Origin of the sequence: Streptomyces sp. NPDC016845 (assembly GCF_044332585.1) — a bacterium.
Taxonomy (GTDB): Bacteria; Actinomycetota; Actinomycetes; order Streptomycetales; family Streptomycetaceae; genus Streptomyces.
Genome location: NZ_JBIRPI010000004.1, coordinates 56,652 through 508,037, shown reverse-complemented (window position 1 = coordinate 508,037; position 451,386 = coordinate 56,652). Strand labels below are relative to the sequence as shown.

400 protein-coding genes and 16 pseudogenes (2 of these 416 running past the window's edge) are annotated in these 451,386 nt (G+C 71.2%); 225 read left to right on the top strand and 191 right to left on the bottom strand.

Translation table 11 applies throughout. The features are described from left to right. A protein-coding gene (locus tag ACH4RC_RS15510) for an MFS transporter (RefSeq protein WP_398200285.1) crosses the window boundary here: on the bottom strand, positions 1 to 615 show its start. 663 nt of this gene lie to the left of the window's left edge; only the first 615 of its 1,278 coding nucleotides appear in the window; its start codon is at positions 613 to 615; its stop codon lies off the left edge, out of view. A gap of 156 nt (positions 616 to 771) precedes the next feature. Between ACH4RC_RS15510 and ACH4RC_RS15505 the strand changes: the two genes are divergently transcribed. The 6 genes and pseudogenes from ACH4RC_RS15505 to ACH4RC_RS15480 all read left to right on the top strand — a co-directional run bounded on the left by ACH4RC_RS15505 (position 772) and on the right by ACH4RC_RS15480 (position 4,434). Next, entirely contained in the window at positions 772 to 1,344 is a 573-nt protein-coding gene (locus ACH4RC_RS15505) for a TetR/AcrR family transcriptional regulator (protein WP_398200282.1), read from the top strand. A gap of 9 nt (positions 1,345 to 1,353) precedes the next feature. Beyond that, positions 1,354 to 1,749: an Imm7 family immunity protein gene (locus tag ACH4RC_RS15500; protein WP_398200280.1), complete on the top strand. Its 396-nt coding sequence runs from the start codon at positions 1,354 to 1,356 to the stop codon at positions 1,747 to 1,749. 203 nt (positions 1,750 to 1,952) lie between these two features. Continuing rightward, positions 1,953 to 2,901: pseudogene (locus ACH4RC_RS15495) on the top strand (endo-beta-N-acetylglucosaminidase H). Between the two features lie 149 nt (positions 2,902 to 3,050). Then, on the top strand, positions 3,051 to 4,130 hold the full coding sequence (locus tag ACH4RC_RS15490) for a PHP domain-containing protein (RefSeq protein ID WP_398200277.1): 1,080 nt from the start codon (positions 3,051 to 3,053) through the stop codon (positions 4,128 to 4,130). Further along, positions 4,097 to 4,303, top strand: a pseudogene (locus tag ACH4RC_RS15485) (VOC family protein); the annotation flags it as partial. The gene ACH4RC_RS15490 and the pseudogene ACH4RC_RS15485, both read left to right, overlap by 34 nt. Before the next feature lie 74 nt (positions 4,304 to 4,377). Further along, the gene (locus ACH4RC_RS15480; protein WP_398200532.1) at positions 4,378 to 4,434 is read left to right on the top strand and encodes a hypothetical protein; all 57 of its coding nucleotides are present in this window, start codon (positions 4,378 to 4,380) and stop codon (positions 4,432 to 4,434) included. Positions 4,435 to 4,951: 517 nt separating this feature from the next. On the opposite strand, the gene ACH4RC_RS15475 is transcribed toward ACH4RC_RS15480, so the two are convergent. Both ACH4RC_RS15475 and ACH4RC_RS15470 read right to left on the bottom strand, forming a co-directional pair. Next, complete coding sequence (locus tag ACH4RC_RS15475; protein ID WP_398200274.1) at positions 4,952 to 5,332, bottom strand: TetR family transcriptional regulator; 381 nt, start codon at positions 5,330 to 5,332, stop codon at positions 4,952 to 4,954. Between the two features lie 104 nt (positions 5,333 to 5,436). Next, positions 5,437 to 5,997, bottom strand: coding sequence for a GNAT family N-acetyltransferase (locus ACH4RC_RS15470; RefSeq protein ID WP_398200272.1), 561 nt, complete (start codon positions 5,995 to 5,997; stop codon positions 5,437 to 5,439). Positions 5,998 to 6,114: 117 nt separating this feature from the next. Between ACH4RC_RS15470 and ACH4RC_RS15465 the strand changes: the two genes are divergently transcribed. Both ACH4RC_RS15465 and ACH4RC_RS15460 read left to right on the top strand, forming a co-directional pair. Further along, positions 6,115 to 6,834: a restriction endonuclease gene (locus tag ACH4RC_RS15465; RefSeq protein WP_398200269.1), complete on the top strand. Its 720-nt coding sequence runs from the start codon at positions 6,115 to 6,117 to the stop codon at positions 6,832 to 6,834. A gap of 33 nt (positions 6,835 to 6,867) precedes the next feature. Next, complete coding sequence (locus ACH4RC_RS15460; RefSeq protein ID WP_398200267.1) at positions 6,868 to 7,629, top strand: nucleotidyltransferase domain-containing protein; 762 nt, start codon at positions 6,868 to 6,870, stop codon at positions 7,627 to 7,629. 18 nt (positions 7,630 to 7,647) lie between these two features. On the opposite strand, the gene ACH4RC_RS15455 is transcribed toward ACH4RC_RS15460, so the two are convergent. After that, positions 7,648 to 8,196 carry an EF-hand domain-containing protein gene (locus tag ACH4RC_RS15455; protein ID WP_398200264.1) on the bottom strand — a complete coding sequence of 183 codons (549 nt, stop codon included), beginning with the start codon at positions 8,194 to 8,196 and terminating at the stop codon, positions 7,648 to 7,650. 58 nt (positions 8,197 to 8,254) lie between these two features. Continuing rightward, the gene (locus tag ACH4RC_RS15450; protein WP_398200261.1) at positions 8,255 to 8,938 is read right to left on the bottom strand and encodes a type III effector protein; all 684 of its coding nucleotides are present in this window, start codon (positions 8,936 to 8,938) and stop codon (positions 8,255 to 8,257) included. Between the two features lie 150 nt (positions 8,939 to 9,088). Here ACH4RC_RS15450 and ACH4RC_RS15445 point away from each other — a divergent pair, with 150 nt between their 5' ends. The 3 genes from ACH4RC_RS15445 to ACH4RC_RS15435 all read left to right on the top strand — a co-directional run bounded on the left by ACH4RC_RS15445 (position 9,089) and on the right by ACH4RC_RS15435 (position 11,045). After that, positions 9,089 to 9,532: an Hsp20/alpha crystallin family protein gene (locus ACH4RC_RS15445; protein WP_398200259.1), complete on the top strand. Its 444-nt coding sequence runs from the start codon at positions 9,089 to 9,091 to the stop codon at positions 9,530 to 9,532. A gap of 140 nt (positions 9,533 to 9,672) precedes the next feature. After that, positions 9,673 to 10,173, top strand: a complete 501-nt coding sequence (locus tag ACH4RC_RS15440) for a DUF2267 domain-containing protein (protein WP_398200256.1) — start codon at positions 9,673 to 9,675, stop codon at positions 10,171 to 10,173. Positions 10,174 to 10,421: 248 nt separating this feature from the next. Continuing rightward, positions 10,422 to 11,045 (top strand): dihydrofolate reductase family protein, encoded by a 624-nt coding sequence (locus ACH4RC_RS15435; RefSeq protein WP_398200529.1) that lies wholly within the window; start codon positions 10,422 to 10,424, stop codon positions 11,043 to 11,045. A 428-nt stretch (positions 11,046 to 11,473) separates the two neighbouring features. Here the strand turns inward: ACH4RC_RS15435 and ACH4RC_RS15430 are convergent, their stop codons facing one another. Both ACH4RC_RS15430 and ACH4RC_RS15425 read right to left on the bottom strand, forming a co-directional pair. After that, positions 11,474 to 12,775, bottom strand: a complete 1,302-nt coding sequence (locus tag ACH4RC_RS15430; protein ID WP_398200253.1) for a PucR family transcriptional regulator — start codon at positions 12,773 to 12,775, stop codon at positions 11,474 to 11,476. Between the two features lie 225 nt (positions 12,776 to 13,000). After that, complete coding sequence (locus tag ACH4RC_RS15425) at positions 13,001 to 14,464, bottom strand: MFS transporter (RefSeq protein ID WP_398200250.1); 1,464 nt, start codon at positions 14,462 to 14,464, stop codon at positions 13,001 to 13,003. A 281-nt stretch (positions 14,465 to 14,745) separates the two neighbouring features. Here ACH4RC_RS15425 and ACH4RC_RS15420 point away from each other — a divergent pair, with 281 nt between their 5' ends. The 7 genes from ACH4RC_RS15420 (at position 14,746) to ACH4RC_RS15390 (ending at position 27,221) form a co-directional block, all read left to right on the top strand. Beyond that, positions 14,746 to 16,473 (top strand): fatty acyl-AMP ligase, encoded by a 1,728-nt coding sequence (locus ACH4RC_RS15420; RefSeq protein WP_398200248.1) that lies wholly within the window; start codon positions 14,746 to 14,748, stop codon positions 16,471 to 16,473. Then, positions 16,470 to 20,513, top strand: coding sequence for a beta-ketoacyl synthase N-terminal-like domain-containing protein (locus ACH4RC_RS15415; RefSeq protein ID WP_398200245.1), 4,044 nt, complete (start codon positions 16,470 to 16,472; stop codon positions 20,511 to 20,513). Before ACH4RC_RS15420 ends, ACH4RC_RS15415 begins: the two co-directional genes overlap by 4 nt. A 28-nt stretch (positions 20,514 to 20,541) precedes the next feature. Beyond that, positions 20,542 to 21,549, top strand: coding sequence for an alpha/beta hydrolase (locus ACH4RC_RS15410; RefSeq protein WP_398200243.1), 1,008 nt, complete (start codon positions 20,542 to 20,544; stop codon positions 21,547 to 21,549). 39 nt (positions 21,550 to 21,588) lie between these two features. Further along, positions 21,589 to 22,890, top strand: a complete 1,302-nt coding sequence (ccrA, locus tag ACH4RC_RS15405; protein WP_398200240.1) for a crotonyl-CoA carboxylase/reductase — start codon at positions 21,589 to 21,591, stop codon at positions 22,888 to 22,890. 174 nt (positions 22,891 to 23,064) lie between these two features. After that, positions 23,065 to 24,570 (top strand): flavin-containing monooxygenase, encoded by a 1,506-nt coding sequence (locus ACH4RC_RS15400; RefSeq protein WP_398200237.1) that lies wholly within the window; start codon positions 23,065 to 23,067, stop codon positions 24,568 to 24,570. Between the two features lie 34 nt (positions 24,571 to 24,604). Then, complete coding sequence (locus ACH4RC_RS15395) at positions 24,605 to 25,573, top strand: diiron oxygenase (protein ID WP_398200234.1); 969 nt, start codon at positions 24,605 to 24,607, stop codon at positions 25,571 to 25,573. A gap of 40 nt (positions 25,574 to 25,613) precedes the next feature. Further along, the gene (locus tag ACH4RC_RS15390) at positions 25,614 to 27,221 is read left to right on the top strand and encodes an FAD-dependent oxidoreductase (protein ID WP_398200231.1); all 1,608 of its coding nucleotides are present in this window, start codon (positions 25,614 to 25,616) and stop codon (positions 27,219 to 27,221) included. Positions 27,222 to 27,251: 30 nt separating this feature from the next. Here the strand turns inward: ACH4RC_RS15390 and ACH4RC_RS15385 are convergent, their stop codons facing one another. Then, the gene (locus tag ACH4RC_RS15385) at positions 27,252 to 27,941 is read right to left on the bottom strand and encodes a TetR/AcrR family transcriptional regulator (RefSeq protein ID WP_398200228.1); all 690 of its coding nucleotides are present in this window, start codon (positions 27,939 to 27,941) and stop codon (positions 27,252 to 27,254) included. A gap of 163 nt (positions 27,942 to 28,104) precedes the next feature. Between ACH4RC_RS15385 and ACH4RC_RS15380 the strand changes: the two genes are divergently transcribed. From ACH4RC_RS15380 to ACH4RC_RS15365, 4 genes are all read left to right on the top strand, one after another. Next, positions 28,105 to 28,965, top strand: coding sequence for a class I SAM-dependent methyltransferase (locus ACH4RC_RS15380; RefSeq protein WP_398200226.1), 861 nt, complete (start codon positions 28,105 to 28,107; stop codon positions 28,963 to 28,965). 96 nt (positions 28,966 to 29,061) lie between these two features. Continuing rightward, positions 29,062 to 29,592, top strand: coding sequence for a hypothetical protein (locus tag ACH4RC_RS15375; protein WP_398200223.1), 531 nt, complete (start codon positions 29,062 to 29,064; stop codon positions 29,590 to 29,592). A gap of 12 nt (positions 29,593 to 29,604) precedes the next feature. After that, on the top strand, positions 29,605 to 30,468 hold the full coding sequence (locus ACH4RC_RS15370) for an alpha/beta fold hydrolase (RefSeq protein WP_398200220.1): 864 nt from the start codon (positions 29,605 to 29,607) through the stop codon (positions 30,466 to 30,468). Between the two features lie 9 nt (positions 30,469 to 30,477). Beyond that, entirely contained in the window at positions 30,478 to 30,876 is a 399-nt protein-coding gene (locus ACH4RC_RS15365) for a GNAT family N-acetyltransferase (protein WP_398200217.1), read from the top strand. Between the two features lie 4 nt (positions 30,877 to 30,880). On the opposite strand, the gene ACH4RC_RS15360 is transcribed toward ACH4RC_RS15365, so the two are convergent. Beyond that, entirely contained in the window at positions 30,881 to 31,474 is a 594-nt protein-coding gene (locus tag ACH4RC_RS15360) for a TIGR00730 family Rossman fold protein (RefSeq protein WP_398200526.1), read from the bottom strand. 347 nt (positions 31,475 to 31,821) lie between these two features. On the opposite strand from ACH4RC_RS15360, the gene ACH4RC_RS15355 reads away from it, so the two are divergent. From ACH4RC_RS15355 to ACH4RC_RS15340, 4 genes are all read left to right on the top strand, one after another. Then, positions 31,822 to 33,180: an endo-1,4-beta-xylanase gene (locus tag ACH4RC_RS15355; protein ID WP_398200214.1), complete on the top strand. Its 1,359-nt coding sequence runs from the start codon at positions 31,822 to 31,824 to the stop codon at positions 33,178 to 33,180. Positions 33,181 to 33,488: 308 nt separating this feature from the next. Next, on the top strand, positions 33,489 to 35,747 hold the full coding sequence (locus tag ACH4RC_RS15350) for an Ig-like domain-containing protein (RefSeq protein ID WP_398200211.1): 2,259 nt from the start codon (positions 33,489 to 33,491) through the stop codon (positions 35,745 to 35,747). Between the two features lie 52 nt (positions 35,748 to 35,799). After that, the gene (locus ACH4RC_RS15345) at positions 35,800 to 36,399 is read left to right on the top strand and encodes a PASTA domain-containing protein (RefSeq protein WP_398200209.1); all 600 of its coding nucleotides are present in this window, start codon (positions 35,800 to 35,802) and stop codon (positions 36,397 to 36,399) included. Positions 36,400 to 36,450: 51 nt separating this feature from the next. Next, the gene (locus ACH4RC_RS15340) at positions 36,451 to 37,911 is read left to right on the top strand and encodes a glycoside hydrolase family 76 protein (protein ID WP_398200206.1); all 1,461 of its coding nucleotides are present in this window, start codon (positions 36,451 to 36,453) and stop codon (positions 37,909 to 37,911) included. Positions 37,912 to 37,914: 3 nt separating this feature from the next. Here ACH4RC_RS15340 and ACH4RC_RS15335 read toward each other — a convergent pair whose 3' ends face one another. Together ACH4RC_RS15335 and ACH4RC_RS15330 are read right to left on the bottom strand one after the other, a co-directional pair. Further along, positions 37,915 to 38,814 (bottom strand): hypothetical protein, encoded by a 900-nt coding sequence (locus ACH4RC_RS15335; protein ID WP_398200203.1) that lies wholly within the window; start codon positions 38,812 to 38,814, stop codon positions 37,915 to 37,917. Continuing rightward, the gene (locus ACH4RC_RS15330) at positions 38,811 to 39,821 is read right to left on the bottom strand and encodes an SPFH domain-containing protein (RefSeq protein WP_398200201.1); all 1,011 of its coding nucleotides are present in this window, start codon (positions 39,819 to 39,821) and stop codon (positions 38,811 to 38,813) included. Before ACH4RC_RS15330 ends, ACH4RC_RS15335 begins: the two co-directional genes overlap by 4 nt. Positions 39,822 to 40,044: 223 nt before the next feature. Between ACH4RC_RS15330 and ACH4RC_RS15325 the strand changes: the two genes are divergently transcribed. Continuing rightward, positions 40,045 to 40,746: a hypothetical protein gene (locus tag ACH4RC_RS15325; RefSeq protein ID WP_398200198.1), complete on the top strand. Its 702-nt coding sequence runs from the start codon at positions 40,045 to 40,047 to the stop codon at positions 40,744 to 40,746. Between the two features lie 31 nt (positions 40,747 to 40,777). Here the strand turns inward: ACH4RC_RS15325 and ACH4RC_RS15320 are convergent, their stop codons facing one another. From ACH4RC_RS15320 to ACH4RC_RS15310, 3 genes are all read right to left on the bottom strand, one after another. Continuing rightward, the gene (locus ACH4RC_RS15320) at positions 40,778 to 41,362 is read right to left on the bottom strand and encodes a TetR/AcrR family transcriptional regulator (RefSeq protein ID WP_398200195.1); all 585 of its coding nucleotides are present in this window, start codon (positions 41,360 to 41,362) and stop codon (positions 40,778 to 40,780) included. A 63-nt stretch (positions 41,363 to 41,425) separates the two neighbouring features. Next, positions 41,426 to 42,817 carry an amidase gene (locus ACH4RC_RS15315; protein ID WP_398200192.1) on the bottom strand — a complete coding sequence of 464 codons (1,392 nt, stop codon included), beginning with the start codon at positions 42,815 to 42,817 and terminating at the stop codon, positions 41,426 to 41,428. Beyond that, on the bottom strand, positions 42,804 to 43,016 hold the full coding sequence (locus tag ACH4RC_RS15310; RefSeq protein WP_398200190.1) for a hypothetical protein: 213 nt from the start codon (positions 43,014 to 43,016) through the stop codon (positions 42,804 to 42,806). Before ACH4RC_RS15310 ends, ACH4RC_RS15315 begins: the two co-directional genes overlap by 14 nt. Before the next feature lie 167 nt (positions 43,017 to 43,183). On the opposite strand from ACH4RC_RS15310, the gene ACH4RC_RS15305 reads away from it, so the two are divergent. From ACH4RC_RS15305 to ACH4RC_RS15290, 4 genes are all read left to right on the top strand, one after another. Beyond that, the gene (locus ACH4RC_RS15305) at positions 43,184 to 44,101 is read left to right on the top strand and encodes an MBL fold metallo-hydrolase (protein WP_398200188.1); all 918 of its coding nucleotides are present in this window, start codon (positions 43,184 to 43,186) and stop codon (positions 44,099 to 44,101) included. A 146-nt stretch (positions 44,102 to 44,247) separates the two neighbouring features. Continuing rightward, complete coding sequence (locus ACH4RC_RS15300; RefSeq protein WP_398200185.1) at positions 44,248 to 44,973, top strand: hypothetical protein; 726 nt, start codon at positions 44,248 to 44,250, stop codon at positions 44,971 to 44,973. A gap of 347 nt (positions 44,974 to 45,320) precedes the next feature. Further along, complete coding sequence (locus ACH4RC_RS15295) at positions 45,321 to 46,343, top strand: LacI family DNA-binding transcriptional regulator (protein WP_398200183.1); 1,023 nt, start codon at positions 45,321 to 45,323, stop codon at positions 46,341 to 46,343. A 330-nt stretch (positions 46,344 to 46,673) separates the two neighbouring features. Further along, positions 46,674 to 47,804, top strand: coding sequence for a cellulose binding domain-containing protein (locus ACH4RC_RS15290; protein ID WP_398200180.1), 1,131 nt, complete (start codon positions 46,674 to 46,676; stop codon positions 47,802 to 47,804). A 211-nt stretch (positions 47,805 to 48,015) separates the two neighbouring features. On the opposite strand, the gene ACH4RC_RS15285 is transcribed toward ACH4RC_RS15290, so the two are convergent. Further along, on the bottom strand, positions 48,016 to 48,444 hold the full coding sequence (locus ACH4RC_RS15285; RefSeq protein WP_398200177.1) for an ArsI/CadI family heavy metal resistance metalloenzyme: 429 nt from the start codon (positions 48,442 to 48,444) through the stop codon (positions 48,016 to 48,018). Between the two features lie 89 nt (positions 48,445 to 48,533). On the opposite strand from ACH4RC_RS15285, the gene ACH4RC_RS15280 reads away from it, so the two are divergent. Further along, positions 48,534 to 48,920, top strand: a complete 387-nt coding sequence (locus ACH4RC_RS15280) for an ArsR/SmtB family transcription factor (RefSeq protein WP_398200174.1) — start codon at positions 48,534 to 48,536, stop codon at positions 48,918 to 48,920. Here ACH4RC_RS15280 and ACH4RC_RS15275 read toward each other — a convergent pair. After that, positions 48,880 to 49,833: a LysR family transcriptional regulator gene (locus ACH4RC_RS15275; protein WP_398200172.1), complete on the bottom strand. Its 954-nt coding sequence runs from the start codon at positions 49,831 to 49,833 to the stop codon at positions 48,880 to 48,882. The two genes, ACH4RC_RS15280 and ACH4RC_RS15275, sit on opposite strands and share 41 nt — an antisense overlap. A gap of 89 nt (positions 49,834 to 49,922) precedes the next feature. Between ACH4RC_RS15275 and ACH4RC_RS15270 the strand changes: the two genes are divergently transcribed. Both ACH4RC_RS15270 and ACH4RC_RS15265 read left to right on the top strand, forming a co-directional pair. After that, a complete protein-coding gene (locus ACH4RC_RS15270; protein ID WP_398200169.1) occupies positions 49,923 to 50,846 on the top strand; it encodes a zinc-binding dehydrogenase in 924 nt (307 codons plus the stop codon). Further along, entirely contained in the window at positions 50,843 to 51,844 is a 1,002-nt protein-coding gene (locus ACH4RC_RS15265) for an alpha/beta hydrolase family protein (protein ID WP_398200167.1), read from the top strand. Before ACH4RC_RS15270 ends, ACH4RC_RS15265 begins: the two co-directional genes overlap by 4 nt. A 365-nt stretch (positions 51,845 to 52,209) precedes the next feature. Here the strand turns inward: ACH4RC_RS15265 and ACH4RC_RS15260 are convergent, their stop codons facing one another. Next, positions 52,210 to 52,638, bottom strand: coding sequence for a VOC family protein (locus ACH4RC_RS15260; RefSeq protein ID WP_398200164.1), 429 nt, complete (start codon positions 52,636 to 52,638; stop codon positions 52,210 to 52,212). 205 nt (positions 52,639 to 52,843) lie between these two features. Between ACH4RC_RS15260 and ACH4RC_RS15255 the strand changes: the two genes are divergently transcribed. The 3 genes from ACH4RC_RS15255 to ACH4RC_RS15245 all read left to right on the top strand — a co-directional run bounded on the left by ACH4RC_RS15255 (position 52,844) and on the right by ACH4RC_RS15245 (position 56,795). Beyond that, positions 52,844 to 53,527, top strand: coding sequence for an ANTAR domain-containing protein (locus ACH4RC_RS15255; RefSeq protein ID WP_398200161.1), 684 nt, complete (start codon positions 52,844 to 52,846; stop codon positions 53,525 to 53,527). A gap of 56 nt (positions 53,528 to 53,583) precedes the next feature. Beyond that, the gene (locus ACH4RC_RS15250; protein ID WP_398200158.1) at positions 53,584 to 54,336 is read left to right on the top strand and encodes an ANTAR domain-containing protein; all 753 of its coding nucleotides are present in this window, start codon (positions 53,584 to 53,586) and stop codon (positions 54,334 to 54,336) included. A gap of 179 nt (positions 54,337 to 54,515) precedes the next feature. After that, complete coding sequence (locus ACH4RC_RS15245) at positions 54,516 to 56,795, top strand: SpoIIE family protein phosphatase (protein ID WP_398200155.1); 2,280 nt, start codon at positions 54,516 to 54,518, stop codon at positions 56,793 to 56,795. On the opposite strand, the gene ACH4RC_RS15240 is transcribed toward ACH4RC_RS15245, so the two are convergent. Then, entirely contained in the window at positions 56,792 to 57,394 is a 603-nt protein-coding gene (locus ACH4RC_RS15240; RefSeq protein ID WP_398200152.1) for a hypothetical protein, read from the bottom strand. The genes ACH4RC_RS15245 and ACH4RC_RS15240 overlap by 4 nt on opposite strands. Before the next feature lie 30 nt (positions 57,395 to 57,424). Further along, positions 57,425 to 57,877 carry a MarR family winged helix-turn-helix transcriptional regulator gene (locus ACH4RC_RS15235; protein ID WP_398200149.1) on the bottom strand — a complete coding sequence of 151 codons (453 nt, stop codon included), beginning with the start codon at positions 57,875 to 57,877 and terminating at the stop codon, positions 57,425 to 57,427. A gap of 174 nt (positions 57,878 to 58,051) precedes the next feature. Between ACH4RC_RS15235 and ACH4RC_RS15230 the strand changes: the two genes are divergently transcribed. The 5 genes from ACH4RC_RS15230 (at position 58,052) to ACH4RC_RS15210 (ending at position 63,753) form a co-directional block, all read left to right on the top strand. After that, positions 58,052 to 59,509, top strand: a complete 1,458-nt coding sequence (locus ACH4RC_RS15230; protein ID WP_398200146.1) for an MFS transporter — start codon at positions 58,052 to 58,054, stop codon at positions 59,507 to 59,509. Between the two features lie 142 nt (positions 59,510 to 59,651). Then, positions 59,652 to 60,869 carry an MFS transporter gene (locus tag ACH4RC_RS15225; protein WP_398200143.1) on the top strand — a complete coding sequence of 406 codons (1,218 nt, stop codon included), beginning with the start codon at positions 59,652 to 59,654 and terminating at the stop codon, positions 60,867 to 60,869. A gap of 445 nt (positions 60,870 to 61,314) precedes the next feature. Beyond that, positions 61,315 to 63,141: a cellulase family glycosylhydrolase gene (locus tag ACH4RC_RS15220; RefSeq protein ID WP_398200140.1), complete on the top strand. Its 1,827-nt coding sequence runs from the start codon at positions 61,315 to 61,317 to the stop codon at positions 63,139 to 63,141. A 17-nt stretch (positions 63,142 to 63,158) separates the two neighbouring features. Further along, positions 63,159 to 63,290, top strand: a complete 132-nt coding sequence (locus ACH4RC_RS15215; protein WP_398200137.1) for a hypothetical protein — start codon at positions 63,159 to 63,161, stop codon at positions 63,288 to 63,290. Then, entirely contained in the window at positions 63,235 to 63,753 is a 519-nt protein-coding gene (locus tag ACH4RC_RS15210; protein ID WP_398200134.1) for a GNAT family N-acetyltransferase, read from the top strand. Before ACH4RC_RS15215 ends, ACH4RC_RS15210 begins: the two co-directional genes overlap by 56 nt. A 1-nt stretch (position 63,754) precedes the next feature. Here ACH4RC_RS15210 and ACH4RC_RS15205 read toward each other — a convergent pair whose 3' ends face one another. Both ACH4RC_RS15205 and ACH4RC_RS15200 read right to left on the bottom strand, forming a co-directional pair. After that, positions 63,755 to 65,353 carry an APC family permease gene (locus ACH4RC_RS15205; protein ID WP_398200131.1) on the bottom strand — a complete coding sequence of 533 codons (1,599 nt, stop codon included), beginning with the start codon at positions 65,351 to 65,353 and terminating at the stop codon, positions 63,755 to 63,757. A gap of 611 nt (positions 65,354 to 65,964) precedes the next feature. Beyond that, entirely contained in the window at positions 65,965 to 66,531 is a 567-nt protein-coding gene (locus tag ACH4RC_RS15200) for a TetR/AcrR family transcriptional regulator (protein WP_398200128.1), read from the bottom strand. 86 nt (positions 66,532 to 66,617) lie between these two features. Here ACH4RC_RS15200 and ACH4RC_RS15195 point away from each other — a divergent pair, with 86 nt between their 5' ends. Continuing rightward, positions 66,618 to 67,079: a nuclear transport factor 2 family protein gene (locus tag ACH4RC_RS15195; RefSeq protein WP_398200126.1), complete on the top strand. Its 462-nt coding sequence runs from the start codon at positions 66,618 to 66,620 to the stop codon at positions 67,077 to 67,079. Positions 67,080 to 67,163: 84 nt separating this feature from the next. Here ACH4RC_RS15195 and ACH4RC_RS15190 read toward each other — a convergent pair whose 3' ends face one another. After that, the gene (locus tag ACH4RC_RS15190; protein WP_398200123.1) at positions 67,164 to 67,481 is read right to left on the bottom strand and encodes a hypothetical protein; all 318 of its coding nucleotides are present in this window, start codon (positions 67,479 to 67,481) and stop codon (positions 67,164 to 67,166) included. A 187-nt stretch (positions 67,482 to 67,668) separates the two neighbouring features. Then, positions 67,669 to 68,583 carry an MBL fold metallo-hydrolase gene (locus ACH4RC_RS15185; protein WP_398200120.1) on the bottom strand — a complete coding sequence of 305 codons (915 nt, stop codon included), beginning with the start codon at positions 68,581 to 68,583 and terminating at the stop codon, positions 67,669 to 67,671. 596 nt (positions 68,584 to 69,179) lie between these two features. Here ACH4RC_RS15185 and ACH4RC_RS15180 point away from each other — a divergent pair. The 8 genes from ACH4RC_RS15180 (at position 69,180) to ACH4RC_RS15145 (ending at position 77,124) form a co-directional block, all read left to right on the top strand. Then, entirely contained in the window at positions 69,180 to 69,368 is a 189-nt protein-coding gene (locus tag ACH4RC_RS15180) for a ferredoxin (RefSeq protein ID WP_398200117.1), read from the top strand. Positions 69,369 to 69,371: 3 nt separating this feature from the next. After that, a complete protein-coding gene (locus tag ACH4RC_RS15175) occupies positions 69,372 to 70,580 on the top strand; it encodes an NAD(P)/FAD-dependent oxidoreductase (protein WP_398200114.1) in 1,209 nt (402 codons plus the stop codon). A 10-nt stretch (positions 70,581 to 70,590) separates the two neighbouring features. Continuing rightward, positions 70,591 to 71,505 (top strand): acetoacetate decarboxylase family protein, encoded by a 915-nt coding sequence (locus tag ACH4RC_RS15170; RefSeq protein ID WP_398200111.1) that lies wholly within the window; start codon positions 70,591 to 70,593, stop codon positions 71,503 to 71,505. Positions 71,506 to 71,546: 41 nt separating this feature from the next. Continuing rightward, the gene (locus tag ACH4RC_RS15165) at positions 71,547 to 73,034 is read left to right on the top strand and encodes an aldehyde dehydrogenase (RefSeq protein WP_398200108.1); all 1,488 of its coding nucleotides are present in this window, start codon (positions 71,547 to 71,549) and stop codon (positions 73,032 to 73,034) included. Continuing rightward, positions 73,027 to 73,953, top strand: coding sequence for a 3,4-dihydroxyphenylacetate 2,3-dioxygenase (locus tag ACH4RC_RS15160; protein ID WP_398200105.1), 927 nt, complete (start codon positions 73,027 to 73,029; stop codon positions 73,951 to 73,953). The genes ACH4RC_RS15165 and ACH4RC_RS15160 overlap by 8 nt, the downstream gene beginning before the upstream one ends. Positions 73,954 to 73,978: 25 nt before the next feature. Beyond that, on the top strand, positions 73,979 to 74,824 hold the full coding sequence (locus ACH4RC_RS15155) for a fumarylacetoacetate hydrolase family protein (protein WP_398200103.1): 846 nt from the start codon (positions 73,979 to 73,981) through the stop codon (positions 74,822 to 74,824). Between the two features lie 63 nt (positions 74,825 to 74,887). After that, positions 74,888 to 76,381, top strand: coding sequence for an aldehyde dehydrogenase (locus tag ACH4RC_RS15150; protein WP_398200101.1), 1,494 nt, complete (start codon positions 74,888 to 74,890; stop codon positions 76,379 to 76,381). Continuing rightward, a complete protein-coding gene (locus ACH4RC_RS15145) occupies positions 76,378 to 77,124 on the top strand; it encodes a gamma-glutamyl-gamma-aminobutyrate hydrolase family protein (RefSeq protein ID WP_398200099.1) in 747 nt (248 codons plus the stop codon). The genes ACH4RC_RS15150 and ACH4RC_RS15145 overlap by 4 nt, the downstream gene beginning before the upstream one ends. Before the next feature lie 58 nt (positions 77,125 to 77,182). Here ACH4RC_RS15145 and ACH4RC_RS15140 read toward each other — a convergent pair whose 3' ends face one another. The 4 genes from ACH4RC_RS15140 to ACH4RC_RS15125 all read right to left on the bottom strand — a co-directional run bounded on the left by ACH4RC_RS15140 (position 77,183) and on the right by ACH4RC_RS15125 (position 81,042). Next, complete coding sequence (locus tag ACH4RC_RS15140; RefSeq protein WP_398200097.1) at positions 77,183 to 78,427, bottom strand: hypothetical protein; 1,245 nt, start codon at positions 78,425 to 78,427, stop codon at positions 77,183 to 77,185. Between the two features lie 118 nt (positions 78,428 to 78,545). Then, positions 78,546 to 79,295, bottom strand: coding sequence for an amino acid ABC transporter ATP-binding protein (locus tag ACH4RC_RS15135; RefSeq protein WP_398200095.1), 750 nt, complete (start codon positions 79,293 to 79,295; stop codon positions 78,546 to 78,548). After that, positions 79,292 to 80,173, bottom strand: a complete 882-nt coding sequence (locus ACH4RC_RS15130; RefSeq protein ID WP_398200092.1) for an amino acid ABC transporter permease — start codon at positions 80,171 to 80,173, stop codon at positions 79,292 to 79,294. The genes ACH4RC_RS15135 and ACH4RC_RS15130 overlap by 4 nt, the downstream gene beginning before the upstream one ends. Further along, the gene (locus ACH4RC_RS15125; RefSeq protein WP_398200089.1) at positions 80,170 to 81,042 is read right to left on the bottom strand and encodes an ABC transporter substrate-binding protein; all 873 of its coding nucleotides are present in this window, start codon (positions 81,040 to 81,042) and stop codon (positions 80,170 to 80,172) included. Before ACH4RC_RS15125 ends, ACH4RC_RS15130 begins: the two co-directional genes overlap by 4 nt. Positions 81,043 to 81,382: 340 nt before the next feature. Between ACH4RC_RS15125 and ACH4RC_RS15120 the strand changes: the two genes are divergently transcribed. The 6 genes from ACH4RC_RS15120 to ACH4RC_RS15095 all read left to right on the top strand — a co-directional run bounded on the left by ACH4RC_RS15120 (position 81,383) and on the right by ACH4RC_RS15095 (position 89,055). Then, positions 81,383 to 82,603, top strand: a complete 1,221-nt coding sequence (locus ACH4RC_RS15120; RefSeq protein ID WP_398200087.1) for a S8 family serine peptidase — start codon at positions 81,383 to 81,385, stop codon at positions 82,601 to 82,603. Between the two features lie 447 nt (positions 82,604 to 83,050). After that, positions 83,051 to 84,349, top strand: a complete 1,299-nt coding sequence (locus ACH4RC_RS15115) for an MFS transporter (RefSeq protein ID WP_398200084.1) — start codon at positions 83,051 to 83,053, stop codon at positions 84,347 to 84,349. Next, the gene (locus ACH4RC_RS15110; protein WP_398200082.1) at positions 84,346 to 86,199 is read left to right on the top strand and encodes an alpha/beta hydrolase family protein; all 1,854 of its coding nucleotides are present in this window, start codon (positions 84,346 to 84,348) and stop codon (positions 86,197 to 86,199) included. Before ACH4RC_RS15115 ends, ACH4RC_RS15110 begins: the two co-directional genes overlap by 4 nt. A gap of 25 nt (positions 86,200 to 86,224) precedes the next feature. Beyond that, complete coding sequence (locus tag ACH4RC_RS15105) at positions 86,225 to 86,353, top strand: hypothetical protein (protein ID WP_256359348.1); 129 nt, start codon at positions 86,225 to 86,227, stop codon at positions 86,351 to 86,353. Between the two features lie 85 nt (positions 86,354 to 86,438). Continuing rightward, positions 86,439 to 88,361 (top strand): RiPP maturation radical SAM C-methyltransferase, encoded by a 1,923-nt coding sequence (locus ACH4RC_RS15100; RefSeq protein ID WP_398200079.1) that lies wholly within the window; start codon positions 86,439 to 86,441, stop codon positions 88,359 to 88,361. Between the two features lie 40 nt (positions 88,362 to 88,401). Next, positions 88,402 to 89,055, top strand: a complete 654-nt coding sequence (locus ACH4RC_RS15095) for a DUF5825 family protein (protein WP_398200076.1) — start codon at positions 88,402 to 88,404, stop codon at positions 89,053 to 89,055. 140 nt (positions 89,056 to 89,195) lie between these two features. On the opposite strand, the gene ACH4RC_RS15090 is transcribed toward ACH4RC_RS15095, so the two are convergent. Continuing rightward, positions 89,196 to 89,777, bottom strand: a complete 582-nt coding sequence (locus ACH4RC_RS15090; RefSeq protein ID WP_398200073.1) for a Dps family protein — start codon at positions 89,775 to 89,777, stop codon at positions 89,196 to 89,198. Positions 89,778 to 90,030: 253 nt separating this feature from the next. On the opposite strand from ACH4RC_RS15090, the gene ACH4RC_RS15085 reads away from it, so the two are divergent. Further along, positions 90,031 to 91,020, top strand: a complete 990-nt coding sequence (locus tag ACH4RC_RS15085; protein WP_398200070.1) for an alpha/beta hydrolase — start codon at positions 90,031 to 90,033, stop codon at positions 91,018 to 91,020. A gap of 59 nt (positions 91,021 to 91,079) precedes the next feature. Then, positions 91,080 to 91,802 carry an alpha/beta fold hydrolase gene (locus tag ACH4RC_RS15080; protein ID WP_398200068.1) on the top strand — a complete coding sequence of 241 codons (723 nt, stop codon included), beginning with the start codon at positions 91,080 to 91,082 and terminating at the stop codon, positions 91,800 to 91,802. A gap of 32 nt (positions 91,803 to 91,834) precedes the next feature. Here ACH4RC_RS15080 and ACH4RC_RS15075 read toward each other — a convergent pair whose 3' ends face one another. Then, complete coding sequence (locus tag ACH4RC_RS15075) at positions 91,835 to 92,800, bottom strand: helix-turn-helix domain-containing protein (RefSeq protein ID WP_398200065.1); 966 nt, start codon at positions 92,798 to 92,800, stop codon at positions 91,835 to 91,837. A 195-nt stretch (positions 92,801 to 92,995) separates the two neighbouring features. Beyond that, a complete protein-coding gene (locus ACH4RC_RS15070; RefSeq protein ID WP_398200063.1) occupies positions 92,996 to 95,311 on the bottom strand; it encodes an ATP-binding protein in 2,316 nt (771 codons plus the stop codon). Between the two features lie 147 nt (positions 95,312 to 95,458). Here ACH4RC_RS15070 and ACH4RC_RS15065 point away from each other — a divergent pair, with 147 nt between their 5' ends. Beyond that, complete coding sequence (locus ACH4RC_RS15065; protein ID WP_398200060.1) at positions 95,459 to 95,965, top strand: DinB family protein; 507 nt, start codon at positions 95,459 to 95,461, stop codon at positions 95,963 to 95,965. A 32-nt stretch (positions 95,966 to 95,997) separates the two neighbouring features. Here the strand turns inward: ACH4RC_RS15065 and ACH4RC_RS15060 are convergent, their stop codons facing one another. Continuing rightward, complete coding sequence (locus ACH4RC_RS15060) at positions 95,998 to 97,401, bottom strand: alkyl sulfatase dimerization domain-containing protein (protein ID WP_398200058.1); 1,404 nt, start codon at positions 97,399 to 97,401, stop codon at positions 95,998 to 96,000. Between the two features lie 4 nt (positions 97,402 to 97,405). Here ACH4RC_RS15060 and ACH4RC_RS15055 point away from each other — a divergent pair, with 4 nt between their 5' ends. Then, positions 97,406 to 98,551 carry a PucR family transcriptional regulator gene (locus tag ACH4RC_RS15055; protein ID WP_398200055.1) on the top strand — a complete coding sequence of 382 codons (1,146 nt, stop codon included), beginning with the start codon at positions 97,406 to 97,408 and terminating at the stop codon, positions 98,549 to 98,551. Between the two features lie 9 nt (positions 98,552 to 98,560). Here the strand turns inward: ACH4RC_RS15055 and ACH4RC_RS15050 are convergent, their stop codons facing one another. The 3 genes and pseudogenes from ACH4RC_RS15050 to ACH4RC_RS15040 all read right to left on the bottom strand — a co-directional run. Beyond that, complete coding sequence (locus ACH4RC_RS15050; protein ID WP_398200053.1) at positions 98,561 to 99,529, bottom strand: UbiA family prenyltransferase; 969 nt, start codon at positions 99,527 to 99,529, stop codon at positions 98,561 to 98,563. A gap of 82 nt (positions 99,530 to 99,611) precedes the next feature. Then, on the bottom strand, positions 99,612 to 100,826 hold the full coding sequence (locus tag ACH4RC_RS15045) for a cytochrome P450 (protein WP_398200051.1): 1,215 nt from the start codon (positions 100,824 to 100,826) through the stop codon (positions 99,612 to 99,614). A 130-nt stretch (positions 100,827 to 100,956) separates the two neighbouring features. After that, positions 100,957 to 101,304: pseudogene (locus tag ACH4RC_RS15040) on the bottom strand (nuclear transport factor 2 family protein); the annotation flags it as partial. Positions 101,305 to 101,661: 357 nt separating this feature from the next. Here ACH4RC_RS15040 and ACH4RC_RS15035 point away from each other — a divergent pair. Further along, positions 101,662 to 103,245 (top strand): cation acetate symporter, encoded by a 1,584-nt coding sequence (locus ACH4RC_RS15035; protein ID WP_398200048.1) that lies wholly within the window; start codon positions 101,662 to 101,664, stop codon positions 103,243 to 103,245. On the opposite strand, the pseudogene ACH4RC_RS15030 reads toward ACH4RC_RS15035, so the two are convergent. Further along, a pseudogene (locus tag ACH4RC_RS15030) lies at positions 103,218 to 103,577 on the bottom strand (FMNH2-dependent monooxygenase); the annotation flags it as partial. The gene ACH4RC_RS15035 and the pseudogene ACH4RC_RS15030 sit on opposite strands and share 28 nt — an antisense overlap. On the opposite strand from ACH4RC_RS15030, the pseudogene ACH4RC_RS15025 reads away from it, so the two are divergent. Then, a pseudogene (locus ACH4RC_RS15025) lies at positions 103,575 to 104,532 on the top strand (AfsR/SARP family transcriptional regulator); the annotation flags it as partial. The pseudogenes ACH4RC_RS15030 and ACH4RC_RS15025 overlap by 3 nt on opposite strands. 632 nt (positions 104,533 to 105,164) lie before the next feature. After that, positions 105,165 to 106,625: a beta-propeller fold lactonase family protein gene (locus tag ACH4RC_RS15020; protein WP_398200045.1), complete on the top strand. Its 1,461-nt coding sequence runs from the start codon at positions 105,165 to 105,167 to the stop codon at positions 106,623 to 106,625. A 16-nt stretch (positions 106,626 to 106,641) separates the two neighbouring features. Here the strand turns inward: ACH4RC_RS15020 and ACH4RC_RS15015 are convergent, their stop codons facing one another. Next, on the bottom strand, positions 106,642 to 107,037 hold the full coding sequence (locus ACH4RC_RS15015; protein ID WP_398200043.1) for a VOC family protein: 396 nt from the start codon (positions 107,035 to 107,037) through the stop codon (positions 106,642 to 106,644). 731 nt (positions 107,038 to 107,768) lie between these two features. Between ACH4RC_RS15015 and ACH4RC_RS15010 the strand changes: the two genes are divergently transcribed. The 3 genes from ACH4RC_RS15010 to ACH4RC_RS15000 are packed head-to-tail and all read left to right on the top strand — an operon-like array spanning position 107,769 to position 109,794. After that, positions 107,769 to 108,257 carry a MarR family winged helix-turn-helix transcriptional regulator gene (locus tag ACH4RC_RS15010; protein WP_398200041.1) on the top strand — a complete coding sequence of 163 codons (489 nt, stop codon included), beginning with the start codon at positions 107,769 to 107,771 and terminating at the stop codon, positions 108,255 to 108,257. Further along, entirely contained in the window at positions 108,254 to 109,537 is a 1,284-nt protein-coding gene (locus ACH4RC_RS15005; protein ID WP_398200039.1) for an MFS transporter, read from the top strand. The genes ACH4RC_RS15010 and ACH4RC_RS15005 overlap by 4 nt, the downstream gene beginning before the upstream one ends. A gap of 47 nt (positions 109,538 to 109,584) precedes the next feature. Then, positions 109,585 to 109,794, top strand: a complete 210-nt coding sequence (locus tag ACH4RC_RS15000) for a hypothetical protein (RefSeq protein WP_398200036.1) — start codon at positions 109,585 to 109,587, stop codon at positions 109,792 to 109,794. A gap of 71 nt (positions 109,795 to 109,865) precedes the next feature. Here ACH4RC_RS15000 and ACH4RC_RS14995 read toward each other — a convergent pair whose 3' ends face one another. Continuing rightward, complete coding sequence (locus ACH4RC_RS14995; RefSeq protein ID WP_398200034.1) at positions 109,866 to 110,588, bottom strand: sulfite exporter TauE/SafE family protein; 723 nt, start codon at positions 110,586 to 110,588, stop codon at positions 109,866 to 109,868. A gap of 126 nt (positions 110,589 to 110,714) precedes the next feature. Next, positions 110,715 to 111,668, bottom strand: coding sequence for a threonine/serine dehydratase (locus ACH4RC_RS14990; RefSeq protein ID WP_398200031.1), 954 nt, complete (start codon positions 111,666 to 111,668; stop codon positions 110,715 to 110,717). A 183-nt stretch (positions 111,669 to 111,851) separates the two neighbouring features. Between ACH4RC_RS14990 and ACH4RC_RS14985 the strand changes: the two are divergent. Next, positions 111,852 to 112,112: pseudogene (locus tag ACH4RC_RS14985) on the top strand (bifunctional methylenetetrahydrofolate dehydrogenase/methenyltetrahydrofolate cyclohydrolase); the annotation flags it as partial. 11 nt (positions 112,113 to 112,123) lie between these two features. Here ACH4RC_RS14985 and ACH4RC_RS14980 read toward each other — a convergent pair. Next, the gene (locus tag ACH4RC_RS14980; RefSeq protein WP_398200029.1) at positions 112,124 to 112,657 is read right to left on the bottom strand and encodes an EF-hand domain-containing protein; all 534 of its coding nucleotides are present in this window, start codon (positions 112,655 to 112,657) and stop codon (positions 112,124 to 112,126) included. Positions 112,658 to 112,983: 326 nt separating this feature from the next. On the opposite strand from ACH4RC_RS14980, the gene ACH4RC_RS14975 reads away from it, so the two are divergent. From ACH4RC_RS14975 to ACH4RC_RS14940, 8 genes are all read left to right on the top strand, one after another. After that, positions 112,984 to 113,772, top strand: coding sequence for a (5-formylfuran-3-yl)methyl phosphate synthase (locus ACH4RC_RS14975; RefSeq protein WP_398200027.1), 789 nt, complete (start codon positions 112,984 to 112,986; stop codon positions 113,770 to 113,772). A 7-nt stretch (positions 113,773 to 113,779) separates the two neighbouring features. After that, positions 113,780 to 114,889 carry an NAD(P)-dependent alcohol dehydrogenase gene (locus ACH4RC_RS14970; RefSeq protein WP_398200025.1) on the top strand — a complete coding sequence of 370 codons (1,110 nt, stop codon included), beginning with the start codon at positions 113,780 to 113,782 and terminating at the stop codon, positions 114,887 to 114,889. Continuing rightward, positions 114,886 to 115,812 carry a class I SAM-dependent methyltransferase gene (locus ACH4RC_RS14965; RefSeq protein WP_398200023.1) on the top strand — a complete coding sequence of 309 codons (927 nt, stop codon included), beginning with the start codon at positions 114,886 to 114,888 and terminating at the stop codon, positions 115,810 to 115,812. The genes ACH4RC_RS14970 and ACH4RC_RS14965 overlap by 4 nt, the downstream gene beginning before the upstream one ends. A 57-nt stretch (positions 115,813 to 115,869) precedes the next feature. After that, on the top strand, positions 115,870 to 116,409 hold the full coding sequence (locus tag ACH4RC_RS14960; protein WP_398200021.1) for a CbrC family protein: 540 nt from the start codon (positions 115,870 to 115,872) through the stop codon (positions 116,407 to 116,409). A 50-nt stretch (positions 116,410 to 116,459) separates the two neighbouring features. After that, on the top strand, positions 116,460 to 117,176 hold the full coding sequence (locus ACH4RC_RS14955) for a TetR family transcriptional regulator (RefSeq protein ID WP_398200018.1): 717 nt from the start codon (positions 116,460 to 116,462) through the stop codon (positions 117,174 to 117,176). Between the two features lie 163 nt (positions 117,177 to 117,339). Further along, positions 117,340 to 118,896, top strand: a complete 1,557-nt coding sequence (locus ACH4RC_RS14950; protein WP_398200015.1) for an MDR family MFS transporter — start codon at positions 117,340 to 117,342, stop codon at positions 118,894 to 118,896. A gap of 411 nt (positions 118,897 to 119,307) precedes the next feature. Next, entirely contained in the window at positions 119,308 to 119,886 is a 579-nt protein-coding gene (locus tag ACH4RC_RS14945) for a hypothetical protein (RefSeq protein WP_398200012.1), read from the top strand. A gap of 690 nt (positions 119,887 to 120,576) precedes the next feature. Further along, positions 120,577 to 121,608, top strand: coding sequence for an NlpC/P60 family protein (locus ACH4RC_RS14940; RefSeq protein ID WP_398200009.1), 1,032 nt, complete (start codon positions 120,577 to 120,579; stop codon positions 121,606 to 121,608). A 15-nt stretch (positions 121,609 to 121,623) separates the two neighbouring features. On the opposite strand, the gene ACH4RC_RS14935 is transcribed toward ACH4RC_RS14940, so the two are convergent. Next, positions 121,624 to 122,484 carry a DUF72 domain-containing protein gene (locus ACH4RC_RS14935; RefSeq protein ID WP_398200005.1) on the bottom strand — a complete coding sequence of 287 codons (861 nt, stop codon included), beginning with the start codon at positions 122,482 to 122,484 and terminating at the stop codon, positions 121,624 to 121,626. Between ACH4RC_RS14935 and ACH4RC_RS14930 the strand changes: the two genes are divergently transcribed. Together ACH4RC_RS14930 and ACH4RC_RS14925 are read left to right on the top strand one after the other, a co-directional pair. Further along, the gene (locus ACH4RC_RS14930) at positions 122,483 to 122,686 is read left to right on the top strand and encodes a hypothetical protein (RefSeq protein ID WP_398200003.1); all 204 of its coding nucleotides are present in this window, start codon (positions 122,483 to 122,485) and stop codon (positions 122,684 to 122,686) included. The two genes, ACH4RC_RS14935 and ACH4RC_RS14930, sit on opposite strands and share 2 nt — an antisense overlap. 496 nt (positions 122,687 to 123,182) lie before the next feature. Next, a complete protein-coding gene (locus tag ACH4RC_RS14925) occupies positions 123,183 to 124,097 on the top strand; it encodes a hypothetical protein (protein WP_398200000.1) in 915 nt (304 codons plus the stop codon). Between the two features lie 50 nt (positions 124,098 to 124,147). Here ACH4RC_RS14925 and ACH4RC_RS14920 read toward each other — a convergent pair whose 3' ends face one another. The 3 genes from ACH4RC_RS14920 to ACH4RC_RS14910 all read right to left on the bottom strand — a co-directional run bounded on the left by ACH4RC_RS14920 (position 124,148) and on the right by ACH4RC_RS14910 (position 126,379). Then, on the bottom strand, positions 124,148 to 124,567 hold the full coding sequence (locus ACH4RC_RS14920; protein WP_398199998.1) for a hypothetical protein: 420 nt from the start codon (positions 124,565 to 124,567) through the stop codon (positions 124,148 to 124,150). A 122-nt stretch (positions 124,568 to 124,689) separates the two neighbouring features. Beyond that, positions 124,690 to 124,848, bottom strand: coding sequence for a hypothetical protein (locus ACH4RC_RS14915; RefSeq protein ID WP_398199995.1), 159 nt, complete (start codon positions 124,846 to 124,848; stop codon positions 124,690 to 124,692). 307 nt (positions 124,849 to 125,155) lie between these two features. Then, positions 125,156 to 126,379: an aromatic acid exporter family protein gene (locus ACH4RC_RS14910; RefSeq protein WP_398199992.1), complete on the bottom strand. Its 1,224-nt coding sequence runs from the start codon at positions 126,377 to 126,379 to the stop codon at positions 125,156 to 125,158. A 95-nt stretch (positions 126,380 to 126,474) separates the two neighbouring features. On the opposite strand from ACH4RC_RS14910, the gene ACH4RC_RS14905 reads away from it, so the two are divergent. Further along, positions 126,475 to 126,984 carry a metallophosphoesterase family protein gene (locus tag ACH4RC_RS14905; protein WP_398199990.1) on the top strand — a complete coding sequence of 170 codons (510 nt, stop codon included), beginning with the start codon at positions 126,475 to 126,477 and terminating at the stop codon, positions 126,982 to 126,984. A 13-nt stretch (positions 126,985 to 126,997) separates the two neighbouring features. On the opposite strand, the gene ACH4RC_RS14900 is transcribed toward ACH4RC_RS14905, so the two are convergent. Continuing rightward, positions 126,998 to 127,378: a VOC family protein gene (locus ACH4RC_RS14900; RefSeq protein WP_398200523.1), complete on the bottom strand. Its 381-nt coding sequence runs from the start codon at positions 127,376 to 127,378 to the stop codon at positions 126,998 to 127,000. 34 nt (positions 127,379 to 127,412) lie between these two features. Between ACH4RC_RS14900 and ACH4RC_RS14895 the strand changes: the two genes are divergently transcribed. Next, on the top strand, positions 127,413 to 127,991 hold the full coding sequence (locus tag ACH4RC_RS14895; RefSeq protein ID WP_398199987.1) for a dihydrofolate reductase family protein: 579 nt from the start codon (positions 127,413 to 127,415) through the stop codon (positions 127,989 to 127,991). A 28-nt stretch (positions 127,992 to 128,019) separates the two neighbouring features. After that, positions 128,020 to 128,175, top strand: coding sequence for a hypothetical protein (locus tag ACH4RC_RS14890; RefSeq protein ID WP_398199984.1), 156 nt, complete (start codon positions 128,020 to 128,022; stop codon positions 128,173 to 128,175). A 4-nt stretch (positions 128,176 to 128,179) separates the two neighbouring features. On the opposite strand, the gene ACH4RC_RS14885 is transcribed toward ACH4RC_RS14890, so the two are convergent. After that, positions 128,180 to 129,403, bottom strand: coding sequence for an oxygenase MpaB family protein (locus ACH4RC_RS14885; protein WP_398199982.1), 1,224 nt, complete (start codon positions 129,401 to 129,403; stop codon positions 128,180 to 128,182). Between the two features lie 224 nt (positions 129,404 to 129,627). On the opposite strand from ACH4RC_RS14885, the gene ACH4RC_RS14880 reads away from it, so the two are divergent. Then, positions 129,628 to 130,287: a TetR/AcrR family transcriptional regulator gene (locus tag ACH4RC_RS14880; RefSeq protein ID WP_398199980.1), complete on the top strand. Its 660-nt coding sequence runs from the start codon at positions 129,628 to 129,630 to the stop codon at positions 130,285 to 130,287. Between the two features lie 58 nt (positions 130,288 to 130,345). On the opposite strand, the gene ACH4RC_RS14875 is transcribed toward ACH4RC_RS14880, so the two are convergent. From ACH4RC_RS14875 to ACH4RC_RS14845, 7 genes are all read right to left on the bottom strand, one after another. Continuing rightward, complete coding sequence (locus ACH4RC_RS14875; protein WP_398199978.1) at positions 130,346 to 130,948, bottom strand: dihydrofolate reductase family protein; 603 nt, start codon at positions 130,946 to 130,948, stop codon at positions 130,346 to 130,348. Then, on the bottom strand, positions 130,945 to 131,892 hold the full coding sequence (locus ACH4RC_RS14870) for a metalloregulator ArsR/SmtB family transcription factor (RefSeq protein WP_398199976.1): 948 nt from the start codon (positions 131,890 to 131,892) through the stop codon (positions 130,945 to 130,947). Before ACH4RC_RS14870 ends, ACH4RC_RS14875 begins: the two co-directional genes overlap by 4 nt. Positions 131,893 to 132,002: 110 nt before the next feature. Beyond that, positions 132,003 to 133,148, bottom strand: a complete 1,146-nt coding sequence (locus tag ACH4RC_RS14865; RefSeq protein ID WP_398199974.1) for a metallophosphoesterase — start codon at positions 133,146 to 133,148, stop codon at positions 132,003 to 132,005. Positions 133,149 to 133,400: 252 nt separating this feature from the next. Next, positions 133,401 to 133,784 carry an SRPBCC family protein gene (locus tag ACH4RC_RS14860; RefSeq protein WP_398199972.1) on the bottom strand — a complete coding sequence of 128 codons (384 nt, stop codon included), beginning with the start codon at positions 133,782 to 133,784 and terminating at the stop codon, positions 133,401 to 133,403. A gap of 49 nt (positions 133,785 to 133,833) precedes the next feature. Further along, positions 133,834 to 134,199 carry an STAS domain-containing protein gene (locus ACH4RC_RS14855; protein WP_398199971.1) on the bottom strand — a complete coding sequence of 122 codons (366 nt, stop codon included), beginning with the start codon at positions 134,197 to 134,199 and terminating at the stop codon, positions 133,834 to 133,836. A 297-nt stretch (positions 134,200 to 134,496) separates the two neighbouring features. Further along, complete coding sequence (locus ACH4RC_RS14850; RefSeq protein WP_398199969.1) at positions 134,497 to 135,039, bottom strand: hypothetical protein; 543 nt, start codon at positions 135,037 to 135,039, stop codon at positions 134,497 to 134,499. A gap of 90 nt (positions 135,040 to 135,129) precedes the next feature. After that, a complete protein-coding gene (locus ACH4RC_RS14845) occupies positions 135,130 to 135,912 on the bottom strand; it encodes an SDR family NAD(P)-dependent oxidoreductase (RefSeq protein WP_398200520.1) in 783 nt (260 codons plus the stop codon). Positions 135,913 to 136,080: 168 nt separating this feature from the next. On the opposite strand from ACH4RC_RS14845, the gene ACH4RC_RS14840 reads away from it, so the two are divergent. After that, a complete protein-coding gene (locus tag ACH4RC_RS14840) occupies positions 136,081 to 136,668 on the top strand; it encodes a TetR/AcrR family transcriptional regulator (RefSeq protein ID WP_398199967.1) in 588 nt (195 codons plus the stop codon). Between the two features lie 61 nt (positions 136,669 to 136,729). Here the strand turns inward: ACH4RC_RS14840 and ACH4RC_RS14835 are convergent, their stop codons facing one another. Beyond that, entirely contained in the window at positions 136,730 to 139,393 is a 2,664-nt protein-coding gene (locus ACH4RC_RS14835) for a discoidin domain-containing protein (protein ID WP_398199966.1), read from the bottom strand. Positions 139,394 to 139,544: 151 nt separating this feature from the next. Between ACH4RC_RS14835 and ACH4RC_RS14830 the strand changes: the two genes are divergently transcribed. Beyond that, positions 139,545 to 140,474 (top strand): aldo/keto reductase family oxidoreductase, encoded by a 930-nt coding sequence (locus tag ACH4RC_RS14830; protein ID WP_398199963.1) that lies wholly within the window; start codon positions 139,545 to 139,547, stop codon positions 140,472 to 140,474. A gap of 81 nt (positions 140,475 to 140,555) precedes the next feature. Here ACH4RC_RS14830 and secD read toward each other — a convergent pair whose 3' ends face one another. From secD to ACH4RC_RS14810, 4 genes are all read right to left on the bottom strand, one after another. Next, positions 140,556 to 142,841 carry a protein translocase subunit SecD gene (gene secD, locus ACH4RC_RS14825; RefSeq protein WP_398200517.1) on the bottom strand — a complete coding sequence of 762 codons (2,286 nt, stop codon included), beginning with the start codon at positions 142,839 to 142,841 and terminating at the stop codon, positions 140,556 to 140,558. 82 nt (positions 142,842 to 142,923) lie between these two features. Then, complete coding sequence (locus tag ACH4RC_RS14820; RefSeq protein ID WP_398199961.1) at positions 142,924 to 143,355, bottom strand: hypothetical protein; 432 nt, start codon at positions 143,353 to 143,355, stop codon at positions 142,924 to 142,926. 22 nt (positions 143,356 to 143,377) lie between these two features. Continuing rightward, on the bottom strand, positions 143,378 to 144,043 hold the full coding sequence (locus ACH4RC_RS14815) for a response regulator (RefSeq protein ID WP_398199958.1): 666 nt from the start codon (positions 144,041 to 144,043) through the stop codon (positions 143,378 to 143,380). Further along, a complete protein-coding gene (locus ACH4RC_RS14810) occupies positions 144,040 to 145,005 on the bottom strand; it encodes a HAMP domain-containing sensor histidine kinase (RefSeq protein WP_398199956.1) in 966 nt (321 codons plus the stop codon). Before ACH4RC_RS14810 ends, ACH4RC_RS14815 begins: the two co-directional genes overlap by 4 nt. Positions 145,006 to 145,290: 285 nt before the next feature. Here ACH4RC_RS14810 and ACH4RC_RS14805 point away from each other — a divergent pair, with 285 nt between their 5' ends. The 6 genes from ACH4RC_RS14805 to ACH4RC_RS14780 all read left to right on the top strand — a co-directional run bounded on the left by ACH4RC_RS14805 (position 145,291) and on the right by ACH4RC_RS14780 (position 148,541). After that, positions 145,291 to 145,620 carry a TraR/DksA family transcriptional regulator gene (locus tag ACH4RC_RS14805; RefSeq protein WP_398199953.1) on the top strand — a complete coding sequence of 110 codons (330 nt, stop codon included), beginning with the start codon at positions 145,291 to 145,293 and terminating at the stop codon, positions 145,618 to 145,620. 193 nt (positions 145,621 to 145,813) lie between these two features. Then, complete coding sequence (locus tag ACH4RC_RS14800; protein WP_398200514.1) at positions 145,814 to 146,203, top strand: TraR/DksA family transcriptional regulator; 390 nt, start codon at positions 145,814 to 145,816, stop codon at positions 146,201 to 146,203. Further along, a complete protein-coding gene (locus ACH4RC_RS14795; protein WP_398199950.1) occupies positions 146,200 to 146,979 on the top strand; it encodes a rod shape-determining protein in 780 nt (259 codons plus the stop codon). Before ACH4RC_RS14800 ends, ACH4RC_RS14795 begins: the two co-directional genes overlap by 4 nt. Positions 146,980 to 147,152: 173 nt before the next feature. Next, positions 147,153 to 147,773, top strand: a complete 621-nt coding sequence (locus tag ACH4RC_RS14790; protein ID WP_398199947.1) for a hypothetical protein — start codon at positions 147,153 to 147,155, stop codon at positions 147,771 to 147,773. A 209-nt stretch (positions 147,774 to 147,982) separates the two neighbouring features. Next, positions 147,983 to 148,234 carry a hypothetical protein gene (locus tag ACH4RC_RS14785; RefSeq protein ID WP_398199945.1) on the top strand — a complete coding sequence of 84 codons (252 nt, stop codon included), beginning with the start codon at positions 147,983 to 147,985 and terminating at the stop codon, positions 148,232 to 148,234. A gap of 103 nt (positions 148,235 to 148,337) precedes the next feature. After that, positions 148,338 to 148,541 carry a hypothetical protein gene (locus ACH4RC_RS14780; protein WP_398199942.1) on the top strand — a complete coding sequence of 68 codons (204 nt, stop codon included), beginning with the start codon at positions 148,338 to 148,340 and terminating at the stop codon, positions 148,539 to 148,541. A 21-nt stretch (positions 148,542 to 148,562) separates the two neighbouring features. Here the strand turns inward: ACH4RC_RS14780 and ACH4RC_RS14775 are convergent, their stop codons facing one another. From ACH4RC_RS14775 to ACH4RC_RS14750, 6 genes are all read right to left on the bottom strand, one after another. Continuing rightward, on the bottom strand, positions 148,563 to 149,150 hold the full coding sequence (locus ACH4RC_RS14775; protein ID WP_398199941.1) for an exonuclease domain-containing protein: 588 nt from the start codon (positions 149,148 to 149,150) through the stop codon (positions 148,563 to 148,565). Positions 149,151 to 149,271: 121 nt separating this feature from the next. After that, complete coding sequence (locus ACH4RC_RS14770) at positions 149,272 to 149,790, bottom strand: hypothetical protein (protein WP_398199939.1); 519 nt, start codon at positions 149,788 to 149,790, stop codon at positions 149,272 to 149,274. 105 nt (positions 149,791 to 149,895) lie between these two features. Beyond that, positions 149,896 to 150,837: an LAETG motif-containing sortase-dependent surface protein gene (locus tag ACH4RC_RS14765; RefSeq protein WP_398199937.1), complete on the bottom strand. Its 942-nt coding sequence runs from the start codon at positions 150,835 to 150,837 to the stop codon at positions 149,896 to 149,898. Positions 150,838 to 151,288: 451 nt separating this feature from the next. Then, positions 151,289 to 152,218 carry a hypothetical protein gene (locus ACH4RC_RS14760; protein ID WP_398199934.1) on the bottom strand — a complete coding sequence of 310 codons (930 nt, stop codon included), beginning with the start codon at positions 152,216 to 152,218 and terminating at the stop codon, positions 151,289 to 151,291. Then, positions 152,215 to 153,969 carry a CotH kinase family protein gene (locus tag ACH4RC_RS14755; RefSeq protein WP_398199932.1) on the bottom strand — a complete coding sequence of 585 codons (1,755 nt, stop codon included), beginning with the start codon at positions 153,967 to 153,969 and terminating at the stop codon, positions 152,215 to 152,217. Before ACH4RC_RS14755 ends, ACH4RC_RS14760 begins: the two co-directional genes overlap by 4 nt. An 83-nt stretch (positions 153,970 to 154,052) precedes the next feature. Then, positions 154,053 to 154,964 (bottom strand): SMP-30/gluconolactonase/LRE family protein, encoded by a 912-nt coding sequence (locus ACH4RC_RS14750; RefSeq protein WP_398199929.1) that lies wholly within the window; start codon positions 154,962 to 154,964, stop codon positions 154,053 to 154,055. Positions 154,965 to 155,063: 99 nt separating this feature from the next. Here ACH4RC_RS14750 and ACH4RC_RS14745 point away from each other — a divergent pair, with 99 nt between their 5' ends. Beyond that, a complete protein-coding gene (locus ACH4RC_RS14745) occupies positions 155,064 to 155,459 on the top strand; it encodes a Rid family hydrolase (RefSeq protein ID WP_398199926.1) in 396 nt (131 codons plus the stop codon). A 178-nt stretch (positions 155,460 to 155,637) separates the two neighbouring features. Next, positions 155,638 to 156,606: a hypothetical protein gene (locus ACH4RC_RS14740; protein ID WP_398199924.1), complete on the top strand. Its 969-nt coding sequence runs from the start codon at positions 155,638 to 155,640 to the stop codon at positions 156,604 to 156,606. A gap of 127 nt (positions 156,607 to 156,733) precedes the next feature. Here the strand turns inward: ACH4RC_RS14740 and ACH4RC_RS14735 are convergent, their stop codons facing one another. After that, a complete protein-coding gene (locus ACH4RC_RS14735) occupies positions 156,734 to 157,747 on the bottom strand; it encodes a zinc-binding dehydrogenase (RefSeq protein ID WP_398199921.1) in 1,014 nt (337 codons plus the stop codon). A 120-nt stretch (positions 157,748 to 157,867) separates the two neighbouring features. Here ACH4RC_RS14735 and ACH4RC_RS14730 point away from each other — a divergent pair, with 120 nt between their 5' ends. The 3 genes from ACH4RC_RS14730 to ACH4RC_RS14720 all read left to right on the top strand — a co-directional run bounded on the left by ACH4RC_RS14730 (position 157,868) and on the right by ACH4RC_RS14720 (position 159,717). Next, positions 157,868 to 158,491 (top strand): TetR/AcrR family transcriptional regulator, encoded by a 624-nt coding sequence (locus tag ACH4RC_RS14730; RefSeq protein ID WP_398199919.1) that lies wholly within the window; start codon positions 157,868 to 157,870, stop codon positions 158,489 to 158,491. Between the two features lie 83 nt (positions 158,492 to 158,574). After that, positions 158,575 to 159,156 (top strand): sugar O-acetyltransferase, encoded by a 582-nt coding sequence (locus ACH4RC_RS14725; RefSeq protein WP_398199917.1) that lies wholly within the window; start codon positions 158,575 to 158,577, stop codon positions 159,154 to 159,156. Positions 159,157 to 159,171: 15 nt separating this feature from the next. Next, positions 159,172 to 159,717, top strand: coding sequence for a TetR/AcrR family transcriptional regulator (locus tag ACH4RC_RS14720; protein WP_398199915.1), 546 nt, complete (start codon positions 159,172 to 159,174; stop codon positions 159,715 to 159,717). A 261-nt stretch (positions 159,718 to 159,978) separates the two neighbouring features. Here the strand turns inward: ACH4RC_RS14720 and ACH4RC_RS14715 are convergent, their stop codons facing one another. Continuing rightward, positions 159,979 to 160,962 (bottom strand): NAD(P)-dependent alcohol dehydrogenase, encoded by a 984-nt coding sequence (locus ACH4RC_RS14715; protein WP_398199912.1) that lies wholly within the window; start codon positions 160,960 to 160,962, stop codon positions 159,979 to 159,981. Between the two features lie 189 nt (positions 160,963 to 161,151). On the opposite strand from ACH4RC_RS14715, the gene ACH4RC_RS14710 reads away from it, so the two are divergent. Further along, positions 161,152 to 161,772: a TetR/AcrR family transcriptional regulator gene (locus ACH4RC_RS14710; protein ID WP_398200511.1), complete on the top strand. Its 621-nt coding sequence runs from the start codon at positions 161,152 to 161,154 to the stop codon at positions 161,770 to 161,772. 23 nt (positions 161,773 to 161,795) lie between these two features. On the opposite strand, the gene ACH4RC_RS14705 is transcribed toward ACH4RC_RS14710, so the two are convergent. The 8 genes from ACH4RC_RS14705 to ACH4RC_RS14670 all read right to left on the bottom strand — a co-directional run bounded on the left by ACH4RC_RS14705 (position 161,796) and on the right by ACH4RC_RS14670 (position 172,691). Then, positions 161,796 to 163,418, bottom strand: a complete 1,623-nt coding sequence (locus ACH4RC_RS14705; RefSeq protein ID WP_398199909.1) for a glycoside hydrolase family 13 protein — start codon at positions 163,416 to 163,418, stop codon at positions 161,796 to 161,798. A 106-nt stretch (positions 163,419 to 163,524) separates the two neighbouring features. Beyond that, positions 163,525 to 165,657 carry a right-handed parallel beta-helix repeat-containing protein gene (locus tag ACH4RC_RS14700; RefSeq protein ID WP_398199906.1) on the bottom strand — a complete coding sequence of 711 codons (2,133 nt, stop codon included), beginning with the start codon at positions 165,655 to 165,657 and terminating at the stop codon, positions 163,525 to 163,527. A gap of 53 nt (positions 165,658 to 165,710) precedes the next feature. After that, positions 165,711 to 166,589, bottom strand: coding sequence for a carbohydrate ABC transporter permease (locus tag ACH4RC_RS14695; RefSeq protein WP_398199905.1), 879 nt, complete (start codon positions 166,587 to 166,589; stop codon positions 165,711 to 165,713). Between the two features lie 34 nt (positions 166,590 to 166,623). After that, a complete protein-coding gene (locus tag ACH4RC_RS14690; protein ID WP_398199902.1) occupies positions 166,624 to 167,589 on the bottom strand; it encodes a carbohydrate ABC transporter permease in 966 nt (321 codons plus the stop codon). 1 nt (position 167,590) lies between these two features. Then, positions 167,591 to 168,949: an ABC transporter substrate-binding protein gene (locus ACH4RC_RS14685; RefSeq protein WP_398199899.1), complete on the bottom strand. Its 1,359-nt coding sequence runs from the start codon at positions 168,947 to 168,949 to the stop codon at positions 167,591 to 167,593. A gap of 124 nt (positions 168,950 to 169,073) precedes the next feature. Continuing rightward, complete coding sequence (locus tag ACH4RC_RS14680) at positions 169,074 to 170,087, bottom strand: LacI family DNA-binding transcriptional regulator (protein WP_398199897.1); 1,014 nt, start codon at positions 170,085 to 170,087, stop codon at positions 169,074 to 169,076. Positions 170,088 to 170,190: 103 nt separating this feature from the next. Next, positions 170,191 to 171,828 carry an NAD-dependent malic enzyme gene (locus tag ACH4RC_RS14675; protein ID WP_398199895.1) on the bottom strand — a complete coding sequence of 546 codons (1,638 nt, stop codon included), beginning with the start codon at positions 171,826 to 171,828 and terminating at the stop codon, positions 170,191 to 170,193. Between the two features lie 170 nt (positions 171,829 to 171,998). Beyond that, positions 171,999 to 172,691 carry a DUF998 domain-containing protein gene (locus ACH4RC_RS14670; RefSeq protein ID WP_398200508.1) on the bottom strand — a complete coding sequence of 231 codons (693 nt, stop codon included), beginning with the start codon at positions 172,689 to 172,691 and terminating at the stop codon, positions 171,999 to 172,001. A gap of 344 nt (positions 172,692 to 173,035) precedes the next feature. On the opposite strand from ACH4RC_RS14670, the gene ACH4RC_RS14665 reads away from it, so the two are divergent. After that, the gene (locus ACH4RC_RS14665) at positions 173,036 to 173,938 is read left to right on the top strand and encodes an NADP-dependent oxidoreductase (RefSeq protein ID WP_398199892.1); all 903 of its coding nucleotides are present in this window, start codon (positions 173,036 to 173,038) and stop codon (positions 173,936 to 173,938) included. A gap of 17 nt (positions 173,939 to 173,955) precedes the next feature. Here ACH4RC_RS14665 and ACH4RC_RS14660 read toward each other — a convergent pair whose 3' ends face one another. Further along, complete coding sequence (locus tag ACH4RC_RS14660; RefSeq protein ID WP_398199889.1) at positions 173,956 to 174,984, bottom strand: S66 peptidase family protein; 1,029 nt, start codon at positions 174,982 to 174,984, stop codon at positions 173,956 to 173,958. 176 nt (positions 174,985 to 175,160) lie between these two features. Here ACH4RC_RS14660 and ACH4RC_RS14655 point away from each other — a divergent pair, with 176 nt between their 5' ends. Next, positions 175,161 to 175,766: a hypothetical protein gene (locus ACH4RC_RS14655; RefSeq protein WP_398199886.1), complete on the top strand. Its 606-nt coding sequence runs from the start codon at positions 175,161 to 175,163 to the stop codon at positions 175,764 to 175,766. 73 nt (positions 175,767 to 175,839) lie between these two features. Here ACH4RC_RS14655 and ACH4RC_RS14650 read toward each other — a convergent pair whose 3' ends face one another. After that, positions 175,840 to 176,208, bottom strand: a complete 369-nt coding sequence (locus ACH4RC_RS14650; protein ID WP_398199884.1) for a VOC family protein — start codon at positions 176,206 to 176,208, stop codon at positions 175,840 to 175,842. 79 nt (positions 176,209 to 176,287) lie between these two features. Between ACH4RC_RS14650 and ACH4RC_RS14645 the strand changes: the two are divergent. From ACH4RC_RS14645 to ACH4RC_RS14635, 3 genes and pseudogenes are all read left to right on the top strand, one after another. Beyond that, a pseudogene (locus ACH4RC_RS14645) lies at positions 176,288 to 176,737 on the top strand (MarR family winged helix-turn-helix transcriptional regulator); the annotation flags it as partial. 433 nt (positions 176,738 to 177,170) lie between these two features. Continuing rightward, on the top strand, positions 177,171 to 178,379 hold the full coding sequence (locus ACH4RC_RS14640; RefSeq protein WP_398199881.1) for a S1 family peptidase: 1,209 nt from the start codon (positions 177,171 to 177,173) through the stop codon (positions 178,377 to 178,379). Between the two features lie 120 nt (positions 178,380 to 178,499). Further along, the gene (locus ACH4RC_RS14635; protein ID WP_398199879.1) at positions 178,500 to 179,435 is read left to right on the top strand and encodes a hypothetical protein; all 936 of its coding nucleotides are present in this window, start codon (positions 178,500 to 178,502) and stop codon (positions 179,433 to 179,435) included. 155 nt (positions 179,436 to 179,590) lie between these two features. Here the strand turns inward: ACH4RC_RS14635 and ACH4RC_RS14630 are convergent, their stop codons facing one another. Beyond that, entirely contained in the window at positions 179,591 to 180,067 is a 477-nt protein-coding gene (locus ACH4RC_RS14630; protein WP_398199876.1) for a hypothetical protein, read from the bottom strand. 74 nt (positions 180,068 to 180,141) lie between these two features. Here ACH4RC_RS14630 and ACH4RC_RS14625 point away from each other — a divergent pair, with 74 nt between their 5' ends. Then, complete coding sequence (locus tag ACH4RC_RS14625) at positions 180,142 to 180,267, top strand: hypothetical protein (protein ID WP_398199873.1); 126 nt, start codon at positions 180,142 to 180,144, stop codon at positions 180,265 to 180,267. Here the strand turns inward: ACH4RC_RS14625 and ACH4RC_RS14620 are convergent. After that, positions 180,257 to 181,276, bottom strand: coding sequence for a helix-turn-helix transcriptional regulator (locus ACH4RC_RS14620; protein WP_398199870.1), 1,020 nt, complete (start codon positions 181,274 to 181,276; stop codon positions 180,257 to 180,259). The genes ACH4RC_RS14625 and ACH4RC_RS14620 overlap by 11 nt on opposite strands. A 139-nt stretch (positions 181,277 to 181,415) precedes the next feature. On the opposite strand from ACH4RC_RS14620, the gene ACH4RC_RS14615 reads away from it, so the two are divergent. Next, positions 181,416 to 181,820 carry a VOC family protein gene (locus ACH4RC_RS14615; protein ID WP_398199867.1) on the top strand — a complete coding sequence of 135 codons (405 nt, stop codon included), beginning with the start codon at positions 181,416 to 181,418 and terminating at the stop codon, positions 181,818 to 181,820. A gap of 29 nt (positions 181,821 to 181,849) precedes the next feature. Here ACH4RC_RS14615 and ACH4RC_RS14610 read toward each other — a convergent pair whose 3' ends face one another. From ACH4RC_RS14610 to ACH4RC_RS14585, 6 genes are all read right to left on the bottom strand, one after another. Continuing rightward, positions 181,850 to 182,329 carry a MarR family winged helix-turn-helix transcriptional regulator gene (locus ACH4RC_RS14610; protein WP_398199865.1) on the bottom strand — a complete coding sequence of 160 codons (480 nt, stop codon included), beginning with the start codon at positions 182,327 to 182,329 and terminating at the stop codon, positions 181,850 to 181,852. Then, positions 182,326 to 183,423: an alkene reductase gene (locus tag ACH4RC_RS14605; RefSeq protein WP_398199862.1), complete on the bottom strand. Its 1,098-nt coding sequence runs from the start codon at positions 183,421 to 183,423 to the stop codon at positions 182,326 to 182,328. The genes ACH4RC_RS14610 and ACH4RC_RS14605 overlap by 4 nt, the downstream gene beginning before the upstream one ends. Positions 183,424 to 183,503: 80 nt before the next feature. Further along, positions 183,504 to 184,418: an NADP-dependent oxidoreductase gene (locus ACH4RC_RS14600; protein ID WP_398199860.1), complete on the bottom strand. Its 915-nt coding sequence runs from the start codon at positions 184,416 to 184,418 to the stop codon at positions 183,504 to 183,506. Between the two features lie 99 nt (positions 184,419 to 184,517). Continuing rightward, positions 184,518 to 185,678: an oxygenase MpaB family protein gene (locus ACH4RC_RS14595; protein WP_398199857.1), complete on the bottom strand. Its 1,161-nt coding sequence runs from the start codon at positions 185,676 to 185,678 to the stop codon at positions 184,518 to 184,520. Positions 185,679 to 185,856: 178 nt separating this feature from the next. Further along, on the bottom strand, positions 185,857 to 186,909 hold the full coding sequence (locus ACH4RC_RS14590; protein WP_398199854.1) for a polyprenyl synthetase family protein: 1,053 nt from the start codon (positions 186,907 to 186,909) through the stop codon (positions 185,857 to 185,859). Further along, complete coding sequence (locus tag ACH4RC_RS14585) at positions 186,902 to 187,258, bottom strand: polyprenyl synthetase (RefSeq protein WP_398199851.1); 357 nt, start codon at positions 187,256 to 187,258, stop codon at positions 186,902 to 186,904. The genes ACH4RC_RS14590 and ACH4RC_RS14585 overlap by 8 nt, the downstream gene beginning before the upstream one ends. Before the next feature lie 246 nt (positions 187,259 to 187,504). On the opposite strand from ACH4RC_RS14585, the gene ACH4RC_RS14580 reads away from it, so the two are divergent. The 4 genes and pseudogenes from ACH4RC_RS14580 to ACH4RC_RS14565 form a co-directional block, all read left to right on the top strand. Further along, positions 187,505 to 187,747, top strand: a complete 243-nt coding sequence (locus ACH4RC_RS14580; RefSeq protein WP_398199849.1) for a hypothetical protein — start codon at positions 187,505 to 187,507, stop codon at positions 187,745 to 187,747. A 157-nt stretch (positions 187,748 to 187,904) separates the two neighbouring features. Further along, entirely contained in the window at positions 187,905 to 189,182 is a 1,278-nt protein-coding gene (locus ACH4RC_RS14575; protein ID WP_398199847.1) for a prolyl oligopeptidase family serine peptidase, read from the top strand. Between the two features lie 69 nt (positions 189,183 to 189,251). Continuing rightward, a pseudogene (locus ACH4RC_RS14570) lies at positions 189,252 to 189,842 on the top strand (dienelactone hydrolase family protein); the annotation flags it as partial. Between the two features lie 201 nt (positions 189,843 to 190,043). Then, positions 190,044 to 190,169, top strand: a pseudogene (locus tag ACH4RC_RS14565) (transporter); the annotation flags it as partial. Between the two features lie 133 nt (positions 190,170 to 190,302). On the opposite strand, the gene ACH4RC_RS14560 reads toward ACH4RC_RS14565, so the two are convergent. Then, positions 190,303 to 190,500 (bottom strand): antitoxin, encoded by a 198-nt coding sequence (locus tag ACH4RC_RS14560; RefSeq protein WP_398199844.1) that lies wholly within the window; start codon positions 190,498 to 190,500, stop codon positions 190,303 to 190,305. A 262-nt stretch (positions 190,501 to 190,762) separates the two neighbouring features. Between ACH4RC_RS14560 and ACH4RC_RS14555 the strand changes: the two are divergent. Further along, positions 190,763 to 191,449 (top strand): annotated as a pseudogene (locus ACH4RC_RS14555) (ADP-ribosylglycohydrolase family protein); the annotation flags it as partial. 44 nt (positions 191,450 to 191,493) lie between these two features. On the opposite strand, the gene ACH4RC_RS14550 reads toward ACH4RC_RS14555, so the two are convergent. Continuing rightward, positions 191,494 to 192,396: a LysR family transcriptional regulator gene (locus ACH4RC_RS14550; RefSeq protein ID WP_398199841.1), complete on the bottom strand. Its 903-nt coding sequence runs from the start codon at positions 192,394 to 192,396 to the stop codon at positions 191,494 to 191,496. A gap of 138 nt (positions 192,397 to 192,534) precedes the next feature. Here ACH4RC_RS14550 and ACH4RC_RS14545 point away from each other — a divergent pair, with 138 nt between their 5' ends. Together ACH4RC_RS14545 and ACH4RC_RS14540 are read left to right on the top strand one after the other, a co-directional pair. After that, complete coding sequence (locus ACH4RC_RS14545; protein WP_398199839.1) at positions 192,535 to 193,371, top strand: inositol monophosphatase family protein; 837 nt, start codon at positions 192,535 to 192,537, stop codon at positions 193,369 to 193,371. A gap of 44 nt (positions 193,372 to 193,415) precedes the next feature. After that, positions 193,416 to 194,012, top strand: a complete 597-nt coding sequence (locus tag ACH4RC_RS14540) for an NADPH-dependent F420 reductase (protein ID WP_398199836.1) — start codon at positions 193,416 to 193,418, stop codon at positions 194,010 to 194,012. A 146-nt stretch (positions 194,013 to 194,158) separates the two neighbouring features. Here ACH4RC_RS14540 and ACH4RC_RS14535 read toward each other — a convergent pair whose 3' ends face one another. The 4 genes and pseudogenes from ACH4RC_RS14535 to ACH4RC_RS14520 form a co-directional block, all read right to left on the bottom strand. Further along, a complete protein-coding gene (locus ACH4RC_RS14535; protein WP_398199833.1) occupies positions 194,159 to 195,226 on the bottom strand; it encodes a hypothetical protein in 1,068 nt (355 codons plus the stop codon). Continuing rightward, positions 195,226 to 196,869 (bottom strand): M48 family metallopeptidase, encoded by a 1,644-nt coding sequence (locus ACH4RC_RS14530; RefSeq protein WP_398199831.1) that lies wholly within the window; start codon positions 196,867 to 196,869, stop codon positions 195,226 to 195,228. Before ACH4RC_RS14530 ends, ACH4RC_RS14535 begins: the two co-directional genes overlap by 1 nt. A gap of 195 nt (positions 196,870 to 197,064) precedes the next feature. Beyond that, a pseudogene (locus ACH4RC_RS14525) lies at positions 197,065 to 197,280 on the bottom strand (transcriptional regulator); the annotation flags it as partial. A 218-nt stretch (positions 197,281 to 197,498) separates the two neighbouring features. Continuing rightward, positions 197,499 to 197,786: a DUF6355 family natural product biosynthesis protein gene (locus ACH4RC_RS14520; protein WP_398199828.1), complete on the bottom strand. Its 288-nt coding sequence runs from the start codon at positions 197,784 to 197,786 to the stop codon at positions 197,499 to 197,501. Between the two features lie 299 nt (positions 197,787 to 198,085). Between ACH4RC_RS14520 and ACH4RC_RS14515 the strand changes: the two genes are divergently transcribed. Both ACH4RC_RS14515 and ACH4RC_RS14510 read left to right on the top strand, forming a co-directional pair. Continuing rightward, positions 198,086 to 198,820, top strand: coding sequence for a DUF4232 domain-containing protein (locus tag ACH4RC_RS14515; protein WP_398199825.1), 735 nt, complete (start codon positions 198,086 to 198,088; stop codon positions 198,818 to 198,820). Between the two features lie 263 nt (positions 198,821 to 199,083). Beyond that, positions 199,084 to 199,260, top strand: coding sequence for a hypothetical protein (locus tag ACH4RC_RS14510; RefSeq protein WP_398199822.1), 177 nt, complete (start codon positions 199,084 to 199,086; stop codon positions 199,258 to 199,260). A gap of 185 nt (positions 199,261 to 199,445) precedes the next feature. On the opposite strand, the gene ACH4RC_RS14505 is transcribed toward ACH4RC_RS14510, so the two are convergent. The 8 genes from ACH4RC_RS14505 to ACH4RC_RS14470 form a co-directional block, all read right to left on the bottom strand. Beyond that, positions 199,446 to 200,228, bottom strand: a complete 783-nt coding sequence (locus ACH4RC_RS14505) for a class I SAM-dependent methyltransferase (RefSeq protein ID WP_398199820.1) — start codon at positions 200,226 to 200,228, stop codon at positions 199,446 to 199,448. A gap of 139 nt (positions 200,229 to 200,367) precedes the next feature. Further along, positions 200,368 to 200,751 carry a hypothetical protein gene (locus ACH4RC_RS14500; protein ID WP_398199818.1) on the bottom strand — a complete coding sequence of 128 codons (384 nt, stop codon included), beginning with the start codon at positions 200,749 to 200,751 and terminating at the stop codon, positions 200,368 to 200,370. 63 nt (positions 200,752 to 200,814) lie between these two features. Continuing rightward, complete coding sequence (locus ACH4RC_RS14495) at positions 200,815 to 201,369, bottom strand: plasmid pRiA4b ORF-3 family protein (RefSeq protein WP_398199816.1); 555 nt, start codon at positions 201,367 to 201,369, stop codon at positions 200,815 to 200,817. Between the two features lie 140 nt (positions 201,370 to 201,509). Beyond that, positions 201,510 to 202,391, bottom strand: a complete 882-nt coding sequence (locus ACH4RC_RS14490) for an STM4011 family radical SAM protein (protein ID WP_398199813.1) — start codon at positions 202,389 to 202,391, stop codon at positions 201,510 to 201,512. A gap of 7 nt (positions 202,392 to 202,398) precedes the next feature. After that, a complete protein-coding gene (locus ACH4RC_RS14485) occupies positions 202,399 to 203,790 on the bottom strand; it encodes an STM4012 family radical SAM protein (RefSeq protein WP_398199811.1) in 1,392 nt (463 codons plus the stop codon). Continuing rightward, complete coding sequence (locus tag ACH4RC_RS14480) at positions 203,787 to 204,593, bottom strand: STM4013/SEN3800 family hydrolase (RefSeq protein WP_398200505.1); 807 nt, start codon at positions 204,591 to 204,593, stop codon at positions 203,787 to 203,789. Before ACH4RC_RS14480 ends, ACH4RC_RS14485 begins: the two co-directional genes overlap by 4 nt. A 97-nt stretch (positions 204,594 to 204,690) precedes the next feature. Next, positions 204,691 to 205,941, bottom strand: a complete 1,251-nt coding sequence (locus ACH4RC_RS14475; RefSeq protein WP_398199808.1) for an STM4014 family protein — start codon at positions 205,939 to 205,941, stop codon at positions 204,691 to 204,693. Continuing rightward, complete coding sequence (locus ACH4RC_RS14470) at positions 205,938 to 206,897, bottom strand: STM4015 family protein (protein WP_398199806.1); 960 nt, start codon at positions 206,895 to 206,897, stop codon at positions 205,938 to 205,940. The genes ACH4RC_RS14475 and ACH4RC_RS14470 overlap by 4 nt, the downstream gene beginning before the upstream one ends. A gap of 173 nt (positions 206,898 to 207,070) precedes the next feature. Here ACH4RC_RS14470 and ACH4RC_RS14465 point away from each other — a divergent pair, with 173 nt between their 5' ends. The 3 genes from ACH4RC_RS14465 (at position 207,071) to ACH4RC_RS14455 (ending at position 210,886) form a co-directional block, all read left to right on the top strand. After that, on the top strand, positions 207,071 to 207,397 hold the full coding sequence (locus tag ACH4RC_RS14465; protein ID WP_324770876.1) for a hypothetical protein: 327 nt from the start codon (positions 207,071 to 207,073) through the stop codon (positions 207,395 to 207,397). 103 nt (positions 207,398 to 207,500) lie between these two features. After that, positions 207,501 to 208,616, top strand: a complete 1,116-nt coding sequence (locus ACH4RC_RS14460; protein WP_398200502.1) for a DUF6745 domain-containing protein — start codon at positions 207,501 to 207,503, stop codon at positions 208,614 to 208,616. 407 nt (positions 208,617 to 209,023) lie between these two features. Further along, positions 209,024 to 210,886: an ABC transporter ATP-binding protein gene (locus ACH4RC_RS14455; protein WP_398200499.1), complete on the top strand. Its 1,863-nt coding sequence runs from the start codon at positions 209,024 to 209,026 to the stop codon at positions 210,884 to 210,886. 61 nt (positions 210,887 to 210,947) lie between these two features. On the opposite strand, the gene ACH4RC_RS14450 is transcribed toward ACH4RC_RS14455, so the two are convergent. From ACH4RC_RS14450 to ACH4RC_RS14435, 4 genes are all read right to left on the bottom strand, one after another. Beyond that, positions 210,948 to 211,766 carry a Teichoic acid biosynthesis protein C (Precursor) gene (locus ACH4RC_RS14450; RefSeq protein ID WP_398199803.1) on the bottom strand — a complete coding sequence of 273 codons (819 nt, stop codon included), beginning with the start codon at positions 211,764 to 211,766 and terminating at the stop codon, positions 210,948 to 210,950. A gap of 361 nt (positions 211,767 to 212,127) precedes the next feature. After that, positions 212,128 to 212,637 carry a hypothetical protein gene (locus ACH4RC_RS14445; RefSeq protein WP_398199800.1) on the bottom strand — a complete coding sequence of 170 codons (510 nt, stop codon included), beginning with the start codon at positions 212,635 to 212,637 and terminating at the stop codon, positions 212,128 to 212,130. A 20-nt stretch (positions 212,638 to 212,657) separates the two neighbouring features. Further along, on the bottom strand, positions 212,658 to 213,734 hold the full coding sequence (locus tag ACH4RC_RS14440) for a MerR family transcriptional regulator (RefSeq protein WP_398199797.1): 1,077 nt from the start codon (positions 213,732 to 213,734) through the stop codon (positions 212,658 to 212,660). A 33-nt stretch (positions 213,735 to 213,767) separates the two neighbouring features. Next, positions 213,768 to 216,611, bottom strand: a complete 2,844-nt coding sequence (locus ACH4RC_RS14435) for a helix-turn-helix transcriptional regulator (RefSeq protein ID WP_398199794.1) — start codon at positions 216,609 to 216,611, stop codon at positions 213,768 to 213,770. 96 nt (positions 216,612 to 216,707) lie between these two features. Here ACH4RC_RS14435 and ACH4RC_RS14430 point away from each other — a divergent pair, with 96 nt between their 5' ends. From ACH4RC_RS14430 to ACH4RC_RS14415, 4 genes are all read left to right on the top strand, one after another. Beyond that, on the top strand, positions 216,708 to 217,946 hold the full coding sequence (locus ACH4RC_RS14430) for a GNAT family N-acetyltransferase (RefSeq protein WP_398199791.1): 1,239 nt from the start codon (positions 216,708 to 216,710) through the stop codon (positions 217,944 to 217,946). A gap of 99 nt (positions 217,947 to 218,045) precedes the next feature. Continuing rightward, entirely contained in the window at positions 218,046 to 219,035 is a 990-nt protein-coding gene (locus ACH4RC_RS14425; RefSeq protein ID WP_398199788.1) for an aldo/keto reductase, read from the top strand. Between the two features lie 420 nt (positions 219,036 to 219,455). Continuing rightward, complete coding sequence (locus ACH4RC_RS14420; RefSeq protein ID WP_398199787.1) at positions 219,456 to 219,980, top strand: hypothetical protein; 525 nt, start codon at positions 219,456 to 219,458, stop codon at positions 219,978 to 219,980. A 344-nt stretch (positions 219,981 to 220,324) separates the two neighbouring features. Beyond that, a complete protein-coding gene (locus tag ACH4RC_RS14415) occupies positions 220,325 to 221,050 on the top strand; it encodes a DUF998 domain-containing protein (protein WP_398199784.1) in 726 nt (241 codons plus the stop codon). Here the strand turns inward: ACH4RC_RS14415 and ACH4RC_RS14410 are convergent. The 3 genes from ACH4RC_RS14410 to ACH4RC_RS14400 all read right to left on the bottom strand — a co-directional run bounded on the left by ACH4RC_RS14410 (position 221,007) and on the right by ACH4RC_RS14400 (position 223,613). Continuing rightward, complete coding sequence (locus ACH4RC_RS14410) at positions 221,007 to 221,573, bottom strand: NADPH-dependent FMN reductase (protein WP_398199781.1); 567 nt, start codon at positions 221,571 to 221,573, stop codon at positions 221,007 to 221,009. The genes ACH4RC_RS14415 and ACH4RC_RS14410 overlap by 44 nt on opposite strands. A 61-nt stretch (positions 221,574 to 221,634) precedes the next feature. Next, positions 221,635 to 222,834 (bottom strand): macrolide family glycosyltransferase, encoded by a 1,200-nt coding sequence (locus ACH4RC_RS14405; RefSeq protein ID WP_398199778.1) that lies wholly within the window; start codon positions 222,832 to 222,834, stop codon positions 221,635 to 221,637. 122 nt (positions 222,835 to 222,956) lie between these two features. Next, positions 222,957 to 223,613 carry a CatB-related O-acetyltransferase gene (locus ACH4RC_RS14400; RefSeq protein WP_398199776.1) on the bottom strand — a complete coding sequence of 219 codons (657 nt, stop codon included), beginning with the start codon at positions 223,611 to 223,613 and terminating at the stop codon, positions 222,957 to 222,959. A 111-nt stretch (positions 223,614 to 223,724) separates the two neighbouring features. Between ACH4RC_RS14400 and ACH4RC_RS14395 the strand changes: the two genes are divergently transcribed. Both ACH4RC_RS14395 and ACH4RC_RS14390 read left to right on the top strand, forming a co-directional pair. Next, the gene (locus ACH4RC_RS14395; RefSeq protein ID WP_398199773.1) at positions 223,725 to 224,366 is read left to right on the top strand and encodes a TetR/AcrR family transcriptional regulator; all 642 of its coding nucleotides are present in this window, start codon (positions 223,725 to 223,727) and stop codon (positions 224,364 to 224,366) included. A 446-nt stretch (positions 224,367 to 224,812) separates the two neighbouring features. After that, positions 224,813 to 226,117: a M20 family metallopeptidase gene (locus ACH4RC_RS14390; RefSeq protein WP_398199771.1), complete on the top strand. Its 1,305-nt coding sequence runs from the start codon at positions 224,813 to 224,815 to the stop codon at positions 226,115 to 226,117. An 18-nt stretch (positions 226,118 to 226,135) separates the two neighbouring features. On the opposite strand, the gene ACH4RC_RS14385 is transcribed toward ACH4RC_RS14390, so the two are convergent. From ACH4RC_RS14385 to ACH4RC_RS14370, 4 genes are all read right to left on the bottom strand, one after another. Continuing rightward, on the bottom strand, positions 226,136 to 226,885 hold the full coding sequence (locus tag ACH4RC_RS14385; protein WP_398199769.1) for a glucose 1-dehydrogenase: 750 nt from the start codon (positions 226,883 to 226,885) through the stop codon (positions 226,136 to 226,138). 199 nt (positions 226,886 to 227,084) lie between these two features. Then, entirely contained in the window at positions 227,085 to 228,107 is a 1,023-nt protein-coding gene (locus ACH4RC_RS14380; RefSeq protein WP_398199766.1) for an LLM class flavin-dependent oxidoreductase, read from the bottom strand. Positions 228,108 to 228,198: 91 nt separating this feature from the next. Continuing rightward, on the bottom strand, positions 228,199 to 228,663 hold the full coding sequence (locus ACH4RC_RS14375; protein ID WP_398199764.1) for a MarR family winged helix-turn-helix transcriptional regulator: 465 nt from the start codon (positions 228,661 to 228,663) through the stop codon (positions 228,199 to 228,201). A gap of 9 nt (positions 228,664 to 228,672) precedes the next feature. Beyond that, positions 228,673 to 229,236: a hypothetical protein gene (locus ACH4RC_RS14370; protein ID WP_398199762.1), complete on the bottom strand. Its 564-nt coding sequence runs from the start codon at positions 229,234 to 229,236 to the stop codon at positions 228,673 to 228,675. A gap of 278 nt (positions 229,237 to 229,514) precedes the next feature. Here ACH4RC_RS14370 and ACH4RC_RS14365 point away from each other — a divergent pair, with 278 nt between their 5' ends. After that, a complete protein-coding gene (locus ACH4RC_RS14365; RefSeq protein ID WP_398199760.1) occupies positions 229,515 to 230,489 on the top strand; it encodes an aldo/keto reductase in 975 nt (324 codons plus the stop codon). 91 nt (positions 230,490 to 230,580) lie between these two features. Here the strand turns inward: ACH4RC_RS14365 and ACH4RC_RS14360 are convergent, their stop codons facing one another. After that, positions 230,581 to 231,279 (bottom strand): L,D-transpeptidase family protein, encoded by a 699-nt coding sequence (locus ACH4RC_RS14360; protein ID WP_398199757.1) that lies wholly within the window; start codon positions 231,277 to 231,279, stop codon positions 230,581 to 230,583. A 198-nt stretch (positions 231,280 to 231,477) separates the two neighbouring features. Between ACH4RC_RS14360 and ACH4RC_RS14355 the strand changes: the two genes are divergently transcribed. Both ACH4RC_RS14355 and ACH4RC_RS14350 read left to right on the top strand, forming a co-directional pair. Beyond that, positions 231,478 to 233,142 (top strand): PucR family transcriptional regulator, encoded by a 1,665-nt coding sequence (locus tag ACH4RC_RS14355; RefSeq protein ID WP_398199754.1) that lies wholly within the window; start codon positions 231,478 to 231,480, stop codon positions 233,140 to 233,142. Between the two features lie 142 nt (positions 233,143 to 233,284). Then, entirely contained in the window at positions 233,285 to 234,691 is a 1,407-nt protein-coding gene (locus ACH4RC_RS14350) for a diaminopimelate decarboxylase (protein ID WP_398199752.1), read from the top strand. Between the two features lie 483 nt (positions 234,692 to 235,174). Here ACH4RC_RS14350 and ACH4RC_RS14345 read toward each other — a convergent pair whose 3' ends face one another. The 3 genes from ACH4RC_RS14345 to ACH4RC_RS14335 all read right to left on the bottom strand — a co-directional run bounded on the left by ACH4RC_RS14345 (position 235,175) and on the right by ACH4RC_RS14335 (position 237,118). Continuing rightward, the gene (locus ACH4RC_RS14345) at positions 235,175 to 236,317 is read right to left on the bottom strand and encodes an acetate/propionate family kinase (RefSeq protein WP_398199750.1); all 1,143 of its coding nucleotides are present in this window, start codon (positions 236,315 to 236,317) and stop codon (positions 235,175 to 235,177) included. A 98-nt stretch (positions 236,318 to 236,415) separates the two neighbouring features. Then, entirely contained in the window at positions 236,416 to 236,841 is a 426-nt protein-coding gene (locus ACH4RC_RS14340) for a DUF2267 domain-containing protein (RefSeq protein WP_398199748.1), read from the bottom strand. 64 nt (positions 236,842 to 236,905) lie between these two features. Then, on the bottom strand, positions 236,906 to 237,118 hold the full coding sequence (locus ACH4RC_RS14335; protein WP_398199745.1) for a hypothetical protein: 213 nt from the start codon (positions 237,116 to 237,118) through the stop codon (positions 236,906 to 236,908). 150 nt (positions 237,119 to 237,268) lie between these two features. Here ACH4RC_RS14335 and ACH4RC_RS14330 point away from each other — a divergent pair, with 150 nt between their 5' ends. The 4 genes from ACH4RC_RS14330 to ACH4RC_RS14315 all read left to right on the top strand — a co-directional run bounded on the left by ACH4RC_RS14330 (position 237,269) and on the right by ACH4RC_RS14315 (position 241,102). Continuing rightward, complete coding sequence (locus ACH4RC_RS14330; protein WP_398200496.1) at positions 237,269 to 238,447, top strand: damage-control phosphatase ARMT1 family protein; 1,179 nt, start codon at positions 237,269 to 237,271, stop codon at positions 238,445 to 238,447. Between the two features lie 102 nt (positions 238,448 to 238,549). Further along, positions 238,550 to 239,344 carry an alpha/beta fold hydrolase gene (locus ACH4RC_RS14325; RefSeq protein WP_398199743.1) on the top strand — a complete coding sequence of 265 codons (795 nt, stop codon included), beginning with the start codon at positions 238,550 to 238,552 and terminating at the stop codon, positions 239,342 to 239,344. A 98-nt stretch (positions 239,345 to 239,442) separates the two neighbouring features. After that, positions 239,443 to 240,063 (top strand): dihydrofolate reductase family protein, encoded by a 621-nt coding sequence (locus ACH4RC_RS14320; protein ID WP_398199740.1) that lies wholly within the window; start codon positions 239,443 to 239,445, stop codon positions 240,061 to 240,063. 70 nt (positions 240,064 to 240,133) lie between these two features. Further along, positions 240,134 to 241,102, top strand: a complete 969-nt coding sequence (locus tag ACH4RC_RS14315; protein WP_398199737.1) for an NAD(P)-dependent alcohol dehydrogenase — start codon at positions 240,134 to 240,136, stop codon at positions 241,100 to 241,102. Positions 241,103 to 241,163: 61 nt separating this feature from the next. Here ACH4RC_RS14315 and ACH4RC_RS14310 read toward each other — a convergent pair whose 3' ends face one another. The 3 genes from ACH4RC_RS14310 to ACH4RC_RS14300 form a co-directional block, all read right to left on the bottom strand. Continuing rightward, positions 241,164 to 241,484 carry an SHOCT domain-containing protein gene (locus tag ACH4RC_RS14310; RefSeq protein ID WP_398199736.1) on the bottom strand — a complete coding sequence of 107 codons (321 nt, stop codon included), beginning with the start codon at positions 241,482 to 241,484 and terminating at the stop codon, positions 241,164 to 241,166. 31 nt (positions 241,485 to 241,515) lie between these two features. Then, on the bottom strand, positions 241,516 to 241,968 hold the full coding sequence (locus ACH4RC_RS14305; RefSeq protein WP_398199733.1) for a DUF6325 family protein: 453 nt from the start codon (positions 241,966 to 241,968) through the stop codon (positions 241,516 to 241,518). 272 nt (positions 241,969 to 242,240) lie between these two features. Beyond that, a complete protein-coding gene (locus tag ACH4RC_RS14300; RefSeq protein ID WP_398199731.1) occupies positions 242,241 to 242,807 on the bottom strand; it encodes a dihydrofolate reductase family protein in 567 nt (188 codons plus the stop codon). Between the two features lie 80 nt (positions 242,808 to 242,887). Between ACH4RC_RS14300 and ACH4RC_RS14295 the strand changes: the two genes are divergently transcribed. The 9 genes from ACH4RC_RS14295 (at position 242,888) to ACH4RC_RS14255 (ending at position 251,513) form a co-directional block, all read left to right on the top strand. After that, the gene (locus tag ACH4RC_RS14295) at positions 242,888 to 243,061 is read left to right on the top strand and encodes an alpha/beta fold hydrolase (RefSeq protein WP_398199728.1); all 174 of its coding nucleotides are present in this window, start codon (positions 242,888 to 242,890) and stop codon (positions 243,059 to 243,061) included. A gap of 256 nt (positions 243,062 to 243,317) precedes the next feature. Beyond that, complete coding sequence (locus ACH4RC_RS14290) at positions 243,318 to 246,230, top strand: Na+/H+ antiporter subunit A (RefSeq protein ID WP_398199726.1); 2,913 nt, start codon at positions 243,318 to 243,320, stop codon at positions 246,228 to 246,230. Beyond that, positions 246,227 to 246,838 (top strand): Na(+)/H(+) antiporter subunit C, encoded by a 612-nt coding sequence (locus ACH4RC_RS14285; RefSeq protein WP_398199724.1) that lies wholly within the window; start codon positions 246,227 to 246,229, stop codon positions 246,836 to 246,838. The genes ACH4RC_RS14290 and ACH4RC_RS14285 overlap by 4 nt, the downstream gene beginning before the upstream one ends. After that, on the top strand, positions 246,835 to 248,517 hold the full coding sequence (locus ACH4RC_RS14280) for a Na+/H+ antiporter subunit D (protein WP_398199723.1): 1,683 nt from the start codon (positions 246,835 to 246,837) through the stop codon (positions 248,515 to 248,517). Before ACH4RC_RS14285 ends, ACH4RC_RS14280 begins: the two co-directional genes overlap by 4 nt. Before the next feature lie 59 nt (positions 248,518 to 248,576). After that, positions 248,577 to 249,176 carry a Na+/H+ antiporter subunit E gene (locus ACH4RC_RS14275; RefSeq protein WP_398199720.1) on the top strand — a complete coding sequence of 200 codons (600 nt, stop codon included), beginning with the start codon at positions 248,577 to 248,579 and terminating at the stop codon, positions 249,174 to 249,176. Positions 249,177 to 249,226: 50 nt separating this feature from the next. Next, the gene (locus ACH4RC_RS14270; RefSeq protein WP_398199717.1) at positions 249,227 to 249,535 is read left to right on the top strand and encodes a monovalent cation/H+ antiporter complex subunit F; all 309 of its coding nucleotides are present in this window, start codon (positions 249,227 to 249,229) and stop codon (positions 249,533 to 249,535) included. Continuing rightward, on the top strand, positions 249,532 to 249,903 hold the full coding sequence (mnhG, locus tag ACH4RC_RS14265) for a monovalent cation/H(+) antiporter subunit G (RefSeq protein WP_398199714.1): 372 nt from the start codon (positions 249,532 to 249,534) through the stop codon (positions 249,901 to 249,903). Before ACH4RC_RS14270 ends, mnhG begins: the two co-directional genes overlap by 4 nt. A gap of 254 nt (positions 249,904 to 250,157) precedes the next feature. Then, positions 250,158 to 250,655, top strand: a complete 498-nt coding sequence (locus tag ACH4RC_RS14260; RefSeq protein ID WP_398199712.1) for a hypothetical protein — start codon at positions 250,158 to 250,160, stop codon at positions 250,653 to 250,655. 597 nt (positions 250,656 to 251,252) lie between these two features. Further along, a complete protein-coding gene (locus ACH4RC_RS14255) occupies positions 251,253 to 251,513 on the top strand; it encodes a hypothetical protein (protein WP_398199710.1) in 261 nt (86 codons plus the stop codon). Positions 251,514 to 251,824: 311 nt separating this feature from the next. Here the strand turns inward: ACH4RC_RS14255 and ACH4RC_RS14250 are convergent, their stop codons facing one another. Then, entirely contained in the window at positions 251,825 to 252,817 is a 993-nt protein-coding gene (locus ACH4RC_RS14250) for an aldo/keto reductase (protein ID WP_398199708.1), read from the bottom strand. A 288-nt stretch (positions 252,818 to 253,105) separates the two neighbouring features. Next, positions 253,106 to 254,383, bottom strand: coding sequence for a hypothetical protein (locus ACH4RC_RS14245; RefSeq protein WP_398199706.1), 1,278 nt, complete (start codon positions 254,381 to 254,383; stop codon positions 253,106 to 253,108). Between the two features lie 423 nt (positions 254,384 to 254,806). Here ACH4RC_RS14245 and ACH4RC_RS14240 point away from each other — a divergent pair, with 423 nt between their 5' ends. The 3 genes from ACH4RC_RS14240 (at position 254,807) to ACH4RC_RS14230 (ending at position 257,478) form a co-directional block, all read left to right on the top strand. Next, on the top strand, positions 254,807 to 255,796 hold the full coding sequence (locus ACH4RC_RS14240) for a UDP-glucuronic acid decarboxylase family protein (RefSeq protein WP_398199705.1): 990 nt from the start codon (positions 254,807 to 254,809) through the stop codon (positions 255,794 to 255,796). Positions 255,797 to 255,871: 75 nt separating this feature from the next. After that, a complete protein-coding gene (locus ACH4RC_RS14235; protein ID WP_398199703.1) occupies positions 255,872 to 256,033 on the top strand; it encodes a hypothetical protein in 162 nt (53 codons plus the stop codon). Continuing rightward, the gene (locus ACH4RC_RS14230) at positions 256,030 to 257,478 is read left to right on the top strand and encodes a glycosyltransferase (protein ID WP_398199701.1); all 1,449 of its coding nucleotides are present in this window, start codon (positions 256,030 to 256,032) and stop codon (positions 257,476 to 257,478) included. The genes ACH4RC_RS14235 and ACH4RC_RS14230 overlap by 4 nt, the downstream gene beginning before the upstream one ends. 95 nt (positions 257,479 to 257,573) lie before the next feature. Here the strand turns inward: ACH4RC_RS14230 and ACH4RC_RS14225 are convergent, their stop codons facing one another. Next, complete coding sequence (locus tag ACH4RC_RS14225; RefSeq protein WP_398199699.1) at positions 257,574 to 257,945, bottom strand: hypothetical protein; 372 nt, start codon at positions 257,943 to 257,945, stop codon at positions 257,574 to 257,576. Positions 257,946 to 258,036: 91 nt separating this feature from the next. On the opposite strand from ACH4RC_RS14225, the gene ACH4RC_RS14220 reads away from it, so the two are divergent. Then, entirely contained in the window at positions 258,037 to 258,339 is a 303-nt protein-coding gene (locus tag ACH4RC_RS14220) for a hypothetical protein (protein ID WP_398199696.1), read from the top strand. A gap of 68 nt (positions 258,340 to 258,407) precedes the next feature. Here the strand turns inward: ACH4RC_RS14220 and ACH4RC_RS14215 are convergent, their stop codons facing one another. After that, complete coding sequence (locus ACH4RC_RS14215) at positions 258,408 to 258,812, bottom strand: FKBP-type peptidyl-prolyl cis-trans isomerase (protein ID WP_398200493.1); 405 nt, start codon at positions 258,810 to 258,812, stop codon at positions 258,408 to 258,410. Positions 258,813 to 259,042: 230 nt separating this feature from the next. On the opposite strand from ACH4RC_RS14215, the gene ACH4RC_RS14210 reads away from it, so the two are divergent. Both ACH4RC_RS14210 and ACH4RC_RS14205 read left to right on the top strand, forming a co-directional pair. Continuing rightward, on the top strand, positions 259,043 to 259,264 hold the full coding sequence (locus ACH4RC_RS14210) for a hypothetical protein (protein WP_398199693.1): 222 nt from the start codon (positions 259,043 to 259,045) through the stop codon (positions 259,262 to 259,264). Between the two features lie 159 nt (positions 259,265 to 259,423). Next, entirely contained in the window at positions 259,424 to 259,975 is a 552-nt protein-coding gene (locus ACH4RC_RS14205) for an EF-hand domain-containing protein (RefSeq protein WP_398199690.1), read from the top strand. A 352-nt stretch (positions 259,976 to 260,327) separates the two neighbouring features. Here ACH4RC_RS14205 and ACH4RC_RS14200 read toward each other — a convergent pair whose 3' ends face one another. Continuing rightward, positions 260,328 to 261,149: a hypothetical protein gene (locus tag ACH4RC_RS14200; RefSeq protein WP_398200490.1), complete on the bottom strand. Its 822-nt coding sequence runs from the start codon at positions 261,147 to 261,149 to the stop codon at positions 260,328 to 260,330. A 278-nt stretch (positions 261,150 to 261,427) separates the two neighbouring features. Between ACH4RC_RS14200 and ACH4RC_RS14195 the strand changes: the two are divergent. Next, positions 261,428 to 261,595, top strand: a pseudogene (locus ACH4RC_RS14195) (hypothetical protein); the annotation flags it as partial. A gap of 127 nt (positions 261,596 to 261,722) precedes the next feature. After that, entirely contained in the window at positions 261,723 to 262,382 is a 660-nt protein-coding gene (locus ACH4RC_RS14190) for a histidine phosphatase family protein (protein WP_398199687.1), read from the top strand. 12 nt (positions 262,383 to 262,394) lie between these two features. Here the strand turns inward: ACH4RC_RS14190 and ACH4RC_RS14185 are convergent, their stop codons facing one another. The 7 genes from ACH4RC_RS14185 to ACH4RC_RS14155 form a co-directional block, all read right to left on the bottom strand. Further along, positions 262,395 to 263,453 (bottom strand): chitinase, encoded by a 1,059-nt coding sequence (locus tag ACH4RC_RS14185; protein ID WP_398199684.1) that lies wholly within the window; start codon positions 263,451 to 263,453, stop codon positions 262,395 to 262,397. Positions 263,454 to 264,231: 778 nt separating this feature from the next. Continuing rightward, positions 264,232 to 265,578 (bottom strand): cytochrome P450, encoded by a 1,347-nt coding sequence (locus tag ACH4RC_RS14180; RefSeq protein WP_398199681.1) that lies wholly within the window; start codon positions 265,576 to 265,578, stop codon positions 264,232 to 264,234. A gap of 8 nt (positions 265,579 to 265,586) precedes the next feature. Beyond that, positions 265,587 to 267,623 (bottom strand): squalene--hopene cyclase, encoded by a 2,037-nt coding sequence (shc, locus tag ACH4RC_RS14175; protein WP_398199679.1) that lies wholly within the window; start codon positions 267,621 to 267,623, stop codon positions 265,587 to 265,589. A 108-nt stretch (positions 267,624 to 267,731) separates the two neighbouring features. Next, positions 267,732 to 268,904: an acyltransferase family protein gene (locus tag ACH4RC_RS14170; RefSeq protein WP_398199676.1), complete on the bottom strand. Its 1,173-nt coding sequence runs from the start codon at positions 268,902 to 268,904 to the stop codon at positions 267,732 to 267,734. Between the two features lie 605 nt (positions 268,905 to 269,509). Beyond that, complete coding sequence (locus ACH4RC_RS14165) at positions 269,510 to 270,850, bottom strand: FG-GAP repeat domain-containing protein (protein WP_398199673.1); 1,341 nt, start codon at positions 270,848 to 270,850, stop codon at positions 269,510 to 269,512. Positions 270,851 to 271,179: 329 nt separating this feature from the next. Next, positions 271,180 to 271,638 carry a nitroreductase family deazaflavin-dependent oxidoreductase gene (locus ACH4RC_RS14160; protein WP_398199671.1) on the bottom strand — a complete coding sequence of 153 codons (459 nt, stop codon included), beginning with the start codon at positions 271,636 to 271,638 and terminating at the stop codon, positions 271,180 to 271,182. A 783-nt stretch (positions 271,639 to 272,421) separates the two neighbouring features. Next, a complete protein-coding gene (locus ACH4RC_RS14155) occupies positions 272,422 to 273,858 on the bottom strand; it encodes an endonuclease/exonuclease/phosphatase family protein (RefSeq protein WP_398199668.1) in 1,437 nt (478 codons plus the stop codon). 573 nt (positions 273,859 to 274,431) lie between these two features. On the opposite strand from ACH4RC_RS14155, the gene ACH4RC_RS14150 reads away from it, so the two are divergent. From ACH4RC_RS14150 to ACH4RC_RS14125, 6 genes are all read left to right on the top strand, one after another. Then, a complete protein-coding gene (locus ACH4RC_RS14150; protein WP_398199667.1) occupies positions 274,432 to 274,968 on the top strand; it encodes a DUF6234 family protein in 537 nt (178 codons plus the stop codon). Continuing rightward, on the top strand, positions 274,923 to 275,141 hold the full coding sequence (locus ACH4RC_RS14145) for a hypothetical protein (protein ID WP_398200547.1): 219 nt from the start codon (positions 274,923 to 274,925) through the stop codon (positions 275,139 to 275,141). Before ACH4RC_RS14150 ends, ACH4RC_RS14145 begins: the two co-directional genes overlap by 46 nt. A gap of 114 nt (positions 275,142 to 275,255) precedes the next feature. After that, positions 275,256 to 276,128 carry a phosphotransferase gene (locus ACH4RC_RS14140; protein WP_398199663.1) on the top strand — a complete coding sequence of 291 codons (873 nt, stop codon included), beginning with the start codon at positions 275,256 to 275,258 and terminating at the stop codon, positions 276,126 to 276,128. A 263-nt stretch (positions 276,129 to 276,391) separates the two neighbouring features. Further along, entirely contained in the window at positions 276,392 to 277,579 is a 1,188-nt protein-coding gene (locus ACH4RC_RS14135) for a teichoic acid biosynthesis protein C (protein ID WP_398199660.1), read from the top strand. Positions 277,580 to 277,675: 96 nt separating this feature from the next. Beyond that, positions 277,676 to 278,269: an ArsR/SmtB family transcription factor gene (locus tag ACH4RC_RS14130; protein WP_398199659.1), complete on the top strand. Its 594-nt coding sequence runs from the start codon at positions 277,676 to 277,678 to the stop codon at positions 278,267 to 278,269. After that, on the top strand, positions 278,266 to 279,594 hold the full coding sequence (locus tag ACH4RC_RS14125; protein ID WP_398199656.1) for an MFS transporter: 1,329 nt from the start codon (positions 278,266 to 278,268) through the stop codon (positions 279,592 to 279,594). Before ACH4RC_RS14130 ends, ACH4RC_RS14125 begins: the two co-directional genes overlap by 4 nt. 483 nt (positions 279,595 to 280,077) lie before the next feature. Here the strand turns inward: ACH4RC_RS14125 and ACH4RC_RS14120 are convergent, their stop codons facing one another. The 3 genes from ACH4RC_RS14120 to ACH4RC_RS14110 form a co-directional block, all read right to left on the bottom strand. Continuing rightward, positions 280,078 to 280,890 (bottom strand): SAM-dependent methyltransferase, encoded by an 813-nt coding sequence (locus ACH4RC_RS14120; protein WP_398199653.1) that lies wholly within the window; start codon positions 280,888 to 280,890, stop codon positions 280,078 to 280,080. A gap of 99 nt (positions 280,891 to 280,989) precedes the next feature. After that, the gene (locus ACH4RC_RS14115) at positions 280,990 to 281,208 is read right to left on the bottom strand and encodes a DUF397 domain-containing protein (protein WP_398200487.1); all 219 of its coding nucleotides are present in this window, start codon (positions 281,206 to 281,208) and stop codon (positions 280,990 to 280,992) included. 29 nt (positions 281,209 to 281,237) lie between these two features. Next, the gene (locus ACH4RC_RS14110) at positions 281,238 to 282,104 is read right to left on the bottom strand and encodes a helix-turn-helix domain-containing protein (protein ID WP_398199652.1); all 867 of its coding nucleotides are present in this window, start codon (positions 282,102 to 282,104) and stop codon (positions 281,238 to 281,240) included. Positions 282,105 to 282,420: 316 nt separating this feature from the next. Here ACH4RC_RS14110 and ACH4RC_RS14105 point away from each other — a divergent pair, with 316 nt between their 5' ends. The 3 genes from ACH4RC_RS14105 (at position 282,421) to ACH4RC_RS14095 (ending at position 283,900) form a co-directional block, all read left to right on the top strand. Further along, positions 282,421 to 282,969 carry an ATP-binding protein gene (locus ACH4RC_RS14105; RefSeq protein ID WP_398199649.1) on the top strand — a complete coding sequence of 183 codons (549 nt, stop codon included), beginning with the start codon at positions 282,421 to 282,423 and terminating at the stop codon, positions 282,967 to 282,969. A gap of 232 nt (positions 282,970 to 283,201) precedes the next feature. Then, a complete protein-coding gene (locus ACH4RC_RS14100) occupies positions 283,202 to 283,363 on the top strand; it encodes a hypothetical protein (protein ID WP_398199647.1) in 162 nt (53 codons plus the stop codon). A gap of 27 nt (positions 283,364 to 283,390) precedes the next feature. Next, complete coding sequence (locus ACH4RC_RS14095; RefSeq protein WP_398199645.1) at positions 283,391 to 283,900, top strand: hypothetical protein; 510 nt, start codon at positions 283,391 to 283,393, stop codon at positions 283,898 to 283,900. Here ACH4RC_RS14095 and ACH4RC_RS14090 read toward each other — a convergent pair. After that, positions 283,879 to 284,502, bottom strand: coding sequence for a TetR/AcrR family transcriptional regulator (locus ACH4RC_RS14090; protein ID WP_398199643.1), 624 nt, complete (start codon positions 284,500 to 284,502; stop codon positions 283,879 to 283,881). The two genes, ACH4RC_RS14095 and ACH4RC_RS14090, sit on opposite strands and share 22 nt — an antisense overlap. 126 nt (positions 284,503 to 284,628) lie before the next feature. Between ACH4RC_RS14090 and ACH4RC_RS14085 the strand changes: the two genes are divergently transcribed. Genes ACH4RC_RS14085 through ACH4RC_RS14075 form a run of 3 tightly spaced genes read left to right on the top strand, consistent with a single transcriptional unit; the run spans position 284,629 to position 287,070 of the window. Beyond that, entirely contained in the window at positions 284,629 to 285,258 is a 630-nt protein-coding gene (locus ACH4RC_RS14085) for an MSMEG_1061 family FMN-dependent PPOX-type flavoprotein (protein WP_398199642.1), read from the top strand. 22 nt (positions 285,259 to 285,280) lie between these two features. Beyond that, positions 285,281 to 286,204 carry a PDR/VanB family oxidoreductase gene (locus tag ACH4RC_RS14080; RefSeq protein ID WP_398199640.1) on the top strand — a complete coding sequence of 308 codons (924 nt, stop codon included), beginning with the start codon at positions 285,281 to 285,283 and terminating at the stop codon, positions 286,202 to 286,204. Positions 286,205 to 286,260: 56 nt separating this feature from the next. Further along, on the top strand, positions 286,261 to 287,070 hold the full coding sequence (locus ACH4RC_RS14075; RefSeq protein WP_398199637.1) for a siderophore-interacting protein: 810 nt from the start codon (positions 286,261 to 286,263) through the stop codon (positions 287,068 to 287,070). A 216-nt stretch (positions 287,071 to 287,286) separates the two neighbouring features. Here ACH4RC_RS14075 and ACH4RC_RS14070 read toward each other — a convergent pair whose 3' ends face one another. Beyond that, positions 287,287 to 287,724 (bottom strand): hypothetical protein, encoded by a 438-nt coding sequence (locus ACH4RC_RS14070; protein ID WP_398199634.1) that lies wholly within the window; start codon positions 287,722 to 287,724, stop codon positions 287,287 to 287,289. A gap of 200 nt (positions 287,725 to 287,924) precedes the next feature. Here ACH4RC_RS14070 and ACH4RC_RS14065 point away from each other — a divergent pair, with 200 nt between their 5' ends. Then, positions 287,925 to 288,464: a hypothetical protein gene (locus tag ACH4RC_RS14065; protein WP_398199632.1), complete on the top strand. Its 540-nt coding sequence runs from the start codon at positions 287,925 to 287,927 to the stop codon at positions 288,462 to 288,464. 381 nt (positions 288,465 to 288,845) lie between these two features. Here ACH4RC_RS14065 and ACH4RC_RS14060 read toward each other — a convergent pair whose 3' ends face one another. After that, positions 288,846 to 289,259 (bottom strand): MarR family winged helix-turn-helix transcriptional regulator, encoded by a 414-nt coding sequence (locus tag ACH4RC_RS14060; protein ID WP_398199628.1) that lies wholly within the window; start codon positions 289,257 to 289,259, stop codon positions 288,846 to 288,848. 54 nt (positions 289,260 to 289,313) lie between these two features. On the opposite strand from ACH4RC_RS14060, the gene ACH4RC_RS14055 reads away from it, so the two are divergent. Further along, positions 289,314 to 290,099 carry an alpha/beta fold hydrolase gene (locus ACH4RC_RS14055; RefSeq protein ID WP_398199625.1) on the top strand — a complete coding sequence of 262 codons (786 nt, stop codon included), beginning with the start codon at positions 289,314 to 289,316 and terminating at the stop codon, positions 290,097 to 290,099. A gap of 44 nt (positions 290,100 to 290,143) precedes the next feature. Here the strand turns inward: ACH4RC_RS14055 and ACH4RC_RS14050 are convergent, their stop codons facing one another. The 4 genes from ACH4RC_RS14050 to ACH4RC_RS14035 all read right to left on the bottom strand — a co-directional run bounded on the left by ACH4RC_RS14050 (position 290,144) and on the right by ACH4RC_RS14035 (position 293,020). Beyond that, the gene (locus tag ACH4RC_RS14050) at positions 290,144 to 290,455 is read right to left on the bottom strand and encodes an SCO5918 family protein (RefSeq protein WP_398199622.1); all 312 of its coding nucleotides are present in this window, start codon (positions 290,453 to 290,455) and stop codon (positions 290,144 to 290,146) included. 51 nt (positions 290,456 to 290,506) lie between these two features. Then, positions 290,507 to 290,923 (bottom strand): hypothetical protein, encoded by a 417-nt coding sequence (locus ACH4RC_RS14045; protein ID WP_398199619.1) that lies wholly within the window; start codon positions 290,921 to 290,923, stop codon positions 290,507 to 290,509. Positions 290,924 to 290,969: 46 nt separating this feature from the next. Further along, positions 290,970 to 292,484: a DEAD/DEAH box helicase gene (locus ACH4RC_RS14040; RefSeq protein WP_398199617.1), complete on the bottom strand. Its 1,515-nt coding sequence runs from the start codon at positions 292,482 to 292,484 to the stop codon at positions 290,970 to 290,972. Between the two features lie 332 nt (positions 292,485 to 292,816). Continuing rightward, the gene (locus ACH4RC_RS14035; protein WP_398199614.1) at positions 292,817 to 293,020 is read right to left on the bottom strand and encodes a cold-shock protein; all 204 of its coding nucleotides are present in this window, start codon (positions 293,018 to 293,020) and stop codon (positions 292,817 to 292,819) included. Positions 293,021 to 293,852: 832 nt separating this feature from the next. On the opposite strand from ACH4RC_RS14035, the gene ACH4RC_RS14030 reads away from it, so the two are divergent. The 22 genes from ACH4RC_RS14030 (at position 293,853) to ACH4RC_RS13925 (ending at position 328,060) form a co-directional block, all read left to right on the top strand. Further along, on the top strand, positions 293,853 to 295,709 hold the full coding sequence (locus tag ACH4RC_RS14030) for a phage tail sheath family protein (protein WP_398199611.1): 1,857 nt from the start codon (positions 293,853 to 293,855) through the stop codon (positions 295,707 to 295,709). An 82-nt stretch (positions 295,710 to 295,791) separates the two neighbouring features. After that, entirely contained in the window at positions 295,792 to 296,316 is a 525-nt protein-coding gene (locus ACH4RC_RS14025; protein ID WP_394437031.1) for a phage tail protein, read from the top strand. Positions 296,317 to 296,335: 19 nt separating this feature from the next. Beyond that, positions 296,336 to 297,124 (top strand): hypothetical protein, encoded by a 789-nt coding sequence (locus ACH4RC_RS14020; RefSeq protein WP_398199609.1) that lies wholly within the window; start codon positions 296,336 to 296,338, stop codon positions 297,122 to 297,124. Continuing rightward, positions 297,117 to 297,902 carry a hypothetical protein gene (locus ACH4RC_RS14015; protein WP_398199606.1) on the top strand — a complete coding sequence of 262 codons (786 nt, stop codon included), beginning with the start codon at positions 297,117 to 297,119 and terminating at the stop codon, positions 297,900 to 297,902. Before ACH4RC_RS14020 ends, ACH4RC_RS14015 begins: the two co-directional genes overlap by 8 nt. Beyond that, a complete protein-coding gene (locus ACH4RC_RS14010; protein ID WP_398199604.1) occupies positions 297,899 to 299,176 on the top strand; it encodes a DUF4255 domain-containing protein in 1,278 nt (425 codons plus the stop codon). Before ACH4RC_RS14015 ends, ACH4RC_RS14010 begins: the two co-directional genes overlap by 4 nt. 23 nt (positions 299,177 to 299,199) lie before the next feature. Beyond that, a complete protein-coding gene (locus ACH4RC_RS14005; protein ID WP_398199601.1) occupies positions 299,200 to 301,203 on the top strand; it encodes an ATP-binding protein in 2,004 nt (667 codons plus the stop codon). 35 nt (positions 301,204 to 301,238) lie between these two features. After that, the gene (locus ACH4RC_RS14000; RefSeq protein ID WP_398199599.1) at positions 301,239 to 301,589 is read left to right on the top strand and encodes a hypothetical protein; all 351 of its coding nucleotides are present in this window, start codon (positions 301,239 to 301,241) and stop codon (positions 301,587 to 301,589) included. Next, entirely contained in the window at positions 301,586 to 307,834 is a 6,249-nt protein-coding gene (locus tag ACH4RC_RS13995; protein ID WP_398199596.1) for a DUF4157 domain-containing protein, read from the top strand. The genes ACH4RC_RS14000 and ACH4RC_RS13995 overlap by 4 nt, the downstream gene beginning before the upstream one ends. Next, positions 307,834 to 308,448, top strand: coding sequence for a hypothetical protein (locus tag ACH4RC_RS13990; RefSeq protein ID WP_398199593.1), 615 nt, complete (start codon positions 307,834 to 307,836; stop codon positions 308,446 to 308,448). The genes ACH4RC_RS13995 and ACH4RC_RS13990 overlap by 1 nt, the downstream gene beginning before the upstream one ends. Then, on the top strand, positions 308,445 to 309,095 hold the full coding sequence (locus ACH4RC_RS13985) for a hypothetical protein (RefSeq protein ID WP_398199590.1): 651 nt from the start codon (positions 308,445 to 308,447) through the stop codon (positions 309,093 to 309,095). Before ACH4RC_RS13990 ends, ACH4RC_RS13985 begins: the two co-directional genes overlap by 4 nt. Then, positions 309,095 to 309,496 (top strand): LysM domain-containing protein, encoded by a 402-nt coding sequence (locus tag ACH4RC_RS13980; RefSeq protein ID WP_398199587.1) that lies wholly within the window; start codon positions 309,095 to 309,097, stop codon positions 309,494 to 309,496. The genes ACH4RC_RS13985 and ACH4RC_RS13980 overlap by 1 nt, the downstream gene beginning before the upstream one ends. Beyond that, positions 309,489 to 310,625, top strand: coding sequence for a hypothetical protein (locus ACH4RC_RS13975; RefSeq protein ID WP_398199584.1), 1,137 nt, complete (start codon positions 309,489 to 309,491; stop codon positions 310,623 to 310,625). Before ACH4RC_RS13980 ends, ACH4RC_RS13975 begins: the two co-directional genes overlap by 8 nt. 63 nt (positions 310,626 to 310,688) lie before the next feature. Continuing rightward, positions 310,689 to 311,204 (top strand): phage baseplate assembly protein V, encoded by a 516-nt coding sequence (locus ACH4RC_RS13970; protein ID WP_398199582.1) that lies wholly within the window; start codon positions 310,689 to 310,691, stop codon positions 311,202 to 311,204. 13 nt (positions 311,205 to 311,217) lie between these two features. Next, on the top strand, positions 311,218 to 311,550 hold the full coding sequence (locus ACH4RC_RS13965; RefSeq protein WP_398199579.1) for a hypothetical protein: 333 nt from the start codon (positions 311,218 to 311,220) through the stop codon (positions 311,548 to 311,550). Further along, the gene (locus ACH4RC_RS13960) at positions 311,547 to 311,951 is read left to right on the top strand and encodes a GPW/gp25 family protein (RefSeq protein ID WP_398199577.1); all 405 of its coding nucleotides are present in this window, start codon (positions 311,547 to 311,549) and stop codon (positions 311,949 to 311,951) included. The genes ACH4RC_RS13965 and ACH4RC_RS13960 overlap by 4 nt, the downstream gene beginning before the upstream one ends. Next, positions 311,948 to 315,142, top strand: coding sequence for a putative baseplate assembly protein (locus ACH4RC_RS13955; protein WP_398199575.1), 3,195 nt, complete (start codon positions 311,948 to 311,950; stop codon positions 315,140 to 315,142). The genes ACH4RC_RS13960 and ACH4RC_RS13955 overlap by 4 nt, the downstream gene beginning before the upstream one ends. Then, on the top strand, positions 315,139 to 318,867 hold the full coding sequence (locus ACH4RC_RS13950; protein WP_398199572.1) for a putative baseplate assembly protein: 3,729 nt from the start codon (positions 315,139 to 315,141) through the stop codon (positions 318,865 to 318,867). The genes ACH4RC_RS13955 and ACH4RC_RS13950 overlap by 4 nt, the downstream gene beginning before the upstream one ends. Then, positions 318,864 to 321,044 (top strand): hypothetical protein, encoded by a 2,181-nt coding sequence (locus ACH4RC_RS13945; protein ID WP_398199569.1) that lies wholly within the window; start codon positions 318,864 to 318,866, stop codon positions 321,042 to 321,044. The genes ACH4RC_RS13950 and ACH4RC_RS13945 overlap by 4 nt, the downstream gene beginning before the upstream one ends. 82 nt (positions 321,045 to 321,126) lie before the next feature. Continuing rightward, positions 321,127 to 322,566: a DUF6519 domain-containing protein gene (locus tag ACH4RC_RS13940; RefSeq protein ID WP_398199566.1), complete on the top strand. Its 1,440-nt coding sequence runs from the start codon at positions 321,127 to 321,129 to the stop codon at positions 322,564 to 322,566. A 325-nt stretch (positions 322,567 to 322,891) separates the two neighbouring features. Continuing rightward, positions 322,892 to 325,735: a PQQ-dependent sugar dehydrogenase gene (locus ACH4RC_RS13935; protein ID WP_398200485.1), complete on the top strand. Its 2,844-nt coding sequence runs from the start codon at positions 322,892 to 322,894 to the stop codon at positions 325,733 to 325,735. Between the two features lie 35 nt (positions 325,736 to 325,770). Then, positions 325,771 to 327,516, top strand: a complete 1,746-nt coding sequence (locus tag ACH4RC_RS13930) for a ThuA domain-containing protein (RefSeq protein WP_398199564.1) — start codon at positions 325,771 to 325,773, stop codon at positions 327,514 to 327,516. Between the two features lie 172 nt (positions 327,517 to 327,688). Continuing rightward, the gene (locus tag ACH4RC_RS13925; protein WP_398199561.1) at positions 327,689 to 328,060 is read left to right on the top strand and encodes a hypothetical protein; all 372 of its coding nucleotides are present in this window, start codon (positions 327,689 to 327,691) and stop codon (positions 328,058 to 328,060) included. Positions 328,061 to 328,239: 179 nt separating this feature from the next. Here the strand turns inward: ACH4RC_RS13925 and ACH4RC_RS13920 are convergent, their stop codons facing one another. The 4 genes from ACH4RC_RS13920 to ACH4RC_RS13905 form a co-directional block, all read right to left on the bottom strand. Then, positions 328,240 to 329,418 (bottom strand): hypothetical protein, encoded by a 1,179-nt coding sequence (locus ACH4RC_RS13920; protein ID WP_398200482.1) that lies wholly within the window; start codon positions 329,416 to 329,418, stop codon positions 328,240 to 328,242. 291 nt (positions 329,419 to 329,709) lie between these two features. Further along, positions 329,710 to 331,044, bottom strand: coding sequence for an enolase C-terminal domain-like protein (locus ACH4RC_RS13915; RefSeq protein ID WP_398199559.1), 1,335 nt, complete (start codon positions 331,042 to 331,044; stop codon positions 329,710 to 329,712). A gap of 46 nt (positions 331,045 to 331,090) precedes the next feature. After that, positions 331,091 to 332,428 carry a gluconate:H+ symporter gene (locus tag ACH4RC_RS13910; RefSeq protein WP_398199556.1) on the bottom strand — a complete coding sequence of 446 codons (1,338 nt, stop codon included), beginning with the start codon at positions 332,426 to 332,428 and terminating at the stop codon, positions 331,091 to 331,093. A 227-nt stretch (positions 332,429 to 332,655) separates the two neighbouring features. Next, complete coding sequence (locus tag ACH4RC_RS13905; RefSeq protein ID WP_398199553.1) at positions 332,656 to 333,615, bottom strand: 5-dehydro-4-deoxyglucarate dehydratase; 960 nt, start codon at positions 333,613 to 333,615, stop codon at positions 332,656 to 332,658. A 106-nt stretch (positions 333,616 to 333,721) separates the two neighbouring features. Here ACH4RC_RS13905 and ACH4RC_RS13900 point away from each other — a divergent pair, with 106 nt between their 5' ends. Next, positions 333,722 to 334,513 carry an IclR family transcriptional regulator gene (locus ACH4RC_RS13900; protein WP_398199550.1) on the top strand — a complete coding sequence of 264 codons (792 nt, stop codon included), beginning with the start codon at positions 333,722 to 333,724 and terminating at the stop codon, positions 334,511 to 334,513. Positions 334,514 to 334,674: 161 nt separating this feature from the next. Here ACH4RC_RS13900 and ACH4RC_RS13895 read toward each other — a convergent pair whose 3' ends face one another. Then, positions 334,675 to 337,170: an ATP-dependent Clp protease ATP-binding subunit gene (locus ACH4RC_RS13895; protein ID WP_398199547.1), complete on the bottom strand. Its 2,496-nt coding sequence runs from the start codon at positions 337,168 to 337,170 to the stop codon at positions 334,675 to 334,677. Between the two features lie 142 nt (positions 337,171 to 337,312). On the opposite strand from ACH4RC_RS13895, the gene ACH4RC_RS13890 reads away from it, so the two are divergent. Together ACH4RC_RS13890 and ACH4RC_RS13885 are read left to right on the top strand one after the other, a co-directional pair. Continuing rightward, positions 337,313 to 337,546: a hypothetical protein gene (locus tag ACH4RC_RS13890; protein WP_398199544.1), complete on the top strand. Its 234-nt coding sequence runs from the start codon at positions 337,313 to 337,315 to the stop codon at positions 337,544 to 337,546. A gap of 205 nt (positions 337,547 to 337,751) precedes the next feature. Continuing rightward, positions 337,752 to 338,612 (top strand): SDR family oxidoreductase, encoded by an 861-nt coding sequence (locus ACH4RC_RS13885; RefSeq protein WP_398199541.1) that lies wholly within the window; start codon positions 337,752 to 337,754, stop codon positions 338,610 to 338,612. Between the two features lie 42 nt (positions 338,613 to 338,654). Here ACH4RC_RS13885 and ACH4RC_RS13880 read toward each other — a convergent pair whose 3' ends face one another. After that, complete coding sequence (locus tag ACH4RC_RS13880; RefSeq protein ID WP_398199538.1) at positions 338,655 to 340,130, bottom strand: carboxylesterase/lipase family protein; 1,476 nt, start codon at positions 340,128 to 340,130, stop codon at positions 338,655 to 338,657. Between the two features lie 29 nt (positions 340,131 to 340,159). Continuing rightward, positions 340,160 to 341,077, bottom strand: coding sequence for an MBL fold metallo-hydrolase (locus ACH4RC_RS13875; RefSeq protein ID WP_398199536.1), 918 nt, complete (start codon positions 341,075 to 341,077; stop codon positions 340,160 to 340,162). Between the two features lie 137 nt (positions 341,078 to 341,214). On the opposite strand from ACH4RC_RS13875, the gene ACH4RC_RS13870 reads away from it, so the two are divergent. Beyond that, complete coding sequence (locus ACH4RC_RS13870; RefSeq protein ID WP_398199533.1) at positions 341,215 to 342,120, top strand: helix-turn-helix domain-containing protein; 906 nt, start codon at positions 341,215 to 341,217, stop codon at positions 342,118 to 342,120. Between the two features lie 32 nt (positions 342,121 to 342,152). Here ACH4RC_RS13870 and ACH4RC_RS13865 read toward each other — a convergent pair whose 3' ends face one another. Then, on the bottom strand, positions 342,153 to 342,917 hold the full coding sequence (locus ACH4RC_RS13865) for an SDR family oxidoreductase (RefSeq protein ID WP_398199531.1): 765 nt from the start codon (positions 342,915 to 342,917) through the stop codon (positions 342,153 to 342,155). Positions 342,918 to 343,151: 234 nt separating this feature from the next. On the opposite strand from ACH4RC_RS13865, the gene ACH4RC_RS13860 reads away from it, so the two are divergent. Beyond that, positions 343,152 to 344,024: a helix-turn-helix transcriptional regulator gene (locus ACH4RC_RS13860; RefSeq protein WP_398199528.1), complete on the top strand. Its 873-nt coding sequence runs from the start codon at positions 343,152 to 343,154 to the stop codon at positions 344,022 to 344,024. Positions 344,025 to 344,201: 177 nt separating this feature from the next. Here ACH4RC_RS13860 and ACH4RC_RS13855 read toward each other — a convergent pair whose 3' ends face one another. After that, on the bottom strand, positions 344,202 to 344,942 hold the full coding sequence (locus ACH4RC_RS13855; RefSeq protein ID WP_398199525.1) for an IclR family transcriptional regulator: 741 nt from the start codon (positions 344,940 to 344,942) through the stop codon (positions 344,202 to 344,204). 131 nt (positions 344,943 to 345,073) lie between these two features. Here ACH4RC_RS13855 and ACH4RC_RS13850 point away from each other — a divergent pair, with 131 nt between their 5' ends. The 8 genes from ACH4RC_RS13850 (at position 345,074) to ACH4RC_RS13815 (ending at position 354,894) form a co-directional block, all read left to right on the top strand. Continuing rightward, a complete protein-coding gene (locus ACH4RC_RS13850; protein WP_398199524.1) occupies positions 345,074 to 346,984 on the top strand; it encodes an FAD-dependent monooxygenase in 1,911 nt (636 codons plus the stop codon). Between the two features lie 145 nt (positions 346,985 to 347,129). Continuing rightward, entirely contained in the window at positions 347,130 to 347,738 is a 609-nt protein-coding gene (locus ACH4RC_RS13845; protein ID WP_398199522.1) for a TetR/AcrR family transcriptional regulator, read from the top strand. A gap of 245 nt (positions 347,739 to 347,983) precedes the next feature. Continuing rightward, on the top strand, positions 347,984 to 348,958 hold the full coding sequence (locus ACH4RC_RS13840) for a phosphotriesterase (RefSeq protein ID WP_398199519.1): 975 nt from the start codon (positions 347,984 to 347,986) through the stop codon (positions 348,956 to 348,958). A gap of 110 nt (positions 348,959 to 349,068) precedes the next feature. Then, positions 349,069 to 350,049, top strand: a complete 981-nt coding sequence (locus ACH4RC_RS13835) for a phosphotriesterase (protein WP_398199517.1) — start codon at positions 349,069 to 349,071, stop codon at positions 350,047 to 350,049. 11 nt (positions 350,050 to 350,060) lie between these two features. Further along, positions 350,061 to 351,176, top strand: coding sequence for an FAD-dependent oxidoreductase (locus tag ACH4RC_RS13830; protein WP_398199515.1), 1,116 nt, complete (start codon positions 350,061 to 350,063; stop codon positions 351,174 to 351,176). Between the two features lie 5 nt (positions 351,177 to 351,181). Then, positions 351,182 to 352,105 carry an alpha/beta hydrolase gene (locus tag ACH4RC_RS13825; protein ID WP_398199513.1) on the top strand — a complete coding sequence of 308 codons (924 nt, stop codon included), beginning with the start codon at positions 351,182 to 351,184 and terminating at the stop codon, positions 352,103 to 352,105. A gap of 39 nt (positions 352,106 to 352,144) precedes the next feature. Then, positions 352,145 to 353,083 carry an MBL fold metallo-hydrolase gene (locus ACH4RC_RS13820; RefSeq protein WP_398199512.1) on the top strand — a complete coding sequence of 313 codons (939 nt, stop codon included), beginning with the start codon at positions 352,145 to 352,147 and terminating at the stop codon, positions 353,081 to 353,083. Between the two features lie 17 nt (positions 353,084 to 353,100). Next, positions 353,101 to 354,894 (top strand): CocE/NonD family hydrolase, encoded by a 1,794-nt coding sequence (locus tag ACH4RC_RS13815; protein WP_398199509.1) that lies wholly within the window; start codon positions 353,101 to 353,103, stop codon positions 354,892 to 354,894. 13 nt (positions 354,895 to 354,907) lie between these two features. Here ACH4RC_RS13815 and ACH4RC_RS13810 read toward each other — a convergent pair whose 3' ends face one another. After that, positions 354,908 to 355,861, bottom strand: a complete 954-nt coding sequence (locus ACH4RC_RS13810) for an RNA polymerase subunit sigma-70 (RefSeq protein ID WP_398199507.1) — start codon at positions 355,859 to 355,861, stop codon at positions 354,908 to 354,910. Continuing rightward, positions 355,858 to 357,291, bottom strand: coding sequence for an MFS transporter (locus tag ACH4RC_RS13805; RefSeq protein WP_398199504.1), 1,434 nt, complete (start codon positions 357,289 to 357,291; stop codon positions 355,858 to 355,860). Before ACH4RC_RS13805 ends, ACH4RC_RS13810 begins: the two co-directional genes overlap by 4 nt. A gap of 126 nt (positions 357,292 to 357,417) precedes the next feature. Here ACH4RC_RS13805 and ACH4RC_RS13800 point away from each other — a divergent pair, with 126 nt between their 5' ends. Beyond that, a complete protein-coding gene (locus ACH4RC_RS13800; protein WP_398199502.1) occupies positions 357,418 to 357,720 on the top strand; it encodes a hypothetical protein in 303 nt (100 codons plus the stop codon). Between the two features lie 98 nt (positions 357,721 to 357,818). On the opposite strand, the gene ACH4RC_RS13795 is transcribed toward ACH4RC_RS13800, so the two are convergent. Next, on the bottom strand, positions 357,819 to 358,556 hold the full coding sequence (locus tag ACH4RC_RS13795) for an SDR family NAD(P)-dependent oxidoreductase (protein ID WP_398199499.1): 738 nt from the start codon (positions 358,554 to 358,556) through the stop codon (positions 357,819 to 357,821). Positions 358,557 to 358,642: 86 nt separating this feature from the next. Between ACH4RC_RS13795 and ACH4RC_RS13790 the strand changes: the two genes are divergently transcribed. After that, positions 358,643 to 359,251 carry a TetR/AcrR family transcriptional regulator gene (locus ACH4RC_RS13790; RefSeq protein ID WP_398199496.1) on the top strand — a complete coding sequence of 203 codons (609 nt, stop codon included), beginning with the start codon at positions 358,643 to 358,645 and terminating at the stop codon, positions 359,249 to 359,251. A 65-nt stretch (positions 359,252 to 359,316) separates the two neighbouring features. Next, complete coding sequence (locus ACH4RC_RS13785) at positions 359,317 to 360,108, top strand: carbon-nitrogen hydrolase family protein (RefSeq protein WP_398199493.1); 792 nt, start codon at positions 359,317 to 359,319, stop codon at positions 360,106 to 360,108. A 55-nt stretch (positions 360,109 to 360,163) separates the two neighbouring features. Here ACH4RC_RS13785 and ACH4RC_RS13780 read toward each other — a convergent pair whose 3' ends face one another. Continuing rightward, entirely contained in the window at positions 360,164 to 368,491 is an 8,328-nt protein-coding gene (locus tag ACH4RC_RS13780) for a type I polyketide synthase (RefSeq protein ID WP_398199491.1), read from the bottom strand. 178 nt (positions 368,492 to 368,669) lie between these two features. Next, a complete protein-coding gene (locus ACH4RC_RS13775) occupies positions 368,670 to 369,677 on the bottom strand; it encodes an alpha/beta fold hydrolase (protein WP_398199489.1) in 1,008 nt (335 codons plus the stop codon). A 432-nt stretch (positions 369,678 to 370,109) separates the two neighbouring features. On the opposite strand from ACH4RC_RS13775, the gene ACH4RC_RS13770 reads away from it, so the two are divergent. The 3 genes from ACH4RC_RS13770 to ACH4RC_RS13760 all read left to right on the top strand — a co-directional run bounded on the left by ACH4RC_RS13770 (position 370,110) and on the right by ACH4RC_RS13760 (position 374,453). Beyond that, positions 370,110 to 370,472 (top strand): hypothetical protein, encoded by a 363-nt coding sequence (locus ACH4RC_RS13770; protein WP_398199487.1) that lies wholly within the window; start codon positions 370,110 to 370,112, stop codon positions 370,470 to 370,472. 4 nt (positions 370,473 to 370,476) lie between these two features. Then, positions 370,477 to 373,164, top strand: coding sequence for a SpoIIE family protein phosphatase (locus ACH4RC_RS13765; protein ID WP_398199484.1), 2,688 nt, complete (start codon positions 370,477 to 370,479; stop codon positions 373,162 to 373,164). A 563-nt stretch (positions 373,165 to 373,727) separates the two neighbouring features. Next, positions 373,728 to 374,453 (top strand): GAF domain-containing protein, encoded by a 726-nt coding sequence (locus ACH4RC_RS13760; protein WP_398199483.1) that lies wholly within the window; start codon positions 373,728 to 373,730, stop codon positions 374,451 to 374,453. Between the two features lie 875 nt (positions 374,454 to 375,328). Here ACH4RC_RS13760 and ACH4RC_RS13755 read toward each other — a convergent pair. Continuing rightward, positions 375,329 to 375,982: a TetR/AcrR family transcriptional regulator gene (locus ACH4RC_RS13755; protein WP_398199480.1), complete on the bottom strand. Its 654-nt coding sequence runs from the start codon at positions 375,980 to 375,982 to the stop codon at positions 375,329 to 375,331. Positions 375,983 to 376,131: 149 nt separating this feature from the next. Between ACH4RC_RS13755 and ACH4RC_RS13750 the strand changes: the two genes are divergently transcribed. After that, complete coding sequence (locus tag ACH4RC_RS13750; RefSeq protein ID WP_398199477.1) at positions 376,132 to 376,890, top strand: SDR family NAD(P)-dependent oxidoreductase; 759 nt, start codon at positions 376,132 to 376,134, stop codon at positions 376,888 to 376,890. 288 nt (positions 376,891 to 377,178) lie between these two features. After that, entirely contained in the window at positions 377,179 to 378,000 is an 822-nt protein-coding gene (locus ACH4RC_RS13745; RefSeq protein WP_398199475.1) for a GAF and ANTAR domain-containing protein, read from the top strand. Positions 378,001 to 378,482: 482 nt separating this feature from the next. On the opposite strand, the gene ACH4RC_RS13740 is transcribed toward ACH4RC_RS13745, so the two are convergent. The 6 genes from ACH4RC_RS13740 to ACH4RC_RS13715 all read right to left on the bottom strand — a co-directional run bounded on the left by ACH4RC_RS13740 (position 378,483) and on the right by ACH4RC_RS13715 (position 393,057). Then, a complete protein-coding gene (locus ACH4RC_RS13740; RefSeq protein WP_398199473.1) occupies positions 378,483 to 379,949 on the bottom strand; it encodes an NAD(P)/FAD-dependent oxidoreductase in 1,467 nt (488 codons plus the stop codon). 805 nt (positions 379,950 to 380,754) lie between these two features. Then, positions 380,755 to 383,823 (bottom strand): FxSxx-COOH system tetratricopeptide repeat protein, encoded by a 3,069-nt coding sequence (gene fxsT, locus ACH4RC_RS13735; protein ID WP_398199471.1) that lies wholly within the window; start codon positions 383,821 to 383,823, stop codon positions 380,755 to 380,757. Between the two features lie 130 nt (positions 383,824 to 383,953). Beyond that, on the bottom strand, positions 383,954 to 385,033 hold the full coding sequence (locus tag ACH4RC_RS13730; RefSeq protein ID WP_398199468.1) for an AAA family ATPase: 1,080 nt from the start codon (positions 385,031 to 385,033) through the stop codon (positions 383,954 to 383,956). Between the two features lie 56 nt (positions 385,034 to 385,089). After that, on the bottom strand, positions 385,090 to 386,343 hold the full coding sequence (locus ACH4RC_RS13725; RefSeq protein ID WP_398199465.1) for an SAV_2336 N-terminal domain-related protein: 1,254 nt from the start codon (positions 386,341 to 386,343) through the stop codon (positions 385,090 to 385,092). Positions 386,344 to 386,480: 137 nt separating this feature from the next. Beyond that, on the bottom strand, positions 386,481 to 387,965 hold the full coding sequence (locus ACH4RC_RS13720; RefSeq protein ID WP_398199462.1) for a hypothetical protein: 1,485 nt from the start codon (positions 387,963 to 387,965) through the stop codon (positions 386,481 to 386,483). Further along, complete coding sequence (locus ACH4RC_RS13715; RefSeq protein ID WP_398199459.1) at positions 387,955 to 393,057, bottom strand: hypothetical protein; 5,103 nt, start codon at positions 393,055 to 393,057, stop codon at positions 387,955 to 387,957. Before ACH4RC_RS13715 ends, ACH4RC_RS13720 begins: the two co-directional genes overlap by 11 nt. A 77-nt stretch (positions 393,058 to 393,134) precedes the next feature. On the opposite strand from ACH4RC_RS13715, the gene ACH4RC_RS13710 reads away from it, so the two are divergent. Then, positions 393,135 to 393,896 (top strand): hypothetical protein, encoded by a 762-nt coding sequence (locus ACH4RC_RS13710; RefSeq protein WP_398199457.1) that lies wholly within the window; start codon positions 393,135 to 393,137, stop codon positions 393,894 to 393,896. A 433-nt stretch (positions 393,897 to 394,329) separates the two neighbouring features. On the opposite strand, the gene ACH4RC_RS13705 is transcribed toward ACH4RC_RS13710, so the two are convergent. Next, complete coding sequence (locus tag ACH4RC_RS13705) at positions 394,330 to 395,610, bottom strand: phospholipase D-like domain-containing protein (protein WP_398199455.1); 1,281 nt, start codon at positions 395,608 to 395,610, stop codon at positions 394,330 to 394,332. Positions 395,611 to 395,733: 123 nt separating this feature from the next. Continuing rightward, positions 395,734 to 396,087 (bottom strand): annotated as a pseudogene (locus tag ACH4RC_RS13700) (esterase); the annotation flags it as partial. Between ACH4RC_RS13700 and ACH4RC_RS13695 the strand changes: the two are divergent. Together ACH4RC_RS13695 and ACH4RC_RS13690 are read left to right on the top strand one after the other, a co-directional pair. Next, positions 396,028 to 396,402, top strand: a complete 375-nt coding sequence (locus ACH4RC_RS13695; RefSeq protein ID WP_398200480.1) for a polymorphic toxin type 17 domain-containing protein — start codon at positions 396,028 to 396,030, stop codon at positions 396,400 to 396,402. The pseudogene ACH4RC_RS13700 and the gene ACH4RC_RS13695 sit on opposite strands and share 60 nt — an antisense overlap. After that, positions 396,402 to 396,857 (top strand): hypothetical protein, encoded by a 456-nt coding sequence (locus tag ACH4RC_RS13690; RefSeq protein ID WP_398199453.1) that lies wholly within the window; start codon positions 396,402 to 396,404, stop codon positions 396,855 to 396,857. Before ACH4RC_RS13695 ends, ACH4RC_RS13690 begins: the two co-directional genes overlap by 1 nt. A gap of 209 nt (positions 396,858 to 397,066) precedes the next feature. Here ACH4RC_RS13690 and ACH4RC_RS13685 read toward each other — a convergent pair. Then, positions 397,067 to 397,219 (bottom strand): annotated as a pseudogene (locus ACH4RC_RS13685) (IS5/IS1182 family transposase); the annotation flags it as partial. Positions 397,220 to 397,454: 235 nt separating this feature from the next. On the opposite strand from ACH4RC_RS13685, the gene ACH4RC_RS13680 reads away from it, so the two are divergent. Then, positions 397,455 to 399,497 carry a hypothetical protein gene (locus ACH4RC_RS13680; protein ID WP_398200544.1) on the top strand — a complete coding sequence of 681 codons (2,043 nt, stop codon included), beginning with the start codon at positions 397,455 to 397,457 and terminating at the stop codon, positions 399,495 to 399,497. Positions 399,498 to 399,501: 4 nt separating this feature from the next. On the opposite strand, the gene ACH4RC_RS13675 is transcribed toward ACH4RC_RS13680, so the two are convergent. After that, positions 399,502 to 399,630, bottom strand: coding sequence for a hypothetical protein (locus ACH4RC_RS13675; protein WP_398199451.1), 129 nt, complete (start codon positions 399,628 to 399,630; stop codon positions 399,502 to 399,504). Positions 399,631 to 399,840: 210 nt separating this feature from the next. Between ACH4RC_RS13675 and ACH4RC_RS13670 the strand changes: the two genes are divergently transcribed. The 3 genes from ACH4RC_RS13670 to ACH4RC_RS13660 all read left to right on the top strand — a co-directional run bounded on the left by ACH4RC_RS13670 (position 399,841) and on the right by ACH4RC_RS13660 (position 403,902). After that, positions 399,841 to 401,271, top strand: a complete 1,431-nt coding sequence (locus tag ACH4RC_RS13670; protein WP_398199448.1) for a carotenoid oxygenase family protein — start codon at positions 399,841 to 399,843, stop codon at positions 401,269 to 401,271. 650 nt (positions 401,272 to 401,921) lie between these two features. Further along, a complete protein-coding gene (locus tag ACH4RC_RS13665) occupies positions 401,922 to 402,539 on the top strand; it encodes a hypothetical protein (protein ID WP_398199446.1) in 618 nt (205 codons plus the stop codon). Positions 402,540 to 402,819: 280 nt separating this feature from the next. Continuing rightward, a complete protein-coding gene (locus ACH4RC_RS13660; RefSeq protein WP_398199444.1) occupies positions 402,820 to 403,902 on the top strand; it encodes a YihY/virulence factor BrkB family protein in 1,083 nt (360 codons plus the stop codon). A gap of 594 nt (positions 403,903 to 404,496) precedes the next feature. On the opposite strand, the gene ACH4RC_RS13655 is transcribed toward ACH4RC_RS13660, so the two are convergent. The 9 genes from ACH4RC_RS13655 to ACH4RC_RS13615 form a co-directional block, all read right to left on the bottom strand. After that, positions 404,497 to 405,225 (bottom strand): DUF5994 family protein, encoded by a 729-nt coding sequence (locus ACH4RC_RS13655; protein WP_398199442.1) that lies wholly within the window; start codon positions 405,223 to 405,225, stop codon positions 404,497 to 404,499. 361 nt (positions 405,226 to 405,586) lie between these two features. Then, positions 405,587 to 405,751: a hydrophobic protein gene (locus ACH4RC_RS13650; RefSeq protein ID WP_398199440.1), complete on the bottom strand. Its 165-nt coding sequence runs from the start codon at positions 405,749 to 405,751 to the stop codon at positions 405,587 to 405,589. Between the two features lie 266 nt (positions 405,752 to 406,017). Further along, a complete protein-coding gene (locus ACH4RC_RS13645; protein ID WP_398199438.1) occupies positions 406,018 to 407,031 on the bottom strand; it encodes an NADPH:quinone reductase in 1,014 nt (337 codons plus the stop codon). Positions 407,032 to 407,154: 123 nt separating this feature from the next. Continuing rightward, entirely contained in the window at positions 407,155 to 407,481 is a 327-nt protein-coding gene (locus tag ACH4RC_RS13640) for an ArsR/SmtB family transcription factor (protein WP_398199437.1), read from the bottom strand. 180 nt (positions 407,482 to 407,661) lie between these two features. Further along, positions 407,662 to 408,345, bottom strand: coding sequence for a lyase family protein (locus ACH4RC_RS13635; RefSeq protein WP_398200477.1), 684 nt, complete (start codon positions 408,343 to 408,345; stop codon positions 407,662 to 407,664). Between the two features lie 126 nt (positions 408,346 to 408,471). Next, a complete protein-coding gene (locus tag ACH4RC_RS13630) occupies positions 408,472 to 409,170 on the bottom strand; it encodes a type 1 glutamine amidotransferase domain-containing protein (protein ID WP_398199434.1) in 699 nt (232 codons plus the stop codon). A 978-nt stretch (positions 409,171 to 410,148) separates the two neighbouring features. After that, a complete protein-coding gene (locus tag ACH4RC_RS13625) occupies positions 410,149 to 410,826 on the bottom strand; it encodes a hypothetical protein (protein WP_398199431.1) in 678 nt (225 codons plus the stop codon). Between the two features lie 96 nt (positions 410,827 to 410,922). Then, entirely contained in the window at positions 410,923 to 411,801 is an 879-nt protein-coding gene (locus tag ACH4RC_RS13620; protein WP_398199429.1) for a helix-turn-helix transcriptional regulator, read from the bottom strand. Positions 411,802 to 412,219: 418 nt separating this feature from the next. Next, the gene (locus ACH4RC_RS13615; protein ID WP_398199426.1) at positions 412,220 to 413,188 is read right to left on the bottom strand and encodes an RICIN domain-containing protein; all 969 of its coding nucleotides are present in this window, start codon (positions 413,186 to 413,188) and stop codon (positions 412,220 to 412,222) included. Positions 413,189 to 413,519: 331 nt separating this feature from the next. Between ACH4RC_RS13615 and ACH4RC_RS13610 the strand changes: the two genes are divergently transcribed. After that, positions 413,520 to 413,861: a hypothetical protein gene (locus ACH4RC_RS13610; RefSeq protein ID WP_398199424.1), complete on the top strand. Its 342-nt coding sequence runs from the start codon at positions 413,520 to 413,522 to the stop codon at positions 413,859 to 413,861. 202 nt (positions 413,862 to 414,063) lie between these two features. Here the strand turns inward: ACH4RC_RS13610 and ACH4RC_RS13605 are convergent. Together ACH4RC_RS13605 and ACH4RC_RS13600 are read right to left on the bottom strand one after the other, a co-directional pair. After that, positions 414,064 to 414,294: pseudogene (locus ACH4RC_RS13605) on the bottom strand (helix-turn-helix domain-containing protein); the annotation flags it as partial. Between the two features lie 236 nt (positions 414,295 to 414,530). Then, a complete protein-coding gene (locus ACH4RC_RS13600) occupies positions 414,531 to 415,268 on the bottom strand; it encodes an NADPH-dependent F420 reductase (protein ID WP_398199422.1) in 738 nt (245 codons plus the stop codon). 144 nt (positions 415,269 to 415,412) lie between these two features. On the opposite strand from ACH4RC_RS13600, the gene ACH4RC_RS13595 reads away from it, so the two are divergent. Then, a complete protein-coding gene (locus ACH4RC_RS13595) occupies positions 415,413 to 416,261 on the top strand; it encodes a LysR family transcriptional regulator (RefSeq protein ID WP_398199420.1) in 849 nt (282 codons plus the stop codon). Between the two features lie 374 nt (positions 416,262 to 416,635). Here ACH4RC_RS13595 and ACH4RC_RS13590 read toward each other — a convergent pair whose 3' ends face one another. After that, positions 416,636 to 417,985: an APC family permease gene (locus tag ACH4RC_RS13590; protein ID WP_398199418.1), complete on the bottom strand. Its 1,350-nt coding sequence runs from the start codon at positions 417,983 to 417,985 to the stop codon at positions 416,636 to 416,638. Positions 417,986 to 418,093: 108 nt separating this feature from the next. On the opposite strand from ACH4RC_RS13590, the gene ACH4RC_RS13585 reads away from it, so the two are divergent. The 4 genes from ACH4RC_RS13585 (at position 418,094) to ACH4RC_RS13570 (ending at position 421,918) form a co-directional block, all read left to right on the top strand. Continuing rightward, entirely contained in the window at positions 418,094 to 418,561 is a 468-nt protein-coding gene (locus ACH4RC_RS13585; protein ID WP_398199415.1) for an Lrp/AsnC family transcriptional regulator, read from the top strand. A 63-nt stretch (positions 418,562 to 418,624) separates the two neighbouring features. After that, positions 418,625 to 418,990, top strand: a complete 366-nt coding sequence (locus ACH4RC_RS13580; RefSeq protein WP_398200474.1) for a winged helix-turn-helix domain-containing protein — start codon at positions 418,625 to 418,627, stop codon at positions 418,988 to 418,990. A gap of 298 nt (positions 418,991 to 419,288) precedes the next feature. After that, complete coding sequence (locus ACH4RC_RS13575; RefSeq protein WP_398199412.1) at positions 419,289 to 420,689, top strand: MFS transporter; 1,401 nt, start codon at positions 419,289 to 419,291, stop codon at positions 420,687 to 420,689. Next, positions 420,686 to 421,918 carry an FAD-dependent monooxygenase gene (locus ACH4RC_RS13570; protein WP_398199410.1) on the top strand — a complete coding sequence of 411 codons (1,233 nt, stop codon included), beginning with the start codon at positions 420,686 to 420,688 and terminating at the stop codon, positions 421,916 to 421,918. Before ACH4RC_RS13575 ends, ACH4RC_RS13570 begins: the two co-directional genes overlap by 4 nt. 479 nt (positions 421,919 to 422,397) lie before the next feature. Here ACH4RC_RS13570 and ACH4RC_RS13565 read toward each other — a convergent pair whose 3' ends face one another. From ACH4RC_RS13565 to ACH4RC_RS13555, 3 genes are read right to left on the bottom strand one after another with little or no spacing between them, the layout of a single operon-like run. Beyond that, the gene (locus ACH4RC_RS13565; protein ID WP_398199407.1) at positions 422,398 to 423,090 is read right to left on the bottom strand and encodes a response regulator; all 693 of its coding nucleotides are present in this window, start codon (positions 423,088 to 423,090) and stop codon (positions 422,398 to 422,400) included. Beyond that, positions 423,087 to 424,418 carry a sensor histidine kinase gene (locus ACH4RC_RS13560; RefSeq protein WP_398199405.1) on the bottom strand — a complete coding sequence of 444 codons (1,332 nt, stop codon included), beginning with the start codon at positions 424,416 to 424,418 and terminating at the stop codon, positions 423,087 to 423,089. The genes ACH4RC_RS13565 and ACH4RC_RS13560 overlap by 4 nt, the downstream gene beginning before the upstream one ends. A gap of 7 nt (positions 424,419 to 424,425) precedes the next feature. Continuing rightward, positions 424,426 to 426,687, bottom strand: a complete 2,262-nt coding sequence (locus tag ACH4RC_RS13555) for an MMPL family transporter (protein WP_398199402.1) — start codon at positions 426,685 to 426,687, stop codon at positions 424,426 to 424,428. 314 nt (positions 426,688 to 427,001) lie between these two features. Between ACH4RC_RS13555 and ACH4RC_RS13550 the strand changes: the two genes are divergently transcribed. Then, complete coding sequence (locus ACH4RC_RS13550) at positions 427,002 to 427,565, top strand: TetR family transcriptional regulator (protein WP_398199400.1); 564 nt, start codon at positions 427,002 to 427,004, stop codon at positions 427,563 to 427,565. Positions 427,566 to 427,840: 275 nt separating this feature from the next. Further along, positions 427,841 to 428,929, top strand: coding sequence for a saccharopine dehydrogenase NADP-binding domain-containing protein (locus ACH4RC_RS13545; RefSeq protein WP_398199397.1), 1,089 nt, complete (start codon positions 427,841 to 427,843; stop codon positions 428,927 to 428,929). 404 nt (positions 428,930 to 429,333) lie between these two features. On the opposite strand, the gene ACH4RC_RS13540 is transcribed toward ACH4RC_RS13545, so the two are convergent. The 3 genes from ACH4RC_RS13540 to ACH4RC_RS13530 form a co-directional block, all read right to left on the bottom strand. Continuing rightward, positions 429,334 to 430,059 (bottom strand): SDR family NAD(P)-dependent oxidoreductase, encoded by a 726-nt coding sequence (locus tag ACH4RC_RS13540; RefSeq protein ID WP_398199394.1) that lies wholly within the window; start codon positions 430,057 to 430,059, stop codon positions 429,334 to 429,336. A gap of 339 nt (positions 430,060 to 430,398) precedes the next feature. Further along, a complete protein-coding gene (locus tag ACH4RC_RS13535; protein WP_398199391.1) occupies positions 430,399 to 430,524 on the bottom strand; it encodes a hypothetical protein in 126 nt (41 codons plus the stop codon). A 75-nt stretch (positions 430,525 to 430,599) separates the two neighbouring features. Further along, the gene (locus ACH4RC_RS13530; protein ID WP_398199389.1) at positions 430,600 to 431,058 is read right to left on the bottom strand and encodes a MarR family winged helix-turn-helix transcriptional regulator; all 459 of its coding nucleotides are present in this window, start codon (positions 431,056 to 431,058) and stop codon (positions 430,600 to 430,602) included. 156 nt (positions 431,059 to 431,214) lie between these two features. Between ACH4RC_RS13530 and ACH4RC_RS13525 the strand changes: the two genes are divergently transcribed. Next, complete coding sequence (locus ACH4RC_RS13525) at positions 431,215 to 432,261, top strand: SDR family oxidoreductase (protein WP_398199387.1); 1,047 nt, start codon at positions 431,215 to 431,217, stop codon at positions 432,259 to 432,261. Between the two features lie 376 nt (positions 432,262 to 432,637). Continuing rightward, positions 432,638 to 433,093, top strand: coding sequence for a hypothetical protein (locus tag ACH4RC_RS13520; protein WP_398199385.1), 456 nt, complete (start codon positions 432,638 to 432,640; stop codon positions 433,091 to 433,093). Between the two features lie 131 nt (positions 433,094 to 433,224). On the opposite strand, the gene ACH4RC_RS13515 is transcribed toward ACH4RC_RS13520, so the two are convergent. Next, positions 433,225 to 433,863, bottom strand: coding sequence for a TetR family transcriptional regulator (locus ACH4RC_RS13515; RefSeq protein ID WP_398199382.1), 639 nt, complete (start codon positions 433,861 to 433,863; stop codon positions 433,225 to 433,227). Positions 433,864 to 433,930: 67 nt separating this feature from the next. Here ACH4RC_RS13515 and ACH4RC_RS13510 point away from each other — a divergent pair, with 67 nt between their 5' ends. Continuing rightward, positions 433,931 to 434,899 (top strand): zinc-binding dehydrogenase, encoded by a 969-nt coding sequence (locus ACH4RC_RS13510; RefSeq protein ID WP_398199379.1) that lies wholly within the window; start codon positions 433,931 to 433,933, stop codon positions 434,897 to 434,899. Positions 434,900 to 435,303: 404 nt separating this feature from the next. Here ACH4RC_RS13510 and ACH4RC_RS13505 read toward each other — a convergent pair whose 3' ends face one another. After that, positions 435,304 to 435,882, bottom strand: a complete 579-nt coding sequence (locus tag ACH4RC_RS13505) for a sigma-70 family RNA polymerase sigma factor (RefSeq protein ID WP_398199377.1) — start codon at positions 435,880 to 435,882, stop codon at positions 435,304 to 435,306. Between the two features lie 256 nt (positions 435,883 to 436,138). Next, a complete protein-coding gene (locus ACH4RC_RS13500; protein WP_398199375.1) occupies positions 436,139 to 439,339 on the bottom strand; it encodes an AfsR/SARP family transcriptional regulator in 3,201 nt (1,066 codons plus the stop codon). Between the two features lie 435 nt (positions 439,340 to 439,774). Between ACH4RC_RS13500 and ACH4RC_RS13495 the strand changes: the two genes are divergently transcribed. The 4 genes from ACH4RC_RS13495 to ACH4RC_RS13480 all read left to right on the top strand — a co-directional run bounded on the left by ACH4RC_RS13495 (position 439,775) and on the right by ACH4RC_RS13480 (position 443,538). Next, entirely contained in the window at positions 439,775 to 440,920 is a 1,146-nt protein-coding gene (locus ACH4RC_RS13495; RefSeq protein ID WP_398199372.1) for a serine hydrolase domain-containing protein, read from the top strand. Between the two features lie 450 nt (positions 440,921 to 441,370). Beyond that, positions 441,371 to 442,219 (top strand): alpha/beta fold hydrolase, encoded by an 849-nt coding sequence (locus ACH4RC_RS13490; RefSeq protein ID WP_398199369.1) that lies wholly within the window; start codon positions 441,371 to 441,373, stop codon positions 442,217 to 442,219. A 99-nt stretch (positions 442,220 to 442,318) separates the two neighbouring features. Then, positions 442,319 to 443,152: an alpha/beta fold hydrolase gene (locus ACH4RC_RS13485; protein ID WP_398199366.1), complete on the top strand. Its 834-nt coding sequence runs from the start codon at positions 442,319 to 442,321 to the stop codon at positions 443,150 to 443,152. A gap of 44 nt (positions 443,153 to 443,196) precedes the next feature. Then, on the top strand, positions 443,197 to 443,538 hold the full coding sequence (locus ACH4RC_RS13480; RefSeq protein ID WP_398199363.1) for a beta/gamma crystallin domain-containing protein: 342 nt from the start codon (positions 443,197 to 443,199) through the stop codon (positions 443,536 to 443,538). Between the two features lie 168 nt (positions 443,539 to 443,706). Here the strand turns inward: ACH4RC_RS13480 and ACH4RC_RS13475 are convergent, their stop codons facing one another. The 3 genes and pseudogenes from ACH4RC_RS13475 to ACH4RC_RS13465 all read right to left on the bottom strand — a co-directional run bounded on the left by ACH4RC_RS13475 (position 443,707) and on the right by ACH4RC_RS13465 (position 446,266). After that, complete coding sequence (locus tag ACH4RC_RS13475) at positions 443,707 to 444,513, bottom strand: MerR family transcriptional regulator (protein WP_398199361.1); 807 nt, start codon at positions 444,511 to 444,513, stop codon at positions 443,707 to 443,709. A gap of 12 nt (positions 444,514 to 444,525) precedes the next feature. Then, positions 444,526 to 445,313, bottom strand: a pseudogene (locus ACH4RC_RS13470) (ABC transporter permease). Beyond that, a complete protein-coding gene (locus ACH4RC_RS13465; protein WP_398199359.1) occupies positions 445,310 to 446,266 on the bottom strand; it encodes an ABC transporter ATP-binding protein in 957 nt (318 codons plus the stop codon). Before ACH4RC_RS13465 ends, ACH4RC_RS13470 begins: the two are co-directional and overlap by 4 nt. Positions 446,267 to 446,443: 177 nt before the next feature. On the opposite strand from ACH4RC_RS13465, the gene ACH4RC_RS13460 reads away from it, so the two are divergent. Beyond that, on the top strand, positions 446,444 to 446,941 hold the full coding sequence (locus ACH4RC_RS13460; protein ID WP_398199357.1) for a hypothetical protein: 498 nt from the start codon (positions 446,444 to 446,446) through the stop codon (positions 446,939 to 446,941). A gap of 745 nt (positions 446,942 to 447,686) precedes the next feature. Here the strand turns inward: ACH4RC_RS13460 and ACH4RC_RS13455 are convergent. The 5 genes from ACH4RC_RS13455 to ACH4RC_RS13435 all read right to left on the bottom strand — a co-directional run. Beyond that, positions 447,687 to 448,031, bottom strand: coding sequence for a hypothetical protein (locus ACH4RC_RS13455; protein WP_398199355.1), 345 nt, complete (start codon positions 448,029 to 448,031; stop codon positions 447,687 to 447,689). Between the two features lie 299 nt (positions 448,032 to 448,330). After that, positions 448,331 to 449,068: a dienelactone hydrolase family protein gene (locus ACH4RC_RS13450; RefSeq protein WP_398199354.1), complete on the bottom strand. Its 738-nt coding sequence runs from the start codon at positions 449,066 to 449,068 to the stop codon at positions 448,331 to 448,333. A 119-nt stretch (positions 449,069 to 449,187) separates the two neighbouring features. Then, positions 449,188 to 449,970 carry a DoxX family protein gene (locus ACH4RC_RS13445; protein WP_398199352.1) on the bottom strand — a complete coding sequence of 261 codons (783 nt, stop codon included), beginning with the start codon at positions 449,968 to 449,970 and terminating at the stop codon, positions 449,188 to 449,190. Between the two features lie 247 nt (positions 449,971 to 450,217). Continuing rightward, positions 450,218 to 450,718: a pyridoxamine 5'-phosphate oxidase family protein gene (locus tag ACH4RC_RS13440; RefSeq protein WP_398199350.1), complete on the bottom strand. Its 501-nt coding sequence runs from the start codon at positions 450,716 to 450,718 to the stop codon at positions 450,218 to 450,220. A 224-nt stretch (positions 450,719 to 450,942) separates the two neighbouring features. Then, positions 450,943 to 451,386: the 3' portion of a MaoC family dehydratase gene (locus ACH4RC_RS13435; RefSeq protein ID WP_398199348.1), read on the bottom strand. Its footprint extends 15 nt past the window's final position; only the last 444 of its 459 coding nucleotides appear in the window; the start codon falls outside the window, past its right edge; its stop codon occupies positions 450,943 to 450,945.

Below are 451,386 nucleotides of genomic sequence, written 5' to 3'. Positions count from 1 at the left end.
TGCCGTCGCGGCGGCAGTGGTCGTGCCCGGCGTGTCGCTGGTGCCCACGCCCGCGGGAACCGAGCGCAGGGCGTAGACCAGGATGCCCGCGGAGACGGCGGCGACCGCCGCGAGGTGCCGGCCGACGGGGAAGTCCGCCGCGGTGGCCGCCATGCCGGTCAGCCCGCCGAGGACGGTGCCGAGGCTGAAACAGCCGTGCAGAGTGGGCAGGACGGCGCTGTCGGTGAGGCGCTCGACGTCGGCGCCGTCCACGTTGACCGCCACCTCGCCCGACCCCATCCCCGCGCCGAACAGGCACAGCCCCGCCGCGACCGTCGGCGCGGACGACACCGCGCTGCCCGTGCCGACGACGGCCATGCTCACGATGATCAGGCTGGTGCCGAGCGCGATCACGGGCCGGGTGCCGAACCGCGACACGAGACGGCCTGAGCAGAGGATGCCCGCCATGGAGCCGACGGAGAGCCCGAACAGGACAAGCCCCATCTGGCCGGTGGAGACGCCCAACTGATCGCGGACGTCCGGGGTGCGGGTGACCCAGGACGACATCGAGATGCCGGGGAGGAAGAAGAAGAGGAACAGGGCCTGGCGGCGTCTGCGCAGGGCGCGGTCGATCACGGGGAGGCTCCACTGGGATCCGGAAGAATGCGGGGCGACAGGGTCGGCACCTGAGTATGTACAAACGTACACAGTCGGCGGCGGGGAGAGAAGATGCAGTCGGCGGCGGAGAGAGAAGACGCTGCCGGTGGTTGAGAGAGAAGGCGGAGCAACGAGATGACCGGCAGCAATCGCGGCCCCAACGACCCGCGCCGGCGCGACCGCATCCTCGACGCGGCCCTCGACGTCGTGGCCGAGCACGGCGCCATCAAGGTGACCTTCCGCAAGATCGCGGAGGCGGCGGGTGTCCCGCTCGGCTCGCTCACCTACTACTTCGACGACATGCAGCACCTGCTCACCGAGGCGTTCACCCGGCTCGCCGAATCCGTCTCCCTGCGCTACGGAGCGCTGCTGAAGGCCGCGCGCACGCCCGAGGAGGCCGAGGCCGCCGTCGTGGAGATCATCTGCGGCAAGGTCTGGGGGACCGACCGCAACCTGCTGCTCAGCTACGAGCTCTACGCCTTCGCCACCCGCCACCCCGAGCTGCGCGCGGTGACACGCTCCTGGATGCGGGCCAGCCGCGACTCCCTGGCCCGCCACTTCGACCCCTTGACGGCGCGGGCGCTCGACGCGCTCGTGGAAGGCTTCTCCATCCACAACTCCTTCGACACCGAACCCACGGACCGCGCGGGCGTGGCCGCCGTCGTCCACGCGGTCGCGGCCCGCGGCGCGCACGGGGCGGATACGTAGAATCCCGGTGTGTTCGAGTACCACGGCTGGATCACGGTCAGGGAGAGCGCGACAGCGGACGACGACGAAGCCGCTCCGCGGGGGATCGCCGACGACCTCCGACTCCACGTCGACCGGCTCGACAGCCCGTACCTCCTCGACCTGCGCTGGATGAACGGCGAGCTCTTCCTCCACGTGGGCGGTCACTCCAACCACCGCTCGTCGCCGGACATCGTCGGCCTGTTCGAGCACGTGGCGACGGTGGCCCCCGGCTCCTACGGACTCCTCCACATCCGCGACGACGAGGATCCCGGCCACGAGAACGAGATACGTGTGCTCAGGCTCGTCCGGGGTGCGGTCACCCAGCACACCGAGACGCTGCTGTCCCCGTGCGTTCCGACGCTCGAGGATCCCTTCACCGCTTGATCCGGCCATCAGCCCGCCCCCGTTCCGGCCATGTGCGTGGGAACGGTGAAGAGTTCGCGCGCGGTGCTGGGGATCCGGTCCTGGGGGCGGAAAGATCGAGGGCTCACTCGGCGCTGCCGAATTCGTCGGGCGCCGACCGGGCGATGGGAGACCGATCGAACATGTTCACCCGGATATGGAGCACTCGCATGCGGAGTGCTGGCATGCGGAGTGCTGGCATACGGAGCAGAGCGCGGAGCGCCGCGCTCGCCCTCTCGGCCGTCGTAACTCTCACCCTAAGCTTGAGCTTTACTTCTGGCGCGGCGGCGTCCCCCGGACCCCGCCCCAGTGACCCCCGCGGCCCGCGTCGCCAAACAGGGGCCGACCTCGGTGGCGTACGTCGAGGTGAACAACAACAGCATGCGCAACGTCGGGAAATACACCCTCGCGAACGGCGGTGACAACGTTTTCGACGTCGCCGTGATCTTCGCCGCGAACATCAACTACGACACTGGCACCAAGGCGGCCTACCTGCACTTCAACGAGAACGTGCAGCGCGTCCTCGACAACGCCGCCACGGAGATCCGGCCCCTGCAGCAGAAGGGGATCAAGGTCGTCCTGTCGGTGCTCGGCAACCACCAGGGCGCGGGCTTCGCCAACTTCCCCTCCCAGGCGACGGCCTCGGCATTCGCGAAGCAGCTGTCGGACACCGTGACCAAGTACGGCCTCGACGGCATCGACTTCGACGACGAGTACGCCGAGTACGGCAACAACGGCACCGGCCAGCCCAACGCGAGCTCATTCGTGTACCTGGTGTCGGCGCTGCGCGCGAACATGCCGGGCAAGATCATCAGCCTTTACAACATCGGCCCGGCGGCCTCCCGGCTCTCCTACGGCGGCGTGAACGTCTCGTCCACGTTCGACTACGCCTGGAACCCGTACTACGGCAGCTGGCAGGTCCCGAACATCGGCCTGCCCAAGTCGAAGCTGTCCCCCGCGGCCGTGGAGATCGGCCGGACCGCGCAGAGCACGGCGGCGTCCTTCGCCCGCCGCACCGTCAGCGAGGGGTACGGCGTGTATATGACGTACAACCTCGACGGCGCGAACCGCGGCGCGGACGTGTCCGCGTTCACGCGGGAGCTCTACGGGAGCGATGCGGTCTATACGCCGTAGCCCGCCGTAGCCCGCAGTAGCCCGTCGTAGAACGCCGTTGAACGCCGTACACCGGCGGTGCGCGTGCGGGTCGAGGGCTTTCAGCGTGCCGAACACCGTCCTGCCGCTCATCCTGAGGAGGGACGGACCAGTCGAACGGGAGCGGCTCGATGGCGGTGTCCAGGGCGAACGGTGAACCGGCGTCCGATCCGGCGCGCGACCCGGTGCGGGCGCTGGACCGGATCGCTTTCCTGCTGGAGCGCGGCCGCGCCCCGACCTACCGCGTCCGCGCCTTCCGCACGGCCGCCGAGGTGATCACCGGCCTCACGGAGTCCGAGTTCGCGGAGCGGATGCGCACCGGTTCGTTGGAGGCGCTGAAGGGGATCGGGCCGAAGACCGCCGCGGTGATCCGGGAGGCGTACGCCGGCGACGTACCCGCGTATCTGACCCGCCTCGAGGAGGAGGCGCGCACGACACCCCTGGTGGCGGACGAGGCGGGCAGCGCGCTGCGGGCGCTGCTCCGCGGCGACTGCCACCTGCACTCCGACTGGTCGGACGGCGGCAGCCCGATCGAGGAGATGGGGCGGGCCGCCCGGGAGCTCGGACACGAGTGGGCCGTCCTGACCGACCACTCCCCGCGCCTGACCGTGGCCCGCGGCCTGTCTCCCGAGCGGCTGCGCGAGCAGTTGGCGGTGGTGGCCGGCCTCAACGCCCGCTGGGCGCCGTTCCGGTTGCTCACCGGCGTCGAGTGCGACATCCTCGACGACGGTTCACTGGACCAGGAGCCCGAACTGCTCGACCAGCTCGACGTCGTGGTCGTCTCGGTCCACTCCAAACTGCGCATGGACGCCGACGCGATGACCCGGCGCATGATCGCGGCCGTCGGCAACCCGCGCGCCGACATCCTCGGACACTGCACCGGCCGCCTGGTCACAGGGCGGGGCAGGCCCGAGTCGCAGTTCGACGCCGATGCCGTCTTCGAGGCGTGCGCGGCCGCGGGTACCGCCGTCGAGATCAACAGCCGCCCGGAGCGCCTCGACCCGCCACGCCGCCTGCTCCGCCGCGCCGTAGCGGCCGGGACCCTCTTCTCGGTGGACACCGACGCCCACGCCCCCGGCCAGCTGGACTGGCAGGTGACCGGCTGCGCCCGGGCGGAGGAGTGCGAGGTGCCCGCCGAGCGGGTGGTCACGACGTGGCCGGCGGAGAAGGTCCTTGAGTGGACTCGGACGAAGCGCGGGAAGGGTGGCTGAGGTTCGCCGACTGGTGGTGCGCTGCGATCGGTTACCGGCGCAGTCCGTCGGACGACGGTGGGACGAGGCCGCTCGACCTGCCCGTCCCGATCGAGGACGCGAGCGGGAACGGGCCGCTCATCTGGATCAATCCGGTGCCGCAGAAGAAGACGCTCAAGAACCGTATGCACCTCGACGTGTGGGGTGACCCCGACCGGCTCGTGGAGATGGGGGCGACCCTGGTCCGGGCGCGGTTGACCACGAAGTCATGTGGCAGGTGCTGGCCGACCCGGAGGGGAACGAGTTCTGTGTCTTCGTCAGGTGACCTACTCGTGCCCGCCAGTGCCTCCTACTGGCCTGCTGGGCCGGTGACATCACCTCGTACAGGCCGCGCGCGCCGTCGACGGAGAACAGGCCACGCGGGCACAGCGGGTGGTCGACGCGGCCGTTGGCCGGATCGGCGGGGGAGCGGCCGTAGGGGGTGCCCGGCTCGCTGATGCGGGCGTGGATCGCGTCGAACGTCGCCGGGGCGAAGTCGAGAGCGAGGTGATGGCCCTCGGGCCGGCCGGCGGTGTCGACGGTCAAGAAGCGGGCCGCCTCCGTGTGGTCGAGCGCGAGGACGATGGTGTGGTTGCAGGTGACGCTCATGCTCATGCTTTGCTCCTCGGAGTGGTCAGGTCGCCGTGCAGCAGTACGTCGAACGAGCTCGGCCGGCGAGCTCGGCCGGCACCGGACTCAAATCGGCCTCCAGGGCGCGCAGTTGCGAGACGAGCATGCCGAGGAAGACCGTCGCCGGCTAATCCGGCGGCAGCCGCAGCTTGTCCCGGTCCGGCTCGATCAGTTCAGTGAGGGTCTCCCGCAGGGCCTGCGCGGAGGCCTGCCCGCTGTCCTGGGCGGGGCGCTCGCCCTCGGGCCTGCCGCGCCGGCGGCCCGGCGGCGTCGGTGAGCCGGTCGGCGAGCGGCTGCGCCACGTCGATGGAGGCGAGTTCGCGCTGTACGTGTCCGGGGCTGACGGCGTCGGCGACGCACGCGTCGAGCACCTCGTCCTTGTCCGCGAACGCCCGGAAGATCGTGGCCTCCCCGATGCCCGCGGCGCGGGTGACCTGACCGGTGGTGACAGCGCCGCCGTACGCGGCGACCAGCGGCGGAGCAGCCGCGACGATCATCGCCCGGCGCTCCTCGGGGCTCATGCCCGGGGCGCGGCGTCTGATGGGTGGGGACATGTCCCGATCCCGACCGTACGGAGTGAGCGCTCACTCCGTCAGGAGGCCGGGCTCGCTGTGGCCGGCCGTAGCGGGCGCTTGTGCTGCTGTCCGGACGGTGACCGCTATCGGCGTCGCCCCCAGTCCGCCCTGTCGAGGACGTATTCCACGTCGCCGTGCTCGGAGCCCGCGATCCGCTCCGGCCAGTCGCCGGTGAAGTGCCGGAGGAAGGACAGGCCCGCCTTCTCCATGACGCGCCGGGACCGTACGTTCACGGCCATGGTGTTCGCGGTGACCCGCTCCACGCCGAGTTCGGAGAACCCTTTGTCGATCAGGGCTCTCGCCCCTTCCGTGGCGTGCCCCGCGCCCCACGCGGCCTTGTTGAGCCGGTAGCCGAGTTCCACCACTGCGGGGCTGTGCTCGTCGAGGGGCCGGAACTCGAACCAGCCCAGGAAGGTGCTGGTGCTTTTCTCCTCGGCGGCCCAGTAGCCACGGGTGCCGAGGCACGGATATGTGTGGAGGAGCCGCGGCAAGGTCCGTGTGAGGACCGTCTGCCGGTTCGTCGCCTTTCCGCCGTTGATGAAGCGCATGACGTCGGGGTCGTTGTCCAGGGCGAGGAGATCGTCGGCGTCGGCCGTGGTGAAGGGGCGCAGCGCGAGCCGGCCGGTTTCCAGGAAGACATGCATGGCGCGATCTTCGCCGAGCGGGAGGGGAAAGGCAGGGGTTTTTCGTTGCCGACCGGTTGTCAGTGGCGCGTGCCAGCATGGGTGGGCGTCGGCAGTGATTGCGGAGGGGGAGCCGTGGTGTGGATCGACAGGTACTGGCAGCGGGCTCCCGCGCGGCGGCGCCGCCGACGTCGCCCGGCCAAGCGTCAGCAGCGGCAGCAAGCGCAGCTGCTCAGCGCTTCAGTGGGGGCGGCGGCTGCGCTGTGGCTGGTCGGCGCGGCGGTCAGTTGGCTGGCGGCCCACTGGTGGGTGCTGGTCGTGCTCGCGATTCTCGGGGTGCTCGCGGGCGTCGGTCTCGTACAGCGGCGGCAGCAGCGGGCCGCATGGGCGGACGCGCGGCGGCGCGGGCTGCGCTACGCCCTGGACCGATTGGACGAGTCGCACCACCGCGACTTCGAGTACGCGGTGCGTGACTTGATGCGGCGCGACGGATGCACCGACGCGCGGCAGGTCGGCGGTGCCGGGGACAACGGCGCAGACGTCCTTGCCACCGACCCGCTGGGCCGCCGCTGGGTAATGCAGTGCAAGCACCGAAGAGCCGGGGCGGACGGTATGGCCGTGGGCACGCCGGACCTGCAGCGGCTGAACGGGACGGCGCGGCCGTTGCACCGTGCGGATGTCGTGGTGCTCGTGACGAACGGCCGGTTCTCGTCGAAATGCCCGCCGCTCGCCGGGCAGTTGTCGATCGCGCTGGTGGACCGGCAGACCCTGGCCACTTGGGCGGCGGGAGCGCGGCCCCTGTGGGAGCTGTTGCCGACGGTGCCGCCGCCCCCAGGGCGCCCCACGTTACGTCCCTGAGTTGTGATCCGAGCTGAGAGAGGTTGCCGGGCGATGAATACGAACGAGACCGATCACCCGCTCAAGCGCTTCGTCTCCGAGATGCAGCAGGTGGTGCCGGCGGTGGCCGTGTGGGCGCACGGCTCGCTCGCGCTGGGCGACTTCCAGCCGGGCCGCAGCGACCTGGATCTCATCGCGGTGGTCGGGGAACCGCTGACCATGGAGGAGAAGAAGGCACTGGCGCACATCCATCGAAGACTGGCGGCCGAGGAGCCGGCCGCCGCCAAGCTGCACTGCTCGTACATGGTGAAGGCGGAGCTCGGCGAGGTCGGCGCCGACCATGTCACCTGGGCGCACCGCACGCTCTACGCCCGCACGGTGTCACCGGTGACCCGCCAGGAGCTCCTGACCGGTGGGCTCACGCTGCACGGCCCCGCCCCGTCGGACCTGCTGCCCCCGCTCGCGCACGGCGAGTTGCAGCGGTTCGTCCGGCACGACCTGGAGAGCTACTGGCTTCCGGCCACCGGCAGACCGTGGCGCTGGCTCAAAGACCCCTGGGTGGACCTCGGCCTCCTGGTCCTGGCCCGTGCCGACGCCACACTGCGCGACGGGCGGCTGATCACCAAGCGTGAGGCGCTGACGGATCTGGCGGCCCTCGGCGCCCCCGAGGACGTCGTCCGTGACATCCACGACCGCCGCTACGGGGACCCGGCCCCGATCACTCTTCGGCAGCGCGTACGCCGAGGAATGCGTGCCCGCGCCTTCGTGCGGCGCGGTATCGAGCGGACGCTCGCCGGGGCGGAGACCCCGGAGTAGGGCCGGGTCGGTACGGTCCTAGGCGAGGCGGCCGAAGAGGTGGTTCGCCGGTGCGTCGGGGTCGTCGCCGTAGAAGAACTCGGAGGCGGCCTTGTGGTACTCGGCGCGGGAGAGGGCTCCTGAGGTGTCGAGGTCGAGCGCGTTGAAGACCTCGGCGCACTCGCCGTCGTCGGCCCGTCCCGTGCTGCCGAAGATGTGGGTGAACTCGGTGCGGGTGATCGCGCCGTCGCCGTCGCTGTCGGCCAGGTCGAAGAAGTGGTCGGCGACCGGGGCGAGTTCCTCGGGGTAGCGGGCGCGGTCGCGGAAGCTGGCGGCGAACGCCTGCGTCATTTCGGCCGAGGTCACCCGGTCGTCCTTGTCGGTGTCGAATGGCGCGATGACGGACTCCCAGAACCGGTGCATGGTCTCGTACATCTGCCGTGCCTGCGGGGAGTCCGGGAGCATGCCGCGGGCCTGGACGTAGCGTTCGCTCATGAGGACGACGTCCTGCCGGGTGATCGCGCCGTCGCCGTCGACGTCCGCGGCGTGGAACCACCGCTCGTACTTGCGTGTGCGCAGCTCGGTCATAAGCGCAACGTAGAGCCGCGGACGCGGTTCGGCCAGGCCCATTCCCGGTCGCCGTGCGTCAATGCGCCTGTCCGCGTTGCGCGGTGGCGGCGGCGCGCTCGGCGTCCGCGTGTCCGAGGGCGCGGCCGACCTGCCGGGCGAGGGCGGGGTGGCCGGTGAGGTGGGCGCGCAGGTCGGCTAGGGGGCCGAGGAGCTGGGCCGCGTCACTGTGGTCGAGCGCCTCGCGGACGCGGTCGAGCGGGGGCTGGGCGGTGCTGGGGAGGTCGGCGAGGGCGGCGAGCTGTCCGGCGAGCCGGCGCAGTTCGCCGGCGTGCGCGCGAGCCCAGGAGGTGACGTGGCGTTCGGCGGCGCGTTCGTCGCGGACGGCCTGGGCGCGCTGGTCCCCGGTCGATCCGGGGGCGCCGGGGCGCAGGCGAAGGTAGCGGCGCTCGGCGGCCTGGCGGCTGTTGACACCCATGGGCCGGGCCAGGCTCGCCCAGCTGGCGCCCGCGTCCCGGGCCGTCTCGATCAGGGACGCCTCCCATCCCGCGATCTGTCCGCGCAGCTCACGCAAGAGGAGCAGGGCGTCAAGGGCGGTGTCGACACCGGGCGCGGGGGTGGTGGCCGCCCCGTCGTGCGCGGCGCGGGCGGAACGGGTCATGTCCTGCAGTGCCGCGTACGCGGCATGGAAGGAGTCAGGTGCCGGGGTGTCGCCGGCCGGGGTGTCGGGGGCCTGCGGCTCGGGGTTCGGGGGCTGGGGCACGGCCGCTCCTCCTGGGGGTGTCACCGGTTCACCGGTGTCGTCGTTTCGCTGACGGAGTCACTTGTCATCGTTCCGACGACATGCTACAACCGATGGCAGGTGCAGCGCATGAGGCATGAAATGCCCTGGAACCTTGGAGGTGTAGCGACAATGCTGATGCGTACTGACCCCTTCCGTGATTTCGACCGTCTCGCCCAGCAGCTGTTCGCCACAGGCGCCGGTACGTGGTCGAAGCCCTCGCAGATGCCGATGGACGCCTACCGCGACGGCGACGCCTATGTCATCGCCCTCGATCTGCCCGGGGTCGACCCCGACGCCGTCGACATCGACGTGGAACGCAACATGCTGACCGTGAAGGCGGAGCGCCGCCCGGCGGTGACCGGCGAGGGCGTTCAACTGGAGCTCTCCGAGCGGCCGATGGGGGTCTTCTCCCGGCAACTGGTCCTGGCCGACTCGCTCGACACCGAGCGCATCGGCGCCACGTACGACGCGGGCGTGCTGACGCTGCGCATCCCGATCGCGGAGCGTGCCAAGCCGCGCAAGATCAACGTCGGCCGCGCGAGCGACGGTGGGCCCAGGCAGCTGTCCTCCTGAGCCCCCGCCCCGTACCGCCCTCACCAGTCACACCGTCCCTGCCCACCCAGCCGACCGCGAGGGGGCCGGCCGTGCGTCCGTTTCAGGCGGCGCAGCCCCCTTGCGGTCGACCGTGCGACGCCTGAAAGGCCACCGCTCCCATGTCCACCCCGGCCCCGACGCCGTTGAAGTCCCCGTCCCCGTCCCCGTCCCCGTCCCCGTCCCCGACCCGCTCCGACGCCGCCCTGCTGGAGCGGATCCGTCACCAAGGTGCCTACGCCACCACGGAGCAGGCGGAGCGCGTCACCGCCACCGTCATCGACGCGCTCGGACAGCAGATCGTCGGCGACGAACGCGTGGACCTAGCCCGCCAGTTGCCGCCGCGGGCCGCTCGGCACTTCACGCAGGCCCTGCCCGCCCCGCGTCCGCTGACTGCGCACGCCTTCGTGAAGGCGCTCGCCGAGTCCACGGACGCGCCGTACGCCATCACGCGCTGGCACGTCGGCTCCGTCCTGGGCGCCCTCGCCCGCACCGTGGACAAGGAGCTGCTCCACCGCATCCTGGCGCAACTGCCCAGCGGATACGCCCTGTTGTTCGGGCAGGCGGACCTCATGGTGGGGGCGCGTCACCTTCCGGCCGACCAGGTCGTTCGGGCGGCCTGACGGTCGCGCCGTGCGGCACCCGGCCGGCTCGCCTGACGGTCGCGCCACGCAACGCACCCACCCGGCTCAGCTGCCGGGGTACGAGACCTTCGTCAGCACTGAATCGCCGGTGGTTGTCGATCCGGCCGCCTCCCGTTCGACGCCGTGATGTGCGGGGCGTTTCCGCACCCTGATCGCCGAACCGCGACAGGCGCCGAACGACAGGACGGACGGTAAAGCCCGTGGAGCAGAAGCAACTTCTGCGAGTCATGAACTTCATGGTGTCGAGCGACGGGATCGCCGCCGGCGTGCACCAGACCCTTGAGCGGCCGTTCGGCATCGACCGTGTCGAGCGGCTCTACTCCTGGGCCGGCGCCACGGCGAGCTGGCCCAACCGCACGGAGCCCGGCGGGAGCCGGGGCCTCGACGACTACTTCACCCGTGACTTCGCCCGCAACATCGGCGCCGAGATCATGGGCCGCAACAAGTTCGGGCCGCAGCGCGGGCCCTGGCAGGACCACGAGTGGCAGGGCTGGTGGGGCGACGAGCCGCCGTTCCGGACCCCGGTGTTCGTCATGACGCACCACCCACGTCCGTCGTTCAGCCTCTCCGACACCACGTTCCACTTCGTCGACGGCGACCCGGTGACGGTCCTGGAGCAGGCGCGGGAGGCGGCGCGGGGGATGGACGTCCGGCTCGGCGGCGGGGTCACCACCGTCCGCCAGTTCCTCGACGCCGACCTCGTCGACACCCTGCACGTGGCCGTCGCGCCCGTGAAGCTCGAATCGGGGCTCCGGCTCTGGGACTCCCCGGACGAGTTGCGCGACCGGTTCCACCTGGAGAGCGTGCCGAGCCCGAGCGGCGTGACGCACCACTTGTTCTGGAGGCGGTGACGGGATTCCCGGCCGCAACAGCGGTTAAGAACATTCGTTCCTACGGAGGCGTTCGCCTGGTACGTCGAGCAGCGCACCGCCGAGTACGAGGACCTGCTCGACGTCCTGGTGGAGGTGGTCCGGGGCGGGCCGTCCCGGCACCGCGGCGCGGTCCTCGGCTTCGAGCTGCACCTGGCCGCGCCGCGCGACGCCGGGCTGCGCACGCTCACCAGGAGTGGACGCGCCGCAGCCGGGCCACGCTCGCGCGCTTCACCGGACCGGAGACGGCCGCCCGCCTCGACGCCCGGCTGCGCGCCACCCGGTGGCCCGGACCCTGGCCGGTCGACGGCTGGGAGGCGGGCACCGACGCCGCCGAACTCCGCCGATGCGCGGCCACCTCGGGTTCGGGCGCTACGCCGCACACGGCAAAGACCTGGGCGCCGGCGACATCACGGCGTTCTTTCGCGACCCGCGCCCGTAGCGGCCCCGGGCCGGGCGGCCGGCGCTCCGGGCGCCTCGGGAGGGCGGCGCAGACTCAGGGCCCGTAACGCGAGCTGCATCTCGAACTGGGCCGTGTCGTCACGCAGCCGGTCGCCGAAGACCTCCTCCAGCTGGCGCAGCCGGTAGCGGACGGTCTGCGGGTGCACGGCGAGGCGCTGGGCGACCTCGCTCGCGTTGCGGGCGCAGCTCAGCCAGCACAGCAGGGTCTCGGCGAGCCGCTCGCGCTGCGGGGAGCGAACGGCGTCGAGCGGGCCGAGGTGCTGGCGGGCGAGCGCGTCGACCAGGTCCTCGTCGCGGAAGAGCAGCAGCGTGGCGAGGTGGTCGGTGCAGCGGACGAGCCCGGTGGCGGGCAGCGCGCCACGGCGTACGAGGTCGAGGGCGTCGCGGGCCCAGCGCAGGGAACGGGCGCCCTCGTCGAGCGCGACCGTCGGGCCGAGCGTGGCGCGCAGGCCCCGTAACGCGGCGGTGATCGCCCGCTGCCGTCCGGGGCCCTCCGGGTCGGGGACGACGATGACGCCGGACTGCCCCTCGAAGCGGGCCAGGAACCCGGGCGGCACGATGGGGCGGGCCGCCTCGCCCTTGCCCGCGCCCCGGACCGCGTCCGGCCCCTCGCTCACCACGAGGGCGATCTCCTTGGGCACCGGCCACTGCGCGGTGTGCGCGAGGTCGGCGATGGCCTCGGGGGAGACCGGCGGGTCGGCGGTGAGCAGGTCGATCAGCCGGCTGCGCCGCTGCTGGAGTTCGCCGGCCGTGTGCAGCCGGGCCTCCGTGTACCCGGCGGTGGTGGCGGCCGCCATCTCGTCGAGGTGCAGGAACATCGCCTCGCCGAACGCGACGAGGACGTGCGGCGGGAGCCGGTCGGCCTGGACCAGTTCGCTGACGCGTCGCCAGGTGACGCGGGCGCCGAGCCGCAGCGCCGCCTGGAACGAGTCGAGACTGCGGCCCTCGTCGGCCTCGCCGCGCCCGATGCGCTGGTACGTCGCCTTGACGTCCTCCCAGTCGGTCTCGGAGTCCGCGACCCGGGCGAGGAAACCTTCGAGGGCCTGCTCGACGCCGCGGTGCACGACATGCATGTACGTCTCGTCCATCGGCCGGGCGTACTCGGCGATCTCGGTCCTGATGGCCCGTACGACGTCGTCGGTGAGGTCGCCGAGGAACGGCCGCAGCTGGTCGTGGAGTTCGGCGGGGAAGGACCGGAACGCGGTGTTGATAGTGGGGCGTTCGGCCGTGGTGTGGGCTCCGTCGACCATGGGGCTCCCTCTGCGCGTGGGGTCATCAGGGGCTCGGCGACGATACTGCCCGGCCGCCGCGGGCGCCCCGTCGGGGACACACAGATTCGGCGCCGCTGTCTGTCACCCGGGTGACAACGCGACTGTGCGGTCCGCGCGTGCGGGCGAGGCGGCCATGATTCCGGTCACCGGAGTGACAAGACACATGTGTCTTTCGCGCGGGCGGACACAAGTGGGGTGAATGTGTCATGCGCCACCCCGCACCGAGCGCGACGGACGTGTTCGCGCACGGCCCGCACGACTTCCGCGACGGCGGTGACGACCCCTGCGGCGCAGCATGACCACGGTGACCAGGGCGCCCACCGACACGCACCCGGCCGCCAGCCGCAGCCCGGTGTCGTAACCGTCGAGGAACGCCGTGGGCGGGTCCGCGCCGTCGCGCAGTGCGGCGCGTTCCGTGCGGGTGAGGACGATGCCGATCAGGACCACGCCGAAGACGCCGCTGATCTCGCGCGCCGCGCTGACCAGGCCGGACGCCGTCCCCGTGCGGGAGGCGGGGACGGCTTCGAGGGAGCGTACGGTCAGCGGGGTGGTCAGGGACGAGCCGACGCCGATGAGGACGAGGCCGGGTTGCAGGCCGGCGTACGTGGCATCGGCGCCCACCCGCGCGACCAGCAGCAGGCCCGCCGCGACGAGCGCCAGACCGGCGGCGATGGAACGGTGGGCGCCGCCCATGAGCCGGGCGGCCCGTTCGGCGAACGGCGTGCACAGCAGCAGCGCACCGGCCAGCGGCAGGAACGCGAGACCCGCCTCGACCGGGGAGAAGCCCAGGACCCGCTGGAGGTAGAGGGCGGTGAAGAAGAACACGCCGTTGACGCCCACGCCCCACAGCACCTGCGCGGCGACCCCGCCGACGAGGAACCGGTCGCGCAGCATCCGCAGATCGAGGAGGGGCAGGGCGGTGCGCGCCTCGACCACCAGGAACGACACACCCGTCACGGCCGAAAGCCCCAGGCACAGTGGGACGGGCGGCGTGCTGAAGCTGTCCTCGCCGCCCTTCACCAGGGCGTAGGTGAGGAGGAACAGGGAGAGGGCGGAGAGGGTCACCCCGGGCAGGTCGAGGAGTGTGGGCAGGCGGCCCGCGCGGCCACGGCCGGCCGACGGGACCGCCGGCACGAGCAGCAGCGCCAGCGCCCCGAACGGCACATTGAGCAGGAACACCCAGCTCCAGCCCCAGTGTTCGGTGACGAAGCCGCCGATGACCGGGCCGAGCGCGAGCGCGACGGCGAGGGCCGCCGTCCACAGCCCCACAGCGGTCGAGCGGCGCCGCTCCGGCAGATCGGCGGCGACGACCGCGAGCGAGGCCGGGACGCAGAGCGCGGCTCCGGCGCCCTGCACGGCGCGGGCCGCGATGAGCGCGGCGCCGCTGCCGGCCAGGGCCGCCGCGGCCGAGGCGAGGGTGAACACGACGAGCCCGGCGGCGAGGACTGAGCGGCGCCCGACGAGGTCGGTGAGGCGCCCGCCCGCCAGCAGCAGCGCCCCGAAGGAGAGCACGTAACTGCTCGCCACCCACTCCAGATCGCCGACGGTCAGGCCCAGTTCGGACTGGAGCGTGGGCAGGGCGACGTTGATGACGGTGTTGTCCAGCGTGGTGAGGAACCCGGCCACGGACACCAGGGCCAGGAGCGCCGACAGTCTTCCCCGGTGCATGGTCGCCCCGCCCCTCGGTCGGTCGCACAGGTCGCGTCTTCGGCCCTGGCACGCGCTTCTGCGCGCCTCATGGATTGTGGGCGGGCGGACGCGGCGCGCTCTCCTGCGGCGGCTGCCGATTCGGGGCGTGCGCGTTGTCACCTCGCTGACAGTCAGTCTCACAACAACTGTCAGCGTCTCGTCTTTCTCACCCGTCCCACGGCGGCGGAACCTAATGCCTTGGCCGCACGGTCCGTCACCACTGCCCGTCCCCACCCTCCGCCACGCAGGGAGCAGCCGAGATGACCGAGACGACGACGCCCACGCCCGAGCCGCTGCTCACCGACCGGCTGCGGCAGTGGGCGCACGACCGCCCGCACCAGCGGGCCTTCACCTTCGTCGACTTCCCCGAACCACACTCTCCCGGGCTGCACCGCAGCCTCAGCTGGCGCGGTCTGGACACGCGGGCTCGCGCGCTCGCCGGACAGCTCGTGCGCACGGTGAGCCCCGGCGACCGGGTCGCGCTGCTGCTGCCGCAGGGCCTGGAGTACGCGGTGGCGTTCCTCGGCTGCCTGTACGCCGGGGTGATCGCGGTGCCGCTGTTCACACCCGACCTGCCGGGCCACGACGGGCGGTTGCGGGCGGTCCTCGACGACTGCGAGCCGTCCTGCGCGCTGGCGCTGCCGGACGACACGGCGCGCACGTCGGCGGAGGCGTTCACGGGCGGCCGCCTGCCCGTGCTCGCGGCGGACGGCCTTGCGGAGGCGCCGCCCGCGGCCGAGCTGCCCCGGGCCGCCCCGGACGACGTGGCGTACCTGCAGTACACGTCCGGCTCCACCCGCACCCCGTCCGGCGTGATGGTGACGCACGCCAACGTCGTCGCCAACGCCCGTCAGGCCGTCACCGCCCTCGGCATCGCCCCCGGACGCAACACGTCGGTGGGCTGGCTGCCGCTCTTCCACGACATGGGGCTCGTGCTGAGCATCGCCGCCCCGGTCTGCACGGGGTACGCGTCCGTCCTGCTCGATCCCGTGGCGTTCCTGGAGCGCCCGGTGCGCTGGCTGCGGCTGCTCGGCGGCTACCCGGGGACGATCAGCGCGGCACCCAACTTCGCGTACGACTACTGCGTCAGCCGCGTCGAGGCGCAGGAAACCGCCGGTCTGCGGCTCGAACGGGTGGCGACGCTGCTCAACGGCAGCGAACCCGTGCGGCCCGGCACGCTGGAGCGTTTCCTCGGTACCTTCGGCCCGGCCGGGCTCCCCGCGGAGGCGATGAGCCCGGCCTACGGGCTCGCGGAGGCGACCGTGTTCGTGACGGCCGACCCGCCAAACCGCCCGGCGGCGACCGTGGAGTGCGACGCCGCCGCCCTCACGGCGGGCCGGATCGAGGAGGCCACGGCCACCACGGCGGAGCCGGCCGTACGGATCGCCGACTGCGGGCGCCCGGTCGGGCAGGAGGTACGGATCGCCGCGCCCGAGACGGGGACCGTGCTCGACGAGGGCCGGGTCGGCGAGATCCAGGTCCGGGGCCCGAACGTCGGCGCGGGCTACTGGAAGCAGCCCGAGCGCACCGCCGAGACGTTCCGCGACGGATGGCTGCGCACCGGCGACCTCGGCGCGCTGCACGGCGGACGGCTCCTGGTGACCGGGCGGCTCAAGGACCTGATCGTCGTGGACGGCCGCAACCACTATCCGCAGGACATCGAGGAGACCGTGCAGTCGGCGGTGGGCCTGGTGCGCCGGGACCGCCTCGCCGCGTTCCTCGTGCCGCGCGACGACGGCGCGGAGGGCGAGGAACTGGTGGTCGTGGCGGAGACGCGGCGGGGCGCCGCCGCCCCGGACGAGGCCGCGGCGTGCGACGCCTCGGTCACCGCACGCGCGGCGATCGCCACCCGGCACGGCCTGCGCCTGGCCGAACTGGTCCTCGTACCGGCGGGAACGGTGCCCCGGACATCCAGCGGCAAGATCGCCCGCGCGGCGTCCCGGCAGCGGTTCCTCTCCGGTGAGCTGCGCGAGGGGACGCCGCGGTGAGCGCCACGCAGCGCGTGCGCGAGGTGCTCGTCGAGCGGCTCGGCGAGTGGTACGGGGTGGCGCCCGACGAGGTCGGCGACGACCGCCCGCTCGCCGAACTCGGACTCACCTCACGGGACGCCGTCGCCCTCACGGCACAGCTGGGGGAGGTCGTGGGGCGCCGGTTGCCCGCGACACTGCTGTGGGAGACGCCGACGCCGGGCGCGCTGGTGGCGGCGCTCACGACGGACGGGGCGCCCGAACCGCTCAACGCGCCCACCGCACCTGCCGGTTGTGCTGTCGCCGTCGTCGGGATCGGCTGCCGCTTCCCCGGCGGGGCCGACTCCCCGGCCGCGTACTGGCGGCTGCTCACCGAGCGCCGGGACGCCGTCGGGACGGTGCCCGGGGAGCGCTGGGAGCAGTTCGTGCCGCCCGGGTCCGTCCTGCCCGCCGACCTCAGCCGGCACGGCGCCTTCCTGGACGGCCTCGCCGACTTCGACGCCGAGTTCTTCGGCATCGCCGCCGACGAGGCGATCGCCCTCGACCCGCAGCAGCGCCTGCTCCTGGAGGTCACCCGGGAGGCCCTCGACCACGCGGCGCTGCCCGCCCCCTCCCTCGCCGGAACGCGGACCGGCGTCTTCGTCGGCATCAGCGGCACCGAGTACGCGCATCTCACCGCCGCCCGGCCGGAGTCGGTGACCCCGTGGACCGCCCCCGGGGGAGCGCTGAGCATCGCCGCGGGCCGTCTCTCGTACGCGCTCGACCTGCGCGGCCCGAGCCTCGCCGTGGACACGGCCTGCTCGTCCTCGCTCGTGGCGGTCGACCACGCGGTGCGCAGCCTCGCGGACGGCACGTCCGACACGGCGCTCGCGGCGGGCGTCAACGTCCTGCTCTCGCCCGCCGTGACCCTCGGCTTCCAGCGGGCGGGCGCGCTCGCCGCGGACGGGCGCTGCAAGGCGTTCGACGCGGCGGCCGACGGCATGGTGCGCGGCGAGGGCTGCGGCGTCGTCGTCCTCAAACGGCTCGCGGACGCCGAGCGCGACGGCGACCGCGTCCTCGCCGTCATCACCGGTACGGCGGTCAACTCCGACGGCCGCTCGAACGGACTCACCGCGCCGAACGCGTCCGCGCAACGTGCCCTGCTGAGCCAAGTGCACGGGACAGAGGGCCAGTTGGTGGACTACGTCGAGGCCCACGGCACCGGTACGCCGCTCGGCGACCCCGTCGAGGCGGGCGCGCTCGGCGCCGTCCTCGGCCGCGGCCGCGCGCCCGAACAACCCCTGCTGCTCGGCTCGGTGAAGACGAACCTCGGCCACCTGGAGGCGGCCGCCGGAACAGCCGGGCTCATCAAGACGATCCTCGCGCTGCACCACGACGAACTGCCGCCCCAGCTCCACTTCACCGAACCGAGCCCGCACGTCGACCTCGACGCGCTCGGCCTGCGGGTCGTCACCGACCCCGAGCCGTGGCCGCGCTACTCGGGCACGGCGACGGCGGGCGTCTCGGCGTTCGGCTTCGGCGGCACGAACGCGCACGTCGCGCTCGCCGAGTACCGAACCGCACCGCCCGCTCCGGCGGTCGGCGCGGAGCAGCCCGCGGTGCTTCTGCTCGACGCCCCCACCGACGCACGGCTCCGCGCACAGGCGGGCGCACTGGCCGACTGGCTCGACTCGGACGCGAGCCGAGGCGTACGCCTCCCGGACCTGGCCCGCACGCTGACGGGCCGTACGGGACGTGGCCGCCGCCGCGCCGCCGTGGTCGGCCGCGACCTCCCGTCCGCCACGACCGCGCTGCACCGCCTCGCCACGGGCGAGCCCGACACCCACCTCGTGACGGCCGGCCGGGCCCCGCTCACCACCGGCGCGCCCGGACCCGTCTGGGTCTTCTCCGGATACGGGTCGCAGTGGCCCGGCATGGGGCGCGGACTCCTCGCCACGGAACCGGTGTTCGCGGCCACCGTCGACCGGCTCGAACCCGTGCTGCGCGAACACGCCGGGATCTCGCTGCGCGCCGCGACCGAGCCCGGCGCCGACCTGTCCTCCCTCACCGTCGTCATGCCGGTCCTGTACGGGCTCCAGGTCGCGCTCGCCGAACTGTGGCGGTCCTACGGTGCCGAGCCCGCGGCCGTGATCGGGCACTCCCTGGGCGAGATCGCGGCGGCCGTCGCGGCGGGCGCCGTCGACCCGTCTACCGGGGCGCGGATCGTCGCGGTGCGCTCCCGCCTCCTGGCCACCTTGAGCGGCGGGCTGATGGCGGTCGTGGACCTCCCGGCCGAGGACGTGACACTCCTCGCCCGGGAGCTGCGGTCGCTGAACGTCGCGGTGCACGCCTCGCCCGCGCAGTGCGTGGTGACGGGCTCGGCCTCCGACGTGGAGGCGCTCGTCGCCAAGGTCACCGCGGAGGGCGGCTTCGCACGGGCGATGCCGGTGACGGCGGCGGGCCACTCGCCGGACGTCGAACCGCTGCTCCCCGAGTTCGCGTGGGAGCTCGGCGGGATCCGGCACGCGCCGCCCGGGTGCCGCCGGTACTCGACGGTCCTGGACGACCCGCGCGCCGCCGACCCGTACGACACGGCCTACTGGCTGGCCAACGCGCGCCGCCCCGTCCGCTTCGAGCAGGCGGTACGGGCCGCCGCCGAGGACGGGCACCGCGTCTTCGTCGAGCTCGCCCCGCACCCGACGCAACTGCATCCGCTGACCCGCACGCTGGCGGACGCGGGCGTGGAGGACCCGCTGGTGCTGCCCACGCTGCGGCGCTCCACCGACGACGCGCTGACGTTCCGCTCCTCGCTCGCCTCGCTCCTGGTGCACGGCGTGCGCCTCCCCGCGGCGCGCGAGACGCTGCACCGCTCCGGCCGGATCGTCGACGTGCCCTCGGCGCCGTGGCAGCACCGGCGGTTCTGGGTGGGCGAGCCCCCCGGAGAACCGCCGCTCCCGGCAACGGCCCCGGCCGCGGCGACGACCACACCGCTGGGCCGCCTGCGCACCGTGGTCGCGCACGTCATGGGCTTCGCTCCCGACCGCCTCGACCCGGACGTCCCGCTGACGGACCTGGGCCTCGACTCCCTCACCGCGGTCCGCATCCGCACCGCGGTGGAGCACGGGTTCGGGGTGACCCTGGAGGCGGGGGTGCTGCTGCGGCAGGGGACGTTGCGGGGGGTGTCGGCGCTGCTCGAAACCGCGGCGGACACCGGCCTCGCGCCCAGGCCCCCCGCCGCTCTCGCTCGCCCCGCCGAACCGTCCTTCGGCACCCCGGGGACCCTGCGCTCCTTCCCCGGCGACGGTCCTCACCCCGCGCTCTTTCTCGCCCATGCCGCCGGTGGCTCCTCCGACGTGTACGGGCGGCTCGCCGATCGGCTCGACGGCTCGCGGCCGGTGTTCGGGTTCGACCGGGCCGAGCGTCCGGACGACGTGCCGGGCCGGGCCGCCGAGTTCGCGCGCCGCATCCGCACGGTGCGGCCCGACGGACCCTGGACCCTGGGCGGATGGTCGTACGGCGGGCTCGTCGCGCAGGAGGCGGCGCGGCTGCTCGCGCCGCACGGGGAGGTTGACGCGCTCGTCCTCATCGACTCCGTGCTCCCGCTGCCGGCCCTGCCCGCGGACAGCCCCGCCGACGAGGCACGGCGCCGCTTCGAGGGGTTCGCCGCGTACATCCGGACCACCTACGGAGCCGAACTCGCGCTGCCGTACGAGGAGTTGGCCGAGCTGGGCGACCGCGGCCGGATCGACCTCGTCCTCAACCTCCTCGGGCAGGCCGTCGACCTTCCCGCCGCCGTCCTGGCCCACCAGCGCACCTCCTACCTGGACCTGCGCAGCGGCGAACACCACACCCCGGGCCGCCACGACGGCCGGACCCTGCTCTACCCGGCCACGCGCCCCGCGCCCCACACGGTCCGCGACCTCCGCTACGAGCGCACCGACGCCGCCCTCGGCTGGGACGCGTACTGCACCGACCTCACGGTGACCCCGCTGCCCGGCCACCATCTGGCCCTGCTCGACCCCCCGGTGGTGGACGTCCTCGCCGGGCACCTGGTCCGCGCCCTCGCGCCCCGCCCCCGCTGAATCTCCCCACCACACCCCTGGAGCCACCATGCCCCTCGGATCCCGCCGCACCCGGCTCGCCGCCTGCACCGCCACCGCCGCGCTCCTCGTCACCGGCGGCGCGCTCGGCGCGGCCCCCGCCCAGGGCACGCCCGCCGTCACCGCGCGGGCCGTGACCACCGCCGACGGCGCCCGGATCATCGCCCGGACATGGCTCGACGAGCGGACCGTCGACCTCACCGTACGGTCGCCGGCCGTGGGCGCCGACGTACCGGTCCGCGTCCTGCTGCCCACCTCGTACGCCGAGGCGCCCGACCGTGAACGACCTGTCCTCCACCTCCTCCAAGGCGCGCACGACGACTACACGTCCTGGACCCGCGAGACCGACATCGAGTCCTTCCTCGCCGGGCAGGACCTCATCACCGTCATGCCGTCGTCGGGCGCCACCGGCATCCCCACGGACTGGTGGAACCTCGGCCGCCGCAGCCCCGACTACGAGAAGTTCCAGGTCGACGAGGTGATGCAGCTGCTCCGCGCCGAGTTCCACGCGGGGGAGCGGCGGGCCGTCGCCGGGGTGTCGACGGGCGGTTACGGCGCGCTTGCGTTCGCCGCCCGCAGACCCGGTACGTTCGCGGCGGCGGCCTCCTACAGCGGCGTCCTCGACACGACGGCGCTCGGCATGATCACCGTCGTCAACGCGATCGTCGCCCGGGAGCTCCAGCTGCCAGGACTGCTGTGGGGCGACCCGCTCCTCCAGCGCCAGAACTGGACCGCGCACAACCCCTACGCCCTCGCCGAGCAACTGAGGGGCACCCGCCTGTACGTGTCCCAGGGCAGCGGCATCCCCAGCGACGATTTCGGCAACCTCCAGGGCGCCGTCCTGGAAGGCACCTTGTACGCGCAGGCCCGGAAGTTCACCAGCCGCCTCGCGGCCCTCGGCGTGCCCGCGCGGACACACCTGTACTCGGGCGGTTCGCATGCCTGGTCGTCCTGGCAGGGCGAGTTCAAGGCGTCCTGGCCGACGCTCGCCGCCGGACTCGGACTGCCCGCGAACTGAAACAGACCCCTCCGTCCCCGCAAGCCCGAAAGGAACGCCATGGAAGCCGATCCCCTCGCCGCGGCCGTGGTGGCCGACGCCCCCGCCGCCACGCTCGCCGGACTGCCCGTGCCCACCCAGTATTTGGCGGCCCATCTGCGCGCCGAGGACCAGGACATGTTCAGCGGCGTCGACGACAAGGACGTGCGCAAGTCGATCCACGTCGGACCGGTGCCGATGCCGGACCTCGCCCCGGACGAGGTGCTCGTCGCGGTCCTCGCGAGCGGCATCAACCACAACACCGTCTGGTCGGCGATGTTCGAGCCGGTGCCGACCTTCTCCTTCCTGCGCAAGTTCGGCCGCGACGGCGGCTGGGCGGCGCGCCACGACGCCCCGCACCACGTCATCGGCTCGGACGCGTCGGGCGTCGTCGTACGGGCAGGCGCCGGTGTACGGCGCTGGCGGGTCGGCGACCGCGTCGTGGTCTCACCCGTGTACGTCGACGACGAGGACCCGGCGGGGCACGCCGACGGCATGATGGGCCCCTCCCAGCTGGCCTGGGGGTTCGAGACGAACTTCGGCGGCCTCGCCCACTACTGCGTCGCCCGAGCCGGTCAACTCCTGCCCAAGCCCGCCCACCTGACGTGGGAGGAGGCGGCCAGCAACCCGCTGTGCGCGGGCACCGCCTACCGGATGCTCGTCAGTGAGCGCGGCGCCCGGATGAAGCAGGGCGACACCGTGCTGATCTGGGGCGCCTCGGGCGGCCTCGGCGCGTACGCGGCGCAGCTCGTGCGCAGCGGCGGCGGCATCGCTGTCGGCGTCGTCGGCAGCGAGGCCAAGGCGCGCGCGGCGAAGGAGTTCGGCTGCCATGTCGTCATCGACCGGCGCGAGATCGGCATCGACGGGACCGTGCCCGAGGACCCCGCCGTCCCCGGGCGCCGCCTCGGCAAGCTGATCAGGGACGCCGTCGGCGCCGACCCGCAGATCGTGTTCGAGCACGTGGGGCGGGCCACGTTCGGTGTCTCCGTGTACGTGGCCGGGCGCGGCGGCACCGTCGTGACGTGCGGCTCGACCACCGGCTACCAGCACGAGTTCGACAACCGGTTCCTGTGGATGCGGCTCAAGCGCGTCATCGGCAGCCACGGCGTCAACCTGGCCGAACTGAACGAGATGCAGCGCTTGTTGGAGCTCGGGCTGCTGCGCCCCGCGCTCTCGGCGACGTACCCCCTGGAGGAGACGCGCGAGGCCGCCCGCCTGGTCCAGCGCAGCCTGCACACGGGGAAGGTCGGCGTCCTCGGCCTCGCCCCGCGCACGGGTCTCGGCGTCTCCGACCCCGGGAAGCGGCGGGCGCTCATGGGCTGATGTGACCCAGAACACGTTACCGGAGGTATCTGAAACACCGTGTCGCAGGTAAGTTGCCTTTACACGCAGAAGTGGAACCACGTGTCTGAGCAACTGCCGTGCCCCGAGGGGCGGGGCGCACCTCCGCCCCTGCCTCTCCCGGGGGCCCGCGAGCGAGAGTGAGGACCCTCCGCGATGGAGCAGACCCACGCCACCCCCGTCGACGTTCTGGTCATCGGTGCCGGTATATCCGGCGTCAGCGCCGCCCGTCACATCCTGCGTGACAACCCGGCCGCCTCACTCGTCGTCCTCGAGCGCCGCGCCCGGGTCGGCGGCACCTGGGACCTCTTCCGGTACCCCGGCATCCGCTCCGACTCCGACATGCCCACCTTCGGCTTCGGCTTCAGCCCCTGGCGCGACAAGCGGATCCTCGCCGACGGGGCGAAGATCCGGCAGTACGTGGAGGACGCCGCGGCCGACGGCGGGATCCTGGACCGCGTCCGCTTCGGGCGCCGCGCGCTCAGCGCCGACTTCTCGCACGACAGCGGGCGCTGGACCGTCGAGGTCGAGGACGAGGCCACCGGCGCGCGCGAGTCGTACAGCGCGGGCTACCTCGTCGGTGCGACCGGCTACTACGACTACGACACCCCCTACCGCCCGGAGTTCCCCGGCGAGGCGGACTTCCGGGGCACACTCGTCCACCCGCAGCACTGGCCCGAGGACCTCGACCACACCGGCAAGCGCGTCGCCGTCATCGGCTCCGGCGCCACCGCCATCACCCTGCTGCCCGCGATGGCCGGCACCGCCGAGCACGTCACCATGGTGCAGCGCTCGCCCACCTACGTCCTCGCGCTGCCCGAGGTCGACCCGCTCACCTCCGTACTGCAGAAGCTGCGCGCCCCCGTCCGCCTGACGCACAAGGTGGTCCGCGCCCGCAACATCGCCCTGCAGCGCGGGAGTTACGCCTTCTGCCGCAAGTACCCGCGCCTCGCCCGCAAGGTGCTGCTCGGCCTCGTACGGGCCCAGGCGGGCAAGGGCGTCGACATGCGCCACTTCAGTCCGGAGTACAAGCCGTGGGACCAGCGCCTGTGCGTAGTCCCCGGCGGCGACCTGTTCAAGGTGCTCAAGCGCGGCGAGGCGTCGATCGCCACCGGCCGGATCGACACGTTCACCGCCGACGGCATCCGGCTGCAGTCCGGCAGGGAGATCAAGGCCGACATCATCGTCACCGCCACCGGCCTGACCGTGCGCCTCATGGGCGGCATGGCCCTGTCCGTCGACGGCGAGCCCGTGGACGTCAAGGACCGCGTCCTCTACAAGGCCGTCCTGCTCGAAGGCGTCCCGAACATGTCCCTCGTCATCGGCTACACCAACGCCTCCTGGACCCTGAAGGCGGACCTGGCCGCCGCCTACACCGCCCGGCTGCTCGCCCACATGCGGCGCCACGGCCACGACATCGCGACGCCGGTCGCCTCCGACCGCGACCGTTCGGAGTTCTCTGTCATGGGCGAGGCGCTGACCTCCGGCTACATCGCCCGCGCCAACGAGGTCATGCCGCGCCAGGGCACCCGCGACCCCTGGCGGCTGTGGAACAACTACTACCGCGACCGGGCCCTGCTCCAGGACACCCCCGTCGACGACAGCCCCCTGCGCTTCGAGAAGGCGGGCGTGGCGCGGAACGCCCCGTCCCGCGCCGCCTGACCGCTCCGCCGTACGACAGGAACCGAGGACGAAGATGACCGCGAACCTGACCAGGAAGCTGTACGACGAGCGTCTGCGGACCCTGTCCGAGGGCTCCGTGAACGTCAACTTCAACGCCTTCAAAGACATCGCGTGGGACGACCCCGAGTTCGCCGTGGACCTGAGCGACCCGCGCTGGGTCCTCACCAGCGCCGACGCCCTCGGCGCCCACCCCTGGTACCGCGAGCAGCCCCTGGAGACACAGATCCGGATCGGGATCTGGCGCTGGGCGGTGATCGCCAAGGTCGGCATGCAGTTCGAGAACATCCTGATGCGCGGCGCCCTCGACTACCTCTACGAACTGGGCAACCGCGACGAGGAGTTCCGCTACCTCACGCACGAGATCACCGAGGAGACCCACCACACCCAGATGTTCCAGGAGCTGGTCAACCGGACCGGCGTGGACACCGCGGGCGGCAAGCGCTGGTTCCGCAAGGTCAGCCGCTTCCTGCCGCTGGCGGGCTCGCTCTACCCCGAGGCGTTCTTCACCGGCATCCTCGCCGGCGAGGAGCCCATCGACCACCTCCAGAAGTCGGCCCTGCGCAGCGGTGAGCCGGTCCACCCCCTTCCGCAGCGGATCATGCAGATCCACATAGCCGAGGAGGCGCGGCACATCTCCTTCGCGCACGAGTTCCTGCGCCTTCGCGTGCCGCACATGCGCAAGGCCCGCCGCGGCGCCCTGTCCGTCCTCTTCCCGCTGATCATGCGGGTCCTGTGCGACGTCATCATGATCCCGGACCGCAAGTCCGCCGAGCAGGTCGGCATCCCGGCCTGGGTCGTCAAGGACGTCTTCTGGAAGTCCGAGGCGGGCCGCAAGATGCTCCACGACCTCTTCTCCGACGTACGGATGCTCGCCGAGGACATCGGCCTGATGAACAAGGTGTCGCGGCCGGTGTGGAGGGCCCTGCGCATCGACGGCCGCCCGGCCCGCTTCCGCGGCGAGCCCGCCCTGCACACCGACTGACAGCCCGACCGCTTCACCATCGAACGGAGACAGAGCCGCCGTGCCGTACGTCGTCACCCGATCCTGCTGCGCCGACGCCTCCTGCGTGCTGGCCTGCCCGGTCAACTGCATCCACCCCGCGCCGGGCGAGCCCGGCTTCGGCACGACCGAGATGCTCTACGTCGACCCGCGCACCTGCGTGGACTGCGGCGCCTGCACGACGGCCTGCCCGGTCGACGCGCTCAAACCGCACACGAAACTCGGCGAGGGCGAGCTGCCGTTCCTCCAGCTGAACGCCGACTACTACAAACGGAACCCGCACGCCGACCGCAGCCCCATGTACGTCGTTCCGCGCCAACGCGCGCTGCCCGAGGGCGAGTTGTCGGTGGCCGTCATCGGCGCGGGCCCGGCCGGGATGTTCGCCGCCGACGAACTCCTCCGCCACCCCGGCGTACGCGTCACCGTCCACGACCGGCTGCCGACGCCCTACGGCCTGGCGCGGGCCGGTGTCGCCCCGGACCACCAGGACACCAAGCAGGTCACCCGGCTCTTCCGGACGATCGAGTCGCAGCCCGGCTTCCGCTACCGCCTCGGCGTCGAGCTCGGCACCGACCTCACCCACACCGACCTGCTCCGCGAGCACCACGCGGTCGTCTACGCCGTCGGCGCCGCGACCGACCGGCGCCTCGGCATCGAGGGCGAGGAGCTGCGCGGCAGCGTCTCCGCCACCGACTTCGTCGGCTGGTACAACGGCCACCCCGACCGCGCCGCCGACGAACACCCCTTGGACACCGAGCGCGCCGTCGTCATCGGCAACGGCAACGTCGCCCTCGATGTCGCCCGCATCCTCACCGCCGACCCCGACACCCTCGCCCGTACCGACATCTCCGACCGCGCCCTCGCCGCACTGCGTACGAGCAAGGTCCGCGAGGTGGTCCTCCTCGGCCGCCGGGGGCCCGCCCAGGCGGCGTTCACCGTGCCCGAACTGCTCGCGCTCTGCGCGCTCAAGGACGTGGACGTGCTGGTCGAGGGCGGGCCCGAGGGCCTGGACCCGGAGGCCACGGAGAAGACCCGGCTCCTGTCTCAGCTGGCCGCCCGCACCCCCGTCGAAGGCCGCCGCCGCATCGTCCTGCGCTTCCTGACGAGCCCCCTCCGGCTCGTCGGCGAGACGTCCGTACGCGCCCTGGAGATCACCCCCACCGAGCTGTACACGGACGACGACGGCACGGTCCGCGCCCGCCCCACCGGCGCCGCCGAGACCCTGGAGACCGGCCTGGTCCTGCGCTCCGTCGGCTACCGCGCCCGGCCCGTGCCCGGCCTGCCCTTCGACGAGGCGAGCGCGACCGTGCCGCACGAGCGCGGCCGGGTCGAGCCCGGCGTCTACGTCGCGGGCTGGATCAAGCGCGGCCCGACCGGCTTCATCGGGACCAACAAGACCTGCGCCCAGGAGACGGTCGAGTCGCTCCTGGACGACTTCGCCGCGGGCCGCCTCACCGGGCCCGAGCGAGCCGTCCGTACGACGACGCAGGCGCTCGACCTGGACGCCTGGCGCGCGATCGACCGGGCGGAACGGGCGGCGGGCGAGGCGCAGGGCCGCCCCCGCGTCAAGTTCACGGACACGGAGTCCTTGCGCCGGGCGGCGGAGGCGGTCCCGGCGGTGCACACCTGACGGTGCCGGTCATCGGGGCCCGGAGCGGGCTCAGGCCCGTTCCAGGTCCGCCACCCGATGCTCCGGCGACAGCTTCACACCCAGGTCCCGCAGCGTCGCGTCGAGGACCGCCCACACGGAGCGGCACAGCATCGCGCGCAGCTCCTCCTCGGACTGCTCGCGCCGCTCGTCCCGCATCCACTGGTTGACCGAGGTGTCGACGAACCCGACGATCCCGATCGCGACCGAACGGATCGGCGCCTCGCTGATCCCGAGCGCCTTGAGCACGTCCCCGAACCGGTCGCTCAGCATCATCGCGATGGCCGTCTTGGTATCCGCGACCAGCGAACCGTCCCCCATCGAGTGCTCACCGACGCCCATGAACGCGTAGAGGCGCGGATGCTGGGACACCCAGTCGAGGTGCGCGCCGACCACCCGCCGCACCGCCTCCTCGATCGTCCCGTCGAAGGTGAGCGTCGGCTCCATGCGCCGCATGAACGACTCCACCACCCGGCGGCGGATCAAGCCGTCGAGATCGGCACGGTCCTTGAAGTGCCGGTACAGCACCGACCGGGGCAGACCCACTCGCTCCGCGAGACGCTGCACCCTGAAGCGCGCGCCCTCCTCCTCGATGAGGGCCACCGCCGCGTCCACCAGCTCGACCTGACGCTGCGCCTTGTGCTCGTCCCACCGGGTGGAGCGCCTGTCGATCTGCGGCTCGCCGCCGGTTCTGTCCGCCATCGCGCCAGGATATCGGGCACCCGAACGTCAACGGCGGGCATCGTCGTTCATACGGCCGAATTCCGGCGCCGCCACGGCTGTTGCCGCAGCCGCGACCTGGTGGTGACGGGGTCGTTCACCGGGCACGCACACGCCCGCCCGGAGCCGAACGAAGGTGGCAGCAATGACCGAGCCCATGGACAGCGGCGCCAACTACCGCCAACGCGTCCTGCCCTACTACCAGCGCTGGGAGTCCCGCTGGGGCTACGCCATACTCCTCGGCCGCACGCGGCACTTCGGCTGGTACGAGCCCGGCGGCTCACCCTGGGCCTTCGGCGCGGCCATGCGCCGCATGGAGGCCGTCGCGGCGCGCGAACTGGCGGTGCCCGCGGCGTCCGCCGTCCTCGACGCGGGCTGCGGGGTCGGGGACGTGGCCCGTACGGTCGCCCGGGAGACCGGCGCGCTCGTCACCGGGATCGACGGCATCGAGGCGGACATCGGCCTCGCCCGCAGACGTTCGGCCCGGCTGGGGCAAGCCCGGGGCGGGACACGGTTCCTGGTCGCCGACTACCACGCCCTGCCCTTCGCGACGGGCTCCTTCGACGGCCTCTACACCATGGAGTCCTTCGTCCACTCCGCCGAACCGGAGACGGCCCTCTCCGAGTTCCACCGGGTGCTGCGCCCCGGGAGCCGCCTGGTGATGTTCGAGTACTCGAGCACCCCGCCGCATCAGCTCACGCCGGAGGCGAACCGGGCGCTGCGCCGGGTCTGCGAGCTGTCGGCGATGCCCGCGATGCTGACGCTGCACCATGGCCGCCTCGAACGGCTGCTGACGGACGCGGGGTTCGTGGTCGAGGCGACCCTGGACGCCACGGCCCACGTCCTGCCGATGCTGCGGGCGTTCGCGGTTCTCGGCGCGCTCCCGTACGGCGTGGCCGAGAGGTTCGGGTACGGAGACTCCCTGGTCAACGCGATGAGCGGGGTGGAGATGTACCGCCACCAGGAGGCATGGCGCTACAGCATCCACACGGCGAGAAGGCCGTGAGCGGGGGCTGAGGCATGTGCGCGCGGGGGCCGGGTAATCGGAGGCGTGACCGAGGGGACGAGGGAAGAAACGACGAGGGAAGAGGGGACGGGGAAGATGGAACGCCTCAACACATTTCTGACCAAGCACCTCTGGGCGCAATACGCGCTGTCCGTACTTCTGGGCGCCGTTCTGATCCAACTCCTGTATCCGGGACGGTCGTTCCCGGAGATCGTCGCCCGCCTGGCGTTCGTCTCCCTCGGCGGCCTCGCGGTGATCTTCTCCGTACGCCGGAGGGATCAGAAGGCCGCCGGAGGCACGGACGGTCTGGTCTCCCTCGACCAGCGGCTGCGCCGCGGCGACCCGCCGGCCGACCCCGAGGAACGGCAGGCGATGCGCGAACTCGTCGACCAGCGTCTGTACCGCTCCAGGCACCGCGTGGCCGCGTTCATCGTGCTGGCGGTCATGTTCGTGACGATCACCGTCCTGACGGGCCTCACCGCGGCACCCCGCCAGACCATCGGCTTCGCGGTGCTCACCGTCGTGTTCCTCGGCGGGCTGACCTACACGGGCAACCGTCAGACGCGCCGCCTGCGCGCCATGGACGAGGCACTGCGCGCGCGGACCGCGACACCTCAGCGGCGATAGGGGCCGCGCACGGTGTTCGAGGGATTCGCTTCGACGCGGGTCGAGCTGGGTGAGGCGTCGGCCTTCGTCCGGTACGGCGGGGAAGGGCCGCCCGTGGTGCTGCTGCACGGCCACCCCCGTACCTCGGCGACCTGGCACCGGGTCGCCCCGCTGCTCGTCCGAGCGGGCCACACCGTGGTCTGCCCGGACCTGAGGGGCTACGGGCGTTCCAGGGGTCCGCGCTTCACCGCTGACCACGCGGGCTACTCGAAACGTGCCGTCGCCGGGGACGTGGTGGCCGTCATGCGGCACCTCGGACACCGCCGCTTCGCCCTCGTGGGGCACGACCGCGGCGGCAGCGTCGCGCTTCGCCTCGCTCTCGACCACCCGGGGGCCGTCTCCCGCGTGGCCTTCGCCGACGCCCTGCCCCTGACCGAGCATCTGACCCGCGTCGACGTCGACTTCGCCACGCGGTGGTGGCACTGGTTCTTCTTCGCCCAGCCGGACATCCCCGAACGCGTCATCACCGCCGACCCGGACAGCTGGTACCACGGAGACCCCGCGCTCATGGGCGCCGAGAACCATGCCGAGTGGCGGCAGGCCACCCGCGACCCCGATGTCGTCCGCGCCATGCTCGAGGACTACCGCGCCGGCCTCACCGTGGACCGCCGCCACGAGGAGGCCGACCGCGCCGCGGGCACCCGCCTCACCTGCCCCACCCTGGTCCTCTGGTCCCTCCGCGACGACCTGGAGGACCTGTACGGCGACCCGCGCGCGATCTGGCGCGAGTGGTCCGACGACGTCTGCGGCCACGGCATCGACTCCGGCCACCATGTGGCGGAGGAGGCCCCGGAGGCACTGGCCGAGACGCTCATCGAGTTCTTCCGGCCCACCTAGGATGCCGCCATGACGATCACCTATGACTGGCGCGGTGACTTCGGCGACGCGGAGGTCGAAGACCTGCACGCCGAAGCCTTCGAGCACGAACGGACCGCCACCGGCTGGCATGCGCAAGTACACCGGCACAGCCTCGGCTGGGTCTGCGCGCGCGGAGAGGACAGGCTGGTGGGGTTCGTCAACGTCGCCTGGGACGGCGGTGTGCACGCCTTCGTGCTGGACACGATGGTCGCCCAGGACGTGCGCGCGTCCGGCATCGGGGCCGAACTCGTGGCCACCGCTGTGCGCGGCGCGCGGGCGGCGGGCTGCGAGTGGCTGCACGTCGACTTCGACGCGCGTCTGCGGCCCTTCTACTTCACCGCGTGCGGCTTCGTGCCGACGGACGCGGGGCTCATCGCGCTGCGCTGACCGCTCACGTGCCGAGCCGGTGCCAGGTCTCCCCGTGCGCGGGCTCCGCGACACCGCGCAGCCGCGTCTCCAACGCGTCGAGGAGACCGGGCAGATCGGGCGCGACGGCCAGGTCGTCCAATGTGGCCGCGGGCAGGAAACCGGAGTCCGCGATGGAGCGCAGGGAGGCGAGCAGCGGGGTCCAGAAGCCTCCCGCGTCCAGGAACCCGACGGGCTTGGTGTGGAAGCCGAGCTGGCGCCACGACCACACCTCGAAGATCTCCTCCAGGGTGCCGAGGCCGCCGGGCAGGGCGGCGAAGGCGTCGGCGTGCTCGGCCATGATCGCCTTGCGCTCGTGCATGGAGTCGCAGAGGATCAGCTCCGTCACGCCCTCGTGCGCCCACTCCCGCTCGACCATGCTGCGCGGCATGACGCCGACGACCTCGCCGCCCGCATCGAGGACGCTGTCCGCGATGACCCCCATCAGGCCGCTGTGCCCGCCCCCGTAGACGAGGCCGATGGATCGCCGGGCCAGCTCCGTGCCGACGGCGGCGGCGAGTTCGGCGTGGGCCGGGTCGTGCCCGTTGGACGAGGCGAGGAAGACGGCGAGGCGGCGCATGGAGGATCCCCAGAACATCGGTGACAGATCCTCCGGTCTACCACGCAGGGGGTGTTCATGGTGAGGGCGGTGGTGGTCTGCCGGCTTCGAAAACTATCGCCGCCGCCTTCCGTACTCTCGCCACCTGGGCCTCATCCGCGCCATCGACGCATTCTCCGGCCAACTCGACCCAAGTGGTTGACCTGCTTCCCGTCTGTCCGTACGGTCGCCGCAGTGTTTCGGGACCAGTACTGAAACTTTCGGCGTCGCGACACGTCCCCGGTTCCGTTCCGCCCCGCCGCACGTCCTTCCGCTCCGTACGCACCACCCGCCCCCGGCGCGTCGCGACGCCTCCGGAAAGGGATGAGATGGCAACGAGCAACCGTTCACGTGCCCGCGTCGCCCTGAGAACCGGCGTGGCCTCGATCCTCGCCGCGGTGACCGTCGCGGCCCTGTCGCAGACCGCCGCGGCGGCCGACAGCCTCGGCTCGGCGGCGGCCGCCAAGGGCCGCTACTTCGGCGCCGCCGTGGCCGCGAACCACCTGGGCGAAACCGCCTACGCGTCCACACTGGACCGGGAGTTCAACCAGGTGACCCCGGAGAACGAGATGAAGTGGGACGCCACCGAGAGCACCCGCGGCTCCTTCACGTTCTCCAACGCCGACCAGATCGTCGGCCACGCCCTGGGCAAGGGCATGAAGGTCCGCGGCCACACCCTGGTGTGGCATTCGCAGCTGCCCTCCTGGGTGTCGGGTCTGTCCGCGACGGACCTGCGCTCGGCGATGAACAACCACATCACCCAGGTCATGGAGCACTACAAGGGAGACATCTACGCCTGGGACGTGGTCAACGAGGCCTTCCAGGACGGCGGCAGCGGCGCCCGGCGCAGCTCACCGTTCCAGGACAAGCTCGGCAACGGCTTCATCGAGGAGGCGTTCCGCACCGCCCGCTCCGTCGATCCGGCCGCCAAGCTCTGCTACAACGACTACAACACCGACGGCGTCAACGCGAAGAGCAACGCGGTGTACGCGATGGTCAAGGACTTCAAGGCGCGCGGGGTGCCGATCGACTGCGTGGGCTTCCAGTCCCACTTCAACAGCGCGTCGCCGGTCCCGTCCGACTACCAGGCCAACCTCCAGCGCTTCGCCGACCTCGGCGTCGACGTGCAGATCACCGAACTCGACATCGAGGGCTCCGGCACCGCCCAGGCGACCAACTACGGCAATGTCGTCAAGGCGTGTCTCGCCGTGTCCCGCTGCACCGGCATCACCGTCTGGGGGGTGACCGACAAGTACTCCTGGCGCAGCAGCGGCACCCCGCTGCTGTTCGACTCCAACTATGCCGCCAAACCGGCCTATTCGGCGGCGCTCACCGCGCTCGGCGGCTCCGGGACCCCCGGCGGCGGCGACGGTTCGGGGGCGACGTGCAGTGTCTCGTACACGACGTCGGAGGCGTGGAACGACGGGTACAACGGCAAGGTGACCGTCACCGCGGGCAGTTCACCGATCACCGCGTGGTCCACGGGCGTGACGGTGCCGGCCCCGCAGAAGGTCGTCACCACCTGGAACGGTTCGCCGAGCTGGGACAGCGGCGGCACGGTCATGACCGTGAAGAACGCCGCTTACAACGGCAGCCTCGCACCGGGCGCCTCGACCAGCTTCGGCTTCACCGTCCAGAAGAACGGCAACGGGGCCGCACCCGTACTGGGCGCCTGCACCGCGTCGTGACGACGGCTGAGGTCAGCTGATACCTCGTCAGTAGCAGGCACGAGTGCAGGTGTCGTGCCCGGAGTGCTCCAGGTGTGCGGGCGGAGGCGTGGGTTCACATGTCCCGCGCAGGTCACAGCCGCCCCGGCGCACCGGCATCGGCCCCGCCCGCGCACGGCCCCCGGCGCAGTCGCCGCTTGGGCCGTCGCGGGCGGGGCAGCCATGGGCTCGGCATGCCCCGGACGCCGAGGCGCCGGGGCGCGTTCCTTTCCCGACGGGAGAAACCTGTGCTGAGCCTGAGCATGTTGCAGCCGATTCTTCGAAGACACGTGTCCCGCACAGCGGGAGCCCTGCTCACTCTGGCGCTCCTGGGCGCCGCCGTCGCCGCTCCCACCCAGGCGCGCGCCGACACCACCTTCTCCGCGAAGGTCGACTTCGCCACCGCGACCACCACGCCCGTCAGCGGCTACGCACTCGACCACGGGCAGTCCTACGCCGCCCGGACCGGCCCGAACCAGGGCACCGGACTCACCTACGGCTGGGTGGGCCTGACGAACTCCACCCCGCTCACCCTGACGGGCAACGGCCGTGACCGGGGCACCGCCGAGCCCGACCGGCTGCTCGCCACCTTCGTCCACATGCAGCTCCCCGCCTCCTCGGCAGGTGTGAAGACGCCCGGCCGGTGGGAGATGGCCGTGCCCGACGGCACGTACACCGTGACGGTGGCCGTGGGCGACGCGACGAGCCTGGACAGCGCGCACGCGATCCAGGTCGAGAACCAGAACGCGGTCGACGGGTTCGTGCCGACCTCCACGACCAAGTACCAGACCAGGACCGTCCACCCCACCGTGACCGACGGCCGACTGACCATCAGCCCGCTCGGCGGCACCAACACGAAGATCGCGTACGTGACCGTCGCCCCGCTCGCCGATCCCGCCACCCACCCCGAGGTCAGGACGGTGACCCCGGCGAACACGGCGACCGGCGCGGCACCGACCGGCAGCGTCGTGGCCGACCTCAAACTGGTCGGACCGGGTGTCGACACCGCGACCCTCACCTCGACCACGGTCACTCTGAAGGAGTCGGCGACCGGGGCCGCCGTACCCGCCCACGTGATCACCAGCGGCGGCGGCGACGTCATCAACCTGTCGCCTACCACCGGGCTCAAGGCGAACACCCGCTACCGCTTCACCGTCACCAGCGGCGTCCGCGACCTGGCCGGGCACACCTTCACGCCCTGGAGCTCGGTGTTCACCACGGGCGCCGGGAGCGGCGGTGGCACCATCGCCTTCGACAAGGTGGCCACGGCGGCGACGGGCCGAAGCTTCGCCTCCGTCGTGAAGGGGCCCGACGGCAAGCTGTACGCGTCCACCCTCGACGGCTACATCCTGCGGTACGCCATCGCCGCCGACGGCACCCTCGGTGCGGCGGAGACGATCTCCACGGTCCGCACGGACGCCACGGCCCGCGGCCTGCCCGGAGCACCCAACCGCACGATCATCGGCATGGCCTTCGACCCCGCCTCGACGGCGGCGAACCCCATCCTCTGGATCACCTCCAACACCATGTACGCCGGAGGCACCCCGAACCAGCCCGACTGGTCCAGCAGCATCGCCAGGCTGACCGGCCCGAACCTCGCCACGTACACCGAAGTCGTCAGCCGCCTGCCCCGTTCGGTGAAGGACCACGAGACGAACTCGCTCGCCTTCGGCCCCGACGGTGCCCTCTACGTGACCCAGGGCGCCAACAACGCCATGGGCGCGCCCGATCCGGCCTGGGGCAACCGCCCCGAGCACCTGCTCAACGCGGCGGTCCTGCGTCTGGACCCGGCCAAGCTCCCCGCCTCCGGCGCCGTCGACGTACGCACGGAGAGCCCGGGAACGTACGACCCCTACGCCGCGAACGCGCCGCTCACTCTCTACGCGACCGGCATACGCAACGCCTACGACCTGGTGTGGCACACCAACGGCCACCTCTACACACCCACCAACGGCTCCGCGGCGGGCGGCAACACACCCGCGACCCCCTCCCCGCTTCCCGCCGCCTGCACGCGCCGGATCGACGCGGCGACGGCAGGTGCCTACACCGGCCCGGCCGTCCCGGGGATCACCTCCAACCCCGTCGCGGAGACCGACTACGTCTTCGATGTGAAGAAGAACCGCTACTACGGGCACCCCAACCCGGCCCGCTGCGAATGGGTCCTGGCCGGCGCCAACCCGACCTCGGGCACCACCCCCTTCGAGGTCACCGGCTACCCCGTCGGCACCCAGCCGGACCGCAACCTCGACGCCGCCGGGATGTACGACGCCGGGCTGCACGCCTCCGCCGACGGCGTCGTCGAGTACCGCGGCAACGCGTTCGACGGCGGCCTCAGGGGCAAACTCCTCGTGGTCCGCTACAGCAGCGGCCAGGACATCGAGGTGTTCGGCGTCGACGCCCAGGGCGGACTCGCGGCGCCCACGACGGGGATCACCGGCTTCACCGGCTTCCAGCAGCCCCTGGACATCACGGAGGACACCGCCAAGGGCAACCTGTACGTCACGGAACAGGGCGCATCGCGGATCACGCTGCTCCGGCCCCGCACATGAAACCCCGCGCATAAACTGTGCCCGCATCCTTCACCGACAGGAGACCGGGCCCTTGCACCTCAGAAAGTTCAGCAGCGGCATAGCGCTGGCGCTCACGGTGGCCGCCGTGGGCGCCGGCTGTACGAACGAGCCGGCCGACAGGACGACCTCGGCAGCGCACACCTCACCGACGGCGGTGCCGTCCCCGCCGTCGGACAGCCTGGCCGCGCAGCTGAAGAACGGAGTCAAGGGAAACCTCGGTTACTCGGCCGAGGACGCCACCGACCTCGGCCGGCCGGTCGACATGCAGCACATGGACCTCTGGCGGTCCTGCTTCTCGCACAAGAACGACGCGGCGGAGGCGGTCGACTTCTGGGCGGTTCCGTACGCCGAGAAATGCCCGGCCCGCCGCAACGCACACGTGCCCACACCCAAGACCCCCGACGTCACGGGCGAGGACTTCGAGCGCGCCTTCGACGTGCTGCTCAGGAAGGGGTACGCCGCCCGCTACATCAAGGTTTACTACGGGACGGACGGCGCCGTGAGCGAGGAGAACGTCCCGCGCGTCGACGGACAGGTGTGCGAACAGTCCCCGAAGGCCGGGCAGCCCTTCGACGCGCGGGAGGACGACATCGAGCTCCACGTCGCCGTCGGGAAGTGCCCGAGCCGGTAACGGCCGTCACGGTATTCCCCTCCGGCACACCCATGCCGGACAGTGAGCGGTATGAAGTGCTTACGTGTCCTCCTCGTGGCCGCGGCACTCACCGCGTGCCAGGCACTCGTCCCCGTGACCATGGCGCACGCCGCACCCCGGCCGGGTGCGGCGGCCGCCGTCTGCAACACCTATTGCGACGCCCGCGACCCCGCCCAGGCGGGCGGCGACCGCACCCCCGTCTCCGCGCACCTCGCGAACCGCACCCTCGCTCTGCACCTCGACGACGGCTCCGCCATGGGCTGGGCCACCCTCGACGGCGGCGCGGCCGGCGACGAGGTGTGGCTCGACCGTTCCTTCGACGGCGGCCGTACCTGGGCCTTCGGCAGCCGGCTCGGCAGCACGACCGTGCCCGCGGGCCGGACCGGCTGGCGCACCCTCATGTACAACAACGACGACTGGGCACAGCGTGGCGTCGGCGCCCTGCGCGCCTGCGGCAAGGCGGTCGACAGGGCCGACATCGCCTGCACCCCCTGGGCGCGCACCACCTGGAACGCGGGCAACCGCGCCAAGGCCGCCGCCACCGCCCAGATGATGTACTACGACACCAGCACGGGCCTGTTCGCCACCACCGGCTGGTGGAACTCCGCCAACGCCCTCACCGCCGTCATCGACAACATCCGCACCACCGGCATGGGCAGCTACCGCTACGCCATCTCCACCACCTACGAGAAGCAACTCGGCGCCGCGCAGGGCCAGTTCCGCAACGAGTACCTGGACGACACGGGCTGGTGGGGCCTCACCTGGATCGCCGCCTACGACCTGACGGGGGAGCGGCGCTACCTCGACACGGCGCGCGCCGACGCCGACCACATGGCCGCCTACTGGGACAGCACATGTGGCGGCGGGGTGTGGTGGAGCACCGCCAAGACGTACAAGAACGCCATCCCCAACTCCCTCTACATCGAGCTGAACGCGGCGCTGCACCAGCGCATACCCGGCGACAGTACGTATCTGGGACGGGCCCGCGCGGGCTGGGACTGGTTCCGGAACAGCGGCATGATCAACAGCGGGCATCTGGTCAACGACGGCCTCGACCTGTCCACCTGCCGCACCAACAACGGCACCGTCTGGTCCTACAACCAGGGTGTGCTCCTCGGCGCCCTCACCGAACTGCACCGGGCGACCGGTGACGCGGCGACGCTGACGGCCGCCCGCCGGACCGCCGACGCCGCGACCACGTCCTCCGCGCTCAACACCGCCGACGGCATCCTGCGCGACCCGTGCGAGAGCGGCGACTGCGGCGCGGACGGCCCGTCCTTCAAGGGCGCCCACGTCCGCGGCCTCGCCGTACTCGACGCGGCCCTGTCCGACCACCCGTACCGTACCTACCTGCGCAAACAGGCCGACCGTGCCTCTCAGGCGGACCGGAACCCGCTCGGCCAGTACGGGCTGCGCTGGTACGGCCCGGTCGACCGCACCGACGCGGCCCGGCAGCAGAGCGCCCTGGACCTCATGAACGCGGCCCCGTAGCTCTCATCCGATCAGCCGTAGTCTCGTGGGGCACAGGCCGATCCGAACCGTCTGGCCCCAGGTGAGTTCGAGCGCGTCGGTCTCCATGCCGTCCCCGAAGGCGACGAGGCGCTCGGACTCCACGGTCACCGCGAGCCGCGCGTCCGCCGCCAGTTCCCCCGCGTTCAGGCGCGTCCCCGTGGTGGGGGACGGCCACGCCTCCCGGACGAACCAGGCGAGCCGTGCCTCCGTCGGGTGCGGCAGCCGCAACTCGGTGGACCGGTCCTGCCACACGGACCGGAGCCAGCCGCTCGCCCCCGTCCCCGTGCCGATCAGCACCCCCGACGAAGCCTGGGCCTCGACGGCACCCCTGTCGCCGTCGAGGCCCAGACGGTACCGGGCGGTGCGGTGACCGGCCGCGCCGACGTAGATCTCGTTGAGCGCCACCAGGCGTTGGGTGTCGTCGGTGACGGCCTCGACCATGGTCAGCTCGTCGCCGCCCGCGGAGGCGGAGAAGGCGGCGGGCAGCAGCCGGGCCACGTCCGCCGGCCGGTGCCGCACGAGCACCCCCGGGTTGCGGCCGGGGTCCGCGTCGACGCCGACCACGGGCCGGTCGCCGACGTACTGGGCGACGTTGGCCACGAGCCCGTCCTGTCCGACCGCCACCACGACGTCCTCGGGAGCGAACAGGAAACGGTCCAGGTCCGCCCGCTCCACCTGCGCCCGCCGCCAGTTCAGCGGCACCGCGGCCGACACGAGCGCGAGCGCCCGCTCCACCCGGCGGTGCCGCTCGACGACCTCCTCGATGGACCGGCCCCGCGAGGACAGGAAGAAGGCCGCCTGCCCGTGGGTGCCGTGCCGGGCGACCAGCTCCTCGTACTCCGTGGCGCGATGCACGAGGACGGCCCGGGGCGCCAGGCTCACGCCTCCGGCCCCCGGCCCGCCCCGAACCGTGCGAGCAGCCCGGTCAGCACGTCCGGCGTGACCGTGACGCTGTCGATGCGCGGCAGGTTCTCGGCGAGACGGGTGCCGGTCAGGGCGCGCAGGACCGCCACGTCCACGTCGCCGTGCACCCGCAGCCAGGACGCCTGGGCCTGGGCGCGGGCCTCGCCGACCGCACGGGCGCCCTCGGCCTCCGCCCGCGCGAGGCGCACCGCCCGCTCGGCCTCGGCGCCGACCCGGACCGCATCGGCCGCCGCCTTCTCCTCCGCCTCCCGTCGGCTGTTGGCGCCGCGCTGCTCGACCAACTGCTCCTCGCGGCGCGCGAGTTCGATCTGGCTGGCCAGCTCGTTCTCGGCGATGGCGCGCTCACGCTCCACGGCGACCGCGCGCCGCTCGTACGTGGCCCGGTCCGCCTCCTGCTGGATCAGCTCCCGGGCGGGTGTACGCAGGGCGCGCTCCACCTCCGGCTCGGGCCGCACCGCCATCACGCGGACGGCCACGATCTCGATCCCCGTGGCCGGCAGCCGCGGCTCCTCGCCGAGTCCTTGGACCACCCGCTCGCGCACCGCGGGCACCCCTTCGGCGAGAGCCGCCGCCAGAGGTGTGCGGGCCAGTACTTCGAGAGCGTGCTGCTGAGCGCTCTCGGTCAGCAGTGTGGCCAACTGTTCCAGCGGGGCGCCGCGCCAGACCCCTGTGTCTGGATCGACGGAGAAGTCGAGCCGCTCGGCCGCGACAGCGGGATCGGCGATGCGGTAGGTGACCGTCGCCTGCACGGCCACGTCCTGGAAGTCGACGGTCCGGGCATGGAACGTCATCGCCAGCTCCCGGTCGTCGACCGGCACTTCGGAGAGCGCGGCGGCCAGCGGCCGGAACCAGAAGCTCAGCCCCGGACCGTCGTGTGTGAGCCGCCCCGAACGGTGGTGCCGTACGTGCGCCGTGGGCGCCGCCCGCAGATGACGCCAGCCGAGACGCTTGGTGATGTCGGCCATGAGAGCCCCCTTCTTTAAAGTCATGCTGACTCTAAAGAAGGGATCGCATAGCGTCAAGGGGACTAGAAGGGGGCCGGTGGGGCGAGAGCGGGCCCGATGGGGCGGAAAGGGGCCCGATATGACTGTTGCCCCAAGGGGGTGACTGAGCGTGCGTTCCGGCCGGTTCTTGATCGGAACGCCGATAGAAAGGGCGCGTTCTGTCGACCTCCTGATGGGGTGCACCATGTTGAAGGCCGCTCTGGGCGTTCTCGCCGCTTCCGCTCTCGCCACCGCCTCGCTGACCGTCGCCGCCCCGGCGGGAGCGACGGTCGACGACCGCGCCTCCACGGCGCGGACCTCCGCCCCCGACACCGGCCCCTGTGGACCGGTCAAGCGGTACGACCCGACGGACTGGTGGCGCACGACCACCTCCCGCGCCATCGCCCCGGCGATGTGGAGCAGGGCGAGCGAGGAGAACTGGCAGTGGCGCGACGACACCAACACGCTCTGGCGCGGCGACCGGCGCGAGAACGTGGAGCAGCTCTTCGAGGACGGCTTCACGCCGCGCGGCGAGACGCTCACCCCGCTGGCCGAGTACATCGTCAAGGGCGGCGGCCAGGACACCGCACACCTCAGTACGAGCTGTGAGAAATGGGTGGGCCAGAAGTTCGCCACGTACGGGCCCGCCAAGACGGGATGGCTCTACGAGATCGAGGCGCCGGGCGGCATCGACGTGAACGCCACCGCCCACCGCAACGACTACGAGTCGCCGTACCTCTGGAACAAGGAGATCGACTTCCCCGGCGGCATCGCGGGCGAGTACATCAAGGGCGCCTGCAAGTACCACCTGGTGCGCACCGACCCGAAGACCAAGGTCAACACCTACGACGAGCTGGGCTGCCGGACCAACCCGAACTTCCGTCGCGCCCTCGTACCGGCGCTCTGAGGCAGCTTCCGCTGTGCCGCGGGCCGGTCGCTCACGGGCCGGTCCGCGCGAGAACTCCGGCGACGAGCCGGCGCGCGTACGCCGCGTCCAGCCCCTCCGGGCGGAAGAGGATGCGGTACATGATGGGCGCGACGACGCGGTCGACGACCGTCTCCACGTCGAGCCTCCCGTCCCCGTCCCGTTCCCCGTCCCCGGCGTGTTCGGCCGCATGGGCGAGGACGAGGCCGATCTGCTCGGCGGCGTAGGCCGAGCACTGCCCCGCGTTGCTGCCGTCCGGGTCGCCGAGCAGGGCGTCCCGGATGTAGGCGCGGCCGGCGGGGGACGCCATCTCGTCGAGAAACTGCTCGGCCCACGCCGTCAGACTGGACGCCAGGTCCCCGAGGTCCCTGGGCGCGGTGTCGGGCCGCAGCCGCTCGACCGCCACGTCCGACAGCAGCGCTTGCAGGTCGCCCCAGCGACGGTAGATCGTCGAGGGCGTCACGCCCGCGCGCTGGGCGACCAGCGGCACCGTCAGCGCCTCCCGCCCGGTCTCCGCCGCGAGTTCGCGCACGGCGGCGTGGACCGACGCCTGGACCCGGGCGCTGCGTCCGCCGGGACGCGCCATCTGCCTGCTCATGGCCCCCAGCCTAAAGCGAAGAAGTTGCGTCAAGCGAACGGGCCGCCGCGACCGCGTCACTGTTCATGCCGCGCGTGCGAGCCGGCGGGCGGGCCGCGACTGCTCGTAGGCGTGGCCGACCCGCAGGAGCGTGTGCTCGCCGAGCGGGCGTCCGATGAGCTGCATGCCGATCGGAAGCCCCGCGCTGTCATGGCCGACGGGGACGGACAGCGACGGCGCCCCGGTGATGTTCGCGGGGGACGAGAGACGCACGTACGCGTCGGAGACACTTTCCACGGTGGAGTCGGCCCAGGTGAGCGTCGTCCGGCCCGTCTCGACGGCGGTGGCCGGGACGGCCGGGGCGGCGATCAGGTCGACCTCGCGCATCATGTGCGCCCACTCCTGCCGCATGCGGGTACGGGCCCGCTGCGCGCGCACGTAGTCGCCCGCGGGCATGAGTTCACCGGCTTCGAGGAGGAGGCGTACGTCGTCCTGGTAGAGCTCGGGCACCGTGCGCAGGGTGCTCTCGTGGTAGGCGGTGGCCTCGGGCACCATCAGGCCCCAGTGGATGGCCTGGACGTAGCGGGTCATGGGGATGTCGACCTCGACCGGGCGCGCGCCGAGGGACCGGAGCCGGTCGACGGCGTGCCGGACGGCGGCCTCCACCTCCGGGTCGACGTGGTCGAAGTAGTAGGTGCGCGGTACGCCCACACGTATCCCTTTCAGGTCCGTGCTCGCACGGGGGCGGTAGTCCGCGGGGGGAGTGGCCAGGGAGGCGGGGTCGCGCGGGTCGTGACCGGTCAGGGCGGTGAGGACCAGGCCCGCGTCCTCGACGGTGCGGGTGATCGGGCCCACGTGGTCCAGGGACCAGGACAGCGAGGTGACACCGTGGCGGGGGACGAGGCCGTAGGTCGGTTTGAGGCCGACGACGCCGTTGAGCGCGGCGGGCACCCGGATCGATCCGCCGGTGTCGGTGCCGAGCGCGAAGGTCGCGGCGCCCGCCGCCACGGCTACGGCGGAGCCGCCGCTCGAACCGCCCGCGACGCGGCCGGTGTCCCAGGCGTTGCTCGTCTGCGGGGTGGTCAGCCCGTAGGCGAACTCGTGTGTGTGCGTCTTGCCGACCAGCAGCGCGCCGGCCGCGGCCAGGCGGGCGGTGACGGTGCTGTCGGCCCGCGCCCGGTGGTCGGCCCGCACGCGCGAACTCGCCGTCGTCGCCGTGCCCGCGACGTCGATGAGGTCCTTGAGCCCCATCGGGATGCCGTGCAGCGGGCCCCGGTGGCGCCCGGCCGCGATGTCGCGCTCCGCGTCGCGCGCGGCTCGGCGGGCCCGCTCGGCGGTGACGGTGACGAAGGCCTGGAGCTCCGGCTCCACCTGCGCGACGCGGTCCAGGACGGACTCGGTCAGCTCCACCGGTGACAGTCGGCGCGTCAGGATCGCGTCGGCGGCGGCGGCCAGGGTCAGTTCATACGGCTGCATCGAGGGTCTCCTGTCCGGTGGCGCGGTAGGCGGTGGCGGGCGGTGTGTCGCCGAAGTCCAGCTCGCGCAGGACCGCGACGACGGAGTGGATGTGCTGGGCGGTGGCCGCGACCGCGGCGTGCCGGTCGGCGGGCAGCGGGAGCCCGGCGCGGGCGGCCCAGAGGGCGGCCTGGGCCGGGGTGAGTTCGGCGGAGGACATGACGGTTCTCCCTGGGGCTTCGGGTCTTATGCCGCTGGTTGGAGTGAGTAAAAGCTAACTGTTTGCGTTAGTCGACAGTAGGTCCTACGGTGACTTAACGCAAACGAATCGCTTTTACGAGCCAGTCCGTACTCCAGCCAGTCCGTACTCCAAGGAGACGACCGAACATGAGCACTTCACCCACGACGGACTCCATCGACTCGACCGGCGCGCCGTCCTGGACCGTCGGTGACGTGGCCGTCCACCGCGTCGACGAGGTTCTCCTGCCGCCCGCCACCGGTCCGTGGCTGCTGCCCGGCGCCACCCCTGACGTCGTCACGGGGCAGGGCTGGCTGCACCCGCAACACGCGGACGCGGAAGGGGTCCTGCGCCTGGACAGCCACAGCTTCGCGTTCGTCCTCGACGGCCTGCGCATCGTCGTGGACACGGGTATCGGCAACGGCAAGGAGCGGGCCAACCCCGCCTGGCACGACCTGGACACCGACTATCCGCGGCGCCTCGAAGCGGCCGGATTCCCGCCGGACTCCGTCGACCTCGTGCTCCTCACCCACCTGCACGCCGACCACGTCGGCTGGAACACCCGGCGCGCGAAGGGCACTTGGGTGCCCACCTTCCCCCGTGCCCGCTACGTCACCTCGCGCGTCGAGCGCGAGTTCTGGGCCGGGTACGCCATGGACGAGGCGCGGGCGCAGATGTTCCGGGACTCCGTGCTCCCGGTCGAGGAGGCAGGGCTGCTCGACCTCGTGGACGTTCCCGAGGGCGGGGCCCAGCTCGCCCCGGGACTGCGCCTGCTGCCCACGCCCGGGCACACCCCCGGGCATGTCGCGGTCGAGCTGACGAGCCGCGGGGAGACGGCTGTGATCACCGGGGACTGCATCCACCACCCGGTCCAGTTCGCCCACCCGGCCATCGGGGCGTGCGTCGACATCGATCCCGTACGGTCCGAGGCCACCCGCCGTGCGCTGCTCGGCTCACTCGCGGGCACGGACACGCTCGTCCTCGGCACCCACTTCGCGCCGCCCACCGCGGGACGGGTCGTGGCGCACGAGGGGGCCTACCGGCTGGCATCAGTCGCACCGCGTTGACCGGGGCTCTTCCGCCCGCCCTTGACATGTACTCTTTCGCTCCGACAAAGCGGCGACCGTCCGACCGCGGGCGCGTGCCGCACAGGGGAGGAACATTGCGCAGGGGAGGGTTGTGGGCCGTCGCAGCGGCGGCCGCAACGACAAGTGTGCTGGTGACACCGGCCGCGCACGCGGAGGGCACGGGTGACGTCCGTGTCACCAGGACGGTCGTCGACCACGGGACCAACGTCATCGTCGGCACCTCGAAGACCATCAACTACCCGGTCCAGATCACGATCAAGGACAACTCCGGCGTCAAGGGGCTCAGCCGGGTGAGCACCTTCAACCGGTACAACGGCTACGGCTTCGCGGACTGGACCGGCACCTCGTGCGTCAAGCGGAGCGCCACGACCTCGGTGTGCACGGCCACCATGACCATCAAGCCGGAGTGGATCGCGTCCAGCGACGACATCGACTCCAACAAGGTCGCCGGGGTGTGGCAGGTCAACGCCACCGTGAAGGCGAAGGACGGGAACTACTGGATCTCCGACAACATCGCCCAGTACAAGGTGAAGCGGGCGTCCGTCCTCGTGACGAACGCCGCGCCCGAGCCGGTCAAGCGCGGCGGCAAGCTCACCGTCACCGGCAGGCTCACCCGGGCCAACTGGGAGGACCGCAAGTATCACGGCTACTCGAGCCAGGCGGTCACCCTGCAGTTCAAGAAGGCCGGCACGTCGTCGTACAAGAGCGTCAAGAGCGTGAAGACGAACGGCAGCGGCAACCTGCGCACCACCGTCACCGCGAGCGCGGCCGGCACCTGGCGCTGGTCCTTCCCGGGCACCACCTCGACGGCCGCGGTCACCTCGACCGGGGACAACGTCAAGCTGGGCTAGCGGCCGGCATGGCGTCGAGTCGTTGAGCCGTCGACGCGCTGAGGCGGTCTCTCGCCGGTCGCCGCCGCCACCCGGCGCGGCGGCGGCCGGAGCCCGCGCGGACCTACGCGTCCGGGATCCAGCTCCCGTGGAAGCCCAGCGGCACCCGAGCGCGCCGGGCAGTGGGCCGGCTCCGACCCCGATCGCACCGCCCGCCGCCGCGACCGCGGCACTTCTGAGAACGTTCCGCCGTGTGTGCCCGGCCGTCATCATGCCTCCCCGTTCCGTGGCGGGTGGTGCTGACACCACCCCCGGACCCGGACGGGCCGTAGTATCGGGTGATCTCAGGCGGGCAACGGGGGTGGGGTATGGGCCGGCAGCGTCCTGACGTCCCGACGCTGGAGGAGGTGGCCGCCCGCGCGGGTGTGGGGCGCGGCACCGTCTCCCGCGTCATCAACAACGCTCCGGGCGTGCGGAGTTCGACCCGGGACGCGGTGCGCCGCGCCGTCTCCGAGCTGGGCTACGTGCCCAACTTCGCGGCCCGCTCCCTGGCCGTCCGGCGCGCCGACGCCGTGGCGCTCGTGATGATGGAGTCGGACTGGCGGCTGTTCGGCGAACCCTTCTTCAGCGAGATCGTCCGCGCCGTCGGCAACGCCCTGACGGACAGCGGGATGCAGCTCCTGCTCACCCTGATCCGCTCCGAGACCGAGCGGCAGCGCTTCCTGGAGTACGCGCGGGGCGGCCGGGTCGACGGTGTGCTGCTGATGTCCGTCCGCGCCCAGGACCCGTTGCCCGACATGCTCGCGGAGGCGGGCCTGCCCACCGTGCTCCTCGGCCGCCGTACCGGCGAGGAATGTGTGACCTACGTCGACGCGGACAACCTCGGCGGCGCGCGCACCGCCGTCTCCCACCTCCTTGACAGCGGGCGCCGCACCATCGCCGCGATCACCGGGCCGCTCGACATGTATGTCGCCCAGTGCCGGTTGCGCGGCTATCGCGAGGCGCTGACGCACGCGGGCGTCCAGGACGTGCCGTCCCTGGTCGTGGAGGGCGACTTCACCGAGGAGAGCGGACGCCTCGCCATGGCCGGGCTCATCGAGCGGCATCCCGGGATCGACGGGGTCTTCGCCGCGTCGGACACCACGGCGGCCGGCGCGCTCACCGCGCTGCGCGCGGCGGGCCGCCGGGTGCCGGACGACGTCAAGGTGATCGGCTTCGACGACTTCCCGCTGGCCGAGCGGACGGACCCGAAGCTGACCACCGTCCGCCAGCCCGTGGACGAGATCGGCCGGACGATGGTGCGGCTCCTCGAGGAGGAGATGCGGGAACCCGCCACGGCCTGGCGCCACGTCATCCTCCGTACGGAGCTGGTGCTGCGCGACTCGGCCTGATCCACGCGCGGCCTCCGGCACCTTCACCGGTACGGGGTTCTCAGCAAGCGCTTCTCGGCAGGCGGTTCTCGGGACGGCGGTTCTCGGGATGCGGTTCTCGGTACGGCGGTTGCTCGGTACGGCGGTTCTCGACATGCGGGTTCCGGCCCGCGCTTTCGGGAGCGCTCCCAGCCATCCTCGCCCAGTCTCTTGTCAGGGACATGCGCGACTTCTACAGTCCCTTTCGCATCGCGATTGGGAGCGCTCCCAAATGCCTTGGAGTCCCACTGTCCCGGGTAGAGCGCGCCAGAAGTCTCCGGCTGTCCTTCCCCCACTCAGAGAGGCCCCCGCATGCGATCGTCACCTCATCCACTTCGCGCCGCGCGCGGCTTGTTCGGCGCACTGCTCACCGCCGTCGCCCTCGTGGCGGCGCTCGTCACCACCACGTCCCCGGCCCACGCCGACACCACCCTGTGCGAGGAGTTCGGGACGACCACGGTCCAAGGGCGCTACGTGGTCCAGAACAACCGCTGGGGCACCAGTGCACCCCAGTGCATCACCGCCACGGACACGGGTTTCCGGGTCGACCAGGCCGACGGCTCCGTGCCCACCAACGGCGCCCCGAAGTCCTACCCGTCGATCTACAACGGCTGCCACTACACCAACTGTTCGCCGGGAACCAACCTCCCCGCACAGCTCAGCACCGTCTCCACCGCGCCCACCAGCATCTCCTACAGCTACGTCGGCAACGCCGTCTACGACGCCGCGTACGACATCTGGCTCGACCCCACCCCCAGGAAGGACGGGGTGAACCGGACCGAGATCATGGTGTGGTTCAACAAGGTCGGGGCGGTCCAGCCCGTGGGGTCGCAGGTCGGCACCGCGACCGTGGCCGGACGCACCTGGCAGGTCTGGTCCGGCAACAACGGCGGCAACGACGTGCTGTCCTTCGTCGCCCCCTCGGCGATCTCCAGCTGGAGTTTCGACGTCATGGACTTCGTGCGGCAGGCCGTCTCGCGCGGGCTCGCCCAGAACAACTGGTACCTGACGAGCGTCCAGGCCGGTTTCGAGCCCTGGCAGAACGGTGCCGGGCTCGCCGTCACCTCCTTCTCCTCCACCGTGAACACCGGCGGCGGCAGCGACCCGGGCGACCCCGGCTCCTCGACCGCCTGCAAGGTCACGTACGGGAACAGCGTCTGGCAGGGCGGCTTCACCGCCGACGTCACCGTCACCAACACCGGGTCCACGCCGGTCGACGGTTGGAAGCTCGCGTTCACCCTGCCTTCGGGGCAGCGAGTCACCAGCGCCTGGAACGCCTCGCTGTCCGCGCAGTCGGGCGCGGTGACCGCGAGCGGCCTGTCGCACAACGCGCGCATCGGCGCCGGTGGCAGCCAGAGCTTCGGCTTCCAGGGAACCTACGGCGGCACGTTCGCCGAGCCGGTGGCCTTCAGCCTGAACGGGACCGCGTGCGCCGTCGCGTAGCGCTGTCGGCCCGGGACGAGACCGAGGTGCTCCGCCGGGCGCCGGTCAGGCAGTGTGCGGGCCATGTCGAGTCCTGATTCAGACGAGGTGGGGGCTTTCGGTCACGCCGTCAGCCCCCTGCACCACTGACTACGCAGTTCAGCTCTCGGGGCTGGCACGAGGTTCCCCTACGAGGCGCCGGCAGCTGCACGTCCGTGAGCCGAGGCGGCGGCTACTGTCCGCAGGAGCAGCACTGACCGGCGGCGTCGTCGCTCTTGGCGAGGCTGTCGGTGTCACCCTTGACCACGTACACCTCCCACGGCTCCTTGCCGGGCCCGTGCACCCACACCTTGTCCTGGAGGGCGTAGCAGCACGAGGTGTCGTTCTCCACGAAGGTGGCCAGACCGGCCTCCTTCAGCCGACCGGTGGCGGCGGCGACCTCATCGGCCGACCCGACCTCGACGCCGAGATGGTCCAGACGGGTCTCCTGCCCCGGCTCGCCCTCGCCCTCGATGAGGACGAGCTTGAGCGGGGGTTCGGCGACGGCGAAGTTGGCGTAGCCCTCGCGCCGCTTGACGGGTTCGGTGCCGAACAGCTTGGTGTAGAAGGCGATCGACGCCTCCAGATCGCCAACGCGCAGGGCGAGTTGCACTCGAGACATGGCAGAGCTCCCATCGGACGTGAACGGCTTGTATCGATGTCTGTCGATGCAACATTGCGCCCCGCATAGAAGACTGTCAATATAAAGAGATGTCGAATCAAGAACTGGCGGTGCTGGGTCGGGCCGAAGAGACCGGCACCTGCTGCCCGGGCCTGCTCGCCGCGCCGCTGGACCCGGACGAGGCCGCGGAACTGGCCACCGTCTTCAAGGCGTTGGGCGACCCGGTACGGCTGCGCCTGCTGTCGATGATCGCCGCCCAGCCGGGCGGCGAGATCTGCGTGTGCGACCTCACCCCCGCGTTCGACCTGTCCCAGCCGACGATCTCCCACCACCTCAAACTGCTGCGCCAAGCGGGCCTCATCGACTGTGAACGACGCGGCACCTGGGTCTACTACTGGCTGCTCCCCGCCATGACCGACCACCTCGCGAACGCCCTCACGCGCCCGGCTCGCCCCGGTCCCACGAGCGACGCGTAGGCGGTTCCGGCAGCCAGTCGCGCCCCGGGTCGTACTCCAGCCACCGGTTCCGCGCCGCCTGGGCCGCGCAGGCGGCCGTGAGGCGGTCGAGGCCCGGGTGCCGGTCACCGGTGGGCCAGAGCAGTGACCAGGCGTACAGCGGTGTCGGGCCGACCAGCGGGACGGAGCGGACTCCGGGGACTTCAGGGAGAGGAACGTCCGCGGGGAGGAGCGAGAAGCGTTCCGGGGACGCGGCCAGCTCCGTGAGGAAGTGGGGGAGGCCGAGGTTGATGCTCGTGGCCGTGTCTCGCAGGCCGAAGCGGTCGGCGAACTGGTGGAGGAAGTCGAGCCGGTCCAGGGGCCCGGGCGCGCACAGGACGCTGTCGCGCAGTTGAGCGGGGCGCAGCGCCCGCGCGTTGGCGAGCCGATGGTCGGCGCTGAGTACGGCGTCGACGGGTTCGAGGCGGACGAGCCGGTGGGTGAGGCCGGGGTGCAGCGGAGGGTGGACCCGGCCGAACGCCGCGTCGATGTCACCGTTGAGCAGAGCCGTGGCCACCGAGGGCAGGTCGCGGCCGTGGCCGAGTGTCAACGTCCCTGTTCCGGTCGCTACTTGTGTCAAGGTTCGCATGGGTGCGTACAGGTGCCCCCAGACGTCCACGCGCAGCGGGCCCTCGTCTCCGGTCACCGCCGCCACCGCGGCGTCGGCGGCGGCCACCGTACGGCGGGCCGGTGGCAGGAAGCGCTGCCCTGCCTCGGTGAGACGGACTCCGTTGCCGCCGCGCTCCAACAGCCGCTTCCCGAGCCGGGTCTCCAGCCGAGCGATCCGTTTCGACAGGGCCTGCTGGGATATGCCGAGCGTGTCGGCGGCCCGCCCGAAGTGCAGTTCCTCGGCGGTACGGACGAAGGCGCGTACCTGGGCCACATCGAGATCCACGGCGCTCACCTTAGGCGACAACCGAAGGTTGTCGGCGAGGGGTGATGGTTGTTGGAGCGCAGGGCGGTGGCGAGGGTTGCATTCCCGGTATGCGAAGACTCATTGCCACAAAGGAAGCGGCGCGTCCGGTCGCTCTCGCCGACGTCGCCCAGCCCGTCCCGGAACCGGACGAGGCGCTCGTAAAGGTCGAGGCGTTCGCGCCGAACCGTGGTGAGACGTTCCTCGTCGAGCGTCCCGCGCCGGGGTGGCTGCCCGGAAAGGACATCGCGGGCCTCGTCGTGCAGGCCGCGGCGGACGGATCGGGCCCCGGTATCGGAACGCGCGTGGTCGGGCACCCGGCGCACAGCGGCTGGGCCGAGTACGCGGCCGTGCCCACGCACTCCCTCACCCCGCTTCCGGACGGCATCGACACCGCACAGGCGGCGGCTCTGCCGCTCGCCGGGATCACGGCCCTGCGCCTGCTGCGTACGGCCCCGTGCCCGGCAGGCCAGCGGGTGCTGCTGACGGGCGCCTCGGGCGGGGTCGGCCACTATGTCACCGAACTCGCCGTGGGAGCCGGCGCCGAGGTGACCGCGGTGACGGCGACGCCTGTACGCGGTGAACGGCTCACGCAGTTGGGCGCTCGGGTGGTCCACGACGTCGCGGACGCGGAAGGACCGTTCGACGTCGTCCTGGAGTCCACCGGCGGCCCCGTACTGCCGGCCGCACTGTCCAGGACGCGCCCCGGCGGCACACTCGTGTGGTTCGGCCAGGCGAGCCGTACCCCGGCCACGCTGGACTTCTTCGACCTGCTGAACGGGCCCGAACGCGTCACGATCCAGCACTTCCACTACGCGGGCGCCCCCTACGGCCCCGACCTCGCGGCACTGGTGCGCCTGGTCGCGCAGGGCCGGCTGCACCCCGAGATCGACCGGGTCGCCGACTGGTCGCAGGCCGCCCGCACCCTCGTGGACCTGCGCGAGCGTCGCGTCCGCGGCAAGGCCGTCCTGCTGACCGGAGGTACCGCACGATGAACGCCCACGAGTTCGCCGCCGCCCAATGGTCCCGTGCCACCGGCGCGGGCGTCGATCCGCACGAGTACCGGCGCGTCACCGACGCCCTCACGTCCGTCGCCGACTGGGGCCCGTCCTTCGTACACACCGCGCACGCGTACCTCACCCGCGCGGAAGCGGCGGCCTCCGCCGTCTCCTCCGGTGAACACCTGTTGACGGCGGCCCGGTGGTTCCACCTCGCCACGCTCGCGCCGTACGCGGAGTCGGCCCGTGCCGCGGCCGAGGCGGACCGGGCGCTGGGAAGCGCCCTGAAGCTTCTCGAGCCCGGCGCGCGACGCGTGAGCGGTGGCGGCTTCACCGGATGGCTGCGCGGTCCCGGCAGCGCGCTCGGGACCGTGCTCGTCGTCCCCGGTCTCGACTCCGCCAAGGAGGAGTTCCTCGATCTGGCGTCGGCGCTGCTGGCCAGAGGTCTCGCGGTGTTCACGATGGACGGCCCCGGGCAGGGCTCGCTCGCCGACGCGACGATCATGCGGCCGGAGTACGAGCAGGTCGTGAGCCGGGTCGTCGACGCCCTGGGCGTGCCACGCGTCGCCGTTGTCGGGCTGAGCCTCGGCGGCTACTTCGCCGCCCGCGCTGCCGCGCTGGAACCGCGGGTGACCGCGGTCGCCACCGTCAGCGGGCCCTTCCGCCTCGACTGGGAGCAACTGCCCGGCCCGGTACGGGACATCATGGCCGCCCGCACCGGGGGCACCGACGCCGCCCGCGACTTCGCCCGGCAGGTGGACCTCTCCGCTCTGGCGCCCCGCATCACGGCCCCGTTGCTGGTCGTGGACGGCGGCCAGGACGTCATCCCCGGCGTGACGAACGGCGAACCGCTGGCCGCTCTGGCACCGCACGGCACACACCTGTCCGTACCGCACGGCGACCACCTGCTCGGCAACGCCCGCGCCGACTGGCTGCCCCAGGTGGCCGATCACCTCTTGGCCGCGATGGGCGCGATGGGTGCGATGGGTGCGTGACGCGGCCCTCGCCCCTGTGACCTCGGCGGCCGGCCGAACACCTCTCGGATCTCGGATGTGATCCGTTGTCACCGAGGCGGTCGTCGCAGGCGTTCGCCGGGGGAGTGGCGCCCACGCTCGGAGGCGTACCGCGAGCCGCGCGGGCCGGGTGGGACCGGCGTGCAGGCGGCTCGGACGGTCTGCGGAGATCGAGCGCAGCCAGGTCCGTCAGCGGACATGTCACGGCTGTGCGCCGGCCGAACCGCTCTACGGCGACCCTCTCCAGCAGAGACTCACCGATCCGGCCCGTCCCGTCGTCCGGAAGAAGATCCCGGCCGACCTCGACGGGGCGCTGTAGGTCCCACCATGGACGTCCGGTCGTCGGCCTAGTCGATGCAGAACTCGTTGCCCTCGATGTCCAGCATCGGGATGCAGGCGTCATCGCCGTCGTACAGCGTCTGCACGTGGACCGCTCCGAGCGGCTCGAGCCGGGCGCGTTCGGCCTCCAGCGCGGCCAGGCGCTCCGCGCCGACGAGACCGGTGCCGACCCGCACGTCGAGGTGCACGCGGTTCTTGACGACCTTGCCCTCGGGGACGCGCTGGAAGTACAGCCGCGGCCCTTCGCCCGTGGGATCCACGCACGCGGACCAGGCGTCCCGCTGCTCAGCCGGCTGTGCGCGCTTGTACGCGTCCCACGTGTCGAACCCCGAGGGCGGCGGGGGCATGACGTACCCGAGGACCTCGCACCAGAACCGGGCGAGGCGCTCCGGTTCCGCGCAGTCGAAGGTGACCTGGAACTTCTTGATCGACGTCATCGGGCCACGATATGAGCGCCTGCCGGTCGGCGAAACCGGTTATGACGGCAAGATCCGGTGCGGACACGCTTCAGTGGCGCGGTACGACGACTCACCGGCCCGGCGACCGCGACGCGTTGGCGCGCTACGGTGGAGAGGGCGGGCGGCGCGCAAGGCTCGCCGTCCGCGAGAGCGATCCGCTCCCGACCCCGGAAGGGGGCTGCGGATGGGCAGCGGCGGCGTGACGATCCGGGAACTCCTCGACCGTATGGACACCGTCACGGGCGAGGAACAGCGCCGTTCGTGGGCGGTCGACTGCGCGCACGCCCTGGGCCTGAACGGCGTAGCCGTCTCGGTGCAGGGCGAGCTGGTCTGGTTCAGCGACGAGACGAGCGCCCGTCTCGAGGACGTGCAGGCCGTCCTCGGGCAGGGCCCCGGACTGCGGTTCCCCGTCGGCGAAGGCGTGCGGGAAGTGCCCGACGTGGACCGGCTGGTGATGCGGTTCTGGCCGCAGTTCGTGCCGGAGGCGCAGGACTTGGGCGTGGTCGCGGTGTTCGTGTGGCCGGTGCGCACAGGCGCCGTGACCAGCGGCACCCTGACCGGCTACCGGTGCACCGAGGGCGCGCTGAGCGAACAGCAGCGGGCCGGGGGCCGGCTCGTCGCGGACCATCTCGCCGCGCACATGCTGGCCCGCTGGCCCGACAGCACCGCCGCTCACAACGGGCCGGGGCACGCGGGCGCGGTGGATCTGCACCGGGCGCAGGTCCACCAGGCCACCGGCGTCCTCAGCGGAAAACTCGACATCCCGCTGCCCGAGGCGCTGGTCCGGCTGCGCGCCGAGGCCTACTCCTCCGGCCGGACCCTGATGGAGACGGCGCAAAGCGTCCTCGGGCGTGAACTGCGCGCATAGCCCGGCACATCTCTTCCGCCGACCCCCGTCCCGAGAACGCAGAAGCAGGTCGTCGCATGAGCAGGGAAGAACACATCGCCCGTACGTTCCTGGAGCTGGCGGACACGCTGGTGGAGGATTTCGACCTCACCGGGTTCCTGCAGCGGATGACGGTCCGCTGCCGGGAGCTCCTCGACATCACCGACGCCGTCGTCCTCCTCGCCCACCCCGCTCCGCGCCTGTACAGCCCCGCCCCGTGCGACCCCCGACGCGCCCTGCAGCGCGTCATCGCCGTGGCGTGCGTGGAGGGTCCGGGCGTGGAGGCCTACCGCCTGACCCACGCGGTCGTCCCCGACTATCCCGCCCCCGGCGAACAAGCCTCCGCCTGGCCGGAACTGCGCTCCGCGCTCGACAACGCTGGTTACGCCCTCCCGACCGCGGTGCCCATGCGCCTGCGCGGGGAGAGCCTGGGCGCCCTGCTCCTGCTGCACACCGGGGACCGCGCCCTGTCCCCGGACGACCTGCTGCTGGCCCAGGCGCTGGCGGACGCCGCCACGATCGGCCTGCTCCACGCCCGTACGGTGGGCCGCCAGGAGACGATCAACGGGCGGCTGCACACCGCCCTGCACAACCGCGTCATCATCGAGCAGGCCAAGGGCATCGTCGCGGTGCGCCGCCAGATCTCCCTCGGCAGCGCCTTCGCGGCCATGCGCACGCACGCCCGCGACCACAACGCCGAGGTCAGCTCGATCGCCATGGACGTCATCGACGTCGGCCTCCTGCCCGCCGTCCCGGCCACCGGACCACAGGACCCCAGCGGCGCCGACTAGGGCCTCGGCGGCAGCGCCCCCGCGGGCACACATCACGCAAAGCGCCACCCCCGCCCCAGGACACGCCGGTCGACATCTGGACAAGGCCGTCAGCCGCGCCCGAGCATGGTCCTGTCCTTGTGACCGGTCAATGCCGAAGGCGCATGAGTGCCGCGCCCCGCCCTGGAGAGCCGATGCCCGTGACGGACCACAGTCTGGCTGCCGCCATCCGGCGCGTCGCCCGCACCGAGGGGTTCGGCCCGGCGGCGCACGAGCTGTGCTCGTCGACGGTGCCGCTGCTCGCCGACGCCGTGCTCGTCCATCTGGAGGAGACGAACGCGGAGAGCGGGAGCCGGGAGCTGCGCCTCGTCGCCTCCGCGGGATGCGGCCCGCTGCCGCCCCGGCGCACCGGCGTCCTGCCCGGGGGGAAGCTGTCCCAGCTCCTCCTGGCGAAGGCACCGCTGAGCGGCGAGGACCCGGATGCCGAGGCGGCCCTGGCCGAGATGTGGGGTACGGGCGCGTGGTCGCCCGGCGGGGACCGCGTACTCGTCGCGCCCTTCCGGGGACCGGAGCGGGCTTCCGGTCTGGTCGTCATGGTGCGCCGGACCGACCGGCTCGCCTTCGCCGCCGACGACGTCACGGCCGCCGACCAGTTGGCCACCCACCTGACCCTCACCTCTCCCACCGCGAACGGAGAAGTGCCCCGAGAGGCGGCCGAGGAGGCGGTCGGGGGCGTGGTCCGGGAGGCCCGGTCCCTTCCGGCCGAGCCGTCCACCCCGACGATGAGCCGCGACGGCGACCGGCTGCGTTTCGTGGGAGCGGCGACCCGGCGCATCGCGCGCGGATTCGACCTCGACGAGATCGTGCTCGGCCTGTGCCGGGCGACCGTGCCGACGTTCTCCGACGCGATCCTGGTCTATCTGTGCGAACCGCTGCCGGTCGGCGACGAGCGCCCGGCGGGCCCCATGGTGCTGCGCCGCCGCCGCACCGACCGGGTCCCCGGCGGCTACGGCAGGGACCCGGACCTCGGACCGCAGCAGTCCGCGCCGCCCCGGGCCGAACTGCTGCCGAACAGCGTCGAGTTGTGCGAGGTGCGGCCCGGGGGCGCGCTCGCCGAGGTGCTGCGCGGGGTCAGGCCCGTCTTCGCGGACTCGCCCGTGGCGCTGTCCGCGCTGCCCGAACTCTTCGGCGGCGACCCGCAGGTGCCGCTCGGGCGCCGCGCGATCCTGGCACCGCTGCGCGGGCGGCGCCGGGTGATCGGCGCGGCGGTGTTCCTGCGCTCCTCCGACCGGCCGCCGTTCGACTCCGAGGACCTGCTGGTGGCGGGGACGCTGGTGACGCACGGCGCGCTCGGCATCGACAAGGCGGTCCTGTACGGGCGCGAGGCCTACATCGCGGACGAGTTGCAGCGCCGGATGCTCCCCGCGTCGCTCGTGCACCCCGCGGGCGCGCGGCTCGCCTCGCGCTATCTGCCCGCGGCGGAGACGGCACGGGTCGGCGGCGACTGGTACGACGCGATCCCGCTGCCCGGCAGCCGCGTCGCCCTCGTCGTCGGCGACGTCATGGGCCACTCCATGACCTCCGCCGCGATCATGGGCCAACTCCGCACCACCGCACGGGTCCTGGCCGGGCTCGACCTGCCGCCCCACGAGATCCTGGAGCATCTGGACGAGCACGCGGTCGAGGCGGACTGCATGGCGACGTGCGTGTACGCGGTCTACGACCCGGTCTCGCACCGCATCACGATCGCCAACGCCGGGCATCCGCCGCCGATCATGCTGCACCTGGGTGGCCGCGCCGAGGTCCTGCGGGTCCCGCCGGGGGCGCCCGTCGGGGTGGGCGGCGTCGACTTCGAGACGGTCGACCTCGACGCACCGTCCGGCGCCACGCTGCTGTTCTACACCGACGGCCTGGTCGAGTCGCGCCTGCGCGACGTGGGGAGCGGCATCGAGCAGCTGCGGGAACGGCTCGCCGCCACCGCGCAGTTGACCGGCCCCGACCACCCGCCGCCCCTCGAAGCGCTCTGCGACCACGTGCTCGACATGACGGGACACGGGGAGCGGGACGACGACATCGCGCTGCTCGCCGCCCGCTTCGACGGCATCGCGCCCAGCGACGTGGCGTACTGGTTCCTGGACCCGGAGGACTCCGCGCCCGGCCGCGCCCGCCGCCTCGCCCGGGGTGTGCTGGCGCGCTGGGGTCTGGAGGAGCTGTCGGACTCCGTCGAACTCCTGGTGAGCGAGGTCGTCACCAACGCGGTGCGGTACGCCTCCCGCCCGGTGACCTTGCGGCTGCTCCGCACCGACGTGCTGCGCTGCGAGGTCGGCGACGACGTGCCGCAACTGCCGCGCCAGCGCCAGGCCCGCGCCACCGACGAGAACGGCCGCGGCCTGTTCCTGGTGAACCGGCTGGCCAAGCGGTGGGGAGCGACACGCCTGTCGACGGGAAAGATCGTCTGGTTCGAGATGCCCGCGCCCTAAGCGTCTTCGGCGATGAGTGTGGTCACCCGCACCAGCGCCGGGCGCGGGGGAGTGGAGCCGAAACCGAAACGGACCGGCGGGGTGACGCTTGCGAGCGGACCCTGGTCGTGTCCGTCCAGGCGTACGGAAGCCGAGGTCAGCGCGTGTTCGTCCAGGGCGCAGTAGTACTCGCGGCGCCCGCCTCCCGCGGTGCCGACGGTGCGTACGCCGCGGCGTGCCAGGCGGGCCGCGGGGTCGATCAGACGGCACCAGGCGCGGGTCCGGGCGAGCGGCCGGGGCACGAGGGTGAGCAGGAACCCGACGCCCGTACGGCGTCCGGTGGTCAGCGTGAGGGCGACCGATGAGGCCCGGACGGCGATGCGGCCGCGGCCTTCGACGGTGAGCGCGACGGGCTCCATCCGGACTTCGTCGAAGGTGTACGTGGCCGCGATGTAGTCGGCGAGGTCAGGTGTGGGTGCGATGAGGGTGCGGTGTCCGTCCGGCCGCTCCATCATGAGGTCGGTCACCGGACCGAACGGTGACTCCCGCCACATGCCGACGACCAGCCGGAGGCCGGCCCGTGTGCCGAGCCCCGCGATCGCGCCGTCGAATCGGTCCACGTCGGCCAGCCTAGGCGCTGCTGCGCAGGGTCACGACCTGGGCCACGGCTGGCCGCTGAGCCGCTCGATGCTCGTGTTGAAGCGCTGCAGGTACTCCGCGAAGGCCCGCACGTCGTCCGCCGGCCAGTCCGCGAAGACCTCGTCGAGTTGCTCCACGTGCACCCGCTGCTCCGCGTCGAGGCGTCGTACGCCCTCCTCGGTCAGCCGGAACTTACGGGCCATGCCGCCGTCGGGGTCCGGGATGCGCTCGAGCAGGCCCGCCCGCATCGCCTGGGCCGTCTGCCGGTTGACGGTCGAGGCGTCGAGCACGAACGCCTCGCTGAGCTGGCCGATCGACATCGGGCCCTGCACCCGGATCCGGCTGAGCACGATGTACGCGCTGCGTTCGAGGCGGTCCGCCTGCCGACGGCGCTTGTCATTGCCGAGCTGATGCCGCCCGAGCACCATGTGCTCGAACTCGACCAACTGCGAGGGCTTCTCCATATACGTGCGTCCTCCCAGGTCCGACGGTATCGCAAGGTTTCTGCGCACTCGCGTGTGTGCCCTCTGCATGCAATATGCACGATACATCGCATGTGTATGATGCACACCGCCGCACGTGCCGTGCCGAAGTGATGCACGAAGTGACGCACGTGCCGAAGAGACTGAGGAGTCCGTATGGATGCCCCCGAGACGACCAGCCGCTCAGGCGCTGTCGTCGCCACGCTCGCGCTCGCCGGTACCGTCGCCGCGATCATGCAGACGCTGGTGACGCCGCTCATCGCCGAGCTGCCGCGGATCCTGGACACGTCGTCCTCGAACGCGGCATGGGTGATCACGGTGACGCTGCTGGTGTCGGGTGTGTGCGTGCCGGTCTCCGGCCGCCTCGGCGACCTCATGGGCAAGCGCCGCATGATGCTCGTCTGCGCCGTGCCGCTGATCCTGGGCTCCGTGGTGTGCGCGCTGTCCTCCTCGCTCGTACCGATGATCATCGGGCGTGGTCTGCAGGGCATGGGCATGGGCATGGTGCCGCTCGGCATCGCGCTCCTTCGCGACGTCGTGCCCGCCGAGAAGCTCAGCGGCTCCATCGCCCTGGTCAGCGCCTCCATGGGCATCGGCGGCGCCATCGGCCTGCCGATCGCCGCCGCCGTCGCCCAGTACGCCAACTGGCGCGTGCTGTTCTGGGGCGCGGCCGTGCTCGCCCTGATCGTCAGCGTGATGATCTTCGTCATCGTCCCGGACGTCCCGGCGGGCGCGAAGGGGCAGCGGTTCGACGCGCCCGGCGCCGTCGGCCTCGCCATCGGCCTGGTCTCGCTGCTGCTCGCCATCTCCAAGGGCGCCGACTGGGGCTGGACCTCCGGCACCACGCTCGGCCTGTTCGCGGTCGCCGTCGTCGCCCTCCTTGTCTGGGGCTTCTACGAGCTGCGCACCCGCGACCCGCTCGTCGACCTGCGCACCACGGTCCGCCCGCGCGTGCTGTTCACCAACGTCTCCTCGATCCTCATCGGCGTCGGCATGTACTCCTTCATGCTGATCGCGCCGCAGCTGCTCCAGTTCCCGGAGGCCACCGGTTACGGTCTCGGCCAGTCGATGCTCGCCGCCGGTCTGTGGATCGCCCCCGGCGGCGTCATGATGATGCTGATCTCGCCGCTCGGCGGAAAGCTGATCAACGCACGCGGCCCGAAGACCGCGCTCATCCTCGGCGCTCTCGTGATCGCCGCCGGCTACGGCGTCGCTCTGCCGCTCATGGGCACGGCCTGGGGCATCATGATCTCCGGCATCGTGATCAACAGCGGTGTCGCCCTCGCCTACGGCGCCATGCCCGCCCTCATCATGAGCTCGGTGCCGCTCTCCGAGACGGCCGCCGCCAACGGGTTCAACACCCTGATGCGCTCGCTGGGCACCACGATCGGCTCCGCCGTCATCGGCGTCGTCCTGGCCCAGATGACCATCAGCATGGGCGGCTTCACCTTCGCTTCCGAGAACGGGTTCCGCACCGGCCTGATGATCGGCTGCGGCGTGGCCCTCGTCTCCGCGGCCGTCGCGACCCTCATCCCGGGGCTGCGCGAGCCGGCCGGGGACGCGGCCGCCAAGGGGCAGCCGGCCGACGCCGACCAGGCGTCCGCGACGGCCTGACACTCCCACATGTGAGCTGCACCTTCACACGTGTGTGCCGGGCGGCGGTGTTCACACGTACAGCCGCTTTCCGCATGAGGAGCGCGGATGCGGGGAACTGCACGTGGGTCGGTCGACCGCAGCGACACGAGGAGCACGCACGTTGGCACCACGCACCATGCGTTCCCGTGGAGCGTTCCTCACCCTGCTCGGCGCGTTCGCGTGTGTGATGCTCGGAGCAACGCTTCCCACGCCCATGTACCCCCTGTGGCAGCAGGAGTTGGGGTTCTCACCCGTCGTCCAGACGGTGATCTTCGCCTCCTACGCCGTGGGGGTGCTCGCGGCGCTCCTCCTGTGCGGCGGCTGGTCGGACATCAGGGGCCGCCGGCCTCTGCTCCTCGCCGGGCTGCTGTTCTCGATGGTCAGCAGCCTCGTCTTCCTCGCCGCGGGCCAGGTCTGGATCCTGCTGGTGGGGCGCCTGCTCTCGGGCGTCTCGGCGGGCGTCTTCGCGGGCACGGCCACGGCCGCGGTGATCGAGAGCGCCCCCGAACCGTGGCGCGGCCGGGCGTCGAACGCGGCGACGGCCGCCAACATCGGCGGCCTGGGCCTGGGATCGGCTGTCGCCGGACTCTTCGTGCAGTACCTCCCGGCGCCTCTGAAGCTGTCGTTCGTTGTGCACGCCGCCGCGACCTGCGTCCTCGTCGTCCTGCTGAAGTTCGTGCCGGAGACGGTGGAGAGCGACCCCGGCACCCGGCTGCGCCCGCGCAAGATCAAGGTGCCGGAGGCGGCGCGGTCCATGTTCGTCAGCGCCGCCACGGTCGGCTTCGCGGGGTTCGCCGTCACCGGCCTGTTCACCGCGGTGTCCCCGCGCATCGTCTCCGAGATCGTCGGCGACCCGAACCATGCGCTGGCCGGGGCGATGCCGCTGCTGCTGCTCGGCGCGTCGGCGCTCACCCAAGTGCTGCTCCCACCAGCACGGACGCGCCTCTTCCTCCTTGCCGGGTGCCTGCTCCTCGCGGCGGGCATCCTGCTGGTCGCGCTCTCGGTGCAGCTGGCGTCGCTGCCGTTGCTGGCCGCCGGCGCCGTGATCGCGGGGTGCGGGCAGGGCATGTCCTTCGCCAAGGGCCTCGCCGCCGTCAACGACCTCGTGGACTCCGCCGACCGGGCCGCCGTCTCCTCCGCCTACTTCCTCGTCCTGTACGTGGCGATCTCGCTGCCGGTGGTGGGGCTCGGCGCGGCCTCCCAGGCGTGGGGGCTGCGCCCGGCCGGGATCTGGTTCTGCGTCGCGGCCGCGGTCCTGGCCGTGGCGGCGTGGGGAACGCTGGCGTGGCGGCGGCGGAGGGGCGATCGGGCGGGTGAGGAGCGGGTTCGGCAGTTCTGAGGCGGTCGTGAGGCGGCCTTGAGGCGGTCCTGAGGCAGTCCTGAGGCGGCCTTGAGGCGGTCCTGAGGCAGTCCTGAGGCGGCCTTGAGGCGGTCCTGAGGCAGTCCTGAGGCCGCCCTGAAGCGTCCTGAGATGGCCCGTCCGTCCGTGCCCGTACGGGCTCCCCGCACATGCCGAAGCGAGCCGATCAGTGCGCGGGGTATTGACGCGTACACGCGTAGTGGTTTCCATGGGCGCGGCCCCGGTTTTGACGGGCGGGCGGTGCGGAGCGGGACACTCCGGACAGCCCGCGGCAACGTCATGCCGGGTGCCTCCACCTCCTCATCGCCCTGCGCACTCCGTAACCCCTCCGCCGCAATGTGGGAGCGCTCCCAAGCTAGCTTCCCCGAGTTCTCCAGCAGCTTCCCCGCAGATCCACCACGACGCCCCTTCGAAGGGACCCCCCATGAGACACCCGCCCGCCCGCCGCTTCCGCAACCTCGTGACCGCCTTCCTCGCCGCGCTCGCGATCGCCCTCGTGCCCCTGCTCGCGGGGCCCGTCCAAGCGGCTCCCGCGCGCACCGCCTCTTCTTCGGACGCGGCGCTCGCGGCCGCGGGCTCCGGGTACTGGCACACCAGCGGCCGTCGCATCCTCGACGCGCAGGACCAGCCGGTACGGATGGCCGGGATCAACTGGTTCGGGTTCGAGACCGCCAACTACGTCCCGCACGGCCTCTGGTCCCGCGACTACAAGTCGATGCTGAACCAGATGAAGTCGCTCGGGTACAACACGGTCCGCATGCCGTACAGCGACGACATCTTCAAGGGCACGACGCCCACCGGGATCACGTACGCGAACGGCCTCAACAGCGACCTGGCGGGCCTGGACTCCTTGCAGGTGATGGACAAGCTCGTGGACTACGCGGGCTCCATCGGCCTCAAGATCGTCCTTGACCGGCACCGTCCCGACGCCTCGGCCCAGTCGGCGCTCTGGTACACCGCGTCGGTACCCGAGACGACCTGGATCACCAACCTCAAGGCGCTCGCCACCCGGTACAAGGGCGACACCGCCATGGTCGGCATCGACCTGCACAACGAGCCGCACGACCCCGCCTGCTGGGGGTGCGGCGACACGACCACCGACTGGCGGCTCGCCGCCGAGCGGGCGGGCAACGCCGTGCTGTCCGTCAACCCCGACCTCCTCGTCTTCGTCGAGGGCGTGCAGACCGTGAACGGCCAGTCGACCTGGTGGGGCGGCAACCTCGCGGGTGTGGCCACGGCCCCCGTACGTCTCGACGTGGCGAACCGGGTCGTCTACTCGGCCCACGACTACGCCACGAGCGTCGCGCAGCAGCCCTGGTTCAACGACCCGTCGTTCCCCGCGAACATGCCCGGCGTCTGGGACAAGAACTGGGGCTACATCTTCAAGCAGAACATCGCCCCGGTGTGGCTGGGGGAGTTCGGCACGACCCTGCAGTCGGGCATCGACCAGAAGTGGCTCGCCGCCCTGGTCGACTACCTCCGCCCCACCCAGACCTACGGCGCGGACAGCATGAGCTGGACCTTCTGGTCGTGGAACCCCAACTCCGGTGACACGGGCGGCATCCTGAAGGACGACTGGCAGACCGTCGACACCGTCAAGGACGCTTACCTGGCCTCCGTCAAGGCGCCGGACTTCGGCGGCGGCGGGGGAGGCGGGGACGACGACACCACTGCGCCCTCGGCCCCCGCCGGACTGAAGGTCACCGGCGCGGCCTCCACCAGCGTCTCGCTGTCCTGGACCGCCTCCACCGACGACACAGGTGTCACCGCCTACGACGTCTACCGGGGCACCGGCAAGGTCGGATCCGCGACCGGCACGACCTACACGGACACCGGTCTCACCGCGTCGACCCGCTACGAGTACACCGTCCGGGCGCGCGACGCGGCGGGCAACACGTCACCGGCGTCGCAGCCGGTCGCCGCGACGACCTCCGGTACGGGCGGCGGATCGTCCGGCTGCGAAGCCACGTACAAGGTGAGCAGTGACTGGGGCGGCGGCTTCAACGCCGACATCACCGTCACCAACACCGGTACATCGGCGACCAAGTCCTGGCAGGTCACCTGGGACTGGCCCGGCAACCAGACCATCACCAGCATGTGGAACGCCGCCCACACCCAGACCGGCAGGACGGTGACGGCCCGCAACGCCGCGCACAACGGCGCCCTCACCGCCAAGGCCTCGACCTCCTTCGGCTTCGGCGCGGCACCGGGCGGCGCGGGCACGCCGACGCTCGTCTGCCAGGCGAGCTAGCGCACACCTCGGCGTCCGTGCCCGGCCGATCCGGGCCGGCCACGGACGCCGAACCCCTGGACGCCCCGCGGCGCCTCCAGGACCATGACGCGCATGCCTACCTCGCCTACCTCGCCTACCTCGCCTACCTCCTGGAAGATCAACCCTGAGCCCGTCACCGACGCGGCCGTCGACGCCGTCATGCGGCAGTACTTCACGGAGATGGGGCAACGAGTCCTCGGTCGCACCGTGGCCGACGCCGAAATCCGAGCGGTGCTCGCGAAGGACCCGCACCGCGACCTGACCCCGCCGAACGGACAGTTCCTTGTCGCTCGCGGTGACGGCAACCAGTTCCTGGGCTGCGTGGGCCTGCGACTGCTCGACGGCGCTCCAGGCACCGCCGAACTCAAGCGGATGTACGTACACCCCGCCGGACGCGGCGCGGGCCTGGGCCGCGGCCTGCTGCTCGCCGCCGAGGAGGCCGCCAGGCGGCTGGGCGCCGAGCGGATGGTATGCGAGACCAACACGCAGCTCACCGAGGCGAGAAGCCTGTACACCCGGTACGGATACGAGGAGACGGAGCCGTACGAGGGGCACGGCCGGGCCGATCGCTGGTATGCCAAGGAGATGTGAGTCAGGGTGTCGTGGGGTTCGTGCGCAGGTGGGCGGTGCCCGAGTGGACCGCCCAGGTGAAGACCGCGAAGGCGAGGGCGGCGACCGTGAGGGAGTCGTACGGGGCGGGCAGGTGTCCGGAGCCGCCGAACGTGCCGAGCCAGGACAGCAGGGTCAGCGCCGCGAGATGGACGACGAGCCAGGCGCCATGGCGTAGTTCCTGGGCGGGGGAGCTGCCCGCCTTGCGGCGTTGGAGCAGGTACAGCGGGACGCCGACGAGGACGAGCGGCAGGGCGAGGCGCAGGTCGTCCCAGCCCGACCAGTAGACGAACTCCGTCGCCACGGCGAAGCTGACCGGCGCGATCCAGCGCACCCCCGGCATGTGCCCCTCCGCGAGAGGCAGCCCACGCGCGCGGTCGTGCGCCCGGAAGGAGGCCACGGCCACCGCCGAGGCGGCGTAGATGATGAGGTACATGTCGCCCATCACGCTGACGATGTCCTGCCAGCCGCCGAACGGCAGCATGAAGACGATGATGACCGCGAGGTTGAGGACCAGGGCGCGGCGCGCGATCCCGGAGCGCGGGTGGATGCGCATGAAGAAGCGGGGCAGCAGGCCGTTCTTGGAGAGGGCGTAGGTGTGGCGGGCGTCGATCGCCACACCTACGTAGGCCGAGCCGCCCGGCGAGACCACCGCGTCGGCGTAGAGCAGGGTGGCGAGCCAGTGCAGGTTGAGGACGAGGGCGAGCTGGCCGAAGGGCGACTCGAAGTCGACGCCCTGCCAGCCGTGGGCGAGCAGTGAGTCGGGCACCGTGTAGAGGAAGGCGAGTTGCAGCCCGAGGTAGACGAGGACCGCGAGGCCGATGCCGGTGAGGACGGCGGCGGGCACGGTACGGCGCGGATTGCGGGCTTCGCCGGAGAAGTCGAGGGGCGCCTGGAACCCGTTCACGGAGTAGACGATGCCGCCGCCCGCGAGTGCGGTGAGGCAGGCCGCGTACCCGTACGGGGCGAAACCGCCGTGGTCGGTGAGGCGCCCGGAGTGCGTACCGGAGAGGAACAGGGCGGCGACGGTGAGGATCGGCACGACGACCTTGAACACCGACACCAGGTTGTTCACGCGGGCGAACAGACGGACCGCGAACCAGTTCAGCGCGGTGAGCAGCACACTCAGCGCGGTGGCGACGCCCAGGCCGGACGCGGTGATGCTGCCGTCGCGGTAGAGCCCGGGTACGTAGTGGGCGGCGTACTGCATGATCGCGCTGATCTCGGCGGCGGTGCCGCCCACGGAGAGCAGAACGGACCAGCCGACGACCGTGCCGACGAGCCGCCCGTTCGCGTACAGCGGCCAGCGGACCGTGCCACCGCCCTCCGGCCTGGTCGCGCCGAGTTCCACCATCACGACGGCGACGAGAGCGCAGAGCAGGCCCGCCGCGACCCAGGAGAGGAGCGCGGCGGGCCCGGCGGTCTGGGCGGCGTACATGGCGGCGAACAGCCATCCCGAGCCGAGGATGTTGGAGAAGCCGATCGCGGTCAGGCCCCAGAACCCGAGGTCCTTGCGCAGCCGGCCTTCCTCGGTACGGACGTCGGGGGCCCCGGTGGCCTCCGTCGGCTGTTGCTGCGCCACGTGGCGGACCTCCTCGACGATCACTGACGACGTACGAGGTCAGCGTGCCACGCATGGCGTCGGGTATGCCGAACCGAGCCCCGCCGCGCCCTGTCGGGACCGGCGGGAGCGCTCGTGCGGCGGTCCCAGCAGGCGCCTTCGTCGGCGCCCAGGGGCCCCTCGGTGGCCCGGTTCTCAACGAGGACTACGCCATCGCGATCGCCCGGGACTGGAACGTGAAGCATGACGGGGCCGGCTTCGTGACCCGGTTCGACGTCGAGCCGGAGTTCGTGCCCGAGGTGGAGTTCACCGTGCACGCCCCGGGCGGACGGTTCGTCACGATCGGTGCCACCGAGGTCGCGGGCCGCGCCCGAGTGGCCGGCGGTGCGGCACACGGACACCGGGCGAGCGTCGACGGACGGCCCGGCGTCATGGCCTGGAACGCGGACGGCACCCCGCTGTCCGTCCGTCCTGGCCTTCACCGTCGCCGAGGGGCGTATCACGGAGATCACCGCCGTGGTCGATCCGGCAGAACTGGCACGGATGAATCTGCCGGGTCCGATGCGGCGACCTTGACCACGACTTTGACCCTGACCATGGCGCTGGCGCTGGCGCTGGCGCTGCGCCGACGGTCAGGCCGTCCCGAGCAAGGTCGCCACCGCCGCACGGGCCTGACGGGCCGGTGCCGGGTCGCCGGTGATGGCCGCCGTCACGATGGCCCCTTCGGCGAGGAGGGCGACCGGGGCCGCCGCCGACAACCCGGCGGCCTGGACCCACCCCGCTATCTGGTCGTGGAACGCCCGTTTGTGCGCGCGGACTTCGGCCAGTACCGCCTCGGACGCGGGGCCGAATTCACCGTACGCGTTGATCCAGGCGCAGCCGCGGAACCCGGGTTCGGCGAACCATTCGGCCAGCCAGTCGAAGAGTGTGAGTACGCGCTCGCGCGGGTCCGTGACCTGCTCCACGCGGGCGGCGAGGCTGCCCCTCCACCGCAGGTCGCGACGGTTGAGGACCGCCACCACGAGTTCCTCCTTCGTCGCGAAGAACCCGTAGATCCGCTTCAGGGGCAGGCCCGACGCCGCACGCACGGCGTCCATGCCGACTGCCTGGACCCCGCGCTCGTAGAACAGCGCCTCCGCGGCATCGAGCAGCGCAACGCGGTCCAGGCGACTCTGTTCGGCGGTGATCGGGGCTGGCATCCGGCTGGCTCCTTGACGTTGAGAACGGGCGTTCTCTACCTTAAGTCCATCGCAGCCCGCGAACGACCCGACGTAAGGGGCACCCGTTGCCGGAAGACCGACCTCCCTACCCGCCGTTCACGCGGGAGACCGCCCTGCGAAAGGTTCAGGCCGCTGAAGACGCGTGGAACACGCGCGACCCGCATCGAGTGGCGCTCGCCTACACCCCTGACTCGCAATGGCGAAACCGGTCCACATTTCTCAGCGGCCGGGAGGAGATCGTCGACTTCCTGACCCGGAAATGGGAGCGCGAACTCGACTACGCGCTCCGCAAGAGCCTCTGGTCGTTCCACGAGAATCGGATCGCCGTCCGTTTCCAGTACGAGTGGCATGACGCGGACGGCGACTGGTGGCGCAGTTACGGCAACGAGCTGTGGGAGTTCGACGAGAACGGCCTGATGCGACGCCGCGAGGCCGGCATCAACGACGTAGCCATCCCTGAATCCGACCGGCGCATTCGTGGCCCGCGGCCGACGGACGAGCACGGGCTCGACTTTCCGTTGCGGTAAGTGCGGTAAGGCTCATCTGTCGGCGGATCTGTCGGAGTCACCTGTCGGAGTCACCTGTAGGAGTCGCCTGTCGGAGTTCGCTGCTCACTGCACGGCCCCATCCGGGATGCACACGTATCCCTCGCCCCACGCGTTCCGCTCGACGTGGTCGTGCTCCGCGGAGCGCAGGCAGAAGAGCCAGGCTTCGCGGTAGGACGGGTGCGTCGCGATGAGGAGGGGTTCGTCCACGTCGGCGCGGAGGAGGCGGTCGTACGCTTCGTCGGACAGGACGACCGTGCCGGTTCCGTTGCCATTGCCGGTGTCAGGGCCGGGGTTCGGGGCGTCGGCCAGGGCGGGGGTCGACCAGAGGCCGGTCGCGGCCAGGGCGAGGGCGCCGGTGGCGACGGCAGTGCGGAAGCGCATGGGATCTCCCAAGGAGTGGTGAAGAGGGCAGGACAATCGCATGCTCAACCCCTCGACCCCGGACTTGGTCACGGTTGTGCGGGCGGCGCCGCACCCCACACATGTGCCCTGGGGGGCCCGATCGGTGCCCACTGTGAGAAACAGTGGGCACCGATCGGCCGGGGGCGGCCCCTCACACGTTGTTCGCTCAGTAGTCCCAGACGGTCGGGACGAGACGGAACGTGTTACCGACCGCCGCCACATGGCAGACGGAGGGGAACGGCAGGTGTGTCGCCACGAGCAGTTCGCCGCTCGCCGCCAGCTCCGTCAGGAGACGGTTACGCACGCGGGCTGACAGCTCGGGGTCGTGCTCGAAGCCGTTGTGCCAGTCGGGGTGGTCGAACCCGGGCTGGAACACGGCGTCACCCGCGAACGTCAGCCGCTCACCACCGGACTCCAGGCGGATGATGCTGTGGCCCGGCGTGTGACCCCCGGTGCGGCAGATCTTCACACCCGGCGCCACCTCGTACTCCGTCTCGAACGGCCGCAACTGGCCGCGGTACACGTCCAGGAAGCGCGCGGCGGTCGTACGCAGCACGGGCGGGACGGCTTCCGGCATCACGGTGCGGGAGAAATCGGGGGCGGCCCAGAACTCGGCCTCGGCGGACGCCAGATGGACCCGTAGATCAGGACGGAGCCGGCCCCGCAAGCCGTCGACGAGCAGCCCGCCGATGTGGTCCATGTGCAGGTGGGTGAGGACCACGTCGGTCACGGACGCGGGGTCGATCCCGGCGGAGTCGAGGCGCATGGCCAACTGCCCGGCACGCGGGAAACCCGGGAACTCCGACCCGAGCCCGGAGTCGACCAGGACGGTCCGGTCGCCGCTGCGTACGACGGCCACGTTCAGCGGCCAGTCGAGCATGTCCGGCGGCAGGAACATCTCCTTGAGCCAGGCCGCCATGTCGGCCTTGGCCACATTGGTGCCCATCGTCGCGGCGGGGATGGGCAGCACCCCGTCGCTGATGATCAGTACGTCGATGTCACCGATCTTCAGGGCGTAGCGCGACGGGACCAATTCGTCGCGTCCCAGTGCGTCGGGGCGTGCGATGTCGATCTGGCTCATGTGGCTCTCCTCGGGGGCGCGTTCATCGTTCGGCGTTCATTGTTCGGCGGTCAGCGGTCAGCGGTCAGCGGTCAGCGGTCGGCGTTCGGCGGTCGGCACTTGTCGTTCGGCGAACGACGTCTGGCGTCTGTCGTCTGTCGTCTGGCGGGGGCCTCGGCTGCGGCTGCGTTACGCGGCGCACGGTGTGCACCGCGCAGCCACCCTCTTGACCGGACAGCGGCCCGGTTCGTGACAGCCGCCGATCCGCTCCTTCGCGCCGCCCTGGCTCGCCGACCCACCGAACGTGCCCGGTTGGCCCACCCCCTACTGAGGTAGCAGCGGCAACTTGGCTCCCGGGTATGACGCGCGGCGCGTGGCCGGACCCGCACTGTGTACCCGTCCAAGAACGCCCACCGCGCCCGAGACCGGCGCATTCGGCGCTCACGCTGCCCAGTTCGGAGGTCGGTGAGCCATTGACCGGCACCCGATTGCTTCCTATGTTGTTTGGAACCAAACGAGTTGGGGTCGGCGTGCCCGCTTCCCTCCACGCGCCGGAGCCCGGCCCATCCGCGCAACCATGCGATCCGCGATCCGCGCAGTCCCAGGAGGACAGGCCCATGAAGGTCGTCGTCGACATGAACAAGTGCCAGGACCACGGCCAGTGCGTCTTCGCCGCCCCGGACATCTTCGGGTTCGACGACGCCGGCCACCTGGCGTACGTCGCGGACGCGGACGACGCGCTGCGCGACGAGGTCGAGGAAGCCGCCGACGTGTGCCCCCTCCAAGCCATCCGGATCGAGGAGTGACCCGTGAGCGCACCCGTGGTGGTGGTCGGCGCCTCCCTTGCCGGACTGCGCGCCGCCGAGCAGCTGCGCGCCGCGGCCTGGCGCGGGCCGGTCACACTCGTCGGCGACGAACCCCACATGCCCTACAACCGGCCGCCCCTCTCCAAGGAGGTCCTCGCGGGGACGGCGTCGTTCGACTCCCTCGCCTTCCGGCCCCGCGCCAGCGTGGCCGACGTCGAGTGGCGCCTGGGCACCCGGGCCGTACGGGCGGAGCTCGATCGACAGACCGTCGAACTCTCCGACGGCAGGACGCTCGCGTACAGCGGTCTCGTCGTGGCCACCGGGATGCGGCCGCGCAGGCTGCGCTGCCCCGGGCCCGCCGCCGGACGGCACACCGTGCGCACCGTGGACGACGCCCAGCGGCTGCGCACCGCCCTGACCCGGCCGGGGGCGCGCGTCGTCGTGGTCGGCGCCGGGTTCATCGGCTGTGAGGTCGCCGCCACCGCTGTGACGCTCGGGGCTGCCGAGGTCACCGTCGTCGACCCGCTTCCGCTGCCCATGGTCGGGCCGCTGGGCGAACCGCTCGCCCGTGCACTGCGGGCGCGCCATGAACGACGCGGCGTCCGTTTCGTCCTCGGCACCGGCGTGGCCGGGTTCGACGGGGACGGCCGTGTCACCGGCGTACTCCTGGCGGACGGGGCCGTCCTCGGGGCCGACGTGGTGGTCGAATCGGTGGGCTCCGTCGCCAACACCGAGTGGCTCGACGGCAACGGCCTCGATCTGACCGACGGCGTACGCACCGACGAGCACCTGCGTGTGGGCGGCCGCCCGGACGTGGTCGCCGTCGGCGATGTCGCCCGTTTTCCCAACGCCCGTTACGACGGGGTGCCCCGCCGCGTCGAGCACTGGTCGATCCCCACGGACACCGCCAAGCACGCCGCCAAGGTGCTCGCGGCTCACCTGTCCGGTGCGGGGGCGGACCTCGCGCCGTTCGCTCCGCTGCCCACGTTCTGGAGCGATCAGCACGACTTCAGGATCCAGTCCTTCGGCGCACCGGTCCTCGGCAAGGACGACATGCGCGTCCTGGGCGGCGACCTCGACGGGGACCCGGTGGTCGGCTACCACCGGGCGGGGCGGCTCGTCGGCGTCGTCGCTCTCGGAGGCCAGGGCGCGACGGCGGCGGCCGCCCGCTACCGCGCCGAACTCCTCGAGCCACCCGTCCCCACAGCCTGAGGAGGATCAGATGACCGACGTCCGTGGCGTCCCTGAAGACACCGGAGACACCGGAGGCCCCGGAGACACCGGAGGCCGTGGTGCCCGTATTGCGCCTGGCGCCCGTGGCGTCCGCGATGGCCAGGGCGTCCGAGGGTACTTTCATCCCAAGACGGCCACGGGGGCCTCGTCCCTTATCCCGTCGCCGCCCTGGCGCTACTCCGGCGATCTGCTGACCGTCGAGTACCGCACCGACCCGGCGCGCGTGCGCGAACTGCTGCCCGCACCACTGGAGTTGGTGGACGAGGACCCGGGCGCGGTCGCGCTTGTCTGGGCCGACTGGCAGTCCTGCTCCGCCGACGGCCGCGAACTGCTCGACCCGGTGCTCGCCCAGTACAAGGAGGCCTTCGCGGTCGTACGCTGCCGGTACCGGGGCCGGATCTTCACCCGCTGCGTGTACATCTGGGTCGACAAGGACTTCGCCATCGCCCGCGGGCTGCACCAGGGCTATCCGAAGAAGCTCGGCTCCATCCACCAGACCCGCCCGCACCCCTACGGGCCCGCGCCGCGCATCGAGGCGGGCGCCCGTTTCGGCGCCACGCTCGCCGCCGCCGACCGGCGACTGGCGCAGGTGGCCGTCACGCTGCGCGAGCCGTGCGGAACCAACGGATTCGTCAACGCCCACCCGATGGCCCACCACCGTTGGCTGCCCTCGATCGAGACCGGCAAGGGCCTGGCCCTCGACGAACTGATCGAGACCGGCGCCGCCTCCTTCGAAGGCGGTCGGCCTTGGACCGGCGAGGCCGAGTTGCGGCTCTTCGAGGCGCCCACCGAGGAGCTGGCCCGCCTGGAGATCCGCGAACCCATCGCCGCGTACTACCGCCAGGTCGGCGTCGTCTGGGACGGCGGTCGGCTGCTGGAGTCCGACACGTCCGGAGCCGAATGATGCCCGCGCGCCGACACCGCCACCGTCAGGAGGCCCGACGCATGCCCGAGTCCGAGCACACGATCACCGTCGCCGGGGTCGCCCAGGTCGCCGGGGTCGCCGTCGACACCCGTCACTGGATCGGTGGCGAGCGGGTCGCCTCCGCCGGGACCTTCACCGACGTGTCGCCCATCGACGGCACCACCCTGGGCGAGATCGCGCGCGGCACCCCCGCCGAGGCCGACGCGGCCGTCGCCGCCGCCACGGCCGCCTTTCCCGGCTGGGCCGCCACCCCGCGCGAAGAGCGCGCCCGTGTTCTGCGGGCCATCGCCGACGGGGTCGACAAGCGCGTCGAGGAGCTCGCCATCGTCGAGACGACCGACAACGGTGCACTGCTGCGTTCGCACCGCCGTGGTGTCATGCCGCGCGTGGCGCACAACTTCCGCTTCTTCGCCGACCGGCTGCTCACCCTCGGCCACGCGGACTTCGAGACCCGGGGCCACACCAATCACGTCACCTGGGACCCGGCGGGCCCCTGCGCGCTGATCACGCCGTGGAACGCGCCGCTGATGCTGGAGTCGTGGAAGGTCGCCCCGGCGCTCGCCGCCGGCAACACCGTCGTCCTCAAGCCCGCAGAGTGGACCCCGCTGACCGCTTCGCTGCTCGCCGACGTCGCGGCCCACGCCGGACTGCCCGCCGGCGTCCTCAACGTCGTACAGGGCTACGGCTCGGAGATCGGCGACGCGCTGACCGCCCACCCCGACGTGCGCCGCATCAGCTTCACCGGATCGGTGCCCACGGCCCGCCGCATCGCCGCCTCGGCCGCGCCGCAGCTGACGCCGACCAGTTTCGAGCTCGGCGGTAAATCACCCCTCCTCGTCTTCGCCGACGCCGATCTCGGCCTGGCCGTCGATCTCGCCGTGGAGCAGTACGACAACGCGGGCCAGGTCTGCCTCGCCGCGACCCGCGTCCTCGTGGAGGAACCGATCGCCGAAGAGTTCGTCCGCCGCTTCACCGACAAGGCGCGACGGCTCCGGCAGGGCGACCCGCGTGACGACTCCACCGACCTCGGGCCGACCATCCACCCCCGCCAGCTGGAGAAGATCGACGGCTTCGTGCGGCGGGCGGTCGCCGCCGGTGCCCGCGCGGTCGTCGGCGGCCATCGGGTGGCGGAGCGGTACTACGCCCCGACCCTCCTCACAGACGTGGACCAGGACGCCGAGATCGTGCAGGAGGAGGTCTTCGGCCCGGTCCTGACCCTGCAGACCTTCCGCGACGAGAACGAAGCCGTCCGGCTGGCCAACGGCACCCGGTTCGGCCTGGCCGCCACCCTCGCCACCGGCGACCCCGCGCGGGCCGACCGCGTCACCGCGCGGCTCGTCGCGGGCACCGTCTGGGTCAACTGCTTCTTCGTCCGCGACCTCCAGGCACCCTTCGGCGGCTCACGCCGGTCCGGCGTCGGACGCGAGGGCGGCACCTGGAGCTTCGACTTCTTCTGCGACCTCAAGAACACCGTCACCGCGCCGAAGGGATGGCAGGGCCATGGGTGAGATCGTCGGGGCGGGGCTGCTCGCCCACGTCCCCACCGTCGTACTGCCGAAGGAGACCCGCTTGGAGCTGAACGAGGGCAAGGAGATCACCCTCGTCACCGGGCTCCAGGAACTGCGCGCGGACGTCTTCGAGCGCGACGACTACGACACCGTGGTCGTCCTGGACTCCCACTGGGCGACCACCGTCGAGTTCGTCGTCACCGCGCAGAGCCGCCGCGCGGGCCTGTTCACCTCGGAGGAGCTGCCGCGCGGCATGTGCCGCATGCCCTACGACTTTCCCGGCGACCCCGAACTCGCCGAGAACATCGAGCGGTTCGCCGACCGGCACGGCACCTGGATCACCGCGATCGACGACACGTACCTGCCGATCTACTACGCCACCGTCAACCTGTGGAAGTACCTCGGCGAGGGCCTGCCGGACAGACGCTGGGTGACCATCGGCGTCTGCCAGACCGGTGACATGGAGGACCACCTGCGCCTGGGCCGCGCGCTCGCCGACGGCGTCGCCGCCACCCCCGGCCGCCGCGTCCTGCTGATCGCCTCCGGCGCGCTCTCCCACACCTTCTGGCCCCTGCGTGAACTGCGCGACCACGAGGCCAGCGACCCGGCGCACATCTTCACGGCCGAGGCGCGCGAGGCCGACCTCGAACGCATCGCCTGGTTCAAGGAGGGCCGCCACGACAAGGTGCTCGACACCATGGACGCCTTCTGGAGGTTCAGGCCCGAGGCGAAGTTCTTCCACTACCTGATGATGGCGGGGGCCCTCGGCGGTCACGCCTGTACCGCCACCGGCCGCCAGTACGGCCGGTACGAGAACTCGATAGGCACCGGCCAGGTCCATCTCTGGTTCGACCGCCCGGCGAACGGCTGGACCGGTACCGGAGCCCGCGCCTCCCACGAGCCCGCCACGTCTCCTTAACCGTCGCGCCTAGAAGGGCCCCGCCATGACCGAGTACCGCCGTGTCCTCCTCGACGGCGCCGCCGTGCAGGTGACGGTCGACGGGGACGAACTCGTCGCCGGTGACGGCCGCCGCGTGAAGGCCGGGGAGGCCCGGCATCTGCCGCCCGTCGTCCCCTCGAAGGTCGTCGCCGTCCACCTCAACCACCGCAGCCGCGTCGACGAGTTCGGGATCGCCCTGCCCGACACCCCCACCTACTTCCACAAGCCGACCTCCGCGCTCAACAGCCACCAGGGCGCCGTCGTCCGCCCCGAGGGCTGCAAGTGGCTCAACTACGAGGGCGAGGTCGCCATCGTCCTCGGCAGGAACGCGCGCAACATCGCACCGGCCGACGCGGGCGCGTACATCGCGGGGTACACCATCGCCAACGACTACGGCCTGCACGACTTCCGCGACACCGACGCCGGGTCCATGCTCCGCGTCAAGGGCTCGGACACCCTGTGCCCGCTGGGCCCGGGCCTCGTCACGGAGTGGGACTTCCGGGGCAAACGGCTGCGTACGTACGTGAACGGCGAGGTCGTCCAGGACGGCTCGACCGACGAGATGAAGTGGGACATGCACTACCTCGTCGCCGACATCGCCCGCACCATCACCCTGTACCCCGGTGACGTGCTGCTCTCCGGCACCCCGGCGAACTCCAGGCCGGTACGGCCCGGGGACGTCGTCGAGGTCGAGGTCGAGGGCCTGGGACGGCTCACCAACCACATCGTCACCGGCCCCACCGCGATCCGTGCCGACGTCGGCGCCCAGCCGACCGAGTCCGAGGAAGTGCTGTCCACCGCGCTCGGCGGCGACTGGGAGTTCCGCGGTGTCCGGCCGCCGAAGCGCTGACCGCAGCCCCACCGACGGGGCGGGCACCCCGCCCGCACCGCCTTCCGCTGCCCGGAGGTCCGCATGACCACCACCCCCACCCACAGTACGTGGCTCCAGCGGGCCAAGGAGTTCCGGCCGCCCGGCGCGCACCTGATCGACGGCGGTGAAGAGCCCGGCGACGGCGGGGAGTTCGCCGTGTTCTCGCCGCGTGACGGCCAGGTTCTCGCGCCCGTCGCCGACGGCGGCGAGGCCGAGGTGAACGCGGCGGTCGCCGCCGCGCGCCGCGCCTTCGACCTCGGCCCCTGGCCCCGCCTGGCCCCCGTCGAACGGGGCCGGCTCCTCCTCCGTATCGCCGAACTCCTCGACGTACACCGGGCGGAACTGGCGCTCGCAGTAAGCCTGGAGATGGGCAAACCCGTCACCGACGCGCACGACATCGAACTGCGCGCCGTCATCGACACCTTCCGCTGGTACGGCCAGCTCGCCGACAAGCTCACCGACACCTCCCCGCACACCTCGCCCGACACCCTCGCCCTCGTCACCCGCGAACCCACCGGCGTCGTCGGCGCCGTCGTGCCCTGGAACTTCCCGCTGACGCTGGCCGGCTGGAAGATCGCCCCCGCGCTCGCCGCGGGCTGCACCGTGGTCCTCAAACCGTCGGAGAACGCGCCCCTTTCGGCCCTGCTCCTCGGCCGCATCGCTCTGGAGTCCGGACTGCCGCCCGGCGTGCTGAACGTCGTGAACGGCACCGGACCGGTGGCCGGACGCGCCCTCGGCCTGCACCCCGACGTCGACGTCCTCGCCTTCACCGGCTCCACCGCGGTCGGCCGCCACTTCCTGCGCTATGCGGCGGACTCCAACCTCAAACGGGTCTGGCTCGAACTGGGCGGCAAATCACCGAACATCATCCTCCCCGACGCCCCCGACCTGGAGAAAGCCGCCGCCACCGCCGCCTGGGGCATCTTCTTCAATCAGGGCGAGATGTGCACGGCCCCCTCCCGCCTGCTCATCCACACCTCCGTCGCCGATCAGGTCACCGAGGCGGTCGTGGACCGTGCCCGCGCCCTGCTCGTCGGCGACCCCCTCGACCCGACCACCGAGATGGGCGCTCTCGTCGGCGAGCAGCACCTGGCCCGCGTGCTCGACCACGTCCGCGCGGGCGTCGACGACGGGGCCCGCCTGCGCACCGGCGGCGCCCGCACCCTCACCGGGACCGGCGGCGTCTACCTCGAACCCACCGTCCTCGACCAGGTCGCCCCGGACAGCCGCCTGGCACGCGAAGAGATCTTCGGCCCGGTGCTGTCCGTGCTCACCTTCGACGACCTCGACGAGGCCGTCGCCCTGGCCAACGGGACCGAGTACGGCCTCGCCGCCGGCCTGTGGACCTCCGACCTGTCGACGGCCCACCAGGTCTCGCGCGCGTTGAAGGCGGGCACGGTGTGGGTCAACTGCTACGAGGAAGGTGACCTGACCGTCCCCTTCGGAGGCGTGAAGCGGTCGGGCAACGGCCGCGACAAGTCCGCCCACGCCGTGGACAAGTACACGGAACTGAAGACGACCTGGATCCAGCTGTGACGACCGCCGACCCGCGACCGGTCGCGCACAGGACCGCACGCCCGCTCATCGCCGTCCCCGCCCGCTTCGCCGCCACCGCCTCCGCTCTGCGATGCGCGGCCGAGGCCAACGCCCGCGCCCTGATCGACGCCGTGTGGCGGGCGGGCGGCGAACCGGTCGGCGTCCACCCCGCCGACCCGGCCGAGCACGACGTCGCCGCCCGGCTCGCCCGCTTCGACGGCGTCCTGCTCCCCGGCGGCGGCGACCTCGCCCCGCACCGCTACGGCGCGCAGAGGGCCCACAAGGCGGTCTACGACGTCGACGACGTACAGGACGCGTTCGACCTCGAAGCCGCCCGGCACTCCCTGACGGGCGGGCTCCCGCTGCTCGCCATCTGCCGCGGGATGCAGGTGGTCAACACCGCCCTGGGCGGCACCCTGCACCAGGACATGGGCGGCCCCCGGCGCGAGCACCGGCACATCCGCCAGTCCGTCTCCCTGGCCCCCGGCTCGGTGGTGGCCCGGATCACCGGGACGGACAAGATCGAGGCGTCCTGCTACCACCACCAGCACGTGGACCGCTTGGGAGAGGGGCTCCGGGTGACCGCCCGCGCCGCCGACGACACGGTCGAGGGCGTCGAACTCGCCGACACCCGCGCACTGTTCGTGGCCGTGCAGTGGCACCCGGAGGACACCGCCCACGAGGACCCGGCCCAGCAGCGCCTCTTCGACGCACTGGTACGGGCCGCGGCGAACGAACGCTGACCGGATCGTGGCCCACGGCCGCGCCGGACGGTCCGGAGCGGTATCGAGGACCACGCGGTCAGTGCTTGCTCCTCCTCGCCGTCTTGCCGAGACGGAGGAGCCAGACGCCGGTCACGGCGAGGAGCAGCGCGGCGCCGCCCAGCAGACCCGCGCGGAGCGTGCCGGTGCCCGCGAGTTCCCCGTCGTCCGGTGTGCCGGGAGCGGACGAGGCCGACGGGAGCGCGCCATCGGTGGGGAGCGGAGTCGGTGAATCTGTCGGGTTCGGTGTCGGGGTGGGCGAACCGGTGGGCGTGGGTGTGGGTGTATCGGTGGGGGTGGTGGTGGGTGTGCCCGTGTCGGTGGGTGTCGGGGTCGGCGTAGGTGTGGGATCCGTGTCCACCGTCGTGGTGACACAGGAGTCGTTGTCCGCGGTCTGGGTCTCCCGGCTGCCGGTGTACACGTCGGCGCAGTTCACGATCTCGGTCCCGTCCGCCAGATCGGCATGCGCGTGCACCGTCACGGTGAAGACATGTGTCTCGCCCGGCTTCAAGGTGTGCAGGGGGCAGCTGATGGTGGCACCGCTGGGCGGACACTCGGGGGGAAGCCCGACGATGTCGAACTTCTGGGTGTCGGTGTTGTCCTGGACGGTGACGTCGACGGCGTCCGAGGGACCCTCGTTGGTGACGGTGAAGGTGTAGGTGAAGGTGCCGTCCGCGTTGACCTGCGCCGGGCCGGACTTCTCCAGCACGACGTTGGTGAGGGTCTGGGCGATCGTGATGGTGCGGGCCTGGGCGCTCTGCGCGTCGCTGCTGGTGGCGGTGGACTCGTTGACGATGTTCGTGCCGTCCGAGGTGTCCGACCGGACGCGTACCGGGATGCGGTACGTGTGGGAGGCGCCGGGCGCGAGGTCGGTGCCGCTGCCGCCACACGTGACGGCCGGGCCGTCGACGGTGCAGCCGTCCGGTGCCTTTCCGTCCAGGGCGAGGTGTGAGTCGAGGGTGTCGGCGACGGTCACGTCGTGTGCCGTTTGGTCCCCGGTGTTGGTCACCACGAGTGTGTAGACGGCCGTGTCGCCCACGGTGAGCGGGTCGGGGGTGACCGTCTTCTCCAGTTGCAACGGACCGGCCGCCCGCAGACGCGGTGCGCGACGTTCCGGGGAGTCCGCGGCCCCGGTCGCCCGGGGAGCGGGCGGCGCCGCGACGGAGACCGCCTGCGGCAGCGCCGCCGCGGCGAGCAGCGCCACCGCCGACAGTGCCCTGACCGTCCGCCGGGGGAGTCGCGGGCCACCCAGCGAAGGTCTGCGGGCTTCACCTCTGTATGCCATGGGACGAGTAAAAGTGACGGCTCATCCGGATGAACCGATTTGCATACCGGGGTCGTGAAACACACCCAGATGGCGGAGCGGCATGCGTTCTGGACTCCAGGCATGAGTCACGGGTGGTTCAGAGGCGGCCCGCCTCCACGATCCGCCGCAGGAACCGGCGGGTGCGTTCGTGCCGCGCGTCCTCGAACACGGCCTGTGGAGTGCCCCGTTCGAGCACGACCCCGTCCGCCAGGAAGCACACCTGGTCGGCGATCTCGCGGGCGAACGCCATCTCGTGGGTGGCGAGCACCATGGTCATGCCTTCTCCCTTCACGTCCCGTACGACGTCGAGGACCTCGCCCACCAGTTCCGGATCGAGCGCCGCCGTGATCTCGTCGAGGAGCAGAAGGCGGGGGCTTACGGCGAGCGCCCGCACGATCGCGGTGCGCTGCTGCTGGCCGCCGCTGAGCCGGTCGGGGTACTCCTGGGCCTTTGCGCCGAGGCCAAGCCGTTCGAGGAGCGCCATGCCGCGCTCCTCCGCCTCCTCGCGGGTCAGCCCGTGCACCCGGCGCGGCGCGAGGGTCACGTTCTGCAGGACGGTCAGGTGCGGGAAGAGGTTGTACGCCTGGAAGACGACGCCGATCCTGCGGCGCACGGCGTCGGCGTCGGCCCGCGGGTCGGTGATCTCCTCGCCGTCCAGCCAGATGGCGCCGTCGTCGATCTCCTCCAGGAGGTTGGCGCAGCGCAGCAGCGTCGACTTGCCCGAGCCGGAGGCGCCGATCAGCGCGGTCACGGTGTGCGGGGCGACCTCCAGATCCACGTCGCGCAGCACCACCGTGGTGCCGAACGACTTGCGCACGGACTCCATCCGCAGCACCGGCCCGGTCATACGAGTCCTCCTTGTGCCCGGCGCCGGTCCATCCGGGCCGTCACCCAGTCCGTGAACCGTGTCATCGGGATGGTCAGCGCGATGAAGGCGAGGCCGGCGACGACGTAGGGCGTGTAGTTGAAGTCCTTGCCGGCGATGATCTGCGCCGCGTACACGGCGTCCACGGCGCCGCCGATCGAGACGAGCCCGGTGTCCTTCTGCAGCGACACCAGGTCGTTGAGGAGGGGCGGCACGACGCGGCGCAGCGCCTGGGGGAGGACCACGTACCGCAGTGCCTGGCGGCTGGTGAGGCCGAGGGAGCGTGCCGCGGCCCGCTGGGAGGGATGGACCGCTTCGATCCCGGCGCGGAACACCTCTGCCACGTAGGCGGAGTACGTGAGGACGAGCGCGGCCCCGCCGAGCAGGACCGGGTCCGTCGTCACCCCCTGGAGGCGGAGCGCCGGAACCCCGAAGATGACCAGCAACAGGCAGATGATGAGCGGCAGTCCGCGGAAGAAGTCCGTGTACGCCGTCGCCAGCGCGCGCAGCGGGAAGAAGACGGGGCCGCGCAGGGTGCGGGCGAGGGCGAGCAGCAGGCCGAGGACGAGCACGCATGCTCCGCACACCGCGAGCAGACGCAGGTTCAGCCAGAGCCCTTCCAGGACGTCGGGGAGCGCCACGCGCGCGTAGTGGGCGCTGAAGAACGTCTCCTTCGTGCGGTCCCAGCCGGGGGAGTCGACCACGATCAGGGTCAGCGCCGCGACCGTCAGGACGGTGCTGGCCGCCGCCAGGCCGGCCGAGCGCCGGGCGCGGGTCTGCTTGTAGCGTTCCCGCGCGAGGCGGCGTGCGGACGGGACGTAGGTGTCCTCGACGGTGAGCGGCTGTTTCTCGACGTTCACTTGAGCACCGGGGCGTCGACGGCTTCGGAGAGCCACTTCTTCTCCAGGTCCGCGAGGGTGCCGTCCTTGCGGAGTGCGTCGACCGCGCGCGTGACGCACGACGTGAGGGTGGACTGCTGGTCGAGGACGAGACCGAACTGCTCGGGCGTGCCGGTGCCGTTCTCGAACTGGCCCACCACCTTCGCGTCGGTGACCTCGGCCCCGGTGATGTAGAAGGCGGTGGGCAGGTCGACGACGATGGCGTCCACCTGGCCGTTCTTCAGGGCGGATTTGGCGAAGTCGTTCTTCTGGTAGACGGCGGGCTTCTCGCTGGGCTTCACCACATCGTTGATGTAGTCGAGGCTGGTGGTGCCCACCTGGGCGCCCAGCTTCGCACCCTTCAGGTCGGCGACGGTCCTGGCGCCCGCGGCCTCGGAGGACTTGAGGGCGACGACGGCCTGCCGGACGTCGTAGTAGCCGGACGAGAACGCGACGGCTTTCTCGCGCTCGTTACTGATCGACACCTGGTTGATGTCGAAGTCGAACTTCTTGGCGCCAGGGGCGAAGGAGCTGTTGAACGGGACGGTCCGCCACACCACTTGCCCCTTCGGGTAGCCGAGGCGGTCCGCCACGGCGTAGGCGACCGCGGACTCGAAGCCCTTCCCGTTGGACGGGTCGTCGTCCTCGAACCAGGGGGCGTAGGCGGGCTTGTCCGTGCCGACGGTCAGCTTGCCCGAGGCCACCGTCGCGAGCTTGCCGGAAGCGCACGAGGCGGCGGTCGCGGGGGTGTCCCCGGTCTTGTTGTCGGGCTCGGGGGCGCAGGCCGCGACGGCGGTGAGGAGGAGGGCGGAGCAGACGGCGAGCCGCGCGGCGCGGTGGACGGAATGCATGCCGGGAGACTGTCAGCGCGACGCCCTTCCTGTCGAGGTCGGACGGCGTGAAGTCCGCTATGTGGGAACGGGTGTTGCGGGTGTGTGAAGCGGCCGTCGACGCGTCCCGCGCGGGTGTCTTCACGTCGCGCAGGTGTCGCGGAAGATGTCGCGGAAGATGTCACGGGAGTGACGTGCCGTGTCGGCCGTGCCACGGGTGCGACACCGCTGTGTGCGCGCATGACATACATGTGGCATGTCCATGGAATCCCTTCACGCACACCTTCCCGGAGGCGGATGGTCGCTCTGCGGCGCCGACCCGAGCGCCGCGCCCCGCACTTCACGGAAAAGGACACCTCTCATGGCAGCAGTGCGTACGACGAAGCGGCGGATCGCCGCGTCCCTCGCCTCGACGGCCGCGGTGGCGGCGGTGGCCGGAGCGCTTGCCGTGCCTCCCGCGCAGGCGGCCGCGCCGGCCGGGCAGGCGGGCACGGTCCTCGGAGCCAACTCCGCGCAGGCCGTTCCCGGCAGTTACATCGTCACCCTCAAGAGGAGCGCCGGGTTCAAGGCGAGCGCCGAGCGGGGCAAGGACCTCGTCTCGGAGTACGGCGGCACGGTCAAGCGGACGTTCACCTCCGCGCTCAACGGCTACGCCGCCACGCTCACCGCCGCCGAGGCCGCCAGACTCGCGGCCGACCCCGACGTCGCGTCGGTCGAGCAGGACCAGCGGGTCCGCACCACGGGGACCCAGACCAGCGCGCCCTGGGGCCTGGACCGCGTCGACCAGGCCAGTCTCCCCCTGAACGGCACCTACAACTACCCCGACGCCGCGGGCGGCGGCTCGACCGTGTACGTCCTCGACACCGGCGTCCGCATCACCCACAAGGACCTCGCGGGCCGGGCCTCGTACGGCTATGACTTCGTCGACAACGACGCCACCGCGCAGGACGGTTACGGTCACGGCACCTTCGTCGCCACCGTCGCCGCGGGCAGCACCTACGGCGTGGCCAAGAAGGCGAAGATCGTCGCGGTACGGGTCCTCGGCAACGACGGCTCCGGCACGACCGCCGGGGTCATCGCGGGCGTCGACTGGATCACCGCGCACCACGTCGCCGACTCCGTCGCCAACGTCTCCCTCGGTGGCGGGGCCAGCGCCGCCCTGGACACCGCGGTGAAGAACTCGATCGCCTCGGGCGTCACCTACTCCATAGCCGCCGGCAACTCCGGCGCGCCCGCCGCCAACTACTCACCCGCCCGGGTCCCGGCGGCGCTCACCGTCGGGGCGACGACGAGCACGGACGCCCGCGCGAGCTACTCCAACTACGGCTCGACGGTGGACCTCTTCGCCCCGGGCTCGAACATCACGGCCGGCTGGAACGGCTCCGACACGGCGACCTACACCGGCAACGGCACGTCGTTCGCCGCGCCGCACGTCTCAGGAGCGGCCGCGCTCTACCTGACGGCCCACCCCGGGGCGACCCCCGCGACCGTCTCCTCGGCCCTGGTCAACGGCGCCACCGGCAACGTCCTGACCGGAATCGGCACGGGATCCCCCAACAAGCTGCTGAGGCTCGTGCCGTAGTCGTACGAGACATCAGCGGTCAATGCCGCGTCCCGTCGGGCAGATCTCGGTGTCGTGCGCGTGACCGTGCGCGTGCCGGTGCGCTCGCAGCGCCGTCCGTACGGCGGGAACTGGCCACTTTCGGCCGAGAAAGCTCCGGCCCGGGCCGTGCCGCCGGTCCGGCCCGAGCTCCTCCTCGCCCACTCTCGCCAGCACATTCCTTGACCATCCGCATACCAACGACGTGCCTCACACGTCATACCCGTCGCTCACACCTCACCTTCCCCACAGCGCCACACCGGAACACGCCACTCCCTTCGGCGCGAACCCGGACCCTCTCCCCCTCGTCACCCCCTCGCGCTTTCCAGCCAACCGCTCCGCGACCTTGTAGCTGGCTCGAAGCGCTGGCTACGATCCCGCTCGTTTCGCTTTCGCTTTCTACACAACCTGCACGATTGCTTCATCAAAATGGGGGAGATCGTGGAGTCGTCCACGCAGGCGGGAGCGGTGAACCCCCGCGACGAATTACCGCGGCCCCGGCTGTTCCGGGGCCGCCGAGGCGCTTCCGGTTCCGGGCGCGACGCATCCGCCCGGGACTTCCGCCTCTTCTGGTGGGCCAACGCCGCCGACGCGCTCGGCACCCAGGCGTCCGGCGCCGTACTCCCGCTGCTGCTCCTCGGCCTCGGCCACTCGCCGCGGACCGCGGGGCTCGTCGCCGGGCTCTCGCTCGCCGCCGGCCTGCTGCTCGGGCCCCTCGCGGCGGTCCCCGCCGACCGCGGCGCGCGTAAGACGATCATGTTCTGGTCCGCCGCCGTCGCCGCGCTGGCCATGGGCTCCATCGCCGTGGCCCTGCTCGCCGGGCACCTGACGCTTCCTCACCTCGTGGCCGCCGTCCTCGTCGAACGGTTCGCCACCGCGTGCCACGACGCCGCGTCGCGCGGCACGATCGCGCTGGTCTGCCCGCCCGACGACCAGCCGCGCGCCGTGGCCCGGCTCGCCGCCGCCGACCAGGGCGCGCTCATCCTGGGCCCGGCCCTCGGCGGAGCCGCGTACCAGCTCTTCCGCGCCCTGCCCTTCGTGGCCGACGCCCTCTCGTACGCCGTCGTCGCCGGCTGTGTACGAGCCATGCGTACGGATCTGAAGGCCGCGGCGGCTCCCTCGGGCGAGGGGCTGTGGCGTGCTGCCGCCGCCGGGTTGCGGCTGGTGCGACGGCGGCCGTTGCTGCGCCTCGTACTGACGTGGATCGCGCTGGTCAACGGCGTGGCAGCGACGCTGTACTACTCCGCGGTGTTCATGCTGGAACGTTCCGGCAGCGGCGCGCTCCCGCTCGGCCTCGTCCTCGCCGTCACCGGCGCCGCGGGGCTGGCCGGATCCCTCGCCGCTCCCAAGGCCGCGGCCCGCCTCGGCGCCGCCCGCACCCTCACGGCCGTCACCTGGCTCCTCGCCCCGCTCACCGCGGCTCTCGCCCTCGCCGACGGGCCGTGGGCGTACGGAGCGCTGCTCGGCGCGATCGGTCTCCTCGTGCCGCTGCCCGCCGTCGTCCTCCAGGCGCGTGCCCTGCTGACCACCGAGCCCGAACTGCAGGCGCGCGTCGGCGCTGTCATCGCCACCGCCTCCGGCGCGACCGCCGCGCTCGCCCCCGTCCTGGCCGGTCTGTTCGCAGGGCAGGTGAACTCCGCGGCGCCCGCGCTGGGTTGTGCCGCCCTCCTCGTCCTGCTCGCCGTGTACACCACCCGGCGCGCCACCCTCGCGGAGGCCACGGCATGAGCCGCTTCCAGGTGTACCGCGCCGCGCTGCCCGAGGTGTGTGCCGCCGACCCGCGGCGCATGGTGTTCACCGCCGATGCCGAGGGCCGCTGCGAGGTCTTCACCTGGGACGCCGCCCTAGGGCGCGCCCGCCGTGTCACCGACCGTCCTGGCGGCACCCTGCACGGTGCGATCGACGCCGACGCGCACGTGTGGTGGTTCGCCGAGGACGCGCGGGGCGTCGGCCACTGGCGCTTCCAGCCGTTCGACGGCCCGTTCGACGGCTCACCCGTCAACCCGTTCGTCGGCGGCCCTGACCGGCCCGGTCTGACCGGTGTTCCCGAGGGCACGGCCCGCGGACTCGCCGTCACCGCCGACGCCACGGTGGCCCTCGGCATCGGACTCGAGGACCACACCACCATCCGGATCGGCACACGCGGCGGCCCCGGACGCGAGGTGATACGTGTGAACGGTCCCGCCTCGCTCGCCGGACTCGCCCCGCGCGGCGGCCTCCTCGCCCTCGCCCGCACCGCCGACGCGCCCCGCGCCGTCACCCTCCTCACCGCCGACGGCACCGAGGCCGCGTCCCTGTCCGGCGGCGGCCCGCACGGCAGACTGTGGGCCCTCGGCTTCGGCCCCACGCCGGACGACCAGCCCACCCTGCTGCTCGTCCGCGAGCGCGGGGACCGCTACACCCTCGCCACCTGGACCGCAGCCACCGGCACCGTCACCCACGACTGGTGCGCCCTGGACACCCAGTTCACCGCCCGCTGGTACCCGGACGGCGACGCCGCGCTGATCCGACAGGACCGGTACGGCCGCTCCCTGCTCCACCGCGCCGACTTCGCCCGCCGCGCCCTGGACCCCGTACCGACCCCGCCCGGCACCCTCCTGGACGCGGCCCCGCGCCCCGGCGGCGACCTGCACACCCTCTGGACCGACACCGCACACCCGCCCCGCATGACGTCCACGGCCGGCACACCGCTGCCCCCGCTCGGCACCGTCGAGGGACGCGTACCAGGCACCCTGCGCGACGTACGCACACCCGGACCGGACGGGCCTGTGCACACGTTGCTCAGCCTGCCGGAGTCCGCGCCAGGACCGCATCCTTGCGTGTTCCTCGTCCACGGCGGCCCCGCCGACCACGACCGCGACGCCTACGACGGCACCGTGCACTCCCTGGTGGCCTCAGGGTTCGCCGTGGCCCGCGTCAACTACCGCGGCTCCACCGGCTACGGCCCGAGTTGGCAGCGCGCCTTCGGGGACGGCGTCGGCCACACCCAGGTCGCCGACCTCGCCGCCGTCCGCGCCGACCTCGTGTCACGCCGACTGATCCGCCCGGACGCCACCGGACTCTGGGGCACCTCCTGGGGCGGTTACCTGGTCCTCCTCGCCCTCGGCACCCACCCCGGGCTCTGGCGAGCGGGCGTCGCCGTCAAACCCGTGGCCGACTACGCGGCGGCACACGCCGCCGCCACACCCGCCCTCCGCGCCCTCGACGAGCGGCTCTTCGGCGGCACACCCGCACAGGTGCCGCAGGCGTACGCGCACAGCTCGCCGATCCGCTACGCCGCCCGGGTACGCGACCCGCTCCTGGTCGTCGCCGCCACGCACGACACCAAGTGCCCACCCGCACAGGTCCGTTCCTACCTCGCCGCCCTCGACGCGGCCGGCGCCCCGCACGAGACCCTGTGGCTCGAATCCGGGCACGACGGCTATGACGGCGCCGACCACGTGACCGTCCTGCGCCGCGCGATGCGCTTCCTCGACCGCGCGCTCCGGCGCACCGCCCGTGCCCCCCGCACCACCCCACCCCCCAGACGCCCCGCTCCGCCCGGAGAGGGGTCAGTGCACCATCCCGTCACATTCTGAACACCGAGAGAAGAAGGAGAAACCCATGCAGAAGGACGTCATCCACAACGACCCGCTGGCCGAGGACGAGACGAACCGCAAGCCGAGCGTCGGCATCACGGTCACCGTCCCGTTCCGCAACGCCGAGGACGGCGACGACACCGTCGAGGACTGATCCTCACCGGTCGGCCCCGGGGCGGCCCGGGGGCCGACCGGCCCGCACCGCCGCCCGCCCGCACCACGTCAGGAGAGAAGCGCCCATGCGCGTACTGCTGGTCAACATGCCCTGGTCGCCCATCGACCTGCCGTCCCTCGCCCTCGGCATCCTCAAACGCAGCGTGGACGAGCGCGTGCCCGGAGCCACCGCCGAGGTCCTGCACGCCAACCTCATGTTCACCGACTGGATCACCGAGCGCACCGAGTTCACCGGCGACGACTACGAGTACTACGCACTCTCCTCCTACTTCATGGGCTGCGGCGACTGGGTCTTCTCCTCCGCCCTGTACGACGACCCGGCCTGGCGCGAGGACGAGTTCGTCGCGACGATGACCGGCAAGCTCAAGTCCGCGCGTATGAAGATGACCCGTGAACTGCACCGCATAGCACCGGAGTTCGTGGAGGACATCGCCCGGCAGATCGTGGCGGCGCAGCCGGACGTCGTCGGGTTCACCTCCACCTTCCAGCAGAACACCGCCGCGCTCGCCGCCGCGCGCCGCGTCAAGGAACTCGCCCCGCACATCGTGACCGTCATGGGCGGCGCCAACTGCGACGGCGAACAGGGCGCCACCGTGCACCGCAACTTCCCCTTCGTCGACCACGTCGTACGGGGCGAGGGCGAGGCCGCCTTCCCCGAACTCCTCACCGCGCTCGCCGCCCGCAACCCGCTGGACGGCATCCCCGGCCTGTGCCACCGCGACGCGAGCGGCGCGAGTGTCGCCAACCCGATGGCCACCCGTCCGCTGCCGCCCGCCGCGATCCTGCCGCCCGACTACAGCGGCTACTTCGAACGGCTCGCCGCGTCCGTCGCACGCAACTGGGTCGAGCCGAAACTCGTCGTCGAGGGGGCGCGCGGCTGCTGGTGGGGCGAGAAACACCACTGCACCTTCTGCGGGCTCAACGGCTCGTTCATGGAGTTCCGCTCCAAGAGCCCCGACACCTTCTACGAGGAGATAATGGAGCTGGCGCGCAGACACCGGGTCCTCGACATGTATGTCGTCGACAACATCCTCGACATGCGCTACCTCACCACCGTGCTGCCCCGGATCATCGAGAGCGGCTACGACCTGCGCCTGCACATCGAGATCAAGGCCAACATGAAGCGCGGCCAGCTGCGCACACTCGCCGACGCCGGACTCATCTACGTACAACCCGGCATCGAGAGCCTCAACAGCCGTGTCCTCGACCTGATGGACAAGGGCGTCAGCGGCTGCCAGAACGTACGGATGCTGCGCGACGGCGCCGAGACGGGGCTCTCCGTCGCCTGGAACTACCTGCACGGCTTCCCCGGCGAGAGCGCCGAGGACTACGACCCGGTCATCGCCCAGATACCCGCCCTGGAGCATCTGGACCCGCCGGTCGACCTGTCCGCGCGAATCGCCATCGAGCGGTTCAGCCCCTACTTCGAACGCCCCGAGCTGGGCTTCACCGGTCTGCGCCCCGAGGCCCACTACCGCTTCACCTACGACCTGCCCGAGGAAGAGCTCTACGGCATGGCGTACGTCTTCGAGGCGCCCGCGCGCGGCATCGGTGAACCCACTGTGAGCGCGCTGAACGACGCCCTCGCCGACTGGAAGAAGCACCACACCGACGCCCGTCTCACCCATGACGACCACGGTGACCGCATCGTCCTGGTCAGCCGTCGCCGCACCTTCGACTGGCGCGTCATGGAGCTGACCGACCCCTTCGAACTCGCCCTCTTCCGCCTCCTCGACCAGCCGCACAGCGTGCAGGCCCTCACCCGCAAGGCCGCGGCGCGCGTCCCCGACGCGGCTCGCGACGAGGACGGTGTCCAGCGGCTCCTCGACACCTGGCTCGCCCTCGGCATCGTCTTCGCCGACGCGGGACAGTACGTCCACATCGCCCCGGCCGCCGTCAACGAGGACCTGCTGCGCCTGGACTTCATGCGGCACATCCACACAGAGCATGAGACACCTGACGGTGCCGCCGTTCCCGAGCCGGCCTGACTCCGCCACGCCACGCCCCGCCCCGCTTCGAAGGAGCACGATGACCGCCACCCTCACCGCGCCGACGCTCCTGGCCTGGCGCGACTACGACTCCGCCGCGTGCGAGCTGCCCGGCATGTCCCTCGGCGAGGTCCCGCTGCCCGGTCCCGCGCGTGGCCAGGCCGAACGCCTGTGGGAGCTGGGCGCGCGCCGCGTGCGGCTGCCCTCGCCGGTCGATCTCGGCACCGGTACGGACCCGGCGGCCGCCGTGTACGGACTCTCCCTCGTCCGGGACCTGACCGCGCGGGCGGTCATGGTCGAGTGGGAGCTGCGCCTCGACGCGGGCGAAGGCGAGACCTGGCGCCGCCTCAGCCACCTCCAGCCGCCCGCCGCTCTGCACGGCCCCGCCGACGCCGAGAAGTCGCTGCGCTCGTGGCGGCGCGGTCACTACCTGTGCAAGTGCCTGTGGCGCAAAGGCCCCGGGTTCCTGCAGATCCGCGACCGTCGCTGGGGGGAGCTGCGCCGCTTCACCGCCGACGAACCCGAGTACGACATCGCCGTCGGCCTGCTCGACCACGGCGCCCTCGCCGACACCGTCGACCCGGCCGCCCTGGCCGACTTCCGCTCCGAGCAACTCGTCCTCGACGTGGGCCCGTACGCGTGGTGGCTGCCGTACCGTGTCAGCCGGTGGCTGCAGCAGTCGATCGCCATTTGAGGAAGCGGGGGCTCGATCATGGCCGAGGCGGAAGCCCTGGCCGGCGGGATGGAAGGAGGGCGGTGCGAGTCGTCCGCCATGGCTGTCCTCCCTCCTCCGTACGCCCCATCGAGCCCCATCGAGATGTCAGTGCACAGTAGTCACCGGGCGCGGACGAGCGGGGTGTCGACCAGGTGCTCCGCGAGGAACCATGCCTGGCGTTCGCCGGTTCTGATGATCTGGGAGACCAGGACGTCGTTGGTGCCGTCGTCGCCGAGTTCCGCGGTGCGTGCGGCGGCGTCATGGGCGTCGATCAGGATGGTCTCGTGGGCCTCGAGGAGGCGGGACAGCATCGCGGGGACTTCCTCCACGCCGTCCGGGGGCCGCGGGATCGAGGTGATCTCGGCGACGTGGCGGGCGTCGCCGATCGCGACGCCGCCCAGGGACTGCACGCGCTCGGCGAGGGTGTCGACGAGTTCGAGCTGTTCCCCGGCGTGCTTGTCCAGGACGATGTGCAGCTGGTAGAAGGTCGCGCCGCGCATCAGCCAGTGGTGCTTCTTGTAGAGGCCGTGCAGAATCTGCGTGTCCGCGAGGACTTTGTTGAGGCGCTGGCAGGCGTACATCCGGGCCTCGTAGGACAGGCCGACGGGGAACTGCTTGACGGTGCCGAACTCCTGGATCACCTCGCCCTTCTGGTGCAGCCACGGCTGACTGCCGTGCGTGGGCTCGGAGTTGCTGGTCATGGTCGGTCTCCTGTCGTGCTGTGCCGCGCTCTGTCGCGCGGTGCTACGACGGTGACGTTAGGCGGGGGCAGAAGGGGTGACTTGCCGGTGAGCGCATGCGTATGTGTCTGCCAGTGCACTCGGCGCGTGTGTGTGCGCTGTCAGGTCACACGTCGTGCGCTGACGGGCAAGTCGCCCCCGGCCTCCCCTTCTAGCTTTTCGGTATCGCCGCCGGAGTGTCCGGTGTGTGCGAGTGAAGTGCTGAGGAGTTCTCATGTCGGATGTTGTCGAGCCGGTCGCTCCGGTCACCCCCGTCGTTCCGGTCCTCGAGCCGGCGGCGGCCGCGTTCGCGGAGGCGACGGCCCGTCCTCCGTACCTGTTCGAGCTGGCGCCCGCCGAGGGGCGCAAGGCGGTCGACGAGGTGCAGTCGGGGCCGGTCGAGCTGTTGGAGGTGGACGAGGAGTGGGTGACCGTCCAGGGCGGCCCCACCGGCAGCGTCCGGGCGCGCGTCGTGCGGCCCGCCGGTGTCTCCGGCACGCTTCCGGTGATCCTCTACATCCACGGCGCGGGCTGGGTGTTCGGCAACGCGCACACCCACGACCGCCTGGTGCGCGAACTCGCCGTGGGCGTGGGCGCGGCCGTGGTCTTCCCCGAGTACGACCTCTCGCCCGAGGCCCGCTACCCCGTGGCGATCGAGCAGAACTACGCGGTGGCCCGCTGGGTCGTCACCGAAGGCGCCTCGCACCACCTCGACGGGCAGCGCCTCGCGGTCGCCGGTGACTCGGTCGGCGGCAACATGACCGCCGCCCTGACGCTGATGGCCAAGGAGCGCGGCGACGTCCCCCTGCTCGGCCAGGTGCTGTTCTACCCGGTCACCGACGCGAGCTTCGACACCGGCTCCTACCACCAGTTCGCGGAGGGCTACTTCCTGCGCCGCGACGGCATGCAGTGGTTCTGGGACCAGTACACGACCGACGAGAGCGAGCGCGCGCAGATCACCGCGTCGCCGCTGCGGGCCACCACCGAGCAGCTCGCCGGGCTGCCGCCGGCCCTGGTCATCACGGGCGAGGCCGACGTGCTGCGGGACGAGGGCGAGGCGTACGCGAACAAGCTGCGCCAGGCCGGGGTGCCGGTCACCGCGGTCCGCTTCCAGGGCGTCATCCACGACTTCGTGATGCTGAACGCGCTGCGGGACACGCACGCCGCCGAGGCCGCCATCACCATGGCCGTCCGCACCCTGCGCACCACCCTCGACGCGCGCTGACGCGCCGCCCTGCGCTCGCACCCTCGACCTCCCACGCTCTCCCAGGAGACATCCGCATCATGGCCACTGAAGCCACCCCCACCGTCGTCCTCGTGCACGGCGCCTTCGCCGACGCCGCCGGCTGGTCCGGCGTCATCACCGAACTGCAGAGCCAGGGCGTCGCCGTCGTCGCCCCGCCCAACCCGCTGCGCGGTCTGGCTTCGGACGCCGCGTACATCGCCTCCGTCGCCGCCCAGATCGACGGCCCCGTCGTCCTCGTGGGCCACTCCTACGGCGGCGCGCTGATCACGGTCGCCGGTACCGCGGAGAACGTCGTCGGCCTCGTCTACGTCGCCGCCTACGTCCTCGAAGAGGGCGAGAGCCTCGGCGAGCTGCAGGGGCGCTTCCCGCTCTCACCGCTGGTCAGCAACTTGAAGGAGGCGACGTACCCGGTCGACGGCGCCGCCCCCGCGACCGAGGTGACCATCACCGCCGACGCGTTCCCGGCGATCTTCGCGGCGGACGTTCCCGCCGACGTCACCAAGGTCCTCGCGGTGGCCCAGCGTCCGCTGGCCGCCGCCGCGTTCGAGGAGAAGGCCACCGCCGCCGCCTGGCACACCAAGCCCGCCTGGGCCCTGGTCGCCGGTGCTGACCAGGCCATCAACCCCGAGGTCGAGCGGTTCGGCGCCGAGCGCGCCGGGGCCACCGTCGTCGAGCTGGAGGGTGCCTCGCACGCCGTCGCCGTCTCCCGCCCCAAGGACGTCGCGGGCCTCATCCTCGACGCCGTCCGCGCCACCGGCTGACGTACGGGCCCGGCCGTGCGGCCGGGCCCCGCTCACCGTGCCGGGGCGGTGCGCAGGCTGCGCCACTCCCGCGGGGAGACGCCGTAGGCGCCGCGGAAGACCCGGCTGAAGTGGGCCGGGTTGACGAACCCCCAGCGCTGCGCCACGGACGCGACCGAGGGCAGGTCGCGTCCGCCGAGGGCCAGTTCGCGGGCGCACTCCTCGAGGCGGCGGCGCTGGACGAGCCGGCCGACGGTGACGTCCTCGCCCTCGAAGAGCCGGTGCAGGTAGCGCACGGAGATGTGGTGCGCCTTGGCGATGTCCTCGGGGGACAGCGCGGGATCGGCCAGATGCCGGTCGATGTGGTCACGGATGCGCGTCACCAGGTGGGCGCGTCCGGTGTCCGCCCCGGACCGGTCGTCCCTGATGACCTCGGCCACCAGGACCGCGAAGAGGTCCACGACGCTGGAGGCCAGCCGGGTCGCGACGGCGGGGGAGTAGGCGCCGGCGGAGTCGGTCAGCGTCGTCAGGAAGGGGCGCAGGACCGCACCGCAGCCGTCACCGGTGCCGAGCGCGGTGGCCGTGACGCGGCGCAGGTCCTCGTCGGGGAGGGCCAGCGCGCGGCGGGGCACGTGGACGAGCCGGGCCGCGAACGGTTCGGGGTGGTCCATGAAGAAGGGGCGGGCGGTGTCGTACACGAAGAGGCCGCCCCGGCCCACGTCGGCGCGTCGGCCGTCCTGGGTCAGGACGGTCCGGCCCGTCAGCTGGACGCCGATCACCACGAACCGGTCGGTGGAGCGGGCGATGTGCTGGGCTCTGTGACTGACCTGGTGCGGGTCCGCCTCCACGGTGCGTATCCGCAGGTAACCGACCTGGGCGGTGACGAAGCGTCCGGTGACCGGAGTGTCACCGCCGTCCCGTGTGATGGCCGTGGGTATGTCGACCGTGGCCGTCACGGTGCGCCAGTGGTCCGGCCGGCCGCTCTCGGACACCGCGTCAGTGGTCAGCACCGGAGTCATCCGGCTCTCCTCTCCATGCACACCCCTGGCGAAGAGCTCGGGTCCGCGGCGCACATGGATCGGGCCGGGAGTCGGTGCCTGGTCCTGCGCGGATGCCCGGACGGCAGCGTCGTCGCCCGGTTTCTCCGCCATGTCCAGACAATCAGGACGCGGAGGCGGGCTCCAGGCAGAAAGCAGGCAGAAAGTGCGCGGCGGCTACCGTGCCCGCTCCGTCCCGGCCAGGTGGTGCCGCGCGTCGGTGAGCGCCTGTGGCGCCGCGTCGGGGCCGAGCGCGAGACAGCGCGTGAACGCTTCGCGTGCCTCTTCCGGCCGGCCTGCGGAGAGCAGCAGCAGCCCGAGACGGACGAGTTCGCTGCTCTCCTGTGTGAAGTTGCCCGCGTCGTGCCAGAGGTCCGCCGCGATCCGGCGCTCCGCGACCGCCTCGTCCCACTTCTCCAGCTGGGCCAGGCCGTGCGCCATGCCGGAGTGCAGCCCGGCCCGCACGAAGTCCCCGATGTGGGAGGCGATGCGTGCGCCCGCCCGGTCCAGGAAGGCGAGCGTGGACCGGAAGGACTCAAGGGCGGCCTCGGCACGCTGGGCCTCCGCCAGGGTGAGGGCGTGCCCGTGCCGCGCGTTGAGGCTGCCGTGCAGGTCGTCGTCGGCCTCGAAGAGGAGGATGGACCGCTCCATGTGGTCGACGGACGACGCGTACTCCTCCATCTTGCGCAACGCCCAGGAGCTGTAGAAGTGCGCCCACGCCTCCTGGACGGTGTCGCCCGCGCTCTCGGCGGCGGCCAGCGCCTCGGTCGACCGGGCGAGGCTCTCGCGGAAGCGGCCCTCGCACAGCAGCAGGGCCCAGGCGTGGTAGTTGAGCTGCGTCGCTTCGAGGAGCGGGTCGTCCAGGGCGCGGGCGGCGCGTACGGCGGTGTCGAAGACCTCGGGCCAGTGCCCCCAGAAGATCCACTGGTCGGAGAACCAGTGCAGCGCCTCGGCCACCTCCACGACCCGGGCGTGCTCACCGTCCGCGGCGACCGCACGCAGCGCCGCCAGCCAGTTGTCCCCCTCGGTCTTCAGCCACTGCATCGCCTTGTCGGCGGAGGACAGGTCGACCGGCCCCCGCCAGTCGGCGGGCGGCGCGCCGTGGCCGGGTTCGAACCAGCGGCCCGCCACCACGGTCGTCTCCAGGAGCCAGTGGCGCAGGTCGGTGCGGGCCTGTTCGATGTCCGCCGGGTTCTCCTCGGCCGTCAGCCGCGTCCGGGCGAAGAGGCACACCAGGTCGTGCAGGCGGTAGCGGTCCTGGTCACCGCCGAGCAGCCCGGCCTCGACCAGTTCTTCCAGGGTGTCCTCGGCGTCGTACAGGCGCTGGCCGGTGAGGCGGGCGGCGGCGGGGGCGCCGGTGTCCGGCCCGGGGACGAGGGAGAGGCGCCGGAAGAGGCGGGCGGCCGTGGGGGTGAGCTGGCGGTAGGAGAGGTCGAAGGCGGCGGAGACGCGCAGGTCACCGGCGGCGAGCACGTCCAGGCGCCGCTCGTCGAGGGCGAGGCGGTCGGCGAGGCGGCGCAGGGACCAGCCGGTGCGGGTGGCCAGCCAGTTCCCCGCCACCCGCAGCGCCAGCGGCAGATGGCCGCAGCGGTACGCGACCTCGGCGAGCGCCACCGGATCGGCCTCGGCGCGCTCCGCCCCGACCAGGGTGGTCAGGAACGCGGCGGCCTCCTCGGGGCTCAGTACGCCCAGCGGGAGCCGGTGCACGCTCTCGAGACCCGTGAGCATGCGCCGGCTGGTCACGAGGGCCATTCCGGCACCGGCGCCCGGGAGGAGCGGGCGCACCTGGGCCTCGTCGCGGGCGTTGTCGAGGACCAGGAGCGTCCGGCGGTCGGCCAGCATCTGCCGGTACAGGGCGGGATGCCCTTGCGGTCCGGCCTTCGCCAGGTCCCGGTCGGGCACCTGGAACGCCTTGAGCACAGTGAGCATCAGCTCGGCGGGCGCGGGCGGCTCGTCGTCCAGGCCGCGCAGGTCGAGGACGAGCTGCCCGTCCGGGAAGCGGTCCGCGAGCGTGCGGGCGGCATGCAGCGCGAGCGTGGTCTTGCCGGTGCCGGGCGGCCCGGAGACGGCGACCGTCACGGGAGTGCCGACCGTCACGGGGCCGCCGACCGTCACGGGAGCACCGACCGTCGCGGGGCCGCCGACCGGTCCCGACGGCGTCGCGAGTGCGACGAGTTCCGCGATCTCGCGCTCACGGCCCACGAAGTCGTCGATGCCACGGGGGAAGCTCCGCACCCCGGAGGGGCTGTAGCCACCACCGCGTCCGCTGCGCGCGACGGCGAGGAGGCGTTCCCGCTCCGCATCGGCAAGGCCGAGCCCGTCCGCGAGAGCGGCCACCGTGCGCCGCTGCGGAGCGGCCCGCCGCCCCCGTTCCAGGTCCCCGATGCCGCGCACGCTGACGCCCGACGCCTCCGCGAGACCCTCGATGGTCAACGACGCCGCGAGCCGCAGCTCCCGCAGCGCGGCCCCGAACGCCCCGCGCTCCCCGCTCACCCACCCGCTCCTTCTCGTAGATTCTCGTAGATCTTATGAGAATGCCGAGGTCGGGGGCGCCCCGCACCGGTTCAGGGGCCGACACGACCGCCGGTCTCGCGACAAAGACATGGACAGCGGTCGCGGTGACCGTGGACGCTTCGCGCGATGACCAGAATCGATGACACCCCGCCCGCGTGGGACGAACGCACGCAGCTCACCACGTTCCTCGACTACGCGCGGGACACCGCTCGCGCCAAGTGCGAAGGCGTCTCCGCCGAGAACGCACGCAAAGCGCTCCTGCCCGGCTCGCCGCTGATGACCATGTGCGGAGTGATCAACCATCTCCGCTGGGTCGAGCACTACTGGTTCCAGGTGGTCTTCCTGGGTGAGGAGGACCGGGGCCCCTGGACCGACGAGGACCCCGACCGGGAGATGCGGATCGCCGTCGACTTCCCGCTCGCACAGTTGCTCGGCGAGTACGCGGAACACAGCGCGCGCCACCGGGAACTGGTGGCCGCGACCAGCCTGGACGAGCGGGCCGAGCGAGCCGTCCGCGACGGGCTCCACGTCGACCTGCGCTGGATCCTGCTGCACCTGACCGAGGAGACGGCCCGCCACAACGGCCACCTCGACATCCTGCGCGAACTGCTCGACGGCACGACCGGCGACTGAGACTCCCACGCGCAGGGGGCGCCAGGGCAGCCCTAGGCCCGGGGAGCGTCGCTCTCTCGTTCAGCGGACTCGACGACGCCGACCGCGATGCCCGTCGCGCGGCGGGCCGCTCCCATGGGTGTGTGCTCCAGTTCGGCCGCCGTGTCGGTGCCGTTGGCGACCGCCGCGGACTCGGCGGCGGCCCAGCTGAACACCCCGCGCGCCATGGTGGACGTCTCGCGTGCGGCGCGGTCGCGGTAGACATCGGCACGGACCCCGGCGATCCGCCGGTCCTCGGGGGCGGCGAGCGCGGCCGCCTCGGCCAGGTGCGAGGCCAGGCGCAGCTCGCCCTGCCCCGCCAGCTCGGCCGCGCGTTCGGCCAGTCGCCCCGCTCCTCCCGCGAGCCGGGCGAACTCGGCGGCGACCGCCGCGTCCGGCGCGGGCTTCAGGTGGGACGGGTTCTGGTCGTACCAGCCGCCCCACAGCCGCCACAGATTCCGGACGACGAACTCCGGCTCGTCGTAGGCGGGACGCAGATACGGCCGCGACAGCAGCTCCGCGGGCACCTCGACCCGCTGCAGGACGCTGTCCAGGTTGTGGCCGGCGTTCATCAGCTCCCTGGTCTGCTCGCACAGGGTCTCCAGGAGCCGCGCCGTCTCGTCCAGCGCGCGACGGATCCGGTCCCGCCCGACGATCGGCACCCCGTGACCGGGCAGCAGCAGCTCCGCGTCGAGCTCCCGCATCCGGCGCAGCGCCCGCGCCCACTCCTGCGGATAGCGCTGGACCTTCTGCGGGTTGCCCGCGTTCGGCGCGTTCCAGATGAACAGGTCACCGGTGCACAGCGTCTTCAGCTCGGGCACCCACACATAGGTGTGGTCGTCGGTCTCCCCGCGCGCGTGGCGCAGTTCGAAGGTCAGGTCGCCGTGGCGCAGGGTCAGCTCGTCGCGGTAGGTGCGGTCGGGGTAGCGGTAGGTGGTGGGCCAGGTCAGCTCGGGGACGCCGAACTGGCGCCGGTTGATCCAGGCGTTGTAGCCGGACGTGTGCCGGTAGCGGTCGAAGCGCGCGGCGATGGCCTCGTGCGCGACGACGTGGGGCCGGGGCCGCTCTGAGGCGTCGGCCGCCCGGTCGAAGGGGGTGACACCGAAGACGTGGTCCACGTGTCCGTGGGTGAAGACCACGGTGGACACCGGCGCGGACGAGTACGCGGTGACGGCCCGGTGCAGGGAGGCGGCGGTGCGCCGGTCACCGGAGTCGACCATGACGAGGCCGTCCCCGGTGTCGAACACCGCCACGTTGGCGAACGCCGGGAAGAAGCCGACGCGCTCGGTGAGGGGCAGCAGGCGGTCGCGCGTCCACCTGCCCGACAGGTGGGCGGCGAGGGTGTCCTGTTCCCGCCATACGCGGTCGATGTAGGAGAGGTAACCGGCTGCTTCGTCGTCGGCGTGGTGATCGGCCATCGGCGTGGACCTTTCGGGGTGCGAACGGGCGGAGGCTCACGGCGAGTCTCGGACGGACGCGCTGCCCGGGTACGCGGGGCTGCCCCGCGACATGAAGGACCTGGAGATGGCCGCGACGGTGCGGTTCGGGGCGCGCCGCTTCCTCCGCGACTCCGACGGCCCGCAAGGAACGAACCTGTTCCTGGAACGCGCGGCCCAGCGCGCGCGGGAAGGCATGCCCCTCGACCTGCTGATCGCCGCCCACGCCAAGGCGACCCACGTGCTGTGGGAGATGCTGCGCGAGGAGGCGCGGGCGGAGGAGAGCGAGGAGCTCGCGGAACTCGTCGACCGTTTGCTGCGCTCCCAGCACGCCGTCCTCGGCTCGGTCGTACGCACCTACCAGGCCGAGTCCGCGGCCCCCGCGATGGCCCGGCGCGAGCGGGAACGGGCCTTGGTCCGCGACCTGTTGCACGGCGGCGCACCGGGGCGTCAGGCGTGTGCCGAACTCGGTTTGAAGGCGGACGTGTCGGTCCTCGCCCTGAGTTGGGAGGGCGAGGACCGCGACGGGTCAGCCGACGAGGGGGCGCTCGTCCGCGACCTGCGCAGCGAGGCGCGGCTGCGGCGCGTCCTGGAGCGGCTGCTGTCCTTTGCCCCGTGCCCGGTGCTCGTCGACGGGTCCACCGCGCGGGCTCTGGTCGCGCACGGTCAAGAGCCCGCACCGGACCTCGCCGGGCGGTTGAGCCAGGAGTACGCCATGCCCGTACGCGTCGCCGTGGTGCGGGCCGAGGAGCCGGAGGCGGTGCCCGAGGCGGCACACACGGCGGGCGAGGTCCTGCGCCTCGCCCGCCTCAGCGGATGCCCGCCCGGTGTGCACCGACTCGCCGACGTCCTTCTGGAGTTCCAGCTGACGCGGCCGGGCCAGGGCGGCCGGGCGGTGGCCGCACTCCTCCAACCTCTGCGCGCACGACCGGAGTTGATCGAGACGCTCCGCGTCCATCTCGCCCAGGGCCGGGACCGCAGGGCGACGGCGGCGGCCCTGACCCTGCACCCCAACACCGTCGACAACAGGCTCGCCCGCGTCACCAGGCTGACCGGTATCGACCTCGGCACACCGCACGGGGCCGCGCTGGCCGTGGGGGCGCTGCTCCTGCACGACACAGGGAGGGGGTAGGCGGCTCTCTCACGCCCCGGCACCGTCTCGGCCCACCCGGGATCGCTCTCCCGCCGTACCGGGGCGCAGCATCGGCCGCGGTGCCGACACCACCACCGACAGGGCCGCCACGACCAGCGCTCCGCCTGCGAGGGGCTCGGCCGACGTCCACAGCGCCCCGGGCAGGAGCACACGCTCGCACAGGTGCCGGGCGACCGACTTCCCGGTGGCCGTCCGCGCCCCCGCCACCACCACCCCGGCCGTCACCGCCGCCCCCAGCAGCAGCACCCAGAACACCGGGGGAGCGGGCCGGCCAAGGACCAGGGGTGTCGACACGGCCGCCAGGTACGACGTCGCCGCCAGCGCGCCCAGCACCCGTACCGACGTCCGTACCCCGCGCCGCACCGGCAGGGTCCGGCTGCCCGCGCGGCGGTCCTGGTCCACGTCGTGGATCGCCAGCAGTACGTTGCTGAACGTGCCCTGCAGGCCCAGTGCCAGCGCGGGCAGCAGCAGCGCGAGCTGCGGCCAGGCGGAGCTGAAGCACGCTCCGGCCAGCAGGGGGCACGTCCAGCCCGCGAACCCCGAGGCGGCGTCGCCCCACAGCCCTCGGCCCTTGAGCCCGGCCCCGTACGCGGCGTAGGAGACACCGGCGAGCACCACGAACACCAACGAGTGCCACGCGACGACGGCGTCGAGCACCAGCGTGCCGGAGGTCAGCAGGGCCGCGGCCCACTTCGCGGCGCTCGCGGTCAGCCGCCCCGACGGGATCGGCCGGTACGGCTTGTCCACGACGTCGTCGGCCCGGGTCAGGTAGTCCGCCGCGTACAGCGCGCCCGCACAGCCCGACAACCCGGAGACCATCGCGAGCACCACATCGCGGACCTGCGGGACCGGCGCCGCCAGCGTGGCGCCGAGGCCGCCGACGAGGGCCACGACCACGAGGTCGTACAGCCGCAGCGTCTCCGCGTGCGCACGCACCCGCTCCCAGCGGCCCACCATCCGGCCCGCACCTGTCCCCGTACACCCGAATCCGTTCATCGGCCTGTCAACGATCACGCCCCTGCGGTGTCACCACCGGCGCCTACCAGCGCACCCGCAGCTCCCTCAGGCTGCGCATGAGGCTGGGCCGCCACTTGGGGGTGCCGTCCCCGTCGAAGGCCAGGCGGGGGAAGCGGTCCAGCAGGAGGCGCAGGGCCAGGGTCGCTTCCAGACGGGCCAGCGGGGCGCCGAGGCAGTGGTGCAGGCCGTGCCCGAAGGCGAGATGGGCGCGGGTCGTGGCCGGGTCGCGGCGGATGTCGAAGAGTTCGGGGGCCGGGAAACGCGCCGGGTCGCGGTTGGCGGCGGCGATGGACAGGACGACCCGCGCACCGGCCGGTATGCGCACGTCTGCGAGTTCTACCGGTTCGGCGGAGTAGCGGTAGGTGCCCGCCGGAGCCGGGGACTCGAAGCGCAGGGTCTCCTCGACGGCGCCTTCGATGAGATCCGGGTCGGCGCGCAGGGCGGCGAGCTGTTCGGGGTGGCCGAGCAGCAGTTGTACGGAGTTGGAGATGAGGTTGACGGTGGTCTCGTGCCCCGCGACCAGCAACAGGAAGGCCATGCCGAGCAGCTCCTCGGGCGCCAGCCGGTCCGCACTGCCGCTGTCGCCGTCGTGGGTGCGAACCAGCGCGTGCAGCAGATCGCTTTCCGCCGCGTCCCGCTGCCGACGCTTCTCCTCGGCGAGTCCGGCGAGGTAGACGGCCATCTCCTGTGACGCCTTGGCGGACCGCTCGGGGTCGTCGAGGGCGACGACCTGCGTGGACCACGTCCGGAAGGCGCCGCGGTCCGCGTCCGGCACGCCGAGCAGCTCGCAGATGATGGTGAGCGGCAGCGGATACGCGTACGCGGCCACGAGATCGGTCCGGCCGTCGGCGGCCACGGCGTCCAGGAGCGTACCGGCCGCCTCCTGGACGCGCGGGCCCAGCGCCCGCACGCGGCGGGCGGTGAACTCGCGGGCCACCAGGGTTCGCAGCCGGGTGTGGTCGGGCGGGTCGACCTGGAGCATGTTGCGGCCCACGGCGTACAGCCCGTCGTCCTCGAAGTCGGCGGAGTGCCGCACATCGTTGCGCAGCCGGGGGTCGGCGAACGCGGCGCGTACTTCCGCGTGCCCCACCACCAGCCACGACTCGTCCCCGGTGGGGTAGCGCACGTGGTGGACGGGGCCGCGTGCCCGCAGTGCCGTGAACGCGGAGTAGGGGTCGGTGGCGAAGTCGTCGGTCAGGTCGGTGAGTTGAACGGTGGGGGGCTGCTGCGTACGCATGGCGACTCCCGGGCGGCGGAGGAACAGAAGTGGGGAGAGGTCCCCGTTTGCCTGTCGGGAGTGACCGTAACATGAAGCGGGGAGTGTTCCCCGTTTGGCCTCTGTCCCGAGGCCCATGACGACACCGCCCTCACGCATGGCGGTGGTACACCTTGTTGGCGATGCGCCAACCGCCCTCCACGCGCACCAGCAGAAACACATCGGTGAACGTGTCCGCGCCGTGGGCGAGCGTCATGGTCGCGGACGCGACGGTGCCGTGGACGTCGACGGAGTCGACGCGGCGGGAACGGGCCGACTCGTCCGGGGCCGGACGGCCGGAGAAGAGAGCGGTGTAGTCGTCCAGCGCCCAGGAGACGAAGGCGCCGTCCCGGACGCCCTCGATGTGGGCCGTCGGCAGGAACGCGTCGCGGAAGTGGGCCGGATCGCCGGTGGCGTGGCCGCGGATGTAGGCGTGGAGCGGTGCGAGCACGGTGTCTTCGGCGGCGGAGGCCGTGGTGGCGGTCATGCGCGTCACACTGGCGCACACGTAGGTGTGCGACAAGCGCAGATGTCGCACACCTCACCTTTCCTGCCCGCGTATCTGTCGGCCCCGCCGTCTCGCCCCCGCGTGGACGCTCGCGCACGTTCCTGTGCCGCAGCGCAGTCCGGCCGTGCTGTGCCGCAGCACAGCCCCACCGCCTCTTCGCTGTGCGTACGCCTCCGGAACACCTCCGTCCCCTGTACGCACCGGCGGACGGGCTGGTGCCATGCCCCGCATGTCTTGCGCAACGCGATCAACTCCGCCCCCGTGTACCCAAGTTCACCGTGTCGGACCCCGCGCGCGGGAGCGCCGGTCGTGAGCGGGGGCGACGGGCAGTCGTTCGCCCTCGTGGTGTTTCTCGGTTTCGTCGCCGTGTCGTTGCTGCTGTGCGGACTCGCGGCGGCGGACGTGGACGACCCCGAGCACTTCTACGCGGGCGGCAGCGCGGCCTTCGGACCGGTCGGCGGCGGGCTCGCCATCGCCGGGGACTACATCTCCGCGGCCACCCTGCTGAGCACCACGGGCGCGGTCGCCCTCGACGGCGCCGACGGCATGCTCTTCGCCGCCGCCACCGTCCTCTCGCTCTTCCTGCTCATGCGGATCCTGGGCGAACCCCTGCGCAGGACCGGGGTCTTCACGCTGGGGGACTTCCTCACCGACCGGCTCGGTGACCCGTCCGCACGCCGAGCGCTCGGCATCGCGGGGCTCGTCGTCCTCGCCCCGCTGCTCCTGGTGCAGCTCACCACCGTCGGCCGCATCATGACCGCGATGTTCGGCCTGCCCGAAGGCGCACTCACCTGGTGTACGGTCACCGGCGGCGCCCTCATGATCTGCTACGCGGCGGTCGGCGGGATGCGCGGCGTCGGCTACGTGCAGATCCTCAAGGTGGGTGTGGCCCTGACCGCCCTGCCGCTGCTCGCCGGGATCGTCCTCGCCCGGTTCGGATGGTCACCGCTAAGCCTGTTCGACGCGGCCCGAGACCGATCGGGAGCGGGCGCCGACTACGCGCTGCCGGGCCTGCACTTCGGTCACTCCCTGGCCGGCCGCCTCGACCTCATCGGCTTCGAGGCCACCCTGCTCATCGGCGCCGCCTGCCTGCCGCACGTCACCATGCGCCTGCATCCGCTCCGGGACGCCCGCACCGCCCGCCGCGCGGTCGGCTGGGCGGTCGGACCGGTCGCGCTGGTGTGCGCCGGGGTGGTGGTGGCCGGGCTCGGCGCCTGCGCGCTGATCGGCCGGGACGCCATCCGGGCCGCGGACCCCGGCGGAGCGACCGCCCTGCTCATGGTGGTGGGCGCGCTCGATCCCGTCGAGGGCGGAGCGCGGCACAGCATGCTCTTCGCGATCGTCGCGTGCGCCGTCTTCGCGACCACCCTCGCGGCCGTCGCCGGAATCACGCTCGCCGCCGCCTCCAGCATCGCCCGCGACTTCCGGGAACGGCCCGCGCGGGGGACGGGTGACCGGTCGGCGGCGCGGGAGATCCGGCAGGCGCGCGTGGGCATCGTCATCGTGGGCGCCGTCGCCGTCCTGCTCGCGGCCCTTCTCGCGGACCGCGGCACGATGACCCTGATCGCGCTGTCGTTCACGGTGGCGGCGTCGGTCCTCGCACCGGTCCTGCTGTACGCGCTGTTCCTGCCGGGTTTCTCCGCCACAGGTGTGCGCTGGACCGTGTACGGGACCCTGCCGCTCGTCATGGTGCTGCTGACCGGCTCCCCGGCCATGACCGGCTCGCCCGTCGCGGTCTTTCCCGGTCACGACATCCACTGGTTCCCGTTGCAGACACCGGGGCTCATCACGATCCCGGCCGGTTTCCTGCTGGGACTCGTCGGCCGCACACGTGTGAGCGCGGCGCGGCAACGTGTCCGTACCCCCTATGACGAGGTGCGTACGGGCGGCTGACCCGAACGTGTGCCTGCGTACCGGCTCCTCGGCCGCGTCAGCACCAGATGTCCGCGCAGCGTGTCGCTCGTGTAGGCCGTACGGAACGCGCCCCGGCGCTGAAGTGCCGGGACCAGCCTCCGGGCGACCGCCCTCAGGTCGTGCGGCAGGACGGCCGGGCGCAGGCGGAAGCCGTCGAGCCCGGCGGAGCGCCGGTCCAGGAGGAGGTCGGCGAGTTCGTCGGGGGTGCCCGCGAATATCTCGGCGTCGGAGGTGAGCGGCGTGCCCGCGAGGTCACCGAGGCGGGCCAGGCGGCGCGCCGCCTCGCCGGGTGTGTCGTCGAGGAGGACCTGTTCGAGGCCCTCGGCGACACGTGGGGGACAGCTGCCGCGCTCGGCCTGCGGGCCCGGCTCGCGCTCGACCGGGGTGACCTCGCGGGCATCGGCCGCGACGGGCATCACAGCGCCCGGCTCTTCCGCGAACTGGGCGACCGATGGGGCGAGTTGCAGACCGTGCCGCCCCTCGCCACGCTCGCCGAGATCAAGGGTGCGTACGAGGAGACCGAACGGTTGCAGCAGGACGGGCTGCGCATCGCCCGCGACCTGGGCCTCCTGGCCGAGGTGTCCGCCCGCCTGTCCGGGCTCGGCCGGCTCGCCCTGCTGGATCGCGACTGGGACCGCGCCCGCACCCTGCACCAGCAGGCCCGCCGGATCGCCGCCGAGCAGGGGTACGCGTACGCCGAGATCCACGCCGAGATGGGCCTGGCCCTCGGTACGCGGCGTTCGGGCGACCTCGCCGCGGCGGAACACCACCTGGCGCGGCTGCGCGACGGGTTGGCCCAGGCGTCGTCGCCCGCGGGCGAGCACCTGCGCCTGGCCGAACTCGGCTTCCTCGCCGAGCTGCGGTCCCGCCCCGACGAGGCGCTCGCCCTCCACCTGCGGGGTCTCGCCGTCGCCCGCGCCCTCGCGGAGCCCCGCGCCCTCGCCCTGTCCCTTGAGGGTCTCGCGGGCGCTCTGTCGTCTCGTGCCCCCGTCGCCGCGGCAGCGCTCCTCGGCGCGGCGGAGGGTGAACGCCTCGGCGTCGAGGCCCCGTTGCCGCCCGCCGAGCGCGGGGGACGCGGACCGGATCGCCGCGGTGCTGCGAGCGGCCCTGGGGGCGGTGGAGTTCCGGCGCGCGTTCGAGCGCGGCGCCCGGGAGGTGGCGAGCGCACGCTTGACCGGCTGGACGAACAGCTCGCTCCGGCCTGAGGCAGCCCGCCGGATCATTGGTCACAGCCCGGGTTGTGACACGTGCGTGGCGGCGCCATGACCGGGTCGTTGCAGTCTCGTTCAATCCAATCGGCGTGCGGTGACCGGCAGTTGACGCCTGACTAACTTCGCCACATATCGATCACCACGGCCGTCGCCCCCTTCGAGATCGTCCGGACCGGACCGCGCTTCCTCTGGGACAACCGCGCCACCTGGTACTACGCCATCGACGACTACGGCGACGGGGCGCGCGTCCCTGAACGCTCCCGGGTGGGGGCCGCGCCGCCCGGCGCACCCTGCTCGTCTGCCTGGCTCGCGCAGCGAGCCGCAACGAGCCGCAGCGGGCCTTGCCAACGTTCGGGCCCGAACCGGGCTGGCGCCGCCGCCTGTTGCTCTGCACTCCGCCCTGCGGACGTCGACCCCTTACCTGCCGGGCACCGCGGTCGCGATGACCCGGTTCGGGGCGCGAGATCGAGTGTGGCCAGTTTTTGACCGAGTGCGAACAACTGTAAAGGTTCTGTTCCCGGACGGGGGAGAGTGCGTGATGATGCTGGTGACGCCGTAGGGACGGGCGTTGCCGTCGTCGCCGACCGCCGACGACGGGGTGCGCGAGCGCGCCGTCGGCGGTCCTCGGGTCCTTCCGGCCCGTCGTCGCGGCGCGCGCTCGATGAGGCTCGATGAAGGGGGAGGCACGTGGCTGCTGTGCCCGCGAGACCACTGACTTCTGGACCTGCCCGACCTGGACGGCTGTTCGCCGGACTGGGGCGACGCCTGACGTGGGGGCGACGACTCGCCCCCTTCGCCGCGGCCGGCGCCCTGACGCTTTCAGGGCTCGCGGCGCTGACGACGCCCGCCCACGCCGCCGAAGGCCCGTCGGCGTACGTGGCCAACTTCCACGGCGACGCCCTCACGGTGATCGACACCGGCACGAACGAGGCGGTCCGCAGCATCGGCGTCGGTAACAGCCCGGTCGGCGTGGCGGTCGACCCGGCCCGGACGCGCGCCTACGTCACCAACTTCGACGACAAGACCGTCTCGGTGATCGACACGAGGACCGACGCCGTCACCGCCACCGTCCCGGTCGGCGGCAACCCCCTCAGCGTCGCGTTCGCCCCGTCCGGAGCCCGCGCATACGTGGCCAACAGCGGCGACGAGACGGTGTCCGTCATCGACACCTCGATGAACGCGGTCACCGCGACCGTCCCCGTCGGAGGCTCCCCGAACGGTGTGGCGGTGACCCCGTCCGGAGCCACCGCATACGTGTCCAACAACGGCACGAACACGGTCTCGGTCATCGACACCTCGACCAACACGGTGACCGCCACGGTCGCTGTCGGCGACGCCCCCTCGGGGGTGGCGGTCAGCCCCTCCGGGGACGTCGCCTACGTCGCCAACAACAGTGACGACGACTCCGTCTCCGTCATCGACACGGCGACCAACACGGTGACGACGGACATCGCGGTCGGTTCCGGCCCGCACGGCGTCTCGTTCGACTCCTCCGGCGCGCGGGCCTACGTCACCGACCGGGGCAGTGACGACGTGAAGGTCATCGACACGTCGACGCACTCCGTGATCGCGACCGTCCCGGTCGGCGCTGGCCCCGCCAAGGTCGAGGTCAACCCCGCCGGTACGGCCGCGTACGCCACCAACGTGGACGACGACACCGTCTCGGTGATCGACACCTCCACCAACACGGTCAGTACCACCATCACCGGCCTGGACGGTCCCTACGGCATCGCGTTCGTCCCCGAGCCGTCCTCGGCGTCGGCGGCGGACATCGACGTCAAGCTCACCGCTCAGCCTCGGCTCGGGCTCCTGGTGCCCTACTTGAGCTACACCCTCAGCGCCCGTAACACGGGCCCCGAAGCCGTGACCTCCGCGACCCTCACCGTGAAGCTCCCGCGAGGCACCTCCGCCACCGGCCTCGCCCTCGGCTGCACGGCCGCGGGCACCACGGTGACCTGTGCCTACGGAGCCATCGCCGACAACGCGAGCGCGCAGAAGACGTTCCGCGTCCCGCTGCACCTGCTCTCCCTCGGCCAGGTCAAGGTCACGGCCCAGCGCACCGCGTCCGCGCCGACCGACCCCAATGCGGCCAACGACAGCGCGTCGGCCTCCTGCACCGCCGTGTCCGTGGTCCTCGTCACCTGCTGACCTGACGCGGCGCCGGTCACCCTTCCAGCACCTGAGCGATCTCCCACACATTGCCCGCCGGGTCGGCGAACGCCGCGGTTCGCCGGCCCCACGGGCGGTCCACGGGACCGTTCAGCAGGCGTACGCCGTGCTCCGCGAGCTGCGCGCAGACGGCGTCGGCATCGTTCACCTCGATCGTGAACAGGGTGCGCGGACCGGCGTCCGCGTCACCGACGGAGGAAGGGGCGACGACTTCGGGGGCGTTGGCCGCGGCCAGCACGTTGATCATGAGGTTGTCGAGCGTGACGACGGCGGAGGCATCGTCCTCGTGGACCACCTTCAGGCCGAACACGTCGGTGTAGAAGGCCTTGGTGGCGGCCAAGTCCTCGGCGAACACGGTGATGACGGCGAGTCTGCTCAGTCCTTCGATCATGGCTGGCTCCTTACGGGGCGATGGGACCTGCGGACGACTTGTGACGACCCTACGGATCGGCACTGACAACGCCGTTCGCCGACCGACCGAATCGCCCCTCCTCTACTGACTCGGCCATGCCAGCCAGGTTCGAGGTCCTGCCCGGCGTCGTTCGACCGCCCGCTCCGAGACCGCAGCCGCACTGGTCGTGGCCCTGTCCGCACCGGCAGGGCGCGCCGAACCGACCACTTCGGCAGCGCCCACCGCCCATGCCACCATCACCGCTCCGGCCGACGACCACGCCGTCCACGTCGTCCACGTCGTCCACGTCGTCCACGCCGTCCACGTCGTCCAGCCTCGACCCGACGGCACCACTGCACCGCCGTCTACGAGCCCGCGCCCAGCGCGACCGCCGACGAACTGCGGGGTTCCGGTGTCTCGGGTGTATATCCATCGCGCGATGTCGATGATCCCCTGCAGTGCTTCGGGATGGCCGAGTTCGGCCGCCGCGTCCAGCCGGATGTGCCAGTAGTGCGAGGGAGGGGCTGTCGAGACCGGCCAGGAGCGCGTCAAGGCCCAGCTCCACCAGCCGCGCCCGCGACGGGCGCCGCCAGGGCGTCAGGGGCCTGTCGGCTGCGGCCATGCGGAACAAGCTGAGCGCTGAATCCCTGTCCACGCGGCCTCCTTGCGGTGAGGCGGTCACCATCTCATCACCCCCACCCGCATTGTCGCAGCGCTGTTATATTAGTGCTGTGACATCCAATGACCCCACCGCGCGACCCGACCCCTGGCACACCCTGCACGAGCTTCTGGCGGCCATGGACGCCGAGATCGAGCAGGTCTACGTCGAGCGCGGCATCGAGGGCGTTCGGCCCCGGTTCGCGTTTCCGCTCATCCGGCTCGCCCACACCGGGCCGCTGACCATCCGCGACCTCGCGAAATCCCTGAACCGCTCGCACTCCGCGATCAGCCAGACCGTCGCCGCCATGCGCAAGGAGGGTCTTGTCACCTCCGAGCCGGGGCCCGACGCCCGTACCCGGCGCATCGACCTGACCGAGCGCGGCCGCTCGCTGGTGCCGTTCCTCGAAGCGGAGTGGCGCGCCACCCACGCGACCGTCGCCGAACTGGACGACGAGACTCCGCACGCGATGACGGAGGTCGTCGAGGAGGTGCGGCGGGCGCTGGAGCGCCGGTCGATGCGGCAGCGGATCCTGCACCACCTCGTCGAGCCGCCGCGATGAGCGGCCGTGCCCGCGTGCACCTGCTCGACATCCGGCCGCTGCGCGGCAGCCGGCCGTTCCGCGACCTGTGGATCGGCACCACCGCCGCACAGCTCGGCGGCCAGGTGGCCGGCGTGGCGGTCCTCGCCCAAGTCTGGGAGCTGACCGGCAGCCCGGTGGGAACCGGCGCCATCGGCCTCGCCACCGGAGTGCCGATGGTGGTCTTCGGGCTCCTCGGCGGAACCTTGGCCGACACCTTCGACCGGCGCACGGTGGTACGGGCCACCACCGCGGGCCAACTCCTGTCCGCCGTGGGGCTGTGCGCCCAGGCACTCGCGGACAACCGCAGCGTGCTGCTCCTGCTCGCCCTGGTCGCCCTCGGAACGAGCTGCGGCGCCCTCGGCGCCCCCGCCCGCCGCACCTTCCCGGTCCGCCTGCTCCCCGGCGACCAGGTCGCGGCCGGCCTCGCCCTGACCAACGTCTCCTTCCAGGCGGCCATGCTGGCCGGACCCGCACTGGCGGGCCTTGTCATCGCCCAGTGGGGCTTCCCTGCCGCGTACACCGTCCAAGGCGTCGCCACCGCCGTCTCAATGCTCGCGGTGATCCGCCTGCCCGCCATGCGGCCCGACGGGGCGACGGAGGCGGCGCGCGGGAGGCGCCGGCCGGAGCGGGGCGGCTGGCGGATCGTCCTGCGCCGCCCGACGCTGTGGGGCTCGATGGCCACCGACCTGTCCGCGACGCTGCTCGCCATGCCCATCGCGCTCTTCCCACTCGTCAACGAGGACCGCTTCGGGGGCAACCCGCAGACGTTGGGCCTGTTCCTCTCGGCCATCGCCGTCGGAGGTATCACGGCCGGTCTGCTGTCCGGCACGGTGACGCGCTGGCGCCGCAGCGGCCTGGTACAACTGTCCGCCGCCGTGGTGTGGGGCCTGGCGCTGGCCTGTTTCGGCCTGGCGGGTCCCTTGTGGCTCGCGCTCGGCTGCCTGGCCGTGGCGGGCGCCGCCGACACCGTGTCCGTCGTGACGCGCAGCGCCCTGGTGCAGTTGGAGACACCGGACGCCTACCGGGGGCGGGTCTCCTCGGTGGAGCACGTCATCGGCGTCGCGGGCCCCGAACTCGGCAACTTCCGCGGTGGTCTGCTGGCCTCCGCCACCTCCGCCTCCTTCTCTCTCGTCCTCGGCGGACTGTCCGCGGTCGTCGCGGTCGCCGCTGTGGCCGTGGCCGCCGCGCCGCTGCGCGCCTACCGCACACCGGCCGAGGAGGAGCGGGCCGCCGTGTTCTCCGAGGCCGTACCTTCATGATCCGTCAGCGAGACGTGCCTCCGGGGCATATGTCTCGTTGTCCGGATATGGACAACATCATCAGCCGAGCACTCGGCGCCGCAGTCTTCGCCGGAACCGCCGCGCTCATGGCTGCCGGGCCCGCCGTCGCGGACGCCGCACCGTCAGAAGTCGCCCTCAACACCGGCAAGTCCGCGCTGCAGTCCCTCACCGACGCCAAGCCCATCGAGATGATCAAGAACGCGAAGGTGATGGAGGACTCGCTCAAGTTGCACTGACGCGCGACAGGGACACTCGTCGGACAGCGGTCACCGATGCGTGCGGTCTCGCGGTCGCCGTCCGGCGGGTGTCACAACTCGAGGGCCCCCTTCAGCAGCGTCGTCACCCCGCCCCCCAGCGCGAGTACCAACACCAGCGCTCGGGCCCGGCGGTCAGGGGTACGGTCCGCGAGGGCCCGGCCGATCAGCATCCCCGCCGTCATCGCGACGCCGACGCACACCCACTGCACGCCGCCGAGCCGCGGCACGCCGTTCGCCGCGACCGAGAAGACGTTGACGAAGAACCCGTAGAACTGGGCGTTGGGCACGAACTCCCGGACCGTCCACCCCGCGTTGAGGGCGTACAGGGAGACAGGAGGGCCGCCCACGCCCGCCGCCGCGTTCATGAAGCCGCCCACCGCGCCCGTGCCGACGGCTCCCGCCCGGCCCCTCAGCGCGGGGGCGCGCAGCCCGCGGACGATCAAGAGCACGGCTACCGTCACCAGGCTGCCCATGACGAGCAGCAGCACCGGTTCCGGCAGATGTCGTGTCGTCCACGCACCGAGCGGAACCGTGCACGCGGAGGCCACGGCGAGCGGCACCATCGCGGCCCACCGCACCTCACGCCAGCCGTGCGCCAGACCGATCGCGCAGATCACACCGGACGCGCAGTTCGCGAGGACCACCCCTTGGGTGGGGCCCAGGAGCAGGATCAGGGCGGGGACCGCCACCAGCGCGAAACCCATGCCGGTCAGCCACTGCACACATGAGCCGAGCAACACGATCGCCGTCAGCCAGAGCGCGCCGGTCGTCATCGTTCTCCGCCTCCCGCCCGCAGGCCCGCTCTCGGTACCGGCATGTCGCTCGCACGCAGCCGCCACCAGCCGAAGGGTTGACCGAGCCGGCCCACTTGGCCAGGTGGCGCAAGGTGTGGCCGACGTCTACGAGGTCGGTCCCGCGTACGAAGTGACGTCGGCGACCGTGGCGTTGCCGCCGCAGACCACCAGGCCCAGGCGGGTCTGCGTACCGGTCTTGGCGAGGACGCGCCGGGCCGCGGGAAGGAGGCAGGCGGCGGCGGGCTCGGTCCACACCTTGGCGTGTTCCGCCATCTCACGGACGGCGGCGAAGGCCTCCTCCTCCGGCACGATCAGCACCTCGTCGACAAGGTCGCGCACCATCTCGTACGTCAACGGGGACACGGTGGGCGCGCCGAGCGTGGTGATGCGCGAGTCCACGTCCACCGGCACCGGGCCGCCGTGGGCCAGCGCCTGCGTCATCGCGTCGGCACCGGTCGTCTCCACGCCCCACACGCGCACGTCCGGCCGCAGCGCCCGCAGCGCCGCCGCCACACCGGCGATGAGGCCGCCCCCGCCGATGGAGACGAGGACGTCCGTCAACGGTCCGGCGTCCGCGGCGAGTTCCAGGCCCACGGTGCCCTGCCCGGCGATCACCACCGGGTCGGCGAACGGATGCAGCAGCGTGAGCCCGTCGGCCTCGAGACGCTCCATGAGCGCGAACGCCTCCGCCATGGTGGGGGCCAAGCGCACCTCCGCACCGGCGGCCCGCGCGATCGCCACCGAGCGAGCCGGTGCGGTACGCGGCATGACCACGGTGGCCCGCACCCCCAGAGCGGCCGACATCTCGGCCACCGCGACCCCGTGATTGCCGCCCGACACCGCGACCACACCGGCCGCGCGCTGCTCGTCGGTGAGCGTCAGTAGCTTCGCGGCCGCGCCTCGCGCCTTGAACGAGCCGCTGCGCTGCAGAAGTTCGAGCTTGAGGGTGACCGGCACACCGAGCAGCGCGGTCAGCCCCGGGCTGGGCAGTGTGGGTGTGCGCACCACATGCTCGGCGATCAGCGCCGCGGTGGTCTCCAGCTCCTCAACACCGATCATGGTGTGCCCCCCAGGTGTGTCGTCCGTCATGCCGTATGCAGTGCCGTTGCACTGCACGATACGTGGCGAGCGCAGGGACGTTGCCCGGGGCGGCGCCGGAGGGTCCGAGGCCGGAGGGCCAGACGTGGGAACTGCCGCCGTCCACGGCCGGTTCGGCGGGCGGTGGTGAAGGTGGCGGAGCGAGTGGCGGCCGTGGGGAGGTTCCGGCCGATCCGCGGCGAAGACATCGAGCCTGGCGCTGGCGTGAGCGACACCGGATACAACCCAGGCAATGTCGGCGACATAGATCTCGACACCGCCCGCGCCCGGCTGATCACCCCGGTGCCGGGCGGCGTCGGGCCGATGACGATCGCCGTTCTGCTCGAGCAGACCGTGCGGGCCGCTGCTCGGTGTGCGGCAGCGCTTGCCGGTGGAACGAGGGCCCGCCCCGTACGGGGGCCCTGAGCCTGGCCGGGTCAGGCTGTCGGGACGGCCGCCAGGAGATCCGCGGGGACGCCGCCCTTGTCGGGGGCGTAGTAGTTCTTGATCTCGGCCTCCCACACGTCCACCCGGATCCGGTCGTCGGCATCGGGCCCGAACGCGTTGAACAGGGCCTCGATGTTGGGGCGTTCGAAGCCGACGCCTCTCATCATGCCGATGAAGACGGGCCGGGTGACGGTGCCGCTGCCGTCCACGTCACCGAAGCGGGCGAAGCCTGCCGCGAAGGCGTCGACGGCCCCGCTGAAGCGTTCCGGCGACAGGACGCACGCCTGGAACTCGTCGTAGGTGATCCGGCCGTCGCGGTTGGTGTCGAGCTCCCGGGCCAGAGTCTCCCAGTAACGCTGGAAACTGGCGCGCATGGCGCGGGTGCGAGCCTCGTCGGCGTCGGGCACCGCCGCGGCTACCCGGTCGCTCATGAGCGCGAAGTCGTCGGCTTCCAGGACCCCGTTGCCGTCGGCGTCGAACAGGGTGAAGACCAGTTTCACACGTGTGACTGCTTCGGGACGCATGTGTGTGTCTGCCTCTCTCGGATCCAGGAGATGGCCGTGTGTGCCGGCCGAGCAGCAACTATGCGAGCCGCCGTCGCCCGGGGTCAGGAGAAGACCGGCTGGTCAACATAAAGAGTGAAGATGGTGTCGCGTCGGCATGAACGGGATGTGGAGCCGGTTGCACCGGCGTGCACGGCGCACTTGCGCCAGGGGTGGCGCCTCCCTCGATCTTCATGCGCCCTACCGGGGGTCGCGCACCGCCGCTGATGATGAACGGACCGCGACAGACGACAGCGCGTTCGCACACCCCTGCCTGCCTGCCTTCTCGTACCAGGTGATGCCAGGTGATGCCAGGTGAAGTGTGCGGAGAGGAGCACACGTTGTTACTTCTCATCTCCCCGGACAGCGTCGAGGAAGCCATCGAGTGTGCGAAGGCGGCGGAACATTTCGACATCGTGGACGTGAAGAGACCCGACGAGGGCTCGCTCGGCGCGAACTTCCCGTGGGTCATCAAGGAGATCCGGGAGGCGGTCCCGGCCGGCAAACCCGTCTCCGCGACCGTGGGAGACGTGCCGTACAAGCCCGGCACCGTGGCCCAGGCGGCGCTCGGCGCGGCCGTCTCCGGAGCCACCTACATCAAGGTCGGGCTCTACGGATGCACGACACCCGACCAGGCGATCGAGGTCATGCGAGGTGTCGTGCGGGCGGTGAAGGAGTACAGGCCGGACGCCTTCGTCGTCGCCTCCGGGTACGCCGACGCCCACCGGATCGGCTGCGTCAACCCGCTCGCGCTGCCCGACATCGCCCTGCGCTCGGGCGCCGACGCGGCCATGCTCGACACCGCGGTCAAGGACGGGACACGGCTGTTCGACCACGTGCCCCCGGAGATCTGCGCCGAGTTCGTGCGCCGGGCCCACCAGGCCGAACTCCTCGCCGCCCTCGCGGGCAGCGTGAAGGCAGGCGACCTCGGCGCGTTGACCCGCATCGGCACGGACATCGTGGGTGTGCGGGGCGCGGTCTGCGAGGGCGGTGACCGCAACGCCGGCCGGATCAGGCCCGAGTTGGTCGCCGCCTTTCGGGCGGAGATGGACCGGCACGCCCAGGAACACGCGGCGGCCGCCCTCAGCGCGGGCTGACCGCGGCATGCCGGGAAAGTTCGACGCGGCGGTCCTGCGTTCCGCCAAGAGCCGATTCACCGTCGAAAAGGTGCTGCTGCACTCAGGACCGTCCGACGACGAGGTTCTCGTGAAGATCGCCGGCTGCGGCATGTGCCGTACCGATCTCGCGGTCCGGTGGTCGGCAGGCCGCTCGCCGCTGCCCGCGGTACTCGGTCACGAGGGGGCCGGCATCGTGGCCGAGGTCGGCGGGCCGCACACCGGCCTCAGCAACGGTGACCATGTCGTCCTGAGCTTCGACTCGTGCGGCCACTGCCGGAGTTGCCTGAACGCGGCCCCCGCCTACTGCGACTCCTTCGCCTCGCTCAACCTGTTCGGCGGGCGCACGGAGAACGCAGCCAGGTTCACCGACGCGGCGGGGGACGTGCTGGCCCCGCGCTGGTTCGGCCAGTCCTCGTTCGCCGAGTACGCGGTGGTCCCGGCCCGCAACGCCGTACGGGTCGACCCGTCACTGCCCGTCGAGCTGCTCGGCCCGCTCGGCTGCGGGTTCCTCACCGGCGCCGGATCGGTCCTCAACTCCTTCGTCGCCGGGCCCGGCGAGACCGTGGTCGTCCTCGGCGCGGGGGCGGTGGGCCTCGCGGCGGTCATGGCCGCCACCGCCTGCGGGGCGGTGACCGTGGCCGTCGACCGGTACCCCGGGCGGCTCGTCCTCGCCGAACGGTTCGGTGCGGTACCGCTGCCCGCCGCCGCCTCCGACCTGCCCGCCCGTATCCGCCGGCTGACCGACGGCGGCGCCCACTACGCGCTGGACACCACGGCCGCCCCCGCCCTGATCAACGACGCGCTCAGGTCCCTGCGCCCGACCGGCCACCTCGGCCTGGTGGCACGCCTGCACACCCCCTTGCCGATCGAACCCGGAGCACTGGACCGGGGCAGGCGCATCTCCCACATCTGCGAAGGGGACGCGGTGCCGGGCCTGCTGGTCCCGCGCCTGATCGACATGTGGCGGGCGGGCCGTTTCCCGTTCGACGAGCTGATACGTACGTATCCGCTCGCCGACATCAACGAAGCCGAACGCGACTGCGAAGCAGGCCGCGTCGTCAAACCCGTCGTGCTGCCGCAGGAGCGCAGCCGATGAGCACACATGTCGACGGAGGAAACGTGGTCGGGGCAACACATCACGTCAACGACACCGGCGTCGCGAGCGGAGTAGGGACGACCGCGCTCCTGGTCGCCGCCGCACGAGCCATCGAGACCCACCGCCACGACAGCCTCGCACAGGATGTCTTCGCGGAACACTTCGTGCGCGCCGCACCGGCGTCCGCCGGGTGGCCGACCCGCTTGCGGCAGGTGCCGGACGGCGACGCGAACCCGCTCTGGGGCCGTTTCGCGCGCTACTTCGGGCTGCGGACACGCGTCCTCGACGACTACCTCCTCCAGTCGGTGCAGGCGACGGGCGCCCGCCAGATCGTCCTTCTCGGCGCGGGCCTCGACACCCGTGCCTTCCGGCTCGACTGGCAGCCCGGCAGCGTCGTCTACGAGATCGACAGGGCGGAGGTCCTGGCCTTCAAGCACGGGGTGCTCGACGGGCTGTCGGCCACCGCGCAGGCGGCACGCGTACCGGTCCCGGTCGACCTCCGCGCCGACTGGGTCACGGCTCTCACCGACTCCGGCTTCGACCCGGCCGCACCGACCGCCTGGCTGGCCGAAGGGCTGCTGTTCTACCTCCCCGCCGCCGCCGAGACCTCCCTCATCGCCACGGTCGACCGGCTGAGCGCGAGCGGCAGCGCGCTCGCCTACGAGGTCAAGCTCGAACCGGACCTGCTGACCTACCGCGACAGCCCCCTCTACCTCTCGACGACCGCCCAGATCGGCATCGACCTCCTCGCCCTGTTCGCGAAGGAGCCGAGGCCGGACTCCGCAGGCGCCCTGACGAACAAGGGCTGGTCCACATCGACCCACACTCCCTTCGACTTCACCCACCACCACGGCCGCGGCCCACTCCCCGAGGAGAACGACGCCCTGGCGGGCAACCGGTGGGTGTTCGCGAACAAGCATTGAGCCCACGGCGCGGGCCGGACCGCCGACTGTCGTGGTCGGAGGTTACGGTCATGCGCTATGACTGAGCCCCTGCCCGACTTCCCGTACCACCCCGACCCCGTCGCCACCGGCGTGATCGTGCCCTCACGTGCGGCCTGCGTCTGCTGCGGGCGGGAGCGCGGGTACGTCTACAGGGGGCCCGTGTACGCCGACGAGGAGCTGGGCGCGCGGCTGTGTCCGTGGTGCATCGCGGACGGCAGCGCCGCCGAACGGTACGACGTCCACTTCACCGGAGGAACGAGCCTGGGCGACGACGTGCCCCGGGAGGTCTTCACGGCCGTCGACCAGCGCACCCCGGGCTTCGTCGCGTGGCAGGAGCCGACGTGGTACTTCCACTGCGGCGACGGCGCCGCGTTCCTCGGCCCGGCCGGATCCGCCGAACTCGCCGCTCACCCCGAGGCGTTGCGGATGCTGCGGGCCGGGATGGCCGACGAGGGCCGGCCGTCCGAGCGGATCGAGGCGCTCCTCGGCTCGCTGGACAAGGACGGGGATGCGACCGCGTATCTCTTCCGGTGCCGGGTGTGCGCTACGCACCTCGCGTACGTCGACTTCTCCTAGGCCACAGGCCCAGGTCAGCCAAGATTGCAGATTCTGCATTTTTGCGTAACATGCAAGATGTGGATGCGAAGGGTGCCCCGGAGGGCGGTTGGCGGGAGCGGAAGAAGCAGGCGACGCGCGCCGCGCTCGTGGAGGCGGCGGTGCGGCTGGCCGCCGAGCACGGGGTGGAGCATGTGACCGTCGACGCGATCAGCGAGACGGCGGGTGTGTCCCCGCGCACCTTCTTCAACTACTTCGACTCCCGCGACGAGGTCTTCGTCATGGTGGGCGCGGAGTCGAGCGCCCGCGTGCGCCGCGCCGTGCTCGACGCGCCGCCCGAGCACACCGCGCTCGAGGCGCTGCGCGACGCCATGGCCCTCGAGCTGGCGGAGGTCGAGCAGCAGCAGGAGTTGTGGCAGCTCCACGCCGACGTGCTGCGCCGGTCCCCGGAGCTCCTCTCGCGCAGTCTCGGCGCCCACATGGCCGATGAGGTCGGCCTGGCCGAGGTCATCGCCGTACGGATCGGAGCGGGCTCCCCGCTGTTCACCGACGACCGGCGGACGAGCACGCCCGCCGAGGACGAGCGGCGGCGACGGGCCCTCGGCCTGTACCCCCGGCTGCTGGCCGCCGTCGGCGCGACGGCCTGCCGCGTCGCCGTCGAGCACTGGTGCGTACGGCAGGACGAGGCCACGTTCGGCGACGTGTTCCGTGAGGTGTTCGCGCACTTGGCCGCAGGGCTGCCCGAACCCCCTGCCACGTCCCACACCTCCGCCGCGCCCGTCGACTGACCGTCGACCGACCAGGACGTTCCACCTGTCGCCCTCGACGCGCGGTCGCCGCGCGCCGCCGGGCGAAACCCGCACGCGCGGACGTGTCCCACGTCCGCCGTCAGATTCTGAGAGAGACGAAGTGACTGCAACAGCGGTGCCTGAAGAGGCGCCACCGACCTCCATGACCAACCGGCAGATACTCCAGGCGATGTCCGGGCTGATGGCGGGCATGTTCGTGGCCATCCTGGCCGGAACCGTCGTAGCCAACGCGCTGCCCAGGATCATCGCCGACCTCGGTGCGAGCCAGTCCGCCTACACGTGGGTCGTGACGGCGGAACTGCTCGCCATGACGGCGACCGTGCCGTTGTGGGGCAAGCTCTCCGACCTCTTCAACAAGAAGCTGTTGCTCCAGCTGTCGCTCGGCATGTTCGTGGTCGGCTCGCTGCTCGCCGGTTTCTCGCACGACGTCGGTCTGCTCATCTTCAGCCGTGTCGCGCAGGGCATCGGCGCGGGCGGTCTCACGGCTCTGGCGCAGGTCGTCATGGCCGCCATCATCCCGCCGCGCCGCCTGGGCAAGTACGCGGGCATCTTCGGCGCCGTCTTCGCCGTCGGCACCGTCGCGGGCCCGCTCATCGGCGGCGTTCTCGTCGACACGGACTGGCTGGGCTGGCGCTGGTGCTTCTTCATCGGCGTACCGTTCGCGCTGCTCGCCATCGTGCTCCTCCAGCTGACTCTCAAGCTGCCCACGGTCCGTCGCCAGGTGAAGATCGACTTCCTGGGTGCCTTCCTCATCGTCGCGGGTGTCTGCGCGCTCCTGATCTGGGTGTCCCTGGCGGGCAACCAGTTCGACTGGGCCTCGTGGCAGACCGCCGCGCTGACCGGCGGGGGAGTGCTGCTCCTCGCCGTCGCCGTCTTCGTCGAGGCGCGCGTGGCCGAGCCGGTCATCCCGCTCGGCATCTTCCGCAACCGCACGGTGTCGCTGACGACGGTGGCCAGCCTCCTCGTCGGCCTGGCCATGTTCGGCGGCACGGTCTTCCTGTCGCAGTACTTCCAGGTGGCCCTGGGCAAGTCCCCGACGGTCGCGGGTCTGATGAGCCTGCCGATGATCCTGGGCCTCCTCGTCTCCTCCACGGTCGCCGGGCAGATCATCAGCGCCACCGGCCGCTGGAAGCGGTACCTCGTCGCCGGCGCCATCGCCATGACCGTGGGCCTCGCCCTACTGTCCACCATCGACGCCGACACCCACTTCGGCCTGCTCAGCCTCTACATGGCGATCCTGGGTATCGGCGTCGGCATGCTGATGCAGAACCTCGTCCTGGCCGCGCAGAACGACGTCCCCGCGACCGAACTCGGCGCCGCCACCTCGGTGTTGTCGTTCTTCCGCAGCATGGGCGGCACCATCGGCACCAGCGTCCTCGGCGCGATCCTCGCCAACCGCGTCGCCACCGAAATGACCAAGGGCCTCGCCGCCTCCGGTGTCCCGGCCGGCGCCGCGGAGGGCGGTGGCCACAGTGTCCCGGACATGACGAAGCTGCCGGCCCCGATGCGGGAGATCGTGGAGCACGCCTACGGGATCGCCACCGGTGACCTCTTCCTCGTGGCCGCACCGTTCGCGCTGCTCGCGCTGGTCGCCGTGGTCTTCATCAAGGAGAAGCCGCTGAAGGACACGAGCGGCATGGAGCGACTGGCCGAGGAGGCCGACGTCGCCACCGACGCGCCGGCGACTTCGGTGGCCTGATCACGCGCGGTCGCGCGGTCGCGCGGTCGCGCGGTCGTGCAGTCGTGCAGTCGCGACTTCGCGAAGCCTTAGAGCTTCAGAGCCCCGGGGGCGGACGGTTCGCCGTCCGCCCCCGGGGCTTTCCCATGGCGGTGTCGAGGACGTTCCGCCGCCTGTCGGGACGGTCCTCGCGCGGTTCGAAATTCATGGCATGCACTCGGTCATCTGGGTACGGTGGGGCTCGTTGGACGCAGAAGCGGGACCGAATACGGGGGCCGTACCGCCATGACGCGCGAGTCGGACGGGGCGCAGACACCTCCACCCATGCCGACGCGACCGCCACGGCCCACACCCCCGGAGCCACCGCGGCCACCGTCGCCCGACCATCAGCCGCCGAGATGGGCGTGGTGGGTCGTCGGCATCCTGATTCCCGTGGTCGGCCTGGGCGTCACGCTGATCACGCAGTCGGCGAACAGCTCGGCGCACAACACGCCCACGCCGCCGCCCAGGACGTCCGAGGGCGTCACGCCGACCGCAGACCCCAGCGAGAGGCCCTCGGACGATGTGGTGACCACCTCGTCCCCGACCCCGTCGGCCGCGTCCTCGCCCTCGCCTTCACCCTCGCTCTCGCTCTCGCTCTCGCAGACCACGGCCAAAATCCTCAGGACCGGCGACTTCACGCTCCTCAAGGGACACAGCGCCGACCTCGAACACGGCGCCTCCGGCGTGTCGGTCAAGAACCCCGACATGGCCTGGAACGGCGGTGACGAGTTCGCGGCCATGAACGGGCGTGTGGCCGATACCCCGAAGGGGGCGACTCCGAAGACCTGTGCTGAAGCACTCAGGAGTCCGTCGTCGACGGGGTGGATGGTCTACGGCCTGGAGGGAAGCTGGTTCTGCCTGCCGACCAGCGCCAACCACCTGGCGGCAGTCGAGTGGCTGGGCTTCGGGAACGGCGGGAACCGGTATCACTACATCGTCTGGGACACGGCCGCCCCCGCCGACGGGTAGACGGCCGTAGACCCGTCCCGCCCCGCCACCCGGATGCGGCGGCGGGGATGCGGGCGGGCGCACGGCTTCGACCGGCCCGATCTGTGTGTGGCTTCGCCGGAGGGCGGCTCGGGCGCGACCGTGCCACGGCGAACGTCAGCGGTCTCGCCCTCGGCATCGGCGGCGATACGCTCAGCCTCGTCCCGCCAGCGGCGCTGGTGCGCGCTCAAGTCCGGGACAACACGGGGTAATTGAACGGCAGTACCGCCCGGTACCACGTGGACCTCGTGGGAGAAGCGGGTGACAGCCGGGCCATGGCGCTGCCGGTTCCACTGCTCACACCACACCGTTTCGGCCACTCGCTCCAGCACCTGGCCGGGCGCCTGCGGCCGCGGGTCCGACGGGACGGCAGAGTGCTCTGTGCTGCTCTGTGCGGACAGCTCGGCACTGGCCGCGTTGGAGACCGGAGCGCTGTGAGCGTGAGACACCTTGTCCGCAACGCTGCGTCAAGTGAGCGTTGCCGTATGTGTTTTGTGTGGTTCGAGTGCAGAAATGGCCGATATTTTTCAGCTCAAACTTTGAAACAGTCACAGGAAGGTCACTAAGGTCGGCCTCGGGCCTCCTCAAGATCACGCACACGAGATGCGTGACGGTGGAGGGCACCGCCCGTGGGACGTTCCGCGGGCGGCAGGAAAGAAGGAGCTCGCCTCCGTGGCGTCCCACCGTCGTCCCAAGAAGCCGAGCCGCACACGTGTGACCGTGCTCACCGCGACCGCCACCGCCGCCGTGGCCCTGTCCGCGCAGGCCGCGAACGCTGCCCCCAAGCCCACCAAGGCCGAGGTCAAGGAGCAGGTCGACAAGTACTACGCGGAGGCGGAGCGGGCCACCAACCAGTACGACGGGGCCAAGGAGAAGCAGGAGAAGCTGGAGAAGGAGATCAGCCTGCTCCAGGACAAGGTCGCCCGCGAACAGGACGAGCTCAACGAACTGCGCACGGGCCTCGGCGCGATGGCCAGCGAGCAGTACCGCTCCGGTGGCATCGACCCCTCGGTCCAGCTCTTCCTCTCCGCCGACCCCGACGACTACCTCGACAAGGCGTCCACGCTCGACTCGCTCTCCGAGCAGCAGTTGGAGTCGCTGAAGAAGGTGCAGGCGAAACAGCGCGAGCTGGCCCAGGAGCGCGCGGAGGCCGCGGAGAAGCTCAAGGACCTCGCCGAGACCCGCACCGAGCTGGGCAAGAAGAAGACCGAGATCCAGGGCAAGCTCAGCAAGGCGCAGAAGCTCCTCAACACCCTCACCGCCGCCGAGCGCCGGCAGATGGCCGAGGACGACGAGCGCGCCAGCCGCTCCGCCACGACCCGGGTCGAACTCGGCAAGGAGGTGGCCGCCTCCGGGCTCGGCGCCGCCGCCCTGAACGCCGCCGCGACCCAGATAGGCAAGCCGTACTTCCGCGGCGGCACGGGCCCCAACTCCTACGACTGCTCGGGCCTCACACAGTGGGCGTACGCGCAGGCCGGGGCCCACATATCGCGGGTCACGTACACGCAGGTCAACGAGGGGCCCCACCTCGGCATGAGCCAGCTCGCCCCCGGCGACCTGGTGTTCTTCAACAACACCGAGCACGTCGGCCTCTACGCGGGCAACGGCCAGGTGCTGCACGCGCCGTACCCGGGGACCTCGGTGCGCTACGAGTCGATGAGCACGATCGGCAGCTTCCAGTTCGGCGTCCGCGTCAACGGCTGACCGGACCGCGCGACGTCACACGCGCAACCGGGCCTCCCGCAGAAGTTCACTCATCCGCTCGGCGGCCCGCACGGAGGCGTCGCCGCAGCAGTTGTTGAACAGCACATGCACCCGCTCGACCTGTCCGGCGAGCCCCCGCAACCGCGGCAGCCACCCGGACAGTTCGTCGACGTCATACGTGTGCCGGAAGCGATCCTCCTTGCTTCCGCGCCCCCAGGACGCGCTGCGCCCGTGGAACCGCACGACGGCGAGCCGCGGATCGCCGACAGGTGCGACCGGAGGTATGGAGGACGGCAGACCTTGCGCCATGTCGACGGCGACAGCGGCCATCCCGAGGTCCGCGAGGCGCGCACACGTCGCCCCGGCCTGCCCGGCACGCCACCAGTCGGGGTGCCGGAACTCCACGGTGACCGGCCAGCCCGCGGTACGTCGCGCGGTCCGCGCAAGGACCCGCTCGGCCCGTTCGCCGGGCCGCAGCCACGGCGGGAACTGGAACAGCACACTGCCGAGCCGGCCGGTCTCCCGCAGCGGTGCGACGGCCCCGGCGAACCGCGCCCACACCTCGTCGAGAACACCGTCGTCCCCGGCGTCGGGCGGCAGCCCGTCCGGCATCACCGCCGCACGTGTGGGATGCCCGGTCAGCAGCGAGAACGCCTTCACGTCGAAGGTGAATCCGTCCGGGGTGCGCTCGGCCCACAACCGGCTGACCCGTTCCTGCGGCAGGGCGTAGTACGACGCGTCGGCCTCGACGAGGGGGAACCGCCCGGCGTAGTACCGCAGCCGCCCCTCGGCGTCCCGGTGCCCGGCCGGATACCAGCCGCTGCGCACCAGCGCCGGGTCCGTCCACGAACATGTGCCCACGAGAATGTCGCCCATGGCGGTCCAGTACCCGGGAGTCGTGAGTCCGTGCATGGACTCTTGCGGCGGTGGCCGTCAACTCGGGGCGACCGGACCTCGCCTGGGGCGCGTCCGGTCCGGCCGACCCGTCGATGCCGATGCCGATGCCGACGCCGATACCGACGCCGACGCCGACGCCGTTGCCGAGGCCGATGTCGACGAGCGGATCATCGCGCAGTGAACCAGCCAGGAGGTTCATCGAGGTGGACGGCGTCAGCGTCCCTCGGCAGGACCTGATGCCCCACCGCACGACATGGATCGAGCACGGGATCCCCGCCGCGGAGAGCGACCGGGCCGTGGCCTTCCAGGACCGCTGGGGCGGCCTCGCTCTGCCACCGGCCCCGTTCTACGAGGGAGGCCCGCGCGTCCTGGCCGCCGACTGCCCCGAGGGGACTCCGGCGCAGGGCTGGTCGTTCTCGGCGTCCGCTAACCTCCCTGGCGTGACGAATGCGGCCGGCTCTGCCCCTGGGCCACCGGGTGACCGGGCGGAACACCTGGGTCGACGCCCTGAAACACCTGCGGAACGTGCGCAACCGGCGCCCGGCCTCCCACCGGGCCAAGAGCTGCCGTCCTTGCTTGCGGCGGTCGACTCCGGCTCGCCTGCGCTGGTCGAGGCGCTCCTGGACTCCAGCGTTCGGGCCCGCTGCTCCCCTGCAACGCTGTCGGAAGCGTGCGACTTGGCGCGCGCCTGGCATGAGACGGGGGCCGAGGCGGAGTTGCGCCGCCGTACGGGATCCGGCGGCGACGTCGTGCGCACCCAGGTCCCGGACGACGAACACAGCCACGTCGACGAGCTCACCCTCGGCGGGGTGTCCGTACGGGACGGACACGGAGCGATCTTGACGCGCCTGGAGCAACTGCTCGGTATCCGCGTCTCCTTCGAGGAGCTGATGACACGTGCGTCGAGCCATGACAGCGGCCACTCCTCATGGGTGACAGCAGTCATTCTGCTGGCGATGCGCCGTGACCAGGAGACCTGGGCCGCTGCCGCGGCACTGCGCACGCATGCTGAACCGTCCCACCGGCTGTTCGGCGCGGAGGTGCTCCGGCTGACCCGTCTCTTCGACGGCAGTGACGAGGACGTGTTCGCCGCCCCCGCCCTGGACCTCTTCACCGAGTGGTCGGCCGCGGAAGACGATGTCGCCGTACTGACCACCGTGCTGGTCGCGCTCGGGGAGCACACCGACGGCCGGGCCGAGGCGGCACTCCTGCCCTACGCGGGCCATGACGACGCCGGGATACGGTGCGCGGTGGCCGAGGGGCTCCGTGTCCGGCCCGAGCAGCCGGACCTCCCGGGCGGCGCGCGTGCGGCAGTGCTCGGCCTGCTGACGGACAACGACGCCGCGGTACGCCGGGCCGCCTGCCGCGCGGTCGCCGAGAGCAGGATCCGTGACGCGAGCCTCACCGAGGCGATGGCCGCTCTGGTGGACGACGAGGACCGTCAGGTTCAGGTGACCGCCGTGTACGGGCTCGCGCTGCACGACGACGAGCGGTGCGTGGAAGCGGCACGGCGGCTGCCTCCGGCGCCGCGCGGCGCACCGTACGTGTATGAACTCGACGAGGTGTGGCGATATGAGCTGCGGCACCGCTGATATACGTCCCCGAGTTCATCCACACCCCCCGAGCGTGGCGCGGCCTCGCATCAAACCGGTGCGCCGAGTTCGACGAGGTGCCGGGCCGTTCCGGCCGGGTCGACGATCTGGTGGAGGTGTGCGCCCGGCAGGTGTGCCACGCGCCAGCCGCGTTCGCGTGCCCGCTCTGCGGCGTCGACGAAGACGGAGCTGGTCACCGGCTGGTCGAGGGCCCAGCGGATCAACGGGAGGAACAGCCCCGCGTTGCTGTGTGCCACCAGCGTGAGGGGGGTGGAGACGGGAATCCGCCGCAGCTCCTCGCGGACGGCGGCCACGACAGGGGGCCAGATCGGCGGACCACCGGCGCCTATGTGCAGCAGGGACGGCACACACACCTGATGGCCCCCGGCCGTCAGATGTTCGGCGACCGGGTGCCATGTGGCGGGACCCACGGACGAGCTGTGCACGAGGACGAAGAGCGGCGGGCGCATGGGGCGATATTGGCGGCCACTCCATGCCGCGCGGGCTTGTCTCGGCTGTCAGCAGAACTGATGTTTCGAGGGACCCGAACGGCTTGGCGCGGCCGTGCTCGGGCGGGTTCGCGCCTGCGTGCCTACCGGGTCAGGGAAACGTAGACAGCCAACGCGATGACTACGAGTGCGGCCAGCGCGAGAAAAGGCCCCATGGAGGTCTTGCCTGAAATGCGGTCCCGGCGCTCCTGTGCGTGGGCCTTGATGTCCGCGTCATTCGGTGTCCAGTGGTTCGGATACACGGCGCCTCCTGCGATGGGGATCGGCACAACCCGGACCCTGCGCCGTGCGTTTGGCGTGGCGCGATCACGAGCAAGTGAGCGCACCGTCTCATCTCGCTCCGCGTCATTACAGCGACTTGAGGAAGAACTGAGGTGGTGGTGGTGGTGCGTGTCGCTGCCGCCGGTCATCCGCGTCGCGGATACTTCGCCCTCGGTGCGATACCAGCCGCCATGCACGGTGGCGTATCCGGCCGCCGTGGCTGCCGATCGGGCGCTGGACCTAGTCCTGATTGCCGGGGGCCGGTGTCGGCCGGGGCGGTGGTGGCCGTCAGCGGCGATGGCGCAGGCGGCGGGAAGTGCTTCGCAGGCGGCGCCTCAGCTCGGTCAGGCGCGGGTATTTGTCCTGCATCTCGCGGGACCGCAGGTCGAGCTCCTCCACCAGTCGTGCGGAGCGCTTCTCGACGTCCATCTCGTCCAGGATCCGGTCGGCCTCCGCAAGGAGAGCGCCGTGCAGCTGCCACTGTCCGGGGTGGGCCTGTACGAGTTCGAGGAGTATGTCGGCGACCTGGTCGCGGCTCTTGCGGCCGGCGGCGAGTTCCTCGGTGAGCCGGGACTCGGCATCCTCCGCGTTGGCGCTGACCTGCGAGGTGATGAGCACGGCGAACGCCTGGAACGCGCCTCCGACGTGGGTGTACATCTCCTGGAGCGCGGTGGCGACGTGCGGCGGGAAGAGCGGCTCGCCCGCGCGCTCCTTGGCCAGGTCGGTGAGGGTCCGCGTGGACACCCGCAGGACGACCGAGCAGATCTCGAGCGTGTCGAGGCCGGTGCGCAGGACGACGCGGGAGAGCAGGCCCTCCTTGACTCGGGGGTTGAGCCGCAGGCTGTCCTCGGCCTGCCGCAGCGCGGCGTCGACGTCGGCGATGTCGTTGTCGAGGCGGCGTGCCTCGTGCAGTTTCGTCGCCGCCTCCGCCACCGAGACGGGCCGGGCGAGCTGGTCCTGCATGTTGCTCGTCAGCCGGCACATCCTGCCGGAGAGGTCGAGCAAGGACTCGCCCGCCGTCGACACCCACACCGGAGGGACGAAGAGGGTGTTGAAGAGGAGGCCGACGACCGCGCCGATCAGCGTTTCGAGGACTCTGTCCCAGGCGGCGCCCGCCGCCTGGGTGACGCCGAGGACGAGCATCGCGCTGATCGCGACCTCGACGAGGAAATCACCCGCTTTGACGAACCGTCCGATGGTGAGCGCCGCCAGGATGATGAGGCCGAGGCTCCACCAGGTGAGCCCGACCAGCGCGCTGAAACCGATGGCGATGAGCACGCCGGCGACGACGGCGTTCACCCTGCTGATGCCGGTCCGGATGGTCGCGAAGAGGGTGACCTGGACGACGAGAAGGGCGGTCAGCGGGGCGGTGAGGGGGACGGGTTCGCTGCTGAGTCTGAGGGCGACGACATAGGAGATCACGGCCGCGGCGGTGGAGCGCACCGTCTGCACCACGGCGGGTTCCTTGCCACGCTTGACGAGGTTGAGAAGTGGATCAGTTGCTTCGCGCACGGGGTGCCCCTTCCCCCAGAAACGATCACAGACACCCGGGGCGCACGGTGCTGACGTGCGGAAGAGGTGCTGCGCGATGCGCGATGATGGGCCGCATGCGTCTGCTGCTGATGTCGGACACCCATCTGCCGAAACGTGCGAAGGAACTGCCCGCTGAGCTGCTCGAGCGGATGGCGCTCGCCGACGTGGTCGTCCACGCCGGTGACTGGGTGGACGCCGCGACGCTCGATCTCCTTGAGTCCCGTTCCCGACGCCTGCTCGGTGTCCACGGCAACAACGACGGCCCCGAGCTGCGGGCGCGGCTGCCGGAAGTGGCCCGGGCGGAGCTCGGCGGGGTGCGCTTCGGCGTTGTCCACGAGACGGGCGCGGCCCAGGGACGAGAACGCCGCTGCGCCGAACGCTTCCCGGACCTCGACGTCCTGGTGTTCGGGCACAGCCACATCCCCTGGGACACGACGGCCCCGGCCGGGTTGCGCCTGCTGAACCCGGGATCGCCGACGGACCGGCGCCGTCAGCCGTTCTGTACGTACATGACGGCCGTGGCGGATGCGGGAGAGCTGACCGAGGTCACTCTGCACAGGCTGCCGCCGCGCCGCGCGGTATGAGCCGCGCCGGCCCTCAGACGACGTCGAACTCGTTGCCCTCGGGGTCCTGCATGGCGGTGGCGTAGAACCCCGCGTCCGGGTCGTCGTTGACGCGCAGCACGGTGGCACCCGCCTCCCCCAGCCGTTCCACCGCGTCCTTGACCCGCTGCGTGCGGACGTTCAGGGGGACGTCACGCCCTCCGCCGACCTTGAGGTCGAAGTGCCAGCGGTTCTTGGCCGCCTTCGGCTCCGGGACCTGCTGGAACCACACCCTCGGGCCGTTCCCGGCGGGGTCGACGATCGACTCCGGGAGAACCGGGCGAGGCGGTGACGTTGCGCGGCCGCTGACCTGCGTGAGCGGAGACTGCCCGGCCCGGCTCCGATGAGTTTCCGGGCCGGCGCCGGTCACCACCATGACACGCGCCGCCCACGCACGGAGGGACAGTCCGATGGCAGACCTCATGGTGGACTTCATCATCTCGCTCGACGGTTACGCGTCCGCGGAGGGATGGCCGGGGTTCTGGGGCATGGAAGGGCCCGAGTACCTGGCCTGGCTCGACAGCGACGGGGAGAAACAGCACACCAGCCTGATGGGGGCCACGACCTACCGGCTGATGTCGGGCTTCGCCGCCCAGATGCCCGACGACCCCGGCTTCGCCCAGCTGGACACCATGCCCAAGGTGGTCTTCTCCTCGACCCTGCAAACACCTCTGACGTGGCGGAACACAGAACTTGTCAGGGGCGACGCCGTGGCGGCCGTACGCGACCTCAAGAAGAACTCGGACCGGCCCCTGCGCACCCTCGGCAGCCTCTCGCTGTGCCGGTCACTGCTCATGGCCGGTCTCGTGGACCGCTACCGCATCGTGGTCTTCCCCGTCATCACCGGCGCCACCGGGCGAAACCGGATCTTCGACGAGTACCCCGACGTCCGCCTCGACCTGATCGGGAGCCGCACCTTCGACGGCCGCCTCCAACTGCTCGAATACGCCCCGACGGTCCTCGCGGGACCACCGGGTGCGGATGTCTAGAGCCCCGTCCATCACGTCCACCGCCGCCATGACCATGAGCACAGGGCAGTGCGTCGTCCAGCTGACGGGATTCGACGAGTACGTCCGTACGCGCCAGGCATTCCTGCTGCGCAGCGCCCGGAGCATGGCCGCCTACCCGCTCGAGGCCCAGGATCAGGAGTCGGAGCATCTCGATCCGGCCTGAGGCCCTACGGTTCCCGGCGTTCACCTTCACCGGGACACCCCACCCTGGTCGGTGCCGCTCCGTCGAGCTGCGCGATGTCCGGTGTCCGGTCATGGAAGTGGCGCCGCAGATGCTGCTCGACGAAGCGGCCCCCGCGGCGTTCAAGGTGCGCGCGGCCCCTCTCGGTGCGGCCGAGCAGGTGGTGGCGCATGAGATTGGCGGCTATGACGGGCGGCACGGCCCAGGGGAGCGTGGGCGGCAGATGCAGGTCGCGCATGCCCTGGCGGCCGAGGAAGTAGCGCAGCATGCTCAGCAGCCGGGCCCGCGCGTAAGCCTGGCGCGCGCGGGCGAAGTGGCGGAAGTGCAGGTGGCGCTGGGCCTCGACGAGCGCGCCGGCCAGGGGCGGACCGGCCGGGCCGCCATAGCTCTGGGTGAGCAACAGGTGATAGTTGAGGCGGTGTTGCTCCGATTCCCGGTCGCAGAGCCAGTCCGCGTCCACGCCCATGAGATGGCCGACGTACTTCCACAGGTGCATGAAGGCACGGGACTCCGCGCGGCTGACGCGCACGCCGAGGAGGCGGACCCCGAACAACTGGACCGCGTTGAACAGGCCCAGGGTCGAGGCGAGGTCGGACTGGTTGATCGGCAGGCCCCAGCGCGCCGTGTCCCACCGGTCATCGTGCTCGTACGCGTGATTCACCAGGGCGTGCATGAGGCGGACCTGCACAGTCAGGCGGAAGCCTTCGCCCGAGCGGCGCAGGGCGTCCGGGGCCGTGACCGCTGTCGCCCACTTCTGCGTCTCGGCGATCCTGCGCAGGGCGGAGTCGCCGAGCAGCCCGCCCGTCCCGACCAGCAGCCGCGGGGGCCCGTCGAACCGGTACGAGCCGATCAGCGCGAGCTGCAGCAGCACATCTGCGGCGCTGCGACCGAACCTGCGCGCCACCCGCCCGCCCTCGTCGATCAGGTCGAAGTCCACCCAGTCCGGCACCGGATCGACCGAGGCGAAGAAGTCACGCAACGGTGTGGGCGCGTCCGGCACGGAGTCGATGCCGTCGGCGAGCGCGCGGCGGAACTGCCGCATCGTGACCCGGTCGGAGTGCGCGGTGTCGGTGGGGCGCATGGCGTGTGCCAGGGCCGCTGCCGTCTCGTCGCGTGCTGTCAGCCGCTCGCCGATCGTGGCGAGAAGCCGGTCGTCGACGCGCCCGCGGCTGATACGCAACAGCCGCAACAGCCGCAGCGGCCGTCCCACGCGACGGTTACGGCGTTCGGTCTCACGGAAGCGCCGAGGATAGGTGCAGGAGGGTGACGGGGCTGAGGTGGGCGACGGGGGCATCCGCATTCGCATCGGCGTCGGCGTCGGCGACGGATTGGGCGTCGGATTCGGATCGGACGAGGGCTCTTGCGACAGGTGCTCGTGTGCGACCATGAGTCGATGCTGACGGCCTCTCATATTCGCGTTCAACTCGCCTTCTGATGCCCAGGTCATCGCCCGGGCCGGGCCCCGACCGCGCGCCCCGTACTCGCGTCGGCCCGCGCAGGACCCCACGGCAGGAACGGTCGCGGGCGACGGTGCGGCGCATCCTGGAGGCAGGTGAGCGAGTCCTCGCCGAGCACGGTTACGAGGGCGCGTCGACCAGCCGCATCGCGACGGCGGCCGGACTCAGTCCCGGCTCGCTGTACCAGTACTTCCCGCACAAGGACGCGATCGTCTCCGCCGTTCTCCAGCGCTACAGCGACCAGTTGGTCACCGGAATCACGGCTCAGATGACGGGCCAGTTCGAGCAGCCCGCACCCGTGCTCGTCCGGGCCACTCTCGCCACACTGCTCGACGGCCTCGACGTGGAGCCACCGTTCCTCCGCGCCGCCGTCGAGCACGGTCCCCGCCTCGACGAAGGCCGGGCCCTGCGCGTCTTCGAGGACCGCATCGGCGAACTGGTCCTCGCCTATCTCACCACCCGCCGTGAGGAACTCCGCCCGGACGTCCCCTTGCACGAGGCCGCGTGGATGCTGGTCCGCACGGTCGAGCACCTGACGGTCCGGTACCTCCTGGACCGCCCGCCCATCCCCCGGGACCGCTTCCTGGCCGAGCTGACTGAGCTGACGCTGAACTACGTCCGTACGGCCCCGAAGTGATCGTGCACGTAGTGGCGGGCTGAAGGCGCCCAACGTGTCCGGGCGGCGGGCGCCCCGGTCAGCGGACCCGGTCATAGACGAGGGCCAGGGTGCCGTGCTCGCCGGCGCTCTGGCTGACGAGCGTCCACTGTCCCGCGGGCAGGCCGTCGTCGAAGAGCCGCGGGCCGCCGCCGAGGGTGACGGGGAAGACCGTGAGCGCCAGTCTGTCGACCTGGTCGGCGGCGAGCAGCGCTTTGATGACGCTCGCGCTGGACAGGACGAGGATGTCCGCGCCCTCGGTCGTCTTGAGCTCCGCGACCACTTGCGCGGTCGGTCCGTCGGCGAGCGTCGTCCGCTCCCACGGTGCCTCGCGGAGGGTGGAGGAGAGGACGACCTTGTCACTCTCGACGAGCCACTTGGCGAAGCCCTCGTCGCGCGGGTCGGCGCCCTCCATGCCGATGACCGTGGGCCAGAAACCGAGGAAGCCCTCGGCGTTGACCCGCCCGAGCAGGGCGGTCGTCGCGGACTCCCACAAGCTGGTCAGGTGGTCGCGGGCGACGTCGGTGACGGCGTACGGCATCACCCAGCTCATGTCCCGCGGGTCCTCGGGCTTGGCGTAGCGGCCGTCCAGGGAGAGGGCGATGTTCGTGACGACGCGACGGCCGCCGGACTGCTGAGTCATGACGTGCTCCTTGGGTCGGTGTTGTTGCCGGTGCCATTGCCATTGCCACTACCGGTGCCACTGCCACTGCCACTGTCACCGCCACTGTCACCGCCAGTGCTGTTGCCGTGCTCGTCGTTGTCGCTGTCTTCTGTGCGCGTGCAGGCCGCGGCGAGTTTGTCGAGGCTCTGGCCGAAGCCGATCTCGATGCCCGCGATGAAGTCGGCCGAGTCGATGGTGCTGTCCGTGACCCGGTAGTGGACGTCGAGCTCCGTGCCGCTGTCACTCGGCTTCAGGCCCAGGTCGACGTGGGCGGTGAACGCGGGGCTGCCGTCGGGCAGTTGCGGTGCGAGCCGGTACGTGAGGTGCTCGCCGGGGCGGACACCGTCGACGACGCCTTCCGCGCGTCCGGCGACCGGCTCCGAGCCGTCGGCGTCCTCGGCGTCGCGGTACTCCTGGACGATCCGCCCGCCCGGATGCGCCTCGAAGACCAGCTCGGAGACGCGGAGGTCGTCCGGCGTCCACCAGGCGGCCAGCAGACCGGGGTCGGTCAGATGGCGCCACAGCAACTCGGGACGAACGGCGAGCGGTCGCCGGAACCTGAACGAACGCCCGTCGGCCCACCCCGAACCCTGCGCGGCGAGCCGCTCCGCGTGCAGGGCGCGTCCGTACCGGTCGAAGGTCGCGCGCGGTCCGTCGGCGCGGTCCGCGTGGTCGGCGAGCAGAGTCAGCGCGGACGCCAAGTCCCGCAGCGGGTCTGGGCGAAGCGCGTAGACGCGGCGCTGGCCGGTCCGCTGTGAGGTGACCACACCGGCCCGCTCCAGGGTCTGCAGGTGCTTGGTCGTCTGCGGTTGACGTGCCTCCGCGAGCTCGGCGAGGACGCCGACCGGGCGGGGCCGCTCGGCCAGCAGGTTCATGAGTCGCCAGCGAGCCGGGTCGGCCAGTGCGGAGAGGAGTGCGTCCATGCCCGAAGTATTCACCGAGAAGAATATTCCTGTCAAGGAATAAGTCGAGGCGGGCTGAGCCGATGAGCGGCGAACAGGTGTCACACCGGGAGGGAGCCTCGCGCCGGGCGCTACGGCACGGGAGGTGCCTCCGGGGAGCGGAGTACGAGCAGAGTGATCTCGCTGGGGGCGAAGACGCGGAACGGCGGACCCCAGAAGCCGGTGCCGCGGCTGGTGTAGAGGAGGGTGCGGGCGCCGTGGCGGCTGAGGCCGGCGAGGGCGGGCTGGTCGAGGCGGACCAGGTGGTGGAAGGGCCAGATCTGCCCGCCGTGGGTGTGGCCCGAGAGCTGGAGATCGATGCCGTCGGCTGCCGCCCGGTCGACGAACTTGGGCTGGTGAGCCAGGAGAAGTACGGGCAGGCCGGGGTCGGCGCCGCGCAAGGCTTCGGCGAGGTCGGCGCCGTGGCCGCCCACGCCGGAGGACTCCGCGGTGACGTCGTCCACGCCGGCGACCACGAGGGTGTCGCCACCGCGTTCGAGTAGCAGGTGACGGTTGCGCAGCGGCTCCCAGCCCAGTCGGTCCATCAGGTCCACCCAGCCCTGGGCCTCGCTGTAGTACTCGTGGTTCCCGGTGACGTAGACCCGGGCCCGGGTGGCCCGTACGGTGCCGAGCGGGGCGGCCTGGGCGCGGCGGCGTTCGGCCGTGCCGTCCGCGATGTCTCCGGTGTGGCAGACGAGGTCGGCCTCCAGGGCGTTCACCGTCTCGCACACGCGTGCCGACCAGCGGGCGCGGTCGAGGGGGCCGTAGTGGGTGTCGGTGATGAGGACGACGCGAGTGCCGTCCAACCCGGCTCCCAACCGCGGAAGTCGTACGTCGAGGCTGCGCACCCGCGGCACCCGGCGCGCTTCGGCGTACCCCCAGATGAGCAGCGCGGCGGCCACGCCGAGAACCGCCCACGTGACGATACGGGCCCGGTCCTCGCCCTCGCCGACACCGGCCGCGACCAGAGCGAGCCGCAGCAGGACGCCGAGGATGAGGGACCAGGTGAACAGCACCCAACTCGCGCCGAGCAGCGTGTCCCCGATGATCGAAGCCCGGTCCTGTTGCCGCCGTCCGTGGCCGCGCACCATCGCGAGCGGCATGGTCACCAGTCCGAGGACGAACAGCGCGGTGCCGGCCAGTGTGACGGGCGCCGGCCAGTCCTGGCCCGCGTACAGCAGGACCCAGCAAGGCACGCTCCAGAGCAGGACCGGCGCGATGAGAGGTATGTAGCGCATCAGCCGGCGCAAAGCGCTCTGCCGAGTCTCGGGTGCCGCACTGTCGGCGGACTCTGCGGAAGCCGTGGAAGCCGTGGAAGCCGTGGAAGCCGCGGGAGGCGTGGAAGGCGTGGAAAGCGCGGCGTCGGCGGGATCGGTGGGGTCGGCGGGCTGGGTCTTACTGGTGTCGGTCACGCTTCCCCTCCTGGAGCAACCGCGGTCTCGCGCGCACTGTATCCGGTCGTCCACCAGCCGGATGAGGGCGCGGGGCGTTCAGGGACGTACGAGGCGGCGCAGCGCGATCAGGGCCAGGGGCGCGTAGGCCAGGACGACGGGAAGGGCTCCCTCGACCCGCAGTCGCGTGGCGGCGCCCGAGGCTCCGTACGGTCGTACCTCGTGCCACAGCCGCATGCGGACCGGTCCCGCCTGCACACGCCAGCTCCATGAACGGGCCGCGGGATCGACGGACGTGATGACGAACGCGACGGCCGGTCCCACCGCGGGTCGCAGGCGCCCCCGCATTCCGGCTCGCAGGGTCTCGCCGGTCTCCACGGACCGGATCTGCGGCGCCCAGGTCGGCCAGAGCGCGGGGTGCAGGTAGCGCCGCCACGCCGTGTCGGCGTTTGCCGCGCCACGCGCGCGTAGGGTCAGTCTCACTCAGCCAGCGTGGGCGTGTGGCACCACGGGCGCCACTTGTGCGCCGGAGTCACGCGGTACTTGCGGCCGCTTCCCATGGCAGGGCCGCGGCGATCTCGAAAGTCGCGCTCAGGTCAGTCATACGCAGCACGCGCAAGAGGCTCTCCTCATCCGTGACCAGGCGTAGCCGTCCGCCGCCGGCGGACGTCCGCGTCTGCGCACGGCACAGGGCGCCCAGACCCGCGCAGTCGACGAAGGTCACCTCGCGGAGGTCGACCACGACGTCGGGGAAAGGGGCCGTGGTCAGCACGTCGAGGTGGGCCGTGATGCGGGGCACCGCCGCCACATCGATCTCCCCGTGCAGGGCGACCACATGGGTGTCGCCGACGGAGTGCTCGGTGAGGACGGAGGCGGTGCCGCCGTGGGTGAGCGTCATGGCTCCCAGCCAACCCTGCGAAGGCACCGTCCTTGCAGGGACATCAGGCCCCGATTCCCCTGATCGGCAGGGCCGTTCGGCCCGAGTTCCTGTTCGGTGGCGTAGGTGTACGACTTCCTGTTCGGTGGCGTAGACGTGCGACTACCTGTTCGGTGCCGGAGGTGTACGACGCCGACGCGGGGGCACCCGGAGGGCGAGCGGGCCGGTGCATCCCCCGTCACCGGGCCCGCTCGTGCCCCGGGGCGGGCGGCTTCTCAGGTGGAGTCCGGAAGCCGCCCGCCGCCCCGACCCTCCGCGCTATGTGCTGCTACGGGGCTTGCGTGGGGCCTTTCCCCAGGATCCGACAGGCCGTTCCTGACGCGCTTCGGCGACGTACTCCGCCCGCGTCGGGACGGTGCGTGCCGGTGGGGGCAGGACCGTCTCCGCGTCCCACGGGTCCAGCTCCGTCCACCCGAACCCGCTGACGATCTCGTCGAAGACCGGTGCGAAGTCCGCCCCGACCAACTCGGGCATGCGGTGACCGAGTTGGCGAACACGGTCGGCGAAGGCCGCGGGCAGCGGCACGTGATACGTCTCCAGGTAGTGCGCGAAGTCCGCCCGCCATACCCACACGCCGTCGGTGACGAGTGACGAACAGCCCGACGTGTGCCGGTGGGCCGCGCCCGTGAGGGGGTCGAACCCCGCCTCCATGAAGTGGGTGAGTCGATGGCCCCGGTCCAGATACCGCACGATCCTCGCTTCATCCGGTTCGCCGGACTCGCGCACCTGGGCCCTCAGCGGCCCCGCCGCCAACTCGCCCGAGAAACCGAAGTCGTCGAAGAACCCGAGCAGCCTCAGCATGCGTCCCCCGCTCCGACGCGCCTACCAGACGACACGACACGACACCCCAAGATAGGCCTCAAGATACGCCCCAAGATACGTGTGCCAGTGCTACGCGGTCTTCACCGCTCCGCCGTCGATCAGGTGGTCGGAGCCTGTGATGGCGGCTGCGCGGGGCGAGGTGAGGTAGGTGATGAGGGCGGCGACCTCGTCGGGTTCGACGAGTCGGTCGATGAGCATGCCTGTCGCGCCGGGCAGGTTGGCGATGAGATCCGGGTGGGGGATGCCCATGGCACCGGCGAGTTCGGCGCCGTAACCGGTGGGGCTCTCCCACAAGTCGGTGCGGACCGGCCCGGGGGAAACGGTGTTCACCCGTACCCCGTGCGGGCCGAACTCCTCGGCCAGTGCTTTGCCGAACGCCGTGAGAGCGGCTTTGGCGGTGGTGTAGGGGATGGGCCCGCTGTGCGGGATCCGGGCCCCGTTCGAGGACACGTTGACGATCGCTCCCCGGGCGGTGCGCAGAGCGGGCAGCGCGGCGCGGGTGACGCGGACGGTGGCCAGGAAGTTCAGGTCCACCACCTGGGCCCACTGATCGTCGGTCAGTTCGAGGAAGCCGCCGCTGAGGCCGCCGTCGCCGCCACCTACGTTGTTGACGAGGATGTCGAGTCCGCCCAGCTCGGTGAGGGTCTCGGTGACGAGTCGCCCGGCCGCGGCGGGGTCGGAGAGGTCGGCTGCCACGGGTATGGCCCCGACCGCCGTCAGCTCCGGGCCGGGGTTGCGTGCGGCGCCGACGACGCGCACGCCTTCGGCGGCCAGAGCGCGCACGACAGCCAGCCCGATTCCGCGGCTGGCCCCGGTGACAAGGGCGGTTCTGCCGTTCAACTGCAGGTCCATGACGCTCCGTTCGTGCATGCTGCTCGGATCTTTTGCATGCTTCTCGCATCGACGGTGACGCCGTGAACATAGAACATGCGTCATGAGTGTTGCAAGTAGTTAGCGACTTGCCGCACTGGCGTATTCTTTGCCGTGTCGAAGCGTCGACCCTCCGGAAGGACCTGCCCGATGGCGTTGCCCGCCTCCGCGAAACCCCTGCGTGCCGACACCCGGCGGACGGTGCGGACGATCCTCGAAGCCGCCGAGCGGGTGCTCTCCGCCAACCCGGCGGCGACGGTGGAACAGATCGCCGAAGCCGCGGGTGTCGCGCGGACCACCGTGCACCGCCGGTTCGCCTCCCGGGAGGCGCTGATCTCGGCGCTCGCCGCCTGGGCCACGCAGAGGTTCCACGAAGCGGTCGAAGCCGCCCGGCCGCGGACCGCCCCGCCCGCCGTCGCGCTCTACCAGGTCACCGTGAACGTGCTCCGGGTCAAAACCGGATGGGGCTTCGCCATGGGCGCACTGCCCACCGACGCCCCCGAGGTCGCCGAGGTGCACGCCGACGTACTGCACCAATGCGCACAGCTGTTCACGCGTCTGCGCGACGCCGGTCTGCTGGCCCCCGACACCGACCTGGACTGGGCGCAGCGCGTCTACTACGCGCTCATCCACGAGGCCGCCGACAAGGCGCCGGAGACCGACGCCGCCCTCGACGCCCTCGCCACCCGTGTCGTCGACACGCTGCTGCACGGGCTCGGCGCTCCGGCCACCGCCTGAACGTGTTGCCGCCCCGCGCCGGGAGAAGGCCCCGGCGCGGGGCGGGCGTGAACGCGCGCGATCAGCCCACGCTCACCATTCGTGCCTTGCTCGGCACCCCGGCCGAGTCGAGGGCGAACAGGAGGTAGCTGCCGGGCAGTGCCACCCCGGGGTCGGCGGGGATGGTGAGGGTGTAGGACGTCGCGCTGTTCCGGGTGAAGGCGAGGGGTACGCGGCGCTGGTCGTTGTCGGTGGAGTGGGTCGCCGCGCCCGCGCGGACCAGGGCGAACGAGGTGACCGCCGAGTCCGTGGTCACGGGGACACTCGCCCCGTTGGCGACGTGGGCGGGCACGGTGCCGGTGAGGGCCGGGCGGGTGCGTTCGGTGCCGTCGGGGTTGAGCAGGTAGGGCGGGCTGAAGACGGCGCCGTCGGCGTGGTTGGTGGCGCAGTCGCCGCACAGGCCGCCGCCCCCGGAGAAGATGCGCCCGTCGGGCAGCAGGTTGGCCACGCTGTGGTAGTTGCGCGGGACCGCCATGCTCGCCATACGTGTGAACTGCCCCGTCGCCGGGTCCCATATCTCGGGTGTGAGTGAGGAGGTCGCGTCGCTGAACGGGACCGGGTAGGACTGGCCGCCGAACACCGCGACCTTGCCGTCCGGCATGACCACGCTGTTGCCGAAGGAGCGGGCGAAGTCCATGTCACCGGTGCGCGCGGCGCGCGGCTGACCGCCCCCGGTGAGGTCGACGGTGTAGGCGCGCCGGGTGGCCGTGGTGTTCTCGTAGGCGGTCGCGCCGCCCAGGGTGAGGAGTTTGCCGATGTCGTACGCGACGGCGTTGCCGTTCATGGCGTCGGCGCTGTCGGCGCGCGTCCCCGCGGCGGTGACGGAGCCGTCTCCCTGCGTGGAGATCCAGTTCATCTGCTTGCTCGGCCCGAGCTGGAGGACCCGGCCGTTCGACGTCGCGTGCAGCCATTGGTGGTTGTCGGCGCGGTAGGGGCCCGCCGGGTCGGCGGTCATGGTGTTGGTCACCGGTACGCCGGGCAGCTTGCGCCAGGTCCCGGTGTTCGGCGACCAGACCTCGCCGTTCTTGCCGCCCTGGCCGCCGCTCCAGGAGCCGCCGAGGACGAACGCGTCGCCGCCTGAGAGCAGCGTCATGGCCTGGTAGCCGCGGGCGATGTTCATGTCGGTGGTGGCCGACCAGGCGTCGGTCGCCGGATCGTAGATGCTGGCGCGTTCGGCGTTGCTGCCGCCGGTGACCAGGACCCTGCCGTCCTTCAGGACGGCGATGCCGGGGCAGAACATGTCGTGCTCGGTGTTGTCGACGCGCCGCTGCGTGACGGCTCCGGTGCCGAGATCCATGATCGCGGTCTGTGTGTAGCCGTTGCTGCCCCCGAAGCGGTCGACCCCGTACGCGGACCAGGCCAGCATCTTGTTGTTCGGCAGGAGCGCCGTGGCTACGGGGACCAGCGGGAAGCCGGTGATCCGGCCCCAGGAGCCGGCGGTCGCCGGGTTCGCCGGGCCGCTGAGGCGGATCTCCGCCGCCGAGGACCACGGCCCGCGTCCGCCCGCCTCCGTGGTGGCCGTCAGGCGTACGTACCGGGCGCTGACGGTGCGGGTGAAGGTGGCGCCCTTGACGGTGTCGTCGTCCTTCCAGGTGCCGCTCGCGACGGGTGTCCCGAAGGTGGTGCCGTCGGTGCTGGTCGTGACGGTGTAGGCGCCGACGCGGCCGTTGGCGCCTGACCTGCGCGGCTGGTAGGTCAGGGCCGAGACGTCGCGGGCGCTCTTCATGTCGATGGTGATGCTGTGCGGCAGGGGCTGTGCGGTGCCGGAGTAGCGGCTGTGCCAGATGGTGTTCGGGTCGCCGTCGAGGACGTTCGCGGCGGCATCCGTCGAGGCGCTCGTCTCCTGGTCGCTCGCCGACGCGGTCCAGCCCGTGCGCGCCAGGTCGACCACGGAGGCGGGGGAGCCGGGATCGCCGAGGAGGTTGATCTCGGCCGCCGATGTCCAGGGGCCGCGGTTGCCGGCCTCGCTCGTCGCGGTGAGCCGCACGTAGCGGGCGCCCTGCGCGGCGAAGCTCAGGGTCTTGGCGGTGGCGTCGTCGCCGAGGGTGCCGGAGGCGACGGCGGAGCCCCAACTCGTACCGTCGGCGCTCAGATGGATGGCGTAGGAACCCACCCTGCCGTTGGGGCTGTTGGTGCGCGGCTGGTAGACGAGGGCGGATACGACAGCCGTACGGTGCATGTCGACCGTGATGGTGTGAGGCAGGGGGGCGGCGGTGCCGCTCCACCTGCTGTGCCAGATGGTGGCGGTGCTGCCGTCGAGGACGTTGGCGGCGCGGCCGTTCTCGGACGCGGTCTCCTCGTCGCTCGCGGACACGGTCCAGCCGTCCCTCGGGAGTACGGGGGCGGTCGGTTCCATGGCGTCGGCGGGTACGACCGGCTCGTGCGGCGCCGCCATCGGATGGACCGGGTCGGGAGCGCCGCCGGGGCCGGGGGCGTTGGCGGCCGTGGCCGAGCCGCCTCCCGTCAGCGGAAGCAGGGCGGCGATGACGGCGGCGAGCGCGAGGGCTATGAGGCCGGTGGATCGGAGGCTGGTCGATCGGAGGCTGGTCGGTCTGAGGCCGATGGACCTGAGGCCGATGGATCGGAGGCTGGTCGCTCTGAGGCCGGTGGGTCTGAGGCCGATGGACCTGAGACCGACGGATCTGGGTCTGCCGTGCGGAAAGGGCTTGAGCAGACGGGTCAGCATGATGTCCCCCAGTGGTGCGCGAAAGGTGCGCAGATGAGGGCATGACCATGCCAACAGGGTGGAGTGGTGTAAAGGGATTTCCCGTACCTGTCGGTTGTTTCCGCGGCCGACGCCACTGGCGCCGCCCCGCCCCGTTCGTCAGGATGGCGGGGTGAAAACGATCTCCTTCCCCCAGACCGAACTGCGGGCCTCGAACGTCGTCCTGGGCCTGATGCGCATCGCCGAACTCGACGACGACGCCGTCCGCGGGCTGTATCACAGCGCCCGGGAGGCCGGGATCAACACCTTCGACCACGCCGACATCTACGGCCCGTCGCGCCACGCGTGCGAGGAGCGCTTCGGCCAGGCCGTGAAGCTGACCGGCGCGGAGCGCGAGTCGATCGTGATCCAGAGCAAGGTCGGCATCCGGCCCGGCTTCTTCGACTTCTCCAAGGAGCACATCGTCCGCACGGTGGAGGAGTCGCTCGCGGCCCTGCGCACCGACTACCTCGACGTCCTTCTGCTGCACCGCCCCGACACGCTCGTCGAGCCGGAGGAGGTGGCCGCCGCCTTCGACGAACTGCACGCGGCCGGCAAGGTGGTGAACTTCGGGGTCTCCAACCACACGCCGGGACAGATCGAACTGCTCAGGACTGCGGTCCGCAGGCCGCTGGTGGCCAACCAGGTGCAGCTGAGCATCGCCCACTGCCCGATGATCGCCTCGGGTATCGCCGCGAACATGGCCGGCCTCGACCAGTCGGTGGACCGCGACAACGGGCTGCTCGACCACGCGCGCCTGAACAAAATCACGCTGCAGGCATGGTCGCCGTTGCAGAAGGGCTTCTTCGGCGGGGTCTTCATCGGGGACCGCGAGAACTACGCGGAACTGAACGACGCCCTGGACGAGTTGGCCGAGAAGTACGAGGTGACGCCGACCGGCATCGCCGTCGCGTGGATCACCCGCCACCCGGCGAACATGCAGGTGGTGCTCGGCACCACGAACCCGGGCCGGGTCGCCGAGTCCGCCGCGGGCTCGGACCTCCCGCTCACCCGGGAGGAGTGGTACCGCCTCTTCCGGACGGCGGGACACGTGCTGCCTTGACGCGGGTCGGCCCGGCACCCCGGGAGGGCAGCCGTCCGGTGCCCCGCCACGACTCCGTGACGGGGCGCCGGACGACGCCGCTCATCCCCGGCGACGCAACTCGATGGCGAGCGGTGTGGCGGTGAACATCGACGAGTACGTGCCCACCGCCAGGCCGATGAGCAGGGCGAGGGCGAAGTCGGTCAGGGTGTCGCCCCCGAGGACGGCCAGCGCGGTGAGGATGAACGCGGCGCCCATGCCGGTGTTGACGGTCCGGGGCACGGTCTGCAGGAGCGCTTGGTTGGCGACGCGGTCGAAGGGCGTCTGCCGGTCGCGCCGGGCGAGCTCTCTGACCCGGTCGAAGACGACGACGGAGTCGTTGACGGAGTAGCCGATGACAGTCAGCAGCGCGGCCAGGAAGACGCCGTCGATCGGCTTGCCGAGCCAGGCGAAGACACCGATGACGATCACGGCGTCATGGGCGAGGGCGGCGACCGCGGAGGTTCCGAGCAGCCAGCGGAAGCGGACCGCGAGGTAGACGAGTTGCGCGCCGAGGGCGACCGCGAGGGCGATGAGGGCGCCGTTGCGCAGTTCCTTGCCGAGGCTGGGCCCGATGGCCTCGTCGCGCACCTTGCCGGCCCGGTCGGTCAGACCGGTGACGGTGTCGGTGATGGCCGCGGCCTGGGCGTCGGTCAACTGCTGGGTGCGGACGGTGAGGTGGTTCTCGCCGGAGGTCTGCACGACGGCCTGCGGGAATCCGGCGTCGGCGAGCGCCTCGCGCACCCGGTCGGGGCCGACGGCGGAGGCGGTGGAGTACTCGATGAGGCGGCCACCGGTGAACTCGACACCGTAGTCCAGCCCGCGCACGACGATGCCGGAGGCGGCCACGGCGAGGACGACGGCGGAGACGGCCAGCCAACGGCGCGGATGGCGCATCAGATCCGGGTTCCTGCGGCTGAGCCGGGCGCGGACGGAGCCCGTGTGGGCGATGCCCGTCAAACGGGGGCGGCGACGCAGACCGGGCCGGGCGACGGCGAGGTCGGCGAGGGCGCGGGTGATGACGAGCGCGCTGAGCATGGAGGCCAGGACGCCGATGCCCAGCGTGACGCCGAACCCTCGTACGGGCCCGGAGGCGAGGAAGAACAGCAGTCCGGCGGCGATGAGAGTGGTGATGTTCGAGTCGGCGACCGCGCTCAGCGCCTTCTTGAAACCGGTGGTCAGGGCCGACCGTGGCGTGGAGCGGTCACCGGAGACGTACTCCTCGCGGGCGCGCTCGAAGACGAGCACGTTGGCGTCGACCGCCATCCCGATGGCCAGCACGAAACCGGCGAGGCCGGGCAGGGTCAGGGTGGCGCCGAGGGCGGCGAGAGCGGCGTAGGAGACGAGGCCGTAGCAGGCCAGGCCCACCGTGGCGAGGAGGCCCATGATCCGGTAGACGGCGATGATGAACAGCGAGGTCAGTGCGGTGCCGATGGCGGCGGCCCAGGCACTGGCCTTGATCGCTTCGGCGCCCAGGGTGGGGCCGACCGTCCGCTGCTCGACGGTCTCGACCGGCACCGGCAGCGCACCGCCGTTGATGAGCAGGGCCAACTCCTTGGCCTCCCGGTCGTCGAAGGACCCGGTGATCCGGGTGGAGCCGCCGCTGATGCCGGAGCGGCAGGCGACGGACGGGTCGACCTGCGGCGAAGAGATGATCTTGTCGTCCAGGGCGATGGCGACCCGGCGGGCCGGATCTCCGGCCGCATGGCAGGCGGCCTCGCCGGTCAGACGGGCCCACCCCGCTTTCCCCGCTCCCTCGAAGTCGACGGTGACGTGCCAGCCGGCGCCGCCTTCCTGGTCGAATCGGGCGGCCGCCTTGTCGACATGGTTGCCGGTGAGCGAGGCCGTCCGCAGACGCAGGAGCTGACCGGATTCGTCGGCCATCACCTGCTCGCCGCGCCGCTCGGGCGGTGCGGCCCGGTCGACGTCAGCGGCGCCGAGCACCTGGTGGAAGGTGAGCTGGGCGGTGCGGCCGAGCACCTCCGCCGCCTCGCGGGGATCTTGCAGGCCGGGCAGTTCGACGACGATCCGGTCGCTGCCGGAACGGGCGATGGTGGGCTCGGCGACACCGAGCGCGTCGACACGGCCGCGCAACACCTCCACGGTGCGGTCCGTCGCCTCGCCGTCGTCGTCGGCATCGGCGGTGGGACGGGTCTCCAGCACGATCTGCGTGCCGCCCCGCAGGTCCAGTCCCAGGTGGACGGGCACGGTGAGCGCGACATACAGGGACAGGGCGACGGCGGCGAGGGCGATCAGCCCTCTGATGCGTCGAGATCGGGCTCGGAGTCGGGGTCGGCATCGGCGTTGGAGTCGGGGTCGGGGTCGGGGTCCGGGGCGGGACCGGGTCATGGGGGCCTCCGGCAGGCACACCGCGGCCATGACAATGACCACGGTCGAGAAGGGTGTGAAGGGTCTGAAGGGCAAGGTCGCTCTAAGTGCCGGAGAGCGTGGGTGGTGCCCTGACCCCGTGACGGTGTGCCGGTTGGACGGACGCGGGTCGGTCTCCCGCGGTGATCGAGGCCCACGCGGGACGCAGCGGACGGGCTTCCGCGTCAAGTGACGTGCCGGGGGCGGGAAGCGGCGGGGCGTGACGCTCGCCGGTCGCGTCCCGCTGGTTGCGTACGGCCGCGGCGGAGGCCGGGTCGGCGTGGTCCGCGACAAGCTCGCCGCCGCGCGCGGCCGGGTCCGCCGCGAGCACCGCGCCACCCCGTGTACGAGGGTGCTCGCCGCCCGAGGCGGGCGGGCCGAGCAGGGTGACGAGGACGGTGAGGAGGAGGGTGAGGAGGAGGGTGAGGAGGAGGGGCCACATGGCGGCGGGGCCCGTGCCGCGCGGGCGCCGGGCGGAGTGCGCGAAGCGAGCCATCCCCCTCACCCCCCTTCGACGTTCAGGCTTCGATCAGGCCGACGCGGATCGCGTACCGGGTGAGTTCGAGGCGGTCCCGCAGGCCGAGCTTGTGCAGCAGGTTCTCCCGGTGCCGGTGGACGGTCTTGATGCTGATGAAGAGCAACTCGGCGATCTCCTTCGAGGAGTGGCCCTCGGCGACGAGCTTGAGGACCTCCTCCTCTCGGGCGGTCAGCACCTGCTCGGGAGGTTCCTCGCCGTTGCGGACCCGGTCGAGGTAGTTGCGGACGAGGGCGGTGACCGCGCCGGGATACAGGAAGGGCTCGTCGCGCATGGCGGCCCGGCAGGCCGCCACCAGGTCGCGGTCGGCGACTGACTTCAGCACGTATCCGCTGGCGCCGGACTTCAGCGCCTGGAAGAAGTACTGCTCGTTGTCGTGCATCGTCAGCATCAGCACGCGCACGGACGGCTTCAGCGCGAGAAGCTCCCGGGCGGCCTGCAGACCGGTCATCCGGGGCATGGCGATGTCCATCACCGCCAGGTCGATGTCATGGGCGCGGGCCAGTTCGACGGCCTCCGCGCCGTCGCCGGCCTCGGCGACGACCTCGAGGTCCGGCTCCTGGTCGAGAATGAGCCGCACTCCGCGACGTACGAGCGCGTGGTCGTCGGCGAGGAGGATGCGGATCGCGGAGGTGTGGGGCGTGGTCATGGCTGCTTCCTGGGACGAGGTCTGACGAGGGGTACGGTCAGCCGGACCGTCGTACCGGCGTGCGGCTGTGAGGCGACGTCCAGAGCGGCCCCGATCAGCAGGGCCCGCTCCCGCATGCCTCGCATGCCCGCCCCCTCACGAGCGGCCCCGGTGCCGCGGCCGTCGTCGGTGACGGCCAGCTCCACCGCGTCCCCATCGTGCCGCAGACCCACCTCGACCTGACTCGCCTCGGCGTGGCGGGCCGCATTGGTCAGAGCTTCCTGCGCGACGCGGTACAGCACGAGCTCGGTCTGCTCGTCGAGAACAGGCAGGCCGGTCTCGAAGCGACGTACCACGCGCAACCCCACGTGAGTGGCGAACTCGCTGGTCAACGAGGTCAGGGCGCTGACGAGACCGAGGTCGTCAAGGACGCCGGGGCGTAGTCGGCGCACCAGACGCCGCACTTCGTCCAGGCTTCCCCGGGTGATCTCCTGCGCCTGGCGCAGCTCGCCGCGCAGTGGTTCGTCCGCGTCGTCGGCGGCCCGCTTGAGCGCGAGGAGGATCGCGGTCATGCTCTGGCCCACCTCGTCGTGCAGTTCCTGGGCGATACGGCGCCGCTCCGCCTCCTGCGCGAACAGGGCGCGGGCGCTGCTGGACGCCCGCTCGTGCTCGAGGCGTTCGAGCATGGCGTTGAAGGTGCGGATCAGTTCGGCGGTCTCGCCACGGCCCCCTTCCGGCAGCCGCTGCCCGGGGTGCAGCAGGTCGACGGTGGCCATCAGCCGGGTGAGCCGGTCCAGCGGGGACAGGCCTATCCGCAGCAACGCCGCGTTGGCGACCAGCATGACGGCGAGGCCGCCGACGAGGATGACCGCCTCGGTCAGCACCACCGGCACGGAGACGGTCACCGGAGCCCACAGCAGCAGCGCGGTGGCGCTGCCGAGCACGACCGCGTTGAGCGCGAAGATCCGCCAGAACAAGGACACCGGGATGACGCCTTTCGTAGTGAGACATGGCCTTGTCCCTACTCTCGGTCACCGCACACTCCGAGCGTGCACTGCGTCCATCGGTTCTGACCGGCCCGCTGTCCAGGCTGCCTGCTCCCCGCGCCTCGGTCGATGGGCATCAATGCCCATTTCCGGGGCCTCGTCCTGTGGATCGCGATGGGGCCCCGGCCCGCCACAGATGGGTATCACGACCGATGGGTTTCGCGCGCCATCGCCGTCATGGTGGGGGCAACACGACTGACCGTGACCGAAAGAAGACCGACCATGTCCCTCGACACACCCTCCCAGCCCGCAACCCGCCTCGCGCGACTGACGCCGCACGAGGCCCGCCAGCGCCTCGCGGACGAACGCACCTCGCGCCTCACCCAGCTCCAGGCGATCGACGAGGCCGGGGCGGACGTGGGGGAGGGGGTGATGTCCGCGCAGAAGGACACCGTCAAGCGGGTGCTCGCCGAGATCGAGGCGGCTCTCGGCCGCGTCCAGAACGGCAGTTACGGCAACTGCCGGACCTGCGCCGAGCCCATCCCCGTCGAGCGCCTGGAGATCCTGCCCTACACGCCGTACTGCGTCCCCTGCCAGCGCAAAGCCGTCTGACGACCGCCGGTCCGCATCCGCCTCCCTTCTTCCGCCCTGCCCAAGGGGTGACTTGGTGACCCACCTGACCGACGTGACGCATCTGACCGACGTGACCGACGTGACCGACGTGACCGTGGACGACGAGCGCACCGCGCCTATGTCGGTCGAGGATCGCACCGCGCCTCTGTCGGTCGAGGACCGCACGGCGCCTCTGTCGGTCGAGGACCGCACGGCGCCTCCGTCGGCCGAGGACCGCACCGCGGCTCTCTCGGCCGAGGACCTCGCCGCGCTGCGCGAGAGCCTGCACGAGCAACGCCTCTTCCGCCAGGAGCAGCTCCAGCAGCTCTCGACCGCCGCCGCCTCCCGCGCCGACGCGCTGCGGGCCCGTCAGGCGCCTTCCCAGCTGGAGGTGCGCGTCAAGCTCGCCGCCTCCGCCCGGATGGTCCTCGCCGACGTCGAGGCCGCCCTCGCGCGGATGGACAGGGGCCGCTACGGCATCTGCCTCCTGTGCCGCGGCCCCGTCGCGCGCGAGCGGCTGGCGATCGTGCCGCAGGCCCGCTACTGCGCCCGCTGTCAGCAGGTCAGGGAGGCCGGCCGGTGACCACCGCCCCCGACCCCGTACTCGTACGGCACCGCGCGTGGCCCTGGTGCCGACGGTGCTCCGGCATCGCCCTCGACCTGGGCAGCGCCCGCACTCGCGCCTGGACGTCCGGGCGGCGCATGATCCTCGACGTGCCCACGGTCACCTTCCCGGGCGACGGAGCCACCTACCCCGTCCAGCGGGGCACCATCGTCGACACCCCCGGGACCGCCCGGATGCTCGACCGGCTGCTCCGGCCCCGCCTGCCCCGGTTCGGTCGCCCGCTGCTCATTCTGACCACGCCCGTACTGGGCGGCATCGCCTACCGGACCGAGGCCCGCAGCGCGGTCGAGGTCCTGCGGCCGCACACCGTGCTGACCGTTCCGGCCGCACGCGCCGTGGCCGAGACCGCTGACGCCGATCTCGCGCAGCCGCTCCTCGTCGTGGACCTCGGCGCCCACGTCACCGAGGTCACGCTCCTCGCCGACGGCGCGGTGACCGATGCCCGCCGCACCGCACTCGGCACCAGCGACCTGGACAGCCTCGCCCCACCCGCCCGGATCACCGAGGCGGTGGCCGCCATGGTGACCGGCATGCTGGACGAGGACCGCACCTCCCAGACGTCCGACGCCCTGCGGCGAGGTGTGCTCGTCGCCGGCGGGGGCGCTCTGCGTCCCGACATCACCTGGCATCTCACCGGCCGGTTGCAGGCGCCCGTACACCTCGTTCCCGCCCCGCACACGGCAGCGGTCCGCGGCGCCGCGAAACTCCTGCAAGCGGCCCACGGCCACCCGTGACCACAGCTACCCGTGACCACGGCCACCCGTGACCACAGCTACCCGTGCCCACGGCCACCCGTGACCACAGCTACCCGTGACCACGGCCACCCGTGACCACGGCCACCCGTGACCACGGCCACCCGTGACCACGGCCACCCGTGACCACGGCCACCCGTGAAAGGAGAAACACAGTGGACCGCGACATACCCCCGGCCCACCCTCCCGAAGAGCTTGAGCGAGTGCTGCTGTGGCGATGGCGGCGCAACCCGTTGCGGCGCCGCGCGGACCTTGCCCAGGCATGGATCGCAGTCGGCCTGTTCCTGACGGTCCTGGCCGCCACACCGGCCGCGATGCTGCTGGTCGGTGACACCGTCCACCGCCGGCTGACAGAAGCCGCCCGGCATCAGACCGCCACCGGGCACGACACCTTCGCCGAACTGCTGCACGACGCTCCCCGACACCCCGAACCGGGCTCGGACGAGGCGAAGGAGGCCCGGTACCCGGTCACCGTCCGCTTCACCGATCCCCAAGGGGACATCCGCACGGCGAAGACGGACGTCGAGCCCGCACTCACCGCCGGCAGCACCGTCCGCGTATGGGTCGACGCCGCGGGAAAGATCACCGACGCGCCGCTGACCGCCGCACAGGTCCGTGACCGTGCCATGGGGCGTGTGGTCATCACCGCCATCGCCGTCCCGTTCTTCGCCCTGGCCGTGTACGCCTACGTGGACCGCAGGCTGGAGCGGTACAACCTCGCCCGCTGGGACGCGGCCTGGGCCCGCACCGCCCCTGGATGGACCACACCTCGCTGACCGGCTGACGCGGCATCAGGCCACCGCCGGGTCGGCGCGCAACGTCACCCGGGTGCGCCGCGCTGTCACCCGTGACTCGTGCTGGGCATGCGGGGAGCGCCGTGCGGGGTCACGCTCATGGCGTGTGGAGTTCCGGCCGCCTCCACCGGCCTCGCGGTGCTTCTCCGTCGGGTCAGTCCGGGCCGGTGAACCTGAAAGGACCTCATCTCATGCGCAGCATCGCCATGTACGCGGCCGTCGGTGCCCTGGTCACTCCGCTCGTCATCGGCGGCGCGGGTCTCGCGTCGGCCGACCAGGGCCCCAGGTACGAGGGGACCCACCACTCGGCGAACAAGCACGGCGGGACGTCGTCGAAGACGAAGAGCGGCTTCACCGAGGACGGCACGGCCTACTTCGTGAAGGTGACGAAGACGTCCGACAGCACGAGCCGCACGACCAGCGCCACGTCCTCGCACGCCTGACGCGGGAGGCGGACCGCCCGTCGCGCTGCGTCATGTGGCCCAGCCGCGACACGGACGGCTGACGGGCACCGCACCCCGTGCGTCCGGTGTCGTTGAAGGCGACATGAAGAAGATCATGACGGTGATGTCCCTGGTGGTCGGTGCCGGTGCGGTGACAGCCGGTTCGGCGGCAGCCGACCACGAGCCGCCCCAGGACAGCCACAACGGGCCTGTCACCGCGCTCATCAACACCGGGCACATCGACGATCCCATGGAAGACGTGCTGGAACACACGTTGAACTTCGGCGACGGGTACAGGTGGGGCTGACCGGGCCGAAGCCGTTCCCCGTCAGCCCGCTGTCGACGGCTCCGGCCATGCCCCGCGGTTCACCAGGTCGAGCACGAGCGCGGCGATGTTGTGCGCGTCGTCCTCGCCCCGGTGATGGCGCCCTTCGAGCGGCAGTCCGGCGATCTGCAGGGCGCGATCCATGCCGGGTCTTCTGCGCAGCCCGTAGCCTGCGGCGAACACGGCCTTGGCGTTCGTGTGGGTGCGCTCCGGCGGGCTGCCGAACGGGTAGATCACCTCATCGGCCCGGCACTGCCGCACGAATTGCCGGCGGTCGTAGTCGCCCCAACTGGCCCAGGGGCGCTGCGCGGCGTCGAACTCCTCGACGAGCGCCCGGCATGCCTCGGCGAAGGTGATGCCCCGTCCGACTTCGGTCTGCGTCAGCCCGGTCAGTTCGGTGCAGAACTGGCTCACCGCCGACCGGACGGGGCGCACCACGATGCGGTGCCGGGACACCCGGCGCCGCGCCGGTACGTCGACGACCGTGAGCCCGATCTCGATGATCTCGCTCACTGAACCGGGCGGCGGCTGCCCGTCCCAGCAGGTGGCTTCCACGTCGACGACGTTCAGCAGGGCGTTTTCGTGAGGCATGAGGTCGAGCGTAGGGACGCGGACCTGCTCACAGCACCTCGATTACTCCGGGTCCGCACCCCAACTCGGGTCCGTCTGTCCGGTCCTGTCGGTTCTGCCCGGTCCTGTCGGTTCTGTTCGGTCAGGATGCGTGCCGCACCAGGTAGGCGGTGCCCACCCTTGCCGCCTCGGAGGCGTCCGCCTGGACGGCGAGTCCCTGTGCGGCCGTGGTGAAGTCGAAACCGCTCGCCACGGGCCGGGTGCAATCGACGCGTACGGCCTTCTTCGCGGAGCCCGAGACGGCCGTGAAGGTGACCGTGCCCCGCCCCGCACATGCCACGTCCACCCGCAGTACGGTGCCGGGCCCGACGGCCTCGTCCAGGTTCTCCCCGGGTATCGCCAGGGTGCCCGACTCCACGAACGCCGCGTCGTCCGGGTCGAGTTGCTCGACGCTGCCGAGCCGGGCGTGGGCTTCCTCGTCCAGCCGTTCGCGACCGGACGGGGATGTCGGCTGCGTGGTGGGCGTGGCCGTGGGGCTCGCCGTCTCCCGCGCCTGCGAGGTCGCCCGCGCACCGGACGAGCCGGAGCACCCGGTGGCCATGCCCGCAAGCAGCGAGACGGCGGTCAGGGCTCCGAGGGCGTGACGGGTGAAGCGGTACATGAGGTGGCCCCTCCTGGAAGCGAGCGGGGCGGCAGACGTCTGCCGCCCCGCCGCACGTACGGGTCGGGCGCCGCGGTTTCCGGCGCCCGACCCGCTCAGCTACGACTAGCCGCGGCCGTTGGCGTTGCGGCGGCGAAGGACGACCAGCACACCGCCACCGATGGCCAGCAGGGCCGCGGCGCTGCCGGCGATCGCGGTGGTGTTGCCGCTGCTGCCGGTCTGGGCCAGGTCGCCGTCGGCGGCCGGTGCGGAGGTCGACGGCGACGCGGCCGGGGCGTCGGCGGCGGCCGTGGTGCTCGTCGCGGTGGCGGGCGTCGCGGACGCGCTCGGAGTGGCCGACTGGCTGTCGGGCGCCGCGGGGGTCGAGGTCGCCGGGGCGGGCTCGTCCTCGGCCGGGGTCGAGGTGGACGGGCTCGGGGAGGAGGTCTCCGTCTCCGTGGTGCAGTCGCGGGTGCCGCCGTTCCACCAGGCGACGTTCTTCTCCTTGATGACGGCCCGGTCCGGGCCCTGCGGCAGGTCGCCGTGGACCAGACCGTCGTTCGCGTCGGTGAGCCCGTCGTACTTGACGCTGCCGCGGTACAGGTCCACCTGCGCGTAGCAACCGGCGTCGGGAACGGCGATGTCCAGGGACCCGCTGTCGCCGGACTTGACGGTCACGGTGTCGAAGTCGTGGAAGACCTGAAGTCCGGAGGTGTTCCACGTCGCGCCGTGGGTGCGGTACGAGGCGAGGGAGACGGTGCAGCCGCCGCTGCTTTGGGCGGGCCGCACCTGAAGGTGCACCTTGCCGTCGGCGCCCGGCTTGAGGGACAGGTCGTCCACCTTCACGGCCGCCGCCCACACCTTGCCGTCCAGGGAGAACTCGCAGTCACCGCTGGTGTCCTTGGCCGGTATCGCGTCCTTCGCGGTGTACGCGCGGACGTCCTGCCGTCCCCAGCCCTCACCGCCCGGCGTGCCGTGCGCCCACGCACCGGAACCCCCGGCGACGACCAGGCACACGGCGGCCGCGCCGCCGACAACGGCGCGTCGCGCCACTACTGCTGCTGACATAGGTCTTCTTCACTTTCGAGCAGCCCCGGGCCGCACGCCGTTCACCACGCGCGTCGGCCAGGGGTGAGGAAGGAAACGGCCACAAGATCATGTGATGGCCGCATTGATCGTCAGGCAGCCAGACATGTCCGTCAACGCCGGATGCTTAACGAAAGCATCACAAGCACCTGTCTCCGCGCCCTCACTTCACAACTGCGAGTGCCACCGGGGCAGCGCGGAGGGGCCCGCCCGGCTCACGGTGGCCGCGCTCATGGGAGGCGCCGGCCGGGCCCACGGCCGACCAGCACCTGGTCCAAGTAATGACGGAGTTCGAGTACGACCTGCCCGGCGAACAACTGTCCTGGAGCGCGCGGGACGACGGGCAGCAGCTGCGCGCCGAGCCGACTCACCGGCCGGTCCGCCACGCTCCGCCCCGGCCGCGCGCCGTCAGCACCCCGACAGACGGGCGGGTTCAGACGTTGTTCCCCGGGATCAGGAACAGGTGCACCGACTGGTCCTTCGCGCGGAACCGCTCGTTCTGGTCGCCCTTCTTCGCCCGGTCGGACACGATCACGACGTAGTCGGCGGAGACCCAGGACACGCCCTCCGGATTGCCGTAGACCGTTCGTCCCTTGCTGTCGGTCGGGAGGCGGTACACGGTGCCTTCGTCGACCTGCCACTTCCGGGTGGAGATGCGGCCCACCCACAGCGCCGACGACGCCTGCGAGAGGACGGCGATCCGGCCGTCGCGCACGGACACACTGCTGTAGTCCTCGAAAGGCAGCGACTTGGGCAGCCGGATCGTGGCGACGTTGATCCAGCGTTTGCCGCCCTGCCGGAAGACCTGGATGCGGCCGCCGCCCGGTTTCCTGCCCTTCGCGCCGCCCGCGCACAGGTTGCCCTCGCACAGGCCGAGGAGGTACCCCTTGCCCGAGCGCTCCACCCACTCCAGGCCCTCCATGCCCTTGTTGGCGTCGGCCAGGGCGAAGTCGAGAGGCGCGGAGCCGACCGGCCGCAGCTTCGCGTCGTACTCCTGGACGCGCGCGCGGAACCCCTTGGGTTTGACCGGTTCGGCCTCGCTCAGCGTGAAGAGGTGGTCGTGGCGGGTGTCGTGGGCGATGTCCTCGTAGCCCGGGTTCGTCGCCGACGCGGCGGACTTCTTCGAGCCGGGCCGCCTCTTCCGCTTGGCGTTGACGAGGCCGTTCTCCGGGGCTTTCGGCGACAGTTCGCTGCTGACCCGGATGAGGAACGGCAGGTTGTCGCAGACGATGAGGAAGAGCCCGTCGCGGTAGAGCACACCGCTGGCCTCAAGCCGGTCACCGGCACCGTCACCGATCAGCTCCTGGATCTTGGCCTCCTTGACGAGGCGCAGCTCGTGTGACGTCTTCTTGTTCGCGGTCATGAGGGCAGTGCCTCCATCGCGGTCGGGAAGAGGGCGCCACTGGCACCGTCGGGGTAGCTCTTGCGCAACTCGGTGAGCTGTTCGCGCGCGCGGTCGTAGCGCATCCGGGTGTAGTGGTAGATCCCGTACGTGAACTGCGAGCCGCGGCTCAGCTCCCACTGCCGGTACCCGGCGCGGTACACCTCGTCGTTGGTGAACTGCCGCCCCGTGTACGGCTGTCCGTCCGGGCTGACCGACTCCCCGTACGCGGCGGACGCGACGAGCTGCCACAGTCCGTCGGTGCGCCCGGAGCCTTCCGCGCCGAGCAGCGCGGAGATCCTCTCGGGCCCGAACTCCGTGTCGAGGAGGTGTTCCAGGTGGTCGAGGTAGTACTGGCAGAAGTCGTGGTGCCGCAGCAGGTTGGTGAAGAGCGGCAGCTGTGACACCTCGTGCGGTGCGTGCGTGATCCGGCAGTAGTTGCGGGTCATCGCCGGCCAGTCGAGCAGGTCCGTGTACTGCCAGGGCGTGGAGAAGAAGTCGATGCCCGAGCTGTTGTCGTAGTCCCAGGGGATGAACGTGAAGTACGGGCGGGCCACGAACCCCGTCGGATCGCCGAGCCGGCCCGCGTTGTAGAGGTAGTAGTTCGACGGCGTCGCGAAGTAGTTGTCCCAGCTGCCCAGGAGGACGTTGGCGCCCGCCCAGCGCAGGAACGCCGGGACGTTCAGGACCTCCTCGACCGACTCGCGGAAGGCGTCGGTCGTGAACCGCTTCTCGTCGCCCGCGAGTCGCACCCCGTTGACCGCCCGGACGAGCGTGGCGAGGTCGTCGTAGGTACTGGCCGCCGGATCGTCCTCGTTCGTCTTCAGGCGGTACGTACGGTCGTCCGGCAGAGCGCCCGCGGTGAAGTACTGCCGGCCGCTGTCGGTGCCGTCCGTGCCGGAGCGGTGTTGCAGGGTCGCGCAGCCGACGTCGCCGCAGTACGCCTTGTAGAGGTTGCCCTCGGAGTTCTTGCCGAAGTGGTCCTTGAGGAACTTCTTGTCGACCTGCTCGATGACCGAGTACAGCCCCAAGTAGCGGTCATTGATCGAGAACGTGGCGTACGTGTGCTGCGCCGCCGGTATGCCCGCGCGCTCCAGGAGCCGCCAGGCGACGGCCTCGCGCATCTGGGAGGGGTCGTTGTACATCGACTTGAGGTTGATCCGCTCCATGCCGTAGAGCCGGTCCTCGCTGTCGCCCACCTCGAAGTCGATCTTCCAGGAGCGCTTGGGCGCGTGCGCCGTCATGTTGCCGCTGTTGACCATGGAGAACGACGGGGTCGCGAGCAGCGTGTCGTCCGCCGCGGCGCCGCTCCTGGCCAGCGTCAGCCGCGCGCCCGGCGGCGCCTCCATCACCTCGTCGGCGGTGAGCACGCCGGACGGCCATCCGGTGACCTTGACCTGATACATGTCCTGAGCGAAGAACTCCGTTTTGTTCTCCGCCGCGTCGAGGAGTGCATCGACGATCCGTCCGATCGCGGTGGGCCGCCCGTCCGGACCGAGACATACGAGGCTGTCGTCCGCCGGAGCGCCCGACTGGCCCCGCTGCTCGGCGAGCAGCACGTCGTACAAGGCGCTGAACTCGGCCTTGGTGCGCAGCGCGGCGTCGACCGGGCCGGCCGTCGCGTTGGCGCGCTGGGCGAGGTCCCGGCCCGTGCCGGGTGGCAGAGCCGGCACCGCGATGCTCTGGTTCTTGAACGCGTCCCGGAACGTGCCCTTGGTCATGGTCCTGTCCACGCGGCCTCCCTGGGGTACCCCTTTCTCTCTACGCCCGGGGCCACATGACCGCCAGACCGAGAATCGGCCGGGCGGCACCGGCGTCAGCTTCTGGTACGGGTTCCGGCCGCGGGTCCGGGCACGGTGACCGGCAGCGCCACGATCGATGCTTCCCGGGCGGGGCGCCGCGCCTCCTCGAAGAAGTCGGGCGCCGTGCAGGCGAACAGAGTCCTGCCGCGCGCGCCGCCCAGCGCGCACGCGTACACGTTGCTGCCGGGCCGGATCTCCCGCGTGATCGTGCCGCCCTCGGCCACCCGCAGCAGGCGCGCGCCGGTGGCGTCCGCGATCCACAGGCCGCCTTCGGCGTCCAGGCACGCCCCGTCGGGGCTGACCACGAGCTGAGGCAGCACCCGGGCGAAGTCGCGCTCGGTCGGCACTTCCGCGAACCGCGCCCAGACGCGCCGGTTGCCCAGGTTCCCCTTGCCGTCGATGTCGAAGGCGGTGACCCGGTTGCCGAACGTCTCGTTCACGAGGAGCACCCCGTCCGGGGTGATCACCATGCCGTTGGGGAACCACAGCTCCGTGGCCGCCTCGGTGACACCCCCGTCCGGGTCCACGCGGTAGAGGGCGGCGGGGGCCAGCGGTGCTCCTCCCATCAGGTCGAAGCCGAAACAGCCCACCCACGCGCGGCCGTCCGCGTCGACCACCATGTCGTTGGCGTACCCGAGCATCCGGCCACCGAGATCGGCGTGCACCGTCAGCTCGCCGTCGGGCTCGCGCCGCAGGATCGTGGCGTCACGCATGGACACCACCAGCATGCGGCCGTCGGGCAGCCAGCCCAGTCCCGACGGCTGCTGGGGGACGACAGCCTCCACGCGTACGTCCGAGCCGTCCTCGGCGGCCGAGAAGACCCGGTTCTGGTAGAAGTCCGAGAACCACAGACGGCCGGCACGCCAGCGCGGCGACTCGGTGAAGGCGAACCCCGAGAGCACGGGCACGGTGGTGGGCTGCGACATGCTGCTCCTCCTGGTTACGGGTATAGAGGTTCAGGTCGAGGTTCAGGCCGAGGTCCAGATAGAGGGTCTGGTCGAGGTCGAGGTCGAGAAGGGAATGACGTGACCGTTCAGGGGTTCGGCCCGCGTATGGCGGGCGACCGGTTGATGTACCACCGTGCCGTACGGGTCGACCGCGCACAAAGCCTGCTCTTCGTCTCCGGACACGAAGCCAGGGACGACCAGGGAGCCATCGCCCACAAGGGCGACATGGCCAGCCAGATCGAGCTCACGGTGCGGCGGCTCGAGGAGACCGTCACCGAGGCGGGCATGACGATGGCGGACGTCGTGCAGATCCGCATCTTCACCACGGACGTTTCCGCGTGCAAGGCCCACTACCCCGCTTTCCTGGACCGGCTCGCGGAGCTGCACTGCACACCGGCGAGCCTCATGGCGGAAGTCAGCGCCCTGTCCGACCCCGACATGCTCATCGAGATCGAGGCGGTCGCAGCGCGTTGAAGCCGCGCGCTCCCAGTACGCCGCCGGGCCGCGTAGGACGTCAGGGCCATACATGGGCGTGCAGGACAGTACGTACGGACGCACGCTGGGCAGGTACCACATACCACCCAAGCCCGACCCCGTACCTCGGAGACGCAGCGTGCAGCCAAGCCCAAAGCTTTCGGCGGAGGCGGAAACCATGGTGGCTCACACCTGTGGGCAGGTCCATGCGTATCTGGACGACCTCCTGAGCGGCTACCGCCCACGCCACGGGCCTCTGGGCTCAGCCCTGAGACAACTCGTCGCCCAGGGCAGGCCGTCACCTCACGAACTCTCACTGCCGCTCCTGGTGCACGCAGCGGTCACCGGAGCCGCCGAGCCGGCCGTACCGATCGCCGCCGTGCACGCGCTGTGGTGGCGCGCCGCCAACACCTTCGACGACGTGACGGACACGGATGCCGGTCCGCGGATGTACGGGCTGCCCAGCGGCGTCGCGCTGACGGCGGCGCTGGAGTGCGGCTGGGCGCTGCCGTTGCGCGCCCTGTCGGCGCTGGACGCGCCCGCGCGGCTGCGCGGCCGTCTCCGTCAGGACTACCTCGCGGCCTGGACGACGGCGAGCAACGGCCAACTGGGCGACCTCATCGGTGAGCCGCCCGACCTGACCCCGGACGCGGTCCTCGCCGTCTACCAGGACAAGAGCGGGGCCGTCTACGCCATGGCCTGCACCATGGCCGCCCGCCTCGCCGCCGGACAGGACGAGAGCCCTGCGGGCCGGGAGGCGATCGCGGGCTGGGGCCGGTTCGGGCACCTTCTCGGCATGCTGGCGCAGTTCCGCAACGACGAGGACGGCCTGCGTACCGAGGACTGCGAGGACCTGCGCAACCAGACGGCCACGTACCTGCTGGTCCATCTGCTGCACTCCGCCGCGGAGCCCCGTCGCAGCCAGGCGTGTTCCCTGCTGGCACGGGCCCGGACGTCGGCGGACAGCCGCCACCGACTGCGCGCGATGATGCTCGAACCGACCACCCTGAGCGCCTACCACGCCCGCATCGCCCGGTTGCGCCAGGAGGCCCACTCGCTCCTCGACGGGCTTGCCCCCGCCGGGCCCTTCGCCGCCGCGCTGCGCGACTGCGTCGCTGCGGAGACCTGCCACCTGCCAGGACGATGAACCGCGTTGCGTTCATAAAAAACAGGAGGGGGTCGGGCGTGCGCGTGTTGCGCCGTGTCCCGCTTCTCCGTACGTGTCTGACGTTGAAGCGCCGGCCCGCGCGTGGCTACGGGCCGGCGCGCGTCGGTCACGGACGCAGGATCAGGCGGATCGGGTCACCGGTCTTGTTCTCCAGCCGCTCCACCGCCTCGGCGGCCTCGGAGAGCGGCAGCTCACCACTGATCGACGCGGAGAAGTCCAGCCGGCCGCCCTGGATCAGGGACAGCAGCTGCGGCAGCGCCACCGGCATGTCCGAACCGTAATGGCCGAGGATCTGCTGCTGGAGGTAGCTGAACCGGGTGCCGTCGGGGACGGCCAGTGGCTTGTCGGTCAGGCCGACGAGGACCAGCCGTCCCTTGGGCGCGAGCACCGAGAGGGCCTGCTCCCGGACGGCCGGTACGCCGGCGAAGTCGAAGGCGGCGGCAAGACCGGCGCCACCGGTCGCCTCGCCGATCCGCTCGCGCAGCGTGGGGTCGGCGGAGTCGAGCACCAGGTCCGCGCCCTGGGCGAGGGCACGCTCGCGGGCGATGGGGTTGGGGTCCACCGCGATGACGGGGCACGCGCCGACGGCCCGCAGCAGCTGGACGGCGTGGACCCCGAGCCCGCCGACGCCCCAGACGCCGACAGGCTCGGCGGGCTTCACGGCGCCGGTGACGGTGATCGCGCCCCACGGCGTGGAGACCGCGTCGGGGATGATCGCACCCTGGTCGAAGGGGATGCCGTCCGGAAGTTCGGTGAGCGCGGTCTCGGAGGAGAGCGCGAACTCGGCCCAGCCGCCGTCGTAGTCCACGCCGCGGGTGTACGTCACGCCGTCGCGGACCTCACCGGCGTACAGGACGACCCGCTGTCCCGGCGTCCAGCGGGTGACCCCGGGTCCGGTCTGCGCGATGGTGCCGGAGACCTCGTGGCCCAGGGTGACCGTGTCGCCGCTGAGCAGCAGCGGGGTGAGCGTGCCGTCGATCAGGTGGACGTCGGACAGGCAGACGCCCGCGGCCTCCACCGCCACCAGGACCTCGCCGGGACCGGGCACCGGCTTGGCCACTTCCTCGATCCGCAGGGTGCGGCTGGGGATGTGCAGCCGGGCGGCGAGCATCTGCTCCATGACATGTCCTCCTTGGCGGGACGGCGACCCGGGATCGTGAACCCTCAACGCAAGTCGCCTTGCAATAAACGTACGCCCGGCGCCACCCCAACGCAAGTGGTCCTGCGTTAGGCTGAGGCCATGGCCTCGTCCGACCAGACCGCCCCGTCCCCGCCCCTGCGCCGCAGGGGAGCCCGTATGCGCTCCGCCGTCCTCGCCGCGACCGTGGACGTCCTCGTGGAGCGCGGCCTCGCCGGAACCAGCGTCGGCGCGGTCGCCCGCGCCGCCGGCGTCCACGAGACCTCCGTCTACCGGCGCTGGGGAACGCGCGAGAACCTGATCCTGGAAGCGCTGACCGAACAGCTCGACGCGGCGATGCCCGTGCCGGACACCGGGCGCGTCCACGACGACCTCGCCGCCTACTTCGGCGCGCTGGCGCGACTCCTTGCGACGACGCAGGGCGAAGCGCTGCTCCGGCTGAGCGCCGAGCGCGACGACACTCTGCCGGACCAGCGGCTGCCCTACTGGAGCGAGCGTCTGGAGCGCGGCGCCGCCATGGTCCGCCGGGGTGTCGCGCGCGGCGAACTCCTGCCCGGCACGGACGCCGGGCTCGTCATCGAGGCCATCAGCGGGGCGCTGTTCACCCGCGCCCTGATCAGTGGCGCGCCCCTGGACGAGGAGTTCGCCACGCGGCTCGTCACCCTCACCCTCACCGGAGCGGTTCCGAGGGCCGCCGTGGTTTCCGAGGGCCCAGGAGCGGCCTGACCGACTACGCGGCGGTGGCGGGCAGGGATCGTCTTCCGAACAGGAGTGTACGAACGTACCTTCAGGAGCGTACGATCGTACGCATGACCGTGGACCACTTCGCGGACGATCCGCGCACCAACCTGGAACGCATGCTCGCCGGCGACCTCTACATCGCCGACGACCCGGAGATCGCCAAGCGGCAGCAGTACGCCATGCGGCTCGCCGCGCGCTATCAAGCCGCGTTCCTCGACGACCCCGCCGCCGCCCGACCGCTCCTCGACGAACTGCTCGGCTTCGCGGGGGAGGGCATCGAGGTGCGGCCGCCGCTGTACGTGGACTACGGCAGCAACATCTCCATCGGGGCCCGGACCTTCGTGAACTACAACTTGACCGCGCTCGACGTCGCGTCGATCACCATCGGCGAGGACTGCCAGATCGGACCCAACGTCCAACTCCTCACCCCGACCCACCCGTTGGAGCCACAGCCCCGGCGCGACAAGCTGGAGGCGGCACGGCCCATCACCGTCGGGGACAATGTGTGGCTCGGCGGCGGCGTCATCGTCTGCCCCGGGGTGAGTATCGGTGACAACAGCGTCGTCGGCGCCGGTTCGGTCGTCACCAGGGACATCCCCGCGAACGTCGTCGCCGTCGGCAGCCCCGCGCGGCCCGTCCGCAGTCTCTGACCAGCGACCGCTGTCATGGCCACCGGACACACGGACCCGCAGCGTCGTGAGCGCATCCTCTGCGCCGCTCTCGACCACATCGCCGACGAAGGTGTCGCCGGCGTCTCGCACCGCAAGGTCGCCGCCCGCGCCGGGGTGCCGCTGGGCTCGATGACCTATCACTTCAAGGGCATCGACGAACTGCTCCACGAAGCCTTCAGCCGCTTCGCCGACCATGTCGCCGCCCTCTTCGAGCTGCGCCTCGACGCCGCCGACAGTCCGGAGCGGGCCCGCGAAGCGGTCACCGACCTGATCCACGAACTCTCCGGCGGACCACAGCGCGACCTGATCCTCACTCACGAGCTCTACACCCTCGCGGCCCGGCGTCCCGAGTACCGGGAGCTGACACACCGATGGATGCTGCGAAGCCGGCAACTCCTGGAACGCCACTTCGACGCCGGGACGGCCCGTCAACTGGACGCGCTCATCGAGGGCCTGGCCCTGCACCGAGCTCTCGACACCGCGCCGCACGATAGGCAGCTCACCCGTGAGGCCGTCAGACGCGTCACCACCACCGCCTAGAGGCGGCCCGCAGACTGCCTGTGGGGGTCCGACCCTGACCCCGGCCCCCGCAGGCACCTCATACGGATCCGTCATCGCGAACACCCCTTTCGTGGTCAGCTTTTGCGTACATGAGGGCGTACATGAGGGCGTGCAAGAGGGTGTACATGAGGGCGTGCAAGAGGGTGTTCGTGAGGGGTGCGGGAACTACCCCGAGCGGGCATGCGAAACTCGCGGGCGTCTGAGGCGTCGCCGCCGCAGGCGGCGGTTTGCCCGCCTAGCTCAGTCGACGCGCACCACGTACTTGCCGCGCACCCCACCGGCCTCCAGGGCCCGGTGCGCCTCCCCGATCCGCTCCAGCGGGAAGACGGTGTCCACCGCCGGGCGCAGCGCGCCGCTCGCCGCGTAGCCCGCGAGGTCGTCGAGGAGCGGGCGGCGGGGGTTGCCGCTGAAGAAGCGGACGCGGCCGCGGCCGTGCACGGCGCTGGCCGCGATGTAGCCGAGCGAGGCGGCGGGGCGCGTGGCGTCGAAGGAGATCGTCACCATGCGCCCGCCCGGCTTCAGCAGACCCCGGTAGGCGGCCAGCTCCGTCCCGGCGGCGTCGAACACCACGTCGAATCGACCGAGGTCGCGCGGGCGGACCGTGCGGTGATCGACGGCGTGGTGAGCGCCCAGTTCGCGGACGAAGCCGAGGTTCTCGGCGCGCGCCAGCGCCGTGACCTCGGCGCCGCGAGCCCGTCCGAGCTGGACCGCGACGTTGCCGACACCGCCTGCCGCGCCGCGTACGAGCAGCCGTTCGCCCGGGCGCAGCGCGGCCTTGTCGCGGAGCGCGGTCACGGCTGTGGTGCCCACCGGGAGCGCGGCGGCCTCGGTCAGGTCGAGCCCGTCGGGTACACGCCCCAGCCGGTCGGCGCGCACCGTCACAAACTCGGCGGCGCTGCCGAAGGACGCGCGGCCCAGAACACCCCAGACCCGGTCGCCGACCCCGATGTGCCCGACGTCACCGGCCTTGCCCGGCCCGAACGAGACGACCTCACCGGTGAAGTCGAGACCGGTGCGCTGCGGGAACTTCCGGCCGGTGACGAACGCGGCGCGACCGGAGCGGCCCATCAGCTCGCCCCCGTTCACGCTGAGCGCGTGCACGCGCACCAGTACGTGGCCCGGGGCCGGTTCGGGCCGGGGGACGCGGCCGACGTACAGCACGTCCGGGCCGCCGAACCGGTCGAACAGCACAGCCCTCATCGTCGTGGTCACCGTGTGGCTCATCGTTGTCACCTTCGCTGTTCGGGGTCGCCTCTGCGGCCGTCGGGTCCGAAGGTAGGCTGCCAAGTGGACGAAGCCGTCCACTTCCGGCGGAGGTGAGAGACAGTGGCGGTGAGATCCTCTCGGATCGAGGGCGAGGCGCGGAAAGGGCCCGACGCTCCGGCAGCGGCCGGTGACGGGGCCGCGGACGGGCTGCGAGCGGACGCCCGGCGCAATCGTGAGCGCATCCTCCTCGCCGCCCGCGCCGTGTTCGCCGAGCGTGGCATCGACGCGCCGATGGCCACCGTGGCCAGGCGTGCGGGCGTCGGAGTGGCGACCCTGTACCGGCGCTTCCCGACGCGGGAGGACCTGCTACGAGCCGCCTTCGCCCAGCAGATGGACCTCTGCGGCCGGGCCCTCATCGAGGCGGTCGAGGACCCCGACCCCTGGCACGGCTTCCAGCGGCTCGTGGAGACGGTCTGCGCCCTGCAGAGCGAGGAACGGGGGTTCCCCGCCGAGTTCTTCCTGGCCTTCCCCGAGTCCACGAAGGAGCACACACGCATGCGTGAGCTGGGGGAGAAGGCTTTCGCCGCGCTGGTCCGCCGGGCTCAGGCGGCGGGCATGCTGCGCCCTGACTTCCACCCCTCCGACCTGCTCGTGGTCCTGGTGGCCCATTGCGGTCTGGTGGCCGCGCTGCCCGGGGACGGTGCGGCGTCCCGGCGCCTGGTCGCCTACCTTCTGGAAGCGTTCCGCGCCGAGCCCGTCCGCGCGGTGCTGCCTCCGCCGAGCACGATCCGGCTGCCCCTTCCGCCGCCGCTGCCGCCCCGTCGCTGAGGTTGCTGTCAGTCGGGCGCGGGTCAGGTGGTCGTCGTCGTACGCAGCCAGACGCCGGTGTCGCTCGGCAGAGTCCCACCGCTCAGCGGCAGGGAGGAGACGAGGACCTCGGCACGGTCCGGGAGCTCGACGGGCGCGCCGGAGAGGTTGACGACGCAGGTGAAGTCGTCGCCGCGCGTGAAGGCGAGGACACCGGGCGCGGAGTCGAGCCACCGCATGGGACCGTCGCCCAGGGCGGGTTCGGCTCGGCGGAGGGCGAGGGCCCGGCGGTAGAGGTTGAGCATGGAGCAGGGGTCCGTGTCCTGGGCGGCCGCACTCAGTCCCGCCCAGGCGGTGGGCTGGGGGAGCCAGGGAGGCGCGGCACCGTCGGGGCCGAATCCGTACGGCTCGCTCCCTCCGCTCCAGGGCAGCGGGACGCGGCAGCCGTCGCGGCCGGGGTCGTCGCCGCCGGTGCGGTGGAAGATGGGGTCGTCGCGGCGGTCTGCGGGGATGTCCTCGACCTCGGGGAGGCCCAGCTCCTCGCCCTGGTAGACGTAGACGGCGCCGGGGAGGGACATGGTCAGCAGGGCGGCGGCGCGGGCGCGCCGACGGCCGAGGTCCTCGTCGACGACGGGGTTGTACTGGCGGATGCCGGCCGCGGTGCTGGTGTCGGGCCGGCCGTAGCGGGTGACGTGGCGGGTGACGTCGTGGTTGGACAGGACCCAGGTGCTGGGGGCGCCCACGCGCGCGTGGGCGGCCAGAGTCTGGTCGATGACGGTGCGCAGGGCGGTGGCGTCCCAGGCGCAGCCGAGGAAGTCGAAGTTGAAGGCCGAGTGCAGTTCGTCGGCGCGCAGGTACCGCGCGAACCGGGCGGGGTCGGCGAGCCAGACCTCGCCGATCAGGGCGCGGGGCTCGGCGTAGGAGTCGGCGACGGCGCGCCAGCCGCGGTAGATGACGTGGTTCTCGTCGAGGTCGACGTAGGGGTGCGGGTCGGGGAAGACGGAGTGGTCGTAGTCGGGCAGGCCGGGGTCCTTGCTGCACATGGCGGCGGAGTCGACGCGGATGCCGTCGACGCCGCGGTCGAACCAGAACCGCAGGATGTCCTCGTACTCGGCGCGCACCAACGGGTTGCGCCAGTTGAGGTCGGGCTGCTCGGGGGCGAACAGGTGGAGGTACCACTGGCCGTCGGGCACACGGGTCCAGGCGGGGCCGCCGAAGACGGACTGCCACTCGTTGGGCGGCAGTTCACCGTTCTCGCCCCGGCCCTCGCGGAACCAGAACAGGTCGCGTTCGGCCGAACCGGGGGCGGCGTCGAGCGCGGCCGTGAACCACGCGTGTTCGTCGGACACGTGGTTGGGGACGACGTCCACGATGATGCGGATGCCGCGTTCGTGGGCCTCGGCGATGAGCTTCTCCGCCTCGGCGAGGGTGCCGAACCGGGGGTCGATCCGGCGGAAGTCGGTGACGTCGTAACCGGCGTCCGCCATCGGGGTCAGGTACCAGGGGGAGAACCAGATGGCCTCGATGCCCAGGTCCTGGAGGTAGTCGAGTCTGGAGCGCACGCCCGCCAGGTCGCCGATGCCGTCACCGTTGCCGTCGGCGAAGCTGCGTGGGTAGACCTGGTAGATGGCTGCGTGACGCCACCAGGCGGTGGTGCGCGGGGTCATGGAACCTGCTTTCGTTCGTGAGGTCGGGTGGAGGTGTGTGCGCGGGCCCGGCCGACGGGGTCTCAGGCCGGGCCCGCGGGTTCTGGAGGAGGTGCCGGGGCCCGGCCTACCAGCCGGAGTTGCCGCTCCCGCGCTGGACGGTGAAGCCACCGGCGACGTCGAGCGCGGTGCCCGCCGCTCCGGTGATCCTGGTGCCGGAGAAGATGCCATGCCCGGCGGCGTTGATCTCGATGCCGTGATGCCCGGTCCTGTCGATGGTCAGACCGTCCACACGCAGGTCGGTGACCTGCTTCTGCCAGGAGACGAGGAGGCCGCTGTAGGTGGAGTCCTCGACGGTGTTGTCGCTCAGGACGACGGGCTGTGTGATGTCGGACCGGTCGGCGTAGACCCAGACCGCGCCGAGCTTGGAGTTCCAGTTCACCTCCATGCTGCCGGTGCGGCGCAGGAGGTTGCCGGAGACGGTGGTGGTGCCGCTGAAGGGCTGGCCGAAGCGGGTGGAGACGGTGATGCCTGAGGCGGCGACGACGGTGTCGGAGATGTCGTTGTTCTCGACACTGTTGCCGCTGCCGCCGTATATCGCGGCGCCGTTGGCGAGGGTGGGCAGCTGCACGGTGTTGCCGCGGAAGGCGCTGTCGGTGACAGCGGCCCCGTCCGACCACATGGCGAGTGCGTCGTCGCCGGTGCCGCGGATGCTGCTGTTGGAGACGACGGTGTCCTTCACCGCGCCGTGCAGGTTCACACCGTCGGCGTAGGTGTTGCGGACGCGCAGGTCACTGGCGCTGAGACGGGTCGTCGGGCCGGTGATCCACAGGCCCACCTTGGTGTGCTGGATCCATACGTTCCTGATGACGGAGCCGGTGCCGAAATCCCCCTCGATGGCGGCGTGACCACCGGCGTCGTCGCGGACGGTGTTCTGGCCGTCGATCATCAGGTCCTCGACGGTACTGGTACCGCCCCGGCCGAACAGTCCGCCCTTGAGGCCGGTCCCGCGCAGCACGGTGTGCCACACGCCCGCACCGCGCATCTTCACGCCGGAGAGATTGACGTGGTCGGAGACGACGTAGGTACCGGCGGGCAGGAACAGCCCTTTGCCCTGGCTCTTCGCGGTCTGGAGAGCTGAGTCGAGGGCGGTGGTGACGTCCTTGCCGCCGTCCGGCACGACCCCGAGATCGCGGGCCGAGACGTAGCCGCTGGGCAGAGTGGCGGCCGTGCCTGCCTGTTCCGCCTCGACCAGATCAATGGTGTACGAGGCTGCCGTGTCACCGGTGTCCTTCTGCAGACGCAGGACGGTGCCTGCGGGCAGCGTCCGGCCGAGCTTGACCCGCGTCTCGTCGAAGAAGCGGTGCGCCTGGCCCTCGCTCGGGTGGTTGGTGTACGGGTACGCGCCGTAGACCCAGGCGTAGCGCGAGGTCAGCTGGAGATCGGGCAGCGCCGTGCCGTCGGCGTAGGCGCTGAGTGAGGCGTCGATGCCCGTGCCGTCGCTGCTGTCGGGCAGGGAGTAGCGCAAATTGATGGCGTCGGCGGCCTTGGTCAGTCTGATCTCGACGTAGTCACCGGTCTGCGCCAGCTTCACCGCCCGGCGACCGGAAGCCTCCGAGGCGACGGTGAGATAGGTGCGGTCGGGCCCGACGGCCGAGCCCTTGAACGTGCCGCCCTCTGCTTCGTAGGTGGTGAAGGGCAAGCTGGCGCCGGCTCCGCTCGGGCCGCCCGGATCACTGGGACCGGTGGGCGTGACCGCCTTGATGTTGTCGATGTTGACGTTGCCGCTGTCGGTGTTGTTGAAGGTCAGGGCGAGGGTGTTGACGCCCTTGCTGTACGTGACCGGAACGTCAATGGTTGACCATGTGGTCCAGTTGGCGGTGGCGGGCAGCGTGAGTTGAGTGGTGTTTCCGTTCGTGTTCAGGGTGAGCGTCTTGGGGGAGCCGGTTCCGTTGGCGTAGCGGATGGTGACGGTGCCCGCGCCGTCGTAGGCGGACTGCGCGCTGAACCGGAGAGAGGCGCGGCCCTTGTTCGTGTCGATGAGGCCGCCCACGTATCCGGTGCCGGTGTATCCGGAGTGTTCGCGCTCGACGACGGCGCCTCCGGACAGCGTGGCGGACTCCGCTTCCAGGACGACGGAGGCGGCGACGGCCGGAGTCGAGGCGATCACGCTGTAGGAGACGGAGCCCGTGAGGGTGAGCAGGAGGGCCGCTGTCGCGGCGGACATCCTGGTGCGGGGGGCTCGTGCGCGGATTGACACGGCGGTGTGTCCTTCCAGGTGAGGGGGAGGGGGAGGGGGAGGCACGGGGTGGGTCAGCCCTTGAGGCTGCCTGCTGTCAGGCCCGCGATGATGTGGCGCTGGAAGATCAGGAAGATCACGAGCAGGGGGACGGAGGCCATGACCATGCCGGCCAGGAGCTGGTTGGCGGGCATGAACTCGGCCAGGCGGTTCAGGGCCACGGTGATGGGCTGGCGCGCCGGGTCCGGGAGGACGAGGAGCGGCCACAGGAAGTCCTTCCACACGCCGACGACGGCGAAGATGGAGACGACCGCGAGGACCGGACGGGACAGGGGAAGGACCACTGACCACAGGACGCGGACGGGTCCCGCTCCGTCCAGGCGCGCCGATTCGAGGAGCTCGCCGGGGATCTGGTCGAAGAACCGCTTGAGGATGAAGATGTTGAAGGCGTTGGCGCAGGCCGGGAGCCAGATCGCCCAAGGGGTGTTGATCAGGTTGAGGTGCAGCAGAGGAACGTCGGTGACGGTCAGGTAGGTCGGTACGAGGAGCGCGGAGACGGGCAGCATGAGCGTGGCGAGCATCATGCCGAGGACGACGTTGCCGAGCGCCGGGCGGAGTCTGGACAGGGCGTAGGCGGCTGTCACGTCGACGATGAGCTGGAGCAGCCAGGCACCGGCGGCGAGAAGCAGGGTGTTGAGGAAGTACTCGCCCAGGCCGACGTTGTCCCACGCCTGGGAGTAGGACTCCGGGTGCCAGGAGTGCGGCCAGAAGGCGGGGTCGGGGTCGGCCAGTTCGGCGGACGACTTCAGTGCCCCGCTCGCCATCCAGTACAGGGGGAAGACGAAGGCGAGGGTGAAGCCGGCGACGGTCGAGCCGAGCACGAACCGGTAGAGGACGCGGCCGGTGCGGCGGTTCATCTCGGTGGGGGCGATGAGGGTGCGCGTGGCGGACATGAGGTTTCCTTGTCTTCCTTCGGCGGACGGACGCTCAGCCCTTGCCGCGGCTCAGGCGCAGGTACACGGCGGCGAACGCGCCCAGGACGAGGAAGAGCACGGTGCTCATGGCGCTGGCCATGCCGAAGTCGTTGTAGACGAAGGCGTAGCGGTAGAGCAGCAGGAGGATGGTGACGGTGGCGTCGTCGGGGCCGCCTCCGGTGAGGACGAACGGTTCGACGAAGACCTGCATGGTGCCGATGACCTGCAGCAACAGGGTGATCATCAGAATGAACCGCATCTGCGGGATGGTCACGTGGAGCAGCCGCTGACGGATCGACGCCCCGTCGAGCTCGGCCGCCTCGTACAGCTCGCCGGGGATGGAGCCGAGGGCGGCGAGGTAGATAAGCGTGGTGGTGCCCATGTTGGCCCAGGTGGAGACCAGGACCAGGGAGACCATCGCCAGGTTCTCGGACTCCAGCCACTGCTGGGCCGGCAGATGGAACACTCCGAGCACGTTGTTGAACAGGCCGGGGCCCGGATCGTAGAACCAGCGCCACAGCAGCATGGTGACGATCGGCGGCAGCATCACCGGGAGGTAGACCGTCATCCGCAGGTAGGACCGGGCGTGCCGGAACTCGTTGAGGACGACCGCGGTCACGAACGGCGCGGCGAAACCGAAGACCAGGGCGAGGAGAGTGAAGTAGCCGGTGTTCCGCCAGGCGGTGGCGAACAGCGGGTCGTCGAAGAGGCGTTGATAGTTGTCCCAGCCGACCCAGGTGGCGGGCTGGGCGAAGCTGACCTCCTGGAATCCGAGCAGCAGCCCCCGCACGATCGGGTACCAGGAGAAGAGGGCGAAGCAGATGAGTCCGGCGGCGAGGAAGGCGTAGGCGGTGGCGTTCTCGCGGATGCGGCGCCGTCGCGGGTGGCGCGAGGAGCGCTGGTGGCGCGCGCCGTCCGGCTCGCGCGACCCGGCGGGACGCTTCGACGGCCGGGGCGTCAGGGTCGTCGGGGTCGCCACGTCACTTGACCGTCGAGAGGATGCCGTCGACCTTCTTGGCCGCGTCCTTCAGGAGCTCGTCGAGGTCGGCGTCCTTCTTGGTGAGGACCGCCTGCATCACTCCGTCGAGGACGGTGTAGATCTGCTGCGCGTTCGGCGGCTCGACCTTCTGCTGAAGCTCGCCGTTGCGCTGGACGAACGGCTGGTAGTTCTGCGTCGGCACGTTCGCGTACTTGGTGTGGGCGGCGTCCTGCGTCTTCTCCGCCTGCCCGGTGAACAGGCGGTCAAGGGGCAGGCCGATGGGCACGTCGCTGCTGGAGGCGCGCTTGTCCTCGAACTCGGTGCGGTCGGGGTTGAGGTACTTCCACTGCACCCACTCGATTCCGGCCTTGATCTTCTCCGGTGACGCCTTCGGATTGAACATGAAGCCGTTGCCGCCGCCGAGGGTGGCCTGGCCGGGCATGGCGCCGACCCCGTACTCCTCGTACTTGCGCTCGAACTGCTTGACGATGGTGGGGATGTTGTCCGGCCCGGCCATGTACATACCGAGCTTGCCCGCGCCCATCATCTTCTGGACGTCCTCGATCTGCAGCAGCTGGCGTGAGCCCATGGTGTCGTCGGTCCAGCGCATGTCGTGCAGCGTCCGGAGCGCCTTGCGCCCGGCGTCGCTGTCGAAGGCGGCCTTCCATCTGCCGTCCTGCTGCGTCGCGATGGAGCCGCCCAGCGAGTACACCCAGGCGGTGAAGTGCCAGCCGCCCTGGTTGTTCTTGCTGTAGTCGGCGTACCCGACGGTGCCGTCGCCGAGAGCGCTGATCTTCTTCGCCGCGGCCCGGACCGCCTCCCACGTCGTGGGCGGGGACTTGGGGTCCAGGCCGGCCTTCTCGAACAGGTCGCGGTTGTAGATCAGGCCGAGCGAGTACTGGCCGTTGGGCAGCCCGTAGATCTTGCCGTCGGGCCCGGTGAACACCTTCAGGAACTCGGGTTTGAGGTCCTTGAAGTACGGCATGTCCTTCACGTACGGAGTGATGTCGGCGCCTTGGCGGCGCTGGATCAGCCCGGCGGGGTCGGTGAAGTACACGTAGTACACGTCCTCTAGCTGGCCGCCGGCCAGCTTGGCGGAGAACGTCTTGGGGTCCATCTGTCCTTCGCGGGCATCGATCCTGATCTTCGGGTGCGCCTTCTCGAAGGCCTTGACGTCCTCCTCGAAGTACTTGCGGTCCACCGGCTGCGTCTTGGGCGGCATGCCGTTCACGGAGATCGTGACGACGCCGTCCTTGCTCACCGTCTCCGACGACGAGCCGCTGCACGCCGCCAACGCCCCGGTGAGCGCGCAGGCGACGCCTGTGGCTATGAACCGACGACGGCTCTGGATACCAGCCATGACACATCAGCCTTCCTGCGATGCATCCGCGCCCGTGAACTCCGTCGCTCACAGCACCAGCGGACACGCAGAAGGTAGAAGTCATGTCTGCAAGAAGTCAATGACATGTTGCAAAATTCTTACGTCAGCCCTGCTGAAACGGCCTTCCGGTGGAGCCGCGCACGATCAACTGGGTCTCGAACAAGGTCACTCCGGGCTCTGTCCGATGGCCCTGCATCTGTTGTGCGAGGACCTCCACCGCCGCGTCCGCCATACGGGAGACCGGCTGTCTGCAGGTGGTCAGCGGCGGGTCGACGGCCCCCATGAACAGCGAGTCGTCGAAGCCGGTCACCGACGCGTCCCGCGGTACGTCGAGGCCCAGGCGGCGGGCTCCGCGGACCGCGCCCAGGGCCAGTTCATCGCTGCCGCAAACGATCGCGGTGGCTCCGCGTCGCAGCAGCCCCTCCGCGGCAGCGGCCCCCGCCTCCATGGAGAACAAGGCGTGCCCGACGAGCGGCATCCAGTGGTCGGCGGGCACGCGGCGCGCCTTCCAGAAAGCCGCGAACGCGGCCAGCTTGCGGGCGGACGGCACGTGTCCACCCGGCCCGACCAACAGGCCGACCCGCTCGTGCCCCATGCCGGTCAGATGGGTCAGCGACTGCCGTACGGCGTCCGCGTCATCGGCGCTGACCTGCACCGCCTCGGCATTCTCGTCAGCCGCGTTGACCAGGACCATCGGCACTTCGCGGTCCTTGAGCGCGGCGCCCTGCTCCCTGCCCGCATCGGCGTAGCTGGAGCCGATGAAGACAATGCCGCCGATGTTCTGCGCCAGCAGCATGTCGATGTAGTTGGCCTCGGAGACGCCGTCGGACGTGCGGGTGCACAGGACGGGTATCAGACCGCGCTTGTTGAGACGACTGGCGATCGCTTCCGCGAACGCCGGAAAGATCGGATTCTGCAGATCGGGCACCACCACACCGATCAGCACGCTGCGCTCGTCGTCCTCCGTCGACGGACGGGGCAGTCCGAGGACGTCGAGCGCTCTGAGCACACGCTCCCGTGTTGCGGGTGCCACCTGGGGGCTGCCATTGAGTACGCGTCGCGCCGTCACCTCACTGACACCTGCGAACCGGGCCACTTCGACGAGCTTCTTCTTCATGCGCACAGCGTACTTCGTGTCAGCAAAAATGGATCAGGTTAATGCAAAATAATGACGAGATGCCGCATGGATGCGAAGGCATAGCGAACTCAAGCCGTAGTTCTCAGTAGCCGGGTGCCCACCGGGTCTGCCGGATCGCGGTGCGCAGCTCGTCGTCCGAGGCGTGTGGGGCGACGTCGTCGGCGACGGCCTGCCGCGCCACGGCCAGCGCGATGTCATCGGCCACGTCCCGGACGTCCGCCCATGCAGGGAGCAGTGGCGCCTTCGCGTCCGCGAGGGCGGGGGAGGCGTCACCGAGGGCGCGGGCCCCGGCCCGCATCATCGCGTCGGTCACCCGGCTCGCCCGCGCCGCGGTGACCGCCAGACCCACGGCCGGGAAGACGTACACGTTGTTGCACTGGGCCACGGGAACGTCGGCGCCGTTCCGCTGCAGCGGCGGGAAGGGCGAGCCCGTCGCGACCAGCACTTTGCCGTCGGTCCACGCGTCCAGGTCGGCCGGCCGGGCCTCGGCGTTGGCCGTGGGGTTGGACAGGGGGAAGATGATCGGCCGGTCCACCTTCGAGGCCATGGTCCGGACGACGTGCTCGGTGAACGCGCCCTGCGCCGTGGAGAGTCCGAGCAGCACCCCCACCCGTAGGTTCTCGACGACATCGGCCAGCTGCGGGGCCCCCCGGGTCTGCCAGCTCTCGACGTCGGCGGGGTCGTGCGCGAAGGCGCGCTGGTCGTCGGCGAGGTCGTCGCGGTCGGTGGTGAGCAGACCCTGGACGTCGACGATCCAGCAGCGGGCACGCGCCTGCGCGTCCGACAGACCCTCGTCGACCATCTCCTGGCGGACCATGTCCATGACGCCGATGCCCGCGGATCCCGCGCCGACCATCACCACGTGCTGTTCCTTCAGCGGGGTCCCCGCGACCTTGGTCGCCCCCTGCAGCGCGCCGAGCACGACGGCGGCCGTGCCCTGGATGTCGTCGTTGAAGGTGAGCAGCCGGTCCCGGTACCGCTCCAGGATCGGGGCCGCGTGCGGGCTGGCGAAGTCCTCCCACTGCAACAGCACCTCCGGCAGCTCCGACCGCACCGTTTCCACGAACGTGTCCACGAAGGCGAAGTAGTCGTCGTCGCCGATGCGGCGGTGCCGCCACCCCAGATAGAACGGGTCGTCGAGCAGATCGGCGTTGTCGGTGCCGACGTCGAGCAGGACCGGCAGCGTACGAGCCGGGTTGATGCCCCCGATCAATGTGTACAGCGAGAGCTTGCCGATCGGGATGCCCATCCCGCCAACGCCCTGGTCACCGATGCCGAGGATGCGCTGCCCGTCGGTGACGACGATGACGTCGACGTCGTCGTGCGGGCGGTTGCGCACCATCTCCACCAGGTGCTCCCGGTCCGGCCAGGACAGGTAGAGCCCGCGCGGGCGTTGCCACAGCTCGGAGAAGTGCTTGCAGCCTTCGGCGACGGTCGGGGTGTAGACGAGGGGGAGCGCGGTCGGTACGTCATGGGCGAGCACGGCGTAGAAGAGTGCCTCGTTGCGGTCCTGCAAGGCGCGCAGGTACACGTAGCGCTGGAGGTCGTCGGGCTGCCGGGCGATCTGCTCCCAGGAGCGTCGGACCTGCTCGTCCAGGCTGGTCACCGCGTGGGGAAGCAGCCCCCGCAGCCCGCGCGCGGCGCGCTCGCGCTCGGTGAACGCGGTTCCCTTCGTGCGGTGGGGGTCGGACAGCAGGGCGGGACCGGTGAGATCGCTCATGGCTCCATGGTCAGGGGCGCGTGCGGTCCGTCGTGCCCTCGACACGCCTGCGGAGCGGCCGGTGAGCCGACCGGCGTCATCAGCCTCGCGGAGGTACCGGTGGCCGCCGGCGGCGAGCCGGACAAGGCGGCGTCGCGGGCGATGATGTCGCCGGGCATCGGCTCTTCGAGCTAGCTGACCCGTCGCCGGGCGGCCTGTGGCCGAGCAGTGAGCGGGGGCCGCTCGGCGGGAATCAAGCCGGCCGCGGAGAGCAGGGTCCAGCCCGCGAGGAGGAGTTCCTGAGAACGTTCGGCCAGACCCACCCAGAGGTTGACCGACCGCGTCATCAGGACGATCACCGCGACCATCAGCCACACATTGACCGCCCACTGCACAAGGACGAGACCTTGAGCCGAACGGTCAATGTGGACTGCCGTTGATCGGTCGCATCGACGGGAGGCAACCGTGAAGGCCGTCATCGCGGCGAGCGCGGCCGCTGTGGAGACGGCGCTGGTGGTGGCGTGCACGGTATGGCTGACCGGCGCCAGCCCGGCCACCTCACGGGCGAAGCACGCGCGGTCGGCGACCAGCGCGCACGTCAGCGGAGAACGGGAGTCCACCATGGTGGCCGCGCCGAACACCCCGAAAGCCCACCAGCCGGCCGTCTCCCACCGTCCCCGGGGCAGGCGCGCGTCCAGGGCCAGGACGGCGGCCGCGGCCGCGCATCCGCCGGCCAGCAGATCGATGGCGCGGAACAGAGACCCGTAGGGCTGCCCCTCGGCGAGAAGTTCGCTGACAAAGGTGTGTACCGGGTCCACGCCCGTCACGAGGACGGACTGCACGAGCCAGGCGTTGTACAACACGCCGGAGCACATCAACAGCACACTGATCAACTGCCTCCGTGGGGGCAGACGGATCACACCCAGCCGTTTCAGCTTCCCCCACGTCCCCCGGCGCGCACACGCATGCTGTCCTCCCGCAGATGATGGGCAGTGCGCTGGCATGTTTCCCTGCGGGCCGTGCCATGGCACGGTTGCCCGTCCATCTCACTCCAGCAGCGGTGTTCCGGGCCGCCCAGCGGTGTGCACGTGTGAGTTGGCCGTGACGTAGCATCGATGTATCGGAGTAGAAACGTGCTCTGCCGCCGACCGAACAGATGGCCGGGCGGGGAGCACGCGCATACGCGGCATCGAACGGTCCGCCACTTCTTCCGCAGAAGGAGTGTGTCGTGAGGGCAGCACAGTTCAGCCGGTTCGGCGGCCCCGAGGTTCTCGAGATCGTCGACCTGCCCGATCCGCACCCCGGCCCGGGTGAGATACGTATCAAGGTGCGTGCGGCAGGGGTCAACGCCAGTGACTGGAAGAAGCGTCAGGGCCTGATGGACCAGGAACTGCCACAGACTTTGGGCTACGAGGCAGCAGGCATCGTCGACGAGATCGGCGACGGGGTCCCGGGTGTCACGGCCGGCGACCGGGTGTTCGGGGCTTCACCTTACGGAGCCGCCCAAGCAGAACTGGCCGTGCTGTCCTACTGGGCCCGGATCCCGCACTCGCTCGACTACGCGGGATCCGCGGCGATTCCCGCCGCAGCCGAGACCGCGGCGCGCGCGCTCGACCAGCTGGGTGTCACAGCGGGCAGCACCCTGCTCATCAACGGCGCGTCCGGCACCGTCGGGAGCGCCGCTGTCCAACTCGCCGTGCAGCGCGGCGCGCGCGTCATCGGCACGGGCAGTTCTGGCACGCACGATGCCCTTCGCTCACTGGGGGCCGAGCCGGTGACCTACGGCGACGGGATGCCCGAACGCGTCCGGGACATCACGCCATCGGGTGTCGATCTCGCCCTGGACGTCGCCGGCAGCGGCATCCTTCCCGCACTCGTGGAGCTCGCGGGCGCCTCCGAGCGCGTGCTCACGGTCGCCGACTTCCGCGGTGCTCAGCGGACGGGCGTCCGCTTCAGCCGCGGCGACACCGGCCGCGCCACCTACGCGCTCGCCCAGGTCGCGCGGCTGGCCGAAGCGGGACGCTTCTCCCTCCAGGTCGGCCGGACCTTTCCCCTGTCCGAGATCGCCCTCGCGCACCGGGTGGGCGAGGCCGGGGGTGTGCGCGGCAAGTTGGTGCTGCTTGTGGACTGACCGGAGCTCACGGGGGATCAGTTCAAGGTCTGCGTCAGTGCGCTGCGGCTCGGTGTGTGGACGATGCGGCCGTGCGCTCCGTTGACGATCGGCATGTAGGGCGGGACGTGGCCGCACTCGACGTCGGCGATGATCGGCACGTCGAGAGCACCGAGTGCGTCGAGGACGGCCTCATGCTGGCTGAGGGTGCGGCTGTCCGGTGCGTTGGTCCGGCCGACGAGAATGGCGTTCGCCTGGTCGAAGAACCCTGCGAGCCTCATGCCGTGCAGATTGCGGCAGATGGTGAAGGCGTCGTCGCCGGCCGCTTCCACGTACACGAGCAGCCCGTCCGGTGACTCGTCGCGAGCGAAGGCGGAGACGTCGAGGTAGTCCGTCCCCGCGAGGTTGCACAGAGTCTCGACGCAGCCACCGATCAGGCGTCCCTCGGCCTCCACGTCGCCGCCGCCGTCGAGCCGGGTCCAGGCGCCGGCGGAGTCGAGCGTGTACTCGCGTACGCCGGGGCAGGCGGCGAAGTCGTCGAACCCGGTCGACCTGTGGCGACCGGGTGGGGTCTGGGTGAACTGGTGCCCCCGTGGGGCTGCGACGATGTCGAGCCACGACCGCAGTTCCGCGGGCACCCGGTAGGGCGTGTCCATGAGGTTGTTGCCATGGACGGTCGCTGCCCCGGTGAGCAGCGTCATCGGCGTGATCAAGGTCGACATGTCGGAGAATCCGACGAGCCAGGTGGGCTCTGCCTCCCGCAGCTTGTCCCAGTCGAGCAGCGGCAGCAGGTCGATCGCGGTCTCTCCGCCCCACGGCGGCACGATGGCCCTGACCGTGGGATCGGTCAGCATCGACATCAGCTCGCTCGCCCGGTCGGCGGCCGAAGCGCTGACGTGCCCGGAACCGTCCATGCACCGGCCGATGACGACCTCGTAGCCGTGATCCCGAACGTCACGGACGGCGTACTCGAGACGCTCATGCAACGCCTCAGGCACCCCGCTCGACGGAGAAGTGACACCGACTCGGTCACCAGGGCGCAGCGGGGACGGATATCGAACAGTCATGCGCCGGAGTCTGGCAGGCCCGGTGGGGGAGCCGCGGAGCGGGGTCCTTCGTCGGCGGGGCTGAAGGCAGGAGAACGCACGGTAACAGGTCTGTGACACAAATGAGGGCAACGGGTACCCGGGCATGCGGGTCATACGGGGTGAGTACCGACCGAACTACACGGGGGAAGACCGAAATGAACGTACAACTGCGCAAGGGAACGATGGCGCTGGCCGCGATGGCGGCCGTCGCGGGCGCCGTCGCCGCGACGACTCCGGCGGCGGCCGCCGCGGAGCCGCGGTTCCTCGCACCGTCCGAACTGCCGCCGCACCCGCGGTCCGCGTGGGTGGCGGGCCCGGTCACCGCCGGACAGCCCGACCCGCTGCCGATGTGCGTGGGCGACGCCCTGCCGTCGACGTCCGTGCACCGCGCCTTCCGCACCGACTACGACACGAGTGCGCTGCAGGTGACCGTGGTCGAGCGCAGCGTCCAGCGCGCCAAGGACTTCGCGGCACTGCTGCGCACGCACATGTCCGACTGCCCGCACGAGCTGGTCGAGCAGGACCCGGAGGTGACCGCGACCGAGCGGTTCTACGGCAAGCTGGCCGTCGGGGACGGCGCCGAGGTGTTCGGGATCAACACCACGACCACGTGGGGTGCCACCGACATCAACCTGTTCTCCATCGGCCGTGACGGCAATGTCGTCACCGTCGTGCGGTGGGGTGAGATGGGCGACTTCACGAACGCGCCGGTCGCCGCCTTCAAGAAGACGACGGTCACAGCGGTGAACAAGCTGCGCTGACGTTCGCGGTCGGACGGCCCCGGGGCGCGGCGCGGTGAGCGCCGCGCCCTCGTGCGTGGGGATGCCGGCCGGCTCAGGCGCGGTCGTGGAGCGTGACGTGGTAACCGTCGGGGTCGGCGAAGGTGAAGGTCCGTCCGAAGGGGCCGTCGATCGGGGCCGAGACGATGGGGTGACCGTCGGCGACGAGGGCGTCATGGATGGTCTGGACGTCCGTGGCGTGGAGCCAGACCGCGGCACCGATGCCGGGCCGCGCGACGGAGTCGAGATCGGTGCCGGGCACGATCTCGCGGAGCGCGAACGCGATCGGCTTCGTTTCGAACACGACGGCGTGCGGAGGCCCGGCCTGCGAGCGGACGAGGCCGAGGTAGCGCTCGTAGAACGCCTGCGAGGTGTCGAGGTCGCGAGCTTGGAGGGAGATGAAGTCGGGGCCGGTGGCGGGCATGGTGATGCTCCTTCGCTCTACGCGTCAGCCGCTGCGTGTCAGCTTCCTGACACGACTCACGGTATGTCAGAATCCTGACATGAGTCAAAGCGGAGACGGCATCGACCTGGACAAGTCCTTGGGCTACCTGCTCAAAGAGGCCTCAAGTGCCTTGCGTACGGCCATGGAAGAGGTCCTTCGGCCGCTCGGGATGAGCGTGACGCACTACTCCTGTCTCGAACTGCTGGCGCAGCGGCCGGGGCTGTCCAACTCCGAGCTCGCGCGTGGCGCGTTCGTCACCCGGCAGACGATGAACGTGCTGCTCCAGACCCTCGAACGGGACGGCTACGTGACCAGGCCCGCACAGGCGCCCGTCGGGAAGGCCCTTCCCGCGCGGCTCACGCCAAGTGGCCGACGGAGCCTGGAGAAGGCGACCGTGGCGGTCCGGTCCGTTGAGGTCAGGATGCTGACGGGCATGACGGAGCCCGAACAGGCGGGCGCGTTCCGGATCCTGCGGAGCATGATTCACTCGCTGCGCGAGGACGGCGACGCACCAGCATCGAGCACTCCTCCGTCAGGACATGTGTCGAGTGGGACATCCGCAGGTAGGCCGTCGAACGTGCCAACCAGACGCACAGCGGGGGAGCGCTGAGACACTCGCCAGGGCGCAGCAGTGATCAGCACGTACATCGACGAGGTTCCCGTTCTTCGGATCCCCGCGCCCGGACCCCTGTCGTCCTCGCCGTCGACGATCTCGGAGCGCTGCCCCGGGCGACGCGTCTCGCCCGCAAGAGCCGCGGCACGCCTATACAGTTCCGCGGCTTCTCTGTAAAAAACTTCCGCCGCCACGGGCCTTGATGCCCCAGTGGAGAGTCGGCCAGAGTCAGGGCGTGGCGAACACACCCCCCATATTTTCGCCGCCAGGCAAGTGGCCCCCCTTTCTTTTGTGGTGTGACCTTGCCTGCTACTCGGAAGGAAGCACTGTGCGCATTTCGCGTAAGTACGCCCTCGTGGCTACCGCCGGAATTCTTCTCTCGGTCTCCGCTGTGAGCGGAGCCCAGGCCCAGGAGGGTCAGGACGGCCGGGGCAGCGGTGCCTCCCCGCGCTATCAGCCGGAGATGGTGCGGGCGCTGGCCGCATCGCTCGGCGTCAGTGAGACAGCCGCCGTCCGACGCCTGGACCAGCAGGCGCAGCAGCAGGACAGACTGGCGGACTTGGGCAGGAGCGGGATATCCGCCGACGGCGCGTTCTTCACCTCCGCGGGCAAGCTGACCGTCAATACGCACAATGCGGCGGAGGCCAAGAAGGTGGAGAAGGCCGGTCTGGGCGCGCGCGTGCCCGTCCGCGGGCAGGCCGAATTGGACGCCATCAAGGCGAAGCTGGACGCTTTCGCCGTCGAGCGGGTGCCTGCCGGTGTGAATGCGTGGGGTGTCGACCTGGCATCCGACACCGTCGAGGTCGAGGTCGCGAGCGAGAGCGGAGCCGCCGCGAAGGAGTTCCTGGCCGAGGCCGGAAAGTACGGATCCGCGGTCAAGGTCGTACGCGGCCACGAGGAACTCGCTCCGCAGGCGGTGATCTACCCGGGCAGCCGGATGACCTTCAACGGGTACATCTGTTCCGTCGGTTACGGTGCCCACGACAGGAGCGGCAAGCAGTACCTGGTCACCGCCGGTCACTGCGTGGAGGACCTGCCCGTCCTCTCGTACGACAACGCGCGGTTCGCCAAGGCCACCCACTCGCGGTTCGCGCTCGGCACGCGCAGCGTGGACATGGGTGTGGCCGCCATCGACGCGGGCAACTCCATCGCCACCAGTGTGGGCACATGGGGCAACGGCAGCTCGGTCGCCGTCCGGGGCAGCCAGCGCGCCGCGTCGGGGGCCGCGCTGTGCAAGTCCGGTCAGACCACCGGCTGGACCTGCGGAAAGGTCAGCTCCTACAACGTCAGCGTGACGTACACCGACCAGAACGGCGGCCCCGACACCGTGGTCACCGGTCTCGGCAGCTCCACCGTCTGCACCGAGGGCGGTGACAGCGGCGGCGCCTACATCTCCGGCAACCAGGCCCAGGGCATGACCTCCGGCGGGCCCACCGGACAGACCTGCACCGGGGGCGTGAACTCCCGCGGCTCCTCCTACTTCCAGCCGCTGGACGACGCGCTGAACTACTACGGCCTGACGCTGAACACCAACTGACCCCCGGCCCCCCACCCAGGGACCGTTCACCGGCCACGGTGGGCGGTCCCTCCGGCATGCGGCCAGGCCCACCAGCCGACCGACACGCGTCACGGACCCGCGTTCCCGTAGAAAGACATCATGCCGAGCGACCTGAACCACGCGCACCACGCGCACCCCGCGCACAGTGGGACCGAGACGAACTTCGCCCTGACCCTCCGGGATGCCCTGCGCCGCCGCGGACTGCCCCTGGAGCGGATATGCGGCCGCCTGCAGGAGCAGGGCATCACCGTGAGTGTGGCCACGCTCAGCCATTGGCAGCGGGGCCGCAGCCAACCCGAGCGGATGAAGTCGCTGCAGGCCGTCGACGCCCTGGAGCCTCTGCTCGGCCTCCGCTCCGGCACCCTGCGCTCGCTGCTCGGACCGCACCGGCCCCGGGGCCGCTCGCTGCCCCTCGACCCGGCCGCCGCCCGTTGCGTCTACGGTGACGCGTCCGACCTCGAACAAGCCCTCGGGGAGGCGTTCGCGCACTTCAACGCGGACACGCAACTGCTGATGAGCCACGAGACGGTGACCCTGGACGCACGTCGCTCCATCCGCGAGACAGCCGTGACCAGCGTCGTGCGAGCCGTCACGGACGGGGCCCGGCACCTCACCGTCGTCCATTTCCTCGACGCGCTGCCGATCGACGACGTGGACATCTTCGTACGCAACGGGGAGATGACCGGCCGCAAACTCCTGCCCGACCTGCGCAGTGTCGTGGCCGACATCTCCTTCGGCCGCCCGCTGGCCCGCAACGAGACGGCGGTGGTCGAGTACACCCTCCGGATCGGGCCGACCCCCGCGGTCTCGCACTCCCACGAACGCCGGATCAGGGATCCGCTCAGGACCTACCTGTTGCACGTACGGTTCGATCCGCTCGCGCTGCCGACGCGTTGTCACTACTCCTACCGGGAGCGACTCGGCGTCGAACCACGCCAACGCCACCGCGTGGAACTGGACGCCTCCCACACCGCACACCTCCTCCCCGCCAAGTGCCCGCCGGGGGTGTACGGGCTCGAGTGGGAGTGGGAGTGAGAGCCGTCCGCAGGGATTCTTGTCGCACGGTGGGTGCCGCACCTGGCGTCATCCCTGTCTGTACGCGTGTCCCCAGTCATCGAGGAGGACGTACGACGGGTCCAGCTCCGCGGCCGCGCGAGCCCGGGGCAGCAACTCGGTGAGTGGCCCTGCGGTCAGTCCGAGACGGTCCAGGAGTTCGGCCCGCCGCTCGGGCGGTCGTCCATGCCGGTCGCCTCGCTGAGTTCCTCGTCCTCCTCCGTCCGCAGTGCCAGCAACAGCGCCTCGTCGACGACACGCCCCTGCTTCTCCAGACGCAGGGCGCGGTCCGCGCAGGGCAGTGCCGCCATCAGCAACAGGGCGTCACGGAGGCTGGCGCCGATGAGTCCCGCGGAGCCCTCGGAGTCGGCGAGCAGTACCGGCCGGTCCTCTCCGCCGCCGGTGCCACAGAGGAAGTAGGTGCCGCCTCCGGCGTCCTTGGCGATCGCCTCCAACGGCTCGCCCGAGGCCAGCCGCACCGGCTCCACGTGGGTGATCGGCCCGTAGCGCGCGACGTCGGCGTCGAAGTCGAAGAGCATCGCGGCCAGTTCCGCCGCCCGTGGATCGTCGCGGAACAGTCCGAGCAGGCCGGAGGAGGGGAGAGAGGACGTCATGCCAGAAACCGTAGGGCACACGTTGCTCACACCGTCCGGCGGGCGATCAGCGCCGCGGAGCCGTCGAACCGAGCTTGCTGCGCGCGGCGTTCGCCGAGGCCGACCACATCTACGGGGACCTCGACACGTACGTACGGGAAGGACTGCGGCCCGACGCGAGGACCGTCGCCGCGCGGCGCGCCAAGCTGCTCACCGGCTGACGCGCGGGCCCGCTCCATCGGCGTCCCGGCGAGCGTAGGACGCGAGGCGGTCGGCGAGCGCGGTGACGAGGTCGCGCAGTTCATCGGGGCGCTCGATGACGAAGGGCCGGTCGAGCGCGGCGAGCAGCGGAGGCAGCCAGTCGAGCCGCTCCGCGCGCAGCTCGACGCGCCGCCAGCGCTCGACGGTCCGGTCCTGGTCCGCCGCGGGTTCGTCCTCCTCCAGGCTCGCGACGGAGGCGGGCAGGCGGGCGCGGATCTGCTCGACCGTCCCGTGGATGCGCAGGGCCACCTCGTGCCGGTACTCGGCCGTGGCGAACGCCGACAGCAGGCGCTGGGCCGGATCGGGGTCCGTGGGCGCCTCGAACGAGCCGGGCAGGGTCCGCGCGTCCGCGATGCGGTCGAGCCGGAAGGTGCGGTCCTCGCCGATGTCGGGGTCCTTGCCCGTGACGTACCACCGGCCGGAATGGGAGACGATCCCGTACGCGTGCAGGGTGCGTTCGCTGCGCCGTCCGTCGCGGTCGGCGTAGCGGATCGAGACCGGCCGGCGGTGGCGTACGGCGTCGGCGACGGCGAGCAGGACCCCGGTCTCCGGGGCGGCGGACTCGCCGGGCTGTTCGGTGAAGGCGAGGGAGTCCAGGAGGGCGTCGAGGCGGCGGGCGATGTGCTTGGGCAGCACGCGCCGGATCTTCGCCGACGCCGTCTCGTTCGCCGTGCGCTGCGCCGTCGTCAGCCCGGCCCGTCGCCCGGCGACCAGGCCGAGCAGCACGGCCAGTGCCTCCTCGTCGCTGAGCATGAGCGGAGGCAGCCGGTACCCGGGAGACAGCCGGTACCCGCCGTAGCGGCCGCGCACCGATTCCACGGGCACGTCCAGGTCGATCAGCTGGTCCACGTACCGCCGCACGGTGCGCCCCTCGACGCCGAGCCGGCCGGCGAGCTCGGCCACCGTGCGGGTGCCGCCCGACTGCAGCAGTTCCAGGAGCGTCAGCACGCGGGCCGTGGGTCGGGACATGGACACAACCTAACGCGAATACCGGACCTGTACCGGACCGATTCTGTCCACTATTACTCCTAGCCTGTGCACTGCACGTCATCAGCACAGCCACAGTGCAACCGCACAGCAGCACAGCAGCACAGCCAAGGAGATCCCCATGGAGTTCGTCTCGATCCGCATCATCACCGGCGACGTGGCGCGTCTCGTCGCGTTCTACGAGCGGGCCACGGGGGCGCGGGCGGCGTGGGCCACGGACGAGTTCGCCGAACTGCGGACGGCGGCGGGCGCCACTCTCGCCATCGCCGGTACCGCCACCGTTCCGCTGTTCGCCCCGGGCTCCGCCCGCCCGGCGGACAACCACAGCGTGATCACCGAGTTCCTCGTCGACGACGTGGACCGCGTGCACCAGGACCTGACGGGCTACGTCACCGACTTCGTCGCCGGGCCGACCACGATGCCCTGGGGCAACCGATCGCTCCTGCTCCGCGACCCCGACGGCAACCTGGTCAACTTCTTCACCCCTGTCACCGAGGCGGCCGTCGCGAAGTTCGCGGCGCGATGACGCCAGGCAGCTCGCGCCGCCCTGCCGGCCTACGCGTTCGGCAGGGCGGCCCGGCCGCGGTCCCTGACGGACAGTTCAATGGCGTACGCCGCCTCGGTGAACGCCTCGATCTGCCCGGGTGAAAGATCGCGGACCGAGATCTCCTCCAGGCTGCGCCACATGTCCGCGATGGGCTCCCGCATCGCACGGCCCTTCTCGGTGAGATGGACGATCATCACCCGCCGGTCGTAGGCGGCCGGCTCGCGCACGAGCAGCCCGGCCTCCTGCATGCGGCGCAGGGACTTCGAGACCGTGGAGTGGTCCAGTCCGACGCTGTCCAGGAGTTCGGACTGCGTCTGGCCGTCGCGGTCGAAGAGCTGCATGAGCAGCAGCTCCTGCCCCGGGTGCAGGTTCATCTCGCGGAGCATGGCGGAGGCGTGGGCGCGGTGGGCGCGGGCGAGCTGGAAGACGGCGTAGCTGAGGCGCCCGTCGCGCGCCGTGCCGGGGACCCTGGACGCCGGGTCTGTCATCGTGCTCCTTCCGCGCCGCCACGGGCGGGATAGTCGGTGTAGCCGCCTGCGCCGCCCCCGTAGAAGGTGGCCGGATCGGGGGTGTTCAGCGGCGCTCCCGAGCGTATCCGGTCGACGAGGTCGGGGTTGGCCAGGGCCGTCGCGCCGACGGTGACGACATCGGCGAGGCCGTCCGCGACGTCCTTGACCCGTGCGTCGAGCTCGGCGCCGGCGCGGTTGAGGACCAGCGTCCCCGGCCACAGCGACCGCAGGGCGCGCAACAGCTCTTCGTCGCCTGTGTGCATCAGGTGCAGATAGGCCAGGTCCAGGGAAGCGAGGGCACGTACCAGCGCCGGGTACAGCTCGTGGGTGTCGTCCTCGCGGATGTCGTTGTACGCGTTGCCGGGGGACAGGCGGATGCCGGTGCGGTCGGCGCCGATCTCGTCGGCGATCGCGGAGGCCACGTCGACGGCGAAGCGGATGCGGTGGGCGACGGAGCCGCCGTAGCGGTCGGTGCGTTCGTTGGCGTTGCCGGACAGGAACTGGTGGACGAGGTAACCGTTGGCGCCGTGGATCTCCACGCCGTCGGCGCCCGCCTCGACGGCGTACGCGGCGGCGCGGCGGAAGTCGTCGACGGTGGCGGTGACTTCATCGGTGGACAGTGCGCGTGGCTCGGGCATCTCCTGCGGGCCGGCAGCGGTGTACATCAGGCCCGCGGGCCTGACCGCGGAGGGAGCCACCGGCCGCCGGGCGTGCGGGGTGTTGTCCGGGTGGGCGATCCGCCCGGTGTGCATCAACTGGACGACGATTCGGCCACCGGCTGCGTGCACGGCGTCCGCGACCTTGCGCCAGCCGGACACCTGCTCGGGAGAGTGGATGCCGGGGGTGAGCGAGTATCCCTGTCCGTCGGGGGAGGGCTGGGTGCCCTCGGTGATGATCAGCGCCATCGAGGCGCGCTGGGCGTAGTACTCGGCGTTCAGTTCGGTCGGCACGCCCTCGGGGGTGGACCGGCTGCGGGTCATCGGTGCCATGGCGAGCCGGTGCGGCAGCCGGATGCTCCCGGCGCGGACGGGCTGCCACAAGGCGTCCAGGGCGTCGATGTCGTTGTTGGGCACGTTCTTTCCTCTGTACGGGGGAGCTGGAGGGGGAAGGGGGAAGGGGTACGGGTACGGGGGTGCGGGGCGTGCGGTGAAGTTCAGTCGACGGTGAGGACGAGCTTTCCGCGGCTGTGCCCGGCGTCGCTGGCCTGCTGCGCCTTGGCGGCGTCGGAGAGCGGGTGGATCGCGCCGACCGTGGTCACCAGGGCGCCGTCCGCGGCCTGCTGGGCGAGTTCGGCGAGCCGGGAGGCGGAGCGGCGCTGGGGTCCTTCGGAGAAGACGACGCCCAGTTCGCGGGCGCGGAAGTCGGCGGTGGTGACGATCCGGCCGGTGCCGCCGCGCAGGGTGATGGAGTCCTCCAGGGCGCCCTTGCCCGCGGCGTCGAGCACGGCGTCGATGCCGTTCGGGGCGAGGGCGCGGACCCGCTCGACGAGGCTGTCGCCGTAGACGAGCGCGGTGGCGCCGAGGGAGGCGACGTACTTTTGGTTGGCCGGTCCGGCGGTGCCGATGACGCGGGCGCCGCGGGCGACGGCGAGCTGGACCGCGATGGTGCCGAGCGCGCCGGAGGCACCGTGGACGAGCAGGGTCTCGCCCGCCTTGACGTCGAGGATGTCCAGGGCGCGGTCGGCGCCGTCACTCGCCACCGGCAGGGCGGCGGCGTGCGTCCAGTCGAGCCCGGCCGGCTTGAGCGCGAGGACGGTCGCGTCGGCCAGTGCGTACTGGGCGTAGGAGCCGGTGTCGGACCAGCCGAGGACGGCGTCGCCGACCTTGAGATGGTCGACACCGGCACCGACGGCGTCGACGACACCGGCGATCTCGCCGCCTGGAACGGCGGGCAGAGTGGTGGGGAAGACGGCCTCCATGGCGCCGGAACGGATCTTGCCGTCCACCGGGTTGACGCCGACCGCGCGGACGCGGACACGGATCTGGCCGGGGCCGGGCTGCGGTATCTCCAGCTCCGTCTCGTGCAGGACTTCGGTGCCGCCGAACGTGTCGAAAACGATGGCCTTCATGGCTGCTGTCTCCTTCTGAGCCGGTCGCCGACCCGGTTATGTGGCCGGACACATAAAACGTAGCAGCCGTTGAGTGGCTAGCCAAGTATTTTCTCGTGGCTAGCCAAGTTTCGATGTGGGTGGCGTCCAGCGCTGGGTGCGCGGCACGGTGGCGCTGACGCCGAAGTCCTTCTTGAGCTGCTCGGGAATGGCGTAGTGCATGACCCGGCCGCGGGTCAGGGAGGACAGCTCGAGGACGGTGGTGAGGTGGCCGATGCGGTCCAGGGCCCAGGCGCCGAAGGGGGAGCGGTCCTCGATGCTCTCCAGGACGCCGAGCAGGCTCGGGACGGCCCGGGTCACCCGGTCCCAGGCGGTGCGCGGCACCTGGAGCCAGTCGGCACACGTGTCTCCGATCAGATATCGGATCAGGGCGGAGACGATCGGGTCGAAAAAGGTGCCGGGGACGACCTCCTCATAGAGGTCGATCAACTGCCGTGTGAGGTGGGCGCCTTCGTCGGACGGGCCCATGTGGCGCAGCATGTACAGGTCGAGGAAGGCCCGCGCTTCCTCCAGCGTCCTGGGCACGGCGTCCTGGTCCACGCCGAGGATCGCGCCGACCACGCGCCAGGCGTAGTAGTAGGCCTCGGCGCCCTCCGTGGACATGTGGATGTTCAGCCGGTGCAGGCTGTCGAGGACGAGCAGGGAGAAGAACATCTGGCCGCCGATCATGTCCTCCTGGTTGATCGGCGTCCCGAGCGTCCGGGTGTCCCACCGGTCCTCGCGTTCGAGGTGGTGGCGGATCGACGCGTGCAGCAGGCGCACCTTCTGCGCGGCTGGGATGAAGCGGCTGCCTGCCTCGAACGCGTCGGGCTGCATCAGGTAGACCGTGAACTGTCCGGTCTCCGCCATCCGCCGCGAGGGGTAGTCGAGGCCGTGCGTCGTGGAGAGCAGTCCGGCGACGTGCGGGACGACGTAACAGGCGGGCATGGAGGCGAAGGACAGCGCCGTGGAGATGTGCACGTTGTTGTCGATGAAGAACAGCCTCGCCTTCTCCATCTCCGTCCAGTCCACCCAGAACGGCGGGGTGCCGGTCGTGTGGAGGTACTCGCGTGCGACGTCGGGCAGCCCGTCCGGCAGGGGAGCGCCGGCCGTGGAGACGTAGCGCATCAGGGTGTTGAACTTGCCCACCTCCCCTCGCTCGAAGAGGGTCGCCACGACGGCGTCGGCGAGTTCGTCGCCGGCCAGGCGCAGGGCGTTCATGGAAGCTTCGGTGTAGGTCATGTCGGACGTTTCCTCGGATCAGTGATCGGGATGAGTGGTCGGGATGAGTGGTCGCGGGCAGCGGGCAGCGGGCGGTGATCTGAGGGCGGTGATCAGAGGGCAGAGGGCGGCGATCAGGGGGCGGCGATCAGAGGGCAGAGGGCGGCGATCAGCGGTCGCGGCCAGGAAGGCGCGTGGTTCAGTGGTCGCGGTCCGTGGCCGTGTACGCGAGGTCGGTCAGGGCGCGACGGGTCTGTGCGGTGACGCCGAGTCCGTCGAGGCGGTGGACGGCCTCGTGCACGCGCGCGGTGATCAGGTCCTCCACCTGTTCCGGGGCCTTGAGTTCGCGCATCAGGGCGCGGACCGTGTGCAGGTCCGCTTCCGTCAGGTCACGACGGCCCAGGATCTCCGCGAGCCGTGCGCGCTGAGCGAGATCGGCGACCTCCCATGCCTTGGCCAGCAAGGTGGTGGGCCGGTGGCCGCGAATGTCGTCGAGGCCCGCCTTGCCCGTGCTGTCGGAGTCGCCGAAGAGGCCGAGCAGGTCGTCACGCAACTGGAACGCCTCTCCCAGCGGCAGCCCGTACGCGGAGAGCCCGACCCGCAGACCGGGGGAGGCGCCCGCGAGCAGGGCACCGATGAGGAGCGGCTGCTCGACGGTGTACTTCGCGGTCTTGTAGCGGACGACCTTCAGCGATGTGCCGGCGTCGGGTGGGGCGCCGGTGCTGAGGATCTCCAGGCATTCGCCCGCGATGAGTTCCCGCGCGAGTTCGGACCATGTGGGGCGCGCCCTGGCCAGGTACGCGGCGGGCAGGCCGCTGGTGGCGAACAGCTGGCCCGCCAACGCCATCAGGTGATCGCCGACCAGCATGGCCAGGGAGCGGGCCGCGGCATGTGCGCGAGGATGGCCGGTGACGGCGGCGCGCAGTGCGATGTGCGCGGTGGGTTGGTTGTGGCGCAGAGGGCTGTCGTCGATGAGGTCGTCGTGGACGATCGCCGCCGCGTGTACCAGATCCATCGAGGCGGCCGCCCGCAGCAGGGCGTCGTTGTCGGGCTGGCCGGCCGCGCGCCAGCCCCAGTAGCAGAAGGCGGCGCGTAAACGTTTGCCGTGGGCGGCCGCCACGCGCAGTTGCTCGGCCACCGGCCCCAACGACGCGTCGATCGCCAGCAGTTGCTCGGCCTCCTCGGACAGAAAGTCCGCGAGGAGGGTGTCGACGCGGTCCTTGAAGCCGCTCCGGTCCCAGCGCTCAGACATCGCTGACATCACTGATATCGCTGACATCACCGATATCACCTGCATCGCCGACATCAATGACATCGCCTGCATCGCCAGCGGACGCCGCTCGTCTCGCTAGGGCCTGTTGGGCCAGCACCTCCAGGTGGGCGGGCGGGACGGTGGCGAAACGGTCCAGGGCGATCCGGCCCCGTGCCATCAGGTCGTGCTGTGCGTCCCGCGCCAGCTCGGGCGCGTCGGACCGGCGCAGCAGTTGCTGGACGGTACCTGCGGCCGAACCGATGGCGCTGACCGCCAGGTCCGCCAGCCCCGCCACGAGTAAGACCGCCCGCCCGTCGGCGCCCTGGCCACGGCCGTCGTCAGTCGTCATGTGAGCCCCCTCCGTACATCCCCGTACTGGTGGTGTCCTTGATCCGCTCGGCTCCCAAGGACACGCGACCGGGCGTGGGCGCGTGGGGCTGTCCGCCGTAAACCACCCCTTCGGCTGATCGGGGGGCGAGCGCTCCTGGTTGACCCGGCGCCGGAGCGAAGGCGTGGACGAAGAACCAGTGATCAAAGTGATCAAAACGGGGGCAGCGCGAGCACCACCAACGGGAACGATCCGAGAGCACCGCACGTGAGCACGGACTCGAACACCTCGCGCACCTTGTACCTCGATGAGTTCGGCCCCCTGCCGCGGCTCGGGGAACGGGCCGTACCCGAGCCGCGCCCCGGACATGAACTGCCGTTCATCTCCGGCACCCAGGGCAGCGGCTACGTCATCGCCTCGGACACGCACCCCGAGGGCGCCCTCGTCCGGCTGCGCCGCGAAGGGCTCGGACTGAGCCGCGAAGGCGCCTGGGCCGAGCACGTGCTCTGAGCAGGACTGCGAGAGGCTTACCTGCGTCCTGCGTCCTGCGTCCTGCCTCTGTCCGCTGCGCGGGATCGCCGGTAACATACCTGCCGATACTTCGTATGTCCTGCTCATGACATCTCGGCATTCGCGCCGGCCTTCGCACCCCCCACGAGGAGTCCGCATGGTGACACGTATCAACCGGCGCACCTTGCTGGCCGCCGGCGCGGGCGCCACCGGTCTGTCCCTGCCCGGCGTCGCCGCGTACGCCGACGACCGTGATGGCGTCACCCGTGTGCGGTTCACCCTGAACGCCCAGGTGCTCGACGGCGGTGAACAAGTCACCTCGATCACCCTCAGGACCGGCCGGCTCGGCCCGATCGACCCCGCTGGCCTGACCCCCCGTACCTTCGACGTGCACGCCAAAGCCACCAGCCCGTTCCCCGTCCCGGCCGGTGAGACCCTTCAGGGCGAGTACGACCTCGACCGCACGGTGACCGCGGTCCGGCTCGACCGCCGCGGCGACATCGTGCTCGAACTCGGCCACGCCGAGGGCCAGGCCGGGGGTGGCACGCTCGGCTACCTCTCGCGCGAGGGCCGCAACGTGCTGCTCGACCTCACCTACACCCTCACTCAGCGCGCCCCGATCCCGTTGCGCAACCACCGATCGGTCGTCATCGAGAAGTTCGTGCAGAATCCTCGGGTGTCGGACCCGGAGGTGGACGCGTTCAGCTCCCACGTCTCCGGCTCGGGCATGAAGTACAGGTTGTACTCGCCCACCGATGCGCACTCCTCCCGACGGAACGGACGACCGCTGGTCGTCTGGCTGCACGGCGGAGGTGAGGGCGCCTCACTGTCGAACGGCTACTACGACAACGAGACCACGCTGCGAGCCAACCGCGGGGCACTGGGCTTCGCCACCCCCGAAGGACAACGCATCTTCGAGGGCGCCTACGTCCTCGCCCCGCAGAGCACCTCCTACTGGATGGAGGACGGCCCCCGCTTCGCCCCTCTCATCCACGAGATCATCAACGACGTCGTGCGCAGGAACCGCATCGACCGCGACCGGATCTATGTCGCCGGCTGCAGCAACGGCGGTTACATGACCATGAAGATGACCACCGTCTATCCCGCGCTTTTCGCCGCCTCCGTACCGATCTGCGGCATCGTCACGGCCTTGGCGGCCGGGAGTGCTCCGCTGCTCCCCGACAGTGAGCTGGCGCGGATCAGTACTCCGACATGGCTCGTCACCTCGGCCGACGACCCCGTCGTGGACGCGCGGGCCAACACCGTGCACGCGCACGACGTGATCCCTGGCTCGCTGATGACGCTCTACGACCACGTCGTCTGGAACGGCTACCAGTACCTCGGCCACTTCTCGTGGATCTACGTCGCGCGGAACGACCCCAGCATCGACGGAACACACATCTGGCAGTGGATGGCCTCCCGGCACCGGCGCTGAGACCCGCCCCGCCGGTGTCAGTGCCGGGGTTCATACTCGGGCCACGGTGCCACCCGGGTACCGCGTCCAGAGGGGAGCGACATGGCCGAGGTACTGGTCTTCCACCACGGGTACGGGCTGACCGCGGGCGTCCGTGAGTTCGGCGGGCGATTGCGAGCGGCCGGACACACGGTCCACGTCCCGGACCTGTTCGAGGGGCAGGTCTTCGACAGTCTCGACGAGGGCATTGCCTATGCGGGAGGCGTCGGGTTCGGCACCATCATCGAACGAGGGACCGCCGCCGCCGAGAAGCTGCCCGCGGGCCTCGTCTACGTGGGGTTCTCACTGGGCGTCCTGGCGGCGCAGAAGCTGGCCCAGACGCGTCCTGGTGCGATGGGCGCGTTGTTGATCGAGGCGTGCGTACCCGTCGCGGAGTTCGGCACCGGCTGGCCGAAGGGCGTACCGGTCCAGGTCCACGGCATGGACGCGGATCCGTTCTTCGCCGGTGAGGGGGATGTGGACGCGGCCCGCGCGCTCGTCGGGACGGCGGCGGACGGCGAGTTGTTCCTCTACCCCGGTGACAAGCATCTGTTCACCGACAGCAGCCTTCCCTCGTACGACGAGAGCGCCGCGACGCGGACCATCCACCGGGTGCTCGAATTCCTCGACCGCGTCAAGTAGTCGGCCCAGTTGATGATGCGCAACGTCGAATCCAGGTTGCCCGGCAACCGGGTGACGAGTGTGTCGTTGGGTCCAGGTCGTCGAAGCCGGGGGCCTCGCTCCGGACCACCTTGAGTTCGGTCACCGCCTGATGGGCGTTGTCCGTGCTGAGGCACCCAGTCGGCTGAGGGAGCCCGCCGCCGGGGGCTGGGCGGTGCGCTCAGCGGCGGTCTGGTCTTCTCCGCGCTCACCAACACCTGCGCCATGGCCAAAGCCCTCGCCAAGCTCCCCCACAACAAGCCCAAAAGCGCCGACCTGGACGCCACCCTCGCCGCGCTGACCGGCTGACATCCAGGCCGTGGCGGCCAGGTAAGGGCCACCCGTCCGCCGACGAGCTTCGAGTGGCAGGCCGAACCATTACGCCCGAAGGCAGCATACGGACGCCCCCGGCCGAAGCCGGGGGCGTCAGGTGCACGAGACCTCAGTGCTGGTCCGTGCCGCCGCCGCTGCCGTAGCTGCGGCGGGCGGCGTCAGCGGCCTTGTCGGTCTGCGCGTCGTACTTGTCGCCCGTACGTTCGTCGATGACGCGCTCGGCGCTCTCGACGCCCTTGTCGGCCTGGTCCGGATGGCCCTTGGCCATCTGCTTGGCCTTGTTCGCGACATCGCCCAGCTTGCCCATGGTGAAAACCTCCCACGTTCGTACGTGCGTTGTGCTTGATCCCAGGTACCCAGGTTTCCGAGAGGAATCCTCACTTCCACTTCTTTTCGGAACCGTGTCACCTGAAAGCTGTCTCCGACGTCAGCAGCCGACGCAGTACCTCGGTCCGCCGTGGGTCAGCCGATGCGCTGGATCGGCGGGCAGCCGGTCCAGGTCCGCCCACGTGAGCTGCTCGCCGCCCACGACCCAGTAGGCATAGCCCGATGCCGACACCTTGCCGTTCGGCTTGCGGACCGAAGACGTCCTGACCAGCGGGGCGCCCTGGGATCTCGCCGCCGCGATCCACTTCCAGGTCAATCAACGTGCGGCGGGCAACGGCTCGTTGATGCGAGCCACGACCTCCGCGGTCTACTTCGCCGCCGCCGGCCGGGAAGCCACCATGGACGCGGCCCGCCGCATCGCCGCCCTCACCCACGGGGACCGCGCGGCCTGGGAGGGCACCGCGATCTTCCACGCGCTCATCCGCGTCACGCTCGACGACACCGACCCCCGGGCCGCGCTCCCGGACATCCTCGCGCTCGTCCCTCCCGATCACCGCGCCCGCTACGCCGCCGTCCTCGCCCCCGACTGGCACCCCGGCCGGGCGACCGAGTTCAACGGTGCTGTCTGGCCCTGCCTGGGCTCCGCCGTCTGGGCGCTGCGCACGACCACCGGCTTCGAGGAGGCGCTGCGCGCGGCGATCGACTGCGGCGGTGACACGGACACCGTCGCCGCAGTGACGGGAGGGCTCGCCGGGGCCCGCTACGGGCTGGATGCCATCCCGGTCCGATGGACCCAGCCGCTTCACGTGCCCCTACCGGGCTCCGGCGGACAGGTACTGCACCTGACAGACCTGCTTCACCTCGCACACCGCCTCCAGGAGGAGGGATACCGGCGAGACGGGCACGGCAGCCCGGGCGGTGGGGGTTGAGCAGACCGTCCCGTCCCCCCGACAGAGGTCTGCGGACATGTGTGTCACGCCGGGGGCGCCGCCAACGCCGCCCGCGCCAGATCACGCAGCCACATGTGCGCGGGGTCGGTGTCGTAACGCTGATGCCATGACAGGTACACCGCGGCCGACGGCAGTTCGAGCGGCAGGGGGAGCAGGGCCAGGCCGAGAGCCGCGGCCGTCGCACGCGTCGTCGATTCGGGCGCTGTGACGAGCAGGTCGGAGCCGCGTACGAACTCGAACGCGGTCCCTTCGGTGGGCGCGGTCGCCACGACCCGCCGAGTGAGGCCGAGCCGCGCGAGAGCGTCGTCGAGGGCGTTGCCGAGCCGTCCGCGCCGCGAGACGGTGATGTGTTCGGCCGCGGCGTACCGCGCGGCGGTGACGGCCTCGACCCGGGTGAGCGGGTGCCCCTCCCGTACGACGATGACGTGCCGGGTCTCAGTCACTCGCTCGGCGCGGATGTCGGGGGCGGCCGGGCGGTTCGCGTTCGCCTCCAGGTCGACCTCGCCGCGCCGCAGATCGGGGGTGTCGACGCTCGATTCCGCGACGAAACGCAGCCGGGCCCCCGGTGCCTGCGCGCGGACGGCCGCGAGGAGCGCGGGGCCGCCGAGGGCGACGAGTGCGTCGTGCCAGCGGAGCGTGAAGGTGCGCTCGAGCGTCGCGAGGTCGAGTTCGCGGCTCGGTGCCAGGACGCCCTGGACCTGTTGCAGCAGTGTGTGCACCTGCTCCCGGACGGCGATCGCGTACGGGGTCGGGGTCATCGTGCGCCCGGTGCGCACCAGGATCTGATCCCCCGTCGTGCGCCGGATCCGGCCGAGGCTGCGACTCATCGCGGGGGCGGTGACGTGCAGACGTGCGGCGGCTCCGGCCACGCTGCCTTCCTCCAGGAGCGCGTCGAGCGCGGCGAGCAGGTTCAGATCCAGTTGCATGGGAGTCATGTTAGGCGTGCTTTACATGCACTTGTAGTTAATGCTGCGCCCTTCTACCTTCGAGTTGCGGGTGCGGAAGAAGCACGGTCTTCGTCGCTCGGCCCGCCTCATCACCCCTCCTCACCTGGGAGTTCCGCCATGCCCGAATCGACGCAGGTCCCCCTCGAAGAAGCCGCTGTCTCCGGCTCCGCGTCCGACGCCGATCTGCTGGCGCAGACCGCGAGCGCCGTACGCGCGGCCGCTTCGGTGCTGCGGGAGCGGTTCGGCGACGTCGTCCGCCACGAGACCCGCGAAGAGCTGATGCGCGCGCTCGCGGCCAACGACGAGGCGGCTCTCGACGTCCTGCGCCCCCGCCTCGCCTCCCTGCGCCCGGACGCCCGCTTCGTCGAGGACGAGCTGGCGGGCGGGGCCCTGCCGCCCGGCGAATGGTGGGTCCTGGATCCGGCCGAGGGGAATGTCAACCACCTGCACGCGCTGCCCGAGTGGGCGGTGACCGCGACCCTCGTGCGTGACAACCAGCCGGTGTTCACCGCGGTCCACCTGCCGTTGACCGGTGAGACCTACACCGCCCTCGCCGGTGGCGGCGCCCGGCTCGACGGCCGCCCGCTGCACGTGTCCGCGACCACGGACCTCGGCCTGAGCCTCGTGGCCACGAGCCAGGCCAGGCCGGACGAGGACGAGGAGATCGTGCGGCGTGTCGGCTCCTCGATCACCGCGATGCTCCTCGACGCGCTCGTGGTGCGGACCTCCGTACCCGCCACCCTGCACCTGCTGAACGTCGCCGCCGGCCGGATCGACGCCTTCTGGCAGTTCGCCGGGGCCCGCGCGGACCTGCTCCCAGGGGCGCTGCTCGTCACCGAGGCGGGCGGGCGGACATCCGACGCCGAGGGCCGCCCCTGGACCCCGGAGAGCGACAGCTTCCTCGCCGCGGCGCCCGGCGTGCACGCCGAAGCCGTCGCCACGCTCTCCCGCTGACGCCCACGCCCACCGCGAACACACACAGAAAAGGACCAGCCACCATGACCCAGATCGCCGTTCTCGGAAGCGGCCGCGTCGGCGGCAACCTCGCCCAAGCCCTGACCCGGGCCGGGCACGAGGTGACCGTGGCGGACCGCTCACCAGGCTCTGCCTCCGCCGCGGCCCTGGCGGCACAGATCGTCATCAACGCCACGCCGGGCGCCGGTTCGCTGGAGCGGCTCATCGCCCTGCGCCAGGAACTGCGCGGCAAGATCCTCGTGGACGTCTCCAACGCCACCCTCGACGGACCCGACGGACTGCCGGCCGACCTGCTCCACCCCGGCTCGAGCCTCGCGGAGCAACTCCAGGAAGCGCTCCCCGACACTCACGTCGTCAAGACACTCAACACGATGCTCTACACGGTGATGACCGATCCCGCCGCGCTCACCCAGCCGCCGACCGCCTTCCTCTCCGGCGCGAATGCGGAGGCGAAGCAGACCGTACGAGGGCTGCTCGCCGACCTGGGCTGGCGGCAGGAGTGGATCACGGACCTCGGCGGGACCGAGACCGCGCGGGCCACCGAGGCCGCGGTTCTGTTCGTACCCCACGTGATCCGGTCCAGCGGATTCGCACCCTTCGCGGTCTCTATCGCCCGCTGATCGGCCGTTGATCGCCCGTTGATCGCCGCAGCGGTTCATCGGTGACCTATGGGCGGGTCACCGAGCTTTCCGGCCGACAAGCGGGCGCAGGTGCTCCGCCGTCGGGGATGAACCCGGCGACGGACCTCGCCCCGGCCCCGTTCACGTCATCGCGCCGCGGCGCTCCGATGCGCGACCTGCGCCGCGCAGTAGTCCCGCACCCGCGCGTACTGCCGCGCCGGATCCCCGTAGTAAGACCACGGCGTCGTACCCGCGTACCCGTCCGCCGCGCGGAACTGCTCCAGAGCCTCCTCGTACCGGTTCTGCCAGTACAGGAAGTGGCCGAGCATGTGGCGGGCCGGCGGGATGCGCCGGTCGTGCGGGTGCTGGGCGTGCGCCGCCGCAACGTCCGCGAGCGCCGCGTCCGTCGCCGCGACGATGTGCGGCTGCTGGTAGTACGTGCCCGGGTTCAGCGTCTCGTCCGTGATCTCGTACTCGAAGTACGCGTCCAGGACGATCGTGGTCAGGAGCTGCCCTGGAGCACCCTTCGCCGCGGCCGCCCTGCCGAACTTCTCCGCCGCCTCGTGCGAACCCCGCCACTTCGCGCACCAGTACTGCAGCGCCGAGTGGTGCGCGCCCACGTGGTACGGGTCCCGCCGCTCCACCTCGGCCCAGACCGCCTCGAACGCCTCGTGGTCGTAACCGAGCCCCATCGCCAGCGGCAGCTCCGCGATGAACGGGCACGGGTCGTCGCCCGCCAGGGCCTGCGCCGCGGTGAACGCCTCACGGGCCTGCGCGAGGATGCGGTGGAATCCGGCGAACTGTTCCCGGGTCGTGGCCCCGGCGAGGCCGCCGCCGCGGACAGCCCACGCCAGGTCGACCAGCGACCGGGCGTTCACGAGCGCCGCCCCGGGGTCGTCGCGCCGCGCGGTACGCCAGGCGAGCAGCCAGCCGTCGTCCTCCACGGCCTCCGCGGCGAGGGCGTTGGAGCGGCGGCTTCGCTCCGCCCAGTCACGGCCCGCTTCCTCCAGATACGCGGCCCCGGCCTCCCAGTTCCCCGCTCGTACAGCCGACTTGACCTGCTCGAGCCGTGGGTCGGGGGCCATCGCCGCGGCCCCGTCGACCTCCTCGGCCGGTACGAGGCCGAACTGCCGCGCCGCCGCGGCGAGTCGCTTGTCGCTGAAGGAGCCGACGCGGTTCGGGTCCGTGCCGCGCCGGTTGCGGAAGAGGCCCATCAGATCGTCTCCCGCTCACGGCCGCCGTCCGCCGGGCCGGCCGGGACCAGGTGCAGCAGCTCCCGCAGCGCGCTGGTGTCCGGCACGTCCGCGACCGCCGCGTCCAGGGCGCGGGCCAGCTGCTCCTCGGAGGCGTCGTGCAGCCGCAGCAGCGCCGAGTCCGTCCAGGACAGCTCGAAGTGCGCGCCGCCGCGGGCGATCAGCTCGGCGACGGTCAGGTCGCGGAGCAGACCGTGCAGCCGGGGGCGGACGAACTCCCGGGCCGCCCGGCCCTTCGCTGCCGCCGCCTGCGCGGACTTGGGCAGCCGGTCCGCAACCTGCCACAGCGCACCGCCGTCGATCGCCGCGAGCACCGAATCGAACGAGCCGTCCGCGCCGGTCACCTCGCGCACCGCCTTGCGAAGCGGCTGCGCGGCACCGCCGGCGTACGTCGTCATCGACTCGTGCACGAGCTGCCCCCAGTCCGCGGTGCGCCGCATCTTGAGCGCCTCCGGCGTGAGCGCCACCTGCTCAAGAGCGGCGAACGCGGCGGCCGGGTGGTCGAGCAGGCCGAGCGCGGGCCCGGCCGCGCCCGCCGCGCGACCGTCGTCGGGGAGCCGCTCGACGCGGGCCACCCGGTCGGCGATCGGCGGGTGCGTGTCGTACGCGGAACGCTCCTCGCGCGGCAACCCGCGGCGCAGCTCGTCCAGTTCGGCCGAGCGCGCCTCCAGAAGGCGGTGCAGGCCGCCGTAGACCTCGCCCTGCGGCGGCAGCAGGCCCGCGTTCGCGCCGAGGCTCGCGTACGACTGCATGTAGAAGTCGAAAGCGGCGTCCAGGACCGGGACCTCCCGCAGTGCGGACGCCGTCGCGGCGCGGCCCGCGATCCGGGCGGCGGCCAGGTCGGCGGCGTACTCCTGGCGACGCATCGTGCCCCGCATGGAACGCACGTAGAACTTGCCGTACCAGAGGAAGGGTTTGGCGGCGAGGCGGTAACTCCGCCCCGCGGAACCAGTGTTGACCTCGCGTGCCGCCTTGCCCTTGGCGACGCGGCGCGCCTCCTTCTCCTCGCCCTTCGTCCGCTCGTCCTCCACCTTGGCCGCCGAGCGCCGCATCAGCGTGGAGACGGTGTGGGACATCTGCTCGAAGCCGCGCCGGTTGATGGCGCCGAGCCGGGTGTCGGAGTTGGAGTAGTGGCCGAACTCGTGGGCCAGTACGGAGATGAGCTGGGCCTCGTCGAGACCGCTCAGCAGAGGCAGGCCGACCAGCAGCACCCGCCGGCCCCTCAACAGACCGAGCAGTCGCGCCTCCTCGTAGACGGCGGCGTTCACGGCGGGCACCAGATAGATCTCGTCCGGCGCGCGGGTGCCCGTCTGCTCGGCGAGCCGGCGCACGGCCGCCCACAGCCGCGGCTCCTGGTGCTCGTCGACCCGCAGACCGTCGGCCGGCGGCTCGAACCGCGGGCCGCGCAGCGCGAACATGCCCTGCATGATCGGCACGGCGACGACCAGGGTGAGGAAGATGATCTTCAGCCCGGCGAGGCCGTGGAGCCCGTCCTCGACCAGCAACCAGTCCACCAGGCCCAGACCGCCGAGCATCACAAGCCCGACCACATAGAAGCCGAGCAGCAGCAGAAGAGCGCGCACGGCGCGCAGAGCAGAGCCCATCGGGCGGTTCCCCCCACGGGAAAAGAGCCGGCTTCACGAGGCGAGCCGAGCCGCGAACGGCAGAACGGCAGACCTCAGGAAGGGAAGGCAGGAGACAGCACAAATAGATGTGGGGGGAACGGAAGTATGACACAGGGTCAGTGATACGGCGAGCGGCTGTTCGCAGGGGTGGTTCCGGGCGGAGATGCCCCGGCGTCAGTCGCCGCGGGCGGCGTCACCGGTGCTGGTCGCGCCGGTGTCGGGGTAGCGGACCCGCATGGTGGGACTGGTGGAGGGGCCGGCGGCGAACACGTAGGCGCGGCTGTCGTCGAGTCGGCGGCCTGTCCGGGCATCGACCACCACGGGTTCGACCGCCTCGCCGCTCGTGGTGTCGACGAGAATCATGCTGCGCCGCTCGGGAGTGAGGCGGGCGGCCGAGGCCGGTCAGGACGGAACTCGTACCGACCTGTTCCCCATCCGCCGCCCGGGCCCGATTCACTGCGGAGACACGGCCCGCATCGAGATGGCCTTGCCGTTCGCGAGCAGTGCCGGCAAAGGCCGTTGGGTACGCGCATGCGTTCGGGGAGCGGTCACGGTGACCGCTCCCCGAACGATGAATGAGACGAGCTACGCGTGGTGGCGCCCCTGGTTCAGCAGGTGCGGCCGGTGTACCAGGCGCCGTCCACGTCGGAGGCGGAGCCGATCCAGGTCACGCCCGGTCCCACGCACTTTTCGCTGTTGGGCCCCCAGTCGTCGATCTCGATGACGATGTGGGAGCCGTCCGAGGTGCAGTGGTTGTAGTAGGCGTCGGAGTGGGTGGCGTAGTAACCGCAGGGGTTCGCCGCAGCCGGACCGGCGCTGACGGTGACGGCTCCGGCAGAGGCGAGAGCGAGGGCGACGGAGCTGAGAGCACCGGTCGCGAGACGACGAAGACGCAAGACGAACTCCAAACCGTAGAGGGCAAGTTCGAACCGCAGGTGTGTGCCGGTCCGTTGACGACGACTGAGATTCGCAGTTCGGGGCGATCCTTCCGGTCCCGGGGGACAGCGTTCACCCGGCGGATCGATTCGCTTGTGGGCCGATCGGATGATCTTCGCCGGTTTCCGGGACAGCGTGGCCGGACGAGGCGTTCGTGCACAGTTACAAGAACCGGTTCGCCTGTGACAGAACGAAGACCTCGCTATCGGCCGCCTGTGACTCGGTGCGGGATACAAATATTTCAGACCGCACGCACTACGTGACCGCAAGCACCACGACACTGTTCCTGGGGGACATCGTGAAGCACACCCGCACCGCCGCTCTCGCTGCCATCGGCGTCGCCGCCGCCCTTTCGCTCACCGCCTGCGGCAGCGACGGCTCGGGGACGAAGTCCTCGGCCAAGGGCGCCTCGTCCTCGTCCGGGTCTTCGGATTCCTCGTCCTCCTCGGCGGCGACCGATGGCGCGAAGTCACAGGGCGGCAACTCGAGCTCCGATGACGCACAGACCGGCAACGACGTGAAGGCGGACTCCGGAAAGGGCACCGACCACCAGGGAGCCGCGAACGGCGCGACGGGTACGTCCGACAAGGTCGGCTTCTGCAAGACAGAGGACCTGGCCATCGACGCCGTGAACGCCGCGCCCGACGAGACCGCCGGCCGGATCGACATCACCATGGTCAACCGGGGTTCGGCCACCTGCTCGGCGACCGGCTTCGCGGGCGTCGACATCACGGACGTCGACCACACCACGAGCCCGATCGAGCGCGGCCCCGCGCAGCCTCGTGTCACGGTCCTGAAGCCCGGTGAGGCCGCGATCTTCAATCTCGCCTACACCATCGACAACAGCGGCAACAGCCTCGCGTCCCCGACCGAGATCCTGGTGACGCCCCCGAACGAGACCCACACCGTGACCCTGAAGTGGCCCGCCGGCGCGGGTGACATCAAGGGTGCCTACACCGACGTTCAGGTCTACCCGACCCACACCACCAAGTAGCCGCGGCACGTGCCGGTCCCGCCCAGCGGGGCCCAGGCGTTCGCACGGACGACGGGCCTCCGAGGAGACGGAGGCGCTGGCCCCGATGGGGGAGCGGTGGTCACGCACGCAGGCCGTGGCTGCGCGGGCACGAGAGCTGGTGTGCACCGTCCCTTCAGCAGACCGGGATCCGCTCGTCGCCGCAGTTTGGCCGCAGGCATCGGAGACGCACCCGCGTTACGGCGGACGCGCCGCTCCTGGTTGAGCTGTTCTTCGCTGATGTGGTGACCGGCCCCGCAGGTCGGGCCGTCGACTTCACGGCCGTCGGCGCGGACCCCCGACGAGGGATCGTGGCGACACCGCTGACGCTCGCCATCGAGTCCGAGGGCGACGCGACCCCGCAGAGCGGCGGCCCCCTCAACGTGTCCACCACCGCGGTCCTGCTCCGCCCACGGGGCTGACCCAGCGCTCCCAGCACGCCCGTCACCGCGGGCCCGCACCTCTACAGGTGACGCCGCCACCATCAACAACGCGATGAAGCTGAACATTGTCGAGATGCGCGGCACCACCGCTGTGCCACCGCGCAGCCCGCGGTTCACCGCACCGGTTCGCCAGGAGGCCACGGAGCCCAGGAAAGTGCCTCACGTCAGCCCGTGCCACGATCAACCCTCGTCACGCGACGTGCGAGGTGGACGGTGATGTCGGCGTCCATGTCGACGCGGTCCGGCAGTACTCGCATGACCTGGCTGAGAACCTGTTCCCGCTCCTCAGCCGGTAAGACGCGATAGGCCGAGACGGTCGAGAGGAGACCGACGTAGTCGCGAGCACGCATCGTCAGGCGCCGCTCGATCACGCACTGCCGCACGTCGCTGAACCACTCAGAGCGTCGCAGTTCGGTCCCCGGCCACTGCATCGCCTCACCTGGAGGCGTTCCGTCAGGCGACGGGATCTCGTCACTGTCCAAGAACGGTGCACGAGCCGCGCGGACAGCTGCTTCCACAGCCGGGTCGGCCAGTCGGATCGGCCCGCCGCAAGAGGCGAACACGCCTCCCGGCTCCAGGAGCGCTGCCGCATGCGCCCAACGGCGCTCCGGACGCGTCCAGTGCAACGCCGCTGCCGCGTAGATGAGTCCATACCGTTCGCCCGGCCGCAGATCCTCGAACGCCGCCTGCACCGTCCTGACACGCGCCGGTACGTGCTTACGCAGTTCGACGAGCATGGACTCGTCGGGATCGGTCGCTGTCACCATGATCCCGCGTTGAGCGAACAGGCGGGTCGCTTTGCCCGTCCCGGCGCCGATCTCCAAGGCGGTCCGAATCGGGCGGCCCGCGTACGCCATCACCAGGTCGGACAGTTCCACGGGGTACCCCGGCCGGAACCGCTCGTAGGCTTGCGCCGCCACCCCGAAACTCACCGCGCGACCAGACATGCCCGGCATCCTCCCATCCCCATGGGCCTGGGCGACGTCGACTGGCAGGGAAGGGCTGTCGTGGATCGCCCCTTGGTAACTCGGACAGATGATGGGTCGAAGTCGTCCGCTGTCGCCGTCATGCCGCTCTCCGGGGTTGTCACGCGGGGATGACGACTACTTGCTGGTCGTCCTCGTAGACGATGCGGCCCGGGTTGCGGGTCACCAGGCGTCGGCACTCGACACCGTGGGCGGCCAACAGCTCGAGGTACCCGTCGACGCGGTCGATGAGGTGCACGGCATCGGACTTGAACCAGGCGACGGCGCCGGGGTTCACCGCGGGGTCGTAGACCTGCGGGTCGACGTGGGCCGGATTGGTGTAGTGGGCGTCGTACCAGTCGTTGTTGGTTCTCCAGAACCGGTACTGCGCCGGGGTCAGCTTCCCTTGTGCTGCCAGCTCGTTGGCGAGCACGAAGACGCCGGGGTAGTGGCCCCGCTGATGCCGTTTCGTACCTTGGAACCGTATGTAGGACGTTTCACTCATGAGTGCCCCCGTCGCGCCGTGATCTCCGTACGGAGTGGATCCTAGAGCTCTGCACCGCGGTGGCTATGCAGAGGGCAACCGGGCGGCCAGGCGTGCGTTGATGTCGTCCGCGTCGAACGCATCAGGGTCGAAGGCGCCGCCGGCCCACTCGAGAAGCTCGTCGTGCTCCTCGTGGTCGGGGTCGGCGATGGCTTCGAGGAAGTCGGGGTACGCCCATGGGCCGCCGCAGTCTTCGGGCGGGCAGGCCCGGCGGCCCGTCACGCAGCGCGGATACACAGTTCCTGGTTCTTCGGGCAGGACCTTCTCCACCTCGACGCGGTGCACCCAATCGTCTCCGAAGTCGTAGGTGTAGCTGATCCTGTCGCCGGCGGTGGAGGCCACCGCGTGCAGCGGAACCTTGCGCTCGTCGCGGTGCCCGAGCTCGCTGTCGCGCCGCCCGTAGTCGCCGGCCGGGGTCTCGAAGAGGTGCATGTGGTAGTTCTGCCAGGGCATCGCAGTCTGGATCACCAGGTGCAGGCGGTCGAGGGTGAGGCCGGCCGGGACCTGCAACCGTCGCCAGACCGGCGGGCGGATGCCGGCGAGGGTGACCTTGAGCTGCAGGACGGAGTCAGCGGGCATGGTTCGGTTCCCTTCCGAGCGGTGGCGCTCTCGTGCTCAGTCTGGCGGGGCCGACCGTCGTGGTTCCACGAAACGGACGAGCTGTCACGTCGGGGACGAGGGGGGGCCGGTGCCGGCCGTTCCGGTTCCGCACCACACCATCAAGGCGCACCCGCGATCGGCGTGCCGACCACGTGGACCGGCGCCGCGGGTATCCGCTCCAGCACCCCGCCCGCGAAAACGTCGTACAGCGGCAGTGTCTCCAGGTGGACGTAGCCGATGTGGCAGTCGCAGACCGCCAGCGGGCAGGCCCGGGGGGCGAGCGCCGCGCGCCAGGAACCGTCGTACAAATTGCCCAGCTCGGCCCGGACGAAGTGGCAGCGGCGGACCGTGCCCTCGCCGTCCACCGAGACGACCGAGGAACCGGTCCGGCAAGGGAGGCCGGCCGAGCGGTGCGGGTTTCTGCTGTACGGGAAGAGGGGGTCGACGGCCGTCCAGGCCGCCGCCTCCTCGTCCGTATAGGTGCGGCCCTCCGCCGCGTTCACCCACAGGTACACCTCGGACGGCAGCGCCTTGCGCAGTGCGCGGGCCTGCGCCAGATGTTCCGGGAAGCCGACCACGCCGACGCTGAAGCGCACACCCCGTCGCGCCAGCTCCCGCGCCTTGCCGAGGAACCGCTCGTAAGGTGTCTGCCCCGGGTGGAACGTGCACCACAGGGCCAGCGTGTCCAGGTCGGCGTCGGCGAGCCACTCGGTGCGGCAGCTGAGGTTGGTCTGGATGGCGACGCGCGCTACGTGTGCGTGGTGCGAGAGCTCGACCATCGCTCCGCGGTACCAGGAGCGCACCAGTCCCTCGCCCCACGGGGTGAACAGGACGGACAGCCGGTCCTCGTGCTGCGCGGCCACCCAGCCGGTGAAGCGGTCGAGGGCCGCGCGGTCCGCCCGCAGCTGCGCGGTGGAGTCACGGCGCTTGGCGAACGGGCAGTACGGGCAGTCGTAGTCGCACGACGACAGCGGTCCCCGGTACAGCAGCGTCAGGTCCATGGGCCGGTCACCTCGGTTCGTACGCGGCCATCGCGGCGCGTACCTCGGGGGAGAACAGCTCAGGCCCGAGCGCGTCCGAGTGCGCCAGGCCCTCGGGCGTCAGCCGCAGCCGCACCCCGTCGTCGTACGCGTCGTACGGTTCCAGCCAGCCGCGTGCGGCGAAGGCAGCGAGTTCGGCGGGGAAGTCGTCGAAAGGGTCCGCGCCGAACCGGATCCGGTAGTCGGCCGGCTCCATGCCCTCGGCCTGCAGCAGCGACTGCAGGAGGTGGCGGCGGCGCGCCTCTCGTCCGTCGACGCGGCGCCCGTGGCGCGCCCGCGCGAACTCCTCGGACGGGGTGGCGGTGTAGTCGTCGATGATCGCGCGGACCTCCCGCATGTCGACGGCGTACTCGAAGGAGTAGTGCAGCGACGAGGTGTACGAGCGGGCGCCGCAGCCGAGGCCGATCATGCCGTCGGTCTGGCAGGCGTAGTCGTCCGGGCCCTGCGCGGGGGCGTCCGTGCGCCGGAACATGCGCATCGACACTTGTTCGTAGCCGTGCTCCAGGAGGTGGTCGCGGCCCTGGCGGTACAGGCGCAGCCGTTGCCGGTCCCATGCCTCGTCGGTGAGAGGGGCGGCGCTGCGGCCCAGGCCGGTCAGCGGCCGGACGTAGAGCGGGTAGAGGTACAGCTCCTCGGGGCGCCAGGCGAGCGCCGCGTCGAGGGAGGTGCGCCAGCTCGCCGGGGTCTGGCCGTCGATCCCGTAGATCAGGTCGATGTTCAGCACGGGGATGTCCGTGTCCCGGATGCGGGTGAGCGCTGACTCCACGTCCGCGCGGCGCTGCGGCCGGACCGCGGCGCGTGCCTCCGCGTCGACGAAGCTCTGTACGCCGATGCTGAGCCGGGTCGTGCCGCGCTCGGCGAGGACCGCGAGCCGGTCCGCGGTGGCCGTGGAGGGGGAGGTCTCCACGGACAGCGGCACCGCTCCGAGATCGGCGCCCGTGCGAAGCTCCGCGATGTCGCAGAGCCGGGCCAGTTCGTCCGCGTCGAGGAAGGTGGGGGTGCCGCCGCCGAACGCCGCGTTGGCGAAGTGCACGTCCGGACCGTCGCCGAGGGCCTCGCGCACCGCGACGGCCTGCCGCTCCAGAGCGTCCAGGTAGCGGCCCGTCAGCTCGTCCGGGGCGCCGATCCGTGTGAACAGGTTGCAGAAGCCGCAGCGGACCTCGCAGAACGGTATGTGGAGGTATAGGGAGAGCGCGCCCTTGGGCTCGTCGCGCCACAGGTCGCGCAGCGCGGGGCGGTCGGGCAGCGGCCGGTAGGCGGTCTTGTGCGGGTACGCGTAGACGTAACTCTGGTAGGGGCGGGGGGTGATGGCGGGCGCGGTTCCCGCGTGTCCGGCCGCTTCGGCGGTGGTGGTGGTCATGCGGTCGGCTCCAGGAAGAAGTGGGCGTAGGGCACGGTCCAGACCGCTTCGTGGCCGAGGCGGTGGCCGGTGTAGCCGTCGTCCCCGTAGGTGGTGCCGTGGTCGGAGCAGACGACGGCGAAGCACCGGCGGCGCGCGCTCATCGCCGCGAACAGCCGGCCCACGTGCCGGTCGATGTACTCGAGGGCGGCGGCATGGGTCTGGCGGGTGTCGCCCGACGCGCGCGTGGCGCCCGGCAGGTGGAACCAGTTGGGCTGGTGCAGAGCTGCCGCGTTTACGAACAGGAACAGCCGCTGCTCGTGCGGGAGTTCGGCGACCACCCGCTCCGCGCGAGCGACCTGCGTCTCGAACGATGTGGGGGAGGCGACCCCGAACTCCGGCTCCCAGTGACTCTCCTGGAACAGGCCGGGCAGGACGTTGCCCAGGGCGCCCTGCCGGTTGAAGAAGCCGACACCGCCGACGCACACGGTCCGGTACCCGGCCGCGGCCAGGCCCGACACCAGGTCCGGGGTGTCGAAGACATAGGTGCGGCCCGCCGTGGTCTCACTGCCCGCGAACTGCGCCGCGAACAGCCGCGGATGCGGGCCGGGCGTCGCGGGGGTGGGCAGGAAACCGGCGAACATCGCCTGGTGGGAGGCGTACGTGAAGCTGCCCGGCGCGTGCCGCTTCTCCCAGGTGCCGTTCGGCAGATGGTGTGCCAAATGGGGTATGCGGCCCGCCTCGGCCAGTTCTGCCGCCACGTCGTAGCGCAGCGTGTCGAGGGTGAGCAGCAGGAGGTCGTCGCGGCCCACCACCTCGTTCATGTCGGGCATGTCGGGCACGCTGGGGTCGGTCACGCCGGGGGCGGCCGTCGTGCCGCTCGTGATGGTCGCGGCAACACTCGGCGGTGGCGAGGTGATGTCAGGGTCGGGCATCGAGGGTCCTTGCAAGGGGGTGTACGGCGGCGGGAGCCGCCCGGTGCGGGGCGCCGAAAGCGGCCGGTGCGCGCGCGGGGTGCTCGGCGTCGGGGAAGTGGCGGAGCACGGCGGCGACCTGGGCCGCGTAGGTGTCCTGTCCCTCGGCGCCGCTGCCGGGCAGCCCGGTCAGGCGCGGCAGCAGATCGCCGAAGGCGTTGACCTCGCCGACGGTGAAGCGCCGCCAGCCCACGGAGGGCAGCAGGTCGACACCGACACACAGGGTGCGGGGGAAGCAGGCAGCGGCCCGCTCGCACAGGTCGAGGGCGTGCGCCCAGGACGGGCCCGCGGCTTCCCGGGCGGCACTCCACTCGCCGCGCAGACCGCCGAGATGGAGGTTGGTGAGAGGGGTCCGGCTGGTGCGCACGACGGCGTGCGTGGCGCGGCCCGCGACCACGACGACGCGCAGGTCGGCCGCGCGCCCGTGCAGCGACGCCTTCGGCAGCCAGCGTTCGAGGTGCAGTCCGTCCGGGGCCAGCGCTTCCACGATCGCCGCGATGTCGCTCTCGCGCGTGTAGCGCCGTACGCGCAGGGAGTTGTGCAGGGCGCCGTCCGCCCGCTCCACGGACGTCGTGGCGCGGATCCGGCCGGGTCCGGCGGTTTCCAGGGCGAGTACGCCGGAGGCCGACGAGCCGTGGGCCGGCTTGACGAAGACCCGGGGCATCCTGTGCTCCGCCATCAGCGCCCGTACGTCGTCCCAGCCGCGCACATCGGCGGCGCCGCCGGAGGTGGGGGAGGCCGGGACGGCCACCCCCGCGTCGGCGAGGACGCGATGGCAGCGGCGCTTGTCGAAGAGCACGGCGAGGTCGTCGGGGTCGTCGAGCCGGACTCCGCCGTCGAGGGAGCGCACGGCGGCAAGAAACCGTCGGTACCAACGGGCGCCGCCCTCGACGCGCGTCGGATCGGACACGCCGCGCAGGACGCGCTCGACCTCCTCGTCCTCGCCCGCCGAGTCGATCCGCACGATCTCGTCGTCGGCGAACGAGGCCCCGCCGTCGCGCAGTACGTCGCGCCACGCGACCAGGCGCGGCGCCGGCAGCCCGGCGCCGCGCACGGCCGCCGCGAACAGGTCCACCCGGCGGTTCCCGGGGTTGCCGACGACCGCGAGACGCAGCGGGGCGGGGCGGGCTGCGGCGGGCGCGGCCGTCGTGCCCTGGGCGCCGCCGTCCGGCTCCGCCGGGGCGCTCCGCCCGGTCATTCGCCGACCGAGACGTACCGCCACATGGTCTCCCCGTCCCGGTCCTCGTCCGCGTCGTCCGCGTCGAGGTTCACCTCGACACCCGCGGGCACCAGCCAGTCCAGGAAACGCTGACGCAGTCCGTCGCTCAGGTAGTTGTGATGCAGGTCGAGCTTGCTCAGATGCGTGAGCGGCTGGCCCGCGAGGAGCGCGGTGGCGCCGTCGTCGGTGAGGACGCCCATCGACAGGTCGAGCGTGTCGAGCCGGGCCACCACCGGGGCGGCCGCCACGGCCGCCGCGATCTCGTCCTGTATCTCGCTGTTGCACAGGGCCAGGTGTTTCAGGGCCGGCAGCCGGCCGCCCGTCAGGAGGGGCTCGACGTCGGCGACGGTGGAGTCACCGCCGTAGTCCGAGGTGCCCAGCCACAGGGCGAGCCGGGTCAGGGCGGGCAGATCGCTCGCCGCGATGCCGCGCACCGCCTCGGCGGGCAGACCACCCGTCTCGACGGTGAGGGAGCGCAGCCGCTCGTGGCGCACCGCCGGGAACGCCAGGCTGGTGCCGCCGCGCACCGCGAACTCCGTCAGCTCCGGGAATCCGTTCAGGAGCGGGGTCACGTCGCCCTGCGTGATCCAGGAGATCTCGCACTCCTCGAAGACGATGTCCCCCAGGAACACGGCGCGCAGGGCCATCAGCCGGTGCCGCGCCTCGAGCAGCGCCGCGATGACCGGCTCCGGCCCGTTCTCGTACGGGTCGCTCCACGAGCCGACCACGAGCGCCTTGACACGGCCGAGGTCCACGGCCTCGGCGAACCGGGCGAACGCCTCCGGCCACGCTTCCTCACTGTCGTACGACTCGACGGAGATCCGCCACGCGACGGCGTCGGCGGCGGGCAGAGCCGTCGCGTGCTCCGCGTCCGCCTGCGGAAAGTCGAAGGTGGGCAGGGAGTACAGCTCCCGCAAGTGGTCTCCGATGGTCATGTCCGCCCCGTTCCCGATCCGTTCGCGCCGTCCGCGATCTCCGCTGGAACTGAAGTTGTACCAACCGGCACTGACAAGGGCCGCCGCGGGGCGCCCGGCCGCCGTTGTCAGACCCTGCCCCTAGCGTCGGCAACGACGCGGCCGCACTCGGCGGACCGTGGGACGGGAGAGTCATGTACCGGCAGGGAGACGTGCTGATCGTGCCGCTCGCGGAGGGCGCGGTGCCCCCGCACGTCGCGGACGCCCCGGACGAGCCGAGGGACGCCCGAGGCCGCCTCGTGCTCGCGCTGGGCGAGGTCACGGGCCACGCCCACGCGGTCGTCGGCCCAGGCCGGCTCGTACGCGAGCCGGGCCCGTTCGGACCGCTGCTCCTCCAACTGCCCGACGGCGGACGGGTGGTGCACGAGGAACACGCGGCGATACCGCTGCCCAAGGGCTGGTTCCGAGTGATCCGGCAGCGCGAGTACGTACCGGGTTCGGTGCGGATCGTGGCGGACTGAGCGGCCGGGACGCGGGTGGGTGAGACAGGGAGAGGGACGGGAGCGACGAGTGAGCGTGGACGGGGCGGTGCGGGGAATGACCGGCACGACGAAGACACAGCAGATGACGTCGGTCGAGGAGGCAGGCGCACCGGTCGGGGCCGGGGCCCGGGAGGATCCGGGAAACGCCGCGGCGGAGCTGGCGCACTGGCGGGCGGTCGCCGCCGCCACCGGACCCGCCGACCGGCGAGCGGCCGAGGACGGTATCCGGCGCGCCTATCGCGCGGTCGGACTGGCCGAGCCCGCGCGCATCCTGTGGGCGGACTCGCCGCGCGCTGCTGTCGTGCTGCTCGTGCGGCTCGCCGAAACGGGAGAACGGGGCGCCTGCGTACGGGATCCGGTGCGCAACGGGCCATGGGCCCAAGCCCGTGAGCAGCTGCACGCACGGCTCGGTCCGGGCGGCTGGGGCGCGCACTGGAACGCCACGGGAGGCCGCCTGTGGGACAGCACCCAGATGCTGGTCGACCGCATCAGGACAGGCATCGTGGAGGAACTGGCCGTGCCGTCCCGCACCGTCGCGGGCGCGCGGGACCGCAGGAGCGAGACGGCGATCCGGCTGATGCTCCTGGACGCGGTGCTCGGCCAGCACGAGGCCGCCTGGCTGAGCGCTTTCGACTCGCCCGGCGCGGAGACCGGTCCCAGGATCGACGGATTGGCGCGGGTCGCCCGGTCGGCCGGCTGGTGGTGGCCGTACGAGCGGGTGGCCGTGGTGTGCGAGCGGCCCACGGAACTGCACCGCGACGAGGCAGGCCGCCTCGACAGCGCCACCGGACCCGCCCTGGCCTTTCCCGACGGGTTCGCGCTGCACGCCTGGCGCGGCATGCCGGTCCCCGCCGGCTTCCTGGCCGGGCTCGCCGGGCTGACCCCGCAGCGCATCCGTGACGAGGAGAACGCGGAACTGCGCCGCGTGATGCTGGAGCACTTCGGCTACGACCGCTATCTGACGGAGTCCGGGGCGGAGCCCGTGCACCGGGACTCCACCGGTGTCCTGTGGCGTGTTCAGCTCCCCGGCGACGAGGACGTGGTGATGGTCGAGGTCGTCAACTCCACCCCGGAGCCCGACGGCACGCACCGCACCTACTGGCTGCGCGTGCCGCCGCGCACGAGAACCGCGCGCGAGGGCGTCGCCTGGACGTTCGGGCTGCAGGCCGACGCGTACGAGCCGCGGCGCGAGACGTGAGCGGCGGCGGGCTGAGGGGGAGGGAGGGGGCGAGGGGACGACAGCGGCGTTTCGGCCAAGCCCTTCCTGAGCGGAGCAGGCTACCTGGCCGTCGACCCGGGCAGCATCGCTGTACCAACACGCAGAAGCGCGCGAGCAGTCGCGCCGAGAAGACCAGCAACTCTTCACCGCCCCAGACGGAGCTACGCCATGAAGCCGGTCAGCACCTTTGTCCATCATCCCTTCGGGACGGGGCGTCAGCCCGTCGCCATGACGCGTAGCGGCCAAGACCACCGCCGCTCGTCACGCACGTACGCGAAGTGGGTGGCATGAGCGACCGTCCGGGACCACGGAGCACCGCAGCGGCGCGCACCACCACGTCGAAACCGCGGGACGCCACGGCTCCTCCGCCCGCTCCCGACCCTCAGATGCGGTACGTCGACCTGACCGGCAGCCGGGAAGCGGCCGGGCGGTCGATCCGGATGCGCGACATGGCCCGACGGCTGCCGCAGCTGGTACGCCGCTCTTTGAGCCTCGCCTGGCGCGTCGACCGACGCGCCACCGTCGGCCTCCTGCTGTGCCAGACGGTCACCGGAGTGATGCAGGCACTGGGACTGGTCGCCATCGCCGGCACCTTGACGGCCCTGCTGCGTGACGGGGACGTCTACAACCGGCTCCTCGCGGCGTGGCCCTCCGTCGCTCTGCTGGCCGGAGCCGCCGGCGTGCGGGCGCTCCTTGGCATCACGGTCGGCTGGCTGTCCTCCCGGGTCGGTCCGTTGATGGCGCGCGAGGCCGAGCTGATGCTGCTCACCGACTGCGCCGAGGTCGAGCTGTCCGCCTACGACGATCCCGACTTCAACCGTGACCGCGAGGCCGCGGACCGCGGCGCCCAGGTCACCGGTGATCTGATCAACGAGGGCCAGGACCTGATCGCCTCGGCCGCCGCCTTCCTCGCCGGGGCGATCGTACTGGCCGGCGTGCACTGGGTCCTGCTCCCGCTTCTCGTCGCGGCCAGCCTGCCGCAGGCCGTGGCCCAGGTGAGCGCCGCGCGCGTCCGGTATCTGGCCAACCTCCGCAGCAACGGCGACAACCGGATGCTGTCCGTACTGCGCTGGCACATCTACACCAAGGACGCCGCAGACCAGATCCGCGCCGGAACGATGGCCGGCTTCCTCTCCGGCCGATACCGCCACACGGTCGCCCGGATCAACCGCGAGGACCGGGCCGCGGCCGACCAAGGGGCCCGCATGTCCCTGATCGGCGTGGTGTGCGGCGGCCTCGGATCGACGGTGGTGTGGGCGGCCGTCGTGTGGCTGCTCGCGACCGGCCGCATCACTGTCGGACACGCGGGCACGGCGGTCTTCGCGCTGCAGACCGTCGGCATGTCGGTCCGCGGTCTGGTGGCGGTCGGCGCGCGCGCCGTCCGGACGGGGCTGTACATGGACGACTGGACCGGCTTCCTCGAGAAGGCCGGGGGTTTCCGTATGCGCCGGGGACCGTATCGGCCCGGACCTCCCGAGAAGATCGAGGTCAAGTCGCTCACGCACCGCTACGCGGGACAGGAGAGCGACGCGCTGACCGACGTCTGTCTCACCCTGCGGCGTGGTGAGGTCACCGCGCTGGTGGGCTTCAACGGCTCGGGCAAGTCGACGCTGTCGAAGCTGGTCAGCGGTCTCTATCTGCCCACCGACGGGCAAGTTCTGTGGGACGGTACCGCCACCGGCGACTGCGACCCGCAGGCGCTGTGGAAGCAGGTCGCCCTGGTGCCGCAGGACTACGCGCACTGGCCGCTGACCGTGCGGGAGAACGTGACCCAGGGACAACCCACCGCGCGAGGCGACGCGGCGGTCCGCGAGGCGTGCGAGGCGGCCGACGCCGACGAGGTCGTCGACAGACTCGGCACCGGCCTGGACACTCTCCTCGCCCGCGAGTGGCTCAACGGGAAGGAGCTGAGCGGCGGCCAGTGGCAACGCATCGCCCTGGCCAGGGCGTTCTTCCGCGAAGCCGGTCTGTTGGTCCTTGATGAGCCGACGGCGAACCTCGATCCGCGTGCCGAGTACCGCATCTTCAAGCGGCTGCGCACCCTCGCCCGGGACCGGGCGGTGCTCCTTGTGACCCACCGCATCACCAACGTGGCCGTCGCCGACCACATCGTCGTCCTCGACGACGGCCGGATCGTCCAGGAGGGCACCTACGCCCAGCTCTCCGGACAGCCCGGCCTGTTCCAGCAGTTGCTGTCCTACCAGATCACCTCGGAGCCGGACGGCGACAGGCACGAGGCCTCCGCATGAGCGGCCCCGCCGCCTGCTCGGCCCGGCCCGCAGGAGCGGATCCGGCTCTGGCCAGAGCCGGTCAGCGCAGCGCTTTCGAGTAGAGGGAGAAGCGCCTGTTGCCCAGTGCTCCCTGGGTGAAGCCGTAATAGAGCCGGCGGTCGCTGCGGCGTACGGCGAGTCCTTCCGGTTCGCGTGGGGTCAGGTGCGGGGCCGTGTGCTCCGGGAAGTTCGTGTGCGACGTTCCGGTGCGCCAGTTGATGCGGCCCATGTAGGTGTTGCCGCCGAGCTCCTGCGGGTTGTGGGGGCCGTAGCCGCTGCCCATGAGCTGGTACAGCATGGTGCCGTCGAGCGCCATGCCCTGGAACGGCAGCCCGAGGTGGGCGTCGGGCTGGGCGAAGTCGGCGAGCGGGCTGTGGTCGCGGGTGACGAAGCGGGCGAGGTCGTACACCGCGAAACGCGGGGAGCCGTTGACCTTGTAGCGCAGCAGGAGTCTGCGGCGGCCCTGGTCGACGGTGACGCTGTTGCTGGTGGAGCCCGGCACGGGATGGTAGGTGGTCACGTGGGCGCTGGAGCGGGAGAGGGTGCGTCCGTCGGCGAACCGGAACCAGCAGATGCCGCGGCCGTAACCCGAGGCGGGGTGGGCGTCCCACTCCATCCACAGCCGGCTGTCTTTGCCGTGTCGCTCGACGCCCATCGCTCCGCCGTGGCCGAAGCCCTTGAGGAACATGAAGCCGGTGAGGTCACCGTGGAGGTTGAGCCGGTTGAGGCAGAGGTCCCCGTGGCGGGCCCGCTCGTCGTGTGTGTACGGGCGCTTCTCGCCTTGCAGCCGGATGCCGCCCCGCATGACCTGAAGGGCGTACAGGCAGTGGTGTGCCTCGTCGAAGGTGAAGGATTGCATGACGGTGCCGTGGCGCAGCCGAAGGCCGGTGCGCCACGGCTTTCCCGGTGCGGCGAGCCCGGAGGAGCCGGACCGGCTCCGAGCCGTGTCAGCCTTCGCCACCGCGCTGGGCCACAGGAGCCTCAACGTGGTAAGTGCTGCGAGTCCGAGCGCGTTCCTGCGGGTGGGGGAGTGGGGGACTGGCCGGGCCATGGAGGCCACCTCTCGGCTTGTTGACGTGTTCGGTCCGACCGGCCCACGGGTCGGCGTGGACGTTGTTGTCGTTCGTCGGAACGAAGCCGAGGTGGCGCGGTTACGGACATCCGCGATTTACGAGGCATATGGCTCGCGCCGAGTACGGCCGTCCGGGTCGGCAGGGGCGTCACCCGGAGGGACCAGGTGCGGAGGGCCGTCTGCTGGTGTCCCGCTGGGAGATGGCCTCTGCCACCTCGTCGATGGCGGTGCGCAGCAAGGTGCCGTAGGCGTCCTGTGGGAGGCCGGGGGCGTGTTCTCCGGCTGCGTCGATGTGTTCGGTGGCCGCGTCGAAGGAGCCGAGCCGGCGGTAGTTGTCGGCCAGGTTGAGGTGGAGGGAGGGGTAGAACCCGGCGATGTGGAGCCCGGCGTGGTGCTCCTGGACGCGCTGTTGCGTCACGGCGTCGGCGGCGTCCAGGGCCCGGATGTCCCAGGCGAGGGCCTGGGCGGGATCGTCGTAGAGGTCCGCCAGGTAGTGGGCGAGTGAGCAGCGGTGCAGCGGATCGCCGGTGACGCCGATCGTCGACCAGAGGCGGAGGAGCTCGTGGCGGGCGGTGGGGATGTCGCCTGTTCGGCCTTCGACGACGGCTCGGCCGATGGCCTCCATGGTCGGGTCGGGGCTGCCAGGTGTGGTGGGCATGCGGTTCCTCGTCGTCATTCTCAGGCGGGCTGGTCGGACTTGATGGGCATGGCCAGGGTGGTGAGCGTGCCGCCGTCGGCTGAGCGGATCGTGACGGGCTGGTCGTGTCCTCTCAGGTCGAGCAGCACGTCGGGGCCGATCGCCGTGCTCACGGCGGGGTAGAGCGTGGTCAGCTCGAACCGGATGCGGAGGCCGTCGCCTGTCACCGTGGCGGCGAGCGGGATCGTGGGGTGCTCGTCGTCGTTCGGGGACCGGACATGTACGCCGTGCTCGGTGATGTGCAGGCAGACGTGTTCGCCGGGATGCTCCTCCAGGGCTCGCAGCAGCAGGTCCTTCGAGAGCGTGGCGCGGGCGGTGACCTCGCCCAGGGACGCGAGCATCAGCCGGAGGTCGGGGTACTCCTCGGGCAGCATCCGGCAGTGCCGGTACTCCCGCCGGGGCATGCGCAGCCGGATCCCGTGCGGCACCGCCTCGATGCGGACCAGCGCGCTGCGCCGGACGTCGGCGACCGCGGCCCGGAGGTCGTCGCCGTCGACCGTGCCGGTCCAGGTCTGCTCCGCCGGCCGCGTCGGCGCCAGGGTCCGGGTGGAGAGCCGGTAGCGGTCGGTCGCCGTGAGGGCGATCGCCTCGTCACTCGCCTCGATGTGCAGGCCCGCGAGCACCGCCATGCCCGGCTCGTGGGCGGTCGCGGTCAGAACCTGCTCGACCGCGTCGGCCAGCACGGGACCCTTCAGCGTGGCGATGAGCGCACCGGGCACGTTGCCGCCGAGCGCGGACTTGATGACCCCAGCCGTTCGTCGTGCCGCCGCCGCGTCGCCCTCGACCTTGGCGACATGCTCGTCGAGCAGCCGTGCCGCCTCGTCGGCCCCGGCGCCGAGGACCGTCTCCACCGTAGCCAGCGGCATGGCGATCTCGCGCAGCCGGCGCAGGGTGGTCGCCCGCACCAGCTGGTCCGCGTCGTAGTAGCGGTAGCCCGTGACCGGGTTCACTTGGGCAGGGGGCAGCAGCCCGGAGTCGGCGTAGAAGCGCAACGCGCTGGAGGTCAGGCCAGTGCGCTGGGCGAAGACCCCGATCGGCATCAGCTCGGAATTCGGCACCTGGCCATCATTGGGCTTCAACCAACTCGAAGGTCAACACGGGCCTGTGGCGTCGGTGCCGGGCTGGGGGCCCGGCGGCGCCGGACGGGAGCCGGTCAGCCCTTCACGGAAGGCGATGGCCGCGGCTTCCGTGCGTGTCGCCGCGCCCAGTTTCGTCAGGATGTGGGAGACGTGCACGCCTGCCGTGCTGGGCGAGATGTGCAACCGAGCGGCGATCTGCCGGTTGCTCAGCCCTTCGGCGATCAGCTGGAGCACTTCGTGCTCGCGTTCCGTGAGACCGTCCTGGGAGGGGCGCGGCCGCAGGAGCTGGGTGATCTGCCGGGTGAGCGGCACGGCGTGCAGGTCCGCGGCCAGGCGGGCGGCTTCGTCGAGGCGGACCGTCGCGCCGGGCCGGTCGCCTGCGGCCGGCGCCGCGCGTGCGCTGTGGAACAGGCACAGCGCCAGCTCGTACGGCTGCCGCAGTCGGCGCCAGGAGGACACCGCCTGGTCCCAGCCGTCGTCCGCGATCAGCGCCCGAAGCATGGTCTGCCAGGCGCGGTCGAGCGGCCCGTCCGTGCCGAACGCGGCGTCGGCGGCGGCGAGTTGTTCCCGCCGGGCCGCAACTCGCTTCCGCAGGTCGCTGTCGGCGCCCGAGGAGAGGCGGGCCTGCTGTACCAGGGCGCCGGCGACCAGGACGGGTCGGGCGTCGCTGGTGTAGACGCGGGTGAGTTCGGGGTCGTTCAGGGCCCGGTCCAGAAGGAGGTCGGCCCGCTCGGGCGCGCCCTGGGCGACGGCGAGCAGGCACAGCAGCTGGTGGCGGGCGAACAGGCTTCCGCTGCTGGAGTGCTCGACGGCTGCCGCGGCCTCGGCCGCTGCCGTCAGGTCACCGCGCAGCAGCGACAGATGGCCGGTCAGGATGCGCAGGCCGCGCCGTGACTGGGGTGGCGCGTCCGCCGCGAGGCTCTCCTCCAGCACGGTCGTCGCCTCGTCCCACCGCCCGGCCAGGATCAGTGCACGGCCCGCGTAGCGGGCGAGCTCGGCGCCTCGGCTGCGGCCCAGACCGTATCGGCGGGCGAGGCGGATCCCGTCGCGGGCGACCTCGATGGCGCGCTGGTGGTCGCCCGCTCTGGTGTGCAGCGTGGCCTCGTACATCGGCGCCGTCAGGAGCAGGTCGTTGCTGTCGAGCCGTTCGGCGAGCGTGCGGGCCTCGGTCAGCATGCCGAGGTCGCCGGTCCTGGATCCGACGCCGAAGAGCCCGCGGATGGTGACCGTGGCGTCACCGGTGGCCCGGCCGATGGCGAGCGCCTCCTCGAACGAGGCGCGGGCCCGGTCCGCCTCGGGCAGCAGACCCATCGCCAGGACGCCGAGCAGCCGCCCCCGCTGAGCGCTGCCGGGCGGCAGCAACGTCAAGGCGTGTTCCCAGTCGCGGACACCGGTTCCGTTCAGCCGGTGGCGCAGCCTGCCCCGGTGCTCCAGGAGCAGGGCGGCCCGCTCCGGTTCGCGGACCTCGTCCACCAGGGCCAGTCCGGCGTCGGCGTGCTCGATGCCGTGGGCGTAGTCGCCGCTGAGCATGCACGCCTCGGCGGCGTCGGTCAGTACGTCGACGCGGTCGGTCGGTACGGGGACGCCGTCGGCCTGTACGTCGGTGCTGGCGGCCCGTACGTCGACGCGGTCGGCGTCCAGCTCGACGTCCGGGTCCCACAGGTCGAGGGTCATGCCGAGCATGCGGACCTGCTCGGCGTAGGCGTAGGACCTGCGAGCCTGGTCGGCGGCTCGATAGGCGGCCGACAGGGCGAGGCGGCGGTCACCGGCGGCATGGGCGTGCGCGGCCAGCTCCGCCGGGGGACCGCCGTCGCGCAGGGCCTCGGCGTAACGGGCGTGCAGGCGGGCCCGTTCGCCGGGCAGCAGGTCCTCGTACACCGCGTCCCGGATGAGGGCGTGACGGAACGCGTAACCGTCGTCGGTGGTGACGAGTAGACTCCGGCTCACCAACTCGCGGAGTGGGGTGTCCAGTTGCTCCTCATCCCGTCCGGCCACGTGGGACAGCAGGCGGTGGCCGACCCGCCCTCCCGCGACCGAGGCGAGACGCAACAGCTCGAGGGCCGCGCGCGGCAGCGAACGCGGACCGTCGAGGAGCAGGTCGCGTGCGTCGTGCGGGGTGTGCTCGTCGGCACGGGCGAGTGCCTCGACGAACAGGGGGTTGCCGTCGCTGCGTTCATGGACGCGTCCCACCGTGGCCGCATCCGGTGCGGTGCCGAGGATGGCGGCCAACTGGCGGCCCACGTCCCCCGTGCCGAGGCGGCCGAGCCGCAGCCGGGCGGTGTGCGGCCGGCGGACGAGCTCGGACAGCAGCGGTCCGGTCTCGGGCGGCCGGTAGGTGAGTACGAGGAGTATGCCGGGCCGGGTCAGGTTCCTGGCCAGGAAGCCGAGGAGTTCGCAGGTGGTGGCGTCCGCCCAGTGCAGGTCCTCGATCGGGATGACGAGCGGCCGGTCGGCGGCCACCCGCTCGATCAGCGTCAGCACCTCCTCGTACAGCCGGTGCCTGCCTCCCTCGCTGTCGTCGCCCGGCTCGCCCAGCTCGGGGAACCAGCGGGCCAGCTGCCGGTACGGGCCGGGCGTCACGCCTTCGACCCGGATGAGGGTGCGCAGGACCGTCACGAACGGCGCGTACGGCAGGGCGTCACGGCCCAGCTCCGCACAGAATCCGCTGACCACCCGTATGTCCGGGTCCAGCGAGCGCGTGAACTCGGCCAGCAGCCGTGACTTGCCGATCCCCGCTTCCCCCGCGACCAGCGCCACCGCCGGACCCTGCTCGACAGCGGTGTCCAGGGCCGCCGCCAGCCTCGACAACTCCTCGTCCCGGCCGACGAACACCGGACTGACTACGCGCTGCGCCATCACCGCGCCAGCTTATGCATCCCGCACACGAAGCCCGCATGTAAATAAGGAGATCGCTCGATGCGCCGCCGCTGTTTACCCGGCCAAGCTCACAGCATGACAACGACAACGACCTATCCACTGCGGACCATCGCCGCCCACGACATCGACGCCTGGGCCCGCATGGTCACCACGACCTACGGCCAGGACTGGGAGGAGGGCGGGCAGGGCGGTCTGCGCAACGCCGCTGTCTCACTCGACCCCGACCGGACGATCGCCGCGTACGACGGCGGGGAGATCGTCGCCGGTGCGTCGGTCTACGGGCGCGTCCTGACCGTCCCTGGCGGGCTCACGCCCGTCGCCGGTATCACCCTGGTCGCGGTCCTGCCCACCCACCGGCGCCGCGGCCTCCTCACCGCGATGATGCGCAAGCAACTCACCGACCTGCACGAATCGGGCGGCGAACCGGTCGCCGCGCTCAACGCCGCGCAAGCCACCATCTACGGCCGCTTCGGACACGGACTGGCCAGCCACGTGGCCGAGATACGAGGCGACAAGAGGTTCATGACCATGCGTCCCGGCACCGACATCGGCGACGGGACGATCCGCCTGCTCGGCCGCGACGAGGCCCGCCCGCTCCTCGAAAAGGTCTACGAGAACGTACGCTCCACCGCCGTCGGGTGGGTCGACCGTACGGAGAAGTACTGGGAGGCACGCCTCGCCGACGGCCCGCGCGCCCGCGACGGCGGTACGGCGCTGCGCTTCGCAGTCCACCAGGAGTACGGGGGAGAGGCCACCGGCTACGCCCTGTACCGCTCGAAACCGGGGCTCGTGCAGGTCATCGAGGTCGCGGCCGCCTCCCGGCAGACCTACGCCGCCCTGTGGCGCTTCCTCATCGACCTCGATGCCCACACCCACCTCGCCTACGACGGCGCCGTCGACGAACCCCTGAAGCATCTGCTGGCCGATCCACGCGCGGCCCGCACCACCGTGACCGACAACCTCTGGGTCCGCCTGGTGGACGTGGACCGGGCACTGACAGCACGCCGCTACACGGCCCCGCTCGATCTGGTCCTCGAGGTCCAGGACACGTTCTGCCCCTGGAACGCCGGACGTCACCGCCTCGTCGCGCACGACGACCGCGTCACCTACGAACCCACCCGGGCCGGGGCCGACCTGCGCCTGACCGCCGCGGAACTGGGCGCGGCGTATCTGGGCGGCACCACCTTGTCGTCGCTGGCCGAGGCGGGGCGCGTCGAGGAACTGCGCCCTGGCGCGGTCGCCGCGGCCTCCCTCGCCTTCCGCGGCACGCGCGAACCGTTCCACCCGTCGGGCTGGGCCTTTCCCGCATTCTGAGGTCCGGCACCCGGCACCCGGCACCCGGCCCCTCCGGCACCCGGCCTCCGACCACCCGGCCTCCGACCACCCGCGATCGATCGAAGGAGCACGACCACCATGGACACTCACCGCCTCGGACGCACTGACGTCGAGGTCACCCGGTTCGGGTTCGGCGGCGGCCCGCTGGGCGGCCTGTTCGAACCGCTGGACGACGCCACCGCAGCCCAAGCCCTGGACACCGCCTGGGAGTCCGGCATCCGCTACTACGACACCTCCCCGCACTACGGCATCGGCACCTCCGAACGCCGTATCGGAGAGCTGCTGCGCGGCAAACCCCGCTCCGAGTACACCCTGTCCACCAAAGTCGGACGACTCCTCGTACCGCAGGACCCGCGAGGGCGCACCGATGAGTCCTTCGCCATACCCGCCACCCACCGGCGGGTATGGGACTTCACCCGGGACGGCATCCGCCGCAGCGTCGAGGACTCCCTCACCCGCCTCGGTCTCGACCGCATCGACATCCTCTACCTGCACGACGCCGAGCAGCACTTCGAGGACGCGCTGCGCGACGGCTACCCCGCGCTCGCCGAACTGCGCGCCGAGGGCGTGGTCGGGGCGATCGGCGCGGGCATGTACGACACCGGCAAACTCACCCGCCTGGTGTGTGAGGCCGACCCGGACGTGGTCATGCTCTCCGGCCGCCACACCCTGCTCGACCACAGCGCCCTGGACGAACTCCTGCCCGCCTGCACCGAGCGCGGGGTGTCGATGGTGGCCGTCTCCGTCTTCAACTCCGGCCTGCTGGCCACCGACCGGCCGGCTGCGGGGGCCCACTACGACTACGGTGCCGCGACCCCCGAGCTTCTGGAGCGGGCCCATCGGATCGCTGACATCTGCGAGGCGCACGAAGTGTCCGTCCCTCAGGCAGCCATGGCCTTTCCTCTCCTCCACCCCGCGGTCGCAGCCGTCGCGATCGGTATGCGGACTGCTCAAGAGGTGCGTCAGAACATCGCCGCGTTCGCCGCGCCCGTACCGGCGGAGTTGTGGTCGGAGCTGTGTGGCGAGGGTCTGCTGGACGAGCGCGTACTTGAGTCTGCGGCCGTGTGACCAGAAGTGGGGGCGAGCGCCTCCCCCGCCCCGCCGTTCGTCCCGCGCCGTTCCTCAGGACTGAGCCGGACGGAATGCTGGAGGTACGCGGCGAACTCGGCGGGCGAGGTTGCCGGAGCGTGGGCGAAGACACGGGGGCGGCCGTCGCAACAGGGTCCACCTTTCCGAACAGGACGGCAAGGCGCTGGTCCTGTGCCTGAGTCATCAGCGGGTCGCAGCGGACGAGACGGCTCGTGTCCTGGCCGCTGCGCGCGATCTGGGCACCGACAGCTGCGGGAGCAGAAGACCGCCGAAGGACGTCAGGTGTGGGCGCTGCTGCGGCTGCAGGCAACCGCCCCCGCGAGTACGTGAGGAACGGAGCACGGTGCTGAATCCTCGGAAGGGATCCTTCCGCGCAGATCGGCAGTTAGTGTCCGTCACATGACAATCTTGAGGAAGTTCCAGGCGCGCCGGATGACAGTGGCGCTGGTCGGCGCGGCGGCCGCGATGGTGCTGGGTGTGGGTGGGGCGATCGCCGTGACGGACCAGGGCGGAGCGGCCTCCGGACGTACCGCTGTGTCCGTGGATCCGTCCGACGAAGGAGGAAGCGTCGGCGTCGACACCGGCGGCGGTGACAGCGGCGGTGACAGCGGCTCCGTTGGTGTGCCGGGCGATGGCGGCGGCGGCGACAGCGGCGTGTCCGGTGGCGTCTCGGGCGGTACAGACACGGGAGGCTCAGGCGGTACGGACACGGGAGGCTCGGGCGGTACGGACCCGACCGCGGAGCCGTCCGAGTCCCCGGCCCCCACGGACGTGCCCACCACGCAACCCACGACCCCCGCGGACCTCGACGAACTGGCGAAGCGCATAGACAGTCTGGAGAAGAAGGTGGATGAGCTGCCCACCAAGAAGGAGCTGGCCGATTCCCTCCGCGCCTTCGCCGACGCGCTGGAGCAGCAGGGCTGAGCCACACCCCGAGCCGAGCAGCGCGGTCCCTGCCCCTGAACCCCCGAGCGCGCAGGCTTTCGGCACGAGCCGACCCGGCGGGCCATCGCCGAATCGCTGCCCGGCGCACGGCGGATCGCACCATTCTCGGTGGCGGCCGTTGCCTGGGCCGCAGACATCGCCTGCCCTGGGCGCGACCGCCGAGAGCGGCCGTACAGCGAGGTGTTGCCGTAGTACTGCCGGTGCCACAGGCGGGAGTTGAGCTTGTTCCGCGCTACGCCGCGACGGGTGTCGGGGTCGGGCTCAGGGAGATCTCGGGGAACACCCCCATGGTGTGGCGTCTCCCGGCAGTGGACGATCAAGGCATGATCACTCACCGGCGCCGCACACACAACCGGCTCCCTCGCCTCCTCGCCCCCGCGCTGTGGGCGACCGTCGCACTGGCGGCAGGGGCGGCGGTGGCGGCGCCGGCGGACACCGATCCGGGGCTGAGCCCGTTCGCGCTGACCGTCAGCGACTTCGCCGCACTCGACCGCGGCGGCCTGATCGAGACCAGCATGGCGGTCCTGGGGGTGATGTCCTTCGTACTGCTGGCAGTGGCGAGGAGATGGCTCACGACAGCGCGAGGTCTGCCGTCCGTGCTGCTCGCGGCGTGGGGCCTCGGTCTGGTGGTCGCCGCCGTGGTGCCGACCGATCCGCTGACCACGCACCTGAGCGGATCGGCGTACGTGCATCGCTACGCCTCCATCACGGCGTTCCTCGCACTGCCGTTGGCCGGACTCCTCCTGGCCCGACGGCTCACCGCCGGCCCCGACGCGCTGCGCACGGCACGCCGGCTACGCCTGCTGTCCGGGGTCGCACTCGCCGGGGCCGTGGTGATGGCCCTTTCCGCGGGACCCGGCGACCGTGAACTGATCGGGCTGGTGGAGCGCGTGCTGCTGGGCAGTGAGGTGGTGCTCCTCGGCGTCTTCGGCCACTACGTGCAGCGGCAGATGCCGCTGCACGACGAGGGCGCGGAGGACAGCCCGCGTGGTGCGCGAGGACCGTTCAGGCTGGGCGGCGCAGCGGTGCGAGCGCCGAAGTCAGGGTGACGACCTCGGTGAGCATCTGCTGGAGCGCGGCTTCGTGACGATCGGCGGGCGCGAACGTCGTGAACTGCTCGAAGTCGCTCTGCAACGACAGGTGGACCTGGGTGTGGACGGCGGTCAACTGCACGGCCCCGGCGATGTGGCGGAGGTGGTCGAGCGCGCGGGCGCCGCTGACGTTGCTGCCGTAGCCGACGAACCCTGCGGCCTTGTTGTTCCACTCGTTGTAGACGAAGTCGATGGCGTTCTTCAGCGCGGCGGGGATCGAGCGGTTGTACTCGGGCGTGACGAACACGAACCCGTCGAGCGCGTCGATCTTCGCGGCCCAGGCACGGGTGTGCTCGTGCTCGTAGTCGCCCATGCGGGGTGAGCGCGGTTCGTCGAACAGCGGCAGGTGGTAGTCGGCGATGTCGACGAGTTCGAAGACCGCGTCGTCACGTGATCCGGCCGTCTTCTCGACCCATTGCGCGATCTGCGGGCCGACGCGGCCGGGGCGGGTGCTGCCGACGATGATGCCTATTGAGGGCATGGGGTCTCCATATGCGGCGGGTGAGGTGCGGGAGCGGGGCGGTTCGCGGGGGCGGCAGTGCTCAGAGTAGGCGCCGGCCGGTGGTGGTGGCCAGCATGTTCTCGATGAGGTCGGCGGCGCGCAAGGTGCCGCCCTCGGCCTGGGCGGCGGCTTGCAACTGCCGGGAACGCGCCGCGCGTTCGGGGTCCGTGAGCAGGTCGTCGAGCGCCGTACGCAGGGTCTCGGCGGTGGCGTCGGCGGTGTCCAGGCGGCGGGCGACACCGAGCTCCACGAGCCGGTCGGCGTTCATGAACTGCTCGGCCCCCTGCGGTACGGCGATCATGGGGACGCCCGCCCGGAGCCCTTCGCCGCAGCCGCCCATCCCGGCGTGGGTGACGAAGGCGTCGGCCTGTTCCAGGATGGCCCGCTGCGGGACCCAGGAGTGCACCTCGACGTTGGCCGGGATGGCACCGAGTTCGGCGGGATCGGTGTACTTGCCGATCTGGAGGACCACGTGCCGGCCGGGCAGATCACCGAAGGCGGCGATGCACTGGCGGTAGAACTCCGGTTGACGTGTGTACGCGGATCCCAGGGAGACCAGGAGCACCCGGTCGGCGTCGCGCGGCCGGGCCCAGCCGGTCCGGTCCGTGGGGGTGTCGAAGCAGGGGCCGACGAAGGTCACCGTGTCGGTGTCGACCCGGTCGGCGTTCGGCTGCATCGCTTCCGGGATCAGGGCGACGGTGCGGGCGGGCGGCCCGGAGAAGGCGTCCACGTCCGTGGTGGTGGCTCCGCAGTCGGCGAGCCACCGTGCGAACCGCTCCCGGTACGCGTCGGCTCTGGGCAGTTTCCGCAAGTGCGCCGCGACGTCCTCCTCGTAGCCGTCCCAGCTGACGAACGTCGGGGACAGCTGCATCAGGGGGCGGCCCTGCCGTTCGGCGAGGGCGCGTGCGGCGTAGGCGCCGATGTCGTAGAGGTAGAGGTCGGCCGGGTCGTCGTCGTAGGCGGCGCGCAATTGGGGGAGAGCCCGGACCGCGTCGTCGAGGAAGAGGCTCGCGGCGGCGATGGGGTCGGCGGGCCAGTCGTTGTCGGCGACGGGCAGGGTGGAGGTGCACGGCACCAGCCGCGCGCCGGTCGGCTCGATCAGGCCGGCCACCGACGGATCGTTGGCGTAGCTGATCCGGTGGCCCCGGGCGGCCAGCTCACGGATGATCGCGAGGCTGGGCAGTACGTGGCTGACGATGGGCACACCGACCATCGCGATGTGGGCACGGTGCGGGGCCATGGTCGATCACTCGCTTCCGGGTGTGAGCGGATGTGCGGCAAAGGTGTGAGCTGGTGAGCGGGAGTGTGGGTGTGTGGGTGTGTGGGTGTGTGGGTGTGTGGGTGTGTGGCGAAGGTGTGGCGTCAGGGCCGTCGGGCGATGAGGGCGGCTGCTGCCTCGAGCTCGTCGACGGAGCCGGACATGATGGTTCGTACGTGCTCGGTGATGTGCTCGGCGGGCCAGTCCCACCAGGCGACGGCGAGCAGCCGGGCGACGGTCTCCGCGTCGAAGCGGGTGCGCAGGAGGCGGGCCGGGTTGCCGCCGACGATGCCGTAGTCGGGTACGTCGGAGGTGACGACGGCGCCGGTGGCGATGATCGCGCCGTGGCCGATGCGGACGCCCGGCATGACGGTGGCGCCGTGCCCGAACCAGACATCGTTGCCGACGACGGTGTCGCCGCGGCCGGGCAGCCCGGTGATGAGGTCGAAGTGGTCGGCCCAGGAGCCGCCCATGGTGGGGAACGGGAAGGTGGACGGGCCGTCCATGCGGTGGTTGGCGCCGTTCATGATGAACCGGGTGCCGGTGCCGAGAGCGCAGAACTTGCCGATGACGAGCTTCTCGGGCCCGTAGTGGTACAGCACGTTGCGGGTCTCGAACGCGGTCGGGTCGTCCGGGTCGTCGTAGTACGAGAACTCACCGACCTCGATGAGCGGGGACTTCACCAACGGCTTGAGCAGCACGACGCGCGGCTGCCCGGGCATGGGGTGGAGCACGGTGGGGTCGGCGGGAACGGGCGGCATCGTGGTGGCGGTTCCTCTCGGCGGGGCGGACGGCTGACCGTTAGTGCGACAACTATTGCGTTAAGATGTTGGCACAGCCATGTACGTTGATCAACCGGTTACGGGAATCCGATGACAGACGCGACGACCACGACCTCAACCACAACCACAACCACAACCACGACGCCGGACCGCCGTCCGGGCGGCCGAACCGCCCGCATCCGCACCCAGGTTCTCGACGCGGTGCGCGCCGAACTCACGGAGAACGGCCATGAAGGGCTCACGGTGGAGGGCGTCGCGACCCGCGCGGGTGTGCACCGCACCACGGTCTACCGGCGCTGGCGTGATGTGGGCGGCCTCCTCGTCGACGTCATCGACGCCGCCGGGGAGATCGACTGGCAGCCACCGGACACCGGCTCCCTGCGCGGCGATCTGACAGCCCTCAACGAGGAGATCCAGGAGTCCTTGCTCGTACGGCCGTCCTTCGCCCTCGCCCTGATGGCCGCCTCGTTCCACTCCGAACAGGCCGCGCAAGCACAGACACAGCTGTGGGCCGACCGGTACGCCCAGTGCGAGATTCTCGTCGAGCGAGCCGTCGAGCGCGGCGAACTCCCCTCGCATTGCACGGATGCGCGAAGTCTCCTGGTGGCCGCCACGGCGCCCGTCTACCACCACCTCGTCCTGCAGCGGGCCGCACCCGATCCGCTGCTTCCGGAGCGGTCCGCCGTGGCAGCGGTCCTGGCGGCCGCCGCGGGGGCCTTCTCCGTCGACTGAACGTAAGCCGCAAGTCTCGCTGCGCACGTTCTTCCCGCCTGCCGTCGTGCCGTCCTGCCGTCAGTGCTGAGGCGTTCCGGGCGATGGGCGGGCGTCGTCGAGTTGCTCGCGGGCCTGAGTGCTCACCGCGGGGATCGCGTCAGCGTCGGCCGCGCCCGGACCCGCGAGCAGGCAGCTTTGTGCAGTGGCTCGGCGCCCGGCGGACGGGGCATCAGGCAGGCCCGCACGCTCCCCGGCTTCGACCTCTTCCCCGACGTGCCGCTGCGCGTCCTCCCGCCACACGAGCCCGCCCGGTGGCCGGTCACCTTCGGGCCGCGTATGAGCACGGCTCCGGTTTGTGGTGCAGGTACCCCCACCCCCGAGCGGTGGTTCGTCGGATGGGCGGCGACACCGGTGGGCGGCGATCGTGTGTCCCGCAGAGCCATTGGGGCCGAAAGGGGAGAACCGTGGGTCGTTTCGTGGAGCGGGACATCGCGCGTCGCACTTTGCTGGCGGGTGCGGCGGTGACCGGTGCGGGAGCAGTCTGGGCGGGTGCGGGGAAGGCCGTCGCCCGTGACGGGGGGAGATCGCTGGAGCCGACGGAGATCACCGCTGAAGTGGCGCGTGCGGAGCGGGCGTTGACCGAGCTGCGGCGGGACCTGCACAGGCATCCCGAGGCACCGGGGCAGGAACGTCGCACGGCCGCAGTGGTGGCCCGGGAGCTGCGGGCGGCGGGCCTGACCGTGAGCACGGGGGTGGGCGGTCACGGCGTCGTCGGGATCCTGCGAGGTGTGCGGCCGGGGCGGACCGTCGCCTACCGGGCGGACATGGACGCCGTGCCGCCCGCCGACATCATCGGGACGGGCATCGCGCCCGCCCATCTGTGCGGCCACGATGTCCACACCGCGGTGGGTATCGGTGTCGCTCGGGTTCTGTCGCGGCTGCGGCGCCGCTTGAGCGGGCAGGTCGTCTTCCTCTTCCAGCCCGCCGAGGAGACGTTGTCCGGCGCCCGCGCGCTGATCGACGCCGGTGTACTGGAGCGCCTGGGCGTCGAGGAGATCCACGCGCTGCACTGCGGGCCGTTCCCGGCCGGTCAGTTCGCTGTGACTCCGGGCTTCGGGATGCCCGGCCAGGACAAGGCGGAGGTGACCCTCTCAGGACCGGACCCGGTCGACTCCGCACGGCGCCTGGCCGCCGAGATCGGCGCGCTCGCCACGGTGGCGACACCGCAGGGCCCGGCGGATCTGGAGCGCCTCGTCGCCGACGCGCTGACGCCTGACGGGCCGCTGTCCCGGTTCATCGCCGTCCAGGCCACGGCACGAGAGGCCGGCGTGAGGGTGTCGTACCGATGCTGGCCGCAGGAGCGGTACGTCGAAGTGCGCGAAGCCGTCCGGCGAGTGGTCACGCGGTACGCGGGGGCCGGGGTGCACTTCCCCGCCGACCCGTTCCCGGCCATGCTGTGCCCGGAACGGGACGCTCACCTTCTGGCTCGCCACCTGCGCCGCACCCTCGGCCGGGACGCGGTCACGGAGCTGCGTGCCGCCTTCCCGCCCTTCAGCGGCGAGGACTTCGCGCTCTACCTGGACCGCGTCCCCGGCACGTACACGTTCCTCGGCGTCCGCGCGCCCGGCGCGCCCATCACGACGAGCTATCCGCACTTTCCCGACTTCTCCCCGGACGAGCGGGCCATCGCCCTCGGCGTGCGAGCCATGGCCGGCTGGATCGCGGACCGCACCCGTCCCGGGGCCCGGCGTGGTGGTCCGGTGACGTGACGGGTGTCGTCCGTGGCGTCAGACCTGGTTGGCACCGCCGTCGACGTACATCTCGGTGCCGGTGACGAAGCTGGACTGGTCGGTGGCGAGGAAGAGGACGAGGTTGGCCACCTCTTCGGGGCGGCCCATGCGGCCGAGGGGGACAACGGCGGCGAGATTGTCGCGCAGCTGCGCGGCCTGAGCGTCGTCGGACGCCAGGTTGTTGAGCCCGGGGGTGGTGATGGGGCCGGGGGAGACGGTGTTGACGCGGATGGCGCGGCCGCTCAGCTCGTTGGCCCAGGTGCGGGAGAAGGAGCGGATCGCGGCCTTGGAGGCGCCGTAGACACCGAAGGCCTCGCCGCCGACAGCAGCGGCGGTGGAGCCGGTGAGGATGATCGAGGCGCCGTCGTTCAGGAGGGGCAGCGCCTTCTGGACGGTGAAAACGGTGCCCTTGACGTTGGTGTCGAAGGTGGCGTCGAAGTGCTCTTCGGTGACCTGCTCGAGGGTGGCGAACTCGCCGCCGCCCGCGTTGGCGAAGAGCACGTCCACGCGGTGTCCGGCGTCGGCGACGGTGGCGTAGAGCCGGTCGAGGTCGGCGAGGTCCGCGCTGTCGGCCTGGACGGCGGTGACCTTCCCGCCGATCTCCTTCGCCGCCAGATTCAGCGTTTCCTTGCGCCGTCCTGTGATGTAGACATGTGCGCCCTCGGCGGCGAACCGCTGCGCGGTCGCGAGTCCGATGCCGCTCGTGCCGCCGGTGACCACGGCCGTCTTGCCGTCCAGCTGTCCCATGACTCGCTCCTGGGGGTTCGGGGGCGACGCGGTCCGGAGGCCACACCACCCGTTCCGTTCAACTTTCAATCAACGTAAGCCTGGAGAAGGTGACGTGTCAACTACCTGGGTGACGTGTCACCTGCTGGTGTGGATGGGAGGGGATGGTAGGGGATGGGCGGGAATCGAGAGGGGTGAGCGGTGGGGCGGGCCGGTGACGTCAACGCCAGCCGAGTCCAGGAGCGACATGCGTCAGAATGCTCTCGATCACATGCGCGTTGTACTCGACGCCGAGCTGGTTGGGCACCGTGAGCAGCAGGGTGTCGGCGGCCGCGACGGCCTCGTCCTCGGCCAGTTGCTTGACGAGGACGTCGGGTTCGGCCGCGTAGGACCGGCCGAAGATGCTGCGCGTGGCGGCGTCGATGTAGCCGATCTGGTCCTCGGAGTTGCCGTCCCGGCCGAAGTACGCGCGGTCCCGGTCGTCGACGAGGGCGAAGACGCTGCGGCTGACCGACACCCTGGGGTCACGGGTGTGCCCCGCGGCCCGCCACGCCTCGCGGTACGCCTCGATCTGCTTGCGCTGCTGTACGTGGAGCGGCTCACCGCTCTCGTCGTCCTTCAGCGTCGAGCTCTGCAGGTTCATCCCGAGCCCGGCCGCCCAGACCGCGGTGGCGTTGGAGCCGGAGCCCCACCAGATGCGGTCGCGCAGGCCCTCGGAGTGCGGTTCGATCCGCAGCAGCCCCGGGGGATTGGCGAACATCGGCCTGGGGTCGGGCTCCGCGAAGCCCTCGCCGGTCAGTACCCGGAGGAGCCTCTCGGTGTGCGCGCGGGCCATGTCGGCGTCGGTCCCGCCCTGCGGAGGGGCATGGCCGAAGTGCCGCCAGCCCTCGACCACCTGCTCCGGGGAGCCCCGGCTGAGGCCGAGCTGGAGCCGGCCGCCGGAGATCAGATCGGCCGCGCCCGCGTCCTCGGCCATGTACAGGGGGTTCTCGTAGCGCATGTCGATCACACCGGTGCCGATCTCGATCCGCCTGGTGCGCGCGCCGATGGCCGCGAGCAGCGGGAACGGTGAGGAGGCCTGCCGGGCGAAGTGGTGAACCCTGAAGTAGGCGCCGTCCGCGCCCAGTTCCTCGGCGGCGACCGCCAGGTCGATGGACTGGAGCAGGGAGTCCGCCGCGGAGCGTGTCTGCGAGTGCGGTGAGGGCGTCCAGTGTCCGAAGGACAGAAACCCGATCTTCTTCATGCGGCCTTCAACAATGTGCGGTGCGATTCATTCCACCGGCTCCCGGCCGGGGGCCGGCGGTCGCGGGGGTACGCGTAGAGGCGCACGTGCCTCACTGGCCGGCGTCGATCTCCCGGAGGACCGTGTCGGTGATCTCCGCGAGCAGGGTGATCTGCCCGAGGGTGAGGTGGTCGAGGAAGAGACGCCGGACGTCTTCGACATGCCTCGGTGCGGCGGCCTCCATGGCGGCGCGGCCGGCGGGTGTGACCACGACGACCGACCCGCGTCCGTCGTCCGCGCACTCCTCACGGGCGATGAGGCCGCGCTTGGTCATACGCGCGAGGTGGTGGGACACCCTGCTCTTCTCCCACCCGAGGACCTTCGCGATCTCCAGGATGCGCAGCCGGTCGTCGGGCGTACGCGTCAGCTCCGCGAGTACGGAGTAGTCGGTGGCGGACAGCCCGAACCCGCTCTGCAGGGTCCGGCCCGCTTGATTGACCAGCAGGTCGTGCATCCGCAGCATGCCACGCCACGCCTGTTCCTCGACGGGGGTGAGCCAGCGGGGTGCTTCAGTCATGGGTCCAGCCTAGGAGAAGGTTGACACTTCCCCCCGCGCGCGGTGGCGGTGAAGTCGGGTGTGACGAGGAAGGGGGTGGGTGTCCGCGCCGGCCGGCCGGCGCGGCGCGGTGAGCTCGGGTTCCATCGCGGCGACGAGGCGCTCGTCCGTGGGGACGGGGCGCTCGTCCGTGGGGACGGGCCCGGCGTGGCGGTCGAGGGTGTCGGGACAGCTGTCGAGCGCGGCCAGGGGGCGGTGGGCCGCCCCGCCGACGCGCCGGGCGGAAGCCGCGTCGCTGACGCCGAGGCGCAGGAGGAGCCGGTGCCCGTACTCGCGGCGCACTCGCGCGGGGCCGTTCGCCGGGTCGGCGGCGGCGTGCCGCCAGATGCTCAGGACGCCGGTGACGACCTCGGCGTTCTCGGTCGCGCGCGGGAGTCGCTCGGCGTCGCCGAGGATGTCGCCGCCGCCGAGGCCGGAGATCCGCGGCGCTCCCCAGCCCGCCTGGTCCGGCTCGGCCGCGGCCTCGTGAATCTCGACCGGATCGGGATGCGGGCGTAGTTCGGGGCTCCGGATGCCGGTCGTGACGATGTTCATGGTGGGTCTCTTTCCCGTGGCCCGCGGGCGGGCCGCTTTTCATGGCATGCCCGCACCACCACAGGCATTTGTAGATGATGCGTCAACCAAATACGAGGAGTGTCTCCGGGCGGGCACACTGATGCCGACACAAGTAGCGGTGCGTACGCTCGAGCTGTCGTGCACCCGCACGGTCGACAGCGCGGCCCGGCTTGAGCCGGGTGCCCGCGGCGGCTGCCCGGTGAGGAGCACGACGGCATTGCCACCAGCGCTCCGCGCGGTCGAGGAGAGAGGGAGCCATGAAGCACATAAAGCTCGGTGACTTGGAGGTGGCCCGGATCGGGCTGGGCGCGATGGGGATGTCCCACGCCTATACCGGCGCGGGCAGCGATGACGCGGAGTCCGTCCGTACCCTGCACCGCGCCCTGGAACTGGGCGTCACCCTGATCGACACCGCCGAGGTCTACGGCCCTTACGCCAACGAGGAGTTGGTCGGCCGGGCGCTGAAGGGCCGTCGCGACGAGGTGGTGCTGGCCACCAAGTTCGGCCTGATCTCCCACACCGGCCGGGAAGGCGGCGCCGACAGCAGCCCGGCCAACATCCGCAGCGCCGTCGAGGGTTCCCTCACACGGCTGGGCACCGATCACATCGATCTCTACTACCAGCACCGCGTCGATCCCGGCACGCCCATCGAGGATGTCGTGGGCACCTTGGCCGAGCTGGTCGCGGAAGGCAAGATCCGCTACATCGGCCTGTCCGAGGCCGGGCCGGAGACCATCCGCCGCGCCCATGCCGTCCACCCGGTGGCGGCTGTCCAGTCCGAGTACTCCCTGTTCACCCGCGACCCGGAGGCCCATGTGCTGCCGGTGCTGCGCGAACTGGGCATCGGTCTCGTCCCGTTCTCCCCGCTCGGCCGCGGCTTCCTGACCGGGACGATCCGCTCGACCGAGCAGTTCGCCGCCGACGACTTCCGCGCCGACAACCCCCGTTTCACCTCAGAGAACTTCGAGCACAATCTGCGGCTTGCCGACCAGGTCGCGGCGGTCGCCGCCGAGATCGGTGTCACCCCGGCGCAGATCGCGCTGGCCTGGCTGCTGGCCCAGGGCGAGGACGTCGCGCCCATCCCCGGCACCCGGCGCGTCGCGCGCGTCGAGGAGAACGCCGGAGCCGACGCGGTGCAGCTGTCCGACGAGCAGCTCGACCGGCTCACCAGCCTCCCGCCGGCCGCGGGCGACACCCACACCGAGGCCCAGATGCGCATGATGGAGCGCTGAGAGCGGCGCGGGTCCGGTCGACCGGCGCGGGTCCGGCCGCGATGTCGGCCGGCCGGACCCTCGGTGCCGCGGACGGGCGATGCCGCGCGGATCAGGTGCCGGGCTTGCGGCCGTAGACGAAGACGTCGTCACCGTTGCGCAGGAGAGACCAGTACTTCTTCGCGGCGGTCTTTGTCATGTTGACGCAGCCGTGGGAGCCGGGCGGGTTCCACATGCTGACGCCGACGGAGTGGAACGCCTGGCCGCCGTCGAAGAACTGGCTGTAGGGCATGGGGACGTCGTAGATGGTCGACACGTGGTTGATGTGCCGCCAGTAGACCTTCTTCAGGCCGGTACGGGTCTCGTACCCGTTGCGGCCGGTGCGGACCGGGACGGGCCCGTAGACCAGGTTCTTGCCGTCCTGGATCCAGCTGATCTGGAGCGTCAGGTCGACGCAGGCTATGCGTCCCTTGTTCACAGGGCACTTGCCGCTCTTGTTCGGCGTCTTGCCGACGGCCTTCTGCTTGTTCATGAGGTTCATGACGCCCCAGGTGACCGGCCCGGCGTAGCCGATGGTCGGGGTGATGCCGTGCTTGCTCTGGAAGGACCTGGTGGCCTTGCAGTCGGCCGCGGACTGTTTACCGTCGACCGGGCGGCCGAGAAACTTCTCCACCTGCTTCTGATACGGGCCGCGCTGTGTCGTACAGCTGCTCGCGGCCTGCGCCGGTGATGCGCCCAGCGCCAGTGTCAGCGGTGCGACGAGCCCGGTGATCCCGAGGGCGGCGGTGCCCCATCTGCGGAAGTCCCCCACGACAGTTCCTCTCCCTTGCCTTGCCTCTGTCCGGTCGGACGCGGGCACAGCGCCTGCGGCCGGCCATGGTCCCGAACAAGCAGACATGGGAAAGCCTCGACAGGTTGTATCCGTGCGCGGCCTGGGACGAAACGGTGACAACGGCCTCGCGGACCCGCGGTCGCGGCGGGCGCGGGAGCACGTTCGTATGCTGGCCGCATGATCACAGGCTCCGCGCCGGGAGACGTCACCCTGCGTCAGCTACTGGCGTACGACGACGACGGCATTCTGCGACTGACGCTCGCCCCTGCCGGTCAGGACGTGGTCGTGCGCGGCCTGGTCATCGGTGACGAGAGTGCCGGGCGGCCGCACGACGGGCGCGTCGTTCTGGTGGTGGGGCCGGGCACGGACGCCGGGGCGACGGCGTGCGCCGTGCGACAGGCGGCCCGGCGGGGCGCCACCGCGGTCGTCGTCAGAGGCCGCGGCGACGAGCCGTTGTCCGGGGAGGTCGTGGCGGCGGGGCGGGAGACCGGCATCGCCGTGCTGGAGCGCGCCGAGTGGGCGGACTGGGCCGACACCGTCGAACTCCTGCGCTCAGCCTTGGCCTTCGCGGCCGCGGGCGCCGGTGACCGGCTCGCCGGTGACATCGCGGGCGGCGGCCTCGCGGTGCTGGCACAGGAGGTCGCCCGCTACTGCCGGGCGTCGATCACCGTCGAGGACACGCAGTTCCGCCTCCTCGCGCACTCGGCGACCAGTTCCGCCGCCGATCCGGAGCGCACATCGACGATCCTCGGCGGCAAGGTGCCCGACCGGCGTGTCGCGCGACTGCGCAGCAGCGGGCTGCTGCGCTCCCTGTGGACCTCCAGGGACGTCATCCACCGCCCGGCCGACGGAGACGACCCCGAGCGCCTGGTCGTCGCCATCCGCAGTGGCGCCGAGATGCTCGGCTCCATCTGGGCCGCGGCCGACGGGAGCAGCTTCTCCCCGGACGCCGAGGAGGCGCTGCGGCGCGCCGCCGACGTCGCCGTACCTCACCTGCTCCAGCACCGTCTGCGGACGGCCGTCAACCGGCGGCGGGAGGAGCACGCGCTGCGCGGCCTGCTGTGCGGGGAGGGGGACGTCGACTCGCACCTGTGGTCGCTGGGACTCGCCCCCGAGACACCTTGCGCGGTGGTGGTCGCGGAACGGGACCACCCCTCGGATGGCGCCACCGAACGCAGCCTGCAAGCCCTGTGGTTGCAGGCGACGGCGCACCGTCCCGACGTCCGGGTGCTGCGGGAGAGCGACCGGATCACCGTGCTGCTGCCGCTGCCGGACGGGGCCGAGCGAGAGGCGCTGGGGCTCGCCCGCGAACTCGACTCCCTGGCCACCGCTCTGCCCGACGCGCCGGCCGTCTGGATCGGCGCCGGGCACGTGGTCCCGACGCCGCTGGACGCCGCGGACTCCTGCGAGCGGGCACGGCTGGTGGTCCGCGCGGTGCGGGCGCGTGCGGCGCGTGACCCCGATCCCTCCGCCCCTCCCGCGCGGTACGCGGTCCACGCCGACGTGGCACACACGGTGACCGGGCTGCGAGTGCTCGATGCGGTCAGACCGTTGTGGCGGCGGCACGGCGGGCCCGTGCACGACCTGTTCGGGGCCGACCTCGCCGCCGGAGGAGAACTCGTCCGCTCGCTCTCCGCCTACCTGGACGCCGGGGGAGACGTCCCGCGCGCCGCGCAGCGGCTCGTACTGCACCCCAACACGCTGCGCTACCGGCTGAGGAGGGCGCGCGAGCGTTTCGGTATCGACCTGGACGACCCCGACACGCGCCTCGTCGTCACTCTGGCGGTGCGGCTCGCCGACACCGACACCGACACCGGTACTGATGGCGGTCGCGCGCCGTGAGCCGCGTGACCGTTTTGTGCCGGTGTTCTGCCGGGAGGCCAAGTAATCGCCGCACATTTGTCCGGACCCACGAAGACGTGGGCCTCGCCGACACAGGAGGCTCGTGCCACCTCCTCCCGCACCCCATGACGAAGGTCGGCACGTGAACGCGAACCTTGACGTTGTCCCGTACGCGAACGCGCAGACGCAGACACAGACACAGACACAGGCATCGCTCACCTCGTCCGCCGAGCGGGCCTCCCGGGTCCTCCGGCACGCGCTCGACAACGGACTGCTCGGCGCGCATCAGCCCGCCGCCGGGTTTCTCGACACCGACGGCATCAAAGACACCGTCAGGGCTCTGCACGCGGCTTTCGAAGCAGCCCCGGACGTGCTGCACACCTTCGCGGTGAAGGCCTCCTCGCTCGTCCCGGTGCTGCGGCTGCTCGCCGAGCAGGGCATGGGCTGTGAGGTGGCGAGCCCCGGCGAACTGCGGCTCGCCCTCGACGCCGGATGCGCCCCGTCCCGCATCGTCCTGGACTCACCCGCGAAGACCCATGCGGAGATCGCCGAGGCGCTCGCCCTGGGCGTCGCCCTCAACGCCGACAACCTCGACGAACTCGACCGTATCGACGCGCTGCGGCCCGCCGACTGCGTCTCCGTGATCGGGTTGCGCGTCAACCCCCAGGTCGGCGGCGGCTCGATCGGCGCGATGAGCACGGCGACGTCGACCAGCAAGTTCGGTGTGGCGTTGCGCGACGAGGGGGCCCGCGCCCGCGTGCACCAGGCGTTCGCCGACCGGCCCTGGCTGACCCGCCTGCATGCCCATGTCGGCTCGCAGGGCTGCCCGCTGGAACTGATCGCCGAGGGTATCGCCGAGACGTACCGGCTCGCCGAGGAGATCAACGGCCGCCTCGGACGCCGGCAGATCACCAGCCTCGACATCGGCGGCGGTCTCCCGGTGAACTTCACCGACGACACGGTGCGCCCCACCTACGACGACTACGTCACCGCGCTGCGCACCGCCGTGCCCGGCCTCTTCGACGGCCGCTACGGACTCGTCACCGAGTTCGGCCGGTCGCTGCTGGCGAAGAACGGCTTCATCGCCGCCCGCGTCGAGTACGCCAAGGAGGCGGGCGGCCGACGGATCGCCGTGACGCACGCGGGCGCGCAGACCGCGACCCGGACGGTCCTCATGCCGGGCGCCTGGCCGCTGCGTGTGGGTGCCTTCGACGCGGACGGGCGGCCGAAGAGCGGTCCCGCCGTGCCCCAGGACGTGGCAGGGCCCTGCTGTTTCGCGGGGGACGTCGTCGCCGAGGCGTGTGCGCTGCCCGCCCTGGAGGAAGGCGACTTCGTCGTCCTGTACGACACGGGTGCCTACTACTTCTCGACGACGTGGGCGTACAACAGCCTGCCCCGCCCGGCCGTGCACGGATACGCCATCGACGGCGCGACGGTGCGCTGCGCGCCCGTGCGCGACGCGCAGACGCTCGACGAGATCGCCGCGGAGAGCGGCGTCCGGCACGCGGACGAACTGCTCGCCCTGGGCGGGGCGGAGCCCCTCTCCTGACCCGCAGGTCTTCGCGCCGCCCCTGTTCGTGTTCCGAGGACCAGCCATGCCCGTGTCCGCCGCCAACGGCACCCACACCGACGCCCCGTCACGCCGCCCGGATTCGCGCCGCCGCACCGCCACCCTGGTGGCCGCGACCGCAGCCCTCGTATCCAGCTCGTCGTAGGGCTGTGCACCCAAGGGCCCACGGCCTGGCGCCTGTTGCCCATCGCGTTGTACGCCGTGCTCGCCCTGACCGGTACGGATCACGGGCGTCACCGACGCGCTCGTACGCGGCATCATGCGGATCGCCGACGGCCACGGCAGAACAGCGCTCGTGTACGGCATGACGCTCACGGGCGCTCCGACCGGCCCGACCGGTCAGGTCTGGGTCGCTTCGGCGGCGACAGGGTCGTGGACGAGTTCACCACCCACCACTGGGTGAGCATCCAGCGCGCACCCCGCGAGTACCGGTACTGAGACCGGCACCAGGACAGCTGCTTCTCAGGCGCGGCCCTGCCGAGCCCGACGCAGGAGAGCGCGCGTCTCGCGGTCGACCTGCTGGGCCTCGCCGGTGCGTACGACGACGACGGGAACTTCGGCTTCCGGCGCGCTGACCACGGTGGCGGGGCGGTCCGCGGTCGCGCCGTCGGGGACGCGCAGGCCGCCCGTCAGACCGAGTGCGGTGAGCCGCGCGCACACCTCCTCGCGCACCTCGGGCTGGTCCTCGCCGATCTCCCCGGTGAAGACCAGGGCGTCGAGGCGGTCGAGGGAGGCGGCTGTGGCGGCGATACCGCGGCGGCAGTGGTGGGTGAAGACGTCCAGTGCGAGAGCGGCGCGCTCGTCGCCGTCGGCACGGGCGCGTACGAGGTCGCGGGTGTCGTCCGACGTGCCGGAGAGCGCGAGCAGACCGCCCTCGTGGTTGAGTGCGTCGTCGATGCTCTCGGCGGACAGGTGATGCCTCCTCTGCAGCCAGGTCAGGGCACCGGGGTCCACGCTGCCGCTGCGGTGGCTCATCACAAGCCCTTCCAGCGGAGTGAAGCCCATGGTGGTGTCGGCGCTGCGGCCGTCGCGCACCGCGCAGGCGGAGCAGCCTCCGCCGAGGTGAGCGAGCACCACGTGCAACTGGCCGGGACGGCGGCCGAGGAGCTCCGCCGCCCGGTCGAGCGCCCAGGTGTAGGACAGGCCGTGGAAGCCGTAGCGGCGCACTCCGTACGTCTCGCGCCAGAGGGCGGGTACCGCGTACTCCCGGGCTGCGGCGGGCAGGCCGGCGTGGAAGGCGGTGTCCAGGCAGGCGGCGTGCGGGATGTCCGGGAGCAGATCCCGGGCGGCGTCGAGGACGGTCAGCGCCGGCGGGACGTGGAGCGGTGCCAGGTCTGCCGCACCGTCGAGCGCATGGCGCACGCGGTCGTCCACGAGCACATGCTCCCGCAGGGTCGGGCCGCCGTGGACGAAACGGTGCCCCACGGCCACGGGCGCCGGCACTTCGCGCAACAACTGCCGCAGCAGGCGGGCGGCGTCGTCGCCGGGCGCGGAGGAAGTGTCGCGTTCGGCAAGGACGCCCAGATCGTCGTCGAAGACGGTCAGGTGCAGGCTCGACGACCCGGCGTCGGCCACCAGGACAGGACCGAGACGTTCTTCGGACACGGTGTACCTCTGCCTCCGACGGTACGACGGTACGACGGTACGGCGGTACGGCTGTACGGCGGTACGGCCGTATGGGGGTGGGCCGTTGACGCGGCTGGTCAGTCCGTGCCCTCCGTTGCGCGGCCGGAGGGAAGAAGTGCGCCGATGTCGGCAGGCAGCGCCGCGGTCAGCTTCTCCATCAGCTCCGGGGTGAGGGCGGCGTCGAGCACCTCCAGGACGCCCGCGGCCTGCCGCAGGGCGGTCTCCTCGTCCGTCGCCGCGCGAGCGGCGACGCGGCCGGCGAACGTGGTGAGGCCGAACCGCTCGGCCGACGTGGGGGTGTCGCCGTCGGCGGAGGCTCCGGCCACCGGCCGTAGGGCGGCGGCCAGGGTCGGTGGCAGCTGGGCGGCCAGGTGACCGGCGAGTCCGGACGGCAGCCGTTCGGCCAGCGTCTCCAGCACGGCCCGCGTCGCCTGCTCGGCCGATCCCCGGTCCGGCAGTTGAGTGAGCGCCTGTACTTTGCCGATGATTTCGTCGTGGTGCATGAAGTCGATGTCCTTCCTCGCAGGCGTACGGCGTGACAGCCGAGACCGGCGCCTGCGGGTGTGCTCAGGGGAGCAGTTTGTCCAGGGCGGCCCGTCCTTCTGTGGCCAGCTTGTGTTCGGCCCAGGCGAGGTTCGCCGGGGTGACGTCACGTCCCGCGGCCAGCACCAGATCCTCGGCCGAGACCTCGCCGTCGGAGCCGGTGTGCGTGACCGCGTCAGGGGTGGTGAGGTCGGTGGTGGGGTCGTGCTGTGGCGTCGGGCCGGGGCGCTCGTTCACGGGGGCCTCCTATGGTGCTCAGTGGGCGTGGGCGATCGGCTCCCTCCACCCCACATGGCGCCACGGTGCGCCGCAACCCGGGCGAGACAGCCGAACAGGCGCTGCGCCTCCACAGGACACAAGGACACAAGGACGAAGGACGTGGAAGCCATGCAGCCCGAGGACGCGGTAGCGCCCGTCATCCGCAGCGACGAAGAAGGATCCTTCGCCCGGAGCGTGCTGGCCGAGCGGCATCCGTCCCTCATCCAGAAGGTCCGCGACGCCTTCCCCTACGGACCGGAGCAGCACAGGGCACTGGACGCACTGCTGGAGCAGGCTACGCACGGCGTGATCGAACCTCTCCCACCTGGCGCTCATGATGCGCCGCAATGGCAGGCATGGGGGCGCGACCACTTCGGCGAGTCCTGGTTCGACGTGCCGTTCCTGTGGGCGGAGAGCTACTTCTACCGCCGGCTCCTCGAGGCGGTGGACTTCTTCCGGCCGGGGCCCTGGCAGGGCGTCGACCCTTTCCGGCCGTTCAAACAGGCGGAGCTGCACACAGAGGAGGCCGACGCGGAACTCGCCGCCGTCGACCGGCTCGCCCCGCTGCCCGCGGACGACCAGGCACAGGCCCTGCTCCTCAGCTCACTGTGGGGCAACCGTGCCGACCTCGGCTTCCGAATCTCCGCGGGCGGTGAAGGCGCGGCAGATGCCGACTCCGCCATCGTCGCGGACGACTCGGCGCTGCTGTGGTCCCTGCTGACGGCCGGAGCCCCGGCCACCGTATGCCTGGTCGCGGACAACGCGGGCCGCGAACTCCTGCCCGACCTGCTCCTCATCGACCATCTGCTCCGGCACCGGCTCGCCGAGCGGGTGGTCCTGCACGTCAAGCCGTACCCGTACTACGTGTCCGACGCCACCACCAGCGACGTGATCGACTGCCTCCGTCGTCTGCGAACGGCGCACGGTGCGGCGTCGCAGGCCGGGGAGCGGCTGTGGACCGCGATGAACACCGACCGGCTCGCCGTCCGGGCCCATGCCTTCTCCTGCGCCCCGCTGCCTTACGCGGACATGCCCGACGACCTGAGCGCCGACTTCGCGGCGGCGGCAATGACCGTCTTCAAGGGTGACCTCAACTACCGGCGTCTGGTCGGCGATCGACTGTGGCCGCCGACCACCTCCTTCGCCGGGCGCACCGCCTACTTCCCAGGACCGGTGGCCGCACTGCGCACCCTCAAGTCCGACGTCGTCGTCGGGCTGGACGTGTCCACGGAGGCGGCGCTCGTGGCCGGGCCCGAGCAGAAGTGGCGTACGAGCGGCACTCACGCGCTCGTCCAGGTCCGGCGTTGAGGCCGTGCTCCGCTCCCACGCCTGAAGCCACGAGGTCAACGGCTCGACTGTCGACTAGAGTGCGGCGGCAGTGTTGGCCGGTAGGGAGGGGCAGGTACGACGATGGCGGTGTTCCGCACGGACGACGGCATACAGATCGCGTACGAAGTGCACGGAGGCGCGTCGCGGTCGCGCCTTCCGCTGATCCTGTTGCACCACGGTTTCATCGCCTCCGGGTGGACCAACTGGGAGATGCCGGGCATCGTCGACGCGCTGACCAGGACGGGCCGCCGCGTCGCCACCATCGACGCACGCGGACACGGTGCCTCGGACAAGCCGCACGACCCCGCGCTCTACGGCGAGGACAGGATGGCGCGGGACGTGACAGCCCTGATCGACCTCCTGGACGAGCCCGCCTACGATCTCGTCGGCTACTCGATGGGCGCGATCGTCTCCCTGCTCGCCGCGAGCCGCGACCGGCGGGTGCGGCGCCTGGTCGTGGGCGGGGTGGGCGCCGGTGTGGTGGAGTGCGGCGGCGTCGACACCAGGGTGATCGGTGGACAGGCGCTCCAGCACGCCCTGCGCACGGACGACCCAGGCTCGGTCACCGACTCGACGGCCGCCTCGTTCCGCGCGTTCGTTGACGCGCTCGGCGGCGATCGGCTGGCCCTCGCCGCGCAAGCCGCCGCTGCCCACGCCGAACCCATCGCCCTGGAAGCGGTTTCCGTACCCGCGCTGGTCCTCGCAGGCCGCGAAGACCCCCTCGCCGTCCGTCCGGAAACACTGGCGACGGCGCTCCCGCGTGCGACCTTGCGCACAGTGAACGGCGACCACCTCGGCGCACTGCGTGCCCCGGAGTTCACCAGCGCTCTCGTCGAGTTCCTGAACGAGGGCTCGGTGCTGCCCGCCACGGCGTGACGGCCGGTTCAGCCGTTTCACCTCCGCCGACCGCGATGAGTTCGGTGTGGCACGCCGGTCTACCCGATGACACCACTCGAAGCGGAGGATCCACTGCCATGGCGAAGCTCATCTCCACCCTTTTCATCTCGGCCGACGGCGTGGCCGAGATCGACCCGGATTGGCACTTCCCGTACTTCGACGCGGACATGGGCCGCGCCGTCACCGAGGACTACGACACCTCTGACGTGCTGCTCATCGGCCGCGAGACCTACGACAGCTTCGCCGGCGCGTGGCCCGGCCGTGAGGCGGCGGGCGGGGAGGACGCGCCGTTCGCGAAGCAGCTGGGGGACGTGCGCAAGGTCGTCGTCTCGCGACGGCCGCTGGAGTTCACTTGGCGCAACTCCGAGCTGATCGGGGGCGAGCTCGTCGATGCCGTCACCGCGCTCAAGGCCGACGCCGGGGTCCGGGGCATTCTCGTCCCCGGGTCGCTCTCGGTCGTGCGGCAGTTGCTCGCTGCCGGCCTCATCGACGAACTGCGCCTGTTGGTGCACCCGGTGGCGGCGCGCAAGGGCCGCAGGCTGTTCGACGAGGGCGATGCGCCGTACCACCTGCGCGTGACGGCGACCGACGTGTTCCGGACCGGTGTGATCCGCGTGATCTACGCGCCGACCGAGCCGCCCACCAAGGCCGGTTACGACGAGGCCACAGGAAAGCTCGGCGGGGCCGAATCCTCGTGATGCGGTGAGGCTGGCCAGCGGCCCGGACCGGCGCGATGCTCAGGGACAGCATCGCATCGAGGAGGGACCGATGAAGGCCATCGCCCAGAGCTCGTACGGCGACGTCACCGGCCTGGAACTGCGCGACGTCGAAAGGCCCGTGGCCCGCGACAACGAAGTGCTGGTGCGGGTGCGCGCTGCGGGGATCGACCCGAGCATCCTGCACCTCATGACGGGGAAGCCCTACATCGCCCGCGTCGCCCTGGGCCTTCGCAAGCCCAGGAACCCGGTGCGCGGCTGGGACTTGGCCGGGGTGGTCGAGACGGTCGGCGCGAAGGTGACGGGTCTCGGACCGGGCGACGAAGTCTTCGGCAGCGGTGACGGTTCGCTGGCCGAGTACGCCCGCGCCCGTGCCGACAAGATCGCGCCCAAGCCCGACGGCCTCACCTTCGAACAAGCCGCGGCTCTTCCCGTCTCCGGCGTCACGGCTCACCAGGCCCTCAGCGGCAAGGCGCGCCCGCGACCGGAGCAGAAGGTACTCGTCATCGGCGCCTCCGGCGGCATGGGGAGCTACGCCGTCCAGCTCGCCGTCTCGTACGGGGCCGAGGCCACCGCCGTCTGCGGCCCTGGCAGAGGGAGCTTCGTCCGGGCCCTGGGCGCCACCGACGTCATCGACTACACCAGCCAGGAGATCACCGACGCCAAGCACCTGTTCGACATCATCCTCGACGCCGCCGGCAACCGCCCGCTGCCGCTGCTGCGCCGCGCCCTCGCCCCGAAAGGTGTGCTGGTGATGGCCGGGGGCGAAGCCGGCGGTCCCTGGACCGGTGGTATGGGCCGTCAGCTCCGCGGCTATGCGCTCTCACCGTTCCTCGGCCAGACGCTGATCAGCCTGATCGCGACAGTGCGCCGCGAAGACCTGCTGGCTCTGCGGAAACTGGCCGAGGACGGCACGATCACACCGTTTGTCGACCGTGCCTACCCGCTCTCCGACGCGGTCAGCGCGATCAAATACCTGGAGACGGGCCGCCCGCGGGGCAAGATCGTCGTGACGGTATGAGCACCAGGCTTTCGACCGCCAGAACAGCCGCGAGAGCGCCGACAACTGTCGGGGGAAGCGATCAGGAGTTGAGGATCCGGGCCTTCTCCGTGGCGAACTCCTCGTCCGACAGCACTCCTTGTGCCTTGAGATCGGCCAGCGCGCTGAGCTGGGAGACGCGGTCCGTGGCCGGAGCCGCCGGTGGTGCCGGCGGCGCCGCGGCCTGTGCGGCCCCCTGGTCCATCCACGTCTGCTGCTGGGCCTGCGCGTCCATCTGACGCTGCGTCTCACGTTCGCCCATCCGCCGGTTCACCCGGTTCGAGACCGCGGTGGCGGTGGCGGAGATGGCCGCAGTGCGGGCCACCGTGCCGAGCAGGCCGGGGCGGCCGAATCGCTGAGGCATGCCGTCGTGTCCCTTCGTGACGTCTCGCGGGTCAGGTCGAGTCCGGACCGTCGGCACCCTGAGGTACCGATGCCCGGGGCGCGGCGGAGTCGAGCGCGGCGATGGCTTCGAGGACGGTCTCCCTCGGGATGCGTTCCAGAAGCAGCAACTCTCCGTGGGACCGCCTGAGCGCCGTCGTCAGCCGGGCCGCCCACGTGTTCTCCCAGGCGACTATCAGCGCCGCGGAGTCGTTCGGCAACTGGTCCGCGACGGCCCGCAGGTCCTCTTCGCTGAGCAGGTCAAACTGGGCGTCGGCGACTTGATGGAACGCGTCCGCCACTTCCTTGTCGGCCAGCTCGAAGACATCGATGGCGCCGTCGGCGGTTTTTCTGACGAAGGTCAGATCGAGGATGTGCACGGTGTCGCTGTTCTGCAGCTCCCGCAAGGCGGGCGCGATGTCGCCGTTGAGCTGGTTGCCCTCCAAGGCCACCACGGCGACGTCCACCGGTCCGACACGGTCTGGATCAAGACCACTGGGCACGGGCGGGGACCCCCTCTTCCCGAAGCGCGTCGCAGACACTACGGAGCATAGGAGGGCCGCCATGGGATGCGCCAGCTACGGGAAGACGTAAGCCCGTCGATGCGGCCCCACAGGACAGGCACGTTGTTCTGAGCCCCACCCGCCCCGCGGTGCGCGGCGCCGGTCGGACGAGCCGAGGCCGACAGCTCCGCCCGTTGGCCGTCCGCCGGTTCAGCCGTGGGACAGGGGGCAACCGTTCAGCGCCTTGTCTCGTACCTGGTCGAAACCACGCCGCCGGGGAACGTCCGCGTCTCCACCAGGTTCAGGTTCACCCAGCCGTCCAGCGCGGTGAAGAACGGCGTGCCGCCGCCCACCAGGACCGGATGGGTGGCGATCACGTACTCGTCGATCAGCCCGGCGCGCATGGCCGCCCCGGCGAGCGTCGCGCCGCCGATGTTCATGGGGCCGCCGTCCTCGGCCTTGAGCCGGGTGATCTCGGCGATCGCGTCGCCGGTGACCAGGCGGGTGTTCCAGTCGACCTTGTCGATCGTCGAGGAGAACACCACCTTCGGCGTGTCCCGCCAGTTCCGCGCGAACTCGATCTCCGCCGGGGTGGCACCGGGCTGCTGGTCGCCGGTCGGCCAGTGAGAGCTCATCGTCTCCCAGAGCTTGCGTCCGTACAGGGTCAGGCCGCTCGCCTGCTCCTGGTCGAGCCACCACTGGAACAGTTCGTCGCTCGGCGGTCCACCCCAGCCGATGTCGTCGCCGGTCGCGGCGATGTAGCCGTCCAGGGACAGGTTCATGCCGTAGATCAGTTTCCGCATGGGCCGGCCTTCCGTCCGTGAGTGTCTGCCGTGCAGACCGGCGCGGCGCGGAAAACTCATCGGCCGGGGCGGGACGCGCTGTGCCGCGGGTCCTGCCCTCCGGCCGTCGGCTGCTGGAAGCTACTTCTTCAGCGCGGATCGTCTGGGGCCGGGAGGACCGCATCCTGCCCCCGGAGTACGCCGAGTGGCTGCACGCACGTATCCCGCCCGCGGAGCTGCACTGGATCGAGGGCGCGGGCCACCTTCTCCAATAAGACGCACCGGGCCGGCTCCTGGCCTGGCTGGCAGCCGGTTTTCCCCCGGCCTGAGCTGCGGGCGGGCGCACGAGCGGTGCTGTCGCGTCGTGCGGCCACAGCGACGCACGGAGCGCGGCCGTCTCACCGCACGCCACCGGCATCACCGTCGGTGAGCCCTCGGCGACCGCGAAGGCTCCGCCCGGATCCGGTGCCGACACACCCCACGTCGGCGCGCCCGCACGCTATGTACCATATTTGCCGATATGCATGATCCATGACCGTACTGGTCCTGGCCCACCTCGCCCTAGCCCTCTGCGCCGCCCCGCTCATCCGCCGGACGGGCCCGCGCGGCTTTCTCGTGCTCGCGTTGCCGCCCGTCGCCGCGCTCGTGTGGGCCCTGTGCCAGTGGGGCACGGTCACGGGCGGCGGGGCGCGAAGCGAGTCGTGGACGTGGGTCGAGGCCTACGACGTCCAAGTGGCGTTCCGGCTCGACGCGCTCGCGCTGCTCATGGTGGTGCTCGCCGCCGGGGTGGGGGCGCTGGTACTGCTGTACTGCGTACGCTACTTCGCCCCCGGGACACGGCAGTTGGGGCCGTTCGCCGGGAATCTGCTGGGGTTCGCGGGGTCGATGCTCGGGCTCGTGCTCGCCGACGACCTGATGATCCTCTACCTGTTCTGGGAGCTGACGACCGTCCTGTCGTTCCTGCTGATCGGGTACGACAGTGAGAAGCGGGCGAGCCGCCGTTCCGCGCTGCAGGCGCTGACGGTGACCTCGGTGGGCGGGCTCGCCATGTTCGTCGGGCTGCTGATGCTGGGCCACGCGGCGGGTACGTACCGGATCTCCCGGATCCTGGAGGCACCGCCCGCAGCGAACGGCACGCTCTCGGCCGCCCTGGTCCTCATCCTCGTCGGGGCGCTCGCCAAGTCCGCGATCTGGCCGCTGAGCATGTGGCTGCCGAACGCGATGGCCGCGCCCACCCCGGTCAGCGCCTATCTGCACGCGGCCGCGATGGTGAAAGCCGGGGTCTATCTCATCGCGCGGCTCGCTCCCGCGTTCGCCGATGTCACGCCCTGGCGGCCGCTGCTGCTCACCCTCGGCACGGCGACGATGCTGCTCGGCGGCTGGCGCGCCCTGCGCCTGAACGACCTCAAGCTCGTCCTCGCCTACGGCACCGTCAGCCAGCTCGGCTTCCTGGTCGTGCTCGCGGGGGACGGCACGTACGACACCGGGCTCGCGGCCGTCGCGATGATCCTCGGCCACGCGCTGTTCAAGGCGCCGCTGTTCCTGGTCACCGGGATCGTCGACCACGCCGCCGGGACGCGTGATCTGCGGCGCCTCTCCGGTGTGGGGCGGGCCCTGCCGTGGGTGTGTGCCGTCGCCGTCGTCGCGGCGGCCTCGATGGCCGCGCTGGTACCGCTGCTCGGCTTCGTGGCGAAGGAGGCCGCGTTCGACGCGCTCCTGCACGGAACGGTCGCCGAACGGTGGGTGCTCGCCCTGCTCGTCGTCGGCTCCGTGCTCACCACCGCGTACACGCTGCGCTTCCTGTGGGGCGCCTTCGCCCGCAAGCCGGGCCTCGACGACACGCCGGTGCACCGCGTAGGCCCCGCCCTCCTCGCGCCGCCCGCCCTGCTCTCCCTCGGCTGCCTCCTGCTCGGCCCGGGGATCGGCCCGGTGGCGCCGCTCTTCGAGGCGTACGCCGCGCAGTACACCGTCCCGGCGCACCCGTACCACCTGGCGCTGTGGCACGGGTTCGGGACGGCGCTCGGTCTGTCCGCGCTCGCCTGGGCGGGCGGCGTCGTCCTGTTCCTCGGCCGGGACGGCGTCGTACGGCTCGGAAGACGGCTCGCCTGGCCCAAGGCGGACGAGGCGTTCGGCCGCACCGTGCTCGGCCTGGAGCGGACCGCGCTCCAGGTCACCGGCTCGGTGCAGAAGGGCTCGCTGCCCGTCTACGTGGCCACCGTCCTCGGCGTCATGCTCGCCGGGCTCCTCGCGGTCCTGGTCACGGACCGGCCGTGGGGCCACGCGCCCGCGCCCCGCGCCTGGGACACCCCGTGGCAGGCCGCGGTCGCCGTCCTGACCTGCGCGTGCGCGGTGATGTGCCTCGCCGTGCAGCGCCGCATGAAGGCCGCCGTCCTCGCGGGCCTCACCGGATACGGCACGGCGCTGCTGTACGTGGTCCAGGGCGCGCCCGATCTGGCGCTCACGCAGTTCGGCGTCGAGACCGTCTCGACCGTCGTCCTGATCCTCGTCATGCGCCGCCTCCCCGTGAACTTCGGGGAAGCCGTACGGTCATGGCGCCGGACGGCCGCGGTGCTGCTCGCGTTCGGCAGCGCCGCCGCGATCGCCTGCGCGGTGTGGCTGGCCGCGGGCGCCAGGACCGCCGCCCCGGCCGGGGCGGCGATGACGGAGGAGACCGCGCACCACGGGCTCAAGGACGTCGTCGCGACGATCCTCGTCGACTTCCGCGCCTGGGACACGATGGGCGAGTCCGCGGTCCTCGCGGTCGCCGTCCTGGGCGTCACGAGCCTGCTGTACGTCCACCGCAGACAGGGGCCCTCACCCGGTGCGCCGCCCGCGCTGCCCGGCGGGGTGACGGCCTGGTCCCTGGCCTCGCGCGCCATCCGGGTGCCGGACCGCTACACGCAGACCGCGCCGGGGCGCAGCTGGCTGACGGCGGGGGACACCCTCGCGCCCGAGCACCGCTCCGTCGTTCTCGAAGTGATCGCCCGGCTCGTCTTCCACCCGATCCTGACGCTGTCGGTGTACCTGTTGCTGTGCGCCGAGAACCTGCCCGGCGGCGGATTCGTCGGGGGACTCGTCGCGGGCGTCGCCCTGATGATCCGTTACCTGGCGGGCGGCCGTCACGAGCTGGCCGCCGCGGCCCCGGTCCACCCCGGCTTCTTCACCGGACTCGGCCTCACCCTGTCGACGGGCGTCGCACTCCTCGGCCTCGCCGACGGCACGGTGCTGCACGCCTTCACCTGGCACGGCCACCTGCCGCTGATCGGCGACTGGCACCTGGGCACCGCCGTCCTCTTCGACGTCGGCGTGTACCTGCTCGTCCTCGGGGCGGTCCTCGACGTGATGCGCGCCCTCGGCTCGAAGATCGACCAGCACACGGAACACCGGGCCGGGCTCGCGCTCGCCGGAGAACGTGCCGGAGACTCCGCGGAGGGCGCCCGGTGACCGTCAGTCTGTCCCTGCTCGTCTGCGCCGTCGTCCTGACCACGGTCGGCTGCATCCTCATCCACACGCGCAGCCTGACCCGCGTCCTCGTCGGGGTCATCGTCTGCGGCAACGGCGTCAACCTGTTCGTCCTCACCACCACCGGCCGCGCCGGCGTCCCCCCGCTCCTGTACCCCGGTGTCGCCCACGCGCGGGTCACCGACCCGCTGCCCCAGGCCATCGCCCTGACCGCCGTCGTCATCACGCTCGCCACCACGGCGTTCGTGCTCGCGATGGCCTACCGCAGCGGCCGGCTCAGCGGCTCGGACTTCGTGCCGGACGACGTCGAGGACCGGCGTGTCGTGCTGCGCGCGGAGATCGCCGAGGAGCGCGCCGAACTGCGTGAGCGCTACCGCGGGGAAGGGCTCCGCGCCTGGCGCGACGAACGCCGCGAACAGCGCCACCGGCTCCGCCTCGACCGCGCCTACCAGGCCCGCGCCCGCGACGCCACCGGCGACCTGTGGGACGACATCCTCGGCGCGGACCCGCAACCGTCCGCCGAATCCGCTCGTGATGCCGCTGGTGGCTCCGCTCATGATTCTGCCCGGCAGGAGAAGGAACCGTCGTGAACGCCCTCGTCCCGCTGCCCGTCGTGCTGCCGCTCACCGCGTGCGGCCTGAGCATGTTCATCGGGCCCAGGCTGCGCCTGCTGCACCGGCTCATCGGCATCGGTGTGCTCGCCGCCGTGCTCGTCGTCGACCTCGTCCTGCTCGTCGAGGCCGACCGCACCGGAGCGCACGTCGTCCACCTGGGCGACTTCGCCCCGCCGCTCGGCATCACCCTGGTCGCCGACCGGCTCTCCGCGCTCATGCTGACCGTTTCCGGCGCCGTCACCCTCATCGTGCTGGTCTACGCGCTCGGCCAGGACATGGCCGACCGCGAGGAGAGCGCCCCCATCGCCGTATTCCACCCGGCCTACCTGGTCCTGGTCTCCGGCGTCTCGCTCACCTTCCTCGCCGGCGACCTCCTGAACCTCTTCGTCGGCTTCGAGATCATGCTGATGGCCAGTTTCGTCCTCCTCACCCTCGGCGGCACAGAACCCCGCCTGCGGGCCGGTTCGACGTACGTCGTCGTCTCCCTCGTCTCCTCCCTGGTGTTCCTCGCGGGCATCGCCGTCGCCTACGCCGCCACGGGCACCGCCAACTTCGCCCAACTCGCCGTCCGCCTGCCCGAAGTGCCCCTGGGCGTACGGACCTTGCTCGAGGTGCTGCTGCTCACCGTCTTCGGCGTCAAGGCGGCCGCCTTCCCGGTCGCGGCCTGGCTGCCCGACTCCTACCCGACCGCGCCCGCCCCGGTGACGGCCGTCTTCGCCGGGCTGCTCACCAAGGTCGGCGTGTACTCGATTCTGCGCGCCGAGACCCTGCTCTTCCCCGGCAACCGGCTCTCCTCCGTGCTGATGATCGTGGCGTTCGCGTCCTTGCTCATCGGCATCCTCGGCGCCGTCGCCCAGACCGACCTCAAGCGGCTTCTCTCGTTCACCCTCGTCAGCCACATCGGCTTCATGCTGTACGGGATCGCGCTCGGCAGCCGGGGCGGCGTCGGCGGCGCCATCGTCTACACGGCGCACCACATCACCGTACAGACGACTCTGTTCCTGGCGGCCGGACTGCTGGAACGGCGCTACGGCACAACGGAGTTGACGCGGCTCGGAGGCGTCGCCCGCGCCGCTCCGCTGCTGGCCGCGCTCTGGTTCGTGCCCGCCATGAACCTTGCCGGGATCCCGCCCCTGTCCGGGTTCCTCGGCAAGCTCGCCCTGATGCGGGCCGGTGCGGCGGACGCCGGGACCGATGCGTACCTCCTGCTCGGAGCCTGCGCCGTCGCCAGCCTCCTGACGCTGTACGTGACGGCCAAGGTGTGGAATCTGGCGTTCTGGCGGGCGGCTCCCGAGCACCTTCCCCGGGAGGGGAGCGTGCTGGAGGACCGCGACGACTCCGACGACTCCGACGACTTCGGTGGGTCCGGTGGGTCCGGTGGGTCCGGTCGCTCCGGTCGCTCCGGTGGCTTCGGCGAGGGTGAGGCGACCGGGTCCCCCGGTGCGTCCGTCGGCGTGGGCGGCGGCTCGGTGGCGGTCGCCTGTGTCCGCACCACCGCCCGGATGCCGCGCGCGATGACCGCGGCGACCGTGGGCGCCGTTCTCCTCGGTCTCTCCTACACCGTGCTCGCGACCCCGCTGACCGGCCTCGCCGACCGCTCGGCCGCCGAAATCCTGGCAAGGACGCCGTACGTGGAAGCGGTGCTCGGACAGTGAGAAGCAGCCCTCCCGGATCTCCCGGATCTCCCGGTTCTCCCGGATCTCCCGGACCTTCCGTGCCTCCCGGTGTCGCGAAAGTCCGCGCACGCCGTCTCGACGTGCCGCTGATCGCCTGGCTCACGGTGATCTGGATGCTGCTCTGGTCGGGGCCCACGTGGGGCAACCTCGTCAGCGGCATTGTCGTCGCCGTCGTCCTGTGCCTCGTCTTCCCGCTGCCCAGTGTCGAACTCGCCCTGCGGCTACGCCCGGTGGGCATCCTGAGGCTCGCCGGCTACCTCGTCTACGACATGGTGGCATCCAGCGTCTCGGTGTCGCGGCAGGCGTTGCGCGGCGGACGGCGGCCCGCCGCGGTGATCGCCGTCCCGCTGCGCTGCCGCACCGACCTGATGATCGCGGCGACCGCCGTCGCCGTCTCCTGTGTGCCGGGCGGCGTCCTCGTCGAGGTGAACGGCTCGGCCGCCACCTTGTACCTGCACATCACCGACGCCGACGACACGGCCGCCGTGGACCGGACCCGGACCGACGTGTGGCGCCTGGAGGCCCTCGTCGTACGGGCCTTCGGCACCCGCACCGAGATCGAGCGCATCGCCGCGGACCCGGGGCCGGTACCTCCCGCACGACCTCCGACATGTCCTCCGACATGTCCTCCGACATGACCTCCGCCACGACCTCCGCCACGACCTCTGCCACGAAAGGACCCCCGGCCGTGATCTCGTTGGACGGCATCCTGCTCGACGCCGCACTCGCGGTGATCCTGCTCGCCGGCGCCTTGTTGCTGATCCGCATCTGGCGTGGCCCGTCCATGCTCGACCGCGCCGTGGGGGTCGACGTCGCCGCGGCCCTGATGGTCGCCGGGATCGGCGTGCAGGCGGCGCACAGCCGGACCCGCTACTACCTGTCGATCATGCTCGTGATCGCCTTCCTCGGCTTCACCAGCTCGGTCGGCATCGCCCGCTTCATCGCCGCACGCGACCGCCCCACCGAGCCCGCGCCCGTACCCGAGGAGCGCCCGTGAGCAACTGGCACCAGGCGGCCGACCTCGCCGGTGCGGCCCTGCTGCTCGTGGGCGCCCTGGTCTGCCTGACCGGCGTCCTCGGACTGCTGCGGCTGCCCGACGTCCTCACCCGCAGCAGCGCCGCGACCAACCCGCAGACCCTGGGCATCCTCCTGCTCACCGCGGGCGTCGCGCTGCGCCTGCGCTCCTGGGCCGACCTGGGAACCCTCGCCCTGGTCGTCTTCTTCCAGCTGCTGACCAGCCCCGTCGCCGCCCACCTGGTGGCGCGGGTCGCCTACCGCACCGGGCAGACCGGCGACGACGCCCTGCTCTTCGACGAACTCGCCGAGTCGGACGCGCTCCGGGTGAGCCGAGACGCGGACACCTGACGGCGCCCCCGAATCAATCGTCGCCCGTACCGTCCGGGGGCTTCGCCGGAACCATGAGCGACTGATGGCAGCCACGGTCGGCCCCAGCGTGGCCGGTTTTGTCTCTCGCCGGGAGAAGGGCCCGCGTCTAGCGTCCGCAGCGGGCGCGGCGCCTTCGACGGGCCGACGCCCTGGCACTCCTGGCACGTTCCGTACGTGTGCGACCGCCGCGCTCCCACCCCGGAGGACGGCGGCGGTCCGACGAGAGGAGAACCATGGTCAGCCTGCCCATACCGCGAGGTCCGCAACTGATCGTCCAGTCGGTGACCGGAATGCACATCACTCCGTACGGCTGGCTCGACAGCGACGTGCCGGCCGTCGTGTGGCGAGACGCTCCCACCACGGCCAACAGGCAGTCCCAGTGGGAGTTCATTCCGGAGTCCGGCTACGGCGACCGCGTCGTACGCATCAGGAACGCGGCGTACAACGCGGACAGCGGTGCGTTCGACCGGAGCCTCGCCCTTGTTGCGGACAGCCCCGAGAAGGGCGCGGCCGTCATGTCGCAGAGGTCCGACAGCAAGAGCGAGCGGCAACTCTGGCGTCTGGTCTCGATGGACAGCGCCCAAGCGGACTTCGTCATCAGGCCGTTGGGCCATGAGGGCCTGGTCGTTGCCACGCGCCAGAGCTATCAAGAAGGCAACGCCGTCCTGCAGCTGGAGGAAGTCGGGCCGTGGACCGACCAGTTCTGGCGCTGGCAGGAGGTGTACGGCTGACCCAGCAGTCGCCCACTCCGACGACTTCCTCCTCGCCCTGGCCGGCTCTCCCGCCGCCCATGAGCACCGGCCACGGACTTCCCGTCATGGTGTGCGGCGACCGGCGGCGAGGTCGTGCCGACAGCGCCTGCCGGGTCAGGCGCTGTTGCCGACGACGTTCCGGGCGGCGAGGAGGGTGGCGGCTGCTGTGCGGTGGTGGCGGCCGACCCGACAGCGGTGCCGGCCTGCCCTGACAGGGCCACCGCGCACCGTTGTCACCGAGCATCCAGATCGCCGGGAGCAGCCCCTTGGGGTGTCTTCGCCCCCATGAAGCGCTGACAACCCCGTACGGGACACCTCATCACCGCGGCCGCGCAAGCCATCGGCGAGGGCGAGCGGTGGCCGAGACCGAGACCGAGACCGAGACCGGCCAGGATCGGGCGCTGGAGACGAACTGACGGCGCAGCGCGAGCACTTGACGGGCTGGTCGGGGGAGGGGCAGGTGGGCGCGCGGGATCGCGTCACCCGTTCGGGGGCTCTTGCCGGGGGCCTTCGGTGTGGCTCGGGCACGATCGAAGGGTTAGCCGGTATGGAGCCGACAGACGAAGGGGAAGCCCCGTGATCCGAAAAGCCGCAGCGTCCGTGTCCCTCGCCCTGGCCTTGTTCGCCGCCTCACCCGCCGCTGCCGCGTCGGCCGCCCCGAGTACTCCTCAGAAGGACCCCGTCGAGGTGTGCAAGGCGCTCGTCGAGCTCGTCAAGCTCCTCAATCCCTCCCTTCCCGCGGCCGACCTGGACAAGCTGTGTGAAGCCAAGAGTCAGCCCACGACCCCGCCGTCGCCCTCGCCTTCGACGTCGTCCTCGCCCGCAGCTCCCCAGTAGACAAGCCGTGGCAGGCGCGGCGTGCCACGACCGGCGTCGAGGTCGTGCCCGCCAGTGCCTGGCTGTCATGCGGTGATCCGCAGCGGGTTACCCTGCCCGTCGTGGAAACCGGAGAGCCCCCGGGCACCCTGCCGAGGCGTATCGGGTGATCTGAACCGGCGGCAGTGCGCTGGTTGAGGCCCGGGTGGATGTGCGCGGGCTTGGTGTACGGCCGGCGGACGGGTTCACTTCGCGGCTGAAGCACACGCACGAAGATGCGGACCCGCTCCGTGGCGATCGGCCGAACCCCCAAGCCCACGGGCACACCGGGGTCACCAACGGTGGTGCACCTGACCGCGGATCTTGTCGTCGTACAGGGCCTGGACGGCGTCGAGCGTGGACTGCGGCAGGGGAGCCAGAGCGGCGGCCTGGGCGTTGTCACGGACCTGCCCGGGGTTGCGGGCGCCAGGGATGACCGAGGAGACCCCCGGCTGCTGGATGATCCAGCGCAGTGCCGTCTGTGCCGCGCCGGCACCATCGGGCGCCTGCGCGGAGAACTCGGCGGCGGCCTCGACGCCCGTCGCGAAGTCGACGCCTGCGAAGGTCTCTCCCTGGTCGAAGGCTTCGCCATGCCGGTTGAACGTGCGATGGTCGTCCGCGGCGAAGACCGTGTCCTTCGTGTACCGGCCGGACAGGAGCCCACTGGCGAGCGGCACCCGGGCGATGATGCCGACCCCGGCCTTCGCCGCCGCGGGCAGTACCTCCTCCAGGGGCTTGAGCCGGAACGGGTTGAGGATGATCTGTACGCTCGCGGTGCCGGGGCGGGCGATGGCGGTCAGCGCCTCCGCGCAGGTCTCCACGCTCACTCCGTACGCCGCGATCCGGCCCTCCTCCACGAGGGTGTCCAGGGCATCGAAGGCGGCGTCGGAGGAGAACACCGGTGTGGGCGGGCAGTGCAGCTGCACCAGGTCCAGCCGGTCCACTCCGAGATTGCGGCGCGAGCGGTCCGTCCAGGCGCGGAAGTTGTCCAGCGTGTACAGCGCCGGATCCAGCTCCACGCGGCGGCCCATCTTCGTTGCGACCAGTATCTCCGCGTCCGGGCGGCGACGCAGGTACTGGCCGATGACCTGCTCGCTGCGGCCGTCCCCGTACACGTCGGCGGTGTCGAAGAAGGTGACTCCGGACTCGACGGCGGCATCCAGTACCGCCAGGGCGTCCTCCTCCTTCACATCACCCCAGTCGGCCCCCAACTGCCAGGTGCCCAAGCCGACCACGGACACCTGCTGCTTGCTCCTGCCGAAGACCCGCTGCTCCATGTTCCTCATCCTCTTCGATTCTTCCGCTGTACGTATTCGAACCGGTAAACGACGGCTGAGCGCCGAGACCCGTGCGCCTCCAGCCACGCCAATGGTGCGAGACATGAAGTCACACGTCCACCAGGAGATCAGGAGACCAGGAGACCAGGAGACCAGGAGAAGGAACGGAGTCATGACACGCTGTCCGCAGCTCCGATCGTCCTCGTTGGGTACCGGCGACGTCACACGGCGCGGCGGGCATGCCCCGCCCCGCCAGGATCGGGTGCATCCTGGCGGGGCTGAGCGCGGCCGGTCGGGTCAGCCGACGTTGCCGGTGACGTCGACGGTGGCCTGGCCGGTGGCGAAGGCCGGGTCACCGAGGGAGAACGTCACGTCCTTGGGGCCGGTCTGGGCGTCGGAGGCCACACTCATCCGCGGATACAGGACCGCCTCTTCCCCGTTGTTCAGGTTCAGATCGACGGCGTTGCACGTCAGGGTGTGCTGATCCGTCGAGCGGGCGCACGAGGCAGACCTCTCCCCGCGGGCCTGTGTCCAGGAGGTCATCGCATCGGCCTCGAACCGCATCCCCGACGGCGCGGTCACGACCACCTTCTGCTGCCCCAGGTTGCGCTGGCCGGTGTTGCTCACCAGCACCGACGGGTACACCCACCGGTTGCCGGGGGCAGCGTGTTCGGTTTTGCGCGGCTCCACCCGCGCCGTGTACCTGCCCGGAGCGGGGCCGGGCGACGGCGGAGCGAGGTCGAGCCCCTTGAGGTAGTACAGGGCATGCTTGTCGGTGTCGACGAAGTAGGCATGTCCGGTGTGATCGACGGTGAGGTGCCGAGGGGTCTCCGGACCCGAGACGACGGTGGAGACCGGCTTGGTGACCCGGGGGCTGGTGAGGTCGACCTGATAGATCTTGTTGTTCGCGATGTCCGACACCAGGGCCTGTCCGTTGCCGTCGACGGCGACTCCGGAGGCGTCACCCAGGCGCTCGGCCACCTTCTCCTTGCTGCTGGTGTTCAGGTCGACCTCCCACAGACAGTCGCCCCAGCTGTCGGCGACGTAGGCCTTGCCCCGGTACAGCGCAAGGCCGTCCGCGTCGCCCAGATGGTCGGCCACCTTCTCCGGGGACCGTCCGGGCTTGTCCAGGTCGACGGCCCACAAGGTGTCGCTGGCCCGGTCGGTGACGTAGGCGGTCCGGCCGTCCAGGGCCACACCCGTGGCTTGGCCGAGCGTGCCGTTCTTGAACAGCGGCTCCTTGGTGCCCCGGCGCAGGTCCACCCGGTACAGGTTGCCTTCGTCGAAGGCCGCGACGTAGGCGGTGTCCGGATCGGCGACGGCCACTCCGGTCGGGCTCCACCCGCCGTTCAGCAGATCCGAGGTCCTGCCGGACTTCAGGTCGACCTCCCACATCCGGTCCTTGTAGGGATCGCCGATGTAGGCCTTGCCGCTCTGCTCGTCCAACCCCACCCCCCAGCCGAAGGTATCGGCACTCGAATCCACCTTCACACAGCCGCGCGACTCGCAGCTGATGTCACCGGCGGCCGTCGCGGGGGACGGCACGACCGCTGCCAGCGCGGCCGCGGCCAGCACGGCGGCAACCGACCCGGCTCGCCGACGGGCAGGACGGGCACAGCTTCTGGTACGCATTCCACTCATTCCATTGCCTTTCCGCTGACGCCACCCGAACGGGCGGCTTCAGCAGGAGCATTGGCTGCCCTGCGCGGACGGAAGAGCTTTCGCAGAAGTCTTTGGCCACCATGGAGGGGAAACGCAACGGTGGCCGCGCGGCACCCACAGCCACCGGGTGCTTGTCGCATTCACGTGCCTGGCGAAACGGGTCGCCTCCGGTTCTGTGACACGCGCGGCGCTCGCAACACCAGTCACACGGATACTCGTTCGCCACAACTTTCGTGCGTGCCTCTTGCGTTCGCACGCCCCGCTGGGGTGCGCTGGGCCCGGTACCGCCGTCCTCCGAGCGGGGAGGGGCGGCATTCACGGGGGAGGGGCAGGACTATGGAGAACACTGTCGTCGTGACGGGTGGGGCCGGATTCATCGGCTCCCATCTCTGCAGACGTCTGCTGTCGGAGGGGCACCGCGTCATCTGTGTCGACAACTTCCTGACCGGACGCCGCGCCAACATCGACGCACTGCTGCGGCACGACCGCTTCGCCCTACAGGTCGGCGACGTGGCCGACTTGGCCGACATGAGGGAAGTGCCGGCAGTGGCGGGCCGGATCGACGCGGTCCTCCATCTGGCCTCGCCCGCTTCGCCGATCGACTACCAACGCCACCCGTGCGAGACCTTGCGCGCGGGAGGCCCAGGCACCCTGGCGGCGCTCGACCTGGCACTGCGCCATCGGGCCCGGTTCCTGCTCGCCTCGACGTCCGAGACCTATGGGGATCCGCTCGTGCACCCCCAGCCGGAAAGCTACTGGGGGCACGTCAACCCCGTCGGCCCGCGCAGCGTGTACGACGAGGCCAAGCGGTACGCGGAGGCGGCGACCGCCGCCTATCGCCGGGTGCACGGGCTGTCGACCATCATCGTGCGACTGTTCAACACCTATGGCCCGGGCATGCGCCGGGACGACGGGAGAGCGGTCCCGGCCTTCATCGACCAGGCGCTGCGCGGGCAGCCCCTCACCGTCGCCGGAGACGGATCGCAGACCCGCTCGCTCTGCTACATCGACGACATGGTGGACGGGCTGACAGCCGCCCTGGCCGCCGATCACGGTGGCCCCGTCAACCTCGGTAACCCCATCGAGATGTCCGTGCTCGAGCTGGCCCGCCTGGTCCGGGACGTGGCCGGATCGTCGTCCGGGATCGAGTTCGTGGCACGGCCGCAGGACGATCCCTGCCGTCGCCGTCCGGACACGGCGTTGGCGCGCGCCGTTCTCGGCTGGGAGCCCCTCGTGCCGCCTCGCGAAGGTATCCACCGGACCGTGGCGTGGTTCAGGGCCGCGCAGGGACGGACGACGACGCGCACCGCTGCCACGACGGCGTGAGGACGGCTCGGTAGGCCAGCGGGGCCAAAATGACGTATATAGGGCTTATCTGCCGCTTTTCTCCGAGGAGGCGTTATGTCCTATGGGTCGATCGTGGGTCCCGGAAGCACACTGGCCGCTACCGGCCTGGCCACCGGGCAGGTATGGCTGGTGGTCACCAGTGTCGTCGCCGTGCTGACGGGGGCGACACTGGTCAGGGCATCGTTCCGGCGTGGTAAGGGCCCGGTCGAGCGGTGACCCCGCGCACCTGCGCCGAATCGGCAGCCGCGAAAGCCGTACCCAAGCGATGGCCGGGCGTGGCGCCGCTGCCCCGCGCCTGGCACGCCTCGTCCTTCGGCCTCGCTCTGTGGGGAGCGGTGCCGCTGACGGTGTTCCTGGCCTGGGGAGTGGCCCACGTGTACAGCACGGTCGCGGCGCTGGCAGGCGGGAGTCAGGATGCGGTGGTGCCGTGGCTGGTGTCCTTCCTGCTGCTGTGGTGGGTGCCGCTGTCCTGGCTGGAGAGGCCCCGCACCGCCTCACCCGAGGCACAGGCCGCACTGGACCGGCTCAAAGTGACCGTGCAGATCCCGGTGTACAACGAGGACACCGCGGCATTGCGCAGCTGCCTGCACTCCCTGCTCGTACAGACCCGTCCCGTGGACAGGATCCGGGTGGTCGACGACGGCTCCGTACACGGGGACGGCACCCCGATGGCCTATGACGAGGTCCGCGCCGAGCTGCTCGAACGCGCCGGTGCCCGCGGGGTCGAGGTCACCTGGGACCGCACTCCCAACCGGGGCAAGCGGTACGCCCAGATGCACGTTCTGGCCACGGACGACGCGGACATCTTCGTCACCCTCGACAGCGACTCGGTCCTCGACCCCGAAGCGATCGCCGAGGGGCTGAAGCCGTTCGCGGACGCCGGAATCACCTCCGTCGCCGGTCAGGTCGTCGTGCTCAACCACGACGCCGGCCCGCTGACCCGCATGATCAACCTGCTCTACCTGCCCTTCACCCGCGGACTGCGCTCCGCGCAGTCCGTGCTCGGTCGCGTCACCATCAACTCCGGCACGCTCGCCTTCTACCGGGCCCACATCGTCCGCGAGGCGGCCGGCGCCTACGAACACGAGACGTTCCGCGGCCGGCCGATGCAGATGAACGACGACTCCATGCTCACGTTCTACGGGCTCCTGGCCGGAGACACCGTCCACCAGCCCTCCTCGCTCGTCTTCACCCTCGTCCCCGAAAGCTGGTCGCACTATCTGCGTCAACAGATGCGCTGGATGCGCGGCACCACCGTCCGCCACCTGTGGTGGCTGCGCTACATGCCGCTGAACGGCATCGTCTTCTGGAGCACGGTCGCGGAGTACGTCCACCTCGTGCTCGGCATCGCCATCCCCGCCGTCATCCTCGCCGACCCGGACCTGCGTGCCCACACCGGCAGCCTCGTCCTGGCCGGCGTGGTCATCGCCACCGCCATGAGCTACCTGATGGCGCTGCGCCTGTTCACCGTCCACCGCACCGACATGCGCCTGCGCCAGACTCTGCTCCTGTTCGCCCTCGCCCCGCTGACCTCCCTCTGGCGGGTCCTGGTCCTGCGACCGCTGTACATCTACGCGATGGCCACCTGCCACCGGGTCAGCCGCTGGGGCACCCGCGAAGGCGTCGAAGTGACCCGCCCCAGCTGTCGGCAACAGGCCTGAAAGCTGCGGCAGTTGACGAAGGCGGGGCGGGCGCCGGGCTGCGTCGCGCTTCGCGTGTTCGCGTGTTCGCTGGTTCGCTGGTTCGCTGGTTCGCTCTACTCTGCAAGGTGAAGGCCGATTCGAGCGGCGTGCGGAGGACGGTAGTGCATGCCGCACGCCGACCGCAGGGCGGTGAACAGCCAGCCGGTGAACAGCCAGCCGGTGAACCGCCCGCCGTTCTCGGTCAGGGCCTCGTCGGGCAGGGACAGTACGCACTCCGCGAGGTAACGGGCCCGCTCGGCGGCGGTCCGGTACGTCCCGTCCTGCGCGGCGGGGGTGCCGGGGCTGGGCTCGTCGGTCTCCTCGACCGTCGGAGGCGCGCCGAACCGCTCGCGCACCGCCTCCCCGGCGGTGGCCGCGGCGGCCCGGAACGCCAGCGCATGAACGTAGAAGTGCAGGGCGACGAAGTCCCGTATGAGGGTCCACACTGTTGTCCCGTGTTCCAGTGGTGACGGCGGGTCGTCCGGGCTCTGTGCGAACCGGGTTGTTCCGGTTCCGGTCCGTCCCGCACTCCTGCCGGTGACCTCCGACTCCACCACCCGGGAAGCCCGCACCACGTACGCGGACGTACTGGCCGACCGGCGCTTCCGGGTGCTGCTGGCCGCGGGGGCCCTGGTCGCCCTCGGCTCACTCGCCGACCGGGTGCGGACGCGCCGCCGACCGCGTGGTCACCCGTGCCCGGCGCCCGCCACGGCGGGAAGCGGACACCCCGTGTACGGGACGGTGACGGCTCATGCGTTCACCGCAGAAGCTTCGCCCGGCGACAGTCCTTCGCCGACCTCGGCGCGACCGGCAAAACTGACCCGCGCCCACCGGCCGTAGACCACCGCACTCGGGGGCCACCCACCCATCAGCCGGTGTGCACGACGCTACGCTTCAGGCCAGTACGACTATGCGTTGCTCCACCCGGCTGTGCTGGAGTACGAGTCGACCAGGTCCACCACGAAGACCAGGGTCGAACCCGCCGGGATCAACGGTGAGGGTGACTGATTGCCATAGCCGAGGCGCGGGGGAACGATGAGCTCGCGCCGACCACCGACCTTCATCCCCCGCACTCCCCGGTCCCAGCCCTTGATGACCCTGCCACCGCCCAGGGCGAACTTGAACGGCTCCCCCCGGTCCCAGGAGGCATCGAACTGTTTCCCGGACTCAAAGGTCACCCCGACATAGTGGACCTTGACCACCATGCCGGGTTTCACCTCGGCCCCGTCTCCGACGATCAGGTCCCGGATGGACAGCACGGCAGGAGCGTCACCTTCCGGTACATCGACCTCGGGTTTGGTCAGTTCACTCATCGCCGTCCCATCATTCTCCGTCGGGGTCCTTGTCGAACCAGCCAGACACATGAACACGTTCTCACTGGTCATCGATGCATCTTCCATGACCGCGAGGCGCACCGGACGCTTACAGACCCGCGACGGAGCCGTGCGTATCGCCCTGAGGCCCAGCCCCTCCAGCGTGTCGGCAGCGGAATCACGGGAACAGTTGTGGACATGCACAACCGGCGACGAGAAGGGGGTGCGGCTTGAGCGTGCAACACGGACGCGACTGGACGCGCATGACGCCCGACGAATTCGACCAGGACGCCGAGCTGCGTCCGGGCATCGATTCCGGTCCTACCGCCATACCGGCCGTACCCGACGAGCTCGGCACGCAACCGCTGTTCGGCGACGAGCAGATCATCTCCTCCCACCGCGGGCAGGAGCGCCGCACGGCCGCCCCCGTCGGCCAGGGCGTCCTCTTCTAGGCATCCACCAGGCATCCACGCGGCATCCACGCGGCCGGGAATGCACCTAGTCGGACCGCTGGCACGCACCTACCGTGCGCCTGAGGACGGGCCGCAACACGCGGCAGCACGGCGTCGCGGTGAGCGCACGCCGCGTTCAGGGGCTGGCAGGAGGCCACCATGGTGCAGAGCAGCATCGAGCAGAAGTTCACCAGCCTGTTCGGTTGGTTCGACCGCAACGGCGACGGCTATCTGACCCGTGACGACTTCCAGGACATCGGCAAGGTGTTCGCCGCGGTGGCACCGCAAGAAGGTGAGAAGAGCGCGCTGCGCGAGGCGTTCATGGCTTGGTGGGATGCCCTGGGGGAGGCCGGAGCGCCCGACGCGCAGGGCCGCGTCGAGCCCGCCCGGTTCATCACAGCCATGCGGTCCCACGTCGCCGCCGACGCCAAGACCGTCGAACATCTGGTGATGCCCGTCATCGACGCCCTCATGCGGGCCCTGGACACCGACCGGAGCGGCACACTCACCGCTGACGAGTACGTCCGTATGTATGACGCGCTCGGCATCGACCCGGCCACCTCCGGCGCGGCCTTCCAGCGGCTCGACCGCAACGGCAGCGGCACCATCACACACGACGAGTTCCGCACCGCCGTCGAGGAGTTCTACCTCAGCACCGACACGGAGGCCCCCGGCAACTGGCTGCTCGGCTCGCCGCTGCCGCAAGGGTGAGCACATCGGCCGGCCTGTTCCACGTGCTCGGCCCCGCGTCCGTTACTCGCTCTGCCGGGTGCCGGTCCGGGGGGCCGACGCTTCCATCTGTCCGTACAGGTGGCGCGGGCGCATCAGGTGTCCACGGGTTGAGGCGTTCGGCAGCGGCCGTGTCGCCGTCCTCGACGGCGCGCAGGATCCTGTCATGGTCGCTGTCGACCTCGCCCCACTGCTCGCGTGCGATGCGGTCGTGGTGCGGACGGCCGCTCAGGACCTCGTTGACGGGCCGGGGTCGCACGCGACTCCCCGCTGGCCCGGCGGCGACGCAACCATGTCGAGCAGCGAGCCCACCGGCTCTGCGGGCTGGTGCCGGTTACACCCTGCTCAGTTCGTACAGGTCCCAGGAGTCGGGGTCGCCGACGTACTGGTAGAGGGTGGTCCGCTCCCGCGTGCCGCCCACGTTCCAGGACGGCCATTCACACTCTGGGAGGTCGACGTCGACCTCCTGGCTCCAGGGGTCGCCGCCGGCCACGTAGGTCCATGTCCCCTCGCCTGTGCACGCCTTCGCCACGACGGTGAAGTCCTCGTCGAGCTCGTGCTCTTCGACGCCGGACGAGGTGACCCTGCCGTCCGCGGTGAACGTCAGCGCTGCGCCCGTTCCGTCGGCCCAGGTGCCGACCAGCGCCGCTGGGGAGATCGTCGGCGGGCGGTACGCCTGGAGGACATCGGTCTGGAAGGCCACCGCACCCAGGGCTCCGACGCCGATGGCGGCCAGTAGGCCCCACGCCGCCACCGCGCGAAGCGGTTTCCGCCGCCGCGACCGGCCGATCAGGGCCGGGACGGTGAGCGTGACGGTGGCAAGGGCCCACGAAGCCAGGGCCGACTGCCGGTCCACAGGGTCGGTGAGAGCGGCTCCTGCCAATATGGGTGCCAGGAGGGCCGCCACGATCAGCGGTACCCACCACCAGGCATCACGGCCGCCGGACCTGCGCCCCGGTCGCCTGCTCAGCCGGACCGTGGGAAGCACGAAGGCCACCGAGATCACGGCTGCGAGGACGGCGCCCGCCGCCGCCAGGAAGGGAAGAGCCAGCACTCCGAGGGCGTAATTGCCGCCTGTGTTGGGCGACTCCAGCGTCTGGCCGTACAGCACAGCCGCCTCGAGGGCGAGCACCGCCTCCACGAACAGCGTCACCATCGACACCCAGAAGATTCGGCTGGAAGAAAGATCCCGTCCCACAGTGAAGCCCCCTCGTGACGCGCCGCATGGACACGGCCGCTCACCGGCCGATGGCGGCAGCCGCAATGATGCCAGGAATTTTGAACGGGTTCAAAACTGGCCCGCTGATCCGCTACGACACCGAACTCTCCAGCGTGCGGCGGCCCAACAGCACAAGGACGGTCGGGGACAGCAGACACAGACTCCGGTGACCCCGGTGGCCAGGCAGCTCACTGGACCTGAATGGGCTTTGCACGGGCCAGGCATGTGTCGCGGACGGCACCGAGCCGGCCGTCGGGAAGATCGAGCGTGTCCTGACCGACGACCCGGCGATGGGTGTCATCCGTCACGTCGGCGCCGGGTACGAGCACACGGCGGAGGCCACCGACGCCTGCGGGGAGCGGGTGCGGATGCCGACGCGCGAAAGCTGCGCGTGGCACCCGAGCGCGGAGGCTGGGGGCAGGCCATTCCGGCACGGCGGACGGATGGCAGAGTGGGGGAGTCCCGCTGAAAGCGTCCCGCACGACCGGAAGACCAGGAGGCCCGCCCCACATGCGTCTGATCCTCATCCGCCACGGCCAGACCCCGTCCAACCTCAAGCACCTCCTGGACACCACGATGCCCGGCCCCGGCCTGACGCCACTGGGGCAGGAGCAGGCCGCCGCGCTGCCCGAGGCGCTGGCGGGCGAGGCGATCGACGCGCTGTACGTCTCGACACTGCTGCGCACCCAGCTGACCGCCGCCCCGCTGGCCGCGGCGCGGGGTCTGGTGCCGGTGGTGCGCGAGGGGCTGCGGGAGCTGATCGCGGGTGAGCTGGAGATGCGCGGCGACGACGAGGCGGCCACCCTCTACATGACCACGGCGTTCGCCTGGTCGGCCGGTGACGTCGAACGCCGGATGCCCGGCGCGGAGAACGGCACGGAGGCGCTGGGCCGCTTCGACGCCGTCGTCGCCGAGGCCGCCGGTTCCGGCGCGGGCGCGGTGGCGATGGTCAGCCACGGCGCCGTGATCCGCACCTGGGTCGCCGCCCGCGCCGTCAACATCGACGTGGCGCACGCGGCCTCCCACCCGCTGGCCAACACCGGCGTCGTCGTCCTCGACGGCTCCCCCGCCGCCGGCTGGCGCTGCCTGCTGTGGGAGGGCAAGCCGCTCGGCCCGTCCTCCGGGAGCCCGGAGGCTGACGGCCCGACGGGCGAGCCGGTGACTGCCTGACGGCCTGACCGGCTAGAGCCCCTTCACGTTGTCGCCGAAGGTCCAGTTCTTCGAGCCGTCCCAGTTGATCGACCAGGTCATCAGGCCCTTCAGCGCGCCGCCGTACGTGTTCCACGCCTGCTTGACCTGGCTGGGCGTCATGTAGCCGCCGCCCGCGCCGGACTGGGCGGGCAGGCCCGGGACCTGCTTGTCGTAGGGAACCTTGATGGTCGTGCCCTGGATGACGAGGCCCTTGTCCAGGCAGGTCGTCTGGGCGGTGAAGCCCTGGACCGTGCCCGCGGAGTAGGAGTCGCCGGAGCAGCCGTACATCGAGCCGTTGTAGTACTGCATGTTGAGCCACCACAGACGGCCGTTGTCCGCGTACTTCTTGATGATGGGCAGGTACGCGCCCCAGATCGAGCCGTACGTGACGCTGCCGCCGGTGACGTAGGCGGTCTCGGGGGCCATCGTCAGGCCGAAACCGGCCGGCATCCGGGCGAGGATGCCGTCGATGATGCGGACCAGGTTGGCCTGGGACGTGGACAGTTGGGAGATGTTGCCGCTGCCGGTGAGGCCGGTCTCGATGTCGATGTCTATGCCGTCGAAGTTGTACTGCTTCAGGATCGGCACGATCGTGGCGACGAACCGGTCGGCGACCGCGGTGGAGTTGAGGTCGATGCCGGCCGTGGCGCCGCCGATCGACATGAGGATCGTCTGGCCCGCGGCCTTCGCCTGGCACATCTCGGCCGGGGTGGCGACCTTCACGCCGGTGTCCATGCCGTTCTCCCGCAGCGCCGTGCCGTCGGAGCGGATCACGGGGAACGCGGCGTTGATGACGTTGTAGCCGTGCTGGGCGATCGCCGGGTTGGTGATCGGGGTCCAGCCGAACGGGGGGTGGACGCCGTTGGCGGCGCCGTCCCAGTTCTCCCAGTAGCCCTGGAGGACTTTGCCGGACGGCCTCGGCTTGGTCGCACAGGTGTCGGCGGCGGGGGCCGCCGGCGCGGTGACCAGGAGGGTGGTGACGGTCGCGGCCGCGGTGAGGGCGGCGGCGAGCAGGCGGGACGTGCGGGGGCTGCGCGGGCGGAACAGCATGGGGGCTCCCGTGGGGTCGCTGAGCGCCGGACATGAGCGCCGGACAGGGGTGGGGTGTCTGGATGTCGCGAGCATGACGCACGGTAAACAGGTCCAGACCTTTCGTCAATGGGTCTGGACCAATCACGCCTGCGGGCACAACTTCTCTGTGCGGGGCGGGAGTTCGGCCCGCAGCCGGTCCCGGCACTCGTGCATCACGTCCCGGACGCCGTGCGGTCGAACCCACCGACGCACATGCCGAATCCGGGTCTTGTCCCGGGGCGGCGGGTGTCATGGGGATCGGCTCGCGTCGATGTGCCAGGAGTGGACCGACAGGGTTGTGCCGTCGTACACCGGCTGCCGCGCCCGCGACCACACGGGGGGTGTGTGCGCACGGCGAGACGTACCCACGTCTTGTCCCTTTGCCCCTTGCCCCCTTGCCCCCTTGCCCGCGACGGCGTGGTGGCGTGGTGGCGTGTCGTGGCGAAGCGGACCGGCTCCGTATGCCGGGGCAGGGCGATGCCCAGGCGTGGCGGAAGCTGCGGCTCGGCGAAGCCGTCGGCGCGCGGTCGTCGGCGACACCGTGGCTGCGGCCGGGCCGCGGCGCCAGGGCGAAGGGGACGCCGGCGTAGAAGCACCGACGCCGGCCCCGCCAAGGCCGGTCGAGGACGGCCCGGACCTCGCCGGGGCCGTGCCCCTCGACGGGGCCCCGTCAGGCCCGCTTCCCGCTCCAGGCTGTTCGCCGGCCGATGAGGCACAGGTACCGGCGGGGCATCAGCATGTCGTCAGCCCTGGCCGGTCAGCCAGGAGCCGCCTCCGGGCGGCGTCGCCGGAAGCGGACCCGGCACGGCGCGGTGACGGCCCGGGGAGCGAGACGGGTCACCGGTCGGGGCACGTCGATCAGTTCCATCTCGTAGTGGCGCAGCAGCAGGGTCAGACAGGTCTTGATCTCCAGACGGGAGAAGTGCTGGCCCAGACACCGGTGGATGCCGGAGCCGAAGCCGAACAGCCGCTGGGAGGCTGTGGGGTCCTCCGCGTACCGGTCGGGGCGGAAGACGTGGGGGTCCGGGAACTCGTCCGGCATCCGGTGCACGAGGTAGGGCGAGGTGAGGACCAGGGTGCCGCGCCGCAGACGGCGCTCGCCGACCAGGGTGTCCTGGGCCGTCTTGCGCGCGATCAGGATGGCGAGCGGGTTGAGCCGCTCGGACTCGTACAGGACGTGGTCCATGCGGGTCAGCCGGTGCAGGCTTTCGACGGTCAGGGGCGCGTCGGGCGGCAGGTGGTCGCGCTGTTCGGCCAGCAGGGCGGGGTGGTGCTCGGGCCGGCGCAGCAGGTCGGCCAGGGCCCACGCGAGTTGCCCGGAGGTGGTCTCCCCGGCGGCCCACACCAGTCCCAGTGCCTGGTGGACCGAGGCGCTGTCGGGTACGGGGGTGCCGTCCGCGTAGCGGCTTTCGACGAGGGACTGGAGGAAGTCGGGCGCGGGCAGCGGATGCGCGCGCCGCTCGGCCAGACAGCGCAGCGTGAGCTTCTGCAGATGTCTGCCGGCGGTGCGGCTGCGCCAGGTGCGCAGCGGGTGCAGGGCGGGCGGCAGCAGAAAGCTGACGTTGCCGGAGAATCTCTCGAACGATTCGAGGTCATCGGCGAACAGCGGCCCGAACTCCTCGCCGAAGAAGCAGTCCACGATCATGCGCAGGTTCAGTTCGCCGCACACCCGGACCAGTTCCAGCTCCCCCGAGTCGCCCATCTGAGCGATCAGTTCCCGCGTCCGCCGTTCCATCACCCCGATGTACGTCCGCAGCGGGCTGCCGCGGAAGACGGGTGTGAACAGCGCGCGCTGGCGCCGGTACTCCTCTTCCTCGGCCATGAAGTAGAAACCGGTACCGAACATCGAGCGCAGGAAGGGGTAGGCGGCGGAGATCGACAGCGCGGTCTCGGGCTGGAGGAGCAGTTCCTTGCGGTGTTTCGGATGGAGCACCACGACCATCGAGGTGCCCGCCAGGTTCAGTCTGAACAGCTGACCGTGTTCGGCGTAGCCGCGTTCGAGAACGTTGACGGTGTCTCGCATGAAGGCGGGCAGGTGCCCGACGAGAGGGAGGGCGCCGGAGACCAGCGGGACGGCCGCGGCGGGGCTCGGGGTGGCGGGCATGGTGCTGATCACCCTTCCCGGGCGGGTTTCGAACCGGCTCGGTGACCGTTCGCACGCAGGTAACGGCCCAGCGCGCACAGGGGGAAGAGCAGCCGGTAGAGGTGATAGTTGAGCGGCAGGTCCCCGGGGAATCCGGTGCCGGTGTACTCGGGCTCGTCCCAGGTGCCGTCCGTGCGCTGGGTACGGGTCAGCCAGCCCACGCCGCGGTGGACGGCGTCGCTGTCGTGTTCGCCGGCGGCGAGGAGCCCCAGGAGCGCCCACGCCGTCTGGGAGGCGGTGGAGGGGCCCCGGCCGCGCCAGGAGGGGTCGGTGTACGACTCCCACCGCTCGCCCCAGCCGCCGTCGGGATTGGCCTGTGCGGTCAGCCACTGCACGCCGCGCCGTACGGCGGGGTGGTCCGGGGGGACTCCGGCGTCGATGAGGGCGGGCAGGACCGCCCCGGTGCCGTAGACGTGGTTGACTCCCCAGCGGCCGTACCAGGAGCCGTCGTCCTCCTGGTGGCGCAGCAGCCAGCCGACGGCGCGGCGGACGTCCGGGTGACCGGTGTGGCCGGTGGCCGCCAGCATCTCCACCACGTGCGCGGTGACGTCGGCCGACGGCGGGTCGGTGACCTCGCCGAAGTCGCAGAACGGCAACCGTGCGGGCCAGCGGCTGGTGTTGTCCGCGTCGTACGCGCCCCAGGGGCCGCCCTTCGACTGCATCCCCAGGTTCCAGCGCACGGCGCGGTGCACGGCGGAGGCCACCCGCTGCGGCTGTGGGTGCCGGACTCTGAGCAGGGCCAGAGCGGCCTCGGCGGTGTCGTCGGTGTCGGGGTAGTTGCGGTTGTGGAAGCCGAAGGACCACCCGCCGGGGGAGAGGCGGGGACGGCGTACGGACCAGTCCCCGTGTGAGCGGACCTCCTTGGCCAGCAGCCAGTCGGCGGCCCGGACGAGGGCCGGGTGGTCCGGGGCGAGTCCCGCGTCGGTCAGTGCGATCACGGCGAGGGAGGTGTCCCACACCGGGGACTGGCAGGCCTCGACCCAGCGCTTGCCGTCCCCGGTGCGCACGGTGAACGCGTCCGCGGCTCGCAGAGCGTTGCTGAGCACGGGGTGGTCCAGGGGGTAACCGCACAGGCGCAGCGCGATGATCGAGTAGACGAGGGGTGGCTGGATGCCGTTGAAGCAGCCGTCCGCTTCCTGGCGCTCGATGATCCAGCCGACCGCGGTCCGGATCGCCGTTCTTCGCAGAGTGCGTGGTACGAAGCGGCGCGAGCGGTGCAGGGCGCGGTCCAGGCGGCGGAAGGCGCCCTCCCAGGAGAGCAGCGGCGCCTTGCCGACCGGCGGCTGCGGGCGCGCTGCGTCCACGTGGAGCTCGTCGATGGCGAACGGGGCCGGGACGACCGGCCGGTGGGCGCAGACGATCGTCAGCGGCACGATGGCCTGACGGGCCCAGCAACTGAACGAGTACAGGTTGAGTGGCATCCACTTGGGCAGGAAGATCAATTCTGGTGGGAGTTCGGGCAGGTCCTCCCAGCGCCACCAGCCGAACAGGGCCAGCCAGATCCGGGTGAAGACCCTGGCACACGCCACGCCGCCCTGCTCGCGCACCCAGTGCGAGGCGGCGGCCATGTGCGGCGCGTCCGGCGCGTCGCCGTCGAGCCGCAGCGCGATGTATCCCTCGATCGTGGTGGAAAGGCTGCCCGGGCCGTCGGTGTGCGTGGCCCAGGAACCGTCCGCCCGCTGTTTGCCGCGGATCCAGGCGGCGGTGGCCCGGGTCTGCTCCGCCGTACGGATGCCGAGGAACTCCCGCAGCAGCAGATCCTCCGTATCCATCGTGACGTTGGTCTCGAAGTCGCCCTTCCACCAGCCCTCGGAGTGCTGGCGGGACAGCAGGTGGGTGACGGCGCGTTCGGTGCAGCGGGCGGCGGTCTCCGCCTCCCCGCCTTCCGTCCCGGCCGTCTCCGCCGGGGCGGAGGGGCCTGGCTCCGGCCGGGTATCGGTCTCAGCAGACACAAGTGCTCCTCGTGGGTCGGCACGTGCCGTGCCGTCGTACCGGGATGTGACCATCGTGTGAGGCCGGGCTCCGGACGGCGACTGCGGCGGTTCGCGTACGTGGGCCGTCTGGCGGCAGTGCGGAGAACGTCGGACCCGGCTCTACGGCCGCCCCTTCAGTTCTCACGGCCGCCCCTCAAGCTCCCCGCCGTGCGGTGACGGAGTACTTGCCACGGCGGGGGAGGGGCGCGGGAGCCGGGTGGCGAAGCGGCGTATGCAGGGCTGTTCGACGTGTGTGTAGAGCAGCCAGGAGGCCGCCAGCGCCACCATGAGCGAGACAGTGGCGGCCGTGGCCGGGCCCAGCATGCCGCCCCCGTACCGCAGGACGGTCGCGATCACCGTGGCGTGCACGAGATAGAAGGCGTACGAGAGCTCACCGAGGAGAACCAGGACCGGCATACGCAGGACGGATCTGCGTTGACGTAGGTCCAGTGCCGCCGTCGCACGGACCAGCAGGGCGACGGGGACCACCGTGACCGCCGCGAGCAGGAACGGCGCGGGGAGCACGGCGATGCCGGCGAAGAGGGCCGTACACAGCAGCGCGGCGGACGGGACGGTTCCGACCCGGACGGGCAGGCCGCACACGTGCATGCGGGCGAGAATCATGCCCAGGACGAACTCGGGCAGCCTGCTCGGCGGAAAGAGGTACACGAGCAGCATCTGTGCTCCGGTGACCGTTCCCGGCAGGGACGCCTGCCGCAACGGCGGCCCGCCCAGGGCCAGCGAGAGCAGCGGTACCGTCCAGGCCGCCAGCGCGACGCTGACGGCCGCGGCCGTCAGCCACCGGGCAGGGATCCGCACGACCCATGGCAACAGCCACGGGAAGAGCAGATAGAACAGCAACTCGCACGTGAGCGACCAGGCGACACCGTTGCCCCCCAGTACGAAACTCGGCAGCGGTACGAGGGTGTGCACCAGCAAGGCGTTGGCCATATCACCGAGCGCCAGGACGCCGTCAGAGACGCCGAAGCCGGGCCGGGGCATTCCGACACACCAGAAGAGCGCCATGACGAGCAGCCAGACCACCCAGTGGTTGGGATAGATCTTGACGAGCCGACGGCGCCAGAAGCTCCTGGCCGAGTCCGCTTCCCGTGCCGAAACGGTCAGGACGAACCCGCTCAGCACGAAGAACAGCGAGACGCCGACGGGGCCCAGCAGGAAGAGGGCCGGCCTCGGCCACCCGGCGCTCCGCGCGGCGTCGAGCGTCGCGACGTGGCACACGAACACACCTGACGCGGCGACGAAACGCAGACCGGTCAGGGAGGGCAACGACACGCACGTGACCGCGGACGGCATGGCCAGCAACTCCCGGAACTTTCGGAGGAGACCAGCCCAGCGGCCGGGGGCGGGCACTGTCTGCCCGACGCGCGGCGACTCACCCCATCGGACGTGCGGAAACAGCCGAACGACGGCTCCAGAGGTGTAGCGAGCGCCCCTCAAGCCCGGATGGGCCTCTTGGCGGCTGAGCCGTGTCCGGACCCTTCCGGCGCGGCCCTTCCGGCGCGGCTCGGCAGTTCGCGGCGTGGCCCCGCCACGGGTGCGGGCCATCCTGTCCGCCATCCTGTCCCGTTGTCCGAGAGGATCCGGCGCCGGGCGTCATCGTGGCCGGGGTGTGATCCGGGTTTGCCGGACTGCCGAGTATGCGGATGGTCAGGCAGCGTCAGCATGTCCCGAGGTGCAGGCGGAAATCGTCGGGCGCCCAGTCGAGTTCGGGCGCGCTGCTCTCCGCCGCGTCCGGCCACGGCGGTCGACCGGCGGGCGGTGTGAGCGATTCCGCCCTGCGGAAGTGCAATCACCGGTTCGCGATACTTCCGCAGCCGCCGCGCCCCGACAACTTGGCGAGGCTGGTTCAGGACCGCACAGCTCCCAACCACGAGCATGTGGCTACGAAGAGCAGGTGGCTAGGAATCTTGGTCCTTGCCGGGGGAGACCGGGAAGGACGCCTCGTCGTGGTCCGTGCCGTCGGTGATCCACCATCTGCCCTCGCCGAAGAGGGCCAGTTCCGCGCGGCCGTCGCCGTCCCAGTCGTTGATGGCGATGAGCGCGCCGTCGACGCCCTCGCCGCCCGGCACCGAGCGCTTGGTGGCGCGCCAGGGCTTCGACCCGAGCCCGTGCTCGGAGCCGCCCCGCAGTACCTCGAACCGCGCGTCCCCCGCCTCTTTCTTCCTGGTGAGCTGTACGGCCAGGTCGTCGCAGCCGTCGCCGTCGAAGTCACCGGCGGCGAGCCTGCTGCCGAAGCCCTCCTCGAAGTCGCCGCCCTCCATGGTGATCCACTTATCCGGCTCCTTCCCGTAGCGGACGGTGACCTGGCCTCGCCGGTGGGGTGTGTCGGCCTCGTCGTAGCTGTCGACGAAGCTCCGGCCCATGGCGATGTCCTGGCGCCCGTCGCCGTCGAAGTCGCCGAAGACGACGTTCTCGCCCTCCGGCAGCCGCTCGGCCTCCTCGCTCAGGCCGCTGCCGGTAGGGGCGCCTCCGGTGAACAGCAGAGGCGGGTCGTACGGGGAGTCGTAGAGCGCGAGGTCGGTGGCGCGGTCGTCGTTCGCGTCCCCGGCGACCAGCGCGGGTGTCGCGCCCTCGCTGACCGGGCTGGGGGTCTCCGCGGTCCGGGCGGGGGCGCCGGAGCGCTTGAACGGTCCTTTGAGGACGACCACGGCCCGGTCCTCGTTCGCGTCCCGGTGGACCGCGAGGTCGGTGTGGCCGTCCCCGTCGAAGTCGCCGGCGATCGGCGCGGTGTAGTAGCCGCTGCCCGGCAGCGGGACGCGCCCGTGAGCTCCGTCGGCCCGCGGGCCCTTGGGGCCTCCCCACAGGATCTGGGCGGCGCTGCTGACGACGAGGTCGGCGTGGCCGTCCTCGTCCAGGTCGGCGACTGTGGGCTGCCACGCGTCGTCGCCCACCTGGATGTCGTCCGGCACACCGAGGTCGTCCTGGGTGAGGACGGTCGTGCGGTCGTGGTCCGGACCGTGCTCGGAACCGGGCACGACGACCACGTCGACCTTCAACGACCGGGAGATCTCGTGCACCAGATCCGTGTAGCCGTCCCCGTCGAGGTCGGGGCTCGCGGGCGGTTTCTCGCTCGCCGCTTCGACGGGTCGACAGGGACTGTTGGGCACCGAGCGCACGCTGTCGGACGGGAGGAGGACGAGGCACGCCGCCACTGCCGCCGCCACTACGAGGAAGGCCGTTACGGCGTGCCATGGGCGCAGGTGGCGGAGGAGCGGACCGCCTGCTTTCGAGAAGTGCATCAGCCCACTTCACGGGCGTGGACGCGGCCCGCACAAGGAAGTGGATCATCTTGTTACGGGGATGATGCACGACGGTCCTGCCCCCGGGCTGCCCATGAGGAGTCTGCGCCGTCTTGCCACCACGGGCGCCTCGGTCACCCGCTCGGCGAGTCGGGCGAACCAGGAGTACCACGGCGACGACGAGCACGGTCAGCGAAACAGTACCGATTCCGCGGCTGAGCGCCGGATGCGTACGGTCGAGACGGGCGCGGCGCCCTTCGGCGGAGTCGCGGTCCGATGTCCGACGGAGTCGAGCTCGGGGCGTCAGTGTTGGGCGTCGGTGCCGGGCGTCAGTGTTGTTGCGGGGTGATGTGAAAGACGGGGCGGCTGGGGGCGATGCGGTGTAGATCGTCGTCGGTCGCTTTCGGCCCGACGTCGGGGAAGAACACGCGGACCTCCGCCTTCCAGCGCTTCATGTAGGCGCGCAGCAGTGCGGGTTTGTCGTCGTCGGCGATCTCGGTCGCGGTGAACGGCACGGTCTTCTTGCCCAGGCGCAGTTCCCCGCGGCCCGCGGCCCGCAGATTGTGGGTCCATTGGACGTGACCGCGCGGAGCGAGGAGGTAGGTCTGCCCGTGGGTGGTCAGCACGTGGACGGGCGTGTGGCGCGAGACTCCGCTCTTTCGGCCACGGACGACCAGGATGCGGATACCCCAGAGGCTGATTCCTCGGCGGCACAGCCAGATGACGATCGGATTCGTGACGTGCACAAAGAACCAGCCGGGCTTCTGCAGGTGTGTGTGCGCGGACATCCGGGGCTCCCTGAGGGAGTGATCTTTCGAGAGCGCTGCTCTCGCTTGGTGGCAGTGTGTGCGCGGCCGGTGCTCCGCAGCAAGGGCACTGCGCTGTTTTCGGTGCGGTGCTCAGCTCGACTTCGTCGGGAATCCGGGACGGCCGCGACGCTGTCGTGGTGTTGGTCCGGTCGAGGGTCAGCGGGCCTGCCGGAGTGGGCAGTCGGCCCTGTGCCCAGGCTACGTCGCCGGGGTGGGGCCTGACCTCCCGGCCGGTGTACCCGGGCGACGTCGGACAGGCGACCAGGAGCTGGTGCGTCAGGGCCGGCAGCACGCCCGTGGACCACCCGTGCGCCATGCTCGCGCAGGCGCCCTCGTAGAGGGAGCCGCCGGGGCCGATGCCTCTGTCGGTGTCCCTCGGGCGCAGCGGCCTTGGGGGTCCGCGCGGGGCGAAGCGTTCTGCTTCGTCTTCCGAGGGTGAGACGCTCTCTGGAATGGCGGCGAGGCAGCGGGAGTTGCCTTGCCGGACCGTCGGCACCCAGAGGACGGGTGCTGGAGCCGTGTAGTCGGCGACATGGCTCCAGCCGTAGCCACCGCGCGTGTCAGCGCGGCGCGGTAATGACGGGATGGCGCGGATGACGGCCCGAGTGGGACGGTGCAGGTGGCCTCTCCCGCCACCGTCCGACACACCGCCGGGTCTGTTCCACGCCGTGCACTTCGGGCCCGGCACCTGCGGACAGGCAACAGGACCTGAAGGGCACGGCACGGGCTACGGCCCGGTCATCTCAGGAGAGTTGCGCACTGTCAGGAGGTCGAGACCTGAATCAGCCTGTGGTCGGAGAGACCGCCATCGATGACGCTGCAGGTGTAGGTGAGGTTCTGCGGCCCGAAGATGTAATCGATCTTGTTGTTGCCGTCGGTGGGCTCACCGGTGTGAGGAGAGGCGGGCGTCTTCTGGCCGCACTCCTGATGGTCGTCGTAAAGGCTTGCCAGGTAGGAGACGTCGTTCGTGGTGGTGTTGAGGTCGCCACCGATGTAGGTGGAGTAGCCCGCGGCTTCGATCTTCGCCGCCAGTGCGTCCATGGTTGCGGCCTGCTTGGGCCGGAAGAGGTTGTCGCGGTCGGTGTCGTCTCCAGCGGGCTTGCCGTTGGCGTCGGTGTAAGGGCCGCTGCTGAAGTGGGCGTTGCAGAAGGTGGTGCCTTCGTCCGGGACGGCCGCGCAGAGCATCGGCCGTTGCTCCTTCTTGATCTCCGTCTTGTCCTTCTTGTCCGGCGAGGGCAGCACGGTACCCATGTACCACGTGTTGCTGTCCGGAACGGCGAGGGCGATCCCGAAGGAACCCCGGTCCGCGTGGTCGGAGCCGTCGTTGCAGGTTTTCTGAGCCTGGATCACGGTTCCGTCGGTGCCGGTGGCCACATTGTAGTAAGTAGGCATGAACCGCACATCCAGCGGACCTGCCCACTTCTCCAGTTCCAGCTCCAGAGGTTTCGCCGTCTTCTCGCAGATCTCCTGGAAGAAGATGGCGTCAGGCCGCTTGCTGCCCAGCGCGGAGTGGAGGGCGGAGGACACCTTGCCGGCGGCCGTGGCGGGCGGGGCGAACTGGAGCCCGCAGTCGACGGACCTGTTGTTGTTGGCGCAGATGTTCCACGAGACGACATCCTGCGAGCGCGACGCAGGCTTGGAGGGGGCAGGAATCTTGTCCGCGTAGCCGCCCTGCGGGCCGACGGATTCCAGGGTGAAGCGTTCCCAGGAGCCGAGTTCGGAGGGGTCGGTAAGGGCGCGTAGCAGTCCGTAGTCCTCGTAGGTACCGAGTTCCGCCTTCACGTACTTGCCGTTATGGGCGAGCAGGCCGAAGGTGCCGCCTGCCAGCGGCGTCAGCGTGAAGCGCTCCCAGGCGCCGGTGACCTCGCCCCGGGTGCGCAGCAGGTGTCCGCTGGCCTCGTCCTCCGCGGTGACATACCTGCCGGTGGCCTCGGAGCGAAGGCTGACGGTGGTTCCGTACGGGTCGCTCGCGCCCTGGACGTAGTCGGTGTGCAGGGTGAACAGCTCCCGACCTTGCGGGAGCGTGGCGTCGGGGTTGGCCCGGAGTTTCATGTCGCCGCCTTCCCCGGCCTTGACCGTCACGTAATAGCCGTTGACCTTCAACGCCCATCGCTGTCCCGCTGATGAGGGTGGCACCTCCGCGTCGGCTGCCGTCGACGGCGTGGCCAGTGTCATCACGGCGATGACGGCGGTCACCACAGCCGTCAGGAGAAGTCGTATTCGTCTCACTGTCGCTCTATTCTCCGAAAGGTCTTCGCATCCGAGGTGGATGTGCGAGTGATGGAACTCGCCGAGCATATAGATCAGTTACACGAACCTGTGAGCGGTTTCCCGGTGGCTGTCGCACCACGGATCCGCCGGGCAGCGGTGCCGTGGTGCCGCACCGGCAGACGGCCAGCGAGCACGACCATCAGCCGGGCCAGGCCGCCACACGCGTGTGCCCGCTGCCGCGGCGACATCACCGCGTCATCGATGCAGCCGAGCCGAGAACAGCCTCGGCAGTGATCCATGGCGGGTACGGTGCTTGCCATGTCCTACATGGTCGTCTGTCTTCGGACCGCCTGAGACTCTGTCTCCGTAGTCGCTCAGCGACCGGCGCCGACCGAGGAACCCGCAGGAGACCGCCGTGGTCTCACCGGACCGCAGGCTGGAGCGCGCGGGTCGTGGTGGTGGGCCGGGTCGTTCGCGGTGACCTGTTCGCTGGTAGCCGCATTCGGGGTGCAGGGCAGCGGTACGAGGTTGGGGCGCGGCGGCGACCGCACGGAGGCGGCGATGAAGCGGGCATCAGCTGCGACACGGCTCGGTTGCGACCTGATGAAGCGCGGGGCGGCCCACGGCATGAGTCACGAGCGTATGACCATGCGCTTCAACCCGAGTCCGCGCGTAGCGCACTCACCGCGGACCGATGGCCGTTCCGGCGACTCCTCAGGCTCGGGAGGCGACGGCTTCACAGGCGGCTGCATCAGCCTGATCGTGCTGCTCATCGAGGTTCCGGTGACGTTACTGCTGGGCCTCATACTGAGCCTGCGTGGTGGATGGTCCAACGCACACACTTCAACCGCGCCCCCGACGATGGACTGGCTCCCGACTCTCTGGCTGGGCGGGGTCACACTGGCCGTACTCGTGGTCGCCATCATTTTCCTGCGCTCGGGACATCCCTACGCCGGAACGGTCCAACTGCTCATCGCGGCCATGGCGTTGGTCTTCGCGCTGTCCGCATGGCACGACGCGTACGACCGCGCCCATCCGGCCCCGCTGCCCACATGCCCGACAAGGGCCGGAACGCCCTGTGCCGCTACGGATCGGTGACCGTCCGGCGGGGCACACCGGCCAGGGTTGATGTCATCGAGCTGGTGGCGGCGCTGGTCGGTGAGCGCGCCCGTCGGCGATCCGACCTGTTCCCGGGCTTCCCGGCGGGTGGCGATCCGGTCGGCGAGTTCGGCCGCGTCTTGCAGACGGCTGGCCCCTTTCTCACCGGGTAGTCGTCCCACATGGCGCTGGCTGGGGGCGCCGACGTGGCGTGCGAGGCCGCCGGGGGGACCTCGGTCATGCCGGCGGGCATCGCCGCCCGCGCTCATCCATGCCAGGATCCGAGGATGGAGACCACCGACGTCACGCGTGCGATCAAGGCCGCGATTTCGGTCGCGGCATGGCTCGACCTGCCGGTCCATGCCCATGACGCAATCGTTCTTCACAACTCGAACAAGCTGGCACTGCGGCTGTCACCATGCGATGTCTTCGCCCGGGTCGCCCCCGCGGGACAAGAAGTCGCACAGTTCGAAGTCGAGCTTGCTCAGCGGCTTGCCGAAGTCGGATGCCCGGTGTGTCCCCTGGAGCCTCGGGCGGACCCGCGTGTGTACACGCGCGATGGCTTCACAGTGACGCTGTGGACCTACTACGAGCCCGTGACACCTCACCTCGCACCAGGCGACTACGCCAAGGCGCTGGAACAGCTGCACGCCGGCATGCGCAAGGTCGATGTGCGGAGCCCGCGGTTCACGGACCGGATCACGGAGGCGCAGAACATTGTCGCCGATCCGGCCCGCTCGCCGGAGCTCACCGACGCCGACCGCGCATTCCTCAGCGGCCGGCTGGCAAGCCTGCGACGAGCGGTCCACGACCGCGGCGCCGTGGAGCAACTGCTCCACGGCGAGCCGCACCCCGGCAATGTGCTCAACACGGAGCACGGCCCCCTGTTCATCGACCTTGAGACGTGCTGCCGCGGCCCCGTCGAGTTCGATCTCGCCCATGTTCCCGAGGCGGTTGCCGACCACTACCCAAGCGTTGACCAAGGGCTGCTGGACGAGTGCCGGCAGCTCGTCATCGCGATGGTCGCCTCGTGGCGTTGGGAGCTTGGCGACCAGTTTCCGAACCGGAAACGATTCGGAAAGGAATGCCTGCGCTTGCTGCGCGAAGGGCCGCCCTGGCCGACCCTCGACAAGGCGATCAGGCGCCTGGAGGGTCCGTGAAAGCGCCGAAGGGCACGTGCGTGGGGAAGTGTCGAAACCGGGCCGGGATCATCTCCCAGCCTCACCATGCCCTCACCATGTTTCGTCTCCCCGGAGGAGACCGGCATGAGGGCGGAGTGGCTGCCCGATGCTCAGCGGCGCCGTGCGGCAGCGACCAGTACGACGGCGAAGGCTGCGACGATCACCAGCCAGCCACAGCACGAACGCGCGGACCGGGGCGGCCGCCTAGGTGAGCTGGCAGGCATGGGTTTAGATGAGCGGCTATGACCAACGAAACGCCTTCTCGTCCCAGCCGCCGGTCCCTGCTCGCGTGGACCGGTACCACCGCGCTGACCGCCGCGACCGTCTCCCTGGGTGCCGGACCGGCCTCGGCTGCCACCTTCCCCGCGCCGGGCTCCGCCCTCCTGGTGCCGTCCGCCCGGATCGACCTGAACAGCCCCTCCGAGAGATGGATACGTGAGAAGACCACCCGCGACGTCACCATCATCCAGGCGCTCGGCTACGACAACGCCAACGGCCACATCTATCTGGCACAGGTGACGCAGGGGGGCCTGCAACTGGCGGGCGAGAGTGGCCCGGTGAGCAGCGCCGACCGCAATCGCCGCGGTGATCTGACGATCACCAAGTGGGACATGGAGGGCAACACCCTGGGCTATATGTACCTGCGCGGCTTCGGGCACGGCGGCAACATCGGCGTCGAACCGGTCGGCAGCGGCGCCTACCTGTGGATGGAGGCCGACGGCGTCGAAGTCACGGACGTTGCGGGCAATCTCTCCAGCCGCGGCACCCGCCTGGCCCGCTTCCCGTTCGCCAACGGCCAGGTCCTCGACACCACTTCACCCACCCTGGCCAAGTACACACCGGTGGCCGGCTCCACGCACAACAGCGCCACCGTCGACCCGGTCTACGGCCGCCTCGCCATCCGCTACCTGGACACGGACAAGGTCTTCAAGTTCCAGGTCCACGATCTGGACCTGGCCCGCCTCGGTGTCTGGAGCCAGCCGCTGGCGACCATCAGCCAGCCGTCCCTGACCGCCCTCCCCGGCTGGCCGCTGACCACCTACGGGAGCCCTTACCTGCAGGGCTACGCCGTCGTGGGCCGCTACCTCTACATGCTGCACGGCAACTCGTACGGCTCGAAGCAGACGATCGACGGCCAGGAAGTAGTGATCTCGGAGCCGGGCGTCGGCAACACGTTCCTGTCCGCGGTGAACCTTGCAACCGGTGCCTTCGACCCCGCTCCGCCAGCCCCCTTCGACAAGGACGTCAACCCTCTGCACACCACAGCGGCCTACAGCCTGATCTTCCGTGAACCCGAGGGCCTGGGCGTCCGCGTTCCAGACCTCGCCCGGCCGGACGTCTTCGGCCTCGGCATGGGCTTCGCCTCGGACGACGCAGGAAAGCGGAAGGCGAGCATCTACGGCAAGACCGGCCTTATCCGATCTGCCTGAGCTCCGGGGGCGCAGGTGAGGTGAGCGCGAGGACCGGTGGACACGCCTCGCTCCGCGCACAACAATGAAAGTACTCTTTCGAAAGGAGTCTTTCAGATGGCGGACGGACAGGCTCCACCGCCCCGGCGGCGGATAAAGGACTCCCGGCAGCTGCGGGCCCTCGCCCACCCTCTGCGGCTGGCGCTGCTGCAGTACCTGATGGCGGTCGGGCCGCGCACGGCGAGTGAGTGCGCGGCCGAGGTCGGGTCGAGCGCCTCCAACATCAGCTGGCATCTGCGGCATCTGGCCCAGTACGGCCTGGTCGAGGCGGCGGACGCCACCGACCAGCGCGAGCGCCCCTGGCGCGCGGCCCAGGTCGGTCTCGACTTCGGTGAGATGAGCGCGGATCCCGCCACCATGGCCGAGCAGGACGCCCTCATCGCAGGCGGCCTCGCGGAGGAGGACGAACTCACCCGCCGTTTCCTGGCCCGGCGCGACACTCTCGACCCCGAGTGGCTCGCCGCGGCCCGGCTGGACAACTACGTCCTGCGCACCACTCCGCAAGAGGCCCGGGAGCTGGCGGAGAAGATCGATACCCTGCTCAGGCCCTATCTGGCCACCGTGCGGGACGATCCGCCGGAAGGAGCCGTGCTGGCTTACACCGGGGTGCGCCTCTTCCCGAGGCTTGACGCGGCGGGGCGACACGAATGACCGGCCACGGGAAGGCCGTCCGGCATCCGTTACGGGACGCGGCGTTCGCCCGGCTGTGGATCTCCGGGCTGCTCACCGAGACCGGCAAGTGGGTGCTGCAACTGGCGCTGCCGCTCTATGTGCTGCAACTGACGCGTTCGGCTCTCATCACGTCCGTCGTCGCCATGCTGGGGCTGCTGCCGAGCCTGGTCGTCGCCCCGGTCGTCGGCGCCCTCGTCGACCGCTGGGACCAGCGCCGCTTCCTGGTCCTGGTGAGTGTGGGGCAGGCGGCGCTGCTGCCGTTGCTGCTGCTGGTCGACGGCCCCGGGGACCTGTGGCTGGTGTATCTGGTCACCGGGGCCGAGGCGGCGCTCACCGTCGCCTTCGAGTCGGTGAAGAACGTCACCCTGTCGACCATCGTGGCCGAGGAGCAACTGGTCAGCGCCAACGCAGCGATCGGTCTCAACGTGTCGCTCGGCCGGCTCGTCGGCAGCCCACTGGGCGGTCTGCTGCTGAGCACGGCGGGACTGCCCCATGTCCTCGCCTTCGGTTCGGGCGCCTTCCTCGTCGCCGCCGTCCTGGCCTCGACGATCCCGCCGAGCACCGCCGTGCGCCGGGGGAGCGGCGCGGGCACCCGGTTCTGGCGCGGTATCGGCGAGGGCCTGCGCACCTTGCGTGACGTGCCCACCTTGCGGGGAACCTTCGTGTGTGTGGCGCTGCTGGCCGTCGCCCAGGGGATGTTCGTCGTGCTGTTCCTCCTCTTCGTCACCGACCTGATCCACGGCGGCGACGCGCAGGCCGGTCTGCTGCGCGGTGTGCAGGCGGTGGGCGGCTTCGCCGGGACCGCGACCGCCGGGCTGCTGACCCGGCGCCTGGGGGCGTCCCGTCTGCTCAGCGTCGGTGTCCTCGTGTTCGGCGCAGTCAGCGCGGTCACCTGGAACCTGTCGGTGGCCTCGCTCGGCCTCGGCGTCCACGTGGCGCTGTTCACCGCCGCCGGTGTTCCCGCGGTGTGGCTCGCCGCGGCCTGGCTCTCCCTCATCCAGGAGTCCGCGCCCCTGTCCGTACGCGGTCGGGTCATGGCCTCCGTCCTCGGGCTCTCCGACGGTCTGCAGGCCCTGGGCATGCTCGCGGCCGGTGTGCTCAGCGGCGTGATCGGAACCCTCCCCGCCCTGAACGTCCAGGCCGCGCTGATCCTGGCAGCCGGTTTCCTCGCCCTCAAACTGCTGCCCGGCACTCGCACATCCCGTACGCCCGCGCTCAGGAGCGACGGCCCGGCCCCGGCAGCCGGGGACGGCGGTGGCTTCGTGGCCGCCACCCGCACGTCCTTGCGCGACGAACAGCGCTGAGCGCCGCACACCTCCCGCAGAAGCCGCGGGCACAGGCGGATTCAGGCAGATGCCGACCGATGCTGCCCGCGAAACTGCCGGAAGGGGGTCCGGGCCCTGTTTGACTCCCGTACTCCCGTACTCCCGTACTCCCGTACTCCCGTACTCCCGTACTCCCGTACTCCCGTACTCCCGTACTCCCGTACTCCCGTACTCCCGTACGCGATCGAGCTGTTCCGCGCACCTCCGGCGCAGCGCCTGGGACACGAGTCTGTCCGTGCATAAGACGTGCCGGAGCCAGGGCGTGGAGAGCAGCCCGGGGTCGCGCTGGAAGTCCATGACGGTGGCGCGGAGCCGCTGACAGGCGAGGAGCCGTGCCATCGGGTCGGTGACCTCCTGGACTGCCACGGTCGCCCCGGCGTACAGCGGCCAGGTTGCTGTCGGTGTGATCGGTGTGATCGGTGTGGTCGGTGGGCTGTGCGGCGGGCCGCGGCCGGGTGCCGGTCAGGGTTTGATGCCGATGCCGGCCAGCAGGCTGATGTCGGCGTCCTCGGGTTCGGTGCCGTCGGGGGGTGTGGTGGGGCGCCAGCGGTGACAGCAGCAGATGCCGGGGGCGATCAGGTCCAGGCCGTCGAAGAAGCGAGCCACATCGCTGTGGGAGCGGAACTGCACCGGTGTTCCGGCCTCGGTGTAGGCCTTGGCTACGTTGTTCCACCTCTCGGGGTCGAAGTCGGGGGTGCAGTGGTTCATCGCCAGGGCGCTGCCGGGCGGCAGGGCGTCGAGGAGGCGGCGCACGATGGCGTAGGGGTCGTGCGGGGCGGTCACGAAGTGCATGAGTGCGTTGAGGGAGAGCGCGACGGGCCGGTCGAAGTCCAGGACCTCGGCGTCCTTCACGGCGTCGATGAGGGTGTCGGGGTCGGTGACGTCGGCTTCGACGTAGGCGGTCTGTCCCTGGGCCGTGCTGCGCATGAGTCGTTCGGCGTATTTGAGGACGAGAGGGTCGTTGTCGGCGTACACGACGCGGGTGTCGGCGGCGACGGACTGGGCGATCTGGTGCAGGTTGGGCTCGGTGGGGATGCCGGTGCCGATGTCGAGCCACTGGCGGATGCCGTGTTCCTGGGCCAGCACGCGGGTGGCCCGGTGCATGAAAGCCCGGTTCTCGCGGGCCGTCACCGGCAGCCCGGGATGGGCCTCGGCGGCGAGCAGGGCGGCTTCCCGGTCGACGTCGAAGTGGTCCTTGCCGCCCAGGAAGTAGTCGTACATCCGTGCTGAGTGTGCTCTGCTGGTGTCGAGATCCCGGCCGTGCTGCCTGGTCATGTGCGGCCTTTCGCGTGCGGGGTGGTCGTTTCGCAGGTCTGGGGAGCAGGACCGGTGTCGGCGCCGCCGACGGTCCTCGTCACCTTCGGGCCGCTGGGTTCACCCGGTGGCCAGGTGATCGGCCAGGCCTGCCTTGACGCCGCGCACGAACGCGGCGATCTCTTCGGAGGCGCAGATCAGCGCCGGTCCGGCCGGGTCGGTCGACTGCCGCAGGGCCACCCGCCCGTCGGCGAGTCTCTTCGTCTCGACGCACTGGCCGCCGTTGGGCCCGCTCCAGGGCCGCACCCAGCCCTGCTCACCGAGCTGGAGGGCGGGCATTCCGTTGTAGATGTCCTCGTCGGTGTGGATCACGTGTACTCCTTGCGCATGCGTTGCAGCAGTTTCCCGCTTTCCCGGGAGGAGGTGAGCAGTGCCAGCCGGGAGTGCGCCTCGAGGTGGGCGACGACGTCCGGGCGCTGGTCCAGGTAGACGGCGGCGGACAGCAGTTCGCTGTAGACGATGTCGGGCAGTTCGGGTTCGGCGAAGCGGAAGTAGGTGAACGGGGCGCACGCTCCGACGTGCGCGCCCGCTGCGAACGGCACGATGTCGACGCTGACGTGGTCGAGTGCGGAAACCTCAAGCAGCCGGTCGATCTGGTCGCGCATCACCTCGGGGTCGCCCACTTCCCGGTGCAGGACGGCTTCCTCCATGACCACCCACAGCGTGGGTGCGTCCTTTCCCTCCAGCAGATGCTGGCGGCGCAGCCGCAGCTGCACACGGCGCTCGATCTCCGCATCGCTGCCGTTGGGCAGCCCGCCGCGCAGTACGGCGCGGGCATAGGCGGGGGTCTGCAGAAGACCGCTCACGTACTGCGGCTCGTAGGTGCGCAGGGTCTGTGCACCGGTCTCCAGGCTGACATAGGCGGTGAACCAGCCGGGAACCGCGTCGCGGTAGGAGTGCCACCAGCCCGGCTTGTTCGCCTGCTCGGCCAGCTCGACGAACTCCTCGATCTCGCGGTGCGGCGCGCCGTAGGTCTCAAGGAGCTTCTCCACATACAGCGGCTTGAGGGCGACCTCGGCCTTCTCCAGACGGCGGATCGTCAGGGACTTCACCCGCAGGGCCTTGGCCGCGTCCTCGAGCGAGGCGCCGGCCGCCAGCCGCCTCTCCTGCAGCCGGCGGCCCAGGATCATGCGCAGGACGGTCGGCGCGCTCGTACCGGATCGGGCTTCGCTCACGTGCCACCTCCTGAGGACTTGTCAACGCCACTAGTGTGACCGCGACTTGTTGTAGACGCCAGGGTGATACCCGTCCGCTGAAATTATCAGGAAGCCGGTTGCAGGGTGAGGTGATCACGCGCATAGTCGGCATGTGCGCGGCCATGCCCACCGCCCTGACACAGCCTCCGGCCACCCGGCCGGAGGCCGGCTGCCAACGCCCTCACCGGACCCCTCACCAGCGCGGCCGGCCGGGCACGCACAACGCCCAGCTCGAGGTGCCCTTCGCACCCACACACCGCGCCTGCCCCACGACAGGCCCTGGAAGGCGACTCCTGTGACCTGGCCCCAGCCCCCGGCCTCCACGGAAACCCTGGCCACGCCTGCGCCGTGCCGCGAATACTGGTTCGCACTGCCCGCGACGCCCGCCAGCGCAAGAGCCGCCCGCACCACCGTCCGCGACCGTCTCGGCGTATGGCAGATGCCCGAAGACACCAGCGACGACGCCATCCTGCTGGTCTCCGAGCTGGCCACGAACGCGGTACTGCACACCGACAGCGAACGCCTCCTGTGCTACCTCACGCTGACCGTCGACGGGCAGTGCCTGCGCATCGAAGTCCACGACGGCGGCCGTGCCCCCCTCCGGCCCCCCGCACCACAGCCCGATCCCGACCAAGAGGGTGGCCGAGGGCTGATCCTCGTCCGAGAACTCGCCGAGCGTTGGGGCACCGCACGCTCCACCCGCGCCGAAGGGAACGTCGTCTGGGCCGAATTGACGCCCACCCCGAACCACAGGCGACCAGCCCCGTACGCGGCGCCCAACTCGACAGCGCCCCAGCAAGGGGTGCTCCTCCTTCCTCGTCCCACTCAAAGAAGGCAACCATGAGCCCCCACGGCGAACCCACCCGCCCCGCCACGCCAGATCTGCGGACGGGCCGACCGCCAGGCGCGGTCATACAGCGCGCGTGGACAGGACGCGACGCCTGCGCACTGGAGTCTGGAGCGGCAGCTGCCGGAGTGGTTCTCGGCACTCACTGCTCGCCCCTTCTGGCCAGGCGCAAGGTGGGTGGCAGCGCATGAGGTACCCCGGTGCGCCAGGCCGCTTGCAGGGATCGGCCATGGGGATCGAGGCGCTTCCCCAGCGCGGGCAGGATGAGTACCGCACCTACCTGGATCACTTGATGACGTGCACGGAGTGCGACACGATCACCGGCCGCTGCGGCGTGGGACAGACGCTGCACCGCGCCCACCGGGCGGCCCGCGGCGACGAACAGCAGTAGCCGCCGTACGGCATCCTCGTCTGTGCCATGCCGTGTTCATCCCCCCTCGACGAGTGCACCGCGTCGCTCCGCATCGCCAGGGTGTCGCGGTACGAGGACGGCAGCCCGCCCGCGTCCAGTTGGGCGGACCAAGTCGGCACCAGCTGTACGCGCACCGACGATCCGGACCCGGCCGTCGCCTCGTTCTCCGACCCACCGCAGGGGATGGTCGCCGACGCCTCACCAAGGGCCGGCTCTGCGGCGGCGAGCGCCAGTGCGCCCCAGATCGCTCGCGCCCTCGTACTGGAACCGCGCGAACTGCCGCTGGACGAGCCGACCAAGCACCTGGACGTCCAGAACCAGTTCGGCCTGCTGGAACCGAGCGACTGCCTGCCGGTCACCACCGTGATCGCCCTGCACGGCCGCAACCTCGTGGCGATGTGGGTCCGTGCCGAGGCCGCTGACGGTGACGGCCGGGGCCGGTCATCCGCTTCCTGCGCCGCACCGCCGAGCCGGCCGCACCGCCGTCGTGACCGTCACGGCCCCCCGGTCAGATAGCGGTACAGCATCGCGACGATCTCTTTCTCCAGGCGCTCGATGTCGATGGGGTCAGGGGCCGCCGTCATCGCGTGGATCAGCAGCTCGACGGTGCTCACCACAAGCCGCGCGGCGACCGGGATGTCGGCCACCCCGACCTCGGGGTGGCGCCCCAGCAACTCCTCGACGTACACGAACCGTTCCCTCTGGGTGGTCGTCACCCGCTCCAGCAGTTCGGCGGAGCGCGGCCCCTGCTCCACCATCACCCGCAGCAGCTGTGGGTCGTCCCGATGGTTCTCGGCCGAGGCACGGACGAACTTGCGGAGGATGTCCTCCAGCGAATCGGGGAGTCCCACGGCCTGGAACTCGTCGGCGATGCTCTGGCCCCGGTCAAGGTGGAGCGTCAGCAGCTCCGCCAGGATCGCATCCTTGTTCGGGTAGTACTGATACAGCGAACCGATCGAGACCCGCGCCCGCTCGGCGATCCGGTTGGTCGTCCCCGCGGCATAGCCGTACTCCCCGAAAACGTGAGCAGCCGCGTCGAGGATGCGCTGCCGAGTGAGTTCGGCCCGGAGCTGACGAGGCTGTTTACGTGGGGCGATCCCGAACCGGTCGGGGGTCATGGCACCTCCTGGTCAGCGCCGCGAAAGCGAGTAGCGAATCACCTGAATAATTGCTCACAATACTGCCATGACCTGCGACGAAACCGCCAAGTGCGGCTACCGGAGCCTCCGGAAGGAGGCCCTTTCATGAGCCATGCCGCCATCCGGCCGCGGCGCATCACCGCGGCCGACGTCCGGTCCCGGCTCGGTGAGCCGGACGCCATGGTCGCGGCGAAGAAGGCCGACCGCCTCGACCCGTTCTTCCGCCGCTTCATCGCCCACTCGCCGTTCCTGACGATGGCCACCGCGGACGCCCAGGGCCGCGCTGACTCTTCGCCGCGGGGCGACTACCCCGGCTTCGTGAAGGTCCTGGACGACCGGACCCTCGCCCTCCCGGACCGCCCCGGCAACCGGATCGCGGACTCCTACACCAACCTCGCCGAGAACGACGGCATCGGGCTGCTCTTCCTCGTCCCCGGGATGCGGGAGACCCTCCGCGTCAACGGCCGCGGCCACCTCACCGACGAACCCGACGTGCTGGCCCGGATGGAGGTCGAGGGGCGGCGCCCGGAGATGGCCGTGGTCGTGGAGGTCGAGGAGGTCTACTTCCACTGCGGTCGCGCGCTCATCCGGTCCCGGCTCTGGGACCCCGCCTCCCAGGCACTCGCCGACGAACTGCCGTCGGCCGGTGAGGTCGCCGCCGGGCAGTTCGGCATCGACATCGATCCCGCGCTCGTGGACGAGCAGCTCGAAGACAGCTACCGCACGCTCTACTGAGCTGGCACGAAGGGCACCACCCATGGCAGCAACGACCTGGCAGACCGTCGTGGTCGACCGCATCGAACCCGTCGCCGAGGCTGTCGTCTCCCTCACCCTGCGCGGCGCCCCCGGAGCCCTCGTACCTTGGGAGCCTGGTGCCCACATCGACGTCCGCCTGCCCAACTGGCTGACCCGGCAGTACTCGCTGTGCGGAGACCCCGCGGACCCGGACGCCTACCGCGTCGCCGTGCGCCACGACCGGCTCAGCCGCGGCGGATCGGAGTACATCCACCAGTTCCTGCGCACGGGCCGTCCGCTGGAGGTGTCCGCACCGCGCAACCACTTCCCTCTGCTGCCCGCGCCGCGCTACCTCTTCCTGGCCGGCGGCATCGGCATCACCCCCGTCCTGCCGATGCTGCGCGCGGTCACCGCTGCGGGCATCCCCGCCGAGCTGCTCTACATCGGGGCGTTCGCCGCCGGCATGCCCTTCACGGACACCCTGCACGCCGAGTACGGCGACCGGGTCAGGATCGTCGCCACCCGGGAACAGGGCAGGCCCGACCTGAAGGCGCTGGCCGCCACGCTCGCCGAGGACACCCTCGTCTACCTCTGCGGTCCCGCGCCGCTGCTCGCCGCGGCCGAGGAGACGTTCCGGGCCGGGCAACTGCACGTGGAGCGGTTCCGGCCACCCGAGCGGGAGTTCGGCCCCGACACCGCCTTCGAGGTGGTGTGCGCCCGGTCGGGCGCCACGGTCGAGGTGCCGGCCGGGCAGACCATGCTCGACGCCCTGGAGCACGCGGGACGGCCGATGAACGCCGGCTGCCGCGAGGGCGTCTGCGGCAGCTGCGAACTCACCGTCCTCGACGGCGAACCCGACCACCGCGACGGCATCGGCGCAAGCGACGGCCGCATGTACCCGTGCGTGTCCCGCGCCCGGTCCGCACGGCTCGTCGTGGACCTGTAGCCGTAGCCGATCCATCGACCGAACGACCGATCGAGAGACCGAACGAGAGCGAGACGATGACGATGAGCGTGCTGCCGAAGGTACGCATGCCCGGGTCCCGGCGGATGATCACGCTGGAGGTGCGGCGGACCGAGCGGATCAGCCCCACCTTCCTGAACGTCACCCTCGGCGGCCCGGAAGCGGCCCATCTGGAACCCATGGGCTTCGACCACACCATCCGGTTCTTCTTTCCCCGCGAAGGGCAGACAAAGCTGCGGATGCCGCGCCGCGACAGCGAAGCGTGGATGGCCGAGTTGTTGCTCATGCCCAAGGCCACCAGGCCCAGAGTGCGTAACTACACCGTCCGCCGCATCCGGCCCGAACTCAACGAGGTGGATGTCGAGTTCGCCCTGCACGGGGACAGTCCGGCGTCCGCCTGGGCGCGTGACGCGCGGCCGGGCGACCCGGCCGGGATCTTCGACATGGGTATCACCTATCTGCCGCCCGAGGACGTCGACTGGCAGATCCTCGCCGGTGACGAGAGCGCCCTGCCGGCGGTCCTGGCCATCCTGGACCACGCCCCTGCCACCCTCACCGGGGAGGTGTTCCTGGAGGTACCGGAGACCGCCGACTTCCGGACCGGCCTCACGGTGCCGGACGGGATCACCGTGCACTGGCTGGCCCGGGGCGGTGCCGCGTCCGGGACCCTCGTACAGGAGGCGGTCGCGTGCACGGAACTGCCGCCGGGCCGTGGGTACGTCTGGGTCGCGGGGGAGGCCCGGCTGGCCACCGGGGTCCGCCGCCATCTCGTCCGGGACCGTGCCGTGCCGAAGTCGGACATCGCCTTCCACGGCTACTGGCGGCATGGCCGCTCCAGTCTCGGCTGAGCCGCCGGGGTACAAGATGGGCTGCTGCGCTGTTCGAGAGCCGCCGGGTTCCGGTCCGTGCAGGGCCGCCCAGCCCGCGAACAGCGCACGGACCCGTTCCCATCCGGGTCCCCGGGACGAAGTCAAGGGCTCCGGCCAGCCTGGCCCTTGCTCCGGCGACCAGTGCCCGCCGGTGGCTGACGGGCGCTCTCTTCACTGCCCTCAGTCCGGCGGATCCTAGGTGGCGGACCTGGCTTCGAGGTCGAAGGGGACGCCTGTGAGTTGCTCGCTCGCCGCCCACAGCCGCCTGCCCTGCGCGGGGTCGTCGGCGCCGGTGGGGAGCTTGGCGGGTTTGGGGGTGCCGGAGGTCTGGTCCCGTCCGGCGGGGCCGATGAACAGGCCCGACCGGACGTCCGGGATCGTCGCCGCGTACAGCGAGGGCCAGGCGGCACCCTCGGCCGAGCCCATGAGCAGGCGTGCGGCGATCGGGGTGACGACGCGGCTCAGAGCGCCGGTGCCGTGCCGTTGAAGGCCGGTCATCGCCGACCCGGGGTGGACGACGAGCGCCTTGACGGGGCTGCCTGCGGTGCGGCGCGCGAGTTCGAGGGTGTAGACGATGTTGGCGCGCTTGGACTTGGCGTAGGCGCCCATGGCGCGGTAGCTCGTCTCGCTCATCAGGTCATCGAGTCTGCCCGTCGGCCACCGCGCCGCGATGGCGCTGACGGTGACCACGCGCGGTGCGGGCGAGCGGCGCACGGCGGGCCAGACCTGGGCGTCGAAGGCGAAGTGGCCGAGGTGGTTGGTGCCGAGCCTGGCGGCAGTGGGTGGCCGACTTGCCCGCCCTTGTGCACGCCGGCATCGACCAGGGCGCCCCGGTGGGCCAGCGTGCGGAGCAGTTCGCCGCCGTCGTCGCGGGCTCCCTCGCTCACCGCCGGGTCCTGTGTGACCTGCTGAGCGCGCAGGCGGGCGTACTGGAACACAACGTCTCCCCGCAGGTGGCCGCCCGCTACAAGCGCGCGGCCGTGATCAACGTCGCCGACATCGCGGCCATGTCCCACCAGCACCTTCCCGAACTGGGCGACAGCGCACCGCAGTTGACCGCAGCCATGATCATGGCCATCGGTGCCGTATGGACCCACGCACGGCCCTCCCAGGCGATGCTCGCCGCCTACGAAGCCGATCCCTCACTCGCCGCGTTCAAGCTGGACTTCGTGACCGCCCTGCACGAAATGCTGGCCACGCTCACGTGGGCACCATCGCCCGCGCCTCCGCCTGAGCCGGGGTATCTCTCAAGCGCCTTGACGCATCCGCGCGCGTCATCAGCAAGGGTTCGCGGCAAACGGCACGTCGAGGCAGCAGCGGTGGGCCGGGCTGCGCGGCCGGATACGGCGTCGGTACTTCGTCGTTGCGGGTGAGCTCGCGGGGCCGCACTGTCCGGCCATGGGAACGACGGCGGGGAGCGTCGATTGCTGCCCGGGTCGCAGCGCTCTGGCCGAGCACGTCATGACACGCCAGGCTTGTTCGCTGCTGCTGCTGCTGCTGCTGCCGCTGCTGCTGCTGCTGCCGCTGCCGCTGCCGCTGCCGCGGGCGTGTCGGAGAGCCGCCTGCGTCGTCGGGTCGCCGCTCGCGCCGGATGGTCGGGCCTTCCGTGTCCGCTCGGGCCGGCGTCCGGACGGTGCGTCGTGTGGGCGTCCGGACGGTGCGTCGTGCGGGCGCCGTCTCTCACCACTACGCGTCTTCCCGTGCCTCGGGGGCAGCGCCCGGGGACGGGACGACTCGCGTCGTACATGGTCCGATCACGTGCCTTCGGTGAGGTTCCGCAGCAGGCGAAGCAACTCGCCGCGTTGTGCCTCGTCGAGGGGGGCGAAGAGATCTTCCAGTACGCCGGTCGACAACTGGCGCCCCTCCGCGAGTGCGGCACGGCCCGCCTCGGTGAGGGTGTGCTCGACGCGTCGCCCGCGACCCGCGGACCGCGCGATGAGCCCACGGTCTTCGAGTCGGCTCGCGAGAGTGCCGAACGCCTGGTCGCTCTGGAACGTCGCGACTGCGAGGTCGTGCCCGGAGGCCCCCGGCATGCGCCCGATGGCGCGCAGGGCGTCCCACTGCACGAGGCTGACGCCGGTCTCGCGCAGTGCGGCGTCCATCGTGCGGTGGTTGCGGTACTGCGCACGCTTGATCGCATGCCCGAGAGCTTCTAGGTCGGTCGCCATGGTGCTACCGTATCAACACTCGTATATAAACATGTTGATTCATGGAGGAGCGCCATGCCCATCTCCCCTTCCGCCCTTCCCGAGGACCTTCCCGTCCTGCGGGCCGGCACCACCGAGGCACGTACTGCGCTCGTGCTGCACGGGGGCGGCGGCCCCCGCACCGTCGCCCCTCTCGTGGGACACCTCGCGGCCACCCTGCACGCGCTCGCGCCGACGCATCCCGGCTGGGACGGCACCGCGCGGCCCGACTCCATCACCTCGGTCGAGCGGCTCGCGGGCGCCTACCTCACGCGCCTGCGCGAGCACGAAGAACGTGACGTCGTGCTGATCGGATCCTCGATCGGCGGCTGGATCGCCCTCGAAATGGCCGTGCAGGCCGCCCACGACGAGCGGTACGCAGGACTGATCGGGGCCGTGATCGACATCGACGGCGTCGGTGCGGTGGTCGAGGGCGAGCCCGTGGCGGACTTCTTCGCCCTCGACGCCCGCGCTCTGGCCGAGGCCGCCTGGCACGACCCGGAGCGCGGATACGCCGACCCGGCCGGCCTCACCGAGGAACAGCGCGCGATCCAGCAGGCGAACGGGCGCACGATGGCCGCTGTCGCCGGTACGAGCATGAGTGACCCGACGCTGCTCGGCCGGCTCGGCGCGGTGAACGTTCCCACGCTCGTGGTGTGGGGCGAGAGCGACCGGATCGTCACACCGGCGTACGGGCGGGCCATCGCCCGGGCCGTGCCCGGCGCGCAGTTCGCCGAGATCCCGGAGGCCGGGCACCTCCCACACCTCGAAGCCCCGGAGGCGACCTGGGCGGCGATCGACCCCTTCCTGACCAGCGTCTGACCGGGTAGCACATTGCACACCGCCTGGCCGGCCCCTCTTGTCGGTCAGAGGGCGGCGGGGGCGCCGAGCATTGCGGAAGCCTGCTGGTAGGGGTCGGCGACGTGCTTGGGCGCGGTGGTCCGGTGGCGGTCGGGGCAGGTGAAGCCGAGCCGGGCCATGGCCCGGAGGACTTCACCGGCGCTGAAATCGCGGCGGTCCTGACGCGTGATGACCTGTCCGACCTGCTTGACCGGGTAGGTGCGGCGGCCGATGATCACGGACTCGCCGATGACCGGTTCGGGCGTGATGCCCTTCATGGCGTGCAGGACGCCGTTCTTGGTGAGGTCGAAGGGGAAACGGGCGATGACACAGCGCATGATGCCTCACAGGGGGAAGAAGGGGGGACGGTGCTTCCGCGGTGAGGCGGTTCAGTGGGCGAGGGCGAGGATGCCCCGAGCGCTGTCCTGGTCTTCGGTGACCGGCCGAGCGGTGGGCCGGCGGCCGAGCAGTGCGTGCTCGGCTTCGGCACTCGTCGTCTCGGGGGAGGTGTACGGCCCCATGTCGCTGAGAACGTCGCTGAGAACGTCGCGCAGCTGGATCCGGTCCGTGTAGGCGGGGCTGTCACGGACCGCGGTGAGCTGGGCCCGGGTGACCAGTCGGGTGCACAGGCCGTCGTCGTCGCAGATGAGCAGGTGCCCGGTGCGGGCCCCGGTCATGACGGAGAGGGCGACTTCGATGGTCATGTCGTCGCAGACCTGCAGTGTGCCTGGATCCATGACGTCCGGCGCGGTCTGGTGGCCTGGGGTGACGTGTGCCGAGCGGGGCTGTACCTGGATGAGCGTCAAAAGGTGCCTCCTGCAGTGGTGGGCCAGTTTCCTGATCATGAGGTTTCTAGGCCGCCGCCGCGTCGAAGGAGGCCTGCCGTACGGTGCCGCGTCGGGCAGCCGAGGCGGTGCCGCGTCGGCCGCGTGAGGATGCGCCGCGCTTGCGCCGCTCGGCCGCCGGGGCGGTGATCGTGACGGGGATGCCGGAGGGTTCCTGGGCGCCGGTGATCCGGCGCAGGGCCTCTTCGCCCGCGCGGACCTGGGTGATCTGGGGCACGATGCAGGCGGCCGTCATGAGGCGGGCCATGTCACGGCGCTGGCCGGGGGTCACCAGGGTGACGACGCTGCCCGACTCGCCGGCCCGCGCGGTGCGGCCGCCGCGGTGGAGGTAGTCCTTGTGGTCGCTGGGCGGGTCGACATTGACGACGAGGTCGAGGTCGTCGACGTGGATACCGCGGGCGGCGACGTTCGTGGCGACGAGCACGGTGACGTGTCCGGTCTTGAACTGGGCCAGCGTCCGGGTGCGCTGGGGCTGCGACTTGCCGCCGTGCAGGGCGGCGGCCCGCACTCCGCTGTTCAGCAGCTCCTGGGTGAGCCGGTCAGCGCCGTGCTTGGTGTCCAGGAACATGATCACGCGGCCGTCGCGGGCGGCGATCCGGGTGGTCGTGCGGTGCTTGTCCGCTGCCTGTACGTGGAGCACGTGGTGCTCCATCGTGGTGACGGCGCCCCTCGACGGGTCGACGGAGTGGACGACGGGGTCGGTGAGGTAGCGGCGGACCAGGCGGTCGACGTTGCGGTCCAGGGTGGCGGAGAACAGCATCCGCTGGCCCTGGGGGCGCACCTGGTCCAGGAGCGCCGTGACCTGGGGCATGAAGCCCATGTCAGTCATCTGGTCGGCTTCGTCCAGGACGGTGATCGCCACCTGGTCCAGTCGGCACTCACCACGGTCGACGAGGTCCTTGAGCCGGCCCGGCGTGGCGACGACGACTTCGGCGCCGCCCCGCAACGCTGATGCCTGCCTGCCGATCGGCATTCCGCCTACGACGGTGGCCAGGCGCAGCTTCACCGAGCGGGCGTAGGGAGTGAGTGCGGCGGTCACTTGCTGAGCCAGTTCACGCGTCGGGACCAGGACCAGGCCCAGCGGCTGGCGGGGCTCGGCGCGCCGGCCGGTGGTGCGGGCCAGCAGGGCCAGGCCGAAGGCGAGCGTCTTACCGGATCCGGTGCGCCCGCGGCCCAGGACATCACGGCCCGCCAGCGAGTTCGGCAGCGTGGCGCCCTGGATCGGGAAGGCCACGCTCATGCCCTGCCTGGCGAGCTCGGCCAGCAGCGGGGCGGGCATGTCGAGGTCGGCGAACGCCTCGACCGCCGGCAGCGCGGGAGTGATCGTCGTGGGCAGGGCGAACTCGCCCGGCGCCGCGGCGGACCGCCGGCCGTGGCCGCCCGGGCGGTTCGGGCGCGCTGACCGGCTCGGGGCGGGCGAGCCGAAGCGGGCGCCCCGGCTCGAACCGGCGCCGGAATCGACGGCAGGGCCGCCGGTGCGGCGGGTCCGGGAGGTGCGGTCGTTCGTGCGGGCGGGGTTCATTTGAGAACCTTCCTTGATACGGCACGTATCAAGGAATACCGCAGCGACAGAGCAGCGCGGAGAATCACGAGAACGGGCCGGGACGGAAAACGAAAGGGGAGCCGCCCGCGACAATTCCGGTGCGGGCACCGGCGATTTGACGAGCGGCGCCATATGGGCGTGGATTCTTGGACGTCGATGGGGGCGGCCTGAAAACGGCGCGTGTCCCGGGGGCAGGAGGGTTCTTGCCCCACGGATGGCCGCGCTGGGGAACGTCCGTAGCTGGGGAACGTCCGTAGCTGGGGAACGCACCCCGAGGGATGCGGGCCCCAGCTACGAAGTATGAGTCAGTGTCAGACGGGAACGATGTTCTCGGCCGTCGGGCCTTTCTGGCCCGCTGCGATGTCGAAGGTGACCTGCTGGCCCTCGAGCAGCTGGCGGAAGCCCTGGCCGGCGATGTTCGAGAAGTGGGCGTACACATCGGCACCGCCGCCGTCCGGCTCGATGAAGCCGAAACCCTTGGCCGCGTTGAACCACTTCACGGTGCCAGACGCCATGTCATATCTCCAAGTGAGGCAGTACACCGGATCCGCGATCCACGGACACCGGGTCGCCGCGATGATGCCCCACCGGAGAACAACCGGACACACAAAAACGCTTCCTGCGGCTGAATAACGACGCAAGCATGCAAGTTCTTGGGAACCACAACTGCAACTGAGATCGACAGTAGCATGCGGTAGCGGCCCGTGTACGGCCAATAAAGCGAAATCTCTTCGCCGCATTAAGGATGCTATCCGCGCGACAGTTCCAACCCTCGTCCCGCGGCCACAGATGTGGTCCCAAAAGGGCCCGCCGCGTCCAGATCGACGCGGCGGCCGGGCTGTTGACCGGACAGGCGCGCACGGTGGTGGAAGTCTGTGGTGTCCTCCGGGCGGACGCGAGGCTGCGGGAGTTGCCTCGCCGACGGTCGACACCCAGAGGGCTGGTGCTGGAGCGGTGTCGTCGGCGATACGGCTCCAGCCGTCTCGACTCGACGAGCGCAGTTCAGTGCCCAGCATGATCAAGACGATGTATCGAAGATCGGTAAGCCGCCCTTGGCAGATCATCCCGATGGTGCCTGGCGGTAAGTCGATTGATCGCGTTCCGCAATGAAGAATCGATTCTGCTGTCGATGGCGATGCTCGTAGTTTGAGTCAAGTGTCCAATGAGGCGCAGGTGGCCGCGGCTCAATTCAGCCATGTTGGGTTTCGTGGGAGCATGATTCACTCATTCCGGAGAATATGTCCGTGGCTTTGTGTGCCTGATGTTCCAGGAGATCAAGAAGCCGCAGGCGCATGATGCCGTGCGGCCATGGCATGTCTCCTGCCGTTGATCGGGAATGGAGGGGGAATGCCGACGCTTCCGACTTATCCGGGCGTGTACGTCGAAGAGCTTCCCAGCAGTGTCCGTACCATCACCGCCGTCACGACGTCGGTGTGCGCCTTCGTCGGCCGGACCCGGCGCGGCCCGCTGAACAGCGCCGTCACGATCACGAGCTTCGCCGACTACGAGCGCCGCTTCGGCGGGCTCGACCCCGACAGCGCGGTCGGCCACGCTGTGCAGCAGTTCTTCCTCAACGGGGGCTCCGTAGCCGTCGTCGTACGGGTCGACTCGGGCAGCGGAAAGGCGGCCGCGGCGACACTGTCCTCCGCCGAGATCACTCCGGCGGGCGACGTACTGGAGATCACCGCGAAGGAGCCCGGCGCCTGGGCCTCCGGGCTGCGTGTCTCGGTCGACCACGACACACCCGCGCCGGGAGATACGTACAACCTGCAAGTATTCGACGCGACCGGGGGTGTCCGCGAGACATTCAACGGAATCGGTACAGGTCAGGGTCGGCCCGACTCCGCGGATTCCAAGGTCAATTCCGGGTCCGCGGTGATCCGGGTAAAAGTACTGAACGGTGACGGGCGACCCGATCCGGTGGGTACGGTCTCCAAGAAGTTCGACAGTGTGCCGACCGCGGAAGCCCTTTCCACCTCCGTCGATGTGAAGATCGGCGAAAAAGCGCACACATTCAAGATCTACGACGCGGAAAAGGACGGGGCGACCCCGCCGGCCACCATGACCGCGCTCGCGCTGCTCCTGGAACGCAAGCTGAGGTCCCTGCCCGACCTGCCGGGCAGGCGGGTCTTCGCCGGTACTCGGGTCACCTCCTTCGACCAGCGGCTGCAGGTCGTCGCGGGCTCCGAGGACCCGGCCGACACCGTCCGCTTCACCGGGGAGAACGCCAACGACCTCGGGCTCGAGGGGTCGGTGAACCCGCCCGTCTTCCTGCTGGCCGGCGGCGTCGACGGTGGCGCCCCCGGCCCCTCCGACCTCATCGGCAGCGAGGCGGGCAAGACCGGCATCCACGCGCTGCGCGCGGTCCAGGACGTCAACCTCCTCTCCCTGCCCGAACTCGCCGCGCACGACAACCTCGACGACACGCTCGCCGTGATCTCGGCCGCCGAGGCGCTGTGCCGGGAGAAGCGGATGTTCCTGCTCGTCGACGCCCCCGCCGCCTGGACGGACATCGACTCCGCCCGCGCGGGCCGCGCCGCCTTCGACGTCGTGCGCAGCGACCACGCGGCCCTGTACTTCCCCCAGTTGGAAGCGGTCGACCCGCTCACCGGACGGCTGCGCGGCTTCCCGCCCTCCGGCGCGATCGCCGGGATCATGGCGCGCACCGACAGCGAGCGCGGCGTGTGGAAGGCACCGGCCGGCACCGAGGCGCTCCTGAACGGGGTGCGTGCCCTCACCGTCCCGATGACCGACCGGGAGAACGGCCTGCTCAACCCCGTGGCGGTCAACTGCCTGCGGTCGTTCCCCGTGGTGGGTCCTGTCGTCTGGGGCGCCCGCACCCTGGACGGCGCCGACGCCCTGGGATCGCAGTGGAAGTACGTCCCCGTGCGCCGGCTCGCGCTGATGCTGGAGGAGAGCCTGTACCGGGGCACCCAGTGGGTGGTCTTCGAGCCCAACGACGAGCGGCTGTGGGCGCAGATCCGGCTGAACGTCGGCGCGTTCCTGCACACGCTGTTCCGGCAGGGCGCCTTCCAGGGCATCTCCGCCCGGGAGGCGTACTTCGTCAAGGCGGACAAGGACACCACCACCCAGGACGACATCAACCGGGGCGTGGTCAACGTCGTGGTCGGCTTCGCGCCGCTCAAGCCCGCGGAGTTCGTGATCGTGAAGATCGAGCAGATGGCCGGACAGATCCAGACGTAGACCGAGCCCGGCACAGACGCAGACCGAGCCCGGCACCCCCAGCGGTTCCCCGGCGCACAGGAACGAGAGGCATAGGAGCTCCATGGCCGAGTTCACGGTCAACGCGCAGCGGTTCGACCCGTACAAGAACTTCAAGTTCCTCGTCCTGTGGGACGGGCGCGTCGTCGCGGGCGTCAGCAAGATCAGCCCGCTCAAGCGCACCACCGAGGTCGTCAAGCACCGGCACGGCGGCGACCCCAGCTCGCCGCGCAAGTCGCCCGGCCGCACCGAGTTCGAGGCGGTCACACTGGAGCGCGGGGTCACCCACGACCCCGAGTTCGACCGCTGGGCCAACAAGGTGTGGCAGGTCGGCGCGGGCCTCGGCGCCGAGGTCTCCCTGCGCGACTTCCGCAAGGACATCGTCGTGCAGGTCCTGAACGAGGCCGGCCAGGTCGCCGTGGCGCACAAGCTGTACCGGGCCTGGCCGAGCGAGTACCAGGTCCTCGGCGAACTGGACGCCAACGCCAACGCGGTCGCCATCCAGAGCCTGAAGCTGGAGTGCGAGGGCTGGGAACGGGACTACGAGGTGCCGGAACCGGAAGAGCCCGTCTTCACCCAGCCGGCGTGAGGAACACGGGGCAGCCGGCATGGAGCGCACGGGACCAGCGGCCCTTCTCGCCGCGTGGGAGGAGGGCCTCGCGGCCGGGCACGGCGGCCGGGCCCTGCTGCTGCACGGCGTCGCACGGCCCGGGGCGGGTACCGAGGAACTGCTCTCGGTGCCGGTGGGGCAGCGCGACGCCGACCTGTTCGCCCTGCGCAGGGCCCTCTTCGGCGACCGCCTCGCGGTACGCGTCGAGTGCGGGGAGTGCGGGGAGGAGATGGAGTTCGACTTCGACCCCGCCACCCTGACCGGACCGGCCGCGAATTCGGCCGGCCGCAGCAGCCCGACAGTCCCGAGGAACCGGGAAGGACGGCTGCGGGTGGAGGAGGACGGCTGGAGCGTCACCTTCCGCCTGCCCACGGCCGGTGATCTCCACGAGGTGGAGGCCGCCGGCCCCGACGACCCGGACCACGCCCGCTCCCTCCTGATCACCCGCTGCGCCCTCGCCGCCGAACGGGACGGAGCGCCGGTCGCGGTCGGCGACCTGCCCGCACTGCTGCCCGAAAAAGTGCGGCACCGCGTGGCCGAGGCCGCCGCACAGGCCGACCCCGGCGCCGACGTACTGCTCAACGTCGCCTGCCCCGACTGCGGCCGCGCCACAAGGGCCGAGCTGGACATCTCCTCCTACCTGTGGACCGAACTGGACGCCTGGGCCCGCGACACCCTCCTCGACGTCCATCTGCTCGCCACCGCGTACGGCTGGAGCGAGCCGGAGATCCTGGCGCTCAGCCCGCTGCGGCGCCGCTACTACCTGGAGCTGTGCGCTGATGGCTGACTACTTCGACCGGCTCCTCGCACGCGGCGCCCCGCAGCCGCGCACGACCGGCGGCACGCCGGACGTGGTGCGGGTGCGCCCACGCCTGCCCGGACCGTTTGAACGCATCGAGTCGCTGGGGTCCCGAGCGCCCTTCCCCTCCGACGACGACACCGCCGAGGGGCTGCGTCCGCAGGCCCCGGCCGGCCCCGCCACGCCGGAGCGACACCGGCCGCAGGACCCGACGCCCGTACGGTCATCGTCTCGTCCGGCGACCGAGACGCCGGTCCGCGCACGCCCGCCGCACACCCGGGGCACCCCGCCTTCCGCGCGGGCGCTTCTCGTGCCGCCGCCTCTGCCACCCGCAGCACCCGTACGCCCCGCCGGGCCGGAACCCGCCCGCCTGCGCGGACCGGTCGCGAGCCGCCGGACGGACGCGGGGCGCGAGCTGCCCCGCGATCGCGATGAGGACAGGACGACGGATTCCCGCCCGGTGGTGGCGAAGGCCCGACCCGCCACCACGCAGGCCCGCCCCGCCGCACCGACCGTCGCGGGCGGTGGCCGTACCGCGCGACGGTCCGCGCAGGAGAGCCGCGGCGGCCCGCCCCCGCAGCGGACCGTGCACGTCACCATCGGCCGTCTGGAGGTCAGAGCCGCGGGGCGGGCCCCTCGCGACCCCGGCCGTGACCGCGAGACCGGACACGGCCCGTCCTCGCGGCCCACGCCCGTCATGAGCCTCGACACCTATCTGTCCCGGTCGGACGGGACGCCGAACGGGCGCGCGGGGGAGGGGCGTTGAGCAACTTCCTGGCCGTGGCGACGGTGACCAGGGCCCTGTGCCTGCTCGTCGGCGAGTCGCTGACCCCCGACATCGAGTTCGCCGTCCAGATCGAACCCCGCAAGCCGCTGACCGAGCCCCCGGCCGCCCCCACCATCACCGTCTTCCTCTACCAGGTCACCCCCGACCCGGCGCTGCGCAACCTCGACGCACCCACCCGCGGCCCGGACGGCACGCTGCTCACGAAGCCCGCCGCCGCGCTCGACCTGCACTACCTCATCAGCTTCTACGGAGAGGACCAGGAACTCGTCGCCCAGCGTCTGCTCGGCTGCGTCGTACGCCAACTGCACGAGACCCCGGTCCTGCCCAGGGAGTTGATCCAAGAGGCCGCCTCGCTGCCGCATCTGACCGGCACCGACCTGGCCGCGTCGCCGCAGCGGGTCCGGTTCACGCCGACGCAGATGGACGTGGACGACATGTCCAAACTGTGGTCGACGATGTTCCAGACGCCCTACGCGCTCTCCGTCGTCTACCAGGCCGCGGCCGTCTTCGTCGAGAGCAGCCGGGACCCCGCCGCCGGAAAGCCGGTCCTGCGCCGCACGGTGCGCGCCGTCCCCTCCCGCGGCCCCCTCATCGACCAGGTGCTGTCCCGCCCGGCGGGCTCGGAGGAGCGGACCCCGCCCGCGGAGGGGCCCGTGCCCGGCGGCCATGAACTGGTCGTCACCGGAACCGGGCTGCGCGCCGACCAGGTGACCGCCCGCTTCGGCCGCCACGACACACCCGTCCCCGCCGACCGGGTCCGCGCGGACCGGGTGGTCCTGAGCGTCCCGGCCGACCTGGAGCCCGGCGTCCACCCGCTTCAGCTCCTGCACGGCCTCGACCTCGGCGACCCGGCGACCCCGCACCACGGCATCGAGTCCAACGTACGGACCTTCGCCCGCAGGCCGGGCCTCACCGCACCCGTCGACGTGACGGAACGGACCGACGACGACGGAGTGGTCGCCGCCCGGCTCGCGCTCGCCCTCGACATGCCGGTCCGCGACGACCAGCGGGTCCTGCTCCTCCTCGACGAGATGACGCCGCCGGCGGACCGGACCGGCCACAGCTACCGGTTCCAGGCGCCGTTTCCGCCGGACGACCGGCCCGACCCCCGCGCGGTCCAGGTACGGATCAAGGGAGTACGTCCGGCCGCGTACCTGGTCCGCGTGCAGGTCGACGGTGTGCCGAGCGCGCTGGAGCAGTCCGCGCAGGGAACGTTCACCGGTCCCGTGGTGGACCTCACGACAGCGGACTGACGGACGGGGGAGGAGGAACGACCATGGGGGCACGGGGCGACACACACGACGCGGACCACCGCGCGCTGTCCGCCGCGGTGACGGCCGTACTGGCACGCCTCGACGCGCACGCGTCGGGCGGCCGCCCGGACGTTCCCGCGCGTTCGGCGGACGCTGCGGCGGACACCCCGAGCGCGCTCGACACCCTGTGCTCCTGCTTCGCCCTCACCCCGTTCGAACGCGACGTCCTCGTGCTCGCCGCGGCCGCCGAGGTCGACACCACCACCGCGGCTCGCTGCGCGGCGGCCTGCGGCGATCCCGCCCGCCCCTATCCGACCTTCTCCCTGGCGCTCGCCGCGCTCGACGTCCCGCACTGGAGCGCCCTCGCCCCGGTCAGCCCCCTGCGCCGCTGGCAGCTGGTCGAACCGGCCGACGACGCCTCGCTCACCACCGCGCGCCTACGGATCGACGAACGCATCCTGCACTTCCTCGTCGGCGTCCCCTACCTGGACACCCGGCTGCACGGGTTGCTCGGCCGACGCGTCCCGGTGCCGGACGAGGACGGGCGCGTGCAGCTGCCCGCCGCGCATCGCAGGGCCGCCGAGTCGGTTGCCCTGACCTGGTCGCGGGCCGCTTTCGACGGGCTCCCGCATGTCGAGCTGGTCGGCGCCGACCGGGTGACACGCCGGGAGGTCGCGGCACGCGCCGCCCACGACTGCGGGCTCGCCCTCTACGCGGCGGCCGCCGAGGACCTGCCCACCGAACCCGCGGAACGGGACCGGCTCGCCCGGCTCTGGCAGCGCGAGGCCATCCTGCTCCCGGCCGGGCTCCTCGTGGAGAGCGGCGGCGAGCGCGCGGGCGGCGCGGAGCGTACGACCGCCACCGCCGAGGCGTTCTTCGCGGAACTGGCCGTACCGCTCGCGATCTCCAGCACCGAACCGCGGCCCGCGGACGCGGCGGCGGACGGCCGTGACCGCGTCACCGTCGAACCCCTGGGCCCGGAGGAGCAGTTACGACTCTGGTCCGACGCGCTCGACGGAGTGGCGGACCTGGGCGAACGGGACCTGCGTGATCTGGTCGCCCAGTTCTCGCTGCCCGCCCACGTCATCCGCGGCGCCGGGATCTCCGTACGGCGGACCGTCGAGAACCCCGGGGAGTCCGCCGCCGACGCCGGCACCGGCGAGGGCTCCGCCGCCCGGCTGGCGTGGCTGGCCGGACTCACCGAGGCCCGTATCGCCCTCGACGAACTCGGCCGCCGGATCGAACCCCGCGCCGACTGGACGGACCTGGTCCTGGCCGAGCGGCAGCGCGAGACCTTGCGGGAGGTCGTCGCCCACGTACGGCAACGCGCCACCGTCTACCAGGAGTGGGGCTTCGAGTCGCTGCTGCGGCGCGGACTCGGCGTGACCGCCCTGTTCGCGGGCGGCTCCGGGACGGGCAAGACGCTCGCCGCCGAGGTGATCGCGAACGAACTCGCCGTCGACCTGTTCGTCATCGACCTCTCCCAGGTCGTCAGCAAGTACATCGGCGAGACCGAGAAGAACCTGCGCCGGGTCTTCGACGCGGCCGAACGGGGCGGCGCGCTCCTGCTGTTCGACGAGGCCGACGCGCTGTTCGGCAAACGCAGCGAGATCAAGGACAGCCACGACCGCTACGCAAACCTCGAGGTCAGCTACCTGCTGATGCGGATGGAGGCCTACCGGGGCCTCGCCGTGCTCACGACGAACATGAAGAAGGCGCTGGACACGGCCTTCCTGCGCCGTATCCGCTTCGTGGTCGACTTCCCGTTCCCCGCGGTGCCCGAACGCGCCGAGATCTGGCGCCGCGTCATCCCCGAACGCACCCCGCGCAAGGGGATCGACGTCGACCGGCTCGCCCAGCTCACCGTCACCGGCGGCTCCATCCGCAACATCGCGCTTGCCGGGGCGTTCCTCGCCGCCGACGAGGGCTGCCCCCTGCAGATGCGGCACATGCTGGCCGCGACGCGCACCGAGTACCTGAAGCTGGAGCGCTCCCTGACGCCGTCGGAGGTCAGCGGATGGATCTGACGGACCCGATGAGCCCGACGAATCCGATGAGCCCGATGAGCCCGATGAGCCCGACGAACGCGGTGAGCCCGACGAACGCGCGCGCGGGGCGCATCGACGTGGAGATCGGCGAGCTGGTCCTCGACGGCTTCGGCCACGTCGACCGGGACCGGATGGCGGAGGCGTTCCGGCGCGAGCTGTCAAGACTCGTCCGGGAGCACGGTCTGCCTCTCGCCGACGCCGTCGGCCACACCGAGGATGCCGCGCTCGCCCTCGACGTGGTGTCCGGGCTGCCCCCACTGCCGCACACGGTCTCCTCGACGCGGCTGGGCGCCGCGCTAGCCCGCTCGGTGCACGCCGGACTCACGACGGGGCGCGGTGGGCGCCCGGAGCCGGGGCGCCCATGAGCGGCAACCGTACGTACGCCGAGGGCTCCGCCGCGCACGACGCCGGACAGCGCCGCCAGGCCAAGTCCCGTACGCGCAGGGCACGCAGCCGTGTCCCTGAGCCGAAGGAGATCATCACAGCGGCGGGCCATCCGCTGGACGCGGGGGTGCGCCGGGAGCTCGAAGCGCGGCTCGGCCACGACTTCGGCCAGGTCCGCGTTCACACCGACCGCGACTCCGCCGCACTGGCCGAACTGGTGGGCGCCGACGCGGTGACGGTCGGGCAGGAGATCTTCTTCGCGCCAGGCATGTTCCGTCCCGGCACGGAGGACGGCCGCCGCCTCCTCGCCCACGAACTCCTGCACACCGTGCAGTCCCCGCACCAGCCGGGCGCCCTGCGGGCGGGCAGGGACCTCGGAGCGGTGAGTTCGCCCCGGGACGCCGCCGAACGGGAGGCGGAGCGCGGCGCCCGCTCGGACGAACCGCACCCCGAGGTGACCCATGACGCCACCCCCGGCTGGCTGCGCTACGCGACGGTCAGGGCCGACCGGTTCCGTACGGAGCAACTGGACCCCGCCACGCTCGTCGACCGGCTCACGGCCGGCATCCTGCGCTCACTGCGCGGTGACCCGGCCGACGCCGCGGGCCGCGTGAGACTGCAACTGTCCAGCTTCGCCGACGAGTTGCGCGAGGCGGTCGTGGACCGTCTGGAGCGCCGGTTGCCGTCCGGCGACTATCACCGGGTGCTCGCGCTCGTCGAGGAGAGCGAGCACGGTCTTGCCGCTACGGACACGGGGCGGGCCCCGGAGCCGGTCGCGGGCCCCGCCGACGCCATGGAGGAGCCGGGACGGCTGCCGGAACCCGAACGTCTTCCGGCCGGGGGCGAGAAGGGGGAGCCGGGCAAGGGGGAGGACGGGAAGGAAGAGCCCGGCAAGGGAGACGGCCAGAAGGAGGACGGCAAGAAGGAGCCAGGCAAGGAGGACGGCAAGGAGGAGCCCGGCAAGGAGGAGCCCGGAGAAGAGAAGCCCGGCAAGGAGAAGCCCGAGGAAGAGAAGCCCGGGGAGGAGAAGGGCGCCGACGAGCGGGAGAAGCCCGGCCGGGACGCACGGAAGGGTCGCCAGGGAAAGGCGGCCGACGGCGCGCAGGGCGCGACCGGCGCCGGCGGGGCAGGACCCGCCGGGGCTCCGGCCCCCGCCACCGGTCCAGCCACCGCGACCGCAGGGTCTTTGCTCGCCGACCCGCAACAGCAGCCCGCGCAGGGCGCACGGCCGAAGGAACCCGACCGGCGTCGCGACGCGGAACCGGGCCCCGCGCGGCCGGAGCAGGTGGACCGGCTTGCCGAGGCCGAGGACAGCCCTCTCAAACGGCACGGCCTCCTCGACGACGACAAGGCCGAGCCCCACGAGGAGGAACAGCCGCTCGCCCTCGAACCGGGGGCGGGTGACGAGGTCGAGCCGCTGAAGGATGACGAGGAGGCCGCCCCCGAGCCCGCGCAGCCGGAACTCAAGCCGGAGGACTTCCTGCCCGGCACCGATCCGGACGTGTCCGCGGTCCCCACGGCCGACCGTCTCCAGCTTCCGACGAGCGGGTCGCCGCCCGCTCCCCAGGAGGCGCCGGGCTTCCCCGAACCGCCGCCGACCAAGGCGGAACAGGTCGAGGAGGAACGGGAGGACGAGGCACGGGACGAGACACAGGACGAGGCGGAGGAGGCGGCGCCGCAACCCCGGACTCCGCGCCCCGAACCGTCCGCCGCGCGGCCGGATGCGCAGGGCGCTCCCCGTACGCCCGACACCCCGGAACCGGCGGCGGACCCGGCACCCGTACGGACGACCGAAGCGGAGGCGGACGGCCGGACCGCCCGGGACCTGCAACCGCAGGGGCCCGTCGAGCACGAGGCCGGCCCCGAGCCGGGACCGGCGGAGCCCGTTGCCGCCACGGACCGCCAGGACAGCGGGCCCGGAAGGGACGACGAGCGCGGAGAAGGTACGAGGCGGTCCCCGGCCGGAGACCGCACCACCGCTTCCAACAGGGGTGCGGGGCCGGGCGGGCCGGGGCCGCAGGAGCCCGGAGTCGACGCGGACCGGCCGGGCGGCCCGCCCGCGTCCCTGGACGCCCCCGGGGCCCAACCCCCGCAGCCCGACGCCTCGTTGGAGCCAGGTGGTGGCGGCTGCGCCGGGCAGCAGCAGCCGACCACCGAGGGCGAGAAGGCCGAGGGCGGCGGGGGCGGCTGCGCGGGCGGCCAGGGCGGCGGCGAGACCAAGCAGGAGGAGAAGCCCGCCCCGCCGGACGTCTCGGGCCAGGATCCGCAGAGCGCGCTCGCCACGGCCGGGACACTGCCGCCCGATCAGATGCGTTCGACGCTGGACGGTGTGGACGGCGCCGTGGACCGTTCGGTGGGGGAGCGGCATGCCGCGCTCGAAGCGGACGCCCCGTCCGCGCAACGGCCCTCGGGCGCCCCGCGGACCCTCTCCGGTACGCCGCAGGAGGCCGCGCCGGCCGAACAGGTCCGGGAACGGGTGGAGCGCGAGGGCGCCGAGGGCGGCAAGGAGCAGCAGAAGGCGGAGGGCGAGAAGGCGAAGGGACAGAACCCGGCCGCCGACGTCAGCCGTCCGAACGTGGCGGACGACGCCGCGAACAAGGTCACCGCCGACGACGTACGGAACATGCACAACGCGGTCGGTGAGGTTCCGACGACCGACCCCGCCCTGAACGCCAGGGTCGAGGCGCCCAAGGTGGAGCTCTCCGGCGAGAGCGACCCGAAGCGGACCGACAAGCAGGCCGACAACCTGCGCGAGACCTCGGGCCGCATCCTCGCGGTCGGCCGCGAGGACACCGCCAAGCCGATGGGCGAGGACCAGATCTACCCGGACGTCCCCGCGGAGACGCTGACCGGGAACGTGCCCGGCGGGAGCGGCACCGGCGGTCGTCGCCGCGGCCGGACGGGCCCGGCCGGGGGCGGTGCCGAGTCCGGTGTCGCGATCGTCGCCCAGCAGGAGCGGGGCCCGCAGGTGCAGGCGTCGGTGGGTCAGGCGCAGGGCCGGATGACCACCGAGGAGACGAGCCGGCAGCAGGGCGAGGCCGAGGCACGCGAGCGGAGCCAGGAGGAGCAGGACAAGGCCGTCGCCGAGAACGCCGAGGCGCAGAGCGGCGAACGCGGCGAGGGGGCCCGGCTGGTCAAGGCGGAGCGCGTCCAGTGGCGCTCCGAGCAGGACCAGCGGACCGAACAGGCGGACACCGACGCCACCGCGGAGCACACCGGCAAGAACAAGGAGATCGACACCAAGCGCACCGACACCGACAAGGACGTCGGCAAGCGCCAGGACGAGGACAACAAGCAGATCCAGGACAAGCGGCAGGAGGCCGAGGAGAAGGCCCGCGAGGAGAAGAAGAACAAGGAGGAGGAGTCCGACAGCTGGTGGGGCTGGGTCAAGTCCAAGGTGAAGGCGGCGTTCGACGCGCTGCTCAGCGTGATCACCGGAATCTTCGACTTCTTCCGCGGGATCATCAACGGGATCATCGACAAGTTCCGTGAGTTCGCGAACTGGGCCATCGACCAGGCCAGGAAGTTCGCCGTCGAGCTGATCAAGAAGCTGGCGGACGCGCTGATCGCGATCGGTGACGTACTGCTCGCGGCGTTCCCCGAGTTGCGGGACAAGTTCCGCAAGAAGATCCAGCAATGGCGTGACAAGGCGATCGCCGAGGTCAACGAGTGGGCGGACAAGCTCAAGGCGGCGGTCAACAAGCTCCTCGACCTGCTCGCGGCCGGGCTCAACAAGCTGCTCAACCTGTTGGAGGCGGGGCTCAAGGCCGCCGTCAACATGGTGCGGGACGCGGTCGTCGCGGCGATCGACTTCGCGCAGAAGGCGATCGCGGCGCTCGGGCAGTTCGCGGCGCTGGTCGCGGACATCGCGCCGGACCCGGGCGGCTGGCTGCAGAAGCTGGGCGGTTCGGCGAAGGAGGGCGTCCAGAACCACCTCTGGGGCGCCGTCAAGGTCGCGGTCAAGCAGTGGTTCAACGAGAAGGTCGAGTCCGTGCTCGGGCTCGGGCGGATGGTCCTCGACGTCCTGGTCAAGGGCTGTGTCTCGATGGCACAGATCGGCCGGATGGCGTGGCAGGCGCTGGTGCAGTCCCTGCCGATGATCATCATCTCGATCGTCGTCGAGAAGGTCATCTCGATGATCATCCCTGCGGCGGGGGCGATCCTGACGATCGTCCAGGGCCTGATGGCGGCCTGGGGGACGATCAGCAAGATCATCGCGGCGTTCGGCAAGTTCTTCACCTACCTCAAGGCGGTGAAGGCGGGCCCGGCGGCGTGTCTGTTCGCCGAGGCCGTGGCGGCGGGCGTGGTCGCCCTCCTGGAGTTCATCACCAACTTCCTTCTCACCCGCCTGAAGATGGCGGCCAAGGGGGTCGGCGGCCGGCTCAAGGCGATGGCCCAGAAGATCATGGCGGGCCTGAAGAAGGCGACGAAGGGGCCGCGCGCGGCAGCGGGCGCGGCGGTGAACCGGGCCCGCGACGCCCTCCGCCGGGCCCGCCAGTCCTTCACCACCCCGCGCCGCCGCACCCCGCGCCCGACGGCCGGCCCACGCCGCACGCCGGCGTCGCGCCGCACCCCGGACTCCCGCCGCACCGGTCAGCCCCGCCGCCCGGCCGCCAAACGTCCCGCCTCCGCGGCGGGCCGCGCCCTCGACTCCGCTCGGAACGCGGCGAAGAACGCCTTGAGGCGAGTCCGCGAGGCAACGCGCCGCCTGGGCCGAAAACTGAGGAACAGCAGGGTCGGCCGCGCCCTGACGAACAGCGCGCGCAAGGTCAGGGACGCCGTCAGGAGGCAGCGGGACCGGCTGAAGGAGCGATGGAACAGGCGCAAGCAGCAGCGGGACGAGCGGCGCAAGCGGGAGAACTCGCCCCAGTCCAAGGAGCGGCGCCTGGCGCTGATCGTGGCACGGCTGCGCCCCCGGGTGCAGCGGCTGCTGGCCAAGGGAGCCGGGCATCGCGTCCATGCCGCGGTGCTGCGGGCCCTGCGTCTCTGGTACCGGCTCACCGGCCTCGACGTCAGGGGCAGGGCCGCCTTCGCGGACGTCGCCTCGCTCAACCCCGAGAAGCTCGTCATCAACGGGGCGGAGCTGGCGCCCGAGGAGGTTCTGAGGTTCATCAGAGACGTCGAGCAGGACATCAGGAAGCAGGCCGAGACCCAGAACAAGACAGCGGGGCCCACGCCCGTCGACGAGAACGAACTCCCCGTCGCCGAGGACGAGCCCGTGCTGGCATCGGCGCAACGCCGCTCGGCCCGGTTCAGCAAGGGATATCAGCCGTCGGTGGTGAACTATCAAGGGGCTGGTGGAGGGCAGGTCACCGTCACCCTGATGAGCCCGTATCCGAGAAACGCCGCCATGCTGTGGGCGCAGAAGATGAACACCGGTGAGATAGCCAGGGAGGAGCGCGGACGGTACAGCGACTCCGAGAAGCGGATCTTCGGGTCCAGGCAGTTCGGCGAGGTGTCGAGAGCGCTCGCCGCGTTCCAGCGGTCCCGCGCCGTCGACTTCGGCGCGGACCCCGGAGAAGTCGCCCTGCTCGGCACCCTGGCACATGACATCGAGCCGCGCCGAAACCCCGGTACGGCCGTCTTCTCCATCCTGCACTCGGACTTCTACGAAAGAGCGGGACAGGAGCCCACGGCGGGGGGCCAGGCCAAGCGTTTCATACGTGCCTTCCATAAACAGACCATGACTCCCGAAGGGTCGGCAGGCGGAGCCACGGAACTGAAGAAATTCCTCAACAAGAAGCCGGACGCTCTCGACAACGCGATCGATAGAAGAGTCGCCAAGCTGCGGGCCGGCGGCGTACCGGACGAACTGCTGAACGGGAATCTCAGGGACCTGCCGCAGTGGCAGCGCCAAGTGGAACTGGTGCGGCGCAGCGAGAAGGCAGTGGCTGCCGCCCAAGCTGCCGTGAAGAAGGCCGAGGCAGCCGGTGATCCGGCCGGATTGCAGGACGCGAAGAACAAGATGGCCGGCGCCCGGCGGAAGCTGGGTGCCCGGAACACCCCGCAGTACAGGTCGTTGCAGAGGCTGCAGAAGCAGCAGGACGCACTCGCTCTGGCCAACCGTGAAATCGCTTTGATCAGGAGCTGGTTCAATTCCATGGGTGCGATCGACCTCGATTCCCGAGGTAATGCGGACAAGACCAGGCAGCTGCTCTACCGGCGTATAATCAGCCGCCTTCAGACCGAATTCACGTGGTGGGTTCCGAGCAAGGGGCTGATGTAGTGAGGGCTGTGAAAGGGGCGGGCGGCTACCGGTCCCGGCGTTATGTCTTCCGGGAGTTCGACGCACTCCGAGTGGTCGACGCGCTGCTCTCGGGCAACGCATGGCAGAAGATCGCGCAGCGTCCGGCCGACCCGCAACAGGGAATTCCCCGGCTGGTCAAGTGGGAGCTGCTGCCCGGCCTGCGGGCGTCGTACTACGAGGAGGAGGCGCTGGGCGCGTCCTACGTCGTCCTCACCAGCACGCTGGGCGCGCCCTCGGTGCACAGCGCCGCTGCCGGCTTCGAGGTGCACCCGCAGGTGTACGACTTCGCGGACCTGATCGCGGAGCTCGACACCGCCTCCACGGCCGAGCGGCGGGCCGTCGCGGTGGCGAGGGCGGGACTCGGGGCCCCGCTCGCCCGTGACGACGTCTTCTTCGAGCGCATCTCCGGATGCGCGGCCGATGCCGAGCCCCAAGTGCGGCACGGGGCGTTGTGGGCCGTCTCCCTCACCGAATGGCCCGAGTTCCGTGATCTTCTGCGGTCCGTCGCGCGCGCGGACGCGGATCCGGAGCTGCGTGAACTGGCCCGGGAGACACTCACCGACTTCGATGAGCTGGACCGGGAGGACCGGTGACCCGCTACGCCGACCTGCCCAAACCCGTCCGCTCCGGCCTCGTCCTCATCGACCCGCTGCGCGGCACCCCCCAGCGCGTCATCGTCCTGCAGTTCAACCCCGACTCCCTGGAGCGGTCGCTCGCTCCGCAGGGCGCCGGGGCCGAAGGGGCCGGGGACCGGACCGAGGCTTTGCGGATCAAGGGGCCCGCGGTCGAGTCCTGGAAGTTCACCGCGGAGATCGACGCGACCGACCAGTTGGAGGTCGCCGCCCCCGACGGTATCCAGCCGGAGCTGGCCGCCCTGGAGATGCTGGTGCACCCGCCGAGCACGCAGGTCCGGCAGAACCAGGCCCTCGCCGCCCTCGGCACGCTCGAGATCACGCCGATCGAGAGCCCGCTGACCTTGTTCACCTGGGGCAGCAAACGGGTCCTGCCCGTACGCCTGACCGAACTCACCGTCACCGAGGAGGCGTTCGACGTGGAGCTGAATCCCTTACGCGCGACCGTCGGCATCGGACTTCGGGTGCTCAACGTCAACGACCTGCCGACCGGACACCGCGGCGCCGAGCTGTACCTCGCGCACCTCGCGCAGAAGGAGCGACTGGCCGGACGCGCGGCACCGGGGCGCACCACCGCCCTGGGACTCGGAAACGGAGGAGCGTTCTGATGAGTGTTCCGATGACCGGCACAGCGAACGGCGAACCCCGCGACCCGTCGGCCGCCATACCCGTCGCCACCACCACGTACCCCCGCACCAGCCGCTACTACAACACCCCCGTCGCCGTGCACACCGAGCCCGACGGACGCGAACTCCCGTACCTGCGGCGCCGGTTGCTGCCCGACCCCGCCACTCTCGGCACCCTCGCCGAGCACACCGTCAGCACCGGCGACCGGCTCGACCTCCTCGCGCACCGCTACCTCGGCAGCGCCGACCAGTGGTGGCAGATCGCCGACGCCAACCCGGCCCTCGACCCCGCCGAGCTGACCGGAACCCCCGGCCGGCGCATCCGGATCGCCCTGCCCCCCGGCGTGCCCGGGGCGGCCGGGGACGGGGGCCTCCATGGTTGACGTCAGCACCGGACCCATCCGGCTCACTCTCCTCATGGGGCCGCAGATCCCGGTCCCCGTCCCCGCGCCCGTCACCGACGCGCTGCTCTCCGCGCAGGTCACCGTGGCCTCGGGACAGCGCAGCGGCTTCCAGCTCTCCTTCGACCTCTCGAAGAACGGGCTCATCAACACCACCCTGCTGCCCGCCGGATTCTTCGACCCCAAGATCAGGGTCGTCCTCGCCGCGACCGTCCAGGGCGCCGTGACCGTCCTGATGGACGGGGTGCTGATCCGCCAGGAGGTCGGGGTCAGCAACCAGCCCGGCCAGTCCACCCTCACCGTCACCGGCGAGGACCTGACCGTACTGATGGACCTGGAGGAGCGGGCGGCGGTGCCGTACCCCGCGATGGGGCCCGCCGCCCGCGTCGCCGCGATCATCTCCCAGTACGCGCAGTACGGGATCGCCCCGCTCGTCGTCCCGGAACTGGTGCCGCAGACCCCGCTGCCCACTCAGCGCATCGACTTCCAGAAGGGCACCGACCTGGGTTACGTCACCGACCTAGCCAAGGCCAACGGCTACGTCTTCTACCTCGACCCCGGACCGCTGCCCGGCATGAGCCGCGCCTACTGGGGTCCTGAGGTGCGGCTCGGCGTCCCGCAGCACGCGCTCAACGTCAACATGGACGCGCTCTCCAACGTCGACCAGCTCACCTTCGCCTTCGACGGCACCGCCCGCGAGGAGCCACAGGCCCGCGTGCAGATCCCGGCCACCCGGGTCTCCGCCATCCTGCCCGTCCCCGAAGTGAGCGTGCTGCGACCGCCGTTGGCGCTCAAGCCGGCGCCCGCGCTGAAGAAGAGGGTCATCGCCGACACCGCCAAGAAGGACGCGGGGCAGGCGCTCGCGGAGACCCTCGCCAAGGCCGCCGAGTCGGCCGACGCCGTCACCGGCTCGGGCCAGCTCGACGTCGTCCGCTACGGCCATGTGCTCAGACCCCGCGAACTCGTCGGCGTGCGCGGAGCGGGGATCACCTACGACGGCCTGTACTTCGTCAAGAGCGTCACCCACAACCTGCAACGCGGCGCCTACACCCAGAACTTCACCCTCGCCCGCGAGGGACTCATCCCGCTCACACCCGTCGTCGTCCCCTGACCCGGCCCCGCACCACCGCCCGATCCGCCCGCCCGACCCGTACGACCGTCCAGGAGCCCCCGTATGGCCGCTGAACCAGCCCGTCGCTACCTCGGCAAGTACCGGGGCACTGTCGAGAGCACCGCCGACCCCCAGGGGATCGGCCGCATCACGGCGAAGGTGCCCGACATCCTCGGCGACGAGCCGTCGACCTGGGCCATGCCCAGCTTCCCGGTGGCCGGACCCGGCATGGGCCATTACGCCGTACCGCCGTCCGGCGCAGGGGTCTGGATCGAGTTCGAGCAGGGCGACATCAACTACCCGGTCTGGACCGGCTGCTGGTACGGATCGTCCGCCGAGGTCCCGCAGTCCGCCGACGCGGGCGCGGCCGGCCGCAGGAACACCGTCCTGCAGACCGGACTCCAGTGCCGGATCGTGCTCTCCGACGACCCCGAGACCGGGCTGACGCTCAAGGCCCCGAGCGGCGCCTCGATCGTCGTCAACGACTCCGGGATCCACATCGACAACGGCAACGGGGCGAAGGTCTCGCTGTCCGGCAACACCGTGACCATCAACGACGACGCGTTCAGCGTCACCTGACGGGGGACCACCCATGCCCGGAAACGTGCTGCACGCGAACGCGACCGTCACCTGTCCGCACGGCGCGCCCGCCACCGTCCAGCCGGCGCAGTCCCGCGTCGTGGTGGACGGCCGCTTCGCCTCCGTCACCGCCGACCTGTACACGGTCACGGGGTGCCCCTTCACCGTCGGCAACAAGCCGCAGCCGTGCACCACGATCCGCTGGCAGGGCCCGTCGTCCCGGATCCGCGCGGGCGGCTCGCCGGTCCTGCTCCAGTCGTCCACGGGGACCGGGCACAGCGCGGAACAGGCGCCGCAGGGCGACGCGACGGTCTCCGTGGTGCAGCAGCGGGCGGTGGGCCGGTGAACCTCTCCCGCGCGCGCCGCACCGACATCGCCTTCCCGTTACGGATCGACGCCAGGGGACGTACCGCGGAGGCCGGCTACGACGACCACGTCCGCGACATGATCGAACAACTCCTCTTCACCAGCCCCGGGGAGCGGGTGATGCGCCCCGACTTCGGCTGCGGCCTCCTCGACCTGGTCTTCGCGCCCAACAGCCCCGAACTCGCCGCCACCCTCCACCTCTCCGTGCAGGCCGCCCTCCAGCGCTGGCTCGGCGACGTGATCACGGCCGAGTCCCTGGACGTGGAGAGCGAGGACAACGTGGTCCGGGTGCGCCTCGTCTACGAGGTGCTGCGCACCGGCACCCGCCGCGACGACGCGTTCGAGGGGCCCGAGGGGCCCGAAAGGAGGGGAGCCGCGTGAAACAGACGCAGAACGGCCCCGGCGGCGCGACCGAATGCCATGGCACACAACGGCGCAGGGCGGACGTCCGCGCGGCCCGGCTCAACGGAGTCGACGGCGTCGAGGTGAGCGACGACGGGCGCACCCTCACCGTGACCTTCCTGGGCAGGGCGCCGCGCCACATCGGCCCGGAGAACGTCCGTATCGACGGCGGGCGCCGTGTCACCGGCATCCGCGCCGTCGACGTGAGCGCGGAGCGGGCGGAGGACCCGGACTACGACGACCTGCTGCACGTCGCACTCGACCGGGCGGGCGACACGTCCACCTACCGGCTGAGTGTGGTGGAGAGCGCCGCGTACGGGCGGCCCGGCACCCGGCCGTACCACGGCTTCGATCCCCGCTACGGCGGCGCCGACTTCACGTTCGGGCCGTCCTGCCCGACCGCCCTCGACTGCTCACCCGTGCCCCGCGAGTGTCCGCCCGCGCGCGCCGGCCGCCCGGTCATCGACTACACCGCCCGTGACTACGACAGCCTGCGCCGCCTGCTGCTCGACCGCATGAGCCTGACCACGCCCGCCTTGACCGAACGGCACGTCCCCGACCTGGGCGTCACCCTCGTCGAACTGCTCGCCCACACCGCCGACCGGCTCGCCTACCAGCAGGACGCGGTGGCCACCGAGGCGTACCTCGACACGGCCAGGCGCCGGGTGTCCGTACGACGCCACGTACGGCTCGTCGACTACGCGATGCACGACGGGTGCAACGCCCGCGCGTTCGTGGCCCTGGAGACCGAGCGCGAGGTCGAACTGCGCGCGGGCACCTACCGGTTCGCGGCCGTCGACGTCAGCGGGCTCGACCCCAGGGAGCGGCCCGACCTCGGCACGGTCGTCACCGACGAGGACCTGGACGCGCTCGCGGCCCGCGCCGACGTCCTGGAAATCTTCGAGCCGCTGCACACCCGCGACGTCACCGTACGGCCGCAGCACAACGCGATCCGCTTCTGGGCATGGGGCGACGAGGAGTGCTCCCTGCCCGTCGGCGCGACCTCGGCGACGCTGCGCGACGCCTGGACGGACGAGGACTCCCTCGAAGGCACGGGGCGTGCGCGGCTGCTGGACCTCGGACCCGGAGACCTGCTCCTCGTCGAGGAAGTGCTCGGCCCCCGTACCGGCGCGCCCGCCGACGCCGACCCCGCGCACCGGCAGGCCGTCCGTCTCACCTCCGTCACCCCGCTCGTGGACGAGCTGTACGACCAGCCGGTCGTCGAGGTCGCCTGGGACGACGCCGACGCCCTGACCTTCCCGGTGACCCTGTCCGCGCGCGGCGGCCCCGACTGCCGGCTGATCGACGGCATCAGCCTCGTACGGGGGAACGTGGTGCCCGCCGATCACGGCCGCTCCCTGACGTTCTGCGGCACCGCCGCCGAACGCTTCCGGGTGCCGCCCGAGCCGGTGACCCTCCCGCCGTGCGGGCCGCCGGACTCCGGCTGCGGCGACCGGGACGGGGGCAGCGCCACCGCCCAGGACCTGCACCGGCTGCTCGCCCTGGCCGAGGCGGGGCACCAGCTGACCCCCGGCCAGGTCCGGGAAGCGCGCGGCCTGGTGGGTGAGGAAGCGGTCACCCGGGCCGGGATCGGGACGCGTCTGCACATCGCCGCCGGTTCCGACCCCGAGGAGCGGGTCGCACCGCCCACGGCGGACGCGCAGGCCGACGCCCTTCGGACGCTGCTCGCCCAGGTGACGTATCCGGGCCTGCCGGTCCGCTTCCGGCCGGTCCTGCGCGGGACGCCGGTCACCCAGGCCGCGCCGTACCCGGACCCCCGGCAGATCGCGGCGGCCCAGGCGCGACTCCTTGTCACGATCCCCGAGCGGGTCCGGGCGCGTCTGGAGGAGCTGTGGCGCAAGGCGCGCGAGCACCACGAGCTGTCCCGTTCCGAGATCGCCGAACTCACCGTCCTGTTCGGTGCCCAGGTCCTGGACGAGGTACGGCCGGCCGACCATCCGGCCCGCGCGCTGCGTGACCTGCTGTCCCGCCGCGACCGGCTGCTCGCGGGCAAGCTCCGGCGGCTGGCGGTCCTCGTCGCCCGCGCCAGGGCAGGCACCGTCCTCGACGCCAGAACGGCCTGGGAGGTCCGCCACTGCTGGGGCCGCGCCTACGCCCACGGCCTCCACCCGGCCGAGCCCGCGCTGACCGGACCCGCCGCCGCTCTGGCCGCACCCGATCCCCGTACGGCGCTCCCGGCCGTGACCGCGGCCGTCGGTGACGAGGTGTGGACGCCGCGCCGCGACCTGCTGTCCGACGGGCGGCGGGAGCGGCACTTCGTGGGTGAGCTGGAGGACGACGGCCGGCTCGCCCTGCGCTTCGGCGACGGCCGCCACGGGGCGCCGCCCCCGCCCGGCGCGGACCTCGACGTCTCCTACCGGACCGGCAACGGCCCCGACGGCAACGTCGGCGCGGAGTCCATCAACCACCTCGTGTTCTGTGCGGGGCACCGCGAGCGCCCCGAGGGAGTGGTCCGGGTGCGCAACCCGCTGCCCGCCGTCGGCGGCACGGCCCCCGAATCCCTGGCGGACGTGCGGCAGTTCGCCCCGCTCGCGCTGCGCCGCACCCGGCTGCGCGCGGTGACCGCCGACGACTACGCGGAGCTGGCCACGGCGGTGCCGGGGGTGCAGCGCGCCGCCGCCGACCTGCGCTGGACCGGCAGCGTCGTGGAGGTCCACGTCGCCGTCGACCCGCTCGGCGACGCGGCGTCGAGCGCGGATGCGCGGCTGCTCGACGCCGTGGCGGACACCCTGGAGCGCTACCGGCGCATCGGGCACGACGTGGTGGTCCACCCGGCCCGCACGGTCCCGCTCGACATCGAACTGACCGTGTGCGTCGCCCCCGGCCGGCAGCGCGGCCACGTCCTCGCCGCACTGCGCCGCGCCCTCGGCACCACCAGGCTCCCCGACGGACGGACCGGCCTCTTCCACCCGGACGCCCTGACCTTCGGCGACCCCGTGCGCGTCAGCCGTCTGGTGGCCGCCGCCGCCGCGGTGCCCGGCGTGCTCAGCGCCCGGGTGACGCGGCTGCGCCGGCTGTTCCGCGACGACGACGGAGAACTGGAGGCCGGGGTGCTGCCCCTGGGCCCCCTGGAGATCGCCCAGTGCGACAACGACCCCGACCGGCCGGAGAACGGCCGGCTCTCCCTCGTGATCGGAGGCGGCCGATGACCGGCACCTGCCACTGCGGCTGCGCGGACGGCCAGGCCGGCGCGGAAGCGGGCCCGCCGCCCGGCGCCGACACGCTGGCCCTGCGGACCGCCGGCCACGCCGACTTCCTGTCCGCCATGCTCGCCCGCCTCTCCAGTCCGGCCTACCCGGCGCTGCGCGGACTGACCGCCCGTACCCCCGACGACCCGGCCATCGCGCTCCTCGACGCCTGGGCGGTCCTCGGCGACCTGCTGACCTTCTACTCGGAGCGGATCGCCGACGAGGGGTACCTGCGCACCGCCACCGAGGAACACTCCCTGGCCCTGCTCGGCAGGCTCGTCGGCCACAGGGCCCGGCCCGGCGTCGCGGCCGACACCTATCTGGCGTACGGCCTCGACCGTGATCCGCGCCCGGGTGAGGACCCCACGGTGACGATCGCGCGCGGCGCGCGCAGCCAGAGCGTCCCGGGACCGGGGGAGGAGGCACAGCCCTTCGAGACGTCGGAGGCGCTCGCGGCCCGCTGGTCGTGGAACGAGCTGCGGATCCTGCGGCGCCGCCCCTACCGGATCACGGCGCGCTCCCTCCAGGAGCGGCAGCAGCTGATCGTCGCGGGGACCGCCAACAACCTGAAGGCCGGTGATCAGCTGCTCCTGGTGTTCAGCGCGGAGAAGAGCGCCGACCGCTCGCTGCGCACCCTGCTCACGGTGTCCGACGCCCGTATCGACCGCGACGACGCCGTGACGGTCATCGGCCTGCCGGGGCCCGCCCTGCCGTCCCTGGAGGATCTGGTCGCGGAGGCCCGGGAGTGGGTCACCGACGCGGAGAGCGGGCCCAACAGCCCCTGGCCCGGGGGGAGCCGGCTGGTCGTGGACTTCGACGACCAGGTGCTCACCCCGCTCCGCGCGGACCTGGACGAGCTGACGACGCCGACCGCGTTCGCCGCACGCCTGGACGCCACCGTCGAACGCGCCCACGAGGCCGAGGAGCTGGCGCGGGACCACGACGAGGTGGCCGACTGGTTCGCACGCCTGGCGGAAGGGCTCGACCGGCTGAGCGAACAGGCGCGGGCGCTCGAGCCGCCGCAGCCCGACGAGACCCCGGGCCACCCCGCCCCGGCCCACCCCGCGCTCGCGGCCCTCGGCGCGCTGCTGCCCGCCCTGCGCACGGCCCCCGTACGGCCGCCGCTCACCGCACGTCATCTGGCCCGGAACCCCGCGCAGATCTTCGCGCCCGGCGCCGACCTCGCCCCGCACCTCCTCGCCGGGCTCGACCCGCGGCTGCGCGAGGGCCTCTTCGACGCCTGGCGGCAGACCGACGCGACGGCGCCGTCGGCGCTGCGCGAGCTGCGGGCGATGCGGGTGACCGCGACCCCGTTCGGCGCGACCGCGCCCCTGAAACCGGTCTACCAGGGCAATCAGGTCGTCCGGTACGAGGACTGGCCGCTGACCGGGTCGAAGTTCATCAGCATGAAGGTCGGCTTCGACGAGGAGAGGGGCGCGGTGCCGGACCGCGTCGACTTCACCTATGTGGAGGGCGGCGGATCCGTGCAGGCGGGGTACGCGCTGCCGTTCACCGGCACGGTCGACTTCGGCCCCGGCAGGGTCAAGCTGACGACGACACGTCCTGAGCCGGAGCCGGAGCCGGAGCCGGGCCCCGGGGCCGCCGAGCCCCCCGAGCCCGGTGTGAAGGCGGAGCTTCAGGCCGAGTTGCCCGTACGCACCCTCTTCGTCTCCGAGAAAGAGGGCATGGAGCAGGACTTCGTCCACGTCACCATCGGGAACGGCACCACCCTCGACCACCGGCTCGCCCCGGGGGAGCAGGCGCCGCCCGAGGACCACGGCGGCCTCCGCGTCACCGTGGGCCGGTCCGTGGCAGGGTCCGACCCGGCCGTGGAGATCACCCTCACCTCCCAGCTGTCCCAGACCTCCCGGAACGTCATCGCACTGGACGCCGTGTACGAGGGGATCGCGCCCGGCAGCTGGGTGGCGGTCCACCGCCCCCGCAAGGGCGCCGCGGGCCAGATCCCCGGCGATCCGAAGCTGTCGCTCGTCATCACCCGGGTCACCGGTGTGCGGGTGCTGTCCCGCGCGGACTTCGGCATCACCGGCAAGGTCACCGAACTGACCCTGGAGGACCGCTGGCTGGACGAGCACGACGTCCTGCTCTCGCACATCAGGGACACCACCGTGTACGCGCGCGGCGAGCCCCTGACCGTCGCCGACGAGGAGGTCACCGACGACGTGCGCGGCAACCGGATCGAGCTGGCCGACCTGTACGACGGCCTCGACCTCGGCCGCTGGATCGTCGTCACCGGGGAACGCACCGACATCCCCGGCACGCCAGGGGTACAGGGCACGGAGCTGACGATGATCGCCGGTGTCGAGCAGTCCGTGGACCCGCGGATCCCGGGCGACGCCGTGCACACCACACTCACCCTGAGCGCCGCCCTGGCCCACAGCTACCGGCGCGACACCGTCAAGATCCTCGGCAACGTCGTGCACGCCACCCACGGCGCCACCCGCGACGAACCGATCGGCAGCGGCGACGCCTCGCGCACGGGCCAGACCTTCGCCCTGTGGCAGTCCCCGCTCACCTGGCTCGCGGCCGACACCCCGCTCGGGGCGAGCAGCACCCTGGAGGTACGGGTCGACGGGGTGCTCTGGCACGAGACGGACAGCCTCGCGGGCCGCGCCCCGGACGAGCGGGTGTACGTCACCGGCGTCACCGAGGGCGGCCGGACGACCGTCACCTTCGGCGACGGCGTGCACGGCGCTCGGCTGCCCACCGGGCACGAGAACGTCCGGGCCCGCTACCGGGTCGGCGTCGGCCGCGCCGCCAACGTCAAGGCGGGGCGCATCACCCAGCTCACCACCCGCCCGCTCGGCGTCAGCTCGGTCGTCAACCCGTTGCCCGCGACGGGCGGCGCCGACCCGGACGGCCCGGGGTCGGCGCGCCGGAACATCCCCCTCGCCGTCACCGCCCTGGACCGGCTCGTCTCGGTGCCCGACTACGCGGACTTCGCCCGCGCCCGGGCCGGGATCGGCCGCGCGAGCGCGCGCCAACTCTCCGACGGGGCACGGCAGATCGTGCACGTCACGGTGGCGGGCGTCGACGACATCCCGCTGGCCGCCGACTCCGACGTCGTCCGCACCCTGCACTCCTCGCTCACCGCCTTGGGCGACCCGGGGCTGCCGGTCGTCGTCGCCGTCCGGGAGCCGGTCCTGCTGGTCGTCGTCGCCGGGGTCAAGGTCCACCCCGACCACCGGTGGGACCTGGTGGAGCCGCGGGTGCGGCGCGCACTGCTCGCCCGCCTCGGCTACGCCGGACGCGAGCTCGGCCAGAGCGCCCACCTGTCCGAGGTGCTGGCCGCCGCGCAGGCCGTACCGGGCGTCGACCACGTGGACGTCGACGCGTTCACCGGCGTGCCCGGCAGTGTCACCCCGGCAGGCCTCGAAGCACTGGGCGAGCGGCTGACCGCACCCCAGCCGGTGGTGGAGGCCCGCCTCGCCCGCTACGAGGAGGAGCTCCACCGGGTGGCGCGGGACGGGGAGACCCTCACCTATGTAGCCGCCCGGCACGGCATCTCCGTCGCCGAACTGCTGCGGCTCAACCCCGACATCACCGACACCTCGCCGCTCGCGAAGGGCCGCTCGGTGTTCGTCTTCCGCGGTGTCCGCCCGGCGCAGCTGGCACTGCTGTCCCCAGACGTACCGGACACGCTGATCCTCAAGGAGGTCCGCGCATGACCAGGGAGCCCGACGGGCTGTACGGGCTGCTGCCGCAGTGGCACCGGCTGCGCGACGCCGAGACCGGGGAGACGCTGCGGGCCCTGCTCGCCGTCATCGCCGAGCAGGCCGATGTGGTCCGGGCCGGCATCGAGGCCACGTACGACGACTGGTTCATCGAGACCTGCGCCGACTGGGCCGTGCCCTACCTCGGCGACCTCGTCGGCTTCAGGCTGCCGCCCGGCTACGAGGAAGCGCTCGCGCTGCGGCCCGGCGGCCCGCTCGCCGAACGGCTCGCCCCGCGCCGGGACGTCGCCGCCACCGTCGCGGGCCGCCGCCGCAAAGGCACCCTGGCGCTGTTGGAGGAGCTGTCCGCGTCGGTCGCCGAATGGCCCGCGCGCGCCGTGGAGTTCTCCCGGCTCCTCTCCTCCGCCCAGCCGGTCCGCCTGTACGGGGCGGGCGAGGAGGCGGCCGACGCCCGCAGGGTGGCCCGCGGCCGCCTCGCCGACGTGCGCGACGGCGCGGGACTCGACCTGCTCGGCGGTCCCTTCGACCCGGCCGCCCACACCGTGGACGTACGCCGGGCCGGATCGGCGCGACGCCAGGGCGGGTACACGCCCGCGGGCGTCGGCCTCTTCGTGTGGCGTCTCAAGCCGTACTCGGTCACCCGGGCGCCCGCCTACTGCGTGGACCGCGCCAGGAACCTGTACACCTTCTCCCTCCTCGGCAACGACACCCCGCTGGTGGCCCGCCCGGAGCCCGAACCCTCGCCGTCCCACCTCGCGGGCGCCGACCACGTCCCCGCCTACCTGCGGCGCCGGGCGCTCGCCGACGGGCTCACCGACCACTACGGCCCCGGCAAGAGCCTCACCATCTGGCGCGACGGACACGAGGAGCCCGTCGCACCCGCCGACCTCGTCGTGGCCGATCTGACGGACTGGACCTACCGGCCCCGGCGCGGCCAGGTCGCGGTGGACCCGGTGCTCGGCCGGATCGCGTTCGGCGCCCGCTCCGCCCCGCGCCGCGGCGTCTGGGTCACCTACCACTACGCGTTCGCCGACGACACCGGGGGAGGGGAGTACCCGCGCGAGCGCACCACGCCGCGCGGCGCCCCCGTCTACCGGGTCGGCCCGGACCAGCCCGACGAGCGGATCACCGACGCCTACGAGCGGTGGCGGGCGGAGGGCGGCACGGAAGCCGTCATCGAGATCACCCACAGCGGCACCTACCAGGAACAGCTCGACTTCGACCTGCGCCCCGGCGACCGACTGGAGCTGCGCGCCGCCGAGGGCACCAGGCCCGTCATCCGCCTCCTGGACTGGTACAGCAACCGCCCCGACGCGCTCAACATCCGCGGCAACGAAGGAGACGGCCCCCCGCCGCGCATGACCTTGGACGGACTCCTGATCACCGGCCGCGGCGTCAACGTCACCGGGCCCGTCGGCGCCGTCGTCATCCGGCACTGCACCCTGGTCCCCGGCTGGTCCCTGGAGCCCCACTGCGAGCCGCACTCCCCGCAGGAGCCCAGCCTCGTCCTGGAGTGCACCACGGCCTGCGTCCAGATCGAACGGTCCGTCCTCGGCACGATCCTGGTCTCCGGCGACGAGGTGGGCACGGACCCGGTCCACATCCACCTCGCCGACAGCGTCCTGGACGCCACGGGCCCGGACCGCGAGGCGCTGTCCGCGCCCGAGTGCCGGCACGCCCACGCGGTGCTGCACGCCCACCGCACGACCGTCCTCGGCGAAGTGCACGTCCACGCCGTCGAAAGCGCCGAGGACACCATCTTCACCGGCCGCCTGCACGTGGCCCGCCGCTCCCTCGGCTGCCTGCGCTTCTCCTACGTCCCACCCGGCTCCCGCACCCCGCGCCGCTACCACTGCCAGCCCGACGAGGTCCGCGGCGCCGAACGCGAGCGCGCCGAACGCGACGGCGGCGACCCCGCCGACCTCCCCGGCCGCCAGGACGCCGAGGCCCAGCGCGTACGGCCGCTGTTCACCAGCGAACGGTACGGAACGCCCGACTACGCCCGGCTCGCCCGGCGCTGCGCACCGGAGATCACCCGCGGCGCCGAGGACGGCAGCGAACTCGGCGTCTACCACGACCTGTTCCAGCCCCAGCGCGAGGACGGTCTGCGCGCACGGCTCGAGGAGTTCGTACCGGCGGGCACCGACGCCGGAATCATCCACGTCACCTGAGCGCCTCGCTCCGACACCATCTCCCGCTCTCTCCGCTCTCTCCCGCTTCTTCTCGCGCGACCTCCCAGGGGGGACCAGATCCATGCACGCAGACCTCTCCCGCGTCACCTTCCGGCCGGGCAAGCACTACTCGGCGGTCCTTGCACAGCAGGGCCGCGTCCAGCTCGACGCCGACGCCAACGAACAGACGGCGATCGCCCTGCACCGCGAACGCACCGCCGTCACCGACCTGGTCGGGCGGCACGGCGGCCCGGCCGCCGCCCCCGGCTTCGCCATCACCTACAAGGCGGGCAACCGGGTGCCGGACGACCTGACCATCGGCGCCGGACGCTACTACGTGGACGGCATCCCGCTGGACGCCACCCGCCCACAGCCCGGGGTCCCCGCCGAGAGCGGGGAAGGGGAGCAGGGCGAGCGGGCACCGGGCGCGGACGACGACACGCTCTGGCGCTACTGGACACAGCCCGACGGCTACCGCGACCCCGAACGCGAGACGGACCGGCTGCCCGACAAGTTCCCCTACCTGGTGTACCTCAAGGTGTGGGAACGGTCCGTCACGGCGGTGGAGGACCCGGAGATCCGCGAGGTCGCCCTCGGCGCGGCCATGCCCGACACAGCGGCCCGCCGCAAGGTGGTCTGGCAGGTCCTCGCGGTGCCCGCGGCGGAGCTCGACATCCCCGCGCGCAAGGGGACGGCGGCCGAGGCCCGCGAGGCGTTCGACAAGTGGGCCGGACAGCACGGTACTTCGGGCGCCCGGCTGGCCGCCCGCTCCGAGCGCCCCTCCCGCGCCGACGAGGACCCCTGCGTCACTCACCCCGAGGCCCGTTACCGGGGCCCGGAGAACCAGCTGTACCGGGTCGAGATCCACCAGGGCGGCGCCGCCGAGCGGGCCACCTTCAAATGGTCCCGCGAGAACGGCTCCGTCACCCTGCCGGTGGCGTCCCTCGACGGCGCCTGGGCCACCCTCGCGACCCTGGGCGCCGACGACAAGCTCGACCTCGGCGCGGGCGACTGGGTCGAGGTGTCCGACGCCGCCTACGAGAGCCGCGACGAACGGACGCCGCTGCTCCGCGTGGAGGAGGTCGACCTGCCGGGGCGCCGGGTACGCCTGTCCGGGGAACCCGCCCCCGGCACGGGCCGCGTCGCCGCCCGACGGCCGTTCCTGCGCCGCTGGGACCACCGCGGCGGCACCGGCCGCGGCGCCCCGCGCCTCACCGACGGCGCCCTCGCCCTCAAGGGCCGCGAGGGCACCTGGATCGACCTGGAGGACGGCGTCCAGGTCTACTTCGCGGCCGAGGGCAGCTACCGGCCGGGCGATCACTGGCTCATCCCCGCGCGCACGGCGACCGGAACCGTCGAGTGGCCGCGCGATACCGCCCGGCGGCCCCTGCTGCAACCGCCTGCCGGGATCGAGGCGCACTACGCCCCGCTCGCCTGGGTCCGTGGCAAGGCGCAGGACGGGGTGACCGACCTGCGCCACGTCTTCGGCCCGCTGGCCGTCCCGGTCGAGTCGACCACGTGACCCCTTCGCCGCACATCTCGCGTGGTGCATGGTCATCACCGGCACGGCCATTCTCGAACTCGGGGTCGTCGTAGCGCGACCGGCTCCGGGGCCGTCCGCCTGTGCACGCGAGTTCCGGCCTTTGTCCTGACAGCGGGGAAAGAAGAGGCGCGTGCGCGTCAAAGGGCTTCCGGGATCGGGTCAAGGCCGCTAACTTCCTTGAAATGAACCGGTCATACATCGCGTAGTCCGGTTCTCCACGGCGCGACGGCGCGCGCCAGGCTCTCCCAGCCCGACTTGGTTCAGGAACCCCACCCCCCAACGGGAGGCACCCGTGCGCACACGTATGCCCGGACTCACGAGAGCACCACGACATTCCAGACTCCGCCGCCTGCTCGCGCTGGCCGTCCCGGCCCTGCTCGCGGCAGGCGGGCTGACCCCGGCCGCGATCGCCGCAGAGGCACCGCCGGCGGTGGTGGCAGACGCGTTCCAGCAGGTCACCCTCGCGAAGGGGGTGGCCGAGACGGGCGAGCCGATGACCCTCGCGGTGCTCCCGGACCGCTCGGTCCTGCACACCTCCAGGGACGGCACCCTGCGGCGCACCGACGCGGCGGGCACCACCGCCGTCGCCGGGAAGCTCAGCGTCTACAGCCACGACGAGGAGGGCCTGCAGGGCGTCGGAGTGGACCCCGGCTTCAGCTCCAACCGCTTCGTCTACCTCTACTACGCCCCGGTGCTCAGCACGCCCGGCGGAGACGCGCCCTCGGACGGCACGGCGGCCCAGTTCACCCCCTTCGACGGGGTCAACCGGCTCTCCCGCTTCGTGCTGAAGGCGGACAACAGCCTCGACCTGGCCAGCGAGAAGAAGATCCTCGACGTGCCCGCCTCGCGTGGTATCTGCTGTCACGTCGGCGGTGACATCGACTTCGACGCGGCGGGCAACCTCTACCTGTCCACCGGCGACGACTCCAACCCCTTCGCCTCCGACGGCTACACGCCGATCGACGAGCGCTCCTCCCGCAACCCGGCCTACGATGCTCAGCGCTCCGCGGGCAACACCAACGACCTGCGCGGCAAGGTGCTGCGCATCAAGGTGAACGCCGACGGCTCGTACTCCGTACCCAGCGGCAACCTGTTCGCGCCCGGCACCGCCAGGACCCGGCCCGAGATCTACGCCATGGGCTTCCGCAACCCCTTCCGGATGACCGTCGACAAGCCCACCGGAATCGTCTACCTCGGCGACTACGGCCCCGACGCCGGGACCGCCAGTGCCACCCGCGGGCCCGCGGGCCAGGTGGAGTTCAACCGGATCACCTCGGCGGGCAACTACGGCTGGCCGTACTGCACCGGAAACAACAACGCCTACGTGGACCACGACTTCGCCACCGGCACCCCGGGCTCGGCCTTCACCTGCGCGGCGCCGAAGAACACCTCGCCGCGCAACACCGGCCTGACCGACCTGCCGCCCGCCCGCGCGGCCTGGATCCCGTACGACGGCGGCTCCGTACCCGAGTTCGGCAACGGCTCCGAGTCGCCGATGGGCGGTCCGGTCTACCGCTACAACGCCTCCTCGACCTCGGACGTGAAGTTCCCGCAGGAGTACGACGGCGACTTCTTCGCCGGGGAGTTCGGCCGCAAGTGGATCAAGCGCATCGAGCAGGACGGCAACGGCACCGTGCAGTCCATCAACGCCTTCCCCTGGACCGGCACCCAGGTGATGGACATGGCGTTCGGCCCGGACGGCGCGCTCTACGTCCTGGACTACGGCACCGGCTACTTCAACGGCGACGAGAACTCCGCCCTCTACCGCATCGAGTACGCGGTGAACGGCCTCGCCCCGATCGCCGCGGCCAAGGCCGACGTCACCTCCGGCAAGACGCCGCTCGCTGTCTCCTTCTCCTCCGCGGGCAGCTCCGACCCGGAGGGCGGGGCGCTCAGCTACTCCTGGACCTTCGGCGACGGCTCCACCTCCACCGCGGCGAACCCCTCGCACACCTACACCACCAACGGGCAGTACACGGCGACGCTCAAGGTCACCGACCCGACCGGCAAGTCGGCGACCGCCTCGGTGCAGATCACGGTCGGCAACACGGCCCCGACGGTCAAGGTCGACCTGCCGCTCAACGGCAGCATCCACGACTTCGGCGCGGCGATCCCGTTCAAGGTCACCGTGACCGACCCGGAGGACGGGACCGTCGACTGCTCCAAGGTCAAGGTCACCTTCATCGTCGGCCACGACAGCCATGGCCACCCGCAGACCTCCACGACCGGGTGCACGGGCACCCTGCAGACCCTCGCGGACGGTGAACACGACCCCAACGCCAACATCTTCGGGGTCATCGACGCCGAGTACACCGACAAGGGCGCGAACAGCCAGCCCGCGCTGACCTCGCACGCCCAGGCCATCGTCCAGCCGAGCCACCGCCAGGCCGAGCACTACGGCTCCACCGCGGGCGCCAGTGTGGTCAGCCACGCGCCGGCGCACGGCGGCAAGACGGTCGGCAACATCGAGAACGGCGACTGGATCTCCTTCACGCCCTACACCCTCGCGAGCGCCACCTCCTTCACCGCCCGGGTCTCCTCGGCCGGCGCGGGCGGCACCATCGAGGTGCGGGCCGGCTCCAGCACGGGCACCCTGCTGGGGACCGCGACCGTACCGGTGACCGGTGACTGGGAGACCTTCCAGGACGTGACGGCCCCGCTCAGCAGCCAGCCGGCCGCCTCGACCTCGCTCTACCTCGTCTTCAAGGGCGGCAGCGGATCCCTCTTCGACGTGGACGAGTTCTCCTTCGCGACCTCCGCCTCCTCCCGTACGGGGCAGATCAAGGGGGTGGGCGGCAAGTGCCTTGACGTCCGGGGCGCGGCGTCCGCGGACGGCACCCAGGTGCAGATCTACACCTGCAACGACAGCTCGGCGCAGCAGTGGACCGTGGGCGCGGACCAGACGCTGAAGGCGCTCGGCAAGTGCCTGGACGTGTCCGGCGGTGGCAGCGCGGACGGTACGAAGATCCAGCTCTACACGTGCAACGGCTCCGGTGCGCAGAAGTGGGCGCCGCAGTCCGACGGTACGGTCCGCAACCCGCAGTCGGCCAAGTGCCTGGACGCCTCCGGCGGCACCTGGCCGGACAGCACGCCCGTACATCTGTGGACCTGCCACGCCGGCGTCAACCAGAAGTGGACCCTGCCGTAATGAACCCTGCCGTAATGAACGGAGGTGACAAGCACATGCGTACGACAGTGAAAGCGGTCCTGAGCCTGTGCGCGGGCGCCGCGCTGCTCCTGACGCCCCAGGCCGTGGCGGAGTCCGCGCCACAGACCTCGGCCCCGGCCGGGGCACGGCCGGTGGCCGACCCCGCGTACAGGATCCTCGTCTTCTCCAAGACGGCGGGCTTCCGCCACTCCTCGATCGACGAGGGCATCGCCGCCCTGCGCACTCTCGGCTCGGCGAACAACTTCACGGTGGACGCCACCGAGGACGCGGCGGCCTTCTCCGGCAACCTCACTCAGTACAAGGCGGTCGTCTTCCTCTCCACCACGGGCGACGTGCTGAACGCCGCCCAGCAGACCGGCTTCGAGAACTACATCAAGGGCGGCGGTGGTTACGTCGGCGTGCACGCGGCCGCCGACACCGAGTACGACTGGTCGTTCTACGAAGGCCTCGCCGGCGCGCTCTTCCAGTCACATCCCGCGATCCAGTCCGCCACCGTCAAGGTGGAGGACCGGGCGCACGCCGCCACCGCGCACCTGCCGAGCAGTTGGCAGCGCACCGACGAGTGGTACAACTACCGCACCAACCCCCGCGCCACGGCCCATGTGCTGGCCTCCCTCGACGAGTCCAGTTACTCCGGTGGCACCATGTCCGGCGACCACCCGATCGCCTGGTGCAAGGACTATCAGGGCGGTCGCGCGTTCTACACCGGCGGAGGGCACACCGAGGAGTCCTATACCGACCCGGCCTTCACCAAGCACATGTTGGGCGGCATCCGCTACGCGGCCGGGATGACCAAGGCCGACTGCGGTCCGGAGACCGGCTACACGCCGCTCTTCAACGGCGCCTCCACGGCCGGCTGGAAGCAGGCGGGGCCCGGCGGGTTCACCCTGGCGGACTCCACGCTCACCTCGTACGACGGCCTCGGCATGCTGTGGTACAACGCCAAGGAGTTCACCGGCGACTATGCGCTCAAGCTCGACTGGAAGCTGGCCGGCGACGACAACTCCGGCGTGTACGTGGGCTTCCCGGCTTCCGACGATCCCTGGTCGGCGGTGAACAACGGCTACGAGATCCAGATCGACGCCACCGATTCCCCCGACCGCACCACGGGCTCCGTCTACGGCTTCAAGTCGGCGGACACCGCCGCCCGGGACGCCGCGCTGAACCCGCCGGGGGAGTGGAACACCTACGAGATCAAGGTCACCGGCGAGCGCCTGGAGGTCTTCCTCAACGGCCGGAAGATCAACGACTTCACCAACACGGATCCGGCGCGCAGCCTGAAACAGGGATACATCGGGCTGCAGAATCACGGGACCGGCGACGACGCGGCGTTCCGCAACATCCGGATCAAGCAGGCGGGCACGCCGCCGCCGACACCGCGCACCGGCGAGGTGAAGGGCGTCAACGGCAAGTGCCTGGACGTACGCGGCGCGGGCACCGCCGACGGCACGCAGATCCAGATCTACACCTGCAACGCCAACGCGGCACAGCAGTGGACGATCGGCGCGGACCAGACGCTGAAGGCGCTCGGCAAGTGCCTGGACGTGTCCGGCGGTGGCAGCGCGGACGGTACGAAGATCCAGCTCTACACGTGCAACGGCTCCGGTGCGCAGAGATGGGCGCCGCAGTCCGACGGCACGGTCCGCAACCCGCAGTCGGCCAAGTGCCTGGACGCCTCCGGCAGCGCCTGGAACGACAGCACACCGGTCCACCTGTGGACCTGCCACACGGGTCCCAACCAGAAGTGGACCCTGCCATGACGGGCTGGCGCGTGACCGGTACGGCGTGACGAACGCGGCACGGATCCCCCGGGCTCCGTGCCGCGGGCAGCCGACAGCTCGCTCGTCGCCGGCGGCCCGGCCGGTATCACAGCCGGGCGGGACGAGAGCGATCATGGGGCGAGCACGTCCGGACCGTAGAACAGGGAATCTCATGACTCTGCAGGAAGGCCAGCGGGTCAAGCTGGCCGCCGATCTCCGCCTGACCGACCCGATCGAGGTGTCCGGGGCGGTCATCGGCATCCTCTCCCTCGCCGCCGATACCGAAGGAACCGTGGAAGAAGTCGTCGAACATGTCCGTGAGGACGCCGATGTCCGCGAGTATGAGCGGCTCAAGGCGCTGCTCGACTCCTACGGTGACGGCATGCCCCCGGAGAGCAAAAGGCAGCTGGAGCGGAAGGTCGGCGAACTGCACCCGACGTGGGTCGCGTTCCAGGAACAGGGGCCGATGGTGACGGTGCAGGTCCACTTCGACAACGGGCTCATCCTGGGCGCGTCACCTCAAGACCTTTACGTCCCCGTGTGAGAGCAGCGGCGAGAGGGCGCGTCCCCGCTGCATGGAGACTGGACCCGGACGACGCGATCGCCGACATCGAGGGGCGACGCCCTTGGCCGAGATCTGGTCCGAGACCAGGACAGCCTCGGGGTGTACATCGAGCTGGTCGGCGATGCGCCCGGGGGCGGTTCACACCGGTCGTCCACCCGTCAGTCGTGGCCGGCGCCCCGCTGGCCGGACCGGTGACCGGCGTGCCCGGGCTGGTCGGCGTGTTCGGCCTGTAGTACCTGGCGGCGACGTTCCTGTTCGCGTTTGGAGTAGGCGGCTGCCCTGACCGCCTCGTCGCTCTCCAAGCCCGACCCCAGCGCGCCGCCCACGGTGGCGACCGAAGCGACGAACCAGGCGAGGGTCAGATAGTCCGTCGCGTCCAGCGGAGCCCGGGTCAGGGACGCGAACACCCGGTCGTTGAGGATGAACAGTGCCCACACCAGGTTGATGACCAGCAGGCCGACGTAGCAGACAGCCACCCCGATCCCGACGGTCACGATCGTCGAGGCGTTGTAGAGCCTCGCCCGGCGCCTGGCCTCCGTCGAGCTGTCCGACGAGCGATGCCACAGCTGTGCGTCCACGATCAGCCACCCGATCATGGTCGCGAGAGATCCCACCGTGGCGATGATGAGACGGGGCACGCTCAGGGCCTCGGCCAGACTCCAGACGGTGGAGTTCACGGTGGCGACAGCCCCGGTCGCGAGCGCGGCCGCCAATGCTTTGGACAGGCCCGGCACCAGGCGCCAGGGACGGTTGGCGCGGACCATGCCCGAGAGCACCCGCAGGTGGCCCCGTCGGCCTCTGACGACGTAACGAAGGTCAGCAGTCTGCTCGTCGCCGCCGGACGGCTCCGGGTGGATCGAGGCGAATCGACGGGCGAACGGCGTCGGCAGCGATCGGCGTCGCGGTGCCGCCTCGCCTTTCTCGACCTGCGCCCGCACCAGGCCGAGCACGGTCTCTTCCACGGCCTGCCGGGCTCTCGTCTGCTGCCGCAGGCCGCCCAGCGGAGGCAGCGACAGCAGTGCCAGACCGTGCTCGTGGCTCACATCCGCCAGCAACGTGTGCCCGTCGGCGTGCAGGGGGAGGTCGGTGAGAGCCACGACAACGTCCCAGTTCTCCGCGCGCGCACGGTCCCTGATCCGGCTCATCAACGTGGGCGGGTCCTCGCTGCCCGAGGTGAAGGGCTCACTCACCACCTCGACATCGAATCGCCGGTCCGGCCCGGACTTTCCGGCGAGCCGTGCCGGAAGAACGCGGGCCATGCGCCGCGCGACATCTGTCGGCGCGTCCGGATCCGCCAGGAGAGCCACGACCGTAACTTTCGAGGACGACACCCGTATGACCGCACCCTTCACGTCGGCTGCCTCTGGAGGACACGTGCTGACAGGATGCCTCACCGGTGGCTCCGGTCCGGGGTGACACGCTCTTCCAAGGGGGTCTGGGTTACGGTGTTTCCGCGGCTGTCCGTGGCCTGCACGCGCAGCGTGAGGGAGCGGGCCGAGCGCTCCACCGGCGCTTTCCTGCTGCGGGTCACCGACAGCACCCCGGGCGTCTTCCTATGCCGTACCTCCGGCATGCCGGAGTGCCGGAGGTACGGTGCGCTTCGCCCGGGCGGTCGGGTGGGGGCAAGGTCAGCGCACGAGGCAGGGCCGCTTGCCCTGGAACTCCCAGCCGGGGATGAGGTATTGCATGGCATGGGCGTCGTCGCGGGCGGCCAGCTTCTTGCGTTCGTACAGTTCGTGCGCGGCCAGAAGGCGTTCCATGTCGAGGTGGACCCCGAGGCCCGGTGCGTCGGGTACGGCGATCTGCCCGTTCTCGATGCGCGGGGGGTTGGTGGTGAGGCGTTCCAGACCCTCCTGCCAGATCCAGTGGGTGTCGAGCGCGTTGTAGTCGCCGGGCGCCGCGGCACCGCAGTGGGTGACCATGGCCAGGGAGATGTCGAAGTGGTTGTTGGAGTGGCAGCCCCAGGTGAGGCCCATGGAGTCGCAGAGCTGGGCGACGCCGACGGAGCCGCGCATCGTCCAGAAGTGGGGGTCCGCCAGCGGGATGTCGACGGATTGCAGGGCCAGCGCGTGGGTGAGCTGCCGCCAGTCGGTGGCGATCATGTTGGTCGCGGTCGGCAGGCCGGTGGCGCGGCGGAACTCCGCGAGGATCTCGCGTCCGGAGTAGCCCCCCTCGGCACCGCACGGGTCTTCGGCGTAGGCGAGGGTGCCGACCAGGGGCGCGCACAGTTCGATCGCCTGGCGCAGGGACCAGGCGCCGTTGGGGTCGAGGGTGATGCGCGCGTCGGGGAAGCGTTGCTTGAGCGCCTGTACGGCCCTGATCTCTTCGGCGCCTTCCAGTACACCGCCCTTGAGTTTGAAGTCGCGGAAGCCGTACCGCTCGTAGGCGGCTTCGGCCTGGCGCACGATCGCGGCCGGGGTGAGGGCCTCCTCGTGGCGGACGCGGTGCCAGGCGGCTTCGGCGTCCGGTTCCACGGCGTACTCCAGGTCGGTGCTTGCCGCGTCCCCGACGTAGAAGAGGTAGCCCAGGACGCGCACGGCGTCGCGCTGCTGACCGTCGCCCAGTAGGGCGGCGACGGGGACGTCGAGATGCTGTCCGAGGAGGTCGAGCAGGGCGGATTCCACCGCGGTCACGGCGTGCACGGTGGTGCGCTGGTCGAAGGTCTGCGCGCCCCGGCCGGCGGTGTCACGGTCGGCGAAGCGCTCGCGTATCTCGCGCAGGACGCGCTTGTGATCGCCGACCTTCGTGCCGATGACGAGGCTTTCGGCGTCGCGGAGGGTCTGGGTGATGGCTGTTCCGCCGGGGACCTCACCGAGTCCGGTACGCCCTTCGGAGTCGGTGAGCACGAGGACGTTGCGGGTGAAGTAGGGGCCGTGGGCTCCGGAGAGGTTCAGCTCCATGCTGTCTCTCCCGGCGACCGGGTACACGGAGAACGCGCGGACAGTCGGCTGGCTGGTGGTCATCACAAGTCCTTGTGTGGTGTGAGCGGGTCGTTCGGAAGGGGTGTGGCTAGAGACTCAGCGTGTCCAGGAACCATTCGCCGGCCAGTACTCCGCCGAGGCCGAGGAGGGCCAGCACGGTGGTGTAGGTGGTGCGGACCTTGATGGCCTCGATGACGGAGAGGTTGAAGTACTCCTTGAACAGCCAGAAGCCGGGGTCGTTGACGTGGGAGCACGCGATCGATCCGCAGGCGACGGCGAGGACCATCATCTCGGGGTGGATGCCGCTGCCCGCGAGGAGCGGCAGGACGACGCCGGAGGCGGTGACGACGGCGACGGTGGCCGAGCCGAGGGCTATGCGCAGGATGAAGGCGATGAGCCAGGCGAGGACGAGCGGGGAGATGGACCAGCTGTCGGTGAGGTCCTTGATGTAGTCGGAGATGCCGCCTTCGACGAGGACGTTCTTGTAGGCGCCGCCCGCGCCGATCACGAGGAGGATCATGGCCATGGCCTTGGCCGCGGAGGCGCACGAGTCGCCCACGTCCTCCAGGCTTCGGCCCACGCGCGGACCGAAGGCCCAGATCGCCAGGCACAGGGCGAGCAGCAGGGCGATCGGGGCGGACCCGACGAAGGCGATGACGTGGAGGAGGCCGTTGTCGCTGTCGGTGGCCAGGTCGACGACGGCGGCGCCGGCGATCAGGGCGACCGGGAAGAGGGCGACGGACAGGGACCAGCCGAAGCCGGGCATCTCCTCGTCGGTGAACTCACGGTCGCTGACAAGACCGCCGGGGATCTGCGGGTCCATGGCCCGGATGAACGGAAGCCGCGGCCACACCATGGCGACGAGCGCGCCCGCGGGAACGGCGATGAACAGGCCGTAGAACAGGGTGAGCCCCACCGAGGCGTGGAAGGTGGCGGCGACGGCGGTGGGGCCCGGATGCGGCGGCAGAAAGCTGTGCATCGTCGACAGCGTGATGGACATCGGCAAACCGACCCACAGCAGCTTCACCCCGGTGACCCGGACCAGGGTGAAGGCGATCGGCACGATGATGATGAACGCGACCTCGTAGAACATGGTGACGCCGATGAGGACCGAGGTCACGATCATGGCCAGCTGGACGCCGCGGGTACCGAAGACGTCGAGGAGTCTCCCTGCGATCCGCTGTGCGGCGCCGGAGTCGCCCATGACACGGCCGACCATGGCGCCGAGGCCGATGATGAGCATGGTGTCGCCGATCTGGCCACCGATGCCCTCGGAGAGCACGTCCGGGATGGTGGCGACCGGAATGCCGCGCACCAGGGCGACACCGACCGCGACCAGGAGCAGGGCCACGAAGCCGTTCAGTCTCAGCCGCGTCATGAGCAGGAGCAGGATCACAACGCTGATGCCGACTACCACGAGAGGCAAGACAGTTCCCCTTTGAACTGTATGGAGCGGCGGATGAACTGTATGGAGCGGCGGACGGATTCCGCGGGCGCGCGACATTGACCGGCGCACCCCGGTGCAGCACTGCGCGAAGCACCGCGACGCCGCGGCTGTGCGGGGCAGCCGGCGCCGGGCGGAAGGAGAACCCGCGTGCCGCGCTCTGCCGGACCCGCTGGGGCCGGGCCGGCTGCGCGGAAGCGGGTGCGGACTCAGCCGGCCTGCCGACGGGCGCCTACGAGCGCGAGGCCGTGGTCCAGGACCTCGGACAGGTCGGCGAGGTCTTCGGGGCGCGGTTCGGCCAGCGGGGCCCGGACCGGGCCGACGGGGCAACCGCGCATCCGGGCAGCGGCCTTGACCAGCGCCACCGCGTAGCCCGTGCCCCGGTCCCGGATCTCGACCAGCGGGAGGTAGAACTCGCGCAGCAACTGCTCCACCCGGGCGTCGTCGGCGGCGTTCAGCGCGGCGAAGAACGCGTTGGCGATCTCCGGCGCGAAGGCGTGCACCGCTGAGGAGTACGCGGGCACGCCCACCGCGGCATACGCGCGCGCCTGGATCTCCGCGGTGGGAGCGCCGTTGAAGAAGAGGAATCCCTGTGGTGCCGCCAGCGTCAGACGCTGAAGCCGGTCGAGGTCGCTGTGCCCGTCCTTCAGCCCGATCACGGTGGGGAATCGCGCGATCCGGCGCAGACTCTCCGCTGTGTAGGCGACGTGGTCGCGCTGGTACACGATCAGCGGAAGGTCCGTTCCTCCGGCGATCCTTCCCACCTGTTCCACCAGGCCGCTCTGCGGGCCGTTGACAAGGTAGTGCGGCATGGCCAGCACCGCGTCGGCGCCCGCGTCCTCGGCGATGCGGGCGAAGCGCAGGGCCTGCGCCCACCCGTAGCCGATGCCCGCGATCACGGGAACCTGCCCGGCGGCCGTCTCGACGGTGGCCCGCACCACCGAGCGGTACTCGTCCTCGTCCAGCGAGAAGAACTCACCGGTGCCGCACGCGGGGAACACGGCGCCGGGGTTGGCTTCCAGACGGGTGCTCAGGTAGCCGCGGTAGGCGGGCAGGTCGAGCGCCCCGTCGGCCTGGAACGCCGTGAGCGGGAACGACAGCACGCCGTCCCGTGCCCCCTGACGTATCCGGAGAGCTACTTCGGTCGCCGCGAAGCCGGCGTCGCTCATGAGAAGCCTCATCTCTGTATGTAGATGACATCCGCGTATGCAGATGAACCTAGAGAGAGGAACCCTGACGGTCAACGCTCCGAGCACACGGACCTACGATGTGGGCATGGCGGAGGGGTCAGTGGTACGCGGGGTGAAGTCGGCGGCACGGACGGTAGCCGTCCTCGAAGTGCTGGCGGCACGAGGCGAACGCCCCTCGCGCCTGGACGAACTCGCCGAAGAACTGGAGATCCCGCGCAGCAGCATGTACCAACTGCTGCGGCAACTCGTCGACTGCGGGTGGGTCCGCACGGACGTCACCGGCTCCCTCTACGGCATCGGCATCCGCGCACTGCTCACCGGCACCAGCTACCTGGACGGCGACAACCGGGTCCAGCACATCCGCCCCTACCTCGACGAAGCTTCCGACGCACTCGGCGAGACCATGCACCTGGCCCGGCTGGACGGCGCCGACGTCGTCTATCTCGCCACCCGCGAATCCCACGAATACCTGCGGACCATCAGCCGCGTGGGACGCCGCATCCCCGCTCACGCGGGCGCGCTCGGCAAAGCGCTGCTCGCCGAACGCGCGGACGACCAGCTTCCCCTGCCCGAGGGGCCGCTCCCCGTTCTCACGGCCAACACCCACAGCAGCCGACAGGCTCTCCTGGCCGACCTGCGCGCGACACGGGAACGCGGCTACTCGATCGACCGCGAAGAGACGGTGGCGGGCATCACCGGTTTCGGCTTCGCCCTGCGCTACACCGCACCGGCCACCGACGCGATCAGCTGCTCCGTGCCCACCGTCCGCCTCACCGCCGCACACGAGACACGCATCGTCTCCGTCATGCGCGAGCTCCGTTCCCGAATCGAAGCCCAGCTGCCCCCGATCATCACCGGCCCGGCCTGGCGCACCTGACCTGTACCTACCCGGACGTTCCGAAAGCGCGGGAGCCGCCGCGACACAGCCGTCGGCGGCGCGTCACCGCGCTGATCAGGCCGTACGCGTTGTCCGCGACGGCCGGCGGGCCCGCTGACCCGCCGGCGGACACGGGCCGCACCCGGCTCGACCCGCTGTGCTCAGCCTGCCGTGGCCGGCTCGTCGCCCGTCTCACGGTCGCCGGGGGTGACCGTGCACTGCAGCTGACCGTCCTGTACGTCGCAGGTGACGGTGGAGCCCGGGCCCGCCTGCCCGTCGAGGAGCATGGTGGACAGCCGGTTGTCGAGCTCCGTCTGGATGACGCGGCGCAACGGCCTGGCTCCGAACTCCGGCTGGTAGCCCTCCTGCGCGAGCCATTCCTTGGCCCGTTCGGTCACCTCGAGGCCGACCTGCTGTGCGCGCAGCCTGCGGCGGCTGCGCTCCAGCAGCAGGTCCACGATGCGCACGAGGTCCTCCCTGGTGAGTGCGTGGAAGACCACCACTTCGTCGATGCGGTTGAGGAACTCGGGGCGGAAGTGGCTGCGCAGTTCGGCCATCAGATCGTCGCGGATCTCGTCGACGGCGCCCTGGTGGCTCAGGATGAGTTGCGAGGCGAGGTTGCTGGTCATGATGACGACGGTCTGCCGGAAGTCGACCGTACGACCCTGCGCGTCGGTCAGCCGCCCGTCGTCGAGCACTTGGAGGAGCAGGTTGAAGACGTCCGGGTGCGCCTTCTCCACCTCGTCGAAGAGCACCACGCTGTACGGCTTGCGGCGGACGGCCTCGGTGAGCTGTCCGGCTTCGTCGTAGCCCACGTACCCGGGAGGCGAACCGACGAGCCGGGAGACGGTGTGGCGTTCCTGGAACTCGCTCATGTCGAAGCGGATCAGCCGGTCCTCCTGGCCGAAGAGGATCTCGGCGATGGCTTTGGCGAGTTCGGTCTTGCCCACGCCGGTGGGGCCGAGGAAGAGGAAGCTGCCGGTGGGCCGGTCGGGGTCGCCCATCCCCGCCCTGCCGCGCCGCACGGCCTGCGCGACCGCGGTGACCGCCTCGTCCTGGCCGATGACCCGCGCGTGCAAGGTCTCCTCGAGACGGATCAGGCGTTCGCGCTCGGTGGCCGTCAGCTGGGCGACGGGGATGCCGGTGCGCCGGGAGACGACCTCGGCGATGTCGTCCTCGGTGACCTCGGCGGCGGGTGCCCGTTCGCCGTCCAGGCCGGAGAGCCTGCGCTCCGTCTCGTTGATCTGCCCCTTGAGTCCGGCGGCCCGTTCGTAGTCCTCGTTGTGGACGGCCTCGTCCTTCTCCCGGTTCAGCCGGGTCAGCTCCCGGTGGATCTCATCCGCCTCGGGGCTGTCGGCGCCGCCGCGCAGCGCCACCCGCGCCCCCGACTGGTCCACCAGGTCGATGGCCTTGTCGGGCAGGAAACGGTCGGTGATGTAGCGGTCCGAGAGGATCGCCGCGCTCTCCAGCGCCGCGTCGGTGAAACGGACGCCGTGGTGGGCCTCGTAGGAGTCCCGCAGGCCCTGGAGGATCTCCACGGTCTCCTCGACCGTGGGCTCGGGCACCATCACCGGCTGGAAACGGCGTGCGAGTGCGGCGTCCTTCTCGATGTTCTTGCGGTACTCGTCCAGGGTCGTGGCGCCGACGAGGCTGAGATCGCCGCGCGCCAGAGCGGGCTTGAGGATGTTGCCCGCGTCCATGGCGCCTTCGCCGCCGCCACCGGCGCCGACGACCGTGTGCAGCTCGTCGATGAACAGGACGATGCTCTCCTGCGCGTCGGTGACCTCGTCGATAACCTTCTTCAGGCGCTCCTCGAACTCCCCGCGGTACTTCGAACCGGCCACCAGACCCGACAGGTCCAGGGCCACCACCCGCCGGTCCCGCAGGGTCTTCGGCACGTCGCCGGAGACCACGCGCTGCGCGAGGCCTTCCACGATGGCGGTCTTGCCGACCCCCGGATCCCCGAGCAGCACCGGGTTGTTCTTCGAACGCCGGGAGAGGATCTCCACCGTCTGCTCGATCTCCTGCGCCCGCCCCACCACCGGGTCCAACCGTCCTGCGCGCGCCTCGTCCGTGAGGTCGCGGCCGTACTCGTCGAGCGTGGGCGTGGCACTGGGCCCGCCCGCCGCTGGACCGCCGCCGGTCCCGCCCCGGCCACCGCCGCCGCGGCGGGTTCCCGCACCACCGTCCGAACCCAGGACGTCGGCCGCGCCGGACGACGGGTCCTCCACGACCGCGGCCAGGATGTGCTCGGGCCCGATGTAGGAGACACCCGCTTCCTGGGACTTGGCGTGGGCCCTCAGCAGGGCTCGCTTCGCCGCCGGAGTCAGCCGGGGTTCCGCCACCGTGCCACCGGCGGGCAGCGACTGCTCCACCTGGGCCGCCAGTGTGTCGGGGTCGGCGCCTGCCTGCGCGAGGAGTTGGCGGCCGGGGTCGACCTGGGTGGCGGCCCACAGGAGGTGCACGGTGTCGAGATCGGCACCGTCCTCGGCGGCACGCCCGCCGGCCGTCGCCAGGAGCTCCTGTGAGGCGTCGCTGAGCAGGCGCCCGATGGGCACGCGCTGCACCGCCGGCGGGGAGGCCGCCGGGCTCGTGCCGAAGAAGCGGTTGAAAAGGTCCGAGAAGGGGTCGCCGGATCCGAAGGGCGAAGTCGTCACAGCAGTTGTCCGATCCTGGCGACACCCGGCCCACCTGACGAGCCGCGTGCCGCATTCGTTGTCGGTAAGGCGGTGGTCCGCGGACAAGGACTCAGGCTGTCCGGCGGTGTCAGGGTCGCCGGTGTGCGGGCCTTTCCCCACCTTGGAAGCCGACCGGTGTACCCGCACGTCAGCCATCGCGCTGTTCGACCGCTCGGGTGACCGGCTTTCCGGTGCCGCCGGGCACCGCGTGCTGGTGGTGATCGTCGTCCTGCGATCCCCGCTCAACCGCGGGACGCAGGCGCCGGTGAAGAGGTACGACCGGACGCTGCGGGATCTGATCGCCGGCGGAAAGGCGAAGCCGCCGCCTGCCCAGTCATGCCCCTGGCAGCGGTGATCCGCGTGGGCAGGTGCGGAGTCCGGCGTGGTCGACATGACGCTCTGCCCACCCGCCCCGGGGGAGCCGGCCCGTGACGTGGTCGCTGTTTCGGGGGCTCTCATCCTGGTTACGCGAAGGGCCACCTGAGGTATGTGAGCTGGAGGTTTTGCTGATGACTGACGCGCGTGATGTTTCCTCGGCCGGTCCCAAGGAAACCGAACCGATGCCGCCGTACCGGTTCGAGCGCCAGCCGCGGCCGGGCCTCGAGTCGAAGATGTCGACGCCGCCGCGCTACATGGCGCCGCGGTACCGCGGCTCGGGCAAGCTGCGGGACAAGGTCGCGCTGATCACCGGTGGCGACTCGGGGATCGGCAGGTCGGTCGCGGTCCTGTACGCGCGTGAGGGCGCCGACGTGGCCATCGTCTACTTGCCCGAGGAGCAGGAGGACGCCGAGCAGACCCGCACAGCGGTCGAGGAGGAGGGCCGCCGGTGCCTGCTGGTGCCCGGCGACCTGTGCGACCCGCAGTTCTGCGAGGACGCCGTCGAGACGACCGTACGGTCTCTGGGCGGTCTCAACGTCCTCGTGAGCAACGCGGCCCGCCTCAACAGCCAGAACTCGCTCGACGATCTGAACTTCGAGGACTTCGACCTGGCCTTCAGGACCAACGTCTACGCCTACTTCCACCTCGTCATGGCCTCCCTGCCCCACCTGGAGCGCGGCGACGCCATCATCGCCACGGCCTCGGAAGAGGGCCTCAAGGGCAGCGACATGATGATGGACTACGCGGCGTCGAAGGCCGCCCAGATCATCTTCACCAAGTCCATCGCCTCGCACCTGGCCAAGCGCGGGGTCCGCGCGAACGTGGTGGCGCCCGGACCGACCTGGACCGTCCTCAACCTCGCCGGCCAGCGTTTCCCCGACGACTACCTGAAGGAGAACCTGGCCGCCGCCGATCCGATGGGCCGCGCGGCCCAGCCCGAAGAGCTCGCCCCCGCCTACGTCTACCTCGCGTCCGAAGCCGACTCCAGCTACACCATCGGCGAGACCATCGCGGTCACCGGCGGAATGACCGACACCCGCTGACCCAGCGAGCGCTTGGTCTTCTCCGGCGAACGAGGGCGACCTCTACGCCTGGCATCGTCTGCGCCCCTGTCTCGCAGGCGACCCCGTCAACCGTTCCACCGTGAATCGCTGCGCGGCGTAGGACGTCCGGCCGGGATTCCCACTTCTGGCGAACGCGATCCAGGCACCGTGCACCTGGGCTGCGAGCCCCGCCGGGGCGGGGGAGGGGCCGAGCAGACGGGCGTCCCCGTGCAGCCAGGGCTTGTCGGCGATGTCGAACACGAAGGGCAGCTCGACAGTGTGTGCGGCACCGAGGCGACCGTCCAGAGCCGTCGAGCGGTGTCCGAAGGAGTAGACGTACGTGCGGCCGCCCGAGATCCGCGCGTGCGCCTGCGCCATGCGCGTCGTACCGGCGGCGAAAAGGGCCTGCCCGAGCACGGCGGCGCGCAACTCACCAGGTGGTGCGTCCGGCCGCGCCGCGCGGTACGCGGCGAGAGCGGCCTCCGGGTCCGCGTGCGCCCGGGTGGCGACGGCGAGCAGGTCGGCTTCCGTGGTGGACTCCAGGCCTCCCTGCGGTACGAGGTAGAGACGTCCCTCTTCGGTGTTGGTGCCGATGAGCAGATCGACGTCGCCGCCCGGGCCGTCGGCGAGACCGTCGGCGGGCTGGACCGGCGACACCAGGCTGAACGGGCTGAGCCCGGCCAGCGGATCGGTGGCGGTACCGGTGCGGAGGTCCAGGCCGGCCAGTGCGGGCAGGATCGCCAGGAAGCGCTCGTCCGGGATGGAGGCGAACGCCTCGGCGGTCGGCTCGACGCCCAGTGCGGTGGCCGCCGTGGCGGTGACCCGTTGCGCTTGTTCGGGGGTGAACGCACCGGTGCCGTTGCCGCTCTGGACGACAGCCCGCCGGAAGAGCCCCTTGGCCTCCGGAGCCGCGAGCAGCGCCCCGGTGAGGGTCGCGCCCGCGGACTGGCCGAAGACTGTGACGTTCTCGGGGTCGCCGCCGAACGCCGCGATCGTGTCCCGCACCCACCTGAGTGCGGCGAGCACGTCCAGCAGTCCCCGGTTGGCCGGGGCGCCCGCGAGGTCGAGGAATCCGGGGATGCCGAGGCGGTAGTTGACCGTCACGAGGACGATGCCGTCGCGGGCGAACGCGGCGCCGTCGTAGAGAGCGGCGCGATTCGAGCCGGTGACGAACCCGCCGCCGTGTACGAAGACCATGACGGGGCGCCGGCCGTCTCCGGTGCCGGGTGTGTGGACATCGACGGTCAGGTACTCCTCGCCGGGCACCCAGCCCGGCCCGAAGTAGGGGACCATGTCCAGTCGGCCGAAGTCGCGGCTCGGCTGCGGAGCCGTGGGGGAGGGCCGGGTCCCGTCGCGGACACCGGACCAGCCCGGGTGCGGCGCGGGCGCGGCGAAACGGCCGGCGCCTGTCGGGGCCGCCGCGTAGGGGACGGAGCGGTAGCGCTCGCCGAACTCCGCACGGATGCCGCGTACGGCGCCCGCCGGGGTTTCGACGACCGGATCTTTCTCACGGGGCACGTCACGTGCCTCCTTTCTTGAGGGAGCCATCAGGAGACGCGGGGGAGATCCGTCCACTCCTTGATCGCGAACTTCGAGCCGCTGCGCGCGACCTCCACGGCGCCCTGGCCGCCGAAGTGCGCGGGAAAGACGAGCGCGTTGTTCTCGGCGGCGCGGCCGAGCAGCTTGTGCCGGGTGGCGCGGGACTCGGCCGGGTTCTCGCAGAAGCAGGAGTTGATGTCGGGCTCGGCGATCTGCAGCGCGGTGTGCACCAGGTCCCCGACGAACAGGGCACGATCGCCGCCGGATTCCAGGGTGAGTACCGACGAGCCGGGAGTGTGCCCGGGGGCCAGGTCGAGACGCAGGTTCTTGTCGATCCGGTACGTCCCCTCCCACAAACGCGTCAGACCAGCCTGGTGGACCGGCGTGACGCTGTCCTCGAAGACGTTCTGGTTCCCGCGGCCCAGCACGGTCTCGTTCTCGTTGGCCGGGTCCCAGAAGTCGAAATCCCTCCGGGGCATCAGATACGTGGCGTTCGGAAAGGTGGGTACCCAGGACCGGCCTTCGAGGCGGGTGTTCCAGCCGACGTGGTCGACGTGCAGATGGGTGTTGACCACGATGTCGACGTCCTCGGGCCGGACCCCGGCGGCGGCGAGGTTGTCCAGGTAGTGCGTGTCCAGGCGGCTCCACACCGGCGCGTAGGGCCGGTCCTTGTGGTTGCCCACGCCGGTGTCGACGAGGATCGTGCGCCCTTCGCTGCGCAACAGCCAGGACTGGATCGCGGACCGGCACTCGTTCGTCTCCGGGTCCCAGAAGTCGGGCGCCAGCAGGTCGCGGTGCTCGTCCCACGCGTCGGCCGAGCTGTCCGGGAAGAACTGGCTCGGGGTCATCTCGACCGATCCATAGAATTCGTCGATCCGGACGACAGTGACGTCGCCCAAAGTGATTGGCTGCGGTTTCCGATGCATGTGATCCGTCCTCAGGTCTGCGGTGCGGCGTCGAATGAGACGAGCCTGAACACGCGGACGGGAACGAGCCACTCCCGGGTTGTCCTACCCCTCGCAGGGTGTGGCTGGGGTCCGGCGGCGCACCCGATACTGGGGCGATGAACGGACCCGGCCCGCTGGGCACCTTCCTCCAAGCCCGACGGGCGCGGCTGCGCCCCCAGGACGTCGGCCTGCGCGAACTCGGACCCCGCAGGCGGGTGGCCGGGCTCCGGCGTGAGGAACTGGCCCAGCTGGCGGGCGTCAGCGTCTCGTACTACACACGGCTGGAGCAGGGCCAGTCCCGTGGGGCCTCGGCCGAAGTGCTCGACGCGATCGCCCGCGCACTCCTGCTCGACGCCCACGAGCGTGAGCACCTGGACCGGCTCGCCGACGCGGCCCGCCACGCTCCCCGGCTGCGCCGCCCCCGGCCGGAGAAGCTCGCCGACGAAACACGCGACCTCCTCCGCGCCGTCGACGGAGTCCCGGCGATCGTGCTCGGCCGCCGTACGGACGTGCTGGCCTGGAACACCCTCGGGCACGCCCTGCTCGCCGGTCACCTGGACTTCCTGGGCCCGGAAGACCCGGCGCGACGTCCGAACACAAGCCGGATGCTGTTCCTGGACCCGCACTGTCAACAGCTGTACGCCGACTGGGAGCGCAAGGCACGCGCGGTGGTAGGCAACCTGCGCGTCGCTGTGGGCAGGCACCCGGACGACCCGCTGCTCGCGGAGCTGATCGGCGAGCTGACGATGAAAAGTCCTGAGTTCGTCGCATTGTGGAGCGACCACCGTGTGGCGCCGTGCGACGCCGCGTCCTACGAGCTCCATCACCCCCTCGTCGGCACGGTGACGGTGACACAGCAGACATTGTCGATCGCCCGTGCACCGGAGCAGACGCTCATCGTGTGCACGACCCCCGCAGGCTCCTCGTCCGAGGAGGGCCTCGCGCTGCTCCGGCAGGCGAGCGGCGGCAGGGCGCCACGCCCGGACGGCGCCGGCGTTCCGTGGACGTCGTCACACCGCTGAGGTGATCTCCCGGGCGATGACGGACGGCGGTGTCAGCCTTGGCGACCGGGCAGCAGCACGCCCAGGGCTCGGGAGCGCTGTGCGACGAGGTCGTCGTAGGTGCCGTCGCGCTCGGCCCAGCGGTGTACGAGGGCCGCCTTCACGACGACCTCGCGGGGCGTGGGCTCCTGCGAGAGCAGGTGCATGACCTCGGTGGCGAAGTCGTCGAGCGGCAGCGCGTGCGGGTTCACCTTCTCCTGGCCCGCTGTGGCGACGGCCGGGGGCACGAGTTCGACGACGTCGACGCCCGTGCCGTCGAGCTGGGCGCGCAGCGCCTCGGAGTAGGCGTGCACCGCGGCCTTCGAGGCGGCGTAGGAGGGCATGGGCGGGAAGGGCAGGAAGGCGATGCCGGAGGTGACGGTGATGAGGGTGCCGGTGCCCCGCCGGATCAGGTGCGGGGTGAAGGCGTCGATGACCCGGATGGTGCCCAGCAGGTTGGTGTCGATCGTCGTTGCTGCCGTCTCGAAGTGTGCGGGGTCGCGCAGGTCCTCCAGGAGCATGACGCCGGGCATGGTCACCACGGTGTCCAGCTCGGGGTAGCGCGTGAGCACGGTGTCGCGGGCGGAAGCGACGGAGGCGCTGTCGGTGACATCGATCCTGACGGTGCCGAAGCCCTCCTGGGCGAGTTCCGTGAGCGCCCGCGTGTTGCGGCCGCCGACGGCCACGGTGCTCCCGGCCGCGGCGAACCGGTGGGCCAGCTCTCGCCCGATGCCCGAGGTCCCGCCGACGATGAGGACGGTGCGGTGGGAGAGGTCCATGGTGTTTCCTTAAATCCAGGGCGCGGCCGGCCGACAGCCGGGGCAGGGGCGCCTTCGGTGATGTTCTGCGGTCCGTGGCCCGTGGCCCGTGGTCCGTGGTCCCGGGTTCGTGGTCCTTCGCAGAACGCTGTTCCAGCAGTCTTGGCAGATTCAGCCCGGCGTGACAGTGCCCTGATCTTCCCTGGTCCTGCCAGGGCCCCCTCTGCGACCCGCACACCGCATTACCGTGGCGGTATGAAGGACGACGCATCCGGCAACCGACTCGGCAGCTACCTGCGCGCCCGGCGTGAGCTGGTCTCCCCGGCACAGGCAGGCCTCCCGCCCGGCGGCAACCGCCGGGTGCCCGGCCTGCGCCGTGAGGAGGTCGCCCTTCTCGCCGGCATCAGCCCCGACTACTACCTCCGCCTGGAACGTGGCCGCGACAAGAATCCTTCGCCGCAGGTCCTCGCGTCACTCGCACGGGTCCTGCATCTCGATGATGTCGAACGGACATACCTGCTCGGCCTCGCGGCAGCACGGCCGAGGGCGCCGCGCCGCAAGCGACCTGAGCAGGTACCGGCGCGTGTGCACCAGCTGCTCGCCCACCTGCAGATCCCCGCGTTCGTCGAAGGGCGCGCGTTCGACGTCCTGGCCTCCAACCCGATGGCCGTCGCGCTCTCCCCACGCCTGCAACCCGGCCACAACCGGCTTCGTTCCCTGTTCCTCGATCCCGAGGAACAAGCCTTCCAGCAGGACTGGACGAAAGCCGCCGCCGGCTTCGTCGCCGCCCTGCGCACCACCATTGGGGACGACACCGACAACCCCCGGTTCGTGGAACTCGTCGGAGAACTCGCACTGTCCAGTCAGCGGTTTCGCACCCTGTGGGCCCGCCACGACGTCCGCGGTCTCGACGGCGGCACCACCAGCGTCCACCATCCCGTCGTCGGTGATCTGCACCTGCACCGCGACAAGCTCCCTGTCGACGATGTCATCCTCGTCGTCTACTACCCCGACAAGGACAGCGACAGCGACGAGAAACTGCGCCTCCTGGCCGCACTCTCACACACCGAGTCCACCGGCACAGCACCTGACCGACCGGCGGATGCCCCGCGCCCCCCGACAGCCTGACGCCCACGCCGTTCGGGTTACGGGGATCCGGGCACCGCGCGGGTTCGGAGACGCAACGGCAGATGCCCGCCGGACCCACTGGGAGGATGAGGGGCACGGCCTCGGCCGCGCCTTCGGTCGCCGCAAAGGCGCCGCAGGCCGGCCGTTGAAGCCGGGTGCTCGAGCCGTAACGGGGTCTCAACTGGCGGCGATGCGGGCCGCGGCAGTCTTGAGCGCGGTCGACAAGGCGGGCAGCAGCCCACGGGACCAGCGTGCCGACGGCATGGACAGCGAGATCGCGGCGGGTGGGTAGTCCGCCGTGCCGGTGGGCAGGGCGACGCCCAGCGCTGTGAGGCCGGTCTCGGTGGCCTCCTGGTTGAGGGCGTGGCCCTCGCGGCGGGCGCGTTGGATGGCGCGCCGGTGTACGACGCGCTGGTCCGGGGCGAGACCGCAGCGCTCCAGGATTGCCTCCACGGCGGCGTCGTCGTACCGGGCGAGCAGCGCACGGCCACCGGAGGCGGCATAGGCGGGCAGGATGCGCCCGGTACGGTCGCCGACGCGGAGCACTTGGTCGGCCTCCTCGGTCGCGAGGAAGCGGACTCCGGTCCCCTCGTCGTCCAGCAGCAGAAGGTTGGCGGTCTCGTGCCAGTGGTCGCGCAGCGCGCGCAGCTGCGGACCGGCGGCCTCGCGGAGCCGTGCCACGGGTGCCCGGGAGCGGGCCCGGCCGAGCTGCGGACCGGCGTCGTAGCGGCGGTCGGGCAGCTGCACGGCGAAGTCGCGGTGCACCAGCGTGGCGAGCAGCCGGTGTGCGGTGGAGACGGACACGCCGACCCGCTGCGCGGCGTCGGTGACCCGCATCGGCCCTTCCTGGCGCAGCACGATGGCGAGCAGCAGGGCGGAGTCGACGGAGCCGACGGCGTAGGCAGGTTTGTTCCGCATGGCAGAAAACTCTATCCCTCCTGGTGGGACGTGCGGAATCGTGACGTCCTCCGGCCTCGTCCGCCCAGTCCGGCCTCGTCCGCCCAGCCCCGCCTCGTCCGCCCAGTCCCGCCTGACCAGGAGTGCGCATCGTGCAGTTTCATCTCGACGGATACCGTCCCGGCGACCCCTCTGTGCAGGAGGCGCACCCCGCCGCCCAGGACCCGGACGCCGGCCTGCCCGACACGGCCGATGTGCTGATCGTCGGCTGTGGTCCGGCCGGTCTGGTCCTGGCGGCGCAGCTGGCCGCCTTCCCCGGGATCCGGACGGTGGTGGTGGATCGCAAGGACGGGCCGTTGCAGGTGGGTCAGGCCGACGGGGTCGCCTGCCGCACCGTGGAGATGTTCGAGGCCTTCGGCCTGGCCGAGCGGCTGAAGGAGGAGGCCTACCAGGTCAACGAGGTGTCTTTCTGGCGGCCCGATCCCGCGGACCGCTCGGCGATCGTCCGCACCGGGCGGATCCAGGATGTCGAGGACGGCATTTCCGAGATGCCGCACCTGATCGTGAACCAGGCCCGCATGCTGGACCATCTGCGCGAGCACATGGCCCGTTCGGCGGCCCGCGTCGTCCCCCACTACGGGCTGACGGCGAGCGCGGTGGAGATCGCCGGTGGTGCGGACGCCGGGGAGCATCCGGTGGCCGTGACCCTGGAGCACGCGGGGGGTACTTCCGTGGTGCGCGCGAAGTACGTGGTGGGCTGCGACGGTGCGCGCAGCGCGGTACGCAAGGCGATCGGCCGCCGGCTCGAGGGCGACGCACTGAACCAGACCTGGGGCGTACTGGACGTCCTGGTGGAGACCGACTTCCCCGACATCCGGCTCAAGTCCGTGGTCCAGTCCGAGGCCGGAGCGCTACTGATCATTCCGCGTGAAGGCGGATATCTGGTGCGGCTGTACATCGAGCTGGAAGCGGAGCGGTACCGGGACCTGCTGCGGGAGCGTGCCGTCACCCCCGAAGTGCTGGCCGCCGCCGCGAACCGGATCCTGAGTCCCTACCGGGTCGAGGTGAAGGACGTCGGCTGGTGGACGGTGTACGAGGTCGGCCAGCGGCTGTGCGCGAAGTTCGACGACGTGCCGCCCGAGGAGACGGCCGACCGGCTGCCCCGCGTCTTCATCGCGGGCGATGCCTGCCACACCCACAGCGCAAAGGCCGGGCAGGGCATGAACGTGTCGATGGCCGACGCCTTCAACCTCGGCTGGAAGCTCGCCGGTGTGCTCACCGGCAGCGCCGCTCCCGAGCTGCTGCACACCTACTCGGCCGAGCGGCAGACGGTCGCCCAGGACCTCATCGACTTCGACCGGGACTTCGCCTCCAGGATGGCGGCGGGAGGGGGCGCGACCACAGCCGCCTCGAAAGCCGAAGCCGAACGGGGCCGGTTCGCCGACTACTTCCGGGACCAGGGCCGCTACACCGCCGGGCTGTCCGTCCGCTACGAGCCCTCGATGATCACGGGCACCGGCGAGCACCAGCACCTCGCGAAGGGGTTCTCGACCGGGATGCGGTTCCACTCCGCGCCGGTGGTGCGGCTTGCCGATGCCAGACCCGTACAGCTGGGGCACGCGGCCCGGGCCGACGGTGCCTGGCGGCTCTACCTCTTCGCCGACCGGGTGGGGGACCGGTCCGCCGACGGCTCGTTCCGCCGGCTCTGCGACCATCTCGCCTCTGCCGCCTCCCCGCTGGCTCGCTTCACCCCCGCGGGCGCCGAACCGGATGCGGTTCTCGACGTACGCGCGATCCTGCAGCAGCCCCATCACACCCTCGACCCGACCACGCTGCCTCCGGTGCTGCGCCCCCGCAAGGGCCGCTTCGCCCTGGTGGACCACGAGAAGGTCTTCTGTCCCGACCCGCGGCAGGCGGACATCTTCGACCTGCGCGGAATCGACCGGGACCGAGGCTGCATGGTGCTGGTCCGCCCCGACCAGTACGTGGCGCACGTCCTTCCGCTGGACGCCGCCGCGCAGCTGTCCGACTTCCTCGACGGGGTCCTGCGCACAGCCGGCTGAGGTCGACGGGGCGGTCCTCGGACCGCCGCGTGCGCTCGACCGGCCTGCGGTCGGCGCTTTACAGAAAGCCAGGCGTCCTTGCGGCGTGCTCGCTCACGGGCCGCTGAGTACGGCCCGCGTACGGCGGCGCGTTAGGATCCCCGGCATGGCGAACCTCCGACAGGCGCAGAAGCAGATGACGCGTCGGCTGCTGCTCGAATCGGGCCTGGAGCTGTTCACCGAGAAGGGATACGCAGCCACCAAGGTCGACGAGATCGCGACGGCCGCCGGCACCACCCGGGTGACCTTCTACGCCTACTTCCCGTCCCGCAGCGATCTGATGAAGGCGCTCATCGACGAGCGGCTCAACGAGGCGCTCCAGCGCGTCCGTTCGCCCGAGCACGGCTCCACGGCCCAGGACCTGGTCGCCACCGTGGCCGACGGGACGCCGGAGGTGATCGCCGCCTGGCTGCGGCGGACCGCCGACAGCTGGCCGGAGATCCGGCCGATCATCCGGGTGGCCCGCGACGCCGCGGCCGTGGACCCGGTCCTGCGCGATCTGGTGGAACGCTGGATGGAAGAGGCCATCAGCGACATCGAGGACGGCCTCACCGCGGCCGGCCGCCTGGCCCCCCACCAGCGCCGCTTCCGGGGCGTCCTGGCCATGGCCGAGCTGGACTACGTCGCCCAGCACTGGGGCGACGCCGACTGGAAGCTCACCGGCGCTCAGCTCCTCGACGAGCTGAGCGCGAGCTGGGTCCGGCTGCTGAACTGACCGCTGCCCGCCCCCTGCCGACCGGCACACCGTCCTGAGGGCGGTGTGCCGGTCTGTCGTGGGGCCGGTCCCATGGACGCGTCTCGGCGCGCCTTCTCCGTGCTCTCATTTTCCGCCGTCGCGCAACACGCATGCCAATGTTTTTTCGTGGTGTTCGTTTCATTGACGCCATGTAAAGCGAATGGTTAGCGTGACGGCAGCCACAGGGTGCACCGCCGCACCCACACCGGACACGTGAGGCAGACATGAGCGCGAACAGCACCATCGTGAACACCGTCCTGGGCCCGGTGCCGGCCGACGAGCTGGGCGTCGTTGCGGTACACGAGGCCCTGCTGTCGGTACTCCCAGGCGCTGAGCACGCTTTCGACGTCACCCTCGACCGCGCCGAGATCTTCGAGACGCTCGTCGGCAAGCTGCGCGACTTCCGCGCCCACGGCGGCGGCACGATCGTCGACAGCACCGGCATGTTCCACGGACGTGACGTACGGCTGTACGAGGCACTGTCCAGCGCGACCGGTGTGCACATCGTCGCCTCGACCGGCCAAGGCCCCGAGGAACTGCTCGGCGGCTACTTCCTCACACCGCAGACCAACCCGCCGACCCCGTGGCCGGCCGAGAAGTTCGCCGGCCTCTTCACCCAGGAGATCACCGAGGGCATGGTGGTCCCGCGCGTGGAACGCCGCGGCCTCGCCGGACTGGTCGTCACCGCGGCGACGCGCGAGGGCATGACCGCCACCGACGAGAGTCTGCTGCGCGGCGCCGCCCGGACCGCCCTCACCACCGGCGTCGCCGCCTCGCTCCGGTACGGCCGAGACCCCCTGGCGGAACTCGGCGTCGTCCTCGACGAGAAGCTGCCCGCCGACCGGGTCGCCGTCGGCGGGCTCGACCGCAGGGACGCCGTCGCCGCGGGCGTACCCGGCAAGCTCGCCGCCCGGGGCGCCTACGTCGTCCTCGACCATGTCGGCACCGAGGACGCCGAGCACGTCACCGACGCCGAGCGCGCCACCCTGGTCGCCGACCTCGTACGGACCGGACACGCCGGCCGGGTCCTGCTCTCCGTCGGCGCGACCGGGGTGGCCAAGGGCCACCCGGCGAACGACCTCCCGTACAGCCACGTGCTGACCGCCTTCATCCCCGTACTGAAGGCGCACGGCGTCGGCGACGAAGACGTGCGGCGCATCGTCGAGGCGAACCCTCGCGACCTGCTCGCGATGGGCTGACCGCCGCGGCCCGGACGACCGCCACGTCCACTTTCCCGAGGTCCCAGGTCCCAGGTCCCAGGTTCCACAGTTCCGAAGTTCGAAGGTTCGAAGGTTCGAAGGTGAATGTTGTGTCGCGAGTGAACACCGTCCTGGGGCCGATCCCCGCCGAGGAGCTGGGCTTCGTGGCGATCCACGAACACATCGGCTACGGCATGCCCGGCTCCGAGCTGGACACGCAGTGGTGGAAGACCCCCGAGCAGCGCTACGAGGAGACCGTCCCGAAGCTGCGCCGCTTCCACGAGCTGGGCGGCGGCACCTTCGTCGACGCGACCGGCATCTGCAACGGCCGCGACGTCGACCACTACAAGTCGCTGTCGGCGAAGACCGGCGTCCACATCGTCGCCTGCACCGGGTTCGTCGGCGGCGACACCGCTCTGCCGCACTTCGCCCGCGCCGATGTCGACTACCTGACGCGGCAGTTCGTCCACGAGATCACCGTCGGCATCGGCGACACCGGCAGCCGCGCCGGCGTCATCAAGGTCGGGGTGAGCCGGGGCGGCCGTATGACCGACCTGGACAAGCGCATCTACCGCGCCGCAGCCCGCGCCGCACTGGCCACGGGCGCCCCGATCCTGACCCACCTCGCGATCGACGCCGAGAACGCCATCGCGATCTTCAACGAGGAGCAACTGCCCCTGCACCGTGTCCTGTTCGGCCACGTCGACGACGGCGTGAACGCCGACAAGACCCGCGACGTCTGGATCGCCGAGCAAGGCGGCCGCATCGGCTTCGACACCTTCGGCTACGAGACCGAGCTGCCCGACCCCCCGTTCTGGGCCCGCCCCCGCAAGGAGCGCCTCGACCACTTCCTGCGGTTCATCGACGAGGGCCGCCGCATCGGGCAGGTCCTCGCCTCCGCCGACGCCAACTGCTCCCCGCTGGGCTGGCCCGGAGTCAAGGGCCACACCGTCAACTACCTCTTCGACGACCTGATCCCGGACCTGCGCGCCGCCGGCCTCGACGAAGCCGCCCTCCACACGGTCTTCGTCGACAACCCCGCCGCCTTCCTGACCCTCCAGAAGGCAGCCCTTCCGACCCTCCAGAAGTAGGAGAGACCTCCATGCAGTCCTCGGACCTCGAAGACCTGAAGATCGCGATCGTCGGAGCGGGATACGGCGGTGCGGCGGCGGCCAAGGCGCTCAGCCTGCTCGGCGCGGACGTCACCGTCCACGAACAGGCGAGCCGTATCCGCGAGGTCGGCGCCGGCATCGGCCTGCGTCCCGTCACCATGAACCGGTTCCGCCAGTGGGGGATCTTCGACGCGATCGCCCGCGTCAGCTCGCCCAGCGAGCACTTCGAGATCCTCACCCCCACCGGCGCCCCGATCATGAAGGAGGCGTGGCCGGCCGACGGCGACCAGACCCGTACGCACCTGATCCACCGCGGCGACTTCATCGAGGCTCTGCTCGGCGCGCTGCCCGAGGGCATGGTGCGCCTCGGCCACCGGCTGGAGAGCGTCGAGGACAGAGGTGACCGCTCCGTCCTGACCTTCGCGGACGGCACGACCACCGAGGCGGACCTGGTCATCGGCGCCGACGGCATCAAGTCCGTCGTGCGGCGGCAGCTGTTCAGCGACCAGGAACCGGTGTTCTCCGGCGAGCACGCCTACCGCGCCGTCATCTCCGTCGACGACGCCCACGGCATGGTCACCGACGACAACCTGCGGATGTACATCGGCCGCGGCACCAAGGTCTACCTGCTGCCGCTGCTCCACCGCGACCAGGTGTCCTTCGACATCACCGCCCTCTGCCCGGACGGAACCTGGACACCGCAGGTCACCAAGGAGGACATACTGCGCACCGTCGAGGGCTTCGACGAGCGCCTGGTGGCCATCACACGCGGCCTCGACATGGACACCGTGAACATCCGCGCCGTCTACGACATCGACCCGGTCGACACCTGGCACTCGGACTCCGTCGTCCTCGTCGGCGACGCCGCGCACTCGATGCTGCACCACCAGGGCCAGGGCGCCAACTCGGCCATCGAGGACGCGGGCGCGCTCGCCGACGCCCTGACCCGGACCGGCTCCCTGAAGGAGGGCCTCGCCCTCTACCAGGCCACCCGCAAACCGGTCACCGACAAGCTGCAGGCCATCTCGCGCCAGGGCTGGACCGAGGACGAGATCGACGAGGTCTTCCCCGGCCAGAAGCCCGCGGCCGCCGCCACGAAGGAGTAAGAACGATGCCGCTGCACCCCGAGATCGCGAAGTTCCTCGCCACTCTCCCGCCTCCGCTTGAGGGCCCGCTCGACCCGGTCGCGATGCGCGCCGACGAGGAGGCACACGTACTCCCCGTCGAGCAGCGCCTGCCGCTGCACGCGGTGGAGGAGCTGACCGCGCACACCGCCACCGGCGACATACCGGTGCGCGTCTACACACCCACCGACGCGGAAAGCCACGGCCTGCTCGTCTACTTCCACGGGGGAGCGTTCTTCCTCGGGAGCCTGGAGACACACGACCACGTCGCGCGCTCGCTGGCGAAGGAGACCGGCCTCAAGGTCGTCTCCGTCGGCTACCGCCTGGCGCCCGAGGCCGTCTTCCCCGCCGGTCTCGACGACTGCTACGCCGTCACCCGGTGGGCCGCAGAGCAGGGCGGAAAGCTGAAGTGGGACGGCACGACCCTCGCTGTCGCCGGCGACAGCTCCGGCGGCACCTTCGCCGCAGCCGTCGTGGCCCGGGCGCACGACGACGGCTTCGACCGGATCACCCACCAGATCCTCTACTACCCGTCCCTCGACCTGGACTTCGACGAGGACCGCTACGCCTCGCTGCGGGAGAACGCGGTCGGGTACGGCCTGGAGACGGCCGGCCTCAAGCCGTTCAACGCCTTCTACCTCGACAGCGGCGCCGACCCGGCGGACCCGCTGGTCTCCCCGGTCAAGCGGACGGACCTGAGCGGACTGCCACCGGCCCTGATCGTCACCGCAGCCCACGACCCCATGCGCGACGAGGGGGAAGTCTACGGCCACCGTCTGCGGGAGGCCGGAGTGGCGACGACGGTGAGCCGGTACGAGGGCGCCGGGCACGGATTCGTCCAGCATTTCTCCTGGCTCCCCGAGTACCAGCGGGTCTTCACCGAGACCCGCGACTTCCTCGGCCGGCGCTGAGCAGGCCTTCAAACGTGCGCGAGTCAGGAAGAGATCACCATGACACCTGATGCCCCCGTCCACCCCCTGGTCTCGCCCTGGGGCCGGTTCGGTCTGTACAGCTTCTTCGTCGACGCCCCCGAACCGGCGATCGTCGACACCGGTATCGCCACCTCGCCCGCCGAGGGCATGGCCCCCGCCCTCGAGGCGATCGGGCGCCGCATCGAGGACGTGCGCTGGATCCTGCTGACACACGGTCACATCGACCACGTCGGCGGCGCGCACGCCCTGTGGGAACTCACCGGCCGACGAGCGCAGGTCGTGATCCACGAGGCCGACGCGCCGATGCTCCGCTCCCGGCGGGCGCACGTCGACGAATACCGCGCCGGACGCGGTCAGTACCTGCGCGACCCCGGCGGCGCGGCCAAGGTGGAGGCGGCCGCGAACGCCGTCATCTCGGGGGAGATGGAACCCACGCTGCTCGTCAAGGGCGGGGAGACGCTCTCCCTCGGCGGCGGTGTCACCGTCTCGGTGCACCACGTCCCGGGCCACACCCCCGGATCGGTCGCCTACGTCCTCGACGGCCAGCGCGCGGTCTTCGTCGGTGACGCCGTGCAGGCCCACGGCGCCGCCAACGGCTTCCCCGGCTACACCGACCCGCCCGCCTACCGCGCCGCCCTGAAGCGTCTGCGCGACGAGATCCGCCCGTGCCACCTCTACCTCGGCCACCCTTACCGGCGAGACGACGGCACTCCGTACGGCGTCCACCTCGACGAGGCGCAGGCCGCGGACGCCATCGACCAGAGCCTCGACGCCGAAGGCCGCGTCGCCGAGGCCGCCTGCCGCTGCCTGGAGGCCGGCTCGACCCGCACGGATTCCCCGTACTCACCCTTCGCCCAGGCCGCCACGGAGCTCGGCTACACCGGCGACCCCTCACTCGAACCGGCGCCGTTCTTCACCTCGATGCACGGCTATCGCACGCGCGGCAGGGACGCGTAACACAGGAGTGCCACACCATGACCGACCTTCACACGACCACGATCCGGGCGGGCGAGCAGAGCATCTCCGTCCGCAAGGACCTCCGGGTGCCGATGCGCGACGGCGTCACGCTGGCGGCCGACACCTACAGCGACGTGTCCGGCACACCACGGCCCGCACTCGTCGCCCTGAGCCCCTACGGCAAGGAACTCCAGGCACTCGCCCTGACCACGCCACCACAGCGCCGCCCCAGCCCGATGTGGGACGGCTGCATCGAGGCGGGCGACATCGCGCGCGTCGTCAAGGAGGGCTACGTCCACGTCATCGGCGACCTGCGCGGCTCCGGCGCCTCCGAGGGCGAGCACATCGGCAACTACAACGCCGGCGGCGTTCCGCTCGGCCAGGACGCCTACGACTTCGTCGAATGGGTCGCGGCACAGCCGTGGTGCGACGGCAACGTCGGCATGATCGGTATCTCCTACTTCGGCACGATGCAGGTGCTGGCGGCGGCCGAACGCCCGCCGAGCCTCAAGGCGGTCTTCGTCAGCGGCGGCCACTACGACTTCTACGAGACCACCTACCACGGCGGCGTCATGTGGTTCATGCCGCGCGCCGCCCGCGAGGGCCGGGGCGGGGACTCCGGCTGGGCGTTCACGGACGGGGTCAGGTCCCGGATGCTGGAGACGTACTCGCCCGAGGAGATCAGGAAGCGGGTCGCCGAGCGCCTGAAGGACCCGGACGTGGCCGCCTGGCCCAACCTGGTCCACGTACTCACCTACCCGAAGAACCACGAGGCGTGGTTCGACATCGTGCTGAACGAGGTCGACGGCGACTGGTACGAGGAGCGCAACCCGATCACGCTCGCCCCGGACATCGACATCCCGGTCTGGCTCCAGATCGACCAGGGGCGTGGCTGGACGATGGACGGCACGATCGAGCTGTACAAGGCGCTGAAGGGCCCGAAGAAGCTCGACATCGGCCCGTACCCGCCGATGCAGTCGCGCCCCTTCGTCGAAGAGCACGACAAGATGTTCCGCTGGTACGAGTACTGGCTCAAGGGCATCGACAACGGGATCATGGACGAGCCCGCGGTCACCGTCCACGTCGAGGGCTCCCGCGAGTCCGTCACCGGCACGCGGTGGCCCCCGAAGGACGTCGAGCACCGCGCGCTGTACCTGCGTCCGCGTGGGCAACTCTCCTACGAGCCCGAGCCGATGGGCGCCGAGCACGCGGCCCCCGACGGCTTCTACCAGGCACCGCTGACGGTGACCGACAAGGTGGAGATCCTCAGCTGGAGCACCGCCCCCTTCACCGAGCCCACGGAGATGATCGGCCAGGGCGCGGCGCACCTCTTCGCCGAGATCGACCAGCCCGACACCAACTTCATCCTGCGCCTGTGGGACGCGGCACCGGGCGGCACGCGGCAGCTCATCACCACCGCCTACCTCAAGGCGTCGCACCGCGAACTCGACGAGGCACGCACCACCGACGGCGACCCGCACCACCCGCACACCCGCGCGGTGCCGGTCGAGCCGGGGAGGATCGAGGAGTACGTGCTGCGCGTCTACCCGTTCGCGGCGACCTTCCTGCCGGGCCACAAGCTGGTCGCGGAGCTCTCCAACGACGAACCGCTCGCCGACGAGCACAACGCGCTGCTGCCGCCCGACGCCTTCCACCTTCCGGTGGGCCGCCCCGTCACGCACAAGATCTACCGGGACGCCGCACACCCGTCCCGCCTGGTCCTGCCGTTCACCACGGTCGCGGACGATGACCGGGGTCTCGGCCACGGTGCCGACAACAGAACGGACATATCGCTCGATCGGGCGAGGTAAAGCCGGGATCGGCTCAGTTCCGGGCGGGGCGGTCGATGGGCAGGCCGAAGAGAGGAAAGAGGTCGGCTCGGTGGAATGCCAGTACGGTCGAGATGCCTGCCTCCGTCAGGGTCGGGATCTGCAACTGGTGCGCGTGGAAAGCCGCATCGCGCCCGCGGATGTAGACCGCGAACGCCGGCTGTCCGTTCGCGATCGTCTCCACCATGATCCGCTGTCCGCTTCCCGGCCGGAGCTTCGCCGTGAGCAGGCGCAGCACGTCTTCGCGGCCGTGGAACCAGGTGGGCACCGGCGGCATCTCCCAGCGGGTGTCCTGCGTCAGCAGGCTCTTCAGGGCGACCATGTCCGCCGTCTCGAAGGCTCTGGCGTACCGGTCGAGCAGTGCGCGGCCCCGGGGCTCGTCGGGTTCGCGGAACTGCTCCTCCCGCGGGTCGAGTCGGGCGATCTGTGCACGTGCCCGCTGGAGCGTGCTGTTCACCGCCGCGGTCGTCGTCTCGAACAGGTCCGCCACCTCGGACGCCCGCAACGCGACGACGTCGCGGAGGATCAGAACGGCGCGCTGCCGCGGCGGCAGGATCTGCAGCGCGGCGACCAACGCCAGGCGCAGACTCTGTCGAGTGCCGACCAGCGAAGCCGGGTCGACGCTGAGCATGAGGCTCGGGAACGGCTCCAGCCAGGTGGCCTCCGGGGTTCGTGCGTCCAAGGAGTCCGGATCGGTGCCCGGCGCGCCGATCGCGGACGGCACCGTACGGCGGCTGCTGTGCTTCAGGGCATTGAGGCACACCCGGGTGGCGATCCGGTAGAGCCAGGTCCTGACCGACGAGCGCTGCTCGAACTCCGCCAACCCCCGCCAGGCACGCAGGTACGTCTCCTGCACCGCGTCCTCCGCGTCGTGCACCGAGCCGAGCATGCGGTAGCCGTACGCGACCAGATCGCCGCGGTACTGCGCGAACTCGTCCTCCAGATTCATCGGCCCTCCCCGACCTGCTCCGCCGGCCTGGCAGTCTGCCTGGTCCGGTTGCCGGCAACGCCCCTGCGCCGCGCGTCGATCGCGAGCCCGCACACCGCTCCGAGCAGCGACATGACGCCGCAGACGGCCAGGGACCGGCTGTATCCCCGAGCGGAGGACCCGTACCCGTCGGCGGCGGCGAACACCGTGGCGAGGACCGCGACTCCGGCGACTCCGCCGAGTTGCCGCATCATGCTGTAGACGCCCGAGGCGATACCGACGGCCTCACGCGGCACGGCCCCGACACTGGCGCTCTGCGTCGCGGGCAGAGCCAGGGAGACGCCACAACCGGCCATGATCAGAGGAAGCACCAGTTCCGCGTACCGCACCGTGCCGTCCGCGGCCTGGCTGATCCAGAACATGCCGGCAGCCTGCAGAGCCAGTCCGCTCACGACGAGCGGCCGCTCACCGATCCTGTCGACCATGCGGCCGGCCAGCGGCGCCGTCAGGAAGAGCGTGGCGGTCCACGGCAGGAGCTGCAGACCGGCTTTCAACGGTCCGGAGCCGAACGCCTCCTGCATGTACTGGGCCAGGAAGAACACCGCGCCGAAGAGCGCCGCGGTGAGGAAGAACCCGGCCGCGTTGCCCGCCGAGAAGGCCCTCACCCGGAAGTAGGACAACGGGATCATGGGCTGGGAAGCACCTCGTTCCCAGGCCAGGAACGCGAGCAGCAGCAGACCCCCGACAGCCGAGGCGCCGACCACTTCGACGCCTGCCCAGCCGGCCACCGCGCTGCGGACCACGCCCCAGACGAGACCGAGGACGGCCAGGGTGATCAGTGCGGCACCCAGCAGGTCCACCCGGCGAGCCGCACCCCGGCTCTCAGGGATTCTGCGGAGCACGAGTGGAATGGCCAGAACGCCCACCGGCACGTTGATCCAGAAGATCCACTGCCAGGCCAGCCCTTCTGTCACGGCGCCCCCGATCAGCGGTCCGCTCAGCACAGCAAGACCGGTCAGACCGCTGAAGACGCCGATCGCCCAGCCACGGCGTTCGGGCGGGAACGCGGCGCCCAGCAGCCCCAGCGCCAGGGGCATCACCGCGGCGGCGCCGACGCCCTGCACGGCGCGTGCGGCGATCAGCCACGACACCGAAGAGGCCAGCGCACAGGCGACCGAGGCCGCGCAGAACAGTGCGAGACCGCCCGCGAACGTACGGCGCCGCCCCCACCTGTCACCGAAGGCCGCCGCGGTCAGCATCAAGACCGCGAAGCTGAGGTTGTACGCGTTCACGGTCCATTCCAGCTGTTCGATCGAGGCGCCGAGGTCGTGTCTCATGGTGGTCAGCGCCGACGCCACCACCAGGGCGTCGAGGGCCACCATCACCGAGCCGATCGCCGTCAGGCCCAGCACCCAGCGCTGCTCGGCCGTCGTCCGTTCCGTGCTGTTCACAAGGCCCCTCCAGGATTCGTCGTCACCGGTACTGACAACCTGCGAGGGGCGAAGTCATCGCGGCGATGAGATCGCGGGCCGCCCGTTGTCAGTACCTGTGACAGCGCCACCGATCGAGGGAGCCTCATGAGTACGGCAGTCATCCGCTACCGGACCAAGCCCGAAGCGGCAGAGGAGAACCAGCGTCTGATCAAGAACGTGTTCGCCGAACTGGCGGCCACGGCACCGCCGGGGCTGCGGTACAGCACTTTCCGGCTGGCGGACGGAGTCACGTTCGTGCACGTCGTCGACGGCGAGGGCCTGCCGGAGCTGCCTGCCTTCCAGGAGTTCCAGCGCGCGGTCGCCGACCGCCTGACCGCGCCACCTACGCGCGAGGGCGCCACGTTGGTCGGCTCGTACTCCTCGACGACGGTGTCCGAAGCGAGCTGAGGGAAATGGCGCCTGCCAGGGTCTCACCCCGGCAGGCGCCTCAACGGCGGGGCCGCCAGAGCCGATGCGGGCACCAAGGCGCACCCGCCGAGTGTCGTTCAGGCCCGGGTGTAGCCGCCGTCGGCGAAGAGTTCGGCGCCGGTGACGAACGACGAGGCGTCCGAGGCCAGGAAGAGGGCGGCTGCGGCGATCTCGTCGGCGTCGGCCAGCCGTCCCAGTGGCACTACTGCCTCGGCGAACCGGTCGGCGTCCGGCCCCGCGGCGCCCAGCAGCCCGGGGGTGCGCGTGGGTCCCGGGCTGAGGACGTTGACCCGGAACCGGCGCTCCCGCGACTGCCTGGCCCAGTTGTGCACGAGGTTGCTCAGCGCCGCCTTGGAGGCGCTGTAGACCTCGAGTTGCTCATTGGGGCGCACGCTGTTGCTCGATCCGATGACCAGGACGGAGGCGTTCTCCGCGAGCAGCGGAAGCGCCTTCTGGACCGTGAACAGGGGGCCCTTGACGTTGACGGCGAGCGTCAGGTCGACGTCGGCCTCGGTGTGGGCGCCGAGCGCGGCGTCCGCGACGATTCCGGCGTTGGCCACCAGTACGTCGATGCGTCCGGCCTCCTCGCCGACGCGCGCGTAGAGCGCGTCGAGGTCGGCCAGGACCGAGACGTCGGATCGTACGCCGGTGGCCGCGGGGCCCAGCTCCTCGACCGCCGCTTCGAGGCGGTCGGTGTCCCGGCCGGTCACGAAGACCCGTGCTCCCTCCCGGACGAAGCGGTGGGCGATGGCCAGCCCGATCCCGCTGCTTCCTCCGGTGATGACGGCCACCTTCTCCTGCAGTACGCCTGGCATGGGGGACCCCTCAACTGTTGTGGAATGGATCGTCCATAACCTAGGCAGTAATGGACGATCGAGTCAAGAACGGATAGGCTGAGACCATGCCGAGACCACGCGCATTCGACGAACGCCAGGTACTGGAGCGGGCCCGGGAGCAGTTCTGGGCGACCGGCTACGCGGGAACCCGGATGGACGACATCGCTCGGGCGACCGGCCTGGGCAAGGGCAGCCTGTACGGAGCTTTCGGCGACAAGAGCAAGCTGTTCCACCGTGTTTTCGGTGACTGGTGCACAGCGGTCGTGGAGGTGGCCGAGGACCAACTGGCAGGCGGCCCGGACGCCGAGGCCCTGGCCCGGCTGGCGCGCTACGTGCACCTCATGGCGGAGAACGCCGCCTTGGACACCGAGCGCCGCGGGTGTCTGCTGGCCAAGGGCGCGGCGGAACTCGCCCAGCATGATCCGACGGTCGCCGGGCGGTCGGCCGAGACCATGACGACGCTGCTGACCCTGGTGCGGACGGAGATCAGCGCCGCCCAGCGCCACGGCGACATCGACAGCGCGGCGGATCCGGAGCGGCTGGCGGCACTGCTGCTGACGGTGGTCCGCGGGATCGAGGCGGTGGGCAAGGCGGGCCTGGACCCCGAGATGCTGCGGAACGTCGCGGACACGGCACTGGCGGTCCTGCCCGCGCCCGATGGCGGTCGACGGTGATGTCGCACGGCACGTGAACTCCCCCCCACCTCCGGCCGTTTGAGTTGTGCAGCACAATGAGCCGCATGACACGACTTCGCATCGCGCTCGCCAACCTCGAGATTCCCGAGAACCCGGAAGATTCCGTGGTTCGAGCCGAGCGCGCGGTCAGAGCCGCTGCCGCCGCCGACGCCCATATCGTGTGCTTCCCGGAAGCGTATGTGCCGGGCTATCCATGGCCGACGCGCTCACGTGAGGCCGTGAACGCCGCCTTCCTGGAAGCCGCGCACGAGCGCATCGCCCAGGCCGCGCGGGAGAGCCACATCCACGTGGTGCTCGGTACGGAGCGGTACGTGTCCGACCGACCACGTCTGACCGCGCTCGTACTTCGACCCGATGGCACCCGAGCGGGTTATCAGGACAAAGTGCAGCTCGACCCAGCAGAAGATCCCGCGTACGAGGCGGGCGGCGACCGCCGCATATTCGAAGCCGACGGCGTCCGCTTCGGCATCGTGATCTGCCACGAGGGCTTCCGCTACCCGGAGACGGTGCGCTGGGCCGTCCGCAACGGCGCCCAGCTGGTGTTCCACCCGCACTACAGCGAAGCGGAGCCCGGCGCGTTCGAGCCGACTGAATTCGCCGACCCTAGGAACTCCTTTCACGAGAAGGCATTTCTGTGTCGCGCCGCCGAGAACAACTGCTACATCGCCGCCGTCAACTGCGCGAGCCCGGGATCGCCCACGACCTCGGCCGTAGTGCGGCCGGACGGCACACTGCTCGACCATCAGCCCTATGGAAAGCCCGGGCTGTTGGTCTGCGACATCGATCCCGCCGAAGCCACGCCACTGCTCGCGCGACGTCTGAGGACCTGTCCTTGAGCTGTCGGGCAGGTCCGGGCGGGAGCAGGGGCATCGTTCGTCTCCTGCGCGACTTCTACGTGCCGGAAGCGCTGTCCGTCGCGGCCAGCCAGCGGTGTACGGCGAGCGCGGTGGTCCGGGCGTGTTCCTCCAATACCGTGTAGTGATCCCCGGGCACGGTGATTTCGGTGTGGGGCAGACCCCAGGCCGCGGCGGGCTCGGTGCCGGGCAGGGGATCTCCGGCCCGTACGAAGAGGGTCGGGGCGGCGGGCTTCGAGGGCTTCCAGTCTGTGAACAGCTCGAAGTGTGCGGCCATGGCCGTGAGCCGCTCCGGATCGGCCGCGTCGAACTTCGCCACCCGGTGCAGCATGTCGGACGTCATCGCGGAGACCGATCGCTCCCGGCTGTCTGCACCATGGGGATAGGTGTCCACCAGGATGACAGCGGCCGGGGCGAAGCCGTCGTCCGCCAGTCGCTCGGCCACAGCCTGAGCCACCCAGCCGCCGGCCGAGCGGCCCACGAGTACCGGGGGCTGCCGGCCCGCGGCCGCACGGACAGCGGTGGCCTGCGCGGTGACGAACGCGCGCAGGTCGGCCGGCAGCGCCTCTCCTGGCGAGAACCCCGCGTACCGCATCGCCGAGACCGGCCGCAGGCCCCGCAGACCGATGCCGAAACGCGCGTACTCCTGAGGACCGGAGAGTGCGCTGAGGGCGGGGAAGCAGATCAACGGGGCGCCCTCGCCGCCGGGTTCCAGCGCCACGGGCGCGAGTGTCGTACCGGCCGTGTGGGCGCTGTCGAACACCGGTCGCAGGCGGGCGGCGACGGTGAGCAGGACCATGCTGTCCCAAAGCCGGCCCTGGTCGCAGGCGGTGCGGAACATCGCGCTCAGGGAGTCCGGGACGGGTGCGATGTGCCGTACGCCCTCCGCCCGCTTCGGGGCGTCGGCCGTACCGGCCGCCGACGGGTGGCCCGCGCCACCGTCTTCCGGCGGGGTGCCGGTGGCGGCCGTCCGCTCTCCAGGACCGGGGGAGCCGGTGGGAGCCGCTTGCCGGGCGTAGCGGTCGGCCAGTTCGGCGGCGACCGCACGCGGTGTCGGGAAGTCGAACAGCAGCGTGGCCGGCAGGCTCAGCCCCGTCGACGTCGACAGCAGGTTGCGCAGTTCCACCGCGGCCAGTGAGTCGAGCCCCAGGTCCGCCAGTACGTCGCCCTCTTCGATCGCGCTCGCTCCCTCAGGGTGGCCAAGGACCGAGGCCGCCTTGGACCGTACTTCGGCGAGCAGCAAGGCCGCCCGTCGGTGCGGGTCGGCCGACGCCAGCCGCTGCGCCACCGGTGCTGTGCCCCCGTGGCCCGGGCCCGCGGCGGGCGTCGAGCGAGGGCTCGCCTGCGAGGGGCCACCGTCGAGGACGGTGGGGTCGAGGCGGGCCGCGATCACCACCGGGTCGTCACCGGCCACGGCGGCGTCGAAGAGACGCAAGCCCTCCTCCACGCCGAGCGGAGCGAACCCGGAATCGGCCATGCGTCGAAGGTCCACGTCGGTGAGGTGTGCTGTCATGCCGTCGCTCTGCCGCCAGGGACCCCAGAGGATCGATGTGGCGGGCAGACCGAGCTGTTGACGGTGGCGCGCGAGCGTGTCCAGCACGAGGTTGGCCGCCGCGTAGTTGGCCTGACCCGCGGCGCCGTAGACACCCGCGACCGACGAGTAGAGCGCGAACATCGCGAGACGGTGCTCCCTCGTCAACGCGTGCAGGAGGAGAGCCGCGTCCGCCTTGGGGCGCAGCACTCTTTCCAGCCGGGCGGTGGTGAGCGCCGGGACGATGCCGTCGTCCAGCACGGCCGCGGTATGGACGACGCCGGTCAGTGGATGGGCTGCCGGTACGGAGTCGAGCAGGGCGGAGAGTTCGGTCCGGTCCGCGATGTCGCATGCCCGTACGGTCACCTCGGCGCCGGACGCGCTCAGCTCGGCGACGAGTTCGGCCACGCCTGGCGCGTCCGGGCCGCGGCGGGACACCAGCAGCAGATGCCGGACGCCGTGGACGGTGACGAGGTGGCGTGCGACGAGCGTGCCCAGTGAGCCGGTGCCGCCTGTGATCAGCACAGTACCGTCCGGAACGAGACGCCGCCGGGCAGGCGGTTGCCCGCCGGGCTCGGTCAGCCGCACACGTTCCGGTACGTATGCCGTCCCCTGCCGCACGGCGATCTCCGGCGCGGGAGCGGCGAGCAGTCCAGGCAGGCTCCGCCAGGAGCCGGGGTGATCGTCCGTGTCGATCAGGGCGAAGCGGCCCGGATTCTCGCGCAGTGCCGAGCGGACCAGCCCCCATGCTGCCGCGTCCGCCATCACACGGCGCCCGGTGTCGTCGCTTTCACCGGCGGGCCCACCGCTGTCCGGGCCGACGACTCCGGAGGTGACGAGGACGAGTCGGCGGTCGGCCAGGCCCGGTTCCGCGAGCCACTCCTGGATGAGTCGCAGGGTCGGTTCCGCCGCCGACAAGATCTGCGCCGCCGGGCTCCCCGCATCCCCGGTGGTACCCGTCGGGGACGGACACCGAGCGACGACCACGGCAGGCGAACCGTGCCCCGCGGACGCCGGATCGGGGTACACGGGTACGCCGGACCCCGCAGGTGCGAGTTCATCCGCCAGCGGTGTGCCGACGGCGCCCAGTACACCGTACGAAGGCATGGGCACCGCGGGAAGGACGAAACGCTCGGGCAGTGGCGCCCAGTCGATCCGATGCAGGCCCGCTGTGTCCGGTGGTGCCGTACCGGGTCCGGCAGGCGGGAGCGGCCGCAGGGTCAGCGAACGCACCGTGGCCACCGGGGTTCCTTCCTCGTCCGCCAGCTCCACCTCGGCCCGTCCGTTCGGTGCGGGAGCGAGCCGCACCCGCAACCGCCGGGCACCGGAGGCGTGCAGGCGCACCCCGCCGAACGCGAACGGCAGGGCTGTCCGACCGCCGCTGCCCGGCCCGGAACCGCCCGCGGCGGGCCCGGCGAGCGGCAGGGCGTGCAACGCGGCGTCCAGCAGCGAAGGATGCAGGACAAACGCCGGGCCGCCCGCTGCCGCGTCCGTGGTCCCGGCCGCCTCGGGCAGCGCGACCTCGGTGTACAGCTCCTCCCCGAGCCGCCAGGCGGCGCGCAGCCCCTGGAACGCGGGGCCGTAATCCAGTCCGCTCGCGGCCAACTGCCCGTAGAGTCCGCTTGCGGCCAGCGGTCCGCGCAGGTCGTCGTCCGGACTGCCGACGGGCAGGGGCACCGCGCCCGGCGGGGGCCACGGCCCGGCGCCTGTCCCCGCGGCCGGTGCGTCAGTGTCCGTCATCGGCGGCGCGAGTGTGCCGGAGGCGTGCCGCCGCCATGGCTGATCACCGGACGGCGTGTGAGGCCGGGCGTGGAAGCCGATGCTCCGTCGCCCCGCGTCGTCCGGCGCCTCCACCTTCACCTGCACTTCGATCCTGCCGTGCGCGGGCAGCGACAACGGCGCGGCCAGGACGAGTTCGTCCAGGACCGGCGTGTCCACCGCCTCACCGGCGTACAGGGCCATCTCGACGAAGGCGCTCGCCGGCAGCAGCACCTCTCCTGCGACCTTGTGATCGGCCAGCCAGGGCCGGTCCTGCACGGAGAGCTCTCCGGTCAGCAGGAGACCGCCGTCGTCGGCGGTCGGGGTGCGGTGTGACAGGAAAGGATGGGCCGACGTGCCCGACGGGGGAGTGGAGCGGTCGCGAGGAGAGGCGTCGAGCCAGTAGCGGCGGCGCTCGAAGGCGTACGTGGGCAGGGCGACGCGCCGGGCGCCGCGCCCCGCGAAGACGGCCTGCCAGTCCAGGGGCACACCGTGAGCGTGCAGGGCGGCCAGGGTGTCGGTCAGCGCGTCCCCCTCCGGCCTTGCCGCACGGAGTGCCGGCAGGATCAGCGGCGCCGTGGGCGGCTCGTCGTCCGTGCCCGGCGCCCGCCCGGGTGTGCCGAGCAAGCCTTGGGCCAGGCCGGTCAGTACGCCGTCCGGACCGAGTTCGAGGTAGTGCGCGGCGCCCCGGTCCCGCAGGTACGCCAGCGAGTCGGCGAAGCGGACCGGGCGGCGTACATGGTCGACCCAGAACCGGGGTGAACGCAGCTCCTCCTCGGTGGCCGCCCGCCCTGCCAGGGCGGTGACCAGGAGGATGCGCGGTGCGTCGAAGGACAGGTCGCGCAGCACTTTCGCGAAATCGGCGAGCATGGGTTCCATGCGCACGGAGTGGAAGGCATGACTCACGCGAAGAGGTGTCGCGGAGCGGCCTAGCTCGCGGAAGTCCGCGACGGTCCCCCGCACCGCGGCCTCGTCGCCGGAGACGACCACGGACGCCGGCCCGTTGACGGCGGCGACCTCCGCCGCCAGACCCGTCCCGGCGAGGTGGTCGGTCACCTCTTGTTCGCCGGCGGCCACGGCGGCCATCGCCCCACCCGCGGGCAGAGCCTGCATCAGCCGGCTCCGGGCCGCCACCAGGGTGCAGGCATCCGCAAGGGACAGGACCCCGGCAACATGCGCCGCGGTCACCTCACCCAGCGAGTGCCCGGCCACCAGATCCGGGCGCACCCCCCAGGACTCGAACAGCCGGAACAGCGCCGTCTCCAAGGCGAAAAGGGCCGGCTGCGCGAACCCGGTCGTGTCCAGGAGCGCGGCCGCCTCGGTGCCGGGGCGGGCCAGTACGACGTCCCGCAAAGGCACGGGCAGCAGAGGATCGAGCAAGGAGCAGGTCTCGTCGAGCGATTCGGCGAAGGCCGGATACAGGTCGCGGGACTCGTACAACTCACGCCCGGTACCGGCGCGTTGGCTGCCCTGACCGGTGAAGAGGATGGCCAGGGGCCCCGCGTGCCGCGACGTGCCTCTGTGCACCCCGGGCCCGTTTCCGTCCACTGCCAGCGAGCGCAGGGAGCTCAGCAGTTCCGTACGGTCCCGGGCCACCACCACGGCTCTGTGCTCGAAGGAGGTGCGGGTGGTGGCGAGCGAGTACCCGATGTCCGCCGCGGTTGTGTGCGGGTCGGCGGCCACCTGTTCGTACAGTCGCCGTGCCTGCTCCCGCAGCCCTGACATGTTTCTCGACGACACGGGAACGGCGACGGGCGAGGTCACCGCGACGGGCGACGTGACCGCGACGGGCGACGTGACCGTGCCGTCATCGGTGAGAGGTCTCCCGGTCCCGCTGTCCGTCCCGGGGAGCGGCGAGGGGACGTCCTGGCACGCAGGGGGCTCCTCGAGCACCACATGGGCGTTGGTGCCGCTGATCCCGAAGGAGGACACTCCGGCCCGGCGCGGGCGGTCCGTACGCGGCCACTCCACTGCCCGGTTCAGCAGCGCCAGCCGCCCCGAGGACCAGTCGACCCGGCCGGTCGGCTCATCGGCGTGCAGGGTACGCGGCAGTACGCCGTGTGCCATCGCCTGCACCGTCTTGATCACACCCGCTGTCCCGGCGGCGGCCTGGCTATGACCGATGTTCGACTTCACCGACCCCAGCCAGAGGGGGCGCTCCCGCTCCTCGCGCCCGTACGTGGCCAGGAACGCCTCGGCCTCGATGACATCGCCGAGCCGGGTGCCGGTGCCGTGCGCCTCCACCGCGTCGATGTCCCCGGGCGCCAGCCCGGCGTCCGCCAGCGCTTGCCGGATCACCCGCTGCTGGGCGGGACCGTGCGGTGCCGTGAGTCCGTTGCTCGCGCCGTCCTGGTTGACCGCCGAACCGCGCACCACGGCCAGCACGGGGAGCCCGGCTTCGCGGGCGTCGGACAGCCGGCTGAGCAACAGCATCCCGGCGCCTTCGGCCCAGCCCGTGCCGTCGGCCGACGCGCCGAACGCCTTGCAGCGGCCGTCCGGGGACAGGGCCCGCTGCCGACTGAACTCCACGAACGACGACGGTCCGGACATCACGGTGGCTCCGCCGGCCAGCGCGAAGGAGCACTCGCCACGACGCAGCGCCTGGGCGGCCAGATGCAGGGCCACCAAGGACGACGAGCACGCCGTGTCCACCGTCATCGCCGGTCCCTCAAGACCGAAGGTGTAGGCGATACGGCCCGAGGCGACGCTGCCCGCGTTGCCGATGCCGATGTACCCCTCGACCTGTTCGGGCACCTCCACCAGGCGGCCGGCGTAGTCGCTGTACATCAACCCGACGTACACCCCGGTCGCCGAGCCGCGCAGGGAGCGGGGGACGACACCGGCGTGCTCGAAGGCTTCCCACGCCACTTCGAGCAGCAGCCGGTGCTGCGGGTCCATGGCCGAGGCCTCGCGGGGTGAGATGCCGAAGAAGCCCGGGTCGAAACGGTCCACACCGGAGAGGAAGCCGCCCTCACGCACGTACGTCCGGCCGGGCCGCGCGGGGTCCGGGTCGTACAGCGCGTCCGTCTGCCAGCCCCGGTCGGTGGGGAACGGCCCGATGGCGTCCTTCCCCTGCGCCACCAGCCGCCACAACGCGTCGGGGGAGGTCACTCCTCCGGGGTAGCGGCACGCCATTCCGACGATCACAACCTGGTCCTCGTCCGAACGGGCCGAACCGTGGCCCACGTCCACGGTGGCGGACGGGTGGACGGCGCGCAGCGACCGGAGATGGGCGGCGAGTGCGGCGGCCGTGGGGAAGTCGAAGGCGACGGCCTCGGAGAGCGGGAGCCCGGTCGCCGCCGACAACCGTTCCCGCAGTGCGGTCGCCGCCAGCGAGTCCATGCCCAGATCCCGCAGCGCCGTCGTCGGTTCCACCGCCTCGGCCCTGAGGCCGAGCAGGGCCGCCGCCTCCGTCCGCACCAACTCCGACCAGGTCTCCGTCGGTTGGGCCCCGGCCGTGCCCAGCGCCCGGCCGGGCCGGTCGGCGAGAGCGTGCCGGCGGACCTTCCCGGAGGCGGTACGGGGAACGCGGTCCACCTCGTACAGGTCGGCGGGGACTTTGAAGCCGGACAGTTCCTTGCGGCAGGCGGCCAGAATCGCTGTCCTGTCCAGTCCCGGACCGCCCGGTACGGCCACCAGATAGGCGACCGGTACCTCGCCGAAGAGGGGATGAGGGCGCCCGGCCACCGCGGCGTCCGCCACACCGGGTACGCGCCGCAGCACCGCCTCCACCTCCGAGGGGTGCACGTTCGCGCCGCCCCGGACGATCAGGTCGCCGGCCCGGCCGGTGATGACGATGTCGCCGGAAGGCTCGATCCGGGCCAGGTCGCCGGTGCGGAACCAACCGTCGCGGAGCACCTCGGCGGTGGCCTCCGGCGCGCCGTGGTAGCCGGCCATGATCCCCGGGCCGCTCACCCACAGTTCGCCCTCGCCGGTGTCCTGTCCGCCGGCCCCGCCCCGCACCCGGACCCGTGTGCCGGGCAGCGCCCGGCCGCACGACCCGGTCGCGCTCGTGTCTTGCGGGCCCGCCATGGTCACCGGCCCGGCCTCGGTACTGCCGTAGTGCTCCAGGTAGGGGGTGCGGCACACGGTCTCGAAGGACCGGCGGAACTCCGGCCCCGCCGAGGCGCCTCCGCTGATGCAACCCCGCAGCGCACGGGTGCCGAGCCCGTCGGTGCGTCCGGCGTCCTGCTCGCCTCGGACGGTGTCGAGCAGCGCCGAGTACGTGGTCGGTACTCCGCCGAGGAGGGTGTGGGGGACGTCGGTACGGCGCAGTTCGCCCAGTACCTCCGTCACCGAGAACCGGGGGTGGAGCACGGCGCTCGCCCCGGCCACCGTCGTCCCGAGCACACACACGACCTGGCTCATGGCGTGATGGAGGGGGAGTGGCCACAGCAGCCGGTCCCGTTCCGAAAGGCCGAGGACGCCTATGAGGCCTGTCGCGACCGGCGCGAGGCGGCTGCGCTGGGTGGACAGGACACCCTTGGGGGCGCCGGAGGACCCGGAGGTGTAGAGCAGCCACGCGACCTCGTCAAGGCCGAGGTCGTCCCTGGCCGGCTCACCGGGTTGCGTATCCGCAAGTTCCTCGTACCGCAGGGCGGCGCCCACCGCCTTGGCCCGGTCGATCGGCGCGTCCTGGTCCGCAGGGGAAGACGAGGCGGGCTTGGCCTCCGCATTGCCTTCAGCCACCACCACCACGATCAAGCCGGGCCGGGAGAGTAAGTCCTGGCATTCCGTCAGCCGTGCCTCATCGGTGATGAGCACCCGCGCACCGCAGTGTTCAAGGAGGAGTGCGACCTCGGCCCCGGGGCTCTCCGCGTCGAGCGGTACGCCGACACCGGCGGCCCGGGCGACGGCGAGCAGGCTCTCGACGGCTTCGACGCGGTTGCCGAGCAGGATGCCCACCCGGTCGCCCCTCGCCAGGCCCAGCGCGGCAAGGTGGCCGGCCAGCCGCTCGGTCCGCCGCGCCAGGTCCCGGTAGGTGAGCCGGGTACGGCGGTCCTGGAAAGCGACCTTCTCCCCGAGACGCCCGGCGTGCTCACGCAGCAGCTCCGGAAGCGGCCGGATGGTGCTCATACCTGTACTCACTCGCTGAACTCCCCTTTTGCGCCTGAGGTCGGCTGTACGAACTCACTCACCGGTCCGTAGCCGACGCCCCCGTCTCAAGACGGCAAAATGGGTGCTTCCGTTCCCCTTCCCGCTCCCGTTCCCCTCCTCCTTCCCGTTGCCTGCGCTGAACTGCGGGCGGCCGGTCCTACGTCGCGCTGCGCTCGCTCGCCTCGCGATACCGTCGCTCCACGGTGTCGAGGTGTGCGTTGTGGCCCGGCCGCCCCGCTCGCAGTAGCCGCCGCCACTGGTCGATGCTCCAACTGGCCGGTGCAGTCGTCCCGATGAAGTCCTCGACGAGCGAGAGGAAGCGCGCCGGATCGGTGTGGAAAGGGAAGTGACCGGCACCGGCGAAGATTTCGAGGCGGCTGCCGGGCATCGCCTCGTGCACGGTGAATGCGTGGGAGACCGGCAGGACGCCGTCCCTGTCCCCCCATACGAGGAGCGTGGGCATGCCCAGCGCGAGGTAACAGCGGTCCAGCATGGTGACCACCTGGCCCCGCCAGTCGACGACGGACCGCAGCGCGCGTATGAACGCCGCCCGCGCCCGAACGTCCGGTAACGCCTCGACCAGGCCCATCAGCTCCGGGGCGTCCCGCCCGAGAGAGGTGTCGAACAGCCGGAGCAGCGCGACCACGGCCCGCACCGGCACGTCGGTGCCGGGCAGCCCGAGCAGGGAGAGCAACAGTGCGGCGCCTGGCAGCGAGACCCCCCGCAGTACGGGGGTGACCTGCGGGCCGACACCTCCCGTGCTCACCAGGACGAGCCGGTCGACGCGCTCGGGGTACTGGTAGGCGAACTGCATCGCGACGCCGCCACCGAACGAGTGCCCCACGAGGGTGACCCGCTCGATGCCGAGCACCCCGAGGAGATCCCGGACGCCGTTGGCGTACGCGGCGACCGAGTAGTCGGCCCGCGGCCTGTCGGACGCACCGTGACCGAGCAGGTCGGGAGCGATGACGCGATGGCTGCGTGCCAGTTGCGCGATGAGCGGGTTCCACGTCGCCGACGAGTCTCCGATGCCGTGGATCAGCACGATCGCGGATCCCTCGCCCGCGGCGCGGTACGCGCGCCGGTATCCGTGCACGGTACGGAATTGCAGGGCGACTTGGCTGTCGTCGCCGGTGGAACGCCGTCCGCTCGCTGTCCGCGCCATGAGCGGGAGTGTAGGTGGATGGCGCTGCCGGGTGGTTTCGGATGGGTTTCGGAGGCTGCAGTCGCATCCGGGACGGGCCCGTACGCGGCCGGGGGGTCGCGGACCATGTCGGGTACGGGGCCCTGGGCCGCGTCACCTCCGCGCTGCGGACCGTGGTGTCACCGGACCTGATCCCCGAGTGGGCCCCCGCCGCCCCCGCTCCCGCCCGCACTCCGCTGTCCGCCTTCGACCGCGACACCGCTGCCGCGGTCTACTACGTGGTCTGCGTCAACCGGATCTGCGCAGGCTCGGACGGGGTCGACGGCCTCGGCGGGACCTGCTGCGCGACGATCTGGCACTTCAAGGGGTACGACGCCGGCAACATCGTCATGGCCAACCGCATGATCGCTACACGCCTGGCCGTGGACCGGCGCCGGCCGTCTACCGCTCGTCGTGGACGCCTCCTCGTGCACCCTCGGCATCGCGCAGGAAGTCACCCCGTACCTCACCCCGTACGTCACCTCGTACCTCACCCCGGAGAACCTGCGGAAGCACCAGTCGCTCACCGTGGTGGATCCGGTCGTGTGGGCAGCCACAGAGCTGATGCCGCGCCTGACGGTGACCAACCGCTCAGCAGCGCCGACATCCATCCCGCCCGCTCCACGCGACACCTCGAAGACGTCGAACACCTCCACAGCGGGCAGCGCGAGGCTGCCCAGGCCGGGGAGCGCGGTGTCCGGGCCCGAAGACCTTCACTCGTGTGCCGCTCCAGGAACCGTCCGCGAGCGCGGGGCCGGGCCCGCTGAGGGAGACTGACGTCATGGCCGACCTTCAAAACGCAGGCGCGCCATCGCGCTGGTTCGCGCAGGGACCGCGGAGCGTGGCGGAGGCTCGTCGATTCGTGCGGTCCGCTCTGGACGGCGTCGCGTCGGACGTGGTCGAGACCGCTGAGCTCCTGGCCAGCGAGCTGGTGACCAACGCGGTGCTGCATGCCCGGACTGAGGTCGAGGTAGCGGTCCACATGGACGGCGGCACGGTGCGGGTGGGGGTGAGCGACCGACGGCCGGACCGCCGGCTCGTCCCGTACGCGTACCCGCCGTACGCCGGTACGGGGCAGGGACTGGCCGTCGTCGGGCACTTGGCGTCCCGCCACGGCGTCGAAGTGGCCAAGACGACCAAGACGGTGTGGTTCGAGCTGGAGTGCGCCGAATTCCTCGCCGGAATCCCTGACGAAATCCCCGACGGGGTGCCTGCCGGAACTTCTCGGTGGCCGGACGGGTGGGGGGAACCACCGGCGCCGCCTGCGAACCCCGCCCCCGGTGCGACCGTGACCCTGGTCGACGTACCGGAAGCGCTCTACTCGGCCTCCCAGCAGCACCGGCACACTCTGCTGCGCGAGGTCGTCCTCGCCCTGGCCGCCGGAGAGGACCTGGGCGTGTCACCGGTCGAACTCGCCGCGGCCCAGGACATGAACCAACTGATCAGCACGGGGGTGACAGCCGCGATCCAACAGGAGTCGGGCGGAGCGGAGATCCGGTCACTGCCCCTGTCCGTGCAGTCGGACGCCGGGCCCGCCGCGCAGGCACTGCGCACGGTCCTCGACCTGGCCGAGGAGAAGGCCCGTGACGAACGGTTCCTGACCCTGCCGGCGCTGCCGCGCAGCCGCGTCTTCCACCAGTGGCTGTTCGACCAGATCGTCGGCCAACTCGCCGGCGGTCCCCCCACCGCGTGGACGGTGGTGCCCCGGGAACCCGGCGCCAGCCCGTCGGAACTGGTCCCGTGGGACGTCGGCCAGGTGCGGGCCAGCAGGGTTCCGACGATCGCCGCCGACGAGCGGAACACAATCATCGCTGCGAACGGGCCCGCGGCGGGCCTGCTCGGCTGGCAGGCCGACGAAATCATCGGCCTGCCCCTTACGACCCTCATCCCGGAGCATCTCCGCAAACGCCACCTCGGGGCGTTCACGTCCCTGCTGCTCAGCGGGGAACCCCGCATCCTGGGCCGCTCGGTACCGCTCCCCGCCCTGCACCGCGACGGCTGGCTGGTCCCGGTCCGGCTGTTCATCCAGACCCAGGAGACGACTGACGGCCGCACCGTCTTCGTCGCCCAGCTCACCCCCAGGGCCACCACGGCGGTCACCCCGGCCCGCCCGTCCGGCGGCCGGGCCCGGCCCGTGGCACACCAGCGGCCGGACGGCCCGACCTCGTCGGCCGCCCCGCACACCGGGGGGACCGAAGCCGGCATGCCGGCGCTGAAACGGCTCTCCCTGCTGGCCGACACCGAGGCCGCACTGAGCGGAGCCACCAACCTCGACGAGGGTGTGGAGCAGGTGGGCCGGGTGCTCACCGAACGGCTGGCCGACTGGTGCGCGGTCGACCTGTTCACCGAGGAGGCCGCCCAGGCGGACCGGGTCTGCGTCGTCCGCCGCGCCCCCGGCCCGAGCTGCCCCGACGCGTACGAGGGCCGACTGCCGCCCGTGTCGGAGACCGCCCGTGGCCCGCTCGCCCGTGCCCTGCGCGGTGCCGGCCCACTGCTCCTCGGCGAGCCATCGGCGCCGGCCCAGACCACGAGTGCGCTGGACGCCCACTACCGGGGACTGTTGTGCAACATGGGGACGCGCAGCGCCGTTGTCGCCCCGCTCCGGACGCGCGGGAGTGTCATCGGCGCCCTCACCGTGGCCCGGGGCGCTGCGGAACGGCCCTTCGCCGAGGACGACCTGCCCCTGATCGACGATCTGGCGCGGGTCTTCGCCCTGGGCGTGGACAACGCCCGCCTTTACCAGGAGACGCGGAACATCGCCGAACGCCTCCAGCGCTCGCTGCTGCCCGTACTGCCCGAGATCGACCACCTCCAGATCGCGGCCCGTTACGCAGCTTCCTCCACCACCGCCCAGGTGGGCGGCGACTGGTACGACACCTTTGTCCTGCCCAGTGGGGACACCGCACTGGTGATCGGTGACGTCGCCGGCCACAATCTCGACGCGGCCATCGCCATGAGCCAGTTGCGCAGCATGCTGCGTGGCATCGCTGTGGACCGGCGGGAGCCCCCCGAGGTGGTCCTGCACCGACTGGACATGGCGAACCAGAGCCTCTACCGGGAGGCCACCGCCACCTGTATCTACGGACTCCTCAAAGGCCCCGAGGAGGGCCCCTGGGAACTGGTGCACTCCTCAGCCGGCCATCTGCCGCCCCTCCTTGTCACCGAGGACGGTCGCACCCGCTATCTGGAGGACGGCGCGGGCGTACTCCTCGGCCTTGACCCCGACCTGCCCCGCCACCGGGGCCGCAACGCGATCCCGGCCCGCTCGACCGTCCTCCTCTACACCGACGGCCTGATCGAACGCCGCGACGAGTCCCTGGACGACGCCATGGACCGCCTCCGCCGCCACACCGCCGGCCTGGCCCGCGAAAGCCTCGACGTGTTCTGCGACGAACTCCTCATCGGTCTGGGCGCGGACAGCGACGACGACATCGCCATTCTCGCGGTCCGCCCCGTCCCATCCTCGTAGCCTGTACGGCGGGTGGCTTCCCGGTGTGACGGAGCGGCCGGGTGGCGGATCCGCCGCTGTCGGGCTCCCGTGACTGGTCCCGTACAGCGTGCCCTGCTGTTTCTCGATGTCGATGGCGCGCTTCTCCCGCGCAGGCCGCCCGTCGGCCAAAGGACGGCTCAGCTGCGCCGCGCGCTTCCGCGTCCGCGCCCCGAGCGGTCAGCCGCAGCCGCCGAGGCGGTTCGCACTCCGAAGAGGGCGCTGTGCCAGGTTTGTCGGTCTCTGTCCGGGGAACTCGGGGAACACGCCGCCTGCTGTTGTGCGGGGTGGTGTGTCCTGTGGTTCGGCAGAGCAGCCGCGGGATGCTGGTTCCCGTGATCAGCCAACAGCTCACCGGTCACGGGAACTTGAGCATCCGCCCCTTCTGGCTCGCGTACCTGTAGGTGATGCCGCCATGACGGTTTCGGTCGGGTCGTGAGCGGTGTGAGGCCCTCTGCCGGTGGCCGCCACGCAGGTCTACGCTGCTTCTACCGGTGAGCGCGGGGTGGCCTGGCCGCGCTCCGGACGGGCAGTGGGGCTGTGTCATGGATATGCGGGCGGACACCGCGGCGTGGCGGCGTGTCGTTGAGGTTGCCAGTGCAGGCGGCTGCCGGGTGGCGTTGCCGTCCGCAGCGGCGGCGTGCGCCGAGGATGCGGGCGCGGACGGTCTGGGCGTCAGTCTGATCACTTCGGGGCAGATCAGGATGGTGGCTCATGGGGCGGATGAACGCAGCTACCGGCTGGAGGACGCCCAGCTGGTGGCGGGGGAGGGGCCGTGCACCGAGGCCTACTTGCGGCGCCGGATCGTGGAGGCGGACCTGCAGCTCCTCTGCGAGCGGTGGCCGGTGTTCTGGCGGGTGGCCGACGACCTTGGTATCCGCACGGTGGTGGCGGTGCCGCTGCTGGTCGGCGACGGTGTTCCGGTCGGCGCCATGGACCTCTACCACACCGCCCCCGCCGCCCTTGGCGCTGCGGAGCGGGCCCGGCTGCAGGCGTACGGCCGGATCCTGGCGCTGCTGGCGCTGGACTCCCACCCCGCACTGATCGGCTGGGAACAGGCGGCACCGGAGCCGGGCCCGGCGGGCTATCCGCCGCTCGTGCACCAGGCAGCCGGCATGGCCGCCGCGGCCGGCGGTGTTCCTGTCGCCGAAGCGCTGGCCCGCATGCGCGCGCACGCCTTCAGTCACCAGCGCCTCCTTGAGGACATCGCCCACGACGTCCTCAAGGGACGGCTACGCCTGAAGGAAGACCGCGACACACCCCCCGGCTGACCGGGGCACACGGCCACGCGGCGGCAGGCACAGTTGCCGGACCGCTGACTTGTCGGTACACGCTCGCCCGCGGAGCTCCCGCAAATGCGCCAACTGGTGCGCACGCAAAGGGTGGTGGGCGGCCCGGCCAGCATGCCTGTGGGCCGTTCCGAGTAGTAATTCCTCCGGGGCTGCGTCAGTGGGGGACACGGCGTCGTGGCGGTGGGAGGCTGGACGGGTCCGATTGCCGCCGCGGACATGGCGGCGGCAGCCGGACGCGCGAGCCGGCACTCCCCTTTGTGCGCCGGCCCTCGCGCGAGGGTGCCCTCCGGGCGTGTGGAGGCGGGACTGCGGGAGTGCCTCGCCGACCCACCACGCGTAGGGGGGCGAGGCTGGGGCCGTGAAGTCGGCTGTTCGGCCCCAGCCGACCTCGGTAGGTGCCGGGCGTTCAGCCCGACTCTCCCGTCACTTCTCCACAGTAGAGGGCTCCGGCGACGGTGCGGAAGCGGGCCGGTGCAGCGCGGTGCAGCGGGCGATCGCCGTCTCCGGTTCGGTGCGTTCGGCCTCCGGCAGGGCGGCGCCCTGGACATGGGCCAGGAGGTGTTCGGCGATCAGGCGCAGCTTGACGTTGCAGCGCTGGGAGATGTCGCGCAGGACCCGGGTCCGGGCTGACGGGTCGTCGCCTCACTGCCGAAGCGGCGGCCCAGCGCGGCCCCGGCCTCCCAGGGCCGCACTCCGCGTCACCGGCATCATCAACCGGCGCCGTTCTGAGGGGCAAGGGCCGAACGGCCCTTGTTGTGTCTGCGTCGAGGAGACGACCGTTGCCGTCCGTGGTCGTGAGAAGGCCGCCACCCGTTCAGGGAGGCGTCGCGGATGTCGCGCATGGCGCGTCGGTGTCAGCGTTCTGGCTTCGGGGCGGGCCGGTGGGCCGGGGTGTATCTGGCGAGCATGGTCTGGACGGCCTCTTCGACGGCGTCGTGGATCTCGGATGCCGCGGGGTTCCAGTCGGTCAGCAGCATGCGGGGCCATAGGACGTAGTTGGCGATCATGCCGAGGAACTGGTTCGCGGCGCTCGCGGCGTCCGGCACGTCGGCGTGACCCGCCTCGTGCTCGGATTCCAGGTAGTGCTGGACGGAGGTGAAGTAGGGCAGTTTGCCGAGCTGGAACTGCATCCGGCCCAGTTCGGGGAAGCGAGGCAGTTCGGCGATGACGATCCGGAACAGGGCTGCCATTCCGGGCCGGCCGACCAGGTCGGCATAGCGGTGGCCGACGGTGGTCAGTCCGGAGCGCAGATCCCCGGCCGGAGGCCGCGCGACAGCGTCGTCGGCGTCACGCTGCCAGGACTCGGTGACGATGGCCTCGAAGAGGGCCGCCTTGGTGGGGAACTGCTTGAACAGGGTGGACTTCGAGACTCCGGCCGCTTCGGCGACCCGGGCCAGTGAGGTGCCGTCGTAGCCACGAGCCAGGAACAGTTCCGTGGCTGCGGTGGTGATCGCTTCGCGTTTTTGCTGAGCGAGCCGGCGGTGGTGTGCGGAGAGTTCTGCTGGCATGCGCACAGTATGCCGCAGACCCGAGGCGAGTCACTTGACTCGCCTCTATGGTCCTGCTTACGGTACGAGAGCAAGGCGAGTCGAGCGACTCGCCTCTGATCTGCGGCGCCCGGGTGAATTCCGGTGGCCGCGCGGTGGAGGAACAGCTCATGACGATCGACAGGACCGCTTTGGTGACCGGTGCGAACCGCGGCCTCGGACGCGCCGCAGCCGTCGCTCTGGCCAGACGCGGGGTGCGGGTAGTGGTCACCCACCGCCGTGATACGGCCGGGGCCGAGAAGACGGTGGAACAGGTGCAGGCGGTGGGTGGGACTGCCGCCGTTCTCCGGCTCGACATCAGCGATGTCTCCTCTTTCGCCTCCTTCACCTCCGAACTGGGCGAGCAGCTGGAGCGCTGGGGTACTTCGCGGCTCGACATCTTGGTCAACAACGCCGGAGTGGGCATCTTCGGACCGCTGGAGGACGTCACGACCGACGACTTCGACACGGTGATGAACACCAACGTCCGGGGCACGTTCTTCCTCATCCGGTCACTCGTGCCGCTGCTGGCCCAGGGCGGCCGCGTCATCAACGTCTCGACGTCACTGACCCGCCACACCAGCCCCGCCACCTCGGTCTACTCCGCCTCGAAGGCCGCTGTCGAAGCCCTGAGCCGCACCCTCGCCGCAGAACTCGGCCCGCGCGGTATCCGGGTCAACTCCGTCGCCCCGGGGCCGACCGCCACCGATTTCAACGGTGGAGCGATGCGGGACGACGCCGGGATGCGCCAGGTCCTGGCCGGACAGACCGCGCTCGGCCGCGTAGGCGAACCTGAGGAGATCGGCGACGCCATCGCCACGCTGGCCTCCGAGGGCCTGCGCTGGGTCACCGCCCAGCGCATCGAGGTCTCCGGCGGCGCCCTCCTCTGAACGACCGGGCGACGGTGTCGGTGTCGGTGTCGGTGTACTGATGCGAGTCACCTGTACGCCGACAGACTTTCGGCGACGGCGATCACTTCGGTGCCCGGGGATGACCGATGTGCCCGCACACGATGGTCAGTTCGGGGGCACAGCAAGAGCCCGAAACCCTGCCCCGCGGGTGCGGGGAGGAGTAGCGTGGCTCGACAGGTCAGCTCTTGGCGGGTGGTATGACACCCAGCCCCCGTAGTAGTGCTTCCGGCCCCGGACGCTGACGTTTCTGTGTGGCCGGAGGCCGTCATGACCGACTCTGCATTTCCCGCGGGCCCGCCGTCGCGCAACGGGCCGCCGCGGCTGCCGCGCGAGGCGCGGATCACCGCCGCGCTGATCGACCTGGCCGACACCCTGGTGGAGGACTTCGACCCGGCCGAGTTCCTCTACCGGGTCGCCGAACACTGCATGGACCTGCTCGACATCGGCGACGCCGGCGTCATGCTCGCCCTCCCGGACGGGCCGCTGCAACTGGTCGCGGCCTCCTCCGAACGCGTCCGCCTGGTCGAGCTCTTCGAACTCGACGCCAACGAAGGCCCCTGCCGGACCGCCTTCCACGACTCCGCACCCGTCGACCACACCCTCGACGCCGAACACTCCAAACAGTGGCCGCGGTTCAGCATTCGCGCACACCAGTCCGGCTACACCTCCGTGCACGCCACCCCGATCCGGCTGCGCGGGCAGACCATCGGCGTGCTGAACCTCTTCCGCCAGGTGCCGGGCCCGCTGCTCGCCGCCGACCGGCATCTCGCCCGAGCCCTGGCGGATGCCACCGCGATCTCCCTGCTCCAGCAGACCACCCTGGATCAGCACCGTACGGTGCGAACCCAGCTCGAGACCGCCCTGAAGACCCGTACCGCGATCGAGCAGGCCAAGGGGTTCCTGACCGCCCGCTACGGCACCGACCCCGCCGCCTCCTTCGACCACCTGCGCGCCTACGCCCGCAGGAACCATCTGCGCCTGGTCGATCTGGCCCGCGACGTGGTTGCTGGGACCGTTACGATCCCGCCGCCGCCGCCGCCGCCGCCGCCGCCGCCGCCGACCACCGACCGAGCCGCGGCCCGGCCCTGACCGTGTGTGCCGGCGGCCGGGGTGCGGGCCGCAACGGACCGGACGGAACGCGCGTAGTGCCATTGCCGTGGACGGGTGGGGGAGAGCCGGTAATCGTGCTCGTGCCGGCTGCCGCGCAGCTCAGCTGCCCGAAGCCCGGCTTGCTGGTCGCTGTGGCGCCCGCCGCTGGTGCGGCTGCTGGTGGCTTGGTTGGCGGAGCGTTCGAACTTGATCTGCGGACGTCCAGTTCGGAGTTGTCCAGTGTGGTGATCGCGGCGTCGAGGTCCGTCTCGGTGTCGAAGGTGACGATGCCGAACGCTCGGCCGACACCGCTCTCCGAGTCGGGCCTGTGGCCGCTACGGGATCCGGACACCGCCGGGCCCGACGATGAGGACGGCGATGCCCTCGTCACGACAAGGACCAAGCCCTCACCTTGCCCTCCACGGCCTCCGGCGAGGCGACCAGCCGGCCGAGGGCGGGCAGTGCACGGTCGAGCTGTCGCTCTATGTGAGGTGGGCGTTGTACCGGCTCAGATATGAGGAGGCCAGTTCCGCGAGGGCCGGTCCATTGCCCTCGTAGGCCAGGGGGGCGAGGTCGGGCGGAGGAACGTATCCGTCGGGCATGGCCGCGTACGCGCGGTCCATCAGGCCCTCGTAGGCATCGGTCAGCGTCCGGGGCCAGATTCCGGTCAGCGGAGGCCGCATGCGGGCTTCGGCGGCGAGTGCCGCGTGGTGGGCTGCCGCCTCGGCGGCCGCTTCCTTGATGGTCAGGTCCGTGATCGGGGGGCGGGTGGGAGCGAAGGCCGCGAACGGCCCGGGCAGGGCCGCTGTGGTGGAGCCGGAGGTGAGAAGCGCCTCGGTCAGGACGGTGGCGATGAGCGGGGAGGCGTGCAGGCCGTCGCGATGGGTGCCTGAGGCCACCCACAGACCCTCTCTGGGGGTGGGGCCGATGACGGGATGCCCGTCCAGGGCGAGCGGCCGGTTGCCGTGATGGATCTGCATGACGGACGCCGTGGCCAGACGGTGGTCGAGCTGGCTGAGAGCGTTGTCGAGGAGGAAACGCAGAGCGCCGGCCGCGGGGAGGGGGGTGGGGCTCAGGCAGGGCTGGGCGCTGGCGCCGACGTAGTGGGATCCGTCCGCCTGCGGAACGGTGTGCAGCCCGCAGGCGAAGGCACGGTTGGGCGTGCGGATCACAGCGGGAAGAGGCTGCTGCCCGTCGAGGGTGAAGGCGGTGCCTGCCGCCGCCAGGACCGGTACGACGGGAAGGTCCGGGTCCAGGGCCTCGAGCAGCGGGGTCGTCCAGGCGCCGGCCGCCACGACCGTACGCGGGGCCCGGAAACCGCCGGTGGGGGTGTCCAGGAGATAGCCGCGCGCGGGCAGGGCGGCGAGGGTGCCGGCCGGTGTGCGCGTCAGGTTCGGCAGGGCTTCCAGCGCGGCGTCCAGGGTGGCCAGCCAGGCCCGGGCGTCGAGGAAACCCTCCTGCGGCAGGAACCACGCACGCAGCGCGCGGTCGTTGTCCAACGGGTGGTAGCCGGGGATGTCCGAGGGCGCGGATTCGTGGCAGGCCAGCCCGTGCTCGGTGGCAGCCTGGGCGATCGCGGTGAAAGAGGCCTCGTCCAAACGGGAGGAGACCGCGTTCAGCATGACGAACGTACCCGTGCCGTATCCGTCCACGGCCGGGGCGCCTGCGCCCGCGCGTGCACGTACGCGCTCTCGCCAGGCGGGCCACCGTGCGGCCGCTGAGACCGCGATCTCGGTGCGCAACCGCCCGTGCCGCGTCCGCGCGGCCTGGGCGGTGACCTCACCGAGGGCTCCGAGCATGGCCCCGGCCGCCTTCGACGCCGCCGCACCACCCGTGTCACCGGCCAGCACCACACGCAGGGCCGGTTCCGCCGAAGCCAGCGCGAACGCGATCGAACGGCCCACCGCCCCGGCGCCGACCACCAGCACGTCCACCTCTTGCGCTGCCATGACCACTCCCGACCTCATCCGCCCGCGCTTCCTCACCCGTCAGGTAAGGATGTGCCGTCCCCTGCGAGGAGCACCTGCGAAACGCCGCACCGTTCGGCGATGTCATCCGGAGTGTTCGTCACTGCTCCCCCCGCGCCTGCTTGCCGGGTCTGCTCCTCTTCCCGCCGGACTCGAAGCGAGCCACGGCCCGGCGAGCGAACCCGCTCCCGCGCGGCTCTCTCGACGGCGGTCAAGCCGCCGCCCTGCGGATGTCCCGCCCCACGAGGACTACCGAGGCCACCTTCACGCTGAACCGCCGACTTGCACCGTCTGCCGCTCTTCGGAGCCGGCTCCCCTGGGGATGCCGCCGGGCCGGTGGCTGTCCGCGGTCCGACTCAGCCAAGGCGTGTCCCGGCCGGTTGGTGCGGGAAGCCGGCGTGTCGACCGTGGATGCCCGGTTGTCCGACCGCGAGGAACACAGTCCCGTGATGCTGCTCGGTGTCGACTTCCACGAGTCCCCCACACCGCCACCGCCGTCGAGCCGGCATCGAACCAGCGGGTCGGGACGGTACGGATCGAGGCGAGCCTGCCCGATGATCCACGACCTCCTGGACGACCAAGGCGACCAGCAGCCGGACATCCAACGCCCCCCATGCGCCGAGCGGGCCGCCCCGCCGCGCGGCACCTCAGGTGTCCTGCGCCGACACCCGCACACGCCGACGCCCGCGCACTCAGCCACTTCCTCCGGCTCCGGCCCGCAGCGCCCGCAAGGTCTCCCGGCTACTGATGAGCCGACCCGACCACCCGACCGAGGGCCAGCGCGTCGTCAGCCATTGCAGGTGCCGGTTCCCGTGTCCTCGTTGCCGTGTGCCTCGCGGTACAGCCGCTGCTTGTCCTTCGTGAAGCCGTGGGACTCGAGCCAGTCCAACTGGGCGCGTACAGCGGACTGGATTCCCGCCTCGGTGGCTGTCGCGGCCCCTGAGGCGATCAGGTGGTCGGTCAGGTGTGCGGCCGGCGGCTGGATGGCGAGGAGTTGCCAGGCGACTCGGCGCGCATAGGTGCGTTCGGCCGGGGTCATGGTGTGGGTCAGCACGGCGCTGAGCAGTCGGTGGATCTGGATGGAGTTCGCGCGGTGATCGATCCGGGCGAGGCTGTACCGGTTCAGCGCCCTGATCGCTCGCGCGAGGAGGAGAGGGTTGGTGGAAGGCAGTGCGTCCCGGGCGGAGTCTCCACCACCGGGCGCGACGAACATGCCCCGCGGCACCGGTGCGGGAGCGAGTTGGGAGCAGACGTGGAGGATGCGCAGCGCCAGCGGTTCTTCCTCGCGGAGCCGGGCCAGGGCGAGATCCCAGGCGGCGGCTACCGGCACGTGATGACCCGGTGGGGTGTCCACGGTGAGCAACTCGCTGACCCTGCTCCGGAACAGACGCAGATACTCCTCTGCCGGCATGCCGGTGTCGAGCAGCCAGGCGGACGCCTGATCCAGAGCGAGCGGCAGGTCACCGAGGGCGTCCGCGAGTTGCTCGGCCTGATCGTGGCTGATGTGTTCACCGCGTCGGCGCAGCAGTTCGCGGCTGTCGTGCCGGGGAAGGGCATCGACCTCTACGGCTCGCGCCACGTGGGACCATTGCTTGTTGCGCGAGGTGACCAGGACCCGTCCCGGGCCACTGAGCGGGAAGAAGGGCTGTACGTCCTGCACGGCGTCGGCGTTGTCGAAGATCAGCAGCCAGCGCTGCCACAACTCCCCGGTCCGCAGCGTCTCCAGGACGGCGGGGACATCTGCGTGCGCGGGGGCGCCGGGGGACGGCGGCAGGCCCAGCAGGCGGGCGATCTCCCCGAAGGCGGCCACGATGCGCGTGGGGTGGTCGGAGGGTATCCAGCAGATGACGTCGTAGGCGCTGCTGTGCCGGTAGACGTGCTCGACGGCGAGTTGCGTCTTGCCGATCCCGCCCATGCCGAGCAGAGCCTCGACGGTCGTCATAGGGCCCTCGGGCAGCAATCGGTCCTCGAGTGTGCCGAGTTCGCGCGCACGGCCGGTGAAGTGGATGTTCCGTGGCGGCAGTCCGTACCAGATGCTCGTGGTGCGGCGTGACCGGACGGCGGACGGCGGAGTGTCTGTGGACAGCGCCGTGGCCGTCTCCGACACAGGGCCCAGTGCTGCGGAGCGGTCATGCACCGCAAGCTCGGCGCGCGGACCCGCAGCGAGGTCGGTCGACGCCTCCTCCTCAGAGGCGCGGAGGGAGTCCGAGTCCTCATGGGCGACGCGAGGTCCCGAGAGCGCGCGCAGTACCGCCTTCGACAGTGTCACGTACGCACGATTGACGTCCGTGACCACGGGCGGCGTCACCGGGTCGCCGAGGAACGACCGCAGTTGGTACGTCAGCACCTCGCGTTGCGCCTGGTCGGTGACGAGCGGGCGCGCCAGTCGCAGGGACCGGTAGGTGTCCTCGCGATTGCCGTACGAGAGCAGCTCCGCACGGACGTCGGAATCGATGGAGAAGCGGGTACTCCCGCCCCCGGCGTCGTCGTCGAGTTCCAGGCGCAGCAGCTCGGACGCGAGGAGCTCACCGAGGTGCTCCTGCTGGAAACCCGGGTCCAGCAAGGGTGGCAGTCGGTGTACGACGGCCTCGGAGAGCGGCAACGCGGCGAGACGGACGGCTCCGTCGAATGCGGTCGGGGACACCCGGGAGCGCGCGTGCCTGACGGTGGCCCTGGCACTCTGAACGGCCGCCTGGACCTCCGCGGACCCCCGGGGGCCGTCGGGGCGGGAGGTGAGCATCACGGGCAGTCTGAACGGCTCGCGCGTGCGCCGTCCGGCCGCCAGCCGTGACCAGCGGCCCAGGAACTCGGGGTGCAGCCTCAGGACAGGCACCAGCGGATCCGATCCTGCCTCCGTGCCCAGCACCTCGTCGTCGAGGGACAGGCCGTCGAGAGCGTCGACCGGCCGGGTGAGCGGGGCGAGCTCCGCGTTCCCGGGCCCGTGCGCGGCCCGGTGCAGCAGCGCCGGGCGCACCTGGATGCCCGTCCACGCCCACGTACGCTCGGGGAGCAACTGCACGACCGCGGTCGTGTGCGTACGGGCCAGGTCGCGCAGCAGCGTCTGCGCCGTTCCGGCGCGCCAGGCCGGTCCGATACCGTCGGTCAGGACCAGGACGACGCTGCGCCGGCCCGGGGTGCCCAGGGACCGGGGGGAGACCTCTCGGGTCCGGTTGCGCAGCACCGGCGGGCCGCCGTCGGTACTGGGCGTCGTGTCGAGCCTGAGCGTCCGCACGGCCCCGAAGGCGTCGATCCGCGCGAGCAGTTCGGCGAACTCCGCTCCGGTCCGGTGCCACAGACTCATGGTCGGGCTGTCGTCGATGATCAGCGTCGCCTCATGCCACGGGCGGCTGCGGGCCGGCCGGAACACGGGCAGCCAGAAGTCGTCCTCGACGGCCCGCCGGGCGGTGGCCGCCTCGTCGAACCGGGTGGAGCAGCTGTCCACCGTGTGGGTCCGCAGCGGGCGCAGCGCGCGGGCGAGCGCCAGGGGAGCGGCGAGCGGGGGCGCGCCGACGCGCCGCCCCTCGGACTGGGGATCGGAACGGGGAAATGCCGCGGGGGTGTGCGCGGGCGGCCGAGGCCGCGGAAGGAAAGCGCTTGGGCCGGCGGGCTGCTCGGCGGCGTCCGCCGGCGGCATGGGCTCGGTGCGCGGATGCCCGTTCCCGGTCAGGAGGTCAGGGTCGGTAGATGGCGTCGGCTCGGAGTCCCGGGAGTCGGGGGTCTCCTCCGGAGGGCGTGGGCCGGGGGGCGGGTGGTCCAGCGCGCCGCCGCGTCGGCTGACCACGCTCGCCAGCCACATCGCTTCGGCGATCTCCATGGCCGTCAGATCGCCAGAGGGCTCGGGCCGTTGTCGCGTCATCGCTCGGTCCCCCGTCCCCGGTCTCGTCCCGGCTGGTTCTGTCGAAATCGTTCAGCAACACCGTCACGCCCACAGCGGCAGCGGCACCGGACGGCGCCGTCCGCTGCGAGCCGTTGTGCCGGTGGGCGGGTCAGTAGTCGGACAGTCGCCGCCACACGGCGGCCATCAGATCGTCCCACTGCTCGCCCCGCGCCGGGTGGTCTCCCGCGGTCATCAGGTGGACCGCGTTGAGGAGCTGGTCGGCGGCCAGACCGCCGGATCTGGCGCTTCGTTCGTGAAACTGCGCGATGACCGCGCGGGCCCGTTCCGCGACCTCGACCGAGAAGTGCGCGGCCACCATCGCGGCAAGCTCCTCGACACCGGGCTGTGGAATGTCCAGACGCAGACACCGGCGCAGGAAGGCCGGGGGGAACTCGCGCTCGCCGTTGCTGGTGATGACCACGATGGGGAAGGCCCGGCAGCGCACGCGCCCGCCCCAAACGGGGGCTTTGACGCCGGGGTCATCGGTGTGCACGTCGAAGCTCGGTGACCGGGCTTCGGACCGCGCCAGTTCAGGTATGCCGAACGTGCCTTCCTCCAGGACGCTGAGCAGGTCGTTGGGCAGGTCGATGTCGCTCTTGTCCAACTCGTCGACGAGCAGCACCCGGGGGCGTTCGTACGGCAGCAGAGCGGTTCCCAGAGGGCCCAGACCGAGGAAGTCCCCGACCGGGGGTGCCCCCTCCGCCACGGGCCCGCCGACCGCGCCGCCGGGGACGTCGAGCGTGGCCCGCCAGGTCGCCGTGGCCTGCACGCGGCCGATGGCGTCGTAGGTGTAGAGCCCGTCCTGAAGCGTGGTCCGGCTGGTGACGGGCCAGTACAGGACACGTCCCAGGCGCAGTTCGTGGGCGATCTGGTACGGCAGGGTGGACTTGCCGGAACCGGGCCGTCCCGTGACCAGCAGCGGGCGCCGCAGACACAGCGCCGCGTTGATGATGTCCAGTTGCGCCGCGTTGCCCGGCACCGTCGGCGTGTGCGTGCCCAGGCGGCGTCGGGTCTCGTCGGCGTCCTCGGGCGGGCCGGGGTGGACCGGACCGCCGTCGAAGGTGCGCCACGGGGGAGGGGGAGGCAGGGCGTCGATCCCGTCCGGGCGGGGCACGCCCGTGCCCCGGTAGATCCCCCACCCCTCGGCGGACGCCGACGCGGACCCGTGGTCGAAGACATCAGCGGTCACGCGTCTCCCCTTTCGCCGGCCGGGCGCGGCCGGACGATGCCGTGGCACTCACGCACCTACATGGTCTGCCCATCCTGGCGAAGATTCGCGCCGCGATCGGCGGAACGGCCGTATTCGCCCGCGGAGGTCATGGCCGTCGGCGCGCCGGGCGGCGGACGGGACGGGCCCGACACGGCAGCGAGGACCGCCGCGCGCACCCGGTGGAACGCCGCCGTCTCCGGCACGGTCCCTTCGGTGGCCTGCTCCGAAGGGGGAGGCGTGGAGAGGCTGTCCCAGCCCCGCAGAGCGACGACACCGAGGTCCCGGGCCAGGAAACGCATGGCGTCCTCGTGGAGCCTGACGGTGTCGGCGCGGGTGGCCGAGGAGAGCAGCGATTCGCGCACCCCGTCGGGGAAGTCGAAGGTCACCTGGTCGTGCCGGCGGATGACACTCCGGCCCACCACCGGGACCAGCAGCCCGGCGATGATCAGTTCCGAGAGCAGGTGCGGCGCCGAACCGGGGATCAGCCGCGACTGCACGTGGTGCATCACCGGCAGGTTCAGCGGCACGGCGGCCAGAGCGCCGGCCAGTCGCCGCGCCCACTCGGTGCCCGCGTGCTCGAACACGGCCAGGAGGCCGGCGGCCGAGGCGGGGGCGTCCTGCGGTGCGACGGGCGCCGGGTCACGGGGGACCAGCATCGCAGGCAGTCGTATCCAGCCGTTCGCACCCCCGGTCAGGAAGTCGGCCCACTGCTTGAGATGGTCCTCCCGCAGAGCGAGGACGGGTACGGGGAAGACACCGGGGCGCGCCCCCTCCCAGTCGGTCAGACAGGAGGGAGCCCTGTCGGCCCCGGTGGCCAGCAGCGTCAGGGGCTCGGGCCGGATCCCCGTGCTCGGCCACAGCCGGTCGTGCACGAGGTGGACGAGGGCCACGGAGTGTTCCTGACCGAGGGCGTGCAGAGGAGCGTCCAGAGCGCCGAGCTGCCAGGCGGACGCGATGCCGTCGGTGAGGACCAGGAGCGGTCCGGGCGGCAGGCGCACCGACCCGACCGCCGAAGGCCGCGGTCCATGGCTGTCGAAGGCGACGACCCGGTCCCGGCGGCACAGGCCGAGCCAGGACAGCAGCTCGACGAGTCTGCGAACGACGGGTTGCCAGACCTCCATGGACAGCGCGTTGTCGACCGCGACGGTCATCTCCCAACGGCCCGCCGGCCCGGCGTCACGGTGGAGCTCCTCGGCCAGGAACGCCTGGTTCTCGGAGGCGTCCGAGGGCGCGCCGTCCGCCAGCGCGTGCAGCGCCCGCACGATCTGCCGTTCACTGAGCGGGCCCACGGCACTCGCGCTGGGACGCGGCCACGGCGCACGCTCCAGGGCGCGGGCCATCACCCACGAACGGGCGGGCCGCCTCGTGGTCCCCTCCGCCGGTCCCGAGGTTTGGCCGGGCGCTCGTACCGCCTCGGGCTCCCCGCTCACAGTCCGCTCCACACCGGTTGCCGGTACGGGTCGTCCCACAGCAGCACCAATCGTTCCCCGGCCGGGGAACGGCGGCGCAGATCGAGCAGCCGGTCGGGCAGATCCACGAGCCGGTCCCGGGAGAGCAACTCTGCGGCCGCGGCACGGAAGTCCGGGCGTGAACAGTCCTCGATGTCCCAGAGCAGTACGGGGATGCCCAGGCGCAGGGCGGTCGCCGCCTCCCGGTCGCCGCGCGCGTTCCCCGTGCCGGGCGGGGCGCTGAGCACGCATCCCACCAGGGCGGCGTCCGAGGACAGCCGCGCGTCGAGCTCCGAGACGCCGGCGTCGTCGTCCAGGGGGTTCCAGTGCATCGAGGAGGGCGCGCCGGAGGCGTTCAGCTGGTCCCAGCGCCGCGCCCATCGCCCGTGCGTCGCCAGATTGCGCAGTCGTTCCAGGCTACGGACGACCACCGGACGCTCACGCAGGCCGAGCCCGGCGGTGCCGTCCCGCCGCAAGAGGTCAGCCGGGAGATTGAGCAGCGCGAGCGGGAGGATGAGTTCGACTGCGGTGAGCGCCTGCGTCGTGCCGGCCGCCCGTACCTCCTCCGCGATCACGTCCGCCACTGACGACGCCACTTCGTCGGCAGTGACCTGTTGCTCCTCGCCCGCCACGAGGTCGTGACCGGAGCCCACCCAGCGCGACAGCGTGTACCCGTCGGAGTCGAGGAGGTCGGGAGCCAGTTGCAGCATGAGCAACCGTTCCGGGCGTGCCCCTTTCTCCTGGTGGGCGAGTTGCCGGGCGCGGTCCAGTTCGGGATCCAGCGACCACGCTCGCGACCAACGGTCCAGCCAGGCCCCCAGGACACCGGCCCCCTGTTCGCCGTGCGTGCGGAGGAACCGGTCGTCCTCGGCGAGGAGTACGAGGAGCTCGGCGGCGGGCGGCAGCCCGGACGCCGGGACATTGAGGCCCATCAGATGCAAGAAGGCCGACCAGGCAGTCGTGCATCGGCCGGGCAGAGCGCTGACGCGTCCCCCCGCGGCGCGCCGGACCAACGCCGCGAGCGTGGGCGGCTCCAGGTGGATGAGGAGGGCGCGCAGGGCACTCCAGTCGACCTCGGGAAGCAGCTCCATCGCCTGCCATTCGTCGGCGAGCTGAGGGAGCAGGCGCAACGTCTCGGGGCTTCCCGCCGTGGCGGCCACCGCGTGTTCCAGGGTCCGCAGCCCGAACGGCTCGCTCAGACAGGTGTCGACGACGGTCCTCAGCGCCTCGGCCGCCAACACGTCGCCGCCGACCGGGAGAGGCCGGTTCAGCACCTCTTCGAGCTCGTCCAGCCAGACTTGCGCGGTGCGTACGACGGACGGGTCGTCCGACAGGAGCTTCAGCAGCGCGGTGCGCACCCGCGAGGTGTCGGAGGCGGACGGCCGCGGGGGCCGGCCCTGCCGGGCCGGATCGTCCTCGCCGGGTGTGCCGTGCCGACGGCCGGTGCCGCCGTCATCGCTCATGGTGGCCCCCAGGCGCGGGCACGTCCGGCGACGACGGCGTCGGATCGTGAACGTAGCTGCCCAGTCGTTGGCCCAGCGCGCTCACGAGGGTGGACAGCACCTCGCGCACCTCTGGATCGGTCACCCTCCCCGCGGCCAGACGGTGTCCGATCCATTTGGCGACGCCGGCGTGATCGGTCGGCGTGTCGGTGGGGTACGGCGCGGGCAGCCAGTCCAGCACGACATTCGCGGCGGCCTCGTGCAGCACCGCGTCGCCCGGTACGAGCCCGAGCAGCAACGGCCGCCAGACGCCGAGCAGGCCGAGCCCCACCAACCGCGCCCGCTCCAGGCTGGGGTGGCTCCCCGCGGTGTCCAGTCGCTGCAGCCACATCTGTGCCGCCCGCATGGCGCGCTGGTCCTGACTCTCCGCCGCCAGCCGCCCGAACCACCCCACGGCGGTGACGGCGTGGGCGGACACGGCCACTTCGAGGACGCCGCGCCCGGAGTGCACGTAGCGCACCGGCGTCGAGGCCGCCGCCGTCGAGTCCGCGACGGCCTGGACGAACACCGAAGCCTCCCTCAGCGCCGCGTAGGACACGGCCAGCACCCGCCGCACCACGTCCTCCGGGGTCTCGATCAGGACGGAACCGATGCCGAACCCGGTCTCGTCACCGGGGATCCGGCTCAGCAGGCGGCGCCGTGCGCCCGCCGAGAGCGTCAGACCTTCCGGCCGCCCGCTCGCCGTGAGCAGGAAGTCGATCGCGCCCATATGGCCGAGGGCTTCCTCCAGGCCGTCGTCGTCGCCTCGCTCCAGCAGCTGGGTCAGGACGTCGTCGTCGATCTCCGACTCGTAGAAGGTGCGGGCCCATGAGCCGTGTACGGCCTCCTGCACGCCGTGCCGTCGCAGTTCCTGGGCAGTCCGGTGAGCCAGCCGGACCCGCGTCGGGCGCGAATGCCGGCCGACCGCGGTGACCAGGGCGGCCAGCACATCCAGCTGGTCGGGGCGCGCCGTGGCGGTGATGCGCTGGATGAGCCGCCGGGCCACGGGCAGCGCCGCCGGGCCCAGACCGCCCATCGCGGTGGCGGCCGCGAGCAGCCGGTGGCCGGACGATTCGGTCGAGACCGACTCCAGCAGGTCCCAGGGTGGCCCCGCCGGGTCGGACAGCACCCGGTGCGCGGCGGCCACCGCGGACAGTTCGTCGCCCTCGGCGAAGACGCGCAACGCCTTCCGCCGCACCTCACCCTCGCTCAGCAGGAGAGCGGCCGCCGGATCGTCGGGGTCGGCTGCGAGCCGGGCGCGCGCCGGGCCGTGCAACAGCCCCGACCAGTTGGGCAGATCGGCCAGCCCCGGCGCGAAGCGGTGTTCCAGCAGCAGATCCAGCACCATCGGATCGCGTGACTGCCCCAGGAGAGCGAGCAGTTCGGCCCGCTCCCGCACCAGGGCTGCGCTCTCAGCGGTGACCGAGGTTCTCTCCGCCTCCGCATCGGCTTCCCGCAGCCGTCGGACACAGGCGGTCTCGCGGTGCTTGTGCTGACGGGGCGTCAGAGCGATGTCCATCGAGTCCAGGGCCGCGCACGCCTCACGGACCACCGGCCAGGGTGCGTCGGACCGGACACGTTCGCCCGCGAAGCCGCTGAGGGACATCAGCCTCGCCCGCCCGATCGCCCGCAGAGCGGCCGTCTCCACCGGCGTCGGTGCCGGTTGCGGGGCGCCGAGGACGGCGTCCACGGTCCTGCGCAGAGCGTCGAGTGCGGCGCTGCCGCGGTCGCCGTCGCGACGGGCGGAGGCGGTGTCACGGCTCAGCTGATCGGCCATGGCCCGCAGGGAGGAGAGCCGGGCGCCCGGCGGGTGGCCGGGGCCGGCGGCGACGGCCGCCAGCGTCGACCAGGCGGGTTCCCGGCGCAGCACCGCCAGTGCGGTGGCCGCCCGCTGCCACGCTGTGCGGCCCGCGGTGGCGGCCTCCAGCGTCTCCTTCTGGCGTGCGACGAAGACCCGCGTCAGTTCGGTGGGCGGGGCCAGGCAGTGACGCAGCAGCCAGGCGCCGTAGCGCGGGTCGGCCGAGGCGGCGGTCTCCAGCAGCCGCGTCAGGCCGCTCAAATCCTCGGTCGGGAGACCGACCAGCATGCGGACTGCTTCCTGCCAGTCGAAACGCAAGATCCTGCGCAGCGGCCGGTCCGGGTCCGTGACCGCGGAGCGGGCGAGCGCCCGCGCCGCGAAGTAGCTACGGAACAGCTCGTGGAAGAAGCCCACTTCCCCGTGTTCCTCCGTGAGGAACTCCGAGGCGATCACCTCGTCGAGCACCTCTCGCCAGTCCGGGCGCACCCGCCCCAGGTGAGGAGCGAGCCGCCGTAGGGGACCGCGGGCGAGATTGCCGCTCTCCGTCAGATGTTCACCGACGGCTTCCAGCAGAGGCAGCTTGTCCTCCAAGCCGTACCGGAAGCGGCTGTTGCTGTTGCTGTCGCCGTCGCTCTCCGCCTCGTGATGCCGTTCGGTGAGGTACCAGGTGGTGAAGGCGTCGAACAACTCACCGACCGTCCGCGGCGGCGGATCGAGGGACGTCTGCGCCTCGACGGCCATCCACAGGAACAGCGGGGTTCCCATGAGCCTGCGCAAGCCCGAAGGAGCGCCCGCCCCGCCGTCCGTGTCATCGGCGCCCTCGTCGTCGAACAGCAGACCCGCCAGCCGTCCGCCCGTGTAATGACGGGCCTGATCACGGGTGACCGGGTGCAGGACCACGGTCGGCAGACGCAGGATCTCGGCCGGCGCCGCATGGTAGGCCGAGGTGCGGTGGCAGACGGACAACCGGACGGCGGGATGGTCCGCACGCAGGCGCTCCAGCCACCGGGACACCGTCGTCCTGGCCTGCTCGGAGACCTCGTCCAGACCGTCGAGCAGCACATGGATGCCGTCGAGGGACAGGAGATCTCCATAGGTGGCGGCCTCCTCGGGGGCGGCGCCGCGACCGATACGGGCCAGCAACTGGTCGTGCCGGAGGGCGGGGCGCCATTCGCGGGCGATGTCGGCGGCCGAGAGCAACACTGGCATGCGTACGGCCAGTCCAAGCCGTGTCGACTCCCCGGTGACGGCACGGGCGTAGGCGTACTCCAGCTCGCGCAGCACCGTCGACTTGCCCGCCCCGGCGCTGCCCACGAGGACTGCCGCCTGTTCGTCGGCCAAGAGCCGCAGCGCGCTGCCCTCGCGGGTGCCGCCGTCGGTGGAGGCGCGCAGGTCGATGTAGGGCGAACGTCCGGGCCGCAGTGTGCGCAGCCGACGTTCCACGGCGCTGCCGCACAGCGCGCGGATCGCCTTGTCGCGGGCCTCTTCGAGGGCAGCGGTGAGCGGGTCGCGGGGCGTGGTGGGGCGGCCGTCGGCAGAGGCGAGGAAGCCCGCCGGCGCGGTGGCGGGCGGGGGAGCGGTGCGCCCGGCGAGCGAGGGGAGAGCCGCGATCAGGTCCAGCAACAGCCCGAGCTCCTCGTTCCGGGCCGGATCGAGCTGGGGCAGCAGCCACGCGGCCAGCGGGCGCAGTTCGGCGGCCGGCCACAGCTCGAAGGCTCCCGGCTGCCCGCTCCCGCGGTCGGCCAGACACTCCCCGGCCACGCCCGCGGTCACCAGCGCCGCGCCCGCGCTGAAACGGTCGTGGGCCTCGGCCGGCCACTTCAGGGTCCGGCAGGCCGCCAGGGTGAGCTGAGCGAGATACTCCCGCCACCAAGGACGGCGCCCCCGGTCCGGGTAGATGCCGCGAGCGGTGGCCCGTACCTGCCACAACAGCCGGAAGGCGGCCACGAAGCGTTCGGACTCACCCGCCAGTGGCCACTCGTCGGCGCCGGTCACGGCGAGCGGATCCTCCGTCGGCCGCCCCAGCCGGCAGTGCACCGCCAACGCCCTTTGCAGTCTGACGAGTTCGCTCCAACCGAGCTTCGGGGCAACGACATTGCGCAGCAGGTCCAGCTCCAGCCAGGCGGGATCGCTCATGTGCGGTTGCCGGTCGTCGGCCCGCGCATGGTCGATGAGGTAGGGCTGATCGTCGGCCACGAGGAGGTTGCGCGCGTTGAGATCGCCGTGGGCGGACGCCGAGAACCAGCCCTCCACGGGATCGCACAGGAGGGAATGCAGCAGGGCGAACGGATGCCCGAACTCGCAACCGTCCAGCCTGGCCACGGAGTTCTCCAGGACGAGCGCGTCCCCGAGCAGTTCACGGCACAGCCGCGCATACCGTTCGGTGCGGGCGGCGACCACCGTGGCATGCAGCAGCCGGCCACCGTCCGCCTTCCCGTCCGCTGCTGCCTGCGGCAGTTGACCACCTGCAGCCAGGCGCAGCTCGACGCGGGTGTCCGGGGAGGGGCGCGCCAGCAGCACCCCGTCGGCGGACGAGATCGAGGACACGTCCAAGGCGATCCGCTTGCCGGCGCGAAGGCGCGGATCGCGCGCGTCCTCGTCCGCGGCGCAGGAGGCGGCGAGCAGATCCGCCGGATAGACCCGCTCCGACGGCGCACCGCTGTCGTCAGCCTCCACCAGCAGATCAGGCCCCAAGGTGGGGTTGAGCCACCGCAGCGAAATCCGGGGGTCGGGAGCCACGGCAAGGTACAGGGTCCCGCCGAGCTGCCGCAGCAGCCGCCGCACGGCGGCCCGCGCGCTGCGCAGGGCCTCACCCGAGCCGCCCACGGCCTGCCCGGCGAGCTGCTCCAGTGTCAGCAACGGCCGTCCCGGCTCCCCGATCCGCTGGCTGACGTGCTGGTACACGACGACCTCACGATCGCCGGGCAGCGACTCACCCGAACCGAGCATGGTCGCGCTGACCGCGCTGACCGACGTGCGATAGGGAGTCTCCAGCGGCGCCATGTACGCCTTGTACGCCTCCCATTCGGAGCGGGCGGCCGACGCCTCCTGCAATTTCGCCACGTGCCACTCGGAGAACTCCGGCGTTCCGCGCTGCACCCGGATCTCCAGGACCTGGGCGCCACTGCGACCGCCGGTGATCACCCGGACGACCTCCACCCGGTGCACGGGCGGCACCAGACGCCCCGGGCCCTCTCCCACGGCGATCCGGCTGAGCACCCACTCGATCTCGGCCCGCTCGCCGTCCTCGATCCCGCACTCCGGTATGAAGCGCACTTCCACCACTCGCCCCCCAGCACGCTCGTCTGCCGGTAGTCTCCCATCGAAAGCACTCGTGGGGGGCGGGTACACCCATGCTGGAAGCGATCTGGACGGGCCTGCTCGTCGCCTTGCTGAGCTGGCTCGCCGCCATTCTCTGGCGCAATAGGCGCCGCCTGTCCCTCCTCGCCCTCGCACTGCGGCCTCGCCGCCAAGTGCGGGTCTCGGCCGCCTCGTTGCTCCGTATCCAGGACGACGATCACCACGTCCTCGTCCACTCGCCCTACCGTCCCGACTCCTACGGTCCGTTCGGCGGCGTACTCAAGTACCACTCCTCGGCCCGTCCCGACCTGGACCGGCTGCGCTTTCGCGAGGACGACCGGGTGGACCGGCGCATGCACAGCGACCTGCGGGGCTTCCTTCCCGCCAGAGCCCTCCCCCGCTTCGCACGCTGGCTCGACGCGGAACGGGACCGGGAGACCGCTCTCGAGGCGATGCGCCGCGAACTGGCCGAGGAACTGACCGAGATCGGCCACCCGGAACTGACCGCCGGTATCGCGAACCTGCACTTCGCCCATGTACGGCACGTCCTGGAAGGACCGCTGAAGGTGCCGGGCCGCGCCTACCGGCAGATCCGCTTCTTCGACGTGTTCGACCTTCACCTCGACACCCCGGAGGCGATCGCCCTGCGCGACGCCCTCCTCACCCTCGCGGCCGATCCCGGAGATGTCGGCGCGGTGCTCGTCACCTCCGACGACATCCTCCACGGCCGCCACGGCCGCTTCTACATCGGCCCGCACGCCGCATACCTGATCGGCCCCCACCGCCTGCGAGCCGACCTGCCACCACTGCGCTGACAGCGCGTGCGCGGAACGGGCCCGTGGGCCTCCGCCGGACGCTCGACGGCTCGACCGGTGTCCGGCGGCATCAACGAGCCGCGGAAGGCGTTGCCCTGTCGTGCGGGCACGCTGCCAACGGTCGCGCGGCCAGGCCGACGCGGCTGTCACTGTCGAGGTCACCGGCGGCGAGCGAGCGTCCGCCGGGTGTGTCCAGGAGACCGCCACTCTGCAGTCCGTACGGCGAGCCGCGCTCGACCACGGGCGGCACCGGCCGCGACACCGGCCGGGGCGGAACCTGGCGGGGCGCTGCCGGCGGCCCGGGCGTCACTCGCTCCGATCGCCCAGGTCAGCGCCACGGCCCCCGTGACCAGACAGCTGCGGCGCGGGCCAGGGCGTGCGGTACGGGTCTGCCCGGGCACGGACGGTGTCTGACGGCGCGTGAGCGGTTCGGTCAGCGGGTGGTCAGGGTGCCCTGCTCGCGGGTGGCGACGGAACCCTTGCACTCGGCGGTGGCGTCGGCCGTGCCGGGCCGCGCGGCGCCGAAGACGGCGGCGAAGCGGGCGGCGTACGCGTCGTGCGCCGCGTCGTCGTCGATCTTCAGCAGCGCTTCGTCGTTCTGGCGGAGGGCGGGGTTGCTGTAGTTGTGGCTGCCCGTCCATACCAGCTTGTCCGGCTTGTTCAGGTAGTTGCCGTCGATCAGCAGGAACTTGGAGTGGATGAGACGGCGACTGTTCGTCGGGTCGCTGTCGTCCTCGTGGTTCTCGCAGCGGATGGCGGGGCCGCCGCTGTAGTGCACCGTCTTCCAGGCGGTGGTACCCATCGAGGAGTAGACGATCGACACGCCGCAGCCCTGGTCGCGCAGCTCGGCGAGCTTTGTGGCGACAGCGGTACGGGTGAACAGGAACATGCCCAGGCGGATCTCGGTGGTGCGCCGGACGCCGTCGGCGTCGGTGTAACTGCAGCCACTGATGTTGTCGAGGATGCCGACCACGGTGTCGGTGCTCGCCGTGGTGCCGGCCCGCGGGAAGAAGTACGGCTTGTACGGACCGGAGGTCGGCTGGGTGGAGTAGGCCCATGAGTCCCAGTCCATGCCGGCGAGCTTGGCGAAGTAGGCGCTGTAGGAGGCGTGCAGGCCCGGTTCGGCGATGACGTAGGCGTCGTTGTACATCTTGGTCCAGCTGCCGGTGCTGAAGTTCGATGAGGACTGCACCACCACGTCCTCGAGACCGGCGGTGTCGGAGAAGAGCCAGAACTTGTTGTGGTTGATGGAGTCGCCGAGGGCGGGATCGCCGAGGCAGGACTTGTTCTTCGGGCACATGCCGACGAACGAGGGCTGTTTGCGGTCGGTGCCCAGGGCCGCGGCGAGGATGCTGTACGTGGTGGACTCGGGCCTGCTGCTGACGCTGCCCTCGTCCAGCACGACCTGCACATCGACCTGTCGTTCGGTGTGCGCGGCGGCCAGGGCGCGCGCCACTTCGGCGTCCCAGAACTGGTAGACGGTGACCTTGATGGCCGAGCCCGGCGCGGTGCCCGCGATCAGGTCGAGGATGCGCAGCCGGATCGCCTGTTGTTCCGCGACGGTCCCGTCGGGCTGGTTGAAGACCCAGCCGGTCGAGGCGGTGGCCGCCGGTGCCGCGGTGGCGGTGCCGCCGAGCAGTACGGACAAAGCGAGCAGCAGCGCTGTCGCGGCGAGGGACACAGGGCGGACGAGTCGGTGTGGGGCGCGGGACATGCGGGCTCCTCGGTGGGGATGGGTTGGGAGGCAGACGAGAGCCAGGGACTCCCGGAAGTATTCCGGGAGTCCCTGGCCGGCCGGTCGGCGGCCGGTGTGTGGTGGCCGACCGGCCGTGCGTGCTTAGCGTGCGGCGGTGCCGAAGGTGGTGCCGGTGGCGGGCAGGCCGTTGGTGCCGGGCTGGTAGGTGGTCACTGTTCCGCTGGTGCCGCCGGGGATGACGTTGCTGATCGGCAGGGCGTGCAGGGTGCCGTAGGCGGCGGGGCCGTAGGGCATGCCGGCGTAGAGGCGGGTGCCGGTGAAGTGGATGCTTTCGCCGAGGCGGTGGTTGGCCTTGGGGGTGCCGGGGATGCCGTCGCCGTCGCCGGCCTCGATCCACAGGTCGTTGTCGCCGGCCGCGCCGATCATGCCGAAGACGTGGATGGCGCCGGAGGCGGTTTCGGTGCCGAGGTCTTCGCCGGGGGTCGTGACGACCAGGTCGCTGTAGCCGTCCTGGTTGTAGTCGACGGTAAGGGCGCGTGGAGCAACCTGGCCAAGTCGAAGAGGCTGCCTACGGACGGCCCGGTCCCGTTCGTGCCGCCCAAGAAGTGGGATCCCAAGCGGCCCCAGGAGCGGGGAGGCGGCTACAAGGACCGGTACGGGAACATCTGGACGCGGGCCAAGGACGGAAAGGACGAGTGGGACGTCCAGATCCCCAAGGGGAAGAACTTCGAGATCTTCGCCGGTAGCAAGAACCAAGGCAAGGACTATTCACACGCCAACATTTCGAACGACGGGCACGTAACGCACTGATGGACTTTATTCGACTCATCGCGGACGACGAGGTCGTCTTTCGGATCAGCATGAACCGAGAAGACGTGCACGCTGCCGACGAGGCGCTACAAGCATGGCTCCCGCTGGTGTCCCGCCTGCGGCCCATAGGAGTGGAGTTCACGGAAGCGGACCCCAGCGGTCTGCGCCACGGTTTCATGGGCGCGCTGATGGTGGCGCGCCGGCTGCCCGGAAAGGCCTCGGCGCCAGAGGAGTTCGAGCAGTTGCTGCGAGAGGTACTCGCCGAGCTGGAAGCGCCGGAACTCCGCTTGCGATTCAACGAGGGTGAAGGCCTGGAGGCGAGGGCTGAAGCGCCCCCCGGCCCGCAGCCTGGTTATGGTCCTCACGGCGTCTTTGTGCTCTTCGCCGCCTTGGGATATGACCCGCTGAACCCAGAAGGCGGCGTCATGGATTACGACGACGACGAGGATCTGTAGGCGAGGCGGCCCCGGGAGTACAAATTCCCGGGGCCGCCTGTGTGTTTGGGTGAGGTGTGTGATCGGTCCGCTGAGGGGCCATCCGCGGTCGGCGCGCCGGTCGGAAACGTCGAAGACGGTGGTCCGGATCAGCAGGGGGTCGCCTCCGCTGCCGTGCTTGATGACGGAGGAGACCAGCACCGGCAGCCAGCCGCTGCCCGCAGGCCCGCTACCCGCACGTTCACGCCGAGGCGGCGGTGCTTTCGGGAGAAGCCGGCCCGGCCGTCACCGACGCGGTCGCACTCGGCAGGTGTTCCGTCGAGCGGCAAGGCGGCGGGCTGGTGCTGAGGCAGTGCCTCCTTGGTCGAGGCGAGTACGCCAGGTGGCCCTGGTCGGGCGGCGGCTGCGCGTATTGACGCCTCGCGGTGGCGGGGGAAGCGTGAGGACCGGAGCGCGGGAGGCTTGCGCCGAGGGGCGTCTGCGGTGCGCGAACGGGGCGAGCGCGTGGTCCGCGCAGGAGTCCGGCCGTGGCGGATGGCCGGCGCGCCGGGAACTTCGGGGCCGGGTGAGGCAGGGACGTCCTGGTTTTCGGCCGCCGACGTGGAATGGGTGAGGGCAATGGCTGGAATCCTCGATGTCACCGAGTGTGCGGTACTGGGTCCGGATGTCGCGCAGGGGAGCGTGGCCCCGTCATGGCCCGGAGGCGGGTACACGCTGCACCGTTACGGGCGGGTCAGCATCGTGGCCGTTCCCGAAGGGCCCGCCCTCGGTCCGGGAGGGCTGGAGCCCGGCGAGAAGGACGGTCTGACCGAGGCCGAGGCGCTGGGGCTGGCAGCGCTGCGGCTGCGGGAGTCCGACGCGTACCGTGTGGCCAAGGAGAAGCGGCCACGAGCGGGCGAGACCTGGGACATGCCGGGCTGCACCATAGCGGGGGCCCCGCGGTCGGGCTCCGCTGAGCTGGGCACGGTTGCCCAGCCGCAGTCGACGAACAGCGAGTACCTGGAGGGCAGCGTCGCGGTCGGCATCGTCTTCGTGCAGGGGCCGACGGCCGATCTGCAGTTCACCGCGGAAGAAATGGTCAAGGCAGTGGCCGAAGTGCAGGACGGCCTGGCCTTCTTCCCCACGGCCAACCCGGTGGCGGGCATCGGCTTCGTCTACGACATCCAGAACGTGTCACTGACCGTGCTCCCCGACCCCGACGCGGGGAGGGACCCGGACCCGACCGTGCGTGCCGAGCAGTTGGAGGCCGTCTGGCGCGATCCGACGTTGGCGGAGCTCGGCCACGGGGCCGGCGTGGACGGGGTCCGCTCCTACATCGAGGCCCTTCGCCAACGCTTCAGTACCCGCTGGACGTACTGTGTCTTCTTCGCCAGGTACCCGATCGCCAACTTCGCCTACGCGAGGGGCGAGCGCACCCACGTGGTGATGGACTACGACAACGGCGTCTACGGGCCGGACAACATCGCCACCGTCTTCGCCCACGAGACCGGGCACGTCTTCGGCTGCCCCGACGAGTACACGTCGGCGATTCCTCCCTGTGACTGCGGTGGTTCCCACGGGCGCTACGGCCTCGTCAACGGCAACTGCGAGAGCTGCGCGGGCCTCACCGGAGTGGACTGCCTCATGAAGTCCAACGCGCTTGTGCTGTGTCAGTACACCCCCGGCCACCTCGGCTGGGCCCCGCAGTTGGTGCTGCGCGACTTCGGCTACGAGAAGGGGGGCTACCGGACCGACCGGCACCCGCGGACACTGGCGCGCGTGACGCCCAACAGGCGGCCGGGAATTTTCGGCTTCGCCGACGACGGCGTGTATCTGTCACTCGGACAGGCCGGCGGGCGCTTCGGGGCACCCCGACGCGTCGTGGCCGACCTCGGCTACACATCCGGCTGGCGAGTGGACAAACACCCGCGCTTCCTGGCGGATGTCACCAGCAAGAGCGGTGACGACATCGTCGGCTTCGGTGAGCACGGTGTGTGGACCGCCCTGGCCATCGGTGACGGGACGTTCATGGAGCCGACGTTCGTGATCGCCGACTTCGGCTACGAGTCCGGGTGGCGGGTCGACAAACATCCGCGCTTCATGGCGGACATCACCGGCGACGGCGCCGCGGACATCGTCGGCTTCGGTGAGCAGGGTGTGTGGACCGCGCTGTCCAAAGGTGACGGGACGTTCACGGAGCCGAGGTTCGTGATCGCCGACCTCGGCTACGAGTCCGGGTGGCGGGTGGACAGGCACCCCCGCTTCATGGCGACCATCACCCGCGACCCGATGGCGGACATCGTCGGCTTCGGTGAGCAGGGTGTGTGGACCGCGCTGTCCAAAGGCGACGGGACCTTCACGGACCCCGCGTTCGTCATCGACCAGTTCGGCTACGTGGCGGGAGGATGGCGGGTCGACAAGCATCCCCGCCTCCTGGCGGACACCACCGGCGACAGCGGTCTGGCCGACATCGTGGGCTTCGGCCCTGAAGGAGTGTGGATGGCCCGGTCGCTCGGCGACGGTCAGTTCGACACGCCGGGGCTGGTCAGGCCGCACTTCGGGTTCGACGCCGGAGGGTGGCGGGTCGACAAGCACCCCCGCCTCCTGGCGGACACCACCGGCGACGGGAAGGCGGACATCGTCGGCTTCGCAGATGACGGCGTATGGGTCGCCCGCGCGTGACGCGTCACGGAATCCGTAGACCCCCGGACTCGGCGTCCTTGGCCGGGGGCAGCGCCCCGACGAGTTGGGTGACGGCGACGAGGAGTGCGGCGGCGCAGGCGGTCACCACCACGTCCGAGACCGCCCAGGCCATCACCGCCCGTGAAGGCGGCCCAACCGGGGGAGAGGGACACTCCACCGCCCGGAAAGCGGAGCCTTCTCCTCTGACCTGCGCCACGGGCGGGCATCAATGGCCCTGTCTACGCGCCGAGTTGCAGGTCTCGACCCGCAGTGGTTTCCGCTGGATGGTGAAGTGAAGACCAGAGCACGCCCAAGAGCACGCGTATCCGCCTAGGAGGCCGTCATGGCCGGTCAGGGACGACGTACGGAGACGCCCGGCAACCCTTACCTGCGGGGACTGTTCGAGCCCGTGCGGGAAGAGGTCAGCGCTCGGGATCTGGCGGTGAGCGGGCGGATTCCCGAAGGGCTCGACGGGCGCTTCCTGCGCAACGGGCCCAACCCGCTGAACATCGAGGACCCGGCCGCGTACCACTGGTTCAACGGGCCCGGCATGGTGCACGGCGTGCGGCTGCGGGACGGGCGGGCCGAGTGGTACCGCAACCGGTGGGTCCGCAACGACGCCACCGCCGCCGCGCTGGGCGACAAGCCCGTCCACGGGCCCCGCCACCTCGACATGGACTTCGCGCCCAACACGCACATCCTCAACTTCGCGGGGCGCTGTCTCGCCACCGTCGAGGGCGGACCCCTGCCGTACGAGCTCGACGGCGATCTCGCCACCATCGGCCCGTACGACTTCCAGGGCACTCTGCCGGGCGGCTTCGCCGCGCACACCAAGGTCGACCCGGTCAGCGGTGAGCTGCACGCGGTGGCGTACTGCTGGGCCTACCCCTACGTGCAGTACCTGGTCGTCGGGTCGGACGGGCGGGTGCGGCGGCGGGTCGACGTGCCCGTCGAGGGGCGGCCGATGATGCACGACTTCTCCCTGACGGCCTCGTACGTGCTGCTGTACGACCTGCCGGTGGTGTTCGACCCGGCCGCCGCCTCGTCGCCGTCCGCCCTGCCGTACGTGTGGGACCCCGAACGGCGTCCGCGGCTCGGGGTGCTGCCGCGCGAGGGGCGGGCCGAGGACATCCGGTGGCTGGAGATCGAGCCGTGCTTCGTCTTCCACCCCATGAACGCCTACGAGGACGGCTCCGGGCTGCTCACCGTCCATCTGGTGCGCTATGACCGGCTGTTCGCGGCTCCGGACCGCCACGGGCCGGACGAGACGCCACCGAGGCTGGTGCGCTGGAGCGTCGATCTCGCGGCCGGAACCGTACGCGAAGACGGGGTGGACGAGCGGGCCGTGGAGTTCCCGCGGGTCGACCCGCGACGGGAGAGCGGGGCGCACCGGTACGGCTACGGGGTTCTCGAACCGGAGGGCGGCTACGGCGGTGACCGGGCCCGCCGGCATCTGCTGTCGCCGACGACGCCCGCGCCCGAGGTCACCCAGGTCGGCGTCGGCATCGTCAAGTTCGACCTGGAGCGCGGTCGCAGCGACCTGCATCGCTTCCACCCCCGAGGGGACGTCGGCGAGGCCGTGTTCGTACCGCGGGCGGACGGGAGGGCCGAGGACGACGGCTGGCTGCTGACGTACGCCTTCGATCCCGACCGGGGCGCCACCGACCTTGTCGTCCTGGCCGCCCAGGATCTGAGCGGTGAGCCTGTGGCGCGAGTCCACCTGCCGGTACGGGTGCCTGTGGGGTTCCACGGGAACTGGGTGCCGGAGGCGTAGGTCCATCATCGCCGCACCGATGGATCGGGCCAGTGCGGAACGGTGATGACGATTTTGCACAGGTGTGTGCTCTCGTCGCCATGTGGCGGTAGGCGTCGATGATGCCCTTGAGGCCGAGGACCCTGTCGATGACAGCGGGAAGGAGCCGGTGGCGAGGCCGGTGTCGACGTAGGAGACGCCGCGCTCCGGGCGGGCGGGGGGCCCTGCTGATCTCGAACACGGTGTACGTGTCGGTCGTCAGGGCGGGGAATGGCAGCCGCAGGACTTCGGACCCGCCGATACGGTCGAACGTGACGCTCTTGGCCAGCATGGTTCAAGCTCCTTCGACCGGATGACCTTCGAGGAGTTCGGCGTCGCTGCTCGAACATGTTCGATACGCGGCTTGATCGTGGCGCCCGCCGTAAAATCACGTGTCGAGTCCGGTGAGGTGATGACCGAGTGGCGTCAGCCGTCCTCGTCCGCCGCTTCGCCGGCCGCCGGTGACCGTACAGCCGACGCGTGTCTCTTCCTCGCGGAATCGGAATGCCGCGAGGGTGGGTGGGGGGGAGTTGTCTTCGGTGACGAGGCGGGGTTGGCGCGGCGGGTACCCGGCACAGCGCTGGACGCGACGGCTTCGGGCCGCAGGGCCCCGGCGCTCTCGGCAGCAGGCGGTGGCCGAGCTACGTGCTCAAGGCCGCTACGGCCCGGGGCTGCGCGAGGTGCTGCCGGCCTTCGTCGTCCTCGGTCTGGCGCTGCTGTGCACGCCGCTCGCTCTCGTGACGGTGCTCCGCAGGTCCGGCCCCGGCGCGCTGGCGGTCGCGGTCGCACTCCTCGCCGCACTCGTCGGCATGTGGCTCACGGGCCGCCGCGCTCTCGTCCACCGTCGCCAGGGCCTCTACACCCCCACCGAGCTCTCCCGCCTCAGTCGGCGTGGCCTGGCCCTGGCGGTCGAACGGATGCTGCGCCGGGACGGATGGCAGGTCACCGACCTCTCGGACGCGGGCGGTGTGCGGCTCTACGCTCGTGACGCCGAGGGCAGGGAACTGGACGTGGTGGTCCGCGCCTCGATCGACATCCCTCCCGGGGAGAATGTCGCCGGAGCCGGCTCCCCGGACGCGACCGTCAGGACTGGCGGAGACCGCAGCCGACTCGTGGTGCACCGGGGGTCATTCAGCCGCGCCGACGTCCAATGGGCCTCCCACCAGCCACGGGTGCGACTTGTCGACGGGGTCCGGCTGAACCGCTGGGCGAGCGGCACACCCCTTCTCGAACTCGGCCCGCCCCTCTGATCCGCACCATGTCGAGGCGAGGGGGCGCGCGCGTCGGGCCGGACCACCGTATGCCGGGAAGCCTCTGCGCAACGACGGCCAGGCCGCTACTCTCCTCCGGCGCCGCCAAGGCGCCCGCGGACCGGAGCCGCACGAGGTCGCCTCGGTACGGCCTCACTGTCGAGGGCCGCACGTCCCGAGAGCGGGCCGAGCCGGGAGACGACTGCCTGTGTCGGTCGTCGCTTCCCACCGCTGCACGGCCAGAGGGCATGGGATCCGCAGAACCGGCTACCCGGCGCGGATGGGTCACTCGGCGGAACCAGGGCGCGACGATCACGAACGCCGTACGCACGACGATGCGGCACCTGAAGGACGACCGGCACCTGACACCGATGCTCACCGGTTCGGTCCGGACGAGGAAGTGGAACAGCGGGCGCCCGAGGGGCCGACGGGTCTGTCGAGGCAGTCCTGGGGCGCCGCCCTGAAGAACAGCCTGCGCGAATTCCAGGACGACGAACTCGTCGACCGGGCCGCCGCGTTGACGTACTACGGGGTGCTGGCGCTGTTCCCGGCCCTGCTCGTGCTCGTGTCCCTCCTGGGCATCACGGGCAGGTCCACCACGGACAAGCTGCTGTCCCAGCTGGAGCAACTACCCAGCGGCTCGGCCCGGGACATCATCACCCAGGCCGTGCGGCAACTGCAGGGCAACAGCGGCACCGGGTCCGTCTTCGCGATCGTCGGTCTCCTGCTGGCCCTGTGGTCGGCCTCCGGCTACGTCGCGGCGTTCATCCGCAGCGCCAACGCCGTCTACGACATGCCCGAAGGCCGCCCCATCTGGAAGGTCCTCCCCTTGCGCGTCGGCATCACCGTGATCCTCATGGGTCTCGCCGCCGCCAGCGCTCTCATCGTCGTCTTCACCGGAGGACTGGCCCGTCAGGCCGGCAAGGTCCTGGGCATCGGGGACAGCGCGCTCGCGGTGTGGGCGATCGCCAAGTGGCCCGTTCTGGTCATCCTGGTCGTCTTCATGATCGCGATCCTGTACTGGTCGACACCGAACGCGAAGGTCAGGGGCTTTCGCTGGATCACCGCCGGCAGCTGCCTCGCGCTGTTCCTCTGGCTGGCAGCCTCCGCGGGGTTCGCGTTCTTCGTGGCGAACTTCGCTACGTACAACAAGACCTACGGCACGATGGCGGGCGTCATCGTCTTCCTCATCTGGCTGTGGATCAGCAACCTCGCCATCCTGCTGGGGCTGGAGGTCGACGCGGAGACGGCACGTCAGGAGGCCATCGCCGGCGGCCACCCGGCAGAGGCGGAACCGTACACCGAACCCCGGGACACCCGCGCCTGGGACGAGCAGGACAAACGCCGTATGGACCAGACCTGAACCCGCTCGCGGCGGACAGCCTCGCCCACCCCGGGGTGCCGGGCCGGCCGTCGGCGGTACGAGCACGAGGCGCCCGCTTCCACAGGTACCCGGGGCACGGCCACAGGCCGTACCCCGTCAACGCCTCTGCTCCGCACGGCGGGCGGCGATCCGCGCGCGCATGGTGGCTGCGTCCCGGCTCATGCTCCGTGCGACCTGCCGCATCCGCAAGGTGTCCAGGCGCATGCTCCTGCTTCGCGAACGGGCCCGGGCCAGACGCGCCTCAGGAGAACGGTCTTCATACGTCATGACGGGTGACACCCCTGCTCGACAGCGGGCAGAAGACCCGATCGACGGGCTCGTCGCGAACGCGGCCTGCACCATCCTCGGTACACCTGCTCGTCCAGCCTCCCACCTGCCGTCCCGCAACCACGACTTGAGACTCGACACTTGAGACTCGAGACTTGAGACTCGACGGCGTTCATCGACGAGGCGATCGGCGCTCGAGCCACCCTCGGCGGCCTGGTCGGGGCGGCCCCTGACCATCGCCTTACGCCGCCGCTGTGATGGGTGACCTCGGAAGCGGCCGTCAGGGAGGTGCTCGGAGGAGCTTCCTCACATGCCGATGTCCAGGCAGCTGATCCGGCCGATCTCACTGATCCGCCGTGGCGGATCGGTCCGTCCGGGGTTCTTGGCGGACACCACGGACGCACCTCCTTCGTACTCCCACGCCTCCTCGTCCGGATCCAATGACTCGTCGCTGGTCGCGGCGGTGCGGTGCCGGGCCTCGTCCGCGGCGATGAGCGCACTCGCTGTCAGAGGAAGGCCGTCGTACTCGGATGCGGCGGCCATCAGCCGGGCCGCCGACTTCGCCGCTGTCTCCGGCGGGATGATCAGCAGATCCCAGCGGCCGGTACCGTACGAGAGCAGCAGCAGCTTGTTCGGGTCGATCTCCGGAGTGAACCAGCCGACCTTGACGATGTGGCCGTGCACGGGAACCCTGCGCGGGATGACCGGCCAGCGCTCCGGGTTGACGGCGATGCGGGTGATGCGGCCCCACAGGGGGTCCAACGCGGCGGTCAGCGCGGGCAGTTCGCTCAGCAGGTCCCGCGACCGGGGCCACCAGGCACCGTCGAGGAGTCCGCGGGAACTTCCGTTGTCCTTCAGGACGAGACGCGCGGCCGGGGCTGCGACGGGCTCGGAGTGCGGCAGGGTCGGATGCAAGGTCGCCGGCATGATGCGGACCCGTCTCCGGGGCACCGCTGGGGCGACCCGGGTTTCATCTCTCGCCGAGAACGACCCGGCGTGGAAGCCGGCGTGCGAAATACCCTCGGTGCCGTCCACACTACTCCGCGCTCCACCCAGGCGCTGGGCCACGGCCGCCCGGCCGCCGACCGGCCGGTGCCCACCTGACATGGGCACCGACCGGGGCTTTCGTGGTCAGCGCCTGAAAGCGCCTTTGGCCTTGTCGCCGGACTGCTTCAGATCACCTGAGACGCGGTCGGTCCTGCCTCGCCTGCGCAGCCGCCCGCTGCCGGTGCTCCTGCCGAAGCGCTCAGTGATCCGGCCCGTGAAAGCCTGTGCCCTGTGCCTGAGTGTTCGTCCTGCGCTCATGACTGTCCTTTGCTCGGCTGTTGATGAGCCCCCGTGTTCGGTCGCCGTGCCGCACCGGCAACTCCCCGCGTCGGCGGTGGCGTTGTACGGGTCAGCCGCGGCCGCGGCTGGTCCTGCGCCGGCCACCTCCGCGCCCGCGCATCACGAAGGCGACGAGCCACAGAACCAGGAGGGCAACCGCGACGTACCACAGGATCTGCATGGTGAAGCCGAACCCGAAAATCACCAGGATCAGCAGGAGGAGAAGAATCCACATGAGCATTACCGGACCTCCGGATCACGGCGGAATGCCCTGGGTTCCGCGGGGTCCGGGCGAAGCGGGAAGGCGGGATGTCCCGCCCGGAGAATTCTGGGCGGCGGCATTGCCCTGCGCCGTGTTGTCAGCCAACGCTCGGTGGTGTCCCTTGTCAATGGCCCCGCCAGGTCGCCGCCGTCCTGAGCACGTTCGTGGAACACCGGAACGCGGCCGCACACAAGTCGGGCTTCCCTGTGAGGCGCCCCGGGTGGTGGGCGTTCCCGCGGTCACGGGATGTCGAGCAGGACCTTTCCGACCAGGCCACGCTCGAGCGCGGTGTGGGCGTCGGAGATGTGCTCCAGCGGGAAGCGGTGCAGTGGCATTCCGGCGTCCTCGCCCACGCGCAGGGCGCGTGCGTCCACGGCAGCGGCGACGTCGGTGACCGCCTGCTGCTTCGCGGCGGGCGGCACGGTGTAGACGTAGACGCTCTGCCAGCGCAGATTCGCCGCCAGCGAGGAGAGCACCGGGACGGAGAGCTGTTCGTCCTCGCCGCCGGAGTAGTAGGCCACCACGGCGCCCGGGGCGGTCACCGCAATATCGAGAGCGGCGTTGGTGCCCGGTGCGACTTCCACCACGATGTCGACGCCCTCGGGAGCGAGGGCGCGGATCTCCGCGGCCGCGTCCTGCGTGCGGTAGTCGACCACGTGGTGGGCGCCGGCCGCGTACGCCAGCGCGGCTTTGGCCGGGCTGCTGACCGTGGTGATCACGCGGGCTCCGCCCCAGCGGGCGAGTTGAACGGCCGCGTTGCCGACCGCGCCGGCGCCGCCCGCCACCAGGACGGTCGCGCCCCGCAGAGTGCCGGACGCGATCTGCTCCGGTCCGCCGTCGTGCACGGTCAGTGCGCGATGGGCGGTCAGGGCCGGGATGCCCAGGGCGGCGCCGAGTTCGAACGGAGCATGGTCCGGCAGCGCGACGGCGTGCCGGTCGGGGACGAGTGTGTACTGCTGTGCCGTTCCCCAGGGCCGCTCCCACGCGGCCTCCCAGACCCACACCCGCTGTCCGAGCCGTGCCGGATCGACCTGCGAACCGACAGCGTCGATCACCCCCGCGCCGTCCTGATGGGGCACCTGCTCGTCCATCCCTGGAGGCAGCGCGCGTCGGCGGCTTCGCCAGTCGGTCGGGTTGACGCCCGAGACGTGCACACGGACCCGTACCTCGCCGGGGCCGGGCTCGGGAACCGGACGCTCGACCAACCGGAGGACCTCGGGCCCGCCGGCAGCCGTCCGAACGACGGACTTCATCTCTCACTCATCCTTGGTTCATTCCCGGACGCCCGCCGCCCGGGGAGAATGTTTCGGGGCAGGGAGATCCCCTGAACCCCCTCGACCGGCCCTGCTGTGCTGCCGCGTCAGGTCCCGGAACCGTCAGCCCTCTCGCGCCATCGCCGCCATCAGCGCGTCCAGCAGACCTGGTGCCGCTTTCTGGAGGGCGCTGCGGCGCAGGCGGTGCCCGCGCGAAGGCCCGACCATGACCGGGTGGAAAACGCCCGCCTCGACCAGGATCTTGAAGTGGTGGGTCGCCGTGGACTTGTTCAGGCCCTCGTAGAGGTCCGAGCAGGGGGCTTCGGCGGCGGGGTCCACGGCCAGTCGGCGGACCATTTCCAGGCGGACGGGATCCGCGAGTGCGCGCAGCAGTTTCTGGACCGGGGCGACGGGCGGCAGCTGGTCGGAGGGGGTCTCCCAGGGCGGCATCAGACAACTCCAAGTTTGACGTACATCGTACTTCTCCCTGGCATCCACGAAGTACGACACGCATCATACTTCCCAGGAGTCCTTGTGCCGACACTTCCCCCGGGGCGGCGTCCCCAGCCATGGAGCTATGCGACCCTCCTCGTCCTTCTCATGCTCGGGCAGGCGACGTCCGCCATCCCCTCACCGCTCTACGGCGCGCATGCGGCGGGCGTCGACCCGGAGTCCGCGCAGGAGGGTGGTCGTCTCGGTGAGGGCCGTTCCGGCGGTGACGGCGAGTTCGGGCAGGACCCGCCAGGGGACGCGCCGCGGTGATCGCCGTAGGGCTCGAAGACCTCGGCGATCTCGGTCCGGGAGAGGTCGATGATGTTGCGGGCCAGGCGCGCGCATGTCGCGGTGAGCAACGAGCACAGCCAGCCGAACTCGGCGACCCCGTCGCGGGCCGCATGCCAAGGGCGTCGCGGTGTCGCGCAGACCGAGCAGCCGGGCCATGCCGCTTCGGACGGCTGCCGCGTGGGGGCCGAACGCCGCCGCGGTGCCGCCGGCTCCGGACAGGGAGATCACGCCGACGCGCGGCGCGGCCTCGGCCAGGCGCTGCCGGTGACGGGTGAACTGTGCCAGGAGGGTGGCCAAGGTCGCGCCGAACGTGGTGGGTACGGCCTGCTGGCCGTGGGTGCGGGCCGCCATCACGGTGGAGGCGTGCTCGGTGACACGGTCTGCGAGGACGTCGCCGAGTTCGGCGATCCGTCGTTCGAGAGCCGCCAGTGAGCGGACCATCTGCAGGGCGAGACCGGTGTCCATGATGTCCTGTGTGGTGGCGCCGTAGTGCACCCGGCCGCCGGGTCCCGGCGGGAGCCGACGGCTGATCTGCCGGACCAGGCCCAGGATGGGGTAGCCGACGGTACGACGGCGGTCAGGGGTCGGTGTCTCCCGGGCGCCGGGCGGCCGGTGCCCCCGGGGGCAGCGGGCGGTCGGTGTCCCCGGGGCGAGGGGTCAGCCCGCTGCCAGCGCGGCGTTGATCGCGTCGGCCATCGGGGTGCTGGAGGCCGGGTTCTGGCCGGTGAAGAGGTTGCCGTCCTGAACGGTGAACGCCTGGTAGGCGTCGCCCTGCTCGTGCCGGGCGCCCATCTCGCGCAGACGGCTCGCCAGCAGCCACGGAGCGTTGTCCGCGGTGCCGAACAGCTGCTCCTCCTCGTCGGTGAACGCGGTCATCCGCCGGCCGGTGAAGACCCACTTGCCCTGCTCGTCCACGGCGGACAGCAACGCGGCCGGACCGTGGCAGACCGCACCGACGATCTTCCCGGCGCGGTCGGTCTCGACCAGCAGCCGGCCCAGGTCCGAGTCCTGGAAGAGGTCGACCACGGGGCCGTGCCCGCCCGGCAGCACCACGGCGTCGTAGTCGGCGGCCGAGACCTCGTCCAGCTTCAGCAGCGGCCCGAAGTCGCTGAGCGCCTTCTGGGCGTGGGCCACGTGCCGGGCGCAGTCCTCACCGGCGAGCGCCGGGTCGGCGCTGTGCTGGTCCAGCGGCTGCAGCACACCTCCGGGGGAGGCGAAGTCGACGGTGTGTCCGGCGCTCACGAACGCCTCGTGCGGCGCGGCCAGTTCCTCGGCCCAGTAGCCCGTGGGGTACTGGGAGCCGTCGGTGCGCTCCCACACGGCGGCGGCGGACATGACGATCAGGATGCGACTCATGACTTCTTCCTCAACTTCTCGAGCATGTGCGGCTTGTGGCGATCAGCCGGTCATCTGCGGGACCGGCCACCGGATCGGCTGATCCGGTGCCGCATCCACTGTCTCCCTGCCCCGGCCGCCTCAAGGCGGCCATCACTGACCCTGACCTGCATAGGTCCGCCGCGCCTGGGACTGACAGTCCTTGTCGAGACGGCCATGACCGCAGCGAACCGGACCACACTGGCCATGTGGCCATGCGGCCGCCTCGAACCGCGAACTCGCCGCTTTCCTGTGCCAGGCCCGTGCACCGTGCACTGCTCTTCACTCCGCTGTCGGCGGGCCTGGCTGTCGGTGCCCGCTCTCACAGCGGGCGACGGGGCGGTTCGGCGCCCGGACGATGATCGCTGTCGACGACGATCGCTGTCGGCACCGCGCTCATGGGCGTGGCGTTCGCCGAAGTGGCCGGGCTCGGCGCTCACACCAGTCCCGTCTGGTTCGTCGTGGACGCGTTCGCCCTGCAACTGGGCAGCGCGCTCGGGGTGTTACGGGGCGTGACCGAAGGGCCTCCCACAGCCCTCGCACGCGGTCATCCGTGCGCGGGATCGAGGGCGAGGGCGGGGGAGAGGAGCCACCCGGCCCGCCCGGCGCCGGAGCGCTGTGCCGGGCGGTGGCTGCCTCCGTCACCTTCAGCGTGAGACGGACGAACCGGGCGACGGTCCGGGGAGGGGCGGACCGACCGCAAGGACTGCCGCGCACCGGTCAGGACGCCGAGCGGTGGGGCGGCAGTGCCGGTCCGCCACTCGCCGCTCGGCCGAGTGTCAGGCGGCGTGGGGGCCGGGGGCGGCGAGCGCCCCGTTCACCGTTCAGACACCCCCGGTGAACCGCTCGACGCCGTCCACCGCCTCACACCGAGGCCACCCCGCCGCCGACCAGCCAGCCATCACCGGTGACGGCAGTCACCGTCCCGACAAGATCACCAACAGAGTGACGGCGTTGGCGCTAGCGACTCTTGTCGCCGGCCTTTTCGAGTTCGCGGGAGATGGCTGCTTCGTCCCGCCCCCGCACGGTCTCTTCCAGACTGTGGTCGTCCCGCTGTGCGAACCGCTCGCCTCTGGCGAAGTCGTCCTCGCTCAGCACCTGGCCGCACCACTCCCCCCGCCCCGCCACCTGGTCGTCGAACGGCACCGCGGCGCCCTCTCCGAGGACGACCCACCGGCCGGCGTCCCAGCGCAGGGCAAGGACATACGTGTGACCGGTCTCCAGCCGGGGCGCCTCCGCAGCCGTGCCCTTGACCCGTTTGCCGTTCCGGTACACCGACCAGCCGGGGGCGGTCATGTCGAACGCGCTCCCCAGCTCATGCCGCGGCGTGTGAGCGGACCACAGCACCTTCTCCTTCGAGAGCGTCACCGTCCGCTCGACCGTGTACCGTACCGACCCCTTGTCGACGTCCTGCCTGTTGATGTCCCGCTCGGAGGTCGGCAAGGCCACCACCACATGATCAGCGCCCGCCTTCCAGTCCGCGGCGGTCTGGGACGGGTAAGGGTCATCGGCCGCGCCGCAGCCCACCACGGTGCGCAACCCCTCCTGGCCGATCAGTACACCTGCGGTAATACCGACCGCGGAGAGAATCGCTATGGCGAGTCTGCCGGACAGCGGCGGACGGTGCGTGAACTGCACTCCAGAACTCCCGTTCTCGAACAGTATCGGGCTGTTCGGTCTGTATCTGCATTGATCACTTTCCTTGCTGGTTGGTTCCGAGATGTCGAACTGGGCTCAGTCACGCGGCCGGTCCGGGGAGGTCGACGGTTCCGCCAAGGTCCACGACGCCAGCAGGCTCAGCGCCTGGGCGGACGCCGACTCGGGTTCGGCGGTGTAGAGGAAGAGGGTGGTCTCGGTGTCTCCGGGAAGTGCGAGAGTTTCGTAATCGACCGTGAGCTCGCCGACCAAGGGGTGACTCAGCCGCTTGGAACCGTGCGTGCGCTGGTGCACGCGATGCTGTTGCCACCAGTGGTCGAAGTCGTCGCTCAGTTCCCGCAGCTCGGCAACGAGCGCCTGCGTGGCCTGCCGCTCCGATGCGTGGACCGCGTCCAGGCGCAGGTTCTCCACCGCGGCACGGGCCTGCACTTCCCAGTCGACGAACAGGTCGCGCGCGTCCTGGTCGAGGAAGAGCCAGCGGGTGTAGTTGCGTTCGGTGGCCGGCATGGCGTCGAAATCCGCGAACAGGGCTCTGGCCATCCGGTTCGCCCCCAGGACGGTGGACCGGCGTCCCAGGATGAGGGCGGGAACAGCGCTGTCCAGGGAGTCAAGGAGCCGGTGGAGCCCGGGGCGCAGGCGCTGGACACCGGGCGTACGTGCCGGAGGACGGGCGGCGGTGATGCCGACGAGATTCTTGAGGTGGGCAAGGCCTGCCTCGTCCAGTCTCAGGGCGTGCCCGATGGCTTCGACGACGGCAGGGGACGGATTGATGGGGCGGCCCTGCTCAAGACGGGCGTAATAATCGGCGGACACCCCCGCCAGGAGGGCGACTTCCTCGCGCCGAAGTCCCGGCACGCGCCGGACCCGTCCGTCCGGTGGCAGCCCCGCCTGCTCGGGGTCGCACTGGGCGCGGGAGCGCTTGAGGAAATCGGCGATTTCACGGTTGACGGAAGCCATAGGAACAAGTCTGTGGCACGAAAAGCGCTGATGGCCGCCCAAACTGGGTCCGTCAGTCCTAGTCACCAGCGACCCAGGACACACAGGACATGGCCCCGAACGGAGCTCCGCTGTCGCCGACACTCCGCGGCGGTTCACGCTCGAGGCAGGACCGGAACAGCAGCCCTGGTCCGGCTCCCCGTCCAGCACTTACGAAGGAGGAACACTCATGCCTGCCACCATCGCTCCTGCCACCATCACTCCTGCCACCATCGCTCCCGCCGGTCCGCTTCGGCACCGGCGCCTCCCGTGGGACCGGGCTGGAGCTGACCCGGCAGTCGCTTGCCAGGTCTGCCTGAAGTGAGGTTCTGCTCACGGCCGGGCTGACGCTGGTGCCGGGGCGGCGGGCATCGGACGCGCCGGGCCCGCCGCCCGCCCGTCAGTGGACCTCGACCGTGCCGTCGCCGCTGGCGAAGGCGGGGTCGCCGAGGCCGAAGGTGGCCGTGACGGTTGAGCCCGCCGGAGCGTCGACGCGCGTGTGGGCCCACACCTTGCCGCCCTGCCCCGGACCGAAGCCCAGGTCGGTGCCGTCGCAGGTCAGCGTGTGCCGGTCGGTGGACGGGGTGCACTGGTGGTCGACGATGCCCTTGCCGTCCACCCACTGCGACACGTGCGGCTCGGCGAAGGAGTGGCCCGGTCCCGCGGTGACACGCACCGTCTGCGGACCGAGGGCGTGCTGCCCGGTGTTGGTCACCTTCACGGCGGGGAAGGCGTCCCCGCCGGTGGTAGCCGGGTCGGCGGCCAGACCGGTGACGGTCGCGCTGGCGGGCGGCTCCGGCGGTCGGATCTCCCCGGGCACGTTCCACCGGGTGGACGGCGGGCTGTCGCCCGAACGCAGTTGCACGTACTGCCAGTTGCCGTTGGGCGTCCGGGCCAGCATCCGGTCCGGGGCGTCGGCGGGGCTGATGGTCGCCGAGCCGTCACCGGCCGCTTTCACCAGCCAGTTCTGCGCCGGGTAGTTCGCGGAGCACTTCCCGACGGTCACCCCCACGGGCTGGTGCGCCAGGCAGAGGTCGGGGCCCGCCAGGCGGATGGCGTACGTGCCGGGGCCACGGGACTCCAGGGTCCAGTAGACGTTCCGGAAACCGGTCCACTTCCCGGCGGGCAGGGTGATGGCCTTCCGCCCGACCTGCGCCACGTCCTGGAACAGGCCGAGGCGGCTGCCGTCGCTCTGGTTGGTGATCTGCCCGATAGCCGGTGCGGCCGGGTCGGCGGAGGCGGGGGCGGCCGACGCGCCGCCCAGTACGGCGGCCAGCATCAGCGCGCACACCGGCCATTTGCGGGGCCGCGCGCGCCGTGGGGAGACCGCCGGTCGGGCGGCGGTGAGGGGACGGTCGTTGAGTCGCATCTCGTCTGGTCCTTTGTTCCGGTGGCGGCCGGGCGGCTGCCCGCCCGCTCTGCCTGTCCTGTCGCCCGGGGAGGCCGCCGTCCTACGGCGGTGACGGAAGCCCTGTGCACCCTGCGAGGACTTCGGGGCGGGTCGGTGGAACCCGGCGGCGGGAACGTTTCGCGACCGGACAACCCTCTCCGCATGAGAGGCCGCCACGGCGTACGGAGATTCCTGCACTTTGTACGAACCCGGCGCGGGTACCGACTTTCCGGGCTCCTCCACGCGCATGCCTTGAGTGATCCGCCGGGCGGTGTGCCCGGCGACCGCAGCACGCAACGAGGAGCACGACATGCGACACATCAGCAGGGCCGCGGTGGCGCTCGCCGCGGCCGGAACGCTCTCCCTGGGCCTGGCCGCCACGGCGTCCGCCGCCGATGGCCCGCCGGGAAGTCAGATCGAGGGCACGGTACGGGTGTGGGACGAGATCTGGGGAGCGGAGAGCGTCTACAACAACACCTGGGCGGGCTGCCACGAGGGTCTACCCGGCGACTCCGTCATCGAGGTCCACAACCGTACGACGGTGCCGGTCCTGGCCTTCGCCGAGCCCGGCTGCACCGGCCCATACACCGAGGTACCGCCGGACACGGTGGTCAGCGACCTGCGCGCGGCGAGCGTGTACGTGCTGGGCTGACCGGCTACCGGGACGCGGACCGGGCTGTGAGGGAAAACCCGTACCGCCCGGTCAGTCTCACCGGGCGGGCGGCCACACGGCCCGGCCTTCCTCAGACAGGGGCGGAGCCTCTCGGGCAGCGCCGGTGGCGTCCAGCCTGCCCGCCCCTGGAGATAGCAGACGATGAAGCACACGTACTTCGTCGGCAGGGGACGCCCGCGCGTCAGTTCGCCTCCGGCCCGAACCGGCGTTTGTACGCCGACGGTGTGATGCCGGTCTCGCGGCGCATCAGCGTGCGCAGGTTGGCGGCGGTGCCAAGCCCGCTGCGTCGCGCGACCACCTCGAAGCGGGACTCACCTCGCTCGATCAGCCGGCACGCCAGAGCAAGCCGTTCCCCTGTCTGCCACGCCGGCGGCGTCGTGCCCAGTTGCGCCTGGAAGCGGCGATCTTCAGTCGGACCGAACTCAACGGGCTGCTGACAAGCTCCTGGCCGGGGCCGGGGCCGGGGCCGGGCGCGGGGGCGCGGTGGCGCCGAGGCCCGTCATGACGGCGACGGCTTCGTGCTCTCCGCCTGGGCCGGCTTCCCCCGCCGCTGACGTGACTCCCGCGCTCGGCAGCGGTCACGGTCGGACGTCCGGGCCGCGGCCAGCCAGAGCCCCCGATCCGCCAGAGCCCGACCCCAAGCCGCCGCTACATCCGGAAACCCGCCGGCCCCCGCACCGCAGCGGCGGCGAGTTCGCTGACCCGGGCGGCGGGTACGGGCACACCGGGCGCCTGCTGGACCCAAGCCACGAATTCCCTGACGGTGAGGCCGGACGGCGGCTGCCCCACATACGGGACGGCGTACAGGGGGCTGTTGGGTTCGCTGCGCCAGCTGTCGGCCAGCGTACCGAGGTCCACCGAATCAAACCCGAGGTCGTCCAGCAGGTCCGCCACCTCCTTCTTGGCGTCCGGGTCGTCGCCGGAAAGCGGCAGCGCGGTACGGTCGGAGGCTCCGGTCGGGCGGAACAGCTCCAGCAACTGCTTGGGGCCGATGTTGTGCAAGGCCTTCACCACCCGGGCGTCCACGAGGTGGCGCTGCACCATTTCGCTGGAGGTCAGCTCGTCACTGTCGAGTACCGGTATCCCGAAGTCGGCGTGGGGCGCGTAGTTCATCGGGTCGATCACGGTCTTGCCGGCAAGCTCGGCCCGAGGCAGTTTCTCGTAGGCGGCCAGTGGCACGGAGGCGAGGACGAGATCACCGGCGCTCGCCGCTTCGGCCGGGGTGGCCGCGCGGGCCCGCGCGCCCAGCTCCGCGACGAGACCGGCCAGCGTCTCTGGGCCGCGTGAGTTGCTCAGGACGACGTTCAGGCCGGCGTCGACGGCGCGGCGGGCGGCCCCGAGGCCGACCATGCCGGTGCCGATGACGCCGAGGGTTGTTGTGCTCACTCTGTTCTCCGTTCGCGTGTCCCCGCGTCGCGGCGGCGGGCAGGGCCGCCCCGGCGGGCTCGTACCCATCACAGCCGGAGTGAGCTGTGCGAACAATGATCAGAACCGCTCCGCAGCGATCACATCATGTGATAGATCAGGCAGATGGAACTGAGAGCGCTGCAGTACTTTGTGGCCGTAGCCGAGGAGCTGCATTTCGGGCGCGCGGCGCAACGGCTGGGCATAGTGCAGCCGGCGGTCAGCCAGCAGATCGCCCGGCTCGAACGCGAGCTCGGCGTGCGCTTGCTCGACCGCACCTCGCGCCGGGTACGGCTCACCCCGGCCGGCGAGCGAGTGCTCGCCGCGGCCCGTAGGACCCTCGCTGCGGCGGCCCGGGTGCGGGTGGTTGCCGGAGAACCGGCGGCCGTCCTGCGGATCGGTGTGGCGTCCTGCGTCACCCGACGGCTCGACCGGGCGGTGGGCCGCCTGAGCGCCGGCGAACGCCCCGCCGAGCCGACATTGGTCGACCTGCCGGTGGCCGCGCGACTCGACGCCGTCCGCGACGGAGAGCTGGACCTGGCGCTGGTGCGGGGCGCACTCACCTCCGCGGCGGTGACGGTGGTGCGTGCCTGGTCCGAGCCGCTGCACGCGGTGCTCCCGCGTGAACACCCGGCCGCCGACAAGCCCGTGGTCAGCCTGTACGACCTCGACCCGTACGGTCTGCGGCTTCCCGCCCGGGAAAGTGACCCGGCGATGTATGACGCGATCCTCGCCGCCCTGCCGGTGGTCCCGCCGCGGCCACCGGCCGGGGACATGCTCAACGTATTGTTCGAGGTGGGCCGGGATCCCGAGGGCTGGACGCTGATGGCTGCCGAGCAGTTCGACGGGACCCGCTCCGAGCGGCTGCTCCAGAGGCCGCTCGACCCGCCGGTGACCGTCGACGGCCACGTCGTCACCTCACTGGCCACTCCGGAGCCGTGCGTGGCGTCGTACGTGGCCGCGTTCGCGGACTGAACTTCAGCCTCGGGTAAGTGTTTTTTCTTCCTGCTTCTCTGTTCCGGCTGGAACCCCGCACCGCTTCCGACCGGTGATCGACGGCACTCTCATCCCCCCCCCGCCCGCGTAGAACCCCCGCGCTTGCAGGTCATCTGGCTCTGGGCCGCACGGAAGACACGAGACCTCAGCGGCGCGTCGGGCGGGAAGTTCCCATAGAACTGGATGAGTGGTCCGGCGGCCGGCCGGTGCGTGACACCGGTGTCGCGGGAGACTGCGCCCGAAGGACATCTGCCCCGCCCTGGACGTCGGCACTGAACCCCGGCGAAAGCTCGCGGAACACCCACTGACACCTCACACCGACGCGCTTGGTAGTTCTCAAAGGCGAGCAGAAGTCAGTCAGCCCCTCCAGCCGTCGGCTTACCCGCGCGCCCGCCTGCCGTTCCGACGGCGGATCCGACCGCACAGGTCTGAACGAGCTGGTGGGTCCTCGCGCGTCGTGCGGAGGTCTTGACGGCGTAGAAGCAGGTGGCAGCGCCGGCCAGGGCAGTGGGCACCAGCAGGTAGGGGCCGCAGAAAATGAGCACGGTGCCCACGACAGGACAGCTGGCAGCGGCGCTGATCCGCAGGAGAGTGCGGCCCCGTAGCAGGACCGTCGCGGAGGCGAGTCCGGCCAGGGTGACGGCGGCCAGGCAGGCAGAGGTGGCCCGCAACAGGCTGTCCAGGCCGATGAGCCCGAATGCCGCCGTCACGGTGATCACCGCCGAGGCCAGCGTGACGACCGTAAGGCTGCGCCGTGGGACGGCTGAGGCTCCCGAGGCTCCAGTGATGATGCCGAGCGGCAGGGCGCCCTGGTGGCCCAGCGCCTCACCCAGCCGGGCGGCTCCAGCGAGGTAGGCGTTGACCGCGCCGAAGGTGAGCAGGAGTGCAGCGGTTGCGGCCACCGCGCGGGCGGGTGCACCGAAGCCCTCCTCCAGGAGGAGCGTAAGAGGGGTGGTGGTGGTTCCGGCCCGCGGTCCGAGCACCCCGATGGTGACGAGGGCAATTCCCAGGTAGAGGACGCTGACGATGCCCCAGGCCAGCAGGGTTGCGCGGGGAAGGTCACGGCTGGGCACGGCGAACTCCGCCGAGAGGTGGCTGATGGCTTCCCAGCCCGCGAAGGCGAAGAACAGGATGCCCGCCGCGATTCCGACCGAGGTCCAGCCGTGAGGCAGGAAGGGAGTGAAGTGGGCGGGCCGGACATGCGTGCCGGTCACCGCGATGGTGACCACCAGCAGGGAGCTGAGAAGTCCGACCATGAGCAGTTGCATCCGGCCCGAAAGGCGCAGGCCGACGAGGTTGCTGCCGTAGGCCGTGGCCAGGACCAGCAGGGCGACCGTGGCCGCGGTGGAGCGCCCCCACCCCGCGGCGACTGCCACGTACTCCCCGCCGATGAGGGCCGCGGCAGGTACGCCCAGGGGGACAGCCCAGTAGAACCACCAGCCCACCGGCGCGGCGAGTCGTGGCCCGAAGGCTGCGCGGGCGAAGGCCGCCACCCCGCCGTCATCGGCCTGCCGGGCACCCAGCGCGGCGAACACCCAGGCAATGGGAAGGCTCATCACGAGGAGCCCGAGCCATGCCAGGATCGACCCCGGCCCGGCGACCGCCGCGGCCGTGGACGTCAACGTCAGCGCCCCGGGCCCCAGCACCGCACCGATGCACAGCGCCGTACCTGTCCCGACCCCCAGACCAGAACGCCTCTCCATCACACGCCTCCACTCGTTGTTCGGCTGGTGCAGGTGAACGTAGAGCGATCGGCCGGGGTGCAGGTGAGACGCCGAAGGCAATTCGGCGGATCTGCAAAACTGGCGCTCATGGACGAACTTGATTCGCTGATCCTGGAACATCTGCAACGCGATGCACGGACCACCAACAGGGAACTGGCTCGCGTTCTGGGTATCGCCCCGTCCACCTGTCTGGAGCGCACCCGCGCGCTGCGCAAGCGCGGAATCATCACCGGTTTCCACGCGGCGGTCGACCTGAGGGCCATCAACCGCCCCGTCCAGGCGCTGCTCTCGATCCAGGTGCGCCCGCTCAGCAGAGACGTCATCGAAGGCTTCAAGGCATACGTGAGTGCACTGCCCGAGGTTCTCTCCGTGTTCGTCATCGCGGGCAGCGACGACTTCCTCGTTCACGTAGCCGTACCTGACGTCGACCAGCTGCACACCTTCCTCATGGACCGCTTCAGTCAGCGCCGAGAGATCGTCAACTTCCGCAGCAACGTGGTCTACCAGCACGTCAGCACCCAGGTCGTCAGCCCTCTGCACGACACCACCGTGTAGGCAGCCTCTCGGGCAGCTGCCCCGAAGGGACGGTTCCCTGAGGCGACCGAGGAGGCGCGGGAACTGGCCAGGGGCCCCGCGCACGGCCGGCCGGACCAGACCTGGACCCTGGCACGGATCAAGACACTGATCGGACGCCGGTTCCACAAGAGCATGACGCTGTCAGCCATCGCGCAGATGCGCCGCAACGGCTTCAGCCATCAGGTACCGGTCCGCCATGCCGTCGAGCGGGACGAGGAAGTCGTCGCCGGGTGGCGGAAGGAGACCTGGCCCCAGGCGGAAACAGCGCGGCGGCGTGCGACGGCGACGCCGCAGTCGGCCTGTGGTTGGTGCGTAGGCACCAGGACATGTGCGTGGCTGGTCCGGGTGCACCAGGGGAAGACGGCGGCGGCGAACGATGCCCCGCGGGGCGCCGCAAGGAAGTGTTGACGGCGCGCGAATCCCGCGCGCTTCCCCTGCCTGGCGGTGTCTGGAGTGATCAACAGGTGGCGACATTTCTTGACCGTATGCGGATGTCGGGTCTTCCGGCGGTGCCGCTATGACGCGGCCGGACGACTCAGCCAACGGACCTGCCGGGCAGTTCGTCCCGCCAACGGACCAGCGCCAACGGACCGGCGCCAACGACCAGCGCGATCGGTAACCCCGTTCGCGTGCGCGCCACGGGAGCGCAGCGCACACATCCAGCAGCTTCACGCACTTGCTCGCAACCAGCAATGAAAGGACGTCCATGTCCGTAGCTAGCGTTTCCCCAACCCGTATAGGGAGGCCGGCGATCGGTGCCCTCGGTTTCTTGGCACTCGCCCTCGGCACCCTGCAGTCAGTGGTGGAGCCTGCGCTCCCGCTGCTGCGAGGTGAGCTGGGGGTGAGTAATGGTGATGCGGCATTGATCGGCAACGTATTGCTCATCACCGGCGCTGCCATCACGCCTGTCACAGGCAAACTTGGCGACCGCTACGGGGGAAAGCGGGTGCTGGTCTCGCTGATGGCCGTAGTGTCGGCCGGTGGTCTGCTGGCCAGCCTGGCGCCTAACTTGCCGCTGTTGTTACTCGGTCAGGTGTTGCAGGGAGCCATGGTGGGTGCGCTGCCCCTCTCATTCATTCTCGCGCGCAAACACCTCTCGACAGGAGCGTCACAGGCGGCGATCGGGGTGGTCGTTGCGCTCTTCACCAGCGGCAGCATGGTGGGAATGTTGTTCGCCGGGCCGGTAGCGGAAGGAATGTCCTGGCATTGGATGTTCGCGATACCGACGATCGTGATCACAGGGATGACGTCGGCCGTGATGTGGCTCATGCCGCATGATCCGCCGATCGAGTCGGACAACAGGATCGACTGGCCTGGCGTTTGCCTGCTGAGCGCCACATTGCTCGCGTTCATGCTCGGGATGAAGGCGGTGACGGAGGGCGACGGCGTGTCGCCGCCTGCGGCAGGTGCCATCGTGGTGGGCGTGGCCGCACTCGCCATCGCATGGGTCTCCGTCGAGCGCAGGGCAGCCTCGCCGATGGTCGATCTGCGCATGCTGGCAAAGCCCGCAGTGCGAAATGCGTTCGGGCTCACCTTCGTCATAACCGCCAGTTTCGGGATGGTGGGTTATCTCTTCCCGCAGATGTTCGGGGCACCGGCCGACGGGTACGGCTTCGGAGCCGACACCACCGACATAGGAATGCTGCTGCTGCCCGGCGCCATCGCCGGGTGCGTAAGCGATTCGATCGGCGGGATCGCGGCGCGGCGTTTCGGTACGCGCGCCGTGGTCACCGTCGGAGCCGCCGTCACGGTGGCCACGATGATGGCCCTCACGGTGGTGCACACCGCGGAATGGCAGCTCGCCGTCGCCAAGGTGCTGATCGCGTTCGCCGCGGGCATCGGTACGACGGCGTTGCTTGCCAGTACCGCCACCGGCGTGGAGACCAAGGACATCGGCATCGCTACCAGCCTGCTGACGGTGGTCCGCGTGATCGGCACCGTTCTGGGCGCCCAGATCGCCGGCGCGATCCTCGACGCCGGGGCCGATCCGGCGACGGGTCTGTCGACCGAATCGGCCTTCGCCACAGCTTTCGCCATCGCCGGCCTCGTCGCCGCGTTGTCATTGCTCGTCGTCCGCAACATGTCGAAAAAGGGAGCCCAGGCATGACGCCTACCGGTCTGTCGATGAACGTGAGTACTACCGCGAAGCGCACGGTTCTCATTTCCGGAGCCAGCATTGCCGGACCTGCGCTGGCGTACTGGCTGAGCCGGTCCGGGTTCGCCGTCACCGTGGTGGAGAAGGCAAGCACACTGCGCGACGGCGGATATCCGATCGACATCCGCGGTACTGCGACAGAGGTGGTCCGCAGGATGGGAATACTGCCGCGGCTGCACGACGCGCACATCCACTCACGTCGCTTTACCTTCCTCAACGCCGATGGCGGTGAACTGGCTGTACTCAGCCCGGACGCCGTTGACGGCAGTGTCAAGGGGCAGGACCTGGAGGTGCGCCGGGGGGACCTGGGCGCCATTCTCTACGCGCTGGTTCGCGACGACGTGGAATTCTTGTTCAACGACTCCATCGACTCCATCGGCACCCTCGACCAGTCCGTACACAAGGCCGAGGTCACTTTCCACAGTGGGAAAGAGCGCACGTTCGACCTCGTGATCGGCGCCGACGGTCTGCACTCACACACCCGGGGCGCACTCTTCGGCCCCGAAGCGCAGTTCCACCGCTACCTCGGCTACTGCTTCGCCATATTCACCATGCCGAACACCTTCGGGCTCTCCCGCGAGCTCATGATGTGGAACGCCCCGGGGAAAGCCGCGGCCCTCTACGCCGTCGGGGCCGACAACGAACTGCACGCCTTCCTGAACTTCCACCAACCGGAACCGCCGTTCGATGCCCTCCGGGACCCCGACGCCCAACGGGACCTGGTCGCCACGGTCTTCGCAGGCGCGGGATGGGAGGTCCCTGGCATGGTCGCCGCCATGCGCGACGCGGACGACCTGTTCTTCGACACGGCTGGTCAGATCCACCTGCCCCGCTGGTCCAGCGGCCGCGTCGCGCTCGTCGGAGATGCCGCGTACGCACCCTCGTTCCTCACCGGACAGGGCTCAAGCCTCGCGCTGGTCGGTGCCTACATGCTCGCCCACGCCCTGGCCACGAACCCGGACCACACTGCGGCCTTCGCCGCCTATGAGCGCGACGTCCGCGAGTTCGTCGCCATGAATCAGGCTCTGGTCGCCAACGGTGCCGCCACGCTCTTCCCCACCACGATGCGGGCCCTGGAGCAACGCAACACCATCCTGCGTGGCCTCACCACCATGCCCTCCGCGACCGCGCGACCGGCCCACTCAGCCCTCACGCTGCCCGAATTCGCTTCGATGCCATGACCCGAAACTCAGGGGGCGGGCCGGTGGGGCCGGATGCGTGACTGCATCCGCGCCCTTCCCGGCCGGTCGGCTGCAGGGGCGCCGTGAACCCGCACGCTCATTCCCGCGATCCAGTGTCATGCCGCGGACCTTCGCCGGTTCGCTGGGCCGGTTCGCTGGAATGGGACGGCAGGGGAAACCGTCGAGCACCACAACGACGACGCCTTCGCCTACGCCGCGCAACTCGGCCCCGAAAAGCCTCCCTTGGACAGTGAGGGGCCCAGCTCGGGCGCGGTCGAGCCGCTGCTGAGATCGGCCGGCCCCTGAACGAATGCCACGGGGCTGAGTGGACCGCCCCGTGGCTCGCCGGTCGGCTATGCCCTCCCCATGGGCTGTGACCGCGTCCCGGTGATCACTAAAAGGGGCCAGGACTTCCTCATCAAGACGGCCCTCGCCCGACCGTTCAGCCTCAGCCTCAGCCTCTCCGTGACCGACTACGACTACGACAGGCGGTCGGTGCCACCGTCGTCGGTGGCGCGGGCCAGGCCCGTCTGGTAGGCGAAGACGACGAGTTGCGCCCGGTCGCGGGCCTGGAGCTTCGTCATGGCGCGCTGGACGTGGGCGCGGACGGTGAAGGGGCTGAGGAACATCCGCTCGGCGATCTCCTGGTTGGACAGGCCGGTCGCGACCAGAGCCACCATCTCGCGTTCGCGCGGGGTGAGTACGGCGAGCCGTTCGGGGTGGTGCGGCGGGGCGTCGTCCGGTGTGGCCAGGAAACGGGCGACCAGGGAGCGGGTCGCGGCGGGGGACAGAAGGGTGTCGCCGTCGGCGATCGTACGCACGGCGTCCAGGAGGTCCTCGGCGCCGATGCCCTTGCCGATGAAGCCGCCGGCCCCCGCGCGCAGCGCCTGGGCGACGTACTCGTCGGTCTCGTACGTGGTGAGGATCAGGATGCGACTGGCACGCAGTTCCGGGTCCGCGCAGATCTCCGACGTCGCGGTGAGACCGTCCACCTCGGGCATACGGATGTCCATGATCACCACGTCCGGACGCAGTTCCCGGGTGAGCCTCACCGCCTCCCTGCCGTCGGCGGCCTCGCCGACCACGGTGATGTCGTCGGAGCTGTCGAGAAGTATCCGGAAGGCACTGCGCAGCAGGGCCTGATCGTCGGCGAGCAGCACCCGCAGCGTCACGGCGTACCCCCGGTCTCCTGGTCGCCCGTCCTTTCGGCACCTGTCGATTCGCCGGTCATCAATCCCTCGGTGGTTGTTGCTCCGTCAGTCCGCCGCGTCGGGTCCTTGGCAGGCGGCAGGGGCAGTTGGGTGGAGACGAGGAAGCCGCCCTCGGGGCGCCTGCCCGCGGAGAGGTGCCCCCCGACCGCGGTGGCACGTTCACGCATCCCGATCAGACCGAAACCGGGCGCCCGGCCCCCCGCCGTGGACATGGCCGGTCCCGTGGCAGCGGTCGATGTTGTACGGGCGTCGGCTCCGTCGTCGGCGATGGTAATGGTCACACGGTCGCGGTTCCAGACGAGGCGTACCCGGGCGCTGCCCGTACCGGCATGCTTGGTCACGTTGGTCAGGGCCTCCTGGACGATGCGGTACGCGGTGAGGTCGACCCCCGGCGGCAGCGGCCTGACCGTGCCCTCCTGGTCCATCGACACCTCCAGACCCGCGCGGCGGAACGACTCGAGGAGCGTGGGGAGCCGCGAAAGGCCGGGCGCCGGTTCGGCGGGCGCGGCCGCGTCCCCGGACTGACGCAGCAGACCTACCGTGGCCCGCAGGTCGTCGAGCGCGTCGCGGGTGGTCTCGACAAGTTCCTCCAGGCTCTTGCGGGTCTGCTCCGGGCGGCTGTCGAAGAGATGGGCTGCGACCGTGGCCTGCGCGTTGGCCAGGGTGATCTGATGGGCCACGAGGTCGTGCAGTTCCCGGGCGATGCGTACCCGTTCCTCGGCCACTCTGCGGCGCGCCTCGCTGTCCCGGCTCTTCTCGGCCCGCAGGGCCCGCTCCTCCACGGCCGCCAGGTATGCGCGTCGGTTCTGCACCGAGTGACCCAGTACGCCGGCCACCAGCGGAAACGCCGCCACCGCACCTATCCTGCTCGCGTCCTTCCACGAGAGGGCACCGAGCAAGGGGGTCGAGGCGACCAGCAGCGCCATGGAGATGAGCGCCACGGCGCTCGCCGCGCGCCGTTCGGTGCGCGCGGCGAGCGAGTAGGAGTAGGCGGTGATCACCGCGGGGGCCACGATGAGCGGGCTCAGCAGGAGGCCCAGGAGCGGAGCCAGTACGCCGCTCGCGGTCGTGACCGCCATGGCGACCAGGGGCGCCCGGTGCCGCGCCGGCAGCACCGCGCAGGACACCACGGCGATGAAGTAGGCGGCAGCGGATGGCGGTGACAGCGTGCGGCCGTCGTCCTGCACCACGCCGCCGAGCAGGCAGAGCGCGAACGCCGTTGTCGTGATCGCCGCCTCCCGCCACCACGTGCCGCGTGGTCGCGGGCCACCGCCACCCGTGTTCGCCATGGCCGGCTCAGCCCCGGCCGACGGGCAGTCGCCGCCCTGCTGCGTCCAACTCGGCTGCGGGGGCCGGGACATGCTTGCTCAGCGCCTCACCCTCGATATCCACATTCGGCAACACGCGGTTCAGGATACGGGGCAGCCACCAGGCCCGGTGCCCGAGCAGTGCCAGGACCGCGGGGGCGATCGCCATCCGGACGACGAAGGCGTCGAAGGCGACGGCGGCGGCCAGACCGACACCCATCGTCTGGATGGTCGGGCTGCTCATCCCGATGAACCCGGCGAACACACTGATCATGATGATCGCCGCCGCGGCCACCACACGTCCGCTGTGCCGGAAACCGCTGACGATCGCCTCGCCGGGGGAGGCGCCATGGGCGTAGGCCTCCCGCATCCGGGTGAGGAGGAAGACCTCGTAATCCATGGCGAGGCCGAACACGATGCCGATGACGAGAATCGGCATCAGCGACATGACAGGTCCGGTCTGCTCGATGCCGATGAGGTCCGCCGCCCAGCCCCACTGGAAGACGGCGACGAGGACGCCGAAGGCGGCGCCCACCGACAGCAGGAAACCGAGCGCGGCTTTCACCGGGACCAGGACCGAGCGGAAGACCACCATCAGCAGAAGCACCGCCAGGCCGATGACCACGCTCAGATACGGGATGAGGGCGTCGGACATGGCTTCGGAGATGTCGATGTTCAACGCGGTGGTACCGGTCACCAGGACACCGGCGCCCGTGTCGGACTCGACGCCCCCGACCGCTCCGCGAAGCGCGTGCACCAGGTCCTTGGTCTCGCCGCTGTTCGGCGCGGTCCGCGGGACGGCGGTGAGGACGGCCGTGTCCTTGGCCCGGCTGAGAACCGGATCACCGACCGACGCGACCCCGTCCACTGCCCGTACGGCCTTGACGACCTCGTCAGTGATGGCCTGAGTGTCCCCGGAGCCCGGGGATGCGGGTGCAGACATGTCCACGACGATGGTCAGCGGGCCGTTGAAGCCGGGGCCGAAGCCTTCCGACAGCAGGTCGTAGGCGCGGCGCTGGGTGGTCTCCACCGACTTGGACTCGTCGCCGGGCAGGCCGAGTTCGAGGCTCAGGGCCGGCAGGGCCACGGCGCCGAGACCGAGCCCGGCGGTCAGCAGCACGGCCACCGGCCGGCGCAGTACGAACCGTGCCCAGCGGGTGCCGAGCCCGGACCGCCGGTCGGCGGAGGCGGGCAGCGGGTGCGGGCGGTCGCGTCCCGGCCGGGTGGACTTGCGGACGGCGCGGGACAGCACCCGTCGGCCGAAGAAGCCGAACAGCGCGGGGACCAGGGTCAGTGCGACGAGTACGGCAAGGGCCACGGCGCCCGCGCCGCCCAGGCCCATTTTGGTCAGTTCGGGGATTCCGACGACCCCCAGCCCTGCCAGGGCGATCAGGACGGTCGCGCCCGCGAAGACGACGGCGGATCCGGCCGTGCCCACCGCCCGGCCCGCGGCCTCCTCCGGTTCGCTGCCCCTGGCGCGCTCGTCGCGGAAGCGGGAGGTGATGAAGAGCGCGTAGTCGATGCCGACGGCGAGGCCCAGCATCAGCGCCAGGATGGCGACGGTGGACGTCAGGCCCAGCGGCACGGCCAGCGCGGAGACCAGGCCGAAGGCGATGGCCACGCCCACGAAGGCGGTCAGCAGCGACAGTCCGGCCGCGACCAGCGAGCCGAGGGCGAGGACCAGCACCACGGCCGCGACCGCGACGCCGATCATCTCCGTCGTACCGCCCGGTTCCTCTTCCGCGTCCAGGGCCGAGCCGCCGATCTCCACGGTGAGCCCCGCGTCCCGGGCATGGGTCGCGGCGTCTTCGAGGGTGCTCTTCGTCGACTCGGACAGGTCGACGGCGTCCGCGGTGTAGGTGATCGTGGAGTAGGCGATGGTGCCGTCCTCGCTGACCGCGCCGGTCTCGTAGGGGTCGGTGGTCGACGCCACCTGGTCGCCCCCGTCCAGCGAGCCGAGCGTGTCCTTGACGGCCACCCTGTTCTCTCTGGCCGTTACCTTCTGTCCGTCCGGGGCCCGGAACACCAAGCGGGCTTCGGCGCCCTGTGAGTTGCTCTGCGGAAAACGCTCGTCCAGCAGGTCGAACGCCTTTTGCGACTCGGTGCCGGGCATGGCGAGGTCCTCGTCCTCACTGGCCGGCGCCAAGGCCGCGGCGGCCACGGCCACCACCAGGGCACCGAGCCAGAGACCGCCCACGAGCCGGCGCCGCCGGAAGGCCCACCGTCCGATCCGGTAAAGAATTGTCGCCACCGTTGATCACTCCAGACACCGCTAGGCGCGCCAGGCAAAGGAATCGCGTGGGATTCACGCGCCTCCCACCCTTCCCTGCGGCGCACCGCCGGGCATCGTCCCCGGCCACCGTCGTCCCCTGGTGCACCCGGACCAGCCACGCCCATGACCTGGTGCGTACGCATTACATGCCGGCTCGGGGCGCTGGGTGGGTGACCCGGATGCAGGACCAGGTCTCCTGGTGGTCTGTGGTCCGTGGTCTGTGGTCTGTCAGCGCGGGGCTCACTGGTCCCCGGTATTCGATGTCTCAATGAGCCGTTGGCTAGAGTGGCGGCATGCCCCGCTGGATGCCCGAAGCCAAGGAGCGGCTGAGAGATGCCGCGATCGAGTTGTCCGTAGAGCGCGGCTACGAGAATGTGACGGTCACCGACATCACCGAGCGCGCGGGGCTCGCCCGCCGCACTTTCTCGCGCTACTTCACCGACAAGCGTGATGCGTTCTTCGCGGACTCGGAGCGACTCGCCGAGACCGTCGGCGCCGCGGCGGCCGAGGCCCATGAGGAACTCGGCCCGTGGGATGCCACGGTGGTGGCACTGCGGGACGTGGGTGACCGGCTGGTCCAGGCCGTCCCGACCGCCGGGGCGCGGCGCGCAGTGATCCGCACCAACCCCGAGCTGCAGGAGCGCGAGCGCACGAAGCTCGCCCTGATTGTCGACGCCCTCGCCGAGGCCCTGCGCGGCCGGGGAACCCCCACACCGCTGGCGAACATGCTCGCGCAAGTCGGTGTGGCCGCATCCAGTACCGCCTTCGAGCTCTGGCTTGACGACCCTGACGGCGCCGCGTTCCGTGCCAGGTTCGACGCCGTCCTCGCCGAGTTCTCCCGCGCCTTGGAGTCCTGAGCGCGTGCTGGCACGTCCGCCCGCCCGGTAGCGGGCGGTGCCATCAACCGGCCCTGCGTGCGGTGCCCGCACCCGGGCCGACGCATTTCTGCGGGTCGGCAGCCTCGACCATGGCGCACGGCCCGCTGGGTTCACCTGCCCCATCCCCTCCCGTCAATCTTGCCGCACCGCGATGTCTCACTGTGTCATCATGGCTGCGAAGATGACGGCACAGTGAGACATCGCGGTGCGGGTGAGGCATCCAGCCCGCCGAGCCGGCACGGACAGGAGAAGCAATGACGTCACCTACCCACACCGGAGAGATCTGGGTCCTCGGGGCGGCGGGCCGGATCGGCGGCGCTGTCACGAGCCGCCTGGCGGCACAAGGATTCACCACGGTCCTCGTCGGGCGCGGAAAGGACGGCCTGGACAAGGCCGCGGCGAATTCCGGGGCCGGAAAGAAGGCGAAGATAGTCGTCACGGCCTCAACGGACGACATCGCCGCCGAGATCACCCGGCAACGGCCCGCCGTGGTCGTCAATGCCATCGGCAGCTTCGCCGAGACCGCCACTCCGATCGCCCGCGCGTGCATGCGGGCGGGTGGTCACTACGTCGACATGGCAGCCGACCTCGTAGCCCTTCCCCGTATCTTCGTCCTGCATGACGATGCCGCGGCAGCGGGAAGCACGCTGGTCACCGGCGCGGGGTTCGGTGTCCTGGCCGCCGAGGCCGTCGTGGCCGAACTGTGCGAGAACCGGCCCACCCCTGAGCGGGTACGCGTCGATGCCCTGGGCTCGGTCGGGATGAGCGCGGGCACCATGGGCTCCGCGTTCGCCGCCTCCATCGTGGACACCTTGTCCATGGGCGGCCGTGCCTACGAAAACGGCCGGCTGGTCACCGCGCGCCTGGGCGCCGACCCGCAGCATCTCACCCTCCCCGATGGCGAGACGGTGAAGTCCGCGGGCGCTCCCGCCGGCGAACTCATGGCCGCACAGCGGGTCAGCGGCGCCGGCTCGGTCACCGTGACCACGGCCCTGGCCCCCACGTCCGCGATCGCACGCGCGATCCTTCCGCTGGCCGGGAAGCTGCTGTCGATCCCGGCGGTGCAGCGTTTCGCCGTCCGTCGTATGGCCGCCGTCAAGGTGAAGGCCACGCCCAGGCCGCGCCGGCACTCCTGGGGCCACGCGGTCGTCACCTGGCCCGACGGCACCCGTCGCGAGGGCTGGCTGCGCGCCGACGACGGCATGGACTACACCGCCGCCGTCGCCGCCGAGACCGCCGCCCGCCTCGCACGCGGCCAGGGCAAGCCGGGCGCCTACACTCCCGCGGCAGCCCTCGGGCCCGACCTCGCCACCGCAGCCGGCGGCACCTTCATCTTCGACTGAGGCCCCGCACCGCATGCTCACGGCCACAGGACATATGGCCCACTCCCATGCCCGGCTGACCCGTCCAAGCACGGCAGACGCCTCCTGACCGAACGGGTCCGCACCGGACGCCCCATCGCGCACGGCGCCGACGACATGGGCATCTCCCGTGCCACCGCTGACAAGTGGGGGGCCGTCGCGGTGACGCGCCGGGCGCGCTGTCCCTCGTCGTCCCCGACGAGGGCGTCCCCGACGAGGGCGGAACCCGGGCCGCCGCCGCTCGGACGGCGCTGCGGACGGCGGGCCTGGCGATCTCCCGGGCCGTGGGGCGGTGCACCGCGACTTGGCCGAGCGGCAGGCCGGCGCCCACGGCGCCGGGCTCCGAACTCACGCGCCAGACAACGACCCGCGAAGCCGTCAGCGGCTCAGGACTCGACGAACTTGTCCGCCAGGCCCCGTTCCAGGTAGTCGTCCGGCAGGTCCTGGATGACCAGCTCGGCTTCGGTGCGTTCGGTGTGCAGCCGCCAGTAGGCGTCGGCCATCGTCTGCGGCTGGGAGTCGTGGCCCCCCTGGCCGATGAAGGCGGCGATCGCCACGTGCGCGGCGTAGACGCCGGAACCGGCAAGCGCCGCATGCAGGTTGAGGATCCAGTTCCGCATTCCACCGGTGGCGATCTGGACGTTCGCCACGTGCGGGGCGATCACCGGCCCCGACCCCGCGCCACTGCTGACCAGGACTGTCCCCGTGCCGCGCTCCAGCATGCCGGGCAGGACGTGCTGCACCGCCGCGACACCGCCGAGCAGGTAGAGATCCAGCTGGGCCAGAACCGAGTCGACGGTGACCTTCGTGGCCTCGACGAGCGGCGCGCGGCGCAGGTCTGCCGGGGAGGGCGCGGGCGAGTACTCGAGAACGTCGATCGGCCCCAGCTGCTCCTCGGCGGCGGTCAGCGCCGCGTGCAGAGCGGGACGATCGGTGACGTCGGCGGGGAACACCCCGACCCGGACGCCGGTATCGGGCAGATCGTCGGCCACCGCCCGGAGCGTCGTACGGTTACGGGCGATCAGCGCCACGTCGAACCCTTCGGCGGCGAACCGCCGACCGATCGCGCGCCCCAGTTGCGGACCTGCGCCGACGATTGCGATCGTGCTCAATTCGCCACCCCGTTAACCTTGTTCCGACATTCCGATGTACGCCGAAACAATAGTAGGAAGGGCGTGGTCACGGCGGCTCGGACCGGCGCGACAGCCTGAACGGAAGATTCGCGACAACGATGAGCGGCACCTTCTCGGCAACCGGTGGCGGCGCGTACACCTTCGCCGTCTTCGCCGTCTTCGCCGGCTTCGGACGCGCGTGGCAGAGCCGGATGGGCGAGACCTTTCTTGCGGGGAGTGTCAGTTGGACTGCGTCATCCGAGAGTCAGCGGCACAGGCGCGGCGATCCGGTCGCCGACACTGGCGGGTTGTGCTCACCCGTGGCTGAGTGAACCTCTCTCATCCTGAGTAGTCGCAGGTCAGTAGCGCGTGGACGGCCTGGACGATGCGGCTCGTGCGAAGGGTGGAGGAGCGTGCTCTGCGCAGGTCTTCGCCCTGGACGACGAACTCGTGCCGGTGGCCCACCCTCAGTTCACCTTCCGCCGTCATCCACTCGTCGGCGGTCAGGGTGTTCCTGCCGCCACGGAGGCAGGAACACCCTCAAGCCGGTTGCGGCTGGTGGCTGCCGAGCAGCTTCGCAAGCAGGGAGTGCAACTGTCGCCGTTCCGCCGTGTCGAGGCCGGCGAGCAGTTCGGCCTGGACGGCATCGGTGTGCTGTTGGAGTTCTTCGAGGTGCTGCCTTCCGGCGGCGGTGAGGGTGACGACGTTGCGGCGCCGGTTGGCGGGGTCGGGCTGCCGGTGGATGCGGTGGTCGTCTTGCAGCCGGTTGAGGATGCCGCTGATGTCGTTGCGGTCCAGGCCGAGGCGGCGGCCGATCTCGGCCTGACTGAGCGGCCCGTACTCCTCCAGTGCCGCCAGGACGGCGAATTCGGCGCGGGCGCTCAGCGGCATGTGCCGCGCGGTCAGCCGGGCGCCGAGCGTGGACACTTTGCTCGCCTGCCAGCTGGTGAGTTCGCGCAGTCGGGCCGGGGGTTGCAGTGCCTGATCCATGTCCGCCATGCCCCCATGCTAATCGTTGGCCGCCCCAACGCATTCCTGCTATGTTGGGTCAGCCAACGTTGGTTTGGCCAACATGCGGAGGGGCGGTACCCGGGCCGCCGGGGTGACTGTCCCTACCGCTGTCGACTGTCCCTACCGCTTTCCAGGAGTCATCGCATGTACAGCAGCAAGGCACTTACCCATCTGTCCGGCCGCAGAGTTGTCGTTCCGGGCGGCACGGGAGCGGTGGGGGAGGGTGTTGTCCGCAGCTACCTCGCCGCCGGTGCGGACGTCGTGGTCCCGACCCGCACCCGGGAACGGGCGGAGGAGTTCCGGCGCGTGCTCGGTGACGCGGCGACCGACCGCCTGCACCTGGTGGTCCACGACTACACGACGTTCGACGGCGCCGAGCAGCTTGCCCAGGAGATGGAGCGCACGCTCGGAGGTGTCGACGACGTAGTGGCCCCGATCGGCGGCTGGTGGGCCGGCAAGCGGCTCTGGGAGATCGACGAGAGCGACTGGCAGAACGCCTTCGTCGGGCTCGCGACTGCGCACATGGCCGTCCTGCGCGCCTTCCTGCCCAGGCTCAACGCCCGCGGCGCCTACACGTTGATCGTCGGGGCGTCCGCTCTCACGCCGGTTCCCGGCAGCGGCCTGGTCAGCATGGAGCAGGCCGCCCTGCTGATGATGCGACAGGTGGTCGAGGCCGAGGTGGCAGGACAGCAACGGGTCTTCGCCCTGGTGCTCGGGCCGGTCAGGACCCGCCTGGTCGACTCCGGCGATCCGGACTGGGTCAGCGCCGACCAGGTTGGTGCGGTCGCCGTCGCGGCCTCGGCCGCAGTGGCCGAGGGCGGCCTCGAGATCCGGCTGCGCACTCAGGCCGAGGCGGACGAAGCGCTGGCCGTGCTCCAGGGCGACCAGCCGATCAGTACCGGCCCGGTCGTTGCCACGTCCACGATGGAGCCCAAGAGCGGACGGCGCGAGGACCTCCTTGAGGTGCTGGCCGAACTCGCTCCGCAGATCCGCGCCGAACCGGGCTGCCTGCACTACTCGGTGCACCGCGCGCGCGGCGACGCCGACGGACCGCTGCTGGTCACCCAGGAGTTCGCTTCGATCGAGGCATTCAGGAAACACAGCGCGAGCGTGGCGGACCAGATTCCGAGGATCGCCGCCCTCCTCGCCACGCCCCCGGTGCCACCGACCCTGTTCGAACCGGCGATCTGAGGCTGAGGACCGAAACCGTCACACAGTGGTTGTGGAGGTCTGAGCGGGCGCGCGCTCTGGTCCACTGGGTCTGGTTGGTCTGGTCGCGTCGCGGCGTGACTGTCGATCCTCTCGTGAAGATGGCTGAGACAGCTGAGACAGCTGAGACAGCCGGAAAATGCTCTGACCGGATCCGGCATACGGCACCCGTCGACGCCGTCGTCGGCGAAGATCCCAAGACCGTGCGGACCGGTTTCGGCTGACAGGCGCAGGCGCCGCAATTGACGTCGGGGTCGCAGGAAGCGTCCCCTCAGAGGGCGGGCAGGCAGTCTGGCCACCTGCAACAGCCCTGCCGGGCAGCCGTGCGAACCGGCGGGTGACAGGGGAGGGAACGAAGATGGCGGACGAGCACGACATCCTGCTTCAGTTCTGGCAGGACCAGCGGGACCAGATCCGACAACTGGAAACGCAGCGCGCCACCCTCACGAACACGATTCTGGTCGTGGCGTCAGTCGCCGTCGGGCTCGTCTTTCATCAAGGCATCAGTGATCATCTGGTCCTGGGCGTGACGGTCGGCATGACAGCTCTCGGACTCTATGGAGCTGCCGTCAGCCTGAAATACCGGGAGCGATGCGACCTGCACCTGGCCCAGGCAGCAGCCATCCGGTATCGACTCGACACGGCATTTCCCCACATGGCCCTGGAGGCGGACCGGCAGGCAGCCCGTGCCGATCACCGCAGTCGGCACCGCCTGTGGTGCCGACTGCGGCTGTACGCCCTGTGGACTGCGCTGCACGCCGGCGTCGCCCTGGCCGGTGCGGTGATGAGCATCGTCGTGCTCTTGAACAGGTGAGCAGCGGTAGGTTCCACGCGATGCGGCGCGGCAGTGGCAGGGACAGCGAATCGACTGCTGACACTCGCCCTGGTGGCGCTTCGCAGTCCGCATGATCGTCACAGGCCCGGCGGGGTCATGGTCCTGTCCGCTCAGCTGTCCTGTGCTGCCGCTGCCGCGACCGCGGGGATGACCGCGAAGGCTTCGTGTACGTGCTGGATGAGTGCTGCGCGGTCCTGCTCTGTGGGTTTGGACGAGGTCCACGTTTCCAGTGCGCAGTGCCAGGCGGCCAGCATGAGGTCGAGCAGCAGGCGCAGTTCGGTGTGGCCGGGACGCTGCCCGGCCAGCCGGTCCGCCACGATCTCAACGACGTTGGCGGAGACCTCTGAGCAGTGGCGCAGGCTGTGTGCGGTCAGCGCGGGGGTTCGGTCGGCCAGGCTGCGGCTGGCCAGGAAGAGCTGCTCCCAGCCGTCCGCCATCTGCTCCAGCGCCGCGAACAGCGCGTCCTTGTAGGCACTGAACAGGCGTTCGCTGGGCAGGGGCCGGCTTTCGATGTATGCGCTGTAGGCGGCCCACAGTTCTTTCTCCGGGGCCAGGGCCACGTCTTCCTTCGAGGTGAACGTGCGGAAGAAGGTGCGCTTGGAGATCTCGACCGCGTCAACGATCTCGTCCAGGGTCACCGCGGTGAAGCCGCGTGCGGTGAACAGCTCGAGGGCCGTGTTGACCAGAGCCTGCCGGGTCCGGAGCTTTTTCCGCTCGCGCAGCGGCAGTTCCTTCAGGTCCTTCTGCATGGGTGAAGCCTACCAGTGACTGTTGCCTCTTGAAGGCTTATGCCTCTCAGTGGCACTATCGATCGTCATGAGAGCCCTGACGATCGATCACACTGCACCCGGACACCTCGCGCTCACCGTGGTCGCCGACCCCGAACCCACCGCTCACCAGGCCCTGATCCGGGTCCACGCGTTCTCCCTCAACGCCGGCGAGGTCCATCACGTGGTTCCCGAGGGCGACGCAGGCACGGTGCCCGGCTGGGACGCCGCGGGCGTGGTGGTCCGGCCGGCCGCAGACGGTTCCGGTCCCGCGGTCGGCACCCCCGTCGTCACGGTGGGGGCGGACGGAGCCTGGGCCGAACTGCGCGCCGTGGACACCGATTTGATCGGCACCGTGCCCGAGGGGGCCGACCTCGGCCCGATCAGCACACTGCCGGTCGCGGCGGGCACGGCGTTGCGTGCCCTGCACCGCATCGGCCCGATCCTTGGACGGCGAGTGCTGGTGACCGGGGCGGGCGGCGGCGTGGGCCGCTTCACCCTGCAGCTCGCGGCCCGAGGCGGCGCACATGTCACCGCGGTGACCAGCGACCCGGCGAAGGGCGACGCACTGCGCGCACTCGGCGCTCACGAGATCGTCACCGACCTGGCCGCCCTTGAGCACCTCGAACCGGTGAACGGAGTGGTCGAACTGGTCGGCGGCGCCCACATGGTCGCCGCACACGGCGCCCTGACCGACAACGGCGTACTGGTCGCCGCAGGCCACATCTCCGGCGACGGCGAGCAGTTCCCCTACGGAGCCCTCTTCGGCAACGGCCGCCGCCACAACCGCCAGATCGCCACCTTCTACCTGCTGGACGATTCCGCCGGGCTGGGTGCCGACCTCACCTGGCTCGCCGCACTCACCGCCAACGGCGAACTGGACCCGCAAGTCGCCCTGCGCACCGACTGGACGCAGGTGCAGCGGGCAGCCGCTGAACTGGCAGGACGCCGCGTGCCGGGCAAAGCCGTCATCGACGTCCGCTCCAGTGGACAGGGCGACGTCCCGCCGAGCCCCTGACAATCAGGCGTGGCTTGCGTGACCTGCGGAAACGTCAACTACGCGGCCTTAGGCTTTGGTTGCCATTGCTGGTCAATCAGGCGGCGTCGGCTACTGCACCGGGGTGGCGTGGAGCACCGGTGGCAGAGACTCGCCGTCTGTTCGACATCAACGTCTTCGGCCTGTCGGGGTGACCCGGGTGGTGCTGCCCTGGATGAGTGCCCCTCCAACAGCGCCCCCGTCGATCTCTTTTCCATCGGCGGCCTGCGCTCCTTGCCGACCGTCGGCTACCACGACGCCGTCAAGTTCGCCGTCGATGGCCCCTCCGAGGCCGTCTGACAGGAGGCCGAAGCGACCGAGACCCTTCCCGCCCGCGAGATCGCCGACCACGCCGCGCCTCCTACTACCGCACCCACGCACCGCACCTACTGTGCAACACCCTGTTTCCGCAGTTCCTTGCGCAGCGCCCGCACGGCGTAGAAGGCGCGGCTCTTGACCGTACCGGGCGGGATACCCAGGTGCGTGGCCGTTTGGGCGACGCTGCATTCCAGGTAGTACATGAGGCGTATGACGGTTCGCTGCTGCTCGTTCAGTTCCCGCAGGGCCTGCAGCACCACGTGGGAGGTGATCGTCGATTCCGTGCTGTCCCAGGAAGTGTCCACGTCTTCGATCGGCATGAGGTTGAGCAGCTTGACCTGTCGCACTCGATGGTGGTCGATGACGAGATTCCTCGCCACGGTGAACAGCCACGGCCGGAGATGTTCGCCGCGGGTGGCCAGGAAATCGGCGTGCTTCCAGGCGCGGGCCGCGGTCTCCTGGAAGATGTCCTCGGCCTTGTGCCAGTCGCCGTTCAGCAGTCGCGTGGCGTACCGAACGAGCGCAGGCCCGTACTGCTCGTAGATGTCACGGACAAAGGCGTCGCGGTCAGTCTCCGCTGCGACGGGCCGGGCGTGCGCCCGAGCCGGAGCGAGGAGGGCGGTGCCCGCCTTCATGGTCCCGTTCATGGGTAGTGCCCACTCCTGTTCAAGTGCTCTGTGGCCTGCTCGACCGCAAGTGCGGGCGACTGGCTCAACACTCGAACGAAGCCCTTGGCCACTCCTTGTCGTTCCCTTGTCGTGTCTGCCGGCGAGAGCGACAAGGGTCGGCCGGAGGCCGGCGTCGCGTGATGCGCGGCGGCCCTGGCAGGCGCGAAGCATGGCGCTCCGGCGGAGCGGCCTGAACCGTCCGGACCGCAGGAGAACCTCGTACGCCCGCTGGGGTTCAGCAGACGGCGGACGAGTGACCATCCGCCGAACCGTCCCGCACGCAGTCCTGACGTGCAAGGTCACCACTCCTCGGCGTCGGGAGCCGGTGGCTTCCCTCCGCCCTTTCCGGCACGGTGGGCGTGGGGTCCGCGTCCGTGTCGTCCAGCGCGGTGAGCCGGTCGCGGATCTGCTGAGCGCTGTGGGGCATGGCTCGCTCGTCGGCGCGGTCGAGAGCGCGGGCCCAGTCCGCTCGCGCCCCTTCTCGGTCGCCCAGGGCCAGCCGCGTGTCGCCGAGTCGCATCAGTGTGCCGATGGCGTTGCGGTGGTCCCCCAGTTCCTCGAACGCCCGCGACGCCCGCTGGTAGGTGGCCACCGACTCGTCGTAACGGCCGAGCATGCGAAGGTTGTAGCCCAGAATGTCCCAGGCCTGGGCGAGCTGCCAGGGCGCGTCCAGGCGCTGGAACAGGGCGATGCCCTCCTCGCTGTACGACAGGCTCTTTTCGAGATGACCCAGGTTGGAGTGGAACCAGGCGAGCTCGATGAGGCACTCGGCCAGCCACAACTCCTCACCGGTCTCCCGGGACAGTTCCAGTCCCCGCTCGGAGAAGGCCACGGCCTCCTGGACCTGGCCGAACAGGAACAGCGCGCACGCCGTGACGTAGTGGGTTCGGGCCTGCTCGCCGGTCGCGTCGAGTTCCTCGAAGATCGTGGTCGCGCGTCGCAGGTGCTGAAGCGCCTGCTCCTGGTGGCCGAGGTAGCCGTGGATGTGGCCGAGGTGGCGTAGGCAACGGCCTTCCTCGAGGCGGTTGTTCTGGCGTCGGGCCACTTCGAGGGCGGGGGTCAGCGCGGTGATGGCTTCGGGCCAGAACTCCTGGCGGTGGAGGTACTCCTTGAGTGACCAGGACAGTCCGGTGGTGTGGTGGTCCAGCTGCCGGCTGACGGCGGTGTGGAGCAGACCGGTCAGCACCTGGTGCTCGGCGGTGAGCCATCGGGTCGCCTGCTGGATGGTGGTGAGTCTCTCCGGAGTGACCCCTGGGGCGGGTGTGCCGAGGTCGAGGTCGGACGAGGTGTCCTGTTTCAGGAGCTGGTTGGCCTCGTAGGCGGTGAACAGGTAGTGATCCAGGGAGCGGAGCGTGGCGTCGTGGCGTTCCCGGGTGCTGTCGTGGGTGTGGGTGAGCTCGCTGGCGTAGCCGCGCAGAAGGTCGTGCAGGCTGTAGCGGCCGGGCAGCGGCTGCTCCACCAGGCAGGAACCGACCAGGGCGGCCAGTGCGCGGCGGGTCCGGGGGAGGGAGAGGCCGGCGAGGCCGGCGGCCGCGGGTGCGGTGATGTGCGGGCCGGGGTGGAGGGCCAGCAAGCGGAAGAGCCGGGCGGTGGGCTCGTCCAGGGACCGGTAGGACCAGGAGAAGACGGCGCGTACGTCCGTGGTGCTGTCGAAGCCGGTGAACGCTTCGAGGCCGCCGTGCGCGTCTCGCAGGTCGTCGGCTATGGCGTGCAGGGGGAAGGAGGGGTCGAGTTCGGCGCGGGCGGCGACCACGGCCAGCGCCAGGGGAAGCCGCCCGCACAGGCGGACGATGTCGGCTGCGGCGGCGGGCTCGTCAGCCAGTCGTTCGCTTCCCAGGCGTCGTTCGAGGGCTTGGCGCGCTTCCGTCCGCGAGGGCAGCGGCAGGGTGAGGGGTCTGGCACCGTCAGTGGTGATCAGACCGGGCAGCTGGTTACGGCTGGTGATGAGGGTGAGGCAGCCCGCTCCTCCGGGGAGCAGGGGGCGCACCTGCTGCTCGTCGCGGGCGTTGTCCAGGACGAGCAGCATCTGCCGGTCGGCGAGGAAAGTGCGGAAAAGGGTGCTGCGGCCGGGGGTGTCCTCGGGGATGCGCTGGGCGGGAACGCCGAGGGCGGTGAGGAAGCCGTGCAGGGCGTTGCCGGGTTCGACTGCGGGGGCGTGAGGGTGGAATCCGCACAGGTCGACGAAGAGCTGCCCGTCGGGGAAAGAGGGGGCGATGCGGTGGGAGTGGTGGACGACGAAGGTGGTCTTTCCGACACCGGGAGCACCGCTGACGACGAAGACAGGGGCAGCGTCAGGGTCGGAACCGTCCGGTGCACCGCTCGCGGCCGACAGCCACGCGCCCTCGGCCGCCCGCCCCACGTACACGGGAAGCGTGCGCGGCAGTTGGGCCGGACGCGCCAGAGGCGGCGACGTGGCTTCCTCGGCGGCGGCTGCCGGGGCGCGACGCGCAGCGGACCGATCGGCCGCTGCCGCTTCGGCCGCTGCCGCTTCGTCCGTTGCCGCTTCGTCCGCGTCCGCGTCCGCGTCCGCGTCCTCGTCCGGTCCTGCGGACCTGGCCGGTGCGGCCGGGCCACGGCCGTGCCCGGTACCGACGCCGGGGACGGGCGCGGCGCCGAACCCGTCCGGCATGGCGCCCGTGTGAAGGGGCGGCAGGTCGTGGTGGAGGATGCCGTGGTGCAGGGCGCGCAGGGAGGGGCCGGGTTCGAGGCCGAGCTCGTCGGCGAGGTGCCGGCGCAGGTCGGTGTAACGCTGCAGCGCTTCGGGGTGCCGGCCCGCGAGGTACAGGGCACGCAGCAGCAGAGCCCAGCCGGTTTCCCGTAGAGGGTGCTCTGTGGTCATTGCCTGCGCCGCGTTCAGGGCTTCGGTGATCCGGCCTTGCAGGAGCAGGGCGGTGGTGCGGATCTCGCGGGTGGTCTGCCGCAGTTCTTCCAGGCGTGCGGTCTCATGAACGGCGAACAGGTGGTGCGCGGCGTCGGCGAACGCGCTGCCGCGCCACATCCCCAGGGCCTTACCCGCCTCTTCCACGGCCCGTTCGGGCCGGCCCAGGTCCATGAACCTGTGGGCCTGGGCCAGGGCCTGCTCGAAGCGTACGGTGTCACGGCTCTCGGGCGGTACGCGCAGGGCGTAGCCAAGGGGCTCGGTGACCAGCACCTCGAAGGCGCCCTGCCGGCGCAGGTGCTGGGGTTCCAGGACCGCGCGCACCTTACTGACGTGAGCGTGCAGCGAGGCCGTCGCTCCGCCCGGGTTCTGCCCCGGCTGCTGCGGCCACAGTTCGTCGGTCAACGTCTGCGGTGGGACCGCCCGGCCGTCGGCGAGCAGCAGGCAGATCAGCAGCAGCCGCTGCCTGCGCCGGCCCGGATCGAGTACCGCGCCCGCCCGCCGTACCACCAGCGGACCCAGCAGGCCGAAGTCGAGACCCTGTGTCAGAGCTGTCAACGCACCCACCCGGAATCCTGCTCGATGGCGCCGCCACCGGGGGCACGCACATGACCATGGCAAGCGGACAGGTAGGTGATCCACGTCCGCGGTGCCAGAAGGGACGCCGGTGAGCCGGGCATTCGCGCGGCTCTCGACGCGGTGGCATGTTCGCCGCCGAGGGGGCCCCGTTGCCCACTTCCCACATATCGGACAGGAGATTAGCAGTATGACGAGGCCGACGGCCGCGGCACGGGGCGGGATCGCTGTGCCCGTCCTTTTGCCGTCGCCGGCGCTGGGAGACGCCGGGACGCCGGGAGCACCAGTGCAGCCAGGCCGCCTCCTACCTCTGCCGCCCGGATGTCTCCGTCTTCGAGGACGGGTGAACCAGCGTGACCTTCGTTCCGTTGAGGGAGCGAACGGTCGTCGTCAGAAACGCAGGAACGAGGAAGAGACATGGTCGTCGAAGGAACGAGCACCGCCCGGTTCGAACCGGTGCGGGCGGCACTGGCAGCGCACCTGGAGTCCGGCGAGGAACTGGGGGCGTCGATCGCCGTGGATGTCGACGGAGTCATGGAGGTAGATCTGTGGGGTGGGCATACGGACGAAGCGCGCACCGCCCCCTGGCACCGGGACACGGTGGTCAGCCTGTGGTCGACGACCAAGACGCTCAGCAGCCTGGCGGCCCTCATCCTGGTCGATCGGGGGATGCTGGACCTCTCTCGCCCGGTCGCGCACTACTGGCCCGAATTCGCCGCTCAGGGCAAGCAGAACATCGAGGTGCGGCATGTCCTGGCACACACCTCGGGGCTCTCCGGCTGGCAGCAGCCTTTCACCATGGACGAGCTGTACGACTGGCCTACCGCGAGCGCCCGGCTGGCCGGGCAGGCGCCCTGGTGGGAGCCGGGCAGTGCCTCGGGCTACCACGTCCAGACCCAGGGACAGTTGGTGGGTGAGCTGGTCCGGCGGGTCAGCGGCCGTACTCTGGCCGAGTTCGTCGACACCGAGATCGCCAAGCCGTCACGTGCCGACGTCCAGATCGGTGCGCGGCAGGCCGACTGGCCGCGTATCGCCGAGCTGGTGGCCCCCTCGCCGCTCTCGGGAATACCCGCCGACCTCGACCCCGACGCCATCTTCACCAAGACGCTGCTCGGAAGCCCCGCCCGGGACGAGCACGTCGACACCCCGCAGTGGCGCCATGCCGAGCTCGGGGCGGTCAACGGGCACGGCAACGCGCGAGGCATGGCCCGGGCCCTCTCCGTGATCTCACGGCGCGGCCAGGTGAACGGTCTCCGGCTCCTCTCCGCGGAAACGGTCGAAAAGGCCCTCGACGTACAAGCGGACGGGGTAGATCTGTTCCTGGGTGTCCCCGTGCGCTGGGGCCTCGGCTTCGCACTCGCCGATGCGAGGACGATGCCGCACATGCCCACCGGGAAGATATGTTTCTGGGTCGGCCGTGGCGGTTCGATCGTCATGATGGACCTCGATCGACGCGTCACCTTCTCGTACACGATGAACCGGCTGGGCGACGGCATCCTCGGCTCGGAGCGCACCCACAGCTACGTCAGGCATGTCTACGAGGTCCTGGGCTCCACCGACTGAGCGCCGCCCGGTCCGCCCCGGGGCCGCCCGGGAATCTCACGGTCATGCTCGACGCCCGCACATGAACAACCCGTTCTCGGGGTGAACCGATCCTGTCCTTCGCTCGTAGGACAGTGCGTAGGGCGCATGAGTCATGACTCATGGCACATGACTCGTGGCGCATGACGCTCGCCCTCGGCAGCCGGGGACGGATGGTGCTCCGGGACGGAGCAGAGCCGCCGCCTGGCAGACGCTCTCGTATCCCCTGCGGCGCGTCATCCCTCGATGCCCCTGTACGCGCCGGTCGCACGGCGCAGACGGAGCGCACCCCCCTTCAGTCGTCCGCCCTCTTCAGTCGTCCGCTCCCTTCAGTCGTCCGCAGGATGCGCGGTGCTTCGGCTCCCGAACGCACCTGACGACTTCACCAGTACGGTCCGACGAGGGCCGCGCGTCAAGGAATTGGATACCCGCATGCACATCACCCGTCCGGCCCGTCCGGCCCGTCCGAGCCGCAGATCCGCCCTGCTCGGTGTCACAGCGGCCGCAGGACTGTCCCTGGCCGCCGTCACCCTGCTGGGCACCGCCGAAGCGGCCCCCCGCCCCACGACACGTCCGACGATCGTGCTGGAGCACGGGGCGTTCGCCGACGCCGCGAGCTGGGACGGTGTCGTCACTCGGCTGCATCGGGCGGGCTACCCCGTCGTGTCCGCCGCCAATCCGCTGCGCGGTCCGGCGACCGACGCCGCTTACCTGCGCAGTGTCGTCCAGCACATCGACGGGCCCGTCGTCCTGGTCGGCCACTCCTACGGCGGCACCGTCATCAGCCAGGCCGCCGTGGGCCTGGAGGACAAGGTGAAGGCGCTGGTCTACATCGCCGCGTTCCTGCCCGACACGGGCGAGAGCTCACTCGGGCTGACGAACAAGTTCCCCGGCAGCACCCTCGGCCAGGCGATCGAGTCCGTCGACTACACCCTGCCCGACGGTGGTCAGGGCGCGGACGTGTACATCAAGCCGGAGAAGTTCCGCGCCCAGTTCGCCGCCGACGTGCCCGAGGCCGAAGCCAGGCTGATGGCGGCAGGGCAGCGACCGGTCGCCGCCGCCGCGCTGGAGGAGGAGTCGACGGCCGCCGCCTGGAAGACGATCCCCGCCTGGTCGCTGATCACCACCCGCGACCTCAACATCCCCGTGGCCGCCCAGCGCTACATGTCGGCCCGTGCCAAGGCCCGCACCACGACCATCGACGCGTCACACGCGGTGTCCGTGTCCCACCCCGACGCCGTCGCCCGCATCGTGCAGCAGGCGGCCCGCACGGTCCGCTGACCGACAGCCCCTGAGCCACCCTCCTCACACGCCCCACTGTCACGCCCGCCCGGGCACCGGACCACCAGACGCGAACCTCAGCGAAAGGCAGTAACCACCATGGCGTTCATCACCGTCGGCCAGGAGAACTCGACCAGCATCGAGCTGTACTACGAGGACCATGGCACCGGACAGCCGGTCGTGCTGATCCACGGCTACCCGCTCGACGGCCACTCCTGGGAGAAGCAGTCCGCCGCCCTGCTGTCGGCCGGCTACCGCGTCATCACGTACGACCGGCGCGGTTTCGGCCGCTCCAGCCGGCCCACCACCGGCTACGACTACGACACCTTCGCCGCCGATCTGCACACGCTCCTGGAGACCCTCGACCTCAACGACGTGGTCCTGGTCGGCTTCTCCATGGGCACCGGCGAGGTCGGCCGCTACCTGGGTGCCTACGGCTCCGCCCGCATAGCCAAGGCCGCCTTCCTGGCCTCCCTCGAGCCCTTCCTGCTGAAGACCGACGACAACCCCGGCGGCGTCGACGGCACGATATTCAAGGACATCGAAGGGGCCGTCACCGCCGACCGCTACGCCTACTTCACCGCGTTCTACGAGGACTTCTACAACCTCGACGAGAACCTCGGCACCCGCATCAGCGAGGAAGCCGTCCGCAACAGCTGGAACGTCGCCGCCGGAGCCTCCTCGCACGCCTCCCTGGCTTGCGTGGCGACCTGGTCCACCGACTTCCGTGCCGACCTTCCCAAGATCGACGTCCCGGCGCTGATCCTGCACGGCACCAGCGACCGCATCCTGCCCATCGAGGCCACCGGCAACCGCTTCCACCAGGAACTCCCTCAGGCCGACTACGTCGTCATCGAGGGCGCCCCCCACGGCCTGCTGTGGACCCACGGCCAGGAAGTCACCCAGGCACTCCTGGCCTTCCTCGCCAAATAACGCCCTCGGCAGCACCCCACCACCAAGAAAGGAACCACTCACCGATGAAGCGCTTCATCACACGTCTCGCAGTAGTCCTGGCGGCCGGCGCCACAGCCGTCGTGCTGCCTGCGTCGTCAGCATCCGCTCTCAACCGCGTCGGTTGTACTGAATCGGGTTACCTGACGATTCACAATGCGGGCGGCTCCCTCTGCTTCGCCAACGCGGGCGTGCAAAGCGTGGCGATCTACGGCGTGGACCGGATCTGGACCGGCAACAACAAGGTCACGTTGGACTACGTGCCGAGACTGGGCGCGGCCGCGACCAGCGAGACCGTCGAGAAATGGAGTTATGGGAAGGTCACCGGCGCGCCCATCCACAAGATCACGAAGATCAGAGTCTGGTAGCACCTGTCGCCGCGAATGAGGTAACAGCCCGTCCTCGTCAGTGAGGGCGCAGACACTCACTTCCGCGGCGGCGTCGTTGCTGCGGCTCGTGACCGACCTGGACACTTCTCCCCACGGGGCCGCGACCGGAACGGGGGACCGGTCGCGGCCCCGCGCCGCCCTACCCGTTCAGCCCACTGAGCTACGGGTTCCGGTCGCACCCCGTGTTGGGTTCACGCGCTCCAGCTTGGTCCAGCCGGTCCAGCCTCGCTTCGTCAGCAGCTCGATCAGCCGACGGGCCGGCGGCAAGGTGTCGAACACATGCGTGTCCAGCAGCTCCGCGAACGGCGGCTCGAGGCCGGTGTCATCGACGTAGAACTCGCCCTGCTCGTCGGCTACCTGCGTAACGTATGCCGCCAACTTGTCGGCCAGTTCTTCCAGCCGTGAGTCGTCGGCGGTGCGCTCGAGAGCTTCGCTCAGGGTGAGATAGAAGTCGATGAACCGCGGGTCGGCGATCTGCTCCCGCTTGCGTGCCATCCACTCCGGGACGCGCTCGGGTGAGCGCGTGGCCAGCGGGATCCAGCCGTCGCGCTCGACCTGGACAACCCGTTCGTCGACCCCGAGCGCTCGCAGCCTGTCGAGGTACTCGACCACCTCCTGGGGCAGTACCAGGCTCTCCCCGGCGGCGAGGCGGGCGATCCGCTCGCGGTGTCGCTGCCGCTCCCGGATCTCCGCCCGCAGCCGCTCATCGATATCCGCGACCGCCGCGGCGAACTCCTCCTGGTCCGCCCGCAGCAACTCCCGCACGCGCGCCAGAGGGACCCCGGCCTCGGCGAGGGACCGGATCCTGACCAACTCGACCACTGAGTCGGCGCCGTACCTCCGATAGCCCGAGTGGTCCCGATCCGGCTCCGGCAGCAGCCCCTTGGCGTGATAGTGCCGCACCGCGCGCACCGTCACTCCGGCATACGACGCCAGCTCGCCGATAGTCAGCATCAGTCCAGTCTCCTAGTTCGAGGCCCGGGTCCGGTAGAGATGCCGCGACCAGAGGTAGCCGACCAGCCCGATCGCCACGCACCAGCCGATGGCCCGGAGCACGTCCGAAGAATCAGGCGATCCGGCCAGCAGACCGCGGAAAGCGTTCATGACCGGCGTGAACGGCTGGTACTCGGCGAACCACCGCAGCCCGGTCGGCATCGACTCCACCGGCACGAACCCGCTGACGGCAGCATGATGAAGATCATGGGCCAGTTGCTCGCGGCTTCCGGGGTCGGGCTGGCCAGCCCCAGCGCCACGGTGAACCAGGTCATCGCGAACGACAGCAGAGCGAGCAGCCCGATCAGGCCCAACCACTGCGCCCCCGAGGCCGCGGTCTGCGAACCCAGCAGGAACGCCACCCCGAAGACCGTGGCGAGGGCCAGCGCGGTCAGGACCATCGCGCCCAGCACATGGCCGGTGAGCACCGAGACCCTGGCGATCGGCATGGTGCGGAACCGGTCGATGATCCCGCCGGTCATGTCGGCTGCGACCGAGACCGCCGTGCTGATGGACACGCTCGCCACCGCCATCACGAGGATCCCGGGAGTGATGAACGTCAGGTAGTCACCGCGGTCTGCCGCCGGGGCGCCGGGAAGACCGACGCCCATGGTGCCGCCGAAGACGTAGACGAACAGCAGCAGGAACAGCAGCGGCAGCCCGATCAGCATCAGCGTCTGCGACGGGTAGCGGGCCATGTGCTTCAGGTTGCGGCGCAGCATGGTCGCCGAATCTCGGACGGCGTACGTCGCACTACTCATACCGGCACCTCCTCAAAAGACTCGTCGACGGTGGAGCGGTCGGTCAGAGCCAGGAACACGTCGTCCAGGTCCGCGGTGTGCACAGCGAGTCCGGTGACCGTGTCGTCGTCGATCCCGGCCAACAGCCGCCGCAGCGTGGTGAGGCTGCCGTCGTGCGGCAGGGTCAGGGTCAGCGCCGCTGCGTTCGGGGTCGCCCCGGGAAACCGGCGCGCCAATTCGGCCAGCCGTTGGCTGTCGGCGGCCTGGAGTTCGACACGACCGCCGGGGACCAGCCGCTTCAGCTCGGCCGCGGTCCCCTCGGCGACCAGTCGGCCTCCGTCGAGCACACCGATCCGGTCGGCGAGTTGATCGGCCTCCTCCAGATACTGGGTGGTGAGGAAGACAGTGACCCCGTCGGTCACCAGTTCCCGCACGATCCCCCACAGGTCACGGCGGCTGCGCGGGTCGAGGCCGGTGGTCGGCTCGTCGAGGAAGATCAGCCGTGGCCCGGCAACCAGGGTCATCGCCAAATCCAGCCGCCGCTTCATTCCGCCGGAGTACGTCACCGCGCGCCGGTCGGCGGCACCAGCCAGGCGGAACCGCTCCAGCAGCTGCTCCACCACGCTCTCCGCCTGGCGCCGGTCGAGGTGACCGAGGTCGGCCATCAGCCGCAGATTCTCCCGCCCGGTCAGTAACTCGTCCACGGCGGAGAACTGGCCGGTCACTCCGATCGACGCACGTACCTGGTCTGCCCTGCGGCGCATGTCGTAGCCGGCCACCCGAGCCTCACCGGCGTCCGCGGGGAGCAACGTGGACAGGATCCGGACGGTGGTGGTCTTACCGGCCCCGTTCGGCCCGAGCAGGGCGTAGACGGTGCCTGTGGGGACAGTCAGGTCGACTCCGGCGACCACCTCGTGGTCGCCGTACGACTTGCGTAGCCCGGCGACCTCGATCGCGCTGGTTCTCGTCGTCATGCTGGCCATGCTGAGAGGTTGCCCCTGCGTCAGGGTCAACCAGCACGGCCGCACGGCCTTCACCCGGTGACTCATTCTGCGCGCAGCACAGTCTGAGGCCAACTCCCTTGCAGCGACGCGCCCTTGGAGGCGCTCTCTGGGCTTTCCGCGATGGCGGACAGAGCCCATGATGGCGGCATGGCTTCGAGTGATGACCTGCTCTGGGACGCGGACGACAAGAGCATGCAGATGGTTCCGCGGCTCCGGCGCATCGGGATTACGGCCGGCTGCCTCGGCTTCCTCGGCCTGGCGCTGTGGACGGACTCGGACGCCGCATGGGTCCTCTACGCAGGTGCCCTCTACCTACTGGGGGAGAGCGCGTACTGGATGTGGGACCGACGGCGTCTGGTCGAGGCGCGCATCGTCCCGGGCGGCACCGACGGCCCTTCCAGGCTCGTCCTCCGCCGCGTCGGCGGACAGATCACCGAACACGACCCGTACCACGTAGCCCGCGTCCTCCTCATCCACGACAACGTCCACGACCTGGCAAGACTCCGCCTGAGGCTGCACGGTCGGCAGCTTCTCTTCGGGCGCCCGGGCCGCCCCCCGGCCCTCACCACATGGCGCCATACCTGCCCCAAAGCCCAGGTCGGCGACAGAGCCGCCCAATGGGGCATGCCAGGAGTCCCCGACTAGGGCCTGCGTATCGAGTCGCGATGCCCCGCCAGGCCTTCAGCGTGGCGATCAGGCGCTGGAAGGTGTAACTAGCCGCGCCCGCGAGCGAGTTCGAAGACCGACACGATCGTCTTCCTGCCGGATCCGCCTTGCAGGTGGATTTCCGACCCGGGCCGTGGCATATGCCGACCTGGGGGAGGACACTTATGGGTGCCGTGCTGAGACGCGGCGGCCAGCACGCGGTTGAGTTGTCGGCCCGTGCGGCCGAGGGGCCCCGGACCCGGCCCCTCGGCGGTCCTGCTCCCCGTTCAGGCTGCGCGCCTCTGCTCGCGGGCACCATGCGCGGCGGCAACCGGACACCCCGTCATCCGTCACCGGGGCGCTGGCGGCTACGGTGCGGTGCCTCGGCCGCCCGCGGGCTGCCGCTATTGCCGCGCGTTCCTGCGGTGTACTACGGCACCCCGGCACCCGCACCGCGTCGGCCGACGTCTGCATGCTTTGCCTTGCGGCTGTACACGGCTGTGTACGGCTGTGTACGTGGGCCGGTGCGGCGGCGACTCGGGCCGGAGGCCGGGGCCACCGGCCCGAGTCGCCGGGGTCACCCTGCGCTCGCTCGCCGCGAAGGGAGCACGCCGTGCACCTTTTATCCGCTGGCGGTGCGGCCGGGTGCGGCGGCCGTAACCCGGTGCGCAGTCGGCCGCGTTCAGTAGCCGCCTGGCCCGGCAGCGGGCACCGACTCAAGCAGGCAACAGCCGTGGCGGCGTGCTCAGTCGAAGACGACTGAGCGTACCTTCAGCCGCTCCGAGGCCCCTCCGGTGTGCGGGCGGAGCCTGAAGAACTCGCCCTGGCAGCCGGGCTCGGTGAAGACGGTGGCCCAGGCGTCGGTGCGGTTCTTGGGTGAGTGGCCGGGCTGTGGGTTGTCCGGGCCGACGCCGGGGAGGGTGAGGCATTGCTCGTTGGGCGGGTTGGTGAGGAAGCCGGTGACGTCGTAGCCCTCGTCGGTGACGTAGTCGTAGCGGAACTGGCCGGTCGCGGCGGAGGCGGAAGCGGGGTTCGCGGCGAGGAGCAGGGTGGCGCCGAGAAGGGCCGTGAAGGCGGAGCGAAAACGCATCGAGGAGTCTTTCTGCAGACGGGAAGGGAGCATGCCGTGGCCTTATTGCCCGGTGAGCGCACCGGGCACCGGTGCTTCACCCGAACGGACAGTGAGGAAACGAATCTGCATTACTCCGGAAGGCTCCGAGGCCTGCTGGTCAGGGCGGGTGGCACCTGTCAGGCCGTCCACTGCCGCATGACCGTGGCGCTGGCGGCTGCGATAGTGCTGCCAGGCCGCACTCGGCCACCTGCTGGAACGGCTGGCCGACGTTGGACATCCCCCCAAGCCCAAGCCTGGTACCCGCATGTCTGCTGGGATCATGCCCCCCGGTCCTCGGTCACCGGCAGGCACTCGGCGAGCAGGTCGACGACGTCGCGCCAGGCTCGCCGCGCGTGCTGTGGGTGGTAGCCGACGCCAGGGACCGTGGAGTGGTCGACCGGCGGGTGATGGAAGGCGTGCAAGGCGCCGCCGTAGACCGTGAGGCGCCAGTCGACGCCCGCGGCCTGCATCTCGGCGGTGAACGCGTCCCATCGCGCGGGCGGCATGATCGGGTCTTCCGACCCGACTCCGGCCCACACCGGGCAGCGGATGCGCTCTGCCTCGCCCGGTCGGCCCGTGGTAGTTGCGTTGACCGTGCCGATCGCGCGCAGGTTGACGCCGTCGCGCCCGAGTTCCAGCCCGACGGCGCCCCCGGTGCCGTATCCGACGGCGGCGATCCGGTCGGGGTCGGTCCGCGGTTCGGCGCGCAACACGTCGAGCGCCGCATGGCCGATGCTCCGCATCCGGTCGGGATCAGCGAGCAGGGGCATGCAACGGGCCAGCATCTCCTCGGGGTCGCTCAAATAGCGCCCGCCGTGAAGGTCGAAGGCCAGCGCCGTATATCCCAACTCGGCGAGAGCATCGGCCCGGCGGCGCTCGATGTCGCTGAGCCCCATGCCCTCCGGTCCGAGCAGCACCGCGGGCCGGCGGTCGACACCGGCCGGGAGCGCGAGGTGCCCGATCATGGTCAGACCGTCGGCCGGATACTCGACCGTGCGCGTCGTAATCGTCGTCATGAGTCCGGACTGTAGTGATCGTCGAGCCCGGTCCGGCCGCTCTTCTGCTGCTGGCAGAGCAGCGCGGACAACCCGCTCGCATACGGCCCGGGGCGGCATCGACGCCTTCTTCGCCACCCTCAGCCTCCGGCCCGGCCGGGCAGGGGCTCGGGCAGGCCGGTTCCGTCCTTCTCGGTGAGCGGGGTGCGGGCGTGCCTGCGCTGATGTGTCAGCAGTCCGAGGAAACCGGCGAGGAACCCGCTGATCAGTCCGGAGACGGCATGGTTGGCGGCGTTCGCGCCGGCGCCGGCGGGGACGCCGACGACCAGGTAGTTGGCCAGCGCGCTCATCCCGGCGCCGATGAGTCCCCCGATGGCGCCGCTGATGAGGGAGGCGCGGACCGCTGACGGCGACACGGCGGGGGACGAGGGCTTGCGGGGCGGGGGCGTCGGCACGGCTTCGATGCCCAGCGCGCGGTCGAGCGCGAGCGGCCCGGGCCCTGCCAGCAGGACGACGAGGAACGCCGCCCCCATCATCAGCGGGAACTCCAGCCCCGCTCCGCTCGCCGAGCCCTGCTGGGGCGTCATGAACCCGGTGTCCACGTTGACCAGAGCGCCCGCCACGCACAGATGGGCGGTCAGCAGCAGCGCCGTCCACCGGGACAGCAGCCCGACGACGAGCAGCAGCCCGCCGAAGGTCTCCCCGATGGCCACGGCCCAGCCCGTCAGCGTCGGCGCGGGGACGCCCATGCCGCCCAGGAACGCTGCGAACCCGGCCGGTCCGTCGCTGAGTTTGTCGATGCCGTGGACCGCCATGACAACCCCGCCGAGCACGCGTGCGACCGTCGGGGCGAAGGACTGGAAGCGGTGGGCCGGGGCGAGGCCGAGAGTGCGCCGCAGTGTTTCCGACCGGGGTCCGGACATGGAGGGGTCCTCTCGCGCGGGTGGCATGGTGAGCGTTGAGCGTTGCCGCTCACGTCGGGTGTCGGTGTCAGGCGTCGGATGCCGGGCGCCTTGCGGCACACCGGTGCCCTGGCGGACGCGGTCGCGTGCCGTCGCGGCGTACCGGCCGATGACGTACGCGACACTGTGCGGGCGACGCGGTCCCCGACGGAATCCCCCTGCTCATCGCGAGTTGTGATGCCGCTGATCCACGGCGCGGATACCGGGCTCAGGCGCGCTCGCGCTCCTCCCGCCGCCGGATCAGCTCCTCGACGGCGCTCGGCAGCGTCGTCTCGAAGTCGATCAGCTTGGCCCAGGTCGGGGTGACGACGATGCGGACCATGCCGTCGTGGTACAGCGAACGCACTTCCTTCTCCCACTCGACCCGTTGCTCGGGCGTCATCTCGTAGCTGGTGGTCGTCTGGAGGTACTCGTCGGGGATGCCGTCGACGTAGTCCAGTGCGGCCCGGCCCCGGACGAGCAGGATCTTCGGCGGGTGGACCTCGGTGTCCATCGTCAGGGCGACCATCGGGTTCTGGCGCAGCGCTTTGAGTTTCGGGGCGTTCTTGGGCGTACTCATGACGATCTCCGCGCCGTTCCAGGCGAAGATGATCGGGATGCTGCGGGGCGTGCCGTCCTGGGCCACGTAAGCCAGGCGGGTCATGTCACGGGCCAGGAGCTCCTGGCTGACCGGTCGGCTCAGGACCTCGGTGATCTCGTTCGGCTGCATGGCGATTCCCTCCGTCGTGGCCACTGGTACTCCGGGGACGGAGCCGGCGCGGCGTTCTCGACACTGGAACGTCCTGGCCCCTCGGACAAGCCGACTCACGAACCCACGGACTTCCGCACCGGCACGTGTCCGGTCATCGCAGCTCGTCCGCGCGGACCTGGCTCGAAGACCATCCCGGCCTTCGCCGCGCCCCCGTACCCGTCGGCGCGTGCGGGAACCCAGCGCTAAACGTAGTGGCGGTAGACGGCCTGAGCCACGCACGCCGGTTTCTCGCTGCCGTCGACCTCGACGGTGAACGTCAGCTGCATCTGGACACCGTTGCCCTTGACGTCCTCCACGGAGTCGACGACTGCGCCCAGCCGGATCTTGGCGCCGACTGGCACAGGGCTCGGGAAGCGAGCTTTCTCCAGGCCGTAGTTGACGCTCATGGTTGTTCCGGTGATCTCGAGGAGTTCGTTGAAGAGGGGGATGATGAGGCTCAGGGTGAGGTAGCCGTGGGCGATGGTGGTGCCGAAGGGGCCGTTCTTGGCCTTCTCGGGGGCGGTGTGGATCCACTGGTGGTCGCCGGTGGCGTCGGCGAAGGTGTTCACCCGGTCCTGGGTGATCTCCAGCCAGTTGGTGTGTCCGAGGTTCTTGCCGGTCAGGGCCTTGAGTTCGTCCAGGCCGTT

Bases quoted from the DNA above. Each gene is read 5' to 3' on its own strand.
- ACH4RC_RS15505 (WP_398200282.1), top strand. From the start codon at position 772: ATGACCGGCAGCAATCGCGGCCCCAACGACCCGCGCCGGCGCGACCGC.
- ACH4RC_RS15490 (WP_398200277.1), top strand. From the start codon at position 3,051: ATGGCGGTGTCCAGGGCGAACGGTGAACCGGCGTCCGATCCGGCGCGC.
- ACH4RC_RS15475 (WP_398200274.1), bottom strand. From the start codon at position 5,332: ATGTCCCCACCCATCAGACGCCGCGCCCCGGGCATGAGCCCCGAGGAG.
- ACH4RC_RS15470 (WP_398200272.1), bottom strand. From the start codon at position 5,997: ATGCATGTCTTCCTGGAAACCGGCCGGCTCGCGCTGCGCCCCTTCACC.
- ACH4RC_RS15460 (WP_398200267.1), top strand. From the start codon at position 6,868: ATGAATACGAACGAGACCGATCACCCGCTCAAGCGCTTCGTCTCCGAG.
- ACH4RC_RS15455 (WP_398200264.1), bottom strand. From the start codon at position 8,196: ATGACCGAGCTGCGCACACGCAAGTACGAGCGGTGGTTCCACGCCGCG.
- ACH4RC_RS15445 (WP_398200259.1), top strand. From the start codon at position 9,089: ATGCTGATGCGTACTGACCCCTTCCGTGATTTCGACCGTCTCGCCCAG.
- ACH4RC_RS15440 (WP_398200256.1), top strand. From the start codon at position 9,673: ATGTCCACCCCGGCCCCGACGCCGTTGAAGTCCCCGTCCCCGTCCCCG.
- ACH4RC_RS15435 (WP_398200529.1), top strand. From the start codon at position 10,422: ATGAACTTCATGGTGTCGAGCGACGGGATCGCCGCCGGCGTGCACCAG.
- ACH4RC_RS15430 (WP_398200253.1), bottom strand. From the start codon at position 12,775: ATGGTCGACGGAGCCCACACCACGGCCGAACGCCCCACTATCAACACC.
- ACH4RC_RS15425 (WP_398200250.1), bottom strand. From the start codon at position 14,464: ATGCACCGGGGAAGACTGTCGGCGCTCCTGGCCCTGGTGTCCGTGGCC.
- ACH4RC_RS15420 (WP_398200248.1), top strand. From the start codon at position 14,746: ATGACCGAGACGACGACGCCCACGCCCGAGCCGCTGCTCACCGACCGG.
- ACH4RC_RS15410 (WP_398200243.1), top strand. From the start codon at position 20,542: ATGCCCCTCGGATCCCGCCGCACCCGGCTCGCCGCCTGCACCGCCACC.
- ccrA (WP_398200240.1), top strand. From the start codon at position 21,589: ATGGAAGCCGATCCCCTCGCCGCGGCCGTGGTGGCCGACGCCCCCGCC.
- ACH4RC_RS15400 (WP_398200237.1), top strand. From the start codon at position 23,065: ATGGAGCAGACCCACGCCACCCCCGTCGACGTTCTGGTCATCGGTGCC.
- ACH4RC_RS15395 (WP_398200234.1), top strand. From the start codon at position 24,605: ATGACCGCGAACCTGACCAGGAAGCTGTACGACGAGCGTCTGCGGACC.
- ACH4RC_RS15385 (WP_398200228.1), bottom strand. From the start codon at position 27,941: ATGGCGGACAGAACCGGCGGCGAGCCGCAGATCGACAGGCGCTCCACC.
- ACH4RC_RS15380 (WP_398200226.1), top strand. From the start codon at position 28,105: ATGACCGAGCCCATGGACAGCGGCGCCAACTACCGCCAACGCGTCCTG.
- ACH4RC_RS15375 (WP_398200223.1), top strand. From the start codon at position 29,062: ATGGAACGCCTCAACACATTTCTGACCAAGCACCTCTGGGCGCAATAC.
- ACH4RC_RS15365 (WP_398200217.1), top strand. From the start codon at position 30,478: ATGACGATCACCTATGACTGGCGCGGTGACTTCGGCGACGCGGAGGTC.
- ACH4RC_RS15360 (WP_398200526.1), bottom strand. From the start codon at position 31,474: ATGCGCCGCCTCGCCGTCTTCCTCGCCTCGTCCAACGGGCACGACCCG.
- ACH4RC_RS15355 (WP_398200214.1), top strand. From the start codon at position 31,822: ATGGCAACGAGCAACCGTTCACGTGCCCGCGTCGCCCTGAGAACCGGC.
- ACH4RC_RS15340 (WP_398200206.1), top strand. From the start codon at position 36,451: ATGAAGTGCTTACGTGTCCTCCTCGTGGCCGCGGCACTCACCGCGTGC.
- ACH4RC_RS15330 (WP_398200201.1), bottom strand. From the start codon at position 39,821: ATGGCCGACATCACCAAGCGTCTCGGCTGGCGTCATCTGCGGGCGGCG.
- ACH4RC_RS15325 (WP_398200198.1), top strand. From the start codon at position 40,045: ATGTTGAAGGCCGCTCTGGGCGTTCTCGCCGCTTCCGCTCTCGCCACC.
- ACH4RC_RS15320 (WP_398200195.1), bottom strand. From the start codon at position 41,362: ATGAGCAGGCAGATGGCGCGTCCCGGCGGACGCAGCGCCCGGGTCCAG.
- ACH4RC_RS15315 (WP_398200192.1), bottom strand. From the start codon at position 42,817: ATGCAGCCGTATGAACTGACCCTGGCCGCCGCCGCCGACGCGATCCTG.
- ACH4RC_RS15310 (WP_398200190.1), bottom strand. From the start codon at position 43,016: ATGTCCTCCGCCGAACTCACCCCGGCCCAGGCCGCCCTCTGGGCCGCC.
- ACH4RC_RS15305 (WP_398200188.1), top strand. From the start codon at position 43,184: ATGAGCACTTCACCCACGACGGACTCCATCGACTCGACCGGCGCGCCG.
- ACH4RC_RS15295 (WP_398200183.1), top strand. From the start codon at position 45,321: ATGGGCCGGCAGCGTCCTGACGTCCCGACGCTGGAGGAGGTGGCCGCC.
- ACH4RC_RS15290 (WP_398200180.1), top strand. From the start codon at position 46,674: ATGCGATCGTCACCTCATCCACTTCGCGCCGCGCGCGGCTTGTTCGGC.
- ACH4RC_RS15285 (WP_398200177.1), bottom strand. From the start codon at position 48,444: ATGTCTCGAGTGCAACTCGCCCTGCGCGTTGGCGATCTGGAGGCGTCG.
- ACH4RC_RS15280 (WP_398200174.1), top strand. From the start codon at position 48,534: ATGTCGAATCAAGAACTGGCGGTGCTGGGTCGGGCCGAAGAGACCGGC.
- ACH4RC_RS15270 (WP_398200169.1), top strand. From the start codon at position 49,923: ATGCGAAGACTCATTGCCACAAAGGAAGCGGCGCGTCCGGTCGCTCTC.
- ACH4RC_RS15265 (WP_398200167.1), top strand. From the start codon at position 50,843: ATGAACGCCCACGAGTTCGCCGCCGCCCAATGGTCCCGTGCCACCGGC.
- ACH4RC_RS15260 (WP_398200164.1), bottom strand. From the start codon at position 52,638: ATGACGTCGATCAAGAAGTTCCAGGTCACCTTCGACTGCGCGGAACCG.
- ACH4RC_RS15255 (WP_398200161.1), top strand. From the start codon at position 52,844: ATGGGCAGCGGCGGCGTGACGATCCGGGAACTCCTCGACCGTATGGAC.
- ACH4RC_RS15250 (WP_398200158.1), top strand. From the start codon at position 53,584: ATGAGCAGGGAAGAACACATCGCCCGTACGTTCCTGGAGCTGGCGGAC.
- ACH4RC_RS15235 (WP_398200149.1), bottom strand. From the start codon at position 57,877: ATGGAGAAGCCCTCGCAGTTGGTCGAGTTCGAGCACATGGTGCTCGGG.
- ACH4RC_RS15230 (WP_398200146.1), top strand. From the start codon at position 58,052: ATGGATGCCCCCGAGACGACCAGCCGCTCAGGCGCTGTCGTCGCCACG.
- ACH4RC_RS15220 (WP_398200140.1), top strand. From the start codon at position 61,315: ATGAGACACCCGCCCGCCCGCCGCTTCCGCAACCTCGTGACCGCCTTC.
- ACH4RC_RS15210 (WP_398200134.1), top strand. From the start codon at position 63,235: ATGCCTACCTCGCCTACCTCGCCTACCTCGCCTACCTCCTGGAAGATC.
- ACH4RC_RS15200 (WP_398200128.1), bottom strand. From the start codon at position 66,531: ATGCCAGCCCCGATCACCGCCGAACAGAGTCGCCTGGACCGCGTTGCG.
- ACH4RC_RS15190 (WP_398200123.1), bottom strand. From the start codon at position 67,481: ATGCGCTTCCGCACTGCCGTCGCCACCGGCGCCCTCGCCCTGGCCGCG.
- ACH4RC_RS15185 (WP_398200120.1), bottom strand. From the start codon at position 68,583: ATGAGCCAGATCGACATCGCACGCCCCGACGCACTGGGACGCGACGAA.
- ACH4RC_RS15180 (WP_398200117.1), top strand. From the start codon at position 69,180: ATGAAGGTCGTCGTCGACATGAACAAGTGCCAGGACCACGGCCAGTGC.
- ACH4RC_RS15170 (WP_398200111.1), top strand. From the start codon at position 70,591: ATGACCGACGTCCGTGGCGTCCCTGAAGACACCGGAGACACCGGAGGC.
- ACH4RC_RS15165 (WP_398200108.1), top strand. From the start codon at position 71,547: ATGCCCGAGTCCGAGCACACGATCACCGTCGCCGGGGTCGCCCAGGTC.
- ACH4RC_RS15160 (WP_398200105.1), top strand. From the start codon at position 73,027: ATGGGTGAGATCGTCGGGGCGGGGCTGCTCGCCCACGTCCCCACCGTC.
- ACH4RC_RS15155 (WP_398200103.1), top strand. From the start codon at position 73,979: ATGACCGAGTACCGCCGTGTCCTCCTCGACGGCGCCGCCGTGCAGGTG.
- ACH4RC_RS15150 (WP_398200101.1), top strand. From the start codon at position 74,888: ATGACCACCACCCCCACCCACAGTACGTGGCTCCAGCGGGCCAAGGAG.
- ACH4RC_RS15140 (WP_398200097.1), bottom strand. From the start codon at position 78,427: ATGGCATACAGAGGTGAAGCCCGCAGACCTTCGCTGGGTGGCCCGCGA.
- ACH4RC_RS15135 (WP_398200095.1), bottom strand. From the start codon at position 79,295: ATGACCGGGCCGGTGCTGCGGATGGAGTCCGTGCGCAAGTCGTTCGGC.
- ACH4RC_RS15125 (WP_398200089.1), bottom strand. From the start codon at position 81,042: ATGCATTCCGTCCACCGCGCCGCGCGGCTCGCCGTCTGCTCCGCCCTC.
- ACH4RC_RS15120 (WP_398200087.1), top strand. From the start codon at position 81,383: ATGGCAGCAGTGCGTACGACGAAGCGGCGGATCGCCGCGTCCCTCGCC.
- ACH4RC_RS15115 (WP_398200084.1), top strand. From the start codon at position 83,051: ATGGGGGAGATCGTGGAGTCGTCCACGCAGGCGGGAGCGGTGAACCCC.
- ACH4RC_RS15110 (WP_398200082.1), top strand. From the start codon at position 84,346: ATGAGCCGCTTCCAGGTGTACCGCGCCGCGCTGCCCGAGGTGTGTGCC.
- ACH4RC_RS15105 (WP_256359348.1), top strand. From the start codon at position 86,225: ATGCAGAAGGACGTCATCCACAACGACCCGCTGGCCGAGGACGAGACG.
- ACH4RC_RS15100 (WP_398200079.1), top strand. From the start codon at position 86,439: ATGCGCGTACTGCTGGTCAACATGCCCTGGTCGCCCATCGACCTGCCG.
- ACH4RC_RS15095 (WP_398200076.1), top strand. From the start codon at position 88,402: ATGACCGCCACCCTCACCGCGCCGACGCTCCTGGCCTGGCGCGACTAC.
- ACH4RC_RS15090 (WP_398200073.1), bottom strand. From the start codon at position 89,777: ATGACCAGCAACTCCGAGCCCACGCACGGCAGTCAGCCGTGGCTGCAC.
- ACH4RC_RS15085 (WP_398200070.1), top strand. From the start codon at position 90,031: ATGTCGGATGTTGTCGAGCCGGTCGCTCCGGTCACCCCCGTCGTTCCG.
- ACH4RC_RS15080 (WP_398200068.1), top strand. From the start codon at position 91,080: ATGGCCACTGAAGCCACCCCCACCGTCGTCCTCGTGCACGGCGCCTTC.
- ACH4RC_RS15075 (WP_398200065.1), bottom strand. From the start codon at position 92,800: ATGACTCCGGTGCTGACCACTGACGCGGTGTCCGAGAGCGGCCGGCCG.
- ACH4RC_RS15065 (WP_398200060.1), top strand. From the start codon at position 95,459: ATGACCAGAATCGATGACACCCCGCCCGCGTGGGACGAACGCACGCAG.
- ACH4RC_RS15060 (WP_398200058.1), bottom strand. From the start codon at position 97,401: ATGGCCGATCACCACGCCGACGACGAAGCAGCCGGTTACCTCTCCTAC.
- ACH4RC_RS15050 (WP_398200053.1), bottom strand. From the start codon at position 99,529: ATGGTGGGCCGCTGGGAGCGGGTGCGTGCGCACGCGGAGACGCTGCGG.
- ACH4RC_RS15045 (WP_398200051.1), bottom strand. From the start codon at position 100,826: ATGCGTACGCAGCAGCCCCCCACCGTTCAACTCACCGACCTGACCGAC.
- ACH4RC_RS15015 (WP_398200043.1), bottom strand. From the start codon at position 107,037: ATGATCGAAGGACTGAGCAGACTCGCCGTCATCACCGTGTTCGCCGAG.
- ACH4RC_RS15005 (WP_398200039.1), top strand. From the start codon at position 108,254: ATGAGCGGCCGTGCCCGCGTGCACCTGCTCGACATCCGGCCGCTGCGC.
- ACH4RC_RS15000 (WP_398200036.1), top strand. From the start codon at position 109,585: ATGGACAACATCATCAGCCGAGCACTCGGCGCCGCAGTCTTCGCCGGA.
- ACH4RC_RS14995 (WP_398200034.1), bottom strand. From the start codon at position 110,588: ATGACGACCGGCGCGCTCTGGCTGACGGCGATCGTGTTGCTCGGCTCA.
- ACH4RC_RS14990 (WP_398200031.1), bottom strand. From the start codon at position 111,668: ATGATCGGTGTTGAGGAGCTGGAGACCACCGCGGCGCTGATCGCCGAG.
- ACH4RC_RS14980 (WP_398200029.1), bottom strand. From the start codon at position 112,657: ATGCGTCCCGAAGCAGTCACACGTGTGAAACTGGTCTTCACCCTGTTC.
- ACH4RC_RS14975 (WP_398200027.1), top strand. From the start codon at position 112,984: ATGCCAGGTGAAGTGTGCGGAGAGGAGCACACGTTGTTACTTCTCATC.
- ACH4RC_RS14970 (WP_398200025.1), top strand. From the start codon at position 113,780: ATGCCGGGAAAGTTCGACGCGGCGGTCCTGCGTTCCGCCAAGAGCCGA.
- ACH4RC_RS14965 (WP_398200023.1), top strand. From the start codon at position 114,886: ATGAGCACACATGTCGACGGAGGAAACGTGGTCGGGGCAACACATCAC.
- ACH4RC_RS14960 (WP_398200021.1), top strand. From the start codon at position 115,870: ATGACTGAGCCCCTGCCCGACTTCCCGTACCACCCCGACCCCGTCGCC.
- ACH4RC_RS14955 (WP_398200018.1), top strand. From the start codon at position 116,460: ATGCAAGATGTGGATGCGAAGGGTGCCCCGGAGGGCGGTTGGCGGGAG.
- ACH4RC_RS14950 (WP_398200015.1), top strand. From the start codon at position 117,340: ATGACCAACCGGCAGATACTCCAGGCGATGTCCGGGCTGATGGCGGGC.
- ACH4RC_RS14930 (WP_398200003.1), top strand. From the start codon at position 122,483: ATGGCGGTCCAGTACCCGGGAGTCGTGAGTCCGTGCATGGACTCTTGC.
- ACH4RC_RS14935 (WP_398200005.1), bottom strand. From the start codon at position 122,484: ATGGGCGACATTCTCGTGGGCACATGTTCGTGGACGGACCCGGCGCTG.
- ACH4RC_RS14920 (WP_398199998.1), bottom strand. From the start codon at position 124,567: ATGCGCCCGCCGCTCTTCGTCCTCGTGCACAGCTCGTCCGTGGGTCCC.
- ACH4RC_RS14905 (WP_398199990.1), top strand. From the start codon at position 126,475: ATGCGTCTGCTGCTGATGTCGGACACCCATCTGCCGAAACGTGCGAAG.
- ACH4RC_RS14900 (WP_398200523.1), bottom strand. From the start codon at position 127,378: ATGGTGGTGACCGGCGCCGGCCCGGAAACTCATCGGAGCCGGGCCGGG.
- ACH4RC_RS14895 (WP_398199987.1), top strand. From the start codon at position 127,413: ATGGCAGACCTCATGGTGGACTTCATCATCTCGCTCGACGGTTACGCG.
- ACH4RC_RS14890 (WP_398199984.1), top strand. From the start codon at position 128,020: ATGACCATGAGCACAGGGCAGTGCGTCGTCCAGCTGACGGGATTCGAC.
- ACH4RC_RS14880 (WP_398199980.1), top strand. From the start codon at position 129,628: ATGCCCAGGTCATCGCCCGGGCCGGGCCCCGACCGCGCGCCCCGTACT.
- ACH4RC_RS14875 (WP_398199978.1), bottom strand. From the start codon at position 130,948: ATGACTCAGCAGTCCGGCGGCCGTCGCGTCGTCACGAACATCGCCCTC.
- ACH4RC_RS14870 (WP_398199976.1), bottom strand. From the start codon at position 131,892: ATGGACGCACTCCTCTCCGCACTGGCCGACCCGGCTCGCTGGCGACTC.
- ACH4RC_RS14865 (WP_398199974.1), bottom strand. From the start codon at position 133,148: ATGCGCTACATACCTCTCATCGCGCCGGTCCTGCTCTGGAGCGTGCCT.
- ACH4RC_RS14855 (WP_398199971.1), bottom strand. From the start codon at position 134,199: ATGACGCTCACCCACGGCGGCACCGCCTCCGTCCTCACCGAGCACTCC.
- ACH4RC_RS14850 (WP_398199969.1), bottom strand. From the start codon at position 135,039: ATGCTGAGGCTGCTCGGGTTCTTCGACGACTTCGGTTTCTCGGGCGAG.
- ACH4RC_RS14845 (WP_398200520.1), bottom strand. From the start codon at position 135,912: ATGGACCTGCAGTTGAACGGCAGAACCGCCCTTGTCACCGGGGCCAGC.
- ACH4RC_RS14840 (WP_398199967.1), top strand. From the start codon at position 136,081: ATGGCGTTGCCCGCCTCCGCGAAACCCCTGCGTGCCGACACCCGGCGG.
- ACH4RC_RS14835 (WP_398199966.1), bottom strand. From the start codon at position 139,393: ATGCTGACCCGTCTGCTCAAGCCCTTTCCGCACGGCAGACCCAGATCC.
- secD (WP_398200517.1), bottom strand. From the start codon at position 142,841: ATGACCCGGTCCCGCCCCGGACCCCGACCCCGACCCCGACTCCAACGC.
- ACH4RC_RS14820 (WP_398199961.1), bottom strand. From the start codon at position 143,355: ATGGCTCGCTTCGCGCACTCCGCCCGGCGCCCGCGCGGCACGGGCCCC.
- ACH4RC_RS14815 (WP_398199958.1), bottom strand. From the start codon at position 144,043: ATGACCACGCCCCACACCTCCGCGATCCGCATCCTCCTCGCCGACGAC.
- ACH4RC_RS14805 (WP_398199953.1), top strand. From the start codon at position 145,291: ATGTCCCTCGACACACCCTCCCAGCCCGCAACCCGCCTCGCGCGACTG.
- ACH4RC_RS14785 (WP_398199945.1), top strand. From the start codon at position 147,983: ATGCGCAGCATCGCCATGTACGCGGCCGTCGGTGCCCTGGTCACTCCG.
- ACH4RC_RS14780 (WP_398199942.1), top strand. From the start codon at position 148,338: ATGAAGAAGATCATGACGGTGATGTCCCTGGTGGTCGGTGCCGGTGCG.
- ACH4RC_RS14775 (WP_398199941.1), bottom strand. From the start codon at position 149,150: ATGCCTCACGAAAACGCCCTGCTGAACGTCGTCGACGTGGAAGCCACC.
- ACH4RC_RS14770 (WP_398199939.1), bottom strand. From the start codon at position 149,790: ATGTACCGCTTCACCCGTCACGCCCTCGGAGCCCTGACCGCCGTCTCG.
- ACH4RC_RS14765 (WP_398199937.1), bottom strand. From the start codon at position 150,837: ATGTCAGCAGCAGTAGTGGCGCGACGCGCCGTTGTCGGCGGCGCGGCC.
- ACH4RC_RS14760 (WP_398199934.1), bottom strand. From the start codon at position 152,218: ATGACCGCGAACAAGAAGACGTCACACGAGCTGCGCCTCGTCAAGGAG.
- ACH4RC_RS14750 (WP_398199929.1), bottom strand. From the start codon at position 154,964: ATGTCGCAGCCCACCACCGTGCCCGTGCTCTCGGGGTTCGCCTTCACC.
- ACH4RC_RS14740 (WP_398199924.1), top strand. From the start codon at position 155,638: ATGGTGGCTCACACCTGTGGGCAGGTCCATGCGTATCTGGACGACCTC.
- ACH4RC_RS14735 (WP_398199921.1), bottom strand. From the start codon at position 157,747: ATGGAGCAGATGCTCGCCGCCCGGCTGCACATCCCCAGCCGCACCCTG.
- ACH4RC_RS14730 (WP_398199919.1), top strand. From the start codon at position 157,868: ATGGCCTCGTCCGACCAGACCGCCCCGTCCCCGCCCCTGCGCCGCAGG.
- ACH4RC_RS14725 (WP_398199917.1), top strand. From the start codon at position 158,575: ATGACCGTGGACCACTTCGCGGACGATCCGCGCACCAACCTGGAACGC.
- ACH4RC_RS14720 (WP_398199915.1), top strand. From the start codon at position 159,172: ATGGCCACCGGACACACGGACCCGCAGCGTCGTGAGCGCATCCTCTGC.
- ACH4RC_RS14715 (WP_398199912.1), bottom strand. From the start codon at position 160,962: ATGAGCCACACGGTGACCACGACGATGAGGGCTGTGCTGTTCGACCGG.
- ACH4RC_RS14705 (WP_398199909.1), bottom strand. From the start codon at position 163,418: ATGACCCCGCGCACCACCGCCTGGTGGCGTCACGCAGCCATCTACCAG.
- ACH4RC_RS14695 (WP_398199905.1), bottom strand. From the start codon at position 166,589: ATGTCCGCCACGCGCACCCTCATCGCCCCCACCGAGATGAACCGCCGC.
- ACH4RC_RS14685 (WP_398199899.1), bottom strand. From the start codon at position 168,949: ATGGCTGGTATCCAGAGCCGTCGTCGGTTCATAGCCACAGGCGTCGCC.
- ACH4RC_RS14680 (WP_398199897.1), bottom strand. From the start codon at position 170,087: ATGAAGAAGAAGCTCGTCGAAGTGGCCCGGTTCGCAGGTGTCAGTGAG.
- ACH4RC_RS14675 (WP_398199895.1), bottom strand. From the start codon at position 171,828: ATGAGCGATCTCACCGGTCCCGCCCTGCTGTCCGACCCCCACCGCACG.
- ACH4RC_RS14660 (WP_398199889.1), bottom strand. From the start codon at position 174,984: ATGACTGTTCGATATCCGTCCCCGCTGCGCCCTGGTGACCGAGTCGGT.
- ACH4RC_RS14655 (WP_398199886.1), top strand. From the start codon at position 175,161: ATGAACGTACAACTGCGCAAGGGAACGATGGCGCTGGCCGCGATGGCG.
- ACH4RC_RS14650 (WP_398199884.1), bottom strand. From the start codon at position 176,208: ATGCCCGCCACCGGCCCCGACTTCATCTCCCTCCAAGCTCGCGACCTC.
- ACH4RC_RS14635 (WP_398199879.1), top strand. From the start codon at position 178,500: ATGCCGAGCGACCTGAACCACGCGCACCACGCGCACCCCGCGCACAGT.
- ACH4RC_RS14630 (WP_398199876.1), bottom strand. From the start codon at position 180,067: ATGACGTCCTCTCTCCCCTCCTCCGGCCTGCTCGGACTGTTCCGCGAC.
- ACH4RC_RS14620 (WP_398199870.1), bottom strand. From the start codon at position 181,276: ATGTCCCGACCCACGGCCCGCGTGCTGACGCTCCTGGAACTGCTGCAG.
- ACH4RC_RS14615 (WP_398199867.1), top strand. From the start codon at position 181,416: ATGGAGTTCGTCTCGATCCGCATCATCACCGGCGACGTGGCGCGTCTC.
- ACH4RC_RS14610 (WP_398199865.1), bottom strand. From the start codon at position 182,329: ATGACAGACCCGGCGTCCAGGGTCCCCGGCACGGCGCGCGACGGGCGC.
- ACH4RC_RS14600 (WP_398199860.1), bottom strand. From the start codon at position 184,418: ATGAAGGCCATCGTTTTCGACACGTTCGGCGGCACCGAAGTCCTGCAC.
- ACH4RC_RS14595 (WP_398199857.1), bottom strand. From the start codon at position 185,678: ATGACCTACACCGAAGCTTCCATGAACGCCCTGCGCCTGGCCGGCGAC.
- ACH4RC_RS14590 (WP_398199854.1), bottom strand. From the start codon at position 186,909: ATGTCTGAGCGCTGGGACCGGAGCGGCTTCAAGGACCGCGTCGACACC.
- ACH4RC_RS14585 (WP_398199851.1), bottom strand. From the start codon at position 187,258: ATGACGACTGACGACGGCCGTGGCCAGGGCGCCGACGGGCGGGCGGTC.
- ACH4RC_RS14575 (WP_398199847.1), top strand. From the start codon at position 187,905: ATGGTGACACGTATCAACCGGCGCACCTTGCTGGCCGCCGGCGCGGGC.
- ACH4RC_RS14560 (WP_398199844.1), bottom strand. From the start codon at position 190,500: ATGGGCAAGCTGGGCGATGTCGCGAACAAGGCCAAGCAGATGGCCAAG.
- ACH4RC_RS14550 (WP_398199841.1), bottom strand. From the start codon at position 192,396: ATGCAACTGGATCTGAACCTGCTCGCCGCGCTCGACGCGCTCCTGGAG.
- ACH4RC_RS14545 (WP_398199839.1), top strand. From the start codon at position 192,535: ATGCCCGAATCGACGCAGGTCCCCCTCGAAGAAGCCGCTGTCTCCGGC.
- ACH4RC_RS14540 (WP_398199836.1), top strand. From the start codon at position 193,416: ATGACCCAGATCGCCGTTCTCGGAAGCGGCCGCGTCGGCGGCAACCTC.
- ACH4RC_RS14535 (WP_398199833.1), bottom strand. From the start codon at position 195,226: ATGGGCCTCTTCCGCAACCGGCGCGGCACGGACCCGAACCGCGTCGGC.
- ACH4RC_RS14530 (WP_398199831.1), bottom strand. From the start codon at position 196,869: ATGGGCTCTGCTCTGCGCGCCGTGCGCGCTCTTCTGCTGCTGCTCGGC.
- ACH4RC_RS14505 (WP_398199820.1), bottom strand. From the start codon at position 200,228: ATGTCTGGTCGCGCGGTGAGTTTCGGGGTGGCGGCGCAAGCCTACGAG.
- ACH4RC_RS14500 (WP_398199818.1), bottom strand. From the start codon at position 200,751: ATGAGTGAAACGTCCTACATACGGTTCCAAGGTACGAAACGGCATCAG.
- ACH4RC_RS14495 (WP_398199816.1), bottom strand. From the start codon at position 201,369: ATGCCCGCTGACTCCGTCCTGCAGCTCAAGGTCACCCTCGCCGGCATC.
- ACH4RC_RS14490 (WP_398199813.1), bottom strand. From the start codon at position 202,391: ATGGACCTGACGCTGCTGTACCGGGGACCGCTGTCGTCGTGCGACTAC.
- ACH4RC_RS14485 (WP_398199811.1), bottom strand. From the start codon at position 203,790: ATGACCACCACCACCGCCGAAGCGGCCGGACACGCGGGAACCGCGCCC.
- ACH4RC_RS14480 (WP_398200505.1), bottom strand. From the start codon at position 204,593: ATGAACGAGGTGGTGGGCCGCGACGACCTCCTGCTGCTCACCCTCGAC.
- ACH4RC_RS14475 (WP_398199808.1), bottom strand. From the start codon at position 205,941: ATGACCGGGCGGAGCGCCCCGGCGGAGCCGGACGGCGGCGCCCAGGGC.
- ACH4RC_RS14470 (WP_398199806.1), bottom strand. From the start codon at position 206,897: ATGACCATCGGAGACCACTTGCGGGAGCTGTACTCCCTGCCCACCTTC.
- ACH4RC_RS14465 (WP_324770876.1), top strand. From the start codon at position 207,071: ATGTACCGGCAGGGAGACGTGCTGATCGTGCCGCTCGCGGAGGGCGCG.
- ACH4RC_RS14460 (WP_398200502.1), top strand. From the start codon at position 207,501: ATGACGTCGGTCGAGGAGGCAGGCGCACCGGTCGGGGCCGGGGCCCGG.
- ACH4RC_RS14455 (WP_398200499.1), top strand. From the start codon at position 209,024: ATGCGGTACGTCGACCTGACCGGCAGCCGGGAAGCGGCCGGGCGGTCG.
- ACH4RC_RS14450 (WP_398199803.1), bottom strand. From the start codon at position 211,766: ATGCAATCCTTCACCTTCGACGAGGCACACCACTGCCTGTACGCCCTT.
- ACH4RC_RS14445 (WP_398199800.1), bottom strand. From the start codon at position 212,637: ATGCCCACCACACCTGGCAGCCCCGACCCGACCATGGAGGCCATCGGC.
- ACH4RC_RS14435 (WP_398199794.1), bottom strand. From the start codon at position 216,611: ATGGCGCAGCGCGTAGTCAGTCCGGTGTTCGTCGGCCGGGACGAGGAG.
- ACH4RC_RS14430 (WP_398199791.1), top strand. From the start codon at position 216,708: ATGACAACGACAACGACCTATCCACTGCGGACCATCGCCGCCCACGAC.
- ACH4RC_RS14425 (WP_398199788.1), top strand. From the start codon at position 218,046: ATGGACACTCACCGCCTCGGACGCACTGACGTCGAGGTCACCCGGTTC.
- ACH4RC_RS14420 (WP_398199787.1), top strand. From the start codon at position 219,456: ATGACAATCTTGAGGAAGTTCCAGGCGCGCCGGATGACAGTGGCGCTG.
- ACH4RC_RS14415 (WP_398199784.1), top strand. From the start codon at position 220,325: ATGATCACTCACCGGCGCCGCACACACAACCGGCTCCCTCGCCTCCTC.
- ACH4RC_RS14410 (WP_398199781.1), bottom strand. From the start codon at position 221,573: ATGCCCTCAATAGGCATCATCGTCGGCAGCACCCGCCCCGGCCGCGTC.
- ACH4RC_RS14405 (WP_398199778.1), bottom strand. From the start codon at position 222,834: ATGGCCCCGCACCGTGCCCACATCGCGATGGTCGGTGTGCCCATCGTC.
- ACH4RC_RS14400 (WP_398199776.1), bottom strand. From the start codon at position 223,613: ATGCCGCCCGTTCCCGCCGACCCCACCGTGCTCCACCCCATGCCCGGG.
- ACH4RC_RS14395 (WP_398199773.1), top strand. From the start codon at position 223,725: ATGACAGACGCGACGACCACGACCTCAACCACAACCACAACCACAACC.
- ACH4RC_RS14385 (WP_398199769.1), bottom strand. From the start codon at position 226,885: ATGGGACAGCTGGACGGCAAGACGGCCGTGGTCACCGGCGGCACGAGC.
- ACH4RC_RS14380 (WP_398199766.1), bottom strand. From the start codon at position 228,107: ATGAAGAAGATCGGGTTTCTGTCCTTCGGACACTGGACGCCCTCACCG.
- ACH4RC_RS14375 (WP_398199764.1), bottom strand. From the start codon at position 228,663: ATGACTGAAGCACCCCGCTGGCTCACCCCCGTCGAGGAACAGGCGTGG.
- ACH4RC_RS14370 (WP_398199762.1), bottom strand. From the start codon at position 229,236: ATGAACATCGTCACGACCGGCATCCGGAGCCCCGAACTACGCCCGCAT.
- ACH4RC_RS14365 (WP_398199760.1), top strand. From the start codon at position 229,515: ATGAAGCACATAAAGCTCGGTGACTTGGAGGTGGCCCGGATCGGGCTG.
- ACH4RC_RS14355 (WP_398199754.1), top strand. From the start codon at position 231,478: ATGATCACAGGCTCCGCGCCGGGAGACGTCACCCTGCGTCAGCTACTG.
- ACH4RC_RS14340 (WP_398199748.1), bottom strand. From the start codon at position 236,841: ATGCACCACGACGAAATCATCGGCAAAGTACAGGCGCTCACTCAACTG.
- ACH4RC_RS14330 (WP_398200496.1), top strand. From the start codon at position 237,269: ATGCAGCCCGAGGACGCGGTAGCGCCCGTCATCCGCAGCGACGAAGAA.
- ACH4RC_RS14325 (WP_398199743.1), top strand. From the start codon at position 238,550: ATGGCGGTGTTCCGCACGGACGACGGCATACAGATCGCGTACGAAGTG.
- ACH4RC_RS14320 (WP_398199740.1), top strand. From the start codon at position 239,443: ATGGCGAAGCTCATCTCCACCCTTTTCATCTCGGCCGACGGCGTGGCC.
- ACH4RC_RS14315 (WP_398199737.1), top strand. From the start codon at position 240,134: ATGAAGGCCATCGCCCAGAGCTCGTACGGCGACGTCACCGGCCTGGAA.
- ACH4RC_RS14310 (WP_398199736.1), bottom strand. From the start codon at position 241,484: ATGCCTCAGCGATTCGGCCGCCCCGGCCTGCTCGGCACGGTGGCCCGC.
- ACH4RC_RS14300 (WP_398199731.1), bottom strand. From the start codon at position 242,807: ATGCGGAAACTGATCTACGGCATGAACCTGTCCCTGGACGGCTACATC.
- ACH4RC_RS14290 (WP_398199726.1), top strand. From the start codon at position 243,318: ATGACCGTACTGGTCCTGGCCCACCTCGCCCTAGCCCTCTGCGCCGCC.
- ACH4RC_RS14260 (WP_398199712.1), top strand. From the start codon at position 250,158: ATGGTCAGCCTGCCCATACCGCGAGGTCCGCAACTGATCGTCCAGTCG.
- ACH4RC_RS14250 (WP_398199708.1), bottom strand. From the start codon at position 252,817: ATGAGGAACATGGAGCAGCGGGTCTTCGGCAGGAGCAAGCAGCAGGTG.
- ACH4RC_RS14240 (WP_398199705.1), top strand. From the start codon at position 254,807: ATGGAGAACACTGTCGTCGTGACGGGTGGGGCCGGATTCATCGGCTCC.
- ACH4RC_RS14235 (WP_398199703.1), top strand. From the start codon at position 255,872: ATGTCCTATGGGTCGATCGTGGGTCCCGGAAGCACACTGGCCGCTACC.
- ACH4RC_RS14215 (WP_398200493.1), bottom strand. From the start codon at position 258,812: ATGAGTGAACTGACCAAACCCGAGGTCGATGTACCGGAAGGTGACGCT.
- ACH4RC_RS14205 (WP_398199690.1), top strand. From the start codon at position 259,424: ATGGTGCAGAGCAGCATCGAGCAGAAGTTCACCAGCCTGTTCGGTTGG.
- ACH4RC_RS14200 (WP_398200490.1), bottom strand. From the start codon at position 261,149: ATGGTGACGCTGTTCGTGGAGGCGGTGCTCGCCCTCGAGGCGGCTGTG.
- ACH4RC_RS14190 (WP_398199687.1), top strand. From the start codon at position 261,723: ATGCGTCTGATCCTCATCCGCCACGGCCAGACCCCGTCCAACCTCAAG.
- ACH4RC_RS14185 (WP_398199684.1), bottom strand. From the start codon at position 263,453: ATGCTGTTCCGCCCGCGCAGCCCCCGCACGTCCCGCCTGCTCGCCGCC.
- ACH4RC_RS14180 (WP_398199681.1), bottom strand. From the start codon at position 265,578: ATGCCCGCCACCCCGAGCCCCGCCGCGGCCGTCCCGCTGGTCTCCGGC.
- shc (WP_398199679.1), bottom strand. From the start codon at position 267,623: ATGGTCACATCCCGGTACGACGGCACGGCACGTGCCGACCCACGAGGA.
- ACH4RC_RS14170 (WP_398199676.1), bottom strand. From the start codon at position 268,904: ATGCCGTCCGCGGTCACGTGCGTGTCGTTGCCCTCCCTGACCGGTCTG.
- ACH4RC_RS14165 (WP_398199673.1), bottom strand. From the start codon at position 270,850: ATGCACTTCTCGAAAGCAGGCGGTCCGCTCCTCCGCCACCTGCGCCCA.
- ACH4RC_RS14160 (WP_398199671.1), bottom strand. From the start codon at position 271,638: ATGTCCGCGCACACACACCTGCAGAAGCCCGGCTGGTTCTTTGTGCAC.
- ACH4RC_RS14150 (WP_398199667.1), top strand. From the start codon at position 274,432: ATGAAGCGGGCATCAGCTGCGACACGGCTCGGTTGCGACCTGATGAAG.
- ACH4RC_RS14145 (WP_398200547.1), top strand. From the start codon at position 274,923: ATGCCCGACAAGGGCCGGAACGCCCTGTGCCGCTACGGATCGGTGACC.
- ACH4RC_RS14140 (WP_398199663.1), top strand. From the start codon at position 275,256: ATGGAGACCACCGACGTCACGCGTGCGATCAAGGCCGCGATTTCGGTC.
- ACH4RC_RS14135 (WP_398199660.1), top strand. From the start codon at position 276,392: ATGACCAACGAAACGCCTTCTCGTCCCAGCCGCCGGTCCCTGCTCGCG.
- ACH4RC_RS14130 (WP_398199659.1), top strand. From the start codon at position 277,676: ATGGCGGACGGACAGGCTCCACCGCCCCGGCGGCGGATAAAGGACTCC.
- ACH4RC_RS14125 (WP_398199656.1), top strand. From the start codon at position 278,266: ATGACCGGCCACGGGAAGGCCGTCCGGCATCCGTTACGGGACGCGGCG.
- ACH4RC_RS14120 (WP_398199653.1), bottom strand. From the start codon at position 280,890: ATGACCAGGCAGCACGGCCGGGATCTCGACACCAGCAGAGCACACTCA.
- ACH4RC_RS14115 (WP_398200487.1), bottom strand. From the start codon at position 281,208: ATGCCCGCCCTCCAGCTCGGTGAGCAGGGCTGGGTGCGGCCCTGGAGC.
- ACH4RC_RS14100 (WP_398199647.1), top strand. From the start codon at position 283,202: ATGGGGATCGAGGCGCTTCCCCAGCGCGGGCAGGATGAGTACCGCACC.
- ACH4RC_RS14095 (WP_398199645.1), top strand. From the start codon at position 283,391: ATGCCGTGTTCATCCCCCCTCGACGAGTGCACCGCGTCGCTCCGCATC.
- ACH4RC_RS14090 (WP_398199643.1), bottom strand. From the start codon at position 284,502: ATGACCCCCGACCGGTTCGGGATCGCCCCACGTAAACAGCCTCGTCAG.
- ACH4RC_RS14085 (WP_398199642.1), top strand. From the start codon at position 284,629: ATGAGCCATGCCGCCATCCGGCCGCGGCGCATCACCGCGGCCGACGTC.
- ACH4RC_RS14080 (WP_398199640.1), top strand. From the start codon at position 285,281: ATGGCAGCAACGACCTGGCAGACCGTCGTGGTCGACCGCATCGAACCC.
- ACH4RC_RS14075 (WP_398199637.1), top strand. From the start codon at position 286,261: ATGACGATGAGCGTGCTGCCGAAGGTACGCATGCCCGGGTCCCGGCGG.
- ACH4RC_RS14070 (WP_398199634.1), bottom strand. From the start codon at position 287,724: ATGAGCGAGACGAGCTACCGCGCCATGGGCGCCTACGCCAAGTCCAAG.
- ACH4RC_RS14060 (WP_398199628.1), bottom strand. From the start codon at position 289,259: ATGGCGACCGACCTAGAAGCTCTCGGGCATGCGATCAAGCGTGCGCAG.
- ACH4RC_RS14055 (WP_398199625.1), top strand. From the start codon at position 289,314: ATGCCCATCTCCCCTTCCGCCCTTCCCGAGGACCTTCCCGTCCTGCGG.
- ACH4RC_RS14050 (WP_398199622.1), bottom strand. From the start codon at position 290,455: ATGCGCTGTGTCATCGCCCGTTTCCCCTTCGACCTCACCAAGAACGGC.
- ACH4RC_RS14040 (WP_398199617.1), bottom strand. From the start codon at position 292,484: ATGAACCCCGCCCGCACGAACGACCGCACCTCCCGGACCCGCCGCACC.
- ACH4RC_RS14035 (WP_398199614.1), bottom strand. From the start codon at position 293,020: ATGGCGTCTGGCACCGTGAAGTGGTTCAACGCGGCCAAGGGTTTCGGC.
- ACH4RC_RS14030 (WP_398199611.1), top strand. From the start codon at position 293,853: ATGCCGACGCTTCCGACTTATCCGGGCGTGTACGTCGAAGAGCTTCCC.
- ACH4RC_RS14025 (WP_394437031.1), top strand. From the start codon at position 295,792: ATGGCCGAGTTCACGGTCAACGCGCAGCGGTTCGACCCGTACAAGAAC.
- ACH4RC_RS14020 (WP_398199609.1), top strand. From the start codon at position 296,336: ATGGAGCGCACGGGACCAGCGGCCCTTCTCGCCGCGTGGGAGGAGGGC.
- ACH4RC_RS14015 (WP_398199606.1), top strand. From the start codon at position 297,117: ATGGCTGACTACTTCGACCGGCTCCTCGCACGCGGCGCCCCGCAGCCG.
- ACH4RC_RS14005 (WP_398199601.1), top strand. From the start codon at position 299,200: ATGGGGGCACGGGGCGACACACACGACGCGGACCACCGCGCGCTGTCC.
- ACH4RC_RS14000 (WP_398199599.1), top strand. From the start codon at position 301,239: ATGAGCCCGATGAGCCCGACGAACGCGGTGAGCCCGACGAACGCGCGC.
- ACH4RC_RS13995 (WP_398199596.1), top strand. From the start codon at position 301,586: ATGAGCGGCAACCGTACGTACGCCGAGGGCTCCGCCGCGCACGACGCC.
- ACH4RC_RS13980 (WP_398199587.1), top strand. From the start codon at position 309,095: ATGAGTGTTCCGATGACCGGCACAGCGAACGGCGAACCCCGCGACCCG.
- ACH4RC_RS13975 (WP_398199584.1), top strand. From the start codon at position 309,489: ATGGTTGACGTCAGCACCGGACCCATCCGGCTCACTCTCCTCATGGGG.
- ACH4RC_RS13970 (WP_398199582.1), top strand. From the start codon at position 310,689: ATGGCCGCTGAACCAGCCCGTCGCTACCTCGGCAAGTACCGGGGCACT.
- ACH4RC_RS13965 (WP_398199579.1), top strand. From the start codon at position 311,218: ATGCCCGGAAACGTGCTGCACGCGAACGCGACCGTCACCTGTCCGCAC.
- ACH4RC_RS13950 (WP_398199572.1), top strand. From the start codon at position 315,139: ATGACCGGCACCTGCCACTGCGGCTGCGCGGACGGCCAGGCCGGCGCG.
- ACH4RC_RS13945 (WP_398199569.1), top strand. From the start codon at position 318,864: ATGACCAGGGAGCCCGACGGGCTGTACGGGCTGCTGCCGCAGTGGCAC.
- ACH4RC_RS13940 (WP_398199566.1), top strand. From the start codon at position 321,127: ATGCACGCAGACCTCTCCCGCGTCACCTTCCGGCCGGGCAAGCACTAC.
- ACH4RC_RS13935 (WP_398200485.1), top strand. From the start codon at position 322,892: ATGCCCGGACTCACGAGAGCACCACGACATTCCAGACTCCGCCGCCTG.
- ACH4RC_RS13930 (WP_398199564.1), top strand. From the start codon at position 325,771: ATGCGTACGACAGTGAAAGCGGTCCTGAGCCTGTGCGCGGGCGCCGCG.
- ACH4RC_RS13925 (WP_398199561.1), top strand. From the start codon at position 327,689: ATGACTCTGCAGGAAGGCCAGCGGGTCAAGCTGGCCGCCGATCTCCGC.
- ACH4RC_RS13915 (WP_398199559.1), bottom strand. From the start codon at position 331,044: ATGACCACCAGCCAGCCGACTGTCCGCGCGTTCTCCGTGTACCCGGTC.
- ACH4RC_RS13905 (WP_398199553.1), bottom strand. From the start codon at position 333,615: ATGAGCGACGCCGGCTTCGCGGCGACCGAAGTAGCTCTCCGGATACGT.
- ACH4RC_RS13900 (WP_398199550.1), top strand. From the start codon at position 333,722: ATGGCGGAGGGGTCAGTGGTACGCGGGGTGAAGTCGGCGGCACGGACG.
- ACH4RC_RS13885 (WP_398199541.1), top strand. From the start codon at position 337,752: ATGCCGCCGTACCGGTTCGAGCGCCAGCCGCGGCCGGGCCTCGAGTCG.
- ACH4RC_RS13875 (WP_398199536.1), bottom strand. From the start codon at position 341,077: ATGCATCGGAAACCGCAGCCAATCACTTTGGGCGACGTCACTGTCGTC.
- ACH4RC_RS13870 (WP_398199533.1), top strand. From the start codon at position 341,215: ATGAACGGACCCGGCCCGCTGGGCACCTTCCTCCAAGCCCGACGGGCG.
- ACH4RC_RS13865 (WP_398199531.1), bottom strand. From the start codon at position 342,917: ATGGACCTCTCCCACCGCACCGTCCTCATCGTCGGCGGGACCTCGGGC.
- ACH4RC_RS13860 (WP_398199528.1), top strand. From the start codon at position 343,152: ATGAAGGACGACGCATCCGGCAACCGACTCGGCAGCTACCTGCGCGCC.
- ACH4RC_RS13855 (WP_398199525.1), bottom strand. From the start codon at position 344,942: ATGCGGAACAAACCTGCCTACGCCGTCGGCTCCGTCGACTCCGCCCTG.
- ACH4RC_RS13845 (WP_398199522.1), top strand. From the start codon at position 347,130: ATGGCGAACCTCCGACAGGCGCAGAAGCAGATGACGCGTCGGCTGCTG.
- ACH4RC_RS13840 (WP_398199519.1), top strand. From the start codon at position 347,984: ATGAGCGCGAACAGCACCATCGTGAACACCGTCCTGGGCCCGGTGCCG.
- ACH4RC_RS13830 (WP_398199515.1), top strand. From the start codon at position 350,061: ATGCAGTCCTCGGACCTCGAAGACCTGAAGATCGCGATCGTCGGAGCG.
- ACH4RC_RS13825 (WP_398199513.1), top strand. From the start codon at position 351,182: ATGCCGCTGCACCCCGAGATCGCGAAGTTCCTCGCCACTCTCCCGCCT.
- ACH4RC_RS13820 (WP_398199512.1), top strand. From the start codon at position 352,145: ATGACACCTGATGCCCCCGTCCACCCCCTGGTCTCGCCCTGGGGCCGG.
- ACH4RC_RS13815 (WP_398199509.1), top strand. From the start codon at position 353,101: ATGACCGACCTTCACACGACCACGATCCGGGCGGGCGAGCAGAGCATC.
- ACH4RC_RS13810 (WP_398199507.1), bottom strand. From the start codon at position 355,861: ATGAATCTGGAGGACGAGTTCGCGCAGTACCGCGGCGATCTGGTCGCG.
- ACH4RC_RS13800 (WP_398199502.1), top strand. From the start codon at position 357,418: ATGAGTACGGCAGTCATCCGCTACCGGACCAAGCCCGAAGCGGCAGAG.
- ACH4RC_RS13795 (WP_398199499.1), bottom strand. From the start codon at position 358,556: ATGCCAGGCGTACTGCAGGAGAAGGTGGCCGTCATCACCGGAGGAAGC.
- ACH4RC_RS13790 (WP_398199496.1), top strand. From the start codon at position 358,643: ATGCCGAGACCACGCGCATTCGACGAACGCCAGGTACTGGAGCGGGCC.
- ACH4RC_RS13785 (WP_398199493.1), top strand. From the start codon at position 359,317: ATGACACGACTTCGCATCGCGCTCGCCAACCTCGAGATTCCCGAGAAC.
- ACH4RC_RS13780 (WP_398199491.1), bottom strand. From the start codon at position 368,491: ATGAGCACCATCCGGCCGCTTCCGGAGCTGCTGCGTGAGCACGCCGGG.
- ACH4RC_RS13775 (WP_398199489.1), bottom strand. From the start codon at position 369,677: ATGGCGCGGACAGCGAGCGGACGGCGTTCCACCGGCGACGACAGCCAA.
- ACH4RC_RS13765 (WP_398199484.1), top strand. From the start codon at position 370,477: ATGGCCGACCTTCAAAACGCAGGCGCGCCATCGCGCTGGTTCGCGCAG.
- ACH4RC_RS13760 (WP_398199483.1), top strand. From the start codon at position 373,728: ATGGATATGCGGGCGGACACCGCGGCGTGGCGGCGTGTCGTTGAGGTT.
- ACH4RC_RS13755 (WP_398199480.1), bottom strand. From the start codon at position 375,982: ATGCCAGCAGAACTCTCCGCACACCACCGCCGGCTCGCTCAGCAAAAA.
- ACH4RC_RS13750 (WP_398199477.1), top strand. From the start codon at position 376,132: ATGACGATCGACAGGACCGCTTTGGTGACCGGTGCGAACCGCGGCCTC.
- ACH4RC_RS13745 (WP_398199475.1), top strand. From the start codon at position 377,179: ATGACCGACTCTGCATTTCCCGCGGGCCCGCCGTCGCGCAACGGGCCG.
- ACH4RC_RS13740 (WP_398199473.1), bottom strand. From the start codon at position 379,949: ATGGCAGCGCAAGAGGTGGACGTGCTGGTGGTCGGCGCCGGGGCGGTG.
- fxsT (WP_398199471.1), bottom strand. From the start codon at position 383,823: ATGACGCGACAACGGCCCGAGCCCTCTGGCGATCTGACGGCCATGGAG.
- ACH4RC_RS13720 (WP_398199462.1), bottom strand. From the start codon at position 387,965: ATGAGCGATGACGGCGGCACCGGCCGTCGGCACGGCACACCCGGCGAG.
- ACH4RC_RS13710 (WP_398199457.1), top strand. From the start codon at position 393,135: ATGCTGGAAGCGATCTGGACGGGCCTGCTCGTCGCCTTGCTGAGCTGG.
- ACH4RC_RS13705 (WP_398199455.1), bottom strand. From the start codon at position 395,610: ATGTCCCGCGCCCCACACCGACTCGTCCGCCCTGTGTCCCTCGCCGCG.
- ACH4RC_RS13690 (WP_398199453.1), top strand. From the start codon at position 396,402: ATGGACTTTATTCGACTCATCGCGGACGACGAGGTCGTCTTTCGGATC.
- ACH4RC_RS13680 (WP_398200544.1), top strand. From the start codon at position 397,455: ATGGCTGGAATCCTCGATGTCACCGAGTGTGCGGTACTGGGTCCGGAT.
- ACH4RC_RS13675 (WP_398199451.1), bottom strand. From the start codon at position 399,630: ATGGCCTGGGCGGTCTCGGACGTGGTGGTGACCGCCTGCGCCGCCGCA.
- ACH4RC_RS13670 (WP_398199448.1), top strand. From the start codon at position 399,841: ATGGCCGGTCAGGGACGACGTACGGAGACGCCCGGCAACCCTTACCTG.
- ACH4RC_RS13660 (WP_398199444.1), top strand. From the start codon at position 402,820: ATGGGTCACTCGGCGGAACCAGGGCGCGACGATCACGAACGCCGTACG.
- ACH4RC_RS13650 (WP_398199440.1), bottom strand. From the start codon at position 405,751: ATGTGGATTCTTCTCCTCCTGCTGATCCTGGTGATTTTCGGGTTCGGC.
- ACH4RC_RS13645 (WP_398199438.1), bottom strand. From the start codon at position 407,031: ATGAAGTCCGTCGTTCGGACGGCTGCCGGCGGGCCCGAGGTCCTCCGG.
- ACH4RC_RS13640 (WP_398199437.1), bottom strand. From the start codon at position 407,481: ATGCCGCCCTGGGAGACCCCCTCCGACCAGCTGCCGCCCGTCGCCCCG.
- ACH4RC_RS13630 (WP_398199434.1), bottom strand. From the start codon at position 409,170: ATGAGTCGCATCCTGATCGTCATGTCCGCCGCCGCCGTGTGGGAGCGC.
- ACH4RC_RS13620 (WP_398199429.1), bottom strand. From the start codon at position 411,801: ATGGCTTCCGTCAACCGTGAAATCGCCGATTTCCTCAAGCGCTCCCGC.
- ACH4RC_RS13615 (WP_398199426.1), bottom strand. From the start codon at position 413,188: ATGCGACTCAACGACCGTCCCCTCACCGCCGCCCGACCGGCGGTCTCC.
- ACH4RC_RS13610 (WP_398199424.1), top strand. From the start codon at position 413,520: ATGCGACACATCAGCAGGGCCGCGGTGGCGCTCGCCGCGGCCGGAACG.
- ACH4RC_RS13595 (WP_398199420.1), top strand. From the start codon at position 415,413: ATGGAACTGAGAGCGCTGCAGTACTTTGTGGCCGTAGCCGAGGAGCTG.
- ACH4RC_RS13590 (WP_398199418.1), bottom strand. From the start codon at position 417,985: ATGGAGAGGCGTTCTGGTCTGGGGGTCGGGACAGGTACGGCGCTGTGC.
- ACH4RC_RS13585 (WP_398199415.1), top strand. From the start codon at position 418,094: ATGGACGAACTTGATTCGCTGATCCTGGAACATCTGCAACGCGATGCA.
- ACH4RC_RS13575 (WP_398199412.1), top strand. From the start codon at position 419,289: ATGTCCGTAGCTAGCGTTTCCCCAACCCGTATAGGGAGGCCGGCGATC.
- ACH4RC_RS13570 (WP_398199410.1), top strand. From the start codon at position 420,686: ATGACGCCTACCGGTCTGTCGATGAACGTGAGTACTACCGCGAAGCGC.
- ACH4RC_RS13560 (WP_398199405.1), bottom strand. From the start codon at position 424,418: ATGGCGAACACGGGTGGCGGTGGCCCGCGACCACGCGGCACGTGGTGG.
- ACH4RC_RS13550 (WP_398199400.1), top strand. From the start codon at position 427,002: ATGCCCCGCTGGATGCCCGAAGCCAAGGAGCGGCTGAGAGATGCCGCG.
- ACH4RC_RS13545 (WP_398199397.1), top strand. From the start codon at position 427,841: ATGACGTCACCTACCCACACCGGAGAGATCTGGGTCCTCGGGGCGGCG.
- ACH4RC_RS13530 (WP_398199389.1), bottom strand. From the start codon at position 431,058: ATGGCGGACATGGATCAGGCACTGCAACCCCCGGCCCGACTGCGCGAA.
- ACH4RC_RS13525 (WP_398199387.1), top strand. From the start codon at position 431,215: ATGTACAGCAGCAAGGCACTTACCCATCTGTCCGGCCGCAGAGTTGTC.
- ACH4RC_RS13520 (WP_398199385.1), top strand. From the start codon at position 432,638: ATGGCGGACGAGCACGACATCCTGCTTCAGTTCTGGCAGGACCAGCGG.
- ACH4RC_RS13515 (WP_398199382.1), bottom strand. From the start codon at position 433,863: ATGCAGAAGGACCTGAAGGAACTGCCGCTGCGCGAGCGGAAAAAGCTC.
- ACH4RC_RS13510 (WP_398199379.1), top strand. From the start codon at position 433,931: ATGAGAGCCCTGACGATCGATCACACTGCACCCGGACACCTCGCGCTC.
- ACH4RC_RS13505 (WP_398199377.1), bottom strand. From the start codon at position 435,882: ATGAACGGGACCATGAAGGCGGGCACCGCCCTCCTCGCTCCGGCTCGG.
- ACH4RC_RS13495 (WP_398199372.1), top strand. From the start codon at position 439,775: ATGGTCGTCGAAGGAACGAGCACCGCCCGGTTCGAACCGGTGCGGGCG.
- ACH4RC_RS13490 (WP_398199369.1), top strand. From the start codon at position 441,371: ATGCACATCACCCGTCCGGCCCGTCCGGCCCGTCCGAGCCGCAGATCC.
- ACH4RC_RS13485 (WP_398199366.1), top strand. From the start codon at position 442,319: ATGGCGTTCATCACCGTCGGCCAGGAGAACTCGACCAGCATCGAGCTG.
- ACH4RC_RS13480 (WP_398199363.1), top strand. From the start codon at position 443,197: ATGAAGCGCTTCATCACACGTCTCGCAGTAGTCCTGGCGGCCGGCGCC.
- ACH4RC_RS13475 (WP_398199361.1), bottom strand. From the start codon at position 444,513: ATGCTGACTATCGGCGAGCTGGCGTCGTATGCCGGAGTGACGGTGCGC.
- ACH4RC_RS13465 (WP_398199359.1), bottom strand. From the start codon at position 446,266: ATGACGACGAGAACCAGCGCGATCGAGGTCGCCGGGCTACGCAAGTCG.
- ACH4RC_RS13460 (WP_398199357.1), top strand. From the start codon at position 446,444: ATGGCTTCGAGTGATGACCTGCTCTGGGACGCGGACGACAAGAGCATG.
- ACH4RC_RS13455 (WP_398199355.1), bottom strand. From the start codon at position 448,031: ATGCGTTTTCGCTCCGCCTTCACGGCCCTTCTCGGCGCCACCCTGCTC.
- ACH4RC_RS13450 (WP_398199354.1), bottom strand. From the start codon at position 449,068: ATGACGACGATTACGACGCGCACGGTCGAGTATCCGGCCGACGGTCTG.
- ACH4RC_RS13445 (WP_398199352.1), bottom strand. From the start codon at position 449,970: ATGTCCGGACCCCGGTCGGAAACACTGCGGCGCACTCTCGGCCTCGCC.
- ACH4RC_RS13440 (WP_398199350.1), bottom strand. From the start codon at position 450,718: ATGCAGCCGAACGAGATCACCGAGGTCCTGAGCCGACCGGTCAGCCAG.